Genomic DNA, 378,128 nt, shown 5'->3' with positions numbered 1-378,128 from the left:
GGCCTGACACCGCGCGAATATGCTAACCGGTCAAACGAAGACCAAAACCTGAACAGAGCTAACTCATAAATGAGGACTCTCTGGGGAGCAGGTCACGTTGAAAGAACCAAAGCTTGCGCCAATTTTCGGCCAAAGACGCCAAGAGGAGCTGCGATGATCCGCCAGACACCGACCCGTGCTGCTGCACTGGATGCCATGCAGGATTTTGTTCCGGCGATGGGGCGCCGATATGAAAACCGTCGCAACTACGATCTTGGGCCGGGCCAGCACAGCGCCGTTTCGACATTGTCGCCCTTTCTGCGCAGGCGTCTGATCACCGAGCAAGAGGTTGTGGCGGCGGCCCATGCGGCGCACGGGCCGGACCGTGCCGAAAAATTCATCCAAGAGGTCATCTGGCGCAGCTACTTCAAGGGCTGGCTGGAACGGCGTCCCCAGGTCTGGGACAGCTACCGCAACGGGCTAGGTCATGATCTGGAATCGCTGGACCGGGACAAACGCCTGCGACGCGATGTCGAATTGGCCGAGGCCGGTCAGACCGACATCGCTTGTTTCAACGCCTGGGCCCAAGAGCTCGTGACCACCGGCTATCTGCACAATCACGCGCGGATGTGGTTTGCGTCGATCTGGATTTTCACCCTGGGCCTGCCGTGGCGGTTGGGTGCGGATTTCTTTTACCGGCATCTGCTGGATGGCGATGCGGCATCCAATACACTCAGCTGGCGCTGGGTGGCCGGGCTGCATACCCGTGGCAAACCCTATCCTGCACGCGCGCAGAACATCGCGACCTATACCGAAGGCCGGTTTGCTCCTGACCACGGGACGCTTGCCGAGGTCGACAAGGGGTTGGAGTATAACGAGCCCGACGGCCTGCCGGACCTGCAACCGCTGCGTGATGTGACCGCGCCGAAAACGGGTGCACCGACCGTGTTGTTGATCACGGACGAGGATTGCTGCGTGACCGACTTTGACCTTGATGGACTGGACCTGCGCGGCGCTGCGACGCTGGCGACCAGCCATTTGCGATCACCACGGCCTGTGGCGGATCAGGTTGTCCGGTTCGAGCGCGGCGCCGTTGACGACACGGCGCAGCGGGCCGGGCTGACCGCCACCGCCATGCAGGCCGATGATCCATCGGCACTGGCCGATTGGGCCGCCAGCTTGGGGGCCGCACAGATCGTGACGCCCTATGTGACCCGCGGCCCGCTCTATGACTGGTTGATGCAGGCGCAGGGTGGTCTTGATGCCAAGGGCATCACCCTGGCCGAGGTGCGCCGCGACTGGGACGCCGCGATCTGGCCCAAGGCGACGGCCGGATTTTTCAAGGTGAAAAAGACCATTCCGGACCTGCTGGACCGGTTCATCACGTCCTAGGCGTCTGATCGTCTGGCAAAGAGTGTGCCACCCTCGGCCCAGGCGGCTGCGGCCAATGCCACACTCGCCAGTACCAGCCCGCCGCCCAGCAGCGGGATCAGTGTTCCGTCGTAGAGGTATCCCACGATACCGCCCAGCACGCCGCCCAGCACCGTCTGTGCGGCCCCCAGAACGGCCGATCCGACACCGGCGACATGGCCCAACGGGTTCATGGCCAGCGCGTTGAAATTCGGCGGAACGATGCCCACGCAGCTCATCATCACGGTAAACAATGTGATGAACAGCCAGAACGGCGTATGTCCACCTGCGGCCACGGCCAGCCCCAGATGCAGCAGCGTGACGACGATGAACAGACACAGTGCCGCGTGCGACAACCGCCGGGTTCCGAACCTTGCGACCAGTTTGCTGTTCACAAAGGCCGTGACGGACATGACCAGCGCCACGACCGAAAACCACAGTGTGAATTCCGCGCCCATGCCGTAGATCTGCGTATAGATCTGTTCGGCCTGCGCGATGAATGCAAAGACAAAGGCAAAGAACGACCCCATGGCGATCAGGTAGCCGACCGAAATGCGGTTTGTCAGGACAATGCGGAATGCCTCGGCCACCGGGCGCAATTGCAGCGGTCGCCTGTCAGCAGGTGCCAGGGTTTCGCGCAGGCGGAACCACGTCCAGACGAAGGCACCGGCCCCGATCCCGAACATCACGCCCGACACCTCGCGCCAGTTGCCCCAGAGCATGATCAGACTGCCTAGGTTCGGGGCCAGCACCGGCATGATCATGAAGACCATCATCACCAGCGACATGACGCTGGCCATCTGTTCGCCCGCAAAACGGTCGCGCACGGCGGCCGTGGCGATGACACGGGTGGCGGCTGCACCCACGCCCTGCACGAACCGCATCGCCAGCAGGGCACCAAAGGTCGGCACAAAGACGGCGGCCAGGGCACCGATCAGATAGATCGCCAGACCCGCAAACAGGATGGGTCGCCGGCCGAACCGGTCCGACAGCGGTCCATAGATGACCTGCGCGCCGCCAAAACCCAGCACATAGGCGCTGATGACGAACTGGCGCTGGTTTTCGTCCGATACGTACAGCGCCGTTCCGATATTCTGCAGTGCCGGAATATAGACGTCGATGGCTGCGGAATTCAGCGCCATCAGCAGGGCCATCATGGCCACGAATTCCACATAGGGAATGTCTGTACCCGTCTTGCGCGGGATCGGTGTCGTGCGGGCCGTCATGCGCGGTACCTTTGGTTGTTTCGGGTCCGGCTTCTGCCCTTTTGTGGCAAAGTGCAACCTGCGCGGCTGTGCGATTGCGCAGGTTGGTCAGTGGAAATCCCTGCTCTTGGGGATCACGCGCACATCGCGCGGGTGCTGGCGTCCGCCCTGTGATGGCAGTGGTTTGGTCACGTGATCGGCCCGTGACACGGCGACGGGCATGGCGTCGGGGGCCAGTCGCAGCAGCGCGTCGGATCGGTCGATCAGGCGTGTGGCGACGATATGGATGATCTCTGCGTCGCGCTGGATGTAACCTTCGACGGCCAGCAGCCGCGACTGCATGACGGCCTTGCGGTAGGTCGCCATGACCTTGGGCCAGACAACGATATTGGCCACACCGTGCTCGTCCTCGATGGTGATGAAACAGACCCCCTTGGCCGAACCGGGGCGCTGACGGATCAGCACGATCCCGGCCATGCGGATTTTCTGACCCATATAAGAGTGCGGCAAATCAGCGGTGCTGGCATAGCCCTGCCGCGTCATGGACTGGCGCAGGAACGAAATCGGATGCGCCTTGAGTGACAGGCGCAGCGTCTGGTAATCGGCCACCACCTGTTCGCAGACCGGCATGACGGGTAGGGGCACGGTGATCTCTCTTCCCTCGTCGCTGCCGTCCTGAAACAATGGCAGATCGGGGGCGTCGCGCAGCCCCTTTGCCTCCCACAGGGCCTGCCTGCGGTCGATGAACAGCGACCGCACGGCGTCCGCCTCGGCCAGCCTGCGCACGATGGCCGCCGACAAACCGGCGCGCGTGTGCAGATCCTTGACGTCCGTGTAGGGGGCGTCGCGTGCGGCCACGATGCGGGCCGCGGCCTCGGCCCGCAATCCGCCGATCTGCCGCATCCCCAACCGCAGCGCGAACCCGCGTCCCGCAGGTTCCAATGTGCAGTCCCATTCCGAGGTGTTCACATCCACGGGCCGCACCGTCACCCCGTGATCGCGCGCGCAGCGCACCAGTTGGGCGGGCGCATAGAACCCCATCGGCTGGGAATTGAGTAATGCTGCGGTAAAGGCTGCCGGATAATGACACTTCAGCCAGCTGGATACATAGACCAGTTGTGCAAAACTGGCGGCGTGGCTTTCGGGAAATCCGTATTCGCCGAACCCCTTGATCTGGTCGAAACAGCGCTGTGCGAAATCCGCGTCATAGCCGCGTTTGACCATCCGCCCGACCATCTTTTCCTGCAACAGCTCGATCGTGCCGCGACTGCGGAACGTCGCCATCGCCTTGCGTAACTCGTTCGCTTCTGCCGGGCTGAATTCTGCTGCATCAATCGCGATCTTCATCGCCTGTTCCTGAAAGATCGGCACCCCCAGTGTCCGGCCCAGGATATTCTTCAGCTCTGACGGGTCGTGCGGCGCGCCGGGGCTGGGATAGCTGACCGGTTCCTCGCCCGATCTGCGCCGCAGGTAGGGGTGCACCATATCGCCCTGAATGGGGCCGGGCCGCACGATCGCCACCTCGATCACCAGATCATAGAACGTGCGCGGTCGCAGCCGTGGCAGCATGTTCATCTGGGCACGGCTCTCGATCTGGAACACGCCCACCGTGTCGCCCTTGCAGATCATGTTATAGACGCGCGGGTCCTCTCGCGGCACTGTCGCCAGCGTCCAGTCCTGCCCGTAATGCGCTGAAATCAAATCGAAACACTTGCGAATGCAGGTCAGCATTCCCAACGCCAGGATATCCACCTTGAGGATTCCCAACGCGTCGATGTCGTCCTTGTCCCACTCGATGAACGTGCGGTCCGGCATGGCACTGTTCCCGATGGGCACGGTTTCGGTCAGCTTTTTCTGGGTCAGGATGAACCCGCCGACGTGCTGGCCCAGATGGCGCGGCATGCCGATCAACTGGCGCGCCACGATCAGCGCGCGCCGCACCGTTGGGTCGTTCAGATCGACACCGGCCTCGTCGGCGTTGTTCTCTGCGATCTCACGCCCGAAACTGCCCCAGACGGTTTTCGCCAGCGCCCCGGTGATATCCTCTGACAGGCCCATGACCTTGCCCACCTCGCGGATCGCGGACCGGGGGCGATAGTGGATCACCGTGGCACACAACCCCGCCCGGTCGCGGCCGTATTTTTCATAGATATGCTGGATCACCTCCTCGCGCCGCTCGTGTTCAAAATCGACGTCGATGTCGGGGGGCTCCTTGCGTTCCTCGCTGATGAACCGCTCGAACAGCAAGGCGTGCTGTGCGGGGTCCACGGCGGTGATGCCCAGCACGTAGCACACGGCGGAATTCGCGGCCGACCCGCGCCCCTGACACAGGATCGGCGGCTGCGCCTCTTCGCGGGCAAAGCGGATGATGTCGTGGATCGTCAGGAAATACTGGGCGATGTCCAGCTTCTGGATCATGGCAAGCTCCTTGCGCAGCACGGCCTGCGTCTGATCCGGTATGCCGTCCGGGTAGCGCGCGGCGGCCCCCGCCCAAGTCAGCGCCTCCAGATGCGCCTGCGGGGTCGTGTCCTGCGGAATGACCTCTGAAGGATATTCATAGGCCAGCTCGGTCAGGTCAAAGGTGCAGGCATCCGCCACTGCACGGGTCGCGGCGATCGCGTGGGGCCATTCGGCGAACAGCGCCTGCATCTGGGCCGGTGACTTGAGATGCCGCTCTGCGTTGGCCTCCAGCCGGTAACCGGCCTTGGCGAGCGTCGTTTTCTCGCGGATGCAGGTCATCACATCCTGCAAGGGACGGCGTTGTGGCGCATGATACAGAACATCATTCGTCGCCAGCAGGCGCAGCCCGTGCCGGTCTGCCAGCGCATCCAGCCGGTTGATCCGCGCCCGGTCGTCACCGCGATACAGATAGCTTGCCGCGATATGGCGCAACGTCGGCAAGCGGCGCACCAGACCGGGCAGGGCACGCGCAAAGCCCGCCAGATCATCGGGTGGCACAACAATCAGCTGCACCCCTTCGGCATGAGCCGCCAGATCGTCCAGCGTCAGATCACAGACCCCCTTGGCCTGCCACGTGCCGTCAGGATCGTGTCGCCGCCCCTTGGAAATCAGCGCGCTCAGCCGACCATAGGCCGCCCTGTCACGCGGATAGGCCAGAAAGGTCTCGCCTCCCACCAGTGCGATACGCGCCCCGATCACGGGACGCATCGCGGCCTTTTTCGTCTCGGTATGGATGCGGACGACCCCGGCGAGCGTGTTCAGATCAGCACAGCCCAGCGCATCATACCCCAGCGCCCATGCCTCTGCCGCGAAATCGGCGGCGTCTGATGCGCCCCGCAGGAACGAAAAACAGGTGAACAGCCCCAGTTCGACATAGGCCGATCTGGGGTTGGGGGTGTAAACACCATCCTCCGGCAAGGTATGGCGGGGGTGGGCATTGTCGTTCTCAGGCACCGGGGGCGTCCCGCACATCGCGGTTGCATGGGGGCGCTGCCCCCGCCGCCTGCGGCGGCCCCCCCGGGATATTTCGGACCAGAAGAAGGTCCTGACGCCTGAGAAGAGTCCAGCGTTCCATGCCCGGAACAGGACACGGAACGCCTTCTCCTGGTGCGGTCATCGGCGTCCCCGCCTGTACCGCAACACCATTCTTGCAAACGTTGGTTAAGAAATCATTGCTTCTTCTGGTCAAAAATATCCCCGGGGGGGCCCGCAGGGCGGGGGCAGAGCCCCCGGCAACGCCAGTCACCCAAAGCATCCGTGCACGAACCAACGCGGGACCGTGCCGAGCTCGTCCCCAAGTACGCCGTCACGATAAATCCACAGCCTGTGACCTGCCTGTGCCTCGACCCGGTAGTAATCGCGCAGGCGTGTGCCGGGGCGGTCGTTCCACCATTCGGGGGCGATCCGTTCAGGCCCGGCAAAACGCGTGACCCTGTGCGTCTGCTTGCGCCAGACGAATTGCGCGGGCGGTCCCTCTGGCACGGCGTAGAGCACGCGGATTTCCTCGGGGTGGTCGAACAGGCAGGGGGGGCGGTCCTGTGCGGCCAGAGCGGCAGGATCGGCGTCATGCAGCGACATCGCCGGCAGCCAGCCCGCTGCGCGTTCGGGCAGGTGGCTGGGCAGGGGCGCGGGCACCTGCACTGCGTGATGACCCAGGCGGGCCACCAGCCGGTCGATCAACTGGGCCGCTTGCGCACCGTCATCGGCCCGCCCGTCCAGCCAGGTCTGCACCTGGCGCATGTCCTCGGCCATATCCGCGCTTAACGTGATCAGATCGAAGCCGAATCCTGGGTCGATCCGGTCCAGCCTGTCACCCCAGAGCCGCATCAGATGCGCGGGATCGCGGCTGGGCCGGGCCGTCGCGGCGCTGACGTGCGATACCTCGCCATCGGTGCGGTAGACCGTCACCGTCACGCGGCGTGCGCCAAATCCGGCAGCACCGAGCGCGTCACACAGATCCTTGCACAGGTCCGGCAGATAGGCGGTCGGGTCCTGCACGGGTTCGGCCAGTCGCGCCTGCACGGCAAAGCGGGGCGGCTCTGCCTCGGCGTTCACGGGTTCGGGCAACCGGCCCTGCAACTGGTCCAGCCGCGCCAGCGGGTTCTGTGGCAGGGCCGTCGTGGCAAAGCGTCTGGCCAGGCTGACACGCGGCACGGCGGCCAGATCGCCTATGGTTTTCAGCCCCAGCCGTTGCAGCAACAGCACGGTATCAGCCTCCAGCCGAAGAGCGCGCGCGGGCAGGGGGGCGGTGGCCTGTGCCAGCCCCTCGGGGGTGACGACTGCCCGCACGGGACCAAACCGTGCCAGCGCCCAGGCCGCGCCATGGGTGGGGGCCATGGCCAGCCGGGTGGACAGGCCGAGCAGGCTGAACTGGCCCTCGATTTCGCGCAGCAGCGCCGCCTCGCCGCCCCACAGGTGATCAGAGCCTGTCGTGTCCAGCACCAGCCCGTCATCACCGTCCAGCGCTGTCCAGGGACACCAGCGCCGCGCCCAGAGCATCAGCCGTTCCAGCGCCATGCGGTCGCCGTCGGTGTCGGCCCAAGCCACCCGCAGCGCGGGGCACAGCGCGCGCATGTCCACGACCCGTGCGCCTGGTTGAATGCCGGCCATGCGGGCCGCGCGATTGACAGCATGCACCACGGGGCCGTGCGGACCCTCGACCGACAGGGCAACAGGCAGATCGTCCGGGGGGGCATCCTGTCGCCCCGCAGCCCAGCGCAGCCAGCGCGCAATGGCCAGATCCTCGAACTGGATGCTGACTATGCGCCGTTGCAGCGCGTCGCGATCCGTCCGGGGGGCCTCGGGGGGGGCGGTTTCAGCCTTGCGCGCTGCCGGAACCGGAGGTGTTGTCGGGCGATGCGGCCGCACCGCGCGCCACAATGGCCCGGGCCCGGGGGCGTGATTTGGTGCGCGGGGGGCGTCCTGATCCGGGACGCGCAGCTGTGTCAGGCGGCTCATCCAGTCCTCCCTGGTCTAGGCGCGCGCGGCGGCGGGTATTGCCGTGTCGGGGGCGGTGGCATGGCTGAGCACCAGGCCACGGTGATCCTGTCGCGCAACCCAGGACCCCGGCGCACGACCACGGGCGCGAAACAGGTCGGCCTGCCACAGGGGCGCACCCGGCGCGCGGTTGTCATAGGGTTGGGGCAGCGCGGGCAGCGCAGCGATCCGCCAACGCTGGCGTGCGGCGCTCAGGTTTGGGGTGGCGGCGCGGCGGATCAGCAGGGCAGGCACCGCCCGTGCTTCGGCCCGCAGGGCCAGCCGCTTGGTCGCGGTGAAATCAAGGGCAGGCGGGTCGCCCCAGACCTCGCCCAAGACGGCACAGACGCCGCTGCTGTACAACGCCTCTTCCATGGCCCACAGGACATCGACGGGGCGGTTTGCCATGACGTGCAGCAGTTTCAATCCGCGCGGCAGCCCCGCCAGATAGGGGCGGCCCGCCTCGCGCCGTGAAATACGGTCCTGCACCCACAACACCGGGCGCGGATCACCCGCCAGCGCCGCAAGCTGCGCGCAGACAAACCCGATCACCGCCGCATCCAGCGTGCTGGTGGCAAAACATTCCGACAGTGTCGGTTCCAGCGCATGCACATGGTCCATGGTCTGGTCTGCACCGGGAAAGAGGCTGTCCGACGGGTCCTGCACGGGGGTCATCCGATTCCATTTGTTCCTGATTTGTTCTAGTCCGTTCCGCCGGTTTGGTCAATTCGCGGGACCGTGTTCGCCCTCGTCAGGCGGGGGGCGATCGGCTAAGGTCTTGCGAGACAACAAAAGGATTTTTAGCATGTTTATCGGGTTGGACCTGGGCACGTCGGGGCTCAAGGGGATCGTGATCGATGACAACCAGCGTGTTCTGGCCGAAGCCGTGGCACCCCTTGCGGTGCAGCGCCTGCATGATGGCTGGTCCGAACAGGACCCCGCCGACTGGATCGCGGCCGCGCAGCAGGTCATGGACGGTCTGCGCGATCAGGTCGATCTGTCGGCTGTGCAGGGCATTGGCCTGTCGGGACATATGCATGGTGCCACGCTGCTGGACAGCAACGATGCGGTACTGCGCCCCTGCATCCTGTGGAACGATACCCGTGCCGCGCGCGAGGCGGCCGTGCTGGACGACAATCCCGACTTTCGTCGCCTGACCGGCAATATCGTCTTTCCCGGTTTCACCGCGCCGAAACTGGCCTGGGTGCGCAACCATGAACCCGACCTGTTCGCCTGCGTGGCCAAGGTGCTGTTGCCCAAGGACTACCTGCGCCTGTGGCTGACCGGCGAGCATGTCGCAGAGATGTCGGACGCGGCAGGCACCAGTTGGCTGGACGTCGGCGCGCGCGACTGGTCGGATGATCTGTTGGCGGCAACCGGACTGGACCGGGACGCGATGCCCCGTCTGGTCGAAGGATCGCAAGTGTCCGGCACCTTGCGTCCGGGACTGGCTGCGGAATGGGGCATGACCGCCGTTCCCGTCGCGGGCGGGGGCGGTGACAATGCCGCCAGTGCCGTGGGCGTGGGCGTGGTGCAACCAGGTCAGGCCTTTGTATCGCTGGGCACATCGGGCGTGCTCTTTGCGGCCAGCGACAGCTATCAGCCCGATGCGGCCAGTGCGGTGCATACGTTCTGCCACGCGCTGCCTGACACCTGGCACCAGATGGGCGTGATCCTGGCTGCAGGCGACGCGATCAACTGGTGGGCCGGTGTGGCGGGGACGAAAGCGTCTGAGTTGACAGCAAACCTCGGTGATCTGCGCGCACCGGGCGGCGCATTGTTCCTGCCTTATCTGGGGGGAGAGCGCACACCGCACAATGACGCCGCCGTGCGCGGCCAGCTGATGCATCTGGATCATGCCACCGACCGCGATGCCATCACCCGTGCCGTGCTCGAGGGTGTTACCCACGCGTTCCGCGACAGCTATGATGCGCTGACGGGGACCGGCACGCAGATCGACCGGCTGATCGGCGTCGGTGGTGGCACGCGGTCCGACTACTGGGTGCAGGCGATCGCCACGGCACTTGGTCTGCCAGTGGAAATTCCGGTGGCCGGTGATTTCGGCGGAGCATTCGGTGCGGCGCGCCTGGGCCTGATGGCTGCGACCGGCGCGGGTTTAGAGGCGGTTGCCACAACACCGCAGATCGCGCGGGTTGTGGAACCGGTGGTCGCGTTGCAGGACGACTTTGCTGCCGCACATGCGCGGTATCGGGCGGCCTACGGGGCGGTGACCGGGTCGGGGGCGCTGCCCCCCGCCTGACGGCGTCCCCCGGAGGTATTTTTGGCAAGATGATGCGCAGGCTGCCTGCACCTGCTTTCGGTCTTTGCCATATGCGCGAAGCAAACAAAAAGGGGGCCGCAAATCGCGGCCCCCTTGGGATCAGATTGGTCCGGGTCAGTTCAGTTCTGCTGCGTATTCCGCATCGAGCCGCGCCTGAACATCCGCGACGGTTGCGAGCATGGAATCCAGTGCCTCGTTGCCGCCGTCGACGTTTTCACGGAACCAGTCCTGCACGGGGGCTGCTGCCTCGAGGAACATCTGCTTTTCCTCGGGGGTGGGGACATAGATGTCGCCGCCGCCGTCAACAAAGGCCTGGTAGGCTTCGATGGATTTCCGCTTGGGTGAGGCGAATGTCGCCTGCTGCAACTGGTAGAACCCATCGGACACGACCTTGCGCAGATCCTCTGGCATCGACATGAACTTTTCGTTGTTCATGAACCACAGCGCGCCCATGTAGGCGTGACCGTCCAGGGTCAGATACTGCAGGCCCGCATCGGGGAATTTCATCGACATGATGTCGGTGATCCCGTTTTTCGTGCCTTCGACCACGCCGGTTTGCAGCGAGGTGAACAGCTCTGGCCACGGAATACCCGTGGGCGAGGCACCCAGCGCCGACGTCAGCACCTGCGGCAATTCTGCCGGGACGGTGCGGATTTTCAGACCTTCGAGATCAGAGGGCTGCTGCACCCGGCGTTGCGTGTTGGCAAAGTTGCGCCAGCCACCGGTGTTGCCGATGGTCATCAGGCGCACCTGATCGTCAGAGGCGTCGCGCACCAGCTGGCGCATGGTCGCCACGAATGGCGATCCGTTGTCCAGCACGGCTTCGGCCACGCGGTCGTCGGCCATCAGATAGGGCAGGTCCAGCACCTGCACGAAAGGAAACAGCGAGGCCGTGCCGCCCGAGGTCGATATGTAGACGTCGATCGACCCTTCGGCCACGCCCTCGAGGCATTCCTCGCCGGTGGAACACAGCTGCGTGCCGATGAACATCTCGACGGCGATCTTGCCGTTCGACGCGCTCTCGACGTAGTTCTTGAACACGACCAGACCGTCGTAATCCTCGTCGTTTTCGTTGGAATTGGCCGTGGCGCGGATGGTGAACTCTGTGTGGGCCTCGGCCCAGGCCGCGGTGGTTCCCGTCAGCATTGCGGCGGCCAGGGCCCCGGTCAGCAGATGTTTCATGGTCTCTCTCCCTTGGTTGGTGACGTCAGTCTCTTGTTATTGGGCGAACCCCGTCAAGCGGGGAATCGTCATTGAAATCTCGGGGATATATGTGATCAGAAATATGACAAGGATTTCGACGGCGAGGAACGGCAGGATCGCGCGGGCGATGGTTTCCACCCTTTCGCCGGACACGGTCGAACTGACGAACAGCACCAGCCCCATGGGCGGCGTGGCAAGGCCCACGGTGAGGTTCACGCTCATGATCATGGCGAAATGAATCGGATCGACGCCGAGGCTGACAAAGATCGGACCCAGGATCGGGCCGAGGATGATGATCGCGGGGCCTGCGTCCAGAAACATGCCCACGACGAACAGCAGGATGTTGATCAAGAACAGCAGGATCAGCGGATTGGACGACAGCGACAGCATGAAATCAGACATGATCTGCGGCGCGTAGGACAGGGACACCACAGTCTTGAACGCGACGGCCGCTCCCACCAGCAACAACACGGCCGCGGTACCCAGTGCCGATTTCGACAGGACCGCCCAGAGATCGGTCAGGGTCATCGAGCGCAACACGAAAAAGCTGACGATCAGCGCATAGGCCACGGCCACGGCGGAGGCTTCGGTCGGGGTGAACACGCCAAGCAGGATACCGCCCAGAATGATGATCGGGGTTTGCAGCGGGGCCACGGCCTTTTTGCAGATCAGGCGGAAATCAGGGCTGACCCGTTCCCGCAGGCGCAGCAGGCCGAAATGCACCGCCAGAACCGATACCGCGTAATGCAGCCAGCCACCGTAGCCCTGCGCGTCGAAAAGCAGCCCTGTCAGCGCAAACAGCAGATAGCCAAGGTTCAGACGCAACAGCGTGAAACTGACCCAATATTCCGTCCGGCTGATGGTCTGTCCGGGGCTGACGATGCGTTCGGCCTTGGGCAGGTCATAACGGTCGGCCATCAGGCGTACGGTCAGCATCAACCCCAGTCCGACCAGAATGCCGGGCACGATGCCGGCCAGAAACAGGGCTGCGACGCTCTCGCCCATGACGTAGGCGTAGATGATCATGATGCCGCTGGGGGGAATGATCGGGCCGATGACGGAACTGGCGGCGGTGATCGCTGCGGCAAACCGGCGAGTATAGCCGTTTTTCTCCATCGCGGGGATCAGGGTGGACCCCAGCGCTGAGACATCCGCCACGGCGGAGCCCGACATGCCTGCAAATAGGAATGACGACAGGATGTTCACATGGGCCAGCCCGCCGCGGAAATGACCGATGAGGGCCTGCGAAAACTCGACCAGCCGCATGGTGATGCCGCCGCGGTTCATGATCTCGCCTGCCAGCATGAAGAACGGCAGCGCCATCAGCGGAAAGCTGTCCATGCCGTTGTAGAAATTGCGGTAGAGGCCCGCCACCACGTTGCGTTCGTCGCCTTGCAGCAGGATCAGCGCGATGGGCGAGGCCATCAGGGCGAACACGATGGGCAGGCCGATCAGGATCAGCAGCAAAAACAGGGGCAGGAACCACAGCAGCATTATTCGGCCCCTACCGCATCGGTGCCCGGCAGCGGGCGCAACCGGTCGGCCCCGCCCAGCAGAGTCACGATCTGACGGAGCATCAATTCGGTATTCACCAGGATCAGCAGACTGATCCCGACCCAGAGGGATGCGAACATCCACCAGTTGCGAAACCGGATGGTGTCACCGCCAAAGATGTCCAGCGGCAGGCGCAGCGCAGGCAGGCGGCCCCGGCCCGACATCGTGTCGATATGGTTGTTCAATCCGCGTTCCCACAGGATCAGCAGCACCCACATGGTGATCGTCAAGAGCACCAGCGACAGCAGCGCCGCCATCAGGCGGGGCAGGGCGCGTTCCAGCATGTCGATACTGACGAAACCGCCGCGGCGGTAGGCGACAGGCGCCATCAGACCCGTCATCCACAACATGCCGAAACGGGCGGCCTCTTCGGTCCAGTTTGGGGCATCGTTCAGCACATAGCGAAAGAAAACCTGACCCAGGATCAGGGCCACCATGATGGCGAGTGCGATCACGGCCGCAATCCGGCCAATGGCCAGCAGCGTAGTGTTCAGTTTCTCGAGGGGCCAGAGGACCCCCAACAGGACCGGCATGCCGGCTCCTCCCCTGTCTATGTGCCCTGAAACGGGCGATGGCGGGGGCGCTGCCCCCCGGCTACGCCGCCCCCCGGAGTATTTCGGGCAAGATGATGCCTGTCAGTCGCCCTGGAATGCCCCGTATTTGCCCGCGTGAAACACCAGCGGTTCACCGCCGCCGTGATGGGCCTTGGTCACCCGGCCGACGACGATGACGTGATCGCCCGCGTCGTGGGTCGCCTCGAGGCTGCATTCAAAGGTGGCCAGCGCGCCTTCGATGATGGGCATCCCGCAATGCGATTTATGCGTCGGCACCTTGGAGATGGCGGTTTTCGACGCGATGATCGCGGCACAGATGTCGCGTTGGTCGGATGCGAGCACATGTACCGCAAAGCGACGCGACCCTGAGAAATGTTCGAACCGTTTGCTGGCCTTTGCGGGGGACCACAGCACGAGTGGCGGATCGAGCGAGACACTGGCAAAGCTGTTGGCGACGATGGCGACCGGCCCCTCGGGGCTGTCGGTCGTGATGACGGTCACGCCTGTGACGAATGTCCCCAGCGCCCCGCGAAAGCTGTCGGGGTCCGATGACGGGTCGAAGGTGGCGATGGTGCCTGCGTCCATGCTCATGCGACTTCCTCTCCGCGGGCTGCGGTATACAGTGCGAACCATTGCGGCCGCGTGAGTGCGATGTTCAGTGCGTCTGACAGGGCCTTGATCCTTGATAAGGTGTTCGTGCCCATCACGGGCATGATGTTCGCAGGATGCGCCAAGAGCCAGGCGGTGGCAACGGCGGCAATGTCGGTTCCCGTGTCTTTTGCGATGGTTTCCATCTCGGCTGTCAGTGCGGCGTTCGATCCGTCCATCAGACTGCCGCCGCCCAGGGGCGACCAGGCCATCGCCGGTTTGCCCAGCCGTTGCAGATGCGCCAGATCGCCGTTCACAAAGGCATCGCGGGCGGTCAGCGACAATTCGATCTGGTTGGTCGCAAGCGGCGTGTCCATTGCAGATTGCAGCAGGTCCCAGTCCCAGGGACGGAAATTCGACACGCCCACGGCGCGCACCTTGCCCGCGGCCACCAGATCGTCCAGCGCGCGGCCTGTTTCATGATGATCCATCAGCGGATCGGGGCGGTGGATCAGCAACAGATCGATCCGGTCCAGCCCCATCAGCGACAGCGATGCATCGACGGACGCCTCGATGTGCGCGCGGGTGGTGTCATAGTATTTGACCGGCGCACCTGCATGGCGGCCTGCATCGACCACGATATCGCATTTGGTCACAACCTCGATCCTGTCCCTGAGCACGGGGGCCTGTTTCAGCGCGGCCCCCATGATCTCCTCGGCCATGTAACCGCCATAGATGTCTGCCTGGTCCATGGTGGTGATGCCCTGGTCCAGGCAGGCCTCAATCTTGGCCTGTACGTGGGCGGGGCTGGTGTCGGCGTCATCGCCCAGACGCCACATGCCATAGACGATACGGCTAAAGCTGAGGTCGTCGGTGATCGAAATGCGGTCCATTAGCGGCGGTCTCCTGCGCCTAGGGGCGTCATCGGTGTGCTGGCGGGCACGCGGCCATAGGCCTGCGGCAGCGAACAGGTTTTGAGGTGCGGCATGACGCGGGCGCCGAAATGCCGTGCCTCGTCGATATGCGGGTAGCCCGAAAAGATAAACGCGCGAATGCCCATTTTCTGATAGGCCTCGATCTTGGACATGACCTGATCGGTGGACCCCACGAGGGCGGCCCCACACCCGGAGCGCGCGCGTCCGATGCCGGTCCACAGCCCCGGTTCGACGTAGCCGAATTTGTCAGCCAATTCCCGCGCCCGCGCCTGATGCGCCACACCCAGCGAGATGGAATCATGCGCCCGGTCGCGGATCAGCTTGCCGTATTCGTCGTCCAGCTTGCTGGCGATGTAGTCGGCGTATTCGCGGGCCTCGGTCTCGGTGTCGCGCACGATCATGTGGACGCGCAAACCGTAGTCCAGCGTGCGCCCGTGGGCTGCCGCCCTCTCGTTCACGTCGCGCATGCGCTGGGCCAATTGGTCCATGGTTTCGGGCCACATCAGGTAGACGTCGCATTGCGCGCCGCACAGTTCCAGTGCTGCGGGGGAATAGCCGCCGAAATACAGCAGTGGGCCGCCGGTCTGATAGGGGCGTGCGGGATCCGTCGATACACCCTCGAATTGATAGACCTCACCGCTGAAATCAATCGTATCACGGGTCCAGGCCTGGCGCAGGATCTCGACCACTTCGTGGCTGCGGCGATAGCGGAACGCGCTGTCGGCGACCTCTCCGGGGAAATCGCTGCTGATGACGTTCAGGGTCAGGCGCCCTTGCAACATATGGTCCAGCGTGGCCACGGTGCGGGCCAGCATGATGGGCTGCATTTCTCCGCAGCGGATGGCGGCGAGGAAATTGATGCGTTCGGTCAGGGGGGCCATGCCCGCGACATAGGACAGCGTGTCCTGACCGACCTGATAGGACGAAGGACACAGCAGGTTGCGAAATCCCTGCTTTTCAGCCTCCAACCCGATGTCGCGGCAGTGATCCCAGCTGGATCGCAGGTCGCCGTCGGGGACGCCGAGAAACTGATAGTCGTCGGAACAAAGCGCCGAAAACCAAGATACCTCTGCGGCATCGAGATCGGGGCTGGTGATGGGTACAATTGTCTGGTTCATCCGACTTGCGTAGCACTGGCCCAGACGTGTAGCAATAGTGGATCAATTCGGGCGAAGCATGGCAAAGACACTTCCCAAGTATATCGCGGTCAGCGAGCGGTTGATCCGTCAAATCACGGCGGGGCACCTGGCTGATGGCACCCGGCTGCCGGGCGAACGCGAGATGGCGCGCGATCTTGGGCTGTCGGTCGGCACCCTGCGCAAGGCGCTGGCCGTGCTGGCGGACAAGGGACTGCTGGACCGTGTGCAAGGGTCGGGCAACTACGTCCGCCACCGCGCAGATGTGACGTCCATCTACAGTTTCTTTCGGTTGGAACGCCCCGAGGGCGGCGGATTCCCCTCTGCCCGCGTGCTGGACGTTGACCGCGATCCGCGCCCGTCCTTTGCCCCCCGCGGCTGGACCCACCCACAGGCCTGGCGCATCCGGCGCCTGCGTCTGTTGGACGATATTCCCGCCGCGCTCGAAGAAATCTGGATCGACGGCTGTCATGCGCTGGGCGTCCGCGATCTGAGCGAATCTCTCTATCGCGCCTATAGCGCACGCCTGGGTCTGACGATCACCCGGATTGCGGATCGGATCGGGATGGGGCAGGTGCCCGACTGGGCACCGGTCGATTTCGCCCTGTCACCCGGCACGCCGTGCTGCCTTGTCTGGCGCGAGGGCTGGGAACAATCCGCAACGCCGATGGAGGTGTCGCGGACATGGTTCGATCATGACAAGGCGCGCTATGTTTCGCGCGCAGGAAAAGGCTGAAAAGTTGCAAACGTTGAATTACGGAATCGTCGGCTGCGGGATGATGGCCCGCGAGCATATCCAGAACATCGCCCTGCTGGACGATGCCCGCGTGGCGGTCGTCTTTGATCCCGTGCCGGAGCTTGCGCAATCAGGGGCCGCGCTGGCCGGTGGCGCGCGGGTTGCCGACAGTCTCGCGGATCTGCTGTCTGAACCCGCGCTGGACGCCGTGGTCATTGTCAGTCCCAACGATTGCCACGTCGCGCAACTGCGCCAGATCACCCAGACCCGGCCCGTCGCGGTCCTGTGTGAAAAACCACTGTTCACTGTACCGACCGACCATGCTGCCGTCGCCGATATTGTCGCCCGCCACGCGGCCCCGATCTGGGTCGCAATGGAATACCGCTATATGCCACCCGTCGCCGCATTCCTCGCGCAGGCTCAGGCGGCGACAGGAGGGATCAGGATGCTGACGATCCGCGAGCACCGTTTTCCGTTTCTGCCCAAGGTTGGCGACTGGAACCGGTTCAACGCGCGATCCGGCGGGACATTGGTGGAAAAATGCTGCCATTTCTTTGACCTGATGCGTGTCATCCTCGCATCCGACCCAATCCGGGTCATGGCCAGCGCCGGGCAGGACGTGAATCACTTGTCCGAAACCTACGACGGCCAGACCCCCGACATCTGGGACAACGCCTATGTCATCGTCGATTTCGCCAACGGCACCCGCGCCATGCTGGAATTATGCATGTTCGCCGAAGGGGCACGGTACCAAGAGGAAATCACCGCAACCGGCCCGCAGGGGCGCATCGACGTGCAGGTGCCAGGGCCTGGTCGGTTCTGGCCAGCGGCCCTTGGTCCTGCACCCACAGCACAGCTGACCGTCAGTCCGCGCAGTCCAAAGGGGCCGCATACCCTTGAAATTCCCGTCGATCCGGTGCTGCTGGATGCGGGCGATCACAACGGATCGACCTTTTATCAGCACCAACGCTTTGCCGCTGCCGTGCGCGGTGCCGGTCCGGTCGAGGTGACGCCGACAGACGGCATCTGGGCTGTATTGATGGGGCAGGCAGCCCAGGAATCGGCCCGCACCGGACAAGCCGTGACACTGACACCACCAAAGGAAATCCCATGACCGACCACATCGATACGCTACTGGACCAGATGACGCTGGCAGAGCAGGTGCAACTCCTGTCCGGCGCTGACTTCTGGTCCGTGAACGCGCCTGACCGTCTGGGCCTTGGTACGCTGCGGGTCACCGATGGGCCCAACGGCGCGCGCGGTGGCGGGTCACTCGTGGGCGGCGTCACCGCCGCGGCCTTTCCGGTCGGCATCGCGCTGGGCGCGACATGGGACCCTGACCTCGCACATGAGATCGGCACGGCCCTCGCGGCAGAAGTCAAATCAAAGGGTGCGCACATGCTGCTGGCCCCGACTGTGAACCTGCACCGCAGCGTCACCAACGGCCGCAATTTCGAATGCTACGCCGAAGATCCCGAACTGACCGCCGCCCTGACCGTGGGCTATATCCGCGGTCTGCAATCCCAGGGTATCGCCGCCACGATCAAACACTTTGCTGGCAACGAATCCGAGATCGAGCGCACGACCATCAACAGCGACGTGGACGAGCGGTCCTTGCGCGAACTTTACCTACGCCCCTTCGAGGCTGCGGTCAAAGACGCTGGCACCTGGGGCATCATGTCGTCCTACAACAAGCTGAACGGCACCTATACGGCTGAAAACGCATGGCTTTTGACCAAGGTTTTGCGCGACGACTGGGGTTATGACGGGATCGTCATGTCCGACTGGTTCGGGTCGCGCAGCACCAAACCGACCATGGATGCAGGCCTTGATCTGGAAATGCCGGGTCCGACCCGTGACCGTGGCGACACGCTGGTGCAGGCGGTCGAGGCAGGCACGGTTGATGCCGCCACCGTGCGCCGCGCCGCGCGCAACATGCTGGTGCTGATGGACCGCACTGGCGCGCTGCGTGACCTCCGTCCGCATCACGAAGTTGCGGATGATCGCCCCGCCACCCGCGCCTTGATCCGGCGGGCAGGGGCTGCGGCAACCGTCCTGCTGCAAAACGACGGTATTCTGCCGCTGGCACCGCAGGGCACGCTTGCCGTGATCGGTCCGAACGCGAAAACAGCCCGCATCATGGGCGGCGGATCCGCCCAGTTGAACCCGCACTACAGTGTTGCGCCATGGAATGCGCTGTTGGACCGCATGGGGGCCGACGCGCTGACCTATGCGCTGGGATGCACCAATCACCGCTGGGAACCCCTGCTGACAGGTGATTTCGAGGTTGCCTACCGACCCAAGGATCAGCCTGACGCCGACCCCGTCCACACCACGACCACCAACGGGGCCGAGATGTTCATCATCCCGCCCATCGGCGATGGCACACTGTCCCCCAGCGACGTGCAGGTCACGCTGACCGGCACCTATACACCCACCGACAGCGGCACGCACCGCGTCGGCATCACGGCGACCGGCCCTTGCGCGATCTATCTTGACGATGCCCTGATCGTGGACGGGCGCGACTGGCAAAAGGGCCGCACCTTCTTTGAGGAAGGCTGCGACGAGGTTGTGGGCACGATCGACCTGACCGCAGGCCAGACCTACGCCGTGCGGATCACCGTCACCGCCCGCAGTGGCGACAACCTGCAGTTTACCGCCCTGCGTGCCGGGATCGGCAAACCCATGGGCGACGCAGAGATTGCTGCCGCCGCAACCGCCGCTGCACAGGCAGACCGCGCCGTGGTCTTTGTCGGGCGGTCCGGCGAATGGGACACCGAAGGGTCCGATCTGGAAGACATCACGCTTCCGGGCCGTCAGGACGACCTGATCGCCGCTGTCGCTGCTGCCAACCCCAACACCGTGGTTGTGCTGCAAACCGGTGGCCCCGTCGAAATGCCCTGGGCCAGCGATGTGGCTGCCATTCTGCAAGCCTGGTATCCGGGCCAGGAGGCAGGCCATGCCATTGCTGACGTGCTGTTCGGTGACGCAGAGCCCGGCGGGCGTCTGCCACAGACGTTCCCGGCCAAATGGTCCGACAACCCGACCCAATCGCAGGACCGCCAGGTCTATCCCGGTCTGGACGGCACCGTTCGCTACGCCGAGGGTCTGCTGATCGGCTATCGCCACTACGACCGCCACGGCATCACACCGTTGTTCCCGTTCGGTCACGGGTTGTCCTATACACAGTTCGCCCTGTCGGACCTGTCCGTCACGGCAAACGACACCGGGGCCAGCGTCACGCTGACCGTGACCAACACCGGCGACCGCACAGGGACCACTGTCGCACAGATCTACGTCTCCGAGGATGCGCCACAGGTGCCGCGCCCTGACAAGGAGCTGGAGGGATTTGCGAAACTGTCACTTGATGCAGGCGAGGCGCGGACGGTAACAATTCCGCTGGATCACCGGGCCTTTGCCTATTGGGATCAGGACACGCAGGGCTGGCGTGTGGACGCAGGCACATTCACGATCCATGCCGGGTTGTCCGCGACCGACCTGCAGGCGCAGGCGGCGATCACTCTGGAAAACTGGACGGGGGCGGCCTAGCCCCCGGCCATCTCCTTGACCATGTCGAAATCGTAGATACTGCGCGCAGTCAATTCGCGTGCAATATCTTCGCGCCCCAAGGCACTGAATTGACGGTATATTTCGACGTGCGTATGTTCCGTGCCCAGCCCGCAATCCACCAGCTGTTCATAGACGGCGCGGCCTTCTTCGACGCGTTCCAGCATCATCAGCAACCGCGCCTTGGCCGCCAGCAGGCGCTGCGCACCATGGGCGGGTTTCAACCCGCGTTCCAGAACGGCAAGCGATTCCTCCAGCCGGTCGGGGTCGCGGCGGATCATGTCCGAGGTCATCAGATGCACCTCGATGAAACGGTGGTCAGCCACGGCAAGGCGGTTGTAGATTTCCCAGGATTCGTCGCGTTCCTTCATCCGCCACAGACGCCAGCCCAGTTCCGCCTGATAGGTCGGATGCCAGCCCATCAGGTTCGATGCCTTGCGCAGTTGGAACAGGGCCGTCTTGTCCGCCCCCTGGCTGAACAGCACGTCCGAGATGCGTTTGCGATAAAGTGGTGTGTCGGGGGCCGCCGCGATGGCGCGACGCTGGCATTCCAGCGCCTCGTCCGCGTCACCGGCGGCAAACAGCAGCACACCGCGCGCAGAGGTCAGTGCCGGGCTGCCCTCCAGTTTGGAAAAGGCGCGTTCCAGCATGTCCAGTGATTTGGTAATCTTGGATTTGTTGGTGAACGCCCGGTTCAGTTTCTTGCCGCAGGTCAACCGCCAGTCGCGCACCACGATGTCCCACATGTGGAAATCGCTGCGATCCTCGGGGTCGTATCCCTTGGGCGCGATCGTGTTCAGCTCGGCCAAGGCCCGGCGGCCCTGCGGAAAGACGTTACCCTTTTGCCGGGTCATCGCAGGATCAAAGGGATAGAAATTGTCCGGCGTCACGATATCGGCGGTCAGCCCCAGGTTCACGGCACCATGCACGACGTTTTCCAGTGGCCGAAACCAGAACGACGCATGCAATCGGTCCAGCGCCGTATCCGTGTTGCCCTGCGCCAGATGATGCAGCGCGGAATAGGTGTTCACCGTCGCCATTGAATCGTCACTGTAGCTTGGCCTCGCATAGGCCAGATCACGGATATCCTCGCAGGCGGCCAGATCGCCCGTGGCCACCGACAATTCGCACAGCAACTGATAGGCGAACGATTTGTCCAGCCCGTCATCCATGTAGGCGCGGATGATGCGGCGCGCGCGTGCAGGATCGCCCAATTCTTTTTGGCGTTCGATCAGGAAATGCAGGCACTGGCCCACGTCGCCCATGTTGATGAACAGGGTTGATCGCGCCTCCAGCCGGTCGGTCATCCGGTCCATCGCGGCGGCCCGATCCTCGGGGGACAGGGCGTCCTCGACGGCTTGCAGGCTGCATCCGCCGATGGTCATGGCGGTCTGGCTGAACGCAGACGACGGCGGGCCGTAGATATGTTTGCAGCGCGACATCGCAAAGAGTTCGAGGAAATCGCGGGCCCCTGGCGTCAGGTCGGTATCCCCCAGCAGGTCGTCGAAACCCTGCACCCGGGGATCGACCTTGCGCAGGCGTTCCACCTCGACCGGCGTGTCGGAAAAGATCAGCACCCGCGCATCTGGATCGGCCAGCGTGCGGCCCAGATGCTGTTCGTAAAATTCACGCGGAATGAACTTGTTGGGCCACAGCTTGTTCGACGTGATCGGGTCATAGATGATGTCGCCGCGCCGGATGTGGTAGGCGGTCAGCTTGGTCCCGGCGAAGATACTGTCGATCCGTTCGATCATCGCCCGTACGGGGGCGCTGAAACGGATGCTCTCGACGGCCAGTGGCAGTCGGGCCGGGACCTCCTGAGGGTTTTCCCACGGCAGGACGGTGACCCCCATCGCGGCCCCCGACAGAAAACTGGACCCCTGCGCGATTGCGGCGCGAAATTTTTCGGGCGTCCAGCCCGTGTGCTGGGTCAACGTGGACAGGTCGATCAGGTCGTCATAAACCTCGCCCAGCACATCGCCGTCAAAGAAATGCTGCGCCACCCAGTCCGCGTCAAAGATCGCGGTCGGATCGCGCATTTCCTCTGACGTGCGCCCGCCGGTGGTCCAGCCGACGAAAAACGGCAGATCATAGTCCCGCGTGATGCGCAGTGCGTTCAGCATCGCGATCATGCGTCCGCCCATGCGGTCGTTGCGATGCGAAATGATGCTACCCTGTAGGTCGGCGGGGGTCATGCTGCTGCCTTTGCTTGCGCCTCTTGCGGGCGTTGGGATCGAGCATGGCGCGAATTGCGCCCATGGTCAAAGCCCTAGCGTCAAAGCATGCAGCAACTGTGGCCGGTTGGCGGCAATCCCATGCCTTTGATCAGCGGCCCAGACGGCGGGCAATATCCTCGGCTAGACGGGTCAGTGCCACCCCCTGTGCGGCCACGGCGCCAGACTGATCGGGCGCGGACATCGGGATCACATAGTCAAAGGCCTGTGCGCTGTTGGGATAATCAATCCCGTCACCACCGATGAAATACTGACCTGACAGACGGTAGGTGCCGGTGACCGCGCTGCCCAGCATGTCGGTCACACGCACGTCGACCACCACGTCGGGGATCGACGGGAACGGCCACGGCTCTGGCCCCACGACAGCCGACAGTATGTCATCCATCTGCCGGGCCAGCGCCAGTGTCACGCCGCGTCCCGGATCATCCGCCGACAACAGATCACCGTCCGATGTGATGACACCCGGTGCTGTTTCCAGCGCGATTTCCTCTGACGCAGCATAGGCGGGCAGGGTCACATCGCGCAGCACCACCGTGCTCATGCGGGCGGTCAGGTTCAGTGTCGATGGCGGCACGGGGGCCGACAGGCGGGTGGTCGTGCTGCTGCACGCGGCCAGTGCCGCAACCCCAAGGGCGATCAATGCTGGTTTCATGGTCATGGTCTATCGCCCCGTGATGAGTGAGTTCGGATTGCGCTGGATCGTCCGCGCAAGGTTCGTGATCGCGTCCGCGGCCTCTTGGATCCCGCGCAGCACGCCCGTGATATCGTTGTTGAACCGCGACCGCTCGCCGTAGCTTGCGATGACATCGCCGGACGAGGTGATCAGCGCACCGGCCTGATCGGTCAGGTCGGGCAGGGTGTTGGCGGCTTCCTCGATGGCCTGTGCTGCATCTGACGCGGATTGCAGTGCGGCATTCACGTTCTCGATCGCACCGCCTTCGCGCACCTCTGCCAGCGTCAGCTGCACCTCATCCAGCGCAGACGACAGGGATGCAGGCAGCGCCTGTGCCGACGGCGTGGCGGTGATTTCGGTCACGCTTTGCATCAGTTGTGTTGCAGCGGCCGACAGCTCGTCCAGATCCATGCGTGCGGCCTCGGCTGACAATGCGTTCAGCTGTTCCGTGATTTCAGGCAATTGCTGGGACGCCGTGTCGATGCTTTGCGCAGCAGAGGCAGCCGCGTTGATCGCCTCGGTCAGGCGGGCCGAGATGTTTTGCGCCGTCAGATCGGACAGGATCTGGCCTGCCTCGTCCGCCACACCGCGCAATTCGCCGGGCAGGGCCTGCACGTCCTGACTTGCGATCAGCAGACGTGCCTCGTCCAGCAGCTGGTTCACAAAGACCGGCACCTCTTGCAGGTCGTCGTTCGACGCCACCTGTTCGATCGCGGCCAGCGATGCTTCGGCCTGCGCGAGGAGTGCGTCCAGTTGCAGGGCGTTGGCCTTCGCAATGACCTGTTCCAGCTGGGTCGAAATCTCGGGCAGGTTTTCGGTTCCGGCAGACACATTGGTTAGGATGCCGTCCAATTGCCCTGCGATATCGGCATCCCCCACGGACGTGATGATCCCTGACAAACCGCCGATGGTATCCTCCAGCGTGTTCAGCAGGTTGTTCACCTGTCCCGGCACGGCCTGGATCGCTTCGCTGCCCACGACATCGCGCACATCCGCCAGCAGACCCGCCACCTGTTCCGGCGTGTCGATGACACCATCCGACCGCAGCAACGCGTTGGCGCTGTCCATCACATCGATGGCGGCGGCCAGCAGTTCCTCGATCGGCAGATCGTTGATCCGTGCCAGAACGCCTTCGGCTTGATCCGCAACGTCGGTGATGTTCGACGCCGTCGTGGGAATGATCGGATAGGGCTCTGCGCTAACATCCAGCGTGGCCTGCGCGGCATCCGCAACCTCGATCAGTTCGACCGTCAGGTTGCCTGACAGCAGGCTGCCGGTGACCAGTCGTGCCCGCAGGCCCTGATCGACGAAACTTGCCAGCAAATCCAAGGCGTTCTGCGGCGTTGCTTCTTCGCCCAGGCCCAAGCGGCCGGGTTCGATGGCCAGCACCGTGCGCAATTCGACACGGCGTTCGGTAAATTCGTCGTCGACGACCACGGCCCCCAGTTCGGATACCTGACCAATGCGAATGCCCTGGAACCGTACATCGGATCCCACCGACAGACCGCTGACAGACCCGTCGAATAGCACGGCAACGTTCAGTTTCGGGCGACCGACCTCGTTGAACAGGCTGGACCGTGCTGTTTCCTCGTCGCTGAACAGATCAAAGGTGTATCCATCGCTGATCGGCGCGCCGCCGGACACCACGGTGTCAAATGCAACGCCGCCTTCGATCAATGACGCAAGCGAGCTGACATCGAGCGATACGCCACCCGCACCAAGCGAGACGCTGAAGCCTGCCGTGTCCCAAAATCGCGTGGAAGAGGTGATCAGCGCGTCGTAGGGTTCCGCGACAAATGCGCTGACCGATACGCTCAACCCGTCGGGTGACAGGACGGGTTCGGACAGGACGCCGACCTCGATGCCCTGATGCAGCACAGGTGCACCCGCCGACAATGCGCTGCCTTCGGTCGTGCGCAGCACGATTTCGGTTCCGGTCTGGCCCGGAGGGGCCACCGGCGCGCGCTGAAGGCCTGTAAAAGATGTCTGCGCAACGTCTGCCTCGCGGTCCCAGTCGCCTTCGATGTAGACGCCGGACAGGACCGTATCCAGACCGGTGATGCCGCGCACGCTGACATCGGGGCTGATGATCCAGAACTTGGCGTCCTGATCCATAAACGGCCAGACAGCCTGATCGACGCGGGCGAATACCAGAACCTCTTGCAGGTCCTCGGAAAATTCGACCCGTTCGACGGTGCCCACGGTCACGTCGCGGTATTTGATCTCGGTTTCGCCCGCGTTGATGCCGGATGCGCTGGGAAATGAAATCTCGATCTCGACACCGCGGTCGGAGAACGATTGCCAGGCCACACCGACCGACACCAGCAGTGCAAGGATCGGCACCAGCCAGACGAACGACAACCGCCGCCAAAAGCTGGGCTTGCCCGGTTTCATGTCGAGTTCCGCAGCAGCGTATTCTTCAGTCATGGCGGACAGGTTCCTCTTCATCCCAAATCAGACGTGGGTCGAACGCCAACGCTGACAACATCGTAAATATGACCGACAGCCCAAAGCTGAGCGCCGCAATACCCGGATTGATCGTTGCGACGGCATTCAGTTGCACCAGTGCCGACAAAATGGCAACGACGAACACGTCGATCATCGACCAGCGTCCGATAAATTCCACCACATCATACAGTTTGTGGCGCTGATGCTGGTTGCGGCTGGACCTGTGTTGCACAGCCCAGGCCAGATAGGCGATCGCGATGAATTTGCCGACCGGAATCATGATCGAGGCGACGAACACGATGGTCGCGATCCCGTAACTGCCATAGTGCAGCAGTTCGATCACACCGCCGATAATGGTCTGTTCCGAACGGTCAAGCAGCGTCGATGTCAGCAGCATCGGATAGATATTGGCGGGGATGAACGCGATGATCCCCGCGATCAGCCAGGCCCAGACCTTTTGCAGGCTTTCAGTATCGCGTGATCGGATCGGTCCGTGACACCGTTTGCAACGCACGGCACCGCCCGCATGGACCTGTCCACACCGGCGGCAGCCGATCAATCCTGCCTGCCGGGCAGTGATCAGTCGCGGGAGGTCAGGTCGAGAGCTTTCCAAACGGTATACCTACTCATGATGCGATCGTTGAAAATGGTGATGATGACCAGCGTGACAAAGGCCCAGAACGCAGGGCCGATGGTCACCTGTGCTATGCCCGTGATCTTGACCAGGGCCACGGCCACGCCGACCATGAAAATCTCGGCCATGGCCCAGGGCCGCAATTGTTCGGTCATCGCAAAGGCGATCCGCGCGCCGGGACGGGGTTTGTGACCCAATACCAACGGACCCACCGCATAGATCAGTGCCAAAAGCCGGGTCAGCGGCAACACAATGATGAACAGCGCCACCGCGATCGCCACCGGCACGCCTTTGCCAGAACTGAACGCCATGATTGCGCTCAGCACCGAGGTTTCATTGGTGAACCCGGCTGCGTTGATGTCCAGAAACGGGAAACTGATGGCCGCCATCATCAGGATCACGGCCGCACAGGCCAGGCTGACCATCTGCACCAATGCATCTGACCGCCGGGTGACCAGCACGATACCGCACCGCACGCAACGCGCGCTGCCGCCTTCGGGCAGTTCGCGTTCAATATGCAGCGTGTCGCAATGCGGACAGGCGATCAGATCATCCAGGGGTGGCAGTGACATGGATTCCAACAGGGTTTGGACCGCAGGACGATTGCGGCTGGTCAGGTGAACCCCTGGCATCATATTCCGGGCAGAGACCTGAAATGACGTCAGAAAGGGCATAATCGATGTCAAACTATTCTATTGAGCCGCCAAGGCAACCCGCGCTTGCCGTTGTGGGATCAGACTTACGTTACCCGGTCGCCCGGATTTTCTGCATCGGCCGCAATTACGCCGACCACGTGGCCGAGATGGGCGGCGACGTGACCCGCAGTGCGCCGATCTATTTCACCAAATCGGCACATCACCTGCTGACCGATGACGCCGACATGCCCTATCCGCCCGGCACGCAGGATCTGCACCACGAGGTCGAACTGGTCGTCGCCATAGGCGCACCTGCGACCGGCATCGACAGAACCGCGGCAGACAGCGTCATCTGGGGATATGGTGTGGGTCTGGACATGACCCGCCGCGATTTGCAGGGCGCCGCCAAAAAGGCAGGCCAACCCTGGGACACGGGCAAGGATTTCGCGGGCTCTGCCATCATTGGCGCGTTGACCCCGGCCTCTGGATTTCACCTGACCGAGCAAAAGATCCATCTGTCCGTCAACGGCGACACCCGGCAGGAATCACCCCTTGCCGCGATGATCTGGTCCGTGCCGGAAATCATCGCCAACCTGTCCACGCTCTATACGCTGATGCCGGGCGATATCATTATGACGGGCACGCCTGCGGGTGTCGCGGCGGTGAACAAGGGCGACACGCTGGTCGGTCAGGTCGACAGGCTTGCCCCGGTGCGTACGCGGATCGTCTGACGCTATTCGCCCTTGGGGGTCAGCGTGATCTCGCAGGGGATCGCGCGGTCCAGCACCCGCTGCGCATTGGGAATGTCATTGCTCTCGGCGCGGCGGGTGGCGGCGGCACGGCTGTAATTCAGGCTTAGCCAGCGCTGGATCAGCCTGCTGCGCAGTTGCGGCATCGGCACCTCGACACGCACGGTCAGATCCCACAGGTCCGCCAGATTGTGCCAGGGCGCTTCGTCGAACATCAGGTAATTGCCCTCGACGATGATGACCGGGCAATCGGCCGGAATTGCGATGGCACCAGCCACCGACAGGTCCCGAGTGCGGTCGAACATCGGGGCCACGACCTCGATATTCTCGCCCAGCCTGCGGATCAGATGCAGGAAACCGTCCCCGTCAAAGGTTTCGGGTGCCCCCTTGCGCGCGCGCAGATCGCGGGCGTCCAGAATGGCGTTGTCCAGATGAAACCCATCCATCGGCACCACGAGGGCCGGGCATTTTTGCAGGTTCAACCGACGCGCCAATTCCTTGGCCAGTGTCGATTTGCCGGACGCGGGGGCACCGCAGATGGCGACCAGGATCCGGTCTTGTCCCTCGCGCAGGGCGTGTATCCGATCTGCAAGCAGATTGACCTGATCTGTGATATCCATCACGGCGTTACTTCCTTGTCCTGATCCGGCCGATTGTGCCGTGCTACAGACGCTACCCAGCGCCGCCCCTGATTTCGAGGGGAAATTTGTGACACCTCATCACTTTGTGCGGTTCGATCTTGGAGATTGGGCCCGACCCGGCGTAGCAAGGATTCATGACAGCGCAGACCAGCGATCCTGACCGGCAGACCACTGCGACACCGCCGCGCGGCCGATTGCGCCGTGCCGTGTCCTTGCTTTGGGCAGTGTGGCAAACGGCGTCTGAACGGCACATCAGCCTGATTGCGGGCGGCGTTGCGTTCTTCAGCATCTTTGCGCTGTTTCCGGCGGCTGCGGCGATCATTTCGCTGTTCGGCCTGATTGCCGACCCGGTGGTCGTGGTCGAGCAACTGGAGCTGATGCAAGAGATCATTCCAGAAGACACGTACCTGTTGCTGACCGAACAGATGTCGCGTCTGCTGGCGACGCGCAGCGATAAGTTGGGCTTTGCTTCGGTCGTGTCGCTGTTGCTGGCGGTCTGGGCCGCGCGTCTGGGCGTTGCGGGGCTGATGTCGGGCCTGAACGCCATTGCGGGACGGCCTGCGCGCAACGGGTTCAAGCAGATCGTCGTGGCGCTGACGCTGACCGTGTCGCTTGTTGCACTGGCGCTTGTTGCCATGGTGGCGGTCGTGCTCGCGCCGATTTTCATCGCCTTTGCGCCGATCGCGAATGACACGGCCTGGCTGCTCGAGGGGATTCGCTGGCTGGTGGCGCTTGTCGTCCTCTACAGCGCACTCAGCATCCTGTACCGCTTTGGTCCGAACCAACGCGGCGCGCGCCTGCGCTGGATGACCGTGGGGGCAGGGACCGTCGTGATCCTGTGGATCGCCGCCTCGGTCATGCTGTCCTACTACCTGGGAAATTTCGCCCGATACAACGAGGTCTATGGGTCCATCGGTGCTGTCATCGGGATGCTGCTATGGCTATATATCACAGCCTTTCTGATCTTGCTGGGGGCGGCGCTGAACCTGCATGTGCACGGCAATATCGACGGCAAGCATGATGCGCCAGATGCGACAAAAGTGTCACCCCCGCGGCAGCAATAAGGCAGCTGTCGCCAAGATTCATCTGGATTTATAAATCCCCCCTCGCTACGCTGACCGCAATCAAAATCGATACGTCCCTTGATGGGCGTGCACATGAGGCGGAGTATATTATGTCGGCGATTGAATTCGTCGTTCGCAACGATGCGGGCGGCTTGCAGCGTGGCGCGGTGTCCGGAAACGGGCAGGACGCAAACATCATCGTATCTCAGGGTCAGGACGTTTCGCTGAATTTGCAGCGCAGCCATGTGCTGAGCTATGCGCGTCAGGGGCAGGCGCTTCAGGTCATGCTGGTTGACGGCCAGGTGATCACGATCCAGGGCTTCTTTGGCCCGGACGGCACACCCCTGAATGATCTTTTCCTGTCTTCCGGCGGTCAGCTGGCGCAGGTGCAACTGGTGCCGGGCGACGGCAACCTGTTGCTGGCGCAGTACATTGACGAGGACGGGTTCGGCAAATGGTCGCCCGATGATGACCTTTATTTCATCGAAGTGGCGTCGCTGGATATCGCCGGCACCGAAACCGGCGCCGATGTCGGCATGCTGGGCGTGCCCCTGCTGGCTGGTCTGGGCGGAATCGGCGGTGGTGCTGCTGCGGCTGGTGCAGCGGCACTGGGCGGGATCGCATTGCTGGGCGGCAGCAGCGCCGAGAGCGATGACGGCGACACCGATGGCGGCACACAGGGCGGCGGCGGCGACGGCACACCCGGCGGCGGTGGCGACGAAGGCGGCGGCGAAAATGGTGACGGCGGCGGTGGCGGCGGTGGGACTGGCGGCGACGGCGGCGACAGCGCACCTGAAATCGTCATTTCGGGCGGCACACGCAGCACCGGCACCGTAGTCAACGGCGAAGACTGGGACGACGGTGTGGAAATTTCCGGCACCGGAACGCCAAACGCCTCTGCCACCTTGGTCATCAACGGATCGACGATCCCGTTCGACATCGACGACAATGGTCAGTGGTCCGTCACCGTCCCGACAAATATCGCGGGCGAGGGTGAATATTCCTACGAGGTCGTGGCAACCGTGACGACCGGTGGTGGCACGTCCTCTGCGACCGATTTCCTGGACGTGGATACCGTCAACGAAATCACCCTTGATACCTCTGCCGCTGGTGGCGACGGAACGGTCAACCTGGTCGAACGCAACGCTGTGGGCGTGCTGGTCACCGGCACAGCCGAGGCGAACGCCACCGTGACCGTGACCTTCAACGGCAACGGGTCCGGCAACATCACGCACACCACGCAGGCCGATGGCAACGGCAACTGGACCTACACCTTCTCGGGGGCCGAGGTGCCCGGTGGTGAATATCAGGCCGCCGTCAGTGCCACATCCACCGACGCGGCAGGAAACGCGGCCTTTGCCCGCGGCACGGTCGAGGTCGACACGCTGGCATCCGTCGATATCCGCGAGGATATCGTCGGCGGCAACGGCGTCATCAACCACATCGAGCGCGGCGCACAGACCATCGACATCACCGGTCAGGCCGATGCCTTCTCCGAGGTGCGCGTGACCTTTGAAAACGGGTCCAAGACGGTTGTTGCGGGCGAGGACGGCAGCTGGACCGCGAATTTCTCGACCTCGGTCATCCGCAGCGGCAACGTCGAAACCTTTACCACGATCACCGCAGTCGCGACCGATCCGGCAGGCAACGTCGTGACCGATCAGGCCGATGTGCGTCTGGATACCTGGGTCAACCGCCTGACGCTGAATTCCCCGGTCGAAGGGGCGGACAACACCGTCAATCGCGCAGAGGCATCCGATGGCGTGACGCTGACCGGCACGGTCGAACGTGGCGCGACTGAAGTCATCGTCCGTTTCGATGCCTCGCAGAGCGGGACACCCAGCGCTATCGTCACGCGGGCGGCCACAGTGGACGCCAACGGTAACTGGTCCGTGTCCTATGCCGCCGGTGAGATCCCCGACGGCACCTATCAGGCGAATGTCACGGTCGCGGCCAAGGATCTGGCGGGCAACAGCCGGTCGATCAACGGCCAGTTCGATGTGGATACCGATGTGCCTGATGCGCCATCGGTCGAAGGCATCGGCGACTATGATCGCGGCGTCACCTTTGTCACCATCGACGGAAATCCCGACGACATCCGGGTGCATTCCTACGACGAGGGCGGCAACGGCCGGTCCCTTATCGCGACGGACGGCGACGGCATGAAGAACTTTCCCGCCGATGGCGAGGAGACCTTCAGCTTTGACGCGCCGGTCGTTGATGGCAAGCAACTGGTGATCACCGCCACCGACGATGCGGGCAACAGCAACTCCACCTTGCTGGTGGTGGATGTGAACGGTGTGGTCAATCTGAACGCGGCCGGGCTTGATACCTTCAACATCGGGGCGATCGACCTGGATCAGGGCGACAATGCACGCCTGACGCTGACCAAGGAATCGATCGACGCACTGTCGAACAACGACAACGTGCTGGTTGTGCATGGGTCCATCGACGACAGCGTCACCTTCAACGGCAACGCTGCGTGGAAAGAAACGCAGCAAATCGATGGCCGCTCGTACGACGTCTACAGTCTGGGTGACGACAGCGAACTGGTGATCGACAGCAGCATCGCGTTTTCGCAGAACGTCGTCTGACGATCCTCCCGGTCCGGGCAACCGGACCAGCATCAGGGGGGCAGGCAACGTCCGTGCCCCCCGCCTATCCCCAGGGCCCATGACAGGGCTTGGGGGTAGGCACTCCCCAAAGACTATAAAAATAACGGGCGGGCTGCGGGTGAGCTATCGGCAAATCACAATAACGACGGGGGTAGTGTGTCTTGCACTTTCCCTGACTGCCTGCGGGCGGAACGATACAGATGCAGAAGTGGCACGCGCACAGGGTACGCCACTGGATTTCGCGGGGGCCGCGGCTGCGCCGACGATGGATGCCACGCTGCCCGGTGGCGATACCTCGGACATCATTGCAGGGCTCAAGGCGCGGCGGACCGTGCTGAATGACGGTCTGTATGCCGACGTGGCACGCGCCGCCGTTTCCAATCGCACGTCGCAGGCCGAACAGGATCTGCGCGCCGCACGGTTTCGCGCACAGGCACAGTCGAAAAACTGGCTGCCGTCAATGGGACCGCAAGTCAGCCTGTCATCGGTCGGATCGCTTGTGACGACCTTGTTCATCGAACAGACCATTCTGGATAACGGCCGCAACAAGGCCGAACGCGCCTATGCCAACGCCGAGGTCGAAGTCGCCTCTGTCACCTATGCGCAGGACGCCAACGACCGCGCGTTCGAGGCGCTGAACCTGCTGTTGACCGCCCAGACCGCCGAGGCGCGTGCCGCGGTCAATGCCGCAGCACTGCCGCAGCTGGAACGTTACGCCTACATCATGGACGAACGCGTCAAGGGTGGCGTCAGCAGTCCCGTCGACGCCAGCATCGTGCATCAGAAACTGCAACAGATGCGGGCTGACCGCGATCTCGACCTCGAAGGTGCGGCATCGGCGCGGGCTGAACTGGCCGCAATGACAGGCGCCCCGGTCACGGCCGGCACAACCGATGCTGCGTTCCGCACCGAATTGACCGCACAACCCTTGCCCGACCTCAAGGCCGAAGCCGAGGCGACCCTTGCCGGTGCCGAGGCTGACGCCGGGCGCGCCGGATTTTTCCCGCGTCTGGCAGGCATTGCCAGCATCGGTGACAGCTCCGACGTGGGACTGACCGCCCAGATGGATCAGGATATCGGTTTCGGCACCCGTGACGCGATGCGCGCGATCGAGGCGCAGCGCGTCGCCGCCATCGCCGCCGTGTCCGAAACACGCGAAGACACCGCCCGCACATTGGCCAAGCTGGAGGCAGAGCGCAGCTCGCTTACGCGGCAGTTGGTGCAGGCCGAGGAACTGGCCCAGGGGGCCGCGCAGACATTCGACACCTACGTGCAGGCACAGCGCGACGGTCAGCGCACCGTGCGCGAGGTTGTCACCTTGATGGAATCCCGCGTGGGCACCGCCCGGCGTGCGGCATCCCTGCGCTATGATATCATTCGCAACGATCTGAAAATTGCCGCCCTGCGCGGCGTCCTGGTTGACGGAGACATCCTATGAGCGGTCCGGTTCTTGCATTCGACGTCGCCAATTCGCGTGGCATGAAACTGGCCAAGATCGACCCGGTCAAGGTGCCCGCCGATCAGGCGATCGACGGCACTGTCCTGACCGAAAATGCGCCGCAGCATGCGGCACCAAACGCGCCGGTCCATTCCGCACTTGCCGTGGAAATGGCTGCGATTACAGCGACCTATGCCGCGCTCTTGGGGCAACCGCTCAAGGCGACGGACGTGCTCGAAGGGCAGGCGGCGGATGCCCATGGCGATCTGGCCCCTGCCAATCTGGTCGCCGCATTGAACGCTGCGGGTCTACGGGCGCAAGCCATCGTCGCCCTGCCGCCCAAACCGTCCCACTGGCCCGCCATCGCGCGGCTGACCTCGGACAAACTGGTGCTGGTGCTGGAACAGACCAAGGAAACCATCGTCGTCCACGACCCCAGCGCGCCCGACAACCGCGAAGAAGTATCGCTGCGCGAATTCACGGAACATTTCACCGGCCGGATCATCCGCGCCGAGGTGCCCGCCGCCGTTCTGACGGAACGCCACGGCACCAAGGCCGCGAAACGTCACTGGTTCTGGGCCGAAATCCTGTCGTTCCGCCGCATCATCGGCGAGGTGGCCCTTGGATCACTGGTTGCCAACCTGCTGGCAGTGGCTGTCGCGCTGTTTTCGCTTCAGGTCTATGACCGGGTGATCCCCAACCAATCCACGGCGACCCTGTGGGTGCTGACCATCGGTGCCGGGCTTGCCATGCTGATGGAGGCCGCCCTGCGCATCGCCCGCGCGCGCCTGATGGACAACGCTGGCCGCCGGATCGAATTGCGGTTGCAGGACATGCTGATGAACCGTCTGTTGGGGATGAAGGCCACAGCCGCACAATCCCCTAGCCAGACCTTTGCCGCGATGCGTGAATTTTCGTCCATCCGCGAATTTTTCACCGCCTCGACCATTGGGTCGCTGACGGACATTCCGTTCATCTTCCTGTTTCTCGCACTTGTCTGGTCCATCGGCGGCCCGGTCGTCTGGGTGCTGGTCGCCGGTGGCGTGCTGATGGTGCTGCCATCGCTGTTCCTGCAGAAAAAGATGATGGACCTGACGCTCGCCGCACAGGGCGCATCCACCAAGTCCAGCCGCCTGCTGCAAGAGGCGGTGTTCGAGGCCGATACCATCAAATCGCAGCGCGCAGAGGGCCGTTTCAACCGCATGTGGGCAGAACTGACGGGTCTGTCCGCCCTGTCCACGTCTGAGCAACGCCGCCTGTCCACCACGCTGACCTACTGGGCGCAGGGCGTGCAGCAGGCCACCTATGTCGCCGCTGTCGTCATGGGGACCTTTCTGGTGTTTGCCGGTGAATTCACCGTCGGGACGATCATTGCCGTAGGCATCCTCACCAGCCGCACGCTTGGGCCGCTGAACGGTCTGGCGGGGCTGATCGCGCGTTGGTCCAATACCAAGGCCGCATTGACCGCACTCGACCAGATTGCGGATTCGGATCAGGACAACGATGCCATGCGCACCTACCTGCGCCGTGAAACCGTGGCCGGTGAATACGAATTGCGCGACCTTGCCTATACCTATGACGCCGACGGCGCGCGCGCGCTGGATATTGCCTCGCTCAAGGTGCCCGCAGGCCAGATCGTCGCTATCCTCGGGGCCAACGGGTCCGGCAAATCGACGCTGCTGAAAATCCTCTCGGGCCTGCATGTGCCGACATCGGGCCGCGTGCTGATCGATGGTGTCGACATGGAACAGGTCGCGGCCCGCGACCTGCGCCGGTCGATCGGCTATCTGGGCCAGGAGGTGAAACTCTTTGCAGGCAGCCTGCGCGACAACCTTAACCTCACGCAGCTGGAACGTGACGACGACAGGATGCTGGCAGCGTTGGATTTCGCAGGCCTCGGCCCGTTTGTCCGCGCTCACCCCAAGGGGCTGGATCTGGACATCCGCGACGGCGGGGCAGGCCTGTCGGTCGGTCAGCGCCAATCCATCGGCTGGGCGCGCCTGTGGTTGCAGAACCCCAGCGTCTGCCTGCTGGACGAACCTACATCCGCGCTGGACCAGACGCTGGAAACGACGTTGATCAGTCGCCTCGAAGGTTGGATGTCCGGGCGCACCGTGATTGTCGCCACGCACCGGATGGCGCTGCTGAAACTGGCCGACCGCACCATGGTGCTGCACAATGGCCGGCTTGCCGTTGACGGACCCCGCGATCAGGTCCTTGCCCATTTGAACAAGGAGGCATCGTGATGGCCGTTGCGGATACCGAATTTCAGGGGGCCTCCCGCGGTCCCAGCCTGATCATCTGGCTGGTTGCGGCCACCGTCATCATCTTTATCGGCTGGGCCAAATTCGCCTGGGTCGATGAGCTTGTCCGCGCCGAGGGCGAGGTGGTCAGTGCATCGCGCCCGCAGATCATCCAGAACTTTGAGGGCGGCATCCTAGCCGAACTCTTTGTCTCCGAGGGCGATACCGTCGAAGAGGGCGATGTCCTCGCCCGGCTGGAAGGCACGCAATTCGTCTCGGCCGTGCAGGACCTGTCCGAACAGATCAACGCCGCCACGATCCGCCGCCTGCGGCTGGAGGCCGAAATCGCGGGCCTGTTCGATTTCGAGGTCCCCGCCGACATCGCCGAGGCCAGCCCCGGCATTTTGCAATCGGAACGCGCCCTGCTGGCCGCGCGTCAGGCCGATTACGCGTCCAAGGTTGACGGCGCGCGCCGCGTCATGGACGAAACCGGCAATGAACTGGCCCTGATGGAGGACATGCTGTCGCGCGAAATCGTGTCGCTGATCGAAACCACACGGGTGCGCAAGGCCTTTGCCGACGCTGAAATCAAGTACAACGAGGTGGTCACCGGGGCCGATCTGGCCCGTGCCACCGAATATACCGAAACGCTGCAAACGCTGTCGCAGCTGGAACAGAACATCAAGATTGCCCGCGACCAGCTGGACCGGACCGTGATCCGCGCGCCGATGCGCGGTGTGGTCAACAACATGGCCGTCACCACCATCGGCGGTGTCATCCGTCCGGGCGAGGAAATTTTTCAGATCATCCCGCTGGATGACGCGCTCTATGTCGAGGCGCGCGTGAAACCGCAGGATATTTCCGGCGTGACCACGGGGCAGGACGCCACCGTGAAACTGACCGCCTATGACTACACGATCTACGGCTCGCTCAAGGGGACGGTGCAGACCGTCAGCGCCGATACGTTCAAGGACGAACGCCGCCCCGAGGGCGACGCCCACTACCGGGTCATCCTGCGTGTGGATCAGGAAAATCTGGGCGTGCGTCAGTCGCGCATCGAAATGCGCCCGGGCCTGATGGCCACGGTCGAACTGCACACGGGCGAGAAAACGATCCTCAGCTACCTGACCAAGCCGCTGTATCGGTCGTCAGAGGCACTGCACGAACGCTAGGACGCGGCCCACAGCGCCAATCGCCTGCATCAAGGTTGGCTTCAACTGCGTGAACGAAACCTTGAAAAGCAAGCGATTGGCGCGCCTGCAGCTACGGCATTTCGCGTGACATGCACTGCGATATTCAGTGCATTTTCATCTAGATGAAGATTTAACCCTCAAATGACATATTATGTTTCGCATGCGAAACATGTTGATTTCGTTATGTAACGGCAGCCTTGGCGTGAAATTGCGGGTCGTCCCACAGTCGGTCTGTCATAACCTGCGCAATCACGTCCACTGCCGCATCCACGTCGCCTGCGTCGATGAACAGCGGCGTGAAGCCGAACCGCATGATATCGGGGGCGCGGAAATCGCCGACCACACCATGCGCGATACAGGCCTGCATCGCGGCGTAACCCTGCGGATGACGAAACGATACCTGTGATCCGCGCCGTGCCGCGTCGCGCGGCGACGCCAGCGTCAGGTCGGGGCAGGCGGCCTCGACCCCTGCAATGAACCTGTCGCACAGCGCCATGGAGGCCGCGCGGATGTCGGCCATGTCGATCGTGTCCCAGATGTCCATGGACGCCTCGAGTGCCGCCATCTGGATCACGGGCGGTGTGCCGACCCGCATCCGTGCCACGCCATCACCCGGGCGGTAGCCCTGTTCGAACGCGAACGGGGCCGCATGGCCCAGCCAGCCGGCCAGAATTGGCCTTGCGGTTTCGGCGTGCCTTGGCGCGACATAAATGAACGCCGGCGCACCGGGTCCACCATTGAGGTATTTGTACGTGCAGCCGACCGCGAAATCGGCACCGCAGCCCGCCACATCGACATCCATGGCACCGGCTGAATGCGCAAGATCCCAGATCGTGACGATGCCCAGCGTCCGTGCCTGTGCCGTCAGCCTCGCCATGTCGTGCAGCCGTCCGGTGCGGTAATCGACCTGCGTCAGCATCAGCACCGCGACCTCTTCGCTCAGGGCATTCGCGACGTCCTCGGGGTCGACGACGCGTAGCTCCAACCCGCCGCCCAGTGCCGCGATCAGCCCCTCGGCCATGTAGAGGTCGGAGGGAAAATTGCCGCTGTCGGACAGGATGACCTTGCGGTCGGTCATCGCCAGTGCCGCGGCCAGTGCCTGAAACACCTTGACCGACAGCGTATCGCCGACGGTGACGTGACCTTCTTCGGCGCCGATCAGCCGCCCGATCCGGTCTCCCAGGTCCATTGGCTGGGCCATCCAGCCCGCACGGTTCCAGCCCGTGATGACCATCTCGCCCCATTCATCGGTCAGCGTGCGGGCCACACGCGCCGGGGTTGCCTTGGGCAGCGGACCCAGTGAATTGCCGTCCAGGTAGATCATCCCCTCCGGCAAATGGAACAGGTCCTTGGTTTTTGCAAAATCGGTCATGCCGCGCCTCCAAACTTTCGCGAAAATTTGGCCCAGTCCGGATTTTCGCGAAAATCCGGCATCAGACCTGCCCCCCCGATATCTCGATTGTCTGGCCGTTGACACTGCGCGCGCCGTCCGAACACAGCCACATCATGGCTGCTGTTGTTTCGGCAACATCCAGGAGTTGCTTGCTGCGGTTAGCCCTGGCGACCAGTGCCGCGGCGCCTGCCTTGTCCACGTCGAACTTGCGCATCAGGCCCGGCAGCTGCGACTGCACGATATCGGTGTCGACATAGCCCGGGCAGAGCGCGTTGAAGGTCACCGGGCGTTTGTGCAGGTATTCCTCTGACAGCCCCCGGATCAGGCCGATCACGGCGTGTTTCGATACGGTGTAGGGGACCGCGTTTTTCAGGCCGCGCACCCCTGCGATGGAACTGACGACGATCATCCGGCCCGTCATGTCATCGGGCAGTGATTCGAGTGCGGCCTGGAACGTCAGGAACACCCCGTCGAGATTCGTGGTCATTGTGCGCCGCCATGTCGCGAGCGAGGTTTTAGCGAATGTGCCACCCTCGGCGATACCTGCGTTGGCGATGCAGATCTGCACCGGGCCCCGGTCTGCTGCGGCCGCAGCAATCCCGTCTCTTACCGCGGATTCGTCGCCTACATCCATTTGCAGCGGGTGCAACCTTGGATGATCGGCGGCGGCTGCCTGCAGCACGTCCAGTCTGCGGCCAGTGATCGTGACGTTGGCCCCGGCATCGGCCAGCGCGATCGCGATATCGCGTCCGATGCCGCTGCCGCCGCCCGTGACCAGCGCATGTTTGCCCAGATGTTCCATAATCGTCCTTTCGTTTGTCCGCAGCCTACGGTTTGATGCAGCGGGGACAAGGAGTGTATGCAGATGAAACGCATCGACCTACCGCCGGTCTGGCTGGCGTTCTGCGCATTGGGTGTCTGGCTCAGCCGCGGCATCTGGACGGCGGGCACCGCCGTCACGGTCGGGATCGGGACTGCATTGATCGTGCTGGGCGTCGTGATGATGGCGATTGCCGTCGTGACCATGGCGCGCAGGCATACGACCGTCATTCCGCACCGTGAACCCAGCGCGCTGGTCAGTCACGGGATCTTTGCCTGGTCACGCAACCCGATCTATTTGGCCGACGCCATTGTCCTGGTGGGATTGTGCCTGCGTTGGCAGGCACCCTTGGGCCTGCTGCTTGTGCCGGTGTTCATCTGGTGGATTGCGCGGCATTTCATCGTTGCCGAAGAAGCACGCTTGCGCGCTGCATTCGGCACAGCCTTTGCACATTACGTGCAAAGGACCAGACGTTGGCTTTGATGTTACCGCCATCGGCGGCTTGTGAAATATTATTGCGCGGTCTAACACTGGCGCGATCAAAAATGGGGGACTTCGATCCGTGAAAATCGGCGCACCAACAGAAACGTACAAGGGCGAGGCCCGCGTGGCCATGACGCCCGCCTCGGCCCGGGATTTGCAGAAACTCGGTCATGAATGTCTGGTTCAATCCGGCGCAGGCAATGCGGCCGGATTTACCGACGACGCCTATCGCGCGGCAGATGTGACCGTTGTCGACGATGCCAAGGCGCTGTTCGAACAGGCCGACGTGGTCGCCAAGGTGCGCCCGCCATCACAGGCCGAGGTCCAGATGCTGCGGCAGGGCCAGACGCTGATCTCGTTCTTCTATCCCGGTCAGAACGAAGACCTGATGAAGGCCGCCAACGATCAGGGTGCCACCGTCATCGCGATGGATATGGTGCCACGCATCAGCCGCGCGCAGAAAATGGACGCCCTGTCGTCGATGGCAAACATCGCGGGCTACCGTGCCGTGATCGAGGCGGGCAACAACTTTGGCCGATTCTTTACCGGGCAGGTGACGGCCGCCGGCAAGGTGCCACCGGCCAAGGTGCTGGTCGTCGGTGCCGGTGTTGCAGGCTTGGCCGCGATCGGCACGTCCACCTCGCTGGGTGCGATCACCTATGCATTCGACGTGCGCCCCGAGGTGGCCGAACAGGTCGAATCCATGGGGGCAGAGTTCGTATTCCTCGATTTCGAAGAGGAACAGCAGGACGGGTCCGCAACGGGCGGTTACGCCGCCGTGTCCAGCCCGGAATTTGCCGCAGCCCAGCTGGCCAAGTTCCGCGAGATTGCACCCGATATCGACATCGTCATCACCACCGCCCTGATCCCCGGTCGCGACGCGCCGGAACTGTGGACCGAGGACATGGTCAAGGCGATGAAGCCGGGATCGGTCATCATCGACCTGGCCGCCGAACGTGGCGGCAACTGCAAACTGACCGTGATGGACGAAAAGATCGTCACCGAAAATGGCGTGACCATCGTGGGTTACACCGATTTTCCGTCCCGGATGGCGACGCAATCCTCGCTGCTGTATGCCACGAACGTGCGGCATATGCTGTCCGATCTGACCCCCGACAAGGACGGCCAGATCAATCACAACATGGATGACGACGTGATCCGGGGGGCCACGGCCACCCATGCAGGCGAGGTGACGTTCCCGCCACCCAAGCCCAAGGTCGCAGCCATTGCCGCCCAGCCGAAAAAGCCCGCGGCCAAGGAACTGACGCCCGAGGAAAAACGCGCCAAGGAAGTGGCCGCGTTCAAGAAAGAGACCAAGACGCAGGTCGGTCTGCTGACCATTGGTGGCGCGTTGTTGCTGCTGGTCGGTCTGGTGGCACCCGCCAGTTTCATGCAGCATTTCATCGTGTTCGTGCTGGCTGTTTTCGTCGGGTTCCAGGTGATCTGGGGTGTCGCGCATTCGCTGCACACACCACTGATGGCCGTCACCAATGCGATTTCGTCGATCATCATTCTGGGCGCGCTGACCCAGATCGGATCGGGGTCATGGCTGGTTGTCATCCTCGCAGCACTTGCGGTGTTCATGACAGGTATCAACATCTTCGGGGGCTTCCTCGTCACACGGCGCATGCTCGCCATGTTCCAGAAGTCCTGAGGGGGTAAACAGACATGGAATTCGGTTTCACAACAGCGGCCTATGTGGTCGCAGCCATTCTCTTCATCCTGTCGCTGGGCGGTCTGTCCGGCCAGGAAAGTGCCAAACGCGCGGTCTGGTACGGTATCGTCGGCATGGCGCTGGCGGTTGCGGCGACATTGATCGGACCCGGTAGCGGCTATTGGTTGCTGTCGGTGTTGATGATCATCGGCGGTGGTCTGATCGGCTATCAGCTGGCGACCAAGGTGCAGATGACGCAGATGCCCGAACTGGTCGCAGCGATGCATTCGCTGGTCGGTCTGGCGGCGGTGATCGTGGGCTACATCGCCCATATCGAAATCGCGCGGCTGATCGAACTCGTGGCAACCAGCGGTCCTGATTTCGACCGCAGCTCTCAGGGGGTCTTTGCCGGGCTATTGCTGAAAAAGACCGTGACCGAGATGAACATCCTGCGGGTCGAGCTGTTCTTGGGCGTGTTCATCGGTGCCGTGACCTTTACCGGGTCGGTGATCGCGTATGGCAAGCTGGCGGGCCGTGTGAATACGGCGGCGGCCAAACTGCCGGGCGGTCACATGCTGAACGCCGGGGCTGCGGGTTTGTCGTTGCTCTGCCTGATCTGGTATTTCAACACGGGCGGGTTTTTCCCGCTGTTCATCATGACGCTGGCCGCGCTGTTCATCGGGTATCACCTGATCATGGGCATCGGTGGTGCTGACATGCCGGTCGTTGTCTCGATGCTGAACAGCTATTCCGGGTGGGCGGCTGCCGCGATCGGTTTCAGCCTTGGCAACGATCTGCTGATCGTGGTCGGCGCGCTGGTCGGTTCGTCCGGTGCGATCCTGTCCTACATCATGTGCAAGGCGATGAACCGGTCGTTCGTCAGCGTGATCCTGGGCGGCTTTGGCGGGCCTGCGGGTGAACAGATGGCGGTCGAGGGGGAACAGGTCGCCATTGATGCGGACGGTGTCGCCACCGCTCTGAACGAGGCGGACAGCGTCATCATCATTCCCGGCTACGGTATGGCGGTGGCGCAGGCACAGCAGGCGGTCAGCCAGCTGGTGACCAAGCTGCGCGCGCAGGGCAAGAACGTCCGGTTTGCCATTCACCCCGTGGCAGGGCGACTGCCCGGCCACATGAACGTGCTGCTGGCCGAGGCCAAGGTGCCCTATGACATCGTCATGGAAATGGACGAGATCAACGATGATTTCCCCAACACCGACGTGGCCATCGTGATCGGGTCGAACGACATCGTGAACCCGGCTGCACAGGACGATCCCAACAGCCCTATCGCCGGGATGCCGGTGCTGGAATGCTGGAAGGCGAAACAGGTATTCGTGTCCAAGCGCGGGCAGGGGACCGGCTATTCCGGGATCGAAAACCCGCTGTTCTTCAAGGACAATACGCGGATGTTCTACGGTGACGCGAAACAATCGCTTGAGGCGCTGTTGCCCAAGATCGACTGAGCGAAACCACCAGTTTGACTGGAATATACGCCCGGTGCCGCAAGGTGCCGGGCGTTTGCGTTTGCGCCCGCTGCGGCAATTTTGTCGCCGCGTCTGCGGATGTTTTGGCGGTGCAAAACGAATCTTTGCCGCGCCTGAGCGGCGCAGTAGTGATAGCCAAATTCAACTGTGGGGGGATCTCATGCCACGTATCGTTACTGCTGCAACCTGTCTGGGTCTGAGCGCCCTTTTGTCCGCCTGTGGCGGCGGTGGCGGTGTGACCGTCGACCGCGATTTCGTCGTGGGCAAGGCCGATCAGTTCGAGGTATTGTCAGACCGGCTGGACACGATTGCGCCGACCCAATTTACGGCCATGCCGACCAGCGGCAGCGCATCATTCAAGGGGGCTGGCGGGTTCTTTGTCGAGAACAATGTGAACCGGACCTCGGATGATCTGACCATCGTCGGCGATGCCGACATCACCGCCAATTTCAGTCGCGGCACGGTAACGGGTGATGTGACGAACCTGTTCGGTGTCGTGGGGGCCAACCCCAGGACGGGCCGTTTCTTTGACGTGGATGGTGACATCCAACTGGGTCGCCGTGGGTCATCCATCGGACGTGGCGCGCCCAACAACTTTGCCACCACCTATGACGGAACGCTGCGCACCGACAGCGACGGCACATTCGTGCTGCGTGGGACGGTCGATGGTAAGTTCGGTGGCACGATTCCATCCGCTGCAAAGACACCCGATACGATCCGAGCGATTGCCGGTGTTGACGAGGACGCAGGCATTACGCGCAACGGTCGTGCCATCGACGCGGAATTTCTGGTCTTCGGCGAGAACTGATAGTCAGCCACCGCAGGTGGCACCATTTTCTATCAAAGCTCCCGGCGTCCTATGCGCCGGGCGTTTTTAGTTTCAGAGCCTCGCTGCACGGGATCAGCTCTTCGCCGCTGCCCATTCACCTGGGGCCAGGTCCGCAACGCACCAGTCACCGATTTGCCAGCGCACCAGCCGGAGTGTGGGAAACCCCACATGCGCCGTCATGCGGCGTACCTGACGATTTCGCCCTTCGGTCAGGATGATTTCCAGCCAGCAATCCGGCACGGTTTTGCGGAACCGGACCGGTGGATCGCGGTCCCACAGGTCCGGTGCGGGGATGCGTCGCACCTGTGCCGGACGGGTCGGCCCGTCCTTGAGTGTGACACCCGTGCGCAGCGGGGCGAGTGCGGCATCGGTGGGGTCGCCTTCGACCTGTACGAGGTAGGTTTTGGGGGCCTTGAACCGGGGGTCCGCGATGCGGGCCTGCACCCTGCCGTCACTGGTCAGCAGCAGCAGCCCTTCGCTGTCACGGTCAAGGCGTCCCGCAGGGTAAACCCCTGATGGCAAACCGAAATCAGACAGTGTGCGGCGCGGGGTCGGGCTGCGCGCATCGGTGAATTGCGACAGCACGTCAAAGGGTTTGTTCAGCAGGATCAGATCAGACATTTCACTGTCCTAGCGTGCTGACGGCAGGGGTGCAAAATAAATGCGGTTGCACGAAAAATCCGCTTGATCGGACAGGGCGAATGCCTCACATGCGCCTGACAGACGCCAACGCACGCGCATCCGGGTCGGTTTGCATGACCCCTGTAGCGACGGTAACGTCTCCCTTGGAACTGAGCGGTCTCGGGTGGGTTAACCCATCCAATGGCCGGGTCTACTGGAGATGACCATGAATGCATTTGCTGGCGCTGCTGCGCCCACACGCGTGCCGACACCCAAGCTTGATACATGGGTCGCATCACAGGATTTCGACAAACCGACACTGGTCATCGATGTTGACCGGGTCGAGGAACAGTACCGCGCGCTCAAGGCGGGTCTGGGCCACGCCGACATCCATTATGCGGTCAAGGCGAACCCTGCACCGGAAATCCTGAAACGCCTGACCGATCTGGGATCCCATTTCGATGCCGCGTCCAAGGGCGAAATCCAGATGTGTCTGGATGCAGGGGCCAGCCCGGACATCATCAGTTTTGGCAACACGATCAAACGGGCGTCTGACATTGCCTGGGCGCATGCCGCTGGCATTACCCTGTTTGCCGCCGATGCCCCCGAAGAGCTGGACAAGATCGCCGCCAACGCACCCGGCGCGCGGGTCTACATCCGCCTGATCGTCGAAACATCAGAGGCGGACTGGCCGCTGACGCGCAAGTTCGGCTGCGACAGCGACATGGCGCTGGACATGCTGGATTACGCCAAATCGGTGGGCCTGTCGCCCGTGGGTCTGTCGTTCCACGTCGGGTCGCAAACCCGCCGGGCCGAAATGTGGAAACCCACCCTGGACCAGCTGTCTTTCATCTGGAAACGCGCCAAGGACGCAGGGCACGACCTGACCTTGCTGAACATCGGTGGCGGATTTCCCGCGTTCTACGGCGAGGCGATCGACACGCCGACGGATTACGCCGCCCGCGTGATCGCGCTGGTCACTGAAACCTTTGGCGATATTCCCCAGATCATGGCCGAACCCGGTCGTGGCATGGTGGCCGAAGCCGGTGTCATCGTAACCGAGGTGATGCTGGTCAGCCGTAAATCCGACCGTGACGTGCACCGCTGGGTCTATCTGTCGATCGGCCGGTTCTCGGGGCTGGCCGAAACCGAGGGCGAGGCGATCCGCTATCAGTTCGAGACCGACCGCGATGGTGATGCTACAGGCCCCTGCATCGTGGCAGGCCCGTCCTGTGATAGTGCCGACGTCCTGTACGAAAAGCGCCCGATGCAACTGCCGCTGACCCTGACCAGCGGTGACCGGGTGCTGATCCGCAACACCGGGGCCTACACCTCGACCTATTCCAGCGTGTCGTTCAACGGCTTTCCGCCGCTGGATGTGGTTGTGATCTAAGGGTTTTCACAGAACCGCGATGGTGATGGCGGCGCACGGTATACAGTCGTGCGCCGCTAAGTCGTTCTTCTACAGGCATTTTATCGCTTTACCCAAGGGCGGACACCGCTAGGTTGATCCACAACAGTTTCGAAGTGGATCACCGATGCCGCCGATTGCCGACCACCCGCTGCGATATGCGATGGCCAATGAATTGCACGCCCGCCCATTTCCGGCGGTGCAGGCCCCGTCGCGTGCGGCCTTTCTGGCAATCAAGCCGGCGGAAAACGCCGCAGGCCGCGACCGCGATGCGGATCGGGCGCATCTGATCGAGCTGCTGGACCGCCACGGCGCGCAGCATCCGCAGCCGGGGGCCACGCATTATTCCGGCTATCTGGGCAAGCATCTGCTGAAATGGGAAAGCCACACGGAATTCGTGACTTTTACCCTCTTTGGTGCGGGCACGGCAGAGCGGCCCTTTGACGGGTCCACCTTTGGCATGTTTCCCGAAAGCTGGCTGGCCAAGGCACCGGGGGTCCGCATCACATCGGCCCTGATCCGGATCGAACTGTCAGAGGACGACGACGGCATCACCGACAAGATCGACACCTGGTTCGTGCCGGAAAGCCTGGCCATCAGCCGCGTGCTGGACGGAGAGCTGATCATCGCATCCGATTTCAGGATCGACGAGGCAGGGCATATGCGGTTTGCCATCTTTGCGCGGCCCGCCGCCGGAGAGCGGCGCACGGGGCGCGTGGTACAGCGGTTGTGCGAGATCGAGACCTACAAGGCGATGTCGATGCTGGGCCTCACGCGGGCGCGTGACCTGGGGGCCGATATGGCGCAGATCGACGCCCGTCTGACCAATCTGCTGGAACAGATGTGCGGCACGGTGACCGAACCGGCCGAACTGCTGCACGACCTGCTGCGGGTGTCGTCAGAGCTGGAGAACATCGTTGCGCAATCGGCGTTTCGGTTCGGTGCAACGGGGGCCTATGAGACCATCGTGAACCAGCGGATCGAGGTGCTGCGCGAAACGCGCTACGCCGGGCGCCAGACATTCGGTGAATTCATGATGCGGCGGTTTGACCCCGCGATGCGCACGGTCAAATCGACTGAGGCGCGGCTCAAGGCGATGAGTGATCGTGCCTTGCGGGCAGGGGACCTGTTGCGCACGCGGGTGGATGTCGACCGGTCGGCGCAGAACCGCGATCTGCTGCGCAGCATGGATGCCCGGTCCGACATGCAGTTGCGGTTGCAGAAAACGGTCGAAGGGTTGTCGACGGTGGCAATCAGCTATTACGCGGTCAGCCTCGTGCTTTATATGACGGGACCGCTGGAGGACATGCTGGACGTCAGCAAGACGACAATGGCCGCCATGGTGACGCCACTGGTGCTGCTGGCGGTCTGGTTCATGGTCAAGCGCCTGCGCCGGCATCTGGAGTAGCCGAATTTTCGCGAAAATTCGGGCGCGTCCAATTTTTCGCGAAAAATTGGGGCGTCAGACGAATGTCGCGCGCAGGTGGCCCGCGCGAAACAGACCGACCTTCCATGCAAAGACCAGACCGACGGCGGCTGCGGCGACATTGGCGGTGACTGCGGCCAGCGTGATCCCGGTAAAGTCCAATACGCTGACGCCCAGCCATGCCAGCGGCAGATACAGGGCAAAAATACGTCCCAGCGACAGGGTCATGGACCAACCCGCCTTTGACCGCGCATTCATCGCAGCATTGATGACCACGACGAAACCGTAGCCGAACAGCGACCAGCCCACGATTTTCATATAGGTGACCGCGTAATCTGCAGCGCCGCCGCCAGAGGTCAGCCAGCTTGCAAAGGGTTGCGCAAAGACAAAAAGGATCAGTCCCACCAGAACGCCATATGCGATGCAGAACGCCAAGGCTGCCTGAAGCCCCTTGGCTGCGCGGTCCTTTTGTCCGGCGCCCCAGTTCTGGCCTACGACAGGACCGATTCCGGACGACAGCGCCAGCATCGGCACCAGTGCGATTTGCTGCACGCGGGTCGCCGCGCCAAAGCCGCCCACGGCATCGGTGCCAACGGTCGCCACGGCGGCGGTGACGGCGGCCATACCTGCCGGATTGATGGCGTTGGAAAAGGCCGCGGGCCCACCGACACGGAACAATTCTTTTGTTGACCACATCAGGTCCTGGGTCACGTTTTCGCACCAGATCAGGATGTTTTGCCGGCCTGCATAGGCAATTGCGACTGCACAGATGACCATCCGTGCGACGAACGTGCCAAGGGCGGCACCCGCCGTGCCCATATCGAATGTAAAGACGAAGAGCGGCGTCAGGATGATATTCAGGACCGCCTCGGCCGACATCAGGACGGCGGGGGCAACGGAACTGCCGTGGGCGCGGATCAACGCGTTGATCTGCATCGTGATGACCAGCGGCGGAAACGACAGGCACCAATAGGGCATGAATGCCGCGATTTCTGTCTGCACGTCGTCCTGTGCGCCAAGTGCGGCAAAGAGGTAGGGATAGGTCAGATAGAAGGCACCCGCGATAAACAGGGACATGATCAGCCCCAGCCCGACCGTGTGCAGGCCGATGCGCGTCGGGTCACGGTCGGTGTCATCAGAGCCCAGCGTCTGGCTGACGGTGGCGTTGGCCCCGGCGCTGAGGCCGATGGACAGAGATGTGATCGCCGCTGTGATCGGATAGATGAAGCCGACGGCGGCGAGTGGTGCGCCCCCCAGCTTACCTAAGAAATAGGCGTCGGCAAGGCCGACGGACAGGACGGCGAGGATACCGATGACCATCGGGCCGGACAGGCGGGCGAGGGCGCGCCAGACAGGCCCCTGTGTCAGATCGGTATCATCAGCGCTCATGAGGGGTCCTTTGACGTTCGGACCCAATGCGCCCGGACGACGATCGGTTCCCTACAGGCCGCGAATGCGTGGATCGAGGGCGTCACGTAACCCGTCGCCGATATAGTTTACCGCCAGCACGGTGAGTGAGATCGCGAGGCCGGGCCAGACCACACGTTCGGGGAAACTGACCATGCGCGGCACCGCGTCGGCCAGCAGTTTGCCCCATGTCGGGTAATCCGGCGGAAACCCGAGGCCAAGAAACGAGATCGCGGATTCGGTGATGATCGCAGTGGCGAGGCCCAGCGTGGCGCTGACCATGATGGGTGACAGCACGTTGGGCAGCAAGTGGCGGGTGATGACGCGACGGCTGGGTGTGCCGATGGACCGGGCGGCGAGGACGTATTCGCGTTCCTTCAGCGCCAGCACGTCGCCGCGCACGATGCGGGCGGTCTGCATCCAGCTTGTGATGCCGATGCCGATGACGATCAGGATAAAGATGCCTTGTTCGGGGCCAAAGGCGGCACGTAGCGGATCGCGGAACAGCAGCATCATCACAAGGAGCAATGGCAGCAGCGGCAGGGCGAGGAACAGGTCGGTCAGGCGCATCAGCACGCCGTCGAGGCGCGGGAAATAGCCTGCGATCACACCGACGAAGGTGCCGATCAGGATCGCAAGGATCATCGCGGTCCAGCCCACCGCAAGAGAAATACGCCCGCCCTGCATGGTCTGCGCCATGATGTCCCGGCCCAGGTTGTCAGTGCCGAAGGGATGCGCCCAAGACACGTTTTCCGCCCCCCACAGCGCGTTGATGATCGGGCGCAGATCCTTGTTGCGGATATCCAGCTTGGCCGGGTCCAGACCCCACAGCCACGGACCGATCAGGCAGAACAGCGTGATGCCCAGCAAGAAGATCAGGCCCGCCATTGCCCCTTTGTGACTGCGAAACTGGTCCCAGACGTCCCACCATTGGTTGCGGTCCTTGACCGGGGCCACGGGGGTCGGGTCGCCTGCGGGCAATGCGGGGTTGGCTGTGCGATCAGTCATAGCGGATCCTTGGATCAAAAACGCCGTACAGCACGTCGGCAATCAGGTTGAACATGACGATCAGCACCGCGAACAGGAACGTCAGCGTCATGACCATCGGGATATCGTTGCCCTGCAGGGCGATAATCAGCAGCTGGCCCAGACCGTTCACCTTGAAAATCTGTTCGGTGATGATCGCCCCACCAAAGATGCTGGGGATCCCCAGTGCGATCACGGTGATCACGGGGATCATGGAATTGCGCAGCACGTGGCGCAGGACGACGACGCTCTCGCTCAGGCCCTTGGCGCGAGCGGTGCGGACGTAGTCCTGGCCAAGGTTGTCGAGCATCGCCGCGCGCATGTAGCGGCTGATCTGGGCGGTGGTTTGCAGCGCCAGCACCATGACCGGCATCACCATCTGGCGCAGCTGGAACACGAAACTGTCCCAGTCGCGGACCTGATGGGTGGTGTCATATATCGACGGTAGCCAGCCAAGTGATACGGAAAAGATCACGATCAGCAGCACGCCCGAAAAGAACGGCGGCACGGAAAAGCCGATCATCGACACGAATGTGCCGGCCTGATCGAACACCGAATACTGCCGGTAGGCGCTGATGATGCCGACGGGCAGGGCGATCAGCACGCCCACCACATAGGACATGCCGACGACCCACAGCGTCTGCGGCAGGCGCTGTGCGATGGTGTCGAACACGGGGCTGCGCGACTGGAAACTGATGATGCGTTGCTGACCGTCTGCCAGAGACGTGCCGAATGCGCTGTCGATCCAATAGGCGGGTTCGACGATGAAAAACTGTTTCAGCCACAGCGGAAAGCGGACCCACCAGGGTTCGCCCAGCCCCAGCGCCTCGCGCATTTGCTGTTTGACCTCGGCCGGGATCGTCAGCGGCATGGATGCCATCGGGTCACCGGGGGCGAGTTCCAGCAGCATGAAGATCACGAAGGCGATCAGCAAAAGCGTCGGAATGGATATCAGTAACCTGCGGAAGGTGTAGGTCAGCATGATGTCAAACGCCTTGGCTAAGTGTCTACGTGTCAGTGTGGGCGGGCCAGTGCGGCCCGCCCGGTTGTCAGGTTCAGCGGTTGTCGCCGGTACGATACCAGTCAGCAACGTTCCACAGTTCCGAATCCCATGTGTTCAGAACCACACCGCCAAGGCTGTTGGCATGGGCGGACAGACGACCGCGATCCACCAGCGGAATCATCATCCCGTTCTGGACCGCCATGTCGTTGAGTTCGCGGGCGATGCGGCCACGCTCGTTGAGGTCGGCGGTCTGGGTCAGTTCTGCGTGCAGGGCGTCGTATTCTTCCATGCAGAAACGGCTGATGTTCTCACCCTGCCACTGTGTGTCAGGTGTGGGGGCCGCGTCGCACTTGCCGTTGCCCAGATAGGCCTGCGGGTCGGTGCCGGGGAAGTTGTTGGCGTACATCTGCACGTCAGCCATGAATTTCTGGAAGGTATCGGGCGAACCCGGATCACCACCAAAGAAGACAGAGCTGTCGATGTTGCGCAGTTCGACCGACAGGCCGATCTGTTCCCACCAATCCTTGATCAGCGCCTGAAAGTCCTGACGGACAGCGTTGGTCGAGGACTGGAACAACATCGCCATCGGCACGCCATCGGGGGTTTCGCGCACGCCGTCACCGTCGGTGTCGACATAGCCTGCCTCTTCAAGCATGGCCTTGGCGCCTTCGATGTCCTGCGTGTCGCAGGTCATGGAGTCAGAGGCGTAAAGGTCGGGTGCCGGCACCCAGTTGCAGGTCACGCGACCGGCCTGACCATAGCCGACCTCGACCAGCAGCGGACGGTCGATCGCCATGGACAGCGCGTTGAACACGGCCGGATCGCCCAGGAACGGGTGCGGACGGATGACCGAACGTTCGGCGTCGGACAGGGACGGGTCGGGGTTGGTGTTGTTCAGCATGATGCGTTCAACCAGCGTGCCGAAACCGGCGACAGGCACGCCCTGACCGCCTTCTTGCATCTGGGCAATCACGTCGGGCGCCAGTTGCAGGTTCCAGGCGTAGTCGAATTCGCCGGTTTCCATGACGGCGCGGCCAGCGGCGGTTGCATCGCCGCCACCCTTGAGCGTGACCGTTTGGAACGCGGGCTTGTTCGCATCACGGTAGTTCGGGTTCGCCTCGAACTGGATCACGTCGTTGGTGCGGAAATCCGTCACGACGAACGGGCCTGTGCCGATGGGCATAAAGTTCTGATCGGTACATTCCGGTGCCTTTGGCCCCAGGCAATCGGCGAATTGGGCGGCCTGGATGATCGGGCTTTCTGCGCCGTTGAACGCCGAATAGGGGTAGGGCGTCGCTGAGGAAAAGTTCACGATGACCGTCAGGTCATCGGGGGTTTCGACGCTGGTGATGCCGTCGAATTTGGTGGCCTGTGCGCAACCGCCGCCTTCTGCGGTGCAGTATTCATAGGTGAATGCCACGTCGGCAGAGGTGAACGGCGTGCCGTCCGACCATGTGATGCCTTCGGTGATCTTGTAGGTGATCGAGGTCAGGTCCTCGGCCACGCCACCGTTTTCGACCGTCGGGACCTCGTCCACCAGCCAGGGCACGATTTCGCCCGTCTCGTTGAACCGCATCAGGGGTTCGAGAACCAGCGATGCGGCCTCGACGTCCTTGGTGCCGCCCGACAGGAACGGGTTCATGATGGATGGCGCCTGCCAATAGATGATGTTGACCTGGCCGTCGCGGCCACGGTCACCCTCGTGGGCATCTGCATGCACCATGGGCGCTGTGCCCATGGTCGCAATCGCGCCCAGCAGAATTGTCTTCATTTTCATGCGTTAACTCCCTTGTTGCTTTGCATGTGCCTCGGCCTTTTCGGTCTCTGAGGCGTGGTTTTCATAGAGGTGGCAGGCCACGAAACGGCCTGGTTCCACCTCTTGAAAAGTCGGGTCGATGCGCTTGCACACGTCCATGACGGCAGGGCATCGGGTACAGAAATTGCAACCCTGTGGCGGTTTTGCAGGGGACGGCACGTCACCTTGCAGCACGACACGCTGGCGGGTCTGTGCCTTGGACGGATCGGGTTCGGGGACAGCGGACAGTAGCGCGCGGGTATAGGGATGCAGCGGCACGTCATAAAGCGGCCCGCGCGGGGCCAGTTCGACGACCTTGCCCAGGTACATGACCGCGATGCGGTTCGCGATATGGCGCACCATCGACAGATCGTGGCTGATGAACAGATAGGTCAGGCCGAATTGTTCCTGCAGATCCTCCAGCAGGTTCACCACCTGCGCCTGAATGGACACATCGAGGGCGGCGATGGGTTCATCGCAGACGATGAATTTGGGGTTCAGGGCCAGCGCGCGGGCGATGCCGATGCGCTGCCGCTGACCGCCTGAAAAGGCGTGCGGATAGCGTTTCGCAAAGGCGCGGTTCAGGCCCACGGCATCCATCAGTTCGGCCACCTTGGCGGCCTTTTCGTCCTTGGACAGTTTGGTGTGTTCGTCCAGCGGTTCGCGGATGATCGCCTCGACCGTCATGCGCGGATTCAGCGATGCCTGCGGGTCCTGAAACACCATCTGCATGGTCGGGCGCATTTCGCGCAGGTCGGATTGGCTGGTCTGGCTGATTTCGACGCCGTCGATTTCCACGGTGCCGCCGGTGATGTCATACAGGCGCAGCACGGCGCGCCCACAGGTGGATTTGCCGCAACCGGATTCACCGACCAGACCCAGGGTTTCACCGCGCTGAATGTCGAAACTGACGCCGTCGACGGCCTTGACCGCACCCGTCTGGCGGCGAAACAGGCCGGAATAGATCGGAAAATGCATCTGCAGGTCGCGGATGCGGACCAGTGGGCTGTTGTCATCCAGCATCATGGGCATCCTTTGCGACGAAACAGGCGGCGTCATGGCCCGCGCCAAAGTCATAGCGCGGCGGATTGGCCTGCGCGCAGCGGGGTTCCGCGACATCGCAGCGATCGCGGAACGAACAGGCGGTGGGGGCCGCAGACAGAATGGGCGGCTGGCCTTCGATGATGGTCAACCGGCGCGCGCGTTCTTCTGAAATTTTGGGGATCGTCGTCAGCAGGGCGCGGGTATAGGGATGCTGTGGGTTCTGAAACAGCTCTTTGACCGGGGCCTGTTCGACGACCTGACCGCCATACATGACCATCACGCGGTCGGCGATGCCTGCGATGACGCCCAGATCATGTGTGATCCAGATGACGGCCATGCCCAGTTTGTCGCGCAGTTCCTTCATCAATTCGATGATCTGCGCCTGAATGGTCACGTCCAGCGCGGTTGTCGGTTCATCGGCGATCAGCACCTTGGGATCGCAGGCCAGTGCGATGGCGATCATCACGCGCTGGCGCATGCCGCCGGAAAACTGGTGGGGATAATCCGACAGGCGTTGGGCCGCACCCGGAATGCCGACCAGTTCCAGCAGTTCCTGGGCGCGGGCGCGGGCGGCCTGTTTGGTCAGCCCCATATGCGTGCGCAGCGGTTCCATGATCTGATAGCCCACGGTGAAGACCGGGTTGAGCGATGTCATCGGGTCCTGAAACACAAACCCGATCCGGCCCCCGCGTACACGGCGCAGATCGTCATCGCTGACGTCCAGCAGATCCTGACCCTCAAAGGTGACGGTGCCTGCACGCACATCGGCGGGCGGCGACGGCAACAGACCCAGTAGCGACATCATGGTCACCGATTTACCCGACCCGCTTTCGCCGACAACGCCCAGCAGTTCACCGGCCTTGAGGTCAAAGCTCACGTCATTGACCGCGTGGACCTCGCCACCGCGCGTTTTGAAAACAGTCGTAAGGCCCTGCACATCAAGCACAGCCTGCGCCCCGTTGGGCATGGGCGAACCTCCCTGGTTCGATATGGTTGATCGCAGTCCGTCATTGGTGCGGCCCGTCGACAACCGGAACGGTAACAAGAAATTTTTCCCTAGCAAGTGCCAAAGGTTGCTTGACGTGGAGGCGGATCGGGTGGCTGGTCACGGGAGGCCTGTCGCGCGATAAGGGCACAAACCGCAGGCGAGGGCGCGAGATGAAGCAAGTGATATGTATCAATTGGGGCACGAAATACGGGCCGACCTATATCAATCGCCTGTATGGTATGGTTGCGCGTAACATCACGCCACCTTTTCGTTTCACGTGTTTTTGCGACAATTCCGAAAATATTCGCGCAGAAGTCGACTGCCAGCCGCTGCCCAAGATTGATTACGAGATTCCGAAGGCCAAGACGGGGATCTGGCCAAAATCGCGCCTTTGGGGCGAAACTTTGGGCGATTTAAAAGGCCCGGTTTTGTTTCTGGACCTCGATGTGATCGTGACCGGATCGCTGGATTCGTTCTTTGAGGCCGGTGCGCCGGAGGACGTGATTTTGACGCGCAACCGGGTGGTCGTTTTCGAAAAACTGGGTCAGACGTCGGTGTTCCGGTTCATGGCGGGTGGGCTGAAACCGTTGCAGGACCTGTTCAAGACCGACCCGCAGGGCATCGCCGAGGAATACCGTTATGAACAGCGGTTCGTGACCCGCAACGCGCCGGGGGGTGTGAAATTCTTTCCCGACGGATGGGTGGCCCATTTCCGGCGCGACTGCCGCAGGCCGTTTCCGCTGAACTATTTTCTGCCGCCAAAGCTGCCAAAGGGCGCGCGGATCGTCATCTTTGCCGGGCACCTCAATCCGCAGGACGCGATTGAAGGACGGTGGAGCGATGCCGTCCCCCCGCGCAGTCCGTTGGCGCATCTGCGCGCGATCGGCCAGCGTGATCGGTCCGGCAGTATTTGGCGTTATCTGCGGCATTATATCCGTCCGGCCCCGTGGGTGGGCGATCACTGGCGGCCTTGAATATGTCCGGGGCCGGGGTCAGGATGCCCTGACCAGACCGGAGCATCCCCATGACACTGACCGCAAGAAACCTGCTGGATCGCCTCGTGAGCTATCCCACCATCAGCCGGGACAGTAACCTGGACCTGATTGATTTCGTTGAGGATTACTTGCGCGATTATGGTGTAGAGGCCGTCCGGGTGCCGAATGCGGACGGCACCAAGGCCTCGCTTTATGCACATATCGGCCCAGCGGTCGATGGTGGCGTCGTGCTGTCGGGGCATACCGATGTGGTGCCGGTCGACGGGCAGGCCTGGGACACCGACCCCTTTGTCGTGACCGAACGGGACGGGCGGCTCTATGGCCGTGGCACCTGCGACATGAAAGGATTCGACGCGCTGGCGCTATCGGCCGTGCCATTGGCGCTGGCGCGCGGGATCAAGCGGCCGTTGCAGATCGCGTTGTCCTATGACGAAGAGGTCGGCTGCCTGGGCGCGCCGCCGATGATAGACCATATGGTCAGCCATGGTTTGCCGCGCGCCGATACGGTGCTGGTGGGCGAGCCGTCGATGATGCAGGTGGTGACGGCGCACAAGGGCGGGATCGGATTTTCCGTTCATGTGCAGGGATTTGAAATCCATTCCTCACGCATCCACGAGGGCGTCAGCGCGATCATGCAGGGCGCGCGTCTGATCGATTGGGCCAACCGGCTGAACGCGGAACGCGCGCAGGCCACGCCCAGCACGCTCGCCGCGGCATTCGATCCACCCTATACCACGGCGCATGTGGGCGAAATCGCAGGTGGCACCGCGCATAACATCACCGCCAAGGACTGCCGGTTCGACATGACCTTTCGTGTGGTTCCGGGCGAGGACGTCGATCACTGGCGGCAGCTTTTCCTGAACGAAGTCAAAAGGATCGAGGCCGAGATGCAGGCCATCCAGCCGACGACCCGGATCACGGTCGATGAATATTTCGGCCTGCCGGGACTGGCACCAGAGACCGCAGGCCGGGCCGAGGCGCTGGCGCGCCGGCTGACCGGCGACAATGCCACCCATGTCGTCAGCTATGGCACCGAAGCCGGTCAATTTCAGGAACGTGGGTATTCGGCCTGCGTCGTGGGACCGGGTGACATTGCCCAGGCCCACCAGCCGAACGAATTCATCAGTTGCGAACAATTCGCCAAAGGCGAGGCGTTCATCGCGCGTCTGATCGACGATCTTGCGCGATGACGGGTCCGGTCACGGCGGCAACCCCGCAGCAATTTGCGCCAGACCTGCCCGACCAAACCGAGGTCGTGGTCATCGGTGGCGGCATCATCGGCGTGATGACGGCGTGGGAGCTGGCCCGCGCAGGCATCCCCTGCGTCCTGCTGGAAAAAGGGCGTGTCGCGGGCGAACAATCCAGCCGCAACTGGGGTTGGATTCGCGCACAGGGCCGCGACATCGCCGAATTGCCGATCATGCTGGAATCGCAGGCCATGTGGCCCCGTCTGGCGTCAGAGGCGGGCGACGTGGGCCTTGCGCAGACCGGAACGCTGTATCTGGCCAAGGATGCCGCCGATATGGCGCGCTATGCCGATTGGATCACGCAGGCAGCCCCCTATCAGGTGTCGTCGCGGCTGCTGACGTCGGATCAGGCGGCAGTTCAGATACCCGGTGCGGCACGTCGCTGGGCCGGGGCGCTGTGGACACCGACCGATTACCGCGCAGAACCCTGGGTCACGGTCCCCGCCTTTGCCCGCGCGGCACGGGATGCGGGTGCAGTCATCATCGAGCATTGCGCCGCACGGACGCTTGACCTGTCCAGCGGACGTGTCACCGGTGTGGTGACCGAGGCCGGGCTGATCGCTTGCAAGAGCGTCGTCCTGGCCGGTGGGGCCTGGTCGTCGCTGTTTCTGCGCAACCACGGGATCAGCATTCCGCAGCTCTCGGTACGGGCAACGGTCGCTGCGACCGTGCCGCTGGGGGATGTAAACCCCGGTGGGGCCGTCGATGACCGGCTGGCCTGGCGTAAGCGTAGCGACGGTGGCTTCAGCCTTGCCCCTGCGGGATTTCACGAATTGTTCGTGGGTCCGGACGCGTTCCGTGCCTTTGGCGGCTTTGCGCGGCAACTGATCAAGGACCCGCTGGGTACGTCTTACAAGCCAGTCGCACCAAAGGGGTTTCCGGATGCATGGGGAACGCCGCGGAACTGGTCCGGCGACCGTGCCAGCCCGTTCGAGGCGATGCGTGTCCTCGACCCGCGGCCCAACGCAGCCAAGGTCAAACGGCTGGCCCGCGACTTTGCCGCGACCTTTCCTGGCCTGGGCGAGGTGAGGATCGCGCAAGCTTGGGCGGGGATGATCGATGTGATGCCGGACGTCGTGCCGGTCGTGGATCATGCAGACACCATTCCGGGCCTGACCATCTGCACCGGCATGTGCGGCCACGGGTTCGGCATCGGACCTGCGATGGGGCGTATCGTTGCGGATCTGGCGCAAGGCAACGACGCAGGTCACGATATCAGCCGCTTTCGGCTGTCACGGTTCAGCGATGGTTCGCGCCTGGTGCTGGGACCGAACCTGTGATGCTTGCAGGGGCTGCGCCGGGGTGACAGGATCAACCCAAAGGAGACATATCATGCCCGTCAAGAACCGCTTTGCCGAACTGCACGACGCCATCACCGCGATTCGCCGTGATCTGCACCAGCACCCCGAGATCCTGTTCGAAACACACCGCACATCGCAGGTGGTGGCCGACCGCCTGACCGCGATCGGTTGTGACGAGGTGGTGACCGGAATAGGCCGGACAGGCGTTGTTGGCGTCATCAAGGGCAACAGTGATAAATCTGGCAAAGTCATCGGCTTGCGCGCCGACATGGATGCGCTGCCCATCCATGAGGCGACCGGGTTGGACTATGCGTCCAAGACACCGGGTGCCATGCACGCCTGCGGCCACGACGGACATACCGCGATGCTGCTGGGGGCCGCGCAATACCTGGCAGAGACCCGCAACTTCGACGGCACCGTTGTTGTCATTTTCCAACCCGCCGAAGAAGGCGGCGGCGGCGGACGCGAGATGTGCGAGGACGGTCTGATGGATCGCTGGAACATCGACGAGGTCTACGGCATGCACAACTGGCCCGGTCGTCCCGTCGGCAGCTTTGCCATCCGGCCAGGTGCGTTTTTTGCCGCCACCGACCAGTTCGACGTCGTGATCGAAGGCAAGGGCGGGCATGCCGCCAAGCCTCATGAAACCGTGGACAGCACGCTTGTCGCCGCGCATTGCGTGACGGCGCTGCAATCCATCGCCAGCCGTAACGCGGACCCGGTCGATCAGGTGGTGGTCTCCGTCACCTCGATCGAGAGTTCGTCCAAGGCCTACAACGTCATCGCCCAGCGGGTGCATTTGCGCGGCACCGTGCGCACCATGTCCGCCGAGATGCGCGAACTGGCCGAACAACGGCTGACCGCGATCTGTAAAGGCACGGCAGCCACCTTCGGCGCGCAGGCCGATGTCACCTATCACAAGGGCTATCCTTGCATGGTGAATCACGACGAACAGACCGCATTTGCCGCCGACGTGGCGCGGGCGGTGGCCGGCAGCTGCGATGATGCGCCCCTTGTCATGGGCGGCGAAGATTTCGCATTCATGCTCGAGGAACGCCCCGGCGCCTATATCCTCGTGGGCAACGGCGACACGGCCAGCGTCCACCACCCGGAATATAATTTCGATGATGCCGTGATCCCGGCGGGATGTTCCTGGTGGGCCGAAATCGTGGAACGCCGGATGCCGGCTGCCTGACGGGCAATCGCTGTTTTGAAAATATCCCGGGGGAGGACCGCAGGTCCGGGGGCAGCGCCCCCATCCCCGGCAGATCAGCTGCGCAGCAGGTCGCGGTAGATCGCGATCAGGCGTGCCGCCTCATCCGCAATGCGAAAGCCGTTTATGGCGCGCGGACGGCAGTTGGCGGACCAGCGGCTGAGGGTGTCCGGATCGGCAAGGGCTGATTGAATGGCTTGTTCCAGCGCCGGGTAGTCTTCGGTCGCAATCAGGGTGCCGGTTTCGCCGTCCGCCACGATCTCTTCGAACGCGCCCGTGCGGGTGGCGATGCAGGGCACGCCGCAGGCCATCGCCTCGAGCGGGGTCAGGCCGAATCCTTCGTTGCGTTGCGGCGCGATATAGAGATCGATGGCCTGAAACCACGGGGCGATGGTCCAGCCGGGATCCTCTGGCAGGATATGGATGCGGTCGGCCACGCTTGATGCGGCAACACGGGCGCGCAGGTCGTCCATGAAACCTTTGAAGTGTTCCGTAACGCCACCCATCATGACGGCATGGGCATGCGGAAATCGCGGCAGCAGGGCAATCATCGCGTCGATGAGCAGGTCATTGCCCTTGGACGGGCGGATGCGGCCAAAGCAGCCGAGCAATGTCGCGTCCACAGGCAGGTTGAGCCGCGCGCGCAGGGCCGCGCGGTCATCGGCAGGACAAAAATGATCCGTGTCGATGCCGTGGTGGATCACTCGCGCGTCGCGCCTCAGGAATGACGCGGACCGGGCAGAGGTCGCGACCAATGCGTCCTGTTTGCCGATCAACCACTTGGTATAGCCCGAATGATCGCGCTGTGCTGCGGATGTGAACATCAGTTTCAGCGGCTGGCGCAGGATGTGTTTCAACGCAAGGCCGGCCAGCATCTCGTTGTTGCGCCGGGCGTGCCAGACGCGGGGGCGGCGGCGCATGGTGAACAGATCGCGGATGCGGATCTGCGGGATGTCCGGCGGCAGCTTTGGCCCCACGCTTGCAATGGCGATGTCCTTGGCCTGCAATGGCACCAGCCGCAGGACGGTCGAGGTCACACCGGAATACCGCTTTTTCAGGTTCGGGGCGATCACCTGCACGGTGTTGGCGTCGGTCATGGGGCGTGGTCCTTGGTCAGCGACAGCAGGCGACGGGCGAGGTCGGCGGTGCCGTCGCCCTGCGCCTGTTTACAGGCAATCGCGGCGGTGGCCATGGGCTGTGCGGCGTTGCCGGTCAGCAGATCATTCACGGACCAGGCCAATGTGTCCGGTGTCACGGCGCGCGCGCCGCCTGCGCCGTTCAGCGTGGCATAGTCTGCTGCGCAATTCGCAACCTTTGGTCCGTGCAGAATGGCGGTGCCTGTGCAGGCCTCCCACGGGTTGTGACCGCCAGCATCGCCGAATGATCCGGCAATGAAGGTGACAGGCGACAGGCGATACCATGTCCCCATCTCGCCCAGCGTATCGGCAAGGTAGACGTCAGCGGTGGGTGCGTCCCCGGCGCTGCGGCGGCTGACGGTCAGACCGCGCTGTCGGGCGAGGGTCGCGATCTCGTCCGCGCGGTCCGGGTGGCGCGGTGCAAGGATGAGGCACAGGTCAGGATGTAGCTCGCCCAGGGCGACATGCGCATCGAGGAGTGGTGCATCCTCTCCAGCATGGGTCGAAGCGGCCAGCCAGCGGGGGCGACCTGCAAGTGCGGTTTCCATTTCGGCCCGCAAGGCAGGGTTATCGGGTGCAGGTGGTGCTGCGGCCTTGAGATTTGCACCCACCTGAACACGTGCAGCACCCAGGCTGCGCAGGTTCTGCGCCGTGGCCTCGGTCTGGGCCACGATCAGTGCGAATTGATCCAGCAACCACCGGGCGGGCGCGCCGAGCTGGCCCCAGCGTTTGACGGAACGGTCGGACAGCCGGGCGTTCAGCAGAACGAGCGGCACGCCGCGGTCTGCGCAGGATCGGATCATGTTGGGCCAGATTTCCGATTCGATCAGCACGGCCAGATCGGGTCGCCACTGCGCGTGGAAACGGCGCAGGACGGCGGGGCTGTCCAGCGGCGCGAACTGGTGGATTGCACGGGCGGGCAGGCGGCGCGCCAGAATCTCGGCTGATGTCGCGGTGCCAGAGGTGACGAGGACCGTCAGGTCGGCGCGCTGTGCGTGCAGCGCGTCGATCAGCGGCAGGATCGACAGTGTTTCGCCGACGGATGCGCCATGAAACCAGATCAAGCGGCCCTCGGGCCGGGGCTGCGTGGCCTGGCCTGTGCGTTCGCGGGCGCGGGCGGGGGTGACGCCCTGATCTGTCAGTTTGTGGATCAGCCTGCGCTGCAAGATGGGCACGGCAAGGGACGCGAACCCGGCATAGGCGCGCAGCAGAAGCGGCGAGCGCATCAGCCGCCGGTATGGCTCATGTGGCGGGACACCTGACCGTCGACTTCTTGGCGGGAATAGTCGAAATCGTGGCCCTTGGGTTTGAGCGCGATGGCGGCGCGGATCGCGTCCTCCAGCACGGCGTCGGATTCGGACGATCGCAGCGGGCCACGCAGGTCGGAATGACCTTCTTGTCCCAGACAGGTATAGATTTCGCCGGTGCAGGTGATCCGCACGCGGTTGCAGGATTCGCAAAAATTATGGGACAGCGGCGTGATGAAACCGATTTTCTGGCCGGTTTCTTCCAGCCGGACATAGCGCGCGGGGCCGCCGGTGGATTCGGGCAGGTCGGTGACGGTGTAGCGGTCGGCCAACTGGGCGCGCAGATCCTTCAACGACCAATACTGGCCGATGCGGTCCTCGTTTCCGATGTCGCCCATCGGCATGACCTCGATGAAGGTCAGGTCAATGTCGCGGCTGGCGCACCAGCTTGTGAGCGTGAACAGCTCGTCCTCGTTGAAATCCTTGAGCGCGACGGCGTTGAGTTTGACCCGCAGACCGGCCTTTTGGGCGGCGTCGATGCCGCGCAGGACCTGCGGCAGGCGGCCCCAGCGGGTCACACGGGCGAATTTCGCCTCGTCCAGCGTATCGAGGCTGACGTTCACGCGGCGCACGCCGGCGGCATAGAGGTCATCTGCGAAGCGCGCGAGCTGGCTGCCGTTGGTGGTCAGCGTCAGTTCCTTGAGCGCGCCGCTGTCGAGGTGGCGCGACATGGAGCGGAAGAACGTCATGATGTCCCGGCGCACCAGTGGTTCGCCGCCGGTGATCCGCAGCTTTTCCACGCCGAGGCGCACAAAGGCGCTGCACATGCGGTCCAGCTCTTCGAGCGTGAGCAGTTCCTTTTTCGGCAGGAACGTCATGTTTTCCGACATGCAGTAGACGCAGCGAAAATCGCAGCGGTCCGTGACGGAGACACGCAGGTAGCGTATGGCGCGGGCGAAAGGGTCGATCAGTGGTGCATTCATGAGGCGAACCTAAGGGCCGGCGGCGCTGCGCGCAAGCATCGCACTTGGCCTTGTCACGCGGGCGGCATGACGTATCTTGCAACACATGAAAGCATTATTCCTGATCCCAGTCATCGCCCTGTCCGCCTGCGAGGCCATGATGGTCCCGGCGTCAGCCCCTGCAACTGCGCCCGGTGCGACGCCAGTGACGGCGCCGGTCGCCACGCTGGACCCCACGCCGCCACCGCCGCCGCCAGCGGCCGCAACCACGGTCGATGATTTCGATACGACAACGGAAGAAGACAAGGCCGAGGCGCTGGAGGTTACGACGCCGGTGTCCGCTGAACTGGGCACCACGCTGGTGACGCTGGGGTCGCCTGCCGATCCGGGGATCTGGTTGAAAACGCCGCTGGTGACAGCGCTGACACCGGGGCGCGTGGCCTATCGATCGAACGAGGCCAACGTGGAGTTGCGCCCGTCGGGCGGCACCGTCGGATCGGGTAGTGAAATGTCACTGCCCGCGATGCGCGTGCTGGAAATCCCGCTGACGGAGATCGCCGAAGTGACTGTGTCGCGCCGGTAAATTTGGGCGGGCGGGCCCACCCGCCCACCCTTTTTGGGGCTTTGCCCCATACCCCAGGATATTTTTGACCAGAAGAAAACCTATTCGACGGTGACTGATTTCGCGAGGTTGCGGGGTTGGTCGACGTCGGTACCTTTCGCGATGGCGGTATGGTAGGCCAGCAGTTGCGCCGGGATCGCGTAGAGGATCGGTGCCAGGAACGGGTCGATCTTCGGCAGGATCAAGGTTTTCCAGACGCCGTCGGAGGCTGTTTTCGCGCCTTGTTCGTCGGTGATCAAAAGGACCTTGCCGCCACGGGCCATGACCTCTTGCATATTGCTGACGGTCTTGTCGAACAGCGGGTCGGTCGGTGCCATGACGATCACGGGGACATGGGCGTCGACCAGGGCGATGGGGCCGTGTTTCAATTCGCCGGAGGCATAGGCTTCGGCGTGGATGTAGCTGATTTCCTTGAGTTTCAGCGCACCTTCATGGGCGAGGGGATACATGGCCCCGCGGCCCAGGAACAGGATGTCGCGGGCCTCTGCCAGGTCGGCGGCGATGGCGCGGGTGTTGTCTTCGATTCCGAGGGCGGTGTTCAGGATGCCGGGCAGTTGCCGCAACTGCCCCAGGTGCGTGTTCAGGGTTGCGGCGTCGATTTCACCGCGGTCGCTTGCTGCCTTGAGGGCCAGTAGTGCGAGGGTGGTCAGCTGGCAAGTGAACGCCTTGGTCGAAGCGACACCGATTTCGGCACCCGCATGGATCGGCAGGGCAAGATCGCTTTCGCGGGCGATCGAGCTTTCGGCGACATTGACGACCGACACGATCTTGTCCGCTTTGCCCGCCATGTAGCGCAGGGCCGCCAGCGTATCGGCGGTTTCCCCCGACTGGCTGACGAAGAGCGCCACGGTGCCACGCGTGACGGGTGGTTCACGGTAGCGGAATTCGGAGGCCACGTCGATTTCGACAGGCAGGCGGGCGATCTGTTCGAACCAGTATTTTGCGACCATGCAGGCGTAATAGGCCGTGCCGCAAGCGACCATCGTAAGGCGTTCGATCTGGGCAAAGTCGATGCCCGGATCAGGGAGTGTCACGGCGTCGGCGTCCGGCGCGATATAGTTGGCCAATGCACCTTGCAGCACGGTGGGCTGTTCGGCGATTTCCTTGGCCATGAAGTGTTTGTAGCCACCCTTGTCGGTGGCGGCGGACCCGCCTTCGATCTTGCGGATGGGGCGGCTGACCTGTTCGCCTGCGGCGTTGCGGATCTCGACGGATGTGCGGGTCAGAATGACCCAGTCGCCCTCATCCAGATAGCTGATGCGGTCCGTGATCGGGGCAAGCGCGATCGCGTCCGAGCCGATGAAGTTTTCACCGTCACCGTAGCCGACAGCCAGCGGGCTGCCCTTGCGCGCGGCAATCAACAGGTCGTCCTGGCCGTCGAACAGAAAGCAGACCGCATAGGCGCCTTCGAGCCGGGCGATGGTGTCGCGGGCGGCGTCGCGCGGGCTGTGGCCAAGGTCGAGGTAGTATTGCGCCAGCAGCGCGATGGTTTCGGTATCCGTGTCGGTGGAATAGCTGATGCCGTTTTCGGCCAGAAACGCCCGCAATTCACGGAAATTCTCGATGATGCCGTTGTGGACGACGGCGACGCACGCAGCGCGGTGCGGATGGGCGTTCGCCTCGTTCGGGACACCATGCGTGGCCCAGCGGGTGTGGCCGATGCCGACCTTGCCTGCCAGCGGTTCATGCACCAGCCGGTCCTGAAGGTTCACAAGTTTGCCCACGGCCCGGCGGCGTTCGAGTGTGCCGTTGTTGATCGTAGCGATACCCGCGCTGTCGTAGCCGCGGTATTCCAGCCGCTTGAGGCTCTCGACGAGGAGGGGGGCGGCCTCGTGCCTGGACAGCACACCGATGATTCCGCACATGTCAGTGGTCCTTTGTCTTGGCGGCCTTGAGGGCCTTGAGTTTGTCCATCAGCCGCTGTGCGAGGCCCGGTTTGTTGATTTGACGGGCACGTGCGATCGCCAGCGCCTCGGCCGGAACGTCCTGCGTGATGACAGAACCGGACCCGGTCAGGGCACGGTCGCCGACGGTGATGGGCGCGACAAGCATGGTGTTCGACCCGATAAAGGCGTCGTCGCCCACGGTGGTGCGATATTTGAACACGCCGTCGTAATTGCAGGTGATCGTACCTGCGCCGATGTTGGCACGCGCGCCGATTGCCGCGTCGCCGATATAGGACAGGTGATTGACCTTGGCCCCTTCGGCCAGGGTCGCGTTCTTGATTTCGGTGAAATTGCCGACTTTGGCGTTCTCGGCCAGTTCCGCACCGGGGCGCAGGCGCGCGTAGGGGCCGACCACGGCGCCACGGCTGACATGGCAGCCTTCGAGGTGAGAAAAGGCGCGGATGGTGGCACCGCTTTCGACCGTTACGCCGGGGGCAAAGACGACGTAGGGTTCGATCAGCGCGTCAGCGCCGACATAGGTGTCATGGGCAAAAATCACGGTGTCGGGGGCTGGGATCGTGACACCGTCCTCGAGCGCCTGTGCGCGCATCCGGGTCTGGAACGCGGCCTCGGCGCTGGCCAGTTCGGCGCGGGTGTTGATGCCCAGCGTTTCGGATTCGTCGCAGGTGACGACGGTGGCGGACAGACCGCGCGCGCGGGCGAGGCCCACGATATCGGTGAGGTAATATTCACCGCTGGTGTTGTCGTTGCCCACCGCGTCGATCAGGGAAAACAGCGTGTCCGCGTCGGCGGCGATGACGCCGGAATTGCACAGGTCGATGGCGCGGGTGGCCTCATCCGCGTCCTTGAATTCAATAATGGCTGACAGCGCGTCGCCGTCCATGACCAGCCGCCCGTAGCGACCGGGATCGGCGGCACGAAAGCCCAACACCACGACGTCGTGATCCGCGCGGGCGGCGATCATCGCCGCGAGCGTGTCGCCCGTGATGAAAGGTGTATCGCCATAAAGCACTACGGCATCGCCTGTAAAACCGTCCAGCGCAGGACGGGCCTGGGCGACAGCATGCGCGGTGCCAAGCTGTTCGGTCTGGCGCACCACCGTGATGCGGTCGTCAAAGGTGAGCGCGGATTTTTCCACCAGATCGGCACCGTGACCGGCCACCACGACGATGCGGTCGGGGTCCAGCGCACCACCTGCCGACAGCGCGTGCAGCAGCAAGGGGGCCGCCCCGATGGGATGCAGCACCTTTGGCAGGTCGGACTGCATGCGGGTGCCTTTGCCTGCGGCGAGGACGATCAATGCGGTTGCCATCTGGACTTTACGCTCCACTTCAAACTGGACGCGTTGTAGCTGATAGGGCAGAGCGCACAAGACAGGCGACTGTCACAAAGCTTTACGGTCGGTAATATGGCCACGATGACAGGAGTGGCCGATGCGCTGTGTGGTTTTTGATCTGGATGGGACGCTGGCCGATACCAGCGGTGATCTGATTGCGGCGGCGAATGCCTGCTTTGCCGATCTGGGTCATGCGGCCCCCCTGGATGCAGCGGCGGACGGGGACACGGCGGTGCGCGGCGCACGGGCGATGCTGCGGCTGGGGTTTGCGCGGATCAGGGGCGAGGGCGACCACGAGGCGGATGTGGACGCGCAGTATCAGCCGCTGCTGGATCATTATTCGCGCGATATCGCCAGTCATACCTATTTCTACGATGGTGCGCTGGATGCGATTTCTCGGCTGCGTGCGGCGAGCTTTCGTGTTGCGATCTGCACCAACAAACCCGGCCACCTGACGGATCTGTTGCTGGATGCACTGGACGCAAGGGACCATTTTGATGCGGTGGTGGCAGCTGATACCTTGACCGTCAGCAAACCTGATCCCGCACCGTTTTTCGAGGCAGTCTCGCGCGCGGGCGGCGATCCGGCGCGCGCCTTTCTTATTGGCGATACCCAGACCGACCGCGATACGGCACGTGCGGCGGGGGTGCCTATCGTTCTGGTGTCCTTTGGTCCTGCGGGCGCGCGCGTGCTGGATATGGCGCATGACGTGGCGCTGCACAGCTACGCCGAACTGGACGATGTGGCGGTGCAACTGTTAGGCCGTTGACGCTGCACGGAATATCCGGAACACTCTGCCACCATGGGGGAATGTTTCAACGTCTCGGTCGCGCAACGGTCCTGCCAACGGTCTTGGCGGTGGGTGGTATGACGCGTTCCGAGATCGAGGCAGAGGTCCGCGCCATGCTGGCCCGGCTGCAACAGCCCGATGAGGGCTGGACGCTGGACGCCGTGCCGCGCGGCGACGGCACCCCCCATGTCGAGGGCAACGGGCCCGCCTATACGCTGGTTGTGGATGCCGACGGGGCGGAAGTGTCCCGCGAGACGATGGATGGTTACGAGGTCGTGTATCAACTGCTGCGCCTGCAGACCAGGCGGATGGCGATGGCCTGTGAACAGGCGACCCGCAAGACGACCATGCCAGGTTGGATTGCGCCGATCAGGGCTTGGTTGCCGGGCTGGTTGGTCGCGCAATTGGGGACTGACACCTATTCGCGCAGCACATGGATCGACGCGCATTGCCGTCTGATGGATCACCTGCGCGGCGACTGGGGTGCGCGGGTGCGCGGTGAACACGAGGCGCTGCTGCGCCGCTATCCGCTGACCAGGGACGAGCGCGAGAATTTCACAGAGCTGGATTTGCGGGCGTATGGGATATGGCGGTGATGGGCGCGCCCTCGGGGGGCAGGTTCGTCCGCTGAGCGAGACAAGGCGGCCATTGGCACTTGCTCCTCCAATGGCCGCTTTGGCGTGCGTCAGGCCGCTGCAGTCGCTTCTATCTCGAACAGCAATCCGGGAATGGCGAGACGTGTCACACCCAACAGTGTCATGGGCGGGGCAACCTGATGGGGCCCGAACCGCATGCCCATTAGGTCGAAGTTCTTCAGCGCCTCGTCTACATCTGTTGCATAGACCCCGAGTTTGATCACATTGCTCAGGTCCATCCCTGCGCGTTTCAGGACGGCTTCGAGATTGTCGAGCGCGAGGCTGATCTGCGCGCGCATATCGCCTGGATGCTGAGGGGCGCCGTTTTCGTCTACTGAGGTCTGCCCCGCGCAAATCACCTGCCGCGTCGCGCCGCCGATCACCTCGGCCTGATTGTAGCCCAGCTTGATCGACCAGTCCCAGGGGTTCACTGCCGTCCGTTCCATGTCGCAATCTCCTTGTTTTCAGTTGCTGGAATCGGTGTAGGACGAAATAGTGCCAAATATTGTCACTAATTGTGATAGGGTCGAGATATGAACGTGAGACTCAGACATGACGCCATCGTGCGCAGCCTTCGCCGCAACGGCACATCCACTGTTGATGCACTGGCCGAAGAGGTTGGTGCCTCGCGCCGGACCGTCTTGCGCGATATCGGCGCACTGCGGGACGAAGGCTATGTGATCCATTCCGACGTTGGCCGCGGCGGTGGCCTCCAGCTTGACCCACAATCGATGCAGACACGGGCCAAGTTGACCGTACCCGAAGTGTTCGCGCTGCTGATCAGCGTCGCGGCAATGCGAGCCGCCGGGAATTTACCCTTTTCGGAGCTTGCCGACGCGGGGTTGGCCAAGATCGAAAAGGCCTTGCCGTCGGACAAGGTGAAAGACCTACGTGCGTTTTTGGAATGCCTGCACATCGGCCAGCTGTCACCTTTGCAGGATTTGTTGGACATGGGGACCATGGACCCCGACCTGCTTGGAGCCTTTGAGACGGCGTTTCTGGGCCGGCACTTGATTAGGTTCGACTATAGAGATGCAAAAGGACGCAAGACCGAGCGGCAGGTGGAACCACAAGCCATGCTGATCCTGCCGCCCCTATGGTATCTCGTCGGCTGGGACCCTGCTCGCGAAGATTTCCGCCGTTTCCGCATGGACAGGATCAGCAACCCGGAAGCGGTTCCGACTACAAGCTTTCGCCGTCGGCATGTTCCGTTCGAAGATGATGTCTGTCCCTACAACGCACTGCAGCCGGAGCGTCGAAGCCGTCATTCGTGATAAGTGCAGCATCCGAAACATTGGGTTCAAACCGGTCATACGCTGCGACCCGAATGATTGGCTTCAGTTCATAGGCTGTCAGGCACCTAAAGTTACCGAAATGACACTGATGTCAGATGCGTTGCACAGAACGCTTACTCGGCCACCGGCACATACAGCGGCACGGTCGAGATCGACATTTTCGCGGACCCCTGGGTCAGCTCTGTCGCGTGGGCCACGTAGATCAGGGTGTTGTTCGCCTCGTCAAAGATGCGTTTGACGCGCAGGGATTTCAGCAACACGGACTGGCGTTCGCGGAACACGTTTTCGCCGTCGTCGCTGCGGTCGATGTCCCCGATCACGATGGGTCCGGTCTGGCGGCAGGCGATGGACGCGTTTGACGGGTCCTCGAACCAGTTTCCGTTGGACAGACGGTCGATGATCGACCGTTCGAAATAGGCCAGGTGGCAGGTGACGCCCTGCACCTCGGGGTCGGTCAGCGCCTCGATAATGATGTCGTTGCCGACCCAGTCGACGCCGACCTTGCCGACTTCTTCTGCATGGGCGGTTGCGGGCAGGGCGAGCAGGGCAGCGGTGAGAATATGTTTCATGAGGTGCGACATATGGTGCAGGGTGAAAAGGGCAAGGCGCTTGACCGGGGTGGGGGCGCTGGATTAGGAATTGAACAAGTGTTCAATAAAGGGGCAGGTCATGTTCAACGCGTCGATGACTTTTGATCTGGGCGAGGATGTGAACGCCCTGCGCGACATGGTGCACGACTGGGCGCAGACCCGTGTCAAACCGATGGCCGCCGAAATTGACCGCGACAACACCTTTCCATCCGCGCTGTGGCGCGAAATGGGTGATCTGGGCCTGTTGGGTGTCACGGTATCAGAGGAATACGGCGGGGCGGGGATGTCTTACCTCGCGCATACGGTCGCGATCGAGGAAATCGCGCGCGCCAGTGCGTCGGTCAGCCTTTCCTATGGTGCGCATTCCAACCTGTGCGTGAACCAGATCAAGCTGAACGGGACCGACGCGCAGCGGGCGAAATACCTGCCCAAGCTGGTGAGTGGCGAACATGTGGGCGCACTGGCGATGAGCGAGGCGGGGTCGGGGTCGGACGTCGTGTCCATGACCCTGACGGCGGAAAAGCGGAACGATCATTACCGTCTGAACGGCACAAAATACTGGATCACCAACGGGCCGGATGCCAATACGCTGCTTGTCTATGCCAAGACGGACCGCGACGCGGGGTCCAAGGGGATCACCGCGTTCCTGATCGAAAAGGACATGACCGGTTTCAGCACCAGCGCGCATTTCGACAAGCTGGGGATGCGCGGATCGAACACGGCGGAACTGGTGTTCGACGATGTGCAGGTGCCGTTCGACAACGTGGTGGGCGAAGAAGGGCGCGGCGTGGCCGTGCTGATGTCCGGGCTGGATTACGAACGCGTTGTGCTGGCGGGGATCGGTCTGGGCATCATGGCCGCCTGTCTGGATGAAATCATGCCCTATCTCGCGCAGCGCAAGCAATTCGGCCAGCCCATCGGGTCGTTCCAGCTGATGCAGGGCAAGATTGCGGATATGTACACGGCCATGAATTCGGCCCGCGCTTATGTCTATGAGGTCGCGCGCGCCTGTGACCGTGGCACCGTGACGCGGCAGGATGCAGCGGCCTGCTGTCTGTATGCGTCAGAACAAGCGATGGTGCAGGCGCATCAGGCGGTGCAGGCAATGGGTGGTGCGGGTTTCATGGCCGATGCGCCCGTGGCCCGTCTGTTCCGCGACGCCAAGCTGATGGAAATCGGCGCCGGCACATCCGAGATTCGTCGGATGCTGGTGGGGCGCGAATTGATGAAGGCGATGGTGTGAACAGGTTGCTGTTCCTGCCCGTGGCGGCCTTGACGGTCACGGTGGGATACGTCGGGTTCCAACTGGGCCAGCCGGTGACCGAGACGGATATCATAACGCGCTATGCTGCCCGCTATGTGTCAGAGGCACCGGCGGGTGCGGCCATGACCGATTGTCTGGCGACGCCGGGTGTGGGTGATGTGCGTCTGACCGTCATTTGCGCCCACCCGGGTGGTGACAGCTTCGTCTATCCCGCAGGACCGCGCGGCGGACTGATCCGCGATACCGGAGGACCCGACACATGAAATTTGTCTTGATCTGTGCCCTGGCGCTGTCGGGGGCCACGGCCGCGACCGCACAGGATCTGGTCTATTCCAACGCGGCGACCGAGGCCTGTCTGGCGACCGTTACCGGGCTGGATCGTCTGGGGTGTGTCGGTGCCTCTGCCGGTGCCTGCATGGTCGACACGCCCGGCGGTGATACAACCGTGGGCATGGGCGGCTGCTTCGACCGGGAACGGCAATTCTGGGATGACGCCCTGAACGAGGCCTATGCCGCGCTGATGGTGATCTACACCGAAAGCGATGCATTCGCCGCATCCGAGGGGATGAACCTGCCCGTCCAATCCGATGCGCTGCGCGACATGCAACGCGCATGGATCGGCTACCGCGATGCGCGGTGCGATTTCGAAAGGGCGAAATGGGGCGGCGGGACCGGCGGTGGACCGGCCACGATCCAGTGCCTGATGGGTTTGACGGCAGAACAGACCTTTGTGCTGCGCGATGGGATGGACGGTTTACAGTGACACGACAGGCACATGAAGAGGCGCTGGCGCTGGTGGCGCAGGCGGCTGCGGCGGCGGCGGCGGGCGGCGGGACGCGGTCGCGCGAACGCCATGTCAGCCGGGGCAAGATGCTGCCGCGCGACCGGGTCGCGGGACTGCTGGACCCCGGTGCGCCATTTCTGGAAATCGGGGCGACAGCGGCGCACGGCATGTATGACGATGCGGCCCCCGGCGCGGGTGTCATCGCGGGCGTGGGGCGGGTGAATGGCCAGCAGGTGATGGTCGTCTGCAACGATGCCACGGTAAAGGGCGGCACCTATTTCCCGATCAGCGTGAAAAAGCATCTGCGCGCCCAGGAAATCGCGGCCGCCTGCCGTCTGCCATGCGTTTACCTTGTCGACAGTGGCGGGGCGAACCTGCCGCAACAGGACGAGGTGTTTCCCGATCGCGACCACTTTGGCCGTATTTTCTACAATCAGGCGAATATGTCGGCGGCGGGGATTCCGCAGATCGCTGTCGTGATGGGGTCCTGCACGGCGGGGGGGGCCTATGTGCCCGCGATGGCGGATGTGTCGATCATCGTGCGCGATCAGGGGACGATTTTTCTGGCCGGTCCGCCACTGGTCAAGGCCGCGACAGGCGAGGTCGTCAGCGCCGAGGATCTGGGCGGCGGCGACGTGCATACCCGTCTGTCCGGTGTTGCGGATTATCTGGCAGAGGATGACGCCCATGCGCTGGCCCTTGCGCGGCAGGCGGTGGTGTCCTGTGCGCTGAGCGATCAGGGCACGGTTCAGAGGATCGCACCCCGTCCGCCCATCGAGGACCCTGCGACCCTGTTCGACGTGGTGCCTGCCGATCTGCGCACGCCCTATGACATCCGCGAGGTCATTCGCCGGATCGTGGACGGGTCGGATTTTGATGAGTTCAAGGCCCGGTTCGGCGACACGCTGGTCACGGGCTTTGCCCATATCGACGGCTGGCCCTGCGGGATTGTCGCCAACAACGGCGTGCTGTTTTCCGAGGCCGCGCAAAAGGGTGCCCATTTTGTCGAACTGTGCAGCCAGCGGAAAATTCCGCTGATTTTCCTGCAAAACATCACCGGGTTCATGGTGGGTCAGCAGTACGAAAACGAAGGGATCGCACGCCACGGGGCCAAGATGGTGACAGCTGTGGCGACGACCCGCGTGCCCAAGATCACTTTGGTTGTCGGTGGCAGCTACGGGGCGGGCAACTACGGGATGGCCGGGCGCGCCTATTCACCTGATTTCATGTGGACATGGCCTACGTCGCGCACCGCCGTCATGGGCGGCGAACAGGCGGCGGGCGTGCTGGCGACCGTAACCCGCGACGCCAAGGAACGTCGCGGAGAGGCGTGGTCCGCAGAGGAGGAGGCCGCGTTCAAACAGCCGACGATCGATCAGTTCGCACGGCAGTCGCACCCGCTCTATGCCTCGGCCCGGCTGTGGGACGACGGTGTGATCGACCCGCGCGACAGTCGCGCCGTGCTGGCCCTGTCGCTGGCGGCAAGCTGCAACGCGCCCGTAGAGGAGACACGTTTCGGCGTGTTCAGGATGTAATCGCATGTTCACCCGTATCCTGATCGCCAACCGGGGCGAAATTGCCTGCCGGATCATCCGAACTGCGCGTGCGCTGGGTGTCGAAACCGTGGCCGTCTATTCCGACGCCGACGCGGACGCGCTTCATGTGCGCATGGCCGATACCGCCGTGCGGCTGGGGCCTGCGCCCGTGGCCGACAGCTATCTGCGCGGTGATCTGATCATTGCGGCGGCACGGGACACGGGTGCGCAGGCGATCCATCCCGGCTATGGATTCCTGTCCGAAAACCCCGATTTCGTGGATGCGGTGGTGGATGCGGGACTGGTGTTCATCGGTCCCAGTGCCGATGCGATCCGCAAGATGGGACTCAAGGACGCGGCCAAGACGCTGATGGCCGACGCAGGCGTGCCGGTCGTGCCGGGCTATCAGGACGACAATCAGGACGCAGATCATCTGGCCGGGCAGGCGGCTGACATCGGCTATCCGGTGCTGATCAAGGCGGTCGCAGGCGGTGGCGGCAAGGGGATGCGACTGGTCGAAAGTCCGGGCGATTTCGCCGAGGCGCTGGCCAGCGCGCAGGCCGAGGCGCGCACGGCATTCGGCAACGCGCGGGTGTTGATCGAGAAATACATCCAGCAGCCGCGCCATATCGAGGTGCAGATCTTTGGCGACGGCACCGATGCGGTGCATCTGTTCGAACGCGACTGTTCGTTGCAACGCCGCCACCAGAAGGTCATCGAGGAGGCGCCAGCCCCCGGCATGACCGCGCAGGTGCGCGCCGCGATGGGCGATGCGGCGGTGGCTGCGGCCCGCGCGATCGGCTACGCGGGCGCCGGCACCGTGGAATTCATCGTGGACGGGGCAGGCGGGCTGCGCCCCGACGGGTTCTGGTTCATGGAAATGAACACGCGCTTGCAGGTCGAACACCCCGTGACAGAGGCGATCACCGGCGTGGATCTGGTCGACTGGCAGTTGCGTGTGGCGGCAGGTGCGCCGCTACCTTGTGCACAAGACGATCTGACCATCACGGGCCATGCGTTCGAGGCGCGATTGTACGCAGAGGATGTGCCTGCGGGTTTTTTGCCTGCGACAGGCACGCTGGATCATTTGCAGTTTCCTGCTGATGCCCGGATCGACAGCGGGGTCGCGGCCGGATCAGAAATTTCGCCCTGGTATGATCCGATGATCGCCAAGGTGACCTGCCATGGCCCTGACCGGGCAACAGCATTGGGGCGGTTGTCGCGGGCGCTGGCGGAGACACAGGTCGCGGGCTGCGTGACGAACTTGGGGTTCTTGCAGCGGTTGGCGGCGCAGCCGGAGTTCGTGGCAGGGCGTGTCGATACGGGATTGATCGCGAGGCACGATGACCTGACGGCGGCGGTCGTACCGACTGCGGCCTGCACGGCGCTGGCTGCCGTTTTTGCCGCGGGTCTGGATGTGGTTGTGCCACACGGCGGTTTCACGCTGTGGCAGCCCCTGCGCCATCTGGTGAAGCTGCGACTGGCCGAGGCCGATCTGAAGGTTGCGCTGACCGTTCAGCGCGACGGGATCGCGGCAGAGGTTGCGGGCGAGACGGTGATGCTGCGGCGGGTCGCGGACGGTTGGACCTGTGACGGTATGCGCATGCCGCAGGTCGCTGTCCACGCGCGGCAGATCACCGTGTTCGGTCGTGATCCCGTGACCTTTGATCATCCCGATCCGCTGGCGCGCAGGGGTGCGGGCGCGGGCGGCGACGCCGTATTGGCGCCGATGCCGGGTCTGGTGCAATCGGTCGCCGTGGCGGTCGGTGACACTGTCCAAGAGGGCGCGCGGATGGTCGTCCTCGAGGCGATGAAGATGGAACACGTGTTGCGCGCGCCGCGTGACGGGATCGTCGCCAGCGTCACCGCAGCCCCCGGCGATCAGGTCAAGGCAAAGGCCACTCTGATCACACTGGAACCGTCGTGATCCGTCTGCACCATAGCCCCGGCACGCGCTCGGTCCGGACCCTGTGGCTGCTGGAAGAGCTGGGCGTGGATTACACGCTGGTGAACTACGCGCTGGACAAGAGCTTGCGCGAACCGGGCTACCTGTCGCTGAATCCCGCAGGCCGTGTGCCTGCGCTGGAAATCGACGGTTTTGCCCTGTTCGAGAGCGGGGCCATCGCCGAGGTATTGTGCGAACGGTTTTCGCCCGACAGCCTGGGTCGCCCCGCGGAGCATGAGCAGCGGGCGCAATGGCTGCAATGGGTGCATTACGCCGAAACGATCAGCCAGCACTGCGCAAATCTGACCCAGCAGCACCTGATGCTGCGCGAGGACCACATGCGCAGCCCGATCATCATGCAGCTTGAATCAAAGCGTCTGGCCAAGACAATCGGCGTGCTGGAGGACGTTCTGGCGCAGGGGGACTACATGCTGGGCACGTTTTCCGCCGCCGATATCGGTGTGGCACAGGCCGTGGGCATGGGGCAGAAATTCGTGCGGCTTGATCCGTTTCCCCATGTTGCAGACTGGATCGACCGATTGTCGCAGCGGCCCGCATGGGGCGTGGCGATGAAGGACGCCGATCTGTTTTATCCGCGTGAATTTTACGCGCCCTGGCCACTGCCGGACAGCTAGGTCGTGCGACGGTCTGCATGGAATTTGCGCGGCGGGTGCAGTTGACCCTGTCCCGGCAGCCGACTAAACCCTAGCCAACAAACCGGGCCAGTGGCCCGCAAGCCAAAGGGGCGTTCCGCAATGGAATTTCTGCTGTCCGAATATTTGCCGATCATGATCTTTCTGGGTCTTGCCATTGCATTGGGGCTGATCCTGATACTGGCAGCTGCCGTTGTTGCCGTGCGCAACCCGGACCCGGAAAAGGTGTCGGCCTATGAATGCGGCTTCAATGCCTTTGACGACGCACGGATGAAATTCGATGTGCGTTTCTACCTCGTGTCGATTCTGTTCATCATTTTCGACCTTGAGGTGGCTTTCCTGTTTCCTTGGGCGGTGGCGTTTCAGGATATCTCGATGACGGCGTTCTGGTCGATGATGGTATTCCTCGCGGTGCTGACCGCAGGTTTTGCCTACGAATGGAAAAAGGGCGCGCTGGACTGGGAGTGATCCCGGCCAATGCGGCTGGTGCGGGACAGGGTGTCGCCTTGACCTCTGACAGCGCCGGTCATAGGTCCAAGGATGACGGGCGAGGGTGCCCAGCACGATCTTACTGGCAGGAGTGAGCGACCATGGGTATCGCGACAGGTGTTAACGATGCGGGTTTCGACCGCGAGGTCGGCACACAGGCCCTGAACAAGGAATTGACCGACAAGGGGTTCCTCGTGACCTCGACGGCGGACATGATCAACTGGGCACGCACCGGATCGCTGCACTGGATGACATTCGGTCTGGCCTGCTGCGCGGTCGAGATGATGCACACCTCGATGCCGCGCTACGATCTGGAACGCTTTGGCACGGCCCCGCGCGCATCCCCGCGTCAGTCCGACCTGATGATCGTGGCCGGCACCCTGACCAACAAGATGGCCCCCGCGCTGCGCAAGGTCTATGACCAGATGCCGGAACCCCGCTATGTGATCTCGATGGGGTCCTGTGCGAATGGCGGCGGCTATTATCACTATAGCTATTCCGTCGTGCGCGGATGCGACCGTATCGTGCCGGTCGATATCTATGTGCCCGGATGCCCGCCGACAGCCGAGGCGCTGCTGTACGGTATCCTGCAATTGCAGCGCAAGATCCGCCGCACCGGAACAATCGTTCGCTGATGCTGCGTGCGGCCATCCTGTCCGCGACCACCGTGTCGCTGGTGCCGGTGGCAGTGCAGGCCAGTGCCGCGCATGATGCCCGGCGGGCCTGTCTGGCCGCACAGGTGCCGTTGCAGAATGCGGCGCTGGTGCAGACCGAAGCAGGAACGCATCGTATCGCGGTTACCGTCAGGAACGATCTGGACTGGCCCATCAACGGCATCCGCATCGCATGGGATTTCAGTGTCGCTGGCGAAATCGTCCTGAGCGATGATATCGGATCGTATATCCCCGATACGATTGCCCCCGGCGAAAGCCGCGATTTCAGTTTCTACGCCCCCACGCCGCCGGTATCTGCAGACCGTGGCACATTGGCCGCTGTCACGATCGACGTGGCGGACACGCAGGGCAATCAATACGTCAACGACGTCCGTGTCATGGGCGGCGGCTGGACAAACCTCTCATCCGCGATGGAGTGCAACCTATCATGAGCCAGACACCTGCAAACGCGCAGACCCAAGCCCTGAGCGAACTGGGCCAGCACCTGGAACTGAAACGCAATGACTGTGTGCTGTCCTGGGACGTGGCCTTTGGTGAACTGACGATCAAGGTCGCGGTGGCGAACATCGTGGGCTTTGTCGAGTTTCTGAAGAACGATCCGGCGTGCAAGTTCTCGACACTGGTCGATATCACCGCCGTCGACCACCCCGAGCGGCCCAAGCGGTTCGAAGTCGTCTATCATTTTCTGTCCATGTATCAGAACCAGCGTATCCGGTTGAAGGTCGACATCCGCGAAGAGGACATGGTGCCGTCGATCATTTCCGTGCACCCCAGTGCCAACTGGTTCGAGCGCGAAGTGTTCGACATGTTCGGCATCCTGTTTTCGGGCCATCCCGATCTGCGGCGCCTGCTGACCGACTATGGTTTCCGTGGGCACCCGCTGCGCAAGGATTTCCCGACCACCGGCTACACCGAGGTGCGTTATGACGAAAAGCAAAAGCGCGTCGTGTATGAACCCGTGAGCCTCGTGCAGGAATACCGCCAGTTTGATTTCATGTCCCCTTGGGAGGGGGCGGAATATATCATGCCCGGCGACGAAAAGGCCAAGGAGGCCGCGAAATGATGGACGGTGATATTCGCGTAAACACCTATGACGACGGGTCCACGGACGCGCGCACGGGTGAACAGCAGATCCGCAACTTCAACATCAACTTTGGTCCGCAGCACCCGGCAGCGCACGGCGTGTTGCGTCTGGTGCTGGAACTGGACGGCGAGATCGTCGAACGCTGCGATCCACACATCGGCTTGCTGCATCGTGGCACCGAAAAACTGATGGAAAGCCGCACCTACCTGCAGAACCTGCCGTATTTCGACCGGCTCGACTACGTCAGCCCGATGAACCAGGAACATGCCTGGTGTCTGGCGATCGAGCGGCTGACCAAGACCGAGGTGCCGCGCCGCGCGCAGCTGATCCGGGTCTTGTTTTCCGAGATTGGCCGCATCCTGTCGCACCTGTTGAACGTGACCACGCAGGCGATGGACGTTGGCGCGCTGACGCCGCCGCTGTGGGGGTTCGAAGAGCGCGAAAAGCTGATGGTGTTCTATGAGCGCGCCTGCGGTGCGCGTCTGCACGCCAACTATTTCCGCCCCGGTGGTGTGCATCAGGACCTGCCCGACCAGCTGGTCGAGGATATCGATACCTGGTGTCAGGATTTCCCGCGCGTGCTGGCTGACATCGACGGGTTGCTGACCGAAAACCGGATCTTCAAGCAGCGTAACGCCGACATCGGCATCGTGACCGAAGAGGAAATCCAGGAATGGGGTTTCTCTGGCGTGATGGCGCGGGGATCCGGCCTTGCGTGGGATTTGCGGCGCGCGCAACCCTATGAGTGCTATGACGAATTCGAATTCCAGATCCCTGTCGGCAAGAACGGCGATTGCTACGATCGCTACCTGTGCCGGATGGAGGAGATGCGCCAGTCGATCCACATCATGCGTCAGGCCTGCGAAAAGCTGCGGGTCGAAAAGGGTGACGTGATGGCCCGCGGTAAAATGACCCCGCCGACACGTAGTCAGATGAAAACCGACATGGAAAGCCTGATCCACCACTTCAAACTTTACACCGAAGGGTTCCACGTGCCCGCAGGTGAGGTTTACGCCGCGGTCGAGGCCCCCAAGGGCGAATTCGGCGTGTATCTGGTGGCTGACGGCACCAACAAGCCCTATCGCGCAAAACTGCGCGCGCCGGGTTACCTGCACCTGCAAGCGATGGATCATGTCGCCAAAGGGCACCAACTGGCGGACGTCGCCGCGATTATCGGCACGATGGACGTCGTTTTCGGAGAAATTGACAGATGATCCGCTTTGTTATCGCAGCGACCGCATTGGCCGGTATGGCCGCCTGTTCACCTGGCATCCCGCGTTTGGGCAACAACATGCCGGCTGATCCGATGGACCGCGTGGCCCCGCCGCCCACGATCGAACAGCCCGCCTTGCTGACCGCAAAGGAACGTCTGGTGCAGGGGATCGAGGCCAATGGCTGCGAGCTGACCACTGCCAACGCCGGTGCCGTTCTGAATGACGCCACGATCAGCCAGGCAGAGCTGGGATCGCTTATTCCGCAACTCGAAAGCGAGGGCCGGGTCGAGGTCTCTGGCGACAGTTCCATCCGTGTGGTAAGCGACCGCTGCATTTGATCCGACCTCTGACGATCTGCCTGAAAAAGACCTGAAAGACCCTGACCATGCTGCGACGCCTGTATCACGACCAGCCTGAAACCTTTGCCTTTACCGACGCCAATAAGGCCTGGGCCGAAGGTCAGATGACCAAGTTCCCCGAAGGGCGGCAGGCCAGCGCGGTTATTCCGCTTCTGTGGCGCGCGCAGGAACAAGAAGGCTGGCTGACACGACCGGCCATCGAGTACGTGGCCAAATTTCTGGGCATGGAATATATCCGTGTCCTCGAGGTGGCCACATTCTACTTTATGTTCCAGCTGCAACCCGTTGGTTCCGTGGCGCATATTCAGGTTTGCGGCACGCTGTCGTGCATGATCTGCAATGCCGAGGACCTGATCAGCGTCTGCAAGGACAAGATCGCCCCCAAGCCGCATCAACTGTCCGCTGACGGCAAGTTTTCGTGGGAAGAGGTCGAATGCCTGGGGTCCTGCGCCAACGCGCCGATGGCCCAGATCGGCAAGGACTATTACGAGGATCTGACCGCAGAAAAGCTGTCTGACCTGATCGACCGCATGGCCGCGGGCGAGGTGCCGGTGCCCGGCCCGCAGAACGGGCGTTTCGCGTCCGAACCGCTGTCCGGCCTGACCAGCCTCAAGTATCATGACAGTGGCAAGGCACAGTACAACGCCAGTGCGCAACTGGCCGTTGATATTGGTGACACACTGAAACGCATCGACGGCACCGAAGTGCCGTTGCTGACGCCCTGGAACACCGCAAAGGCCGCAGACAAGAACACCAGTGCCGCCGCACGTGATGACCTGATGTCGCCCGAGGGGCCTGATGGCAAACAGGGTGGCCGGGTCAGCGGTGATGCGCCCGCGCCGCGCAATGTGGGTGCTGCCTCTGACGGCACAGCCGAGGCCCCGGGCGAGGCGCCAGCGGATGCCACCGCGGCCAAACCGGCCGAAGGCAGCGTTGCCCCCAAGGCAAAGACCGATACCAAGGCTGCGTCCAAGCGTGCGTCGACCACCGATGCAAAAGGTGCCTCTGCAACCTTGAAAGGTGCGGCTGGCAAGGATGGGTCGGACACGCCCGCACCCGGGCCCCGCAAGGCCGGTGCAGGGGCCGTAACGGGTGCGGCTGCATCATCTGCTGATACGACGGATGCAAAGGGCGTTCCCGGTGCTGCGACGGCCAAACCGGCGACGGCCGCTGATAACCCGCTGGAAGGCGTGGCCGAGGAAAAACCCGTGACACTGGACGCGCCGCGCGATGGCGGTCCTGATGATCTGAAACGGATCAAGGGTGTCGGACCCAAGATCGAAGGCATTCTGCACGAATTGGGTTTTTACCATTTCGACCAGATTGCGGCCTGGACCACTGCCGAAATGGCCTGGGTCGATACGCGGCTCAAGTTCAAGGGTCGCATTCTGCGCGACGATTGGGTCGGTCAAGCCAAGGTCCTTGGGGCCGAGTAAACCCTGCGGTTCGCAAAAATTCTATGTCTCACGTAAAAGTTGCTTTAAGACGGCCCTAGGGCCGTCTTTTTGCGCTGCGCGTTGACGGCATTTAAAAATACCGGACCTTGTGGGTTCGTGTGACTTGCAGGGGGAATTGCAAATGAAAACAACTGCACCAAAGGAATTGGGCATCCTGGTCGTGGCTGGGGTGTTTGGTCTGATCGCAGGCGGCGTCGCGCTGGCCGTTTTTGGCTCCGGATTTATCGCGGCATTGTTCATCGTCGGACTGGTTGCGGTCATCGTGGCCGTGGTGCTGTGGTTGGGATGGCGTGAACCTGCGGGTCGCAACACCCAGCCCGGCCTTACATCCAAGGGCGAACCGATCGGCGCAGACGCAGCAGCGCGTGCCGCAGGTGCCGCAGCACATGGCGTTGGCCATGCGCCTGCAACCACGGCGACCTCTCCCGTGGTCACGGCGGGTGCAACTGATGCGGCGGGTGCAACTACCGCGACACCCGAAACCGCTGGCATATCCAGCACTGCAGAGACCAAGGCCGTCAGTGCAACACCGGCCAACGAAAGCGTCGCTGCATCAGCCCCGAAGGCCGGAACATCGGTTGCAGGCGACCCGCATGCGCGGACAGTGCATGCAGGGGCTGGTGCCGCTGGCGGTATCGCAAGCGAAGTGTCCGGCGACGCAGGCGCATCGGTCGCCGAGGCCAAGCCCGCCGCCGCCGCACCCGTCAAGGCAAAGCCCGGCCAGCCCGGCACCGCATCGGTCGAGGCCGCGCCGTCTGATGCCGACAAGCCCAAGCTGCTAGATCAGGCGCGTGAAGGTGGCCCCGACAACCTGAAGGAAATCAAGGGCGTCGGCCCCAAGATGGAAACCATGCTGCACGGTATGGGCATCTATCACTTTGATCAGGTAGCGTCCTGGACGGATAAGGAACTGGCCTGGGTCGACAGCAACCTCGAAGGGTTCAAGGGCCGCGCGAGCCGGGACAACTGGGTGTCCCAGGCAAAGATCCTGGCCGCCGGTGGCGATACGGAATTTTCCAAGAAGGTCGACAAGGGCGGCGTCTACTAAACCATGTCGAATCACACTGACGATACAACGCGACAGGGGCGGATCGCCGCCCTTGTCATCGCTGGCGCGGGTTTGCTGGCGATCCTCGCACCGTGGTTGGTGGCCGTGACGGGGCTGGCACCGCGGTTTGAAATCCTGTTCTACCTCATCTCCCTGGCTGCGTTCATTTGGTCACTGGTTGTCACCGTCAGAATCTGGCAAAAGACGCGGTAACGGGCGCAACACGCCAACCAGAACTTGAGGACCCGCACCATGTTGCAAGATCAGGACCGCATTTTCACGAACCTTTACGGGATGCATGACCGCTCGCTCAAGGGCGCGCAGGCGCGTGGCCATTGGGACGGAACCAAGGATATCATCGCCAAAGGCAAGGACTGGATCGTCGACGAGATGAAGGCATCCGGTCTGCGTGGTCGTGGCGGTGCGGGTTTCCCGACGGGCCTGAAATGGTCCTTCATGCCCAAGGAATCGGATGGTCGTCCCAGCTATCTGGTTGTGAACGCCGACGAATCCGAGCCCGGCACCTGCAAGGATCGTGAAATCATGCGCCATGATCCGCATACGCTGATCGAAGGATGTCTGATTGCCAGTTTCGCGATGCAGGCGCACGCTTGCTACATCTACATCCGCGGCGAATACATCCGCGAAAAAGAGGCGCTGCAAAACGCCATCGACGAAGCCTATGACGCGGGTCTGGTCGGACCGAACGCCTGTGGTTCAGGCTGGGATTTCGACATCTATCTGGCGCACGGTGCTGGTGCCTACATCTGCGGCGAGGAAACCGCGCTGCTGGAATCGCTCGAGGGCAAAAAGGGTATGCCCCGGATGAAGCCGCCGTTCCCGGCGGGCGCGGGTCTGTATGGCTGCCCGACCACCGTGAACAACGTCGAATCAATCGCCGTGGTGCCGACAATCCTGCGCCGTGGTGGTGCATGGTTCGCAGGCATGGGCCGACCGAACAACGCGGGCACCAAGCTGTTTGCGATTTCCGGTCACGTCAACAACCCCTGCGTCGTCGAAGAAGAGATGTCGATCCCGTTTCAGGAACTGATCGACAAGCACTGCGGCGGCATCCGTGGCGGATGGAAAAACCTCAAGGCGGTGATCCCGGGCGGATCATCCGTACCCTGTCTGACGGCGGAACAGATGGACGGCGCAATCATGGATTTTGACTGGCTGCGCGAACAGCGGTCCGGTCTGGGCACGGCGGCGGTCATCGTGATGGACCAGAGCACCGACATGATCAAGGCGATCTGGCGGCTGTCCAAGTTCTACAAGCACGAGAGCTGCGGCCAGTGCACGCCCTGCCGCGAAGGCACGGGCTGGATGATGCGCGTCATGGAACGTCTGGTCAAAGGTGAGGCGGCGGTCGAGGAAATCGACATGCTGCTGGACGTGACCAAACAGGTCGAAGGCCACACGATCTGCGCACTGGGCGACGCGGCGGCCTGGCCGATCCAGGGTCTGATCCGCAACTTCCGCGGAGAGATCGAGGACCGGATCAAGCACAAGCGCCCCATCGCGGCGGAATAAGGTCAAAGGATCACATCTGACGCTAAAAAAACACCGCTGCGGCGGTGTTTTTGTTTGTGGATGTTGCGTCACAGGCGCGCGACCGCCTAGCCTGACCCTACGTCGCCGTGAGGGGTTGTGATGGATTTTTTCGATTTCAGCTATTTGGCAGCCGAGGGCACGCCACGTTTGCGCCGAATAACGGCAGCGATCGGTGTCATTCCGGGTGCGGGGATGGGATATCTTCTCGCGGACGTGCAGAACGGGTCCGGTGTTTTGTATACCTTGGCAGGGGCTGTGTTGGGTGCTGGGCTGGGCTGGCTATTTGCTGCATTCGTCGTTTTGGCCGTCCTCGCACTTGCTGCCGCATGCGTCGTCATGGCTTATGTGTGGATCACGGCGGGGCCATGATGCATCTTGCCGAACTGAATATCGGTCGTCTGATTGCGCCGACGGATGATCCGCGCGTGGCGGAATTCATGGACAACCTCGATCGGATCAACGGGCTGGGCAAACGGATGCCGGGTTTCGTCTGGATGATGGAAGGGTCGGGCGAGCCGGGCACAGGCAACACGGAGGCCAAGATCGACGGCGACCCGCAGTTCGTGGCCAACCTGACGGTCTGGGCCGATTTCCCCAGCCTGCGCACCTACGTCTTTGATACTTTGCACGCGCGGTTCATGAACCGGCGCGCGGAATGGTTCGAACGTATGACCGACCAACATTTCGTGATGTGGCCTGTGCCCGTCGGTCATGAACCCACGCTGTCAGAGGCGCTTGCGCGGCTCGAAGACTTCAAACGTGACGGTGATACGCCAGCGGCCTTTGGCTGGACTTGGGCGCGGGCCAATCTGGGCGAGACATCGCCTGACGGTGCCCCTGATATTGCATAGCCGCCACTGCGGACCGATATCCTGATCAACAAAACAAAGGATTATCGAGATGCGCAACCTGATGATTGCCGCGATTGCCGCCACCGGGCTGACCGGTCCTGCAACCGCACAGGGGTTGGCCGACGAGGCAGAAATCACCAATGGCCTGCTGGTCGTAGGCATGGCCTATGAAATCAGCCGCCAGTGCGACGACATCGACGCGCGGACCTTTCAGGGAATCCGCACTTTGCTGAACCTCAAATCGCGGGCCCGTGATCTGGGGTATTCCAGTGACGAGGTAGACGCCTATATCGACGACGACGCGCAAAAGGACCGGTTGGAAGCGATTGCGCGTCGCCAGCTTGTGCAACTGGGGGCCGTGACTGGCGATCCTGCAAGCTATTGCGCCGTGGGACAGGATCAGATTGCCAAGGGCAGCGGGGTCGGCAGGCTGCTGCGCTAGGTCGCGGTATCGCCTGCGAAAAAGTCGTCCGCGCGTCTGGCATCAGCCTGTCAGGCGCGTTAGAACCCCGGATAACGCACTTTGCTGCACTAGCTGTCCGGAGCCTCTCATGTCCGACCTCAAGAAAATCAACATCGACGGTCAAGAGATCGAAGTCGATGGTGCCATGACCCTCATTCAGGCCTGTGAACTGGCAGGGGTCGAAATCCCCCGGTTCTGCTACCACGAGCGTCTGTCGATCGCGGGCAACTGCCGGATGTGTCTGGTCGAGGTCGTGGGCGGCCCGCCCAAACCCACCGCGTCCTGTGCGATGCAGGTGCGCGATCTGCGCCCCGGCAAGGACGGCGAACCGCCCGTCGTGAAAACCAACAGCCCCATGGTGAAAAAGGCCCGCGAGGGCGTCATGGAATTTTTGCTGATCAACCACCCGCTGGATTGCCCGATCTGCGATCAGGGTGGCGAGTGTGATCTACAGGATCAGGCGATGGCCTACGGCGTCGATTTCAGCCGTTTCCGCGAACCCAAGCGCGCGACCGAGGATCTGGATTTGGGACCGCTGGTCGAAACGCATATGACGCGCTGCATTTCCTGCACCCGCTGCGTGCGTTTCACGACCGAGGTCGCGGGCATTCACCAGATGGGCCAGACGGGCCGGGGCGAGGATGCGGAAATCACGTCCTATCTGGGCGAAACCCTGAATTCCAACATGCAGGGCAACATCATCGACCTGTGCCCCGTTGGTGCGCTGGTCAGCAAGCCTTACAGCTTTACCGCGCGTCCGTGGGAGCTGGCGAAAACCGAATCCATCGACGTGATGGACGCGATGGGGTCCAGCATCCGCGTCGATACCAAGGGGCGTGAAGTGATGCGCATCTTGCCGCGCAACCACGACGACGTGAACGAGGAATGGATCAACGACAAAACGCGCTTTGTCTTTGACGGCCTGCGCCGCCAGCGTCTGGACACGCCCTACATTCGAGAGAACGGCAAGCTGCGCAAGGCTGAGTGGCCCGAGGCACTGGCCGCCGCGGCAAGCGCCATGCGCGGCAAGAAGGTCGCCGGTCTGATCGGTGATCTTGCCTCTGTTGAAGGTGCCTATGCGCTGAAACAGCTGGTCGAAGGTCTGGGCGGTGTCGTGGAATCGCGTGTTGACGGTGCTGCACTGTCTGCCGGCAGTCGCGGGGCCTATGTTGGCAACGCGACCATTGCGGACATTGATACGGCAGAAAATATCTTCTTGATCGGCACCAACCCCCGTGTCGAGGCCGCTGGCCTGAACAGCCGCATTCGCCGCGCCTGGTCGCGCGGTGCAACCGTGGGTCGGATCGGCACACCGGTTGATCTGACATACGACGTCGTCGAGCTGGGCACTGATCGTGCCGCGCTGGAAAAGATCGCGGCGATGGATCACAGCGACAAGGCCGACAAGGCCGGTGTCATGATCATCGGGCAGGGTGCCTTGACGGGTGATGACGGTGCCGCGGTTCTGGCACTGGCCCTGAAAACGGCGCAGGCGGCCAAGTCCAAGGTCATGATCCTGCACACGGCCGCCGGTCGCGTCGGCGCGATGGATGTGGGTGCCGTGACCGAAGGCGGGCTGTCCGCTGCATTGGACGGGGCAGAGGTGATCTATAACCTTGGCGCGGATGAGGTCGAAATCCCCGGTGGTGCCTTTGTCATTTATCAGGGCAGCCACGGTGACCGTGGGGCGCACCGCGCCGACGTGATCCTGCCCGCCGCCGCCTATACCGAAGAAAACGGCCTGTTTGTGAACACCGAAGGTCGCCCGCAGCTGGCGATGCGCGCTGCATTCCCTCCGGGGCAGGCCAAGGAAAACTGGGCGATCCTGCGGGCATTGTCCGCCGAACTGGACGCCACGCTGCCATTCGATTCGCTGGCCCAGCTGCGCCGGGCACTGGTCGCGGCACATCCGCATCTGGGTCGCATCGACGAAGTGGCCGAAAATGCGATGGTGCTGCCGGAGACAGGCACATTGGGGCAGGGTGATTTCGCCTATGCCGTGCAGGATTTCTACCTGACGAACCCGATCGCGCGGGCCTCTGGCCTGATGGCGGAACTGTCGGCCAACGCCAAGATGCGTCTCACGGACAAGATCGCGGCGGAGTAAGACCGATGCGCCGTGCTGCCGTGCTGATCCTGGGTCTGGCCGCATGCGCGCCAATGGCCTCGAATGCTGTGCGCCCCGACTATATGGGCGTGCAGACCGATCTGCTGGACGGTGATCTGGTGAATTTCCGTGTCGCGCTGCGTGGCACCGACGATCCGGCATTGGTCGAAAATTATGCAGAATGCGCCGCGGCACAGTATGCGCTGATCCGGGGGCAGGCTTTCACCCGATTGGTGCGGGTGAATACGTCCAAAGAGGGTGGCACTTGGCGGTCAGATGCTGTTTACACCATCTCGCCGGACCTGCCGCGCGGCCGCGCGTCGATTGACGCCGTGGTCAAGGTTGCAGATTGCGGCGCATCGGGTATTCCGACCGTCTGACGCTTGAGGAAACGGATATGATCAACTTCTTCACCACGACCAACACGGGCCAGGTCCTGTTGATCCTTGGCCAGTGTTTGCTGGTGCTGATTCCCTTGCTGCTGGCATTGGCGATGCTTATGTATGCTGATCGCAAGGTCTGGGCCGCCGTGCAGATGCGCCGCGGTCCCAACGTGGTCGGCCCCTGGGGCGTGCTGCAATCCTTTGCGGATTTCCTGAAATATATCGTCAAGGAAATCGTGGTGCCCGCAGGCGCGGACAAGCCCGTCTATTTCATCGCGCCGATGATCACATTCGTCATGCCCGTCATCGCCTGGTCGGTCATTCCGTTCAACGATGGTTGGGTGTTGTCCGACATCAACGTGGCCATCCTGTTCGTGTTCGCCGTCTCCTCTCTCGAGGTATATGGCGTGATCATGGGGGGCTGGGCGTCCAATTCCAAATATCCGTTCCTGGGATCGCTGCGGTCGGCGGCACAGATGATTTCCTACGAGGTGTCGCTGGGCCTGATCATCATCGGCATCATCATCTCGACGGGTTCGATGAACTTTGGCGCCATCGTCGAGGCGCAGCGCGGTGCGGGCATCTTTAGCTGGTACTGGGTCGCGCATTTCCCGATGATGTTCCTGTTCTTTATTTCGGCGCTGGCCGAAACCAACCGTCCGCCGTTCGACCTGCCAGAGGCGGAATCGGAACTGGTCGCAGGGTATCAGGTCGAATATTCATCCACGCCATTCCTGCTGTTCATGATCGGCGAATTGATGGCCGTCGTGCTGATGTGTGCGCTGGTGTCGCTGCTGTTCCTGGGCGGTTGGCTGTCGCCCATTCCCGGCCTGCCGGATGGCGTGCTGTGGATGGTGCTGAAAATGGTGCTGTGCTTCTTCATGTTCGCCATGGTGAAGGCCATCACCCCCCGCTACCGCTATGACCAGCTGATGCGGATCGGTTGGAAGGTGTTCCTGCCGATGTCACTGGCATGGGTCGTGATCGTAGCGTTCCTTGCGAAATTTGAAGTGTTTGGGGGCATGTGGGCCCGCTACACGATCGGAGGCTGATATGGACTATACCCGCGCCGCCAAATATTTTTTGCTGCAGGACTTCTGGAAGGGGTTCGGTCTGGGGATGAAGTATTTCTTTGCCCCCAAGGCGACCGTGAACTACCCCCATGAAAAGGGTCCGTTGTCACCGCGTTTCCGGGGTGAACATGCGCTGCGTCGTTATCCCAACGGCGAAGAACGCTGCATCGCGTGCAAGCTGTGCGAGGCCGTGTGCCCTGCACAGGCCATCACGATTGATGCCGCACCGCGCACCGATGACGGCAGCCGACGCACGACGCGCTATGACATCGACATGACGAAATGCATCTACTGCGGCCTGTGCCAAGAGGCCTGCCCGGTGGACGCCATTGTCGAGGGGCCGAATTTCGAATTCAGCACCGAAACCCGCGAAGAGCTGTATTACGACAAGGAAAAACTGCTGGCGAACGGTGACCGCTGGGAAGCCGAGATCGCACGCAACCTTGAAATGGATGCGCCCTACCGATGAGCGACGAAAACCCTTTTGCCAAGATGATGCAGCAGGGTCAGGACTGGGCGCGCCAGTTCAACCCTGACATGTCGTCATTCGTGCCCAAGGGATTTGCCGATCTGTTTCCGACCATGTCAGCCGACATGATGGAGACTTTCTTTGGTAAGGGGTTGAACCCGGACGGGCTAGACGCCAAGACGCGGCTGCTGCTCACGCTTACGGGCTTGACCATCACCGGTGCTGTAGCCGAGGACCAGATCCGCATCACGGTGCGCCATCTGATCGCGGCCGGTGCCACACGCCAAGAAATCGCCGAGGCGATTGCGCAGGCGGGACTGTTCGGCGGTGTGCCGGCAATGACAACGGCGATGACCCTCGCCACCGAGGAACTGAGCAAGGACGACGACGCATGACGGTCATGGCCTTTACGTTTTATATGTTCGCGATCACCACGTTGCTGGGTGGTCTGATGACCGTGTTGTCACGCAACCCGGTCCATTCGGTCTTGTGGCTGATCCTGGCGTTCTTGTCATCGGCGGGTCTGTTCGTGGTGCTGGGCGCGGAATTCGTCGCGATGCTGCTGATTATCGTCTACGTGGGCGCGGTCGCGGTGCTGTTCCTGTTCGTCGTGATGATGCTGGATGTGGATTTCGCCGTACTCAAGGCTGAGATGTCGAAATACCTGCCGATCGGTCTGCTGATCGGCATCGTGATCCTGATGCAGCTGGCCGTTGCCTTCGGCGTCTGGGAATTCTCGAACGAGGTTGAAACCCGGTTGGCGGCCCCCGCCGATATCGGTGAAAACACTGCCCTGATCGGCTTGCTGCTGTATGACCGTTACATTCTGCTGTTCCAGCTGGCGGGTCTGATCCTGCTGGTCGCAATGGTGGGTGCAATCGTGCTGACACTGCGCCACCGCGTGGACATCAAGCGTCAGAATGTCTTGGCCCAGATGCACCGCGATCCGGCCAAGGCGATGGAACTGAAGGACGTGAAACCGGGGCAGGGCCTGTAGGGCGCGCCACCACTAGACCACCGGGGCCCGTCCCCGACCCAAAGACTTAGCGGGGCGCCACCCCGGAGGGACGTATATGATCGGACTTGAACATTATTTGACGGTCGCCGCGGCGCTGTTCGTGATCGGGATCTTTGGCCTGTTCCTGAACCGCAAGAACGTGATCATCCTGCTGATGAGCATCGAACTGATGTTGCTGGCGGTGAACATCAACTTTGTCGCGTTTTCCAGTTTCCTCAACGACATGGTCGGGCAGGTTTTTACCCTGTTCGTGCTGACCGTCGCCGCCGCCGAGGCCGCGATCGGCCTTGCGATCCTTGTCTGCTTCTTCCGCAACCGCGGGACCATCGACGTTGAAGACGTCAACGTGATGAAGGGCTGAACACATGTTTTCGATCATCCTGTTTGCGCCGCTGGTCGGCGCGCTGATCTGCGGTTTCACCTGGAAGATCATCGGCGAAAAGGGCGCGCAGTGGACGGCGACCTCGCTGTTGTTCCTGTCCGCCGTCCTGTCGTGGGTGGCCTTTGCCACATTTGACGGCACGACCAATTCGATCAGCCTGCTGCGCTGGATCGAAAGCGGGTCGCTGGCGACCGATTGGGCGATCCGCGTCGACCGCCTGACGCTGATCATGCTGATCGTCATCACGACCGTGTCCAGCCTCGTGCACCTGTATTCCTTTGGCTACATGGCGCATGACGATAATTTCAGCGACGACGAAAGCTATCGTCCCCGTTTCTTTGCCTATCTGTCGTTCTTTACCTTTGCGATGCTGATGCTGGTCACAGCCGACAACATCGTGCAGCTGTTTTTCGGCTGGGAAGGCGTCGGTGTCGCCTCCTATCTGTTGATCGGTTTCTACTTCAAGAAACCCAGCGCCAATGCCGCGGCCATCAAGGCCTTCGTGGTGAACCGCGTCGGTGACTTTGCCTTCTTGCTGGGGATCTTTGGCCTGTTCCTGTTGACCGACGGTATCAGCTTTGACGTGATCTTTGCGCAGGCACCGCAGCTTGCGGAAACGCAGATCCAGTTCCTGTGGCGCGAATGGAACGCGGCAGAGGTCATTGCATTCCTGCTGTTCATCGGCGCGATGGGTAAATCGGCGCAGTTGTTCCTGCACACCTGGCTGCCCGATGCGATGGAAGGGCCGACACCCGTATCAGCCCTGATCCACGCCGCAACCATGGTGACAGCCGGTGTGTTTTTGGTCTGCCGGATGTCGCCGATCATGGAATTCGCGCCTGTGGCGACGGGGTTCGTCGTGTTCCTGGGTGCGACGACCGCATTTTTTGCCGCAACCATCGGTCTGGTGCAGAACGACATCAAGCGGGTCATCGCCTATTCGACCTGTAGCCAGCTGGGCTACATGTTCGTGGCCGCTGGTCTGGGCGTCTATTCCGTCGCGATGTTCCACCTGCTGACGCATGCCTTCTTCAAGGCGCTGCTGTTCTTGGGGGCGGGATCGGTCATCCACGGGATGCACCACGAACAGGACATGCGGAACTATGGCGGTCTGAAAGACAAGCTGCCCAAGACGTTCTGGGCCATGATGATCGGAACGCTGGCGATCACGGGCGTGGGCATTCCGCTGCTGTACGTCGGGTTCCCCGTCGGTTTCGCGGGTTTCGTGTCCAAGGATGCCATCATCGAGAGCGCCTATGCTGGCACCGCCGGTGGCTATGCCTTCTGGATGCTGCTGATCGCTGCGGGCATGACCAGTTTCTACAGCTGGCGTCTGATGTTTCTGACGTTCTACGGCAAACCGCGTGGCGACAAGCATACGCATGAACACGCACACGAAAGCCCGACGGTCATGTTGGTGCCGCTGGCCGTGCTGGCGTTCGGTGCGATCTTTTCGGGGATGGTGTTCTACAAGCCGTTCTTTTCGAATGACACTAATGTCGCCGTGTTCTTTGGCGCTGCAGACAAATCCGAAGTCCACGTCGAGGAAGATCACGCCGCTGGTTTCAGCCTGATTGCGCCGGCCTATGCCGCCACCGAACAGACCGAGGGCGAGGATGCCGGTGGCGATCACGGTGCTGACGTCTGGCCTGCGGAGCCAGGCAAGGGCGCGATCTACAAGGCCCCTGACAACCACGTCCTGCACGAGGCGCATCTGGTGTCCAAATGGGTCAAGGTGTCGCCGTTCATCGCGATGCTGCTGGGTCTTGGACTGGCCTATCAGATGTACATTCGGCGTCCCGATCTGCCTGCAAAACTGGCCGAACAACAGGCCCCGCTGTACAACTTCCTGCTGAACAAATGGTACTTTGACGAACTCTACGACTTTGTCTTTGTGCGTCCCGCAGTCTGGATCGGCGGGTTTTTGTGGAAACGCGGTGATCAGGGGACCATCGACGGCGGGATCAATGGTCTGGCCATGGGGATCGTGCCGTTCTTTACCCGCACCGTGAACCGGATGCAGTCCGGCTATCTGTTCACCTATGCCTTCGCCATGGTTGTCGGGATCGCGATCCTGCTGACATGGGTCACGTTCACCGGAGGGGCCAACTGATGGGCAACCTACTCTCGCTCACCACCTTTATCCCGCTGATCGGTGCGGCGATCCTTGCGCTGTTCCTGCGGGGCGATGACGCTGCCGCACAGCGCAACGCCAAGTGGGTGGCCCTGGCCGCGACCGTGGCCTCGTTCCTGGTGTCGCTGTTCATCCTGGCAGAGTTTGACCCCAGCGATACCGGTTTCCAGATGGTCGAACAGGCCGAATGGCTCTTGGGGATGCAGTACAAGATGGGCGTGGACGGCATTTCGGTGCTGTTCGTGATGCTGACCACATTCCTGATGCCGCTGGTGATCGCGGCCTGCTGGAACGTGGAAACGCGGGTCAAGGAATACATGATCGCCTTCCTCGTGCTGGAAACGCTGATGCTGGGCGTGTTCATGGCGCTGGACCTGATCCTGTTCTATCTCTTCTTTGAGGCAGGCCTGATCCCGATGTTCCTGATCATCGGCATCTGGGGCGGCAAGGATCGCATCTATGCCTCGTTCAAGTTCTTTCTCTACACCTTCCTCGGGTCGGTGCTGATGCTGGTTGCGATGGTGTCGATGTTCAGCATCGCGGGCACCACCGACATTCCGACACTGATGACGACCGAATTCCCGTCCGACAGTTTCAGCCTGTTGGGGATCAACATCGTGGGCGGTGTGCAGACGCTGATGTGGCTGGCATTCTTTGCATCCTTTGCGGTGAAAATGCCGATGTGGCCGGTGCACACCTGGTTGCCTGACGCACACGTGCAGGCCCCGACGGCCGGTTCGGTCGTGCTGGCGGCAATCCTGCTGAAAATGGGTGGCTACGGTTTCCTGCGGTTCAGCCTGCCGATGTTCCCCGTGGGGTCCGAAGTCATGGGGCCGCTGGTGCTGTGGCTGTCGGCCATCGCGATCGTCTACACCTCGCTGGTCGCCCTCGTGCAGCAGGACATGAAAAAGCTGATCGCCTATTCGTCGGTTGCGCACATGGGTTACGTCACGATGGGGATCTTTGCCGTCAACCAGCAGGGGATCGACGGTGCGATTTTCCAGATGATCAGCCACGGGTTCATCTCTGGCGCGCTGTTTCTCTGTGTCGGCGTGATCTACGATCGGATGCATACCCGCGAGATCGATGCCTACGGCGGTCTGGTGAACCGGATGCCGGCCTATGCGCTGATCTTCATGTTCTTTACGATGGCGAACGTCGGTCTGCCAGGCACCTCGGGTTTTGTCGGGGAATTCCTGACGCTGATGGGCGTGTTCCAGGTCAACACCTGGGTGGCATTGGTCGCCACGTCCGGCGTGATCCTGTCGGCTTCCTACGGGCTGTGGCTGTATCGCCGCGTCGTCATGGGCGACCTGATCAAGGAAAGCCTGAAGTCGATCACGGACATGAATGTGCGTGAACGCTGGATTTTTGCACCGCTGGTCGTGATGACACTGCTGCTGGGCGTCTATCCGGTGCTGGTGACCGACATCATCGGGCCAAGCGTGACTGCGCTGGTCGATCAATACGAATCCGCGACGGCGGCGTTCAACGCCGCCAATGACGTCGCCGCAAGCGAGGTGAACTAAGATGGGTTCCGATATTTCCATCGCCCTGCCGGAAATCGTCCTGGCGCTCTATGCCATCGGCGCGTTGCTGGCGGCGGTCTATACGGTCAAGGACGCGGCGGCGGGCCTGCTGGTCTGGGTGACGGCTGCGGTTTTCGTTGTGCTGGCCTTTTGGATCGGCATGGATGACAGCGCGGCACAGACAGCATTTAATGGCATGTTCGTGGCCGACGGTTTCGCCCGCATGGCCAAGGTCATGATCCTGCTGTCAGCGGCTGCGGTTCTGGTCATGTCCAAGGTCTATATGGAACAGCGCAACCTGCTGAAATTCGAATATCCCGTGCTGGTGTCGCTGGCTGTGGTGGGCATGATGGTCATGGTCAGCGCCAACGACCTGATGACCCTCTACATGGGTCTCGAGCTGCAATCGCTGTCACTGTATGTCGTGGCGTCCCTGCGTCGGGACAGCGTCAAATCCACCGAGGCCGGGCTGAAGTATTTCGTGCTGGGCGCACTGTCGTCGGGCCTGCTGCTGTATGGTGCATCGCTGACCTACGGTTTTGCAGGCACCACCCAATTCGAAGGCATCATCGTCGCCGTACAGGATGACGTGTCGCTGGGTCTGCTGTTCGGCTTGGTGTTCCTGATCGCCGGTTTCGCGTTCAAGGTCTCGGCCGCGCCGTTCCACATGTGGACGCCCGACGTCTATGAGGGTTCGCCCACACCGATCACCGCGTTTTTTGCAACTGCGCCCAAGGTCGCGGCCATGGCCTTGTTTGCCCGTGTAATGTTCGACGCCTTCGGCGGCGTGACCGGCGACTGGCAGCAGATCGTGGCCTTCCTGTCGGTCGTGTCGATGTTCCTGGGCGCAATCGCCGGCATCGGTCAGCGCGATATCAAGCGTCTGATGGCCTATTCGTCGATCAGCCACATGGGGTTTGCCCTGATGGGGCTGGCGGCGGGCACTGCGTTCGGCGTGCAGGCAATGCTGATCTACATGGCGATCTACGTCACGATGAACATCGGGACCTTTGCATTCATCCTCGGCATGGAACGCGACGGGCGTCCGGTAACGGACATCCAGAGCCTGCGGATGTATGCGTCCCGCTATCCGACCCGTGCGCTTGCCATGCTGGTGCTGATGTTCAGCCTTGCGGGTGTGCCGCCACTGGTCGGTTTCTTTGGCAAGTTCTACGTACTGCGGGCCGCTGTCGATGCTGGCCTGAGTTGGCTGGCTGTCGCAGGCGTGATCGCATCTGTTATCAGCGCGTTCTACTACCTGCGGATCGTCTATTTCATGTACTTCGGCGAAGAAACCGAGGCACTGGACGCGCCGTCCCAGCCGCTGCTGGGTGGGTTCCTGATCGCATCGGCCGCGATCATGGTCTTTGGTGTCGTGAACCTGTTCGGGATCGAACCCTGGGCCGCTGCCGCTGCAGGCACCCTTGTCAACTGATCCGACCCAGAACCCCCTCTGGCCAGAGGGGGTTTTGTGCCGTCATCTGCAATCGGTCGATTCCACAATGGCCGAGGCGGCGCGCATTGCGCCGACGCTGACGGCACCGACCTGGATCGTGGCAGATACACAGACCGCATCGCGGGGCAGGCGGGGCCGCACCTGGGAATCGCCTGTCGGCAATTTTGCAGCCACCCTCGTCTACAAACCCAATTGCACGCCCCAACAGGCCGGCCTGCGATCCTTCATGGCTGCCAACGCCCTGTTCGAGGCGCTGGCCATGTCCGTGGACCGGACCAAGCTGTCGCTGAAATGGCCCAATGACGTGCTGCTGAACGAGGGCAAGGTCGCGGGGATCCTGTTGGAATCCGCAGGGTCGGGCGCGTACGTCGATTGGTTGTCCATCGGGATCGGCGTGAACCTGTCGGACGTGCCGCCCGGCATTACCGACGCAGCCTTTGCGCCCGTTTCGCTGACGGGCGAGGGTGGTGCGCCCACCGATCCGATGCAACTCCTCGCACGGCTCGCCGCAGATTTCGCCACTCAAGAGGCAAAGCTGTGGGAGTTCGGCTTTGACATCATCCGTGCCGATTGGCTGCGCCACGCCGCCCGTCTGGGCGAGGTCATCACTGCACGCAGCACCCGGTCAGAGCTGACAGGCCGGTTCGAGACCATCGACGCCGATGGCAATCTGGTCTTGATCACCGCCGATGGGCCACAGGCAATACCGGCGGCGGATATCTATTTCTAGGGAACGCTGCCGATGCTGCTGACGATTGATTGCGGAAACACCAACACGACCTTTTCCATCTGGGACGGCAGTGCGTTTTTGGCGACCTGGCGCACCTCGACCGAATGGCAGCGCACGGCGGACCAGTATTACGTCTGGCTGTCCACCTTGATGAAGGTGCGCAATCTGGACGTGACGATCACCGATGTCATCGTCAGCTCGACCGTGCCGCGCGTGGTTTTCAACCTGCGCGTGCTGGCGGATCGCTATTTCAATTGTCGCCCGCTGGTGGTGGGAAAACCTGAATGCCGCCTGCCGGTCGCACCGCGTGTGGATCAGGGCACGGCAGTCGGTCCGGACCGGTTGGTCAACACCGTTGGTGCGTTCGACCGACATGGCGGTGACCTGATCGTCATTGATTTCGGCACAGCCACGACTGCGGATGTGGTCGACACCGATGGCGCCTACGTTGGCGGTGTCATCGCCCCCGGCGTGAACATCAGCCTGGAGGCGTTCCACATGGCAGCGGCTGCACTGCCCCATGTGGACGTCAGCAAACCCGACCGCGTGATCGGCACCAACACCGTGGCCTGTATGCAGTCCGGCGCGTTCTGGGGTTACATTGGGCTGGTGAAAGAGATAACGCAGAGAATTAAGAGTGAACGAGGACGCCCGATGACCGTGATCGGAACCGGCGGCCTCGCATCGCTATTCGCCCAAGGCGACACCCTATTTGACCGGGTCGAGGATGACCTGACGATGCACGGTTTGACCGTGATACACCGATACAACAAGGACACGACATGAGTGCTGCAAAAGCAAACGACAGACTGATTTACCTCGCCCTGGGTGGCGCAGGGGAAATCGGTATGAACTGCTACGTCTACGGATACGGCAAACCCGGCAAGGAGCGACTGATCGTCGTCGACCTTGGCGTTACATTTCCCGATATGGACGGCACGCCCGGTGTCGATCTGATCTTTGCCGACATTGACTGGTTGCGTGAACGCAAGGCGCAAATCGACGGCATATTCATCACCCACGCACACGAGGACCACGTCGGTGCCGTCGGCCTGTGCTGGGAAGAGTTGGGTGCGCCGATCTATGCGCGCAAATTCACCGCCAACATTGCGCGCCGCAAGTTGCAGGAACGCGGTCTGCCCGACAACGTCGTGCAGGTCGTGGATGCCTGGCCTGCGGTGACGAAATGCGGGCCGTTCACGGTAGGCTATGTGCCGATCAGCCATTCCATCCCCGAAAGCGCGGGTCTGGTGATCGACAGCGACGGTGGCCGCATCGTGCACACCGGCGATTTCAAGGTCGACATGACACCCGTGGTCGGTGACCCCTTTGACACCGCCCTGTGGGAAGAGATCGCCAAGCCCGGCGTCAAGGCGCTGGTCTGCGACAGCACCAACATTTTCAGCCCGAACCCCGGTCGGTCTGAGATGTCGATCGGTCCTGCGATCACTGACCTGATGCGCGACTGCAAGGGCATGGTTGTCGCCACGACCTTTGCGTCCAACATCGCACGTCTGAAAACGCTGGCCACCGCCGCGACAGAGGCAGGCCGCACGGTCTGTCTGCTGGGCCGGTCGATGCAGCGTATGACGCAGGCCGCGATGGAAACCGACCTGCTGCACGATTTCCCCGCGACCGTCAGTGCCGAGGACGCGCAGAACATCCCGCGCGAAAACCTGATGCTGCTGGTCACCGGATCGCAGGGCGAACGCCGCGCCGCATCCGCGCAACTGAGCCAGGGCAGCTATCTGGGTCTGTCACTGAAAGAGGGCGATACGTTCCTGTTCTCGTCCAAGACGATTCCCGGTAACGAAAAGGGTGTCATCCGGATCATGAACCAGCTGTCTGAGCTGGGCGTGGATATCGTGGACGACGACGGTGGCAAATACCACGTGTCCGGTCACGCGAACCGTCCCGATCTGGAAACCATGCACCAGCTGATCAAGCCGCAGTTCCTGATCCCGATGCACGGCGAACACCGTCACCTGCGCGAACACGTCAAGGTCGCGGGTCTGCACGGTCTGCCGGGGATCGTCGCGGTGAACGGCATGATGGTCGATCTGTCAGGCAACCAGCCCAAGGTTGCGGAATACATCGAAACCGGGCGGACCTATCTGGACGGTGCCACACATGTCGGTGCCATGGACGGCGTTGTGCGCGACCGGATCCGCATGGCGCTGAACGGTCTGGTCGTGGTCACGTTGATCCTGGACGAAAACGACGAATCGCTGGGCGACCCTTGGGTCGAACTGTCGGGTCTGGCCGAGGATGGCCGGTCCGATTCCAGCCTTGCCGAGATCATGGAAGAAGACCTGTCCCAGTTCATCAACCGTGCCAACAAAAAGACGCTGGCGGACGATGTGAAACTGGAAAAAGAGCTGAAAACCATCGCGCGCAAGACGGCGCAGGCCGAAATCGGCAAAAAACCCGAAGTCATCGTGGTCATCAGCCGTCTGAACTGATGCAGCATTAGCTTGCAAGACAGGCGCGGCCCCATGGGGGCTGCGCCTGTTTTGATTCAGTCGGCGCAGATGTAGATCGCGCCACCCACTGCCACGGCTGTGACAGCGGCAGCGGTCAGCGCGATTGGGGCACCGACTGCGGCCGTCACGCCTGTGACCGCACTTCCCAGCGCGCCGCTGATGGTTGCGCCTGTCCCGGACAGCACCATGGCACCGGTTGTATGCGTGACCTTGCTGAGGGTTGAATCACCCGTCCCCAATGCGACATCGGTGATGGCGACGGTCGCAGTCGCCACCGCATCGCGGGTGCCGTTCACCTTGGTGCAGACCGTGCTGGCGTTGCAGCGCCCGCGAAAATTGCGCGGGCCGGGTACCAGCAGAAACCCCGTTTCCGCATCGGTGTAACTGAGACATTTGTCATCGACCGTTTCGACCTGCGCCAGAAAGGCAAAGACTTCTTGGCTGGTGCAGGCGCGCTGATCACGGGTGATGAAATCAAACGACCGCGCCGGAAAGTTCAGCAGACGTTCGCGCCGCGTCGTCGGTGCCGGGGCCACGGCCAGCGTTTCCGTGTCGATCTGGACGGTGATCGCCTCGATCGTGCTTTGGCAGATGTCTGCGGCGGCTGCCTGACCACATAGAATCAAGGCCGCAACGAATGTTCTGAACATGATAACACCTTGGTTTTCGGCCAAGGTGGCCGATGCGACCGCGCTCGTCGAGGGTGGCGCGATCACATCGGCGAAATCAGGCGCGGCCTAGCTGCTGGCACGCTCGGCAAAGCTTTTGGCGATGAATTCGGGCATGTCGTCGCCCATGCCGACCGGCGCGTCGTTTCGTCGGCCACCACGGTTGCGGTTGTCGTTTCCGCCACGCGGGGCGCGATCGTGATCTGCGCGCCGCTCTGTCGGGGCGGGTGCCTCGGGTTCCGGTGCTGTCGGTGCGGCGGCCTCGGTCTGTTCCTCGGCGGGTGCGTCGTTGCGCCCACGGCCACGGCCACCCCGACGCGACCGCGATCTGCCGCCTTCGGCTGTGGGTTTTGCCGGCGTCTCGGGTGTCGCCTCGGCGGGCACCTCTGCGGGTGCATCAGCCGCGACCGTATCGGGCGACGGGGCGTCCGTTTTCGGCTTGCGGCTCCGCGATCGGCTGCGGCGGGGCTTTTCTTCGCCCTGCGCTTCTGGCGTCGCGGCGTCCGACGTGGTGTCCGGTGTGCTGCCCAGCGGATTGTCGAGGCGCGGGATTTCTTGCTGCACCAGACGTTCGACATCCTCGAGGTTCTTGGTATCGCGCGGGTTGCAGATCATGATGGCCACGCCTGACCGTCCGGCGCGGCCCGTGCGGCCGATCCGGTGGACGTAATCCTCGGCGTGGCTGGGCACGTCGAAATTGAACACGTGGGTCACGGCGGGAATGTCCAGACCGCGGGCGGCCACATCGGATGCCACGAGGAACCGGATTTCGCCATCGCGGAACCCTTCGAGCGTGCGGGTCCGGTGCGACTGGTCGAGATCGCCGTGAATGGGGGATGCGTCAAACCCGTGCTTTTTCAGCGACTTGGCGACCATATCTACATCGGATTTGCGGTTGCAAAAGATGATGGCGTTGGAACAGGCATCGCCTTCGGCCTCGATCAACTTGCGCAGCAGTGCGCGTTTTTCGGCGTCGGCCTTGGTCCGGTTGGACCCTTGGAACATCACCACACCCTGTTTGATATTCTCGCTCGTGGTCGCGGCGCGGGCGACCTCGATCTTGGCGGGGTTCGACAGGAAAGTGTTGGTGATCCGTTCGATTTCCGGGGCCATCGTGGCCGAAAAGAACAGCGTCTGGCGGGTAAACGGCGTGCGCTTAAAGATTTCCTCGATGTCGGGGATGAACCCCATGTCGAGCATGCGGTCGGCCTCGTCGATGACCATGACTTTGACGTCGGTCAGAATCAGCTTGCCGCGTTCGAGGTGGTCCAGCAGACGACCGGGGGTCGCGATCAGTACGTCCACACCCTTGTCAATCAGCTTGTCCTGATCCTTGAACGATGTGCCGCCGATCAGAAGCGCCTTGGTCAGTTTGGTGTACTTGGCATAGGCGTCAAAGTTTTCGGCAACCTGTGCTGCAAGTTCACGCGTGGGGGCCAGCACCAGGCTGCGCGGCATCCGCGCGCGGGCACGTCCACGGCCCAGCAGCGTGATCATCGGCAGCGTAAAACTGGCGGTTTTTCCGGTGCCCGTCTGCGCGATGCCCAGGACGTCGCGACCTTCGAGGGCCGGGGGAATGGCACCCGCCTGAATGGGGGTGGGTGTTTCATACCCGGTGTCGGCGATCGCTTTGAGAACCTTTGCATCGAGGTTCAGGTCGGAAAATTTGGTCATCAAGGGCCTTTCGCTGCGGCGGCTAGTTGGGCCGCAGTATTGCGCGGCCAAGGCCCGACCGGATTGTCGGGCGTATTGATAGCGTCGCGTTACGCCTTTGTGCGGTGTGGGTCAAGGTTTTCGGGGAACACATGCGGTTGCGGCGCGTTATCTGGTGAACCTAATGAAAGGATGATCACGATGATCAAGAAGTATGGAACCGCGAATTGGCAGGGCGCACTCAAGGACGGCATCGGCAAGGTGTCGACGGAAACGGCGGCGCTGACCGACCATCCCTACGGGTTTACCGCCCGGTTCGAGGGTGGCAAGGGCACCAACCCCGAAGAGCTGGTCGGTGCGGCCCACGCAGCCTGTTTCGCGATGGCGCTGTCGATGGGTTTGGGTGAAAAGGGTTTCACTGCTGACAATATCGACGCGAAATCGACGATTTCGCTCGAGCAAAAGGACGGCGGTTTTGCCGTGACCAAGGCGCATATCGAAGTGTCTGCGACGATCCCCGACATTTCCGAAGCGGAATTCATGGAAATCGCCAAAGCAACCGAGACGGGTTGCCCGATCAGCAAGCTGCTGACGGCAGAGATCTCTTTGGACGCTAAATTGGTGTCATAAGTGTGTGATGCAGCGCCGGAGCATATCCGGCGCGCAGAATCTCCAGATGGGGGGCAGGGGTCAGGATGATCACCTCTGCCCCCTTTTTGCTGCGCGGTGCCTGATAGCCTGCGGGCGTGTAGGGCCAGAGCGCGTCCTGCCAGATCAGATGAGGCTGACCACCGGTCACGATCATTGTGCCGTCGGGCAGTGATGCAAGCGCGCCGTTCATGCGGGCCTGCCCCCGTGTCGCGGGATCGATGCGGGCAGTGTGCAACGCGTTATCCATCTGCGGGGCGCGCAGGTTGTCGCCCGTAGCCGTAGCCCAGGCATCGCGGTAGCGGTTATAATCGGCCCGCCTGCAATAGGCACATGGGCGATGGCCCGCAGCCAATGCCGTGGCCTCGTCCAGTAAAAACAGTTCCGTCCATTTGCGACCGGTCATCAGCTGACGCCTGCGGCCCTGCCAGTCAAGCGTGCAGCAGATCCATGCCTTGGATTTCCAGCGGGCGCGGCCCATGACGCCGTCGGCGATATGCAGAATGCCGCGGTTCCCGGTCAGTGTGCCCCGCGCGGGGTCTGCAACGATCTCTTGGGTCGGTAGAACGCGGTTTTGCAGCGGCACGTCAGCCTCCGGGCAGGGACACCCACCCGGTATAGACCCCGGCCAGACTTGCTGCATAGCCAAGACCGACCAGCACGCCGTCCCGGGCCGTGACACCGACACCCAGCAGCAGCGTCGCCAAGCCAAGCAAAGCAGGCACGAATGGAATGAACCCCAGCGGCACCATCAGACAGCCTGACAGGATGATGCACAGCGCGATGGCACGGGTGGCAATCGGTCCGTTTGTCAACGGATCAAGGCGCGGGCCTATGATGCCTTCCAGCCGCTCTGCCCAGGGGCGCGCCTTGTCGACGGATTTTTTCAACGTCGCGCAGTCCAACTGAAAACGCTCGATCACATCGGGGAACCATGGCCGATCCTTGCCGGCCAACATCTGAACGCCCTGCAGGACCAAGATGATGCCCACGACGGCCGGCACGCCCGGGATGGCGCCCGTCGGCAGGATGCAGAACGCGGACACAAGCGCGATCAGCGGTCCGTAGCCGCGTTCCTGCACCCGGTCGAGCACATGGCCAAGCGCGACGCTGTTGCCGCCAGTCTGCTCGCGAACAGCGTCAAGCGTATCCAGCAGTGGGGCGTTTTCCTGTTTTGTCATGTTGCGACAACCCGCCGCAGGCCTCAGGGTTCCGTATCGATCGCGGGGACCACCATGTCACGGGTCTGTTACAGCGACCCTGGCGCATCCGCCGCCGCGCGCACGCGGGCAAATGCCTCTGCCGGGACAGTGCCCTCGTAGGACTGTCGCGCGCCATCAGCCAGAAGATAGAGCCCATCGCGTGCGGCCGTGCGAAAGTCAGCCTCTGACAGGTAAATCGCGCCGATTTCGGCGCGTTGGCAGCCATCGATGCAGTGGGAATAGATACGATCATGCCTACGGTAGTCCAGCAGGCGATCATGCGTTGCAACATGCACCAGCCGCGGCGCGTTCGGCGCGCGCCTGCGCACATTGGTCAGCACGGCGTACTGCCGCAGCGTGCCGCGTTGCAGGATCACGGGGCGCGCCGTCATGATCCCGGTCGCATCTCGGTAGATTTCGTGTTCCTGCGTGGTGAAGCGCTGTATCCCTGATTGCGATCCTTGCTGCGCGATGACCTGCGCCCCGACAGGCACGCCAAATCGCGCACCCGGATGGGGCGTATAGGTGCAGCCGGACAGGGCCAGCAAAAACAGAAAACCGCGCAGCATGGCCTTATGCTGCGCGGCAAAGGTTAATCGAGCGTTAGGATCAACCGACCATCATTTCCTTGGTCGCGGACAGGGTCACGTCCGGATAGTCGCGCTGTACCCGGTCGATGTCCCATTGCAGGCGCGTCAGGAACACGGTGTCGCCGTCGTTGTCCAGCGCGATGTGCTGTTTGTTGGCGGCGGCAAATTTGTCGATCGCGTCCTTGGTCCCGTGGACCCAGCGGGCCGAGGTGAATTGCGACCCCTCGAACCGGACGGGCAGGCCGTATTCCAGTTCGATCCGGCTGGCGAGCACCTCGAATTGCAGCGCCCCCACGACGCCCACGATGAAACCGGAACCAAAGGTCGGCTTGAACACCTTGGCGGCACCTTCCTCGGCGAATTGCATCAACGCCTTTTCCAGGTGCTTGGCCTTCATCGGGTCGCCGGCGCGGCAGTTTTGCAGCAATTCGGGCGCAAAGGACGGGATGCCGCTGACACGGATCGCCTCGCCCTCGGTCAGCGTATCGCCGATGCGCAGCTGTCCGTGGTTCGGGATGCCGATGATGTCGCCGGCCCATGCTTCTTCTGCCAATTCGCGGTCGGCGGCGAGGAACATGACCGGGTTGGTCACGGCCATCTGTTTTTTGCTGCGTACGTGGGTCAGTTTCATGCCGCGCGTGAAATGGCCCGAGGCCATGCGCACGAATGCGACGCGGTCACGGTGTTTGGGGTCCATGTTGGCCTGCACCTTGAACACGAAACCTGCGACCTTGGATTCCTCGGGTGCGATGTTGCGGGGCTGGGCGGTCTGGATCTGCGGTTCCGGCCCGTAGGTGCCGATGCCGTCCATCAGTTCCTTGACCCCGAAAGAGTTCATCGCGGAACCGAACCAGATCGGCGTCATCGAGCCGTTCAGCACGCTGGCCGGGTCGAGTTTCGGCAACAGCTCCATCGCCATTTCGATTTCTTCGCGGAATTTTTCCAGCAAATGGGCGGGGACATGTTCGGACCATTTGGGATCGTCCAGACCGTTGATCGAAATGCTGGCGGCGACCTTGTTTCGGTCGGCGCGGTCCATGATTTCCAGCTTGTCGCGCAGGATATCGTAACATCCCATGAATTCGCGACCCACGCCGATCGGCCAAGAGGCCGGGGTGACGTCGATGGCCAGGTTTTCCTGAATCTCGTCGATGATCTCGAACGTATCGCGGCTTTCGCGGTCCATCTTGTTACAGAACGTCAGGATCGGCAAATCACGCAGGCGGCAGACCTCGAACAGCTTTTGCGTCTGGGATTCCACACCCTTGGCCCCGTCGATGACCATGACGGCGGCGTCGACAGCCGTCAGCGTGCGATAGGTATCTTCGGAAAAGTCAGAGTGACCGGGCGTGTCGACCAGATTGAAGCGGAATTTTTCAAAGTCAAACGACATTGCCGACGCGCTGACGGAAATGCCGCGGTCCTTTTCCATCTGCATGAAATCGGACCGGGTGCGGCGTGCCTCGCCCTTGGCGCGGACCTGTCCGGCCATCTGGATGGCGCCACCATACAGCAGGAATTTTTCGGTCAGCGTCGTCTTGCCGGCGTCCGGGTGCGAGATGATCGCAAAGGTCCGGCGGCGGGCGATTTCAGCGGGAAGGTCGGGGCGATTTGACATGGATACGCCTTAGCCCGCGGCCCGCGCGGGCGCAATGACTGCCGGGGTGCTCGCTTCGTGAAATAGCCACGTTTGTGCAATCAGGCCGCCGCATTCACCACGCATTAACCAGGGTAAATCTCTTGTTGTCAGCGGCCTGCGTCGCAAAAGGATATCCGAATGCCCCTGTTTCGTTGTGTTGCCCTGTCTGCGATCTGCCTTGTGACGGCCTGCGGTGGTGGTGGTGGTGGCGGCACGACCGAGGCGGCAGCCGCAGCCAGTGCTGCCGCAAGCACGACAGCGTCCAAGGCCGCCGAGACGACCAAGACCGCGACCGCGGTGAAATCCTACACGCTGCTGCGCAACGAGGGTGCGACACTCTTTGCGGCCTATGAGGACCAGTTGAACAGCGACCGGTTCACGGATCCGGGTGATTTGCCCGGTGGCGGCAAAGCTTCATTCGACGGTGTTGCGGGCTATGTCGTGGGCGCAGTGCAATCCCTGTCCGAAGAGGCGCTGATCGCAAATCCCGATTACCTGTCCCGCGTCGATCTGGCCATCGACTTTGGTGCGGACCGGATCACGGGGTCTTTTGACGACTTTGTCGATGCAAGGACGCAAAAAGAGATCAAGGGCGCGCTGGATATCGACGCGCAGATCAACCGGTCCGCCAATCTGACATCAGAGGTCAGCGTGACCGGCTCGGCCGCGGGTCGTATCTCTGGCTCTGGTCTGAACGGTGACGTGACGCTGGACCTGAACGGCGATTTTCTGTCGGACGGTGCGGCCCTGTCCGGTCGTCTCGAAGGCACAGGCCAGACCAGTGATGGCTTGCGCAACGTGCAGGGCGCATTCATCGCCACTGACTAGGCTGTTATGCGATAACCGGCAGGTGTTTTTGTCTTGCCTGACCGCCTGATCCAGATGTGACCCAAGGCCCCGACACCTCGTCAGGGCTATGGTCCATCTGAAAGGTCACTGCCATGAACATCCAATCGTCTCGTCCTGCTCTTGTTGCAATCGCGCTTGCCGCACTGGCTGCCTGTTCGGGCGGTGGTGGTGGCGGGGCCGTCACGGGCGGTGCTGCTGCGGCACGCGCCCTGGATCCGCAGGTCAACGACCGTCTGGATTTCGCTGAAATCGCGCAGGTCGCCGAGGATGTGAACGACGGTTATGCCGCCGCGTCCATCACACCCAAATCGCTGGTGCCAACCGCCGGTCGGGCGACCTACAGCGGCGCTGTTGGCGGTGCGCTCAGCGTGCCGGGACGCAGCACGGATGTGGCCGGCCTGATGCAATTGGGTGTCGATTTCGGCGCGAACCGCGTGGGCGGCACGCTGGGCAATTTCGTCACCCGTGACGGGTCCGAGATCGACGGCGTGCTGACGGTCAACAACGGTATTCTGAACCGGACGTCGAACAGCCAGCAGGTCGCGATCTTTGGCGATGTGGATGGCAATCTGCGCAGCGCCAGCGGTGAGCGCATCGCGGTGGACGCCCGCCTGCGCGAAAGCGGGTTCAAGGGCCGCGATGTGGAATTCGTGGGCGGCAAGATTCAGGGCGACATCAACGTGGATGGTGTCCGTGGTGCAATCGACCTTGATGCGCAGCTGGAGCGTTAACGCTTAACCAGCTGTTAACGATGATGCGGGATGCTGGGCAGGTTCTTTGACAGGGCCTGCCCATGCCGCGTTTCATCAGCCTGATCCCCTTCATCATTCTTGTCGCCTGTGGCGGTGGGGGCGGCAGCGATGACGACGCCGGACCTGACCGCTTTGCCGTGGCCGACCGGTTGGAAAGCCGTCTTGCCGAACAGGATGTGTCCGACCCCGGAACGCTGCCTGTCACAGGACGCGCCAATTATACCGGGTTCATGCGGGCAGGGTTGCCGACCGGGGCAGGCGGTGCGCGTGTCGAATACCTGGGCGATCTGCGCATGGACGTGAATTTCGGTGCGGCCCGCGACGAGGTTGCAGGCAGTGCGACGGGATTTCAGACCGGTGCGGGCGACCGGTTGTCCGGCACGTTGACCATTTCGGATGGCGACCTGTTCCGCGACACCGATCCGGATGAAAACTACACCTTTACCGGCGATGTGGACGGCACATTGAAACGCGGCGCTGACAGCTACCGGATCGACGCCGAGATCGAGGGCGAGTTCAAGGGGCGCGACCGCGAGGGCGTCAGCGGCCTGCTGTTCGGTGATGTGCGCGGTCCCGATGGTCAGGACGTGTTCGACGGATCATTCGCCGCGGTCAAGGAACAGGAATAGCGCAGCTCAGCTCATCGATGCCTTGCGCAGCATTTCGACCGCATCCGGCTGTGCCAACAGGTTTTCGCGCACCTCGTAGTCCATGTGGTGCCTGTGGCTGTGGCCTGCGCGCGCAGGACTGTCCAGATGGTCGGGCAGGGCCGCGCGGGTGCGTGGATCGATCAGCAGGGATTCAGCGGCGATCCCTTCGGCATAGATGATCTGGTGCTGATCGAACAACAGCTGGAAATAATCCACGAACCCGCCGTCCTGCTGATAGACGGTATCGCCGTTGATCAGGTGCCGCACCTTGACCAATACCTCTGGACGACCCGCCCCCAGACGGTCCTGTCTTTGGTACACGAACAGGCGGTGATCGGGGCTGAGCACGAGGTCGTCGTTGTTGTGCAACGCACCGGCCTTGATAACGACGGGCGCGAATTCGCCCACCGCGCGCAGGGTGGTCTGGCCGATCCAGCGGACCGCCTGCGGACCATCGTCGCGGGTCAGCACCCGGTCGCCCACGCGAATATCCTCGATCGGTCGCTGCGCGCCGGATGCCAAGGTGATCTTGGTACCGCGGGTGAACGACACGCTGGCGACCTCGGCAAAGCGGGTGGTCGCGATCTGGCGGTCGACACCCACCAGCCGGTAGGGTGTCGCGGGAACGAGGTTTGCCAACGGAAGCAGGTACACCGCCTCGACGCCGCCCGATACCACCTCGACCAGAACCAGCGCCTCATAGGTGCGGCTGTCCTGACCCATCAGCGTGATGCAGCAATCCAGATAGACATCGCTGCCGGTCAGCCCCACATCAGATCCCGTCGCCACGCGGAATGCCTCACCGGCCTCGGGCAGTTCCAGCGCAAGGGACTTCGGATGGGCCTTGGACGACAATTCATAGCTGTCATCTAGGACCAACTCGTCGGCGAAACTGATGGCATCGCCATCGGCCACGCCATCCGTCACGCGGAAATGATCCGCGTGCCAGACTGAAACGCTTTGCACCTGTTTTCGAAGACCTGTCATCGCCTACCCGTTGCCCCGACAGAAACTAACGCGATTGACGCCAAGTGCAACGCCAACCGCACAGACTAGGACGTGTCTTTTTGAACCAAACGTCCTAACTTGCCTCGCACAGTGCAGGCGAACGGCCTGCCGCAACAAAAGCAAGTGAGGATTTTCAATGGATCTGGGCATTTCGGGAAAAACCGCGTTGGTATGCGCGTCGTCGCGTGGTTTGGGACGCGCCTGCGCGCAGGCTCTGGCCGAGGCCGGCGTCAATCTGGTGCTGAACGCGCGCGGTGCCGAAGATCTTGAAAAGACCGCACAAGAGATCCGCGAAACCTACGGCGTGACCGTGACCTGCGTGGCAGCCGACGTGTCCGACCCCGACGGTCGCGCCGCCTTGCTGGATGCGGCCATGGGCGTCGATATTCTGGTGAACAACGCAGGCGGCCCGCCGCCGGGGCTCTGGTCCGACTGGGACCGCGAAGATTTCATCAAGGCACTGGATGCCAACATGCTGGCCCCCATCGCCCTGATCAAGGCGCTGTTGCCCGGTATGATCGACCGCGGCTGGGGCCGGATCGTCAACATCACCTCCGGGTCGGTCAAGGCACCGATCCCGCAGCTGGGCTTGTCGAATGCGGCGCGCGCAGGCCTCACGGGCTATGTCGCGGGCACGTCCCGTCAGGTTGCCCCGCACGGCGTGACCATGAACAACCTGTTGCCGGGAATCCACGCCACCGACCGCGCCGACTCGCTGGATGCCGGCGTGTCCAAGGCTGAAGGCATCTCCATCGCCGAGGCCAAGGCCAAGCGCGAGGCGACGATCCCCGCGCGACGCTACGGCACGTCCGAGGAATTCGGCGCGATGTGCGCATTCCTGTGTTCCAACAAGGCCGGGTTCATCGTCGGGCAGAACATTCTGCTGGACGGTGGCGCGATCAACGCGACGCTGTGACCTTGCAGGGGTGCGGCGGGCTTGCTACTCAGCCCTAGTATTTTGCTAAGGTATTCGATGACGCAACCGCCGCGCCTCGAGGTGACGCACCTCGCCAAATCCTTTGACCGCCGCCGTGTGGTCGATGACGTCAGCCTCTCGGTGATGCCGGGGCAGGTCACCTGTCTGCTTGGCCCCTCGGGTTGCGGCAAGTCCACGACATTGCGGATCATCGCCGGTGTCGACAGGCCAGATGCAGGCCGGATCGCGGTGGACGGTGCCCTGATCTGCGATTCCACGACCTCGGTCCCGCCAGAGGACCGGTCCATTGGGCTCATGTTTCAGGACTTCGCCTTGTTCCCGCATCTCAGCGTGGCGCAAAACGTGGCCTTCGGTTTGGGGCGCGGGCGCGATGTGGCACCACGCGTCGCCGAAATGCTGGCCCGCGTCGATCTGCCGGATTACGGCAATCGCTATCCGCACGAACTTTCGGGGGGCGAACAGCAACGGGTCGCACTAGCCCGCGCCATCGCGCCGCGTCCGCGGATCATGCTGATGGATGAACCGTTCTCGGGTCTCGACGACCGGTTGCGCGACGAAATCCGCGACCAGACGCTCGATGTGCTCAAGGCCGAAGGCACTGCCGTCCTGCTGGTCACCCACGAACCCGGCGAGGCGATGCGTATGGCCGATGAAATCGCGCTGATGCGCGACGGCCGGATCGTGCAGCGTGGCGCGCCATACAATATCTACAACACGCCCGTCGATCTCGCAGCCGCCGCATTTTTCAGCGATATCAACGTGATCCAAGGCAAGGTGCGCGGTGCGCTGACGGATACGCCATTCGGCCAGTTCCTGACACCGGGTCTGCCCGACGGCACAATGGTTGATATCTGCATCCGGCCGCAACATCTGAAAATCGACTTTGACCGCGCAGGCCGTGGTCCCAGTCCGACCCCGATGGAAGGCTCGCCCGCGCGGGGCATCGTGCAGCGTGCCCGCTTCATGGGATCAGAGAGTCTGGTCGAATTTCGCATGGATCATGACGGCACGATCCTGACGGCCAAGGTGCCATCCGTCTTTCTACCAAAACCCGGGACGCCGCTGTGGCTAATGCTGCGGCGCGACCGCTGTTTCGTGTTTCCGCGGGCCTGACTTCTTCTGGTCAAAAATATCCCGGGGTCCGGGGCAGCGCCCCGGTTCCGACGTCTATTCCACGCGCCACTTCGCCTCGTTGCGCTCGATCGCGGCAATGCGGTCCGGCGTCTTGGGATGGCTCAGCATCCAGGCGGGGGTGCCGCGTCCCGCGCCACCGGTCAGCGCCTCCAGCTTTGTAAAGAGCGACTTTTGCGGTTCTGTCCCGATCCCTGCCTTGACCAGCAGCGCACTGGCATAGGCGTCGGCCTCGAATTCGTCGGCACGTGACAGGCGTGCGGCCAGCAGCGACATCAGCGCATTGGCAATCAGCGGACCGATGCCCGGCAGAAACCTGTTCAACACCATGGCGATGGCCGTCCGCATCGCGTTCTGCGCCGAAAAATCCGTCATCCGGCGGCGTGAATGACCCAGGGCCACGTGCCCCAGTTCATGGGCAATGACGCTTGCGATTTCGTCAGCTGTTACGTCCCCCGCGCGGTAGCGGTCATAGAAACCGCGGGTGATGAAAATGCGCCCGTCGGGAGCGGCAAGTCCGTTGACCTGTGACACCTCGTAGATGTGGACACGGATCCGGTCGATCTCCAGTGCGCGGGCCATCTGGTCGCACATCCGGCGCAGGGTGCCATCGGCCAGTTCCGTGGACTGGCTGTTCAGCTCCTTGCGCGTGCGGTACGCGCTGAAGTGATACATCGCCAGACCATAGATGACGGCCAGCAGGATCGGGGTAAACTTGATCATGATCCGAATATGGGGGGTGCAGGGCCGTCGCGCAATCCGCGGCAGTTGACGATCAGGTCAGCAACCGCATGCCGCGGCTGATGCCTTCGAGTGTCATCGGCACCATGCGGTCCGCGCCGAATATCTCCTGGATCATGTGCAGTGACTGGGTGTGCGGCCAATATCGTTGGTCCATCGGATTGATCCACAGATGGGCGGGCCATTGGTCGCGGGCACGCGCCAGCCAGACCGACCCGGCTTCCTTGTTCCAGTGCTCGTTCGCGCCGCCGGGCATTGCGACCTCGTAGGGGGACATCGAGGCGTCACCGACAAAGATACATTTGTAGTCCGACCCGTATTTGCGCAGCACGTCCCATGTCGCGGTCTGGTCGTTCCAGCGACGTTTGTTGTCACGCCAGACGCCCTCGTAAAGACAATTGTGGAAATAGAAATGTTCGAGGTGCTTGAACTCGGCCTTGGCGGCGCTGAACAATTCCTCGACCACCTGCACATGCGGGTCCATGCTGCCGCCCACGTCCAGAAACAGCAGCACCTTGACCGCGTTGCGGCGTTCGGGCCGTGTCTGCACATCCAGATAGCCGTTTTGCGCTGTCTTGCGGATGGTGCTGTCCAGGTCCAACTCGTCCACGGCACCGTCACGCGCCCAGCGGCGCAGGCGTTTCAGCGCCACCTTGATGTTGCGGGTGCCCAGATCGACGCTGTCATCGAGGTTGCGGAATTCGCGTTTGTCCCAGACCTTGACCGCGCGCTGGTGGCGGGATTTGTCCTGACCGATGCGCACGCCTTCGGGGTTGTAGCCATAGGCCCCGAACGGTGACGTGCCCGCCGTGCCGACCCATTTGCTGCCGCCCTGGTGACGTCCCTTTTGTTCCTCCAGCCGTTTTTTCAGACGCTCCATCAGCGCCTCGAACCCGCCCGTCGCCTCGATTTCGGCTTTTTCGGCGTCGCTCAGGTGCTTTTCGGCCATCTTGGCCAGCCAGTCGGCGGGAATGTCCACCGCCTCCATGACGGCGCTGTCAGGGATGGACTCCAGCCCCGCAAAAGCGCGCGAAAACGCGCGGTCATAGCGATCGATATGGCGTTCGTCCTTGACCATGATCGTGCGGCCCAGGTGATAGAACGCGTCGATGTCATAGGTCGCCAGACCGGCGTTCATCCCGTCGAGAAACGCGAGGTATTCCCGCAATGACACCGGGACCCGTTCTGTACGCAGCGCGTCAAAGAACGGCAAAAACATCAGGCGACGGAGCGGCTGTAAAAGATCAGGACAAACAGCCCGACGATCCCGAACAGGATGCCAAAGGACGCGGCCCATTGCGCCATGTCGCGCCAGTTTCCGCCATTGGCGCGCGCGCGCCACATGCCCAGTGCCGCACCTGCCAGAAGGCTGCCGAGAGGTATAATCATTGGGTCAGCCCCTTTAGAAAGGGCGCAAACCCCGCACTTCGGCAAGGCGTGCGCGCACATTGTCATCAGAGCCGAATCCGTAACGCGCCCACGGCAGACTGTCCAGCCGCAGCGCCTCGGCTGCGACACTGCCGCCCTGCAGTTCCAGCGCCTCGGCCTTGAACATCATCAGGGTCGCCAGCAGGGCCGCGTTCTGGTGTTCCCGAGCCAGCGGTATGGCAAGGTCAGCCAGTTCGATCGTCGTCATCGCGTCACCGGCGGACAAGGCGAATGCAGCTTTTTGCACCGCGATATGGGCGGAATGGATCTGTGTGGCTTGCGATGCGCGATAAATTCTGTCCGCCGCCTCGAATGCGGCGAGCGCGGCACGGCTGTCGTTGCCGACCTCCAGCCGGCCCATGGCGTAATAGGCGAACCCCTCGCGCGGGCCGGTCCAGCCCAGCGTCTGACCGATCCGCACCGCACGGGCTGCGGCGGCGCGGCGGGTTGCAGGGCTGCTGCCTTCGGTCAGGGCGGTTTCCATTGCCCTGATCCAGTCGCGGGACGTGTCGGGGAAACTGGCGGTGCCACCCGACCCGCCACGCGGATTGAGGCGGGCGAGAATGGCAGGCAGTGCGGATGCGACCTGCGCGCGGGTCATGCCGGATCGCAGTTCGGGCGCATAGGTCACGCGCAGCATCAGCATGTCGAACCCGGTCAGAACAGCATGGATGTTGTCGTCGTTGAACACGGAATCGGGCAGACGATAGAGGTCATTCAGCGGCCCCAGAACCTGTGCCAATTCCTCGTGCAGGCAGTCGCGGATTTCCTGCGGTGCTGCATCAGCGGGTACAAAGATGGCAGCATGTTCGCGCTGCGTCAGTGTCGACCAGTCGACACGTCCACTGCTGCGGCTGGCCATGTATTCGTCCCAGTCGCGCACGCGCGGCACGACGAAACAAGCCGCCTTGGGCACAGCGCGTTGCAAGGTCCGCTGCGGGATGGCCTGTATCGTGATGCTGGCATCAGACGACTGGGTGGGCCGGATATCCAGATCCGCCTCTTGGCGCAGGCGCGACAGCAAGACATCCAGATCGGTGGCCAGCGTCGGGGCGGCACTGCCCAGCACACGCACTGTCAGCGGTCCTTCGAACCGGGTCATGGTGCTGATGGTCCGGCCGCTTTCCAGACGAAACGTCAGGTCCAGGAAATCCTGGGCCATTTCGGCATTCGAACGGGTGACGCGGACAGGCGAGGTATCGGCAAATCCCTGCATCGGCGGCAGGGCAGAGGTGGTGGCGGCGCGGGTGATGGTATCCACAGGCTGCACCGGTGCGCAGGATGCAGCAAAGGCAAGCGCCCAGACGGCAAAGGTCTGTCTCATGAGTGGCACCAGTGCTGGTGACGACTGGCGGATTTGGTCAAACATGGCGCACCGAGGTCTGATAGGTGGTCGCACGGCGTGCAGCGCCATGGGCAACCGACCGGAAAAACGGTCCTGATCACATCTGCTCTCCTCGGTTTGCGTCAGTACCGTCTGCCTGCGGACTGCGACCCCTTCTGGACCGGATTGCGACAAATTGACGGAATCAGGCGGGGGTCTGGCCAGTAGGTCAAAGCACCGCCGGGAATGCGAGGAAAAAGTGGTTCGACGTTCAAGGTTGCGGCAGGCGTTGCCGCCGTGCCGCAACCTATGCGGTCATCTACGACCGCGCGCCATAAAGGCGAGGCGTTCAAACAGGTGCACGTCCTGTTCGTTTTTCAACAGTGCGCCATGCAGTTTCGGCAGCGCATCGGCACCGTCTCGGGCCAGATCTTCGGGTGTCAGATCCTCGGCCAGCAGCAGTTTCAGCCAGTCCAGCACCTCTGACGTCGATGGCTTTTTCTTGAGGCCTGCCGTTTCGCGCAATTCGTAGAACTGGGTCAGCGCGGTGGTCAGCAACCGGTCCTTGATGCCGGGGTGGTGCACTTCGACGATGCGGCGCATCGTGTCCATGTCGGGAAACCGGATGTAGTGGAAAAAACAACGGCGCAGAAACGCGTCCGGCAGTTCCTTTTCGTTGTTCGAGGTAATGATGACGATGGGGCGCACGTCCGCCTTGATCGTCTCTCCGGTCTCATAGACGTGGAATTCCATCCGGTCGAGTTCCTGCAACAGGTCGTTGGGAAACTCGATATCGGCCTTGTCGATCTCGTCGATCAGCAGCACGACCTTTTCGCCTGCCGCGAACGCCTGCCACAATTTGCCGCGTTTGATGTAATTCCCGATGTCGTGAACACGCGCATCACCCAACTGGCTGTCGCGCAACCGGCTGACGGCATCGTATTCGTACAAACCTTGCTGCGCGCGCGTCGTTGATTTGATGTGCCATTCGATCATCGGCAGGCCCAGACCGGCGGCAACCTGCCGCGCAAGTTCGGTTTTTCCGGTGCCTGGCTCGCCTTTGACGAGTAGCGGACGTTCGAGCGTCACGGCGGCGTTGACGGCCATCGTCAGGTCGTCGGTGGCGATGTAGCTGTCAGATCCGGTGAATTGCATGGCGGTTCCCTATGGTCATTTCAGCCAAGGTTATGTGTGCATCGCGCCGGCCACAACCACATGGGCGTCCTTAAAAAACAAGTGACACCGCCAGGGCGAGCGGCTAAGTGATGCCCAGCCGACACGAAGGAGAGTCGAATGTCAGGAAACGACGCTATGACAATCGACAACTTGGAGGGGACCCCGATGAAAGCCGAAACATTTCTGCCAGATGACTATCGTCCGGCCGAAGATGAACCGTTCATGAACGAACGTCAGACAGAATATTTCCGCCGTAAGCTGCTCGACTGGAAGGCCGAGTTGCTGGAGGACACGCGCGACACCGTCGCCGGCATGAAGGACCAGACCCGCAACATCCCCGACGTGGCCGATCGTGCGTCCGAGGAAACCGACCGCAGCATCGAATTGCGCACCCGCGACCGTCAGCGCAAGCTGGTTGCGAAAATCGACGCCGCCCTGCGCCGCATCGACGATGGTGAATTCGGGTATTGCGCGATCACGGGCGATCCGATCAGCCTCAAACGTCTGGATGCGCGCCCCATCGCGACCATGACGCTCGAGGCGCAGGAACGGCACGAGCGTGGCGAACGGGTGCACCGCAAGGACTGACATGATTGCCAAACGCGACGTCGCCGTCATCGGCGGCGGCCCGGCAGGACTGACAACGGCGCTGGCCCTTGCGATGCAAGGGGCCAGCGTTCGTGTTTTTGAACAGGCCGAAACGCTGGGCGACATCGGCGCGGGGCTGCAGATCAGCCCCAATGGTGGGCGCGCGCTTGCGGCGCTGGGGCTGTCGGATGCGCTGGACCGGATCAGCCTGCCGTCAGAGGCGGTGGTGCCGACCAATGGTGTGACGGGACGGACCGTCACCCGGTTCGACCTGACGGGGCAGGTGCCGTGCTACCGCTTTGTCGCACGCCCCGACCTGATCGCCATGCTGGCCGAGGCCTGCCGTGCGCGCGGCGTGGAGCTGTGCCTTGGGACGCGGGCGGATGACCCACGTGCCGATCTGGTGGTGGGGGCCGACGGGATCAAATCGCAGGTGCGGGCGCGACTGAACGGCGCTGATGCGCCCGCGTTTTCGGGACAGGTGGCCTGGCGTGCCCTCGTGCAGGCCGAGGCACCGCCGCAGGCGCGGATATGGATGATGCCGGGCCGTCATGTGGTCACCTATCCGCTGCCCGGCAACCGTCTGAACATCGTGGCCGTGCAGGAACGCAACGACTGGGCCGCCGAAGGCTGGCACCACGCCGATACGCCGCAGGCCATGCGCGATGCCTTTGCCGATGCCTGTCCTGCCTTGCACGATATCCTCTGGGCGGTCGAAGTGCCCTTGCTGTGGGGGTTGTTCCGTCATCCCGTAGCGGCCCGGTGGCATGATGCATCCCATGTGCTGGTCGGCGATGCCGCTCATCCGACACTCCCGTTTCTGGCGCAGGGCGCCAATCTGGCGCTGGAGGACGCGGTCGTGCTGGCCCGCTGTGTGGCACGGCACGGGATCGCGGCTGGGCTACCGCGCTATCAGGCCTTGCGCGCGCCGCGTGTCACGCGTGCTATTGCTGCGGCGGATGCGAATGCGGTCAATTACCACCTGTCAGGCGTCACACAGCGCGCAGCACATCTGGGACTTGCCGCGCTGGGTCGGATGGCACCGGGCGCGTTCATCAACCGGCTGGACTGGCTCTATGGCTACGATCCTGCGGGTTAGGGCCAGTTGCGCGCGGTCTCGTCGGTTGCGCGTTCCAGAACGGTCAGGGTGCGATAATCCACACGGTAAACGTCGCGGCTGATCCTGAAATACACCCAGCCGTCGCGCGGCAGCGGCAGGCCGTAGTAGGCCGCGTTCATGACCATGGAATATTGTCCAGGTTCCAGCACGTCGCCGATATTCACCGGGGCCGGTTCTGGGGGTGGCGGCGTCACCTTGCGAATGGGTGCCGTCGCACAACCCGCACCGATTGCCGCCATGCGACACTGCGCTGTCGCCGTATCCGATATGAGGATAAAACCGAGGGCGAACAACACACTGCGGGGTGAAATGACTGTCACGCGGCCAGATCGACCCAGACGGGTACGTGGTCTGATGGTTTCTCGCGCGCGCGCAGATCCTTTTCGATCCAACAGTCCGACAGCAGGTCCGCGCATTGCGGCGTCAGCAGAAAATGGTCGATACGGATGCCGTCGTTCTTGTCAAACGCGCCTGCCTGATAATCCCAGAACGAATAATGTCCGCCGCCATGGGTGCGGGCGCGGAATGCCTCGGTGAACCCCAGGTTCTGCACGCGCCGCCAAGCCGCACGGCTGTCCAGCCGGAACAGCGCGTCATCGCGCCATGCCTTGGGACGGGCGGCATCCTCTGCCTGCGGGATGATGTTGTAGTCGCCCGCCATCAGCGCCGGCATCTCGGACGCCAGCAGGGCTTGCGCGCGGGCGCGCAGCCGTTCCATCCAGGCCAGTTTATAATCGTATTTCGGGCCGGGCGCGGGATTACCGTTGGGCAGATACAGCCCGCAGATCTTTACTGCCTTTTCGCCCACGACGGTGGCCTCGATCCAGCGGGCCTGTTCGTCCGTATCATCACCGGGCAGGCCGCGCGAAACATCCTCTAGCGGCAGTTTCGACAGGATCGCGACGCCGTTGAAACCCTTTTGCCCGTGTGTTTCGACGTTGTACCCAAGGTCCGCGATCAGGTCGCGTGGGAAACCCTCGTCAACGGATTTGATTTCCTGAAGGATGGCGACGTCGGGCGCACTGTCCTGCAACCAGTGCAGCAGACCGTCGATCCGCGCCTTGACGCCATTGATGTTGAATGTCGCGATTTTCATTGGTGTGCCTCTTTTGAGGCTAGGCTAAAAGCCCGGCCGCGCAGGCACAAGGGGTCAGCGGTCGTCGCGGACCTTGACCGGGATTGCATCGGGTTGATCGGCCGTCTGGCCTGCGGCCGCGGCGGCAGCAAGCCCGGCAAGGATCATCGCAATCAGGTAAATCATGACTCGTTCCTTTTTGTTCGGCTTCAGACTAGCAACGGTGCAAGACGAAAGAAAGTTCCAATTCGTCGCAGGTTTCAGATGGAAAAAGACGTACCGCAGCCGCAGGACGACGTGGCATTCGGGTTCTCGATGACAAATCGCGCGCCGATCAACTCTTCGGAAAAGTCGATGACCGCATCGGTCAAAAACGGCAGGGACACGGAATCGATCACTACGGTCTCGCCCCGGTCCGACAGTTTCAGGTCGTCCTCGCGTGGGTCATCCAAGGCAATTTCGTATTGAAAGCCCGAACATCCGCCACCTTCTACGGCGATGCGCAGGGCCTTGCCCTGTTCGGCGGCACCGATTTCAGCAAGCCGTTCAAACGCGCGGCTGGTCACTTTGGGGGGCAGGGTCAGCATATCATACCTATCGGTCTTGGCTTGTCTGAAATATAGGGAGGGCAGGCAACAGGCACAAGACGGGCAACATGGCGGCAAGATACGCGACCAATCCCGCGTCACCGCGCGGGCGACTTTATGCCGAAGAGGAAAGCGCGCATCGCTCTCCCTTTCAGCGCGACCGTGACCGGATCATTCATTCCAGCGCGTTCCGGCGGCTGAAACACAAGACGCAGGTGTTCATCGAACACGAGGGCGATTATTTCCGCACGCGCCTGACCCATTCGATCGAGGTCGCGCAGGTAGCGCGGACGGTCGCCGCGTCGCTGGACCTGAACGTCGAACTGACCGAGGCGATCGCGTTGGCCCATGATCTGGGGCACACGCCCTTTGGCCACACCGGCGAGGAGGCACTGGATCGTCTGATGCAGCCCTACGGGGGGTTCGATCACAACGCGCAGGCCTTGCGGATCGTGACCGACCTGGAACGGCACTACGCCGAATGGGACGGGCTGAACCTGACCTGGGAAACATTGGAAGGGATCGCCAAGCACAACGGTCCCGTCCCCCAGCCCTGGCCCTATGCGCTGGCCGCCTACAACACGCGGCACGATCTGGAACTGCACACCCACGCCGGACCAGAGGCGCAGGTCGCTGCCCTGTCGGACGATATCGCCTATAACAACCACGACCTGCACGATGGTTTGCGGGCAGAATTGTTCAGCACCGATGAACTGGCTGAACTTCCGGTGTTAAGCGACTGTTTTGCAAGGGTCGATGCGAAATATCCCGGTCTGAACTACTATCGCCGTAGGCACGAGGCCTTGCGTAGGTTCTTTGGCGTGCTGGTCGAGGACGTGATTGCCGTCAGCCGCAGGAACCTGACCGATCTGGACGCGCAGAACGTGGCAGAAGTGCGCCATGCGGGCCGCATGATGATCCAGTTCACGCCCGCCCTGTGGGAGGACCTCAAGGTAATCCGCGCATTCCTGTTCACCCGCATGTATCGTGCGCCCGCCGTGGTCGAAATGCGCCATGTGGTGACCAGCATGCTGGACGAACTCTTTGCCTATTATATCGACACGCCGACCGAACTGCCAAAGCAATGGCGCAAGGAAGTTGCCGAGGCAGAGGATCGTCAGACCTTGGCGCGGATCGTGGCGGACTATATCGCGGGTATGACGGATCGTTTTGCAATTCAGGAACACGAACGGCTGATTGGTGGCCGGGCTGTTCCGCCGGGGGTGATTGATGGCAATTGAAACAGCAGCCGGGGCGATGAACCCCGTGATCGCGATCGCCCTTGTGGGTGGTCTGGGTGTTGGCAGCCAGTGGCTGGCGTGGCGCATGCGGATGCCGGCCATCGTGTTGATGCTGCTGGCGGGCGTCATCATCGGGCCGGTATTGGGCGTGTTCGATCCTGCCCGTGATATCGGTCCGCTGATGGGGCCGATCATCGCCATCGCCGTTGCGATCATCCTGTTCGAAGGCGGCCTGACGCTGAACTTTCACCAGTTGCGCGATGCGGCCATCGGCGTGCGGCGTCTGGTGTTCGTGGGTGCCCCGGTGGGCTGGGTCGCGTCCGCGCTGACGCTGCACTATGCCGCAGGGCTGTCGTGGTCTTCGTCGTGGGTGTTTGGCGGTATCCTGATCGTGACGGGGCCAACCGTGATTGCACCATTGCTGCGCACCGCGCGCCTGTCGCGCAGGCCCGCGCAACTGCTGCAGTGGGAGGCGATCGTCAACGATCCCCTTGGCGCACTGGCCGCCGTGCTGGCGTTCGAGGTGGTGCTGGTGCTGAACACAGCCACCACCGTGGGTACAGCCGTGCTGGCGCTGATCTGGGGCATTGGTGCTGCCATCATTCTGGGTCTGGCGGGTGGTTTCGGCCTCGCTTGGGCGTTCCGCAACGGCCATGTGCCCGAATACATGAAGGTCAGCATCCTGTTCGCGCTGCTGCTGGGGATTTTCGGCATTTCCGACGCGATCCTGCACGAAAGCGGGCTGTTGGCCGTGACCGTCATGGGGATCGTGATCGCCAACGCGAACCTGCCCAGCTATGCCGAGCTGCGCCGTTTCAAGGAACATGCCACCATTCTGCTGGTGTCCGGGGTGTTCATCCTGCTGGCTGCCAATCTGGATTTTGCGCAGCTTGGTCAGCTATCGGGCAGGGCGGTCGTGTTCGTCCTGCTGATCATCCTCGTCGCGCGCCCGCTGACGGTATTCATATCGCTGATCGGGACGGGCCTGCCGTGGCAGGAAAAGGTGCTGGTGGCCTTTACCGGGCCGCGCGGCGTGGTGCTGGTCGCCGTGGCGGGGCTGTTTGCGGAACGGCTGATCTCTCTGGGGTTCGAGGACGCCAACCTGATTGCACCGCTGGCCTTTGTGCTGGTGGCGACCACCGTGGTTCTGCATGGATTCACGCTGAAACCGATGGCGCGCTGGCTGGGCCTTGCGGGGGCGGGTAACCCCGGTGTCATCATCGTCGGCGGCTCGGACTGGACGACCGCCTTTGCCGAGGCGCTGATCAAGGCGGATGTACCCGTTCTGATGACCGACCCGAACTTTGGCCATCTGCGGGCGGCGCGTTCAGCCGGGATCACCACCTATACCGGCGATATCCTGTCCGAAGGCGCCGAACAACGGCTTGAACTTGTCAGCTATGACAAGCTGTTGGCCGCGACCGACAACGATGCCTACAACACGCTCGTGGCCACAGACCTTGCGCCTGAATTCGGCCGGGAAAACGTGTTTCAGGTCGCACGGGTGAAAAACGACGGCGCGCGCCACACCTTGCCTGCGACGCTGGGTGGCAGGCCATTCGGCCATGCGGTGACCCATGATGAATGGAACAGCCTGATCCGGCAGGGTTGGACGTTCCGCGTGACCCGTCTGACCGAGGAATTCACCCTTCAGGAGTGGCGCGAGAAACGCCCGCGCTCGCATCTGGTGGGGCGCATCCTGCCGAATGGCGAATTCAAGCTGCTGCACGAGGATGAGGAAATCCGCGGTGTTCCGGATACCCGCCTGATCGCACTGCGCCCGCCCGAAACCACTGGATCGACCGTGCAACCGCCCGCCAGCGCCTAAGGGACGTTGACGCTGGGCGGCGGGGTGGTAAACCGCAAGCCGCACAAACCGAAAGACAGGTCCCATGAACATTTTCGCCGATATCCGCACCCTCGTCATCGACGCGCTTGCTGATCTGGTGCGAGACGGGGTGCTGCCTGACGGGTTGTCCACGGATGCGGTCACGGTCGAGCCGCCCCGCGATCCCGGCCACGGTGACATGGCGACCAACGCGGCCATGGTGCTGGCGAAACCCGCTGGCCTGAAACCGCGTGACATCGCTGATGCGCTGTCCGCGCGGCTGGTGGCCGATGACCGGATCGCCAGCGCCGATGTGGCAGGTCCGGGTTTCCTGAACCTGCGGCTGGACGCGGGCATCTGGCGCGGTGTGGTGATCGCGGCACTGACCGATCCCGGCTATGGTCGGTCAAAGATGGGCAATAACCAGCGCACGCTGGTCGAATACGTCAGCGCCAACCCCACCGGTCCACTGCACGTGGGTCACACTCGTGGCGCGGTCTTTGGCGACGCGCTGGCCAGCCTGCTGGACTACGCAGGCTATGATGTGACGCGCGAATACTACATCAACGACGGCGGCGCGCAGGTCGATGTCCTCGCGCGGTCGGTCTATCTGCGCTATCAAGAGGCGCACGACCTGAGCGTCGACTGGCCCGAAGGCACATACCCCGGCGACTATCTGATCGAGGTCGGTGAGGCGCTCAAGGCCAAGGTGGGCGATGCCTATCTGGACCAGCCAGAGTCCGTCTGGCTGGAAGAGGTGCGCAGCTTTGCCACCGATGCCATGATGGACCTGATCCGGGGTGATCTGGCGCTGCTGGGCATCGAGATGGACGTCTTTTTCTCGGAAAAATCGCTTTATGGTTCTGGCAAGATCGAAAAGGCCATCGAGCGGCTGGATGCGGCTGGCCTGATCTATCGCGGCACGCTGGAACCGCCCAAGGGCAAGATGCCCGACGATTGGGAACCCCGCGAACAGACGCTGTTCAAATCCACCGCCCACGGCGATGACGTGGACCGGCCCGTGCAGAAATCCGACGGGGCCTGGACCTATTTTGCGCCTGACATCGCCTATCACTATGACAAGGTCGAGCGCGGCTTTGATGCGCTGATCGACGTCTTTGGCGCCGATCACGGTGGCTACGTCAAACGGATGAAGGCCGCTGTCAGCGCGCTGTCCAACGGTCGCGTGCCGCTGGATATCAAGCTGACGCAGCTGGTGAAGCTGTATCAGAACGGCGAGCCGTTCAAGATGTCCAAGCGGGCAGGGACATTCATCACCCTGTCGGACGTGGTCGAACAGGTCGGCCCCGACGTGACCCGGTTCCACATGCTGACCCGCAAGAACGACGCGCCGCTGGATTTCGATTTCGCCAAGGTCACCGAACAATCCAAGGACAATCCGGTGTTCTACGTCCAATACGCCCATGCGCGGGTGAATTCGGTCCTGCGCAAGGCGCGTGAGGCAGAAATCACGGTGGATGATGCGACGCTTGCCGGGGCTGATCTGTCGGCGCTGTCCCATGCGGCGGAAACCGCTCTGGCAGCGAAGATCGCAGAATGGCCGCGTCTGGTTGAAATCGCGGCCCGGACGCATGAACCCCACCGGGTGGCGTTCTACCTCTATGATCTGGCCTCGGAAGTGCACGGACTTTGGAACGCCGGGAACACCGATACATCCTTGCGGTTCCTGCAGGATGGCGACAATGCCACATCGCAGGCAAAGATCGCCCTGATTCGTGCCGCGCAGGTTGTGATTGCGGCAGGCCTTGGTATCCTTGGCGTCACACCGGTCGAAGAAATGCGCTAAGCATTCGCGGCCCCGAGGCAGAGCAGCGGACCCGTCAGAGGTCCGGGACAAGAGGCAGTGATGGCAGTTTACGAAGATTTGGGCGCACCACAGGTGCGTGACGCGTCGCGCTACACGCAGATGGCGGGTGCCGCGTTGAGTCTGACGCTGATGATCGGTGTGGGTGTCTGGGGCACGCATTCGATCATGCGCGATGTATCGGGTGTTCCGGTGGTGCGCGCGGTCGAAGGCGAGATGCGCCGTGCCCCCGATCATGCAGGCGGTAACGTGGCAGACCACCGTGGCCTGTCGGTGAACGAAGTCGCAGCCCTGGGCGAGGCTGGCGGTCCCGAGGATCTGTTGCTGCTCGCCCCCAGTGGCACCGGCCTTGCAGCCGAGGATCTGGATGCGGAACCCATAGCACCGTCACTGGCCGCGACCGAGGTCGAGATCATTCCCGAGGACACGCAACAGGCGCAGGCCATGTCGGCTGACGATGTGCTGGCGCTGGCCGATCAGATTGCTGCCGGGGCTTCACCGCTGACCGCGCTGAGCGACGGTGAAACCGTGGACCCTGTCCTGACCGTCGATGGCGCAGAGCAGGCATCAGTCGCCCCTGTTGAACCAGTCGATCCCGTCGCTGCCGCCTTGGCCGAAGCGCTGGGTCTGGATACGACCGTTGTCGCCGGTGCATCCATGACGCAGGTCCTGCGTCCGATGCTGCGTCCTGGCACGCAGCAGGCCGCAGCCTCACCGCAGGCCACTGCCCCCGCAGAGGCGGTTCTGACACCCGTTGCCCTGACCACTGACACGATGCCCTTGCCCAGCGAGGCGCTGTTGACCGACGAACTGCCTGTCGGGACCAAGCTGGTGCAGCTCGGGGCCTTTCCATCGGCCGATGCGGCCAGTGCGGAATGGGACCGCCTGACGACGCGGTTCGTCGATTTCATGGCCGGAAAATCACGGGTGATCCAGCAGGCATCATCGGGCGGGGCCACGTTCTTTCGTCTGCGCGCCAGCGGCTTTGACGATCTGGCCGATGCGCGCCGGTTCTGTGCCACATTGGACGCGGCCCGTACGGCCTGCATTCCCGTCGTTGTCCGCTAACGCCACGATTCTGGGTCTGTCGGGCACGCGCCTGACAGACAATGAACGCGCCTTTTTCGCTGATGCGGACCCCTGGGGGTTCATTTTGTTCGCGCGGAACGTCGAAACGCCGGACCAGTTGCGCGCCCTGACCGCCGATTTGCGTGACACATTGGGCCGCAATGCACCGATCCTGATCGACCAGGAAGGCGGGCGGGTCCAGCGCCTGCGCGCGCCCCATTGGCGCGAATACCTGCCGGCATTGACCCAGATGGAACGTGCCAGTGATCCGATCCGCGCCCATTGGGTCCGCAACCGCCTGATCGCGCATGAATTGCATGACGTGGGGATCGACGTGAATTGCGCCCCGCTGGCCGATCTTGTCGAGGCGCAGACCCATCCGGTCCTACGCAACCGTCTGTCAGGGGAAACAGTCCCGCTTGTGACCGAATGCGCCCGTGTCTGCGCCGCGGCCTTTCTGGACGGGGGGGTGTTGCCGGTGTTGAAACATATCCCCGGCTACGGGCGTGCGGCTGTCGACAGCCACAAGTCGCTGCCGACGGTAACGGCACCACGGGTCGATGTGTTGGCGCGCGATTTTGCGCCTTTTGTTGCGCTGAACGATATCGCGATGGGCATGACGGCCCATATCGTCTTTGCCGATATTGACGCTGACCTGCCCGCCACAACCTCGCCCGTGATGATGCAGCTGATCCGTGACCAGATCGGATTTGGCGGATTGATCATGACTGACGACATCTCGATGGAGGCGCTGTCCGGCACCACGGCCGAACGATCTGCAGCGGCGATTGCGGCGGGGTGCGATATCGTGCTGCATTGCAATGGCGACCGCGCCGAGATGGAACAGGCCGTGACCGCAGCCGGGACGATGACGATCATGGCGCAGGCCCGCGCGGCCACTGCCTTGGGGCAGCGCCGTCCGCCCGTCAGCGTTGACATTGCGGCGCTTGCGGCGGAACTTGAGACGCTTTTGTCCTGAGGGTCGCCCCATGTCGCAAGACACCACGCCAGAAACCAGCGTTGCCGATCGTGTCGCCGCCGAGGCGCTGATCGTCGACGTCGACGGTTTTGAGGGGCCGCTGGACCTGTTGCTGACCCTGTCGCGCACGCAAAAGGTGGATCTGCGTGAAATATCGATCCTGGCGCTGGCACGGCAATATCTGGCCTTTGTCGAACGCGCACGACAGCTGCGGCTGGAACTGGCCGCTGATTATCTGGTCATGGCCGCATGGCTGGCGTTCCTGAAATCGCGCCTGCTGCTGCCACCCGACCCCGAAGAGGATGGCCCGTCAGGTGCGGAACTGGCGGCACATCTGGCCTTTCAGCTGGAACGGCTGGAGGCGATGCGCAAGGCATCCGCCCGGCTGATGGCGCGTGATCAATTGGGGCGGGATTTCTTTGCGCGCGGGATCACGCAGGATGTGACTCGCGTGCGGCGTGTGACCTATACGGCCACGCTGCTGGACCTGATGCAGGGCTATGCGCGGATCAGGACACGCGACGATTTCCGGCCCTTTGTGATGGACCGCGAAAACCTGATGACCATGGAAGACGCGCTGGGGTCCCTGCGCAAACTGATCGGATTTGCGGGCGACTGGACCGATATTGCCAGCTATCTGCCGCCGGGCTGGACCGATGATCCCCAGCGCAGGCGCACGGCGACCGCCGCCACCTTTGCCGCGTCGCTTGAACTGGTCAAGGAAGGGCGGCTGGAACTGCGCCAAAGCGAGACATTTGCCCCTATCCAACTGCGCGCGCGCGAGGGGCGGACATGACTGACGAACCGGGCCTGTTCAAGGCACCACCGATTGCCGAACAGGAACGCATGGTCGAGGCGCTGTTGTTCGCCACCGCCGATCCGATGACACCGGCCCAGCTGGCGGGCCGGATGCCGCATGGTTGCGATCCGGCATCGGCACTGGCAGGCCTGCGCAAACGCTATGACGGGCGCGGTGTCCAACTGGTGCGGGTGGGTGATGCATGGGCCATGCGCACGGCCCCCGATCTGGGCTACCTCATGAGCCACGAGGTGACCGAGTCCCGCAAACTGAGCCGCGCGGCCATCGAAACGCTGGCGATCATCGCCTATCACCAGCCCACAACCCGCGCCGAAATCGAGGAAATCCGCGGTGTGAGCGTGTCGCGCGGCACCATCGATCAGTTGATCGAACTGGATTGGGTGCGGCTGGGACGGCGTCGCATGACACCGGGCAGGCCGGTCACATTCATCGTGACACAGACCTTCCTCGATCATTTTGGACTGGAAAGCGCGCGTGATCTGCCGGGGCTCAAGGAACTGCGGTCCGCCGGATTGCTGGATAACCGCCCGCAGCCCGGAGCAGAACCCGAAGAAGACGACGGTCAGGAACAATTGTTCGGCGATTAGCGCCAGTCGGCAGCGGCAGGACGCCTGCGGCGGGCGAGTATTTCTGGCAAGATGATACGGCTGTCAGGTCCTGAAATGCTTGGACAGTTTCAGACCCTGGCCCTGGTAGTTTGATTTGATGTCCTGCCCGTAGAGCGCCTGCGGATGACTGGACATGTGTTCGTAGACCAGCCGACCCACGGTTTGTCCGTGTTCCAGCACGAAGGGTGCCTCGTGGCAGCGTACCTCGAGCACGCCGCGCGATCCTGTGCCGCCGGCGGCGGCCCAGCCGAAACCGGGGTCGAAAAACCCTGCGTAATGGACCCGGAATTCACCGACCATCGCGATATAGGGGGCCATTTCGGCCGCCTGCATCGGGGGAATGGCAATGGATTCGCGGCTGACGAGGATATAGAACGCCCCGGGGTCGAGGATGATCCAGCCACTGTCGGTATGGACTTCTTCCCAGTAGTCGCGCGGATCATAATGCGCGAGACGCGACAGATCGACGACGCCGGTATGCGGTTTGGCCCGGTAGCCAACGCGGGTGCCGCTGTCGGGGCGCAGATCGACGGAAAACCCCAGGCCGTCCGAAATCACGGGGTCGCAGTCCACGATCGGCGATGCGGCATGGAGCGCGCGCAGATCGTCGTCCGACATCCGTGTCTGGCCGTTGCGGAAAATGATCTGGTTCAGCATTTGCCCGGGCTGCGCCACCACCGAAAAGCTGCGTGGGCAGATTTCAACATAAAGCGGGCCGTCATATCCCGCAGGCACGCGGTCGAATTCGGTCCCCCGGTCGGTGATGATCCGGGTCAACAGGTCCAGCCGCCCGATCGAGGATTTGGCACTGGCCGCGGCCGTCATGCCGGCCGGCAATGACAGCGATTCCCGCAATGGCACGACATAGACACAGCCTTTTTCCAGCACCGCGCCGCCGGTCAGTGGCACCTCGTGCATGGTGAAATCCGCAAGGCGGTCCGCGACGCTGCGGGTCTTGCCCGGCAGGAAGGACGCGCGCACACGGTAGGCCACGTCACCGAGGCGCAGATCCAGTGATGCAGGTTGTATCTGTCCGGTTTCGAACGCGGGGGCCTGCACATGCCCCGCATCGATCAGGGCCCTGATTTGATGATCCGCCAGAACGCCAGTGTCGAAATCAGTCATGGTCACCCCCATAGCAAAACGCCCGCCGCTAGAGCGGGCGGGCGATTTGTTGGTCGGGCTAGCAGGACTCGAACCTGCGACCTTCCGTCCCCCAGACGGACGCGCTACCAGGCTGCGCTATAGCCCGACTGAGCGCTTAATTACCCGAATGGCGGTCGAGGGCAAGGATCGTTTTCGCTGTTCTGCGGATTTATTGCGTGACCGTCATCCGGCGGTGCAGATCATCCAGTCGGGTCAACAAGGGGGCCAGCCGTTGGGGATGCGCGATACCGGTCCGGGCTGCCCGCGCTGCAAGTCCCAGCACGCGCGGGCCGGGATCCGGACGCGCCGCGACAGTCATGGGCAGGCGCGTCGTCGCCTGTCGCGGCAAGGCCACGACATTGGCCTGCGCGGATGCGGGTGCCGCGCTATCGGTCTGCCGTAGGTCATCCGGTGGAGACGTATATGTTGACGGTTTTTCGTGCGACGGATGGGGTGGGGCGGTGTCATGATCGATCACGTTCGCGCCGTCATCCAGGTCGATCAGACTGTCGGAATAGAGCTTGCTGACAGATTTGATTCCCAGTTCGCGCAGGGTTTTCTGTGCGGCCTTGATCGTCATGCCCTGTTCGTGCAGCAGGATCTTGATTCCGCCGAGCAAAGCAAGGTCGTCGGGACGGTAATACCGACGACCGCCCGCGCGTTTGACGGGTTTGACCTGGGTGAATTTGCTTTCCCAGAACCGCAGGACGTGGGTCGGCGTATCCAACGCCTCAGCCACTTCGCTGATGGTGCGAAACGCGTCGGGGGCCTTGGCCATGCGATCAGGCCTTGTTTCCGGCCGCGACCTTTTCCTTCATCAGGTGGCTGGGACGAAACGTCAGCACCCGACGCGGATGAATGGGCACTTCTTCGCCAGTTTTGGGGTTGCGGCCCACGCGGGCCGCCTTGTCCCGGCAACTGAATGTGCCAAAGGACGAAATCTTGACCTGTTCGCCTGCGACCAGCGCGTCGGAAATATGCGTCAGCACGCTTTCCACCAGATCGGCGCTTTCGTTGCGCGACAGACCGACCTGTTCGTGGACCGCATCGGACAAATCCATGCGCGTCAGAGTCTTGTCAGACATTTTTCTTCCCCCGAAGCATTCGGCAAAACTTTAAGTAGAGTTCCGCGCAAGTCAACCTTGTGCAGACGCAAGCGCAAAGAATCGCTACCAGCGCAAGATGACCGATCCCCAGGCAAGCCCGCCACCGATCGCCTCGGTCACAAGAAGATCGCCGGGTTTGATCTGGCCGCGCTGTTTACCGACCGACAGCGCCAGTGGAATGGACGCAGCAGAGGTGTTGCCATGATCCTGCACGGTGACAACGACGCGGTCCATGCCGACGCCCAGTCGTTTCGCGGTGGACTGGATGATGCGGATGTTTGCCTGGTGCGGCACGACCCAGTCGACATCGTCGGCACCAAGGCCGACCTTTTCCAGTGCCGTATGGGCTGTCTTGGCCAGCTTTTCGACGGCATGGCGGAACACTTCCTTGCCTTCCATGCGGAGCTGACCGGTGTTTTGCGTGGCGACACCGCCATCGACATACAGCAGATCGCGATAACGCCCGTCCGAGTTCAGGTCGGTCGCCAGAATGCCACGGTCGTCGGTCGTGCCCTGTCCATCCTCGGCCCGCAGCACCAGCGCACCGGCCCCGTCACCGAACAGCACGCAGGTGCTGCGGTCGGTCCAGTCCATGATCCGGCTGAATGTCTCGGCGCCGATCACCAATGCGGTAGTGGCCTGACCCGACTGGATCAATGCATCGGCATTGGCCAATGCAAACACGAAACCCGCGCAGACGGCCTGCACGTCAAAGGCAAATCCGCGCGTCATGCCCAGTTTGTTCTGCACCATCGTTGCAGCCGACGGGAACGTCATGTCGGCGGTCGATGTCGCCACGATGATCAGGTCGATGTCGTCAGCGGTCATGCCGGCATCATCCAGCGCCGCCTGTGCCGCAAAGGCTGCCAGATCCGACGTAGCCTGATCGTCAGCCGCGAAATGGCGGCGTTCGATGCCGGACCGTTCCCGGATCCAGGCGTCGGATGTATCGAGTGTTGCCTCGAAATGGCTGTTTTCAACCACCCGGTCAGGCAGGTAGTGGCCGACACCTTGAACAACGGCGCGTCGTGTCATGTGTCGGATCCTTTCGTGTCGTCATGGGGCAGGGCGGCGGCCAGACGTGCGGCCAGACGGTCCGAGAATCCCTGATCGGCCAGCCTGTGCGCCAGTGTGATCGCCGCGGCGACCCCGGTGGCATCGGCGGACCCGTGGCTCTTGATCACTGTTTTCGTCAGGCCCAGAAAAACGCCGCCGTTGACGCGGCGTGGATCGACCTTGCGCTTTAACTGACGCAATGCCCCACGGGCGAGCAGCGCCCCCAGGATCGAGAACGGAGTCTTGCGCAGGTTTTCACGCAGCAGATCCGAAATCAGGTTGGCGATTCCCTCGCCTGTTTTCAGCGCGACATTGCCGGTAAAACCGTCCGTCACGATCACGTCGCAAACATCGCCGGGCAGATCGCCGCCTTCGACGAAACCGGTATAATCGAATTCGCCCGCGGCAGCGGTCGCCGCGATCAGCTCGTGCGCGACCTTCAGTTCAGCCCGGCCCTTGTGCTCCTCCGTGCCGACGTTCAGCAGACCGACCCGCGGCTGTGCCAGGTCAAAGGCATTGCGCGCGTAGGATGCGCCCATCAGCGCATAGGTCAGCAGGTCGTCCTGATCAGCGCGGATATCGGCACCTGCATCCAGCATCACGTTGAACCCCTGCGGGTTCCGCGATGGCCACAGGCAGGCAATGGCCGGGCGGTTCACGCCGTCGATCTTGCGCAGGCGCAGCATCGACATGGCCATCAGCCCGCCGGTGTTGCCGCAGCTGACGACGACGCCCGCCTCGTCGTTGCGTACGGCGTCGATAGCGGACCACATCGAGGTCTGTTTGCCCCGGCGCACCACCTGGCTGGGCTTGTCGTGCATGGTGACGACATCGGGTGCATCGCGCAGGGTGACCTGACCCGCCAGCCCGTGGGTTGCCAGCAGGGGGCGCAATTCATCCGCGCGTCCGTGCAACAAAACAGGAGTTCCGGGGTGCACCTTTAGAAAAAGTGCAAGGCCTGCAACGACAGTTGCAGGCCCATTATCGCCGCCCATGGCGTCGATGGATAACACGCGGGTTGCGTCGTCTGCGGTCGTGACGGTGTCCGTCGCTACCATGCGAGCCCCCTACAACGCTGCTTAAGCGGCGTCTTCGTCCAGGTCGATGTCGGCAGTGACCACTTCTTTGGTCGCATAGTGACCGCAGGACGGGCAGATGTGGTGCGGGCGCTTCAGCTCACCGCAGTTATCACATTCGTTGGGGTTAGCCGCCGACAGCGAATCGTGCGCACGACGATTGTTGCGGCGGGACTTGGAGACTTTATTCTGCTGGACGGCCATGGCGCACCCTATTTTACGTTGGGGGGCCGTGACGTGGCCCGGTGTTCGAATGATTTGCGCGGTCCTAGGACATTCACGCTGCCCTGTCGAGGGGGCACAGATAAGGCCGCCTACATACTGCGAAATGACGCCAGTGCAACCGATATATGTGGTTTTTCGGACCTATTCCCCGTTGTCCTGACCCTTGGCCAGTTTGTCACGCAGCGCACCCAGCCCTGCAAAGGGTTTGGTATCCTCGTCCGTCAATGGCGTCACACCGTCCTCGGCGACCAGCACCTGACCCACCTCTGCCCCTGGCGCACGGGGAAAGGGCGGCAGTGCCAGGCTCAATTCCTCGATCATCAGGGCGGCCACGTCGATCGACTGCGGCAACGGCTCGACGGTGTCATCCTCGGGCATCTCGGTTTCGGCCCCTTCGGGATAGGCGAAATCGGCGGCGTATGTGCGCGATACATCCTCATCCAGCCGGGTCGTGACAGGGGCGAGCGTGGCGACGCAGGCCTGTACGACCGTCGCACCAAGGTGGGCGGTCAATCGCCAATCCGTCTGGCCCAAGGGCGCAATCTGTCCCGCAAACGTCAGCTTTTTCACGCCGATGATATCCAGCGACGTCGCAATGGCCTCTCGCTGCGCTGGCGTTGGCGTCACCTCAAAGCTGGTGGCGCTGCGGTTGCGCAGATCCGACAAGCGCATGATCTGGACGGGCAGGGCGGGATCTGACGACATGAGGGCATCCATTCTTGGCAAGTGCGGCTGGCTTCGTTAAGGGGAATACAAGGGCGCACTGCGCCAACGCAAGGGGGCGGGACATGACCAAGACGACCACGCAACGCAAGGGTTTCATGCTGATTGCAGGGGCCTGTATGGCCCTGTCGGCGGCCTGTAGCCCCATCGTGCGCAATCATGGCTATATCCCCGTGCCAGAGGATCTGGCGCTGCTCAGCGTCGGGCAATCCACGCGCGCCGAAGTGATCGAAACCGTGGGTCCCCCCGTGACGGGCGGTGTCACCAGCGACGATGCGCTCTATTATGTCCAAAGCCGCTTTGTCACCCGCGGGGCGGCGGCCCCGGTCGAAACCGACCGGCAGGTGTTGGCGATCAGTTTCACCCCCAATGGCACGCTGGAAAATATCGAACGTTTCGGGCTGGAGGATGGTCGCGTGGTCACGCTGTCGCGCGAAGTCACGTCAGACAACGTGCGCGACAGCACGTTCCTGCGTCAGTTGATGGGTAGTGTCGGTCGTGTGACGGCCTCTGATTTGATCAGCCAGCCCGGACAATAAGCGTCACACCCGCCGCGGCCTGTGCCGCGACGGGTGGCGATGTCAGTCGGCGTCCGGCTCGAACGTCATTGCGACGCCATTCATGCAGTAGCGCAGGCCGGTCGGTGCCGGACCATCGGGAAACACGTGCCCCAGATGCCCTTCGCAGCGGGCGCAATGCACCTCTGTACGGCGCATGAACAGGCTGCGGTCCTCGCGTTCGCCCACGGCGTCGGGGTCGATCGGGGCATAGAATGATGGCCAGCCCGTGCCGGATTCGAATTTCGTGTCCTGTTCGAACAGCGCATTGCCGCAGGCCTTGCAGCGGAATGTTCCCGCATCCTTGGGAAAGTCGTCGTGTGTGCCGGCGCGTTCCGTCCCATGCTTGCGCATGACCTTGAAGGCCTCGGGGCTCAGTTCCTGCTTCCACTCGGCGTCTGATTTGATGATCTTGTCCATCGTGTCGTCCTGTTTGTCATGTTAAACTGTCATGTAGGGTGTCAGAACGCTGTGCCAAGGAGAGGCCATGAACGTCGCATACGACACACAGCCCCCCGCGCTGACTGTGCGGGCCGCTGCGGGGCCGGTCGATCTGCTGGCCTGTCAGACGCTGCGGCACCGTTGTTTTTTCGGCACGGGCGGTTGCGACAGCGACGCCCATGACGCGGTCTGCGATCATCTGATGATCGAACAGGACGGTGTCTTGCGGGCCACCCTGCGCACGTTGATGGTGGAAAATGGCCGCGATCTGGACCGGACCCTGACGGCGCAGAGCTATGATCTGTCACCCTTGCGTGATTATCCCGCGCCAGTTCTGGAAATCGGGCGATTCTGTATCGGTCCCGGTGCGCTGGACGCCCATGTGATGCGGTTGGCACTGGGCGCGCTGGCGGGGCTGGTGGACCGTGCGGGCATCGGTTTGATGATCGGCTGCACATCCTTGGCCGGATCCGATCCTGCGCGCCATGCCGCGGCGTTGGCGGTGTTGGGTCGCCATCATGTCGGACCTGACGGGATGCGCCCCTTGCGTGCGGCGACGACCACAGTGCCGCTGGGCGGGCAGGTGGCCGACCGCCGGCGCGCGGTCGCCAGCCTGCCGCCACTGCTGCGCAGCTATCTGGGGCTGGGCGGCTGGGTCAGCGATCACGCCGTCATAGATGTAGCGATGGACACCGTGCACGTCTTTACCTGCGTCGAGGTGGACCGCATCCCGGCCGCGCGTGCCAGCGCCCTGCGCCGCCTCGTGGTCTGACACCAGAATTTGCGCGCGAACCAGACAGGCCCCCTTGCACGTTACCGCAACCGTGCGTAGCTGGCAGCCATGGCACGCACACCCTTACTCCAGCTCTCCGAGATCGCCCTGACATTCGGCGGTGATCCCATTTTCGAAGACCTTTCACTGGTGGTCCAACCCGGTGACCGGGTGGCCCTTGTCGGGCGCAACGGGTCCGGCAAATCCACCCTGATGAAGGTCATGGCCGGCCTGGTCGAGGCCGATTCCGGCACCTGCGTGTCTGCCCCCGGCGTCAGCGTGGGATACATGGAACAGGACCCGACGATGGAAGGGTTCGAGACGCTGGGCCAATACGCCGCGTCCGGCATGGACCCCGACGAAGCCTACCGCGTCGACATGGTGGCCGAAGGTCTGAAATTCGACCCCAACGGGTTGGTTGCCACCGCATCGGGTGGTGAACGCCGTCGCGCGGCCCTGGCCAAGCTGATGGCCGAGGCGCCGGAACTGATGCTGCTGGACGAACCGACCAACCACCTTGATATCGAGGCGATTGCCTGGCTGGAAAACGAGCTGAAGTCGACGCGAGCGGGATTCGTGCTGATCTCGCACGACCGGGCGTTTCTGCGGAATCTGACCCGTGCGACGCTGTGGATCGACCGCGGGCAGGTGCGCCGCGCCGAAGAAGGGTTTGACGGTTTTGAGGCTTGGCGCGACAAGATCTGGGAAGACGAGGATCAGCAGCGCCACAAACTGAACCGCAAGATCAAGTCAGAGGCCCGCTGGGCCGTCGAAGGCATTTCTGCACGCCGCAAACGCAATCAGGGCCGTGTGCGCGCGCTGCAGGAATTGCGCGCCGAACGGGCCAGCCAGATCAAACGGCAGGGCACCGCCGCTATGGCGTTCGAAGGCGGCCCCACATCCGGCAAAAAGGTGATGGAGGCGTTCGGCCTGCACAAGGCATTCAACGACAAGACCATCGTGCAGGGCCTTGACCTGACCGTGCAGCGGGGCGACCGGATCGCCTTTGTCGGACCGAACGGTGTCGGAAAAACCACGCTGATCAAGATGTTGCTGGGCCAAGTTGAACCAGATCAGGGTCAGGTCAAACTGGGCACCAACCTCGAAATCGCGGTCTTTGACCAGTCGCGTGCGCAGCTTGATCCTGACATGACGCTTTGGGACAACCTGGTGAACGACCCCGAAATGGGTGTCAGCGGCAAGGCCGATCAGATCATGGTGCGCGGTACGCCAAAGCACGTGGTCGGCTACCTCAAGGAGTTCCTGTTCGACGAGGCGCAGGCCCGCGCGCCGGTTCGGGCGCTGTCAGGCGGTGAAAAGGCGCGTTTGTTGCTGGCTCGCCTGATGGCGAAACCGTCAAACCTGCTGATCCTCGACGAACCGACCAACGATCTGGACATCGAAACGCTGGATCTGTTGCAGGATCTGCTGGGCGAATACGACGGCACGGTGCTGTTGGTCAGCCACGACCGTGATTTTCTGGACCGGACCGCCACCACGACAGTCGCGATGGAAGGCGACGGCCGGGCGACGGTCTATGCGGGCGGTTGGACCGATTATCAGGCCCAACGCGGCGACCGCGTCAAAGCGCCAAGTTCGGTGGGCAAACCGTTGTCCACCAAGGGAAAACAGAACCAACAGGTCACGCGCAAGACGGGCCTGTCGTTCACCGAAAAGCACCGCCTGGAAGAACTGCCCGCCGTGATTGCTCGGCTCGAGGCCGAGATTGCCAAACTGGAAGAACTGATGGCCGACCCCGATCTGTTCACACAGAATCCGGTCAAATTCGAAAAGGCCACGGACGCGCTGACTGACCGCCACGCCAAGCTGGAAGAGGCAGAGGCGGAATGGCTGGAACTGGAAGAGAAAGCGCAGGAATAACATCGCCGTCCGACCGGACCACGACACCGTTTGACAAGGAACGAAAAAGGCCGCGCAGGATGATCCTGCGCGGCCTGTTTTCATATATATACTGGCTATTTAGCCGTCAAAGTTCACTTCTTCGACGATGCGCAGTGCCGTCGCACGGTGGCCTGCAAGCTCGCTCAGGTCGACGTCGTCAGCGGTATATTCACCCCAGGATGCCACCAGGTCCGACAACTCGGCCGAGGCCAGCACGGGGTATTCGTGGTTTTCCTCTGCATAGATGGCCTGAGCGGCGGGGCTGACGAGGTATTCCATCAGTTGCAGCGCTTCTTCCTTGTTCGGGGCGCTTTGCGTCATCGCGATGCCGGAGACGTTGACATGGGTGCCGCCGTCCTCAAATTCGGGGAACACGATCCGCACGGCATTGGCCCATTCGGTCTGCTCTGCATCCTCGAGCATTTTGCCCATGTAGTAGGTGTTACCAAGGCTGATGTCGCATTCGCCGGCCCAGATCGCCTTGACCTGTGCGCGGTCATTGCCTTCGGGCTTGCGAGCGAGGTTCGCCTTGATGCCTTCGGCCCATTCCTTGGCCGCTTCTTCGCCGTGGTGCGCGATGACAGCCGACAGCAGCGCCAGGTTATAGTTGTTCAGGCCCGACCGGGTACAGATGCGGCCAGCCCACTTTGGGTCGGTCAGGTCCTCGTAGGTGGTGATTTCACCATCGGCCACGCGGTCCTTGCTGGCATAGACGATGCGGGCGCGGGTCGTCAGGCCGAACCACTGGTTGTCGTCGCTGCGCAGGCTGGCGGGGATGGCGTCCATCAGCACCTGGCTTTCGACGGGCTGCGTCACGCCTTCGTCCACGACGCGCTGCAGGTTGGCGATATCGACGTCCATGACCAGATCGGCAGGGGAACGCGCGCCCTCGGCCTTGAGCCGTTCGATCAGGGCTTCGTTCACGAATTCTAGGTTCACGGTGATGCCGGTGTCGGCGGTAAAGGCGTCCATGACCGGCTGGATCAGCTCGGGCTGGCGGGTGGTGTAGATGGTGACATCAGCCAGTGCGGGCGCGGCTATCGCCGTTGCTGCGGTGGCCATCAAAAGGGTGCGGATCGTCATGGGTCTCTCCTTGCGTTGATGCCGCTTTCTAAACCCGACTCTTTTGATCGGGTCAATACCCTATTCTTTTACTCGGGATATTTCCGCCACTTTTGCCGCATCCCATAGCGCGTCCATTTCGGCCAGGTCACTGTCGCCCGGCGTCCGTCCACTTGCCGCAAGAGCATCCTCGATCATGTTGAACCGCCTTGTGAATTTTCCGTTGGCGGCACGCAGTGCCTCTTCAGGGTCGACGCCCAGATGACGACCAAGGTTGGCCATGACAAACAGCAGGTCGCCGTATTCCTCGGCCACCTTTTCCTGTGTCAGCGTGTCGCGGGCCTCGACCAGTTCGGCGGCTTCTTCTGCGATCTTGTCCACGACCTGGGCTGTATCGGGCCAGTCGAACCCCACACGCGCTGCACGTTTTTGCAGTTTGACGGCGCGCATCAGGGCAGGCAGGCCCAGCGCCACACCGTCGAGCGTGCGGGCATTGCCGCGTTCGGCGGCCTTGACCCGTTCCCAGTCGACGGTTTGCTGTTCGGCGGATTTGTCCCGCGATTCGTCGCCAAAGATATGCGGATGGCGCGCCACCATCTTGTCCGCGATGTTGCGCACCACGTCGTCGAAATCGAAAAGCCCGGCCTCTGACGCCATTTGCGCGTGGAACACGGACTGGAACAGCAGATCGCCCAGTTCGCCTTCCAGTTCGGACCAGGCCTCGCGTTCGATGGCATCCGCCACCTCGTAGGCTTCTTCGATGGTGTAGGGTGCGATGCTGGCGAAATCCTGTGCGATGTCCCAAGGACAGCCCGTTTCGGGGTCACGCAAGCGGCGCATGATTTCCAGCAGGCGCAGCATTCCGCCTTCGGGGTCGTTTATCAATCTGTCTTCGGGCATTGCAGGGGCCTTTGTTCTGGTCGACAACACCGTAGGTTCCCCCAGCGCAGAGTGCCAGCCATGCCCGTCCTCAATTCCATCGCCGATTTCCAGCCGACACTGACCACCTGGCGGCGACACCTGCACAGCATCCCCGAGGTGCGGTTCGATTTGCACCAGACCGCAGCCTTTGTCGCGGACAGACTGGCAGAGATCGGCGTGGATGAGGTGCACACGGGCATCGCGGAGACCGGCATCGTCGCCATCATCAACGGGCAGGGTGCCGGGCGCACCATCGGCCTGCGCGCGGATATGGACGCCCTGCCGATGACCGAGGAGACGGGTCTGGACCACGCCAGCACCCATGCCGGTGCCATGCATGCCTGTGGTCACGACGGCCATACGACGATGCTACTGGCGGCGGCAAAGTATCTGGCCGAGACGCGCAATTTTGCGGGCCGGGTCGCGCTCATTTTTCAGCCTGCCGAAGAGGGCGGATCAGGGGCCAAGGTCATGTGTGATGCAGGAATCTTTGACACCTTCGATATTTCAGAGGTTTACGCCCTGCATAATGCGCCGGGCATTCCGGTCGGCGCATTCTACACGACGCCGGGACCGATCATGGCGGCGGTGGATGAGTTCAGCATCCACATCAGTGGCAAGGGCGGTCACGCGGCAATGCCGCATGATACCGTCGATCCGATAAGTGCTGCTGTCAGCATGGTGCAGGCGATTCAGACCATCGTCAGCCGCAACCATTATGCGCTGGACGATCTGGTGGTGTCGGTGACGCAGATCCACGCGGGTTCCGTGTTCAACGTCATTCCCGATACGGCCATGATCAACGGCACCGTGCGTACCTTTGATCCTGCGGTGCAGGCCATGGTGATGACGCGGCTGCAGGACATCGTGGCAGGGCAGGCGGCCAGTTTCGGTGTCACCGCCACCCTTGAATACGGCAACGGTGATCCTGCCACGATCAATGATCCCGGCTGTGCTGCCTTTGCCGCAAGCGTCGCGGCAGAGGTCAGCAAGTGCGACGCCAATGCCACGCGCGAGATGGGGGCCGAGGATTTTTCCCATATGCTGCAGGCGCGGCCGGGTGCCTACCTGTTCGTCGGCAATGGCGACAGCGCGGGACTGCATCACCCCAAATACGATTTCAACGATGAAACAACAGCCTATGGTGCGTCGTTCTTTGCGCGGCTGATCGAACGCGCCTTGCCACTCTGATGCCTTGGCGTACATGCTTCGCTGCTTTATGGCTGTGCCAACGCCAGATCCGTGGCCCGTCGTCCTGAAAGGCACCCCATGCTGAAAACTGCTATTCTCGCCATTGTGGTCGTCATCTTTGTCGCGGTCCTGGCTTTTGCCGCCTACGTGCGGCTGTCTCCGACGGATGTGGCGCGGTTTCATGTGGCACCTGCCGCGACCGAACCCACGGACATGACCGGGGAAAACAGCTTTACCGCTGCGCGTTTCATAACGACCGCGCCGCAGGGAATGCTTCAGGCGTTTGTCACCTTGTCCGAAACCCGCGACGACACGACCCTCGTGGCGGGCAGTGTCGCGGAAAACCTGCTGACCTTCGAGACGCGCTCTCGGTTGATGGGCTATCCCGACTATACAACCGTGACCGTCACCGACGATGCCGAACCGCTGCTGGTGATCCACGCGCAGTCGCGTTTCGGCAAGAGTGACATGGGTGTGAATCAGGCGCGTGTGCGCGAGTGGCTTAACCTTATGGGCAATCTCGTGGTGCCACTCTCTTGACGATGGCCGCGAAACCCGCCACCTCACGGGCATGATCCCGACAGACCGCATGGCCCAGATTATCGACCGCTTCCAGTTTCTGGAGGCGCGCATGTCGGGCGACATGGCCGGTGCCGATATCGCTGCCTTAGCCAAGGAATACGCCGACCTCAAACCGGTCGTCGATACGGTGCAGCAATACCAGTCGCTACTGACGCAGATCGCCGACGCCGAGGCCATGCTGGCGGACCCCGAAATGCGTGAACTGGCGGAAATGGAATTGCCTGACCTGCGCGGGGCGCTGGCCACATCGGAACAGGATGTGCAGCTGGCACTCTTGCCCAAGGATGCGGCGGATGCACGCCCGGCGCTGCTGGAAATCCGGCCCGGCACGGGCGGGGACGAGGCATCGCTGTTCGCGGGCGACCTGTTGCGGATGTACCAACGCTATGCCGAGGCGCGCGGCTGGAAATTCGAGATCCTCGAAGAAAGCCAGACGGAACTGGGCGGGATCAAGGAAGTGACCGCGCGGATCGCGGGCGAGGGTGTCTTTGCCCGCATGAAATACGAATCAGGCGTGCACCGCGTGCAGCGCGTGCCCGAAACCGAAAGCGGGGGGCGAATCCACACCTCTGCCGCGACTGTGGCCGTGCTGCCAGAGGCCGAAGAGGTCGATGTGCAGATCGCACCGAACGATATCCGTATCGACACGATGCGCGCCAGTGGCGCGGGTGGCCAGCACGTGAACACCACTGATTCCGCCGTGCGCATCACCCATATTCCCACGGGAATCATCGTTGTCAGCGCCGAAAAATCCCAGCACCGCAACCGAGAGATCGCGATGCAGGTGTTGCGGACGCGGCTGTTCGACCTCGAACGCCAGCGCATTGATGGTGCCCGGTCTGCCGACCGCAAGGCGATGGTGGGCACGGGCGATAGGTCCGAGCGGATTCGCACCTATAATTTCCCGCAAGGTCGCCTGACGGATCATCGCATCAACCTGACGCTCTATGCGCTGGGGCAGGTGCTGCAGGGCGATCTGGATACCGTGATCGACGCGCTGCAATCGGATGCGCAGGCGACATTGCTCGCTGAAATGGGCAATGGGGCATGACCTGGGATCAGGTCCTGCGGCAGGCAACGGCGAAACTGACCTTGGGTGGCATTTCCGACCCCGCGCGCGATGCGCGGCGTCTGTTGGCCCACATCCTGGGGGTCGAGACGGCACGCCTGTCGCTGATCGGTGCGGATACGGCACCAGCCGGCCTGACGCGCCTGTTCGATGACCTGATCGATCAGCGCAGCAGGCGTGTGCCGGTGTCGCATCTGACCGGCGTGCGCCAGTTCTACGGTCGGCGTTTCGCCGTAACCCCCGATGTGCTGGACCCGCGCCCCGAAACCGAGGTTCTGATCGAGCAGGCGCTTGCCTTGCCCTGGACCCGCGTGTTGGATCTTGGCACCGGTTCGGGCTGCATCTTGTTGACTTTGCTTGCAGAACGCAATGCGGGGACCTTTGGTATCGGCACCGATCTGTCCCGTGCCGCACTTGCCGTGGCGATGCGGAACGCCGCTGATCTGCGTCTGAGCGACCGGGTGCAGTTCCACGATGGCGACTGGCTCGACGCGCTGCCGGTCAGTTGCGCGGCCTTTGACCTGATCGTATCGAATCCGCCTTATATCGCCCTGGACGAGGTCGCGGACCTCGCACCGGATGTGGGCCTGTACGAGCCGCGCATGGCACTGACAGACGAAGGTGACGGATTGGGTGCCTATCGCGCCATCATCCGCGCGGCACCGGCACATCTGACCGGTGGCGGCGCATTGCTGGTCGAAATCGGACCAACGCAGGCGCAGGTGGTGTCCGACCTGATGACGGCGACCGGATTGACGGGAATCGCCGTGCACCGTGATCTGGATGGCCGCGACCGTGTCGTTTTCGGCCGGAAACCGCGAAATTAAGGGCTTTTCTTCGGTTTCCACCGAATCTGCTTGTCACACGCGGCACAACATGGTTTGTGACAGTCACCGCGGGGACGAGTGCGCAGCATTCCCCCCGGTACGTCGTCAGACACCGCCCGGTCCCGAAATCGCGCTTTTGCGCGGCTGGATCGATAAGCGTAACGAAGCCTATCCGGCTTGCTGAGAGTTCACACATGAGATCTTCGAAGTCCCGTTCGCGGAACAATAAGAACCGCAACTCCCGTCCGTCCGGCGGCAGCCTCATCAACCGCGTCTTTGACAGCAGCGGTCCCGACGGCAAGGTACGCGGCACCCCGCAACAAATCATCGATAAATACAATCAGCTGCACCGCGACGCGCAGCTGTCCAATGACCGGGTGAACGCCGAAAATTTCGCCCAGCATGCAGAACATTACACGCGCATGTTGTCGGAGGCCCAGAAAGAGGTCGATCGCCAGCGCGAGGAACAAGAAGAACAGAACCGCCAGCGTCAGGCTGAACGCGACAAGGAACGCGCCGAACAAGAAGAGCTGAACCGCCAGCGCCAGGCCGAACGTGATCGCGAACGCAACGAACGCCTGCGCGCGCAGGAAGACGCAGCAAATGGCGGTGACGACAGCGACAGCGCAGACAGCGGCCTGGTCGATACGCCAGAGGCGAAATCCGACGACCAGCCTGCGCAGGACAAACCCAAGCGCAAACCGCGTGCCCCGCGCAAGCCCAAGCCCAAGCCCGAGGCGACAGAAGACAACGGCAGCGCCGACGCGGCACCGTCCGAATAACGTTGGCACGTGAGCTGTGCGCCTAGGCCGTATAGGCCCGGGCCAGTGCGCAGAACCCTTCCAGATCTATTTCCTCGGCCCGCGCCGTGGGTTTGATCCCTGCGTGGTTCAAACGATCCTCTGCATCCGGGCCCAGCGGTTTCAGCGCCGACCGCAGCATCTTGCGCCGCTGGTTGAACGCTGTGGCCACCACGCGGTTCAGGACATCGGGATCAGCCGGATAGCGCGGTGCGGGCAGGGCGCGCAGGTGCACCACGGCTGAACTGACCTTGGGCGCGGGCGTGAATGCCTCTGGCGGCAGGTCCAGCACGATCGCGGGATAGGTGCGCCATTGGGACAGGATCGCCAACCTGCCATAGGTCTTGGATCCCGGTGCGGCCACGATACGTTGCGCCACCTCGCGCTGGAACATCAGCGTCAGACTGTCCCAGAACGGTGGCCAGGCAGGCGGCGTCAACCAGCGCACCAGCAGTTCCGTGCCGACGTTATAGGGCAGGTTGGCCGCGATCTTGATCGGCGGGGTCAGCAGGTCCGTGGTATCCACCTCCAGCGCGTCACCGTTCACGATGTGCAACTGGCCGGGATAGATCGCGGCGATGTCTTCCAGTGCGGCGATGCAACGGCTGTCCTTTTCGATGGCGACAACCCGGCGCGCGCCTTCGGCCAGCAGACCACGGGTCAGACCGCCCGGACCCGGCCCGATTTCCAGCACATCCGCGCCGGTCAGATCACCGGCCAGACGGGCAATCTTGGCCGTCAGGTTCAGGTCCAGCAGGAAATTCTGCCCCAAGGATTTCTTGGCCGCGATACCATGTCGCGCAATCACGTCACGCAGGGGTGGCAATCCATCAATCTGGCTCATCGTATCATCTTGCCTTAAATACTCGCCCGCGGCAGGCGCCCCGCAGGGTCAAATTGCACGGGCGTAAGCCATGCTGCGCGCCATCTGCAAGGCCGCAATCATCGAGGTCGGATCAGCCACACCCTTGCCTGCGATATCGAACGCGGTCCCATGGTCCGGCGAGGTCCGCACAAAGGGCAAGCCCAGCGTCACATTCACGCCGCCCGCGAAGTCGATCGTCTTGATCGGGATCAGCGCCTGGTCGTGGTACATGCATAGGGCGGCATCATAGTGCTTGCGCGCTGCCGCGTGGAACATGGTATCGGCAGGCAGAGGGCCCGTAAGCTTGATGCCATCAGCCCGCATCTCGTCCAGCACGGCGGTGATGAAATCCAGCTCTTCGGTGCCGATCTTGCCATCCTCGCCTGCGTGGGGGTTCAGCCCCGCGACGGCGATGACCGGATCCGCGATGCCGAAATCGCGGATCAGCCCGCTGTGCGTGACGGTGATGACACCGCGCAGCAGGTCCGGGGTCAACGCGGCAGGGACCGCCCGCAGCGGGATATGTATTGTGGCAGGTACCACGCGCAGACTGTCGCAAGCCAGCATCATGACGACAGGCACGTCTCCGGCAAGCGCTGATAGAAACTCCGTATGGCCCGGATAGGCAAAATCGGCGCCGTCGATCAGAGCCGCCTTGTGGATCGGCGCCGTGCAGATGGCGTCCGCCTGACCGCTTGCGGCCAGGGTCACGCCCTCTGCAATCGCGTTCAGAACACCTTTGGCATGGGCAGGGTTGGCGCGGCCCGGGGTGCGCGGACTGCCGAAATCACGCGCCAGGACCGGCAGCGCATCGGCGCAGGGACCGACCACCTCTGACAGATCGGTGATGACCCTGACAGGCGTGCCCTCGGGCAGATGCGCGGGGTCACCGATCCAGGCCAGCGGCATGTCGCGCCCCAGGGCGGCCCAGGCCTTGGCCGCGACCTCTGGTCCGATGCCGGCAGGTTCGCCGCAGCTGATGACGATGGGTCTGGTGGTCACGGACGGATCGTGGCCGCGGCCCGCAGATCCGCCAGCAAGGCATCGGCAAACCCACCCAGACGCTGGCTGCGCAGCGCGTTGCGCACCGCCTCGGGGTCGTTGTTTTCGGCACCGGCCAGGGTGCGATCACACAGCATCAGGTAAATGCGGGTCTGTCCGTTGTCACGGGTCAGGTTCCAGGATGCCTCGCCCGGATCCAGCCGCGCCAGTTCCAGTGCCACATCCTGCGGGATGCTGTCGGGGCTGACAGTCTGGCGTGCCAAGACGTCCTGCGGCAGGCCGCGCGCCGCCCCATAAAGATCGTCACAGGTGTCGGTGCGGGCATCCAACGACTGAGCGGCGGCCAGACCGGCCTCAGTCGTGCCACCGGGAAGGCCGAATATCGCATAGTCGATCGCAGTCGGGGCGGGGCGCGGTTGCGGCACCTCGCGGATGCCACGCGACTGGAACAGGGCCACACCGTTGGGAATCAGGATCGGCTGCGTCACCTCACCGGGGGCGAGGCTGCCCAGCAGACCCTGAAGTGCGGGGGGATAGTTTAACAGCGGCAGCCAGTTCAGGCGGCCACCGTTGTTTCGGCTGGGCAGCGCCGAATACTGGCGCGCCGCGTTTTCGAACACAGCCGTCGACCGGGTTTGCGAGATCTGGTTCGCGATGGCATTCGCGCGCGCTGCCTCGGGCGGTGGTGCAGGAATGATGATTTCCGACAGCAGCACCTCGATCGCATCGGGGTTGCTGCCCGGCTGGCGCATCGCGCGACGGACTTCTTCTTCCGAGATTTCGGCCTGATTGCCGAACCGCAGACGGATGTAGTCGCGCCAGCTGACGCCGATGGCCACGAATTGTTCCAGTGTCGCACGGTCGACGCCGTTCTGGTTCAACAGTTGGATGAACTGGTCGGTGGTCAGATTGGCCCGCGCAGCAAAGGCGTCGACCTCGGTCGCCAGGTTTTCGGCCGACAGGCGAATGCGGCGGCGGTCCAGCTCGGCGGCCTTGAGCCGTTCTTCGATCAGCTGCTCGCGCGCGAGTTCCGTCAGATTGCCGGGCGTGCGGAACAACTGCAGCATCCGTGCACGCTGGTCCAGCTCGTAGGCGGTGATCGCCGCATCGTTGACCGTGATGACCGGCGCAAACCGGTCCTGTGCAATTGCGGGCGTGGCACATGCCAGAACAAGGCTGGTCAGGATTGTGGTCAGGCGCATGGTTGCGGTCCCCCGTCTAGTGTCATCTTACGCATCGCAGCGTTTCGCGGAACTGACGCCACCTGCATTGGATGCGAACCCCAGCAGATCGACCGACAGCCCGTAATCCGTCGTTGGCTGCACCGTAGTGGAAGTCGCATAGCGGCGCGAGACCGAAAGCGTGACATTGACGCATTCGTTGGACCATCCCAGGCCAATCCCGGCCCGTGCGGGGCTGTCCTGCGCAATGTCGTAGCGGGCATCAAAGCCCACGTTCCAGCGCGGAGAAACCTGAAACTGCCCGTCAAAGGAATATTCCGAAATCGCATCCGGACGGCCGATCGCGGCATCGGCGCGCTGATAGATATATCCAGCCGCAAGCTGCACGGCTGCGGTTGTCCAATAGGCCCGCGCGGTCGTCATGTTCGTGCTGCCGTCATCCCCGAACAGGGTCCGCCCGTCCAGTGTCAGCCCGCGCGGCAACGTCAACTGTCCCGCCACCAGCCAGTCCGATGCCTTGGACGACAGCCCTGACGTGACGGTAAAGGCCGAATTGTCGCGGGTCTTGACCAGACGACCAAAGGTGAGGCGCGACTGGATGCCTTCGGCACCTTGCCGTGTCCAGGTCACGCCGGCGGCCAGCCGCACCCCGGTTTCGACGGTATCGTCACCCGGAAAACGCGAACTTGCCAGCAGGTTGGCATCATCCAGCTCTTGTCTGGTGCTGTCTTCGTTGGGTGGGGATTTGCCAAACGCGTCCGAAATGGTCAGCGCGATTGCGGGTTCGATCAGGTTGCGGGTGCCTGCACTGTCACGCACCAGTGGATAACGCAGGACGATCTGTGCCGACGGCACGGCCCGGCTGAACCCTGCATCACGCGCGGCGGGTCCGTCACCGATCTGGAACTTGTCCGCGCGCAGCGCGGCAGTGGCGCGTGTCTCGATCCCGCCGGGACTGACCCAGGCCTGCGTCCAGCCCAGACCCAGACCCACGCGCGACAGATCGCGCGACAGATCCGTCGATTCCTTGGCATAGCGCAGCAGGCTGTCCGTGCTGGCGGTCAGCGTCAATTGTCCGCCCGATGCCAGCTGGAATTGCCGCAAATAGCCTGCCGTCAGCACGGCAGGCGGCAGCGTGGCGTCGGTTTCGTCATCGCGCAGCGTTTCGTAATAGCTACCCGAAATCGAAAACAGGCTGTCGTCCTTGACCCGTGTCAGCGCCACGATGCTGGCCAACCGGTCGGCATCCGAAATATTGTAGTCACTCAGATAGCTTTGGTCCGAGGTGTCCTGCACGTCAAAGCTGAGCGTCAGGTCCGGTGCGATCAGAAACGACCCTTGCGCATTGAGGTAGCCGCGCAGGCCGCCGTCGTTCAGGTCGTCATCGGATAATGCGCCCTCGATTTCAAACCCGCCCCGGCCAAAGGCCTGCCTGTAGCGTGCGCCCAATGTGCGGGTCCCGGCAGCAAGATAAGGGCTGAGCGTCAGGTCGCGACTATCGCCTAGCGTAATGAAATAGGGCAGGCGCAACCCGAACCCCAGACGGTCGGTGGTCACGAAACGCGGTGTCAGCAGGCCCGTTGAGCGTCCGTTGTCGGGGGCGGGCAGGCGCAGTTGCGGGAGATACGCGATGGGCACGCCTTTGACCCGGAACGACGCAGCCGTCAGATAGATCTGTGCCTCTTGTTCATCCAGAATGACACGCTCTGCCCGGATCGACCACAGCGGTTCCTCGGTGCCGCAGACCTGACAGGACGTGATCGCCGTCTTGTAAAGCTGGTTGAACCGACCCTCGCTGCGGTCGATCTGGGCTGCGGCCAGTTGCACCTGCTGGTTCAGCACCAGGCGCGCCCCCAACAGCAGGCCGTTTTCCAGACGCGGATCCAGTGTCGCCTGATCGGCCGTCAGGATTTCGCCCGCAGGTCCGGTGATCAGGATCGGGCCGTCGATGGTCAGACGGTCACTGGTCTGATCGTAGATTATCCGGTCCGCACGCAGGCGGGTCCCGTTGGCCAATGCCTCGACATTGCCGCTGGCGATCAGGCGGTTGTCAGGCGTGACCACCACATCATCCGCGATCAACGTGGCGGCCATCTGTGCCTGCACGGCGGAGGCCGGCAACAGCATCAGGATCAGGGCAAGCGCGCGGATCATGCTTCCTCTCTTTCCAGCAAAAGGCCCAGCGCCAGCGCCGTCGCCGCAAGTGTCGGTGCCCAGGCCGCGAGGGCTGCAGGAATATCACCGTTGTCGCCCAGGATCTGCGCGAAATTCCGCACGAAATAAACGCCGAAAGCGACGAGCACGGCCAGCATCACGTTCAGCCCCGTCTTGCCGCCGCGTTGCGGCCGCATGGTGAACCCGGCCCCGGTTAGCAACATGGTCACGAAAAAGACCGGTTGCGACAGCTCCATCTGGAACCACACCTGGTGGCGCTGCGCCGAAAACCCGGCCGCTTTCAGCCGGTCGATAAAGGCAGGCAGTTCCCAAATCGGGATCGAGGAGGGCGTGCCGAAACTGTTGCGGATTTCATCCGCTGTCAGCGACGACGGGATTGCGGCGGTAACGGCCAGTGTGGCCAGCGCCTCGGGGTTGCCGTCGCCCGACAGGGGCCAGGATTTGGCATCGGTCAACTGCCACATGCCGTCCGCCAACTGTGCTGCCGCTGCCTTGATCCGCGCCTGCGGCAACCCGTCAGGGCCAAAGTTCAGAAACGTCACATCCGACAATTGGGTGCCCGACAAGTCGGCCCCGTTGGCGTGAATGACCGTCTGTCCCGCAGCGTTGCCCTGTCGCAGCCAAAGCCCCGTATCGCTGAAGGCCAGCACCGATCCGGTGCCTTCGATCGCGGCCACGTCGGCCTCGTACTGGCGCGAGGTGGCGGCGACGATCGGATTGAACACCGTGACCACGATGATGCCCAGCGCCAGCGCGACGATGCAGGGGGCCACCAGCAACCGCAGCCCGGCCCGTCCGGCAGCACGGGCGACCACCAGTTCGGATGTACGCGCAAGGCCCAGAAACATCGAGATCGCGGCGATGATCACGATCAGCGGCAGAATCTGATACAGGCTCTCGGGCGCGCTGAGCAGCGACAGGCGCAGGATCTGGCCGAATCCTGCCGCGTCATCGGCGAACCGGCGCAGCGTGTCGGCCATGCCGATGAACACCACGAGCAGCGCAAAGATGCCGAACACGGTCACAAAAGCGCGGGCAAACCGCCAGCCGAAATAGCGATCCAGTATCATGTGACCTGTCCCGGTTTGCGGTGAAACAGGTAGGGACGCCCCGCGATGAACAAGAGCACGGCAACGATCAGCAGGCCGACTCCCACCGCCAGATAGGCCAGCGGCCAATGCGCCGCCGATGTCTGCGCCGCATCCAGCCCGATGGTCTCCAGAGCCTTGACCACCACCAGCAGCACCACCGCGAGGATGATCTGCGGCCAGACCCCAAACCGGCTGAAACTACCCAGCATCAGCGTAGCAAATCCCAGCAACGCACCCACGATCCCGAACAGCGCCTGACTGTTGCGGTCGTGAAATTCGGCCATGACGCGGGCCTGTGTGGTGTCGGTTTCCGCGGCCACGGCTGCGGTATCGGTCCACAGTTCCTGGCTGGTGATCTGGCGCAGGTTACGGGGGCCGGGGTCCCCGGTGGTGATCAGATCACCGATGCCATATGAAAAATCCGCGAATTCGGTGACGAACAGGCGCTGGGTGTCGGCGCGCAGCGTCTGTGCCATGCCGTCGACCATGACCAGTTGCGTGGTGTCTCCGGTGTTGACCAGATAGGCGCGGCTGGCTGTATAGGTCACGCTGGTATCCGCATCGCGCATGTCCGACAGCATCACGTCGCGCAATTCCCCGTTGGGTGCGATGTCGCGGATATAGATGGTGATACCCGTCGCGGGTTCGATGAACTGGCCTTCGGTCAGAATACGGGCGGTCACGGAACGTGCGATTTCCGCCTGCCTGTCGTTCAGCACAGCCGCCGAAAGCGGAGTCAGCACATGCACCAGCAGCGACATGCCGACAAAGACCATCAGCCCGAAATAGATGAACGGTCGGGCCAGCCTGCGGCCCGAAAACCCGGTCGCCTGGATCACGACCAGTTCGGAATCCTGCGACAGACGGTTCGTGACGTAAATGGCGGCAGCAAATGCAGCGATCGGCACCACAGCGCGGATCACGTTGGGCAGCGTCAGCACCAGCAGCTGACCGATGACCGAGGCCGACTGGCCATCCGCGATCAACTGGTCGAACAGGCGCACCGCTGCGTTGATCCAATAGACCATCACCAGCACCAGGCCAAAGAAGTTGAAGACCAGCACGAGCTGTCTCAGCAGATATCGGTCGATCCGTCCCAAACATTCTGTCCTTCGTGCCTTGCGGCAAACTAGACCAAGGGCCGGCAATCCGAAACTGGAAACTGGCCATTCCGGCGCATCGTCGCTACCTGTAGGGAAATTCGTTCCGCTTGCCCGAAAGGCCCCGTGATCATGACTGATATCGCTGACATCCGCTTTGTGCCCAATGACCATGATGGTCTGGATAAGACCGCAGGTCTGATCGCCGTTTTCGTGGGAGCAGATGGTCAACTGTCGTCCGCTGCGCAGAAACTGGACGCCACAACCCACAAGGCCGTGTCGCGCGCGTCCGAGGATGCGGCCTTTGACAAGGCGGAACCGGGTCACGTCGTGAGGCTGAACTATGCCGCCGGGACCGCCGCCGATGCGGTGCTGGTGGTCAAGGCCCCCGCCGATCCTGATGCCGTGACCGCGCGCAAGATCGGCGCCGCCCTGGCCAAGGCGCAGGGCAGCGATGCGCTGACGGTTCTGGCGGGCGACATTGGCAACGCCGAAAACATTGCACTTGGGCTGGCGCTGCGCGGCTACCGGTTCACCGATCACAAGACCGACAAAGGCAAGCCGCAGGGCCCGATCACGATCCAGTCCGACGATCCCGAGGCGCTGGCTTCGGCGGCACGGGTCGGCATGGCCATCGCCGAAGGGATCTTTTTCACCCGCGATCTGACCAACGCCCCGGGCAATGTGCTGACCACCGATGATTTCGCGGCCCGTCTGGCAGGCATGCAGGAACTGGGGCTGGAGGTCGAAATCCTCGAAGAGGCCGACCTGGAAAAACTGGGGATGCGGGCGCTGCTGGCCGTGGGGCAAGGGTCTGCCGCACCGTCCAAGGTGGTGGTGATGCAGTGGAACGGCGGTGGCGACGAGGCCCCCTTTGCGCTGGTAGGCAAGGGCGTGACATTCGACACGGGCGGGATTTCGATCAAGCCGGGTGCCAGCATGGAAGACATGACCATGGACATGGGCGGTGCGGGCGTCGTGTCCGGTGTGATGCGCACGCTGGCCTTGCGCAAGGCAAAGGCGAATGTCGTGGGTCTGGTCGGGCTGGTGGAAAACATGCCCGACGGCAAGGCCTACAAACCGGGCGATGTTATCACCTCGATGAAGGGCGACACGATCGAGGTCATCAACACCGATGCCGAGGGACGCATGGTGCTGGCTGACGTGCTTTGGTACGCGCAGGACCGTTTTGCGCCCACGGGCATGATCAACCTCGCAACACTGACAGGGGCGATGCTGGTCGCACTGGGCAACGAAAACGCGGGCGTGTTCAGCAATTCCGATGATCTGGCGGGCGCGTTTCTGGACGCCTGCGCGTCCGAGGGCGAAGGCGCATGGCGGATGCCGATGGGCAAAGCCTATGACAAGCTGATCGACAGCCCCATCGCGGACATGAAAAACACCGGCGGTCGCTATGCGGGGTCCATCACCGCGGCGCAATTCCTGGGCCGGTTCGTCAAGGACGATACACCCTGGTGCCACCTCGACATTGCAGGCACGGCATCGGTCAAATCCGAAACGGCCCTGTCACCCAAGGGTGCAACAGGCTGGGGTGTCATGGCGCTGAACCGTCTGATCGCGGATCGCTACGAGTCCTGATGGGGGCCGTCTATTTCTATCACCTGACGGACAGTCCGCTGGAACAGGCGCTGCCGATGCTGTTGGACCGGGCGCGCGGGCAGGGATGGCGCGTGCTGGTGCGCGGGACTGATCCCGACCGCCTCGCACGGCTGGACGAGGTCTTGTGGCAGGGGCCTGCGGATGGCTTTCGTCCGCATGGGCTGGCGGGTGGTCCGCATGATGCGGACCAACCGATCCTGCTGGGGGTGGATACCCCGGCAGGCGGGTTCGCTTGCGTGATGAGCATCGACGGCGCGCCGCTGAACGCAACCGAGGTCGGGTTGTCGGACCGGGCCTGCGTGCTGTTCGACGGCCACGACGGTGACGCACTGGCGATTGCGCGCGAACAATGGAAAACCCTGACGGCCGCCGGCTGTGCCGCACAATACTGGGCGCAGGACGGCGGGGCCTGGTCCAAGAAAGCGGAACACCCAAAGCCCTGATTTTCAGGGATGTTCCGCGCGCTGATCACTTTTGTTCACGTTTGTTCTCATAAAGTTCTTTACATGGCGCATGTGTTATGGAACAAAGAGGCAACACAGCGAGATGAAAGGAGCCAGACGATGAGCCAGCAAATCAAATCAGTGATTGTCCGCAACAGCGACACGATCCTGTCGGATGCCTTGGGTGTTCTGGCCCTGACCGTCATGCTGTGTGTTGGATTGTCCTTGCCCGGATTTGTCTGACACCTGCCTCGTATCCAACGGCGCGCGTCATTGCCTGTCCCACACAGCAATCACGACTTGCCTGTCCACAGCGTCCGGGATTTGCCTGATCCCATCGACGCCGCGCGCCACACAGGATGCATCACTGCCCGCCGCCGCTGCCACAGCGTGCGGCGGTTTTTTTTTGGCACAGCGGTCAGTTCTGTGTCCTCTCGCCTTGTGACCGCGACTGATCACGGGGCGGTCCGGGTCCGGGTCCGCGGTTCCGGTGCAAATGCCGTTGAAATCGCAACCGGCTGGCCTGTTGTCCCATGGCGAAACAACCGTGATGCGCCAAGCGCACAGGAACCGGCGACTTGCACCCGGATGGCCAACCAAAGGCTGAAGGCGCGCCTGTCTAGCTGATTTAAACGGTTTTTCGCGGCCCGGCGTTCGGCCGTGCGGTGGTGTCAGGCGCTGACCTGCACTGCGTCCAGGGCCGCAAGCGTTGCATCAAAAGTGAGCAAGATCGAGGCGTGACGATTCTTGTAATCCCTGGCGGGTTCAAGAACGGCCAATCCGTCAAAGGGTGCGGTCGGCACGGGACCGTTGTCCTTGAGCATGGCCGCCATTTCATCGCGTCCACGCTGCACGGTGGCGCGGTCCAGACCGATGATCGCCGCACCGACCACGGCAGCGGCCGCCTGACCCAGCGCGCAGGCCTTTACGTCCTGTGCGAATTGCGAAATCACGCCGTCCCGCACCACCACGTCCACTGTCACCGTCGAGCCGCACAATGGCGAGCGCTGACGGGCCGTGCCGTCCGGCGCATTTAACCGGCCGACATGGGGCACCTGCGCAGCCAGCGCCAGAATGCGCGTCGAATAGAGTTTCATCATGTCGGCTTCTGCGGTCATGGTTTGCCCTTTCATCGCTTGGCCCTTAACTAGGGCCCTGCATCCCCATTGGAAAGATACGGCCATGACATTCGACCCCGCAAGCCTGCGTTACAATGACGCCGGGCTGATCCCCGCGATCGCTCAGGACAGCACATCCGGCGAGGTGCTGATGATGGCCTGGATGAACCGTGATGCGGTGGAACGGACATTGCGCACGAGTGAAGTCACCTATTGGTCGCGGTCGCGGTCTGAGCTTTGGATCAAGGGCAAGACGTCAGGCAACGTGCAGGAGCTGGTGGAATTCCGACTGGATTGCGACCGGGATTGTCTGCTGGTTGCGGTGCGCCAGACAGGCCCGGCCTGTCACACCGGGCGAAGGTCGTGTTTTTACACAACGGTCGAGAATGGGGCGGAAGTTGTCGAGGACGGTGCGTAACCGTCCGATGGCGGTCTGATTGCGGTTGCGGGACGCCTCGCCGGCGGGGCGGATATTTTAGACCAGAAGAAATCTGGACAGGCGTCACATGCCGACCATGTCCCTGATGTCGCGGGGGGTCGCCCCCTGCGCACGGTAGAGTGACAGGGCGCGGGCGTCGTCACGTTTTGCCAGACGTTTGCCCTGATCATCGCGGATCAGCCGGTGGTGGTGGTACGCAGGTGTGGGCAGGCCGAGCAGGTGTTGCAGCAGAATGTGGATTGGCGTTGCATCTGCGAGGTCCTGACCGCGCACCACATCCGTGACTCCCTGAGCCGCGTCATCAACGACGACCGAGAGGTGATAGGATGTGCCCATATCGCGCCGGGCAAGGACGACGTCCCCGATGGCCTCTACCGTTTCTTTGGACAAATAATTGTTTTCAACGGTTTGACAGGCGCGCTGCATGTCGAGCCGGAGTGCTGTATCTGTCGGGCGCGGCCCCGTGCGGGACATTTGACGGCAGGTGCCGGGATAGACCACCCCGTCTGGTCCCATCGGCGCACCCTCTTGCGGCGCGCTGGCGGCGGCAAGGATATCACGACGGTTGCAGGTGCAAGGATAGAGCAGACCACGATCCCACAGATGGTCGAGTGCGTCTGCGTAGGTGTCCAGCCGGTCCGATTGGCGCATCACGGGGGTCGGCCATGTCAGGCCCAGCCACCGCAGGTCGTCGTAGATCTGTACCTCCCACGCGGGACGGGCGCGGGACTGGTCGATGTCCTCGATCCGCAGCAGAAACGTGCCGCCTGCCGCCTGCGCCATGTCCCATGCGGTCAGCGCCGAGAAGGCGTGACCAAGGTGCAGCGGCCCGCTGGGCGACGGGGCAAAGCGCGTGATCACGCGGGTACGGGGACCGTCCGTGCCAGCCAGTCCGTCCAATCGACCTTGGCCCGGTCGGTATAGGCCTTGTAGCGGTCCTTGCGGTTGCGGCGCCCGCCTTTGATCCCCGTGCCTTCGAGCGGGGGAAAGAGGCCGAAATTCACGTTCATCGGCTGGAAGGTCTTGGCGTCGGCGCCGCCCGTGATGTGGGTGACCAGTGCGCCCATCGCGGTGGTGGCAGGCACGTCGGGCAGGGTCAGCCCGTGCGCCTGTGCCACCGCCATGCGCGCGGCCAGCAGACCCATCGCGGCGGACTCAACATAGCCCTCGACGCCCGTGATTTGCCCGGCAAAGCGGATGTTGGGCCGTGATTTCAAACGCATCTGGCTGTCCAGCAACGTGGGCGCGTTGATGAAGGTATTCCGGTGGATCCCGCCGAGGCGGGCAAATTCAGCATCCTCCAGACCGGGAATTGTTTTGAAAACAGTATTTTGTGCGCCATATTTCATCTTGGTCTGAAAACCGACGATATTGTACAGCGTGCCAAGCGCATTGTCCCGGCGCAGCTGTACCACCGCATAGGGTTTGGTTGCGGGGTCATGGGCATTGGTCAGACCTACCGGTTTCATCGGGCCAAACCGCAGGGTTTCGCGGCCGCGTTCGGCCATCACCTCGATGGGCAGGCAGCCGTCAAAATATTTCGCGGTTTCGCCCTCTTTGAATTCGGTTTTGTCAGAGGCGAGGAGCGCGTCGATGAATGCCTCGTACTGGTCGCGGGTCATCGGGCAGTTCAGGTAGGCGGTGCGCTCGTCCTCGGTTTCGCCCTTGTCATAGCGCGACTGCATCCACGCCACGTCCATGTTCACGGTATCGGCATAGACGATGGGGGCTATTGCGTCGAAAAACGCCAGCTGATCGGCACCGGTTTCCACGCGGATCGCCTCGGCCAGGGTACCGGAGGTCAGCGGGCCAGTCGCGATGATCCAGTCGCCGCTGTCGGGCAGTGCGGTGATTTCTTCGTAGCTGACGCTGATGTTGGGATGCGCGGTCAGGGCAGCGGTGACGCTTTCGGCAAAGGGGTCGCGGTCCACGGCCAAGGCACCACCGGCGGGCAGGCGGTGTTTCGCGGCGGTCTGCATGATAAGGCCGTTTGCTGCACGCATTTCCCAATGCAGCAGGCCCACGGCGTTCTGTTCGTGGTCATCGGACCGGAACGAGTTGGAACAGACCATTTCGCCCAGATGGCCGGTCCGGTGGGCAAAGGTTTCGACCTTGGGCCGCATTTCGTGAATGACGACCTTGAGGCCCGCATTCGCGGCCTGCCAGGCGGCCTCTGATCCGGCCATGCCGCCGCCGACGATGTTCAGTGTATGTGTCATGCCCGCGATGTAGGACATCGCGGGCAATTGTGCAAAGGGTCAGAAGCCCGGCAGGATGTCGAAAATGCTGCGCGTGTCAAAGGTCGTGCCGCGTTCCGCGCCAAAGGCCACATCCACGCCGATCGACACGAAGCCCGCGCTTTCGTCGATGGTGCCGTCATCGTAGCGGGCGTTGCCGATCTTGGCGTAGAACGTGGGGCCGCCGTTCAGGTCATAGGCTGCACCAATCCCGAACTGGCTGATGGAACCACCATCAAGGTCGGCATAGTCCAGATCGCCGATGACCGAGATCGCATCACGGATGGCGTATTCGCCGGCGAAACCGATGACGGTCACATCGTCGTCGTTGGACCGGGCGAGATAGGTGGTCAGGTCGCCACCGTAGATGTCGGTGCCGCCTTCGATCCCGACCAGCGTGATGCTCTCGTCGTCGAGGTCGTCATGCGAGACAAAGATGCCGGCAGAGCTGAAGTCGTCGAAATGATAGGTGCCGTGCAGAGTGACGTTCGTGGCGTCGGTGTCGAAATTGTCAGGGCGGTATCCGGCCGCGTTCAGCGACAGGGCATAGGACCGGTTGATCCCGTATTCGATGCCGCCCGAATAGGTGGTGCCACCAAAATCGCTGCCGTCAATCGGTGCATTGTATTCGATACCAAGCTGGCCGCCGGTAATGCCCTGTGCGGAAGCTGTCGTTGATGCGACCGCATAGAGTGCGGCAGCGATTGCTGCGGATGATTTCATTCTACTCGCCTCTAGATTATTCATTGCCGCTTGGTGCGACATTGGGGGCGAGTATCGACGCAAGGGGGGCGTCGGACAAGTTTGATTGCGGCGTATCTGGTCACAACGCCGCAATCTGTTGCTTCAGGGTTTCAGGATTTAGAAACCAAGGATGGTGTGGGCCAGACCGCGACGGTCGAACGTGGCACCGCGTTCTGCACCAAAGGTGTAAGAGGCGGTGACGTTCGCATAGGTCTGGTTGTCGTCGCCCAGGGCCACGATGTCGATGCTTTGACGGCCAAGTTCAGCCGACACGCCAAAGCCATTGCCCAGCGATGCGCCAAGGCCCAGGCCGAAACGGTCCACGCTTGCCACATCCGAGAACCGCAGGTTGTCATAGCGACCCGAAACGGCAAAGGTTTCGGTGATGTCGAATGAGACGGAGGCACCGTATTGGTTCAGGTCGATGTCGCCCAGGTCGATGCCGTCGAACTGGCCTGCATCCACTGCGGTCAGGCCGAAATAGCCCTCGACGTCGCCACGGGGCAGGTCATAGCCCGCCTCGACACCGTAATATGCGATATCGTCGGATCCATCACTGTCGATGCCGTAGTAGGCACCAAAAGAGGCCAGTTCATTGGCGTGATAGATCGCGTGACCGGCCAGCGACAGGATGTCACCGTCAAGGCCAAACACCTCGCCGTCGGTGTAGCTCAGGTCGCCCTGGAACGCGAGTTCACGGCTTGCCGCGAATTCGGCGCTGCCGCCAAGTGTCAGGCCGGACGAATCCAGATCACTGTCGGTGGCGGTGGTATAGCCAATCGACAGATCGCTGCCGGTCAGCGATTGCGCCATGACGCCGGTGGCTGCGAATAGCGGCACGATCAACGCGCCGCAGAAAATCTTGTTCATGCTCTTCCTCATCTTATGCGCGACTCGAATGATGCCGCGTAACCCTTGGGTAGTCCCGTTTCAAAGGTGAGAAAAGGGTCCCAAGGGTTTGAATTTACTAAGATAAGTCAAGTTAAAGTGAAGGTCAGGACTCGCCTGCTTCTGGCTGTTCGTCGGCCTCGCCCTGATCGGCAATCCATGCAACGGACACGACATATTCGCCCTTGGCCGTGTCAAACACCTTGACCCCGCCAGCGCCCCGCGAACGGAAGCTGATCCCATCGACAGGCACCCGGATCGACTGGCCGGTCGAGGTGACCAGCATGATCTGGTCCGACAGATCGACAGGGAAGGACGTCACCAGCGGACCGCCGCGCATCGCCTTGTCCATCGCCGTGACCCCCAGACCGCCACGTCCGCGCACGGGGTAGTCGTGGCTGGACGACAATTTGCCGGATCCTTGCGCCGTGATGGTCAGGATCAGGTTTTCGGCCGCGGACATTTCGGCGTAACGCTCTTGGCTGATGGCACCTGGTGCGACGTCGTCCTCGTCCTCGGATGTTTCCGCATCATCAGACAGACCAGCCATCGCGCGGCGCATTTTCAGATAGGCCGCGCGTTCGGCCGGGTCCGCCTCGAAATGGCGGATGATCGACATCGAAACGACCTCGTCATCGCCGGTCAGGCGGATGCCCCGCACACCGGTCGAGGCACGCGAATTGAAAATCCGCACGTCCGTGGCGGGGAAACGGATCGCACGACCCGAGTTCGTGACCAGCATCACATCGTCGTCGTTGGACGCGATGCGGGCGTTGATCATGCGGATATCCTCGCCGTCCTCGAATTTCATGGCGATCTTGCCGGCGCGGTTCACATTCGTGAAATCCGACAGACGGTTGCGGCGCACGGTGCCCTTGGACGTGGCAAAGACAACCTGAAGATCGTCCCATTCGGATTCGTCACGGTCCACGGGCATGATCGCGGCGATGGAAACGCCCGGATCAATCGGCAGGATGTTGACGATCGCCTTGCCCTTGGCCGTGCGGCTGCCCAGCGGCAGTTGCCAGCATTTCAGTTTGTAGACCATGCCGGAGGTCGTAAAGAACAGCAGCTGCGTGTGGGTGTTCGCCACAAAGAGGGTCGTTACAACGTCCTCTTCCTTGGTCTGCATGGACGACAGGCCCTTGCCGCCGCGCCGCTGCGCGCGGAAATCGGCCAGAGCTGTGCGTTTGATGTAACCGCCAGAGGTGACGGTCACGACCATGTCCTCGCGCTCAATCAGATCCTCGTCGTCCATGTCGCCAGCCCAGTCGACGATCTCGGTGCGCCGGTCGACGGCGTGGTTGTCGCGAACCTCTTTCAGCTCGTCCCGGATGATCTGCATGATCCGGTCGCGTGACCCCAGGATATCGAGATAGTCGCGGATCTTGGCGGCCAGTTCCTTCAGCTCGTCGGTGACTTCCTTGACGCCGATCTGGGTCAGGCGTTGCAGACGCAACTCAAGGATCGCGCGGGCCTGCGCCTCTGACAGGTTGTAGGTGCCGTCGTCGTTGGCGGTATGGGTCGGATCGTCGATCAGCGCGATATATTCGAGGATGTCCTGCGCCGGCCATTTGCGGGTCATCAGCTTTTCGCGGGCCTCGCCTGCGTCGGCAGAGGACCGGATCGTGGCAACGATTTCGTCGATATTGGTGACGGCCACGGCCAGACCGCACAGGATATGCGACCGTTCGCGGGCCTTGCGCAGCAAAAATGCCGTGCGGCGGGCGACGACATCCTCGCGGAAGTCGACAAAGGCGGTAAGGAACCGGCGCAGCGTCAGCGTTTCCGGCTTGCCCCCATTGAGCGCCAGCATGTTGCAGGCAAAGTTGGTCTGCATCGGTGTGAACCGGAACAACTGGTTCAGCACGACCTCTGCCGTGGCATCGCGTTTGAGTTCGACCACGACGCGCACACCGTTGCGGTCGGATTCGTCCTGCACATGGGCGATGCCTTCGATCTTCTTGTCGCGGGCAGCCTCGGCGATGCGGTCGATCATAACCGATTTGTTCACCTGATAGGGCACGTCGTCGATGACGATGGCCCAGCGGTCCTTGCGAATTTCCTCGGTATGGGTGCGCGAGCGCATGATGACCGAACCGCGCCCTTCCAGATAGGCCTTGCGCGCGCCGGACCGGCCCAAAATGATCCCGCCGGTTGGGAAATCGGGGGCCGGGATATAGTCGATCAGCTCCTCGGAGGTGAGGTCCGGATTATCGATCAGCGCCAGCGTGGCATCAATGACCTCACCCAGGTTGTGGGGCGGGATGTTGGTCGCCATGCCCACGGCGATACCGCCTGCGCCGTTGACCAGCATGTTGGGATATTTTGCTGGCAGAACAGAGGGTTCGCGGTCCTTGCCGTCGTAGTTGAGCTGGAAATCGACCGTATCCTTGTCGATGTCGTCCAGCAGATAGTTCGCGACCTTTTGCATCCGCACTTCGGTATAGCGGTAGGCGGCGGCGCGGTCCCCGTCCATGGAGCCAAAGTTGCCCTGACCGTCAAGCAGCACCAGCGACATGGAAAAATCCTGCGCCATGCGCACCAGCGCGTCATAGATCGCGCTGTCGCCGTGGGGGTGGTATTTGCCCATGGTTTCGGCCACGGGGCGGGACGATTTGCGGTAGGGTTTGTCGTAGGTGTTGTTGGTGTCGTGCATCGCATAGAGGATGCGGCGGTGCACCGGTTTCAGACCGTCGCGCAGATCGGGGATCGCCCGGCTGACGATGACGGACATGGCGTAATCCAGATAGGCTGTTTTCAGCTCTTCCTCAATGCTGACCGAGGGGCCGTCATAGACGTAGCGCGCCGGCTGGTCGTCGTCGGAATCGGGGATGTCCGGAGTGTCGGTCATATCGCCTGCTCACCTTGTTGGTCTGCGCCATAGATTGGTCGCGTCAACCTACACGATACAGGATATAGTGTGCAACGGTCGGGGGCCGCTTTGGTCCGCATTTCATGCGGAACGGGGGCGCTGCCCCCGCGCCCCCGGGATATTTCCGACCAGAAGAAGGGTCAGGCCGCGCGCGCGAGCATCCCGAACAGGTCGCGCGGGTCATCGGGATCGGCGATGAAATCGAGATTCTCGACGTAGTCGGTGCCGCGTGCGCGGTCATAGACATAGCGCAGGGCGCTGAAATCCTCGATCGCGAAACCAACGCCATCGAACAGTGTGATCTGATCGGGGCGGCTGCGTCCCGGTGCCTGTCCGGTGAGGACCTGCCACAGTTCGGTATAGGGATGGTCCAGCGGCATTTGCTGCAATTCACCCTCGATCCGGGTCTGGTCGGGAAATTCGACAAACATATCTGCACGGGCGACGATGTCGCGGTGCAGTTCCGTCTTGCCCGGGCAATCGCCGCCGATGGCGTTGATGTGCACGCCTGCGCCCACCATGTTGTCGGTCAGCACCTGCTGGTTGCGTTTGTCCGCCGTGGCGGTGGTGATGACATCAGCCCCCAGCACGGCATCCTGAGCCGATGTGCAGGCCGTCAGGTTGAGACCGGTGTCGCGCAGGTTCGCCATGACCTTGGCGGTGGCTGCGGGATCCACGTCGAACAGGCGTACGTCTGTGATGCCGCAGACCGCCTGAAGGGCGATGATCTGGAATTCGGACTGCGCGCCGTTGCCGATCATCGCCATGGTGCGAGCGTCGGGCCGGGCCAGCGCGCGGGTTGCCATGGCCGAGGTGGCCGCCGTGCGCAGGGCGGTCAGCAGCGTCATTTCCGACAGGAGCAGCGGATAGCCCGAGGCCATATCGGCCAGCAGACCGAACGCGGTGACGGTTTGCAGCCCTTCGGCCATGTTTTTCGGATGGCCGTTGACGTATTTGAATCCATAAAGCGTGTCGTCGGCGGTGGGCATCAGTTCGATCACGCCGCCGGGCGAATGGGCAGGTACGCGAGGCGTCTTGTCAAAGGCAGGCCAGCGTTTGAAATCATCAGTCACGGCCTGCGTCAGCTCGGCCAGAAACACTGGCAAGCCGACATGATGAACGAGGCGCATCATGTTGGCCACGCTGACGAAAGGCACCATGGCCCGTTTTGATGGAGGTGTCATCCGTGGCTCCTTGTGGGGCGATCAAAGACGCGGCGGCCCAGCAGCGACGCGGTCAGGTCGACCATGAGCGACGCCGTTTTGCCCCGGTCATCCAGAAAGGGGTTGAGTTCGACCAGATCCAGTGACGTCACGCTGCCGCTGTCGCACAGCATCTCCATCACCAGATGGCCTTCGCGGACGGTGGCACCGCCCGGCACGGTGGTGCCGACGGCAGGTGCGACAGAGGGATCGAGGAAATCCACATCAAGGCTGACGTGCAACATGCCGTCCACAGCCGCCACACGGTCGAGAAAGGCCGCAAGCGGTGCGCGGATGCCTTCTTCGTCGATGCGGCGCATGTCGACCACGTCCACGTCCATATCCAGTAGCGCGGCATGTTCGGGGCCGTCCACGCTGCGCAACCCGATCATGCAGATATGTGCGGGATCGACCTTTGCTGTGACGGGGGGGAACCCGTCGAAACCGTCACGTCCGATGACATAGCCGACCGGTGTCCCGTGCAGATTGCCGCTGTCGGTCGTATTGGGCGTGTGAATATCGCTGTGCGCATCGAGCCACAGCGCAAAGAACGGCCGTCCTGCCGTCTGCGCATGGGCGGCCATCCCGGCTACGGTGCCCAGCGCCAGTGCATGGTCGCCGCCCAGAAAGATCGGCAGCCCATGGGGGGCCGCGTCCCGTGCGGCCTGCGCAAGCGTTTGGGTCCAACCGATGTTTTCCGCCAGTTTGTAGACGGCGGGGTTGGGGTGGTCCGGCACCGTGACGCTGGCGGGTGTCAGGTTTCCACGATCCTCGACGGTGTGGCCAAGGACGGTGATCGCCTCGGCCAGACCTGCGGTGCGGTAGGCGTCCGGGCCCATCAGGCAGCCCCGGCGGCGTTTACCGCAATCCACGGGTGCGCCGATCAAAATGCAATGTGTCTGTTTCATGCGGCCAAGTCTTGCGGATCGCGCCCCTTGTCACCAGCACGCAGTTTGTGCAAATTGTGTTCGTAATATACAAAGTGGACTGCCGTAATGGACGAATTGGATAATCGCCTGATCCGGGCCCTGAAACGCGATGGCCGTGCACCGGTGCAGACGCTGGCCGCGGATCTGGGGGTGACACGGGCGACCATACGGGCGCGGCTGAACCGGCTGGAGGCGGGTGGTGAAATCGTGGGCTACAGCGTGCTGACCCGCGCCGATGTGGCCCCGCATCCGGTGCGGGGTCTGATGATGCTCGAGGTGCAGGGCCGGGGTGCGGACAAGATCAGTCGCGCCTTGCGGGCCATGCCTGCTGTCGCGCGCGTACATGCGACCAACGGCACCTGGGACCTGATCGCGGAAATCGGCACGGCGTCACTGGAGGCATTCGACACCGTGTTGACGACGATCCGGCAGATCGACGGGATTACCCGGTCGGAAACATCTTTGCTGTTGTCAACACGGGCCTAGGCCCGGCGGGCGGCCGTGATCCAAAGGATGCACAACAGCGCCGAGAACAGGGCGTTCCAGCTGGCCATCGACAGGGTGAACAGCTCCCAGCTGACCTGATCGCACATGATCAGGCGCGGCCCGTCGGTTGACAACAGATCGCCTGTCAGGGGGCTGCCGCCACCGCCCGAACAGCTGCTTGGACCTTCCCACCAGTCGCGTTCGACGCCGGTGTGAAAAACGCCGATGCCCGATGTGATCGCGGTGGCCAGCGCACCCAGCCAAGCCCAGACGCGCAACGGCAGGGTCAAGGCGAGGACGCCGATGACAATGGCGGCCATATGCGGCCAGCGCTGCCACAGGCACATCTGGCAGGGCAGGTATCCCAGGAACTGGAACAGATAGGCACCGGCGAGCAGCAGGGCCGAGCCGCTGGCGGCGGTCAGAATGAGAATTTGACGCGTCATACGACCCCCAGCAGGATAAAGCCGCCGATCAGCAGCACACAGAACAAAACGAACACCAGACCAAGCCGCCGTTCGATGAAATCGCGGATCGGTTCGCCGAATTTCCACAACAGCAGTGCCACGAGGAAAAACCGAAACGCCCGCGCGATGATTGACGAAAGGATGAAGACGGGCAGCGACAGGCCGGTGACGCCGGACGCGATTGTGATAACCTTGAACGGGAACGGCGTGATGCCGGCCACCAGCACGGCCCATGCCCCCCATTCGTTGTATTTCAGCGCAAAGGCTGCGAAATCCTCGGACTTGTGATAGAATTCTAGCACGGGCTGACCCACTGTTTCGAACAGGGCGGCACCGATGTAATAGCCCAGCAGGGCACCCAGAACCGATCCGATCGTGGCGATCCCGGCGATCACAAAGGCCCGGCGTGGGGCGGCGATGATCATGGGGATCATCAGCACATCGGGCGGAATGGGGAAAAAGCTGCTTTCGACAAAGGCCACGATGAACAGCGCCCACAGCGCATAGGGCGAGCGCGACAGCGCCATGGTCCAGTCGTAGAGCGAGCGAAGCATCATCATGCCTTTCAGGTTATGCGCCCACATGCACGCAGCGACGACAGTGCGTCAAGGTGCAGGACCGTTGCGGGGCGACACTTTGACGCTATGGTGGCGGTGTCAAAACCGGGGGAGAGCCGCGATGCAGTGGAGAGGTCGGCGCAGCAGCCGCAATATCGAGCGTCGCGGACGCAGCGGCGGCGGGCGTGCCGTGGGTGGTATCGGTGGGATCGGCGCGATCCTCGTGCTGCTGATCGGCTGGTATTTCGGGGTCGATGTCTCGCCTTTGTTGAATGGTGGCGGGCAGGGCGGGACCCAGCAGATCGACACCAGCGCCATCGATGCGGACGATCCCGAAATGGAACAGTTCGTCGCCGCCGTGCTGGGTCTGACAGAGGATGTCTGGGCGCAGACCTTTGACCAGCAGGTGGGCCAGCCCTACCAGCCGCCCGTTCTGGTGCTGTTCGACGGGATCACGCAATCGGCCTGCGGGACGGCGGATGCGGCCACCGGACCATTCTACTGCCCGGCCGAGGACCGGATTTTTCTGGACACGGCGTTTTTCCGTACGCTGGCGCAGCGGTTGGGCGCAGGCGGTGATTTTGCGCAGGCCTATGTGATTGCCCACGAGGTCGCCCATCACGTCCAGAACGAACTGGGTATCCTGGGGCAGGTGAACCGGTTGCGCGCGCAGGTCAGCCAGGCCGATTCCAACGCGCTGTCGGTACGCACGGAATTGCAGGCGGATTGCTATGCCGGGATCTGGGCGCGCGGGGCACAGGCGGCATTCGGCGTTCTGGAACGCGGCGACCTGCAAGAGGCGATGAATGCCGCCGCTGCCATTGGTGACGATACCCTGCAGGGCAATGCAGGCGGTGTCGTGAGGCCCGACAGTTTCACCCACGGCACCAGCGCGCAGCGCCAGCGCTGGCTGGCGCGCGGGTTCGACAGCGGCCTGTTGACCGATTGCGATACATTTTCCGCACCGCAGCTGTAACCTGCGATTGACGCGGTCGCCGGGCGGGGGTAACAGCCTGCGCACCGGCCGGTGTGGCGGAATGGTAGACGCAGGGGATTCAAAATCCCCCGCCCGCAAGGGCTTGTCGGTTCGAGTCCGACCACCGGTACCAAGCGCATTGGCGCTGCCCCGAATTCCCCTGACTGACTGCTGTCGCGCCACAATATGCCCTGATTCCGCCGTAACGCGTGAACAGTGGTGCGGGCATGGCCTGTTTGTTTCCTGATCGAGATTTGGTTTTGGTTGATCTGGAAAATATTTTGGCCGAAATGTGGCGACGGTATGACTGTTTCGCATTCTGCAACTGACTGGCGAGTCATTTTCCGAAACTTGCCTTAAAAGGCGCAAAATGGGCGTGAAACAGTTCGTTTTGCCCGACATCACGCCAGCCACCCGAATTGGCGTTTCTATTTTGGAAACAATGGGGTTGGGCGTTGTCGCTGGGCAGGCCGCGAATGCCTGCAAAGACGCACAACTCTTACGTGTAAAGCGTGCATATACTCTTTTTTTACTTTCTCACGCCCGCTGCTGTGGGTATTCATATTGTGTTCTTGGGGGGGCAACCGGTTGTTTGGGGACGACCGGCCCACGTTGATCGTGGGGAATGTGGTGTCTGCTGGCAGGGTCCGATCCCTGATCTTGCAGTTTTATTTAGTCGGCTGATGCCGATTTCGTGTTTTCGCCCTGGTGGGCGGGAGCCTGTGTCTGCGCACAGTTTGGCTTTGGAGAGCTATCATGACTGCTATTTCGAACGTAAATCTGATTTATCTCGGCAATTACGCTGACGTCGATGTCAGCGAGTTCACCACATCCCTTTTGCTGTTCAAAACCGTCAATTACGACGCAGAGCATGCAGCCAACCTGGAAGGTATTACGCGTACGTCCAGCCAGCTCTCGCTGGTCCAGGCGACGCTGCGGGACGCAGAGCATGACGGCGTGATTTCCGACAACGAGAACAGCCACGACACGGTCGCCTACACGATCAACGGCACATCCTACCATAATAAGACCGACAGCACGCTGACCGGTACGCTGCGCGTGACGCTGTCGGATGGTTCCGTGCGCGACATCGACGCCCTGTTGGTCCAGCAGGACAACGGTGACCTGTTCGTCAGCGACCTGCTGAACGGCGGCACCCTCGACAATCTCTCCATCGCGCAGATCGAAATCACCGACATCAAGACGACCGATTCCAAGGGCTGGTTCTCTAACCAGTCCGTCGACAACACCACTTTCGCCCCCGTCGTCGTCACGCCCCCCGCACCCGATGGCGATGGCACCGTGCTGGGCACGGACGGCGATGATGTGATCAATGGTGCCTACAATGGCGACCCCGAAGGTGACCGGATCGACGCTGGCGACGCGATTGCCGCTGGCGCTGGCCCTGACGATGATATCGTGGTTGCAGGTCTGGGCGACGATACGGTGCTGGCCGGTCTGGGCGAGGACACCGTGTTTGGCGACACAGCCGGCGGCGGCGAAACCGCAGCTGATGGCGACGACCTGCTGTTTGGTGGTGCCGGTGACGACACCGTGTTCGGCCAGGGCGGCGACGACACGATTTTCGGCGATGCAGGCGGTGACGTGATTGCGGTCGGCGCGCGTGAATCGTTCGAATGGAACAAGGCCCCCGGCATTGCCACGAATGGCCATCTCCAGCATTTCACGCAGGATACTGGCACGGTCAACGTCAGCTTTACCTTCAGCGAAAACTACCCGCACGAGATCGACACCACGCTGGCTGGCAATGTCCAGAACATCAACGGGATCGATGCCGATGGCGAGGCGATCGACGGCACCAGCTCCTTGTCGTCGGAACTGCCTGCATCGCACAAGAATGCGCAATACAACCTGGCGTTCGATACGCCGGTGACCAACGTGTCGTTCAACATCAACGACGTGGACGGTGACGGCGTGGTACGGGTGCAGGCGTTCGACGCCAACGGCCAGCAGATTTCCGTCAATCTGGACGGCGGATCGCATGTCACGCTGAAAAACACCGACAGCGTGGCCGGTGCGGATACCATCGACAGCAATGGCGGCTACCTCGAAGACATCTCTGACGCCTATTCGGCGACCGTGACCATCCCCGGTCCCGTGTCCCGCATCGAGGTGTTCCATTCGCAGGATGGCCACAACAATTCCGGTGTCAACCTCACCGATGTGTATTTTGACGGCGCGTCCACCATCGTGGACGAAGGCGTGGCAGGCGACGACGTCCTGTTCGGCGGGTCCGGCAATGACGTGATCGAAGGCAACGGCGGCGACGACAGCATCTTTGGCGGTTCGGGCAACGACACGATCGACGGTGACACCTCTGGTCAGGCTGGCGGCACGCCGGGCCCCGTGGTGCGTGAATCCTTCAACTGGGACCTGGTGACCGATGCAGAGGTCGATTCGACCGTGACGCAGAACACCGGTGCCATCGACGTGACCTACACGCGCACCATAGACACTGGCGCGCATTTCTCGGAACTCAGCCACGATGCGCTGAACACCCAAGGCATCCTGTCGGGTGGCGAGGTCGTGGACAACGACACGTCGCTGGCGTCGGAAACCAGCGGTTTCGGCAACACGGGCCAGTTCCAGTGGGCGTTCTCGGCACCAGTCGAAAACGTATCGTTCAACGTCAATGACATCGACGGCGACGGCGTGGTCAAGATCGAGGCCTTTGACGCGAACGGTGTCGCGATCCCTGTGACCCTGACCGGCGGAAGCCATCTGACACTGAAGGACACGGACTCCGTGGCCGGTGCGGACACGGCCGACAGCAACGGTGGGTATCAGGCCGACACGTCCCCCAATTATAACCTGAATGTGCTGGTGCAGGGCCCGGTGTCGAAAATCGTGTTGACCCACACGCAGGACGGGCACGACAATTCCGGCATCAATGTCACCGACATCTATTTCAACGCGGCACCCGATCTGGTGGGCGGTGACAATGCCGATGCCGGCAATGATTTTATCGACGGTGGGGAAGGTGACGACATCATCGCCGGGAACGGCGGCGATGACAGCATTCTGGGCGGTTCTGGCGACGACGTGATCCGTGGCGACAATGGCGTTGTCACGGACCCGGTCGATCCGACCCCGCCGCAGACCGACGACACCGTGCAGATCGCACCTGTTGCGGGTGCCAAGTTCACACTGGCGGTCTGGGACCTGTCGACAGTCGACCAGACCACGGCGGCTGGAAAGCATCCGACATTCCCCGACGGCACGTCGGGTAACAGCAATGTTGTGGGCAACACGTTCACCATCCCCGTTGGCACGCAGCCGGTTTCGGTTGGTGTCAACGACAATGACCTGCTGTTCGGCGATGGCGACACGTCGCAGGTACTGGCGCAGAGCGTCACCATCGACGGCGAGTTCGGCAAGGCCGGGACACGCTTTACCCCCGAATACGCGTATTCGGTACGTGACAGCGCAGGCAATGTGATCGACGTCTATGCGGTCGAGCTGAATGGCAACGAGACTGTGGGTTTCGTGACCGACAAGCCGCTGACCCAGGACGAGACCTATGAGGTCATCGGCCGCATCAGCACCCATCCGCACATCCCCTTCAACGAAATCGCGACCAGCTACAACGTGCCGGCAGGCACCGGCACGCCCATCGGTGGCGGCAATGGTGGCACGCCCATCGTGGCCGTTGACGGCGACGACGTGATCGACGGCGGTGTTGGAAACGACATTATCGAAGGCAACGGCGGTCAGGACTTTATCGACGGCGGCGAAGGCAACGACGTGATCACTGCCGGTGTCGGTGACGAGGTTGATCCGTCAACCGCGCCCGCATCGGGTATGCGGCCTGCGGACGATTACCAGAACGCCTATGCTGGCGGTGCTGGCGGCGACCTGATCGTGGGCGGCGTCGGTGACGACATCATCACTGGTGATGACGACAGCCGCGTGTCCGAAAAGACGGGCCAAGGCTTTGACGCGGGTGCGGACGGTTCCGACACGATCTTTGGCGGCGAAGGCAACGACGAAATCCACGTCGGCACCTGGGCCGACGGCGAGCAGAATCTGGCGAATGAATCGCTGGGCAATGCCGCAGACACCGCATTCGGTGGCGCTGGTGACGACATTCTGGTCGGCGACAACGGCGACGACGTGCTGGTCGGTGACGAAGGTGACGACCGCATCATCGCGGGCGGCGGTCAGGATTTCGTCAGCGGCAGCGCTGGCAATGACACGATCACCGCAGGTGCGGGTGATCCCGACGGAACCGGTGGTCAGGCCGCATCCGGCGCGCGTCCGGCAGATGAATACGACAACGCCTTTGCGGGCGGGTCGGGCGACGACACCATCACGGGTGGTGCCGGCGACGATATCATCACCGGTGACGACGACAGCCGCGTGTCCGACAAGACAGGCGAAGCCTTCGATCCGAACGCTGACGGGTCCGATGTCATCTATGGCGGTGCGGGCGATGACGAAATTCATGTGGGCTCCTGGGCTGACGGTGAACAGGATCTGGCAAATGAATCGCTCGGTTTTGCCGACGACACGGCCTATGGCGGTGACGGCAACGACATCCTTGTGGGCGATCTGGGCAACGATACGCTGTACGGCGATGCTGGCGACGATCTGATCATCGGCACAGGTGGCAACGACAAGATCTTTGGCGGCGACGATGCCGATACGATCCGCGCCACGGCAGGCGATGTTGTCGACGGCGGCACGGGCACGACGACGGGGACCGATTTCGACGTGCTGGAAATCCCGGCGGGTCAGCCGTTCATCAACGCAGGTCCGGGCGGCGTAGGTCTGCCCGTGCTGGATGCGGATGGCGACAGCTTCTCGGGTCGGATCATCTTTACCGATGGAAACGGCAACCCGACCGGCGGCGTCATCGACTACACCGAGATCGAGGAGATCCGCGGTGGTGAGCCAGAGAATGGCGCACCGGTTGCGGTCGAGGACCTGCTGGCCGCTGGCGAGGACGATGCAAGCGGCATCATCGGCAATGTGCTGGGTAACGATACCGATCCCGACAATGACACGCTGACGGTATCCGCCGTAAACGGCGTGCCGGGTGATGTCGGCCAGCCGGTCGATCTGCCGGACGGCGGAACCGTGACCATCGCGCCGGACGGCACGGTCACATTCGATCCCGCCGGCGATTTCGAAGAGCTGGGCGAAGGCGAAACTGCCACGACCACCTTTACTTACACCGTGACGGATCCCGATGGGGCCGAGGACACGGCGACGGTGACGATTACGGTGACGGGAACCAATGACGCCCCCGTGGCGGTCATGGATGAATTCCCGGTGTCCGAGGATCAGGATCCGACGACAGTGATCGGCAACGTTCTGGACAACGACAGCGACCCCGAAGGCGATCCGCTGACGGTCGGTTCCGTGAACGGCGATCCGGCAAATGTCGGCCAGCCTGTCGCGGGCGACAACGGTGGTCTGGTCACCATCAACCCCGATGGCACGGTCACCTTTGATCCGAACGGTGAATTCGATGATCTGGCGGAGGGCGAAGAAGCCACCACGACGGTCACCTACACACCCCAGGACGACTCCGGCCTGCCGGGCGATCCTGTGACGGTCACCCTGACCGTGACCGGCACCAATGACGGTCCCGTGGCCATCGCTGACAATTTGGGTGCGGGTGAGGATGACGCGAATGCCGTCATCGGCAACGTGCTGGGCAACGATACCGACCCCGAGAATGATCCTCTGACGGTGTCTGCGGTAAACGGTGATTCCAACAGCGTGGGCGTGCCTGTGGCCGCCGACAACGGCGGCACGGTCACCATCGCGCCGAACGGCACGATCGCATTCGACCCCAACGATGATTTCGAGCAGCTGGGCGAGGGCGAAACCGCGACCACGACGGTCACGTATACCGTGACCGACCCCGATGGGGTCGAGGACACGGCAACGGTGACGATCACCGTGACCGGGACCAACGACGCGCCAATTGCGGTCGCGGATACCGGTGTGTCGTCGGCGGATATGGTTCAGCCGCTGGACAACGTGTTGGGCAACGATACCGATCCGGACCTCAACGATGTCCTGACGGTGGGGGCGGTCGATGGCGATCCGGCGAAGGTGGGTCAGCCCGTGGCTGGCGACAACGGCGGTCTGGTCACGATCAACCCCGACGGGTCTGCATCCTTTGATCCGAACGGCGAGTTCGACAACCTGGCCGAAGGCGAAGAAGTCACGACAACGGTGACCTACACGGTCATCGACGGCAACGGCGGCGAGGACTCCACGACGGTGACCATCACCGTGACGGGCACCAATGGCGCACCGGTGGCGACGAATGATCCGCTGACCGCAGGCGAGGACGACCCAAGCGGCATCATCGGCAATGTGCTGGACAACGACGTTGATCCGAACGGCGATCCGCTGACGGTTGCGGCCGTGAACGGAGTGCCGGGCGACGTGGGCCAGCCTGTTGATCTGCCCGATGGCGGAACCGTGACCATCGCGCCGGACGGCACGGTCACATTCGATCCCGCCGGCGATTTCGATGACCTGGGCGAGGGCGAAGAGCGCACCACGACCGTGACCTACACCGTGACCGACCCCGCCGGGGCCGAGGACACGGCTACGGTGACGATCACGGTGACGGGAACCAATGACGCCCCCGTGGCGGTCATGGATGAATTCCCGGTGTCCGAGGATCAGGATCCGACGACAGTGATCGGCAACGTTCTGGACAACGACAGCGACCCCGAAGGCGATCCGCTGACGGTCGGTTCCGTGAACGGCGATCCGGCAAATGTCGGCCAGCCTGTCGCGGGCGACAACGGTGGTCTGGTGACCATCAACCCCGATGGCACGGTCACCTTTGATCCGAACGGTGAATTCGATGATCTGGCGGAGGGCGAAGAAGCCACCACGACGGTCACCTACACACCCCAGGACGACTCCGGCCTGCCGGGCGATCCTGTGACGGTCACCCTGACCGTGACCGGCACCAATGACGGTCCCGTGGCCAGTGACGATATCTTTGTGGTTGCGGCAGACGAAACCGCCGGCGACGTCGACGGGAATGTCATTACCGGTGACAACGGCGCGGGAGTCGATACCGACCCCGAGGGCGACACGCTGACCGTGGTCGGTGTGAATGCAGCCCTGGGTGGCGTTGGCACGCCTGTTGCCGGTGACAACGGTGGTCTGTTCACCATTGCCGCCGACGGTACGGTCGATTTCGATCCGAACGGTGATTTCGACAATGTCGGCCTGAACGACGTGGTCGAGACATCTGTCACCTATACCATCAGCGACGGGAATGGCGGTACCGATACGGCGACCGTGACCTTCCGCGTGGGTGGTGACAACGACGGTACCATCCAGGGCACCGCCGGTGACGACATCATCAACCCCGACATTCCCTATGTGGATGCGGATGGCGATATCGTCGACGGCAACGATGCCAAACTGCCCGGCGATACCGGAAACGACGACCTGATCCTCGGGTTCGAAGGTGACGACAGCATCGACGCCGGTGACGGCAACGACGAAGTCTTTGGCGGAGCCGACGATGACACCATCGACGGTGGTGTCGGCGACGACACGCTGAGCGGTGACGCGGGCAACGATAGCATCTTTGGCAACGACGGGGATGATACCATCCTCGGCGGTGAGGGAGACGACTCGATCCGCGGTGGCGACGGCGTCGATACCATCGAGGGCGGTGCCGGCAACGACACCATCAACGGCGGTGACGACAACGACACCATCGACGGTGGCGCTGGCAACGACGTGCTGGACGGCAACCTGGGCGACGACGTTGTCGTGGGCGGTGACGGCAACGACACCATCCAAGGCGGTGCCGGCAACGATACGCTGGCCGGTGACGCAGGCGACGACAGCATCACGGGCGGGGTCGGCAGCGACTCTGTCACGGGTGGTGACGGCAACGACGTCATCAACACGGGCAACCACGCCAACCCGGCGACGGACTACGACTATCCGGGTGCCACGGTGCCGGGTCTGCCGATCGGTGACAACGATCCGTTCCCGAACGATGACCGCGACGTGGTCGACGGTGGTGCAGGTGATGACATCATCACAACCGGCGACGACGACGATATCGTGTTCGGTGGCACGGGCAACGATACGATCGACGCGGGTATCGACGATGACTTTGTCAGCGGCGGTGCAGGCAACGATACGATCATCGGCGGGCAGGGCGTTGACACCCTGCAGGGCGATGACGGTGACGACGTGATCTTTGGCGGTCTGGAAACGGATACCTTTGATCTGCCCGATGCCATTGATCCGGCACCTGACGACAACCGCGACACCATCTTTGGCGGCGCTGGCAACGACACGATCTATGGTCGTGACGATGCGGACAGCATCTCTGGCGGGACCGGCGATGACCTGATCTTTGGCGGTATCGACGACGATACGATCGCCGGGAACCAGGGCAACGACACGCTGTATGGCGATCAGGGGAATGATACCCTGACCGGCAGCCTGGACGACGACCTGGTCTATGGTGGCACTGGCGATGACTTTATCCAGGGCGGTAGCGGTTTCGACACGCTGTACGGCGATGAAGGAAACGACAGGATCCAGGGTGGCAACGACGACGACCAGATCTTTGGTGGCGTCGGTGACGACAGCATCCAGGGCGGTGGCGGCAACGACACCATCGACGGTGGCGAAGGGAACGATCTGATCGGTGCCTTTGACGGCGACGACAGCATCCTGGGCGGTGAGGGTGACGATGTCATCCGCAGTCAGGGCGGCGACGATTCGATCTTTGGCGGTGACGGCAATGATCAGATCTATGCAGGGGCCGGAAACGACACGGTTGCTGGCAACATGGGCGACGACACCATCTTTGGTGGCGAAGGCGATGACAGTCTGACCGGCAGCTTTGGAAACGACTCTGTCTTTGGGGGGGCCGGCAACGACTTTATCCAAGGCGGTGCGGATACCGATCTGCTTGACGGTGGCGACGGCGACGATCGCATCCAGGGCGACAACGGTGACGACCTGATCTTTGGCGGGGCTGGCAACGACAGCATCCAGGGTGGCGGCGGCAACGACGTCGTCGATGGCGGCACCGGGGACGATATCATCGGCGGGTTTATCGGCGACGACAGCATCCTGGGTGGTGACGGCAACGATGTCATCCGCTCCGGCGGCGGGTCCGACACGGTCGACGGTGGTGCTGGCAACGACCAGATCTTTACCGACGAAGGTAACAGCAACCTGCCGGACAAGGATTATCCGGGCGACGGTCTGGCCGCTGATCCCGATCCGTTCGACAACCGCGACACAGTGTTCGGTGGTGACGGCGACGATACGATCCGGACGGGCGACGATGCGGATACCATCTTTGGTGGTGACGGGTCGGACAACATCGATGCGGGTGTCGACGATGACGTCATCAGCAGCGGTGACGGTGCTGACGTGGTTCGCGGCGGGTTCGGCAACGATACCTTTTCCGACGTGTCCTCTGGCGATGTCATCTTTGGCGGCGAAGACCCCGACGATGGTGATATCGACCGGTTCAACTTTGACCAGGCGACCCTGGACAAGATCGACCGGATCGAAACCAACGGCGGTGCAGGTGATGCGGAAGAGCTGCGCGAAAGCGGTACCATCTTCTTCAAGGATGGCACGACCGCGACCTTTGAGGAAATCGAGGCACCCTGCTTTACGCCGGGCACCCTGATCGCCACGCCAAAGGGCGAGCGTCTGGTCGAGGACCTGCGTGTGGGTGACAAGATCATCACCCGCGACAACGGCATCCAAGAAATCGCCTGGTACGGTCAGAAGGAGTTCACCGGCAAGGAGCTAGCGGCGAAACCGCACATGAAGCCGATCCTGGTCAAAGCCGGATCACTGGGCCACGGTCTGCCAGAGCGCGACATGATGCTGTCTCCGAACCACCGCCTGCTGGTGTCCAGCGAGAAGACGCAGCTCTACTTTGAAGAGCGTGAGGTTCTTGCAGCGGCCAAGCACATGGTGGGTGCGCAGGGGATCCATACGGTGGATGTCATGCGGACGACCTACATACACTTCATGTTCGAACAGCACGAAGTCGTGCTGTCGAACGGGGCATGGACCGAAAGCTTCCACCCGGGTGACTATTCGCTGAATGGTCTGGGCAACAGCCAGCGGAACGAGATCTTTGAACTCTTCCCCGAGCTGAAGACCGAAGCCGGTCTGCAAGGTTACCAGTCCGCCCGCAAGGCACTGAAAAAGCACGAAGCCAAGCTCTTGATGAAGTAAGCGACATGCAGCCAGTTCCCGTGCCAGTGCGGCACGGGAATACGAAAACAGGGGCCCGCGCGGGCCCCTGTTTTCGTTTTATCGACCGCTTGGTCCTGGCTGATCAGCGCGCCGCGCGCCAGGCCGCCCATGCCTCTGGCGTATCGAGGTCCAGACGTGCGCGATCATCTGAAAATCGCACCAGAACCGTCTGATCTGTAAACGTTTTCATGATTTCGCTGCCGCCGGAAACGCCGGTCAGATGTGCAAATCTCGGACGTAGGCTTGCATCGCACAGGATCGGGTGTCCGGGGCGACCGTCTGCGGTCGCCCCGCGCCAGATCAAGGCGTCCGATCGGGTGTTGCGGGCGTCGATCAGTGATTGCATGTCAGCGTCGGTGATGTCCGGCATGTCCGCCAAGATGATCATGAACGCCGGACAGGCAGGCAGTTGTGCGATTGCGTCGCGCATTGTGCCGGACAGACCATCGGCGGCGTTCGGCGTCTGCAGCACCGTCACGGCAAGCCCATCCAGCGTCGCGCGGCGCGCCTGCGCGTTATGGTGCAAGGCAACATGAACAGGGCCGACGCAGGCAGCGCGGCCCACCACGATACGCAACAACGGTTCGCCGTCGATCAATGCAGTCAGCTTGTCCGTGCCGTGCATCCGCGACGCAGCACCAGCCGCGAGGACAACGATCGGGATATTTTCGATTTTATCCCGGTTTGTCATATCGTTACGGGATGATCCTTGTGTATTTTGTGCCTTCGAGCGTGGCACCGATACGCAGGCCCGATTGGGCAAACAGGATCGCGATCACGGGGGCGAGCGATGTAATCGTCTCGGCGCGCAGCACCTCGCCACGTTCCGGGACGGCATATTCCAGATCACCGCCCGCGGCCCATCCGGCACTGGCACGGAAATCTGCAAGCGCGTTTTGCGTCATGAAAAACAGGACGTGGCTGTATTGCTGCGCACCGATCTGAAAACCGGCGGATGCACTGGCGGCGGAATAGTAATCCACGGTCAAGCCATTGACCTGCAATGCGCCGCGCCCAAAGGATCCACCGATCCCCAGACCGGCCTCGGTCACGACGGGCATAACCAGCCGACCGGCGCAGCGTTCGCTCAGATCGCGGGTGCCGGGATAAGTATCGTGCATGAATGCCACAGTGCTGGCCACGCGCGCATCAATCGTCGCGGCAGCCCCGTTTCCAACGCCATTTCCGCAGCCCGCTAGCCCGGCGGTGGCCGCAGCCGCACCCGTCAACAGCACGCGCCGTCTGTTCAATATTGTCATCTGAGTTGCCCTTTTACTGCCGATGAGACGTTTTCCGCCTTCTGTCGCACAAGTATAAGCGCATTGTGCAAATCTGTCACACCCTTAATGCAGCCTTAGGCCATATTACGCAGCATCCGGGCGGCGGCTGGGGCAAAATATGTGAGGATACCGTCGCAACCTGCTCTTTTGAATGACAAAAGGCTTTCCATCATGACCTTGTCACCATCCAGCCAACCGTTTTGTGCAGCCGCCTGCAACATCGCGTATTCGCCCGATACCTGATAGGCGAACACCGGGACGCTGAACATCTCCTTGGCGGCACGGCAGATATCGAGATAGGGCATGCCGGGTTTCACCATGATCATGTCGGCACCTTCTGACAGGTCGCGTTCGACAAGGCGCATCGCCTCGTCCGCATTGCCGGGGTCCATCTGATAGGTGTTCTTGTCGCCCGTCAGTGCGGCAGAGGCACCGACCGCGTCTCGGAACGGCCCGTAAAAGGCACTGGCGTATTTCGCAGTATAGCTGAGGATCGCCACGTTGTGATGACCGTGGGATTCGAGTGCTGCGCGAATGGCAGCGATCCGGCCGTCCATCATGTCGGAGGGCCCAAGGATATCGGCACCGGCCTCGGCCTGTGCGATGGCCATTTTCACCAGTGCTTCGACGGTCCGGTCATTCACGATCTGGCCGTCCTCGACGAAACCGTCATGGCCATTGATGTTGTAGGGGTCCAGCGCGATGTCGGTCATGATCGCCATTTCGGGAACCGCGTCCTTGATCGCCCGGATCGTTTGGTTGCTGATGTTGTCCGGCGACCAGGCCAGCGCGCAATCTTCGGTGCGGGCATCCATGCTGGTGTAGGGAAAAATGCAGATGGCCGGAATCCCCAGGGCATGGGCCTCTTTGGCGGCGGCCACGGCGCGGTCCAGTGTCTTGCGTGTTACACCGGGCATGGAAGGGATCGCCTCTTCGGTGTCGGTGCCGTCCATCACGAAAATCGGCCAGATCAGGTCATCCACGCTTAGCCTGTGTTGCCGCGACAGCCGCCGCAGGGCATCGGTGCTGCGCAGGCGGCGCAGGCGTGTGGCGGGGAAGGGTGCAACGGTGGGTTTCATGGGCGGGCCTTTCTTGTCACACCTGATGGGTCGCACGGAAATGCGATGCTCACAAGTCTGGGCATTCCCCGGCACGGGCCATAGTGTCCGCCCAACACATGACTGCCAAGCAAGCGAGACCCCGTGAACTGGAATGCGACAATTCTGCAAGTGATCGATTTTCGATCGTTCAGTTCGATCTGGTATTGGGTCGTGCTGGCCCTGATGTGGTCCTCGCTCAGCTACTATGTGATCGGCGTTCCGTATGATCTGGTGCAGCGCGCGAGGCGCAAGCCCGGCCAGGCCCGCGATGATCTGGTTGATGCAACGCGGATCAGCGTCACGCGGCTGTTGTCATTGGCCGGTTCGGCGGGTGTCGCGATGACCGCAGTCATCTGCTTCTTCTTGTCGTCACTGGCGATCCTGGGATTCTATTACTGGATCCAACTGGCGCAGGCGTTGTTTTTCCTGTCCTTTCCACTGACGATCGTCGGGGCCGTCAGCCTGTCCACCGCGAACAAGATTTATGCGTTGGAACCGGAACATGACGCATTGATCAAGATCTTGATGCGCCACCGCCTGTGGGTGCAGATCGTCGGCATGATCTCTATTTTCATCACCGCGATGTTCGGTATGGCGCAGAACCTGATGGTCGTGCGCGCCTTGTGACCTTGACACCGGCGGGGTGCAGCGTAGTTCCGCAACCATGTCAGATACATCGCACATCACCGTCAGCGGCGCACCCGAAGGGTTTGACGCCAGACTGATCCTGTCAGAGCTGGAAAAGTCCGGCCGGCCCGTCGTCCACGTCGCACGCGATGACAAGCGATTGGCCGCGATGCAGGCCGCCCTTGCGTTCTTTGCCCCCGATATGCCGGTTTTCACCTTTCCGGCGTGGGATTGCCTGCCCTACGACCGGGTGTCGCCCAACGCCGATATCTCGGCGCAGCGGATGGCGACGCTGGCGGGACTGGTGCACGGGATGCCCGACCGGTTCGTGCTGCTGACCACGCTGAATGCCGCGACCCAGCGCGTGCCTGCCCGTGCAACCTTGCGCGAGGCGGCATTCACCGCACGTGTGGGGGCCCGCGTTGACGAAGGCGCGTTGCGCCAGTTCCTGACACGCATGGGTTTCACCCAAAGCCCCACCGTGATGGAAGCGGGCGACTATGCCGTGCGCGGCGGCATCATCGACATCTATCCACCGGGACAATCCGGCCCGATCCGGCTGGATCTGTTCGGTGACGTGCTGGACGGCGCGCGACGGTTTGATCCGATCACGCAGCGCACCACCGAAAAACTGTCCGAGATCGAACTGGCCCCGGTGTCAGAGGTCATTCTGGACGAGGCCGCGATCACGCGGTTCCGGCAGAACTATCGCATCGAATTCGGCGCGGCGGGCACGGATGACCCGCTGTACGAGGCCGTCAGCGCCGGGCGCAAACATCAGGGCGTGGAACACTGGCTTGCGTTTTTTCAGGACGATCTGGAAACGCTGTTCGATTATCTGCCTGGTGTGACGGTCACGCTGGACGATCAGACCAGCGCGCAGCGCATCGCACGCTGGGACAGTATCGCGGATCAGTACGAAACCCGGATGCACGCGCTGAAACAAAAGGGCCGGATGGATTCCGTCTATAAACCTGCACCGCCGCAGGGATTGTATCTGGATGATGCGGCCTGGGATGCGGCGCTGGCCGCGCGGCGGGTGTTGCAATTCAACCCCAACCCGCAGGCCACCGGCGTGGGCGTCATCAATGCGGGCGGGCGCCCGGGTCGCAATTTCGCGCCCGAACGCCAACAGGAAAACCTGAGTCTGTTCGGTGCCTTGGCCGGTCATGTCAGGGCAAAGGTGGCCGAGGGTCCGGTCGTCATCGCCAGCTATTCCGAAGGTGCGCGTGAACGCCTGACCGGCCTGATCGAGGATGAGGGGATCGGCGAGGTGATCCCGGTCAGCGATTTCACCCGTGTCGGAAAATCCGGCGTGCATCTTGCGGTCTGGGCGCTGGATGCGGGGTTCGAGGCGCCGGGCATCACGGTGATTTCCGAACAGGATGTGCTGGGTGACCGGCTGATCCGCCAGACCAAGCGCAAGCGCCGCGCCGATAATTTCCTGACCGAGGCCAACGCGCTGGCCCCCGGTGATCTGGTGGTCCATGTCGATCACGGTGTCGGGCGGTTCATCGGGCTGGAGGTCGTCACCGCACTGGGGGCGGCGCACGAATGTCTGACGCTGGAATATGCCGAAAATTCAAAACTGTATCTTCCGGTCGAGAATATCGAACTGCTGTCGAAATACGGCCATGACGAAGGTCTGCTGGACAAGCTGGGCGGCGGCGCCTGGCAGGCGAAAAAGGCCCGCCTGAAGGAACGTATCCGCCAGATTGCGGAACGTCTGATCCGGGTTGCGGCCGAACGTGCCCTGCGCACGGCACCCGTACTGGAACCGACGGACGGTCTGTGGGACCAGTTTCTTGCGCGGTTCCCCTATGCGGAAACCGATGACCAGCTGTCAGCCATCGACGATGTTCTGACGGACCTCGAGGCGGGCACGCCGATGGATCGTCTGATCTGCGGCGACGTCGGGTTCGGCAAGACCGAGGTCGCGATCCGTGCGGCATTCGTCGCGGCGTTGTCGGGGGTGCAGGTGGCGATCATTGCGCCGACAACCCTGCTTGCACGTCAGCATTATCAAAGCTTTGCCGAGCGTTTCCGGGGTTTTCCGGTCAACGTGCGGCCCCTGTCACGGTTCGTCAGCGCCGGTGACGCCGCCAAGACCCGTGCGGGCATCGCCGACGGATCGGTGGATATCGTCGTCGGCACCCATGCGCTGTTGGCCAAGTCCGTCAAATTCCGCAACCTCGGCCTGCTTGTCATTGATGAGGAACAGAAATTCGGTGTCCAGCACAAGGAACGGCTGAAATCGTTGCGCACGGATGTGCATGTGTTGACGCTGACGGCCACGCCGATCCCGCGCACCCTGCAACTGTCGCTGTCTGGCGTGCGTGATCTGTCGATCATCGGCACACCGCCGATCGACCGTCTTGCGATCCGCACCTATGTGTCAGAGTTCGACACGATTACCATCCGCGAGGCGCTGCTGCGCGAACATTATCGCGGCGGGCAGTCGTTCTTTGTGGTGCCGCGCATTTCGGACATGGCCGAAATGGAGGACTGGCTGAAACGCGAGGTGCCGGAGGTCAGCTATGTCACCGCGACGGGCCAGATGGCGGCGGGCGAACTCGACGACCGGATGAACGCGTTCTACGATGGCAAATACGATGTGCTGATGGCGACCACGATCGTGGAATCCGGCCTGGATATCCCCACGGCCAATACGATGATCGTCTGGCGGTCGGATATGTTCGGCCTGTCGCAGCTCTATCAGATCAGGGGGCGTGTGGGTCGGTCCAAGACCCGCGCCTATGCCTATCTGACGACGAAGCCACGTCAGAAACTGACCGACACGGCCCAGAAACGCCTACGGGTGCTGGCCAGTCTCGACAGTCTGGGGGCCGGGTTCACGCTGGCCTCGCAGGATCTGGACATTCGTGGCGCGGGCAACCTGCTGGGCGAGGAACAGTCAGGCCAGATGCGCGAGGTCGGCTACGAGCTGTATCAGCAGATGCTGGAGGACCAGATCAACGCGATCAAGTCGGGTCAGGCCGAAGGATTGCAGGATGACGGCGAGTGGTCGCCGCAGCTGAATCTGGGCCTGCCGGTGCTGATACCAGAGGATTATGTGCCCGATCTGGATGTGCGTCTGGGGCTGTACCGTCGTCTGTCCGACCTGACGACCAAGGTCGAACTCGAAGGGTTTGCAGCCGAACTGATCGACCGGTTCGGGCCGCTGCCCAAGGAGGTCAACACCCTGCTGTTGGTCGTGCGGATCAAGGGCATGTGCAAGAAGGCCGGGATCGCGTCAATGGATGCAGGTCCCAAGGGCGCCACGATCAGGTTCCACAACGACAAATTCGCCAATCCCGCCGGGCTGGTCGAATTCATCGGCGACTACAAGGGGCAGGCCAAGGTCAAGGACAACAAGATCGTGGTCATGCAGGACTGGTCCAAGGAAAAGACCAAGGTGCAGGGTGCGTTCAATATCGCACGCGATCTGGCGGCCAAGCTGGCCAAGGTGGCGCAGGCCAAGTCCTGAAACGGGGCGGATGCCGTCAGGCGTCCGTCGCGATGGCCTGTTGCAGGTCGGTGATGATCTGTACCCAGGTGTCGACAGGCTGGGCGCCGGGAACCGCGTGCTGATTGGCCACGATGAACGTCGGCACGGCGCTGACCCCCATTTCGCGGCTATGCGCGTCACGCTTTCGAATGTCGTCTGTGTCGGCGTCTGACGCCAAGAGCTTGCCCACCACGCTGGCGTCCATCTCGGCGGTATCCGCGATGTCGGTCAGCACCTCGTGATCGCCGATATCGCGGCCATCTATGAAATAGGCCTTGAACAACAGGTCCACCACAAAGGTCTGGCGCTGTTCGATGCCCGCCCAATGGATCAGGCGGTGGGCATCCAGCGTGTTGGGCGTGCGGGTCATGGCGTCGAAATTGATCGTCAGACCAGCCTTTTGTGCGTGTTCGACGATGGGGGCGTAGGCCTTGACCGCGCCCTCCTTGCCGCCGAATTTTGTTTCCAGATAGGTGCGGCGGTCCATGCCGGCCGCAGGCATGTCCGGGTTCAACTGGAACGGATGCCATTCCAGTACAAGGGGGTGATCCGGGACCTGCGCCAACGCTGCAAACAGATTTGCCTTGCCGATATAGCACCACGGGCAAATCGGATCTGACATGATATCAAGCTTGATCATGGCGGGTCTCCCAGTCTGGGCGCAAATGGCACCGTGAATTCTGAATGCGCGGACGCCTGCACGGTCTAGCAGGTCTGACGCAACATAAAAGACCGCAGCCCCCGGTTTGGGATGTGCGGCGATGGTTGATGCGGGGAAATCTGGGGGTGCGGATCAATCCTGCACAGGGATCATCTGCAAGATACGTCAGGGCCGGAACATATCCGGCCCCGCGTTGTCGATCAGGTGCGGCCGACGGGGGTTGCATTGGCGTTTTCAGCGCCGAATTTCGCGTCGTCGGACAGCGTGTCTTCGCCTGCGGGGACGTTTTCCGCGCTGGACATGATCTGCGCGTTGTCATTTTGCGCGTCCATGGTGACATCGATCGGCTCTCCGCCCATCAGCCAGTCGGCCAGTTCCATCTGGGCTGCGACGCGGTCCTCGCCCTTGGATTTGGACAGATAGTCGATAAAGGCATCCTGGTCGCCGTCAAGGCTTTGTACCTCTGCCTCGTTCAGGCCGGGCCACTGCGTCAGAATGCGGGGGATGTATGCGGTCCAGTTATCGGAAACGTCTCTCCATTGCATGTGAAAACTCCTTGAATTGTGTCGTTACGGGACCAACCGTCGGCGGACGTTTCAGTTCCGTTCCGTTCGCGCAAAGCGTGGACAGAACGATCCGGTCACTGCGGTTCCGGCGTGGTGCATCACCAAAAGGATCATCGCGTCGGCCGGGTGAAACCCGGCAAACGCGGCGGTCGTGGGTGACAGCCGGTCCGTTTAGCTGGTCAATGAACGGCACGCATAGGCCGCATGGATCACAAGTGCAACCGCAACCCGCCATCTGCACGCAGCTGTGTCCCGGTCGATCCGCGGCCCGGGGTCAGATCACGATGTCGGCCGCCCCAAGTGCCACTTGCCCTGCGCCGATGGCGGTGTTGCCGACGATGCGTGCCGGTGTGCATGCGCTGGCGGCCACGACCGCCAGCAACAACAGGGTGCGCAGCTTCATTCCGCCGCGTTCCACCACCAGACGTCAGGCTGCCAGCCGGGCCAGTCGCCAAAGATCGGCAGCGTTTCGGGATAGCTCAACTCCTTGGCATGGGCGATCCGGCTGATGTTCCACTGGTAGATCGGGATCACGTAGCGCCCGCTGGTCAGGATGCGGTCCAGCGCCTTGACCGATGCGACAAAGTCATCCTGGGATTCAGAGGTGAGCAGGTTGCCGATCATGGTATCGACGGCATCGGATTTGATGCCCATCAGGTTGCGGGTGCCCGGTTCGTCGGCTGTCGCCTGACCGAAATAAAAATACTGTTCGTTCCCGGGCGAAAGTGACAGGCCGACACGGTAGTAGGTCATGTCGAAATCAAGCGCGTCGGTCCGTTCCTTGTACTGGGCGCCGTCGACCACGCTGATCGTCGGCGTGATCCCGATGCGTCCCAGCGACTGGGTGTACATGTCGATGATGGCCTGATTTTCGGATGCACCGGTTTCCAGCAGGATTTCAAAGCTGAACGGATTGCCGTCCGCGTCCGACATCACACCGTTCTGGATGGTATAGCCTGCGGCCTCCATCTGGGCCAATGCGGCTGCGGTGCCTGCGCGGTTGCGTTCGGTTCCGTCCGACACGGGCAGGGTATAGCCGTCCAGCGCGCCGGGCAGCAGATCATCCGCAAAGGGTGCAAGAAGTTCCGCCACGCGACCGGTTGCCGGACCGTCAGCCATGCCCAGCGGTGAATTCGACCAATAAGAGGTGATGCGCGGCTGCGCACTGCCTGTCATGGTTTCATTGATGAATTCGAAATTGAACGCGTGCAGCAAGGCGTCGCGCACGCGCCAGTCCGCAAACTGCGGTTGGCGGCTGTTCATCACGAAACCCGTCATGCCCGAAGGACGTGCGTGCGGCAGGATTGATTTGACCACATCGCCCGCTTGTGCTGCCGGGAAATCATACTGACTGTCCCAACGGGCGACGTTGAATTCGCGGTTGGAATTGACCTCTCCGGTCTTGAACGCCTCGAATGCGGCGGTTTCATCGCCAAAGAATTCCAGCCGGATTTCATCGAGATTATGCAATCCCGCCTCGGTCGCCAGCACATCGGCCCCCCAGTAATCCGGGTTGCGTTTGAACGAGACGAAACGGCCAACCTCGAAATCGTCGATCACGTAGGGACCGGAGGTGATTGGCACGATATCGATACCGGATTCAGCGAAATCCACACCGTCCCATTGTGCCTTTTTCAGGATGGGACGCATGCCGGCCAGCAGGGCAAGTTCGCGATCCTCGGTGTTGAAGGTGAACCGGATCGTGCCGGGCGATACTTCTTCCAGGCTTGCGACCTTTTCCCAGAACCCCCGGTAGCGACCGTGGCCTTGGGTGCCGAGGATTTCAAACGACCAGATCACGTCTTCGACCGTGACCGGGCTGCCGTCCGAAAACATGGCGGCGGGGTTCAGGGTAAATTCGACCCATGACCGGTCATCGGCGGTCTGAACGCCCGACGCAAGCTGACCGTAGAGGGTGAAGGGCTCGTCCAGACTGCGGACCATCAGGCTTTCACCAATGATATAACGCAGTTGCCAGGGCACCGATCCCTTTTGGATATAGGGGTTCAGGCTGTCAAAGGTGCCGACCTCTGCCGTGACGATCCGGCCACCCGTCGGTGCATCCGGGTTTGCATAGGGAAAATGTGCGAAATCGGCGGGCAGGGCGGGTTCACCATACATCGCAATGCCGTGTCCGTCGGCCATAGCCCCGGTCGCGGCCCAGGCGAGTGCCAGTGCGGTGGTTGCGGAAAATAGTCTGCTCATGCTGGTTGTCCCCTGCGAAACCTATTGTTGCAGATATTGCTAAAGAGGGTTTCCAGCTAATTCAAACTTTTAGCTTCCACCCCGGCGCAGAATCTCCTATACAGAGGTCACTGCTCGATAGGTTTCTTGCCTGTATGAAACCTGCCTCAATAACTACACCCCGGCTTCGGCCGGGGTTTTTTTTGGTCTGAGGCAGCTGTTGCGAAGGGTTTAGCGGGTGACGAATCATCCGGCAACCCGGTGATTCGGCCTTTTTGCAAAAGTCCTTGAGGGTGAGTCGCAAAAGACTCACTTTACGGTTCGGCATCGCGGACTTGGTTCTGTTGCCTGAGCGCATTATCTTTGCTGCAACTGCAAAATGGATGAGGGAATCACCATGAATAGGCCATTGACCGGCAAGACTGCCGTCGTGACGGGATCGAATTCCGGGATCGGGCTTGGCGTCGCGCGCAGCCTGGCAGAGGCAGGGGCAGCAGTGGTGCTGAATTCCTACACGGATAACGCCGAGGATCATCAGCTGGCCGCCGACATGGCAGCCGAATTTGACACGACCGTGCGCTACATCAGCGCCGACATGAGCAAGCCGGACGCCTGCCGTGATCTGATCGCGCAGGCGGGTGAATGCGATATTCTGGTCAACAACGCGGGCATTCAGCATGTCGATCCGATCGAGGATTTCCCGACTGCGAAATGGGACGCGATCATCGCCATCAACATGTCCAGCGCGTTCCATACCACGGCGGCGGCGCTGCCGATCATGCGCAAGGCAGGGTGGGGACGAGTGGTGAATATCGCCAGCGCCCACGGTCTGACCGCATCGCCCTACAAATCCGCCTATGTCGCGGCAAAACACGGCATCGTAGGTCTGACCAAGGTGACGGCCTTGGAAACCGCCAAAGAGGACATCACCGCCAACGCGATCTGTCCGGGCTACGTGCTGACCCCGCTGGTCGAGGCACAGATTCCCGACACGGCCAAGAAATACGACATGACCGAGGACGAAGCCAAGGAGAAGGTCATCCTGGACCGTCAGCCGTCCAAGGAATTTGCCACGGTCGAACAGATCGGTGGCACCACCGTTTTCCTGTGTTCGGACCATGCCGCACAGATCACCGGCACGACCATCAGCGTGGATGGCGGCTGGACGGCACTGTGAGGCGGATCAACCTCGCGCTGCAGGGCGGTGGCGCGCATGGCGCGTTCACCTGGGGTGTCCTCGACCGCATCCTGGACGAGGACGACATTGAGGTGGCGGCCATTACCGGCACCTCGGCCGGGGCGCTGAACGGTGCTGCGTTCAAGGCTGGTATGGTTCAGGGTGGACGCGATGCGGCGCGGGCCAATCTGGATTGGTTCTGGGAACAGGTTGGTGCGGTCAATGCACCTGATGCGCAGGCCTGGTTGCAGGCATTGGGTCCGGCGGCCGGGGTGATTGCGGCCACGACTGCGATATCACCCGCCTATATGGCCTTTGACGCGGTGGCACGCATGACCTCGCCCTACCTCTACGGTGATATCTTTGCCAATCCGCTGGCGCGGATTGTTCGCGACATGCGGTTCGACGATATCTGCAGCGACGGGGGCCCCGCGCTGTACGTGGGGGCCACCAACGTCCGCACAGGCAAGATCCGTGTTTTCAGCGCGGCAGAGCTGACACCAGAGGCGCTGATGGCCTCGGCCTGTCTGCCCACACTGTTCAAGGCGGTCGAGATTCACGATCCGAAAACCGGCCGGGTCGAGGCCTATTGGGATGGCGGCTATACTGGCAATCCGGCGCTGTTTCCGCTGTATCAGCCCACATTGCCCGATGACATCGTGATCGTGAACATCAACCCGCTGGTGCGGGCCGACGTGCCAAAGACCGCCGAGGCGATCAGCAACCGGATCAACGAGATCGGGTTCAACACGTCATTGTTGGGTGAATTGCGGGCCGTGGCGTTTGTGCAGCGGCTGTTGGCACAGGGCGCGTTGCAACGTGGCACGATGAAGGCCGCGAATATCCACATGATCGAGGATGACGCGCTGATGAACAATCTGAACGTGGCGACCAAGACGATCCCGCAACCGGTCATCCTTGCCCGGCTCAAGGCGGCGGGACGGGCGGCGGCAGATGCGTTCCTCGCCGATCACAAGGACGATCTGAACCAGCGCAGCACCGTCGATCTGGAAGCGATGTTCAACTGATCAGCTTGATCGCCAAGGCCCACATCACAAGGCCGATCAACGCATCCAGGATACGCCAGGCGCGCGCGGACTGCATCACGGGACGCAGGAAACGGGCCCCGTATCCAAGCGAAAAGAAAAACACATAAGAGGCCAGAACCGCACCAGCACCGAATGCTGCCTTGTCCACAGAGGCGGGGTAATTGGTGGAATAGGCCCCGACCAGCCCCAGCGTATCCAGATAGACGTGGGGATTGAGCCAGGTAAAGGCGGCAGCGGTTGCCAAGGTGGGCCAAAGCGCCAATGTCCGGCCTGACAGCACCATTTCGTAGTCGCCACGCCATGCCGCGATGAACCGCGTCAGACCGTAGACAAACAGAAATGCCGCCCCGGCCAGCGCCATGACGTGGGGCAATGCGGGCCAAGCTTCGGTGATGGCGGCAAATCCCAACACGCCTGCGCTGATCAGGATCGCGTCCGAGGTCGCACACAGCAGGCACAACCAGAACACATGCGCACGCGCCAGACCCTGACGCAACACGAATGCGTTCTGTGCTCCGATGGCGAGGATCAGCGAAAACCCGGTGGCAAAGCCGGTCAGCGCGGCTGCAATCATGCTTCGGGTGCCTGTTTGACCGGCAGGTCCTGCGGATAGACCAGACCAGCCGAAATCACGAGCTTGGCCGCGGCCTCGACGCTCATGTCCAGCACGATGATGTCGCGGCGCGGCAGGAACAGCAGGAAACCCGAGGTGGGGTTCGGGGTGGTCGGCAAAAAGACGGTGATGATATCCTCACCGGGCAGTTTCGTTTGCACCTCACCCTTGGCGTCGGTCGAAACAAAGGCGACGGCCCAGATACCCTTGCGCGGGTATTCGATCAGACAGGCCTGATCGAACGATGTGTCGCGCTGGGAAAACACGGTTTCCGCGATCTGTTTTGCACCGTTATAGACGGACCTGATGACAGGCATCCGGTCGACCAGCCGTTCGGCGATGCGCAGCACGCTGCGGCCCAGGAATCCCTTGCCCAGCCAGCCGATGATGACGGTGAACACCAGAAAGATCACGACGCCCACGCCGCGCACGTCCATCGTGATCGGCGGCCCGTCCGGCGATCCGAACCAGCGGTTCAGCAGCGCGTTGGGTTGATACTGGTCGGGCACGAACGGCCAGACCCAGCCGTCGATCAGACCTACCACGGAATAGATCAGCCACAGCGTCAACGCGATGGGGGCGATGATCACCAGACCTGCGATGAAATTGCTGCGCAGCCGACCAATGATCCCCGGTCTGCGAGGTGGCTGGATCAGTGGATCGGTGTCGAGGGGCATGGTCCGCCTTCCGCATGTGGGGATACGCTACACTTATGCCGCACCCTGTTGCTGCACAAGCGACACAAACCATCGCAGCGCGATTGCCCATCCCGGTGAACGATCGCGCAGCAGGCTGCTTGCGGGCTTGGCAGTGATCAGACGAGATGGGCCGCGATGGCGGCGGCAAGACGCGCGTTGTTGCGCACCAGCGCGATATTCGCATCCAGTGATTTACCGTCTGTCAGTTCCAAGATGCGACCCAGCAGAAAAGGCGTCACGCCCTTGGCGGCGATGCCTTCGGCATGTGCGTCGGCCAGCGCCTGCGCAATGATCGGTGCCAGTGTCTCTGCGGGAATTTCGGCCTCTGCCGGGATCGGGTTGCAGACTAGCTGGCCGCCGGGCAGGCCCATGCGGTTGCGCACCACCTGCGCTGTGGCGATTTCGCGCGCGCTGTCCATGCGCAAGGGCGCCACCATGTCGGACGTGGCCGACCAAAAGGCGGGCAGGTGGTCCTGACCGTAGGCGATGACCGGCACACCCAGCGTTTCGAGCACCTCGAATGTCGCGGGCAGATCGAGAATCGCCTTGGCCCCGGCAGCCACGACCGTGACGGGGGTCTGCGCCAATTCCTGAAGGTCTGCGGAAATATCTAGCGATGTTTCCCAGCCGCGATGCACGCCACCGATACCGCCTGTGGCGAACACCGCGATCCCCGCCAGATGCGCCGCGATCATGGTGGCCGCCACCGTCGTGGCCCCGGTGCCACCCAGTGCGATGCAGGCGGGCAGGTCGGCGCGGGACAGTTTCGCGACACCTTCGGCCTGACCCAGCTGGTCCAGTTCCGCATCCTCGAGCCCGATGTGCAATGTGCCGTCCAGCACCGCGATGGTCGCGGGTGTGGCGCCTGCGTCGCGCACGTCCTGTTCGACCAGACGCGCGGTTTCGACGTTCTGCGGAAACGGCATCCCGTGCGTGATGATCGTGCTTTCGAGTGCGACCAGCGGTGTGCCGGCCTCCAGTGCGGCGGCGACCTCGGCGGAATAGGTCATGGGGATGGGGGATGTCATAGGGGGGTGTCTCCGGAAACGTAGGTCGCCGCGGCCTGGAGCGCGCGGGCAAGTGAGGCAGGACGGTCAAGGCCCTGCCGTTCGGACGCGATATGCGCGGCCATGAAGGTGTCGCCAGCGCCCGTCACGCGGGTGACGAGGACGGGTGGCGGGGCTGCGGTGATCACATCTCCGCCCAGCGCCTCGGATGCGGCATCGCCGCCGTCGGTGACCAGCACACGATGCGCGCCACGGGCGATCAGGGCGCGGGCAGCGGCTGCGCTGTCGTCAAATTCGGTCTGGCACAGCAGCCCCGCCTCTTCGAGGTTGACATAAAGCGTGGCGGACGGATGTCCGATCAGGGCCAGCAGGCGTTCAGCCTTGCCCGGCGAAGCAGGGGCCACGCGCAGGTCAGCAGCAGCGAACAGCGGTGATGTGGCGATGGTGCGCAACAACTCTTCGGTCAGGTTGCCGTCCAGTGCGATGGACCCGGCAAAGGGCGCATCTGCACTGCCCAGCCTGCCGTCAGCGAGTGGGCGCAGGATCTTGTCCCCCGCAGCCTCGAGCGAATGGGCATCCGCGATGGCGGCGATCAGGCCGTTGGCGGCCTCGATCGCCATGTAGATGTCGGTGGGCAGATCATCGGATCGGTAGAGGTGATCGCAGATCAATCCCAGCGATTGCGCCTCGTCGATCAGGGCGTTGCCCTGTGCATCACGTCCGACCACCGACAACAGGGCCGGTTGCAGGCCAAAGCGTTTCAGCGTCATCGCGATATTCATGGCGACGCCACCGGGGATGCGGCTGATGCGGCCGGGCACATCGGACCCGGCGCGCATGTGGCTGGCGGTGCGACCGATCACGTCCCACAGGACGGAACCGATGCACAGGATGTCAGGTGTCTGTGTCATGTCCCGCTTGTGGCGCGGGCAGCAGACATGCGCAAGCCGTCAGGGCGCGGGAATGCCCCATGTCATGTTTGCCCAGAGCGTTTCCCACGCGGCGTTGTTTGCCTCGGCCAGTTGCGGGCTGGGTTCGCGGATCAGCACCGCATCGGCCATGTAGTCATGACCGGGCTGGACCGGAACACTGACCATGCCCTGCGCATCGGTGACATAGAATTTCTGTGTCACGCTGCCGTCAGGGGCGCGGTCGAACACCTCGAACCGGACGTTGGCGCGGGGCGCATCACGATACCACAACTGAAACCGCATCCCGTCCGACAGATCGTCTGTGTAGGGGTTGGTCAGGGCCACGATTTCGGTTTCCAGCCCGGTGCGCTGGTCGGACCCTTGGGCATTCCCCACGCCGATCAGTGATTTGGAATAACGCGAATAGACTTCGGTAAACGGCTCTTGGGCAAAACCGCGTGCGGCATGCGCCTCGAGAAAGCCCGTCAGGTCCTTGTGTTCGACAAAATCGAGGATCGTTTGCCAGTCATCGTATGTCACCAGATTCTCGCGTGACTGATAGGCCAGCACGTTCAGCCCTTCGGCCGGGGGCTGGGACTGGACGGCGGGTTGGTCGCCGATCCGGCCCGGCACGTTCGATGCCCCCTCTGGTGTAAAGTTCATGAATGCGGCAAACCGCTGCGGCAGATAGGGCAATGACTGCCCGACGAAGTCCGAGCCGTTGACAATCTCGACCGTCATCGTAGCTTCGGGCGCTATGGTGAAATCCTCTGGCTCGAGCCAGAGTTCGTGGGCCGATACCGGACCGGCGATAAGTGCAAGAGCGAGGACGATACTGCGCATGACGAGTTCCTTATTTACTGGCCCGAGGGTGTTGTTTCTGGGCTTGTTGTCAAGTCTGGCGCTGGTGTTCATCACGCTGGCGTCACCGCTGCGCGCCCACGAGGTGCTGCCTGCCATTGCGGACATGACGCGCAATGGTGACAGGCTGACCTTTTCGGTCGATGCCAACATCGAGGGTTTTCTGGCTGGGATCGACAAGAGCGCGGTCACGGATACCGACACCGCCCCGCAGGCCGCGCGCTATGACGCGCTGCGCGCGCTGCCACCACAAGAGATCGCGGCAGAATTCACGGCGTTTTTCCCCACCATGGCCGAGGGAATCATGGTGTTGGCGGACGGACAGGCGCTGCCGCTTGCGCTGGAATCGGTGACGACGGAACCGGTGGATGACTCAGAGGTGCCGCGCGTATCGACCTTTGTGTTCACAGCCGATCTGCCTGCGGGTGCGGACAGCGTCACCGTCGGCTGGGATCGCAGCTACGGCGGGCTGGTGCTGCGGCAGCAGGGGGTGGATCAACCCTATGACGCGTTTCTGCAGGGCGGGGCCACGTCGGATGTGATCGCGTTGGGCGGTGGCAACGCCAAAGGGACGATGGCCACGTTTTTCAGCTATATTCCCACCGGGTTCGATCACATCGTGCCGCTCGGTCTGGACCATATCCTGTTCGTGTTGGGGCTGTTTTTCCTGTCTACCCGGCTGGCACCGCTGCTGTGGCAGGTGTCGGCCTTTACGCTGGCGCATACGATCACGCTGGCGCTTGCCGCACTGGGCTATGTCACCGTGCCTGCCAGCATCGTGGAGCCGCTGATCGCGCTGTCCATTGCCTATGTCGCGATCGAAAACCTGTTTTCGCGCGGGCTGTCGCCCTGGCGGCCGGTCATCATTTTCGGCTTTGGTCTGCTGCATGGGTTGGGTTTTGCATCCGTATTGGCAGAATTCGGATTGCCCGAGGGCCAGTTCGTGCCTGCGCTGATCGGGTTCAACATCGGGGTCGAGATCGGGCAGTTGTCCGTGATCGCCGTGGCCTTCCTCTGCGTCTACAAGGCGCAGGAATACAGTGCGGCTGGCACGCGCAGCATCACGGCGGCGGCGGCCTATCTGGTGGCGGTGGTCGTGCTGCTGGCCATGCTGGTGCCGCTGGCGGCCTATGCGCCGGGCTGGACCGGTGACCTGCTGCCCGTGATGGCGACATTCGCCGTGCTGCTGGGCCTGTGTGCGGTGGCCGTGAACGTCGGGCGCTATGACAGCTATTCGGATGTCGTGGCGCAACCTGCGTCGGTCCTGATCGCGCTGGTGGCGATTTACTGGACGATCGAGCGCGTGTTCCTGTAATCCGCGCCACACGCGGCCCATCCCCGCTTGCATTGCGTCGCAAAGCCCACTAAGGGACGCGCACGTATCCCGCAGGCGGGGGCGGGTCGGTTGGGGAGAAATCCCAAACGATCCACCGGTTGGACCATTCGGTCTGATACCCCCGCTGAGGCTAAACCGGAAAAGGATAAGACCATGGCTCTTCCCGAGTTCTCCATGCGTCAGCTGCTGGAAGCTGGCGTTCACTTCGGCCACCAGACCGCACGCTGGAACCCGCGCATGTCGCCCTTCATTTATGGCGCACGCAACGGCATTCACATCATGGACCTGACGCAGACCGTCCCGATGCTGGACCAGGCGCTGCAAGTCGTGCGCGACACCGTCGCCAAGGGCGGCCGCGTGCTGTTCGTCGGCACCAAGCGTCAGGCACAGAACCCCATCAAGGACGCCGCAGAGAAATCCGCGCAGTTCTACATGAACCACCGCTGGCTGGGCGGCACGCTGACCAACTGGCAGACCGTGTCCCAGTCGATCAACCGTCTGAAGCAGATCGACGAAGCCTCCGAGAACGGCTTTGCCGGTCTGACCAAGAAAGAGCGTCTGGGCATGGAGCGTGAGCAGGGCAAACTGCAAGCCTCGCTGGGCGGTATCCGCGAAATGGGCGGCGTGCCCGACCTGTTGTTCGTCATCGACGTCAACAAGGAAGACCTCGCCATCCTCGAAGCACAGAAACTGGGTATCCCCGTGGTTGCTGTCGTTGACACCAACTGCTCGCCCAAGGGTGTCGACTATGTCATCCCCGGCAACGACGACGCAGCCCGCGCGATCCAGCTGTACTGTGATCTGGCCGCCCGTGCCGCCCTTGACGGTATGCAGGCCCAGTTGGGTGCAGCAGGCGTCGACATGGGTGCCATGGAAGAGCTGATGGCAGAAGAAGATGCTGCCGCAGCTGCCGCCGCCAGCGAAGAAGCTGCCGCAGAGGCCTGAGCCTTGCGTCACCCGGGCGTCATGCCCGGGTGAGACAACCTGCACCAGACCCAGGGCCCGGGCCGTGCTGTGCGCACGCCCTGGCCCGGTCCCGAATATATCAGGAGAATGATCATGGCTGTTACTGCAGCACAGGTAAAAGAGCTTCGCGACACGACTGGCGCGGGCATGATGGACGCCAAGAAGGCGCTGACCGAAACCAACGGCGACATGGAAGCCGCGGTTGACTGGCTGCGCACCAAGGGTCTGGCCAAGGCCGCCAAGAAATCCGGCCGTACCGCCGCCGAAGGTCTGGTTGCCGTGGCAACCGAAGGTGGCAAGGGCGTCGCCGTCGAAGTGAATTCGGAAACCGATTTTGTCGCAAAGAACGCTGATTTCCAGAAAATGGTCGGCAAGATCGCAACGGCAGCCGTGACCGTCGATGACGTCGACGCGCTGAAGGCAACCGTGGTCGATGGCAAGACCGTCGAGCAGACAGTGACCGACGCCGTCGCCGTGATCGGTGAAAACATGTCCGTGCGTCGCATGGCGACCGTCAACGGCAGCACCGTCGTGTCCTATGTCCACAACTCGGTTGCACCCGGCATGGGCAGCATCGGCGTTCTGGTGGCCATGGACGGCGACAACGAGGCGTTCGGCCGTCAGGTCGCGATGCACATTGCCGCTGCGAACCCTGCCGCTCTGAGCGAGGCTGATCTGGACCCGGCGATCGTCGAAAAGGAAAAGCAGGTCCAGATGGACATCGCGCGCGAATCCGGCAAGCCCGAGGCCGTCATCGAAAAGATGATCGTCGGCCGCATGGCGAAATTCCTGGCTGAATCCACGCTGCTGGGTCAGGCATTCGTCGTAAACCCCGACCTGACCGTGGCCAAGGCCGCCGAAGAGGCCGGCGTGACCATCACCGGTTTCCAGCGCCTGGAAGTCGGCGAAGGCATCGAAGTCGAAAAAGAAGACTTTGCCGCAGAAGTGGCCAAGATGAACAAGTGATCCCATTCGGGATCTGACGAAAGGCCCCGCAATTTGCGGGGCCTTTTGCGTTTCGGGGGCAGGGGACGTTGCCACTGCAATGCCACGGATTGTGGCAGATCACCCGGCGTGCCGTGACCAATGAACGAAATTAATCATTAATGTTTTCCAAATCAGAACACATTTGACACCTATCCGGGCTCTCGAGGATTTGATCGAGGAGCTGAAAATGCCAACCATTACCACTGAAACCCGCACCGACCCGGACAACCTGTCCAACTGGAACACTATCGTCATCACACGGACCGACGGGATCGAAACCAGCCGCACGACGACCTATGACGTGTCGTCGAAACCGACGTCCGGTCTGGTCATCACCGATGACCGTGACGACATCGGTCTGACACGCCGGCTGTCTGTCGATGCGCAAAACGTCAACAGCTGGTCCAGCATCGAGGTGATCTACGATACCTCGTCAGGCGCATCGCTGCCCGTGACCAAGACGACGAATTTCGATAACGGTCAGTCGGTCGTCGATACCTATGACGCGTCAGGTACCGTGGTATCGACGCTGCGCACCGACGCTGACCCCAGCCAAGATGACTGGTCCACCATCTCCACGACACTGGACACGGAAACCGGTCGCACGACGGTTCTGACGCAACTGGACGACGGATCGTCCGTGCAGGAAACGACGGCGGCAGACGGCACGCTGATCCAGCGCGTTCGGACGGATGGTACTGGCGACGACAATACGTCCAGCTACAGCACGATCACGACCGATTACGATAGCGACGGGAACGTCCAACAGATCACCTATGACTATGACAACGGGCTGGAACGAGTTGAAACCTATGCCACCACGGACGGCACCACCTACATGACGGGCGCAGTTCAGAGCGATCTGGGTAATGCCTATTCCTGGCTCTCGATCACCGAGACGATGAATGCGGACGGCAATGTCATCTCGCGCGCACAGGTCAATGACGACGGCAGCAGCCGGACGCAGACATTCGACGCGGCAGGCGTGATGTTGTCTGACGAAAAAACCGATGTTGATGGCGTCGTTCAGCTGGATACCTATGTCGCGGGTGCACTAACCTCGACCACGCTGACCGACAGTTCGACGGATGGCGCAGCCGAAGCATGGGCCAGCAAGACCGTGACCTTTGCGGGCGGCGAAAAGACGGGCGATGCGATCGTCTATGACAACGGCACCAGCGTGACCAAGACCTATACCGAGGGTGTCCTGAGCCGTCATGAATTCACCGATGGTGCAGACGGCACGGCAGCGGATACACGGTCCTACGACAGCATCGTGACCACCTATGCCGCCGATGGCGACCGCATTTCGTCGGTCACGACGATGGACAACAGCGACACGATCAGCCGGACCTACAACGAGGATGGTTCCATCGCGCAATACGTCCGTGCCGATGTGTCCGACAGCAAATCCTTTGCCACGATCACCCGTGATTATGACGCGGACGGCGACCTGTCCGCGACCACATTGGTCAAGGACGACGGCGTGACTTCGGTCAACAGCTTTGACACCACCACCGGCCTGCGCACGTCTTCGGTCGTGACGGATGCCAGCGGCACGGACAGCACAAAATCCTGGTCCGAAGTGGCGAAAACCTATGACGCGGCGGGCAACCTGACGCAGCATCAGACCACCTACGACAACGGCAACGTCAAATCGACCAGCTACACCTATACAGACGGCGAGTTGACGGCGGTTTCGACAACGCAGGACGGCCCGGCCAGCGGTACGGGTATCTTTGTGGCTGAACTGTCCAAGACATATGCCGAAGATTCGGGTGGTGAGCTGTATCTGTCCGAGGTGTCAAAGACGCTGAGCAACGACAAGCAGGTGGTCCAGACCTATGCCGAGGACGGTGACATCGCGAGCCGTGTCACCACCGACATCAGCGCCGACGGCACCGGGTTCAAATGGGACATGATCGAGATTCAGCATGACGACGCAGGTCGGGTCGACTCCAAGCTGACGACATACGACACAGGCGATGAAATCCTGGTCCTGTTCGACGATGCAAACGCCAAGACAGCGCGGGTTCAGTTCGACGGCAACGAAAGCAACAGCTGGCAGTTCCGAGTGACCGAATACGACGCAGAGGGCAACGGCACCACGTCCTATGCCACAGCAGCGGATCTGGACAACGCATATCGCGATTTCTTCGACCTCGCACCGATTGTTGTTTGATCGGCGATCCTCAACCGAAGAAATTGGCCTCGCACAGACGTGCGGGGCCATTTTCGTTGTCGGGGCAGGGGGTTAGCCCAGATAGATCTGGCCAGGGGCGAATTTGACCCGTGGTGCGCTGCGGGTCGCGAGGAAAAACCCAAGCGCCAGCGGTCCGACCCGGCCTGCAAACATCATCAGCATGATGAACGATAGGCCGATGCCGTCCAATTCAGCCGTCGCACCGCGCGACAAGCCGACCGTGCCAAAGGCCGAAACGACCTCGAAGGCGAGGTCCAGAAATTCACCGTCATGCGAAATTGACACGAAAAACAGGCCGACAAACACAAGGATGATGCTGACCGTGGTCAGGGCGAGAACCTTCATCACCTCTTCCATCTTGAGCGATCGGCCAAAGATGTTCAGGCCGGAGGTTCTGCGGAAGAAGGCAATTGTCGCAACGATCAGCACGATCAGCGTCGTGACCTTGATCCCGCCCGCGGTCGAGGTGCTGCCACCGCCGACGAACATCAGCAGCATGGTCAACATCGTGGTGCTGTCATGCATGGCACCCGTGTCCAGCGTGTTGAAACCAGCCGTGCGCGGCGTGACGGCCTGGAACCACGATGCCCACAGCCGCTGACCGGACGAGGGCAGGGCGCCCAATGTCCCCGGATTGGTCCATTCCAGCAGCGCAAAAGTGACAAAACCGAACCCGATCAGGCAGGCCGATCCTGATAGCATCAATTTCGAGTGCAGTGTCAGGCGTTGCCATGACCGTTTTTGATAAATGTCGCCTACCACGACGAATCCCAGACCACCCAGAATGAACAGCACCGGAATGACGATATTCACGATCGGATCGGCGACATAAGGAACAAGCCCGGTCGGCAGCAGTGAAAAACCCGCGTTGTTGAATGCTGAAATAGCATGGAACAGCGCCAGCCACATTCCGTGGGCCACGCCGAATTCCGGTATGAAGACAAAGCTGAGGATACATGTCGCCACAAGTTCGCAGGTCAGTGCGACAACCAGAATGATCCGCACCAACACCGTCAGATTGTTCAACGTGGTCTGGCCCAGATCCTCGCGCAGGATCAGGCGTTGCGGCATACCGACCGGGATGCCAAGCGCGGACAGGACCATAACGGCAAAGGTCATCAGCCCCAGACCGCCAAGCTGGATCAGGGCGGCAATCACGACTTCGCCGAACAAGCTGAAGGTTGCGCCGACGTCGACTGTCGAAAGGCCTGTCACCGTAACTGCCGAGGTCGAAATGAACACCGCCGTCATCAGGCCGATGTCCACGTCTGGCGCGGTGGCAAAGGGCAGGGACAGCAGACCCGCACCAACGATGATTGACGACAGATAGATCAGGCACAGGGTCGCCGGTGGCGGCATACGGAAACTGCGCATGCCGAACCGTCCACGGCGCTGAAGTGGCGATGATGGCATTACAGATCCTCGGCGAACTCGCGCAAATCGTTCCTGGTGCCCAAAAGCAACAGTAAATCATCGGGTTGCAGGGTAAAGCTGCTGCCGTCGTGGCCCAGATATTCGGTGCCACGCATGACACCGATACACCGCAGATTGTGTTCCTTGGCATGGCTCAGGTCTTCGAGCTTGCGATCCTCGAGGCTCTCTGGGATGCGAAAATTCACCACGTGATAACCGTTGCCGAGGCTGACGTAGTCGCGCACCAACGGGTTGTGCATGACCTGTGCGATGTGCTGTCCGACCTCGTGTTCAGGATGGATGACCCGGTCCACACCAAGCTTTGACAGGATGCGGTGATGGGTTTTGGTACGGGCCTTGGCCCAGACGGTCCGCACACCAATGAGCTTGAGATTCATCACGGCGAGGATCGACGCTTCCAGATCGCTGCCCATCGCGACCAGAACGAAATCACAATCTCCCATGCCGGCCTCGCGCAATGCCGCTTCGTCGCGGGCATCGACGATCATGGTTTGCGTCAAGGTGTCGACCATGTCGCTCACGGCTTGCGGGTTGGTGTCAATTCCGATGACGTGGTTGCCAAAGCGTGTCAGCTCGTTCGCGACAGCCCGTCCAAAGATACCAAGTCCAACGATTCCGAATGTGCGACGTCCGCGTGCCATAACCATTTCCTGCAACTACCGGAATGACATTAGTGCGCTTTGCACGGATGAGAAGCGGTGACGATGCATTGGCTGGTGGAATAAAGCGACGGGCCAGGATTTGATCCACTCCTTTAATTACATAATACCAATTACAAGCAAACGATCATGTGCTTGCAGCCGACTGGCCTTTGCCGTGTCCGTGACTATACAGACCCCAATTGAAAAATGGAGGCTGGCATGAGCAAGTCAGAAATCGGCCTGTTGGGTCTGGGCACCATGGGTGCAGCCCTTGCGTTGAACATCGCTGACAATGGTTTCGATATCGCGGTGTTCAATCGCACGACGCAGGTCACGCGTGATTTCGCCAAGGATGCCGGTGATCTGGCACAGCGGATCACCCCGACGGAAAATCTGAAGGATTTTGTTGCTGCCATCGCAACACCGCGCACGATCATTCTGATGGTGCCCGCTGGCGATCCGGTTGACCAGCAGATCGCGGCGCTGCGTCCCTTGCTGAATGACGATGATCTGATCATCGACGCCGGCAACGCGAATTTTCACGACACCAACCGCCGCGCGGCCGAGGCTGATGGCAAGCCGTTTCTGGGCATTGGCGTGTCAGGTGGCGAAGATGGTGCGCGCCATGGCCCGTCCATCATGGGTGGCGGTCCGCGCGCGGCATGGGATCGTGTGGCGCACATCCTGACGGCAATCGCGGCACAACACGACGGCACAGCCTGTGCGACATGGATGGGTCAGGACGGCGCAGGTCACTTCGTCAAGGCCGTTCACAACGGTATCGAATACGCCGATATGCAAATGATTGCAGAGGTTTACGGCGTGATGCGCGATGGCATGGGGTTGGATTACGCCCAGATTTCCGATGTTTTCGAGGCCTGGAACAATGGCCCGCTGGCGTCCTATCTGATCGAGATTTCGCACAAGGTCGCAGGTGCAAATGACAATCTGACGGGTGCACCGCTGCTCAGCGTGATCCGCGATGCGGCGGGGCAAAAAGGAACCGGACGCTGGACCGCCATCGAGGCGCAGCACCTCGCAGCCCCCGTCCCGGCCATCGAAGCAGCTGTTGCCGCACGCAATATCTCGGCCCGGACCGCGCTGCGCGCGCAGGGTCAGGACATTTTTGGTGCAGCACCCGTCAGCCTGAACGATGCGCTGGATATCGACCAGTTGGAGCAGGCGCTGATCGCGGGCAAGATCCTGTGCTATGCGCAGGGTTTCGACATGATTGCGCGTGCCTCTGACGATTTTAGTTGGGCGCTGCCGCTACCGGACATCGCGAGGGTCTGGCGTGCGGGCTGTATCATCCGGTCCGTGATGCTGGACGACATGGCCACGGCGCTGGCGGAAAACCCAGATGAAAACCTGATGTTTTCCAAACGGTTCGCCGGTGATCTTCGGGAAAATCACATGGCGCTGCGACAGGTCGTGGCACAAGCGGCGCTGCATGGCTTGCCGATGCCTGCGCTGTCATCGGGCCTTGCGTATTTCGATGCGATGCGTACGGCGCGTGGTACGGCTGACATGATCCAGGGCCAGCGCGATTATTTCGGGCGCCATGGTTTCATGCGGCTGGATCGCGACGGGACCGATTTCCACGGACCCTGGGCGGATTGAACCTCCCTACCCCAGTGCGTATCCCGCCCCACGGACCGTACGCACTGGGTCAGTCCCGCCTTCGGCGGTCAGCACCTTGCGCAAACGACCCACGTGCACGTCCACCGTGCGGGTATCGACATAGATGTCGCGGCCCCAGACCCGGTCCAGCAGCTGATCGCGTGACCAGACACGACCGGGCTTTTCCATCAGCGTGGACAAGAGCCTGAATTCGGTTGGCCCGAGTTTCAGCGCATTGCCGTCGCGGGTGGCCCGATGCGTTTCCGCGTCCAGCAGAATATCCTCATACACCAGAACCTGACCCACGGAGGTGGGCCGCACGCGACGCAATTGCGACCGGACCCGCGCCATCATTTCCGACATGGAATAGGGTTTCGTGACATAATCATCCGCCCCGGTTTCCAGACCGCGCACGCGGTCCACCTCCTCGGTGCGGGCCGACAGCATGATGATCCCTACAGACCTGGTCGCGGGGTCCATCTTGATCCGGCGACAGACCTCGATCCCGGTCACACGCGGCAGCATCCAGTCCAGCACCATGACGTCCGGCGGGTCCTCTGCGACGACCATCATCGCCTCTTCACCATCGGCGGCCCCCGAAACACGAAAGCCCTCTGCCTCGAGGTTATAGGTCAGAACCTCGCGGATCGCGTGTTCATCTTCGACGACTAGGACATGCGGCTGGGTGGACATGGATCATTCCGGTTCTGTTGTATAGGCCGTGCGGTCCGATTTAGGCCGCGCCTCGTCTGGCATGTCACCGGTGACCAGATAGATCACCTGTTCTGCCATATTGGTCGTCAGATCGCCCATGCGTTCGATGTTCTTGGCCATGAAATGCAGATGCATGCAGGCGGTGATGTTGCGCGGGTCTTCCATCATGAAGGTCAGGAATTCGCGGAACAGCGCGTTGTACATCTGGTCGACATCCTGGTCGTGCTGGCGCACGTCCTCGGCCAGTTCGGCATCGCCGCGGATATAGGCATCCAACGTATCGTTCAGCATACCCTGCACCTCGCGGGCCATGCGTTTCAGCGCAACCTCCGATCCGCTGATGACCGGCATGTCGATCAGGACCGACGTGCGTTTGGCGATGTTCTTTGCATAATCGCCGATCCGTTCGAGCGAGGCCGCCAGTCGCAGCACCGTCAGGATGGACCGCAAATCCTTGGACACCGGTGCACGCAGGGCGATGGTGCGTGCCGCGGAATCGTTGATCTCGATTTCCAGCGCGTCGATGGCCTTGTCACCATTGCGGACCTTTTCGGCCAGTTCCAGGTCACGGGTCGCCATCGCTTCGGCGGTTTGCAAGATTGCTGCCTCGACCATACCACCCATTTTCATGATCAGTGTCGTGATCTCTTCGAGGTCGCGGTCGTAGGCGGATGAAATGTGTTGTTGATCGCTCATGGTCGCCGCTCCTTATCCGATCCGGCCCGAGATATAGCTCTCGGTGCGCGGGTCTTCGGGGTTGGTAAAGATTTTGTCCGTCTCGTCGTATTCAACCATGTTGCCGAGATGGAAAAACGCGGTTTTCTGACTGACCCGTGCAGCCTGCTGCATCGAGTGGGTCACGATCACCACTGAAAAGCTTTGGCGCAGTTCGTCGATCAGTTCCTCGACCTGGGCCGTGGCGATGGGGTCCAGAGCACTGCATGGCTCGTCCATCAGCAGCACTTCTGGTTCGGTGGCAACAGCGCGTGCGATGCACAGGCGTTGCTGCTGACCGCCCGACAAGCCGGTGCCCGGTTCGTGCAGACGATCCTTGACCTCTTCCCACAGCGCCCCGCGGCGCAGGGATTTTTCCACGATCTCGTCTAGCTCTGCCTTATTGCGTGACAGACCGTGAATTTTCGGACCATAGGCCACGTTGTCGTAGATGGATTTCGGAAAGGGGTTCGGTTTCTGGAACACCATGCCGACCTTGGCGCGCAACTGCACCGGATCAACGCGGGGATCATAGATATCCTCGCCGTCGATGGCGATGTGGCCGGTGACACGCGCAATATCGATCGTGTCGTTCATCCGGTTGATGCACCGCAGAAACGTGGATTTGCCGCAGCCTGATGGGCCGATGAACGCCGTGACGGTCTTGTCCTCGATCTGGACGGACACGTCCTTGATCGCGTGTTTGTCGCCGTAATACACGTCGATATTGTTCGCCGAGATTTTGATGTTCTTGGTCATTGAGGTGTCTTTCATGGCTTACCAACGGCGTTCGAATTTGCGGCGCAGGATGATGGCGGCGGCGTTCATGATCAGCAGGAACACCAGAAGCACGATGATCGCACCCTGGGCCCGTTCGACAAAGGCCGGGTCCGATCGCTGCGTCCAGTTGTAGATTTGCACGGGCAGTGCGGTTGACGGGTCTCCGAACAGGCCGGCGCTGTCGGAAAAGGCCTGCGGGTAATCCCGCACAAAGGCCACCATACCGATCAGCAGCAGCGGTGCGGTTTCACCCAGCGCCTGCGCCAAACCGATGATCGTGCCCGTCAGGATGCCCGGTGCGGCCAGTGGCAACACGTGGTGAAACACCGATTGCATTTTTGACGCGCCGACACCCAATGCCGCATCTCGGATCGACGGCGGCACGGATTTCAATGCGGCACGGGTCGAAATGATGATGGTCGGCAACGTCATCAGGGTCAGCACCAGGCCCCCCACCAGCGGCGACGATTGGTTGAATTCCATGAAGTTGATGAAAATCGCAAGGCCGAGGATCCCGTAGACGATGGACGGAACGGCCGCGAGGTTGGCGATGTTGACCTCGATGATGTCGGTCCAGCGGTTTTTCGGGGCAAATTCCTCGAGGTAGATGGACGCAGCGACTGCAATGGGCAGCGCCAGCACCAGCACCACGATCATCATGTAGAGCGATCCGAGGATTGCCACGCCCAGCCCTGCGGCCTCTGGTCTTTGGTCAGATGCATCAGGCAGCGACAGGAACGCCCAGTTGATGCGGGTCTCGATGATGCCCACCTCGGCCATCTGTTCGGCCAGGACCAGTTGTTCGGGGCTGACGTTCTGGTCGCGCGATGCGGTTTCCATCGTCACGCGGCCCTTGAAAAATCCGTCGATCCGCCCGTCGGCCAGCAGGTTGAAATTAACCGTCTCACCAATCAGGTCCGGATTCGCCAGCACGCGGTTGCGGACGGTGGCCGATGCCTCCTTGGAAATCATGTCGCCGATGTCCTTGGCGCTGACCTCGGTTTCGATCCCGGCAGCGGCCAGCGTGTCGATCAAACCGTCGCGCAGGACAGAGGCATAGCCGATGGTCGTCGTCTTGGCCATTTCGGCAGGATCGCGGTTACCTTCCTTGTCCAGCCTGTCAGCAGGAAGGGTGATGTCGATGGTCACATAGGTCTGGCTGAATGCGCCGATCCCCTTGACGATCACGCTGGTCAACAGGATCGCAAGCGCCATCATGGCAACGGCGATGGCCGCGACACCGTATGATTTGAACCGGCGTTCAGCGGCGTTGCGCGCCTTGGTCCGCTTGTCTTCGGTCAGCAGGGATTTCGAGGTCATTCGTATTGCTCCCGGTAGCGGCGCACGATGTAGAGGGCGAGGACATTCAGCGCGAGGGTGATGACAAACAAGGTCAGGCCCAATGCGAATGCCACGAGTGTTTCAGGGGATGCGAAATCGGTATCACCGGTCAACTGGCTGACGATCTTGACCGTCACGGTCGTCATCGCTTCGAACGGGTTCAGGTCCAGACGGGCCGCAGCCCCTGCCCCCAGCACCACGATCATTGTCTCGCCGATGGCGCGGGATGCAGCCAGAAGGATGGCACCGACGATGCCGGGCAAGGCGGCAGGCAGAACAACCTGCCGGATGGTTTCCGAATGGGTCGATCCCAACCCCAGACTTCCGTCGCGCAGGGATTGCGGCACGGCGTTGATGATGTCGTCCGACAGCGACGACACAAAGGGGATCAACATGATGCCCATGACCAGCCCGGCGGTCATCACCGACGACGCGCTGTCGCCGAAACCGGTCGGCTGGGCAAGGTAGTCGCGCAGGAACGGTCCCACGGTGACCAGGGCAAACAGACCGTAGACGATGGTCGGAATACCAGCGAGGATTTCGATCAGCGGCTTGAACACGCTGCGCGTCCGGCGGCTGGCGTATTCGCTGAGGTAGACAGCGGCGAACAAACCGATCGGCACCGCAAAGATCAGGGCGATGACGCTGATATACAGCGTGCCCCACAGCAGCGGCAGAATGCCGAGGTCAGAGTTGCCGCGGAAATTGGGCGACCAGTTGGTCGAGAAAAAGAAGTCCTGCCAGCGATACTGGCTGAAAAAGTTGATCGATTCGAACAACATCGAAAATACGATTCCGACCGTGGTCAGAATGGCGATGACAGAGGCACCGATCAGCAAGCTGCGGATCCAGCCTTCGGCAGCGGTGCGGGCGCGGAACGTTACCGACACACGCATCACCGACAGGATGAAACCCAGTGTCGCAATCACGATGATGGCCAGCGGCACCCAGATCGGCGCGGTCTCGCGGTAGCTGAGAAGGCGCGCGGCAAACAGCCATGCCAGAATGGCGAACAGGGCGGGAATGGCGGTGGACAGGGCTGTGTTCAGCCCGTGCTGGCGCGGCAGGGACGCCAGTTTGCGGATATCACCGCCAGCGGCACTTTGTGCACGACTGCGGGCGATGAAAAACCCTCCGACGCTGAGTGCAGCAATAAACAAAAGGGGCAACGTCAGCGACATGTGGCAACTTTCACTTCGTTCAAATGACCGGGGGCAGTGGCCCTGCCCCCGGTCGTAGCATGCGTTTGCGCAAACTTACATCGTGGTTTCGTCGGCGATCTTGGCTTGGGTGTCGGCCAGTTCGGGGTCGGACACCAGGCCGTATTCGGCCAGCGGGCCATCGGGGCCTGCCATGTCGTCGGACACGAAGAACTCTGCGTATTCCTTCAGACCGGGGATGACGCCGATGTGCGCCTTCTTGACGTAGAAAAACAGCGGACGGGACACGGGGTAATCACCAGCCGAGATGGTTTCCGTCGTGGGTTCGACACCGTTCATGGTGGCGACCTTCAGGACACTGGTGTTGTTTTCGTAGAATGCCAGACCAAAGACGCCGACACCGTTGGGGTTCGCGTCGATGCGGGCCAGCGTTTCGGTGTAGTCGCCGTCGATGTCCACGGACATGCCGTCGGTGCGGATCGCCATGCAGGCGGATTCGGCAGCATCTTCGTCACCGCCGTTGATTTCCATGATCGCAGCCATGGCACCGCTGTCTTCGCAGCCCTGCAGGATGACTTTTTCCTCGAACACTTCACGGGTGCCGTGCTTGGTGCCCGGGATGAACGTCATGATGTCGGCATCGGGCAGTGCGGCGTCAACCTGCGACCAGTTGGTGTTCGGGTTGGGAACCATGGCACCGTCGACGGGCAGTTCGGCGGCCAGTGCATTGTACCACTGTGTCGGGGTGAACTCGGTAAAGGCCGGGCCGTCGGTCTGGCTGGCGAACACGATGCCATCGTAACCGATGCGGACTTCCATGATGTCGGTCACGCCGTTTGCGGCGCATTCCTCGATCTCTGCGGGGCGGATCGCGCGGGATGCGTTGGCGATGTCGACGGTGTTTTCACCAACGCCTTCGCAGAAACGCTTCAGACCAGCAGAAGAACCGCCGGATTCAACGACGGGTGTCGGAAAATCAAAGTTTTCGCCGAACAGTTCGGCAACGATCGTGGCATAGGGCAGCACGGTGGACGAGCCTGCAACCTGCACGTTGTCACGGGATTGGGCGGTGGCGGCGGATGCGGCAGCGATGGCAACGGCAGAGGTGGCCAGTTTGATGAACGACATATTTTGCTCCTGTCAGTCATATGCGGACGGCGTTTCCTACGCCCCCGTCGCGGCCCTGCTAATCGGCCCGCACAACGCTTTTGTGACACTTATGTAAAAGTAATATGACAGGCGCCGAAATCGCGCATTTAGTCCGCAAGCGGCAGAACCACGGTACAGGTTGTGCCTGATCCGACCGTACTCGTGATATGCAATCGCCCGCGGTGACGGTTCAGGATGTGTTTCACGATGGCCAACCCCAGTCCCGTGCCACCCTGCCCGCGCGCCCGGTGGGAATCGACGCGGTAGAATCGCTCGGTCAGGCGCGGCAAATGGTGTGCCGCGATACCGGGACCATGATCGCGCACATGAAACGCCAGCCCCAACCCGCGCAGTTTGCGAAATGCGGCGGGCGGGTCGACGGTAATCTCGACCTTTTCGCCGTCGGCACCGTATTTCAGCGCGTTCTGCACCAGATTGGCGATGACCTGCCGCAACTGGTCAGAATCGCCCAAGACGTGCACGCCCGCGCTGTTGTCCTCCAGGGTCACCTTCATCCCCGAATCCGAGATGATCGGACCCAGATCCTCAAGCGTGCCTGCGATCAGCGCACCCAGATTGACCGCCGTATTGGGACGCAGGCGTTCCGCCTCCTCGACCCGCGACAGCGACAAAAGGTCGGTGACAAGCTGGGTCATCCGCGTAGTTTCACGCTCCATGATTCCCAGAAAACGTTCACGGGCCTTGGGGTCGTCGCGGGCGGCACCGCGCAGCGTTTCGATGAATCCCTGCAGTGCGGTCAGCGGCGTGCGCAGCTCGTGACTGACATTGGCCACGAAATCCCGGCGCAACTGTCCGACGTCCTGTGCCGCGGTCCGATCCTCAAAGGTCAGGATCACGCTGCGCCCCTCGGGTACGATGGTCACATCCCAGGTCGTGTCCCGCGCACCGTCGCGCCCCAGGTATTGCGATTTGCCCGGTGCGCCGGATTGCATCACGGTCTCGATCGCCTCCAGCAAGGTGGGTTGCCGCAAGGCGGTGATGAAATGGCGCCCCACCAGTTTCGGCCCCAGGAGGGCCGTCAGTGCAGGACTGACGGCACCTACCATCTGATCCGCGTCGATCAGCATCACCGGGATCGGCAGGGCATCGACGGGGATCAGACGGGTCATGGTCCCTACCCTTGGGTCGCGGCCGCGACGGCAGCACCCAGTTCGGAAATCAGCAGATCAGCGTCCTCGACCCCGACCGACACGCGAAAGAATCCTTCGCTGATGCCCAGTGCGGCGCGCCCCTCGGGCGTCAATCCGCGATGCGACGATGAAGGCGGATGCGACAGCGTGGTGCCGATATCCCCCAGCGTCGGGGCAAAGGCGATGTTGGGGGCGGCCCGGGTCAACGCATTCGCCGCCTCACGACCGCCGTCCAGCACAAAGGACAGCATATGTCCGCCCTGCCCGCCCAGCAATGCCACGGCGCGGTTATGGTCGGGATGATCAGCGCGCGTGGGATAGAGAACCTTGGTCACGCCGGGCATTTCTGCCAGCGCATCTGCCAGCCGGGTGGCATTGTCCTGTGTCGCGCGGTGGCGCAGGTGGAATGAATGCAGCCCCCGTTCCGCCAGCCAGCAATCGAACGGGCTGGGTGTCATGCCCCAGGTCACATTGGCATCGTTGATCTGGCGCCGCAGGTCCGGGTCATTGGTCCCGACATACCCCAGGGTCGCATCCGAATGGCCCGCCAGCAGCTTGGTCACCGAATGGATCGTGATGTCGGCGCCCGCCACCAGCGGCTGATAGGCCGCGGGCGTGGTAAAGGTATTGTCCACCATCAGCAGAATGCCGCGGTCACGCGCCAGTTTCACGATCCCCTCCATGTCGGCCACGCGGATCGTGGGATTCGATACCACCTCGACCAGGATCATGCGGGTATTGGGACGCAATGCGGCCTCCATCGCGGCCAGGTCCGTGGGGTCCGCCAGCGAGGTCTCGATACCAAGACGCGGCAGGTCTTGCGTCATCAGCCGCAGCGACCGCCCATAGAGCTGGTCACCGCCGAGCACGTGATCGCCCGCCTTGAGCACGCCCAGAAATACAGCGCCGATCGCCGACATGCCTGACCCGGTGATGATCCCGCCGCCAGATGCGGGATCAACGGATTCGAGCATGTCGATCTTTTCGGCCAGAACCTGCGCATTGGGGTGCCCCTCGCGCGCGTAGGTATAGCCAGAGGCGTCGGCATATTGCGCGTCCAGCGCATCGGGATCGGGTGAAGAATAGACGACACTGGGCTGCAGCGGCGTCACGACGGGCCGCGAGACGGATGTGGGCCAGCCGGTGCGGCGCACGATGGATGTGGGACGGGTCATTCGATTTCCTTCAGGTCACGGCCAAAACGGGCCGCGTTTTCGACGTAATGGCGGGCGGACAGGCGCAGGCCCGCGATAGCCGTTTCGTCCAGCTGGCGCACCACCTTGCCGGGTGCCCCCATGACGAGGCTGCCGTCCGGGATGGTCTTGCCTTCGGTGATCAGCGCGCCCGCGCCGATCAGGCAATTCTTGCCGATCACGGCACCATTCAGCACGGTTGCACCCATCCCGATCATGGTGTTGTCACCGATGGTGCAGCCATGCAGCATCGCCTTGTGGCCGATGGTGCAACCCTGCCCCACGGTCAGCGGAAAACCGGGATCGTTGTGGAGGACGGCGTTTTCCTGAATGTTGCTGTCCGCGCCGATGGTGATCGGGTCGTTGTCGCCCCGGATCGTCACGTTGAACCAGATATTGACCCGGTCCCCCAGATCGACCCGACCCATGACGTGCGCGCCGGGGGCAATCCAGACGCCGTCCCCCAGCGTCGGGCGGATATCGTTGAGTGCATATAGGGTCATAGCGGGCGTTCCTCGAATTCGGATTGCAGGCGGCGCACCACATCCAGCAGGCCGGGCTGTTGCGCACGGCGCAGGCGTTCGGCGCTGATGATGGTTTTCAGACGGTCCTCGGTTTCGTCCAGATCGTCATTGACCAGTACATAGTCGTAGCCGTCCCAATGACTGATTTCGTCCCAGCTCTTGCGCATCCGCTTGGCTATCACGTCCGGACCGTCCTGCCCGCGGTTGACCAGACGGCGGTGCAGTTCGGTGATCGACGGCGGCAGGATAAAGATCGACAGCACCGAATCCTGCAGGTCGGAATTGCTGATCTGCTGCGCGCCCTGCCAGTCGATGTCGAACAGCACGTCGCGCCCTGTCTCGATGGCAGCCTGCACGGGCGCCTTGGGGCTGCCGTAGTAATTTTCGAACACACGGGCGTGTTCCAGCATGCCACGATCATCCACAAGGCGGCGGAATTCGGCCTCTGAAACGAAATGATAGTCGGCGCCGTCCACCTCCCCCGCGCGGGGCTGGCGCGTGGTGGCCGACACCGAAAACCGCAGCGTGTCGTCCCATGTCATAAGCCGTTTGGCGAGGGTCGATTTACCCGCACCCGAGGGTGAGGACAGGATGATCAGCAGGCCACGACGCGTCATCACTCACTCCACATTCTGAACTTGTTCGCGCATCTGTTCCAGCGCGGTCTTGATCGTGATCCCGATGCCCGAGAGGGCCGCATTCTGCGATTTTGAACAAAGTGTATTCGCCTCGCGCAGCATCTCCTGAATGATGAAATCCAGCTTGCGGCCGACAGGGCCTTCTTCGTCCATCAGGTCCCATGCCGCGACAAGATGCGTGTTCAGCCTGTCCAGTTCTTCGGTCACGTCCTGCTTGACCGCGATCAGCGCCAATTCCTGCGTCAGGCGCGCGCCGTCCGTGTCGGTGATTTCACCCATCACACGGGCATAGGCGTCGCGCAGGGCGCGGCGGGCGTGTTTTTCGCGTTCGGGTAGCAGGGCGCGGGCGGCCTCGATCTGGTCATGGACGGTGTCGAGCTGCGCGCAGATCAGTTTCTGCAATGCAGTGCCTTCCTGGGCGCGCATCGTGGTCAGATCGGCCAACAGCGGGCCAATTGCCGTGGTGGCCGCAGCGATCAGGTCATCGGATACCGCGCCCGCTGAACCGGCCTCCAGCACGCCGGGTTGCATCAACACGTCGGCTGCGGTGGGCTGTCCCAGCGTGACGCCCAGCGAAAACGCCCGGTCCTGCACCTGATCCAATGCACGCAACACCTTGTCCAACCGGTCGGGATCAACGTCGCGCCCGCCCTGCCCCTGATCCATCCGGCAGGTCAGCGTCACGGTGACCGTGCCACGATGCAATGCCTTGCGCAGGGCCGTCCGAAGCGTGGTCTCCAAACGATCGCAGCCGTCCGGCAGGTTCATCCGCAGATCCAGCGTGCGGCCGTTGACGGATCGCAGGGTCCATTCCCAACGCCCCGCATCGGAATGTCCGGTCCGGGTCGCAAAAGCAGTCATCGAGTGGGTCATGGTCGTCCTGTCCGGTCGTTGCCGGCCCATGTAACGTTTCCAGCGCCGGAGGGACAAGGGGCGGCGCGCCGCCGGGCGGCTGTTAACCGTTTGATCCTATTTTGGATGAAGCATCGGTCCTTTGCGGGTTAAGGTTTCCTTAATTCTGCCACGTTTTCGCCACTGGATCGCCGCCATGCACCCTGTTCCACCCCCTACCGGACCCTTGCCTGATCCCTTGGCGCATCTGTCACCGCAGGCCGCCCGGCTGTTATCCGTGCTCGAGGCGGATTGGCGCACCATCAGCCGCACCAGCCCCGTGCCGCGACATGCGGACATCGACCCGCTGGCGCTGCATGCGGCATTGCCCCATGCCTTTGTCGCGCAGCGCACCGGGCTGGATGCGTTGCGCATCCGCGTGGCGGGTCAGGCATTGCATGATGGTTTGGGATTCGATCCATGGGGCATGTCGGTGGGGTGCTTTTTCACCGATGACGCCGGCGCGCGGGTGGTTGCGTTGGTGCAGGACTGCCTGGCCGATCCTGCGATCCTTGGCGTGCCGTTGATCGGAACGCGTCGGTTTGGCTGGCATCCGGTGCGTGGGCATTTGCTGGCGCTGCCCTTGGCGGATGCGACGGGTCAGGTGACCAAAGTCATGGGTGCGATCGTCAGTCACGACACAAGAACAAGGTCCGGTTTGCGGTGGGATATGGCAGCAGCACCGGCGATCCGGCGTCAGGTGCTGGGCAGGCAGTTTGCCGACAGCCGCGCCAGCGATCCTGTGCAGCCGGGCCTGCGTCTGGTCGTGGACAATACCCGCACATGAAAAGGGGCACCGATCCGGTGCCCCCCTCGCAGTCATTGGTGCGCGCGATCAGCTGGCCTTGGCGTCGGCCATCGCGGTGCGGCGGTTGCTGAGCTGTTCGGCCACAAGGAACGCCAGTTCCAGCGACTGACTGGCATTCAGGCGCGGATCGCAGGCCGTGTGATAACGATCTGACAAATCCTCATCGGTCACGGCACGCACGCCGCCGGTGCATTCGGTCACGTCCTTGCCGGTCATCTCGAAATGAACACCGCCGGGGATCGTGCCCTCGGCGTTGTGCACGCCAAAGAATTCGGTGACCTCACGCAGCACGCTCTCGAACGGGCGGGTCTTGTAGCCGGTCGAAGATTTGATCGTGTTGCCGTGCATCGGGTCACAGGTCCAGACGACGTTTGCGCCTTCTTCCTCGACGGCCTTGATCAGACGCGGCAGGTGTTCGCCCACCTGCCCCGCACCAAAGCGTGCGATCAGCGTCAGGCGACCGGCCTCGTTGTTCGGGTTCAAAGAGGCCATCAGCGCCTTGAGATGACCAGAGGTCATCGTCGGACCACATTTCAGGCCGATGGGGTTCATGACGCCCTTGCAGTATTCGACATGCGCGCCGTCTGGCTGACGTGTCCGGTCACCGATCCAGATCATGTGACCGGACCCGGCCAGCATGTTGCCGGATGTGCTGTCCACCCGGGTCAGCGCCTCTTCGTATTCCAGCAACAACGCCTCGTGGCTGGTGTAGAATTCGACGGTCTGCAATTCGTGATTTCGGTCGGTCGTCAGACCGGCGGCATTCATGAAATCCAGCGTATCGCTGATACGGCTGGCCAGTTCGCGATATTTTTCGGCCTCTGGCGCATCGGTGAATCCCAGCGTCCACTGGTGCACCTGATGCACGTCGGCATAGCCACCCGTGGAAAAGGCACGCAGCAGGTTCAGCGACGCCGCCGCCTGCAAATAGGCCTGTTCCATGCGTGCGGGATCGGGGATCCGGCTGTCAGGCGTGAAATCGAACCCGTTGATGATATCACCGCGGTAGCTGGGCAGTTCCACACCGCTGACGGTTTCGGTGGGGGCGCTGCGTGGCTTGGCCATCTGGCCTGCCATGCGGCCCACCTTGACCACGGGAACCTTGGCTCCGTAGGTCAGGACCATCGCCATCTGCAACATCACCTTGAACGTGTCGCGGATCGTGTCGGCGCTGAATTCGGCAAAGCTTTCGGCGCAATCGCCTCCCTGCAAGAGGAACGCCTCGCCACGGCTGACCTTGGCCAGGTGGCTGCGCAGGCGGCGGGCCTCGCCGGCAAAGACCAGCGGGGGATAGCTGGCCAATTTCGCCTCGACCGCCTGCAGTGCGGCGGCGTCGGTATATTCGGGCATCTGCACGCGTGGTTTGCTGCGCCAGTCGGATTTGGTCCAAGTGCTCATCGTTTCCCCTTCCCCGGCAATCCGGGTTCTTGCTGTCGGACGCGGCTTATAACGTGCGACCCCCAGAGGTCCAATGCAAATGTCGGTGCGGCACTTGTTTCCGGGCGATTAGTAGCGTTTGGTCCGCGGAAGCGTTTTTCGGAGTATGGTCATGCCACCATCATCATCCCCCCGTGCAGTCGCAGCCGAACAGCGGCCCCGGCATTTCGTGTTTGTCCTGCTGGATCAGTTCACGATGCTCTGTTTTTCCGCCGCCATCGAAAGTTTACGGATCGCCAACATGACCGCAGGACGGCAGTTGTACAGCTGGTCGCTGCTCGCCGAGGGCGGTGTCAGCGCGACCTGTTCCAACGGATGCGTGTTCACGGTGAATGGCGATCTGTCGGAACTGGACCGCGAAGATACCATCATGCTGTGTGGCGGGCTTGAGATTCAGGAGGCCACAACCAAGCGCGTGCTGAACTGGCTGCGCAAGGAGGCCCGGCGTGGCCTGCCCGTCGCGGGCCTGTGTACCGCCGGCTATACCATGGCGCGGGCGGGCCTGCTGGATGGCAAACGCGCGACGATTCACTGGGAAAATCAGGACAGCTTTATCGAGGAATTCGAAGAGGTCGACCTGACCCGGTCCGTGTTCGTCATAGACGGCAATCGCATCACGACTGCAGGTGGCACCGCATCCATCGACCTGATGCTCAAGCTGATTGCGGATGACCACGGCGAGGAATTGGCCAACAATGTCGCTGATATCCTGATTTATTCGTCGATCCGCACCGATCAGGACACGCAGCGGCTGTCGATCCCCACCCGTATCGGCGTCAGGCATCCGAAACTGTCGCGCGTCATCAAGCTGATGGAACAGAACATCGAGGATCCGATCAGCCCCGCGCAACTGGCCAAGGAGGTGGGGATGTCGACACGCCAGCTGGAACGTCTGTTCCGCCGCTATCTGTCGCGCAGCCCCAAGCGGTATTACATGGAACTGCGGCTGGCCAAGGCGCGCAACCTGCTGATGCAGACCGACATGACTGTGATCAATGTCGCACTCGCCTGCGGATTTGCGTCGCCGTCGCATTTTTCGAAATGCTATCGCGCACATTATGACACAACGCCCTACCGCGAACGCGGATCACATGCGGCGCGGACAGGGCCATAGGGCCTGCGATTCTCTTGTCCGCGATGACGTAGCGGCAGCGGGCACTTTGTAAATCAACGTCAGGTTGCGGCATGTCGCAAAGTCGCGATTTTGACCCGGCACGACTGGTTTTGCAGGTCGAACGACCTGCCGGTTGGCGCTTTCTTTCTGCAACACGCCTGCTAATCTGCGTCCACCAACAACAAAAACGTTAGGGAGTTACCAATGAAACATCTGATGATGGCCACCGCGGCCACCGCCCTGTTTGCCGGCCAGGCCTTTGCTGCCGCGCATACGGGCGACGTCAAGATCGGGATCGTGCTGGGCTTTACCGGCCCGCTGGAATCCATCACCCCCGCCATGGGCGCTGGCGCTGAGCTGGCCATTGCCGAAGTCAACGCAGCCGGCACCCTGCTGGACGGCGCGACCGTGACCGGCATCCGCGCGGATTCCACATGCATCGACGCCGGTGCAGCCACCGCCGCCGCCGAAGGTCTGGTCACCGGTGACGGCGTGAACGCCATCATGGGTGCCGATTGTTCCGGCGTGACGGGTGCGATCCTGCAAAACGTCGCACGCCCCAACGGCGTCGTGATGATTTCGCCCTCTGCCACCTCGCCGGGCCTGTCCACCGCAGAGGATGACGGCCTGTTCTTCCGCACCGCACCGTCCGATGCCCGTCAGGGTGTCGTGATGACCGAGATCCTGAACGATCGCGGTATCACCGAGGTCGCGCTGACCTATACCAACAACGACTATGGCAAGGGTCTGGCTGACGCATTCCAGGCGGCATTCGAGGAATCCGGCGGCACCGTCACGATTTCGGCCGCACACGAGGACGGCAAGGGCGACTATTCCTCCGAGGTTGCCGCACTGGCAGCCGCCGGTGGCGAGGTTCTGGTCGTGGCCGGCTACACCGACCAGGGCGGCAAGGGCATCATCCAGAACTCGATCGACACGGGTGCATTCGACACCTTCGTCCTGCCCGACGGAATGGTCGGTCAGCAGCTGGTCGATGACATCGGTGACGCGCTGAACGGGTCGTTCGGTCAGTTCCCCGGCACCGACAGCGCGGGCGCTGAAATGTTCCAGGCCCTGGCAGCCGAGGCTGATTTCGATGGCACGGGCGCATTCGCACCCGAAAGCTATGACGCAGCAGCCCTGATCATGCTGGCCATGGAAGCAGCGGGTTCCAACCAGTCCACTGATTTCATGGGTGAAGTCATGAATGTCGCCAACGCCCCCGGCACCGAGATTTTCCCCGGTGAACTGGGCAAGGCGATTGAGCTGCTGAAGGCTGGCGAAGACATCGACTATGTCGGTGCCACGGCGGTTGAACTCATCGGTGAAGGCGAATCCGCTGGCAACTACCGCGAGATCGAGATCCAGGACGGCGAAATCGTCACTGTCAACTTCCGCTAAAACCTGACCTGCCCCGGCGCCCATCGCGCGCCGGGGCACCCAACGGATTGAAAATCAATGATCGTTGTCGAAAATCTCGTGAAGACCTTTGGTGGTTTTCACGCCGTGGACGGGGCAAGCCTGACGATCCGTGAAGGATCGATCACCGGGTTGATCGGTCCGAATGGTGCTGGAAAAACCACGCTTTTCAATGTGATCGCGGGCGTTCTTGAACCGACGTCGGGGCGCGTGACCATGGCGGGCGAGGATATCACCGGCCTGCCGCCGCATGAATTGTTCCACAAGGGGCTGCTGCGCACCTTTCAGATCGCGCATGAATTTTCGTCGATGACCTGCCGCGAGAACCTGATGATGGTGCCGGGCAATCAGGCGGGCGAAACGCTGTGGAACACGTGGTTCGGGCGCAAACGCATTGCTGACGAAGAACGCGCCCTGCGGGCCAAGGCCGACGAGGTGCTGGAATTTCTGACCATCACCCATCTGGCCGATCACAAGGCCGGGCAAGTCTCTGGCGGACAAAAGAAATTGCTGGAACTGGGGCGCACCATGATGGTCGACGCCCGGATCGTGTTCCTGGACGAGGTCGGTGCGGGCGTGAACCGCACGCTGCTGAATACCATCGGTGACGCGATCCAGCGTCTGAACCGCGAGCGCGGCTATACATTCGTCGTGATCGAACACGACATGGATTTCATCGGCCGCCTCTGCGACCCGGTGATCTGCATGGCCGAAGGCAAGGTGCTGGCCGAGGGCACGCTGGACGAGATCAAGGCCAATGAACAGGTGATCGAAGCCTATCTGGGCACAGGTCTGAAAAACAAAGATCAGGTGGCCACAGCATGAGTGACAGCGCATACCAGGACGACCGCGGCAACAAGGACCGGTCGATCACCAAACCCGGCGGCAGCACGACGCAAACCGTCCGCAAGGGAGGCAAGGCTGTGCCAGCAAACAGCAGGGCGTTTCTGATCGGCGAGGCCATGACAGGTGGCTATGGCAAGGGACCGGACATTCTGCACAGCTGCACCATCGCCGTTGATCCAGGTGAAATCGCCGTGATCGTCGGCCCTAACGGTGCAGGCAAATCCACCGCGATGAAGGCGATGTTCGGCATGCTGGACGTGCGCTCGGGCCACGTGATGCTGGACGGTGAGGATATTACCGCGCTGACGCCGCAGGACCGCGTGATCAAGGGCATGGGATTCGTGCCGCAGACCCACAACATTTTTACCTCGATGACCGTCGAGGAAAACCTGGAGATGGGCGCGTTCATCCGGCGCGATGATTTCCGCGATACGATGACCAAGGTGTATGACCTGTTTCCGATCCTCAAGGAAAAGCGGAACCAGCCTGCGGGTGAATTGTCGGGTGGTCAGCGTCAGCAGGTCGCTGTGGGACGTGCATTGATGACACAGCCCAAGGTTCTGATGCTGGACGAACCGACCGCCGGCGTCAGCCCGATCGTCATGGATGAACTCTTTGACCGCATCATCGAGGTGGCCCGCACGGGTATCCCGATCCTGATGGTAGAGCAGAACGCCCGCCAAGCGCTTGAAATCGCAGACAAAGCTTATGTTCTGGTGCAGGGCGCGAACGCGCATACCGGCACCGGCAAGGAATTGCTGGCTGACGACGAAGTGCGCCGCAGCTTCTTGGGCGGGTGATGCCCGCATTGATCTTGACGACCACCGTGCCCGCGTATCGCGGCCGGACTGGGGGATATTGAATGGAATTTCTGAACGGTCTCGTCTTCTTGACGAACTTTGTGATCATACCGGCTGCTGCCTATGGTGCGCAGTTGGCACTGGGGGCGCTGGGGATCACGTTGGTTTACGCAATCTTGCGGTTTTCCAACTTTGCCCACGGCGACACGATGGCGCTGGGGACAGGCATCACGATCAAGCTGACGGCGGTGCTGGTGGCTTTCGGCATTACGCTGGGACCACTGCCGACCGCCCTGCTCGCCCTGCCGATCGGCATCGCAGCGACAGGTGTAATCCTGCTGGTGACCGACTGGTTGGTCTACAAATTCTACCGCGAACAAAAGGCCAAACCGGTGATCCTCGTGATCGTGTCGCTGGGTGTGATGTTCGTCATGAACGGCCTGACACGTGTGTTTTTCGGCGTGCGCGACATCCAGTTCGCCGATGGTGAGCGTTTCCTGATCACCGTGCGCCAGTTCCGCGACATGACCGGTCTGGACGAAGGTCTGGCCATCCGGACGACGCAGGCCATCACGCTGGTCACCGCCGTCATCGTCATGATCGCGTTGTTCTGGTTTCTGAACAAGACGCGCACAGGCAAATCCATGCGCGCCTTTTCCGACAACGAGGATCTGGCGCTGCTGTCCGGCATCGATCCCGACCGCGTGGTGCGTGTAACATGGCTGCTGGTCGGCGCACTGGCAACCACGGCGGGTGTGCTTTACGGCCTCGACAAATCGTTCAAGGCGTTCACCTATTTCCAGCTGCTGCTGCCAATGTTCGCGGCGGCCATCGTCGGCGGGATCGGCAACCCAAAGGGTGCGATTGTTGGCGGGTTCCTCATTGCCTTTGCCGAGGTGACGGTCACCTATCCGCTCAAAAAGGTGCTGACCTACTGGCTGCCTGAAAGCATGGCGCCAGAGGGCCTCGTGCAGCTGCTGAGCGGTGACTACAAGTTCGCCGTCAGCTTTATCATTCTGATCATCGTTTTGTTGTTCCGGCCGACCGGACTGTTCAAGGGGCAATCCATATGACCGATACATTGCGCACCGGCCTTTTCGCGGGCCTTGTCGTGGCCCTGATCGTGGGCACCGGTGTCCTGGACAACTGGAACCTGGCGTTGATCATCGTCAACTACGGGCTGATTTCGGCGATCATGGCGTTGGGGGTGAACCTTCAATGGGGCCTTGCGGGGCTGTTCAATGTCGGCGTCATGGGGTTCGTGGCACTGGGCGGTCTGGCCGCTGTGCTGATTTCGATGCCCCCCGTCCCCGAGGCCTGGGCCGCCGGTGGCGGTCAGGTGCTGGGCGCGCTGGCCATTGGCGCCGCCGTGATCGCGGGTCTGATCGCTGTTTACAAACGCACCGCCGGGCGTGTCCGGGTGATTGCGATGGTGGTCCTCGGAATCGTCGGATTTTTCCTGTTCCGCAGCGTGTTCGACGCTGGCGTGCAGGCAATCGAGGCCGTGAATCCCGCCAGCACCGGATTTCTGGGTGGTCTGAACTTTGGCGGTGATTCCGGTCGTGACTGGCCGATCATGGCCGTGATTGCCTGGCCAGTTGGCGGGATGCTGGCCGCGGGTGCGGCCTGGATCATCGGCAAGACGGCCCTGGGCCTGCGGTCAGACTATCTGGCGATTGCCACGCTGGGCATTGCGGAAATCATCATCGCGATCCTGAAAAACGAAAACTGGATGAGCCGCGGCGTCATGAACGTCATCGGCCTGCCGCGCCCTGTCCCCTACGAGACAGACCTGCAGGCAGATCCGGATTTTGTGGCCACAGTTACCGATCTGGGGCTGGACCCGACGCTTGCATCCACCCTCTGGGTCAAGCTGCTGTATTCCGGCCTGTTCGCGGCATTCCTGATCGTGCTGCTCATCCTCGCGCAGCGCGCGCTGCACAGCCCCTGGGGCCGCATGATGCGTGCGATCCGCGACAACGAGGTCGCCGCCCGCGCCATGGGCAAAAACGTGACCGCCCGCCATCTGCAGGTGTTTATCATCGGGTCGGCCATCTGCGGTCTGGCTGGTGCAATGATGACAACGCTGGACGGTCAGCTGACACCAGCCGCATATCAACCGTTGCGGTTCACGTTCCTGGTCTGGGTGATGGTGATTGTCGGCGGATCCGGCAATAACTTTGGCTCTGTGCTGGGTGGTATGCTGATCTGGTGGCTGTGGGTGGCCGTGGGAGAATACGGACCCGACCTGATGATCTGGGCCACCGCCTGGATGAGCGATGACAGCACGTTCAAGGCGAACCTGGTCAATTCCGCACCGCAGATGCGTTTCCTGGTCATGGGTACCGTTCTGCTGCTGATCCTGCGGTTCAGCCCGCGCGGTATCCTGCCAGAAAAGTGACCCCTTGCCACAGCCCGAAGGCACCCCTATCTAAGGGATGTCCTTCGGGACTATGGACATAAACGCGCTCGTAATAAGCGGATCGGACCCGGGGGCGGTACCCGGCGGCTCCACCAACATCTGGTCATTTGCCAGCGATGGGGCCGAAATAGGATCGACGAACGTCTAAAGGGGTTTGCTTTGTCTCGGTGAGTTACCACCGTTATCGGTACAAATTGTATAGTTGCAAATGACAACCATGCTCCGGTCGCAGTTGCCGCGTAAGCGGTACCTAACACCGAAACCTTAAGTCCCCTGGCCTAGCAGCCTTGGGCGGGGTCCGCAGGTACCTGGCAACAGAAACCTGCACCTTTCCCCTCTCAGCCAGTGACGACGATGTCTTCCCAAGGTGCCAGTGTTTCCTGCGATGCGACGTCGATGATGCGTCCGGTGAAGGCGCAGACGCCGGACAGACGCAGATCTTGCGGCACGTCGTAGGTGACACTCTGCGAGGAGAGGTTGCAGATCACCGTGATCTGTTGCGAGCCCAACCGCCGCGCGTAGGCCATGATCTGGGGGTGATCCAGATCAAACGGCACGAAATCCCCGATGCGGATCAGATCGTCGTTCCGTCGCAGCGTCGCCAGCGCCTTGTAGCGAGCCATGACGCTGTCCTGACTGGCGCGGTCAGAGGCCACATTGATCTGACGGTAGTTCGGGTTGACCTCGATCCAGGGCGTGCCGGTGGTGAATCCGGCGTGTTCGGCGTCAGACCATTGCATCGGCGTGCGCGCGTTGTCGCGGCCGTTGAGGTTTGCACCCGCGAGGAAGTCCTCTGTGCTCAGGCCTTGCGCGGTCTGGATGCGGTGAAAGTTCAGCGTCTCGACGTCGCGGAACTGATCGATCCGCTCGAAGACCACGTTGGTCATACCGATCTCTTCGCCTTGATAAATATAGGGCGTTCCCTTCATCAGATGGAGTGCCGTGGCAAGGCATCGGGCCGAGTCCACGCGATGTTCTGGACTGTCGTCGCCGTATTTCGAAACCGCGCGCGGAAGATCGTGATTGCCCCAGAAGAGCGAGTTCCAGCCGTCCTCGGCGCAGACCTCCTGCCAGCGCGCGAGGCTGTGCTTGAGCACCGGCAGGGCGACGGGTTTACGCGTCCACTTGCCCAGTGTTTCGTCCCAGCCGGCCATGACGTGAGAGAACTGGAATACCATCGACAGCTCGTTCCGGTCGCGCCCGCAGTAGAGCAGCGCGTTCTCCGGCGTGGCGGACCAGCATTCGCCGACCGTGACGACATCGCGGTGTGCGAGAGTCTCTTGGTGCATCTCTTGCAGGTAGTCGTGCAGTTTCGGGCCGTCGGCGGTGATGCCGCGATCGGGCTCTTTGCCAATCAGGTCGATGACATCCATCCGAAAGCCCGCGACGCCCCGGTCGAACCACCAGTTCATCATGGCGTAGACCTCGGCGCGGACGCGCGGGTTCTCCCAGTTCAGATCGGGCTGTTTCGGGTCAAAGAGGTGAAAGTAATACTGACCCGTCGGCTCGTGGAAGGTCCAGGCGGGCCCGCCGAAATTCGACTGTATGTCGTTGGGCAGGCCGCCGTCGGGACCGGGGTCGCGCCAGATGTAGAAATCGCGCATCGGGTTGTCACGGCTTTCGCAGGCGGCATGGAACCAGGCGTGCTCGTCCGAGGTGTGGTTGACAACGAGGTCCATGACGATGCCGATGTTGCGGCCCTTCGCCTCGGCAATCAGCCGGTCCATATCATCCAGCGTGCCGAACTCGGGCGCGATATCGCGATAGTCGGAGATATCGTAGCCGTTGTCCGCCATCGGCGAGGCAAAGACCGGCGACAGCCAGACGAAGCCCACGCCAAGATCCGACAGATGATTAAGGCGCGAGATGATGCCGGGGATATCGCCGATGCCGTCGCCGTTGCTGTCCTGAAAACTACGGGGATAAATCTGGTAGGCGGTGGCGGCAGTCCACCAGGGCGCGGTCTGGTCTGTCATGGCGTATCCTTCTGTTAAAATCAGACTTTGCGCAAAAACGGCGCGTGGTCAAATCAGTTGCCCCTGAAGTTGAACCTGTCGCAATGTACGGGCATGCTGCGTGCTCTTGTCCTCGCTCTCTGCCCCCTGCCCGCCATCGCCTGCGAAACGGCGTTGATGCTGACGATAGACGTCAGCAATTCGGTGGATGTGGCGGAATATAGATTGCAGACAGACGGTCTGGCCGATGCGCTGAACGATCCCGATATCATTGATGCGCTGGTGCAGGGGCAATCCGCCGTTTCGGTGGTGCAATGGTCCGGGATCGACCGCCAGTCGGTCGTGATCCCCTGGACCCGCATCCGCGCCGCAACTGACGTGGCGCAACTGTCGGACCTGGCCCGTGCTCAGGACCGCAGGTTCGTTTTGTCGGATACGGCACCTGCACAGGCAATCCTGTTTTCGCTGCGCAACTTTGACGCGGTGGCGGACTGCAAGCGCCGGGTCATCGACATCTCTGGCGATGGAACACCGAACGCCATCGGCGATATCGGCGCCGCCCGCAGACAGGCAGAGCGCGATGGCATCACGATCAACGCGATCGCCATTGAATCCATGGGCCTGGCGATCACGAACTTTTACCGCGAACAGGTCATCACACGCGACGGATTCGTCATGACCGCCCGCAGACACAGCGATTATCCACGCGCAATCCGGGCCAAGATTATCCGCGAATTGGCGCAAATCATCGGCTAGGACGCCCTTTTACTCGCGGACGAATAGGATATGTTGGCCATACGCAAATCAGAGGGCGGCCAGATGTCACAAAAGATCGACTACGGAAATCTGATGCACCGTGCGATGCGCACGCTGATCCGTGACGTGCTGGCCGACGTGCAGAAAACCGGTAAATTGCCCGGCGATCATCGTTTCATCATCACCTTTGACACGCTGCACCCGGATGTGGAAATGGCCGACCATCTGTCGGACCGCTATCCCGGTGACATGACGATCATCATGCAGCACTGGTTCGATAACCTGGATGTCTCGGAAGAGGGATTCGCCGTCACGCTGTCGTTCGGAAACGTGCCGGAGCCGCTATATATCCCCTATGATGCGATCACGACCTTTGCCGATCCTTCTGTCGAATTCGGTCTGCGGTTCGAAACACAGGCGTCTGACATCGATCACGACGACGACGATGATGAGGCGCCGATGGATGAACTGGTTGAACCAGACGCCGACGACACCCCGCGCCCGGCCGCAGAAGTCGTCAGCCTCGACAAGTTTCGCAAGTAAGATTGATGCGCGCGTAAGGTCACGCTACTGAAGGGCAACCATTTGACCGGGAGGCCCGACATGACCAAGACACGCACCGAAACCGACAGCTTTGGCCCGCTGGAGGTCGCCGCAGACCGCTATTGGGGTGCGCAAACACAGCGTTCCTTGATGAATTTTCCCATCGGCTGGGAAAAACAGCCCGTGGCGATCGTGCGCGCGCTGGGTGTGATCAAACAGGCCTGTGCGCAGGCCAATCTGGCCCGTGGCAAACTGGACAAGACGCTGGCCGACGCCATGATCGCGGCTGCCTCCGAAGTCGTGGCTGGCAAACTGGACGATCATTTTCCGCTGGTCGTCTGGCAGACCGGGTCCGGCACCCAGTCGAACATGAATGCCAACGAGGTGATCAGCAATCGCTCGATCGAAATCCTTGGCGGGGAGATCGGGTCGAAAACACCCGTCCACCCCAACGATCACTGCAATATGGGCCAGTCGTCCAACGATACCTTTCCGACCGCGATGCATATCGCCGTGGCCCGCACCGCGCATGACGTGTTGCTGCCGGGTCTGGAACATCTGCACAAGGCGCTGGAGGCAAAGCAGGCCGAGTTCGACAACATCATCAAGATTGGTCGCACGCATACGATGGATGCGACACCGCTGACCCTGGGTCAGGAATTTTCCGGCTACGTGCATCAGGTCGCGATGGGTATCCGCAGGATCAAGGCCGCCCTGCCCGCGATCTATGAACTGGCGCAGGGCGGCACGGCTGTCGGCACCGGTCTGAACACGCCAAAGGGTTGGGGCGAAACCGTCGCGGCCAATATCGCTGACATCACTGGCCTGCCCTTTGTCACGGCCCCCAACAAGTTCGAGGCGCTAGCCGCCCATGATGCATTGGTCGAAATGTCGGGTGCACTGCGCGGCGTCGCGGCCAGCATCTATAAAATCGCCTGCGACATTCGCATGTTGGGGTCCGGACCACGCTGCGGTTTGGGCGAACTGATGCTGCCCGAGAATGAGCCGGGATCGTCGATCATGCCAGGCAAGGTGAACCCCACACAGGTCGAGGCGATCACCCAGGTCTGCGCCCATGTCATGGGCAATGACGCAGCCGTCGGATTCGCCGGGTCACAGGGCCATTTCGAGCTGAACGTGATGAAACCGATGATGGCCTACAACGTGTTGCAATCCATGCAACTGCTGGGCGACAGCGCGGTGGCATTCACCGACAACTGCGTGGCAGGCATCCGGGCCGACCGGGACCGGATCGAAAAACTGATGCGCGAATCCCTGATGCTTGTGACGGCATTGGCCCCCGAAATCGGCTATGACAATGCGACCATGGTGGCCAAGACCGCGCACAAGAACGGCACGACCCTCAAGCAAGAGGCCATCGCCCTCGGCTTTGTCGACGCCGAAACTTTTGACCGTGTGGTGCGTCCCGAGGACATGATCGGCCCGAAATAATAGGGTCGCCGTCAAGCAAACAATTCACCGCCGCGCAGGGAAATTTGCGCGGCGGTCTCTTGTCCGGGCAGGCGCAACTTGTCACCGTAAGAGTCCATCTGTCACAGGATTCCGCGCATGACGTCCAAGGTTATCTCACTCAATCAGGTCCGCAAAAAACGCAGCCGCGCCGAGGAAAAGGCCGAGGCAGATCAGAATGCGGTCAAGTTCGGACGGACCAAGGCGCAGCGTCTGCTGGAGGCAGCACAGGCCGAACAGGCCAGACAGCGCCTGGACCAGTCACAGTTCGAAGATGACTAGCCCGCCGGCCGGGCGACCGGTCAAGCATTCGCTGACATTGCGTGGCCACAGGACCAGCGTTTCGTTGGAACGTGAATTCTGGGATGCGTTTCGCGCACTTGCTCTGGAACGGGGCGTGGCACTGAACGCCCTGGCCGCCGAGATCGACGCGTCACGGGGCGACGTGGGGCTGGCGTCCGCGATTCGGGTCGCGGTGTTGACCGACCTGCAATCCAGACTGGACTAGCGGCGCGGCGCACTGTCCGGTTTGCGGCGTGCAGATTGCGGCACGGTCATGACATCGTGCGAAACGGGGTTCGCGACACAGCGCAGCCAGTCCGCTAAACGCGACATGACGCTCGGCTTTTGGCTGTCCTGATATGGCATCTTGCGTGTTCCGATCCTGTGTCGTCCCCAAAGCGACACTAGGATCTGTGGCAGCAAAATGTCACGATTTATGCAATTGGGGCGCGGCGATGGTCATGGACCTTCAGCAATACACCCCAGGCACACAGATTGTCGCCCGCCTGCGATCAATCGTTGCGTTGCTTGATTCGCAGCCACATGCCCGAACGGGTCCGGACCGTCAGATGTGCGACCGGCACAGGCAGGCGATCCGGGACAAGCTCGAACTGATAGGCGCGTAGCAGTTGCGCCAGAATGACCACACCTTCGAGCATGGCGAAACCCGCACCAGTGCACACACGGGGTCCGGCTGAAAACGGCATATAGGCCAGCCGTTGTTGCGCCTTGCCGTCCTTGGTTTGCCAGCGCGCCGGATCGAAATCATCGGGGCGGTCCCAGATCCGGGTCTGACGATGCAGGTGCCAGGGCGACAGGACCACCTGTGAACCGGGCCGCACGGGTCGGTCCCGAAACACCTCTGGCGTTGTTGTCTGGCGCACCATCATTGGCACCGGCGGGTACAGGCGCAGGGCCTCGCGGAAAACGTCACGGGTACCGTGCAGGGACGACAGGGTTGCAAAACCGCCGTCCCAGTCCCGCGCCTCGGTGGCGACCCGGTCCTGCCAGTCGGGGTTCAACGCCAGCAGATACAGGGTCCATGCCAGCGCAGCGGCCGACGTTTCGTGTCCGGCAAGGAAAAAGATCGCGACCTGATCCACCATTTCATCCAGATCAAAGGTTTCACCTGTTTCGGGATCAGCGGTCGTCATGATCTTGGTCGCCAGATCATCCGGCGCATGGCCCGCGGCAATCGCAGTCAGGCGGTCCTGAGTCAGACCGGTAATCAAGGCCCTGATCCGCTGCGCCGTGCGCCGCGTGTCCGATTTGAAGAACCGCGGCATCCAGCGCGGACCCGGAACAAAGGCTGCAAGATTCAGGATCGGCTGGCTGCGTTGATAGCGTCGAAATTCGTCAAAGACTTCTGTCGCGACTTGGTCGTTGATCGGGATCGAAAAGAGCGTACGGAAAATGACATCAGCCGCCGCATGACTGGTTTCCGGCTCGATATCTTGTGGCTGTCCGTCAGCCAGCGGCGCCAGCCGCGCCACCGCTGCCTGCCCTGCGGCATGCATCGCGGCAAAACTTTCGCGCAGGCGTCCGCCTTCAAATGCGGGATCAATGATCCGGCGTTGCCGTTTCCAGGTCTCCCCATTGGTCAGGAACACCGAATTTCCCAACAGCGGTCGCAGACCCGCGCCGATCCGTTCGGATTTTGGAAAATCGTCAGGGCGCTCCTTGAGGACCAGATCAATTAGTGCGGGATCGTTGATCATGTAGCTGCGAAAAAATGGCGTGCGAAATTCGGCCATCCAGGCGCGGTACAGTTTGGCAGGTTGTGCCGACAGGATGTCGGCGCGGAACAGACGCATGTAGCGCCACAGCGATACCTTGTCAGGGCGGCTGGCAGGTTTGACCGGCTGGCTCATGCAGCGATCGAGGTAAATTTCGACACCGCCTGCGTCATCCGTGACGCCGAAGGATTGCGCCCCCGGAAACGGGCACCCAGTGTCTGTGGCCCGGCGGTAATCCGGAAATAATCATAGTCACCAGGCCGGTCAAAGGCGCAGAGATATTGAAAATGCAGCCGAAAGAATTGCCAGCGCAACTCCGCCCAGCGTGCCTCTGACAGGGTCTGGGTAAAGGCCGCGGAAATCACCAGCGGCCAGCGTTGCGCCGGCGTGGCGACCCCCGAAACAGCCACAGGATCGCATAGCGCGAATGCGCAACCATCGCCGGGGGCCGTCACATCGACCCAAGTAATGTTCTGCTCGCTCAGAAATTGCAGATCGGCCCGCAGCCGATGGGCGTCGGGCAGAAAACTGACCATCGGCACCACCTGCCCCAGGGTCAGAAACGACAGGACTGGACCGCCTGCGGGCACGCGTCCGTCACGGATCAGATCTGCCAGGATCGATACCCCCAGATGTGCGCCCGACGAATGGCCGACGACCAGCACCTCGTCCACGTCATCTGTCAGCGCCTGCGCGATGATATCGGCAAATTCGGCCATCCGTGTTTCAAGCGGCGCTGGATTTGCCCCGCGCCACCGGGCGGAATAGCTGTAATCATGCATGAGGTAATAGGCAAAGAGCTTGCCATCACGCGATTTGAACCAGCGCAGGATCAGGGCCGTCACCGTCGTCAGCACGGCAAAGCGCGCCATGGTGTCCCAGCCGTTGCCCAAGGGCAGGAGGAGAACTGCAAACCATCCTGCCAGCGCACCAAGGCCAAGCGCGATCAAGAGTTGCAGCAGCAGCATCCCGACGGGATACAGGGCCGCAATCACCGGCCCCTTGCGCAGTTTCATCAACCGCCCCAATGCGCCGCTCGTAATATAGGTCCAGGCCGTCCGCACCAATTGCGCATAGGTCGCGGGGATCGTGTTTGACATGCTGTCACGCACGATGTCGGACCACACCAGCACGTCTACCTCTGCGCTGACCTCGGCATCCTCGATCCGGGCGGCCACGCGCCAGCCATAGGTCTTACCCTTTGGTTTCGGACTGAGTGTCAGATCGTAGCCGCTGATCTCCGCCTGCACGCGCCCTTCGGTGCGATACAACTCGCGGTAGCGTCGGGCATGGATCGGGTCATAGCCGGGAATGTAGAAAACCCGGCGCGTCCGAACCTGAAGGTCTGCCTGTGTCATGGACGATGCCCGTCGCTGTTTGCGCGAGTGTGACACGCAATGGCGGCGAAATTAAGAAAAATCACCCGATCGCGGCGAGCGCGGGAAAACGTTCCAGCAGCCAGAAACTGAACGCCGTGAATTGTCCCGTCACCATCATCAGCCCGACGGTCCACAATAGCAGGCCGGATGTGCGTTCGATGCGGTCCATGTGGCGTTTCATCCAGGCCATCGGCCGCTTGAGCCGTGGAAAGAACGCGGCCACCAGCAGAAACGGTATCCCAAGCCCCGCTGCATAGGCCGCCAGCAACACCGTGCCACGGCTGATGCTGGCCTCTGATGCCGCAAGGCCGAGGATCGTGCCCAGAATGGGGCCCAGACAGGGTGTCCAGCCAAAGGCAAAGGCAAGACCCAGAACATAGGCCCCCAGCGCGCTGCCGCCTTGACTGCCGGTGTCCATGCGCGCCTCGCGGTCCAGAACCCCGATGCGGAACACGCCGATGAAATGCGCACCAAATATCATCACCACGATCCCCGCAATCGGCACGAACCAGCCCTGCCATTGCAGCAAGGCGCGGCCCAGCGTCGAAAACGCCATCCCGAGCAGTAAAAAGACCGTGGACAGGCCCAGGACGAACATTGCGGCAGCAACCATCACCTTGCGTCGCGCGGCGGCAGTCTCGTCCAGATCCGTGACACTGACCCCGCCCATATAAGCCAGATACGGCGGCACGATGGGCAGCACACAGGGGCTGAGGAACGACAAGAGACCCGCAGTCACCGCAATCAGGATTGCAGGCAGCAGGCTGGCATCTAACAGGGTCAACGGTTCGATCATGGCAAGGATGTAACCCGGAACGGCAGCGGCGTCACGCCCTGCCCGCGTCACGAGACCGTTTACAACCTGCAACATCCGCAATACCCAATTGTCATGGAATATGATGCCGATCTTGATGCCGTGGGGCTGCTTTGTCCCCTGCCCGTTCTCAAGGCGCGCAAGCGTCTGCAACCGTTGCAATCCGGGCAGGTCCTGCGCGTCCGCGCCGATGATCCCGCAGCAGTCGTTGATGTGCCGCATTTCTGCGCCGAGGCTGGCCACCGCCTGATCGGGTCAGAGGATGACGGCCCGGTGCAGACCTACTACATCGCCAAAGGCTGACATGAAAAAGGCGGGCCAGATGGCCCGCCTTTTGTCTGCGCATCGTGATCCAGACCTAGCGGCCCAGTGACCACCAGCCCTTGCGACGGGGCTTCTTTTCTTCGCTTTTCTCGTCAGCGGTATCGGACTCTGCTGCGGCCTGCACAGGTTCAGCCTGTGGCGTGGCCTCGGTTTCGGGGTCAGGTTCTGACGTCGTTTCGGACACAGGCTGCACCACGGGCACATCAATGACGCTCTTGGTTTCGGGGGCCGGTTCGGCCACCGCTGCCGGTGCGTCGGGTGTTGCCACGTCGTCGGTCGCGGTCGTTTCCGATGCGGCGTCTGACGCCTCTGGCGCTGCCGCAACCGCATCTGCCGTGACCGGATCGGCCTTTTTGGCACGACTACGGCGCTTGGGCTTTGGCTTTTCAGCTGGGGCGTCGGCGTCATCGGTTGGGGCGGCTTCGGCGGGCGCTTCCTTTGCGGTCGCATCCGCTGCGTCAGTGGCCTCTGTCACCTTTGCTGCGGGTTTGCGACGGCTGCGTGTCCGCTTCTTGGGCGCCTCTTCGGCCTCGGGGGTTGCGGCCTCTGCATCTGCTTGCGGTGCATCCGCTGCGACGGCATCGGCGGGCGCGTCCGCGTCGTCGGTCTTGCGGCGGCGGCTACGCGTCCGGGTGCGCTTGGGCTTTTCGGCGGTGGTGTCTTCCGTGTCCGGCTGATCTGCAGCCTTGTCCGTATCCGCACTATCGTCTTGGTTAGCAGAGTTGCCGTTCTCGTCCTGATCCTGACGGTCATCACCGCCCTGACCGCCCTTGCGACGACGACGACGACGGCGCTTCTTGCGCGGCTGGCCTTCACCATCATCAGGCGTTGCCTGTGGTGGCGTCGCCTCGGCCTCATCCTCCTCGGGTGTCTCCTCGACGATATCCTCGTCTTCGTCCTCGATCATCGCGGATTCGGCCTGGATATAGGTTCCGGCCTCGGGAACGACGCGCGTCGCACTCTTGAACTTGTCGATCGCGAATTCGGGTGACACCAGTTTCAGGTCACATTCGACCCGCACCGCCATGCCATAACGACCCTCGATCGCGGCGATATGTTCGCGTTTGCCGTTCATGAGGAAGTTGGCAATGGACACAGGTGCCCGTACCAGAACCTCTTTGCTGCGACCGCGTACGCCCTCTTCTTCGAGCTGGCGAATGATGTTCAATGCGACGTTGTCATCTGACCGCAACAGGCCTGTGCCGTGGCAATGGACGCAAGGCTGGGTCGTGGCCTCCAGCATGCCGGGGCGCAGGCGCTGACGCGACATTTCCATCAGGCCAAAGCCGGAAATCCGGCCAACCTGGATACGCGCGCGGTCGTTTTTCAGCTTGTCCTTGAACCGCTTTTCAACGCTGGCGTTGTTGCGGCGTTCGTCCATGTCGATGAAATCGATCACGATGAGGCCCGCAAGGTCACGCAGACGCAGCTGGCGTGCCACCTCGTCAGCGGCCTCGAGGTTGGTTTTCAGCGCGGTCTGTTCGATTGAACCTTCCTTGGTCGCGCGGCCAGAGTTCACGTCGATGGCGACCAGCGCCTCGGTGATGCCGATCACGATGTAACCACCCGACGGCAATTGCACCGTGGGGCTGAACATACCCGCAAGGTAGCTTTCGACCTGATAGCGCGCATAAAGCGGCATCTGCTCGGCATAGAGTTTCACGTTTTTCGCATGGGACGGCATGATCATCTTCATGAAGTCCTTGGCCGTGCGATAGCCGTCGTTGCCCGCCACGATGACCTCGTCGATCTCCTTGGAATAGAGATCGCGAATCGTGCGCTTGATCAGGTCGCCTTCCTCGTAAATCTTGGCGGGTGCCGTGGATTTCAGCGTCAGCTCGCGAATCTGTTCCCACATGCGCTGCAGGTATTCGTAGTCACGCTTGATCTCGGTACGAGTGCGCTGGCTGCCGGCGGTGCGGATGATCAGACCGGCACCCTGCGGTACCTGCATTTCATTCGCGATTTCCTTCAGCTTCTTGCGGTCGGCTGCATTGGTGATCTTGCGCGAAATACCACCGCCGCGTGCGGTGTTGGGCATCAGCACGCAGTAACGACCCGCCAGCGACAGGTAAGTGGTCAGTGCAGCACCCTTGTTGCCGCGTTCTTCCTTGACGACCTGCACCAGCAGGATCTGGCGGACCTTGATGACTTCCTGGATCTTGTAGCGTTTGGGACGGGGCTTGCGGACCGGACGCACATCATCGTGGTCGTGATCCGCGATCTGTTCGATCTGGTCGTCCTTGTCGGCGGCGTCGGGGCCATCGTCTTCGTCATCATGGCCGTTCTCGTCGTCGATGTCCTCATCGGCGGCGGGCGTTTCCACGGGCGTTTCACGGCCGCGTTCCATCGGGCTGGACCCCTCTTCGTCGTCCAGGTCGATGGTTTCCATGCCTGCAATCTCGACATCCTCGACCGCGACGGCGTCGTCGTTTGCGACGTCTTCGGCGGCGGAACGGCGCGACCGGCGGCGACGCGGCTTGGGTGCTTCCTCTTCTTCTTCGGCGGCTTTCTGGCTTTCGGCGTAGGCACGCTCTTCTTCCATCAGGGCCTGACGGTCCGCGATGGGGATCTGATAATAATCCGCGTGGATTTCAGAGAACGCGAGGAATCCGTGGCGATTGCCACCGTAATCCACAAACGCAGCCTGCAACGACGGTTCAACCCGTGTCACCTTGGCCAGATAGATGTTCCCAGCAAGCTGTCGCTTGAACTGGCTCTCGAAATCAAATTCCTCGACTTTGTTTCCATCCACCACGACGACGCGGGTTTCTTCCGCGTGCGTGGCGTCGATCAGCATTTTCTTTGGCATTGTATCCATTCGCATCACACCCGATGCCCGACCCCGGTGGGGCGGCTGTCAGGATGTCATGTCTGTAAAGGGCGTGCCGCACAGTGCCGACCGCTGCACCCCAGAGGGTGTCATCAAGCGGTCTGTTGTCACTAGCGCGTAGCATCGCGGTTTTTCTCCGACCCCGGGGGGCCTGTTCAGGTAACCCGGTCAGGTCCGTGGGACCGACAACGGGCATTTTTCTGATCCGTTTGCGGGATCAAATCAGCTGCGGTGGCATCCTGCCGCCCACAGAGAATCTCACCGGGCCTTTGCGCAAAGCGTCATGGCAACAACCCGTATGCCATACATAAGGGTGCAGACGGCCATAAGACAACGACAAAGTGTGTGAACATCAGACGCAGCGCCGTTTCCGGATTGGCCCGTCTCAGGGTGCGGTGGCGGCAAAACGGCCCAAAACGGCCGTGTCAGCGTTCTCGCCAGCGAAATCGGCCTGGATATTGCTGGCTGTCACTGTCCCGTTGAACGGCCCGACCAAACCATCGAATTCCACGGCGCCATCTACGATGCCCCCGTTGATGGGACGTGCGGCACGTCCGATGACCAGGCGATTGTCAGAGGAGCGCCCGCTGATTTGTCCGCTGTCGAGGTCCACATCAATCACGACGGGACCCTCTGCCTTGGTGAAAACCCAACGCGTCGTGTCGGGATTGTCGATATTCTCGATCTTGTCCGCAAAATAGGTGCCGGAATAGCTGGCTGATCCGGGCACACTCGTGTCGATGGGATCAAACGTGCCTGCCGGCGCGGAAAAGCTGCGTAGCTGACTCGCATCGGTGCCTTGCGGAAACTGGCGATTGGCGGGACGCGGGGTGCCGTTCACCAAGACGATGCGTGTTGCATCGGTCTGCTGAACCGGTGGCGCTGCCTCATCCTCTGCCTCATCCTCTGCCTCATCTGCCGCAGCGCTCGCCGTCTCCTGGTCTATTGCAAACCGGTCCGCAAATTCCGTGCTGTCGCCGCCACAGCCCGCCAGTGCGGTCAGGCAGAAAATCAATGCGAGGCTGTGATGCATGGCGTGCTCCTGTCGTCGTTGGGTCCATTAAGCAAGGACGCCAACGCCGATCAAGACCCGGTTGCACCGCAGGTTCAGATATAATCCGACCGTTGCAATTGATACTTGGCCATCTTTTCGTTCAGGGTCCGGCGCGGCAGGCAAAGCTCTTCCATCACCGCGACGATGCTGCCCTTGTGGCGGCGCATGGTGTTGTCGATCAGCATGCGTTCAAAGGCTTCGACGAATTCCTTGAGGGGCTTGCCTTCGGTCGTCATCGCCGGGCGGTTGCCGTCGTCGTCGTCCCCGTCGGTCATCAGCAGCGATGCGATGGACCCAGATCCGCGACGATTTTGCAGCACGGCCCGTTCGGCCACGTTGATCAACTGCCGCACATTGCCCGGCCAGGGTGCCTGCAACAGCTGTGCGGCCTCCTGGGCGCTGACTTGCGGGGCCTCGCAGCCGTATTCCTCGGCGAATTGTTCGGATAGATGGGTGAACAGCGTCAGGATATCCTCGCCGCGCTGGCGCAGCGGAGGCACCACGATCCGCATTGCCGAAATCCGGTAATACAGGTCCGGGCGCAGCACGCTTTCGCAGGTCTTGTCCTGTTCCTGCAGGTTGCAGATGGCGACCAGACGGGTTTCCGCGGGCGTGCCCTGTTCGTTGATCGCCGTCAGCAGACGCGATTGCTGCGCATGGGTCAGCGCCTCGATATCCTCCAGCACCAGCGTGCCGCCGCGCGCCTCCTCCATGGCGGGGATCGGCTCGCCCTCTGCGGCGGGGCCGAACAGCCTGCGGTTCAGGCTGTCCTCGTCTAGGGCGGAGCATGAGATCAGCACGAACTTGCGGGCGGACCGGGCACCGACCGCATGCAGCGCATGGGCAACCAATGTCTTGCCCGTGCCGGTTTCGCCCTCGATCAGGACATGCCCGTCGGCCTGACCCAGATCCAGAATGTCCTCCTTGAGACGTTCCATCGCGTCAGAGGATCCGACCAGTTTTTTCATCAAGGATGTGCCGTCGGACAATTCCTTGCGCAGGGCGCGGTTGTCCAGCGTTAGGCGGCGCACATTGCAGGCCTTCTTGGCCAGTTCGGTCATCCGATCGGGATTGAAAGGTTTTTCCAGAAAATCGAATGCGCCCACGCGCATCGCTTCGACCGCCATCGGCACGTCGCCGTGGCCGGTTATCATGATGACCGGCAGCGCGGAATCGACCCCGCGCAATTTCTTCAGGAACTGCATGCCGTCCATGCCGGGCATTTTCACATCGCTGACGACGATCCCCGGAAAGTCGGATGTCAGCGCACTGAGCGCATCCTCTGCGCTGGCATAGGCTTCTGTCTCGAACCCGGACAGGGCCAGCCACTGGCTGATCGACTGACGCATGTCTTTTTCGTCGTCGACAATCGCGATTTTCATGGCCTTGTTCATCTTGCAGTCCTTATTCTGCGGCCTTGAGGGCCGACTTGAGCAGCGGCAACTGCACTTCGAAAACAGCGCCACCCTGTGCCCCGTTGCGTGCGATCATGCGCCCCCCGAGGTCGTTGACGATCCCCGAAGAAATCGCAAGTCCGAGGCCGACACCGTCGCCAGCCTGCTTGGTTGTGTAAAATGGTTCGAACAGTTCATCGAGGTCCTCGATCCCCGTCCCGTTGTCCCGCACCGTCAGGGTCACCGTTTCGCCCACCGCAAGGATCACGTCGATGCGCGGACTCTCGGCCGTCTTGGTGGCGTCCAGTGCGTTGCGCAACAGGTTGATGATGACCTGTTCCAGTCGCAGGCGGTCCCCGTAGATCAGCGCGGGCGCACTGGGAAGCGTGCGACTGATTTCCACGTCGCGCGTCTTGAGCTGGGGTTCCATCAGCGACAGGGCGGATGATACCGCGGCACGGGCATCGACCGCCTCGAACGCGTCGGACCCCTTGCGGGCATAGGATTTCAACTGCCGCGTGATCGCGCCCATACGGTCGATCAGGTCGTCGATCCGTTGAAATGACGACAGCGTTTCCTCGGGGCGTTTGCGTTGCAGCAACAGCCGCGCCCCTGCCAGATAGGTTTTCATGGCCGCCAACGGCTGGTTCAATTCGTGGCTGACGGCCGCCGACATTTCGCCCAAGGCGGCCAGTTTCGAGGTCTGTTCGACCGTTTGTTCCGCCACCTGAAGACTGCGTTCCATCTGTTTGCGCGCCGCGATTTCACGCTGAAGTGCTGCGTTGAGGGCGCGCAATTCGTTGGATTCCTGTTCGTAGACCGCCACACGTGTCGCGGCCCTGCGTGAGGCATACCAGAACAACAGCGCCAGCAGGATCGCAAATCCCATCACCTCGAGCGCCAGAACACCATTCACCCGTTCGCGCACGCTGGCGTAGCTGGTGAAACTGACCATGCGCCAGCCCTGGAACGGCACGCGCGCCTCGCGGCGCAACACTGCCTCGCCCCTGAAATAGGCGTCGATCGGCAGTTCGGTCCATTCCTCGGTCGCGCGCAACGCACGCTCGATGGCACCCGATGCAGGTTCAATGGCAAGGGCGACCGATTCCTCCTGACCACGCCAGCGCGGTTCGGTCGATAGGATGATCCGCCCCTCGCTGTCGGCCACATAAACGGCGTCCGACACACCGACCCAGCCGCGTTCGATCTTGGCCAGATCGACTGCCACCAGGATCGCGCCCAGATTGGACCCGCTGTTGTCCAGCCTGCGCGAGTAGATGAAATTGAACCCGCCCTGTGCTGTCTCGCCACGGGTGAACACGGTGGCGTTGCTGCGCATGGCGTTCACGAACTGCGGGGCTGACCGGAAACTTTCGCCCAGACGGTTGCGATCGGTTGCCGCGACGACACGCCCGTCACGGTCCAGCAGCATCAGCGATGCCGCGCCGATTTCATCCACAAAAGACAGCAGGCGCTGCGTCGATAACGAGAAATCACCGTTTTCCAGCGCCGCGATCAGCGCGGGGTCACGCGCAAGCAGCTGTGGCACGATGGAATTGCGCTGTAGCTCGCTCATCAGGTTGGCGACAAACAGTGTCAGACGCACCTCGGCCCTGTTTCGGGTCGATTCCGTAAAGCGTTCTGTCAGCAGAATGTTCGTGACATAGATCGTGCCGGCGCCCAACAGACATAGGGCGATGACCGCAAGACGCAGACGCCAGCGGTTCAGCGCCGTCCGGACGGCCGGAATGGTCACGTTTTCCATGACGCTTAAATATGTCGCTCGCAGCCATGCGGCAAGCGGACGCTCAGGCGTCGGCAAGTTGCCGCACAAGGCCCCTGAACAGCGCCATGCCCTGCGTGCTGCCGGTTGCGGCATCCACGGCCCGTTCGGGATGGGGCATCATGCCCAGCACGCGACGGTTTTCAGACAGGATCCCCGCGATGTCATTGCGGCTGCCGTTGAAATTGTCGGCGTAGGTGAATGCAATCCTGTCCTGATCCGCGAGCATCGCCAACGTATCGGCATCGGCAAAATAATTGCCGTCATGATGTGCGACAGGCAATGCGATGGTGTCGCCGGCTGCGTAACCTTCGGTAAAGGCGCTGTCGGCCGTGGCCACGCGCAACGGCGTGGATTTGCACACGAATGTCAGGCCGCCGTTGCGCATCAGCGCACCGGGCAACAGACCGGTTTCGGTCAGCACCTGAAACCCGTTGCAAACCCCCAAGGCATATCCGCCGCGTTCCACATGGGCGCGCAGTGCCGCGCAGACCGGGGATTGCGCGGCAATCGCACCACAGCGCAGGTAGTCACCGAATGAAAACCCGCCCGGCACGGCAACCAGATCGACATCGCCGATATCGGCGTCCTTGTGCCAGACCATCCGAACATCGGCCCCTGCGGCGCGCAGCGCCTCGGCCATGTCGCGGTCACAGTTGGACCCGGGAAAAACGAGAACGGCGGCCTTCATCTGGCGATCCTTTCAAGCGTGGTGTGGACATCGGCCCAATCCGTCAGCCGGTGCGGCCAATCGGTCGTTTTGTTGTGCAGCGCATCGAACAGGACGCCCTGCCCTGCGAAATGCGTGAAATGACGGCTGTGATCGTCGATCAGTACGTCGGCTTTGATGATGCTCTTGTCGCCGCACAGCACGATCCTGTCCTTGGCGATGAACGGGAAATGCCGGGCCAGCCACGCGATCTTGTGCGCGCATGATGCCGGGTAATCCATCGCAGCCGTGGCGATGAACACCTCATGCGTGGCATAGAGGTCCGCCATCGCATCGACGGCCCCCGCGATGACATCGAGGTTTGCGAAAAACGTGCCTTCGGACATCTGCAACTGCACCTGCCGCACGGTATCTGGCGGGGCCAGATCGCGCAGATGTTTGCCATGCAGGTCAGCATCGGACGCCGTGAATCCCGCCTGTGCATAGGCCGCGCGTTGTGCCGCATGGGTGTCGGCGATCACCTCGTCCATGTCGACGGCGATGCGCATCAGGCGATTTCGATCCGATACGATTCGATCACGGTGTTGGCCAGCAGACGTTCGCACATGTCATTGATCTGCGCCTCGGTGGTGCCGTCGGCCAGATCCAGTTCGATGACCTTGCCCTGACGCACGCCGTTCACGCCGTCAAACCCAAGCGATCCCAGCGCGTGGCGAATGGCCTCGCCCTGCGGATCGAGAACACCATTTTTCAGCGTCACATAGACTTTGGCCAGCATGAGCGATTCCTTAGTTGATCAGTGTCGGCTTGGGGCGGTGGGTCACGTTGCTGGGCAGCACGCCCAGACGGCGCGCCACCTCTGTGTAGGCATCCGAGAGCGATCCTAGATCCTGACGGAACACGTCCTTGTCCAGTTTCTGGCCGGATTCGATGTCCCACAGGCGGCAGCTGTCGGGGCTGATTTCGTCGGCCACGACCAGACGCATGAAGTCATTGTCCCAGATGCGACCGATCTCGATCTTGAAATCCACCAGTTTGATACCGACGCCGTACATGACACCGGAGAGGTAATCATTGACCCGCAGGGCCATGCTGACGATGTCGTCCATGTCCTGTTGCGATGCCCAGCCAAAGGCGATGATGTATTCCTCGGGCACCAGCGGATCGCCCAGCTTGTCGTCCTTGAAGCTGAATTCCACGATCGGGCGCGGCAGTGGTGCGCCTTCCTCCATGCCCAGACGCTTGGCCATGGACCCGGCGGCAAAGTTGCGCACGATCACTTCCAGCGGGATGATTTCGACCTGCCGGATCAGCTGTTCGCGCATGTTCAGGCGGCGGATGAAATGGGTCGGAATGCCGATATTCGCCAATCCGGTCATAAAGAATTCGGACAGGCGGTTGTTCAACACGCCCTTGCCCTCGATCACATCCTTTTTGGCACCGTTTCCGGCGGTGGCATCGTCCTTGAAATACTGCACGAACGTGCCCGGTTCGGGGCCCTCGTACAGAATTTTCGCCTTGCCTTCGTAGACCAGTTTACGACGTGCCATGGGTGCCCCGCAGTATAATGCGTGCCACAACGACGGCCCGCTTTGCTGCGTCTTACGACACCGCCCCCTTGCGGGCAAGCATGTCGGGCCGCATATCTATATCCACGCCAACACAAAACAGGGGTTTGACCGATGGCCAGCATGAAAGATCGCGAAAACGCGTTCGAGAACAAATTCGCCCATGACGCCGAAATGCAGTTCAAGGCCGAGGCACGCCGCAACAAGCTGCTGGGTCTGTGGGCGGCAGGCCTGATGGGCAAATCCGGTGAGGACGCCGATGCCTATGCCAAAGAGGTCATCAAGGCCGATTTCGAAGAAGCCGGCGACGAGGATGTTTTCCGCAAGGTGCGCGCCGATCTGAGCGACGACACCAGCGACGCCGAAATCCGCGCGAAAATGGCCGAACTGACCGCCACCGCCAAGGCGCAACTGCTGGACGAGCAAGGCTGATATTGCCGCCCCGGCGCGTGCCGGATACAACACCGCCAACGGGGCACCGGTCACAGGCCGGTGCCCCTTTTGCATTGAAGGGAACGACCATGACCACCGCTTTTGCCGATCTGCTTGCGCAGCGCGACTGGATCCTCGCCGACGGGGCGACGGGTACCAATCTGTTCAATATGGGGCTGTCGTCCGGCGACGCGCCGGAAATGTGGAACGTGGAACATCCCGACCGCATCACGGCGCTGTACCAGGGGGCCGTGGACGCAGGGTCCGACCTGTTCCTGACCAACAGCTTTGGTGGCAACGCCAGCCGCTTGAAACTGCACGACGCGCAGGACCGTGTGCTGGAACTCAACCGCGCCGCCGCCGAGATCGGTCGCAACGTGGCCGATAAATCGGACCGCGCGATCATCGTTGCCGGATCGGTTGGTCCGACCGGCGACATCATGGCACCGATGGGCACGCTGACCCACGAACTTGCCGTCGAGATGTTCCATGAACAAGCCGAGGGCCTGAAGGCAGGTGGTGCCGATGTGCTGTGGGTCGAAACCATTTCCGCATTCGAGGAATACAAGGCCGCAGCCGAGGCGTTTCGCCTCGCCAGGATGCCCTGGTGCGGCACCATGAGTTTCGACACCGCGGGCCGCACGATGATGGGTGTGACCAGCCGCGACATGGTGAAATCCGTGGCCAAGCTGGATTACCAGCCGCAGGGATTCGGTGCCAACTGCGGCACGGGCGCGTCTGACCTGCTGCGCACGATCCTTGGCATGGCGGATGCAGACCCGGGCCAGCCGCTGATTTCCAAGGGCAACGCAGGCATCCCGAAATACCACGACGGCCATATCCATTACGACGGGACGCCGGAACTGATGGCGGATTACGCCGAACTGGCCCGCAACTGTGGCGCGCGCATCATCGGCGGATGCTGTGGGACGACGCCCGAACACCTGCGCGCCATGCGCGAGGCGCTGGAAACCCGGCCCAAGGGCGACCGCCCGTCGCTGGACGATATCACGACGGCGCTGGGTGCGTTTTCCTCCGAGAGTGACGGCACCGACGGCAACGGTCCGGTCCGCGCCGAACGTCGTGGTCGCCGCCGTCATTAACCCGGTTTTTGTGCAATCAATTCGACCAGGGCCGCGACACCGTCGTGGCCCGGTCCTGACGACAGCGGCGCATCGTGATCGCGCAAATGATGCAGCGTCCAGCCGCTGAACTGCTGTTCCAGAAAATCCGTCGTGTACATGTTTTCGCGATCCGATGGGCCACCCGTCCCGTAGTCGACCTGCCGCGGGGCGAACCCTTTCAGGATCACGTGGCCGCTAGGCCGTGTGGCCTGCCGCAGACGTTCAAATGTGGGCAAGCGTGCCTCTGGTCCCTGAAATTGGATGAACATCGCCACCACTGCGCCGTAGGACTGCGTCCAGTCCCAGTCATCCAGACTGGCCTGATGCCGTGCGACCGTGACACCCTTTGCCACGTCCAGACGGCGTGCCTTTTCCAGCGCCGTCGGTGCGGGATCAAAGGCCGTCACATCAAAGCCGCGCTGTGCGAGGTATGCGGAATGACGCCCCTCGCCGTCCGCAATACACAGTGCATCGGTCGCCGGCACACGGTCGGCCGCCGTGACCAGAAATTCGGTCGGTTCCATGCCGAACAGATAGTCGGGCCGGTCGTAACGCTGTGTCCAGATCTCGCTCATACTTGCAGCATAGTCGGGACCGTCAAAATAGCGATAGCTGATCGCCCGGTCGTGGCGGCACCGCGAACAGGTCGCTGCGCAGCGGTGGCAGATGCCGTGCCAGTCCCAGACGACGGGCGGCCAGATCGAAACGTTGCCGGATCAAACGGGCCCATTCGCCCTGCCCGGTAATCCGCGTGCCGAACGCCGGGTCGTAATCCTGTCCGCCATGAAGCTCACGCACGCGTGCCATGATCCGCGCGGCCCGGTCAGGATAGGTCTGTTCCACCCAGTCGCGAAACAGGCCCGACACCTCGCGCGGCAAACGCAGCACGATGGAATTGGCAGCAACAGCCCCGGCATCTGCCGCCGCCGCAAGGATACGTTCCATCTCGTGATCGGTCAGCGCAGGCACGATGGGCGACACCATGACGCGCACGTCGATCCCGGCGTCGGTCAACTGCCGGATCGCGCGCAAACGCGCGGCTGGCAGCGGCACGCGCGGTTCCATCGCGCGGCTGGTGGCATTGTCGAGTGTCGTGATCGAAATTCCGACGCGCGCCAGCCCCTTGGCCGCCATCGGGGCGAGGATGTCGATGTCGCGACTGATCAACGCCCCCTTGGTCACGATGCCGACGGGATGATTGAAATCGGACAAGACCTGCAAGATCTGCCGCATGATTCCGCGATCGCGTTCGATCGGCTGATAGGGGTCGGTGTTCGTCCCAATCGCGACGGTCTGCGGCACATAGCCTTTGGTGCGCAATTCCTTTGCCAGCACGGTCGGCGCATCGGGACGCGCAATCAGCCGTGTTTCGAAATCCAGTCCCGGTGACATGCCCAGATAGGCGTGACTGGGCCGTGCAAAACAGTAAATGCAGCCGTGTTCGCACCCCCGGTAAGGATTGATGGACCGGTTAAAGCTGATGTCGGGCGAGGTGTTGCGCGTAATGACGCGGCGCGGCACCTCGTCGGTGACGGATGTGCGCAGAACCGGCAGATCGTGTTCGACGTGCCAGCCGTCATCGACACCCTCTGCCGTGATCCGGTCAAAACGGTTGTCGGGATTGGACAGCGCCGCCCGTCCGGGTGTGCGCTGTCGTGGCGGTGATGACGGCAAAACCATTGTGTATATATAGAACAAATGCAGAACGCGCGCAACTGCGTCGGCGCAAACCCCTGATATGTCGCAATTCACCCCGTGACAGTCTGTCTGACGCGCCATAGATACGGGCAAAGACAGATCAACTGCCTATAGGGATTGCTTCCATGTCAGAAGACGACGACATCATCCTTGCTGAACTCAACGACGAAGACCTTGTCGCGCAGATGTTCGACGACCTCTATGACGGCATGAAAGAAGAGATCGAAGAAGGTGTCACGATCCTGCTGGATCGTGGCTGGCAGCCCTACCAGATCCTGACCGAGGCACTGGTCGGCGGCATGACCATCGTCGGGGCCGATTTCCGTGATGGGATCCTGTTCGTGCCAGAGGTTCTGCTGGCCGCCAACGCGATGAAGGGCGGCATGGCCATCCTCAAACCGCTGCTGGCCGAAACCGGCGCACCGCGTGTGGGAAAGATGGTCATCGGCACGGTCAAGGGCGACATCCACGACATCGGCAAGAACCTCGTCGGGATGATGATGGAAGGTGCCGGGTTCGAGGTTGTCGATCTGGGAATCAACAACGCGGTTGAGGCCTATATCGAAGCGTTGGAGGCCGAAGGTGCCGACATCCTGGGCATGTCCGCCCTGCTGACAACGACAATGCCCTACATGAAGGTCGTGATCGACACGATGGTCGAAAAAGGCATGCGCGAGGATTACATCGTGCTGGTGGGCGGTGCCCCCCTGAACGAGGAATTCGGCAAGGCCATCGGTGCTGATGCCTATTGTCGTGATGCGGCTGTCGCAGTCGAGACGGCGAAGACGTTCATGGCGCGTAAACACAATCAAGCGAGCATGGCCTAAACTGCATTATCTTTGGCGTAGCCTGGGCTAGACAGGTGTTGTTTTTGTCTTCACTGATGAAACAGCAGCCATCCGAGGATTGCCGTGCCCCTACAACGTTTCGCCATTCTGATCGCAGTTGTTATCGCCTTGGCGGGCCTGACAGTGTGGATCGCCAATTTTTCGATGGGTTGGGCCTTGCTGCCGGCCATGTCGACGGTGGCGCTGATCCTGACCGTATTGACCCGCCGATCCGGGTGACACCGCGCGACACCGATCTGACCCAGGCGGGGCTTGCGCCGTCGGGCAGAGGGCGTGTGCTGTTGCTGGCCTGCGGCGCGCTTGCCCATGAAATCATCGCATTGCGGCGTATGAACGGGTGGGATCATCTGGATCTGCAATGCCTTCCTGCGATCTGGCACAATCACCCCGAACGGATCGTGCCTGCGGTGCAGGACATCGTCACGGCGCGACATGGCGATTATGACCGGATTTTTGTGGTCTACGCCGATTGCGGCACGGGCGGGCAGTTGCAGGCCGCTTGCGATGCGCTGGGCGTGCGCATGATCGCAGGGCCCCATTGCTATAGTTTTTTCGAAGGGAACACGCGGTTTACCGAACATGCCGACGAGATCACGGCGTTTTACCTGACCGATTTTTTGACGCGGCAATTCGATGCCTTTGTCTGGAAACCATTGGGTCTGGACCGGCATCCCGCGCTGCTGGACATGTATTTCGGCAATTACGAAACCCTGGTCTATCTCGCACAGACCGATGACGCTGACCTGACGGCCCGTGCGGCGAAAATTGCCGCGCGGATCGGGCTGACCTTCGAGCGGCGGTTCACAGGTTACGGCGATCTGGCGACAGCGCTGTCGCAGGCCTAGCCGACGGGCGTTTCGCGAATCCGTTCCACCATCGCGCGCAACCCGTTTGACCGTTGCGCGGACAAGTGATCGTTCAAGCCCAAACGTCCCAGTTCCGCCCGCGCGTCGATGCTGTGCAGATCGTTCAGCGGGACACCGTCGTAAAGCGCGCCCAACACGGCAATCAGCCCGCGCACGATCATCGCATCGCTGTCACCGCGGAAATGAAACGTGCCATTCTCTGGTGCGGGCACCAACCAGACCTGGCTTGCACAGCCGTCCACCTTGGTTGCCGGCACCTTGAGCGCGTCTTCCAGTGCAGGCATCGCCTTGCCCATGTCAATCACATGGCGATAGCGATCTTCCCAATCGTCAAGAAAGGCAAAGGTTTCAACGAGGTCTTCGAATTGTTCGGTGGCCATTGTCTTCTCCTTGTGCGTTGCCCCCCATCTAGGGAACGCAGCGCCAAAGGTCTAGCGCGGCACGGTGACCACATGCGCGCCATCAACGGCCAAGGCGACCTTGCCTTCGGTCAGCAGGATTGCATCACGGCCGAACACCTCTTTGCGCCAGCCCTTGAGCGCAGGCAAATCGCGTTGACCCGCAGCCAGCGCATCAAGGTCGGCTGAATTCGCAATCAGCTTTTGCGCGACGTCGGCCTGTTCGGACTTTGCCTTGAGCAGCACCCGCAGCATATCCGCAATCGCCGGATTGACCTGAAGCCGTTCGGCACCGGCAGCAGGTTTCGGCAACCGGTCATTGGGCACGGCGATCCCAGCCTTGACGGCGGCAAGGATTCCCGCGGCGATGTCACCCTTGCGGGCCTCGCGTTGCAGCAGGCGGGACCGCGACAGGTCCTTTTCGTCGGTCGGTTTTGTGGATGCCAGCTCGACCAGCACATCGTCCTTGAAGACCCTGTTGCGCGGGATGTCGCGGGTCTGGGCGTATTCCTCGCGGAACCGGGCCAGTTCGCGCACGATTGCCAGAAAACGGCCAGATGTGGTGCGCGTCTTGACCCGCTGCCAGGCATCGTTGGGGTTTGTCTGATAGGTGGCCGGATCGTTCAGAACAGCCATTTCCTCTTGGACCCATTTTTCCCGCCCGGTGCTGCGTAGCCGGTCTGACAGCACCTCGTAGATTTCGCGCAGATAGGTAACGTCGCCCAGGGCATAGGTTTTCTGCGCATCCGTCAGCGGACGGCGCGACCAGTCGGTAAAACGGCTGGATTTGTCCAGCTGTGCCTTTGAAATCTTACGCACAAGGGTCTCGTATCCGGCCTGATCGCCGTAACCGCAGACCATCGCCGCGACCTGCGTGTCAAACAGCGGCGCTGGAATCAGCTGCGCATCGACCCAAAAGATTTCCAGATCCTGACGTGCCGCATGGAACACCTTGACCACACCGGGATCACGAAACAGGTCATAAAGCGGTTCCAGCGACAGCCCGTCGACCAGTGGATCGACCAGAACCGCATCCTCGCCCGCCGCATCACGGTAGGCCAGCTGCACAAGACAAAGTTTCGAATAATACGTGCGCTCGCGCAGAAATTCCGTATCGACGGTCACATAGGGGCGCTTGGCCGCCTCTGCACAAAAGGTGGCGAGTTCCGTCGTCGTCGTGATGGTCTGCATGGCGCCTCGTGGCTGTTCGGCCTTGCGGCGCAAAATACTGTTGCACCTGCCTAAGGGATCGCCAGCGATTCGGAAAGCGGGGTCAATCCCGCGCGTCGATCATCACCGGTGTGGTATCCCCCGCCAGGAACCGACGCAGCACCTCCGGATACAACCGATGTTCCAGCGGCAGGACGCGTTCGGCAAGGGTTGCGGGTGTATCGTCAGACCGCACGCTCAATACGGCCTGGCCCAGAACGGGTCCATCATCCAGATCGCCCGTGACCATATGGACGCTGGCACCGTGTTCGGTGTCGCCGGCCTCGATCGCGCGTCTATGGGTGTGCAGCCCCTTGTATTTGGGCAGCAGCGAGGGGTGGATGTTCAGCATCCTGCCGGCCCAGCGATGGGTGAATTCCGGTGTCAGGATCCGCATGAAACCCGCCAGACAGATCAGATCGATCCGGGCGGCGTCCAGTTCTGCGTTGATTGCGGCCTCGAATGACAAACGCCCGTCGTGATCGCGATGATCCACGACGGCCGTGGGAATACGCAGTGCGCTTGCCTTGAGCAATCCACCCGCCTGCGGGACATTCGACAAAACCAGTTTCGCGCGCCCCGGATGATCGCCCGTCATGTCGCGCGCGAGGGCGACCATGTTTGATCCGCCGCCCGAAATCAGCAAGGCAACGCGTGTCACGCAAGCGTCCCGGTGTAGCGGACACCTGCGCCGGGGGTCACATGGCCCAGACGGTGCACACGTTCGCCCTGTTCGACCAGCAGCGTTTCCAGCGCCTCGGCGCGGGCCGCCTCAACAACCAGCACCATGCCGATGCCTGCGTTGAACGTTTTCAGCATTTCAGACGTCTCGATGCTGCCAGTGTGTGCCAACCAGTCGAACACCGGTGGCAACGTCCAGGACCCAAGGTCGATCTGTGCGCCCAATTCATCCGGCAGCACGCGCGGCAGGTTTTCGGTCAGGCCGCCACCCGTGATGTGCGCCAGCGCATGCACGCCACCCGCGCGGATCGCGGCCAACGCCGGTTTCACATAGAGCCGGGTTGGTGCGAGCAATGCCGCCCCCAGATCGCCGTCACCAAAGGGGGAATCGTCCGACCATGTCAGCCCTGCGTGTTCCACGATCCGGCGCACCAAAGAATAACCATTGGAATGCACGCCGTCGCTGCCCAGCCCCAGCAGCACATCGCCATCGGCCACGCCTGCGGGCAGGTCGGCCCCGCGCTCCATCGCCCCGACGCTGAAACCCGCCAGATCGAAATCACCACCGTGATACATGCCCGGCATTTCCGCCGTCTCGCCCCCGATCAGCGCGCAACCCGACAGTGCGCACCCCTGCGCGATGCCGTTGATAATGCGGGTCGCCGCGTCCAGATCCAGTTTGCCAGTGGCAAAATAATCCAGGAAAAACAGTGGTTCCGCACCTTGGCAGACCAGATCGTTGACACACATCGCCACCAGATCGATGCCGATTGTGTCCAGATTGCCGGTGTCGATGGCGATCCGCAGTTTCGTGCCCACACCGTCCGTAGCCGCAACCAGAATGGGGTCGTCATAGCCAGCACCCTTGAGGTCGAACAAAGCGCCAAACCCGCCAAGCCCCGCCATCGAGCCGGACCGTTGCGTCCGCTTGGCCGCCGGTTTGATCCGTTCGACCAATGCGTTGCCTGCGTCGATATCAACGCCAGCCTGTGCGTATGTCAGCCCGTTTTTGGTCATGGATCGCCCCCAACAAAATCTGCCTGCGAGGTAACCGAAGATGCCTGCCTGTGCAACGCAGCATGACGGGCCAAGCAATAAGCGGATTCCTGCCATGCTTTAGGAAACCTTTTACCCGCAGCGGTGTTCTATCCATGTCATGAATAAATACTTTGCACCCATCGCCACGGCATTTGCCGTATTCGCATCCCCCGCCGCGGCAGAGGTTGTTCCACTTGTGGCCACGCAGGATATTGCTGACGGTCCCTATATCGACGTGGCACAGACTGTTTCCTATTCAGACGCGCCGACAACCTTGGATGACATTCACGCGCTTGCTGACTTGGATGGCGACCCAAGTGTCGTCACCGATCGGGAACGCGAAATGATCGCATTGCTGTCAATGATGCTGATCGGCACGCCCGTCCAGAACTGATGCTTGACCGCCTCGTCTGAATGGCTATTCAGACCGCAGCGGGCCTGTAGCTCAATTGGTTAGAGCAGAGCGCTCATAACGCTTTGGTTGCGGGTTCAAGTCCTGCCGGGCCTACCAAAATCCATACCGCTAAATACAGTTTTTCGAGCATCCACTGAATGAACGTGATGCAAGCAATGTGCTGATCAAATGTAGAAAATGGCGGTCCGTAGAGGATTCGAACCTCTGGCCTCTGCCTTCGGAGGGCAGCGCTCTATCCAGCTGAGCTAACGGACCGTTGCGCTTGCTATAGCTGCGGGGCCGCGGCCCCGCAACGGGAAATCAGGCGAAAAGTTCGTGACAAAGTTCCAATGCCTCGACGAGGACGTCCACTTCGTCGCGTGTGTTGTAAACGCCGAACGACGCGCGGCAGGTCGCCGGAACGCCCAGATGATCCATCAACGGCATCGCGCAATGCGACCCGGCCCGGACGGCAACACCTTTTTTGTCCAGCACGGTGGATATGTCATGCGCATGGGCTGCACCTTCGATCTTGAACGAAAAGATCGCACCTTTGCCCGGTGCGTTGCCCTGCACCTGCAACCAATTCAACCCGCGCAGGCGCGATTGCGCATAGTCGCGCAAACCCGCCTCGTGGATTGCGATATTATCCATGCCAACGTCCATCATCCAGTCCAGTGCCACGCCCAGACCGATCGTCTGTACGATACCGGGGGTGCCGGCCTCGAACATCATGGGCGGATCGTTGTAGGTGACCGCATCGCGGCCCACCTCGCGGATCATGTCGCCGCCACCCATGAATGGACGCATTTCGCGCATCCGGTCGGGATGAACCCAGATCGCACCAGACCCCGAAGGACCGTACAACTTGTGCCCCGTGATCGCGTAGAAATCACAGCCGATATCCTGCACATCCACCGCCATGTGTACCGCGGCTTGCGACCCATCCACCAACACCGGCACGCCCCGCGTGCGAGCAGCGGCACAGATGGTTTTCACATCAACAACAGTGCCCAACACATTGGACATATGGGTGATTGCCACCAATTTGGTCTTGGGGCCGATGGCATCGATCACGGCCTGCGGATCCAGGTTGCCATCCGCGTCGCAATCAACCCACTTGATGACGACACCCTGCCGTTCACGCAGGAAATGCCACGGCACGATATTGGCGTGGTGTTCCATGATCGACAGGACGATCTCGTCCCCCGGCTGAAGCCGCGGCACCGCCCAGCCATAGGACACCATGTTGATCCCCTCGGTCGTGCCTGAATTGAGCACGATATCATCCTCGGAGGCGGCGTTCAGAAACCGTGCCACGACGCCGCGTACGGATTCGTAGCGGTCGGTCGCGAGATTGGACAGATAGTGCAGACCACGGTGCACGTTGGAATATTCCTCGGCGTAGCCGCGCGTGACGGCATCAATGACGACCTGCGGTTTCTGCGCAGAGGCGCCGTTGTCCAAATAGACCAGCGGCTTGCCGTTCACCTGACGGGACAGGATCGGAAACTGCGACCGGATATCAGCGATATCGAACATCAAATGGATCCCCCTTGGACCCCGACGCCAATCAGCGTCAGAAAAAGTGCAATGCCGAACGAGAATCCAATGATCCCCAAGGCAACGGTGCCAAGCGATTTGAGCAGGCTGTCAAACCCATGCAAGACATTCACGAAATGCAGCAGGGCAAAGAGCAGCCAGGCAAAACCGGCCAGCGTGACAATTCCGGAAAGCGGCGGCAGAAGAACCATCACAAACGTCTGGAACAATTGGATAACAAGACCGATGCCCTGCCACCATGCGACCAATAGGATCGTCTGGTCCAACCGTCCCTGCCCGCCCAGACTGCGGCCGGTCAGGTAAATGGCAAAGATCAGCACCACCAGCGACGAGGCCAGGACGATGGCAACGACAAAAGGCATCATGGCCATCGTATCGGGTGCACTGCCAAGGATCATACTGCCGACCCCGACGAGGATGGTGGAACAGATCGCTACGACCGCAAGGATCGACCACAACGTCAGGGGTGCCAGATGATATGACATCAGCCCGCGCGCCGTCCCCGCGGGGTCGATCAATGACCGCTTGAGAAAGTCAGCGTTGATCACTTTTCCGCCTCGCGCAGGGACTGCAGCCAGATGTAGCCAAAAATCAGCAGCCAGACAGCGCCTACCAGTTGCGTCCCCGCAGCTGGCCCCAGAAATCCGGCCATCAGACCATACAGCAGCAGCAACGGCACACTGGCCAGCAGCGACCAGAACAACGCCAGTCTCGCGCTGTAGAAACTGCCCTGACCGCCAAAGAGCCGTGCGACCAGATGAGAGAGCGCAGCAAGACCATAAAGCACAAGAGGCCAGACCATCAGCCAGGCAAAGAGTTCATAGGTCATGAGCTGCGACAGCTCTGGCGGCTCTGCCCCCGGTGCCAGCTCGAACCCGGCCGCCCTGCGTGACAGACGTGGCCACTGCGCGATGAAAACCAGGATGCAGAACACAAAGAGATAGGCAATCGCCCGATCCTCGCGTTTTCCCTGATCCAGCAGTTCGCGCATGACCTGGCGCGGTCTGCGCCAGGCCCGCATGATGTTCGTCGAAACGGCCATCAGCCTGCGTGGCGGTCCAGCCAGCCTGCCAAACGATCGCGCAGATCATCTGCCAGACCTTCGTCTGCGATTTCTTCCAGTGCCTCGGCAAGGAAGGCCAGCGTCAACAGGTTTGTTGCTGCCTTTTCCGACACGCCACGGGACCGCAGGTAGAACAGCGCCTCTTCGGAAATCGCACCAGAGGTGGACCCGTGCGAACACGCGACGTCATCTGCGTAGATTTCCAGCTCTGGCTTGGCCAGAAACTGGCTGTCGTCGTCCAGCAGCAGCGACTGGCTGATCTGATAGCCGTCGGTCTTTTGCGCGCCTTCCTTGACAAGGATCTTGCCTTGGAAAACGCCGACCGCACCGTTGCGCAGCACCTTCTTGAACACCTGACGTGACTCGCCGCGCAGGGCGTCGTGGGTGATGAACACGGTGTCGTCGTGGTGAAAACCTTCGCCGTCACCGACACAGGCACCCGCGACATGGGCCACGGCATCGTCCCCCAGCATATCGATCACGCAATCATTGCGCGTCAGCACGCCGTTCAGCGACAACGTAAACGATTTGAAAACTGAACCTTCACCGATCCGGGCAAAGGTATGAGTGTTCATCCGGCGCGCATGATCGCGGCCCTGTTGGCGCACGTGATGGAATTCACCACCATCGGCAACCGACACTTCGGTGACCGTGGACAGTCGCGCAGCCGCCGATCCGGTTTCCAGTAGCGTAACCTTTGCCCCGGCCTCGACCCGGACGACATGATGCAAAACCGCGTCTGCGGCGGACTCCTTGCGGCGATACCGCAGGCAGATGGGGCGATCCACTGGACCCGTGGCGCGGATCATCACACCATCCGTGGCGGTCGCGGTATTCAGCGATGCCAGCGGACGTTGCACCGGGTTTTGTCCGGCCAGTTCCAATACGCCGTAGAGATCCTTGGCCCAGTGGATATCCTGCGCACCGGCCTCTGCCAGACACCCGATTTCCAGATTCTCACCCTTGAGGTCATCAGATGCAGCGGCATCAAAGACACCGTCGACGAACACAAGCGTCAGGGGATTTGCGTCTGAAAAGATCGCGTCATCATCGTCCAGAACCTCTGCCGCAGGGGCATCGGCAGCCACAAGCGTCGCAGGATCGGTGTATTTCCAATATTCGTCACGCCGATGCGGCAGGCCCATCGTGGCCGTGCGGGTCATTGCATCCTTGCGCGCCTGCGTCAGCCACGCAGCACCGTCAGGCACCGTGACCGCATCCAGCCGCGCATCGGTCGCGTCCTGTTTGAATTGCGGCAAGGCCATTACTCGGCCTCCGCCAACAGGTCTGCATAACCGTTGTTCTCGACCTCGAGCGCGAGATCGGGACCGCCGGTCTTGATGATGCGACCGTTGGACATGATGTGCACGACATCAGGTTTGATATGGTCCAGAAGCCGCTGATAATGCGTGATAACCAGGAAGGAACGACCCTCGGACCGCAGCGCATTCACGCCTTCTGACACCAGTTTCATGGCGTCCACATCAAGGCCAGAGTCGGTCTCATCCAGGATGCACATCTTGGGTTCCAGCATGGCCATTTGCAGAATCTCGTTCCGCTTTTTCTCGCCGCCCGAAAAACCGACGTTGACCGGACGCTTGAGCATTTCGGCATCGATCTTCAGATCCTTGGCGCGGGCGCGCACTTCCTTGAGGAAATCACCGGCAGACAATTCGTCCTGACCGCGCGCCTTGCGCTGTGCGTTCACCGCGGTGCGCAGGAACGTCATGTTGCCCACACCGGGAATTTCAACAGGGTACTGAAACGCCAGGAACAGGCCGGCAGCCGCGCGCTCCTCGGGCTCCATGTCCAGCAGGTCGGCGCCATCCAACGTCGCAGACCCTTCCGTCACCTCATAACCGTCCTTGCCGGACAGCACGTAGGACAGGGTGGATTTGCCCGACCCGTTCGGACCCATGATCGCATGGACCTCGCCTGCGCCGACGGTCAGGTCGACACCCTTGAGGATCGACTTCTCTTCTTCTTCAAGATCGACCTTCAGGCCTTTGATTTCCAGCATCTTTTCTTCCTTCAGTATTCCTTGGCGACAATCGTCGCATTCCCTAAGGTGCAGCTGTTTAGCCGACCGATCCTTCGAGGCTGATCGCCACCAGCGCCTGTGCTTCCATCGCGAATTCCATCGGCAGCGCCTGCAGCACTTCCTTGCAGAACCCGTTCACGACCAAGGCCACGGCCTCTTCCTCATCCATCCCGCGCGAACGGCAGTAGAACAGCTGATCGTCGTCCACCTTGGACGTCGTCGCCTCGTGCTCGACCCGGCTCGAGTTGTTCTTGACCTCGATATACGGGACCGTATGTGCCCCGCATTGCGATCCGATCAACAGACTGTCGCACTGGGTATAGTTGCGCGATTCCTTGGCCTTGGGGTGCATAGACACCAGCCCGCGATAGGTGTTCTGGGCGTGGCCTGCAGAAATCCCCTTGGACACGATGCGCGACTTGGTGCGCTTGCCCAGGTGCACCATCTTGGTGCCGGTATCCGCCTGCTGATAGTTGTTCGCGATGGCGATGGAATAGAACTCGCCCTGACTGTCGTCACCGCGCAGAATGCAGGACGGGTATTTCCACGTCACCGCAGACCCGGTTTCAACCTGTGTCCACATCACCTTGGACCGCGCGCCACGGCAGTCGGCGCGTTTGGTCACAAAGTTATAGATACCACCCTTGCCTTCTTCGTCGCCCGGATACCAGTTCTGGACCGTCGAGTATTTCACCTCGGCGTCTTCTTCGATGATGATCTCGACCACCGCCGCGTGCAGCTGCGCCACATCGCGTTTCGGTGCGGTGCACCCTTCGAGGTAGGACACATAGCTGCCCTTGTCCGCGATGATCAGCGTCCGCTCGAACTGGCCGGTATTTTCGGCGTTGATCCGGAAATAGGTCGACAGTTCCATCGGGCAGCGCACGCCGGGCGGAACGTAGACAAACGACCCGTCGGAAAACACGGCAGAGTTCAGCGTCGCGTAGAAATTGTCGGACGGCGGCACCACGGTGCCGAGGTATTTCTTCACCAGCTCGGGATACTCGCGGATCGCCTCCGAGATGGAACAGAAAATCACGCCGGCCTTTTTCAGCTCTGCCTGGAATGTCGTACCGACGGAAACGGAATCGAACACCGCATCCACGGCGACCTTACGCTCTGGCAGATCGTTTTCGGCACCTTCGACACCAGCCAGAATGGCCTGTTCCTTCAGTGGGATACCCAGCTTCTTGTAGGTTTCCAGCAGCTTGGGGTCGACCTCGTCCAACGACTTGGGCTTGACCTCCATGCTCTTGGGCCGGGCGTAGTAATACAGATCCTGAAAATCGATATCCGCGACCTTGAGCATCGCCCAGTTCGGCACGGACATGCCTTCCCAGCGGGTGAACGCAGCTTGACGCCAGTCCAGCATCCACTGCGGCTCTTCGTTCTTGGAGGAAATCAGCGCCACGATATCGGGATTCACGCCCTTGGGCGCATAATCCATCTCGATGTCGTCGTCGTTCCAGCCGTATTTATACGCGCCAGAGAGTTGGGCCACCGCATCCACGGTTTCCTGATCGACGCCCTCTTTGACCTCTACCTGATCCAAAGCTGTCATGTCCTTACCTCTCTTGCGGCGTCATGCCGCCTGCATCCGTTTGATTTTTCGGCCCCACGCCTCGGCAAAGCGCAAGACCGTATCTTCTGTTGTCTCGGGGCCCAGCGACACCCGCAACGCGCAACCCGCCTGTTCATCGTCGAACCCCAGCGATTGCAGCACCCGGCTTGCCTTGACCTTGCCGCTGGAACAGGCCGATCCTGCGCTGACGGCAAATCCGGCAAGGTCCATCGCCATGACCTGTGTCTCACCCTTCCAGCCGGGCGTGATGAAACACGACGTATTGGGCAGCCTGCGCAGGTCATTCCCTAGAAAAATAGTCTGCGAAGACTGCTCTGCAATGGCCTTTTCTAGAATATTTCTAAGTTGCGCAACCCGGTCCCAGACGCCATCTGCCAAATCTTTTTGTGCCGCAGCGGCCGCGGCCCCCATGCCGGCGATCGCGATGACGTTCTCGGTCCCGGACCTGCGGCCCATCTCTTGGCCGCCACCACGAATTTGTGCGGCAATCTCGGCACCTTGCGGCACGATCAATGCGCCCACACCTTTTGGTCCGCCAAATTTGTGGGCTGACAGGAACACCATGTCGACCCCGGCCCACCCATAGGCAAATGGCACGCGCCCGAACCCTTGGGTAATATCGCTGACGGCCAGCCCCTGCGGCAGATCCTGCAAGATTCCGGTTTCCGAATTGGCAAGCTGGACCGTCGCACGCGCAGGATCGTCACAGATCACCTGCCCGGCCGACAGGCTCAGCGTCGCGTCGCACCAGACGCGCACGGCCTCGTGCTCGATGCCCGCACAGCGCAAACCGCGTCCAGCCAGCGACAGCGCCGCCGCCTCGGTTGAACCTGACACGAAAACGATGTCCGCGTTGGACGCACCCAGCGCCTCGGCCAGTTGCCCCCGCGCGCGTTCAACCAGCCCTTTCGCCGCGCGCCCTTCCGCGTGGACAGACGACGGGTTGCCCGCCACATCCATCGCCGCGATCATCGCGTCGCGGGCCTCGGCCCGAAGCGGTGTCGTGGCGTTATAATCCAGATAGCTGCGGGTCATGCGGTCCTTGATATCATCTTGCCAAAAATACTCCGGGGTCCGGGGCAGCGCCCCGGTCCGGCGTTCAGGTCTCGTCGACCACTTCGAATAGCGCGGGCACAGCCGGACAGGGGGCCATCGCATTGCCGACCACATCCGACAGCCGGGTCTGGTGCAGGAACACATAGACATGTGCACTCAACCCCTCCCACAGGCGATTGGTCAACGACTGCGCACGGCTGCCGGATGTTGCACCGGACGCCCCCGCGCCCTTGTGCATTGCACTGACCGTTTCATCCACGGCCCCCAGAATGTCAGCCACGCGAATTTCGGACGGGGGCCGCGCCAGGCGGTACCCGCCACCGGGCCCGCGCACCGATTCAACCAATTCCGCGCGCCGCAGTTTCACGAACAACTGTTCGAGGTAGGGCAGCGAAATATCCTGCCGCTTGGATATTTCGGTCAGGCTGGTCAGCCCGTCCCCCGGCTGCAAAGCGAGGTCCGCCAATGCGACCATGGCGTAACGTCCCTTGGTGCTTAACTTCATTCCAACCCCTGACCGACCCGCTGGGTCGTAAATTCATTGACGAAAAGCCGTAGCCTGATTAGGTCACGTCAACCCGCGCAGCACCTCTGCCGCGCATTTAGAATTGTTCTAAGGTGGTGCCGGACAATCGTCAAGCGCCCCTCCCAAAGCAGGTAAGACCCAAATGCCCGAAGTCATTTTTCCCGGCCCCGAAGGTCGCCTCGAAGGTCGCTACCATCCGCAAAAAGACCGCGACGCGCCCATCGCCATCGTGCTGCATCCGCACCCGCAGTTCGGCGGCACGATGAACAACAAAGTTGTCTACAACCTGCACTATGCCTTTTACCAGATGGGTTTCACCGTTCTGCGGTTCAATTTCCGTGGCGTCGGGCGCAGTCAGGGTGAATACGATCAGGGTATCGGGGAACTGTCGGACGCGGCCTCGGCGCTGGATTACCTGCAATCCATGAACAGCAACGCCAAACACTGCTGGGTTGCGGGCTTCAGCTTTGGCGCGTGGATCGGGATGCAATTGCTAATGCGCCGCCCTGAAATCACGGGGTTCATCAGCGTATCCCCCCCCGCCAACATGTATGATTTCAGCTTTCTCGCACCCTGCCCGTCTTCGGGTCTGATCATCAACGGTGCAGCTGATCGCGTGGCCCCGCCTGCCGATACCGTGAACCTGGTGAACAAGCTGCACGAGCAAAAGGGCATCACCGTCACCCACGAAGAGGTCCCCGGTGCCGGACATTTCTTTGAAGATCCGCACATGGACCCGATGATCGACAGTGTGAAAACCTATGTGCGTCGCCGCCTGACAGAGAACACGCGCTGATGGTATCCTACGTTGACGAAGTGGCCAACGAATTGGCCGCCAAGGCGCTTGAGGACGAGGCCCGCACGGGTGACGAAAAGATTGTGGACCAGATCTCGGAAATCCTGGGCACATCTTCTCAGACCCTTCAGGAAAGCTACATGACGTTCATCAGGGTGCGTCGCGCGGAAAAACGTGCGCGGACCCTGCTGGCCAGCCGCGCGGACAAGGGGTCCGCGGACTGACGCCACAGCGAATGGATGGATGACAGATGCGGCCGTTTTCGACATTTGCTGACAAACGGCCGCTGACAGCGGCGATCGTGGGCACGCTGTTTCTGACCGTGTTGTTCGCGTGGCCGCTGATCGTCTTTGGCGCTGTCGATGTGACGGACGGCACAGGCGAGATCACTTATACCCCCGACCTGACGACCAGTCTTTTCCAGGCGATTTCCGCGCTGATTGTCGTTCTTGTGGTCGCCCTGTTCGGCTGGACCCGTGCTACGGGGCTGATCGCTGCACCTGACTGGGCCGGTGTCCGGTTATGGCTCTGGATCATGATCGTGCCTGCGTCGCTCTATGTCACGCTGGTAGCGGCTGTGATCGTCTACCCCCTGCCCGATCAGGTCGGCACGACCATTCTGGCCGCGATCCTCTTTGCCCTGTTCATCGGGCTGAGCGAAGAACTGATGTTCCGCGGCCTGCTGATGCATGGTCTGCGGCACAGGTTGTCGCCGGGCTGGGCGCTGATCGTCTGTTCGGTCCTGTTCGGGTTCTATCACGGTGCCAATGCATTGTACGGCCAGGACGTGATCCAGACCGTGTTGCAAATCGTCTTTGCCACCGCCTTTGGCGCCTTGCTGGGCGCGGTCACATTGCAGGCCGTGAACCTGTGGCCAGCGATCATTCTGCACGCGCTCTGGAACCTGAATGTCTTTACCGCTGGCATGATCGACAGCGATGCGATTGACGGCACAGCGGTGGCAGAGGCGGGTGAACCGACCGCACAGAATGCAAACGCCGCGTTGCCGCTAGTCGCCGGTGTCTCGGTCCAATTTGTCGTTTTTTCCATTCTAGCATGGGTGATCTACCGCCGATGGTTGCGGCGAATGGCGCTGGACAGCGCGGCGCAACAAGCCTAAGGCGCGATCTGACCCATTAGCCGGACGCAATTTATTATGATCTCGACCCTCGCCAAAGCCCTTGCAGACAAGGGCTATGATAGCCTGACCCCCGTACAGGAGGCCGTCACCGACGACGCGCTGACGGGTCAGGACCTGCTGGTGTCGGCACAAACCGGGTCCGGCAAGACGGTCGGATTCGGCCTTGCGATCGGTTCGACCATCCTGGCAGAGGACGGCACGTTTGGCCCCGCAGGACGCCCGCTGGCACTGATCGTGGCGCCGACACGCGAACTTGCCATGCAGGTCAAACGCGAATTGACGTGGCTTTATGCGCCGACGGGTGCGGTCCTGGCATCCTGCGTGGGTGGCATGGATGTGCGCGACGAACGCCGCGCGCTGGATCGCGGTGCGCATATCGTCGTGGCAACGCCCGGTCGTCTGCGCGACCACATCACCCGCGGCAATATCGACCTGTCCGACACCCGCGCCGTGGTGCTGGACGAGGCGGACGAGATGCTGGACCTTGGGTTCAAGGAAGATCTGGAATTCATCCTTGGCGAGGCACCGCCAGACCGTCGCACGCTGATGTTCTCGGCTACCGTGCCGCCGATGATCGAAAGGCTGGCCAAGGAATACCAGACCGACGCCAAGCGGATCGTCACCGCCAGCAAGGAAAAGCAGCACTCCGACATCGAATACCGCGCGCTGAGCGTCGCACAGCACGATGCCGACAACGCCATCATCAACCTGCTGCGCTATTACGAGGCACCCAATGCCATCGTGTTCTGCAACACCCGGGCGATGGTCACGCGACTGACGACGCGTCTGTCGAACCGCGGATTTGCGGTTGTGGCCCTGTCCGGGGAATTGTCGCAGCAGGAACGCACACACGCGCTGCAAGCCATGCGCGACGGCCGTGCCCGCGTCTGCGTGGCGACCGACGTGGCCGCGCGCGGCATTGATTTGCCGAACCTCGAACTGGTGATCCACGCCGAACTGCCGACCAATGCGGAAATCCTGTTGCACCGGTCGGGTCGGACGGGACGTGCCGGGCGCAAGGGCGTCAGTGCGATGGTCGTGCCGCCCAAGATGTTCCGCCGTGCGCAGAACCTGCTGACATGGGGCAAGCTGAACGCCGACTGGGGCAAGGCCCCGACCGCAGACGAGATCCTGCAAAAGGACGAGGAACGCCTGCTGGCGGACGATATCTGGTCCGAAACCTTTACCGATGGCGAAACGGCATTTGCCGCGCGCCTGCTGGAACAGCATTCGCCCGAACAGATCGCTGCGGCCTATCTGCGTCTGTATCAGGGCCGTCAATCCGCGCCCGAAGACCTGTCAGAAGCCCCGACCCCCGGCGCACCGCGCGACGACCGCCCCCCGCGCGAGCGCAAAGAGGCATTTGGCCCGTCCAAGTGGTTCCGCGTGGACGTCGGCCGCGAACAAAAGGCAGAGGCACGCTGGCTGTTGCCTATGCTGTGCAAGGCCGGTGACATCACGAAAAAGGAAATCGGAGCTATCCGCATTCAGCCCGACGAAACCTTTGTCGAGATTTCCGAAGGCGCCGTGGCCGGTTTCCTGCGGTCGATCGGGTCGGACATGACGCTGGAAAATCAGGCGAAACTGTCTGCCGTGGACGGCGTGCCAAACATCGGCAGCCGTGGCCCGCGCCCCAGCAAGCGCGACTACGACAGCCCGCGCGACGATCGTCCCACATATAAAAAAGACAAGCCGCGCAGCGACAAACCGCGTGATACAGCGCCGCCGCCGCCGTCCCGTCAGGACGATGTGGCCGCGATCGCGCCGCGCAAGCCGCGGTCAAAGCCGGAAAAGCGTGATTATGACGGCGCTGTCACCCCGGCAAAACCGCGCGCGAAACCCGTCTGGAAGGACAAGGGCGGCACCGGTGACGCAGGCACCAAGAAACCCTACGCTGGCAAGGGCGATGCAAAACCTTACCAAGGCAAATCCGACGGCAAACCCTACAAGGGCAAGTCCGATGACAAGCCTGTCCGTGCAAAATCCGACGGCAAACCTGCCTACAAGGGCAAATCCGACGGCGGTGGCTTCAAGGGCAAAACAGGCCCCGGTGGCCCCAAGCCCAAGGCCAGTGCCTCTGACACGTCCAAGCGGTTCACGCCTCCCGGTGGCAAGCCTACGGGCCCACGCAAGGGCGGTGCCAGCACGCTGAAACGCAGTGGACCGAAAAAGAAATAGGACCGAATCGACACAATCGGCCCGAAAACACCTGAATTCCGCCCTCAAACCCTGAATTTGCTTTGGGACGCTGTCCAGATCCCACAGGCTGTGCCTGTGGGGGGGAACAGCGGCCGAAAGGGACACCAATGGCTACGCACACAGATACCAACACCACGACATCCAACGAAAAATCCGCGCAGGCTGGTCAGACACAGACTGCCGCACAGCGGCAGGCACCGACGGGCAAGCCTGCGCCGGTCACATTCCGGTTTCAGGACTTTGCCAGCATCTGAGATGTGACACGATCTGGAACCGATTGGGGGGCTCACGCATTGGTGAGGTGAACCAACGGAGACCAATCATGAAACTTCTCAAGATTTTGCTCGCAATTATTCTGCCCCCACTGGCCGTCCTGATCCAGGAAGGCTTTGGCAAGGCGTTCCTGATCAACGTGCTGCTGACGATTCTGGGCTACGTGCCCGGACTGGTACATGCGATCTGGTTGATGGCCCGCACCGAACCGGTTGGCGCATGACCCGGACGCACACACAGCGGCTTGCGCGGTTGGAGAAACTGGCGCACAGCATGGACAGCGCATTCCGCATCCCTGTGATCGGGATGCGCGTCGGGTATGATGCGATCATCGGCCTTGTGCCGGGGATCGGTGATGCGCTGACTTTGATCCCCGCCCTGATCATTCTGGCCGAGGCCAAACGCTTGGGCGCTGCCCCGCACGTGATGGGACGCATGGGATTGAACACCGCACTGGATGTTCTGGTCGGTTCGGTGCCTGTCATCGGCGACCTGTTCGACGCCAAGTTCAAGTCCAACCGCCGCAACGTCGCAATCCTGCGCGCACATCTGCATGAAAAAGGGGCCGTCCCAGAACGGAACAGCCCCCTTCAAACAGCCTGAAAAGGGCGGACCATTGCGTCCGCCCTTTTTATTTAGCCAACCAGTTCGAGGCCGGAGAAGAAGAATGCGATCTCTTCTGCTGCTGCCTCGGGAGAGTCAGACCCATGGACCGAGTTTTCGCCGACGGATTCAGCAAACTCTGCACGAATGGTACCTGCTGCTGCGTCTGCGGGGTTGGTTGCACCCATGACTTCGCGGTTCTTGGCGATTGCGCCTTCACCTTCGAGGACCTGCACCACAACCGGGCCAGACGCCATGAATTCGGTCAGCTCACCAAAGAACGGACGCTCGGAATGGACGGCGTAGAACTTGCCGGCCTGCGCCTGCGTCAGGTGGATACGCTTGGATGCGACAACGCGCAGACCTGCGTCTTCGAACTTGGCGACGATCTTGCCGGTCAGGTTGCGCTTGGTGGCATCGGGTTTGATGATGGACAGGGTACGTTCGACAGCCATGTTTAGCCTCTTTCAAATGAAATGCATTTCTGGCGCGGCCCTACCATGCAGCCGCCCCGCTGAAAAGCGGGCAATCACATTTCCATGGCAGCCCCGATGTGCCATGCGATGGAAAACATCCAAAGGGAGAAAACCATGACCTTAATCGTCGATTTTTTGAATAGTATCCTCTGGGGCTATGTCCTAGTCTGGGGGTTGCTGGGGGTCGGTGTGTTTTTCACGATCCGACTGGGGTTTATCCAGTTTCGCCATTTTCCCGAATACTTCCGTGTCATCATCGGATCGAACAATACCTCGCCCTCTGGCATCTCGCCGTTGCAGGCGCTGACAATTTCACTGGCAAGCCGCGTCGGAACGGGCAACCTGGCCGGTGTGGCCGTCGCGATCTATCTGGGCGGACCGGGTGCGATTTTCTGGATGTGGATGGTGGCACTGGTCGGCATGGCCACGGCCTATGCGGAATCGACGCTGGCGCAGCTCTACAAGGTCCGCAACGCCGATAGCCAATACCGTGGCGGCCCTGCGTTCTACATGGCCAACGGCGTCGGCAGCCGCGCGATGGGATATGCGTTTTCGATCTGCCTGATCCTGTCCTTTGGCCTGATTTTCTCGGCCGTGCAGTCCAATTCGATTTCCGAATCGATGACAGCTGCCTTTGGTGTGCCGGGGATCGCCACCGGTGTGGCCCTCGCGGCCGTGGCCGGTATCGTGATCTTTGGCGGGATTCGGTCGATTGCAAAGGTTGCGGAACGCATCGTGCCCGCCATGGCGGGGATCTATATCCTCGTGGCGCTTTACGTGCTTGTTGTGAACATCACCGAGGTGCCGGCAATGTTCGCCCTGATCGTCAAATCGGCATTCGGGTTTGAACAGGCGGCTGGCGGTTTCACCGGCGGAATCATGGCGGCCCTGATGAACGGCGTGAAACGCGGTCTGTTCAGCAACGAGGCTGGTATGGGGTCTGCGCCCAACATCGCTGCAACGGCTGTGCCGGACCCGCATCACCCGTCCAGTCAGGGTCTGGTGCAGGGGCTGGGTGTGTTCATCGACACGCTGGTGATCTGCACGGCAACCGCATTGATGATCCTGTTGTCCGGCGTCGTCGACTATGGCCCCGATGGTGCACAGGGCATGGTGCTGACGCAAAATGCACTGTCCGCCCACATCGGTGCCGCCGGACCCGCGTTCATTGCCATCGCCATCCTGTTCTTTGCCTTTACCTCGATCATCGGCAACTACTCTTATGCCGAAAACGCGATGGAGTTTCTGGGGCTTGGCGGGCGGATGCCGCTGCTGGTCCTCAAGGTCGCGGCGATGGCGATGGTGATCTGGGGGGCCGTGCAGCCGGTCTCGACGGTGTTCAACTTTGCCGATGCCAGCATGGCCGTCATGGCGACGATCAACCTCGTCGCCATCGTGATCCTGTCCGGCACCGTGCGCGCGCTGACCATCGACTATTTCAAACAGCGTAAGGCGGGCAAGGAACCGCTGTTCCGGTTTGCCGATCATCCCAATCTGGACAAGGGGATTGACCCCACGATCTGGAACCGCGACGTCGCTGCCGAACGCGAATGATGACCACTTTCACATGGGCGGGGCCTCTGCTATGCGCCGCCCATGCTGAAAATATCTGACATCACATACTCCGTCGAAGGCCGCACCCTGCTGGAGGGCGCGACCGTCACCATTCCCACTGGCCACAAGGTGGGATTGGTGGGGCGTAACGGCACCGGCAAGACCACGCTGTTCCGCATCATTCGCGGTGAAATGGTGCTGGATACCGGGACCATCGACATGCCGCGCGGCTGGAAGATCGGTGGCGTCAGCCAAGAGGTTCCCGGCAACGAGGTCAGCCTGATCGACACGGTGCTGCGCGCCGATACCGAACGGGAATCTCTGCTGGCCGAGGCGGAAACCGCCACTGACCCGACCCGGATCGCAGACATTCAGGTCCGTCTGACCGATATCGACGCATGGAGCGCGGAGGCACGCGCTAGCACCATCCTCAAGGGGCTTGGGTTCACCGACGAAGAACAGCGTATGCCCTGTTCTGCGTTTTCGGGTGGTTGGCGGATGCGCGTGGCGCTGGCCGCTGTGCTGTTTTCCGAACCCGACCTGCTGTTGCTGGACGAACCGACAAACTACCTCGACCTTGAAGGTGCGCTGTGGCTCGAGGCCTATATCGGCAAATACCCCCACACGGTGCTGATCGTCAGCCACGACCGCGAGTTGTTGAACCGGTCTGTGGGCGGGATCCTGCACCTCGAAAACAAGGGGCTGACCTACTACACCGGCCCCTACGACCAATTCGCCCGTCAGCGCGCTGAGAAGATCGCGCTGCTGACCTCTGCTGCGAAAAAGCAGGATGCCAAACGCGAACACCTGCAAGCCTTTGTCGACCGGTTCAAGGCCAAGGCATCCAAGGCGAAACAGGCGCAATCGCGCGTCAAGGCGCTGGAAAAGATGGAAACCATCCGTGTGCCTGCCGACGCGGCACGCACTGTGTTCACCTTTCCAGAGCCCGAGGAACTGTCGCCCCCCATCATCGCAACCGAAGGTGCTGCCGTCGGCTATGGCAACCAGATCATCCTGCATGACCTGAACCTGCGCATTGACCAAGACGACCGGATCGCCCTGCTGGGCCGCAACGGCGAGGGCAAATCCACCCTGTCCAAGATGCTGTCAGGCCGCCTGGAGGTCGCGCGCGGCAACATGGTCTGTTCCAACAAGCTGCGCATCGGATTCTTTGCCCAGCATCAGGTGGACGAGCTGCGGATCGAAGAAACGCCGCTGGACCACCTGTTCCGCGAACGCCCCGAAGAAGGTCAGGCGAAACTGCGTGCGCGGCTGGCAGGCTTTGGTCTGGGGGCCGATCAGGCGGAAACCGCCGTGGGACGTCTGTCAGGCGGGCAAAAGGCACGTCTGTCGCTGCTGCTGGCCACCCTGCCCGCGCCGCATCTGCTGATCCTTGACGAACCGACCAACCACCTCGACATCGAAAGCCGCGAGGCGCTGGTCGAGGCACTGACCGCCTACACCGGTGCAGTCATCCTCGTCAGTCACGACATGCACCTGTTGTCGATGGTCGCCGACCGTCTGTGGCTGGTCAAAGGCGGGCACGTCAAACCCTATGATGACGACCTTGCCAGCTATCGCAAACTGCTGTTGACCCCGGACAAACCCGCCAAGATCGAAAAGCCGGTCGCCCCCAAGATACGCAAACCCACACGCGACGAAATCCTCGCGCTGCGCGCCGAGGCACGCAAGGCCGAAGAACGCGTGACGAAAATCAACGACATGCGCGACAAGCTGGCCAAGAAGCTGGCCGATCCGGCCCTGTATGATGATACGCGCATTGGCGAACTTGCGACCTGGAACAAGAAATACGCCGAGGTCATGGACGGCCTGTCCCGCGCCGAGACGATGTGGATGCAGGCCTTGGAAAAACTGGAAAAGGCCGAAAAGGCCTGAAACGCGACCTGCGAGGGTGAGACATGACTGATATTCCCACGCTCATCACGGCCTTTACCGCCATGTTCATCGTGATCGACCCGCTGGGACTGGCACCGCTGTTCGTTGCCATGACCCAAGGCATGACCCGCCGTCAACGGCAGGCTATCGCGATCCGCGCCTGTCTGGTATCGATCGGATTGCTGCTGATCTTTGCCTTTTCCGGCGAAGCGCTGTTGGATTTCATCGGCATTTCCATGCCTGCCTTTCGGATCGCTGGTGGCGTTCTTCTGTTTCTGACCGCGCTCGACATGCTGTTCGAACGCAGGCAGGCCCGCCGCGAAGACAATTCGTCAGACCATGTCGACCCTGATTCCGACCCGTCGATCTATCCCATCGCCATTCCATTGATCGCGGGCCCCGGCAGTATTGCGACGATCATTCTGTTGACCGGCCAGACCGACAGCGCACTCGGTTTCGGCACAGTGCTGGGCATCATGGTGCTGGTGATCGGCATCGTCTTTGTGTTGTTCATGGCCGCAGGATTGCTGGAACGACTGCTGGGCAAAACGGGTATCAACGTGGTGACCCGCCTGCTGGGGATGCTGCTTGCCGCCTTGGCCGTGCAGTTCATTCTGGACGGTCTGCGGGGTTTCGGTCTGGGCGGCTGAGCCCTATATCTGCGACATGAGCACTGACCAGATCATGCAGGCGACCTTTCTCACCCTCATGGGTGGCGCAATTTTTGTCAGCTACCTTGTCAGTCAACGGGGCCGAATGGGCAAGGTTGCCCAACAGGCCAGCATCTGGGGCCTGATCTTTATCGGGGCAATTGGCGCGATCGGCCTGTGGGGCGATATCAGCCGTGACGTGCTGCCCCGGCAATCCGTGACCAGCGGCGGTGACATCGTGCTGCCCCAACAGGCGGACGGGCATTATTACATCCGGCTGGGCGTGAATGACGTGCCCGTGGATTTCGTGATCGACACCGGCGCATCGCAGATCGTCCTGAGTCAGCAGGACGCGCAGCGCATCGGTCTGGACCCCGATACACTCCGGTATCTGGGCAGTGCCAGCACCGCGAACGGCATCGTGCAAACCGCCCCCGTGACGCTGGACCGGGTCACGCTGGGCGATGAGACCGAAACCCGCGTGCCCGCCGTGGTCAATGGTGGGGACATGTTCGGGTCCCTGCTGGGCATGTCCTACCTCAGCCGATTTTCAAACATCCAGATTCGCGATGGCGAACTGGTCCTGACGCGATAGGATATTCCCATGCGCCTGTTCTTGCCCCTGACCCTGCTGATTTGCCTCGCGGCCTGCGCCCCGCAACCCGAACTGCCAGAGGATTTCGACGCGACTTTCGCGTTTTAACCCACTGATATCAGACGGATCGCCCGGTCCTGTTCCATCAGCCACAACAAGACACGCGCAGCCTTGCCGCGCGGCGTGTCAAGGGTGGGATCGTCATGCAACAGCTTGCGTGCGTCTGACCGGGCCAGTTCCAAGAGCGCTGTCTGCCGTTCCAGATCGGCGATACGAAATCGCGGCAGGCCGGATTGCGCGGTCCCGATCATGTCGCCCGCCCCGCGCATCGCTAGGTCCTCTTCGGCGATGACGAAACCGTCCTCTGTTTCGCGCAGGATCGCGAGGCGCCGTTCACCGGTTTTCGACAGCGGTGCCTGATACAGCAGCAAACAGGTTGAGGCCGCAGCCCCGCGCCCGACGCGCCCACGCAATTGGTGCAACTGCGCCAGACCGAAACTTTCGGCGCGTTCGATCACCATGATCGACGCGTTAGGCACATCTACGCCAACCTCGATCACCGTGGTCGCAACCAGCACCTTGGTTTCGCCCGCAGCGAACCGCGCCATCGCCGCGTCCTTGTCCGCCGGTGGCATCTGACCATGCACCAGCCCCACAACGCCCTCGCCAAGTGCGCTGCGCAATCGTTTGAACCGTTCTTCGGCGGCGGTCATGTCGCTGACCTCTGATTCCTCGACCAGGGGACACACCCAATAGGCCTGACGCCCCTCTGCCACGGCGGTGCGCAGGCGGTCCACCACCTGGTCCAACCGCTCGGTCGAGACGAGAGCCGTTGTCACCGGTGTGCGCCCGGGAGGTTTTTCGTCCAGCACACTCAGGTCCATTTCACCGAATTGCGTCAGCGACAGTGATCGGGGGATCGGCGTTGCGGTCATCACAAGTACATCAACCGCCTGCCCCTTGGACCCAAGTTCCATCCGCTGGGTCACGCCGAACCGGTGCTGTTCGTCCACCACCGCAAGGCGCAGATCGTGAAACTGCACATCAGGCTGAAACACTGCATGGGTGCCGACGAGGATCTGGATATCGCCCGCCGCAAGGGCCGCAAGTTTTGCCTGCCGTTCGCGTCCCTTGTCGCGGCCGGTCAGGATTTCCAGCACGACGCCGGCCTTTTCGGCCAACGGCCGCAACCCCTGCAAATGTTGCCGGGCGAGGATTTCGGTCGGGGCCATCATGACACCCTGCCCGCCTGCCTCAACAGCGACGAGCAAGGCCATCAGCGCGACCAGCGTCTTGCCGGCACCGACATCACCTTGCAGCAGGCGATTCATCCTCTGCGGTGTTCCGAGGTCAGCGGCGATTTCGGCAATGGCGCGGGTCTGTGCCCCCGTCGGACGATAAGGCAAGGCCGCAAGGACGCGCTTGCGCAACCTGCCATCGCCCGCGCTGACGCGGCCCGGTTTCTGCCGCACCTGTGCCCGCGCCAGCGCGAGTGTAAGTTGGTGGGCAAACAGCTCATCATAGGCCAGACGCACGCGCGACACGGCCATGTGTGACAGGTCTGTCGTTGCCTGCGGTGCATGGGCGGCGGTCAGGGCGCTGTGCCAATCCGGCCAGCCTTCTCGCTGTTTGAGTGGTGGATCAATCCATTCCGCCAATTCGGGTGCCTTGGACAAGGCATCGCGCGTCGCCTTGAACATCAGCTTTTGCGTCACACCAGCGGTCAGCGGATAGACTGGTTCGAACGCGGGCAGATCGTCCCCCGCATCAGGCAGGACCACATGGTCAGGATGGGTCATCTGCGCGATCCCGTCGAACAATTCGACCTTGCCCGACACGATGCGCCGTTGTCCCGTCGGCAAGAGTTTCTGAAGATAATCACCGCGCGCATGAAAATAGATCAGCGTGAAATCTACAGCCTCGTCACGGACCGCGATCCGGTAGGGGCGCCCCTTGGTGCTGGGCGGATGATGCTGGCCGATCATCACCTCGACCGTAGCGACAGCTGGTGGGACCACCTCTTCGATACTGGCGCGCCGGTGGCGGTCGACCCCCGAAACCGGCAAAGTCATCAGCAGGTCGCGCGGGGTCCGGACACCGATCTGTTCCAACGCCTTGGCCGACTTGGGCCCGATCCCCGCAAGAGTCGGCAAGGCGGCAAACAGCGGAAACAGGCTCTCTGGTCGTTGACTCATGCGTCGCCGATCAGCGCGAGCCAGGCGTCCTCGTCGATGGTCTCGACACCCAGTTTGGCCGCCTTGTCGGCCTTTGATCCAGCACCCGGCCCTGCGATCAGAATATCGGTCTTGGCACTGACCGATCCTGCAACCTTGGCGCCCAACGCCTCGGCGCGGGCCTTGGCTTCGGCGCGGGTCATCTTTTCCAACGTGCCGGTAAAGACGACGGCCTTGCCTGCAACGGGGCTACCTGTGGTTACCGGCGCTGCAACGGGCACGATGTCGGTCAGCTGCGCAACAAGCCGTGCAATCGACGCCCTCTCCTTTTCTTGCTGAAATGTCGTGACAAGCGATACGGCAACGGATGCACCAATACCGTCGATCCCGACCAGATCGTCCCAAGCGGCACGGGCCTGCGTGTCCACATCAGTCCAGACGACATCCCGCACGGGTTTGACCCGTGCCCGGCGATTTTCTGCGGTTGCAGCCTGCCGTTCCGCCTGTTCTGCGGCATCGGCCGCCAGATGCGCCTGTGCGGCTGGCCCGGCCTGATCGACCGCCTGCATCAACGCGTCCCACGTCACGAAATGGCGCGCCAGATCAGCGGCAGCCACCTCTCCGACATGGCGAATTCCCAGCGCAAAGATCAAGCGGTTCATCGGGATCGCGCGTTTCGCATCAATGGCGTCAAAGAGGTTCTTCGCACTTGTCTTGCCAAAGCCCTCGCGGTTTTCGAGCTTGGCCAGGTTTGCTGCATTACGGGCACGCAAGGTAAAGATATCCGCAGGCTCGCGCACAGGCAGTGTTTCATCGGCAAAGAAATATTCGACCTGTTTGGCCCCGAGCCCTTCGATGTCAAAGGCAGAACGACTGACGAAATGACGCAGCTTTTCAATTGCCTGTGCGGGGCAGATCAGGCCGCCCGTACAGCGACGGACCGCATCGCCGTCATCGCGCACTGCATCTGATCCGCATTCCGGGCACCGCGCCGGGAAAACGTAGCGCGTTGCATCGTCAGGCCTGCGGGACAGATCGACACTGGACACCTTGGGGATGACGTCGCCTGCGCGATAGACCTCGACCCAGTCGCCAACGCGAATATCTGTTCCATCGCGGATTTCGCTGCCGCCCGCACTGCGCCCGGCGATGTAATCCTCGTTATGCAAGGTGGCGTTCGACACCACAACACCGCCGACAGTGACAGGTGTCAGCCGCGCAACCGGCGAAAGCGCACCGGTGCGGCCCACCTGGATGTCGATGGATTCGACCTGCGTCCAGGCCAATTCGGCAGGAAACTTGTGCGCGATGGCCCACCGCGGCGTGGTGGATCGAAACCCCAGACGGCGCTGATAGTCGAGATCGTCAACCTTGTAGACGACGCCGTCGATATCATAGCCCAAGGCGGCCCGGTCGGCGGCGATGCGGTCGTAATGTGCCACCAGTTCATCGGGATTTTCACATGTCAGTGTCAGCGGATTGGTCGCAAAGCCCAGCTCAGTCAGTCGCGCAATCGCGCCCGATTGTGTCTGCGCCAGCGGGGCCGACACCTCGCCCCAGGCGTAGGCGAAAAAATGCAACGGGCGTGATCGTGTGATATCTGGATCCAGCTGGCGCAGCGATCCTGCCGCTGCGTTGCGTGGATTGGCGAATGGTTTCGCCCCGGCGGCTGTCTGCCGGTCGTTGAGTGCTGCAAAATCCGCGTGGGTCATATAGACTTCGCCACGCACCTCGAGCACGGCAGGCGCACCGGTCAACCGGTGAGGTATCGACGAAATCGTCCTTGCATTTTCGGTCACGTTTTCGCCGACCGCACCGTCACCGCGCGTGGCGGCCTGCACCAGATGACCATCCTCGTAGCGCACGGACAGTGACAGACCGTCGATCTTGGGTTCGGCGGTATAGCGTAGCGCTGCATCCACATTCAGGTTCAGATAGCGCCGGATGCCTGCGTCGAAATCGGTCACATCCTCGGTCGCAAAGGCATTGCCCAGCGACATCATCCGGACCGCATGCGTGACCTTGCCGAATCCATCGGCGACGGTGGCACCAACAGCCTCGCTGGGGCTGTCAGCGCGTTTGAGGTCGGGAAATACAGCCTCGATTTCAGCATTGCGACGTTTGAGCGCGTCATAGGCGGCATCGTCGATCGCAGGTGCATCGTCACGGTGATAGGCCAGATTGGCTTGCGCAAGTGTCTGGGCCAGTTCCGCCAGTTCGCGCGCCGCATCATCCGCCGTCAGGTCGCCGACCGGAACCGCCGTGATCGAGTTGGCCATTCCAGCCGTATCGCGCTGTCCCATCGGACCCCCTGTCAAACTGGTTGCCCGTCATCGCGGACCTGCCCGTGAACCTAGGGGGCGCGATGCATGACGTCCAGATTTGACGCGCCGGTTCAGGGCATTTCCGGGCCTTCCCGTATGCGGTCAGCAGGCGTCGGCACAGCACCCGCCATCAGGCACCGACCGCGACCGCCGCGTGATCCTGGCGCACCTCTGGATCGCGCAGGACATATCCGCGCCCCCAGACGGTTTCGATGAAATTGTCGCCACCGGTCGCCTCGCTCAGCTTCTTGCGCAGCTTGCAGATGAACACATCGATGATCTTGAGTTCCGGCTCGTCCATGCCGCCATACAGATGATTGAGAAACATCTCCTTGGTCAGGGTCGTGCCTTTGCGCAGCGATAGCAATTCCATCATCTGATATTCCTTGCCGGTCAGATGGACCGTCTTGCCATCAACATCGACAGTCTTGCCGTCCAGATTGACCGCAATAGAACAGGTCTTGATGATGGATTGGGCGTGCCCCTTGGACCGCCGAATGATCGCATGGATCCGCGCGACCAGTTCCTCGCGGTGGAAGGGTTTGGTCAGGTAATCGTCAGCACCAAAACCGAATCCCTTAAGTTTGCTGTCAGTGTCATCATCGCCGGACAGTATCAGGATGGGGGTTTCGATGCGCGCCAGGCGCAATTGGCGCAACACATCGTAATCGGTCATGTCGGGCAGGTTCAGGTCCAGCAGCACAAGGTCATAGTCATAGAGTTTTGCCAGATCGATCCCCTCTTCGCCCAGATCGGTCGCGTAGACGTTCAGATTGGCATGGCTCAGCATCAGTTCGATGCTCTTGGACGTGGTGGGGTCGTCTTCGATCAGTAGGACTCGCATACGGTTCTCCGTTCATCTGTGCACCAGCAACTTGCCCCGGAATCGTTAACGAGCGATTAGCGTATCCTTAAAAGTGTGCATCACGCACGTCATGGTTGTCTATATTTTTGCAAGGCGGTGGTTTTCAGGGCATCCTTGCCATAGACGGTCAGGGCGTTTTCCCATTCCGTGAATTCCTCGTCCGACAGGTCATACATGGTCAGCGCATCCGCGCGCGTTAGCAGCCCGTGGGTCACGGCGGACACGACCTTGGCCTTGCGCGAGGCCACCCAGCGGCGCGTGCGTGCAGGCGGTAGGTCGGCCCGGGGCAGAATGGAACCGTCAGGCAATGTCACGGACCGCGGGCCATTGATTTTGCGTAGATACATCGCGTTGTCCTTTTGTTGATCGCGCAGAGACTGGGCGAAAACATTTAAAGACTGGTAAGCCAGCGCAAGCGGGTGTAGGGCCAAGGCCCTATTGACAACCCTTGTCCATACAGGTGGTCCGACATGCCTCTCGATCAGACGCTCAACAGCCTCGGTTTTGCCAAGCCGCCCGCACAGACCCGCGTTGTCGTCGCGATGTCCGGTGGTGTGGACAGTTCCGTCGTGGCAGCACAACTGGCCGAAGAAGGCTACGACGTCGTCGGCGTCACGCTGCAACTCTATGATCATGGCGCGGCCTTGGCGAAAAAAGGGGCCTGTTGCGCGGGCCGTGACATTCACGATGCGCGCCGCGTTGCCGAAGAAATGGGGTTCCCCCATTACGTTCTGGATTACGAAAACACCTTTCGCGAGGCGGTGATGGATGAATTCGCCGACAGCTATCTGGCCGGTGCGACCCCTGTCCCCTGCATTCGGTGCAACGAACGGGTGAAATTCAAGGACCTGCTGGAAACAGCCCGTGATCTGGACGCCGATTGCATGGCGACCGGGCACTATATCCAGCGCAAGATGGGTGCGCAGGGTGCGGAATTGCATTGCGCGGCGGATGCGGCCAAGGATCAAAGCTATTTCCTGTTTTCCACCACCCCCGAACAGCTGGACTACCTGCGGTTCCCCTTGGGGCATCTGAAATCCAAGGAAGAAACCCGCGCATTGGCCGCGAAATACGGGTTGAGCGTGGCGGACAAACCCGACAGCCAAGACATCTGTTTCGTGCCCAACGGCAACTATGCTGCCGTGATCGAAAAACTGCGCCCCGGTGCGGCTGAACCGGGTGATATCGTAGACACGGACGGCCGCGTGCTGGGCCAGCACAACGGGGTGATCCATTATACGATCGGGCAGCGCCGTGGTCTTGGCATCGGTGGTCTGGCTGACCCGCTGTACGTGGTGAAACTGGATGTCGCGGCCCGGCAGGTTATCGTCGGCCCCAAGGATCTGCTGGCCACCCGCAAGGTGCCGCTGCGTGAAATCAACTGGCTGGGTGACGGCGGTTTTCTGGCCGGTGGCACGCGCCAGATCGCGGTGAAATGCCGGTCCACCAAGCCGCCGACCGATGCGATCCTGCGCCCGATTTCAGAGACAGAGGCGGAAATCGAACTGCTGGTCGCCGAAGAGGGCATCAGCCCCGGTCAGGCTTGCGTGTTCTATGACCCCGACAGCACCCGTGTGCTGGGCGGCGGCTGGATCTGGCGGGGCTACTGACGCCCCGATCAGGTCTGGCATCCGCGGCTTGCGTGAAATATGCCGATGTCATGATTTACAAAACCGCATCCGACTGGCTGAACGCCCCCCAGAAACGTGTCCTGTTTTTCGGGATGTCCGGTCTTGGGAAAACCTATCTGTCTTCCATGCTGCGCGCGACGGGTGACTGGTTTCATTACTCAATCGATTACCGCATCGGCACCCGCTACATGGGCGAGCTGATCGCGGACAATGCCAAGCGCGAGGCGATGAAGGTGCCGTTTCTGCGCGACCTCTTGCGGTCGGACAGCATCTATATCGGGTCGAACATCTCGTTCAACGATCTCAAGCCGATGTCGTCCTATCTGGGCAAACCCGGTGATCCTGACCGTGGCGGCCTGCCCTGGGACGAATACACCCGGCGTCAGGATCAGTTCCAGCGGGCCGAGGTCGCGGCCCTGATGGACACGGGCCATTTCATCGACCGGTCACACGATCTGTACCAATACCCCCATTTCGTCTGCGACACGGGCGGGTCGATCTGTGAATGGGTCGATGCGCACAATCCCCGCGATCCGATCATGACCGCCCTTTCGGCCCGCACGCTGATGGTCTGGATCGAAGGATCGGACGAGCATATCGACGAACTGGTGCGCCGCTTTGATCGTGAACCCAAACCGATGTCCTATGACCCGGTCTTCTTGCTGGAAACATGGAACGCCTATCTGTCCGAATTTGATGTGGCCCCGGACAAGGTTGATCCCGATACGTTCATCCGCTGGGCCTTTGCCAAGGCGCTGAACCATCGCCAGCCACGCTATCGCGCGATGGCCGATAACTGGGGCCTGACGGTTGGCATGTCGGATGTGATGCAGGTGCATGATGCAGCCAGCTTTGACGCTATGATTGCCACAGCCCTTGAGGCGCGCGGCTGACGCGCCTATCTGTGCCGCCTTCACCGGGGATTAGACCATGCCGATCAAACTGCCATCCAATCTGCCCGCCTACAGCGTTCTGAATGCAGAAGGCGTGATGGTGCTGGCCGATGACGCCGCAGACCGTCAGGACATTCGCCCGCTGCGCATCGCCCTGCTGAACTTGATGCCGAAAAAGATCGCGACCGAAAACCAGTTCGCCCGGCTGATCGGGGCCACCCCCTTGCAGATCGAACTGTCGCTGATCCGCATGTCCGAGCATCAGACAAAGAACACCGCCGCCGACCATATGGAAACGTTTTACCGCCCGTTTTCGGAAGTCGCGGCCAGCGGCGAGAAATTCGACGGCCTTATCATCACCGGTGCCCCGATCGAGCATCTGGATTTTACCGATGTGACCTATTGGTCGGAATTGCAGCAGGTGTTCGACTGGACCCAGACGCATGTGCATTCGACATTTGGCGTCTGCTGGGGCGGCATGGCGATGATCAACCACTTTCACGGCGTGCCCAAACACCTGCTGGACACCAAGATGTTCGGCTGTTTCCGCCATACCGTCACCGATCCGGCCTCGCCCTATCTGCGCGGGTTCTCGGACGATTGCGTGATGCCGGTCAGCCGCTGGACCGAAATGCGGCAGGCCGACGTGGACGCGGCAAACGGATTGCGCACACTGATCACCAGTCCGCATGCCGGTCCCGCGCTGGTCGAGGACCCGGCCCATCGCGCGCTCTATGTGTTCAACCATTTTGAATACGACACCGACACGCTGAAACAGGAATACGACCGCGACGTGGCACAGGGCACCCCGATCAACGTGCCGGTGAACTACTATCCCGATGACGATCCGTTGAGGGCGCCGCAAAACAGGTGGCGGTCGCATGCGCACCTTCTATATGGCAACTGGATCAACCAGATTTACCAGACGACGGAATATGACCTGAATGCAATTGGCCGTTAAAGCACTGACGTGGGCGGCCCTTGCGGTCGGGTTTGGCAGCATCGTGACGGGATGCACATCGACCATGCGCACCGCCGCGGCAGAGCGCGACTACCCGCCCTTGGGCGAATTCGTCACGGTCGATGGCGGCGCGCGGGTGCATTACCTGCAGGCAGGCAGCGGACCCGATGTGGTCCTGATCCACGGGGCTGGCGGCAACCTGCGGGATTTCAAGTTCGACCTGTTCGACAAGCTGGCGCAAAACTACCGCGTGACGGCGTTTGACCGTCCGGGTCTGGGATACACCGACCGTTTTCCGGGCCTGCCTGACGGGGCGCTGGCTAGCGCGGGCGAAAGTCCGCTGCAACAGGCCATGATGCTGCGTCAGGCGGCAGGACAACTGGGCATCAATGATCCGGTTGTCGTCGGCCACAGCTTTGGCGGGATCGTCGCCTATCAGTGGTCGCTGATGGGACTGGATGGCGATGACCCGGTCAATGCCGCGGCGATGGTCAGCTTTGCCGGCGTCACGATGCCATGGCCCGGTGATCTGGGCCTGTACTACACGATCAACGGGTCAGCACTTGGTGGTGCCGTGGTCGTGCCGCTGATTGCGGCATTTGTGCCGAATGGGACCGTCGACGACGCGATCACCGCGACATTCGCGCCGAACCCCGCCCCCGAAGGCTATGGCGTATTCATCGGGGCCCCCCTGACGTTACGGGCAGAATCGTTCCGCGCCAATGCGCGACAGGTCAATACACTGCGTCCCCATGTCGTCGAAATGGCGCAGCGCTATCCTGAACTGACGCTGCCGATCGAGATTTTGCACGGGCTCGAGGACACAACAGTCCCCATCGACATCCACGCCGAAGAAGTCATCAAGATTGTGCCATCCGCCAATCTGACCCGCCTGCCCGGCGTCGGGCATATGCCGCATCACGTCGATCCCGACGCAGCGATTGCCGCGATCGACCGGGCAGCCAGCCGCGCTGGATTGCGCTGACACCCGACACCGGGCAATGTGGGCCAAAAGGATATGGCCATGACACTTCCCTTTGACGGCGCAATCAGCGCATTCCACGAAAACGAGGCGCCAGAGGCTGTGCGCGCGGCCATTGCCGACAGCGACGGTAAGCCCATCCTGACCGCTGGATATCCGCATGACGACCGGATGGACAAATCCGACTACGAGGACCAGCTGCATCTGTTGCAGATCGAATTGGTCAAGATGCAGACCTGGGCCAAGGCCGCGGGCGCACGCATCGCCGTCGTATTCGAGGGCCGCGACGCGGCAGGCAAAGGCGGCACAATCAGTCGTTTCCGCGAAAACCTGAACCCGCGTTCCGCCCATACTGTGGCCTTGTCCAAACCGAACGAGGATGAGGCGTCGCAGTGGTATTTTCAGCGCTATATCAAGCACCTGCCCGCCGCAGGTGATGTCACTTTCTTTGACCGGTCCTGGTACAATCGCGGTGTGGTGGAAAAGGTGTTCGGGTTTTGCACAGACTCGCAACGCGCCCATTGGTTCGATCAGGTCAATCCGTTCGAGGAAATGATCGTCGATGACGGCGTGCAGCTGTTCAAACTTTGGCTGACGGTGGGTCGCGCCGAACAATTGAACCGTTTTTTGGCCCGCGAAAGCGACCCGTTGAAACAGTGGAAACTGTCCGGCATCGACGTCAAGGGATTGTCGCGCTGGGACGACTACACCACGGCCATCGGTGAAACGCTGGACAGGACCCATACCACCGCAGCGCCTTGGACTGTCATCATGACCGACGACAAACGCCGCGCGCGCCTGAACGCGATCCGCGCCGTGTTGTCAGGGATCGACTACGACCAAAAGGATGTGGCCGCGCTGGGAGAGATCGACCAAGCCATTGTCGGCGGACCCGACCTGTGGCACGCCCGTGGTCATGGCTAAACGCGGATATCACCACGGCAACCTCGCGCAGGCGCTGGTCGAAGCCTGTCTGGACCTGATCAAGGTCAAGGGACCCACAGGATTCACCCTGTCAGAGGCCGCGCGCGAGGCAGGCGTCACGCCCGCTGCCGTCTATCGCCATTTCGAAGGGCGCGAGGATCTGATCGCAGAGGCTGCCTTGCAAGGCTATGCGATCTTTGCCGACCGGATGGAAACCGCATACGACAACGGAAAGCCATCGGCGCTGACAGCGTTCCTGAACACAGGTCAGGCCTATCTTGCCTTTGCCCGCGAACACCCCGGTCACTACGTCGCCATGTTCGAAAGTGGCATTTCGATCAATCGCTCGACCGAACTGTACAAAACCGCCAGTCGCGCGTTGGGTGTGATGGAAACCGCCGCCGCCGTGCTGTCACAGCATGTGCCCGCCGACCGCAGACCGCCACCGCAGATGTTCGCGGCCCATATCTGGGCCTTGTCGCATGGGGTGGTCGAATTGTTCGCCCGTGGCGCGCCCGGCACGCAAAGCCCCTATCCACCGGACGATCTGCTGGAAACCGGAATCGGGATCTATCTGCGCGGTTTGGGTATCCTGCCGCCGGACGCCTAGAACAGCACCAGCGCCCGGTCATCCCAGGCGACACGACAGGCGGCGCCAACCTCCAGCACAGGCCTGCCGATCAGGTTTTTCATCGCAATCGTAAGGGGTTGCGGCACGTCTTTGATCCGCACATCGTAATAGGTCATATCGCCGTAATACACGACCTCGTCCACGACACCCGGGCATTCATGGCGTTTCGGCATTTCGCCTTCGAACAGAATGGCAAGCGTTTCAGGACGAATACCCACGGCGACCTCGCCCAGTTTTGCGCCCTCGGGCGCCTGATCCACGCTGATCTGAGCCGCGCCCAGACCGGCGATATCCACCGTCATCACCTCCGGTGAAGCAGCGGCCTCCTCGGCCGTGTCCGTGTCTGCATTTGCCTCTGTCCCCGGTGCAATCTTGTCCATCAGGTCCGTCAGCAGGCGGTTTGTCCGGTTCGGCGGCACCGTTCCGGGCGCATGGCCTGCAAGGGGTGCGCCACTGGACGCCTCGCCCGCCGCCGACAGTGCGGTCACCTGCCCTGGCAGAAAATTCATCTTGCCGATGAATTCGGCGACGCGGCGGCTCTTGGGGCGACGATACAGCGTTTCGGGATCATCCATCTGGCCGATCTCGCCTGCGAACATGACCGCAATCCGGTCAGACATCACCAGTGCCTCTTCCTGGTCGTGGGTCACAAGGATGAACGTGATGCCGACATGACGTTGCAGGCGGATCAATTCCACCTGCATGTGTTCGCGCATTTTCTTGTCCAGCGCCGACAGCGGTTCGTCCAGCAGCAAAACCTTGGGCTTCAGGATCAAGGCCCGTGCAAGGGCCACGCGCTGACGCTGACCGCCCGACAGGGCGTGTGCCGCCCGTTTGCCGTAGCCGCCCAATGCCACCATTTCCAAGGCTTCTTCGACCAGACCGGCGCGGGCAGATTTCGCGATGTCCGAACGCTTGCGCAGGCCAAAGGCCACGTTCTCCGCGACAGTCAGATGCGGAAAGATCGCATAGGACTGAAACACCATGTTCGTCGGGCGCTGGTTCGGCGGCACATTGGCCATGTCCCGATCTGATATCATGACCGTCCCGGCCGACACCCCCTCGAACCCCGCGATGACACGCAGCAATGTCGTCTTGCCGCAGCCCGACGGGCCAAGAAGGGAAAAGAATTCACCCGCACGGATCGTCAGGTCGATATCGCGCAAGGCGTGATAGGTGCCGTAATACTTGTTTACGCCACGCAGCTTGATCAGGTCGGTCACAGGAAACCCCCGGTGTCTTTGGCGCCGGACCGTTTGATCCCACGGCGGCGGAATAGTTCTGCAATCGTCAGCAGGATGATTGACAGCGCAACAAGGATTGTCCCCAGCGCCATCACGACGGGCAGCTGTGCCGGGAACCGCAGCAATCCCCAGATATAGACGGGCAAGGTCGGGTCAGACCCGGTCAGGAAAAACGCGATGATGAATTCATCCAGCGAAATGGTAAAGGAAATCAGCATGGACGAAATGATGCCCGGCATGACCAGCGGCAGCGTCACCAGCCGGAACGCAGACCAGCGGGATTCGCCCAGATCCAGCGCCGCTTCTTCCATCGACGGGTCGAGGTTGCCGAATGCACCGTTCAGGATGGCGATGGAAAACGGCGTGCAGATCAGCACATGAGCCATGATGATGGTCCAGTTCCCCAGATCAAGGCCCAGCACCTGCCGCAGGATCACCAGCAAGGACACCGCCACAATGATTTCAGGCAGCACCAGTGGCAACATGACGAACCCGGTGATGCCCCCCTTGCCCGGAAAATGCGACATGGCGGCCGCCCGCGCGGCGCACATGCCCAACAGCGTGGAAAAGACCGCCGTACAGCCCGCGATGATCAGCGAATTCGTCAGCGCACCGTGCAACGACCCGTTCGTTTTCAGCGCGGAAAACCATTCCGTCGTGAACCCCGACAGCGGAAAGGCGATGATGGTCGCGTCGTTGAACGCAAACAGCGGCAACAACACGATCGGCGCATAGAGAAAGATCAGATAGGCAATGGCATAGACGCGCAAACTCATCGGCGACCCCTCAGCCAGCGGCGGTTCAGAAAGACGAACACCAGCGCGATGGCCGTGACACAAAGCATCGCCACGATGGCCAGTGCAGCGCCCAGCGGTGCGTTGTTCAATTGCAAAAACTGGGTCTGGATCATGTTGGCGATCAGTTTGCCACCCGCACCGCCCATCAGTTCGGGCGTCACGTAATCACCCACTGTCGGAATGAATACGATCAGCACGGCACCCACGACACCGGGCATCGACAGCGGCAAGGTCACGCGAAAAAACGTCGACAACCTGCTCTCGCCCAGATCCTGGGACGCCTCCAGCAGGGACCGGTCGATTTTCTCCAGCACGACAAAGATCGGCAAAATCGCGAATGGCGCAAAGGCGTGGGCCAATGTGATGATGACTGCGTTGACGTTGTAGAGGATGAACGTCAGCGGCTCTTCGATCAGGCCGACCTGTATCAGGCCAGAGTTGATGACCCCGTTGTAGCCCAGGATCACCTTCCACAGGAACACCCGGATCAGATAGCTGGTCCAGAACGGAATGGTGATCAGGAACAGCCACAGCGACTTTTTCGACGGGGTCACGTGAAAACTGATGAAATAGGCGACCGGATAGGCGAGCACGACGGTCACGGCCGTCACGATTCCCGACACCATCAATGACCGCTGCAACAGCATCGCGTAGATCGGGCTGTCCGCAATTTCGCGGTAGTTGTCGAGGGTAAATGTCGTATCGACGGCCATGAAATCCTGCGCCCAGAAACTGAACAACACGATCGCACCCAGCGGTACCGCCAGCAGCAGCACCGCATAGACGAATGGCACGCCAAGCAGGCGAATCGCCCGTGACTGATCCTGTGTAAGTGAAGTTCCCACGCTCATGTTTTCATGTTCAAAGCGTTCACGCGAAAGATCAATGGACAAAACAAAAGGGCGGCCCGATCGGACCGCCCTTTGCACAATTTTGCAGCAAGGCTTAACGCTTGGAGAACTGGAAGCTCTTGCGGGCCTTGGCTTTGCCGTACTTCTTGCGCTCGACGACGCGGCTGTCGCGGGTCAGGAACCCTGCGGCCTTCAGTGCCGGACGCAGCGACGGGTCGAACAGTTGCAGCGCCTTGGACACGCCATGCTTGACCGCACCGGCCTGACCGGACAGGCCGCCACCCTTGACGGTGGCGACAACGTCGAACTGACCAGCAACGCCGGCGACAGAAAACGGCTGTGCCAGGATCATCTGCAGCACGGGGCGTGCAAAATAGGCGTTCATCTCTTTGCCGTTGACGGTGACCTTGCCGGAACCCGGCTTGATCCAGACGCGTGCAACGGCGTCCTTGCGCTTGCCCGTGGCATAGCTGCGGCCGAACTCGTCCTTGACCGATTCACGCGGTGCGACGACGGTTTCCGCCTCAGTGCCCTGCACGCCGCCGATGTCAGCGGTGACTGCGCCGCCCAGCTCTTCCAGAGAATTGATCTGATCGGCCATTATGCGGTCCTCGTGTTCTTTTTGTTCATGGACGCGACGTCCAGAACTTCGGGCTTTTGGGCTTCCATGCCGTGCTCTGCACCAGCAAAGATACGCATGTTGGTCAGCTGCTTGTTGCGCAGCTTGTTGCCGGGCAGCATGCGCTTGACGGCCTGGAACAGCACGCGCTCGGGGTGATCACCCTCGAGGATGTCAGCCTTGGTCTTGGACTTGATCCCGCCGGGGTGGCCGGTGTGCCAGTAGAATTTCTCTTCACGCTTTTTGCCGGTCATCTGCACCTTGTCGGCGTTGATGATGATAACATTGTCGCCCATATCCATGTGCGGTGTGAAGGACGGCTTGTGCTTGCCACGCAGGCGCATGGCCACGATGGATGCAAGACGGCCCAGAACGAGGCCTTCGGCGTCGATCAGGATCCATTTCTTGTCGATATCCGCCGGGGTCGCGGTATAAGTTTTCATTAATCTCACCAGAGGTCTAAGGGGCCACGCGGGGCCCGTCATTCGGATGTGCGGCTTATACGGCAGCTGCAAGCCACGTCAAGCGCCAGATACCCGGCAAAACATAGCAAAATCAACACCTTAAAATTAAGGTATCTATTTACCCCACAAAATCCGCAGGCTTACCCTCCATCAGACCGAGATCCGTGCCGCCGGCGTGTCCATCAGATCCCGCAGGTCCGCAATTGCCGCATCAAATCGGTCGGGTGCCAGCAGTCCATTTACCGCGATCCGCACCGCATGCACCATCCGGCTGTCACGATGCAGGAACGATTCCGACGATTTCAGATGAATGCCGCGCGCCTTGGCCGCTGCTACGAAATCATTGGCCCGCCATGTCCGCGGCAACACGAGCCAGACAAACGGAATGCCCGGTGCATAACCCGGCGCGCAATCGGCAAAGGTTGTCACGACCACACCCACATCCCGGTCGATCCGCGCCCGGACCGCCTGCACGATTCCGTCAATCTCGGGCGACCGCATAAGAGCCGCATAAAGATCCGTCAGCAAGGGAGAGACACCGAACGACTGCCCGATGGCAGACCGGACGAGCGCTGCCGCATGCGCCTTGGGTGCCACCGCGAACCCGATCCGCAAGGCAGGCGAAATCGTCTTGGACGGACTGGCCACATGCCAGCCCAGATCAGGCAGCAATGCGCGATAGCTGGGGCCCACGCGGTCGATCCTTGCGTAACAATCGTCGTCGATCACATGAACACCGTGCACCTTGGCAATCGCTGCAATCTGCTGTCTGCGCGCAAATGATGTGGCTTGTCCTGTCGGGTTGTTCACCTCGGACGCCGTGCAATAGACCTGTGCGCCATGCTGCCGCACCAGATTTTCAAACACCTGCGGATCGGGACCTTCGTCATCCCAAGGCACGGCCATCAGCTCTGCACGGCACATTTCGGCGGCACTGCGAAACCCGTTGTAGCTGATCGCATCGCCCAGCATCACGGGTGCCGGACCGCGCAGGATGGTCTGCAGGATCAGGACAATCGCGTTCTGACCGCCGTTGGTCGCGACGATATCCTCTACATCGGCAGGCCCCACATCAGCGTGCAGCCCCGCGAGGCAGGCCTGACGCGCCGCCAGATCGGTGACACGGCTGGGGTAGCGCATCAAACGGTCCGCGGGCATCTGTGCGACCACCTGCGCGGCCAGCGTCGCAATCAGGTGTCCCTGTCCCAGATCCGGCATTTTCGGGCTGAACAGGTTCACGTCGCCACTTGCATCAAAGACATGCTCGGCCAACAGCACCGGGCTTGGCGGGGATTTGGTTTCGGCCACATAGGTGCCGCGCCCCACGCCTGCCGTCAGCACCCCGGCATCCGTCAGCAATCGATATGCACGCGCGGCTGTGCCGGGTGTCACCCCGACCTTCCACGCCAGATCCCGCACCGGGGGCAGCTTTTGCCCCGGCACCAGATCACCGCCCGCAATACCCGTACGGATCGCTGCGGCCAGACGGTCGTATTTCGGGCGCCGGTCCGGCAGCGCGTCAAGATCGGGAACCCAAGTTGTATCGGTCACAATGTTTCTCTGGTACAGATTGTATTCAATTTGTATCCCATACCTATGCAGATTAGCATATTGTGTCAATACAATTAGAAAAGGTCACGTCATGTCACATGCGATAAACCCTGCCCAGCTTGCCCTGTTGAACGGTCAGACCGTTTTGCCAAAGGCCGCACAGGTTTGCGTGTCGCTGGCCGTGATGCTGACGATCTGGGATCTTCGACACCGCACCCGCAAACATCTGCGCAAACTTGACCCGGTGCAGCTGCACGATATCGGCTTGACCGCGACAGCGGCGCGGCGCGAGGCGGCCAAGCCGTTCTACCAGCCCTGAGCTGGCCTAGCGTGCGGGCGGAATGGCGTATGTCAGCGTCGCCCGCGCCACAGGCGCATCCAGCCCGTCGGAATAGATCAGCGCATCACCAACAGCCAGGGATCGCCCCAATTTCAGCAGTTTGGTCCGACAGATCAGATCGACACCCGCAGCCGGCTTGCGCATGAAATCGATGGAACAATTCGTCGTCACCGCCAATGCCACCGGCCCCAGACGGGCCAACACGGCCAAATAGACCCCCACGTCTGCCAGCGCAAACATCGACGGCCCAGATACCGTGCCACCGGGCCGCAAATGGCGGTCACCCACGCGCAGCCGCACGGTCAACTGATCCTCTGTCAGCGCATCAATCGCAAAGTCTGCGCTCACCTGCGGAAATTCCCGGTCCAGAAACGCGCACAGATCATCCGGCGTCATCTTCAGTTCCATTCGCGCGTCCCCTCACCTAGTCTGGGGACAGGCAACCACGGACACATCCCCATGACAATCCTGCTGCGCACGGATCAAGACCAGATTGCAACCCTGACCCTGAACGATCCGGACAAGCTGAACGCGCTCTCGGTCGCGATGCTGACGGCACTGCACGCGGAACTGGACCGGATCGCAGCAGATGACGCGATCCGGGTTGTGATCATCCAGGGCGCGGGCCGTGCGTTTTGTGCGGGTCACGACCTGTCGGAAATGCAGGCCATGCGCGCCAACGCGGACGGTCCCGCGCAATTGCGCGCCCTGTTCGACCGCTGCACGGCCATGATGACCCGTATCCAGTCCCTGCCCCAGCCCGTCATCGCGCAAATCCACGGCCTGGCCGCCGCTGCCGGATGCCAGCTGGTCGCGACCTGCGATCTTGCGACAGCCAGCGTGGATGCGCGCTTTGGGGTGAATGGTGTGAACATCGGGTTGTTCTGCTCGACGCCGATGGTGGCACTGACCCGCAATATCGCGGCCAAACCCGCCTTCGAGATGCTGACAACCGGACGCTTCCTCTCTGCCGATGAGGCCCAGCATCTGGGCCTGATCAACCGTACGGCCAAACTGGACAACCTGACCCGCGACACACGGTCATTCGCTGCCAGTATCGCCCAGAAACTCGGCTCTGCAGTACGCATCGGCAAACAGGCCTTCTATGCGCAGGCCCAGATGCCCACTGCGCAGGCCTATGCCTATACGGGTGATGTCATGGTGCAGAACATGGCCGATGACGACACGGCAGAAGGCATCGCGGCGTTCTTGGAAAAACGTGACCCCGACTGGTCCTGATTGGCATCGCTGTTTTGCAAATATCCCGGGGGGCTGCGGATGAAATCCGCAGTGGGGGCAGCGCCCCCTCGCCGCTACAATCCGTAGATGCCGCCGAATTTCTGCTCCAGATATGCCAGCAGGGGTGCCTCGGACGGTGCCTGCCCCGCAGCGCGGGTGATCAGATCGACGGGCGCGAACAGACCGCCGAATTGCTGCACATTGGACCGCAGCCAGCCTGTGGCCCCTGACGTGTCACCGCGCGCCAGATCATCATCCAGCGTCGGCACGGCTGCGCGCAACGCCTGATACAGGCATCCGGCATAGACATTGCCCAAGGTGTAGGTCGGGAAATAGCCGAACAGCCCTTCGGACCAATGCACATCCTGCAGAACGCCGTTTGACGGTTTGTCCACGGCAAATCCGAAATCGGCCATGAAACGATCGTTCCACGCGGCCTCCAGATCAGTCACGGCCAGATCGCCACTGACCAGCGCGCGCTCCAGATCAAACCGCAGCAGGACGTGCAAATTGTATTGCACCTCGTCCGCCTCGGTCCGGATAAAGCCGGACCCGACACTGTTCACGCAGGCGTAGAAATCAGCTGGGTTCGTGATACCAATATCGCCAAAGGTGTCACGCATCCGACCATACAGCCATCCGGTGAATGCCTCTGACCGACCAAGCTGGTTTTCATAGATCCGGCTCTGGCTTTCATGCACCCCCATGGAAACGCCCCCGCCGACCGGGGTCAGCAGATGCGTGCGGTCGATCCCTTGCTCGTAGCAGGCGTGACCGACCTCGTGGACGGTGGAATAGAAACAGTTGAAAGGATCATCTGCCGCCGTGCGCGTCGTGATCCGCACGTCCAGTCCGGACCCGCTGGAAAACGGATGCACGGCCTTGTCGATCCGGCCAAGGGTCATGTCATAGCCAAAGGCCAGCGCAAGTTCCCTGCTCAGCGCCAGTTGGCCTGCCTCCGGGAAATCACCCGATAGTTTCGGCGCTGCGGGTCGGTCCAGAATAGCGGCGCGCAGTGCGGCCAGCCGTGGGCGCAGCGCGCCAAACATCGCGGACAACTGCGCACCCGTCGCCCCCGGCTCATAGTCGTCCAGCAGCGCATCATAGGGATCGGCGTTGCCGGCAATGCAGGCGGCCTCTTCGCGGCGCAAATCCAGCACCCGCGACAGCGCAGGCAGAAACGCGGCGACGTCCTCGTCGGCACGGGCCTGTGCCCAGATGCGGTGCGCGCGCGATGTTTCGCGTGCCAGCGCGGCTGCCAGCTGGCCGGGGACCTTGGCGGTCCTGTCATAGCTGCGTCTGATCAGGCGCAGGTTCGCGGCACCCGTCGCATCCGGGGCCTGTGCGGCCTCCAGCCATGCACCGATCCGCGGATCAATCCGGCGCGCATGCAGGACAGATGCCATCGCACCATGCTCTTCGGCCCGCTGATCGACCGCCCCGTCAGGCATCATGGTTTCCTGGTCCCAGCCCAAACGGCCAGCCACCTGTGACAGCGCCTCTGTTTCGCGCTGGAACGCCATCAGGTCATCGTAGGCAGTGGTCATGCGCGGGCCTCTCGGACGGATTGGGCAAAGGGATAACGCGACACGAACCGCGTGCGCAGCACCAGCACCCACAGAACCACCGCGCCGAACTGGTGCAGGATCGCGATATGCGCGGGCGCCATCATCATGACGGTCCAGATCCCGATGACCATCTGCACCACCATCATCCCCATCATCAGGGCAAAGGCCTGCCGCGTGCGTGTATTCGCGCTGCGGCGACTACGCCACCAGGCGAACAAGGCAAAGACGAACAAGAAGTAACCGCTCATCCGGTGGATGAACTGCACCGTGCCGTTGTTTTCGAACAGATTGCGCCAGCCGGGCGTCAATTCCCACATCTGGGGCGGCAGGAACCCACCGGCCATCAGGGGCCAATCCGGATAGGCGCGACCCGCGTCGATGCCTGCGACCAGCGCACCCAAGATGATTTGCAGGAACGTCAGACCGATCAGAACGGTCGTGAGCCGCACCAATGTCGCATCACTGGCCCGCCGCGCCGTCAGCAGATCCGCACTGCGACGCGCGATTTTCATGATGTACCACGTGATGAACCCAAAGATGACAAAGGCCAGCCCCAGGTGCGTCGCAAGGCGGTAAGATTTCACGTCCAACTGTTCGCCCGTCAGGCCGCTGGACACCATCCACCAGCCAATCGCCCCTTGCAGACCGCCCAATGCGCCGATGAAAAACAGCCGTCCCGTCCAGCCCTGCGGGATCTTGCGCGCAGCCAAGAACCCGAAGAACCCCACGGCCCAGACCAGACCGATCACCCGCCCCAGCTGACGGTGGCCCCATTCCCACCAGTAGATCACCTTGAATTCCGCCAGCGACATGCCGGCGTTTTGCAACTGATATTCTGGGATTTGCTTGTAGGCCTCGAACTCTGCCTGCCAGTCGGCGTCATTCAAGGGCGGCACGGCACCCGATATCGGGGCCCATTCGGTAATCGACAGCCCCGAATCCGTCAGGCGGGTCAGGCCACCCACGGCGATCATCACAACCAGCAGCGCAAACAGCATCATCAGCCAGATGCGAATTGCGCCGCGAGCACCCTGTCCGCGGGCATCGATGCCGCCGGGTGTTGCGACCTGCTTTTGGGTGGTGCCCACCTCTTCGAAAATACTGCGGGTTTTTTGCGCCATGTCGGCCTCCGGTTCGTGCTGCGCGCACCCTATGTAGGGGGACCGCCGGGGGCAAGGTGCACGACTGTCGCGGGTCGTCAGTGGCGTGGCAAATGAACGGCATCACGGTGAATGGCGGTCGCGGCCAGTGACGCCCATTCCGCATACATGCGCGGGCCGGGATGAAACCGGTCGGGTGCCATGAGATATGGGTCTCGCGTCACGTCGAACGGCAGATGGACGGCTGTACCACCCCTCGCTGCGGCGATGCGTTGCAACATCTGGTCAAAGTGTTCGAGCCTGCCGATCAGCAGGTCACGCAACGGGTTGGGCATCATGGGGACCAAATCACCGGGCGGCATGCCGCTGAGATAGACGCGTCCTACGCCGAAATCATCACGCAGCTGGTCCAGAATACGGTGATAGCGCGTCTCGAACGCGCCTGCGCGGACACCGTTCTTGGCGTCATTGACCCCAAGCGCCACCAGTGCCACGTCAAACGCCCGTTTCGGCACCAACCGCATGCGTCGCAGCGTCGAGGCTGTCGTCGCACCGGATTTGGCATGCAGGAACCAGTCGACACGGTGGTGGCGCGACAAGGCAGCGGTCAGCTGTCCGGCCAGGGCCTCGGCCTGCGTGCGCACACCGACACCGGCTGCGGAACTGTCGCCCGCAATCAGAATGCGCAGGGCCGGTCCTGTCCCGATTTCGCCGTGACGCGGACCTTCGGCCTCTGGCATGCGGGACGCCAGCGCCTTGACGGCCAAGGCCTGAACGGCAACGAGTGGAGCAATGGCAAGATCGGCGGGTTTCATGCCCTGAAGTTAGGCGCAGATCAGACCCCGGCAAGTCCGCCCGTAATGACGTAGCGTCTGATGTTATTCACTCCGACCGCGCACAAGCTGGCGCAGCATACCGTGCAGCATCCGCACGTCATGCGATGTCAGGGACATCCTGCTCCACATGTTGCGCAGGTTCAGTTTCATGCTCTCGGCCTTGTGGTCGGGGTAGAAAAATCCCGACGTGTCCAGCTGGTCCTCGTAGTGGCGCGACAGCGCCTCGATTTCCTGACCGGTTGCCAGATCGGGCTGCGCAAAGGCGTCGCGCAGGCTGTCGTCCCTGACACGTTGCCATTCGTAGGCCGTCAGCAGCACACATTGCGCCAGGTTCAACGACGGAAACTGCGGGTTCACCGGCACTGAAATGATCGCATTCGCCTGCGCGATATCGGCATTTTCCAGCCCTGCACGTTCCGGTCCGAACATGACCGCGACCCTTTCACCCCGTCCCAGTCGCGCGGCGGCATCCTGCATTGCCTGTTCAGGGGTCATCACAGGCTTGGTCAACTCGCGCGGGCGGGCCGTGGTCGCATAGGTGTAGTGGCAATCCTCCAGCGCTTCAGCGGTGGTGTCGAACAACCGGGCCCCGTCCAGCAGGCACCCTGCCCCGGATGCCATGGCATTTGCCGCCGGATTCGGCCAGCCGTCGCGGGGTGCGGTCAGCCGCATCCGGTCCAACCCGAAATTCCACATCGCGCGCGCAGCGGCACCGATGTTTTCGCCCATCTGAGGACGGATCAAAACGAATGCGGGTTGTGGATCGGTCATTGCGATTTTCCGGTTGGGTCGCGCCCCTGTAAGGGAGACGCAAGCCGCAAACAAGCACCGTGCAAGGCCCGAGGCGACGGATCAGACAGCAACGGGATGCCTGGCGCGCTGCGTTTCGGCGCATCACCATCACCGAAATGGCGGTCCGGCATGGACAGACAGGGGCCAATCACCCTAAGTGTGCGCGACATCCGCAAGGGACACACGCCATGACCGACGCCGAAGACTTTCCGCAGATTTACCTGATCACGCCGACCGAACTCGATCTGATGACCTATCCCGACCGGCTGGCGGCCTGTCTGGATGCCGTGCCGGTCGCCTGCCTGCGCATGGCGCTGGCCACCCGCGACGAGGACCGTCTGGGTCGCGCCGCCGATGCGCTGCGTGCGGTCACCGAAACCCGTGATGTGGCGCTGGTGATCGAACGCCACACCGGGCTGGTTGCGCGGCACGGTCTGGACGGGGTCCACCTGCTGGATGGGTCGCGGGGAGTTGCTGCCGCACGCAAGACGCTGGGCGAGGACGCCATCGTCGGTGCCTATTGCGCGCAGTCGCGTCACGACGGCATGACAGCCGGAGAGCTGAACGCCGATTACGTCAGCTTTGGCCCTGTGGGGCAGACTGCGCTGGATGACGGCGCGCGTGCCGAATTGGAACTGTTCGACTGGTGGAGCCAGATGATCGAGGTGCCGGTCGTTGCCGAAGGTGCTTTGGACGCTGCGTTGATTGCGCAGATCGCACCGCATACCGATTTCTTTGGCATCGGCGACGAAATCTGGTCCCAGGATGACGCGGCGGCGGCGCTCAGAACCCTTCAGGCAGCGTTCCGCTGACCGGTTGCGCGGTCAAGGCGGACCGCACGGTGTGTTCCATCTGACGCGCGATGACTTTGCGATCGGTCCCGGCGTCCGCCATGACGGGGGCATGGTAGGTCACTGTCACCTGCCCCTGACGGCGCAGTGCCAGCGTGGCCAGCAGATGCGGGGCGAAATCCATGTCGCCCCACCAGCCGTAGGACCGTGGGTCGCCCCCCGCCGGGCCGCGGTAATCCAACGTGACCGGCTGCAATACCGTCGCTGACCCGATGAACGGGGCAAACAGGGTGGGCTTGAAAGGCAAGACGCGCAGTCCGTCGCTGGACGTGCCTTCGGGGAAAAACACCAGCGTCTGACCTTGCGACAGCCTGTCAGCAATGGCATCGACGTGATCGCGCGCCCGCCTGCGGTCCCGCGCTATGAACAGGGTCCCCGTCGCGCGGGCCAGCCAGCCGATACCCGGCCAGCCTGCGACCTCGGATTTGGCGACAAAGGCCACGCAACTGCCGGCATTCAACGCAAAGATATCAAGCCAGCTTGCGTGATTGGCGACCAATGCGCCAGCGCTGCGCATGGGCGTGCCCACCTGCACCCGCCTTAACCCCATCAATGCCAACGCGCCGACGCAGACGACACGGGTCAAATGCGGCGTCCAGGGGCGTTCATGTCCATGAAGAGGACGCTCGATCACGCGGATCAGCAACAGCAATGCCAACCCGCCGAACACCAGAGCTGCCATCGGCACTCCGCGCCGGAGCACCCGCAACCAGTCGCGCAGGTCTAAGCGCACGGGCTCCGGTGCAGGTTCAGCGGTCCAGGTCACCGTGCCGTCCGTATTGCGCCGCCACCTGAGGCGGCAGGGTCGTGACATCAAGGATCATGCAAACATCGGTCGTACCGAAATGACGATCGACATAGGCATCCTGCCCCACGACCCCGCCAATACGCAGATAGGCCTTGATCAGTGGCGGCGTGGCACGCAGCGCGGCCTTGCGGTCGCCCTGTCCTGCAGGTGTCACCCTGACGGCACCCGGCCCCCATGCTCGGGTGCGCAGGTCGGATGGTGCAAGGTGATCGGCCATCAACATCTGCAAAGGCGTGGACAGGGCATCGGGATCAGTCCCCGCAAATGATGCGGCACCGAACAATACCTCGGCACCCGTTGTCCGGATATGGGCAGCAAGGCCGGCCCAAAGCACGTGCATCGCGCGTCCACCGCGATATGCGGGACGCAGGCAGGACCGCCCCAATTCCAGCAATGGACGACCGCTGTCGATCAGCGGTCCAAGGTCGAATTCCGCAGCAGAGGAAAAGCCACCCGCTGCCGCAGCCTGCGCGCGGTCCATGATCCGGTAGACACCAGCGAGATGAGGGCGATCGCCTGCGAGATCCTCGAGCATGAGATGGCTGGCATGGGGATCGAACGCATCCGCTTCGCGCTGGGCAACATGGCAGACCCCCGGACCGGCCGCACCCAGTTCGGCGGCAAAGACCTCGTATCTCAACCGTTGCACGGCAGCGAGATCATCAGCGCCACGCGCATAACGCAATGCAAAGGATGGCGCGATTGCCAGCATCAAATCCCCCTCTGTTCAAAGCCATTCCGCACGCCGGACATATAGGCACCGCTTAACCAGTTGGAAACCATTTGCTTGCAAGCTGTGCGTGGCAGGGTTGATCGATTTCAGCACCCTGCTACCAATGATTGCAGCTATTCATAGACCGGGATCAGCATGACCTGCTTTGCGTCGATCACGACCTTGCCCTCTTCGCGGAAATTGACCGTGACCTTGCCGTTGATGTTGGACTGCACCTGGCCTGTGCCCCAATGCGGCGCGTCCGGGTTCTGGACCAGCATCCCCGGTTCCAGCATGTCGTTCAGGTCGTGCGGCATGGTCCATCATCCTGGGCTTGGGGGACGATCCCGTGTCGCGTGATCTGGCAACACTGGTGGGATCGCGTATTTGCCACGACCTTATCAGTCCGATCGGCGCGATCGGCAATGGGGTCGAACTGCTTTCGATGGGCGGCGGCGGGGCAGATGAAATGGACCTGATCAGCGGGTCGGTCGGACAGGCCAGCGCGCGCATCCGATTCTTTCGCATTGCCTATGGTGCTGCGCATGCAGACCAGACCGTCGCCGGGACAGAGGTGTCGTCGATCCTGCGGGACATGGCCGCTGCAGGACGTATGCAATACGACTGGACCATCACGGGGCAAATGTCGCGGCCCTTGGCGCGGATTGCCCTGTTGTCCGCACAATGCATGGAATCCGCGATGCCCGGGGGTGGCAAGATCACCGTGATGCTGGACGATACACTTCACGTGATTGCAAACGCAGACCGCATCGCCGCCGATACTGCCCTGTGGTTGCCGCTCGAAGATCTGGCGACGGAACATGTTCATTCCGCAGCACAGGTCCAGTTTGCGTTGCTGCCGCGTGCTGTTCTCGAGGCGGGTCTGACGCTGACAGTCATGCAGTCGGACACCACGATATCCATGCAATTTCGCGAACCGGATGCGGCAATCAGCCCCGGACCGTCCCGTCACCTGTCACCAGATATTTGAAACTGGTCAGTTGCACAGCCCCCACCGGGCCGCGCGCATGCAGTTTGCCGGTGGCAATCCCGATTTCGGCCCCCATGCCGAATTCGCCACCATCGGCGAATTGGGTCGAGGCATTGCGCATCAGGATCGCACTGTCGAGGCCCCGAAAAAACGCCTCTGCCGTCGCGTCGTCCTCGGTCAGGATCGCGTCGGTATGACCCGACCCGTAGGTGCGGATATGGTCCATGGCGTCTTCGACACCATCCACAACCTTGGCCGCGATGATCATGTCCAGAAACTCGCGCCCGAAATCTTCGGCCACGGCCTTGACCGTGCCGGTGATCGCTGCGTCGCCTTCGGCATGGACCTCGACACCAGCCTCTATCAATGCCCGGATCAGGTCGGGGCCTTGTGCATCCCAATAGGCCCGGTCGATCAGCACACATTCGGCAGAGCCACAGATCCCGGTCCGGCGGGTCTTGGCATTCAGCACCACAGCCGTGGCCTTGGCCGGGTCGGCTGCAGCATCGACATAGACGTGACAGATCCCTTCGAGATGCGCAAAGACAGGCACACGCGCCTCACGTTGCACCAGCCCGACCAGACCCTTGCCACCACGCGGCACGATCACGTCGATATGGTCAACGGCTGCCAGCATGGCCGACACTGCAGCCCGGTCGCGGGTCGGCACCAGCTGGATCGCAGCCTCGGGCAGTCCCGCAGCCCGCAGGCCCGCCACAAGACAATCATGGATCGCGCCGGATGAATGAAAACTCTCGGACCCGCCGCGCAGGATGACAGCATTGCCAGACTTCAGACACAGCGCGCCCGCATCCGCGGTCACATTGGGCCGCGATTCGTAGATCACGCCGATCACGCCGATGGGCGTGCGCACGCGGCGAATATTCAGGCCCGATGGCTGGTCCCAGTCCGCGATGACCTCTCCGATCGGGTCATCCTGTGCCGCAACGGCCCGCAGACCAGCGACGATGCCCGCGATCCGGTCCTCATCCAGCATCAGGCGGTCCAGCATGGCATCCGACAGGCCCTTGTCCCGGCCAAACGCCATGTCATTGGCATTGGCTGCGATGATCGCATCGCGCTGGGCCCAGACCGTATCGGCGGCAACTGTCAGCGCCTCGGTCTTGGCCTGTGCGGTTGCCATGGCGAGCCTGCGCGCCGCGGCGCGGGCGGCGGTGCCAATGCGGTCCATCATGTCTATGGCGTTTTCGGTCATGTCGTTCCTCTGTCTGACAGCACCATGTCGTCGCGGTGAACCAGCGCGGGGCGTCCCTTGTAGCCCAGCAAATCTGCGATTTCACCGCTTTGATGACCTGCGATGATGCGTGCCTCGCCGGCGGCATAGGCCGACAGGCCGATCCCCAAATGCACCCCGGTTGGCCCGTCCAGATCGACAGGGTCGCCCCGTTCGAAATCACCTCTGGCCGCCGTGACCCCGGCAGGCAGCAGGCTTTTGCCGCCGTTCAGGGCTGCGATGGCGCCTGCGTCCAGGACCAGCGTGCCACGCGGTTTCATCGCCGCGATCCAGCGTTTGCGCGCGGCCTGCGGCGTGATCTGGGCTGTGAACCATGTGCACCGCGCACCATTTTCAAGCTGCAACAAAGGGTTGAGAGGTGAACCCAATGTGATGGCCAGCGCGCAGCCTGCCTCGGTCGCCACCCGCGCGGCCATGACCTTGGTTTTCATGCCACCTTTGGACAGTCCCGAAACCGCGTCACCCGCCATCGCAAGGATGTCGCTGTTCAACGCCGCGACGATGGGAATATGCCGGGCAGTTACATCGGTATTCGGGTTGGCCGTGTACAGCCCATCCACATCCGACAGCAGCACCAGGTGATCGGCCCCCACGGTCACCGCGACCTGTGCGGCCAGACGGTCGTTGTCGCCATAGCGAATTTCATCGGTGGCAATGGTGTCGTTCTCGTTCACGATCGGCACCACCCCCAGCGACAGAAGCGTTGCCAGCGTGGCGCGCGAGTTGAGATAGCGACGCCTGTCGCTGCTGTCGTCCAGTGTCACCAGCACCTGCGCCGTGGTGATCCCCAGCGGTGCAAGCACATCCTGATAGGCCTGTGCCAGCTGGATCTGACCCACGGCAGCGGCGGCCTGGCTCTGTTCCAGCGGCAGGTCGCCTGCCGGCAATCCCAGCACGCCGCGCCCCAGCGCAATTGATCCCGATGAGACGAGGATCACATCGGTTCCACGTGCGCGAAGCCTGGCAACATCCTGCGCCAGCGAGGCAAGCCAATCCCTGCGCAGACCGTTTGTCGCGCGGTCCACCAGCAGGGCCGATCCGATCTTGACGACCAGACGCTTTGCGTCGGTCAGGGCTGCCACGTGTCGTCCTCTTGGGGGGTCTCCTCGGCGATCTTGTGGCGCAGACGGCCCTCGTCGATCTGGGTGCGCAAGGCGCGCAGAACCTCGACCACGCCTTCACCGCTGACGGCCGACATCATCAGGACCTCGGTGCCAAGCTCCGTTTCCATCTCTTCCTTGAGAAAGGCGCGTTCCTCGTCGTCCAGCGCGTCGATCTTGTTCAAGACCGTCACGCGCGGCTTGTCCGCCAGTTCCGTCGCATAGGACTGGATTTCGTGAATGATCGTCTTGGCGTCGCCCATCGGATCGCCGCTGGTGCCATCAACCAGATGCAACAGCACGTTGCACCGTTCCACATGCCCCAGAAACAGGTCACCCAGACCGCGCCCTTCGGATGCGCCTTCGATCAGGCCGGGGATGTCCGCGACGACGAATTCGACACCATCCACACCCACGACGCCTAGGTTCGGCACCAGCGTGGTAAAGGGATAATCCGCGATTTTCGGCCGCGCATTCGACGTCGCCGCGAGAAAGGTGGATTTGCCCGCGTTCGGCATCCCCAGCAATCCTGCATCTGCAATCAGTTTCAGCCGCAGCCAGAGTGTCCGTTCAACGCCCTCCTGGCCGGGGTTTGCACGGCGCGGTGCCTGATGGGTGGCGGATTTGAAATGCAGGTTGCCCCAGCCGCCGTTGCCGCCCTTGGCCAGGACGACACGCTGACCGACCTCGGTCATGTCGGCGATCATGGTTTCCTGATCCTCGTCCAGGATCTGCGTGCCGACGGGAACCCGCAGGATCACGTCCTCGCCGGATTTGCCGGTTTTCTGACTGCCCATGCCGTGCTGGCCGGATTTGGCGAACCAATGCTGCTGATAGCGAAAATCGATCAGCGTATTCAGACCGTCCACCGCCTCGGCGATGACCGATCCGCCGTTGCCGCCGTCACCGCCGTCAGGGCCGCCGTATTCGATGAATTTCTCGCGCCGGAACGACACGCAGCCCGCACCACCGCCGCCAGAACGGATGTAGACCTTGGAGAGATCGAGGAATTTCATGTCTGGGTGCCTTTTGCGGTTTGGGCTGCACGTAGTCTATTGTGCGCCTGCACTCAAGTCGCGCCATCGTGCGCGGGTCAGGCGCAGATGATGCGACAGCATCGGGGTGCGCCGCGCCTTGGCATATTCAAAACAGGTGTGCCAATGATTGAACCCCAGTTTGTCCAGCACGCGACGCGATCCAGCGTTGTCGGCCCAGACGGTCGCATCGATCCGGTCATGATCGGTGGTGTCGAATGCATGCGCGATGGCCCGTCCCGCCAATGCCGTAGCGATCCCCTGCCCCCAGACATCCCTATGCAGCATGTAGCCCAGGCTGCCGTTCGTCACACCGACCGTCCCGATGACACGGCCCGCCCGCACGATTCCCCAGACGAAACCCTCTCCGTCAAAGGGCCGCGCCCGCGACGCGGTGAATGACAGATCCGCTGGCCAGGGCCAGCCGCCAAGCTGCCGGACCGTCGGCCAATGGCTGGCCATGTCATGCAGATCGTCCTGATCGGACGCGCACAGGTCGCGGGTTGTAATGTTACTGAACACGGTCCAACCAGTCCTGACGGGTCAACTGCATCCGCTGACAAGGAACGGCACGCCCCGTTGCAATCTGATCATGCATGGCGACATGGGTGTCGCGGAAACCCAGTCCACGCAGAACAGTGCGTGACGGCGCGTTGGCAGGATAATAACCCGACACCAGCAGATCGTTCTGTGTGAAATAGGCCGCGACGACGGCACGCGCTGCCTCTTTCATATATCCATGACCCTGCGCCCCCGGTGCCAGCCAATATCCCAGATCACCACCCAACACGTCGATCACACCGATCAGACCCGTGCCTGCGTCAATCGCCCAGATGTCGCGTTGTGACGCTGCAATCCACCCCGCCGCATCGTCCGCACTGTAGGGAAAGGGCACGTTGGTCAGCCATTGCGTCACGGACCAATCGTTCAGGGCCGCCACAACCGGTGCCGCATCGGCCAGCACCAATGGGCGCAGCGTCAGCCGAGCCGTGGCAATCCGGGGCGCTAGAGCCCGGTTTTCATCATGTAGGTCCATGTCGGCACCACCGCATTCCGTGCGAGGCTGAACGCCTCTGCATCGCCCAGATAATCAAAGCCGCAGTTCGTCAGCACGCGGGCTGAACCGGGGTTGTCCTGAAAGCTTTCTGCGAAATACTGGCGGGCCCCGTGTGGATTGGCCGTCAGCAAGGCCCGCAGTGCTTCGGTCGCGAAACCGACATTCCAGAATGCGGGTGCGACCCAGAAAAACACCTCTGACTGCGCGCGATCCATCCGCACAAGGCTGACAAGACCCAGCACCTCGGCGTGGCCTGCCCGCGATCCGTCCATGGCCCATACATCCTCGACCCGGCCCGGCTGGGACGCACGCGCGATCATGGCCGCGATCACCCCGTCCGGCAACGGGTGCGGGATCGACCGGGTGCCACGCGCCAGGACGGGATCGGCGGCATACATGCTGATCAGGCCGACGTCCGATGTCTGCAGTGGGCGCAACACGAAACGGTCCGACGGAATGGTCGGTTGCACGGCGGGCGGAACCGGCGTGACGGGTGCGTAGGTCATGACATCTCCTCCCAAAGATGCGGTCCCCGAAACAGGGGTCCGAAAACGCAAAAGGGGGACCGGCTGCGCGCCGGTCCCCCAAATTTTAAAAGGGTCTGGCGCTTACTCGGCGGCCTCGGCCACGGGCAGGACGGAAATGAATGTCCGGCCCTTCAGGCCCTTGTGGAACTGAACGTTGCCTTCGACGGTCGCAAAGATCGTGTGATCCTTGCCCATGCCGACGCCTGCGCCCGGCCACATTTTCGTGCCGCGCTGACGCATGATGATGTTGCCAGGAATGACGACTTCGCCGCCGAACTTCTTGACGCCAAGACGACGACCAGCTGAGTCGCGTCCGTTACGGGATGAGCCGCCTGCTTTTTTGTGTGCCATGTGTCGGTCTCCTTACTTCGAAAGTTCTTTTGCTTGCTCGATCCAGCCTTCACGCTCGATGCGGCCTTTGAACGACAGGGCTTCGCCGAATTTTTCGACGTCCTCATCAGTCCATGCAGCGATCTGCGCAAAGGTCGTGATACCTTCAGCATGCAGTTTCTTTTCCAGCGCGGGGCCTACGCCCGACAGCTGCTTGAGGTCGTCCGCACCACCGGTGACAGATGCTTCTTTGGCGGTCTTGGCCTTGGGGGCCGCTTTTTCAGTGGCGGACGGCTTGGCCTTTTTCGGCGCGGTCTCTGCCTTGTCGTCGCTGCGGGTAGCTGCATAGGCGGCGGCGGCACCAGCTGCTGCAGCAACACCGGCGATCGCGAATGCGATGCCACGGCCGGACACGGCAGCCTTGATCCCGGACTTGTCAGCACCGGATTCCAGGATATCGCCGATACGCACCAGCGTCAGCTGCTGACGGTGACCCTTGCGGCGCTGCGAGCCGTGCTTACGACGACGCTTGACGAAGTTGATGGTCTTGGGGCCCTTGATCTGGTCAATCACGGTGGCCTTGACGCCGGCACCTTCGACCAGCGGCGCACCAACGGTGTCGCCAACCATCAGGACTTCGTTGAACTGGATTTCGTCGCCAGCTTCGGCGTTCAGCTTTTCGACACGCAGAACGTCGCCCGACTGGACGCGATACTGTTTGCCACCGGTTTTCATAACCGCGAACATATGGTCTTCCTTTTGTCTTTCGCGTCGGTCAGGTTCCCCGTGGGGCATTTGCGGCCTAGCCACCTGTCAACAGCGCGCCCTTGGGCGAATTCATGTAGGTCCGACACAAGAGACTTGCGCGGATGGCGGCTTATCTGATCAACCGGGGATCAAGTCAACCCCGCGGCGAAGGGAAATACCATGCGCGCAGGACCGATCTGCCTGATCTTTCTCACGGCTTGCGCCCCGGCGGGCGTGGCGTTTCAGAACCCATTTACCGGAACGCTTTCGCGTCCGACAGTGCCCGATCAAACGCGTGGCGCGGTCGAACTGGCGGTGAAATCCGAATTCCCCGAAATCAACCGTGACATCGCCGCTGGTGGTGGGCCCGCGCTGACACGGGCCTTCGATGCGGCCTCGGTTCCAATGGCCGACCGCTCTGCCCGGATCATCCAGTTGCAATCGGATACCGGGCTATACGCCGCAAGCCCGGCTGCACTGGGCAACGCGCTACTGGTCTGGGGACGCTGACCTAAAGGTCGGATACACGCATCTGTGCCGCGGCAGCCAAAGCCAACTGCCGCGACGCGTCGATATAATAGGCATCAAAGGCCGCATACATCGCCCTGCTCAGCGCCTGTCCGGGCTGGGATTCCATGAACGTGATATAGGCGTCGATATCCGCGTCGCTTAGCGGATCGTAGGCGAGGTAGAGAAACGCATAGACCCGTGAAGTCACATCGCGCCGGATTTCGTCCTGACGGCTGTAGACGTCGCGCAGCACTTCGTCCTCGGTCAGTGACGGCGGCAGCGCGCCACCGTCCATCAGCCCCATGTAGAACGCGACGCTGGCGTTCATGGTCGATGTGACTTCTTGTTCGATGACATCATTGGCCGCCAGATAGGCGTTCATCTGATCGATGCGGGGGCCGCCATCCACCACTGCGAGGGCCGCGGCCTCTGTTGCCGCCTCTTCGATGGTTTCGTCCAGAAACGCCTCGCGTGCCGACAGTTCCAAGGTGGTGATCTGCTGACCCAATGGGCTGTCGTAGAATTCCACGATCGCATCGGTCTCGGTGCCGTCCAGTCCCGCGGCCAAACCGCTGCGCAAGGTGTCTGCCATGACCGTGGTGTCGAATACCGCGTCCACCGCGCCATCCCAAGCGCCGCTGACCGGTCCGTTGAACAATTCGGCGGCGATGTCATCGCCGTAATCCAGCCCTTCGGCACGCAGGATGGTGACAAGGTCATCCATGCGCAGCGCATCATACACCGGGTCGATATCCTGCGCAGTGACCGCCGACGCGCTGCCGATGACAAGGGCCGCTATGAGCGCGGGCTGACGAAGTGCTGGAAACATGAAGTGGTCCTTCGGGTGGGCTGATGTGAAATAGGTAACCGACCATCGGCAACAGACAAGGACAAAGGCCGCATCTTGGGGCTTGCAGACCCGCGCAAGGCCGATTACACGCCGCACCGTTGACCCTTGGTGCGGAGAGGTGCCGGAGTGGTCGAACGGGGCGGTCTCGAAAACCGTTGAGCCTGCAAGGGTTCCCAGGGTTCGAATCCCTGTCTCTCCGCCACACCTTCACTTGTCATTCGAATTGTGCCCTGCCCTTTAGGCGGCGCATTTTGTGTCCGTGTGAACCTGACGGCCGGATGCATGGACGCCGCCCTCGGGCGGCGTCCTGCGGTTGTGTGGGTCCCGACGCGATCAGCAGTCGCTGACTGCGGCCTTGCGTTCGGCCTTGGCGTCGAAACGGTCCAGCATCATCACCTTGTGCCAGGCCCGCACGAACGTATCGACAAAGTACCGTTCCCCGTCGACACCGGCATACAGTTCTGAAATCTGGCGCAATTCGGCGTTCGCACCGAATACCAGGTCCAGGCGCGTGGCATGCCAGCGGGTCTGGCCAGTTGCGCGATCAACCAGATCAAAGGCCGTTTCAGCATCCGTTTCAGGCTGCCAGTCCAGATCGGTAGAAACCAGTTCGCGAAAGAAATCAGCCGACAGCGTGCCGGGACGATCCGTGAACACACCCTTGTCCGATCCGTCCCAGTTTTGATCCAGCACCCTCAGGCCACCGGTCAGTGCGGTCCACTCCGGTGCCGACAGCGACAGCAATGCCGCCTTGTCCAGCGCGATCTGTTCGGGCGAAACACTATAGCCCACCGCATCGTCGACATAGTTGCGGAAACCGTCCACAACCGGGCGCAGCCACTCAAAGCTTTCGTCGTCCGTCATGTCGGCCGTGGCATCAGTGCGACCCGGCACGAAGGGCACCGTCACGTCGTGTCCGCCTGCCTTGGCGGCGGCCTCAACCCCGGCGCATCCGGCCAGCACGATCAGGTCGGCCATCGACACCTTTGCCGCGCTTTCTGCGTCAAAGTCCGATTTCAACCCGGTCAGCGCATCCAGAACACGGTCCAGACGTGCAGGGTTGTTCACGGTCCAGCCACGCTGCGGTGCCAGTTGCACCCGCGCACCGTTGGCCCCGCCACGTTTGTCGCTGTCGCGGTATGTCGATGCCGCGGCCCATGCCGCCGCGATCAGATCGGTCGCAGAGACATCCAGATCCAGCGCACGCGTCTTGAGGTCGGCAATCTGCGCCTCGTCGATCAGCGGATGGTCAACCTCGGGCACCGGGTCCTGCCAGATGAACGTGTCGCCCTGATCCGGCCCCAGCCAACGCGAGGTCGGGCCCAAATCGCGGTGCATCAGCTTGTGCCACGCCTTGGAAAAGGTTTCGGTGAAATAATCGAAATCCTCGAGGAACCTCTCGGCGATCTTGCGATAGGCCGGATCGACCTTGAACGCGATATCCGTGGTCATCATCATCAGCGGGTTCATCACGCCCGGCAGATGGGCGTCAGGCGTTTTCGGCGCATCGGGATCGGTCGGCGTCCACTGCAGGGCACCGGCGGGCGATTTTGTCTGTTCCCATTCGAATTTGAACAGGTTGGTCAGATAATCGTTGTCCCACTGCGTCGGATTCGGCGTCCAAGATCCTTCGATCCCGTTCGTCATGGTATGTTCGGCGTTGCCGGATCCGACCGGGTTCGACCAGCCCAGCCCCTGTTCGGACATCTTGGCGATTTCCGGTGCGCCACCGATTTCGGACGCAGGCACGGCACCATGCGATTTGCCAAAGGCATGGCCACCAGCGACCAGTGCCAGCGTTTCCTCGTCGTTCATCGCCATCCGAGCAAAGGTTTCGCGGATGTCGCGCGCGGCATCCATCGGGTCGCCGTTGCCGCCCGGACCCTCGGGGTCGACATAGATCAGCGACTGGTGGGATGCGGCCAGCGGGTTTTCCAGATCATAGTGGTCATCCTTTGGTCCGCCTTCCCAGCGCAGACCACGATTGACCATCTGTTCGGGATGCCCCAACTGCGGGTCCGCGGGCTGTTCAGACGGCGGTTTGCCGAACCAGCCTTCGGGTCCCCAGTAGGTGTTCACATCAGCTGACCAGGCGTCCTCGCGTCCATAGGCAAAACCCTGCACCGGCAGACCCATGTCCTCCAGCGCGACGGTGCCGGCCAGCGCGATCAGGTCGGCCCAGCTGAGGCCGGCACCGTATTTCGCCTTGATCGGGGCCAGTAGTCGGCGTGATTTATCCGTGTTGCCGTTGTCCCACCAGGAATTGATCGGCGCAAAGCGCTGCATCCCCTGGCCCGCGCCACCGCGCCCGTCAGCGATGCGGTAAGTGCCAGCCGAATGCCACGACATGCGGTTCATCTGCGGGCCGTAGTGACCATAATCCGACGGCCACCAATCGACGGGCGTATGCAGGAACGCGCGCACGTCCTCCCACAGCGCCTTGTGATCGATCTTGGCGTTGGCTGCGGCATAGTCGAAATCGCGGCCCAGCGGGTTGGACTGCGGCGGGTCCTGATACAGCGCCTCGACTTTCAACCGGTTCGGCCACCAGTGGTTTACATTGGGCTCTGAACCTTGTGCGCCACCGATCCGCGTTCCGCGAAATGGGCAGGCACCTTGCGTTGCAGCGTGGTCTTTCATGGGGGTGATCCTTTCGTCTGCCGACGCAGCGCGGGGTTGCGTGGCATTGATTTACGCAGCACAGGTGTGTGCCGCCTCTGACCGGGGAGCTAGCGCCTGCCCGTGTCGGATCAACGTCGGGGTCACAGTTGATTGACAGACCAAGATGGTCAAAGCCGTTGTGCACCAAACAGGATCAGCCTGCCGGGGTCATAACAGCGCCAGAAACAGTCATCACACCAGCGCGGGCGCACAGGCCTCTCTTCTACCTGCAACATGCTGATTTTTCTATGTATTGTGCAAACCTAGGGGCTCATCCGTGCCTTGATCTGGCGGCCTGCGTACAGACCGATCAGCATCATCGGCAAAAACACCAGCGTGCCCGGTGCCGCGAATGTCAGCGCGGTCCAGGCTGGACCCGGACAAAATCCGCCGATGCCCCAGCCTATTCCGAACAACGCGGCCCCGGTCAACAAAGGTGCATCAACCCGTGTGGTGTCCGGCATGTCGAATGATTGCATCAGCACTGGCGCTGGCCTGCGCCAGACCAGCCGGTAGCCGATGTACGCCGTCACGCTCGCCCCACCCATCACAAACGCGAGCGAAGGGTCCCACGCACCAAAAACATCAAGGAAATTGAGAACCTTGGCCGGGTCCGACATGCCCGAAATCACGAGGCCAAGACCAAAGACGAGACCTGACAAAAGACCAAAGAGAATTCGCATAACCTAAACCCAGACGTGTCGGATGATGAAAACAGTGACAAAGGCAAAGGCCATGAACATCAGCACGGCAACAGCGGACCGCTTTGACAGGCGAGCCAGACCACAGACACCGTGACCCGATGTGCAGCCGGACCCAAGTGCGGTGCCGGTGCCGACGATCAAACCCGCTGCGGCCATGCCCCACAGGTCTGTCGGCACGCTGTGCGGCACCTCGCCTGCCACCGCCGTCACCAAGAGCGGCGCGGCAATCAGGCCGACCAGAAACGCCAGACGCCAGGACCAGTCGCGAGCGGTTGCCTGCGTCGGATCCACCACGCTGATGCCACCCGCAGTGATCCCCGTGATCCCGGCGATGCGCCCGAACAGCCCCATGACCATGACGGCCGAAAGCCCGATCAAGACGCCGCCGAAAAGCGACGCAAATGGAGTGAATGCAGTGGTGACGATTGGCAGCATGATATTCCCTGTCAAACATGATGAAGACGAGAGCTGGGACTGAACACCTACGGCCTGTCTTACGGTTTGCGAAGATGCACTTCGAGTGCCAAAGGGGCAAGCGATGAAAAGGTTGCACATTTTCCCGAGCCAATCTGGGATTTCTGTTGCCCCAGCCACCAGTTCGGTTTGTTTTCCTTGCGCCGAAAAGACCGACGTCGAAGTGGTCAGGTCGACAGGTCAAAAGATAAGCAAGTTCAATGTGGTACAGAAATTTACCAATCTGAAGTAGTGAACATCGCCTCTGAGAAACCGCTTCTCGGCCGACCGGCACCGCGGCCAGTTTTCAGCCCACCTCACATAACCCGCGAAAACAACAGAAAAAAACCGGGCACAGCCAGATCGGGAGAAGGCTTCTGCGGGGGCAAGTGGCGGACAGACAGGGATTCGAACCCTGGAGACGGTCTCCCGCCTACACACTTTCCAGGCGTGCGCCTTCGACCACTCGGCCACCTGTCCGTTGCTGGGCTACTTAGCGGGGGTTTTGAGGGCGTGCAAGCCCGTTACCGCGGGAAATTGTCGCTCATCGCATTGTCACCCCGGACAAGAGCCGACATAGTTTTGTCACCCATAGCTGGCATCAGCATCCAAGTCCCAAAACAGCACGGCCCCATGAAACACACGCCGAAACCAACGCCAGACGGTCAGGATCAGCGGTCAGACATGACCCGCCTGCAGACGGCTGCGCTGATCATCATCGCATTCGCCGTGGTGCTGTTCCTGCTGGTGCAGGCGCGTTTCATCCTGATTTCGCTGGCCACGGCCATCATTCTGTTCTCACTGACATCTGACGTGATCAGCTTCATCGCGCGTGCACGCATCGGTCCGTTTCATGTCCCGAACTGGCTGGCCAGTGTTGTGGCTGTCTTGTTGATCGCAACGGCCCTCATCACCCTGACCTCGATCGTGGTGGCGCAGATCAACACGGTCCTGGTCACGACGCTGGCCTATGCCGAAAGAGCCCCGGACGCGGTGGCGGCACTATTTGCCTGGGCCGGTGCCGACGTGGAAAGCGCTGTCCGCAATTCCATGCAGTCCATCGAGCTGTCAGGCTACCTGCGCGGCGCGGCTGGCGGGGCCACCAGCCTGACACAGGCCACCGTTCTGGTGATCCTGTTCGTAGGATTTCTGTTCGCGGAACGCGTCTGGTTCCAGACCAAGCTGTTGAATTTCACGGGTGATCCCGCGCAGGCCAAGCGTATCGGGCGTATCATCGCGTCCATCATCCGCCGCGTGAACTATTACCTGCTGGTCAAGACCATCATTTCCCTCGCCACGGGGGCCATGACCTATGCCCTTGCGCGGGCGTTTGGCCTGGAAATCGCGATGCCGCTGGGTGTCGTGACGTTTGTGCTGAATTTCATTCCCAACATCGGGTCCATCATCGCGACCGGCCTTGTGGTTCTGGCAGCCTATATCCAGCTGGGTGATCCGTGGATGACGTCATTGATCTTTGTCATTGCGGGCACGATCCAGTTTGTGAACGGGTCGATCATCGATCCGATGCTGATGGGTCGTGCCTTGCGCCTGTCCAGTTTCGGCATCCTGCTGTCACTGGCGTTCTGGGGCGCGGTCTGGGGGATTCCCGGCATGTTCCTGTCGGTCCCGATCATGGTGATGATGCTGGTGGTCTGCAGCCATGTCGCCGCATTGCGCCCCTTTGCGATCCTGTTGTCGCGCGAGGGCCTGCCCGAGGAAGAAGCCGCGTTGGAACAGCGCTAGCGCGCGATGACAAATGCCGCGGCCATCGCGAACTCGATCCCGGCAGCAACCAGGATGGCATAGCTGGCCTGCCCCATGCCGTAGGACCAGATTCCGGTCAGTGCGATGCCTGCCCAGGTTGCAGCCATGCCGAACGCCACGGCATCGCGTAGTGCCCCCGGCGCCGTGTCACGCAGCACAAACATCAGGACCGCCAGCCCCAGAAATATCGGTGCCGCCCGCCGTCCCATGAATGCGGCACCCGCGTCAGGTTGCGCATAAAGCCCGACATAGAGGCCCGGCGAAATCAGCAGAACGCAGAACAACCCTAGACAGATCACCGCGGTCGCGAGACAGATCAGGTGAAACATCAGCCATCCTCTAGGTGCAGATAGACACGCCGGTTCTGGCGGCCCTTCTTTTCGATTTTGCCAAGACGCAGCGCACCGATTTCGATGGTGCTGCGGACATGGGTTCCGCCACAGGGTTGCAGGTCGATCTGGTCAGCGCCCTGCCCGATCTGCACCAGCCGGACCTGATCCGCGCCACGCGGCGGCTTGACGGACAATGTCTTGATCAATTCGGGCTGCGAGTCCAACTCGGCCTGCGTGATCCATTGCCATGTCACGGGCAGGTCTGCCGCGATCAAGCCGTTCAACCTGTCCGTCAGACCGTCGCGATCATCAGGGGGGTCCTGCATGTCGAAATCCAGCCGCCCCTTTGCTTCGGCAATCTGGCCGCCGGTCACGGGTCTGGGAATCACGACGGACAGCAGATGCAGCGCTGTGTGCATCCGCATCAGACGGTGACGGCGTTCCCAATCCAGCGTTTGCGTCACATGGGTTCCCACAGGCGGCAGGGCCGCGGGTTCCGCGGGCACCAGGACGATATCATCGCCGGTCCCCTTGATCGCAGTGGCAATCATCAGGCGCCGCCCCTGCCATTCCAGATGTCCGGAATCGCCGGGCTGTCCGCCCGCTGTGGGATAGAACAGACTGGCGTTCAGAACGATGCCGCCTTCGGCGGTCAGTGCCGTCACACGGCCTTCGGCCTGCCGCTGATAGGCATCATCCAGATACAAAGCCGTCGTCATGCACCCTGCCCTGCATCGGGATCCGCGTCGCCGTCCGCCTCGAAATCATCCGACGTCAGCATGGCCTCCGGTTCCGAAGGGCGGCTTTGTGGCGCGGGCTCGGACTGGCCGGATTCCGTGTCGGATGATTTCGGCTGGCGCAGCCAGATGTCCTGCTGCGGAAACGGAATTTCGATACCGGCGGCAGCCAGTTTTGCATTGATCTCGCCGTTCATTTCGTCGGTGACGATCATTTTCCAGTTCACGTCGCGCAGAATGACCCGCAGTTCGAAATCCAGCGACGATGCGCCAAAGCCCACGAACAGCGCCTGCGGTTCGGGATCGGCGATCACCAGCGGATGATTATTGCCCACGGCACGCAGAATGTCGCGCACCTTTTCAATATCGGACCCATAAGCCACGCCGACCGGCAGGATCAGCCGACCGACCAGATTGCCGCGCGTCCAGTTCGTGACCTGTCCGCTGACCAGATCGGCGTTGGGAATGATCACGTCGGTCCGGTCAAAGGTTTCGATCCGGGTCGACCGCACCGAAATGTCGCGCACGAAACCGACCTGTCCGTTCACCTCGATCATGTCGCCCTCGCCGATGGGGCGTTCGATCAGCAGGATGATGCCAGACACAAAGTTCTGCACGATCGTCTGCAAACCAAAACCGATGCCGACCGACAGTGCACCCGCCACGATGGCCAGACTGCTCAGGTCGATCCCAGCCAGCGTGATTGCAATCAGCGCCGCCAGCGTGATCCCGACATAACCCAACCCGGAAACAACGGCGTTCTGGCCGCCCAGATCAAGGTTCGTGCGCGGAAGAACCGAATTCTTGAGCGACCGCTGAATGAACCGGGTCAGAAGGTAGCCCACGGCAAAGACGGCGGCAAAGGTCAGGAAATCGGTCGGCGATACCACTGTTTCCCCGATCCTGAACCCGGCCAGAAACTGCGTCCAGATTTCCAGCAGATCCGTGACGCTTGCCCCCCAGACCAATGCCGTCACCGGCAAGAGCAACACGACCAGCACCGCGCCGACCAGAAACGGCACCAGCGACCCGCCATCCTGCGAATCGTCCGGGGCGTAGATCCGCGTGATCAACTGTTGCAACACGATAAACCCGCCAAGCATCGCCAGTGTCATGACCGACGGCGCAAATACGCCGCGCGCGGCCTGCGTATATCCCGACAAGGCCAGAATTGGCGTCACACCGGCAACGCCCATGTAGATCAGCCCCAGGGCATGCCTGAACCGACCGCTGCTCTCCTCGCCTGTCTCGGCGGTCGGGGCGCGCCGCAGCAGTGCGCCCAGCATCCACAACAGCAAGCTGGCGAGAACCAGCACAGGAAAGGTGACAACAGCCCGCGCCAGCGCAGATGCGTTATCATCCTCCAGCGTTGCCGCCATGATCAACAGGACGGCAACCGCAGTGCCAAGCGCCATTCCCGTGCGCCGGATCTTGCGTCTGACGTCGGCCGTGTAGCCAAGTGGTCCGTTGAATTCGCCCTTTGGGAACAATTGCACGTTCAGCCAACGGGCGACGATCACCAGAACGCCGGCGGCATAGACCGCGCTGGTCACTGTGGTGTCACCGCTTGGCAGTACACCGAACTGACGCAGTGCGAGAAACAGCAACGACATCCCCGCAACCGGCAGGCCGATCTGCAGGCCCGATAGCAGGAATGCCCAGACTGCGCGCCCACGGGCGTGGGATTGTTCCACCTTGGTCTGGGCCCGCAAGAGCAGACGAGGCGACCGGATCAGCAATCCCAGCGCCGCCAGCAAGGCCACAATTCCGATCGGCAGGTTCGCCAGAAACTGGTCCTCGCCGACACCGGCGATCCGCAACTGGTAGCGACGGATCGCCTGCGCCAAGGATCCTTGCGCTGCGCTGACACCTTCGGCGATGCTCTCTGGCCAGAACAGGGCGTTATCGCGGGACCACATGCGTTCTGCACCGACCTGCCGCAGGCGACCGTCGATTTCCGAAATCAGACCGCTAGCCCGCGCGCTGGCTTCTGCCGCCAGCAGGCCCGGTGCACGCAGGCGGTCCAGTTGCTGACCCAAGGTGTCCAGGCGTGCGGCAATCGCGGGCGACGGTGTTGCATCCGCCGCCACCGGCGTCAGCGCCTCGATCTGGCTCTGGACCGTGCTGATGCGCCCGGAATTGATTCCCGTCTGCCCCAACAAACGCTGCCGCCAGTCGAACAGGGCATCGCGCGCCTCGGCCAGCGCCGCGTCCGATATGCCCGGATCATCAAGTTGGCGTTCGACGGCTGCCGCAAGGTCTGTCCAGTCGGACAGGTCCGGCACCGCGGCGGCAAATTCGGCCTCTGCCGCATCCAGTGCTGCGGTATCGGCCTCGGGTTCGGACGCGGCGGCATCGGGCGCAGGTTCTTCTTCGGCAGATGTGCCGCCGATCAACCCGTCCAGACCGACCTGTGCTGCCACAGGCCCGCCCATGATCAAACCGACCATGACGATCAGCGCGATCAGGGGCTGCGACATGGTCAAACGTCCTCGAACACGCCGGGGATCGACTGCGGGTCCTGATCCAGCCAGCCGGGAACCGGCAGGCCCTTGGATTTCAGGAAAGAGGGGTTCCAGACCTTGGACTGATAGCGGGTGCCGTAGTCACACAGGATCGTCACGATGGTGTGGCCCGGCCCCATGTCGCGCGCCATGCGCATCGCTCCGGCCACGTTCACGCCGGACGATCCGCCCAGACACAGACCTTCGGTCTGCAACAGATCGAACACGACCGGCAGCGCCTCTGCATCGGGGATGCGATAGTTGAAATCGGGTGTGAACCCTTCGAGGTTGGCCGTGATCCGCCCCTGACCAATCCCTTCGGTGATGCTGTCGCCGGGGTTTTCCTCGCCTGTGTAGATCTTGAACAGGCCGGCACCTTCGGGATCGGCCAGACCAATTTTGACACCCTTGGGCTGCAACGCCATGCCGACGCCCGCCAGCGTCCCACCAGACCCCACGGCACAGATGAACCCGTCAACCTTACCATCCGTCTGGTCCCAGATTTCGGGTCCGGTGGTTTCGATATGCGCCTGCCGGTTCGCCACGTTGTCGAACTGATTGGCCCAGATCACACCCTCGTTGCTCTCACGGGCCATCTGTTCGGCAAGGCGGCCAGAATATTTGACGTAATTGTTCGGGTTCTTGTAGGGCACTGCCGGCACCTGCACGAGGGTCGCACCCGCCAACCGCAACATGTCCTTTTTTTCCTCGGACTGGGTTTCGGGGATGACGATCACGGTCTTGAACCCCATGGAGGCCCCGACCAGCGCCAGACCGATGCCCGTGTTGCCTGCCGTGCCCTCGACAATGGTGCCGCCGGGTTTCAGCAGACCTTTTTCCACGGCATCCTTGATGATGTAGAGTGCGGCGCGGTCCTTGACCGACTGGCCGGGGTTCATGAACTCAGCCTTGCCCAGGATCGTGCAGCCTGTCGCTTCGGACGGGCCCTTGAGCTTGATCAGGGGGGTGTTTCCGACGGTATCGGCAAGATCTGATTTGATGGTCATGGCTGCGGCCTTTCGCGCGGTGTTACGTTCACCTAACTAGCGATGCCACCGCTGAACTCAACCCGCAACGCGGCGCGGTGCAGAGCCAACCAATAGATCAGCATCACACCGGGGGCGACATTCATCTCTCCGCTGGCGACCAGTTCCAGCGCGCGATCCAATGATACCACGTGCAAACGCAGGTCTTCGTGTTCCGCGGCAAGACCGCCGGACCATTGGTCGGTATCCGGAATATCCGCGAGCCCGACGTAACAATGGAAAAAATCGGTGGCATTTCCCGGTGACGGATAGCAGCCGCTGACCTTGCGCAGGGTCACGTCCAGCCCCGCCTCTTCCTTGGTTTCGCGCAAGGCGGCGGTGTCCGGCTCCTCAAAGGCGTCGATCATTCCGGCCACCGGTTCCAGAATCCACGGGTTCGGATCGTTGCGGATCAGTGCGCCCATGCGCAGCTGTTCCACCAGAACCACCCGTTCCGTGACCGGATCATAGGGCAGCACGATCACCGCCTCGATCCCAACAAACACCTCGCGCGGCAACGGTCCCTGCCGGCCACCATCGAACCTGCGATGTTCAACCCCGAACCCTTGCAGGCGGAAAAAACTGCCGACTGGCGGTTTGCGATGGGTGACCGCCACATCGCCCGCATCGGGTGTGTAGCGCAGGCTGGCGGGTGCCGCGGTCTGGCTGGCCTGCACCTGCCCCCAGGCGCGTTTCTGCATCATCGGAAATTGCCATGCGAGGTCCGACAGGCTGGGCAACGGGTCCATCGCAAACAGCTCTTGTGCCGCAAGCACCGACGCCTTTGCGTAATGCGCTTGCCAATGCGCCAACGACCAACTGCCGTCACCCGCGGTCGCATTCTGCGGCGGGACCCACATCTGCGCGGCGGCAGGTGTGCCGTCCGCCAGTGTCACCGTCACGTCGATCAAACGATAGTCGTAGATGCCTTCGTACAGTGCCAGCCGTGCCGCCTGATCCGCACTGATGCCATCCCACAGCTTGCCCACTGCCGTACCTTGCGGGTCTACCTGCACGATCGGGACGACACTGTCTGACAGCGGTCGCACACCGTAGCCAGGCAGTACCGCATCTACCAACTGCCCGCCTGCACCCGCAACCGCGTCACGCAAGGATTCGTCCAGCAATGTGCCGTAGATGAACAGACGCATGGTCAGTGGTACTTGCTGCCGACGGCCTCGGTGATCAGCCCCGCGATGAGGCCGCCCAGAACCAGCACCCCGACCACGACGGGGGTTGCAAACTGCTGACCGTAGCCCGCCATCAAGCCAAAGGTCGAAATCAGTGCATCCATCGGGCCGTCATATTGCCCCCGCATCGACCGGGTGATCATCGTATGTCCCGACAGGATCAACAAGGCCCAGAACACCACGGCCCCGGCGGCCGTCAGCGCCGTGCCGATGGCGATGCTGTAGCCCTGACCGACCCGTGCGCCCATGATGCGCCAACCGCACAACAATCCCGCAACAATGCATAGCGGATACCAGAAACCCGGTGCCCGTCCTGCGTCAAACAAGGGTCCCGTCAGATAGGCGAGCACCCCCGCCAGAACGGCATAAAGGATCGCCCCCGTCAGTTTTCCGGCTGTTGGCATGGCGGACCTTCCCTGGCTTGCGCAGACCGTCAGGCAGGCCGTGCGATCGTGATTTGTGTCACATCGCAGTTTTCACTGGCAAAGGTCGATGCACAAGAGGTCAGGTAAAAGTTCCACATGCGCCGAAACCGATCATCAAATCCCAAGGCGGCGACCTGATCCCATTTCGCGTTGAACGTCTCGTGCCAGCGCCGCAATGTCACGTCATAGCTGTGGCCAAATTCGACCGATGTCACCACGTTCATACCCGCGCGTGTCACCGTATCGCGCAGAATGCTCGGGCTGGGCAACATGCCACCCGGAAAGATGTATTTCTGAATGAAATCAGGGCCTCGCTTGTAGATCTTCCAGCGACGGTCCGCCACGGTGATGATCTGAAGTGTCGCGTTCTTGCCAGGCTTGAGTCTGTTTTTGACCGTCTCGAAATAGACAGGCCAATACTGCTCGCCCACTGCCTCGAACATTTCGATGCTGGCGATGCCGTCATAGGTGCCGGTTTCATCCCGGTAATCCTGCAACTTGATCGTGACCTTGTCGGATAGCCCTGCCTTTTCAATACGATCGACAGCGTACTTGAACTGCTCTGTGCTGATCGTCAGGCAGGTGACGCGCAGGTCGCGCTGGCCGGCGGCGTATTCCGCAAACCCGCCCCACCCACAGCCGATTTCCAGCACGTGATCGCCCGGCTGTGCGCCCATCTCGTCGACCATGGATGCATATTTGAGCGTTTGCGCCGCCTCCAGACTTTCCTGGCCCGTCTCGAATTTCGCGCTGGAATAGGTCATCGTCTCGTCCAGCCAGAGGCTGTAGAAATCATTGCCCAAATCGTAATGATATTCGATGTTCTTGCGCGCCTGCTTCTTGGAATTGCGCTGCAACCAGAACCGCAGCCGTTCAAAGCTGCGCACGATGAACTGGCCCGGAAAACCGTCGTACATTTCCTCGGCGTCGTCGTGCACGAGGTCCATGAAGGCCTGCAAATCCGGCGTGCTCCACCAGCCGTCGAGATAGGCATCACACAGACCCAGGTCGCCCTCTCGGATCGTGCGGGCAAACAGATCCGCGTTGTGTACGGTCACCTCGGCCACATGGCCGGGCGCTGCGCCCTCGGTACGGAAATGCCGTCCGTCGGGCAGGATCACGTCCAGCCGGCCGCGTTTCAATTTCAGCATGTTGAAAACAGACGAAAAATAACGCGGAAGGTCGTTTTGCCCCTCGGTGGTCGTCAAGATCATGCGCGATGTGTCCCCGTGGTTTGTCCTGCCGTTTCAGGCTTTTGCGGACATTAGTGATTATGATGCCAAAGTCACGATACAGCGGACCGAATAGTTGCGGCCTTGGTCACAATGTCACAAGCCATCAGCCATTTTTGAACCGATCATAGGCGTCCAGCGCCGCCTTGCGCCCGTCATCCGCCGCCACGACCGGATCGGGGTACGTGTCATCTGGCGACATGCCCCAATGTTCGGGGATCGCCTCAAAGTAGGACAAGGCCGTATCTGATGGATTGCTGTACTCTTCGGCCAGCCAGGCACGCACGTAGTCGCGGTCGCCGTCAAATTTATCCAGCTGCGTGACCGGGTTGAACACGCGGAAATAAGGCGTGGCATCAGGCCCCGACCCGGCCGACCATTGCCAGCCTATCGCGTTGCTGGCCGGGTCCCAGTCGATCAGGCAATCCGCAAACCAACGCTGCCCGATCCGCCAGTCGCATTGCAGGTGCTTGGTCAGGTAACTGGCGACGATCATCCTGCCACGGTTGTGCATCGTGCCGGTCACGTACATCTCGCGCATTGCGGCATCGACAAACCGGATACCGGTGCGCCCTTGTTTCCAGGCCTTGACCTCGGCCAAGCGTTCGTCGGTGTTCCAGTCGAACCCGTCCCATTCCTCGCGCCAATTGCGATCAACGATGCGCGGCGTGTGATAGATCAGGTGATAGGCAAATTCGCGCCAGACCAGTTCCTTGAGGAATGTCTCTGCCCCGGTCCCTGCCCGGTCCATCGCGCGCCAGCCTGCATGCCAGCAGGTCAGCGGGCTGATTTCGCCGTAGGTCAGGTTTTCCGACAGGCCCGAGGTGCCGTGCTTCATTCCCGGAATGTCACGGTTTTTCTGATAATCCGCGATGCGGTGCTGTACAAAGGTTGCAAGCCGCTGAATGGCCGCATCCTCGCCCACGGTGCACCAGGGACGCACGACGTCGGCACCGCGCTGCATCGCGGCTGCCATCTGCCAATCGTCCAGATCGTCGCTGTCCGGCCACTGGTCCGGCGCGGGAACCGTGGATGGTGCCGAAATACTGTCTGGCAGTTGCCTGTCGCGGACGTTTTTCCACATCGGCGTATAGACCTTGTAGAAACCACCGCTGCCGGTCTCGACCGTCCAGGGTTCGAACAGCAGATGGCCTGCATGACTCTTTGCGTCGATCCCGTCATCGGTCAGCGCTGATTTCACGGCCGTATCCCGATCCTTGCATTCGGGATCATACAGGCGCGACCACCAGACGGCCCCTGCACCTGTTTCCCTGACCAGATCGCGCAAGACGGCCAGCGCGTCACCACGGCGCAGGATCAGGCGACTGCCCTTGTCATGCAGTGCAGCGGCCTGCGCGGCAATCGACATGCCCCAACGCATTTTCGCCGCAGCACCTGTGTTTTCCACCACATCGTCGTGAATGAACACCGGAATGACGGGACGACCCGTCGCACAGGCCGCGTCCATCGCGGGATGATCGGATAATCGCAGGTCGCGACGAAACCAAAGCAGGATAGGAGAATTTTCAGACATGCGCTGCTATCTAGCGCAGCGTCGCCGCGTTCAAGCGGGAAAGTGCGGATGCCCTGATCCGGGCATCCGCAATTGCATCACGACTTTGGTTCGCTGCGCAAACCCTTGAAAATCGCGTAGCACATGATCAGCAGCACGATGGTGAATGGCAATCCGGTCGAAATCACCATGGATTGCAGCGATTCCAGGCCGCCTGCTGACAACAACAGAACGATGGCCACAGCACCTTCGAACACGCACCAGAACACGCGCTGCGGCACCGGCGCATCGATCTTGCCACCTGCCGTGATCGTGTCGATCACCAGCGATCCTGAATCCGACGAGGTGACAAAGAACACGATGACCAGCACGATCCCGATGAAACTGGTGATCTGCGCCAGCGGAAGTGCTGCCAGCATCTCGAACAGCTGCACCGGCAGTTCCGCGTCCTGGGCGGCGGTGTAACCGTCCTGCACGACCTGCTGGATGGCGACGCCACCAAAGACCGACATCCACAGCACGCAGACCAGCGACGGGATCAGCAACACGCATGTCACGAATTCACGCACCGTACGGCCGCGGCTGACACGGGCGATGAACATGCCGACAAAGGGCGACCAGCTGATCCACCAGGCCCAGTAGAACGCCGTCCAGCCTTGGACAAAGTTCGCGTCCTCACGGCCGACCGGGTTCGACAGCGCGGGCAGGAATTCCAGATAGGCAAGCAACGACGAGCCGAATGTCGAAAGGATCGCAACCGTCGGCCCTACCAAGAGCACGAACACCAGCAGCAACGCCGCCAGCCCCATGTTGATTTCCGACAGGATTTTCACGCCACCATCAAGGCCGCGCGTGACGGACACCAATGCAACCGCGGTGATCGCGGTAATCAGCAGCACCTCGGTCGTGGCTCCCACGGGGACGCCGAACAATGCGTTCAGACCGGCGTTCGCCTGTGTCGCACCGAACCCCAGCGATGTCGCCAGACCGAACAATGTCGCAAACACGGCGATGATGTCGATCACGTGACCTGTCCAGCCCCAGACGCGTTCACCAAAGATGGGATAGAACGCCGACCGGATCGTCAGTGGCAGGCCCTTGTTGTAGCTGAACAGCGCCAGCGACAGGCCGACAATGGCGTAGATCCCCCAAGGGTGCAGACCCCAATGGAAAATGGTGGCCGCCATGCCCAGCCGGATCGCCGCTTCGGTATCCCCCGCAGCGGCCCCCAACGGTGCCCAGTCCGTGCGCGCGCCTTCTTCGACGCTTGTTCCACCCAAGGCGGTGGAAAAATGTGTCAGCGGCTCGGACACACCGTAGAACATCAGGCCAATGCCCATGCCGGCTGCGAACAGCATCGCGAACCAGCCCAGATAGCTGTAGTCAGCGGTCGCATCCGCGCCACCCAGCCGGACCCGGCCCAGCGGCGAGACAATCAAGAAAAGGCAAAACAGCACAAAGATGTTTGCGGCCGTCAAAAAGAACCAGTCGAATTTCTGGGTGACGGTCGAAAACAGCCAGCTGAATACCGCGCCGGCCTGATCGGGCAGCGCCAGCGTATAGAAAACGAATGCCACGACCGCGGCGCCCGAAATCGCGAAAACCGGGTTGTGGATGTCAAAGGCAATCCGTCCAAGATTGCCTTCAAAGTTGTCTTGACCGATCTCATAATCGGTCTGGATCTGCTCAACAGCGCCTTCCGGGGCGGGAATGCCCTCTGGCGTTACTTCTGTCATCTTGTCTCCTTACCGTTCAGTTAATCCTGTGCGACGATTAGCGGAAAATTGCCCAAGATAAAACCAACCCCACCTATTCAGCGGGATTGGCGACTGCTTCAGCAGCTTTGGCACGGCGCCCGTCACGGTACAGCGCCTTGATCAAAGACAGGCACATCAGCACCATGACGACCGAAAACGGCAGTGCGCCGATGATCATCGCAGTATTGATCGCGTCCAGCCCGCCCGCCACCAGCAAGGCACCGATCACAAAGCCAAGGATGCAGCCCCAGGCGATGATATGCAGTCGGCCCTTTGGCGATTCGTCACCTGCCGCGGCGATCGTGTTGATGATCAAGATCGCGCTGTCGGCAGAGGTCACAAGGTAGGTCAGCAGCAACACGACGATCACCGCGCTCATCAGTTTGGCCAACAATGGCGACAGCATGAAGTTGATCATCGCGAACAGCTGGCTGGAAATGCCCGCACCGGTGATCTGGTCGCCCGCACCACCGTTCAGCGTCAGATCAATCGCCGTCCCGCCGGCAAAGGCAAACCAGACGAAACACATCAGCGACGGCACGATCATGGCCCCCAGCACGTATTCCCGCACCGTGCGGCCACGACTGATCCGCGCCAGGAACAGGCCCACGAACGGCGCAAAGGCAATCCACCAGGCCCAGTAAAAGATAGTCCAGCCCCCCTGCCAACCGGCCAGGGCGTTCTGCATGTTGTCCGCGTCAGTGCCATCAGGACGAAACAGCGTCAGCGACATCGCGGGCAGATTGATCAGATAATCCCACAGCCCCACGAACAGCGACCGAAACGCAAAAAGCGTGGACCCGAACACCAGAAAAAACGCGAGGATGAAAAACGACAGGCCCATGTTCAGGTTCGACAGCCACTTGATTCCCTTGCCGACACCGGACAGGGCGCTCAGGACAGAACAGAACATCACCACGACCAGCGCCGTCAGCATGCCGGCGACAGTCGGCGTCCCTTCGGCGTTCATCAGCCAGGCCGCACCTGTGATGTTGAATACACCCGATGCAAATTGCGAAACGCCGTAGCCGATGGTCACGGCGACCCCCAGGATCGTCGCGATGACAGAGACGATATCGATGACATGACCCAGCGGCCCTTCCAATGCGCGACCGAACAGCGGCGTCAGACCGGAACGGATCGTCAGCGGCAGCCCACGCGAATAGCTGAAAAACGCCAGTGCCAGACCCACGATCGCGTAACATCCCCATGCGGAAAAGCCCCAATGCAGGAACGACCATTTATAGGCAGAAATCACATTGTCAGCCGCGCTGGACGTGGTGGCGCCGGTGATCGTGTCGGGATTGATGCCGAAATGATAGATCGGCTCTGCGGTGGCATAGGTCAGCATGCCGATCCCGATGCCCGCGCCGAACATCATCGAAAACCAGGAAAAACTGCTGAATTCAGGCTTATCGCCCGGCTGACCCAACATCAACCGACCCGTTGTCGGATACAGCGCAAGCCCCAGCGCCGTGACGATGAAAAACGCGACCGCGTACATGTACCAGGGGCCGGTATTCGCGTCGATGGTTGACCGGATGTTGCTCAGGATTTCCCCTGCCTGGATCGACCAGACGGCGGCCCAGACGATCAAGACCCCGATCAGAACCTTGGACCCGACAGAGACGATGGTGTTGAAACCTTCGTAAAATCCGTTGTCGGCGGTCTGAATATCGAGATCGGTAAGGGGTGGCTTCAACGGCATCTGAGAGTCTCCGGTTATGAACAGGAAACTAAACCTAGCCCGCGCCGTCGGATCTGACACCCGACGGCGCGAAATAAAATTGCGCGTCAGTGATTGACGTCGACGACGACGCGCCCGCGCACCTGACCTTTCAGGATGTCCGCGCCCAGCTCTGGCAGATCGGACAAGGTCGCAGGCTGGATCATCGCGTCGAGTTTATCCATCGGCAGATCGGTGGCGATCCGGCCCCACGCCCGCTGACGGTTTTCAAACGGCTGCATGACGGAATCGATACCCAGCAGGTTCACGCCGCGCAGCAGGAAAGGGATCACCGTCGCAGGCAGGCCAGCGCCCCCGGCCAGTCCCACCGCCGCAACTGACGCACCATACTGCATCTGGCCCAGCAGACGTGCCAGCATGTCGCCACCCACCGCATCGATACAGCCGCCCCAGCGTTCGCCTTCCAGCGGGCGTTTGACGGTCTCATTCAGATCGGTACGTGCCACGATCTCGGTCGCGCCCAGCTCGCGCAGATAATCCGCGCTCTCGGGCCGGCCGGTGACGGCAGCAACAGGATACCCCAGATTGGACAGGATGGCGGTGGCCACCGATCCCACGCCGCCAGAGGCACCGGTGACCAGCACCGGCCCATCCTTGATGCCGTGATCCTCCAGCGCCATGACCGCCAGCATCGCCGTGAAACCGGCCGTCCCCACGGCCATCGCCCGGCGCGCATCCAGTCCATCGGGCAGCGGAACCAGCCAGTCCGCCTTGATCCGCGCCTTTTGGGCGTAACCACCCCAATGCGCCTCACCCACGCGCCAACCGGTCAGGACCACCTTGTCACCGACCGCATAGCGGTCATCCGATGACGCCTCGACGGTCCCCGCAAAATCGATGCCGGGCACATGCGGATAGTTTCGCACCAGACCGCCACCCGGACCGATGCACAGTCCGTCCTTATAGTTGACGGTCGAATAGTCGACCGCGACCGTGACCTCGCCCTCGGGCAGATCATCCAGCCCGATCTGTTTCACCTGGGCCGACGTCTTGCCGTCCTCGCCCTTGTCCACGATCAATGCATTGAACATCCCTGTCTCCTCGCTTGTAAAATCTATCCGCCACAGGACACGGTTCCGCATATGCCCGAGCCCGTCGTATCATCTTGCCCAAAATACTCCCGCCGGAGGCACCGACGCCGCAACCCGCGCAAGAATTAGTCCGTTGCGCGCAACATGACATCGCGCGGCCATGATCCCCCGCAGGCCCATCGGTTTTGGTCTCCGCAGGCAGGCAGTGACACGGGTCGCGCGGGCGGCGTCTCGAACAGGTTGACGCTGGGCAACTCACGACCCATCGCCGCCAAATGCGTGCGGATCACTGCCCGCTGATCGGTCTGCTGGTTGAACATGTGCATGACGCAGGCATCCTTTTGCAGGATGATATCCTGCTCGAGCGAAATCGACCAGAACGCGATCTGTTCAAGCAGGTCCACGGAATTGAGCGTATCCGCCCACATCCGCAGCGCACCGTCGGTGCGAAACCGGTCCAGCCACCATGCGCGTATGTCCGGGGTCAATGTCGTGCTCTCGGACAGGTCCTTTGCCGGCGGCTTGATCGCATAAAGCCGCGACAGCCACATGCGGTCCAGCCACAGCAGGTGGTTCACCGCCCCCAGGACCGAGCCGTGAGGCGATGCGATCTTTGCTGACAGTTCGGCATCGGTCATCGTCTGAAAGACGTCCCACAAGGCCTTGTTCTGCCACGCATTGTAGCGAGCCATCATGCGGCAATAGGCGCGGTCGATCACGGCTTGGGACCTTTCCAGTCGATCGGACAGACCTCTGCCGACTTGCCGCCGAAATCCCAGACTCGCCCGTAGTCGCGCACCTTGGATTTCAGGCCGGTGGCCGCGATGATGTCCGGGCCCATCCAGTATTTGCTGTTGGACACCATCACGGGGTGGTCCTTGTCCTTGCCGGCCAGCATCTCGATTTCGCCCTGGATCTTGCGCCCGATGTAGATGCCGCGCCTGTTGCCCTCGCGCACGATCTCGACCTTTTCACGCTCGGCTCCGATGATTTCGGACACCAGCATCGTAAACAGCCCCGTCGTGCCCCCTGCCTGACCGGAAAAGATCTTGAGCAGACCGTTATAGGCCTTTTGGCTGGACCGGTCGTCGAGATAGGCCGCGACCTTCCAGTTGCCTTCGGCCATGCGTCCGGGAATGTCGACCAGCAGGCCAACGTTCAATCCCGACAGATCCTCACCCTCGAAATGGCCTTCGTCGATGGCGATGGCCATCCATGCATGGCAATGCCCTTCGGTGGGGGGATGCGCGCCCAGCGATACGACGCAAGGACAGAAGACCGTGCAGGAACAGTTCAGAAACAGCTCGCCCTTGATGGCCCAATCGGTCGGCTGCATCTTGCGTCTGCGCGGGTTCGGCATCCGGCTGTCGATGCGTTGCGAAATCGGCAGGCGATCGGTCGTCGTGGCCATCGGCATTCCTCTCAGCGCAATGCGACGAACAGGCCACCGGCAATCAGCGCCCATCCCGCAGGTTTGATCAGACGATGCCCGATCTGTGGTAATTTCTCGAACACCATGAACACCGTGGCAAGCCCCATCCACAACAAAGACATCACACCGCCCACGAAACCCAGCGCCATGAACCCCCAGCAACACCCGACGCAGAACGCCCCCAGCCCCAGCCCCATCCGCAGACCGCCACCGAAACCGGGCCGCCAGGACCCCAGGAAATAGTGCATTGGCGCATGACATACCCCGTGGCACACCTCCTTGGCGCGGGTGAACTGAAACGCGCCCACGACAATCAGCAGCCCTGCAGACAGCCAGCGTGACGTAACGGCACCCAGCACATCGACACCGCCAAAGGCCAGCAGGGCCAGTTGTGCCATGGAAATCACCACTGCGAATCCGACCCAGACGATCAGGTATCCTAACAAGACTCCCACCCAGCCCGCACGGCTGCCATCTGCCGACCGCATCAATGCCTCGTATGTCGTCAGGGTCGGCACCATCGTGGGCAACATCATGGCCGCCATCATCACGGCCCACATGGGAAACAACATCCCAAAGGTCGTCAGCGGCATCATGTTGGGCCCGGTCACCCGCCCCCAGACATCCAGCCCCGCCATCATCGACATCATGTAGAGCCAGGCCCAGGACAGCAGGATCGCCACGAAAAAACCCAGCCACAGCGCCGTTCGTATCCCGTGCCGGGCAATCCGTTCCATCACGATCTCCGATTTGTTCAGACAGGTTTTGTGCCAGCGCGCAAACTTGGGATCAAGCCGTGCGATCCTCTCTTGTCGCGACCCGCGCGAGGTTCTAGCGTTTCTGTCGACAACAGGTTCACACAGGGGATGCACCATGACCTTTGCACGTCTACTTGGCACAGCTGCCGCCGTCGCAACCGCCAGCGCTGCGGGTGCGCAGGATAGCGATCTGCTCGTCTTTGACTATCCCGGGTTTGAAAACCCCGAATTCCACCAGGCCTATATCGAGGCACATGGCGACAGCCCCGCCTTCAGCTTTTTCGGGGACGAAGACGAGGCGTTTCAGAAAATCCGGTCCGGGTTTCAGGCCGATGTGGCGCATATCTGTGCAGGATCTGTCACCCGTTGGGCCGAAAGCGGTATCCTGGATGAATGGGACACCAGCCGCATCGACGCTTGGGCCGATCTGGACAGCAACCTGACTGGCGAAAACGTGGCGGACGCCGCCGGTGTGTTCTTTGTGCCGACAGATTTCGGCTCCACCGCCATTGCCTACAACCCCGAAGAGGTCCCGGCAGAGGATGTTGCCTCACTTCAGGTCTTCCAGAACCCCGCCTACGCCGGTCGCATGACCCTGCCCGACAACGTCGACGACGCCTATGCGCTCGCTTATCTGGCGACCGGCGTGGACAACTGGCAGAATGCGACCGACGAACAGTTTCAGGCCGCATCGGACTGGCTGCGCGCCGTGCACCCGAACCTGCGGACCTATTGGACCGACCCCGCGGAACTCGCACAGTTGATGTCGTCTGGCGAAATCCTGGTCAGCTGGGCCTGGAACGAGACCTACCCCACCATGGTCGAAGAAGGCCGCCCCATCGAATTCCAGCGTGAGGCCGCAGAAGGGTCGTCACTGTGGCTGTGCGGCTACGTGAACCTGTCCGACGGCGAAGGCTCCGAGGACAAGGCCTATGACTACATCAACGCCATGCTGGCCGCGTCCTCCGTCGTGCCGCTGCTGGACGCGGGCTTCGGATCATCGAACAAGGTCGCCCTGAACGATCAGGTCAGCGAAGAGGATCTGGCAGCCTCCGGTCTGGAACCGATCGCCGTGCCGGTTCTGGCACAGCTGCCCATGAGCAACGAGATGCGCGAACGTCAGGCAGAGACGTTCGAACTGATCAAGGCCGGCTTCTAAAAACCGGTGACCGGCGGGCGGCCCGACATCGGACCGCCCGCCTGCTGCTTGCGTTTAATGATGCCGCGCAACCCATCCGGATAGAGCGCTGGACCCCCGGGCAGATCGAGTGTGTGAGGATCGACCCAACTGGCGTGACACAGGGTGCCGTTCCCCTCGTGAAATGCGATCCGGTTGACATCGTCAGCTGCGCCAGTGGTCTGGACGTCGATACCCAGTTCTTCCCTGAATTCGCGTATGACAGCCGCTTGCGCCGTTTCGCCAAAATTGACCGAACCGCCTAGCGGCCGCATGCCCTTGATGCGTCCATCATCATCCGGCACCGCTGCCGCCAGCATGGCTGCGCCGCGCCAATGCAACCCAAGCGCCTTGAACCGGATACCTGCGGCGGGTCGCCAGCGATGGATTGCGGTGTCTTGCATATGCATTCCCTCGTGTGCCGCGACGCATGCGCCATTCTTCTGGTCAAAAATATCCTCGGGGGTCCGGGGGTCAAACCCCCGAAAAGGGGTGGGTGGGCGGGGCCACCCACCGCACTAGGTTGAACCGCAACGCAATTTCAAAGGCACATCGCAATGGACATCATCAACATTCTGCTCGCTCTTCTTTCAATCGGTTTCGGTGTCATCGGATGGCTGGCACCGCGCTACACCATGGATGTGCTGGACACCGCGACCAAAAACGACAGCACCATGGGCCTGTCAGAGGTCCGCGCTGCCTCCGGTGCGCTCTTCGTGGGTCTGGGGGTCGGCGCACTTCTGACGGGCCTGCCCGGTGCCTATGCAGCGATCGGGTTTGCCTGGGGCGGCGGTGCCGTGGGCCGGCTCACCTCGATCGTGCTGGACGGTCCCAGCCGCCCGAAATGGATCTTTTTCGCGGTAGAGGCCGTGGTTGGCGTCACGGCGATCGTCATCAACCTGTGAACCCCGCTGGCGCAGGTCCCGCCTAGTCGATAGACAGACGGCCATCGGCGCATACTGGGGGTTTGCACATGGCGTTCATGTTTCGGTGGCTACTGCGGATCGCGACGGGTCTGTTCGTCCTGTTCGTCGCGGCGGTGACGCTGATCTGGTATTTCGCATCGCGGTCTCTGCCTGACTACGAGGGCAATTTTGCCGTCGCAGGTATCTCGGCTCCGGTCGAGATCGTGCGCGATAATGCTGCTGTGCCGCATATCTTTGGCGAAACGGATGCCGACACCTTCTATGCGCTGGGATATGTCCATGCACAGGACCGGTTGTGGCAGATGACCATGCTGCGCCGTACGGCGCAGGGACGTCTGTCCGAACTCTTTGGTCAGCGGACTGTCAGCATCGACAATCTGCTGCGCAGGCTCGATCTGTACAATCTTGCCGTCAGCTCGGTGCAGGCGCAGGATGCGCAGACGATGGACGCGCTGAATGCCTATGCCGCCGGGGTCAATGCCTGGCTGGCCGAGATCAACAGCGGCGCGCGCGGACGCGGCGCGCCCGAAATGTGGGTATTCAATCACGCCATCGCGCCCTGGCAGCCTGCCGACAGTCTCGCCGTACTGAAACTGATGGCGCTGCAATTATCCGGTCAGGCCGACTACGAGGTGCTGCGCGCGCGGACCTCGCTGATGCTGCCGAACGCACGCCTGTCCGATATTCTGCCCGATGATCCATCGTCCGGCGTCGCCGCACTTCCGGAATACAGCGCGATGGTGGGTGACCTGCCGCAACCGACATCCGGCACCAGGGTATACGATGATCCCCTGTCGCCACTGAAGTCACACGAGCTGTCAGGCGCATCCAACGCCTGGGCCGCCGGTCTGACCCGGTCCGCCGCAGGTTCGACACTCCTGGCGAACGACCCGCACCTGGGACTGACGTCGCCGACGATCTGGTATCTGACGCGGTTGCAACTGGAAACGGGCGACGTGATCGGGGCCACGATTCCCGGCCTGCCGGTGGTCCTGTCCGGGCGCAGCGCGGATGTCGGTTGGGGTGTGACCACAGCCTATGTCGACGATCAGGACATCCACCTCGAACAGATCAATCCCGACAACGCCAACCAGTATCGCACGCCGGATGGCTGGGCGGATTTCCGGTCGCGCGACAGCATCATCCGGATCAAGGGCGCGCCCGCGATCACGCTACGTTTGCGCTGGACAGAAAACGGACCTGTCCTGCCCGGAGATGTGTTCGACGTCGGCAGCGTGACACCGCCCGGCCATGTGGCGGCCCTGTCATGGACGGCCCTGTCGGATCGCGACACCTCGGTCAGTGCCGCGATGGCCATGATGCGCGCCCGCACCGTCGAAGGCGCGATTGATGCCGCCGAAGACTACCTGGCACCCGCACAGAACCTGACGCTGGCCGACCGCACTGATGTCGCCATGAAAACCATCGGCATGATCCCGCGACGCGACCCCATGCATATCAGCCGGGGCCGCCTGCCAGCCTATGGCTATTTGCCGGAAAACCGCTGGCAGGGCCGCATGCCCTATGCCGACAATCCCGAATTCGTGGCCCCCGAAGGCGGCATTCTGGGGAATACCAACAACAAGACGGTGGACCGGCCGTTTCCGAACCATGTCAGCTATCGCTGGGGCGATACGCAGCGCATCAACCGCTGGCGTCGCCTGATGCAAAGCCGACAGGTCCACACGCGCGACAGTTTCATCGAGGCGCAGCTGGACACCGTCAGTTTCACCGCGCGCGCCCTGCTGCCGCTGATCGGTGCGGACCTGTGGTTCACCGGAGAGGCTGCCGCTGACGGCACACCCGAGCGTCGCCGTCAGATCGCACTGACGCTGCTGGCCAACTGGAACGGAGAGATGAACGAACATCTGCCCGAACCTTTGATCTATGCCGCCTGGCTGCGCGCCCTGCAAACCCGCCTGATCCAGGATGACCTCGGGCCATTGGCGACCGAATTTACCCATGTCGATCCGGTCTTTGTCGAACGGGTGTTCCGCGACGTGGACGGCGCATCGGCCTGGTGCGACGTGATCCAGTCCGCCCCGGTCGAGACCTGTACGGATATGGCGCGTCTGGCGTTGGATGACGCGTTGCAGTGGATCGACGATTCCTTTGGCACGAACCTGGAAACCCTGCGTTGGGGCGATGTGCATCAGGCGACCCACGATCATCCCACGCTGGGCGGCGTCCCCGTCCTGCAATGGTTCGTGAATATCCGCCAATCGACGTCCGGCGGGGACAACACGTTGATGCGCGGCCGCACTGCAGGCGAAGGTGCTAACCCGTTTCGCAACGTCCATGCCGCAGGCTACCGGGGCGTCTATGATTTTGCCGACCCTGACAGTTCTGTTTTCGTGACGGCCACCGGCCAGTCCGGGCATTTCCTGTCGCGCTACTATGACAACCTGGGGGAGTTGTGGCGGCGTGGCGAATACATCCCGATGTCGCTGGACCCGGCGCTCGCGCGTGGGGCTGCGTTGGGCGTCATGACGCTGGTCCCACAGCAAAATGACGACTAGAGCCTGCTTGCTTTAATCTATTGATAACGAATGCACTCTAAGTCTTTTGCATGTTGCAAAAGCTGCTTTCAGTCATGATTTTCATTGCCCGTTGGATGATGCCAAAGGGGCGGGTCGACCTGATGTTGAAGGTCACGCTGATGACCGTCTTCATTCACCTGTTTTCAGTCAGCGCAGAATGGTTTCTGATCGGACAGATCGCCTACCCGTTCTGGCCGCGTCTGATGCTGACGGCCATTTCGGCATTCCCCTTTGTGGCGATGGTCGTCGTCAGTTTCCACGTTGCAGAGAAAAGCCGCGCGAAACTGCGTGCTTTGGCGAATACGGACACGTTGACCAGTCTGCCGAACCGGCGGGCCTTTATCGCAGCCACCACCGCCGCGATCGACGCAGGCATGCCCGGCTTCCTTGCGATCCTTGATGGCGATTGCTTCAAGTCAATCAACGACACGCTTGGCCATGCGACGGGTGATCGCGCACTTTTGGCCATTGCCGCACAGCTGCATCGGTTGCAGGGCCCCCAAGTCTGCGTTGCACGACTGGGCGGGGATGAATTCGGCATCCTGGTTCTGGCGGAAAACCCGGTTCTCCAACTCGACCACATCGAAAGCGTGATCTGCGCGGGGGTTCGGTTCAGCATTTCAGAGGGTGGACAGGACCTCGTGCTGCGGATGTCGGCCGGTGCTGCCCGATTGACGCCAGATCAGACTGTCATTCGCATCATGGCAGAAGCTGACTGGGCGCTTTATGCCGCCAAAAAGAAAGGCGGCGCATGTCTGGTCTATCGCAAGCAACAGGTTCCGGGGGCCAGGCAATCTGCCATTTTCCATGAAAAAGGGGCACTGCGATCACGCAGCGCCCCCATCACTTGACTGCGGTTGCCGTCAGCCGCGGGCGTTTGCGACCAGCTTCCACAGGCTGGGCACCAGCAGCGCCGCCAGCACCAGCTTGACCAGGTCGCCGACCAGGAACGGTGTCAGACCCCAGGCGAGGATCGGCTGGTCCCAGCCGTACAGCACGCCAAGCCACAGCAGACCCGGAACGTAGATTGCGACATTGCCAGCGATCAACGCGGCAACCATGCCCTTGACGCTGCGGTCATAGCCCGCGCGCGCGGCGTAACCCAGCATCACGGTCGCCAGAACATAGCCCACCAGATAGCCGCCGGTGCCGCCCAGCATGTAGGTCAGGCCGGACGCATCTGCACCGGTGCCTGCGAAAACGTCCAACCCCAGCGCACCCAAGATCATGTAACCCATGATGGTGACCAGACCCAGGCGCGGACCATAGGCCGCCCCCAGCGTCAGCACGGCAAAGGTTCCCATCGTGATCGGAACGGGCCACATCGGCACCTTGATCTTGGCGGCGATCGCAAGGAACGCGATGCCTGCGATGACCAGCGCCACCTGCTTTACCCGCAGGGCCGTGCCTTCGGTCGCGCCAAAGGATTCACCCAGCACTTTATCTGTCAATGTCAGCGCCATGCGCGTCACTCCTGTTCGAACAAATGGTCACTCATGTTTGACGCAGCGTTTGCGGGGGCGCAAGGGCTCAACCCCGGCGATATGCGCTGGTCATGGTATAATTCTTGGCCGGGCCCGTAACGATCCAGACGCTCTGCCACGCGGGCCAGCGCGTGAAATCATAGGTGACGCGGTAATAATCGGCCCCGCAGGGATGGTCCGTGCCTGCCGCCATGCCTTGGGGCGTGAACGCATGAAAATCGCTTCCGTCACTGAACTGCACCGCGATCCCGTCAGCACCAAAGGTCCACAGATAGACCCTCTCGGCCCGAAAACCCGGACCGTCCCCCAGTCGGAGCACACCGGTTTCATGATAGCGCAGACCGCCCGCGCCGTCCGGTGTCAGCACGGCATGGCCTGCAAATGTGCTGCGCTGGCACGCATGCCTGTCGTCGATCTGCCGGGCGATCTGCCATGTGCCCGCGAAATCCTCTTGCCCCAGGGTCATGCCGGTGCCTTTCCATTCCTGCCTGACGGCAGTATGACGCGCGCGATCCCGCTGCCAACCCGAAAGGCCCGCCCAATGATCCCACGTTATTCCCGCCCCGACATGGTCGCCATCTGGGAGCCCGCCACGAAATACCGCATCTGGTACGAAATCGAGGCGCATGCCTGCGACGCGATGGCAAAGCTGGGCGTGATCCCGCAGGCCAATGCCGACGCGGTGTGGAAAGCCAAAGATGTGACATTTGACGTGGCCCGCATCGACGAAATCGAAGCGGTGACGAAACACGATGTCATTGCGTTCCTGACGCATCTGGCCGAGCACATCGGGTCCGAGGACGCGCGTTTTGTCCACCAAGGTATGACGTCATCGGACGTGCTGGACACGACGTTAAACGTGCAGCTGACCCGCGCTGCCGATCTGCTGCTGGACGGGATGGATCGCGTTCTGGCCGCGCTGAAATCGCGTGCGATGGAACACAAGGACACGGTGCGCATCGGGCGCAGCCATGGCATTCACGCGGAACCCACGACCATGGGCCTGACCTTTGCCCGGTTCTATGCCGAAATGGACCGTGGCCGCCGCCGCCTGGTCGCCGCCCGCGAGGAAATCGCCACGGGTGCGATTTCCGGCGCTGTAGGCACATTCGCCAATATCGACCCCGCGGTCGAGGAACACGTCTGCGCGCAGATGGGCCTGACGCCAGAGCCGATCAGCACTCAGGTCATCCCCCGCGACCGCCACGCCATGTTTTTTGCCACGCTGGGCGTCATCGCATCCAGCATCGAAAACATCGCGACCGAGGTCCGCCACATGCAGCGCACCGAGGTGCTGGAGGCCGAAGAGTTCTTTTCCAAGGGACAAAAAGGCAGCTCTGCCATGCCGCACAAGCGTAACCCGGTCCTGACCGAAAATCTGACCGGTCTGGCGCGTCTGGTGCGCATGTCTGTGGTCCCCGCACTGGAAAACGTGACCCTGTGGCACGAGCGCGACATCAGCCATTCGTCGGTCGAACGCGCCATCGGTCCCGACACGACCGTCACGCTGGATTTCGCCCTGCACCGTCTGGCCGGGCTGATCGAAAAACTGGTCATCTATCCGCAGAACATGCTGGACAACATGAACAAGTTCCGCGGCCTTGTGATGTCGCAGCGGGTGTTGCTGGCCCTCACGCAGGCCGGCACCAGCCGCGAAGACGCCTATCGTCTGGTGCAGCGCAACGCCATGAAGGTGTGGGAAGAAGGCAAGGATTTCCAGACCGAACTGCTGGCCGACCCCGAAGTGACGGCCGTGTTGTCCGAGGATGAAATCCGCGAGAAATTCGACCTTGGCTATCATACCAAACACGTTGATACGATCTTTGCCCGGGTGTTCGGATAGCTCCGATCTGTCGCAGGTGACGCAGGGTCAATCGCGTGCTATCATCTCGCTACCTCAACAAGGGAGAAGTACGATGATTGCACGAACGATCCTTGCGCTGTTTCTTTTGTCCCCTGCGACGGCCTTTGCCGCAGGGTGCAGCAGCAGCGAGACGGCCATGTCCTGCCCCGAAGGTGCGATGATGGACCACGAGACCGGCACCTGCGTGCCCGTCGCCAGCAGCTGAACAAAATCTGTGAACGGACCCCCTGCGTTCAGGGTCCGTTCATGAACGCAGGGCTATCAACATGGCATGCGCCATGAACCCGACCTGCCCCAAACCGCGACCGATCCCATCCTACCGCTGTCCCGACGGCGCAAGGCTGCGATCATCGTGCAACTCCTGATCAGCGATGGCAGCAAATTGTCGTTGGCGGATCTGCCCGACCGCCTGCAAGAGGACCTGACCGCAGAACTGGCATCCATTCGTCTGGTTGACCGCGATACGGTCAACGCCGTCGCTGCGGAATTCGCGGATCTGCTGGATGCCATCGGACTGAGTGCGCCGGGCGGTGTGGCGGCAGCACTGGATGCCCTGTCAGACCATCTGTCGCCCGATATCGCGACACGTCTGCGCGGCCGGGTCACGGGGTCTGCCAATGCCGACCCCTGGGACCGACTGATCAACCTCGACAACGAGACGATCCAGCGCATCCTTACGGCTGAAAATACTCACATCGGTGCGATACTGATGTCGAAACTGCCCGTCCCGCGCGCGGCAGAACTGCTGGGAAAACTGCCGGGCGATCTGGCGCGACGCCTCGCGGTCGGGATCAAACAGACCGAAACAATCGCGCCGCAGTCCGTCGCACGGATCGGTGCCGCGTTGATCGCAAACTACAGCACCACGCCTGACACCGCATTCACAGCCCCGCCGGGCAAACGGGTCGGCGCGATCCTGAACGCAGCCAAACCATCCATGCGCGACACCCTGCTGACCGGGCTGGACGCCGATGATCAGGGATTTGCCGCCGATGTGCGTAAATCCATTTTCACGTTCGAGGATATTCCCGCACGCGTCAGACCCGTGGACCTGCCGATGTGCCTGCGCGATATCGCCCCGGACGATCTTGCCACAGCGATGGCCTATGCAACGGCAACCGGCAATGATGCTGCAAAGACCGCTACCTTCATCCTCGATAGCCTGTCGCAACGCATGGCCAGCCAGATCCGCGACACCATCGAAGATCTGGGCGAGGTTTCTGCCCAGGCGGGTGAATCCGCCATGAGCATCCTCAGTGCATCTGTCCGCGCGCAAGCTGACAGCGGGCGGATCAGCCTGATCCAGACCGAGGCACCCTGACCCCTTTTCAAACAGCGGCGGTGTCGCTAACGCTGACGTATGCAGAGCGAAAAAATCACCGGCAGCATGTCCGAAAAACTTCAGGATACGGCGCTTCGGGCCGTGCTGGCCGGGTTGATGCGGCTGCCGTACACCAAACGCGTTGCGCTGATGGGACGGCTTGTGGCGCGCACATTCGGGCCACTGGCAGGCTATCGCAAACGGGCGCTGGCCAATCTGGCGCAGGTTCGGCCCGATCTGACACTTCAGGACAGACAAAAGATTGCCGATCTGGTCTGCGACAATTTCGGACGCACGCTGATCGAAAACTATTCCTACCAGGAATTCGGTGCCCATCTGCGTGGCACGACACCGACCGGTGACGGACTGGATGCGCTGCAAGAGGCGCGCGACATGGGCCGACCGGTGATTTTCGTGACCGGCCATTTCGGAAATTTCGAGGCACCGCGCCATGTCTTGACCCAATCGGGCCTGACGATTGGCGGGCTGTATCGCCCGATGTCGAATGGCTATGTCGATGCGCACTACCGCGAAACCATGACCAGCTGGGGCGGACCCGTCTTTGCGCAGGGCAGTCGCGGAACGATGGGTTTTGCGCGCCATATCAAATCGGGTGGCATGGGAACGCTCTTGTTCGATGTGCACGTCAGCGAGGGAACCGCCTTGCCATTTTTGGGACAGGATGCGTTTACGTCATTGTCAGCTGCCGAAATGGCGCTGCGTTTCGACGCGCTCTTGATCCCTTATTTCGGCATCCGGCAACGCGATGGCCTGTCATTCGCGGTCGAGGTGGATGCCCCCATTCCGCATGGTGATCCGCTGGAGATGATGCAGACCGCCACTGCCGCATTGGAAGAGCGTATCGCGCGGCACCCTGCACAATGGTTCTGGATCCACCGCCGCTGGAAACCTGCCCGCTAGGGCAGTTTGACAGCCCCCAGGATCGGGCCGGACGCCCCGTCCTGTACGATGACAACCACAGGCCCCGCATGATCCAATGGCACGGACAGGCGGGCGGGCTGTGCTGTCGTCCATGTGCCGGCGTTCTGCCAGCCCGTTACGACATTGCGATAGTCTATTGTTTTACCAGCATTTTCACCGCGTTCGATATTGCGCGTTACGGAATGGGTCAGACTGACGACCTGCACCAGCGCCTGCGCCGGAACGTTCCCTATTGCGCGTACGGAAATGTGCAAACCGTCCCCCCGGCGCAAAACCTCCAGCGCAATGGGGCTGGCGGTGTTGCGATGAACCGCCATCGCGTTCATGATCGCGCCAGGGTCACTGCCAACGACGCCGACTGCACCTGCAATCACCATCTGGGGGGTGTAGACATTCTTGGCGTTCCACCGCTGGGCGTAGGCGCGTTGTCGCTGGGTGTATTCCGGCCGGGCCAGATCGTCGGTCCAGCCGATATAGTCCCAATAGTCGACATGCAGCGCAATCGCGATCACATCGTCGCGGTCCGCCATCTGGGCCAGCAAACGATCCGCTGGCGGGCAACTGGAACACCCCTGCGAGGTGTAAAGTTCGACCACTGTGCCGGATTGTTGGGCACCAGCCGGGCCAGCCAGCGCAATCGCGCAAGATAGCGCTGCAATGAGATGACGCATCAATGAACTCCTGTCATGATGATGCACGAGGTACAGCCTGCGTCTTGAAATGACCAATCAAGCAATCGCGACAGAAGCGGACATCATCGCGACTGCAACACAATGGCCACATCAACTTTGTATGCAGATGTATACAAAAATGCGTTCTAGGCCTTGATCCCTTGCGTCAGCTACGGCAAAACGAGGCAAGAGAACTGCATCAACGCCCACACTGAAAGGGACATCATGACCGTCACCGTCGGCACCGATACCGCAAAAACCCGTAAGACCCTGACCGTTGGCGACCAGTCGGTCGACTATTATTCCATCGACGCGGCGACGGCCGCTGGCTTGGGCGACTTTTCGCGTCTGCCGGCAGCACTCAAGGTCGTTTTGGAAAACATGCTGCGGTTCGAGGACGGCAAGACCGTCACCACCGACGACATCAAGGCCTTTGCAACCTGGGCTGAAAACGGCGGCAAGAACCCGATCGAGATCGCCTACCGCCCTGCCCGCGTGCTGATGCAGGATTTCACCGGCGTGCCTGCCGTGGTCGACCTCGCCGCCATGCGCGACGGCATCGTGGCCCTTGGCGGTGACGCGCAGCAGATCAATCCGCTGAACCCCGTCGATCTGGTCATCGACCACTCTGTCATGATCGACGAATTCGGCAACCCGCGTGCATTCCAGATGAACGTGGACCGCGAATACGAACGGAACATGGAACGCTACCAGTTCCTGAAGTGGGGCCAGAAGGCGTTCAACAACTTCCGCGTGGTGCCGCCGGGCACGGGCATCTGCCACCAGGTGAACCTGGAATATCTGGCGCAGACCGTCTGGACTGACACCGACCAGAACGGCGTCACCGTGGCCTATCCCGATACGCTGGTCGGCACCGACAGCCACACCACCATGGTCAACGGCCTGGCCGTTCTGGGCTGGGGCGTCGGCGGGATCGAGGCCGAGGCCGCGATGCTGGGCCAGCCTGTCTCCATGCTCATCCCCGAGGTCGTCGGCTTCAAGCTGACCGGCGAAATGACCGAAGGCACGACCGCAACCGACCTCGTGCTGAAGGTCGTGGAAATGCTGCGCGCAAAGGGCGTGGTCAGCAAGTTCGTCGAATTTTATGGCCCTGGCCTGGACAACCTGCCACTGGCAGACCGCGCCACGATCGGCAACATGGCCCCCGAATACGGTGCCACATGCGGTTATTTCCCGATCGACAACGAAACCCTGAAATATCTGCGTCTGACCGGCCGTGACGAGGACCGCATCGCACTGGTCGAAGCCTACGCCAAGGAAAACGGTTTCTGGCGCGGTGCAGATTACGAACCCGTCTACACCGACACGCTGGAACTGGACATGAGCACCGTCGTGCCCGCCATTTCAGGGCCGAAACGTCCGCAGGATCACATCAACCTTGATGTTGCCGCAACGGCCTTTGGCGAATACGTCAAGGGCATCCGCGCAGGCAAGGACGCCTCGGTCAACTCGGAAATCCGTTGGGAAGGCGAAGGCGGCCAGCCTGAACCCGCCCAGATCCCCGGCGACGAAGGTCACCATGCCCGTGGATATGTGAACAATCCCAACGGTGAAAACTACCAGATCCATGACGGCAGCATCGTGATCGCCTCGATCACATCCTGCACGAACACCTCGAACCCCTATGTCATGATCGGGGCAGGTCTGGTTGCACGCAAGGCGCGCGCGCTTGGCCTGACCCGCAAACCCTGGGTGAAAACCTCGCTCGCACCCGGATCGCAGGTCGTGTCCGAATACCTCGAGGCCGCCGGCCTGCAAGAGGATCTGGACGCTCTGGATTTCCACCTGGTCGGCTATGGTTGCACCACCTGCATCGGCAACTCCGGCCCGCTGGAACCCGAAATCAGCAAGGCGATCAATGATTACGACGTGATCGGCGTGTCTGTTCTGTCAGGCAACCGCAACTTCGAAGGTCGGATCAGTCCTGACGTGCGCGCCAACTATCTGGCATCACCGCCGCTGGTCGTGGCCTATGCGCTTGTCGGCGACATGAACGTCGACATCACCAAGGACAGCCTGGGCAAGGACAAGGACGGCAACGACGTCTACCTCAAGGACATCTGGCCCACCCAAAAGGAAATCGCCGATCTGGTCGAACGCACCGTCACGCGTGAAGCCTTCATGTCGAAATATGCCGATGTGTTCAAAGGCGACGAAAAATGGCAGTCGGTCGAAGTCGTCGATTCCGAAACCTACAACTGGCCACCGCAGTCCACCTACGTCCAGAACCCGCCCTATTTCCAGGGCATGGCCAAGGACCCGGGCAACATCGCCAGCGTCAAGGATGCGAAGATCCTCGCGCTGCTGGGCGATATGGTCACCACTGACCACATCAGCCCTGCCGGTTCGTTCAAGGAAAGCAGCCCCGCCGGTCAGTATCTCACTGATCGTCAGGTGCCCGTGCGTGAATTCAACTCCTACGGATCGCGTCGCGGCAACCACGAGGTGATGATGCGCGGTACTTTTGCCAACATCCGCATCAAGAACGAGATGCTGGACGGCGTCGAGGGCGGCTATACCAAGGGTCCCGACGGACAGCAGACATCGATCTTTGACGCCGCCATGGCCTATCAGGAAGGTGGCAAACCGCTGGTCGTGATTGCGGGCGAACAATACGGTGCCGGGTCCAGCCGTGACTGGGCGGCCAAGGGCACGGCCCTGTTGGGCGTCAAGGCCGTCATCGCCGAGAACTTTGAACGGATCCACCGCTCCAACCTCGTGGGTTTCGGTGTGGTACCGTTCGAATTCACCGGCGACGACAACCGCAAGACCCTGAACCTGACGGGCGAGGAAACGGTCACCATCGACGGCCTGTCCGAGGTCAAACCGCAGCAGATGTGCACAGCACAGATTACCTATGCTGACGGCACGACCAAGGATATCCAGATCAAGTGCCGTATCGATACCGCGATCGAAATCGAATACGTCGAACACGGTGGCGTTCTGCACTACGTCCTGCGCAATCTGGCCAAAGTCGCCTGAACTGCATTCCACTGAAAACAAGGGCCCCGTCGGAACAATCCGACGGGGCCTTTTTCATGGCGCAGGACATCATCGCACTTCACGACCGTCCGACTTCTTCTGGTCAAAAATATCCCCGCCGGAGGCATCTGGATCGCACAGCGATCCAGACCCTTACTCGGTCGCAGACTCCAACATCGGAACGAACCGCTGTTCGTAATCCGAACCGATCAGCGGTCCGATGAAACGGTGCAACACGGTGCCATCGGGCCCCACAATGAATGTCTCGGGCGGCGCGGTCACGCCCCAGTCGATGGCACGCCGTCCGCGCGGGTCGAACCCGGTGGCGAAAAACGGATCGCCCTCGTCCGCCAGATAGCGCGCGGCATCATCCGCCTGATCGCGGAAATTGACGCCTGCCACGCGGTAGCCCGCATCGGACAAGGCCTGCAATGTTGGATGCTCGGCCCGGCAAGGCGGGCACCAGCTGGCCCAGAAATTCACGATCGTGACTTCGCCAGCGGACAAATCTGCCGCCGTCAGCAGCGTCGTGCCGGACACCGCCTCGTCGGGCAAGGCAGGGGCTGTCTGGCCAATGAAAGTCGACGGAATTTCACCGGCATTGTCCCGCATCAAACCGCCGTAAAACAGCGCGGCAAGCCCGGCAAAAACCAGCGGCGGCACGATCAGCAGTGGCGAAACCTTAGCCACGTTCGATGTCCTCCAGCGCACGTTTGATCCGCCGGGACCGCCGCCAGCTCAGCCCGATGATGGCGGCCAGCAGGACGATTGTCGCCACATAGGACGATATCACGTAGGCCGTGTAATCTCCCAGTTCAGGCACGTGCAGCCCTCGCGGTCAGCGCGCGCATGCGGCGGGCGCGAATTTCTGTCCGGGTGCGCAGCAGCACGAGTGCGATGAACAGAATGCCAAAACCGAACATGCAGATCACCAGTGGAATGAAATAGATATCGGCGATGGTGCGCCCACCCGTCACAACCGGTACGGATGTGCCCTGATGCAATCCCTGGTTCCAGAACCGCACTGCGTAGCGCGACAGGATCGCAAAGATCGACCCCACGATGCAGAGCACCGCCGTCAGATCAGCCGCCGTGTCGGGATCGTCGATCGCCTCCCACAGGGCCATGTAGCCCAGGTAGAACAGGAACAGGATCATGAAACTGGTCAGTCGCGGATCCCAGACCCAATAGGTCCCCCAGGTCGGCATGCCCCAGATTGCCCCCGTCACCAGCGCGATCACGGTCATGACCATCCCCACAGGCGCTGCCGCCCGTGCGGCAAGGGCGCTGACATGGTGTCTGCGGATCACCCAGACGACACTGGCCACCAGCATCATGAACCATGCGTTGATCGCCATGAGCGCTGCCGGAACATGCAGATAGATGATTTTGACCGTCGACCCGAACTTGTCGGCATCGGGCGTCAGGAAAAAGCCCCAGAACAACCCACCGACGACCAGAACACCGGACAGGCCAAAGGCCCATGGCACGACGGGCGCCGTCCATTCCATGAACCGTTTCGGATTTGCATATTCCCACATCGACATGACGTTTACCTATCCTCGGGGCGTGCCCCGCTCAATCCCAATTCACCGCAGATTGATCCGCAAGGCGGCTGCCGTGGCAAAGGGTAGCAGCGCAAAACAGCCCAGCGTGATAACCCCCACCAACATCAGGGGTGCTGTGACCCCGCTGCCGTCCGCACCGCGCCGCACGGCCTCGGCACCAAACATCAGCGTTGGAATATACAGCGGCAAAACCAGCAGCGACAACAATAGGCCGCCACGCCGCAGACCCACCGTCAGGGCAGCACCGAATGTGCCGATCATCGACAAGGCCGGCGCGCCAAGCGCCAGCGACGCCAATAGCCAAACATAGGCACCTGGGGCCATGTTCAGGAAAAACCCCAGCAGGGGTGCGACACATGTCAGTGGCAACCCGGTGGTGATCCAGTGTGATACTGCCTTGGACAGGGCCACGCCTTCCAGCGGGATCGGTGCCGTGGCCAGCAATGGCAGCGAACCATCCTCGAAATCCAGCGCAAAGATCCGGTCCAGCGACAACAGGGCCGCCAGCAACGCCGCGACCCACAGGATGCCCGGCGCGATGGGGGTCAGAATGACCCGGTCAGGCCCGACGCCGAATGGCACTAAAACGACGACGATCAGGAAAAACGCAAGTCCAAGGCCAAACCCGCCCCCTGCGCGGACTGACAGCCGCAGATCCCGCAACAAAAGCGCAATCACAGGAACGCCGCGTCCGCGCCGCCGTCTGCATCCGCCGCCGCGATATAGGGCGTCAGATCCAGCGCAGGAACATCTAGCCCGAGGTCGATATGAGTGGCGATCACGGCGCAACCACCCTGCCCCAGATGTGCGTCGCGCATCCAGTCGGCAAACATCCGAACCGAGAAGTTATCCAGACTGACCGTCGGTTCATCCAGAAACAGCACGGATCGACCGATCACGGCAAGACGGGCCAGACCCAGCCTGCGTTTTTGCCCCGCTGACAACGTGCCCGCCAGCCGGTCACGCAGGTCATGCAGGTCGAATGCCGCATAAGCCGTCTCTGGCACGCTGCGGTCGTGGATCTGCGCCCAGAACGTCAGGTTTTCCGTCACCGTCAGCGCGGATTTGATCCCATCGGCGTGGCTGGCATAGGCATCGCTGCCCTCGGGGTAATCCACGGTCCCGGACAAGGGCGGTTGCAACCCGGCCATGGTGCGCAGCAGCGTCGTCTTGCCCACACCGTTCGGTCCGCGCAGGATCAGGGCCTCTCCGGGGTTCAGCGCGAACGATACCCGTTCCAGAACAGGCACGCCCCCACGGGCGCAGCGCAGGTCGTTGACCTGCAACACGGCGATCAGACCGGAATCAGCGCAAGGGCGACGCGGCGCCCCTCGCTTAGCAAAATATTGAATGTGCGGCAGGCCGCGGGTGACGCCATAACGTCCAGCCCGACGCCTGCATCCTCGAGTTGTTGGCGAAAGGACTTGGGGGCATGTGCCACCTCGGCCCCTGTGCCGACAAAGAGCACGTCGATCGTATCCGCCTCGGCCAGCAGCGTCGCGACATCGTCAAAACCACCCCAACTGGCCACCCCGGACGGCAGAACCGTTACCGGGCCCTCGATCACCTGGCCGCCAATCCGGAAAAACCCCGGGCCATAGCCATCGACGGGTTTGGATTTGTCGTAGGTGATTTCGGTCAGGCGCATCAGCTGTCCTCGATATCCGCGTAACGTCCGCCCGTGGCGGGGTTCTTTTTCGACCAGTCGCGTTTGACGCCCAGCATCAATACCACGTTCTTGGCCACATAGATCGATGAGTAGGTGCCGACAATGATGCCCCAGGTAATCGCAAAGACAAACCCGCGTATCACGTCACCACCAAGCGCCAGCAGTGCCACGAGTGCCAGCAGCGTCGTGCCCGAGGTCATCATGGTCCGCGCAAGGGTTTCATTCGCGGACAGGTTCAGCACATCGACCAGCGGCATGACCTTGTACTTGCGCAGGTTTTCCCGCACCCGGTCGAACACCACGACGGTATCGTTGATCGAATAGCCGACGATGGTCAGCAAGGCCGCGATGATCGCGAGATCGAACCTGATTTGCAGCAGCGAAAACAAACCGATGGTCAGGCCGATATCATGGATCAACGCCACGATCCCACCGACGGCAAACTGCCACTCAAACCGCAACCAGATGTAGATGATGATCGCCGACAGCGCGCCGATGACAGCAAAAATGGCTGATTGAATAAGTTCGCCGGACACCTTGGGTCCGACACTCTCGACCGAGGTAAAGTCGACCTCGGGGTCCACCGCCTGCAAGGCTGTGCGGACACTGTCGATGGTGCTTTGTGCAACGCTTTCCGCATCGTCCTGCGCCTGAATACGCACGGATGCGACGAATTGATCCGCGCGGAATGTCGGGTCAAACACCTCGGTGATGCTGACATCACCCAATTCCAGCGATTCCAGTGCGGTGCGATAGGCGCTGACATCGACGGGTTGCGTGCTTTCCGTGCGGATCGTCGTGCCGCCCCGGAAATCGATTCCGTAGTTCAGACCAAAGGTCATGAAGGCCACGATCGACAGCACCAACAGCACCATACTGCCGCCAAAGGTCACGCTGGCGAGTTTGAAGAAATTGATATTCGTATCGTCGGGGATCAGGCGCATTCGCATAGGATCAGACCTCGATTGTCTTGGGACGCTTGCGCGAGAACCACAGCACGATCAGTGCGCGCGTGACGAAAATGGCGGTGAATACCGACGTGATGATGCCCAGCCCCAGCGTAACGGCAAAGCCGCGCACGGGACCAGACCCCAGCCAATACAGAATGCCTGCCGTGATCAGCGTCGTGATGTTGGCGTCAATGATCGCTGACAGTGCACGTTCATATCCCAGCTCGATGGCACGCGCGGGTCCCTTGGCGGTTTTCAACTCCTCGCGGATGCGCTCGAACACCAGCACGTTGGCGTCGACGGCCATACCGACGGTCAGGACGATGCCCGCAATGCCCGGCAGGGTCAGCGTCGCCCCGATGAGCGACAGAACGCCAAAGATCAGACCCAGGTTCACGATCAGCGCGATATTGGCGAAAATACCGAACAGGCCGTAGGTCATGCCCATGAACACGATGACCAGCAGGCCACCCACCATCGCGGCCCGCTGGCCTGCGTCGATGCTGTCCTGACCCAGTTGCGGGCCGATCGTGCGTTCCTCCAGGAATTCAAGCGAGGCCGGCAGCGCACCTGCGCGCAACAACACGGCGAGGTTTGTGGATTCCTCGACCGTGAAATTGCCGGTGATGATACCGGACCCGCCAGGAATATGGGACTGGATCACCGGGGCGCTGATGACCTCGGAATCGAGAACGATGGCGAACTGCGTGCCGATATGATCCAGCGTATAATCACCGAATTTACGGGCACCGGACACGTTGAAACGGAAATTGACGGCCGGACGCCCGTTCTGGTCGAACGCGGGCTGTGCATCGACCAGTTCCTCGCCCGTGACGACCGGAACGGAATCAAGGATGTAGAACACCCCCTGCTCGTCGATCGATGGCAGAATTTCCTGACCCACGCCGGGGGTCGCGTCTGCACCTGCCGGGCCGATCACTTGCTGAAATGTCAGCTGTGCCGTTGTTCCGATCAATTCGATGATCTCGGCGCTGGACCCGACACCGGGCACCTGAATCAGGATCCGGTCGGTGCCCTGACGCTGAATCGTGGGTTCGCGTGTGCCGACCTCGTCGATACGGCGGCGAATGATCTCGAGGCTTTGCTGCATCGTACGGTCATCGACGGCCTGTTTCTCAGCGTCGGACAGTTGGATGGTCAGCACGGGGCCGCTGGTACTGACCTCGATGTCGGTTGACCCGGCACCGGTCAGGGTCTGGATCGGGCGGGCCAGACCGCGCACGATTTCTGCGGCACGTGCCGCACCGGCGGGTTCGGAAATCCGCACGACCAGAATATCGTCAGGGCTGTCCTCGCGGGTGACAAAACCGACCGTGTCGCGTTCGGCGGCCAATGCGTCACGCACTTCGGGCCAGGTGGCGTCCATGATGGACGCATAGACATCGGGGGTGTTCACCTCTGCCAGCAGATGCGCCCCGCCCCGCAGGTCGAGGCCGAGGTTCACCAGATTGGATGGCAGGAATGATGGCCAGCCTGTCGCGTCTTCGCCGGTTGAAACCGCATCGTTGTAGGTTTCAACCCGGTCATAGAACAGGTTCGGCAGGGCCAGTAGCAGCCCCACCGTCACCGTGAGCCAGATCAACGCTTGCCGGAACGGCGAGATATTCAGCATGTACTGGCCCCCTTGGCCATCAAGCGCGGTCGCTTACTTGGCAGGTTCGGTCTTGTTGATCACGGTCGCGATGGTGGACTGGATCACGCGCACTTTCACGCCAGCGGCGATTTCAACTTCCAGTTCCTTTTCCGCCTCGCGCACGGCCGTCACCTTGCCGACGATACCGCCCTGCGTGATGACCTGATCGCCGCGGCGCAGCGCGCTGACCATGGCTGCATGTTCCTTCAGCTTTTTCTGCTGCGGACGGATCAGCAGGAAATACATGATACCAAAGATCAAAAACAGCGGGACGATGGATGCGATGCCTTCCATGGCGGCTCCTCAGGGTTGGCGGCGCAAAGCACCGGGGGTCAAAGTCGCGGCACACTAGAAGCGAGGTGCAGCAATGGCAACAGGCTCGCTTGTGCCTCGCCGCGATATAGTAAGGATCACCGGATGCGCCAACCGGGCGACGACCCGATTTTGATGAAAACCGCGATATTGCGTGGCCTGGACCGGTGCCGCACGCTAGCCCCTTCACCATCGCCGCGTGATCGGGCATACCGCGCGCAGCACAAGTGAGGAGCCGACATGCATGATATTCGCCTGATCCGTGACGACCCCGCCGGATTCGACGCGGCCCTGTCCCGGCGCGGTGTCGCGCCGCAGTCCGAGGCCATCTTGCAAATCGATTCCGACCGCCGCGCCGCGATCAAGGCGGCCGAGGTCGCACAGGCCGCAGCAAATCAAGCTGCCAAGCAGGTCGGTGCAGCCAAGGCCAAGGGTGACGAGGACGAATTCCAGCGTCTGCGCACCCTGATGGCCGACAGCAAGGCGCAGATCGCCGACCTCAACGCCAAGGCCAAGGAGCTGGACGCGCAACTGAACGCGCATCTGCTGGGTCTGCCCAATCTGCCCTATGCCGATATTCCCGATGGCGTGGACGAGGCCGACAACGTCGAACTGCACCTCCGCGGTGCGCCGCGCAATTTCGATTTCACCCCCGTCGAACATTACGAAATCCCCGCCGTCGCTAGCGGCATGGATTTTGAAACCGCAGCAAAGCTGTCAGGCAGCCGCTTTGTCATGCTGTCCGGGGCCGTGGCCCGTGTTCACCGCGCGCTGGCCCAGTTTATGCTGGATACACATGTCGATGAACACGACCTGACAGAGGCCAATGTCCCCGTGATGGTCCGCGAGGATATGATGGTCGGCACCGGTCAACTACCGAAATTCGGCGAGGACAGCTATCAGACGACAAATGGCTGGTGGCTGATCCCGACCGCAGAGGTGCCTTTGACCAATACCGTGAACGGTGACACCGTTGATGGCGCGACCCTGCCCCTGCGCTATGTCGCACATACCCCCTGTTTCCGGTCCGAGGCCGGAAGTGCCGGTCGCGATACCAGCGGCATGTTGCGCCAGCACCAGTTCGAAAAGGTCGAAATGGTGTCCATCACGCATCCGGACGAAAGCGATGCGGAACATGAGCGTATGACCCGCTGTGCCGAAACCATCCTGGACAAACTCGAACTGCCCTACCGGACGGTCGTGCTGTGTGCAGGTGACATGGGTGCAGGCGCACGTCGCACCCACGATATCGAAGTTTGGCTGCCCGGTCAGAACGCCTATCGCGAAATTTCGAGCATTTCGACCTGTGGCGACTATCAGGCCCGGCGCATGAACGCGCGGTTCAAACCTGCCGACGGCGGCAAACCCGCGTTCGTTCATACGCTGAACGGGTCCGGTCTGGCTGTCGGGCGCACCTTGATTGCCGTTTTGGAAAACGGACAGCAGGCCGACGGTTCGGTGCATCTGCCAGCGGTGTTGCACGGCTATCTGGGCGGGAAGTCACAGATTAGCGAGAACGGCCTTCTGATCTAGTTTGACTGCAACCTTTGCAGTCCGCGCCGCGTTGGATCGCATGAACAAATCACTCGCCCCCCTGACGCTGATCCTGACGCTAGCCTTTGCGCTGTCGCCGCTCTTTTCCTCGTTCAGCGGGTTTCAGTCCGACCAGCTGCCGATCCCGCAGATCAACCCGCCGGTTCAGCCTGCGGGTTACGCATTTGCGATCTGGGGGCCGATCTATCTATGGCTGACCGCATCCGCGATCTACGGCCTGTGGAAATCACGCAATGATCCAAAATGGGACGCAGCCCGCAAGCCGCTGTGCGTGAGCCTCGCCGTGGGTGTGCCTTGGCTGTGGGTTGCGAACCAAAGTGCGGTTTGGGCCACCGTCATGATCTGGATCATGCTGGGCTTTGCGATTGCCGCATTGATCAGCAGCCCACCCCTGACGCGTTGGACCTTTCGCGGGCCGGTCGCCCTTTATGCAGGGTGGCTGACGGCGGCGAGTTTCGTTTCGCTGGCGACGGTGCTGGCTGGATACGGGATTGGGTTCAGTGCCTACGGCTGGGCCTTTGCCGGCATCATCGGCGCGTTAGTGTTGGCCATGGCCGTCTATCGCAGACAACCTGCGCCTGTCTATCTGCTCGCGATCATCTGGGCCCTGATCGGCGTATGCGTGAACAACGGTTTTGATCGGTTCCTGATCACGGCAACAGCCATCACCGGGATCGTCGTCCTGATCTGTGTGATGGCTGTCTGGTTTCCGCGCGTCCCGGCGGCCTGACGGTCAGCGGTCGCTGCCGGGCTTTTTCTTGTGCTTTGACAGACGTGACGGCTGGGACGACTTGCGGTCCTTGTAAGGGTTCTTGTCACCCTGATCGCGCAGCGTCAGCCGGATCGGCGTGCCGGGCATGTCGAAATCCTCGCGCAGACCATTGACCAGATACCGGTTGTAGCTGGCCGGCACGAGGTCGGGATGCGACGTCATCACAACGAACCCCGGCGGGCGTGTTTTGACCTGCGTGGCATAACGCATCTTGATCCGCTTGCCGCCCGGTGCGGGTGGCGGGTGCTGTTCCAGCATCCCGGTCAGCCAGCGGTTCAGCTGTGCCGTGGTGACGCGCCGGTTCCAGGTCTCGTAGACCCGCATCACGGCTTGTTGCAGCCGGTCCAAACCCTTGCCCGTCTTGGCCGAGACCGTCACCAGCGGCGCACCGCGCAGCTGCGGCAGCAAACGGGTGAATTCCTCTTTGAGTTCACGCAGTTTGTCCTGCTTGTCCTCTTCGACGTCCCATTTGTTGACACCGATGACGACGGCACGCCCCTCGCGCTCGGCAAGGTCAGCAATCCGCAGGTCCTGCTGTTCAAACGGAATATCCACGTCCAGCAAAACGATCACGACCTCTGCAAATTTCACCGCACGCAGGCCGTCACTGACCGACAGCTTTTCCAGTTTTTCGTTGATCCGCGCCTTTTTGCGCATGCCCGCGGTGTCAAAGATCCGCATCGGGACGCCACCCCAATCGGTCTGGACCGAAATGGCGTCGCGCGTGATGCCTGCCTCCGGGCCGGTCAGCAGACGATCCTCTCCGATGATCTTGTTGATCAGGGTCGATTTGCCGGCGTTGGGCCGTCCCACGACCGCAATCTGAAGGGGCCGCGTGCGCGTCGGTACCCGCACGGCGTCGTCGTCATCTTCGGCATCCGCGTCGATATCGATGTCGGTTTCGGGGGCGTCACGCTTGTCCCGTTCGGCAAATTCTTCGGACAATGGCCGCAGCGCATCCATCAGCTCGCCCATGCCCTCGCCGTGTTCGGCGGACAGGCGGATCGGCTCGCCCAGTCCCAGCGCATAGGCCTCGAGGATGGTCGCATCCGCGGCCTTGCCCTCGCCCTTGTTGGCAGCAAGGATGACGTTCGCATTCTTGCGGCGCAGGATATCGGCAAAAACCTCGTCCGCGGGCAGCACACCGGCACGCGCGTCGATCATGAACAGGCAGACGTCGGCCATTTCCACGGCGCGTTCCGTCAGCCGGCGCATCCGCCCCTGGAGGGATTCGTCTGTCGCCTCTTCCAGACCGGCGGTGTCGATCACCGTGAACTTGATGTCGGCAATGCGACCCGGCCCCTCGCGCAGATCGCGTGTCACACCGGGTTGGTCGTCGACCAGTGCCAGCTTCTTGCCGACCAGCCGGTTGAACAGCGTGGATTTCCCCACGTTGGGTCGGCCCACAAGGGCAAGTGTAAAGGTCATTGCGACGACTCCGGATAGATCAAGTGCCGGGTCTTACACCGGACTTGCGTCAACGGAAAGCCAGCAGTTGACCATCCTTGTTGACCACGTACAAAACACCGTTGGCAATCGCCGGGGTCGATGCGGCACCGCCGGGAATGGCGATGGACGACATCAATGCGCCAGAGCGCGGATCGAACGACCGCAACTGCCCGTCAGAGGATGCCACGACCAGCCGGTTGCCCGCCATGATCGGACCGTAATGGGCAAACACCGTCCGCTTGCTGCGCAGCCAACCGCCGTTGTCGACAAAGTCAGGCAAGGCCACGCGCCAGATCGGTGTGCCCGTGTCGGCATCCAGACGGATCAGCTCGTTCAGATCATTGACCATGAACAGTGACCCACCTGCAGGCCAGACCGGGCCGGTGGCCCCTTCTTCTGCGGTCCAGATCCGATCGCCGGTCGCCTTGTCCAGCGCCACAGTGCGGCCCGAGAAATTGCCGACATAGACACGGTCGCCGTCAATTACGGGATCGCCAGAGATATCCGAAATCGCGGCGACGGCCTCGCCCACCCGATCACCAGAGATGATCTGCGACCAGCGTTGAATGCCGCCTTGCGGAAAAACGCCGACCACCTCGCCGGACGGAAACGGGAACACGGCCAGATCGGACGTTACCGCCGGCCCGGCACCGCCGGAAAAGGACGAAACCGACGGAATACCGCCCAACTGGTACCGGATGCGGCCATCGGCCGTGTCGATGGCCCAGCCCGTGCTGTCGCGGCTCACGACATAGACCAGATCGCCGGACACTGTGGGCGCGGATGTGCCGGGCGCATCCAGATCCTGCGTCCAGAACGTCCCGCCTGTTGCGGGATCAAGTGCCGTCAGGCGGCCGAAACCGGTGGTCACGAACAACCGACCGCCGCCAAACGCCAGACCACCACCAGAGGCATCCGTGCGGCTGTCGGTCGGCGGTGTCAGTTCCACGGACCAGACGGGTGCGCCCCCCGTCGTCGTCGCCGTCACCCGTGACAGGGCGTCCAGCGTGTAAACGATCCCGCCTGCCACCACAGGATCAGCCGTGATCCGGGCGGATTTGCTGTCACCGGCGCCGATATCCACCGCGAAGGCAAGTGTCGGGCTGGTCGAGAACACGGGCTGCGGGAACATATGGTCCGCATCGCCATTGCGATGGGTCCAGCTGCTGTTCAGCTGCGGGGCCTCAAAAGATATCGGAAGAGCCTGGTTCACCTCGGCATTGCCGGGCCGGATCGGTTCGCGCACACCGGGCAGAATGATGTCGTCCTCGCCACAGGCTGTCAGGGTCATGACGGCCAAAAGGCCGGCGCAGATAATCTTGGCTGTCACGGCATCTGCCCCTTTGGCTCTTATTCGCTCTGGATCGTGTCGGGCACCGGTGCCCCCAGCGCAACCATTAATGTTTGGGCGCGGTCACGCAACCCTCGCGTGGCACCGGCGTCCTCGATCAGCGCGGTCAGCTTGGCCACGGCGGCATCACTGTCGCCATCGGCCAGATCCATCAGGGCCAGCTGTTCCTGTGCCAGCAGGCTGAACGGTTGGCCGGGGGACGCCAGGTTTTCCAAGGTCTGACGACGGGTCGCCATGTCCAGTTCGCCACCGATCACGGCTGCCTTGAATGATGCAAGGTCGCGGTAAACCTGCGGTACGTCGCCATTCAGCGCCAGCGCCTGCAGGGTCTGCGTCGCAGTGACGGCCTCTTCGCTTTCCAGTTGGGTCGCGGCCTCCAGCAGGTCGACAACAGCACGGGCGGGGCCCTGCCCTTCGACCTGCGCAAGTGCTGCCGCGCGGGCGGCGGGATCGTCCTGTTCCAGTGCGGCCAGCACGGCATCGCCCTTGGCCTGTGCCGCAGCCATGTCGCGCGCCTTGGTGTATTCGATCCAGGCGGCACCACCGACCAGCAGCACGACGGCCAGGATGGCGATCCAGCCATAACGCTTTATCAGGCCATACAACCTGTCGCGGCGAACCTCTTCGGTCACCTCGTTGATAAAGCTGTCAGTATCGCTCATCTTGTCTTCCCCCGCAGATCGGCTGTCCTGTTGTGCCAGACCGACATTTGCGGGCTACATAACGTGAAGCAGACCGCATTGCCAAGACCAACCCGCCGTCCCCACGCCGCAAGTCGCAGGGCGTGGCGCAAACGTGAAAACGGCGGACACCCTGCCCGCCGTTTTCAAACAGGCTGACGCCATTCTGTCAGCTGATGGCAGGCGGGGTCGCGGGGTCCAGGGAGATGCGCCGCAGGGTCAAGAGCGCGAGCACCAGCGCCGCGACACCGCACATCGCGATTGCCACGACCATCGGCAACGCCGTGCCGTCGACGAACAACGAGGTGATCGCGATCATCACGCCACCGGTCAGCATCTGCAACGTGCCGCCCAAGGACGACGCCAGCCCCGCGATCCGGCCATGGGCATCCAGTGCCACCACCATCGAGGTCGGAATGACGACACCCAGACAGGCGTTGGCGCAGAACAACATGCCGACAATCACATAAAGGCTGGCCGCCCCAGACACGGCCAGCAGCATCAGCGCCACGGTGAATCCCGCGAACCCGAACACACCGAACCCCATCAGCCGCACGATGCCGACACGGGCGCCCAGCGGACCCGCGACCTGACTGGCACCAAAGAACCCCAGCGCGTTGATGGCAAAAGCCAGCGAAAATCCGGTCGATGTCAGGCCGAACTGCCCCTGATAGACAAAGGATGCGTTGGCGATAAAGACAAAGAAACTGGCCATGCCAAAGCCGCCGATCAGCGTCAGCCCCATGAACGCGGGGTCCGACAACAGCACCTTGGACCCTGCCCAGAGCGAGCGCAGGTTGATCGGTTGACGGTCAGCACGTGCCAGCGTTTCCGGCAGCGCCGTGCCCGTCAGCACAAGCGACAGAATCGCAACACCGCTGAGCGCCCAGAACAACAGACGCCAATCGCCCAACTGAACCAGGGCCGTGCCGACAAGCGGAGCCAGCATCGGCGAGACGGAAATGACCAACATCACCATCGCCATCAGCTTGGTCGCCTGCGTGCCGGTATGCATGTCGCGGATGATGGCGCGTGGTACCACCATCAGCACAGCCGCCCCAACGCCCTGAAGCGCACGCGCGGCCAGCAGCCAGCCGATGTCGGGGGCCATCGCACAACCGACGCTGCCGATGATGAACAGGGTCAAACCTGCATAGAGCGGCATCTTACGCCCCGATTGATCCGACCACGGGCCGTAGAACAACTGCGCCAGACCGAATGTCACGAAATAGGCTGTCAGTGTCAGCTGTGCCCCCGCCTCGTCGATTCCCAGTGACGCGGCCAGTTGCGGCATCGCGGGCAGATAAAGGTCGATGGCAAACGGGCCGACCGCTGATAACAGGCCCAGAACGAGGGCTGCACGAAATAGGGTCATGGGTCTGTCTTTCGTTTGGATTGGCCGAGGACCTAGCCCCGCGCCGTCGTCTGGGCAATCCGCAGTGACCGCGCAATGTCCCCCCATATTTGCGCACAGCTATTGGGCCGCGTCACGCGCTTCATCGCTCAGCCCGGACCACCATGCGGCATAAGACGTATTGCGGGGGTGTTTGCCGCCCTCGTCGGGGGCCCCGTCGTCCCACCAGACCGGACCGCGTTCGCCCAAATCACGCTTTGCCGCATCAACGGCGGCGCGGGCGGTTGCCACGGTCTCGGGGGTGGCGGCCTGACCCACGGCGCGGCGCGCCTGCATCAGCCGTTTGATCGCGGCGCGGCGCGTGGTGTCGTCCAGCGCCGGGTTCGTCTTGCGCCACAACCTCCCCTTTGCCACGAAATACCGCCCGTCGGGGGTCGTGGGGTAATCGCGACCTGTCACGCGGCGTCTTCTTCTTCTGATTGCCTGTTCCACAGCTGCGCATAGCGCCCCGCTTGTGCCAGCAGCGCTTCATGATCGCCCTGTTCGACGATTTCCCCGTTTTCAAGCACCACGATCCGGTCTGCGTCCTGAATGGTAGACAGCCGGTGCGCGATCGTCAGCACGGTGCGCCCCTGCCCCATGGCCCGCAATTCGGACTGAATCTCACGCTCGGTGTCGGTGTCCAGCGCGCTTGTCGCCTCGTCCAGCAGCAGGATCGGCGGGTTTTTCAACAAGGTCCGCGCGATGCCGACCCTCTGTTTTTCACCACCCGACAGTTTCAGGCCCCGTTCGCCCACGGTCGTGTCATATCCGTTGGGCAGCTCCATGATGAAATCATGGATCTTGGCCGCGCGGGCGGCCTCTCGGATTTCAGCCTCGGTCGCGCTGGGGCGGCCATAGGCGATATTGTAGTGGATCGTGTCGTTGAACAGCACCGTGTCCTGCGGGACGACACCGATCTGCGCGTGCAGACTGTCCTGTGACACGTCGCGCACGTCCTGACCGTCGATAAACACCGCACCACCGGTCACGTCGTAGAACCGGAACAACAGCCGCCCGATGGTCGATTTTCCCGACCCCGACGACCCCACAATGGCCACTGTCTGACCCGGCGCGATATCGAGGTTCACCCCCTTGAGGATCGGGCGCGCGGCATCATAGCCGAAATGCACGTCGTGTAGTTCCACGTGCCCGCCCTGCACGCGCAGGGCCGTGGCACCGGGTTTGTCCGTCACCTCGGCGGGCTGTTCCAGCAGGTCGAACATGTCGCCCATGTCAATCAGCGCCTGCCGGATTTCGCGGTAAACCGTGCCAAGGAAATTCAACGGCATGGTGATCTGGATCATGTAGGCGTTGACCATGACGAAATCGCCAACGGTCAGGGTGCCGTTTGCCGCACCGATCGCCGCCATGACCATGACCAGAACCAACCCCGTGGTGATGATCAGCGACTGGCCGAAATTCAGAAACGCCAGCGAATAGTTCGTCTTGACCGCCGCCGCCTCGTATTGGCGCATCGCGTTGTCGTAACGCCCCGCCTCCCAGCGTTCGGCACCAAAGTATTTGACCGTTTCAAAGTTCAGCAGGCTGTCGATCGCCTTTTGGTTGGCGTCAGTGTCCTGTTCATTCATCACCTTGCGGATCTTGACCCGCCATTCCGTCACCCGAAACGTAAAGGCGACATACAAAACGATCGTGCCGACCACGACGACCAGATACCACACATCGAACAGGAAAAAGAGCACGACCGAAATCATCAGCAGTTCCAGCAGCAGCGGCCCGATGCTGAACAGCAGGAACCGCAGCAGGAAATCGACGCCCTTGACCCCGCGTTCCATCACGCGGGACAGACCGCCCGTCTTGCGCGTGATGTGATACCGCATCGACAGCCGGTGAATATGGGTAAAGGTTTCCAGCGCCAGCGCACGCAGCGCCCGTTGCCCCACGGGGGTAAAGATCACGTCGCGCAACTGTTGCAGCCCGACGTTGCCCAGACGTGAGACGCCATAGATGATCGTCAGCGCCACCGCGCCAAAGCCGATCAGCAGCGCGTCATCGCGCACCTCGCCGGACAGGGTGTCGACCGCAGCCTTGTAGAAAAACGGTGTGCCGACGGCGATGACCTTGGCCAGCAGCAGCACGGTGATGGCAGCGACGACACGCCGTTTGATCCCGGCCTCGCCTGCGGGCCACAGGTAGGGAATGACCCGGCGGATGACGGCCATGCCCTGAATGCGGGCGTCGGGATCGAAATTGCTGTCGGTCTTGGTCAGTCTGCGCATGGGGATCCCGTATGAATGAACCCCATTCGTAGCCGCCCGCCCACCGAATGTCAGGGGCTACATGTCGGGAATGACAAACACCTGTCCGGGATAGATCAGATCGGGATCGCGGATCTGGTCGCGGTTGGCCTCGAATACGGCGACATACATCCGTCCGTCACCAAAACGGTCGGTCGCAATCGCCCACAGGCTCGCCCCCGGTTGCACGGTGCTGGTGGCAATCTGTTGCACGGCCTGTGCGTCATCGCGCAGCGCGCGGATCGCGGCGGGATCTTCCTTTTGGAATGGGGTTTCGACCCGGCTGGCGACAGTGCCATCTGCCGCGATTTCGTCGATCCGCAGGGTATAGGTGCCCGCCGCGACATCGGGCAGCGCGATCTGGAAATCACCGGCGCCACTGACCGGCGCATCGCTGACCGGCGCATTGTCCAGATAGACCCGCAGGTTGCCGTCCTGCGGCGCACGCCCCGCAAGCTGGACCTCGCCGCTGTCGTCATAGGTGATGGCATCCAGTGCGACCTGCGCGCTGGGGGCTGCGTTGGGTGCCACACGCGCGCCATCCGCCGTCACGATGATGTTCGCGGCGGGTGGGTCCGCCTGCACGCCGCTGCCTTGGGTCTCGGGCGGCATCGCGGATTCTGCGACCTGTGCCATTTGTGTGTCAATGTCCACATCAGCCGCAGGACCGCCCGTCCCGGCCTGCACCAGAATCGTATCCCCGCCTGCCGCAGCACCATCGACCGCGAACGTCAGCGCGCGGGTCTGGTCGGTGGCCGCAATCTCGGCCGTGCCGGCAAATGCGCCGCTGGCATCGGATCGCGCCTGACCAACCGCAACACCGTCCAGCATCAGCGTGACCTCTGCATTGGGTTTGGCCCGTCCGGCCACCACCGCAACACCGTCCGGGCCCAGCAGAAATGTATCGATGCTTGTCACCTGCGCAGGTTTTGCGGGCGCGACTGGCGCATCATTGTCAGACACCGCCACCTGCGGCGCGTCAGACACCGTTGCCACGTCCACTGGGGCAGAGGGAAACATCCACACCACAACCAGAGCGAGCACCACGGCACCTGCGGCACCGCCCAAGAGTTTCGCATTGTTGCTGGCCATCTGCATCCCTTGCCAAATATGCGCCGTCCGCGCAGGCTGTGGCACATTAACAAGGGTTTGGCCCACGTCAAAGCCTGCAACACCGAGAGGCGTCAAATGGCAACAGTCACCCATTCTATCTGTGTCTATTGCGGCAGTCGTGACGGCACCGACCCGGCCTTTGCCGCCGCAGCAGAACAAACCGGCCAGATGCTCGCCACGAATGGCTGGCGGCTGGTTTACGGGGCAGGTGATGTGGGGTTGATGGGGCGCGTTGCGCGGTCAGCACAATCGGCGGGCAGTGCCACCATGGGTGTCATCCCGCAGCACCTGCTCGACTGGGAGGTCGGCAAACGCGATCTGGATACCTTTGTCGTGACTGAAACCATGCATGAACGCAAAAAGGTCATGCTGATGAACGCCAACGCCGTGGTCGTGCTGCCGGGCGGTGCGGGATCACTGGACGAGCTGTTCGAGGTGCTGACATGGCGCCAGCTGGGTCTGCACGACAAACCCATCATCGTCGTGAACGTGGCAGGATACTGGGATCCGCTGGTGCGTTTGCTGGATCATGTCGTAGAGCAGGGTTTCGCAGGTCAGGACACGCGCGACTATGTGACGGTGGTCGACAGCACCGCCGCCGCCGAGGCGGCCCTGCGCCTCGCCCTGTCCTGACGGTATGCGGCGACCGAATAGATCACCAGCGCCCCCCAGATCAGCGGAAACGCGATCCCGTGCCATGGCGTGATCAGGTTGCCGAAAAACAGCACGGCACAGGCAAATTGCAACGACGGGTTCAGGTATTGCACGATCCCCACGGTGGACAGACGCACATGCTGTGTAGCGTATGAAAACAGGATCAGCGGCAGCCCGGTCAGTGGCCCCGACAGCATCAGCAGGGCATGTGTCCCCAGATCCGCACCCTGCCCCGGCCACGTCGTGCCGCGCAGTGCCAGCCAGCCTATCGCCAGCGGCGCAATAATCGCGACCTCTGCGGTGACGGATGTAACGGCCCCCAGCGACAGCCGCTTTTTCAGCACGCCGTAGACACCAAAGGTGCCTGCCAGCAACAATGCGATCCACGGCGGCACACCCAGCCCCAGTGTCAGCACGCTGACCGCAACAGCGGCCAGCACCACCGCGGCCAACTGGGCACGCCCCAGCCGTTCGCCAAAAAAGACAGCACCCAGCACCACGGAAACCAACGGAAAGATGTAGTAACCCAGCGACGCCTCGAGTCCGTTGCCCCGCGAGATCGACCAGATGAAACCGAACCAGTTGACAGAAATCATCACACTGGCCGCGATCAGGATCATCTGGGTGCGCGGATCACGCAGAGACTGCCCCACCCGGTGCAGACGGCCCTGCACCGCCAGCAACCCGGCAAAAAAGACCAGTGACCACAGGGTGCGGTAACTCAGCACCTCTAGCGGGGGGATGTCCGACAACAGCCAGTAGAACAGCGGCGACAGGCCCCAGACCGTGCAGGCCAGCACCAGTGCGGCTATTCCCTTGACCATGACCCGGGTTCCTTTTGCTGATGCCGCCATGACTGACGACAATCACGGACCTGCGCAAGCAAAAGGCCGCCCCGGATGGGACGGCCTTTTGTCAGCAACCTGATCATTCAGGCGGCGAGGTCTGATTTCACAATCTTTTCGATATCACCGATAGTGTGGTTGGTCAGTGTCTTGTCGATTTCACCGATGACCTTTTGCGTGACCTCCTGGTGAAGCTGGTCGCGCAGTTCGCCCAAGATATGCGGTGACGCCACCAATACGATGCTGTCGAACTGCCCCTTGTGCGCACGCGCGTAGAGCATGTCAGCAAGGTCAGCCGCGAAACGATCCTTGGCCAGTTCATGCCAGTCGGTGTCGTCATAGGCGCTCTTGCCGGGGTTCGCACTTTGGCCGACGCGACCGGGGCGGTTGGCGGATTGATCGATGTCCTTGGGGTTGTCCTGTTCTTCCTTGCGGATCACCTCGAGGTTGGGGTTCTCGCCATCCGTGATGTTGCGCAGGAACAATGCTTTTTCACCGTCAGCCACGACGACCCATGTACCATTCTTGATCTTAGTCATTGCGCGTATCCGTTCCTGTTGCGATCTTGTCCGACTTTTGCGCATCGGTATGCGTGTCGGGACTTTTGGTGACGCGCTCTTCTTCGTCGCGTTTGCCGACCCGGCGGGCCAGTGCGCCGCCATCGGTGCCGGACGCCGTGGGGGCATCACCGGGTTCACCGATCAGTTCGGACGTTTCAGAGCGACCATCGCTGGATTTCTGACGTTCTGCCATTTGAAATTCCTCGCTTTCCTGTTTTCACAAGTTCAACGAGGGGACGCGGACAAAGTTCCGAAATCAGGACAGAATCTGCTGATAGCGCCCCAGCGAAATGTTCGACCCGCAGGCGATGATTCCCACATGCCGCCCCGCCAGATCGTCGCGCAACGGACCGCAAATCGCGGCGAGCGAGGCCGCACAGGCGGGTTCCGCCAGTATCCGCAATACATCCATGTAGTGCCCCATCGCCGTCCGCATCTGGTCGTCAGTGACATGCACCATGCGGTCGACATGCGCCTGTGCCGCGGCAAAAGACAACGGCATCGCCAACGGCGCGCTCAGGCTGTCGGCGATCGTGTCGATCCGGTCCAGCCTGACCGGATGTCCTGCCGCCAGCGACCGGGTCATGCTGTCGGCACCGACAGGTTCCACGCCGATCACCTGGATCGTGGGATTACGCCGTTTAGCTGCCGTGGCCATGCCGCTGATCAGACCGCCACCGCCCACCGGAACGACCAGCGTGTCGATCTGGGGTGCCTGATCCAGATATTCGGCACCGCAGACCGCCGATCCCAGCGTCATATGTGCACCTTCGAAGGGATGCAGGATCGCCCGCCCTTCGTCGGTCACGACGCGGTCCATTTCGGCGAATGCTGCTGGCATGTCGTCGTGCAACGACACCTCTGCCCCCAAGGCCCGACAGCCGTCGATACGCAGCGGGTCAACCGTGCGTGGCATGGCGATGCGTGCAGCCACGCCCGCTGCCTGTGCGGCCCAACTGACGGCCAGCGCATGATTGCCGCCCGATGCGGCCACAACCCCTGCCGCGCGCTGATCGGGGGTCAGTTGCCGGATCCCCAGATAGACCCCGCGCGATTTGAAACTGCCGGCCTGCTGAAACAATTCCAGTTTGACGGTCACGCTGGCCGCCTGTGGCAGGATCGCGTCCCACCGGGCAGAACGCAGCGCCAGAACGGGGGTGCGGACGAGTGCATCCTCTGTCACGGCACGCGCGTCTGAAATCTGGTCTGGGGTCGGTCCGTGCATTGCGTATTCCATGAAAAAGGGGCCCGTGCGGTCTGCACAGGCCCCTGATAGATCAACACAAGTCCGGATTACATCCGGCTTGCGACGTTTTCCCAGTTCACCAGCTCGTTCAGGAAGTTATCAAGATAGGCCGGGCGCGCGTTGCGGTGGTCGATGTAATAAGCGTGTTCCCACACATCACAGCCCAGCAGCGCGGTCTGGTTGTAGCACAGCGGGTTGATGCCGTTGGCGGTGTTGGTGACCTTCAGGCTGCCGTCGCTATCCTTGACCAGCCAGACCCAGCCGGACCCGAACTGACCGGCACCCTTGGCCTTGAATTCGTCCATGAACTTGTCCGTCGAACCAAAGCTCTCGGTAATCGCCTTTTCCAGCTCGCCTGGCATCTTGCTGTCGCCGGGCGACATCATTTCCCAGAACTGGCAGTGGTTCCAGTACTGCGACGCGTTGTCGAACAGGCCGGACTGCGTGACAGAGCTGGCATCGAATGTGCCCTTGACGATCTCGTCGATCGACTTGCCTTCCCATGCGCTCCCCTTGACCAGATCGGTGGTCTTGGTCGCATAGGCGTTGTGGTGCTTGTCGTGGTGGTATTCCAGCGTTTCCGCAGACATCCCCTTGGACGCCAGTGCGTCGTGGGCATACGGCAGGTCAGGAAGTTCGAAAGCCATGGGTGGTCCCCTTTATTCTCTTGGTCTTTGACGCGTCAGATAAGAGCGCGTTTTGCTACGGGGTCAACCCATGCGCGGGGGTTAAGTTCCACGCGCAAAATGCCCGACCGGCCCTGCCTTGGCCGAGGCGGCCAGCAGATCAAAGGCATAATCCGCAACCGACCTGAAACAGATGACCTGCACCGTCGCGTCATCCACCAGCCAAAAGGCCGCCGCGACCTGCCCCAGCCGCGACCGGATGATCTGGCCGGGCTGCCAGACATCGGGATGCAGATCGACGGGTGCCAGTTTGGCCACCACCTCGCGGACAAAAGTCCCTTGCAGCAACATCACGCTGCGCGCATCGGACACATTCACCGCCAGATGGTGCTGACCCGACAAGGCCTTGGCAATCTTGTCCAGCGCCTCTGGGACATCGTCATAGGCCACCATGACCAGCAGTTCGTCGGGGGACATCCAGGCGATGCCCGTGTCGCCGTCCTGCACGACGCCGTTGCGGGCCGGCAGTTTCAACCCTGTTAACGATTTCACGACAGAGGAAAGTTTGCTGTTCGACAGATCACCGCGCAGGGTGATCATGCCGCGCAGGCCAGCATCGCGGACCTGCACCGACCCACCCGTTTCGCGGTTGCGCAAGGCGCTGACACGTTCAGACATTCTGCTTTTCCCCATCCTTGTCGTAAAACACCGGATCAACGATCCGCGCGTCCTGCGTGCCGCCGCCTTCCTTGGTAAAGGCAATGACCTCGCCCATGCGGTTCGGGCCGTTGCGCACCAGCCCCATGGCAATCCCCCGCCCCAGCGTCGGCGAATGATAGGTGGACGTCACCCGGCCCTGCACGCGGCGTTGGCCGTTGGCGTTGGTACCATCCTCGGGCGCATAGGCCCCATCGGCCAGAACCGACCCATCCAGCGTTTCCAGCCCCACCAGTTTCCAGCGGTCCGGGTCCTGCATGTGATCGCGCAACTGGCCGCGTTTGCCCAGAAAGTCGGTCTTTTTCTTGCTGATGGCCCAGTGCAGGTTCAGGTCCTGCGGGATGACCGTGCCGTCGGTTTCGTCGCCGATCATGATGAAACCCTTTTCGGCGCGCATGATGTGCAGCGCCTCGGTGCCATAGGGCATGACACCAAGCGGCTCTCCGGCCGCCAGCAAGGCGTCCCAGAACGCGGGCCCCTGCGACGCCGGCACGGCGACCTCGTAGGACAATTCACCGCTGAAACTGATACGGAACACGCGGGCGTCGAAACCGCCCAGCTTGCCTTCGGTCCACTGCATGAAGGGCAGCGCTTCCTTGGTCAGAGTCATGCCGCCGATGGTCTGCAACAAGCGACGCGCCTTGGGGCCCACGACCGCGAATTGCGCGTATTGCTCGGTGACATTGGCGACATAGACCTGCCAATCCCACCATTCGCACTGCAACCAGTCCTCCATATGGGCATGGATGCGGTCCGCACCGCCGGTGGTCGTGTGGCACAGCCATGTGTCATCAGCGATGCGCGCCACGACACCGTCGTCGATCAGAAAACCGTTTTCGCTGCACATCAGCCCGTACCGGCATTTGCCCACAGCGAGGTTCGACATCATGTTGGTGTACATCATGTCGAGGAATTTGCCCGCGTCGGGTCCCTTGACGACCAGTTTGCCCAATGTGCTGGCGTCCAGCAGGCCCACGTTTTCGCGCGTGTTCGTCACCTCGCGAATCACGGCGTCATGGACCGTCTCGGACCCCCGCGGATAGGCGTAGGGCCTGCGCCACTGGCCAACGGGTTCAAAGTCCGCACCGTTGTCGTCGTGCCAGTCATAGATCGGTGTCTTGCGGACCGGTTGGAACAGATGATCGCGCGCAACCCCCGTGATCGCGGCCAGCGGCAGCGGCGTATAGGGCGGCCTGAATGTCGTCGTACCAACCTCTGGGATTGCCTTGTCGAGTGACATAGCAAGGGTCGCAAGGCCGTTGATATTACTCAGCTTACCCTGATCCGTCGCCATCCCAAGGGTGGTGTATCGCTTGGCGTGTTCGACGCTCTCGAAGCCTTCTTGCGCGGCAAGTTGCACATCTGTGACCTTGACGTCGTTCTGATAGTCCAGCCACATCTTTGCGCGTTTGTCGTAAGACGCGTTCGCCGGCATCAGCCAGACGGGTTCCATCGGGTCCTCGACGGCGCAATCGCCTTGCGGAACTGCACCGACCTTTTTGTCAAAGCCCAGGGCGCGGGCGGCCTGTTTGCCGGCGGCGAACCCGTCCGCCACGGATTCGGCAGTGTACAGGTGCCCATTTGCAGTGCCTGCCGCGCGCACGAAACCTGCCCCGTCCGCCCCCAGCGGCGGACGATTGGGGTCGGGCCGGAACATGGCTTGCGTGTCGTCCCAGATCAGCTTGCCGCCACAGTGCGACCACAGGTGGACCACCGGCGACCAACCACCCGACATGGCCACGCAGTCACAGGCAATTTCCTCGGTCACGGTGCCGTCGCCGACCTGATCGCAGATCCTGACACCCGTGACACGCTTGCCACCCTGCACGGCCGCAACCGCCTTGCCTGTCTCGACCCGGATGCCGCGCGCGCAGGCACGCTCGACCAACTCTCCGCCTGCAACGGTGCGGGCATCCAGCACGACCGGCACGCTCAGCCCCGCATCGACCAGCGCGATCGCAGTGCGATAGGCGTCGTCGTTGTTGGTCACCAGCACCGTTCGTTCGCCCACGGCTACCCCGTAATTCACCACGTAGTCCCGCAGCGCCGACGCCATCAGAACGCCCGGCACATCGTTGTAAGCAAAGGACAAAGGCCGTTCTATCGCGCCCGTGGCGGTGATGATCTGGCCAGCCCGCACCCGCCACAGGCGCTGCCGCGGCCCGTCGGATTGCGTCAGATGGTCGGTCAATTGTTCGTTGCACAGGGCATAGCCGTGGTCATAGACGCCCGCACCCTGCGTGCGATTGCGCAGCGTCACATTCGGCATGGTCGCAAGCGCGGCCAGCGTGTCGTCGATCCAGTCCTGTGCATCCTGACCGTCGATACGCGGCTGATCCACCGTGGCGCGACCGCCCCATGCGGCGGTCTGTTCGACCAGCATCACCCGCGCACCTGCGCGCGCAGCGGCCAGTGTCGCAGCCAGACCCGAAATTCCACCACCGATAACAAGCACATCCACGGTGATGTTAAAGTGTTCATAGCTGTGGTCATCCGCCGTTTCCGGAGCCGCACCAAGGCCTGCGGATTTGCGGATGATCGGCTCATAGACGTGTTTCCAGAACGCGCGCGGCTGGATGAAGGTCTTGTAATAGAAACCGGCGGGCAAGAAACGGGACAGCTTGGAATTGATGACGCCCACGTCGAATTCCAGGCTGGGCCAGTGGTTCTGCGACCGCGCCACCAGCCCGTCGGTCAGTTCGACCTGTGTCACTCGGTGATTGGGTTCCTGACGGTCGCCCCGCCCGAGTTCGACCAACGCATTGGGCTCTTCTGCGCCAGAGGCGACCAGCCCGCGCGGGCGGTGATATTTGAACGACCGGCCCAGCAGGATCTGGTCGTTGGCCAAGAGCGCGGAGGCCAGCGTATCGCCGCGATAGCCGCGCATCCGTTTGCCGTTGAAGGTGAAATGTACCGGCCGGTTCTTGGCGATCAGGCGGCCGTGGTTCGTCAGTCTCATGCCTGCGCCTCTTTGATCGCGTCCAGAATGTGCTGCGGTGGTTCGGTGCTCTGTGCGGAATAGGTCCCGTAAACCTGCAACGTCGCGGTATTGCGGGCGGCTAGAAACCACTTGCCGCAGCCATAGACATGCCGCCACCGTTCGAAATGCACCCCCTTGGGGTTTTCGCGCATGAACAGATAATGTTCAAATTCGTCGTCCGATGATCCGGGGCCAAAGCGTTTAAGATGCGCCTCGCCACCGGCGTGCAAGTCCGTTTCGTCCACGTCACGACCGCAATAAGGGCAGTTCAAAATCAACATGTTACAATGCCCTCTTAATGCGCCACACCGGCGGCGACGCTTTCGTCGATGAATTTGCCGTGCCGGAAACGGTGCATGGTGAATTCCTCAGTCAGCGGCGAATGCCCCTTGGCCACCAGTTCGGCCATGGCCCAGCCTGACCCCGGGATCGCCTTGAACCCGCCCGTGCCCCAGCCGCAATTGACAAACACGCCTTCGACGGGCGTGGCCGACAGAATGGGTGATCGGTCGCCCGTCACATCCACGATGCCACCCCATTGGCGCAGCATTTTCAACCGCCCCAGGATCGGAAAGGTTTCGACCAATGCGCGCACGGTTTCCTCGATATGATGAAAAGACCCGCGCTGCGTGTAGTTGTTGTAGCCATCCGTGCCGCCCCCGATGACCATTTCGCCCTTGTCCGATTGCGACAGGTAGCCGTGCACCGTGTTAGCCATCACGACGACATCCATGCAGGGTTTGATCGGCTCTGACACCAGCGCCTGAAGGGCTACGGATTCGATCGGCAGCTGGAACCCGGCCTTTTGTGCCAGCACCGAGGCATGGCCCGCCACGACCATGGCAAGCTTGTTGCACTTGATGTCGCCACGCGTGGTGCTGACACCGGTGACCTTGCCACCATTCGTCTGCACGCCCGTCACCTCGCATTGCTGGATGATGTCCATCCCCATGTCGGCGCAGGCGCGGGCGTAGCCCCAGGCGACCGCATCATGGCGCGCCGTGCCGCCACGGGCCTGCCACAAGGCACCCAGCACCGGGTAGCGCGGGCCGTCGATATTCATAATGGGGCACAATTCCTTGACCCGGTCGGGGCCGATCCATTCGGTGGTGACACCCTGCAGGCTGTTGGCATGGGCCGTGCGCTGATAGCCACGGATTTCGTGCTGTGTCTGCGCCAGCATCATCACGCCGCGCGGACTGAACATCACGTTATAGTTCAGGTCCTGGCTCATCGTTTCATACAGGCTGCGCGATTTTTCATAGATCGCGGCAGACGGGTCTTGCAGGTAGTTGGACCGGATGATCGTGGTGTTGCGGCCGGTATTGCCGCCACCCAGCCAGCCCTTTTCCAGAACGGCGACGTTGGTGATGCCGAAATTCTTGCCCAGGTAATAGGCGGTCGCCAGACCATGACCGCCTGCGCCCACGACGATCACGTCGTATTGCGACTTTGGCTCGGCCTGCCCCCAGGCGCGCGTCCATCCGGTATGCTGGCGAAAGGCCTCTCGGGCCACGGCAAAGGCAGAATAGCGTTTCAACAGGGACCTCTTTGCGCTGGTGTCCATCTGGGGTTTGGACCCAAGCGGCTTAACTTACGTCATCAACAGCGGCAAGTGAGGCCGAGTTTGCGACATTCCCCTGCGCGCCCAGGCCGCAGGGCGCGGGTCCCTCTGGCAAGTCTGTGGTGGCATCGCTAGATAGACCCCATGTTTTGGCTGATCTGTATCCTGATGACCCTGTGTGTGGCCGCCTATGTGGCGGTCCCATTGATGCGTTCCGATCCCCTGCCCGAGGAATCGCAAGACCTTGCGATCTACAAGGGACAGCTGGAAGAGGTCGACCGCGACGTGGCGCGCGGCGTGCTGATTCCCGAAGAGGCGGACCGCGCCCGCACCGAAATTTCGCGCCGTTTGCTGCTTGCGTCACGCGCGATCCGCAAAACCGGAAACGCCTCGGTGACTGTGAACCGCGGCGTTGCGATTGCGACTCTGGCGATGATGGCTGGCCTTGGCGCATGGATCTACACATCCATCGGCGCGCCGGGACTGCCGGACCAACCACTCTCGGCGCGGCTGGCCTTGGCTGACGAAGTGCGCGCGAACCGCCCCGATCAGGCAGCGCTCGAGGCGGCGACACCGCCGCGTGCGCCCGTGGATGCCCCCGCCGACTACATCGAACAGATCGAACAACTGCGCATCATCGTGCCCACCCGTCCCGACGACCTTCAAGGCTGGACACTGCTGGCCTATCACGAATCGCAGCTGGGCAATTTCGGGGCCGCGGCCCGTGCGCAAGCGCGCGTTGTCGCCCTGCAAGGCGACGATGTCCCATTGGCCGATCTGGAACGGCAGGCCGATCTGCTCGTGATTGCCGCCGACGGCATCATCTCGCCCGAGGCAGAGGCCGTGACCGAGGCCATCCTCGCCCGCGACCCGCGCAATGTGCCGGGGCGTTATTTCATGGGCGCGCTGTATTACCAGATCGGGCGCGCGGATATGGCATTCCGGATCTGGCGCCCGCTAGTGGAAAGCGGTGAGACCGGATTTCATGCCGACATGGCGCGCAGCCAGATCGAGGATGCGGCGCGCCGTGCAGGAGTCGAATACAGCCTGCCTGAACGCCCCGGCCCCAGCCCTGCCGATATCGCCGCCGCCGAAGATATGTCCCAAGAGGACCGCAACGCCATGATCGGCGGCATGGTCAACCAGTTGGCCGAACGTCTTGGCTCTCAGGGTGGGCCTGCGACCGACTGGGCGCGCCTGATTTCGGCCTATGGTGTGTTGGGTGAAACCACCGCCGCCGCCGAAGTCTGGGCCGAAGCACAGCGGACATTTGCAAATAATCCAGAGGCGATCGAAACGCTGCGCGCCGCTGCACAGGGCGCGGGTGTCGCGGAATGATCTGCGCCGATATCGCTGATTTCACCGCTGCAGTCCCGCCGATGGGTTCGCTTGCGGGGTTGGATCTGGGGACCGTGACCATCGGGCTTGCGGCCTCGGATGTGTTGCGCGGCGTGGCCACCCCGGTCGAGACGATCAGGCGCAAGAAATTCGGACTGGATGCCGCCAAGCTGTTGGCATTTTGTGAAAAACGCCAGATTGGCGGGATGGTTCTAGGACTGCCGCTGAACATGGACGGCAGCGAGGGGCCGCGCTGTCAGGCGACGCGCGCCTTTGCCCGCAATCTGGAACGTCTGACCGATCTGCCGATCACGTTCTGGGACGAGCGCCTGTCCACCGTTGCGGCCGAACGCGCGCTGATCGAGGCGGACACATCACGGGCAAAGCGCGCGCAGGTCATCGACCACGTGGCGGCAGCCTATATCCTGCAAGGTGTGCTGGACCGCATGGCCCATGTGAGGCGCGAGGCATGAGTGACCGCATCTGGAAACGCGACGAGATCGACAGCCCCTGCACCAAGGTCTGTGTGATCGAACCCAAGAGCCGCCTGTGCACGGGCTGTCTGCGCAGCATCGACGAAATCGGCAGCTGGTCGTCGATGACGCCAGAGGTGCGCCGCGCCATCATGGATGAATTGCCCGGCCGCCGTGGGCAACTGACCCAGCGCCGTGGCGGCCGCGCCGGACGCCTGCGCTAACCCATCAGCCTTTTGCCGATACGTGGCAGACGCGCCTTTTTCATGAGGGCGCGGATTGTCCAAGGTTCTGGCGAGAGGCGGTTCGCCTCTGCCAGCACCATGTCCCCGATGCCCGCGACAGTTTCAGCGTGTTCATCATGCAGTCGCAACAACAGCCCGTCGGGGTCTGACCGGAACAGCCCTTCTTCGGCCAACAGGTTGCCGGGAAAATCCTTGGCGTTGACCGTGACGATTCCGTCGCAATGGCCCGCCACGGCAGCGGCAAGGACATGGATATCGTCGGGGTCCGGCAGCCACATCTGGCGGAGCATCTCGGCCGGGTAACGGACCTCTGCCGCTGGATGGCGCGCGCGCAGCATGGCGATCTCGCTCCGGGCAAAGACTTCGGCCTGGGGTCCCAGTTTCAGCGTGGCGCGCGCCCATTCCTCGAGAATGCGGTCGGACCAGCGCGGCTGGAACAGGCCCGCGTCCGCACAGCCCATCAGCATTTCGCGCATGACGGTCGGATACAGAACGCAGGCGTCCAGCAGCAGCCTCATAGACGAAAGGTGACAGCCTTGAGGTAGCCGCTTTCAGCCAGATGCGGCAGCAAAGGATGATCCGGCCCGGCAAAGCCCGTGTGCACGATCTGCCCGCGCCTCCCGGCCCGGCCAATGCCGCGCGCGGATGCGTTGCGGAATTTTGTCAGATCGGCTGCGTGGCTGCACGAACACAGCGTCAGATACCCGCCATCAGCGACCAATGGTGCGGCCAGTTTCGCCACGCGTTCATAGGCGCGCAAACCCGGTTCCAATGCGGATTTCGACGGCGCGAAGGCGGGCGGGTCGCAGATGACCACATCGAACTGTGCGCCCTCTTCGGCCAGGGCGGCCATCACGTCAAAGGCATCGCCCTTGCGGGTTTCAAACCTGTCGGCCACGCCCATCGCGTCAGCACCCTGCCGTGCGAGGGTCAACGCAGGATCGGACCCGTCCACCGCCAGTGCCGATGCCGCACCCTGTGCCAACGCCGCCAGCCCGAAACCACCGACATGCGCAAACACATCCAGCACACGCGCATCCCGCGCCAGCCCGGCGACAAAGGCGTGGTTCGGGCGTTGGTCGTAGAACAACCCGGTTTTCTGACCGCCTGTCAGGTCGGCCATATAGGTAGCACCGTTCATCTGCACGGGCACGGCAGCAGTCGGGGTTTCGCCCAGCAGTGTGCCTGACCGGTCCTCCAGCCCCTCCAGCGTGCGAGCGCGGCCGGATGCGTTCATCAGGATCGTCGTCACGCCCGTCACGCGCGCCAGTGCATCTGCCAGCGGGGCGATCAGCGTGTCGGCCCAGGCGGCATTTGGCTGGATCACCGCATGATCACCAAAGCGGTCGATGACGACACCGGGCAGGCCGTCCGCCTCTGCGTGGATCAGCCGGTAGAACGGCTGATCGAACAACCGCGTGCGGTGGGCCAATGCGCGGGTCAAACGGGCGGCAAACCAATCAACGTCGATCACCGCGTCCGGGTCGCGGTCCAGCATCCGGCAGATGATCTTGGAATTTGGATTCACCGCGACAAGGCCCAGCGGCACGCGGTTCGCATCCTCGAGCACGGCCAGCGATCCGGGGGCCAGCCCCCGGGTGCGACGGTCGGTGACCAGTTCATTGGCGTAAACCCAAGGAAACCCGTGCCGGACGGCACGGGCATCGCCCTTGGGCAGCATTCTTACGGTGGGGTATGGTGCATCTGTCATGCACATCCCCTACCCCGGCGGCGGATCCGCCGCCAGTAGGTTTAGCGGCTTGCAGTCTGCACCGGGCCCGACAGTTCATCAGACAGGACCAGCGTCAGGAAATCGGTCACGCGCACCTTTTCGGTTTGCCCCGATTGTTCGGCAATGATAGCGGCGGTGCCACCGGGGGCCGGCATGTTGGCCACCACCTTGCGGGCGGGTTCGATCACCGCACCGGTTGTTGCATCACGCACGGTCATGTCGAACACGATGTTGTAGACGCCACCGACCGAATAGCGCACCCGTTCGGTCACGCCGTGGAACCGGCGCAACTGCACATCGACGACCACCGGACGGCCCAGTCCGTCAGCATCCATGTTCCGCGTAGCGGCGGTGCGGAACAGCTCTGCAATCTGTGTCTTGCGGTCACCGATCCGGTCGCCACGCCAGACAATGTCAGCCATCGGATAGTAACCGTTGCGTTCTGAAACCGACAATTCTGCGGGGGCCACGAAATTCAGGTCCACGATCTGATAGTCGCGCTGCTGGATCGTCTGCCCGGCCTCGACGCCGGGGCCAAGGTCAAGCGGTGCGTTTCGCATCGCCACCTGGTCGGTACTGCCGCAGGCGGTCAGAATGGCGCAAACCGCACCGAGCGCAAAAAACTTCACAAATCCCATCACCTTACTCCAAACGTTTAAGTGACACGTGGCCACTGTCGTCGATTTCGTCTGGCGAGATGACTAATTGCGAAATGGGGTCAGAATATGGTCAGCTCATGGTTGCGACACGACATCAATCAACAGCCGCATATCTGTTGCCCATTTCACACTGGATGAGTTGTTAGCGCTAACTAGACGTGCTAGAAGATCGGCAACCCGCAAAACCAGAGGTTCCAATGGCCCTGCATCCCAAAATCGCAGAAGTAACCGACCGTATTCGCGCCCGGTCCGAAGGACCGCGCAAGACATATCTCGACACCATGGCACGCGCCGCCGCCGAAGGTCCGCGCCGGTCGCACCTGACCTGCGGCAACCAGGCCCATGCCTATGCCGCGATGGCAGGACAAAAGGATGCGCTGGTCGGGGATGTGGCCCCCAATATCGGCATCATTACCGCCTACAACGACATGTTGTCGGCGCATCAACCCTTTGAAACGTACCCGAACTTTATCAAGCAGGCCGCCAATGCCGTCGGTGCGACAGCACAGGTGGCGGGCGGTGTGCCTGCCATGTGTGATGGTGTCACGCAGGGCCAGACCGGGATGGAACTGTCTCTGTTCAGCCGCGACGTGATCGCGCTGGCCGCTGCCGTCGGCCTGTCGCACAACACCTTTGACAGCGCGATCTATCTGGGTGTCTGCGACAAGATCGTGCCCGGCCTCGTGATGGCCGCCGCGACCTTTGGCTACATCCCGTCGATTTTCCTGCCCGCAGGCCCGATGGTCAGCGGTCTGCCAAACGATGAAAAGGCCAAGGTCCGCCAGCAATTCGCCACCGGCGAAGTCGGCCGCGAGGAACTGATGAAGGCCGAAATGGCCAGCTATCACGGGCCGGGCACCTGCACGTTCTACGGAACGGCCAATTCCAATCAGATGCTGATGGAATTCATGGGGCTGCACCTGCCCGGGGCGTCATTCGTGAACCCCAACACACCATTGCGCGATGCCTTGACGGTCGCGGGCACAGAACGGGCGGCCCAGATCACGGCGCTTGGCAATGATTTCACGCCGGTCAGCGACATTCTGGACGAACGCGCCTTTGTGAACGGTCTGGTGGGTCTGATGGCCACGGGGGGATCGACGAACCTTGTGCTGCATTTGCCGGCCATGGCGCGGGCGGCTGGCGTGATCCTTGATCTCGAGGATTTTTCGGATCTCTCGGACGTGACGCCACTGATGGCCAAGGTCTATCCGAACGGTCTGGCCGATGTGAACCATTTCCACGCGGCGGGCGGCCTGGGCTACATGATCGGAGAGTTGCTGAACGCAGGTCTGCTGCACGACGACGTGCGCACCGTGGCAGGCGACGGACTGGAGTTGTACACGCAGGAACCCAAGCTTGACGATGGTCGCATCACCTACGTCAAGGGCGAGGGCAAGACGCAGAACGACAAGATCCTGCGCCCCGCCACTGATCCGTTCCAGCCCACGGGCGGCCTGCAACAGCTGGCCGGCAACCTCGGCCGTGGTGTGATGAAAACCTCGGCGGTGGCAAAGGAACGTCACATCGTCGAGGCCCCGTGCCGCATCTTTCACGATCAGGACAGCGTCAAGGCGGCGTTCAAGGCGGGTGAATTCACGTCCGATACGATCATCGTCGTCCGGTTTCAGGGACCGAAATCCAACGGCATGCCGGAACTGCATGGTCTGACACCTGTGCTGGCGGTGTTGCAGGACCGCGGGCTGAAGGTGGCCTTGGTCACCGACGGGCGCATGTCGGGTGCGTCTGGCAAGGTGCCGTCAGCCATTCATGTCTGCCCAGAGGCGGCAGCCGGTGGGCCGATTGCACGACTGCGCGACGGTGACGTGGTTCGCCTGGACGCCGCGACCGGAACCATCGACGCCGTTGGCGTGGACCTCGACACGCGCGATGTTGCGGTGGCCGACCTGTCCGGCAACGGCACGGGTGTCGGACGAGAGCTGTTTGAAACCTTCCGCAAGAACGTCGGCCTTGCCACCGACGGCGCTGCTGCCATCCTCTGATCCAGCTCTAGAATAGGAACCAAAGACATGACCCCTGAACAAGCCTCTGAGCTGAACCGCAAACTGTGCGAACTGGCCCCGGTCGTGCCCGTGCTGGTGCTGCATGATGCGGCCAAGGCCGCCGATCTGGCCCGCGCGCTGATCGCAGGCGGCCTGCCCGCGCTGGAGGTGACATTGCGCACCCCGGCGGCACTCGACGCCATCCGCGAAATGGCCGCCGTGCCGGGTGGAGTGGTCGGTGCAGGCACGCTGCTGACACCCAAGGACGTGGAAAACGCCAAGGCGGCAGGCGCGCAATTCGGTGTTTCACCGGGTGCGACGGACCTGCTGCTGGACGCCTGCGAGGCGAACGAACTGCCCCTGCTGCCCGGTGCCGCCACGGCATCAGAGGCAATGGCCCTGCTGGAACGCGGCTACACCGTGCAGAAATTCTTTCCGGCAGAGGCGAATGGCGGGGTGCCCGCTCTCAAGGCGATCGGCGCGCCGATCCCGCAGGTCAAATTCTGCCCCACAGGCGGTGTCAGCCTGAAAAACGCGCCTGACTATTTGGCGCTGTCGAACACACTGTGTGTCGGCGGCAGCTGGGTCGCACCGGCGGATATGGTCGCCAGCGGCGATTGGGCCGGGATCGAGGCCTTGGCCCGCGAGGCAGCCCAACTGGCCCGCTAGGACATGCGGCCCGCGCGTCCGCCCCGCCTGCCGGGCCGGGGCGCGCGGGCCAATCCTTCGCGCAGGGTCTGGATCATCGGGTGGTTGTCCGGCTGATCCGCGTGGCGTTCCAGCAGTTCGGGGATGACCGACTGGCTGTCCTGCTGAACGGGCAGTTTCAGCGCCCAGTCCAGAAAGATATTCCGACATTCCGCCTGCGTGATCCCTTCGATCCGAAAGGATTCGGCGATCAGGCCACTGGGGTCGCGTGCGTCACCCTTCATCGGGGACCCTCCAATAATCTTGCGAATGCCGCATCTGCGGCCCGCGATACCGTTGCGATGCGATCGGCCAGCGCGTCAAGGTCGTCACATCCCACCTCGCGCAGAACGAACCGACGGCCGCCTTCGCCCAGTGCATCTGGGTCCAGAATCGCGCCAGTCAACAGCCGTGCAGCGGCCTGCAACGACCAGAACAGATCCTGCGCCGCACATAGATCGGTGATGGTTGCATCCGAAACGCCAGCCAGCGACCGTCCTGCATCAATCTGGTCGGGTGCCGCGCGTGCAGGTGCCCCCGCCAAGAGCGCGATGGTCTGCGCCGCCAGATCGCTGTCCATCAGGCGACCCGCACCGTTCTTGGCGTCCCAGACCGCCCCCGTCGGCTTGGCCTCTTCCAATCTGCGACGCATGTCCGCCACGTCCGCCAGAACGGTTTCGCCCTGCCCCTTGATCCGCAACAGATCACGGCGAAAGGTCTCGACCCCCTGGGCCAGATCCGCAGGGCCAGCGATGACCCGCGCGCGTGTCAGAGCAAGGTGTTCCCATGTCCAGGCCTCGGCCGTCTGATAGGCCTGAAAGGCGGCCCAGGATGTGGCCACGGGCCCCTTGCGACCTGAGGGCCGCAGGCGCATGTCGACCTCGTACAACCGACCGTCGCCCATCGGTGCGGACAGGGCCGTGACCAACGCCTGTGTCAGCCGGGCATAATAGGTCCGCGCGGGCAAGGGCCGTTTGCCATCCGACATCGCGTCGCCGTCCGCGTCATAGATCACGATCAGGTCCAAGTCGGACTGCGCGTTCAACCGCCCCGCCCCCAGTGATCCCATCGCCACGACCACCGCTCCACGCCCCGCGACCGTGCCGTGTTTTCGCGTGAATTCGTCACAGACCACCGGCCAGAGTGCTGTCACGACAGCGCCTGCAAGGTCGGCATATTGCGCCCCGCTGGTGGGGGCGTCGATCAATCCGCGCAGATGGTGCACACCAATGCGGAAATGGCGTTCCCGCGTCCAGAGGCGCGCGCGGGACAACGCCGCCTCATAGTCCTGCGCCTGCGCCAGATCATCGCACAGCCCCTGCGTCAGCGCGTCCTGACCGGGCCAAGGCGCAAAGAAATCACCGCCGATCACTGCATCCAGCACGCCTGCGTTGCGCGACAGATATTGCGCAAGGGCCGGTGCGGTCGCACAGATGTCGACGATCAGCTGGGTCAGCTGGGGATTGGCATCGAACAGCGAAAACAACTGCACCCCCGCCGGAAGACCGGCAAGAAAGGTATCGAATTGCGCCAGCGCCTCTTCGGGGCGCGCCGCATCTTGCAGACGCCTGAGGATGACCGGGCGCACGCGGCGGAAAATCTCGACCGCGCGTGCGGACCGCAAGGCGGGATAATCCAGCCAGCGGGCGGTCAACTGTTCCCCCCATTCCGGGGCCGGTTCCGGGGTGTCGGGGGCAAAGAATCCTTCGGTCAGATCATGAACTGATTCCAGCCGTTCTGTCAGGTCGCGTCGCAGGTCGTCCACGTCGCGGTCCATCATGGCGGCCAGCCGGGCAAAGCCGTCGCCATCATTGGGCAACGCATGGGTCTGGGCGTCCTGCACCATTTGCAAACGATGTTCGACCGTGCGGTGGAACGTGTAATGATCGGACAGCTGGTCACGCACGTCGCCGGGAATCCATCCTGCATCCGCAAGGGCGGCAAGCCCGTCCAGCGTGCCACGCACCCGCAGGCCGGGATCCCGCCCGCCCGCGATCAACTGCCGTGTCTGGGTAAAGAACTCGATCTCGCGGATGCCGCCGCGCCCCAGCTTCATGTTGTGCCCCGCCAGCGTCAGCGGCCCGTGCAAACCCTTGTGGTCACGGATGCGCAGGCGCATGTCGTGGGCATCCTGGATCGCCGCGAAATCAAGGTGCCGCCGCCAGACAAACGGGCGCAGCGTCTGCAGGAACCGGTGACCCGCCGCGATATCCCCGGCGCAGGGGTGCGCCTTGATATAGGCCGCACGTTCCCAAGTGCGGCCGACGCTTTCGTAATAACGTTCGGCGGTATCCATCGCGATGCAGACCGGCGTGACGCTGGCATCGGGGCGCAGCCGCAGGTCGGTGCGGAACACATAGCCGCCAGCGGTCACATCCGACATCATCGCGCACATGCGCCGCGTGACCCGCACGAAACCGGCACGCGCCTCGGCGACATCCTCGGGGGCGAACCGGGTCTCGTCAAACAGGCAGATCAGGTCGATATCGGACGAATAGTTCAGCTCTCCGGCACCCATCTTGCCCATGGCCAGCGCCGTCATCCCGCCTGCCGTGGCCGCGTCATCAACCGTCAGACCCGGCAGCTTGCCACGCGCGATCTCGGCCTCGGTCAGCGCAACAAGGGCCGCATGTGTGGCGGTCGCGGCCAGATCGGTCAGCGCCTGCGTGACCTGCGCCAACGGCCAGACGCCCCCCAGATCGGCCAGAGCCGTCAACAGCGCCACACGCCGCTTGGCCTGTCGCAGACCGTCAGGCAGATCGGACAGCGACAGCGACGCTACAGCCGCCAGCGTATCGGACAGCGCCTGTTCGGGTGCTGCCTCTGCCTGTGGCAACCAGTCGGCCTCGCGGGCGATCAGGCCCGCAAGATACGGGCTGCATCCCGCAGTGCCTGCGATCAGGTCGCGAAACGGACCCGACGCGTCAGGCAGGCGTTCCAACGCATCGGCGCCGCGTTCCGCATTGTGGGCGCGTGGCACCCGGATGATACGATCCCCCAGACGGCCTGTTGACGGGACTGGATCAGCTGTCATGGCGCAGATACCCTTTGTCGATTGCAGCCCAACCGTGTCAGGAGCCACCCCGATGAGCAAGAGTCTGAAACGCGTCACGCAGGCCCTGACGGCGGCAGGACTGGATATCACGCCTGTCGCGCTGGCCGAAGGGACAAGGACCGCACAGGCCGCAGCCGATGCGCAGGGCTGCACGGTCGATCAGATTGCGAAATCCATCATCTTTCAGGGAAGAGATACAGGCAATCTGGTGTTGTTCATCACAGCAGGCGGTCAGACCGTCGATCCCGCGACAGCCGCCGCCCTGACAGGCGAGCCGCTGACGCGTGCCGATCCCGCCGTCGTGCGCAAGGTGACGGGATTCGCGATCGGTGGCGTGTCACCCGTTGGGCATCTGACGCCGCCACGGGCCTTCATGGACCCCCACCTGATGACGTTCGATGTCGTCTATGCGGCGGCCGGAACACCCCACCATATCTTTGCGGTGGCTCCCGCCGACCTGTTGCGGATATCCGGCGCACAGCTCGCGCCATTCACCGTCAAGAATGACCTAAGTAACTGATAAAAAACACGAATGACAATTTATGTAAAAAACGTTCACATCAACACTTGCATAGCGCAGATCTCACACCGATATGGGTAATGTGAAAGGCATTTACATAAACCCGAACGGAGAAACATCATGAGTGCGACCAATACCTACCCCGTCACAACGACCGGTCCGATCGCCTGGCTGCAACGCGCTGAATCCTGGCTGGACGCCCGCGGACGCGGCGCTTGGATCGCCGCGACCGTCGCGGCCTTCATCTTTGTCTGGCCGGTTGGTCTGGCACTGCTGGCCTACATGGTCTTTGCCGGTAAATTCGCGCGCGGTGCCAAGGCATCCGCCCCACGCAGCGTCAATGTCATGGCGTCCTCGGGAAACCAGGCATTTGACGCCTACAAGGGGGACACGCTGCGTCGTCTGCAAGAGGAACAGGACGAATTCACAGCGTTCCTGGGCCGCCTGCGCGAAGCCAAGGACAAGGCCGAATTCGACCAGTTTATGGCCGACCGTGGCCAGACCAAGGACACAGAACCGTCCGACAAGACCGCCTGAACCAAACGTCCGGCCCCCGACAACGGGGGTCGGTCCCAATCTACATGATACGATAGGATGACCATGACGACGCTGACCGCCCTGCCCGATCCGGATTTGATGCCGGAATTCTACGACGGTGTTCGCAGCCGCAGGCTGTTGGCCTGGCTGGTGGATGTGACCGTGGTTTTCCTGATGTCACTGATCCTGCTGCCGCTGACGTTGTTCATCGCGCTGTTCTTTTTTCCGGTGCTGATGATGGTCGTCGGTTTTCTGTACCGGTGGTTCACGATCGCCAACCAATCGGCCACTTGGGGGATGCGCCTGTTCAACATCGCGCTGCGTGACGCACAGGGTGCGGCGCTGACATCGGCAGGGGCGTTGGTACATACCGCAGGCTATGCCATCAGTGTCGTGACATTCCCGCTGCAACTGATTTCGGTGGGCATGATGGCCGTCACGGCCAAGAGGCAGGGATTGACCGACATGATCATGGGCACGACCGCCATCAATCGTCCGGCATAAATACGCGTGATCTGGCACAAGTTGCATCGGCGGGGGTTGTCAGCCACGCCGATGCGCACCAATCTTTGATCATGCGCCACGATCTACAAATCGCCCCGCAGTTCTATGTGACTGCGCCACAACCCTGCCCCTATCTGGAGGGGCGGATGGAACGCAAGTTGTTCACCGCACTTCAGGGCGAGCAGGCGGCCGAACTGAATGACGCCCTGTCAAAACAGGGGTTCCGGCGGTCGCAGAACGTGTTGTATCGTCCGTCCTGTTCGGAATGTGCCGCCTGCATGTCGGCGCGTATCCGGGTGGCGGATTTCGAACCGACGCGCAGCCAGAAACGTGTGCTGAAACGCAACGCGCATCTGGAACGCCGCCCGACCTCGCCCTGGGCGACCGAGGCGCAATACGATCTGTTCCGCGAATACCTTGATACACGGCACGCCGACGGTGGGATGGCGGACATGGATATGTTCGAATTCGCCGCGATGATCGAGGAAACGCCCGTCAGATCCCGCCTGATCGAATATTCCGACCGCAATGCCCCCGATGACGGTCCCCTGGCGGCCTGCCTGACCGATATCCTCGACGATGGGCTGTCGATGGTCTATTCGTTCTTTGGGCCTTCGCTGACCCGCAACAGTCCCGGCACGTTCCTGATCCTTGACCACGTCAACGTAGCACGCGAACTGAACCTGCCTTATGTCTATCTGGGCTATTGGGTGCCCGGCAGTCCCAAGATGGGGTACAAGGCGAATTTCGACGCGCTCGAGATTTTTCGCGATGGGGCATGGCAGCCGATTGGCGATCCGGATGGCTATGACAGTGCGCTGCATCCGCTGTCCACCGACCCGATTGCCGAACAGGTCGCGCGGATTTCGTTACCCGGCGGTCGCCCCGTCGGACGCTGACCCTTGATCCGCAGCCCGTAGGGCTAAATGGTTGATGGAAACGCATTGATCAAAGGTCTGACCATGTCCGATTACACCCCCCCCAAGGTCTGGGAATGGGACGCCGAGAACGGCGGCAAATTCGCCAGCACGAACCGCCCCATCGCAGGCCCCACGCATGATGCACCGCTGCCGCAGGGTGAACACCGTTGGCAGCTGCACAGCCTTGCCACGCCAAACGGGGTCAAGGTCACGGTGATGTTCGAGGAACTGCTCGAGGCCGGGCATGATGCGGAATACGACGCCTGGCTGATCGACATCGGCAAGGGCGACCAGTTCGGCAGCGGCTTTGTCGCCGTGAACCCCAATTCCAAGATCCCGGCCCTGCTGGACACGAAAACCGGCGTTCGCCTGTTCGAAAGCGGGTCGATCCTGCTGCAATTGGCGCAGGAATACGACGCCTTTTTGCCGCATGATCCGGCGACACGGTCGGAAACACTGAACTGGCTGTTCTGGCAGATGGGCAGCGCGCCCTATCTGGGCGGTGGCTTTGGCCATTTCTACGCCTATGCGCCAGAACCGATGGAATACCCCATCAACCGTTTCACGATGGAGGCCAAGCGTCAGCTGGACGTGCTTGACCGCACCCTTGCTGATCGTCCGTTCATCGCCGGCGACAGCTATACCATCGCGGACATCGCCATCGCGCCCTGGTATGGTGCGGTGGCAAACGGCTCGGTCTATGACGCCAAGGAATTTCTGCAGGCCGACAGCTACAAGAACGTCCAGCGCTGGAGCGCGGAGATCATGGACCGTCCCGCCTACAAACGCGGCCGCATGGTAAACCGGTCCTTTGGTGATCCGTCCGAACAGCTGCACGAACGTCACAGCGCGTCGGACTTTGACACGAAAACACAGGACAAGATCGGTCAGTCATGACCGATCTCCGTTCGGCACCACGCGGCCCGAACGCAATCCGAAAGGAACAGGATGACAGATAGCACGGCGCACCCCGGATCGCTGACGGCCAAGGGCTGGATCGCGGTCGTCAAACGCATTTTTGCAAACATCGGCCGCGATCATCTGACGTTGATCGCAGCGGGTTGCGCGTTTTACGGGCTGCTGGCCGTGTTTCCGGGGATCGTGGCCGCCATGGCGCTGGCTGGGTATTTTACCGATCCGTCCATGTTGGTGAACCAGATGCAGACCCTTTCGGCGTTTATGCCGCAAGAGGCCGCGCAGATCGTGCTGGATCAGGCCAAATCGGTGGCAGGGTCCGACAGCGGCGGTCTGGGGCTGGCCGCGATCATCGGTGTGCTGACGGCATTCTATTCGGCATCCGCCGGCATGTCGGCGCTGATCGAGGGACTGAATGTCGCCTTTCGCGTCGAGGAGGCGCGCAGTTTCCTGCGCAACCTGATGGCGCGTATCGTGCTGACATTTGCCATGGTGATCGGGTTTTTCGTCATCGTGGCAGCACTCGTGCTGCTGCCGGTGATGTTGAATTTCATCCGGCTCGATCCGAATGCGGAATGGATCATCATTCTGGTGCGCTGGCCGATCGTGCTGCTATTGGTCGCGGCGGGCCTTGCGATCCTGTATCGCTACGGTCCTGCCCGCAAACCGCGCAAGTGGCGCTGGATCACCCCCGGTGCGCTGGTGGCTTGCGTCCTGTGGCTGGCCGGATCGGCCGGGTTTGCCTTTTACGTGCAGAATTTCGCCAGCTACAACGAAACCTTTGGGGCCTTGGGTGGCGTGATCATCCTGCTGATGTGGCTGTGGCTGTCGTCTTTCATCGTGCTGTTCGGCGCCGAAATCGATGCAGAACTGGAGGCGCAGGCAAAACAGAATCCCGCACCCGCAAACGCCGACCGCAGCACGGCTGACAGCAATGATCTGCCCGACGCGACTCGCGCGAACTGATCCCGTCACATCACCTGCTGAAAGAAAGTTACCAAAACCACCCCCTTTGGCGACATTTTATCCAGCGGGCCTGTTGACCCTGTGAAACCCTGCGCATAGTGTCCCCACACCTAAGGAAATTCGCATGAACACTGTCGTACTAATTGTAGGAAAGACGCGCATGGGCCGGTAACGGTTGACCCATCAGGTTCCCATGCGCCCCCGTGTCACGCCGGGGGTTTTTTTATGCCAGACGACAGCATTGAACGGACGAGACAATGACAAAAACGATGACCGGCGCAAAAATTGTGGTTCAGGCCCTGATCGATCAGGGGGTCGAGGTCGTGTTCGGCTACCCCGGTGGGGCCGTGCTGCCGATCTACGACGAGATTTTTCAGCAAAACAAGATCCAGCACGTTCTGGTGCGCCATGAACAGGGTGCCGTTCACGCCGCCGAAGGTTACGCCCGGTCCACGGGCAAACCCGGTGTGGCGCTGGTCACATCCGGCCCCGGCGCAACCAACGCGGTCACCGGCCTCACGGATGCGCTGATGGACAGTATCCCGATCATCGTGCTGACAGGACAGGTGCCGACATTCATGATCGGGTCCGACGCGTTCCAAGAGGCCGACACCGTCGGCATCACGCGCCCCTGCACGAAACACAACTGGCTGGTCAAGGAAACCGACAAGCTGGCAGGCACCCTTCACGAGGCGTTTCACATCGCGACCGCCGGTCGTCCCGGCCCCGTGCTGATCGACATCCCCAAGGACGTGCAGTTCGCGACCGGTCATTATACCGAAAAATCCAAACGCACCTCTCACTACAACCCGCAGGTGAAGGGCGATATCGACACGATCACCGAACTGGCGCGTGCGATGGAAACGGCGAAACGCCCGGTGTTCTATACCGGAGGCGGCGTCATCAACTCTGGTCCGGCGGCCAGCCAATTGTTGCGCGAACTGGTCGAGGCGACCGGCTTTCCGATCACATCCACGCTGATGGGCCTGGGCTGCTATCCCGCATCAGGCGACAAGTGGCTGGGCATGCTGGGCATGCACGGCACCTATGAAGCCAACATGACGATGCATGACTGCGACCTGATGATCAACATCGGTGCGCGATTCGACGACCGGATCACGGGGCGCGTCGATGCCTTCAGCCCGAAATCGAAAAAGGCGCATATCGACATTGATGCATCCTCCATCAACAAGGTTATCCGCGTCGACATGCCGATCCTGGGCGACGTGGCCCATGTGCTGGAGGACCTGCTGAAGGTCTGGAAGGCCAACGGGCGCAAGACTAACACCGAAGGTCTGGCCAAGTGGTGGAAACAGATCGACGCATGGCGTGCGATTGACTGCCTTGGGTACGAACAGACCGGGTCGGTCATCCGCCCGCAGCACGCCATTTCCCGTCTCGAAGCCCTGACAAAGGGCTATGACCGCTACGTCACGACCGAGGTCGGCCAACACCAGATGTGGGCCGCGCAATACATGGGGTTCGAGGATCCGAACCGCTGGATGACGTCCGGTGGCCTTGGCACCATGGGGTACGGCACGCCTGCGTCCATCGGTGTGCAGATGGCGCACCGCGACGCGCTGGTCATCAACGTCGCAGGCGAGGCGTCGTGGTTGATGAACATGCAGGAAATGGGCACGGCCATGCAGTATCGCCTGCCGGTCAAACAATTCATCCTGAACAACGAACGGCTGGGCATGGTGCGTCAGTGGCAAGAGCTGCTGCACGGCGAGCGGTATTCGTCCAGCTGGTCTGAGGCCCTGCCCGATTTCGTCAAACTGGCCGAGGCCTTTGGTGCCAAGGGCATCAAGGTCGATGACGCGGCCGATCTGGACGACGCGATTCAGGAAATGATCGATTACGACGGTCCGGTGATTCTGGATTGTTTGGTCGAGAAACACGAAAACTGTTTCCCCATGATCCCGTCGGGCAAGGGTCACAACGAAATGTTGCTGCCGAACGCGAAAACGCAAGGTGCGATCACGGCCACTGGCGCGGTGATGGTCTAAGGCCATCCGCCAAGGAATTGGAAAGATTACGAAATGTCAGCACTCAAGATCAAAAAAGGCTCTTCCAGCCATTCCGCCTATGACCTGCGGTCGCATTTTTCCGACGTGATCGAACGGCACACGCTGGCGGTCATCGTGGAAAACGAACCGGGCGTTCTGGCGCGGGTCATCGGCCTGTTTTCCGGTCGCGGCTACAACATCGAAAGCCTGACCGTCGCCGAAATCGACCATACGGGTCATCGCAGCCGCATTACGGTCGTCACATCCGGCACGCCGCAGGTCATAGTCCAGATCAAGGCGCAGCTGGGCCGGATCATTCCGGTCCACGAGGTGCACGACCTGACCGTCGAAGGCCCGAGCGTGGAACGCGAACTGGCCCTGCTCAAGGTGCGTGGCAAGGGCGATGCCCGCGTCGAAGCGCTGCGTCTGGCCGATATCTTTCGCGCCAGCGTCGTGGACAGCACACTGGAAAGCTTTGTGTTCGAAATCACCGGAACCCCGGAGAAAATCGACGCCTTCGCCGAACTCATGCGCCCCTTGGGCCTGCAAGAGGTGGCACGCACGGGTGTGGCCGCCCTCGCACGGGGTGGCGACAGCATCGTCTGAATAATGTGTGGCCCGTCCGATCAGGGCGGGCCATTGTCGTTTCAGATCTCGTCGTCGTCGAGACGTCCCAATGTGCCGGTTATCCCGTTGGGGTTCTGTGCCTGACTGAACAGTTGCTGCTGTTCGAAACCACTCAGCAGGCCGTCACCATCACGATCGAACCGTGCAAACAGCTCTGGCGTGATATCGGGGTACTGGTCCTGGATCGACTCGTAGGTTTCGGTCAGACCCGGCCCGCCGTTTTGCTGGGCGGCATCGCATCCGGCCAGCGTCAGAACCGCGGCGGGGATCAACGGGGCAAATTTCATGACATATCCTTTCATGGTGTGATGTTGCCATCCCAACCGCCAGAGCCGCGCAAGTGTTCCACACCTTGCAAAGGTCCGCCGCCTTGGCGGTCCCTCCTTGCCCCGCTGGCACTGGCGGGCCACATAGGGACAAAGAAAAGGACAGACCATGGCACGCAAGATCATCATCGACACAGACCCCGGTCAGGACGACGCCGTCGCCATCCTGCTGGCGCTGGCATCGCCCGAATTGGACCTGTTGGGCCTGACCTGTGTCGCAGGCAACGTGCCACTGGCGCTGACGGCGAAAAACGCGCGTATCATCTGCGAACTTGCCAACCGGACCGACGTGCCCGTCTACGCAGGCTGCGACACCCCCATCGCCCGCAAGCTGGTCACCGCGGAACATGTCCACGGCAAGACGGGATTGGACGGCCCGACCCTGCCCGACCCTGTCATGCCGGTGCAGGACCAGCTTGCGGTTGATTTCATCATCGACACGCTTCGCGCCGCACCAGCGGGCACCGTGACGCTGTGCCCGCTGGGACCATTGACGAATATCGCGACTGCCTTTCACCGCGCGCCAGACATCGTGGACCGCGTGCAGGAAATCGTGCTGATGGGTGGCGCCTATTTCGAGGTCGGCAACATCACACCCGCTGCCGAATTCAACATCTATGTCGACCCAGAGGCTGCCAAGGCGGTCTTTGCCGCCGGTGTGCCGCTGGTCGTTCTGCCATTGGACGTCACGCACAAGGCGCTGACGACACAACCGCGTGTCGATGCGTTCCGCAACCTCGGCACGCCCGTGGGTCAGGCGGTCGCGGAATGGACCGGCTTTTTTGAACGGTTCGACAAGGAAAAATACGGATCGGCCGGTGCGCCGCTACACGACCCTTGTGTCATTGCTTACCTGTTGCAACCCGACCTGTTCAGCGGACGCCATATCAACGTGGAAATCGAAACCGCATCGGACCTGACGCTGGGCATGACGGTCGCGGATTGGTGGCGC

Annotated in this window: 369 protein-coding genes, 6 tRNA genes and 1 other RNA gene (1 of these 376 cut by a window edge); 168 read left to right on the top strand and 208 right to left on the bottom strand. The window is 62.0% G+C overall.

What is annotated here, in order from left to right:
• Positions 1-153: 153 nt before the first annotated feature.
• Complete coding sequence (locus BMX27_RS09720) at positions 154-1,371, top strand: FAD-binding domain-containing protein (protein WP_090159621.1); 1,218 nt, start codon at positions 154-156, stop codon at positions 1,369-1,371.
• Here the strand turns inward: BMX27_RS09720 and BMX27_RS09715 are convergent.
• The 4 genes from BMX27_RS09715 to BMX27_RS09700 all read right to left on the bottom strand — a co-directional run bounded on the left by BMX27_RS09715 (position 1,368) and on the right by BMX27_RS09700 (position 8,705).
• A complete protein-coding gene (locus BMX27_RS09715; protein ID WP_090159620.1) occupies positions 1,368-2,615 on the bottom strand; it encodes a multidrug effflux MFS transporter in 1,248 nt (415 codons plus the stop codon). The two genes, BMX27_RS09720 and BMX27_RS09715, sit on opposite strands and share 4 nt — an antisense overlap.
• 87 nt (positions 2,616-2,702) lie before the next feature.
• A complete protein-coding gene (locus tag BMX27_RS09710) occupies positions 2,703-6,008 on the bottom strand; it encodes an error-prone DNA polymerase (RefSeq protein WP_090159669.1) in 3,306 nt (1,101 codons plus the stop codon).
• Between the two features lie 288 nt (positions 6,009-6,296).
• Entirely contained in the window at positions 6,297-8,012 is a 1,716-nt protein-coding gene (locus tag BMX27_RS09705; protein WP_090159619.1) for a Y-family DNA polymerase, read from the bottom strand.
• A 15-nt stretch (positions 8,013-8,027) separates the two neighbouring features.
• Positions 8,028-8,705: an ImuA family protein gene (locus BMX27_RS09700; protein WP_226747190.1), complete on the bottom strand. Its 678-nt coding sequence runs from the start codon at positions 8,703-8,705 to the stop codon at positions 8,028-8,030.
• A gap of 130 nt (positions 8,706-8,835) precedes the next feature.
• On the opposite strand from BMX27_RS09700, the gene xylB reads away from it, so the two are divergent.
• Positions 8,836-10,290: a xylulokinase gene (gene xylB, locus BMX27_RS09695; protein WP_090159618.1), complete on the top strand. Its 1,455-nt coding sequence runs from the start codon at positions 8,836-8,838 to the stop codon at positions 10,288-10,290.
• Positions 10,291-10,425: 135 nt separating this feature from the next.
• On the opposite strand, the gene dctP is transcribed toward xylB, so the two are convergent.
• From dctP to BMX27_RS09665, 6 genes are all read right to left on the bottom strand, one after another.
• Positions 10,426-11,493, bottom strand: coding sequence for a TRAP transporter substrate-binding protein (gene dctP, locus BMX27_RS09690; RefSeq protein WP_090159617.1), 1,068 nt, complete (start codon positions 11,491-11,493; stop codon positions 10,426-10,428).
• Between the two features lie 36 nt (positions 11,494-11,529).
• The gene (locus tag BMX27_RS09685) at positions 11,530-13,008 is read right to left on the bottom strand and encodes a TRAP transporter large permease (protein ID WP_090159616.1); all 1,479 of its coding nucleotides are present in this window, start codon (positions 13,006-13,008) and stop codon (positions 11,530-11,532) included.
• Positions 13,008-13,601: a TRAP transporter small permease gene (locus tag BMX27_RS09680; RefSeq protein WP_090159615.1), complete on the bottom strand. Its 594-nt coding sequence runs from the start codon at positions 13,599-13,601 to the stop codon at positions 13,008-13,010. The genes BMX27_RS09685 and BMX27_RS09680 overlap by 1 nt, the downstream gene beginning before the upstream one ends.
• A 102-nt stretch (positions 13,602-13,703) precedes the next feature.
• Positions 13,704-14,207, bottom strand: a complete 504-nt coding sequence (locus BMX27_RS09675) for a flavin reductase family protein (protein WP_177172697.1) — start codon at positions 14,205-14,207, stop codon at positions 13,704-13,706.
• Positions 14,208-14,209: 2 nt separating this feature from the next.
• A complete protein-coding gene (locus BMX27_RS09670) occupies positions 14,210-15,103 on the bottom strand; it encodes an aldo/keto reductase (RefSeq protein ID WP_090159614.1) in 894 nt (297 codons plus the stop codon).
• Entirely contained in the window at positions 15,103-16,263 is a 1,161-nt protein-coding gene (locus BMX27_RS09665) for an LLM class flavin-dependent oxidoreductase (RefSeq protein ID WP_090159613.1), read from the bottom strand. Before BMX27_RS09665 ends, BMX27_RS09670 begins: the two co-directional genes overlap by 1 nt.
• Before the next feature lie 58 nt (positions 16,264-16,321).
• Here BMX27_RS09665 and BMX27_RS09660 point away from each other — a divergent pair, with 58 nt between their 5' ends.
• Genes BMX27_RS09660 through BMX27_RS09650 form a run of 3 tightly spaced genes read left to right on the top strand, consistent with a single transcriptional unit; the run spans position 16,322 to position 20,566 of the window.
• A complete protein-coding gene (locus BMX27_RS09660) occupies positions 16,322-17,017 on the top strand; it encodes a GntR family transcriptional regulator (protein WP_090159612.1) in 696 nt (231 codons plus the stop codon).
• Positions 16,977-18,131, top strand: a complete 1,155-nt coding sequence (locus BMX27_RS09655; protein ID WP_256212453.1) for a Gfo/Idh/MocA family protein — start codon at positions 16,977-16,979, stop codon at positions 18,129-18,131. The genes BMX27_RS09660 and BMX27_RS09655 overlap by 41 nt, the downstream gene beginning before the upstream one ends.
• Positions 18,128-20,566, top strand: a complete 2,439-nt coding sequence (locus BMX27_RS09650) for a beta-glucosidase (RefSeq protein WP_090159610.1) — start codon at positions 18,128-18,130, stop codon at positions 20,564-20,566. Before BMX27_RS09655 ends, BMX27_RS09650 begins: the two co-directional genes overlap by 4 nt.
• Here the strand turns inward: BMX27_RS09650 and BMX27_RS09645 are convergent.
• The 5 genes from BMX27_RS09645 to BMX27_RS09625 form a co-directional block, all read right to left on the bottom strand.
• Positions 20,563-22,779: a hypothetical protein gene (locus BMX27_RS09645; RefSeq protein WP_090159609.1), complete on the bottom strand. Its 2,217-nt coding sequence runs from the start codon at positions 22,777-22,779 to the stop codon at positions 20,563-20,565. The genes BMX27_RS09650 and BMX27_RS09645 overlap by 4 nt on opposite strands.
• A gap of 130 nt (positions 22,780-22,909) precedes the next feature.
• Entirely contained in the window at positions 22,910-23,476 is a 567-nt protein-coding gene (locus tag BMX27_RS09640) for a PqiC family protein (protein WP_226747182.1), read from the bottom strand.
• 3 nt (positions 23,477-23,479) lie between these two features.
• Complete coding sequence (locus tag BMX27_RS09635) at positions 23,480-25,918, bottom strand: PqiB family protein (protein WP_177172694.1); 2,439 nt, start codon at positions 25,916-25,918, stop codon at positions 23,480-23,482.
• Positions 25,911-26,552, bottom strand: coding sequence for a paraquat-inducible protein A (locus BMX27_RS09630; protein WP_256212452.1), 642 nt, complete (start codon positions 26,550-26,552; stop codon positions 25,911-25,913). Before BMX27_RS09630 ends, BMX27_RS09635 begins: the two co-directional genes overlap by 8 nt.
• The gene (locus BMX27_RS09625; protein ID WP_090159666.1) at positions 26,519-27,145 is read right to left on the bottom strand and encodes a paraquat-inducible protein A; all 627 of its coding nucleotides are present in this window, start codon (positions 27,143-27,145) and stop codon (positions 26,519-26,521) included. The genes BMX27_RS09630 and BMX27_RS09625 overlap by 34 nt, the downstream gene beginning before the upstream one ends.
• 107 nt (positions 27,146-27,252) lie before the next feature.
• Here BMX27_RS09625 and BMX27_RS09620 point away from each other — a divergent pair, with 107 nt between their 5' ends.
• The gene (locus tag BMX27_RS09620) at positions 27,253-27,939 is read left to right on the top strand and encodes a fumarylacetoacetate hydrolase family protein (protein ID WP_090159606.1); all 687 of its coding nucleotides are present in this window, start codon (positions 27,253-27,255) and stop codon (positions 27,937-27,939) included.
• 2 nt (positions 27,940-27,941) lie between these two features.
• On the opposite strand, the gene BMX27_RS09615 is transcribed toward BMX27_RS09620, so the two are convergent.
• Positions 27,942-28,577 carry a nucleoside/nucleotide kinase family protein gene (locus tag BMX27_RS09615; protein ID WP_177172696.1) on the bottom strand — a complete coding sequence of 212 codons (636 nt, stop codon included), beginning with the start codon at positions 28,575-28,577 and terminating at the stop codon, positions 27,942-27,944.
• 155 nt (positions 28,578-28,732) lie between these two features.
• On the opposite strand from BMX27_RS09615, the gene BMX27_RS09610 reads away from it, so the two are divergent.
• The 5 genes from BMX27_RS09610 to BMX27_RS09590 all read left to right on the top strand — a co-directional run bounded on the left by BMX27_RS09610 (position 28,733) and on the right by BMX27_RS09590 (position 37,130).
• Entirely contained in the window at positions 28,733-29,662 is a 930-nt protein-coding gene (locus BMX27_RS09610) for a YihY/virulence factor BrkB family protein (protein WP_090159604.1), read from the top strand.
• A gap of 110 nt (positions 29,663-29,772) precedes the next feature.
• Positions 29,773-32,256: a BapA/Bap/LapF family prefix-like domain-containing protein gene (locus BMX27_RS09605; protein ID WP_090159603.1), complete on the top strand. Its 2,484-nt coding sequence runs from the start codon at positions 29,773-29,775 to the stop codon at positions 32,254-32,256.
• Positions 32,257-32,485: 229 nt separating this feature from the next.
• Entirely contained in the window at positions 32,486-33,715 is a 1,230-nt protein-coding gene (locus BMX27_RS09600) for a TolC family protein (RefSeq protein WP_177172693.1), read from the top strand.
• Complete coding sequence (locus BMX27_RS09595) at positions 33,712-35,961, top strand: ATP-binding cassette domain-containing protein (protein WP_090159601.1); 2,250 nt, start codon at positions 33,712-33,714, stop codon at positions 35,959-35,961. The genes BMX27_RS09600 and BMX27_RS09595 overlap by 4 nt, the downstream gene beginning before the upstream one ends.
• A complete protein-coding gene (locus BMX27_RS09590; protein WP_090159600.1) occupies positions 35,961-37,130 on the top strand; it encodes an HlyD family efflux transporter periplasmic adaptor subunit in 1,170 nt (389 codons plus the stop codon). Before BMX27_RS09595 ends, BMX27_RS09590 begins: the two co-directional genes overlap by 1 nt.
• Positions 37,131-37,332: 202 nt before the next feature.
• On the opposite strand, the gene kynU is transcribed toward BMX27_RS09590, so the two are convergent.
• On the bottom strand, positions 37,333-38,523 hold the full coding sequence (gene kynU, locus BMX27_RS09585; protein ID WP_090159599.1) for a kynureninase: 1,191 nt from the start codon (positions 38,521-38,523) through the stop codon (positions 37,333-37,335).
• Positions 38,524-38,584: 61 nt separating this feature from the next.
• On the bottom strand, positions 38,585-39,346 hold the full coding sequence (locus tag BMX27_RS09580; RefSeq protein ID WP_090159598.1) for an SDR family NAD(P)-dependent oxidoreductase: 762 nt from the start codon (positions 39,344-39,346) through the stop codon (positions 38,585-38,587).
• Between the two features lie 63 nt (positions 39,347-39,409).
• Here BMX27_RS09580 and BMX27_RS09575 point away from each other — a divergent pair, with 63 nt between their 5' ends.
• From BMX27_RS09575 to BMX27_RS09560, 4 genes are all read left to right on the top strand, one after another.
• The gene (locus tag BMX27_RS09575; RefSeq protein ID WP_090159664.1) at positions 39,410-39,847 is read left to right on the top strand and encodes a methyltransferase family protein; all 438 of its coding nucleotides are present in this window, start codon (positions 39,410-39,412) and stop codon (positions 39,845-39,847) included.
• 79 nt (positions 39,848-39,926) lie between these two features.
• Positions 39,927-41,501 carry a Re/Si-specific NAD(P)(+) transhydrogenase subunit alpha gene (locus tag BMX27_RS09570; protein ID WP_090159597.1) on the top strand — a complete coding sequence of 525 codons (1,575 nt, stop codon included), beginning with the start codon at positions 39,927-39,929 and terminating at the stop codon, positions 41,499-41,501.
• Positions 41,502-41,515: 14 nt separating this feature from the next.
• Positions 41,516-42,964 carry an NAD(P)(+) transhydrogenase (Re/Si-specific) subunit beta gene (locus BMX27_RS09565; protein WP_090159596.1) on the top strand — a complete coding sequence of 483 codons (1,449 nt, stop codon included), beginning with the start codon at positions 41,516-41,518 and terminating at the stop codon, positions 42,962-42,964.
• Between the two features lie 181 nt (positions 42,965-43,145).
• Positions 43,146-43,793, top strand: a complete 648-nt coding sequence (locus BMX27_RS09560; protein ID WP_090159595.1) for a HupA family protein — start codon at positions 43,146-43,148, stop codon at positions 43,791-43,793.
• Between the two features lie 93 nt (positions 43,794-43,886).
• On the opposite strand, the gene BMX27_RS09555 is transcribed toward BMX27_RS09560, so the two are convergent.
• Complete coding sequence (locus tag BMX27_RS09555) at positions 43,887-44,435, bottom strand: pseudouridine synthase (protein WP_090159594.1); 549 nt, start codon at positions 44,433-44,435, stop codon at positions 43,887-43,889.
• 226 nt (positions 44,436-44,661) lie between these two features.
• Between BMX27_RS09555 and BMX27_RS09550 the strand changes: the two genes are divergently transcribed.
• Positions 44,662-45,828, top strand: a complete 1,167-nt coding sequence (locus tag BMX27_RS09550; protein ID WP_090159593.1) for a type III PLP-dependent enzyme — start codon at positions 44,662-44,664, stop codon at positions 45,826-45,828.
• Between the two features lie 145 nt (positions 45,829-45,973).
• Positions 45,974-47,254 (top strand): DUF3422 family protein, encoded by a 1,281-nt coding sequence (locus BMX27_RS09545; RefSeq protein ID WP_090159592.1) that lies wholly within the window; start codon positions 45,974-45,976, stop codon positions 47,252-47,254.
• Positions 47,255-47,308: 54 nt separating this feature from the next.
• Here the strand turns inward: BMX27_RS09545 and BMX27_RS09540 are convergent, their stop codons facing one another.
• The 6 genes from BMX27_RS09540 to BMX27_RS09515 all read right to left on the bottom strand — a co-directional run bounded on the left by BMX27_RS09540 (position 47,309) and on the right by BMX27_RS09515 (position 54,514).
• Positions 47,309-48,661, bottom strand: coding sequence for an MATE family efflux transporter (locus tag BMX27_RS09540; RefSeq protein WP_090159591.1), 1,353 nt, complete (start codon positions 48,659-48,661; stop codon positions 47,309-47,311).
• Between the two features lie 51 nt (positions 48,662-48,712).
• Positions 48,713-49,687, bottom strand: a complete 975-nt coding sequence (locus BMX27_RS09535; protein WP_056034659.1) for an ABC transporter permease — start codon at positions 49,685-49,687, stop codon at positions 48,713-48,715.
• Entirely contained in the window at positions 49,680-50,687 is a 1,008-nt protein-coding gene (locus BMX27_RS09530) for an ABC transporter permease (protein WP_090159590.1), read from the bottom strand. The genes BMX27_RS09535 and BMX27_RS09530 overlap by 8 nt, the downstream gene beginning before the upstream one ends.
• Positions 50,688-50,760: 73 nt before the next feature.
• Entirely contained in the window at positions 50,761-52,485 is a 1,725-nt protein-coding gene (locus BMX27_RS09525; RefSeq protein ID WP_090159589.1) for a peptide ABC transporter substrate-binding protein, read from the bottom strand.
• A gap of 3 nt (positions 52,486-52,488) precedes the next feature.
• A complete protein-coding gene (locus BMX27_RS09520; RefSeq protein WP_090159588.1) occupies positions 52,489-53,526 on the bottom strand; it encodes an ABC transporter ATP-binding protein in 1,038 nt (345 codons plus the stop codon).
• Complete coding sequence (locus tag BMX27_RS09515; protein ID WP_090159587.1) at positions 53,516-54,514, bottom strand: ABC transporter ATP-binding protein; 999 nt, start codon at positions 54,512-54,514, stop codon at positions 53,516-53,518. Before BMX27_RS09515 ends, BMX27_RS09520 begins: the two co-directional genes overlap by 11 nt.
• A gap of 191 nt (positions 54,515-54,705) precedes the next feature.
• Between BMX27_RS09515 and BMX27_RS09510 the strand changes: the two genes are divergently transcribed.
• Genes BMX27_RS09510 through BMX27_RS09495 form a run of 4 tightly spaced genes read left to right on the top strand, consistent with a single transcriptional unit; the run spans position 54,706 to position 59,273 of the window.
• A complete protein-coding gene (locus BMX27_RS09510; RefSeq protein ID WP_090159586.1) occupies positions 54,706-55,509 on the top strand; it encodes a glycosyl transferase in 804 nt (267 codons plus the stop codon).
• A gap of 44 nt (positions 55,510-55,553) precedes the next feature.
• Complete coding sequence (argE, locus tag BMX27_RS09505; protein ID WP_090159585.1) at positions 55,554-56,720, top strand: acetylornithine deacetylase; 1,167 nt, start codon at positions 55,554-55,556, stop codon at positions 56,718-56,720.
• A complete protein-coding gene (locus BMX27_RS09500; RefSeq protein ID WP_090159584.1) occupies positions 56,717-58,057 on the top strand; it encodes an NAD(P)/FAD-dependent oxidoreductase in 1,341 nt (446 codons plus the stop codon). The genes argE and BMX27_RS09500 overlap by 4 nt, the downstream gene beginning before the upstream one ends.
• Positions 58,058-58,109: 52 nt before the next feature.
• Positions 58,110-59,273 carry a M20 aminoacylase family protein gene (locus BMX27_RS09495; protein WP_090159583.1) on the top strand — a complete coding sequence of 388 codons (1,164 nt, stop codon included), beginning with the start codon at positions 58,110-58,112 and terminating at the stop codon, positions 59,271-59,273.
• 74 nt (positions 59,274-59,347) lie between these two features.
• Here the strand turns inward: BMX27_RS09495 and BMX27_RS09490 are convergent, their stop codons facing one another.
• From BMX27_RS09490 to moaA, 3 genes are read right to left on the bottom strand one after another with little or no spacing between them, the layout of a single operon-like run.
• Positions 59,348-60,388 carry a glycosyltransferase family 4 protein gene (locus BMX27_RS09490; protein WP_090159582.1) on the bottom strand — a complete coding sequence of 347 codons (1,041 nt, stop codon included), beginning with the start codon at positions 60,386-60,388 and terminating at the stop codon, positions 59,348-59,350.
• Positions 60,385-61,653, bottom strand: a complete 1,269-nt coding sequence (locus tag BMX27_RS09485) for a 3-deoxy-D-manno-octulosonic acid transferase (protein ID WP_090159581.1) — start codon at positions 61,651-61,653, stop codon at positions 60,385-60,387. Before BMX27_RS09485 ends, BMX27_RS09490 begins: the two co-directional genes overlap by 4 nt.
• On the bottom strand, positions 61,653-62,657 hold the full coding sequence (gene moaA / locus BMX27_RS09480) for a GTP 3',8-cyclase MoaA (RefSeq protein WP_090159580.1): 1,005 nt from the start codon (positions 62,655-62,657) through the stop codon (positions 61,653-61,655). Before moaA ends, BMX27_RS09485 begins: the two co-directional genes overlap by 1 nt.
• 85 nt (positions 62,658-62,742) lie before the next feature.
• Between moaA and BMX27_RS09475 the strand changes: the two genes are divergently transcribed.
• Positions 62,743-63,219, top strand: coding sequence for a D-galactarate dehydratase (locus BMX27_RS09475; protein WP_177172692.1), 477 nt, complete (start codon positions 62,743-62,745; stop codon positions 63,217-63,219).
• Between the two features lie 80 nt (positions 63,220-63,299).
• On the opposite strand, the gene glmS is transcribed toward BMX27_RS09475, so the two are convergent.
• A complete protein-coding gene (glmS, locus tag BMX27_RS09470; protein ID WP_090159579.1) occupies positions 63,300-65,123 on the bottom strand; it encodes a glutamine--fructose-6-phosphate transaminase (isomerizing) in 1,824 nt (607 codons plus the stop codon).
• 1 nt (position 65,124) lies between these two features.
• Positions 65,125-66,477 carry a bifunctional UDP-N-acetylglucosamine diphosphorylase/glucosamine-1-phosphate N-acetyltransferase GlmU gene (glmU, locus tag BMX27_RS09465; protein ID WP_090159578.1) on the bottom strand — a complete coding sequence of 451 codons (1,353 nt, stop codon included), beginning with the start codon at positions 66,475-66,477 and terminating at the stop codon, positions 65,125-65,127.
• Between the two features lie 121 nt (positions 66,478-66,598).
• Between glmU and BMX27_RS09460 the strand changes: the two genes are divergently transcribed.
• The gene (locus BMX27_RS09460; protein WP_090159577.1) at positions 66,599-67,270 is read left to right on the top strand and encodes an HAD-IA family hydrolase; all 672 of its coding nucleotides are present in this window, start codon (positions 66,599-66,601) and stop codon (positions 67,268-67,270) included.
• A gap of 98 nt (positions 67,271-67,368) precedes the next feature.
• The gene (locus BMX27_RS09455) at positions 67,369-67,887 is read left to right on the top strand and encodes a hypothetical protein (protein WP_143056802.1); all 519 of its coding nucleotides are present in this window, start codon (positions 67,369-67,371) and stop codon (positions 67,885-67,887) included.
• Positions 67,888-67,976: 89 nt separating this feature from the next.
• On the opposite strand, the gene BMX27_RS09450 is transcribed toward BMX27_RS09455, so the two are convergent.
• Positions 67,977-68,372: a RidA family protein gene (locus BMX27_RS09450; RefSeq protein ID WP_090159575.1), complete on the bottom strand. Its 396-nt coding sequence runs from the start codon at positions 68,370-68,372 to the stop codon at positions 67,977-67,979.
• An 87-nt stretch (positions 68,373-68,459) separates the two neighbouring features.
• Here BMX27_RS09450 and BMX27_RS09445 point away from each other — a divergent pair, with 87 nt between their 5' ends.
• Positions 68,460-69,200, top strand: coding sequence for a helix-turn-helix transcriptional regulator (locus BMX27_RS09445; protein ID WP_090159574.1), 741 nt, complete (start codon positions 68,460-68,462; stop codon positions 69,198-69,200).
• 134 nt (positions 69,201-69,334) lie between these two features.
• On the opposite strand, the gene BMX27_RS09440 is transcribed toward BMX27_RS09445, so the two are convergent.
• Entirely contained in the window at positions 69,335-69,790 is a 456-nt protein-coding gene (locus BMX27_RS09440; RefSeq protein ID WP_090159573.1) for a CreA family protein, read from the bottom strand.
• Between the two features lie 100 nt (positions 69,791-69,890).
• Between BMX27_RS09440 and BMX27_RS09435 the strand changes: the two genes are divergently transcribed.
• The 32 genes from BMX27_RS09435 (at position 69,891) to BMX27_RS09280 (ending at position 98,928) form a co-directional block, all read left to right on the top strand.
• Positions 69,891-71,054 carry an isovaleryl-CoA dehydrogenase gene (locus BMX27_RS09435; protein WP_090159572.1) on the top strand — a complete coding sequence of 388 codons (1,164 nt, stop codon included), beginning with the start codon at positions 69,891-69,893 and terminating at the stop codon, positions 71,052-71,054.
• Positions 71,051-71,338 carry a hypothetical protein gene (locus BMX27_RS09430; protein WP_090159571.1) on the top strand — a complete coding sequence of 96 codons (288 nt, stop codon included), beginning with the start codon at positions 71,051-71,053 and terminating at the stop codon, positions 71,336-71,338. The genes BMX27_RS09435 and BMX27_RS09430 overlap by 4 nt, the downstream gene beginning before the upstream one ends.
• Entirely contained in the window at positions 71,335-71,838 is a 504-nt protein-coding gene (locus BMX27_RS09425) for a lysozyme inhibitor LprI family protein (RefSeq protein WP_090159570.1), read from the top strand. Before BMX27_RS09430 ends, BMX27_RS09425 begins: the two co-directional genes overlap by 4 nt.
• Positions 71,835-73,394, top strand: coding sequence for a carboxyl transferase domain-containing protein (locus BMX27_RS09420; protein ID WP_305728773.1), 1,560 nt, complete (start codon positions 71,835-71,837; stop codon positions 73,392-73,394). The genes BMX27_RS09425 and BMX27_RS09420 overlap by 4 nt, the downstream gene beginning before the upstream one ends.
• Before the next feature lie 4 nt (positions 73,395-73,398).
• A complete protein-coding gene (locus BMX27_RS09415; protein ID WP_090159568.1) occupies positions 73,399-75,321 on the top strand; it encodes an acetyl-CoA carboxylase biotin carboxylase subunit in 1,923 nt (640 codons plus the stop codon).
• Positions 75,318-75,974 (top strand): glutathione S-transferase family protein, encoded by a 657-nt coding sequence (locus BMX27_RS09410; RefSeq protein WP_090159567.1) that lies wholly within the window; start codon positions 75,318-75,320, stop codon positions 75,972-75,974. The genes BMX27_RS09415 and BMX27_RS09410 overlap by 4 nt, the downstream gene beginning before the upstream one ends.
• Positions 75,975-76,094: 120 nt before the next feature.
• A complete protein-coding gene (locus BMX27_RS09405) occupies positions 76,095-76,460 on the top strand; it encodes an NADH-quinone oxidoreductase subunit A (RefSeq protein WP_090159566.1) in 366 nt (121 codons plus the stop codon).
• A gap of 122 nt (positions 76,461-76,582) precedes the next feature.
• Positions 76,583-77,116, top strand: a complete 534-nt coding sequence (locus tag BMX27_RS09400) for a NuoB/complex I 20 kDa subunit family protein (RefSeq protein WP_056034579.1) — start codon at positions 76,583-76,585, stop codon at positions 77,114-77,116.
• Positions 77,116-77,586 (top strand): hypothetical protein, encoded by a 471-nt coding sequence (locus BMX27_RS09395; protein ID WP_090159565.1) that lies wholly within the window; start codon positions 77,116-77,118, stop codon positions 77,584-77,586. Before BMX27_RS09400 ends, BMX27_RS09395 begins: the two co-directional genes overlap by 1 nt.
• Positions 77,583-78,218, top strand: a complete 636-nt coding sequence (locus BMX27_RS09390) for an NADH-quinone oxidoreductase subunit C (protein ID WP_090159564.1) — start codon at positions 77,583-77,585, stop codon at positions 78,216-78,218. The genes BMX27_RS09395 and BMX27_RS09390 overlap by 4 nt, the downstream gene beginning before the upstream one ends.
• Positions 78,215-79,453 carry an NADH-quinone oxidoreductase subunit D gene (locus BMX27_RS09385; RefSeq protein ID WP_090159563.1) on the top strand — a complete coding sequence of 413 codons (1,239 nt, stop codon included), beginning with the start codon at positions 78,215-78,217 and terminating at the stop codon, positions 79,451-79,453. Before BMX27_RS09390 ends, BMX27_RS09385 begins: the two co-directional genes overlap by 4 nt.
• The gene (locus tag BMX27_RS09380) at positions 79,450-79,791 is read left to right on the top strand and encodes a hypothetical protein (protein ID WP_090159562.1); all 342 of its coding nucleotides are present in this window, start codon (positions 79,450-79,452) and stop codon (positions 79,789-79,791) included. Before BMX27_RS09385 ends, BMX27_RS09380 begins: the two co-directional genes overlap by 4 nt.
• Positions 79,792-79,838: 47 nt before the next feature.
• Positions 79,839-81,248 carry an NADH-quinone oxidoreductase subunit NuoE gene (gene nuoE, locus BMX27_RS09375; protein WP_090159561.1) on the top strand — a complete coding sequence of 470 codons (1,410 nt, stop codon included), beginning with the start codon at positions 79,839-79,841 and terminating at the stop codon, positions 81,246-81,248.
• A 142-nt stretch (positions 81,249-81,390) separates the two neighbouring features.
• Positions 81,391-82,317, top strand: a complete 927-nt coding sequence (locus BMX27_RS17020; RefSeq protein WP_256212451.1) for a hypothetical protein — start codon at positions 81,391-81,393, stop codon at positions 82,315-82,317.
• A gap of 3 nt (positions 82,318-82,320) precedes the next feature.
• The gene (locus tag BMX27_RS09365; protein ID WP_056034556.1) at positions 82,321-82,530 is read left to right on the top strand and encodes a DUF5337 domain-containing protein; all 210 of its coding nucleotides are present in this window, start codon (positions 82,321-82,323) and stop codon (positions 82,528-82,530) included.
• Between the two features lie 39 nt (positions 82,531-82,569).
• Positions 82,570-83,850 (top strand): NADH-quinone oxidoreductase subunit NuoF, encoded by a 1,281-nt coding sequence (nuoF, locus tag BMX27_RS09360; RefSeq protein ID WP_090159560.1) that lies wholly within the window; start codon positions 82,570-82,572, stop codon positions 83,848-83,850.
• A 120-nt stretch (positions 83,851-83,970) separates the two neighbouring features.
• Positions 83,971-84,240, top strand: coding sequence for a hypothetical protein (locus BMX27_RS09355; protein WP_090159559.1), 270 nt, complete (start codon positions 83,971-83,973; stop codon positions 84,238-84,240).
• Positions 84,240-84,722 carry a DUF3291 domain-containing protein gene (locus BMX27_RS09350; protein WP_090159662.1) on the top strand — a complete coding sequence of 161 codons (483 nt, stop codon included), beginning with the start codon at positions 84,240-84,242 and terminating at the stop codon, positions 84,720-84,722. The genes BMX27_RS09355 and BMX27_RS09350 overlap by 1 nt, the downstream gene beginning before the upstream one ends.
• Positions 84,723-84,771: 49 nt before the next feature.
• Complete coding sequence (locus BMX27_RS09345; RefSeq protein ID WP_090159558.1) at positions 84,772-85,164, top strand: DUF5333 domain-containing protein; 393 nt, start codon at positions 84,772-84,774, stop codon at positions 85,162-85,164.
• A 109-nt stretch (positions 85,165-85,273) separates the two neighbouring features.
• Positions 85,274-87,292 (top strand): NADH-quinone oxidoreductase subunit NuoG, encoded by a 2,019-nt coding sequence (nuoG, locus tag BMX27_RS09340; protein ID WP_090159557.1) that lies wholly within the window; start codon positions 85,274-85,276, stop codon positions 87,290-87,292.
• 5 nt (positions 87,293-87,297) lie between these two features.
• Positions 87,298-87,672: a hypothetical protein gene (locus BMX27_RS09335; protein WP_090159556.1), complete on the top strand. Its 375-nt coding sequence runs from the start codon at positions 87,298-87,300 to the stop codon at positions 87,670-87,672.
• Between the two features lie 17 nt (positions 87,673-87,689).
• On the top strand, positions 87,690-88,727 hold the full coding sequence (nuoH, locus tag BMX27_RS09330) for an NADH-quinone oxidoreductase subunit NuoH (protein ID WP_056035024.1): 1,038 nt from the start codon (positions 87,690-87,692) through the stop codon (positions 88,725-88,727).
• 1 nt (position 88,728) lies between these two features.
• Positions 88,729-89,217, top strand: coding sequence for an NADH-quinone oxidoreductase subunit NuoI (gene nuoI, locus BMX27_RS09325; protein WP_090159555.1), 489 nt, complete (start codon positions 88,729-88,731; stop codon positions 89,215-89,217).
• Positions 89,214-89,612, top strand: a complete 399-nt coding sequence (locus BMX27_RS09320) for a carboxymuconolactone decarboxylase family protein (protein ID WP_090159554.1) — start codon at positions 89,214-89,216, stop codon at positions 89,610-89,612. Before nuoI ends, BMX27_RS09320 begins: the two co-directional genes overlap by 4 nt.
• Entirely contained in the window at positions 89,609-90,214 is a 606-nt protein-coding gene (locus tag BMX27_RS09315) for an NADH-quinone oxidoreductase subunit J (RefSeq protein WP_090159553.1), read from the top strand. Before BMX27_RS09320 ends, BMX27_RS09315 begins: the two co-directional genes overlap by 4 nt.
• A 76-nt stretch (positions 90,215-90,290) precedes the next feature.
• Positions 90,291-90,596: an NADH-quinone oxidoreductase subunit NuoK gene (nuoK, locus tag BMX27_RS09310; protein ID WP_056034531.1), complete on the top strand. Its 306-nt coding sequence runs from the start codon at positions 90,291-90,293 to the stop codon at positions 90,594-90,596.
• 4 nt (positions 90,597-90,600) lie between these two features.
• The gene (gene nuoL, locus BMX27_RS09305) at positions 90,601-92,730 is read left to right on the top strand and encodes an NADH-quinone oxidoreductase subunit L (protein WP_090159552.1); all 2,130 of its coding nucleotides are present in this window, start codon (positions 90,601-90,603) and stop codon (positions 92,728-92,730) included.
• Complete coding sequence (locus tag BMX27_RS09300; RefSeq protein ID WP_090159551.1) at positions 92,730-94,280, top strand: NADH-quinone oxidoreductase subunit M; 1,551 nt, start codon at positions 92,730-92,732, stop codon at positions 94,278-94,280. The genes nuoL and BMX27_RS09300 overlap by 1 nt, the downstream gene beginning before the upstream one ends.
• Before the next feature lies 1 nt (position 94,281).
• Positions 94,282-95,715 carry an NADH-quinone oxidoreductase subunit NuoN gene (nuoN, locus tag BMX27_RS09295; RefSeq protein ID WP_090159550.1) on the top strand — a complete coding sequence of 478 codons (1,434 nt, stop codon included), beginning with the start codon at positions 94,282-94,284 and terminating at the stop codon, positions 95,713-95,715.
• Positions 95,705-96,466, top strand: coding sequence for a biotin--[acetyl-CoA-carboxylase] ligase (locus tag BMX27_RS09290; protein ID WP_090159549.1), 762 nt, complete (start codon positions 95,705-95,707; stop codon positions 96,464-96,466). Before nuoN ends, BMX27_RS09290 begins: the two co-directional genes overlap by 11 nt.
• Positions 96,467-96,478: 12 nt before the next feature.
• A complete protein-coding gene (locus BMX27_RS09285; RefSeq protein WP_090159548.1) occupies positions 96,479-97,252 on the top strand; it encodes a type III pantothenate kinase in 774 nt (257 codons plus the stop codon).
• Entirely contained in the window at positions 97,249-98,928 is a 1,680-nt protein-coding gene (locus BMX27_RS09280; protein WP_090159547.1) for a ribonuclease J, read from the top strand. Before BMX27_RS09285 ends, BMX27_RS09280 begins: the two co-directional genes overlap by 4 nt.
• A gap of 56 nt (positions 98,929-98,984) precedes the next feature.
• Here BMX27_RS09280 and BMX27_RS09275 read toward each other — a convergent pair whose 3' ends face one another.
• Both BMX27_RS09275 and BMX27_RS09270 read right to left on the bottom strand, forming a co-directional pair.
• Positions 98,985-99,599, bottom strand: a complete 615-nt coding sequence (locus BMX27_RS09275) for a hypothetical protein (protein ID WP_090159546.1) — start codon at positions 99,597-99,599, stop codon at positions 98,985-98,987.
• An 87-nt stretch (positions 99,600-99,686) separates the two neighbouring features.
• Entirely contained in the window at positions 99,687-101,291 is a 1,605-nt protein-coding gene (locus BMX27_RS09270; RefSeq protein ID WP_090159545.1) for a DEAD/DEAH box helicase, read from the bottom strand.
• Between the two features lie 180 nt (positions 101,292-101,471).
• Between BMX27_RS09270 and BMX27_RS09265 the strand changes: the two genes are divergently transcribed.
• Positions 101,472-101,900, top strand: a complete 429-nt coding sequence (locus tag BMX27_RS09265; protein WP_090159544.1) for an OsmC family peroxiredoxin — start codon at positions 101,472-101,474, stop codon at positions 101,898-101,900.
• Here BMX27_RS09265 and BMX27_RS09260 read toward each other — a convergent pair.
• The 4 genes from BMX27_RS09260 to BMX27_RS09245 form a co-directional block, all read right to left on the bottom strand.
• Positions 101,884-102,504: a hypothetical protein gene (locus tag BMX27_RS09260; RefSeq protein ID WP_090159543.1), complete on the bottom strand. Its 621-nt coding sequence runs from the start codon at positions 102,502-102,504 to the stop codon at positions 101,884-101,886. The genes BMX27_RS09265 and BMX27_RS09260 overlap by 17 nt on opposite strands.
• Position 102,505: 1 nt before the next feature.
• Positions 102,506-103,099 (bottom strand): exopolysaccharide biosynthesis protein, encoded by a 594-nt coding sequence (locus tag BMX27_RS09255; protein ID WP_090159542.1) that lies wholly within the window; start codon positions 103,097-103,099, stop codon positions 102,506-102,508.
• A 68-nt stretch (positions 103,100-103,167) separates the two neighbouring features.
• Entirely contained in the window at positions 103,168-103,689 is a 522-nt protein-coding gene (locus BMX27_RS09250) for a hypothetical protein (protein WP_090159541.1), read from the bottom strand.
• A 40-nt stretch (positions 103,690-103,729) separates the two neighbouring features.
• A complete protein-coding gene (locus BMX27_RS09245; RefSeq protein ID WP_090159540.1) occupies positions 103,730-105,328 on the bottom strand; it encodes a peptide chain release factor 3 in 1,599 nt (532 codons plus the stop codon).
• Positions 105,329-105,487: 159 nt separating this feature from the next.
• Between BMX27_RS09245 and BMX27_RS09240 the strand changes: the two genes are divergently transcribed.
• From BMX27_RS09240 to BMX27_RS09230, 3 genes are all read left to right on the top strand, one after another.
• Positions 105,488-106,177, top strand: coding sequence for a HupA family protein (locus BMX27_RS09240; protein ID WP_090159539.1), 690 nt, complete (start codon positions 105,488-105,490; stop codon positions 106,175-106,177).
• A 113-nt stretch (positions 106,178-106,290) separates the two neighbouring features.
• The gene (locus BMX27_RS09235) at positions 106,291-106,929 is read left to right on the top strand and encodes a HupA family protein (RefSeq protein ID WP_090159538.1); all 639 of its coding nucleotides are present in this window, start codon (positions 106,291-106,293) and stop codon (positions 106,927-106,929) included.
• 62 nt (positions 106,930-106,991) lie between these two features.
• Positions 106,992-107,579 carry a hypothetical protein gene (locus BMX27_RS09230; protein WP_090159537.1) on the top strand — a complete coding sequence of 196 codons (588 nt, stop codon included), beginning with the start codon at positions 106,992-106,994 and terminating at the stop codon, positions 107,577-107,579.
• A 6-nt stretch (positions 107,580-107,585) separates the two neighbouring features.
• Here the strand turns inward: BMX27_RS09230 and BMX27_RS09225 are convergent, their stop codons facing one another.
• Complete coding sequence (locus BMX27_RS09225) at positions 107,586-108,587, bottom strand: Hint domain-containing protein (RefSeq protein ID WP_090159536.1); 1,002 nt, start codon at positions 108,585-108,587, stop codon at positions 107,586-107,588.
• 157 nt (positions 108,588-108,744) lie between these two features.
• Here BMX27_RS09225 and BMX27_RS09220 point away from each other — a divergent pair, with 157 nt between their 5' ends.
• Together BMX27_RS09220 and BMX27_RS09215 are read left to right on the top strand one after the other, a co-directional pair.
• Positions 108,745-109,524 (top strand): SDR family oxidoreductase, encoded by a 780-nt coding sequence (locus tag BMX27_RS09220; protein WP_090159535.1) that lies wholly within the window; start codon positions 108,745-108,747, stop codon positions 109,522-109,524.
• 57 nt (positions 109,525-109,581) lie between these two features.
• On the top strand, positions 109,582-110,658 hold the full coding sequence (locus BMX27_RS09215) for an ABC transporter ATP-binding protein (RefSeq protein ID WP_090159534.1): 1,077 nt from the start codon (positions 109,582-109,584) through the stop codon (positions 110,656-110,658).
• Between the two features lie 54 nt (positions 110,659-110,712).
• Here the strand turns inward: BMX27_RS09215 and BMX27_RS09210 are convergent, their stop codons facing one another.
• The 5 genes from BMX27_RS09210 to BMX27_RS09190 all read right to left on the bottom strand — a co-directional run bounded on the left by BMX27_RS09210 (position 110,713) and on the right by BMX27_RS09190 (position 115,324).
• A complete protein-coding gene (locus tag BMX27_RS09210; protein WP_090159533.1) occupies positions 110,713-111,399 on the bottom strand; it encodes a M48 family metallopeptidase in 687 nt (228 codons plus the stop codon).
• 52 nt (positions 111,400-111,451) lie between these two features.
• Positions 111,452-112,636, bottom strand: coding sequence for a vWA domain-containing protein (locus tag BMX27_RS09205; RefSeq protein WP_090159532.1), 1,185 nt, complete (start codon positions 112,634-112,636; stop codon positions 111,452-111,454).
• Entirely contained in the window at positions 112,636-112,806 is a 171-nt protein-coding gene (locus BMX27_RS16855; RefSeq protein ID WP_090159531.1) for a hypothetical protein, read from the bottom strand. Before BMX27_RS16855 ends, BMX27_RS09205 begins: the two co-directional genes overlap by 1 nt.
• A 13-nt stretch (positions 112,807-112,819) precedes the next feature.
• Positions 112,820-114,169, bottom strand: a complete 1,350-nt coding sequence (locus tag BMX27_RS09195) for a DUF2927 domain-containing protein (protein WP_090159530.1) — start codon at positions 114,167-114,169, stop codon at positions 112,820-112,822.
• 315 nt (positions 114,170-114,484) lie between these two features.
• Positions 114,485-115,324 carry an AAA family ATPase gene (locus tag BMX27_RS09190; RefSeq protein WP_090159529.1) on the bottom strand — a complete coding sequence of 280 codons (840 nt, stop codon included), beginning with the start codon at positions 115,322-115,324 and terminating at the stop codon, positions 114,485-114,487.
• A 186-nt stretch (positions 115,325-115,510) separates the two neighbouring features.
• Here BMX27_RS09190 and dksA point away from each other — a divergent pair, with 186 nt between their 5' ends.
• Positions 115,511-115,933 carry an RNA polymerase-binding protein DksA gene (gene dksA / locus BMX27_RS09185; protein WP_090159661.1) on the top strand — a complete coding sequence of 141 codons (423 nt, stop codon included), beginning with the start codon at positions 115,511-115,513 and terminating at the stop codon, positions 115,931-115,933.
• 1 nt (position 115,934) lies between these two features.
• Positions 115,935-117,032: an FAD-dependent oxidoreductase gene (locus BMX27_RS09180; RefSeq protein WP_090159528.1), complete on the top strand. Its 1,098-nt coding sequence runs from the start codon at positions 115,935-115,937 to the stop codon at positions 117,030-117,032.
• Here BMX27_RS09180 and BMX27_RS09175 read toward each other — a convergent pair.
• The 3 genes from BMX27_RS09175 to BMX27_RS09165 all read right to left on the bottom strand — a co-directional run bounded on the left by BMX27_RS09175 (position 117,029) and on the right by BMX27_RS09165 (position 118,712).
• Positions 117,029-117,292: a hypothetical protein gene (locus BMX27_RS09175; RefSeq protein ID WP_090159527.1), complete on the bottom strand. Its 264-nt coding sequence runs from the start codon at positions 117,290-117,292 to the stop codon at positions 117,029-117,031. The genes BMX27_RS09180 and BMX27_RS09175 overlap by 4 nt on opposite strands.
• A gap of 77 nt (positions 117,293-117,369) precedes the next feature.
• Complete coding sequence (gene xth, locus BMX27_RS09170; RefSeq protein ID WP_090159526.1) at positions 117,370-118,149, bottom strand: exodeoxyribonuclease III; 780 nt, start codon at positions 118,147-118,149, stop codon at positions 117,370-117,372.
• A 239-nt stretch (positions 118,150-118,388) separates the two neighbouring features.
• A complete protein-coding gene (locus BMX27_RS09165) occupies positions 118,389-118,712 on the bottom strand; it encodes a HesB/IscA family protein (RefSeq protein ID WP_090159660.1) in 324 nt (107 codons plus the stop codon).
• Positions 118,713-118,783: 71 nt separating this feature from the next.
• Between BMX27_RS09165 and BMX27_RS09160 the strand changes: the two genes are divergently transcribed.
• The 7 genes from BMX27_RS09160 to scpB all read left to right on the top strand — a co-directional run bounded on the left by BMX27_RS09160 (position 118,784) and on the right by scpB (position 127,063).
• Positions 118,784-119,956 (top strand): deoxyguanosinetriphosphate triphosphohydrolase, encoded by a 1,173-nt coding sequence (locus tag BMX27_RS09160; protein WP_090159525.1) that lies wholly within the window; start codon positions 118,784-118,786, stop codon positions 119,954-119,956.
• Positions 119,946-121,784, top strand: a complete 1,839-nt coding sequence (locus tag BMX27_RS09155) for a cation:proton antiporter (RefSeq protein ID WP_090159524.1) — start codon at positions 119,946-119,948, stop codon at positions 121,782-121,784. Before BMX27_RS09160 ends, BMX27_RS09155 begins: the two co-directional genes overlap by 11 nt.
• Before the next feature lie 64 nt (positions 121,785-121,848).
• Positions 121,849-123,591 carry an arginine--tRNA ligase gene (gene argS / locus BMX27_RS09150; protein WP_090159523.1) on the top strand — a complete coding sequence of 581 codons (1,743 nt, stop codon included), beginning with the start codon at positions 121,849-121,851 and terminating at the stop codon, positions 123,589-123,591.
• A gap of 60 nt (positions 123,592-123,651) precedes the next feature.
• Positions 123,652-124,677, top strand: a complete 1,026-nt coding sequence (locus BMX27_RS09145) for an SPOR domain-containing protein (RefSeq protein ID WP_090159522.1) — start codon at positions 123,652-123,654, stop codon at positions 124,675-124,677.
• Entirely contained in the window at positions 124,610-125,656 is a 1,047-nt protein-coding gene (locus BMX27_RS09140; protein ID WP_090159521.1) for a glycoside hydrolase family 3 N-terminal domain-containing protein, read from the top strand. The genes BMX27_RS09145 and BMX27_RS09140 overlap by 68 nt, the downstream gene beginning before the upstream one ends.
• 10 nt (positions 125,657-125,666) lie before the next feature.
• Complete coding sequence (locus BMX27_RS09135) at positions 125,667-126,452, top strand: segregation and condensation protein A (RefSeq protein ID WP_090159520.1); 786 nt, start codon at positions 125,667-125,669, stop codon at positions 126,450-126,452.
• Positions 126,449-127,063, top strand: a complete 615-nt coding sequence (scpB, locus tag BMX27_RS09130; RefSeq protein WP_090159519.1) for an SMC-Scp complex subunit ScpB — start codon at positions 126,449-126,451, stop codon at positions 127,061-127,063. The genes BMX27_RS09135 and scpB overlap by 4 nt, the downstream gene beginning before the upstream one ends.
• Before the next feature lie 63 nt (positions 127,064-127,126).
• Here the strand turns inward: scpB and BMX27_RS09125 are convergent, their stop codons facing one another.
• From BMX27_RS09125 to BMX27_RS09090, 8 genes are all read right to left on the bottom strand, one after another.
• Positions 127,127-128,209 (bottom strand): 2'-deoxycytidine 5'-triphosphate deaminase, encoded by a 1,083-nt coding sequence (locus tag BMX27_RS09125; protein WP_226747113.1) that lies wholly within the window; start codon positions 128,207-128,209, stop codon positions 127,127-127,129.
• A gap of 50 nt (positions 128,210-128,259) precedes the next feature.
• Positions 128,260-128,336: transfer RNA gene (locus BMX27_RS09120), tRNA-Pro, on the bottom strand.
• Positions 128,337-128,399: 63 nt separating this feature from the next.
• Positions 128,400-129,008, bottom strand: a complete 609-nt coding sequence (locus tag BMX27_RS09115) for a MerR family transcriptional regulator (protein ID WP_090159517.1) — start codon at positions 129,006-129,008, stop codon at positions 128,400-128,402.
• 4 nt (positions 129,009-129,012) lie between these two features.
• Entirely contained in the window at positions 129,013-129,315 is a 303-nt protein-coding gene (gene ihfA, locus BMX27_RS09110) for an integration host factor subunit alpha (RefSeq protein WP_083484339.1), read from the bottom strand.
• 84 nt (positions 129,316-129,399) lie between these two features.
• The gene (locus BMX27_RS09105) at positions 129,400-130,371 is read right to left on the bottom strand and encodes a beta-ketoacyl-ACP synthase III (protein WP_090159516.1); all 972 of its coding nucleotides are present in this window, start codon (positions 130,369-130,371) and stop codon (positions 129,400-129,402) included.
• Positions 130,368-131,450 (bottom strand): phosphate acyltransferase PlsX, encoded by a 1,083-nt coding sequence (gene plsX, locus BMX27_RS09100; protein WP_090159515.1) that lies wholly within the window; start codon positions 131,448-131,450, stop codon positions 130,368-130,370. The genes BMX27_RS09105 and plsX overlap by 4 nt, the downstream gene beginning before the upstream one ends.
• A gap of 21 nt (positions 131,451-131,471) precedes the next feature.
• Positions 131,472-131,672 (bottom strand): 50S ribosomal protein L32, encoded by a 201-nt coding sequence (gene rpmF, locus BMX27_RS09095; RefSeq protein WP_056034425.1) that lies wholly within the window; start codon positions 131,670-131,672, stop codon positions 131,472-131,474.
• A 162-nt stretch (positions 131,673-131,834) separates the two neighbouring features.
• Complete coding sequence (locus tag BMX27_RS09090; protein ID WP_256212448.1) at positions 131,835-132,398, bottom strand: YceD family protein; 564 nt, start codon at positions 132,396-132,398, stop codon at positions 131,835-131,837.
• 83 nt (positions 132,399-132,481) lie between these two features.
• Here BMX27_RS09090 and BMX27_RS09085 point away from each other — a divergent pair, with 83 nt between their 5' ends.
• A complete protein-coding gene (locus tag BMX27_RS09085) occupies positions 132,482-132,955 on the top strand; it encodes an outer membrane protein assembly factor BamE (RefSeq protein ID WP_090159513.1) in 474 nt (157 codons plus the stop codon).
• 42 nt (positions 132,956-132,997) lie between these two features.
• Here BMX27_RS09085 and msrB read toward each other — a convergent pair whose 3' ends face one another.
• The gene (gene msrB, locus BMX27_RS09080) at positions 132,998-133,393 is read right to left on the bottom strand and encodes a peptide-methionine (R)-S-oxide reductase MsrB (protein ID WP_090159512.1); all 396 of its coding nucleotides are present in this window, start codon (positions 133,391-133,393) and stop codon (positions 132,998-133,000) included.
• 67 nt (positions 133,394-133,460) lie between these two features.
• On the opposite strand from msrB, the gene BMX27_RS09075 reads away from it, so the two are divergent.
• Both BMX27_RS09075 and BMX27_RS09070 read left to right on the top strand, forming a co-directional pair.
• A complete protein-coding gene (locus BMX27_RS09075) occupies positions 133,461-134,186 on the top strand; it encodes a GNAT family N-acetyltransferase (RefSeq protein ID WP_090159511.1) in 726 nt (241 codons plus the stop codon).
• Between the two features lie 69 nt (positions 134,187-134,255).
• Complete coding sequence (locus BMX27_RS09070; RefSeq protein WP_090159510.1) at positions 134,256-136,067, top strand: ABC-F family ATP-binding cassette domain-containing protein; 1,812 nt, start codon at positions 134,256-134,258, stop codon at positions 136,065-136,067.
• Between the two features lie 99 nt (positions 136,068-136,166).
• On the opposite strand, the gene BMX27_RS09065 is transcribed toward BMX27_RS09070, so the two are convergent.
• Both BMX27_RS09065 and mazG read right to left on the bottom strand, forming a co-directional pair.
• Positions 136,167-137,171, bottom strand: coding sequence for a Fe(3+) ABC transporter substrate-binding protein (locus BMX27_RS09065; protein ID WP_090159509.1), 1,005 nt, complete (start codon positions 137,169-137,171; stop codon positions 136,167-136,169).
• Between the two features lie 60 nt (positions 137,172-137,231).
• Positions 137,232-138,050, bottom strand: a complete 819-nt coding sequence (gene mazG, locus BMX27_RS09060) for a nucleoside triphosphate pyrophosphohydrolase (RefSeq protein ID WP_090159508.1) — start codon at positions 138,048-138,050, stop codon at positions 137,232-137,234.
• A 60-nt stretch (positions 138,051-138,110) separates the two neighbouring features.
• On the opposite strand from mazG, the gene BMX27_RS09055 reads away from it, so the two are divergent.
• The 5 genes from BMX27_RS09055 to BMX27_RS09035 all read left to right on the top strand — a co-directional run bounded on the left by BMX27_RS09055 (position 138,111) and on the right by BMX27_RS09035 (position 142,522).
• The gene (locus BMX27_RS09055) at positions 138,111-139,262 is read left to right on the top strand and encodes a M20 aminoacylase family protein (protein WP_090159507.1); all 1,152 of its coding nucleotides are present in this window, start codon (positions 138,111-138,113) and stop codon (positions 139,260-139,262) included.
• Positions 139,263-139,340: 78 nt separating this feature from the next.
• Positions 139,341-139,802, top strand: coding sequence for a DUF1499 domain-containing protein (locus tag BMX27_RS09050; RefSeq protein ID WP_090159506.1), 462 nt, complete (start codon positions 139,341-139,343; stop codon positions 139,800-139,802).
• Between the two features lie 31 nt (positions 139,803-139,833).
• Positions 139,834-140,895 carry a peptide chain release factor 1 gene (gene prfA / locus BMX27_RS09045; protein ID WP_090159505.1) on the top strand — a complete coding sequence of 354 codons (1,062 nt, stop codon included), beginning with the start codon at positions 139,834-139,836 and terminating at the stop codon, positions 140,893-140,895.
• Positions 140,892-141,740, top strand: coding sequence for a peptide chain release factor N(5)-glutamine methyltransferase (gene prmC / locus BMX27_RS09040; RefSeq protein WP_090159504.1), 849 nt, complete (start codon positions 140,892-140,894; stop codon positions 141,738-141,740). Before prfA ends, prmC begins: the two co-directional genes overlap by 4 nt.
• Positions 141,741-141,934: 194 nt before the next feature.
• The gene (locus BMX27_RS09035; protein WP_090159503.1) at positions 141,935-142,522 is read left to right on the top strand and encodes a DUF4167 domain-containing protein; all 588 of its coding nucleotides are present in this window, start codon (positions 141,935-141,937) and stop codon (positions 142,520-142,522) included.
• Positions 142,523-142,544: 22 nt separating this feature from the next.
• On the opposite strand, the gene rsmA is transcribed toward BMX27_RS09035, so the two are convergent.
• The 6 genes from rsmA to lptF are packed head-to-tail and all read right to left on the bottom strand — an operon-like array spanning position 142,545 to position 149,954.
• Positions 142,545-143,384 (bottom strand): 16S rRNA (adenine(1518)-N(6)/adenine(1519)-N(6))-dimethyltransferase RsmA, encoded by an 840-nt coding sequence (rsmA, locus tag BMX27_RS09030; RefSeq protein WP_090159502.1) that lies wholly within the window; start codon positions 143,382-143,384, stop codon positions 142,545-142,547.
• 48 nt (positions 143,385-143,432) lie between these two features.
• The gene (gene pdxA, locus BMX27_RS09025) at positions 143,433-144,407 is read right to left on the bottom strand and encodes a 4-hydroxythreonine-4-phosphate dehydrogenase PdxA (RefSeq protein ID WP_090159501.1); all 975 of its coding nucleotides are present in this window, start codon (positions 144,405-144,407) and stop codon (positions 143,433-143,435) included.
• Positions 144,404-145,609, bottom strand: coding sequence for a peptidylprolyl isomerase (locus BMX27_RS09020; RefSeq protein ID WP_090159500.1), 1,206 nt, complete (start codon positions 145,607-145,609; stop codon positions 144,404-144,406). The genes pdxA and BMX27_RS09020 overlap by 4 nt, the downstream gene beginning before the upstream one ends.
• 27 nt (positions 145,610-145,636) lie before the next feature.
• A complete protein-coding gene (locus BMX27_RS09015; protein ID WP_090159499.1) occupies positions 145,637-147,742 on the bottom strand; it encodes an LPS-assembly protein LptD in 2,106 nt (701 codons plus the stop codon).
• Positions 147,739-148,833, bottom strand: a complete 1,095-nt coding sequence (gene lptG, locus BMX27_RS09010; RefSeq protein ID WP_090159498.1) for an LPS export ABC transporter permease LptG — start codon at positions 148,831-148,833, stop codon at positions 147,739-147,741. The genes BMX27_RS09015 and lptG overlap by 4 nt, the downstream gene beginning before the upstream one ends.
• Positions 148,830-149,954, bottom strand: coding sequence for an LPS export ABC transporter permease LptF (lptF, locus tag BMX27_RS09005; RefSeq protein WP_177172691.1), 1,125 nt, complete (start codon positions 149,952-149,954; stop codon positions 148,830-148,832). The genes lptG and lptF overlap by 4 nt, the downstream gene beginning before the upstream one ends.
• A gap of 132 nt (positions 149,955-150,086) precedes the next feature.
• Here lptF and BMX27_RS09000 point away from each other — a divergent pair, with 132 nt between their 5' ends.
• From BMX27_RS09000 to BMX27_RS17015, 3 genes are all read left to right on the top strand, one after another.
• The gene (locus tag BMX27_RS09000) at positions 150,087-151,553 is read left to right on the top strand and encodes a leucyl aminopeptidase (protein ID WP_090159497.1); all 1,467 of its coding nucleotides are present in this window, start codon (positions 150,087-150,089) and stop codon (positions 151,551-151,553) included.
• The gene (locus BMX27_RS08995; RefSeq protein ID WP_090159496.1) at positions 151,553-152,017 is read left to right on the top strand and encodes a DNA polymerase III subunit chi; all 465 of its coding nucleotides are present in this window, start codon (positions 151,553-151,555) and stop codon (positions 152,015-152,017) included. Before BMX27_RS09000 ends, BMX27_RS08995 begins: the two co-directional genes overlap by 1 nt.
• A gap of 120 nt (positions 152,018-152,137) precedes the next feature.
• Positions 152,138-152,260, top strand: coding sequence for a hypothetical protein (locus BMX27_RS17015; RefSeq protein WP_256212447.1), 123 nt, complete (start codon positions 152,138-152,140; stop codon positions 152,258-152,260).
• Between the two features lie 428 nt (positions 152,261-152,688).
• On the opposite strand, the gene BMX27_RS08990 is transcribed toward BMX27_RS17015, so the two are convergent.
• Positions 152,689-153,135 carry an iron-sulfur cluster assembly scaffold protein gene (locus BMX27_RS08990; RefSeq protein ID WP_090159658.1) on the bottom strand — a complete coding sequence of 149 codons (447 nt, stop codon included), beginning with the start codon at positions 153,133-153,135 and terminating at the stop codon, positions 152,689-152,691.
• A 64-nt stretch (positions 153,136-153,199) separates the two neighbouring features.
• Here BMX27_RS08990 and hisI point away from each other — a divergent pair, with 64 nt between their 5' ends.
• A complete protein-coding gene (gene hisI, locus BMX27_RS08985; RefSeq protein WP_090159495.1) occupies positions 153,200-153,553 on the top strand; it encodes a phosphoribosyl-AMP cyclohydrolase in 354 nt (117 codons plus the stop codon).
• A gap of 84 nt (positions 153,554-153,637) precedes the next feature.
• Here the strand turns inward: hisI and gluQRS are convergent, their stop codons facing one another.
• The 7 genes from gluQRS to rocF form a co-directional block, all read right to left on the bottom strand.
• Complete coding sequence (gene gluQRS / locus BMX27_RS08980; protein ID WP_090159657.1) at positions 153,638-154,435, bottom strand: tRNA glutamyl-Q(34) synthetase GluQRS; 798 nt, start codon at positions 154,433-154,435, stop codon at positions 153,638-153,640.
• Positions 154,432-155,793 (bottom strand): methylenetetrahydrofolate--tRNA-(uracil(54)-C(5))-methyltransferase (FADH(2)-oxidizing) TrmFO, encoded by a 1,362-nt coding sequence (gene trmFO, locus BMX27_RS08975; protein WP_090159656.1) that lies wholly within the window; start codon positions 155,791-155,793, stop codon positions 154,432-154,434. Before trmFO ends, gluQRS begins: the two co-directional genes overlap by 4 nt.
• 39 nt (positions 155,794-155,832) lie before the next feature.
• Positions 155,833-156,534 carry a hypothetical protein gene (locus BMX27_RS08970; RefSeq protein WP_090159494.1) on the bottom strand — a complete coding sequence of 234 codons (702 nt, stop codon included), beginning with the start codon at positions 156,532-156,534 and terminating at the stop codon, positions 155,833-155,835.
• Positions 156,535-156,672: 138 nt separating this feature from the next.
• On the bottom strand, positions 156,673-157,425 hold the full coding sequence (locus BMX27_RS08965) for a hypothetical protein (RefSeq protein WP_090159493.1): 753 nt from the start codon (positions 157,423-157,425) through the stop codon (positions 156,673-156,675).
• Positions 157,426-157,549: 124 nt separating this feature from the next.
• Positions 157,550-160,297: a DNA gyrase subunit A gene (gyrA, locus tag BMX27_RS08960; RefSeq protein ID WP_090159492.1), complete on the bottom strand. Its 2,748-nt coding sequence runs from the start codon at positions 160,295-160,297 to the stop codon at positions 157,550-157,552.
• Positions 160,298-160,458: 161 nt separating this feature from the next.
• Positions 160,459-161,502, bottom strand: coding sequence for an ornithine cyclodeaminase (locus BMX27_RS08955; RefSeq protein ID WP_090159491.1), 1,044 nt, complete (start codon positions 161,500-161,502; stop codon positions 160,459-160,461).
• Positions 161,499-162,428 (bottom strand): arginase, encoded by a 930-nt coding sequence (gene rocF, locus BMX27_RS08950; RefSeq protein WP_090159490.1) that lies wholly within the window; start codon positions 162,426-162,428, stop codon positions 161,499-161,501. The genes BMX27_RS08955 and rocF overlap by 4 nt, the downstream gene beginning before the upstream one ends.
• Positions 162,429-162,515: 87 nt before the next feature.
• On the opposite strand from rocF, the gene BMX27_RS08945 reads away from it, so the two are divergent.
• On the top strand, positions 162,516-162,935 hold the full coding sequence (locus BMX27_RS08945; protein ID WP_090159489.1) for an Lrp/AsnC family transcriptional regulator: 420 nt from the start codon (positions 162,516-162,518) through the stop codon (positions 162,933-162,935).
• On the opposite strand, the gene BMX27_RS08940 is transcribed toward BMX27_RS08945, so the two are convergent.
• Together BMX27_RS08940 and BMX27_RS08935 are read right to left on the bottom strand one after the other, a co-directional pair.
• A complete protein-coding gene (locus tag BMX27_RS08940) occupies positions 162,932-163,381 on the bottom strand; it encodes a disulfide bond formation protein B (protein ID WP_090159488.1) in 450 nt (149 codons plus the stop codon). The two genes, BMX27_RS08945 and BMX27_RS08940, sit on opposite strands and share 4 nt — an antisense overlap.
• A complete protein-coding gene (locus BMX27_RS08935; protein ID WP_090159655.1) occupies positions 163,378-163,956 on the bottom strand; it encodes a YqaA family protein in 579 nt (192 codons plus the stop codon). The genes BMX27_RS08940 and BMX27_RS08935 overlap by 4 nt, the downstream gene beginning before the upstream one ends.
• 124 nt (positions 163,957-164,080) lie before the next feature.
• Here BMX27_RS08935 and BMX27_RS08930 point away from each other — a divergent pair, with 124 nt between their 5' ends.
• From BMX27_RS08930 to BMX27_RS08920, 3 genes are all read left to right on the top strand, one after another.
• Complete coding sequence (locus BMX27_RS08930) at positions 164,081-164,935, top strand: KPN_02809 family neutral zinc metallopeptidase (RefSeq protein ID WP_090159487.1); 855 nt, start codon at positions 164,081-164,083, stop codon at positions 164,933-164,935.
• Between the two features lie 47 nt (positions 164,936-164,982).
• Positions 164,983-165,068 (top strand) — tRNA-Leu (locus BMX27_RS08925).
• Between the two features lie 623 nt (positions 165,069-165,691).
• Positions 165,692-175,177 (top strand): Ig-like domain-containing protein, encoded by a 9,486-nt coding sequence (locus BMX27_RS08920; protein WP_090159486.1) that lies wholly within the window; start codon positions 165,692-165,694, stop codon positions 175,175-175,177.
• 103 nt (positions 175,178-175,280) lie between these two features.
• Here the strand turns inward: BMX27_RS08920 and BMX27_RS08915 are convergent, their stop codons facing one another.
• The 3 genes from BMX27_RS08915 to hemB form a co-directional block, all read right to left on the bottom strand.
• Complete coding sequence (locus tag BMX27_RS08915; protein WP_090159485.1) at positions 175,281-175,889, bottom strand: nucleotidyltransferase family protein; 609 nt, start codon at positions 175,887-175,889, stop codon at positions 175,281-175,283.
• Positions 175,890-175,893: 4 nt separating this feature from the next.
• Positions 175,894-176,457, bottom strand: coding sequence for a lipid-binding SYLF domain-containing protein (locus BMX27_RS08910; RefSeq protein ID WP_090159484.1), 564 nt, complete (start codon positions 176,455-176,457; stop codon positions 175,894-175,896).
• Positions 176,458-176,552: 95 nt separating this feature from the next.
• On the bottom strand, positions 176,553-177,557 hold the full coding sequence (hemB, locus tag BMX27_RS08905; protein ID WP_090159483.1) for a porphobilinogen synthase: 1,005 nt from the start codon (positions 177,555-177,557) through the stop codon (positions 176,553-176,555).
• Between the two features lie 150 nt (positions 177,558-177,707).
• Between hemB and BMX27_RS08900 the strand changes: the two genes are divergently transcribed.
• Positions 177,708-178,205 carry a component of SufBCD complex gene (locus BMX27_RS08900; RefSeq protein ID WP_226747074.1) on the top strand — a complete coding sequence of 166 codons (498 nt, stop codon included), beginning with the start codon at positions 177,708-177,710 and terminating at the stop codon, positions 178,203-178,205.
• A gap of 37 nt (positions 178,206-178,242) precedes the next feature.
• Positions 178,243-181,692 (top strand): transcription-repair coupling factor, encoded by a 3,450-nt coding sequence (gene mfd, locus BMX27_RS08895; RefSeq protein ID WP_090159482.1) that lies wholly within the window; start codon positions 178,243-178,245, stop codon positions 181,690-181,692.
• 16 nt (positions 181,693-181,708) lie between these two features.
• Here mfd and BMX27_RS08890 read toward each other — a convergent pair whose 3' ends face one another.
• The 4 genes from BMX27_RS08890 to BMX27_RS08880 form a co-directional block, all read right to left on the bottom strand.
• On the bottom strand, positions 181,709-182,353 hold the full coding sequence (locus tag BMX27_RS08890) for a DsbA family oxidoreductase (protein ID WP_090159481.1): 645 nt from the start codon (positions 182,351-182,353) through the stop codon (positions 181,709-181,711).
• 221 nt (positions 182,354-182,574) lie between these two features.
• Complete coding sequence (locus BMX27_RS08885; protein ID WP_090159480.1) at positions 182,575-182,919, bottom strand: hypothetical protein; 345 nt, start codon at positions 182,917-182,919, stop codon at positions 182,575-182,577.
• A gap of 295 nt (positions 182,920-183,214) precedes the next feature.
• Positions 183,215-183,343, bottom strand: a complete 129-nt coding sequence (locus BMX27_RS17010) for a hypothetical protein (protein ID WP_256212446.1) — start codon at positions 183,341-183,343, stop codon at positions 183,215-183,217.
• Entirely contained in the window at positions 183,340-185,145 is a 1,806-nt protein-coding gene (locus BMX27_RS08880; protein ID WP_371260116.1) for an extracellular solute-binding protein, read from the bottom strand. Before BMX27_RS08880 ends, BMX27_RS17010 begins: the two co-directional genes overlap by 4 nt.
• Before the next feature lie 376 nt (positions 185,146-185,521).
• On the opposite strand from BMX27_RS08880, the gene BMX27_RS08875 reads away from it, so the two are divergent.
• Positions 185,522-186,301: a 3-hydroxybutyrate dehydrogenase gene (locus BMX27_RS08875; RefSeq protein WP_090159653.1), complete on the top strand. Its 780-nt coding sequence runs from the start codon at positions 185,522-185,524 to the stop codon at positions 186,299-186,301.
• Positions 186,298-187,329: a patatin-like phospholipase family protein gene (locus tag BMX27_RS08870; RefSeq protein WP_090159479.1), complete on the top strand. Its 1,032-nt coding sequence runs from the start codon at positions 186,298-186,300 to the stop codon at positions 187,327-187,329. The genes BMX27_RS08875 and BMX27_RS08870 overlap by 4 nt, the downstream gene beginning before the upstream one ends.
• On the opposite strand, the gene BMX27_RS08865 is transcribed toward BMX27_RS08870, so the two are convergent.
• The 5 genes from BMX27_RS08865 to BMX27_RS08845 all read right to left on the bottom strand — a co-directional run bounded on the left by BMX27_RS08865 (position 187,322) and on the right by BMX27_RS08845 (position 191,422).
• Positions 187,322-187,924, bottom strand: a complete 603-nt coding sequence (locus BMX27_RS08865) for a LysE/ArgO family amino acid transporter (protein ID WP_090159478.1) — start codon at positions 187,922-187,924, stop codon at positions 187,322-187,324. The genes BMX27_RS08870 and BMX27_RS08865 overlap by 8 nt on opposite strands.
• A complete protein-coding gene (locus BMX27_RS08860; RefSeq protein ID WP_090159477.1) occupies positions 187,921-188,640 on the bottom strand; it encodes a DUF502 domain-containing protein in 720 nt (239 codons plus the stop codon). The genes BMX27_RS08865 and BMX27_RS08860 overlap by 4 nt, the downstream gene beginning before the upstream one ends.
• A gap of 137 nt (positions 188,641-188,777) precedes the next feature.
• Positions 188,778-189,689 (bottom strand): pseudouridine-5'-phosphate glycosidase, encoded by a 912-nt coding sequence (locus BMX27_RS08855; RefSeq protein ID WP_090159476.1) that lies wholly within the window; start codon positions 189,687-189,689, stop codon positions 188,778-188,780.
• On the bottom strand, positions 189,686-190,579 hold the full coding sequence (locus BMX27_RS08850) for a PfkB family carbohydrate kinase (RefSeq protein ID WP_090159475.1): 894 nt from the start codon (positions 190,577-190,579) through the stop codon (positions 189,686-189,688). Before BMX27_RS08850 ends, BMX27_RS08855 begins: the two co-directional genes overlap by 4 nt.
• A gap of 39 nt (positions 190,580-190,618) precedes the next feature.
• Positions 190,619-191,422, bottom strand: coding sequence for a DUF4198 domain-containing protein (locus BMX27_RS08845; RefSeq protein ID WP_177172690.1), 804 nt, complete (start codon positions 191,420-191,422; stop codon positions 190,619-190,621).
• Here BMX27_RS08845 and BMX27_RS08840 point away from each other — a divergent pair.
• The 4 genes from BMX27_RS08840 (at position 191,421) to BMX27_RS08825 (ending at position 196,911) form a co-directional block, all read left to right on the top strand.
• Positions 191,421-192,755, top strand: coding sequence for a HupE/UreJ family protein (locus tag BMX27_RS08840; RefSeq protein ID WP_090159473.1), 1,335 nt, complete (start codon positions 191,421-191,423; stop codon positions 192,753-192,755). The two genes, BMX27_RS08845 and BMX27_RS08840, sit on opposite strands and share 2 nt — an antisense overlap.
• Before the next feature lie 174 nt (positions 192,756-192,929).
• On the top strand, positions 192,930-193,721 hold the full coding sequence (rpsB, locus tag BMX27_RS08835) for a 30S ribosomal protein S2 (protein WP_056038556.1): 792 nt from the start codon (positions 192,930-192,932) through the stop codon (positions 193,719-193,721).
• A gap of 114 nt (positions 193,722-193,835) precedes the next feature.
• Positions 193,836-194,708 (top strand): translation elongation factor Ts, encoded by an 873-nt coding sequence (tsf, locus tag BMX27_RS08830; RefSeq protein WP_090159652.1) that lies wholly within the window; start codon positions 193,836-193,838, stop codon positions 194,706-194,708.
• 208 nt (positions 194,709-194,916) lie between these two features.
• Complete coding sequence (locus tag BMX27_RS08825) at positions 194,917-196,911, top strand: RHS repeat domain-containing protein (protein ID WP_090159472.1); 1,995 nt, start codon at positions 194,917-194,919, stop codon at positions 196,909-196,911.
• A gap of 72 nt (positions 196,912-196,983) precedes the next feature.
• On the opposite strand, the gene BMX27_RS08820 is transcribed toward BMX27_RS08825, so the two are convergent.
• Both BMX27_RS08820 and BMX27_RS08815 read right to left on the bottom strand, forming a co-directional pair.
• Entirely contained in the window at positions 196,984-198,345 is a 1,362-nt protein-coding gene (locus BMX27_RS08820) for a TrkH family potassium uptake protein (protein ID WP_256212445.1), read from the bottom strand.
• On the bottom strand, positions 198,345-199,007 hold the full coding sequence (locus BMX27_RS08815) for a potassium channel family protein (protein WP_090159471.1): 663 nt from the start codon (positions 199,005-199,007) through the stop codon (positions 198,345-198,347). The genes BMX27_RS08820 and BMX27_RS08815 overlap by 1 nt, the downstream gene beginning before the upstream one ends.
• Before the next feature lie 219 nt (positions 199,008-199,226).
• Between BMX27_RS08815 and gndA the strand changes: the two genes are divergently transcribed.
• Positions 199,227-200,627 carry an NADP-dependent phosphogluconate dehydrogenase gene (gene gndA / locus BMX27_RS08810; RefSeq protein ID WP_090159470.1) on the top strand — a complete coding sequence of 467 codons (1,401 nt, stop codon included), beginning with the start codon at positions 199,227-199,229 and terminating at the stop codon, positions 200,625-200,627.
• A 6-nt stretch (positions 200,628-200,633) separates the two neighbouring features.
• Here the strand turns inward: gndA and phoB are convergent, their stop codons facing one another.
• The 11 genes from phoB to BMX27_RS08755 all read right to left on the bottom strand — a co-directional run bounded on the left by phoB (position 200,634) and on the right by BMX27_RS08755 (position 210,864).
• Positions 200,634-201,320: a phosphate regulon transcriptional regulator PhoB gene (phoB, locus tag BMX27_RS08805; protein WP_056038547.1), complete on the bottom strand. Its 687-nt coding sequence runs from the start codon at positions 201,318-201,320 to the stop codon at positions 200,634-200,636.
• A gap of 3 nt (positions 201,321-201,323) precedes the next feature.
• The gene (gene phoU / locus BMX27_RS08800; protein ID WP_056038544.1) at positions 201,324-202,037 is read right to left on the bottom strand and encodes a phosphate signaling complex protein PhoU; all 714 of its coding nucleotides are present in this window, start codon (positions 202,035-202,037) and stop codon (positions 201,324-201,326) included.
• A gap of 12 nt (positions 202,038-202,049) precedes the next feature.
• On the bottom strand, positions 202,050-202,814 hold the full coding sequence (pstB, locus tag BMX27_RS08795; RefSeq protein WP_090159469.1) for a phosphate ABC transporter ATP-binding protein PstB: 765 nt from the start codon (positions 202,812-202,814) through the stop codon (positions 202,050-202,052).
• 18 nt (positions 202,815-202,832) lie between these two features.
• Complete coding sequence (pstA, locus tag BMX27_RS08790) at positions 202,833-204,155, bottom strand: phosphate ABC transporter permease PstA (RefSeq protein WP_090159468.1); 1,323 nt, start codon at positions 204,153-204,155, stop codon at positions 202,833-202,835.
• Positions 204,152-205,357, bottom strand: a complete 1,206-nt coding sequence (pstC, locus tag BMX27_RS08785) for a phosphate ABC transporter permease subunit PstC (protein WP_090159467.1) — start codon at positions 205,355-205,357, stop codon at positions 204,152-204,154. The genes pstA and pstC overlap by 4 nt, the downstream gene beginning before the upstream one ends.
• A 75-nt stretch (positions 205,358-205,432) precedes the next feature.
• A complete protein-coding gene (locus tag BMX27_RS08780; protein ID WP_090159466.1) occupies positions 205,433-206,464 on the bottom strand; it encodes a substrate-binding domain-containing protein in 1,032 nt (343 codons plus the stop codon).
• Positions 206,465-206,592: 128 nt separating this feature from the next.
• The gene (locus BMX27_RS08775; RefSeq protein ID WP_090159465.1) at positions 206,593-207,615 is read right to left on the bottom strand and encodes an ATP-binding protein; all 1,023 of its coding nucleotides are present in this window, start codon (positions 207,613-207,615) and stop codon (positions 206,593-206,595) included.
• 5 nt (positions 207,616-207,620) lie between these two features.
• Complete coding sequence (locus BMX27_RS08770; RefSeq protein ID WP_090159464.1) at positions 207,621-208,811, bottom strand: trans-sulfuration enzyme family protein; 1,191 nt, start codon at positions 208,809-208,811, stop codon at positions 207,621-207,623.
• Positions 208,808-209,332, bottom strand: a complete 525-nt coding sequence (locus BMX27_RS08765) for a gamma carbonic anhydrase family protein (protein WP_090159463.1) — start codon at positions 209,330-209,332, stop codon at positions 208,808-208,810. The genes BMX27_RS08770 and BMX27_RS08765 overlap by 4 nt, the downstream gene beginning before the upstream one ends.
• Positions 209,329-209,970 (bottom strand): guanylate kinase, encoded by a 642-nt coding sequence (gmk, locus tag BMX27_RS08760; protein ID WP_177172689.1) that lies wholly within the window; start codon positions 209,968-209,970, stop codon positions 209,329-209,331. The genes BMX27_RS08765 and gmk overlap by 4 nt, the downstream gene beginning before the upstream one ends.
• 3 nt (positions 209,971-209,973) lie before the next feature.
• Positions 209,974-210,864, bottom strand: a complete 891-nt coding sequence (locus tag BMX27_RS08755; RefSeq protein WP_090159461.1) for a YicC/YloC family endoribonuclease — start codon at positions 210,862-210,864, stop codon at positions 209,974-209,976.
• A 205-nt stretch (positions 210,865-211,069) separates the two neighbouring features.
• On the opposite strand from BMX27_RS08755, the gene BMX27_RS08750 reads away from it, so the two are divergent.
• Complete coding sequence (locus tag BMX27_RS08750; RefSeq protein WP_177172688.1) at positions 211,070-211,669, top strand: PAS domain-containing protein; 600 nt, start codon at positions 211,070-211,072, stop codon at positions 211,667-211,669.
• Between the two features lie 48 nt (positions 211,670-211,717).
• Here BMX27_RS08750 and BMX27_RS08745 read toward each other — a convergent pair whose 3' ends face one another.
• Positions 211,718-213,088 (bottom strand): class II 3-deoxy-7-phosphoheptulonate synthase, encoded by a 1,371-nt coding sequence (locus BMX27_RS08745; RefSeq protein WP_090159459.1) that lies wholly within the window; start codon positions 213,086-213,088, stop codon positions 211,718-211,720.
• 151 nt (positions 213,089-213,239) lie between these two features.
• Between BMX27_RS08745 and BMX27_RS08740 the strand changes: the two genes are divergently transcribed.
• From BMX27_RS08740 to ssrA, 7 genes are all read left to right on the top strand, one after another.
• Positions 213,240-214,241 (top strand): GlxA family transcriptional regulator, encoded by a 1,002-nt coding sequence (locus tag BMX27_RS08740; RefSeq protein ID WP_090159650.1) that lies wholly within the window; start codon positions 213,240-213,242, stop codon positions 214,239-214,241.
• 204 nt (positions 214,242-214,445) lie between these two features.
• Entirely contained in the window at positions 214,446-215,642 is a 1,197-nt protein-coding gene (locus tag BMX27_RS08735) for an ABC transporter substrate-binding protein (RefSeq protein ID WP_090159458.1), read from the top strand.
• Positions 215,643-215,699: 57 nt separating this feature from the next.
• The gene (locus BMX27_RS08730; protein WP_090159457.1) at positions 215,700-216,485 is read left to right on the top strand and encodes an ABC transporter ATP-binding protein; all 786 of its coding nucleotides are present in this window, start codon (positions 215,700-215,702) and stop codon (positions 216,483-216,485) included.
• Positions 216,482-217,306, top strand: a complete 825-nt coding sequence (locus BMX27_RS08725) for an ABC transporter ATP-binding protein (protein WP_090159456.1) — start codon at positions 216,482-216,484, stop codon at positions 217,304-217,306. Before BMX27_RS08730 ends, BMX27_RS08725 begins: the two co-directional genes overlap by 4 nt.
• Positions 217,307-217,368: 62 nt before the next feature.
• Complete coding sequence (locus BMX27_RS08720; RefSeq protein WP_090159455.1) at positions 217,369-218,379, top strand: branched-chain amino acid ABC transporter permease; 1,011 nt, start codon at positions 217,369-217,371, stop codon at positions 218,377-218,379.
• Positions 218,376-219,707: a branched-chain amino acid ABC transporter permease gene (locus BMX27_RS08715; RefSeq protein ID WP_177172687.1), complete on the top strand. Its 1,332-nt coding sequence runs from the start codon at positions 218,376-218,378 to the stop codon at positions 219,705-219,707. Before BMX27_RS08720 ends, BMX27_RS08715 begins: the two co-directional genes overlap by 4 nt.
• Positions 219,708-220,057, top strand: a transfer-messenger RNA (tmRNA) gene (ssrA, locus tag BMX27_RS08710).
• 9 nt (positions 220,058-220,066) lie between these two features.
• Here the strand turns inward: ssrA and BMX27_RS08705 are convergent.
• Positions 220,067-221,704, bottom strand: a complete 1,638-nt coding sequence (locus tag BMX27_RS08705; protein WP_090159454.1) for a glycoside hydrolase family 13 protein — start codon at positions 221,702-221,704, stop codon at positions 220,067-220,069.
• A 93-nt stretch (positions 221,705-221,797) separates the two neighbouring features.
• Between BMX27_RS08705 and BMX27_RS08700 the strand changes: the two genes are divergently transcribed.
• The 5 genes from BMX27_RS08700 (at position 221,798) to BMX27_RS08680 (ending at position 224,960) form a co-directional block, all read left to right on the top strand.
• Entirely contained in the window at positions 221,798-222,439 is a 642-nt protein-coding gene (locus tag BMX27_RS08700; RefSeq protein WP_090159453.1) for a DUF1194 domain-containing protein, read from the top strand.
• A gap of 63 nt (positions 222,440-222,502) precedes the next feature.
• Positions 222,503-222,982: an SspB family protein gene (locus BMX27_RS08695; RefSeq protein ID WP_090159648.1), complete on the top strand. Its 480-nt coding sequence runs from the start codon at positions 222,503-222,505 to the stop codon at positions 222,980-222,982.
• 60 nt (positions 222,983-223,042) lie between these two features.
• Positions 223,043-224,434 carry a class II fumarate hydratase gene (fumC, locus tag BMX27_RS08690; protein WP_090159452.1) on the top strand — a complete coding sequence of 464 codons (1,392 nt, stop codon included), beginning with the start codon at positions 223,043-223,045 and terminating at the stop codon, positions 224,432-224,434.
• Positions 224,435-224,551: 117 nt separating this feature from the next.
• Positions 224,552-224,734 (top strand): DUF4169 family protein, encoded by a 183-nt coding sequence (locus tag BMX27_RS08685; RefSeq protein WP_090159451.1) that lies wholly within the window; start codon positions 224,552-224,554, stop codon positions 224,732-224,734.
• Complete coding sequence (locus BMX27_RS08680; protein WP_090159450.1) at positions 224,727-224,960, top strand: ribbon-helix-helix domain-containing protein; 234 nt, start codon at positions 224,727-224,729, stop codon at positions 224,958-224,960. Before BMX27_RS08685 ends, BMX27_RS08680 begins: the two co-directional genes overlap by 8 nt.
• A gap of 286 nt (positions 224,961-225,246) precedes the next feature.
• On the opposite strand, the gene BMX27_RS08675 is transcribed toward BMX27_RS08680, so the two are convergent.
• The 3 genes from BMX27_RS08675 to BMX27_RS08665 form a co-directional block, all read right to left on the bottom strand.
• Positions 225,247-226,605: a cytochrome P450 gene (locus tag BMX27_RS08675; RefSeq protein WP_090159449.1), complete on the bottom strand. Its 1,359-nt coding sequence runs from the start codon at positions 226,603-226,605 to the stop codon at positions 225,247-225,249.
• Positions 226,602-227,828 carry a hypothetical protein gene (locus tag BMX27_RS08670; protein WP_090159448.1) on the bottom strand — a complete coding sequence of 409 codons (1,227 nt, stop codon included), beginning with the start codon at positions 227,826-227,828 and terminating at the stop codon, positions 226,602-226,604. Before BMX27_RS08670 ends, BMX27_RS08675 begins: the two co-directional genes overlap by 4 nt.
• Before the next feature lie 61 nt (positions 227,829-227,889).
• Positions 227,890-228,645, bottom strand: a complete 756-nt coding sequence (locus BMX27_RS08665; protein WP_090159647.1) for a cytochrome c biogenesis CcdA family protein — start codon at positions 228,643-228,645, stop codon at positions 227,890-227,892.
• A 93-nt stretch (positions 228,646-228,738) separates the two neighbouring features.
• On the opposite strand from BMX27_RS08665, the gene BMX27_RS08660 reads away from it, so the two are divergent.
• Positions 228,739-228,966 carry a sulfurtransferase TusA family protein gene (locus BMX27_RS08660; protein ID WP_056038484.1) on the top strand — a complete coding sequence of 76 codons (228 nt, stop codon included), beginning with the start codon at positions 228,739-228,741 and terminating at the stop codon, positions 228,964-228,966.
• A 55-nt stretch (positions 228,967-229,021) separates the two neighbouring features.
• Here the strand turns inward: BMX27_RS08660 and BMX27_RS08655 are convergent, their stop codons facing one another.
• From BMX27_RS08655 to purC, 8 genes are all read right to left on the bottom strand, one after another.
• The gene (locus BMX27_RS08655; RefSeq protein ID WP_218144654.1) at positions 229,022-231,799 is read right to left on the bottom strand and encodes an Rne/Rng family ribonuclease; all 2,778 of its coding nucleotides are present in this window, start codon (positions 231,797-231,799) and stop codon (positions 229,022-229,024) included.
• A gap of 406 nt (positions 231,800-232,205) precedes the next feature.
• Entirely contained in the window at positions 232,206-232,853 is a 648-nt protein-coding gene (locus BMX27_RS08650; protein WP_090159446.1) for a hypothetical protein, read from the bottom strand.
• A gap of 74 nt (positions 232,854-232,927) precedes the next feature.
• Positions 232,928-234,268, bottom strand: coding sequence for a sigma-54-dependent transcriptional regulator (locus BMX27_RS08645; protein ID WP_056038479.1), 1,341 nt, complete (start codon positions 234,266-234,268; stop codon positions 232,928-232,930).
• Between the two features lie 10 nt (positions 234,269-234,278).
• On the bottom strand, positions 234,279-236,033 hold the full coding sequence (locus BMX27_RS08640) for a sensor histidine kinase (RefSeq protein WP_090159445.1): 1,755 nt from the start codon (positions 236,031-236,033) through the stop codon (positions 234,279-234,281).
• 43 nt (positions 236,034-236,076) lie between these two features.
• On the bottom strand, positions 236,077-236,742 hold the full coding sequence (gene purQ / locus BMX27_RS08635; protein ID WP_090159444.1) for a phosphoribosylformylglycinamidine synthase subunit PurQ: 666 nt from the start codon (positions 236,740-236,742) through the stop codon (positions 236,077-236,079).
• Positions 236,739-237,269: a 5' nucleotidase, NT5C type gene (locus tag BMX27_RS08630; RefSeq protein ID WP_090159443.1), complete on the bottom strand. Its 531-nt coding sequence runs from the start codon at positions 237,267-237,269 to the stop codon at positions 236,739-236,741. The genes purQ and BMX27_RS08630 overlap by 4 nt, the downstream gene beginning before the upstream one ends.
• Positions 237,269-237,499, bottom strand: a complete 231-nt coding sequence (gene purS, locus BMX27_RS08625; protein ID WP_090159442.1) for a phosphoribosylformylglycinamidine synthase subunit PurS — start codon at positions 237,497-237,499, stop codon at positions 237,269-237,271. Before purS ends, BMX27_RS08630 begins: the two co-directional genes overlap by 1 nt.
• A 10-nt stretch (positions 237,500-237,509) precedes the next feature.
• Positions 237,510-238,271: a phosphoribosylaminoimidazolesuccinocarboxamide synthase gene (gene purC / locus BMX27_RS08620; RefSeq protein WP_090159441.1), complete on the bottom strand. Its 762-nt coding sequence runs from the start codon at positions 238,269-238,271 to the stop codon at positions 237,510-237,512.
• A 132-nt stretch (positions 238,272-238,403) separates the two neighbouring features.
• On the opposite strand from purC, the gene BMX27_RS08615 reads away from it, so the two are divergent.
• Both BMX27_RS08615 and bmt read left to right on the top strand, forming a co-directional pair.
• On the top strand, positions 238,404-238,721 hold the full coding sequence (locus BMX27_RS08615; protein ID WP_090159440.1) for a DUF1476 domain-containing protein: 318 nt from the start codon (positions 238,404-238,406) through the stop codon (positions 238,719-238,721).
• 89 nt (positions 238,722-238,810) lie between these two features.
• A complete protein-coding gene (gene bmt, locus BMX27_RS08610; RefSeq protein WP_090159439.1) occupies positions 238,811-239,824 on the top strand; it encodes a betaine--homocysteine S-methyltransferase in 1,014 nt (337 codons plus the stop codon).
• Here bmt and BMX27_RS08605 read toward each other — a convergent pair.
• Together BMX27_RS08605 and BMX27_RS08600 are read right to left on the bottom strand one after the other, a co-directional pair.
• Positions 239,821-240,420 carry a class I SAM-dependent methyltransferase gene (locus BMX27_RS08605; protein ID WP_256212443.1) on the bottom strand — a complete coding sequence of 200 codons (600 nt, stop codon included), beginning with the start codon at positions 240,418-240,420 and terminating at the stop codon, positions 239,821-239,823. The two genes, bmt and BMX27_RS08605, sit on opposite strands and share 4 nt — an antisense overlap.
• A 22-nt stretch (positions 240,421-240,442) precedes the next feature.
• The gene (locus BMX27_RS08600) at positions 240,443-241,525 is read right to left on the bottom strand and encodes a PA0069 family radical SAM protein (RefSeq protein WP_090159645.1); all 1,083 of its coding nucleotides are present in this window, start codon (positions 241,523-241,525) and stop codon (positions 240,443-240,445) included.
• A 143-nt stretch (positions 241,526-241,668) separates the two neighbouring features.
• On the opposite strand from BMX27_RS08600, the gene BMX27_RS08595 reads away from it, so the two are divergent.
• Positions 241,669-242,370 (top strand): corrinoid protein, encoded by a 702-nt coding sequence (locus BMX27_RS08595; protein ID WP_090159438.1) that lies wholly within the window; start codon positions 241,669-241,671, stop codon positions 242,368-242,370.
• A gap of 236 nt (positions 242,371-242,606) precedes the next feature.
• Positions 242,607-243,236, top strand: a complete 630-nt coding sequence (locus BMX27_RS08590; protein WP_256212459.1) for a DUF1638 domain-containing protein — start codon at positions 242,607-242,609, stop codon at positions 243,234-243,236.
• Here BMX27_RS08590 and BMX27_RS08585 read toward each other — a convergent pair.
• The 4 genes from BMX27_RS08585 to purM all read right to left on the bottom strand — a co-directional run bounded on the left by BMX27_RS08585 (position 243,233) and on the right by purM (position 246,562).
• Positions 243,233-243,637, bottom strand: coding sequence for a SufE family protein (locus tag BMX27_RS08585; protein WP_090159436.1), 405 nt, complete (start codon positions 243,635-243,637; stop codon positions 243,233-243,235). The two genes, BMX27_RS08590 and BMX27_RS08585, sit on opposite strands and share 4 nt — an antisense overlap.
• A gap of 51 nt (positions 243,638-243,688) precedes the next feature.
• Positions 243,689-244,846, bottom strand: coding sequence for a ribonuclease D (rnd, locus tag BMX27_RS08580; RefSeq protein WP_090159435.1), 1,158 nt, complete (start codon positions 244,844-244,846; stop codon positions 243,689-243,691).
• Positions 244,847-244,928: 82 nt separating this feature from the next.
• Positions 244,929-245,525, bottom strand: coding sequence for a phosphoribosylglycinamide formyltransferase (purN, locus tag BMX27_RS08575; protein ID WP_090159434.1), 597 nt, complete (start codon positions 245,523-245,525; stop codon positions 244,929-244,931).
• Entirely contained in the window at positions 245,522-246,562 is a 1,041-nt protein-coding gene (gene purM / locus BMX27_RS08570; protein ID WP_090159433.1) for a phosphoribosylformylglycinamidine cyclo-ligase, read from the bottom strand. The genes purN and purM overlap by 4 nt, the downstream gene beginning before the upstream one ends.
• A gap of 139 nt (positions 246,563-246,701) precedes the next feature.
• On the opposite strand from purM, the gene BMX27_RS08565 reads away from it, so the two are divergent.
• Both BMX27_RS08565 and BMX27_RS08560 read left to right on the top strand, forming a co-directional pair.
• Positions 246,702-246,977, top strand: a complete 276-nt coding sequence (locus BMX27_RS08565) for a hypothetical protein (protein WP_090159432.1) — start codon at positions 246,702-246,704, stop codon at positions 246,975-246,977.
• A gap of 40 nt (positions 246,978-247,017) precedes the next feature.
• Positions 247,018-247,094 (top strand) — tRNA-Ile (locus tag BMX27_RS08560).
• Between the two features lie 82 nt (positions 247,095-247,176).
• On the opposite strand, the gene BMX27_RS08555 is transcribed toward BMX27_RS08560, so the two are convergent.
• From BMX27_RS08555 to BMX27_RS08515, 9 genes are all read right to left on the bottom strand, one after another.
• Positions 247,177-247,253, bottom strand: a tRNA-Arg gene (locus BMX27_RS08555).
• A 45-nt stretch (positions 247,254-247,298) separates the two neighbouring features.
• Positions 247,299-248,519, bottom strand: a complete 1,221-nt coding sequence (locus tag BMX27_RS08550; protein WP_090159431.1) for a cysteine desulfurase — start codon at positions 248,517-248,519, stop codon at positions 247,299-247,301.
• Positions 248,519-249,088 (bottom strand): YIP1 family protein, encoded by a 570-nt coding sequence (locus tag BMX27_RS08545; protein ID WP_090159430.1) that lies wholly within the window; start codon positions 249,086-249,088, stop codon positions 248,519-248,521. The genes BMX27_RS08550 and BMX27_RS08545 overlap by 1 nt, the downstream gene beginning before the upstream one ends.
• Entirely contained in the window at positions 249,085-249,582 is a 498-nt protein-coding gene (locus tag BMX27_RS08540; RefSeq protein ID WP_090159429.1) for a YIP1 family protein, read from the bottom strand. The genes BMX27_RS08545 and BMX27_RS08540 overlap by 4 nt, the downstream gene beginning before the upstream one ends.
• Positions 249,582-250,868: a SufB/SufD family protein gene (locus BMX27_RS08535; RefSeq protein ID WP_090159428.1), complete on the bottom strand. Its 1,287-nt coding sequence runs from the start codon at positions 250,866-250,868 to the stop codon at positions 249,582-249,584. Before BMX27_RS08535 ends, BMX27_RS08540 begins: the two co-directional genes overlap by 1 nt.
• Positions 250,868-251,623 carry a Fe-S cluster assembly ATPase SufC gene (gene sufC / locus BMX27_RS08530; RefSeq protein WP_090159427.1) on the bottom strand — a complete coding sequence of 252 codons (756 nt, stop codon included), beginning with the start codon at positions 251,621-251,623 and terminating at the stop codon, positions 250,868-250,870. The genes BMX27_RS08535 and sufC overlap by 1 nt, the downstream gene beginning before the upstream one ends.
• 58 nt (positions 251,624-251,681) lie before the next feature.
• The gene (sufB, locus tag BMX27_RS08525; RefSeq protein WP_090159426.1) at positions 251,682-253,205 is read right to left on the bottom strand and encodes a Fe-S cluster assembly protein SufB; all 1,524 of its coding nucleotides are present in this window, start codon (positions 253,203-253,205) and stop codon (positions 251,682-251,684) included.
• A gap of 21 nt (positions 253,206-253,226) precedes the next feature.
• The gene (locus BMX27_RS08520; RefSeq protein WP_090159425.1) at positions 253,227-254,261 is read right to left on the bottom strand and encodes a cysteine desulfurase family protein; all 1,035 of its coding nucleotides are present in this window, start codon (positions 254,259-254,261) and stop codon (positions 253,227-253,229) included.
• Between the two features lie 64 nt (positions 254,262-254,325).
• Entirely contained in the window at positions 254,326-254,787 is a 462-nt protein-coding gene (locus BMX27_RS08515; RefSeq protein ID WP_090159424.1) for a Fe-S cluster assembly transcriptional regulator IscR, read from the bottom strand.
• 163 nt (positions 254,788-254,950) lie between these two features.
• Here BMX27_RS08515 and BMX27_RS08510 point away from each other — a divergent pair, with 163 nt between their 5' ends.
• The 7 genes from BMX27_RS08510 to BMX27_RS08485 all read left to right on the top strand — a co-directional run bounded on the left by BMX27_RS08510 (position 254,951) and on the right by BMX27_RS08485 (position 259,820).
• On the top strand, positions 254,951-255,604 hold the full coding sequence (locus tag BMX27_RS08510; protein ID WP_056032026.1) for an alpha/beta hydrolase: 654 nt from the start codon (positions 254,951-254,953) through the stop codon (positions 255,602-255,604).
• Entirely contained in the window at positions 255,604-255,828 is a 225-nt protein-coding gene (locus BMX27_RS08505) for a hypothetical protein (RefSeq protein WP_090159423.1), read from the top strand. Before BMX27_RS08510 ends, BMX27_RS08505 begins: the two co-directional genes overlap by 1 nt.
• 26 nt (positions 255,829-255,854) lie before the next feature.
• Positions 255,855-256,724, top strand: coding sequence for a CPBP family intramembrane glutamic endopeptidase (locus BMX27_RS08500; RefSeq protein WP_090159422.1), 870 nt, complete (start codon positions 255,855-255,857; stop codon positions 256,722-256,724).
• 36 nt (positions 256,725-256,760) lie between these two features.
• Entirely contained in the window at positions 256,761-258,923 is a 2,163-nt protein-coding gene (locus tag BMX27_RS08495; RefSeq protein WP_090159421.1) for a DEAD/DEAH box helicase, read from the top strand.
• A 128-nt stretch (positions 258,924-259,051) separates the two neighbouring features.
• Entirely contained in the window at positions 259,052-259,198 is a 147-nt protein-coding gene (locus BMX27_RS16850) for a hypothetical protein (protein WP_177172686.1), read from the top strand.
• 68 nt (positions 259,199-259,266) lie between these two features.
• Positions 259,267-259,440: a YqaE/Pmp3 family membrane protein gene (locus BMX27_RS08490; RefSeq protein ID WP_090159420.1), complete on the top strand. Its 174-nt coding sequence runs from the start codon at positions 259,267-259,269 to the stop codon at positions 259,438-259,440.
• Positions 259,437-259,820 (top strand): DUF4112 domain-containing protein, encoded by a 384-nt coding sequence (locus BMX27_RS08485; protein ID WP_090159419.1) that lies wholly within the window; start codon positions 259,437-259,439, stop codon positions 259,818-259,820. The genes BMX27_RS08490 and BMX27_RS08485 overlap by 4 nt, the downstream gene beginning before the upstream one ends.
• A 32-nt stretch (positions 259,821-259,852) precedes the next feature.
• Here BMX27_RS08485 and ndk read toward each other — a convergent pair whose 3' ends face one another.
• The gene (gene ndk / locus BMX27_RS08480) at positions 259,853-260,275 is read right to left on the bottom strand and encodes a nucleoside-diphosphate kinase (RefSeq protein WP_056032011.1); all 423 of its coding nucleotides are present in this window, start codon (positions 260,273-260,275) and stop codon (positions 259,853-259,855) included.
• Positions 260,276-260,410: 135 nt separating this feature from the next.
• On the opposite strand from ndk, the gene BMX27_RS08475 reads away from it, so the two are divergent.
• The 5 genes from BMX27_RS08475 to BMX27_RS08455 are packed head-to-tail and all read left to right on the top strand — an operon-like array spanning position 260,411 to position 265,099.
• On the top strand, positions 260,411-261,850 hold the full coding sequence (locus BMX27_RS08475) for an alanine/glycine:cation symporter family protein (protein ID WP_090159418.1): 1,440 nt from the start codon (positions 260,411-260,413) through the stop codon (positions 261,848-261,850).
• Positions 261,851-261,892: 42 nt separating this feature from the next.
• A complete protein-coding gene (locus BMX27_RS08470) occupies positions 261,893-263,746 on the top strand; it encodes an ABC-F family ATP-binding cassette domain-containing protein (RefSeq protein ID WP_090159417.1) in 1,854 nt (617 codons plus the stop codon).
• Positions 263,747-263,769: 23 nt separating this feature from the next.
• On the top strand, positions 263,770-264,396 hold the full coding sequence (locus tag BMX27_RS08465) for a MarC family protein (protein ID WP_090159416.1): 627 nt from the start codon (positions 263,770-263,772) through the stop codon (positions 264,394-264,396).
• Between the two features lie 16 nt (positions 264,397-264,412).
• Positions 264,413-264,991: a retropepsin-like aspartic protease family protein gene (locus tag BMX27_RS08460; protein ID WP_090159415.1), complete on the top strand. Its 579-nt coding sequence runs from the start codon at positions 264,413-264,415 to the stop codon at positions 264,989-264,991.
• Between the two features lie 9 nt (positions 264,992-265,000).
• Positions 265,001-265,099: a DNA polymerase III subunit chi gene (locus tag BMX27_RS08455; RefSeq protein ID WP_090159414.1), complete on the top strand. Its 99-nt coding sequence runs from the start codon at positions 265,001-265,003 to the stop codon at positions 265,097-265,099.
• Here the strand turns inward: BMX27_RS08455 and recG are convergent.
• The 4 genes from recG to BMX27_RS08435 all read right to left on the bottom strand — a co-directional run bounded on the left by recG (position 265,096) and on the right by BMX27_RS08435 (position 270,701).
• Positions 265,096-267,186 (bottom strand): ATP-dependent DNA helicase RecG, encoded by a 2,091-nt coding sequence (recG, locus tag BMX27_RS08450; RefSeq protein WP_090159413.1) that lies wholly within the window; start codon positions 267,184-267,186, stop codon positions 265,096-265,098. The two genes, BMX27_RS08455 and recG, sit on opposite strands and share 4 nt — an antisense overlap.
• Positions 267,183-269,444, bottom strand: a complete 2,262-nt coding sequence (gene ligA / locus BMX27_RS08445) for an NAD-dependent DNA ligase LigA (protein ID WP_090159644.1) — start codon at positions 269,442-269,444, stop codon at positions 267,183-267,185. Before ligA ends, recG begins: the two co-directional genes overlap by 4 nt.
• Positions 269,445-269,619: 175 nt before the next feature.
• Complete coding sequence (gene ctrA, locus BMX27_RS08440) at positions 269,620-270,333, bottom strand: response regulator transcription factor CtrA (protein WP_090159412.1); 714 nt, start codon at positions 270,331-270,333, stop codon at positions 269,620-269,622.
• Positions 270,334-270,422: 89 nt separating this feature from the next.
• Entirely contained in the window at positions 270,423-270,701 is a 279-nt protein-coding gene (locus BMX27_RS08435; protein ID WP_090159411.1) for a CtrA inhibitor SciP, read from the bottom strand.
• A 123-nt stretch (positions 270,702-270,824) separates the two neighbouring features.
• Here BMX27_RS08435 and mnmA point away from each other — a divergent pair, with 123 nt between their 5' ends.
• From mnmA to BMX27_RS08405, 6 genes are read left to right on the top strand one after another with little or no spacing between them, the layout of a single operon-like run.
• Entirely contained in the window at positions 270,825-271,964 is a 1,140-nt protein-coding gene (mnmA, locus tag BMX27_RS08430) for a tRNA 2-thiouridine(34) synthase MnmA (protein WP_090159410.1), read from the top strand.
• 50 nt (positions 271,965-272,014) lie between these two features.
• Entirely contained in the window at positions 272,015-272,878 is an 864-nt protein-coding gene (locus tag BMX27_RS08425; RefSeq protein ID WP_090159643.1) for an ATPase, read from the top strand.
• 37 nt (positions 272,879-272,915) lie between these two features.
• Entirely contained in the window at positions 272,916-273,839 is a 924-nt protein-coding gene (metA, locus tag BMX27_RS08420) for a homoserine O-succinyltransferase (protein WP_090159409.1), read from the top strand.
• Positions 273,823-274,824, top strand: coding sequence for an alpha/beta fold hydrolase (locus BMX27_RS08415; protein WP_090159408.1), 1,002 nt, complete (start codon positions 273,823-273,825; stop codon positions 274,822-274,824). Before metA ends, BMX27_RS08415 begins: the two co-directional genes overlap by 17 nt.
• Before the next feature lie 39 nt (positions 274,825-274,863).
• Positions 274,864-275,745, top strand: coding sequence for a polyphosphate kinase 2 (gene ppk2, locus BMX27_RS08410; protein WP_090159407.1), 882 nt, complete (start codon positions 274,864-274,866; stop codon positions 275,743-275,745).
• Positions 275,738-276,355 (top strand): TetR/AcrR family transcriptional regulator, encoded by a 618-nt coding sequence (locus tag BMX27_RS08405; RefSeq protein ID WP_090159642.1) that lies wholly within the window; start codon positions 275,738-275,740, stop codon positions 276,353-276,355. Before ppk2 ends, BMX27_RS08405 begins: the two co-directional genes overlap by 8 nt.
• Here the strand turns inward: BMX27_RS08405 and BMX27_RS17005 are convergent.
• From BMX27_RS17005 to BMX27_RS08370, 6 genes are all read right to left on the bottom strand, one after another.
• Positions 276,352-277,599: an ABC transporter ATP-binding protein gene (locus BMX27_RS17005; protein WP_256212442.1), complete on the bottom strand. Its 1,248-nt coding sequence runs from the start codon at positions 277,597-277,599 to the stop codon at positions 276,352-276,354. The genes BMX27_RS08405 and BMX27_RS17005 overlap by 4 nt on opposite strands.
• On the bottom strand, positions 277,596-278,396 hold the full coding sequence (locus BMX27_RS08390) for an ABC transporter permease (RefSeq protein ID WP_056031971.1): 801 nt from the start codon (positions 278,394-278,396) through the stop codon (positions 277,596-277,598). Before BMX27_RS08390 ends, BMX27_RS17005 begins: the two co-directional genes overlap by 4 nt.
• Positions 278,393-279,268 carry an ABC transporter permease gene (locus tag BMX27_RS08385; protein WP_090159640.1) on the bottom strand — a complete coding sequence of 292 codons (876 nt, stop codon included), beginning with the start codon at positions 279,266-279,268 and terminating at the stop codon, positions 278,393-278,395. Before BMX27_RS08385 ends, BMX27_RS08390 begins: the two co-directional genes overlap by 4 nt.
• Positions 279,269-279,362: 94 nt before the next feature.
• Positions 279,363-279,869 (bottom strand): 30S ribosomal protein S9, encoded by a 507-nt coding sequence (rpsI, locus tag BMX27_RS08380; RefSeq protein WP_090159406.1) that lies wholly within the window; start codon positions 279,867-279,869, stop codon positions 279,363-279,365.
• Complete coding sequence (rplM, locus tag BMX27_RS08375) at positions 279,869-280,330, bottom strand: 50S ribosomal protein L13 (RefSeq protein WP_056031966.1); 462 nt, start codon at positions 280,328-280,330, stop codon at positions 279,869-279,871. Before rplM ends, rpsI begins: the two co-directional genes overlap by 1 nt.
• Positions 280,331-280,501: 171 nt before the next feature.
• Positions 280,502-281,902, bottom strand: coding sequence for an aminotransferase-like domain-containing protein (locus BMX27_RS08370; protein ID WP_090159405.1), 1,401 nt, complete (start codon positions 281,900-281,902; stop codon positions 280,502-280,504).
• Positions 281,903-281,993: 91 nt separating this feature from the next.
• On the opposite strand from BMX27_RS08370, the gene BMX27_RS08365 reads away from it, so the two are divergent.
• Positions 281,994-282,221, top strand: a complete 228-nt coding sequence (locus BMX27_RS08365) for a DUF1127 domain-containing protein (protein ID WP_090159404.1) — start codon at positions 281,994-281,996, stop codon at positions 282,219-282,221.
• Positions 282,222-282,227: 6 nt separating this feature from the next.
• Here BMX27_RS08365 and BMX27_RS08360 read toward each other — a convergent pair whose 3' ends face one another.
• Complete coding sequence (locus BMX27_RS08360; protein WP_090159403.1) at positions 282,228-282,650, bottom strand: PaaI family thioesterase; 423 nt, start codon at positions 282,648-282,650, stop codon at positions 282,228-282,230.
• A gap of 51 nt (positions 282,651-282,701) precedes the next feature.
• Between BMX27_RS08360 and BMX27_RS08355 the strand changes: the two genes are divergently transcribed.
• Positions 282,702-283,481, top strand: coding sequence for an enoyl-CoA hydratase (locus BMX27_RS08355; protein ID WP_090159402.1), 780 nt, complete (start codon positions 282,702-282,704; stop codon positions 283,479-283,481).
• A 74-nt stretch (positions 283,482-283,555) separates the two neighbouring features.
• Here the strand turns inward: BMX27_RS08355 and BMX27_RS08350 are convergent, their stop codons facing one another.
• The 4 genes from BMX27_RS08350 to BMX27_RS08335 form a co-directional block, all read right to left on the bottom strand.
• Positions 283,556-285,028: a carboxypeptidase M32 gene (locus tag BMX27_RS08350; protein WP_090159401.1), complete on the bottom strand. Its 1,473-nt coding sequence runs from the start codon at positions 285,026-285,028 to the stop codon at positions 283,556-283,558.
• The gene (gene ctaA / locus BMX27_RS08345; protein ID WP_090159400.1) at positions 285,025-286,170 is read right to left on the bottom strand and encodes a heme A synthase; all 1,146 of its coding nucleotides are present in this window, start codon (positions 286,168-286,170) and stop codon (positions 285,025-285,027) included. The genes BMX27_RS08350 and ctaA overlap by 4 nt, the downstream gene beginning before the upstream one ends.
• 77 nt (positions 286,171-286,247) lie before the next feature.
• Positions 286,248-286,964 carry an SGNH/GDSL hydrolase family protein gene (locus tag BMX27_RS08340; RefSeq protein WP_090159399.1) on the bottom strand — a complete coding sequence of 239 codons (717 nt, stop codon included), beginning with the start codon at positions 286,962-286,964 and terminating at the stop codon, positions 286,248-286,250.
• A 63-nt stretch (positions 286,965-287,027) separates the two neighbouring features.
• Entirely contained in the window at positions 287,028-287,756 is a 729-nt protein-coding gene (locus tag BMX27_RS08335; protein WP_090159398.1) for an RNA methyltransferase, read from the bottom strand.
• Between the two features lie 209 nt (positions 287,757-287,965).
• Between BMX27_RS08335 and BMX27_RS08330 the strand changes: the two genes are divergently transcribed.
• The gene (locus BMX27_RS08330) at positions 287,966-288,589 is read left to right on the top strand and encodes a thiamine phosphate synthase (protein ID WP_090159397.1); all 624 of its coding nucleotides are present in this window, start codon (positions 287,966-287,968) and stop codon (positions 288,587-288,589) included.
• Here BMX27_RS08330 and BMX27_RS08325 read toward each other — a convergent pair.
• From BMX27_RS08325 to BMX27_RS08315, 3 genes are all read right to left on the bottom strand, one after another.
• The gene (locus BMX27_RS08325; protein WP_256212441.1) at positions 288,561-289,394 is read right to left on the bottom strand and encodes a lyso-ornithine lipid O-acyltransferase; all 834 of its coding nucleotides are present in this window, start codon (positions 289,392-289,394) and stop codon (positions 288,561-288,563) included. The genes BMX27_RS08330 and BMX27_RS08325 overlap by 29 nt on opposite strands.
• Entirely contained in the window at positions 289,378-290,148 is a 771-nt protein-coding gene (locus tag BMX27_RS08320) for a GNAT family N-acetyltransferase (protein WP_090159395.1), read from the bottom strand. Before BMX27_RS08320 ends, BMX27_RS08325 begins: the two co-directional genes overlap by 17 nt.
• A 134-nt stretch (positions 290,149-290,282) precedes the next feature.
• Positions 290,283-290,465, bottom strand: coding sequence for a DUF3553 domain-containing protein (locus BMX27_RS08315; RefSeq protein WP_056031934.1), 183 nt, complete (start codon positions 290,463-290,465; stop codon positions 290,283-290,285).
• A gap of 32 nt (positions 290,466-290,497) precedes the next feature.
• Here BMX27_RS08315 and BMX27_RS08310 point away from each other — a divergent pair, with 32 nt between their 5' ends.
• Positions 290,498-291,139 carry a histidine phosphotransferase family protein gene (locus BMX27_RS08310; RefSeq protein ID WP_090159639.1) on the top strand — a complete coding sequence of 214 codons (642 nt, stop codon included), beginning with the start codon at positions 290,498-290,500 and terminating at the stop codon, positions 291,137-291,139.
• Here BMX27_RS08310 and BMX27_RS08305 read toward each other — a convergent pair.
• The 8 genes from BMX27_RS08305 to BMX27_RS08270 all read right to left on the bottom strand — a co-directional run bounded on the left by BMX27_RS08305 (position 291,099) and on the right by BMX27_RS08270 (position 297,189).
• Positions 291,099-292,355 (bottom strand): glutamate-5-semialdehyde dehydrogenase, encoded by a 1,257-nt coding sequence (locus tag BMX27_RS08305; protein WP_090159394.1) that lies wholly within the window; start codon positions 292,353-292,355, stop codon positions 291,099-291,101. The two genes, BMX27_RS08310 and BMX27_RS08305, sit on opposite strands and share 41 nt — an antisense overlap.
• Positions 292,352-293,476, bottom strand: coding sequence for a glutamate 5-kinase (gene proB, locus BMX27_RS08300; RefSeq protein WP_090159393.1), 1,125 nt, complete (start codon positions 293,474-293,476; stop codon positions 292,352-292,354). Before proB ends, BMX27_RS08305 begins: the two co-directional genes overlap by 4 nt.
• Positions 293,464-294,510 (bottom strand): GTPase ObgE, encoded by a 1,047-nt coding sequence (gene obgE / locus BMX27_RS08295; RefSeq protein WP_090159392.1) that lies wholly within the window; start codon positions 294,508-294,510, stop codon positions 293,464-293,466. Before obgE ends, proB begins: the two co-directional genes overlap by 13 nt.
• A 36-nt stretch (positions 294,511-294,546) precedes the next feature.
• Entirely contained in the window at positions 294,547-295,050 is a 504-nt protein-coding gene (locus BMX27_RS08290) for a GNAT family N-acetyltransferase (RefSeq protein WP_090159391.1), read from the bottom strand.
• Entirely contained in the window at positions 295,040-295,564 is a 525-nt protein-coding gene (locus BMX27_RS08285) for a GNAT family N-acetyltransferase (protein ID WP_090159390.1), read from the bottom strand. The genes BMX27_RS08290 and BMX27_RS08285 overlap by 11 nt, the downstream gene beginning before the upstream one ends.
• Positions 295,534-296,091 (bottom strand): GNAT family N-acetyltransferase, encoded by a 558-nt coding sequence (locus BMX27_RS08280; protein WP_090159389.1) that lies wholly within the window; start codon positions 296,089-296,091, stop codon positions 295,534-295,536. The genes BMX27_RS08285 and BMX27_RS08280 overlap by 31 nt, the downstream gene beginning before the upstream one ends.
• A 102-nt stretch (positions 296,092-296,193) precedes the next feature.
• Entirely contained in the window at positions 296,194-296,463 is a 270-nt protein-coding gene (gene rpmA / locus BMX27_RS08275) for a 50S ribosomal protein L27 (protein ID WP_056031912.1), read from the bottom strand.
• A 12-nt stretch (positions 296,464-296,475) separates the two neighbouring features.
• Positions 296,476-297,189, bottom strand: a complete 714-nt coding sequence (locus BMX27_RS08270) for a 50S ribosomal protein L21 (RefSeq protein ID WP_090159388.1) — start codon at positions 297,187-297,189, stop codon at positions 296,476-296,478.
• A 180-nt stretch (positions 297,190-297,369) separates the two neighbouring features.
• Here BMX27_RS08270 and BMX27_RS08265 point away from each other — a divergent pair, with 180 nt between their 5' ends.
• Positions 297,370-297,699: a hypothetical protein gene (locus BMX27_RS08265; protein WP_090159387.1), complete on the top strand. Its 330-nt coding sequence runs from the start codon at positions 297,370-297,372 to the stop codon at positions 297,697-297,699.
• Between the two features lies 1 nt (position 297,700).
• On the opposite strand, the gene BMX27_RS08260 is transcribed toward BMX27_RS08265, so the two are convergent.
• A complete protein-coding gene (locus BMX27_RS08260) occupies positions 297,701-298,528 on the bottom strand; it encodes a DUF2059 domain-containing protein (RefSeq protein WP_090159386.1) in 828 nt (275 codons plus the stop codon).
• A 133-nt stretch (positions 298,529-298,661) separates the two neighbouring features.
• On the opposite strand from BMX27_RS08260, the gene BMX27_RS08255 reads away from it, so the two are divergent.
• A tRNA-Ser gene (locus BMX27_RS08255) sits at positions 298,662-298,751 on the top strand.
• 131 nt (positions 298,752-298,882) lie between these two features.
• Here BMX27_RS08255 and katG read toward each other — a convergent pair.
• The 4 genes from katG to BMX27_RS08235 form a co-directional block, all read right to left on the bottom strand.
• Positions 298,883-301,189 carry a catalase/peroxidase HPI gene (gene katG / locus BMX27_RS08250; RefSeq protein ID WP_090159385.1) on the bottom strand — a complete coding sequence of 769 codons (2,307 nt, stop codon included), beginning with the start codon at positions 301,187-301,189 and terminating at the stop codon, positions 298,883-298,885.
• A 284-nt stretch (positions 301,190-301,473) separates the two neighbouring features.
• Complete coding sequence (locus BMX27_RS08245; protein ID WP_090159384.1) at positions 301,474-301,893, bottom strand: DUF6691 family protein; 420 nt, start codon at positions 301,891-301,893, stop codon at positions 301,474-301,476.
• A 3-nt stretch (positions 301,894-301,896) separates the two neighbouring features.
• Positions 301,897-302,349 (bottom strand): YeeE/YedE family protein, encoded by a 453-nt coding sequence (locus BMX27_RS08240; protein WP_090159383.1) that lies wholly within the window; start codon positions 302,347-302,349, stop codon positions 301,897-301,899.
• Positions 302,350-302,757: 408 nt separating this feature from the next.
• Positions 302,758-302,847: transfer RNA gene (locus tag BMX27_RS08235), tRNA-Ser, on the bottom strand.
• A gap of 153 nt (positions 302,848-303,000) precedes the next feature.
• Between BMX27_RS08235 and BMX27_RS08230 the strand changes: the two genes are divergently transcribed.
• A complete protein-coding gene (locus BMX27_RS08230) occupies positions 303,001-304,110 on the top strand; it encodes an AI-2E family transporter (protein ID WP_177172685.1) in 1,110 nt (369 codons plus the stop codon).
• On the opposite strand, the gene BMX27_RS08225 is transcribed toward BMX27_RS08230, so the two are convergent.
• The 14 genes from BMX27_RS08225 to BMX27_RS08160 all read right to left on the bottom strand — a co-directional run bounded on the left by BMX27_RS08225 (position 304,107) and on the right by BMX27_RS08160 (position 319,793).
• Positions 304,107-304,460 (bottom strand): hypothetical protein, encoded by a 354-nt coding sequence (locus tag BMX27_RS08225; RefSeq protein WP_090159382.1) that lies wholly within the window; start codon positions 304,458-304,460, stop codon positions 304,107-304,109. The genes BMX27_RS08230 and BMX27_RS08225 overlap by 4 nt on opposite strands.
• A complete protein-coding gene (locus tag BMX27_RS08220; protein ID WP_090159381.1) occupies positions 304,460-305,182 on the bottom strand; it encodes an alanyl-tRNA editing protein in 723 nt (240 codons plus the stop codon). Before BMX27_RS08220 ends, BMX27_RS08225 begins: the two co-directional genes overlap by 1 nt.
• Positions 305,179-307,680 carry a mechanosensitive ion channel family protein gene (locus BMX27_RS08215; protein ID WP_090159380.1) on the bottom strand — a complete coding sequence of 834 codons (2,502 nt, stop codon included), beginning with the start codon at positions 307,678-307,680 and terminating at the stop codon, positions 305,179-305,181. Before BMX27_RS08215 ends, BMX27_RS08220 begins: the two co-directional genes overlap by 4 nt.
• A 2-nt stretch (positions 307,681-307,682) precedes the next feature.
• On the bottom strand, positions 307,683-308,711 hold the full coding sequence (locus BMX27_RS08210; RefSeq protein WP_056031869.1) for a cysteine synthase A: 1,029 nt from the start codon (positions 308,709-308,711) through the stop codon (positions 307,683-307,685).
• A 32-nt stretch (positions 308,712-308,743) separates the two neighbouring features.
• Complete coding sequence (locus BMX27_RS08205; protein WP_090159379.1) at positions 308,744-309,880, bottom strand: NUDIX domain-containing protein; 1,137 nt, start codon at positions 309,878-309,880, stop codon at positions 308,744-308,746.
• Between the two features lie 2 nt (positions 309,881-309,882).
• Positions 309,883-310,323, bottom strand: coding sequence for a TrgA family protein (locus tag BMX27_RS08200; protein ID WP_090159378.1), 441 nt, complete (start codon positions 310,321-310,323; stop codon positions 309,883-309,885).
• A 29-nt stretch (positions 310,324-310,352) separates the two neighbouring features.
• Complete coding sequence (locus BMX27_RS08195; protein ID WP_090159377.1) at positions 310,353-311,558, bottom strand: SAM-dependent methyltransferase; 1,206 nt, start codon at positions 311,556-311,558, stop codon at positions 310,353-310,355.
• Positions 311,559-311,682: 124 nt separating this feature from the next.
• A complete protein-coding gene (locus BMX27_RS08190) occupies positions 311,683-313,110 on the bottom strand; it encodes a cryptochrome/photolyase family protein (protein ID WP_090159376.1) in 1,428 nt (475 codons plus the stop codon).
• Between the two features lie 77 nt (positions 313,111-313,187).
• Complete coding sequence (locus tag BMX27_RS08185) at positions 313,188-314,825, bottom strand: BCCT family transporter (RefSeq protein ID WP_090159375.1); 1,638 nt, start codon at positions 314,823-314,825, stop codon at positions 313,188-313,190.
• Between the two features lie 73 nt (positions 314,826-314,898).
• Positions 314,899-316,554 carry a BCCT family transporter gene (locus BMX27_RS08180; RefSeq protein ID WP_090159374.1) on the bottom strand — a complete coding sequence of 552 codons (1,656 nt, stop codon included), beginning with the start codon at positions 316,552-316,554 and terminating at the stop codon, positions 314,899-314,901.
• Between the two features lie 86 nt (positions 316,555-316,640).
• On the bottom strand, positions 316,641-317,624 hold the full coding sequence (gene acuI / locus BMX27_RS08175) for an acryloyl-CoA reductase (protein WP_090159373.1): 984 nt from the start codon (positions 317,622-317,624) through the stop codon (positions 316,641-316,643).
• Between the two features lie 125 nt (positions 317,625-317,749).
• A complete protein-coding gene (locus tag BMX27_RS08170) occupies positions 317,750-318,343 on the bottom strand; it encodes a DinB family protein (protein ID WP_090159372.1) in 594 nt (197 codons plus the stop codon).
• Positions 318,340-319,035 (bottom strand): DUF1326 domain-containing protein, encoded by a 696-nt coding sequence (locus BMX27_RS08165; protein ID WP_177172684.1) that lies wholly within the window; start codon positions 319,033-319,035, stop codon positions 318,340-318,342. Before BMX27_RS08165 ends, BMX27_RS08170 begins: the two co-directional genes overlap by 4 nt.
• Before the next feature lie 11 nt (positions 319,036-319,046).
• The gene (locus tag BMX27_RS08160; RefSeq protein WP_090159637.1) at positions 319,047-319,793 is read right to left on the bottom strand and encodes a DUF2182 domain-containing protein; all 747 of its coding nucleotides are present in this window, start codon (positions 319,791-319,793) and stop codon (positions 319,047-319,049) included.
• A gap of 136 nt (positions 319,794-319,929) precedes the next feature.
• Here BMX27_RS08160 and BMX27_RS08155 point away from each other — a divergent pair, with 136 nt between their 5' ends.
• Positions 319,930-320,973 (top strand): type 2 periplasmic-binding domain-containing protein, encoded by a 1,044-nt coding sequence (locus tag BMX27_RS08155; protein ID WP_090159370.1) that lies wholly within the window; start codon positions 319,930-319,932, stop codon positions 320,971-320,973.
• Here BMX27_RS08155 and BMX27_RS08150 read toward each other — a convergent pair.
• Positions 320,970-321,395, bottom strand: coding sequence for an NUDIX domain-containing protein (locus BMX27_RS08150; RefSeq protein WP_143056801.1), 426 nt, complete (start codon positions 321,393-321,395; stop codon positions 320,970-320,972). The two genes, BMX27_RS08155 and BMX27_RS08150, sit on opposite strands and share 4 nt — an antisense overlap.
• A gap of 153 nt (positions 321,396-321,548) precedes the next feature.
• Here BMX27_RS08150 and BMX27_RS08145 point away from each other — a divergent pair, with 153 nt between their 5' ends.
• The 3 genes from BMX27_RS08145 to BMX27_RS08135 all read left to right on the top strand — a co-directional run bounded on the left by BMX27_RS08145 (position 321,549) and on the right by BMX27_RS08135 (position 325,308).
• Entirely contained in the window at positions 321,549-321,896 is a 348-nt protein-coding gene (locus tag BMX27_RS08145; RefSeq protein WP_090159369.1) for a DUF4345 family protein, read from the top strand.
• A 68-nt stretch (positions 321,897-321,964) separates the two neighbouring features.
• The gene (locus tag BMX27_RS08140; protein ID WP_090159368.1) at positions 321,965-324,436 is read left to right on the top strand and encodes a penicillin acylase family protein; all 2,472 of its coding nucleotides are present in this window, start codon (positions 321,965-321,967) and stop codon (positions 324,434-324,436) included.
• A 140-nt stretch (positions 324,437-324,576) separates the two neighbouring features.
• On the top strand, positions 324,577-325,308 hold the full coding sequence (locus BMX27_RS08135) for a GGDEF domain-containing protein (protein ID WP_177172683.1): 732 nt from the start codon (positions 324,577-324,579) through the stop codon (positions 325,306-325,308).
• 12 nt (positions 325,309-325,320) lie between these two features.
• Here the strand turns inward: BMX27_RS08135 and BMX27_RS08130 are convergent, their stop codons facing one another.
• On the bottom strand, positions 325,321-325,920 hold the full coding sequence (locus BMX27_RS08130; RefSeq protein ID WP_090159366.1) for a biotin transporter BioY: 600 nt from the start codon (positions 325,918-325,920) through the stop codon (positions 325,321-325,323).
• 67 nt (positions 325,921-325,987) lie between these two features.
• The gene (locus BMX27_RS08125) at positions 325,988-326,407 is read right to left on the bottom strand and encodes a DUF6314 family protein (protein WP_090159365.1); all 420 of its coding nucleotides are present in this window, start codon (positions 326,405-326,407) and stop codon (positions 325,988-325,990) included.
• Between the two features lie 75 nt (positions 326,408-326,482).
• Here BMX27_RS08125 and purB point away from each other — a divergent pair, with 75 nt between their 5' ends.
• The 4 genes from purB to BMX27_RS08110 all read left to right on the top strand — a co-directional run bounded on the left by purB (position 326,483) and on the right by BMX27_RS08110 (position 330,047).
• Positions 326,483-327,784, top strand: coding sequence for an adenylosuccinate lyase (gene purB / locus BMX27_RS08120; RefSeq protein ID WP_090159364.1), 1,302 nt, complete (start codon positions 326,483-326,485; stop codon positions 327,782-327,784).
• A gap of 73 nt (positions 327,785-327,857) precedes the next feature.
• Entirely contained in the window at positions 327,858-328,010 is a 153-nt protein-coding gene (locus BMX27_RS16845; RefSeq protein WP_157057378.1) for a hypothetical protein, read from the top strand.
• A gap of 66 nt (positions 328,011-328,076) precedes the next feature.
• Positions 328,077-329,126 (top strand): FliG C-terminal domain-containing protein, encoded by a 1,050-nt coding sequence (locus BMX27_RS08115; protein ID WP_090159363.1) that lies wholly within the window; start codon positions 328,077-328,079, stop codon positions 329,124-329,126.
• Positions 329,127-329,192: 66 nt separating this feature from the next.
• Positions 329,193-330,047, top strand: coding sequence for a lysophospholipid acyltransferase family protein (locus BMX27_RS08110; protein ID WP_371260111.1), 855 nt, complete (start codon positions 329,193-329,195; stop codon positions 330,045-330,047).
• On the opposite strand, the gene BMX27_RS08105 is transcribed toward BMX27_RS08110, so the two are convergent.
• The gene (locus BMX27_RS08105; RefSeq protein ID WP_090159361.1) at positions 330,044-330,739 is read right to left on the bottom strand and encodes a DUF1223 domain-containing protein; all 696 of its coding nucleotides are present in this window, start codon (positions 330,737-330,739) and stop codon (positions 330,044-330,046) included. The genes BMX27_RS08110 and BMX27_RS08105 overlap by 4 nt on opposite strands.
• Positions 330,740-330,964: 225 nt before the next feature.
• Between BMX27_RS08105 and acnA the strand changes: the two genes are divergently transcribed.
• Entirely contained in the window at positions 330,965-333,742 is a 2,778-nt protein-coding gene (gene acnA / locus BMX27_RS08100) for an aconitate hydratase AcnA (RefSeq protein WP_090159360.1), read from the top strand.
• A 153-nt stretch (positions 333,743-333,895) separates the two neighbouring features.
• Here acnA and BMX27_RS08095 read toward each other — a convergent pair whose 3' ends face one another.
• From BMX27_RS08095 to yajC, 9 genes are read right to left on the bottom strand one after another with little or no spacing between them, the layout of a single operon-like run.
• A complete protein-coding gene (locus BMX27_RS08095; protein ID WP_090159359.1) occupies positions 333,896-334,432 on the bottom strand; it encodes a DsbE family thiol:disulfide interchange protein in 537 nt (178 codons plus the stop codon).
• Entirely contained in the window at positions 334,425-334,565 is a 141-nt protein-coding gene (gene ccmD, locus BMX27_RS08090) for a heme exporter protein CcmD (protein ID WP_090159358.1), read from the bottom strand. Before ccmD ends, BMX27_RS08095 begins: the two co-directional genes overlap by 8 nt.
• Positions 334,558-335,289, bottom strand: coding sequence for a heme ABC transporter permease CcmC (ccmC, locus tag BMX27_RS08085; protein WP_090159357.1), 732 nt, complete (start codon positions 335,287-335,289; stop codon positions 334,558-334,560). Before ccmC ends, ccmD begins: the two co-directional genes overlap by 8 nt.
• 42 nt (positions 335,290-335,331) lie before the next feature.
• On the bottom strand, positions 335,332-335,988 hold the full coding sequence (gene ccmB, locus BMX27_RS08080) for a heme exporter protein CcmB (RefSeq protein ID WP_056031806.1): 657 nt from the start codon (positions 335,986-335,988) through the stop codon (positions 335,332-335,334).
• The gene (ccmA, locus tag BMX27_RS08075) at positions 335,985-336,599 is read right to left on the bottom strand and encodes a heme ABC exporter ATP-binding protein CcmA (RefSeq protein WP_090159356.1); all 615 of its coding nucleotides are present in this window, start codon (positions 336,597-336,599) and stop codon (positions 335,985-335,987) included. Before ccmA ends, ccmB begins: the two co-directional genes overlap by 4 nt.
• 5 nt (positions 336,600-336,604) lie before the next feature.
• Positions 336,605-336,958: an Mth938-like domain-containing protein gene (locus tag BMX27_RS08070; protein WP_090159355.1), complete on the bottom strand. Its 354-nt coding sequence runs from the start codon at positions 336,956-336,958 to the stop codon at positions 336,605-336,607.
• On the bottom strand, positions 336,958-337,929 hold the full coding sequence (gene secF, locus BMX27_RS08065; protein WP_090159354.1) for a protein translocase subunit SecF: 972 nt from the start codon (positions 337,927-337,929) through the stop codon (positions 336,958-336,960). The genes BMX27_RS08070 and secF overlap by 1 nt, the downstream gene beginning before the upstream one ends.
• A 4-nt stretch (positions 337,930-337,933) precedes the next feature.
• Positions 337,934-339,562: a protein translocase subunit SecD gene (gene secD, locus BMX27_RS08060; protein WP_090159353.1), complete on the bottom strand. Its 1,629-nt coding sequence runs from the start codon at positions 339,560-339,562 to the stop codon at positions 337,934-337,936.
• A 33-nt stretch (positions 339,563-339,595) separates the two neighbouring features.
• Positions 339,596-339,877, bottom strand: a complete 282-nt coding sequence (yajC, locus tag BMX27_RS08055) for a preprotein translocase subunit YajC (RefSeq protein ID WP_056031791.1) — start codon at positions 339,875-339,877, stop codon at positions 339,596-339,598.
• Positions 339,878-340,135: 258 nt separating this feature from the next.
• Here yajC and serS point away from each other — a divergent pair, with 258 nt between their 5' ends.
• Together serS and BMX27_RS08045 are read left to right on the top strand one after the other, a co-directional pair.
• Entirely contained in the window at positions 340,136-341,428 is a 1,293-nt protein-coding gene (serS, locus tag BMX27_RS08050; RefSeq protein WP_090159352.1) for a serine--tRNA ligase, read from the top strand.
• Between the two features lie 40 nt (positions 341,429-341,468).
• Entirely contained in the window at positions 341,469-342,179 is a 711-nt protein-coding gene (locus BMX27_RS08045) for a hypothetical protein (protein ID WP_090159635.1), read from the top strand.
• 3 nt (positions 342,180-342,182) lie between these two features.
• Here BMX27_RS08045 and der read toward each other — a convergent pair whose 3' ends face one another.
• From der to BMX27_RS08010, 7 genes are all read right to left on the bottom strand, one after another.
• On the bottom strand, positions 342,183-343,649 hold the full coding sequence (der, locus tag BMX27_RS08040; RefSeq protein ID WP_090159351.1) for a ribosome biogenesis GTPase Der: 1,467 nt from the start codon (positions 343,647-343,649) through the stop codon (positions 342,183-342,185).
• Positions 343,650-343,698: 49 nt separating this feature from the next.
• Positions 343,699-345,000, bottom strand: a complete 1,302-nt coding sequence (locus tag BMX27_RS08035; RefSeq protein ID WP_256212440.1) for a PQQ-like beta-propeller repeat protein — start codon at positions 344,998-345,000, stop codon at positions 343,699-343,701.
• Between the two features lie 20 nt (positions 345,001-345,020).
• Entirely contained in the window at positions 345,021-345,683 is a 663-nt protein-coding gene (locus BMX27_RS08030; RefSeq protein ID WP_090159350.1) for a hypothetical protein, read from the bottom strand.
• A gap of 187 nt (positions 345,684-345,870) precedes the next feature.
• Positions 345,871-347,076 (bottom strand): multidrug effflux MFS transporter, encoded by a 1,206-nt coding sequence (locus BMX27_RS08025; RefSeq protein ID WP_090159349.1) that lies wholly within the window; start codon positions 347,074-347,076, stop codon positions 345,871-345,873.
• Between the two features lie 99 nt (positions 347,077-347,175).
• Positions 347,176-347,514 carry a hypothetical protein gene (locus BMX27_RS08020; protein ID WP_090159348.1) on the bottom strand — a complete coding sequence of 113 codons (339 nt, stop codon included), beginning with the start codon at positions 347,512-347,514 and terminating at the stop codon, positions 347,176-347,178.
• The gene (locus BMX27_RS08015; RefSeq protein WP_090159347.1) at positions 347,511-349,337 is read right to left on the bottom strand and encodes an ABCB family ABC transporter ATP-binding protein/permease; all 1,827 of its coding nucleotides are present in this window, start codon (positions 349,335-349,337) and stop codon (positions 347,511-347,513) included. Before BMX27_RS08015 ends, BMX27_RS08020 begins: the two co-directional genes overlap by 4 nt.
• Before the next feature lie 57 nt (positions 349,338-349,394).
• Positions 349,395-350,447, bottom strand: coding sequence for a LysM peptidoglycan-binding domain-containing protein (locus BMX27_RS08010; RefSeq protein WP_090159346.1), 1,053 nt, complete (start codon positions 350,445-350,447; stop codon positions 349,395-349,397).
• Positions 350,448-350,543: 96 nt separating this feature from the next.
• Between BMX27_RS08010 and BMX27_RS08005 the strand changes: the two genes are divergently transcribed.
• Complete coding sequence (locus tag BMX27_RS08005; protein ID WP_090159345.1) at positions 350,544-351,101, top strand: LOG family protein; 558 nt, start codon at positions 350,544-350,546, stop codon at positions 351,099-351,101.
• On the opposite strand, the gene rarD is transcribed toward BMX27_RS08005, so the two are convergent.
• The 9 genes from rarD to BMX27_RS07960 form a co-directional block, all read right to left on the bottom strand.
• Positions 351,038-351,946, bottom strand: a complete 909-nt coding sequence (rarD, locus tag BMX27_RS08000; protein WP_090159344.1) for an EamA family transporter RarD — start codon at positions 351,944-351,946, stop codon at positions 351,038-351,040. The genes BMX27_RS08005 and rarD overlap by 64 nt on opposite strands.
• 107 nt (positions 351,947-352,053) lie before the next feature.
• Complete coding sequence (locus BMX27_RS07995; RefSeq protein WP_090159343.1) at positions 352,054-352,506, bottom strand: host attachment family protein; 453 nt, start codon at positions 352,504-352,506, stop codon at positions 352,054-352,056.
• Positions 352,499-352,720 (bottom strand): hypothetical protein, encoded by a 222-nt coding sequence (locus tag BMX27_RS07990; protein ID WP_056031765.1) that lies wholly within the window; start codon positions 352,718-352,720, stop codon positions 352,499-352,501. Before BMX27_RS07990 ends, BMX27_RS07995 begins: the two co-directional genes overlap by 8 nt.
• Positions 352,721-352,783: 63 nt before the next feature.
• Positions 352,784-353,764 (bottom strand): threonine ammonia-lyase, encoded by a 981-nt coding sequence (locus BMX27_RS07985; RefSeq protein ID WP_256212439.1) that lies wholly within the window; start codon positions 353,762-353,764, stop codon positions 352,784-352,786.
• Between the two features lie 56 nt (positions 353,765-353,820).
• Complete coding sequence (locus tag BMX27_RS07980) at positions 353,821-354,420, bottom strand: superoxide dismutase (protein WP_090159341.1); 600 nt, start codon at positions 354,418-354,420, stop codon at positions 353,821-353,823.
• Between the two features lie 81 nt (positions 354,421-354,501).
• Positions 354,502-355,077, bottom strand: coding sequence for a sarcosine oxidase subunit gamma (locus BMX27_RS07975; protein ID WP_090159340.1), 576 nt, complete (start codon positions 355,075-355,077; stop codon positions 354,502-354,504).
• The gene (locus BMX27_RS07970) at positions 355,070-358,075 is read right to left on the bottom strand and encodes a sarcosine oxidase subunit alpha family protein (protein WP_090159339.1); all 3,006 of its coding nucleotides are present in this window, start codon (positions 358,073-358,075) and stop codon (positions 355,070-355,072) included. The genes BMX27_RS07975 and BMX27_RS07970 overlap by 8 nt, the downstream gene beginning before the upstream one ends.
• Entirely contained in the window at positions 358,072-358,377 is a 306-nt protein-coding gene (locus tag BMX27_RS07965) for a sarcosine oxidase subunit delta (RefSeq protein WP_090159338.1), read from the bottom strand. Before BMX27_RS07965 ends, BMX27_RS07970 begins: the two co-directional genes overlap by 4 nt.
• Positions 358,378-358,391: 14 nt before the next feature.
• The gene (locus BMX27_RS07960; RefSeq protein ID WP_090159633.1) at positions 358,392-359,636 is read right to left on the bottom strand and encodes a sarcosine oxidase subunit beta family protein; all 1,245 of its coding nucleotides are present in this window, start codon (positions 359,634-359,636) and stop codon (positions 358,392-358,394) included.
• A gap of 168 nt (positions 359,637-359,804) precedes the next feature.
• On the opposite strand from BMX27_RS07960, the gene ccmI reads away from it, so the two are divergent.
• From ccmI to BMX27_RS07945, 3 genes are read left to right on the top strand one after another with little or no spacing between them, the layout of a single operon-like run.
• On the top strand, positions 359,805-360,998 hold the full coding sequence (gene ccmI, locus BMX27_RS07955) for a c-type cytochrome biogenesis protein CcmI (RefSeq protein ID WP_090159337.1): 1,194 nt from the start codon (positions 359,805-359,807) through the stop codon (positions 360,996-360,998).
• Positions 360,995-361,471 carry a Holliday junction resolvase RuvX gene (gene ruvX, locus BMX27_RS07950; protein WP_090159336.1) on the top strand — a complete coding sequence of 159 codons (477 nt, stop codon included), beginning with the start codon at positions 360,995-360,997 and terminating at the stop codon, positions 361,469-361,471. The genes ccmI and ruvX overlap by 4 nt, the downstream gene beginning before the upstream one ends.
• Positions 361,468-361,695: a DUF1289 domain-containing protein gene (locus BMX27_RS07945; RefSeq protein WP_090159335.1), complete on the top strand. Its 228-nt coding sequence runs from the start codon at positions 361,468-361,470 to the stop codon at positions 361,693-361,695. The genes ruvX and BMX27_RS07945 overlap by 4 nt, the downstream gene beginning before the upstream one ends.
• On the opposite strand, the gene BMX27_RS07940 is transcribed toward BMX27_RS07945, so the two are convergent.
• The 3 genes from BMX27_RS07940 to BMX27_RS07930 are packed head-to-tail and all read right to left on the bottom strand — an operon-like array spanning position 361,692 to position 364,086.
• Positions 361,692-362,234, bottom strand: a complete 543-nt coding sequence (locus BMX27_RS07940; protein WP_090159334.1) for an RSP_2648 family PIN domain-containing protein — start codon at positions 362,232-362,234, stop codon at positions 361,692-361,694. The genes BMX27_RS07945 and BMX27_RS07940 overlap by 4 nt on opposite strands.
• Positions 362,231-363,427, bottom strand: coding sequence for an RSP_2647 family RNA methyltransferase (locus BMX27_RS07935; RefSeq protein WP_177172682.1), 1,197 nt, complete (start codon positions 363,425-363,427; stop codon positions 362,231-362,233). The genes BMX27_RS07940 and BMX27_RS07935 overlap by 4 nt, the downstream gene beginning before the upstream one ends.
• A 41-nt stretch (positions 363,428-363,468) precedes the next feature.
• Positions 363,469-364,086 (bottom strand): DUF6778 family protein, encoded by a 618-nt coding sequence (locus tag BMX27_RS07930; RefSeq protein WP_090159332.1) that lies wholly within the window; start codon positions 364,084-364,086, stop codon positions 363,469-363,471.
• A 218-nt stretch (positions 364,087-364,304) separates the two neighbouring features.
• Here BMX27_RS07930 and edd point away from each other — a divergent pair, with 218 nt between their 5' ends.
• Entirely contained in the window at positions 364,305-366,110 is a 1,806-nt protein-coding gene (gene edd / locus BMX27_RS07925) for a phosphogluconate dehydratase (protein ID WP_090159331.1), read from the top strand.
• 27 nt (positions 366,111-366,137) lie between these two features.
• A complete protein-coding gene (eda, locus tag BMX27_RS07920) occupies positions 366,138-366,779 on the top strand; it encodes a bifunctional 4-hydroxy-2-oxoglutarate aldolase/2-dehydro-3-deoxy-phosphogluconate aldolase (RefSeq protein WP_090159330.1) in 642 nt (213 codons plus the stop codon).
• On the opposite strand, the gene BMX27_RS07915 is transcribed toward eda, so the two are convergent.
• Both BMX27_RS07915 and BMX27_RS07910 read right to left on the bottom strand, forming a co-directional pair.
• Positions 366,776-367,042: a hypothetical protein gene (locus BMX27_RS07915; RefSeq protein ID WP_090159329.1), complete on the bottom strand. Its 267-nt coding sequence runs from the start codon at positions 367,040-367,042 to the stop codon at positions 366,776-366,778. The genes eda and BMX27_RS07915 overlap by 4 nt on opposite strands.
• Positions 367,039-369,831 carry a [protein-PII] uridylyltransferase family protein gene (locus BMX27_RS07910; protein WP_090159328.1) on the bottom strand — a complete coding sequence of 931 codons (2,793 nt, stop codon included), beginning with the start codon at positions 369,829-369,831 and terminating at the stop codon, positions 367,039-367,041. Before BMX27_RS07910 ends, BMX27_RS07915 begins: the two co-directional genes overlap by 4 nt.
• A 52-nt stretch (positions 369,832-369,883) precedes the next feature.
• On the opposite strand from BMX27_RS07910, the gene BMX27_RS07905 reads away from it, so the two are divergent.
• From BMX27_RS07905 to ilvN, 8 genes are all read left to right on the top strand, one after another.
• The gene (locus BMX27_RS07905; RefSeq protein WP_090159327.1) at positions 369,884-370,372 is read left to right on the top strand and encodes a YbaK/EbsC family protein; all 489 of its coding nucleotides are present in this window, start codon (positions 369,884-369,886) and stop codon (positions 370,370-370,372) included.
• Between the two features lie 120 nt (positions 370,373-370,492).
• Positions 370,493-370,909: a DUF2852 domain-containing protein gene (locus tag BMX27_RS07900; RefSeq protein WP_090159326.1), complete on the top strand. Its 417-nt coding sequence runs from the start codon at positions 370,493-370,495 to the stop codon at positions 370,907-370,909.
• 63 nt (positions 370,910-370,972) lie between these two features.
• Complete coding sequence (locus BMX27_RS07895; RefSeq protein WP_256212438.1) at positions 370,973-371,413, top strand: RDD family protein; 441 nt, start codon at positions 370,973-370,975, stop codon at positions 371,411-371,413.
• Positions 371,414-371,484: 71 nt separating this feature from the next.
• The gene (locus BMX27_RS07890) at positions 371,485-372,312 is read left to right on the top strand and encodes an arginyltransferase (RefSeq protein WP_090159632.1); all 828 of its coding nucleotides are present in this window, start codon (positions 371,485-371,487) and stop codon (positions 372,310-372,312) included.
• 63 nt (positions 372,313-372,375) lie between these two features.
• Positions 372,376-373,230, top strand: coding sequence for a glutathione-dependent disulfide-bond oxidoreductase (gene yghU / locus BMX27_RS07885; protein ID WP_090159631.1), 855 nt, complete (start codon positions 372,376-372,378; stop codon positions 373,228-373,230).
• Between the two features lie 51 nt (positions 373,231-373,281).
• On the top strand, positions 373,282-374,214 hold the full coding sequence (locus BMX27_RS07880; RefSeq protein ID WP_090159324.1) for a YihY/virulence factor BrkB family protein: 933 nt from the start codon (positions 373,282-373,284) through the stop codon (positions 374,212-374,214).
• 257 nt (positions 374,215-374,471) lie between these two features.
• Complete coding sequence (locus BMX27_RS07875; RefSeq protein WP_090159323.1) at positions 374,472-376,223, top strand: acetolactate synthase 3 large subunit; 1,752 nt, start codon at positions 374,472-374,474, stop codon at positions 376,221-376,223.
• A gap of 33 nt (positions 376,224-376,256) precedes the next feature.
• Positions 376,257-376,829 carry an acetolactate synthase small subunit gene (gene ilvN / locus BMX27_RS07870; RefSeq protein ID WP_056031709.1) on the top strand — a complete coding sequence of 191 codons (573 nt, stop codon included), beginning with the start codon at positions 376,257-376,259 and terminating at the stop codon, positions 376,827-376,829.
• Between the two features lie 41 nt (positions 376,830-376,870).
• Here the strand turns inward: ilvN and BMX27_RS07865 are convergent, their stop codons facing one another.
• The gene (locus tag BMX27_RS07865; RefSeq protein WP_090159322.1) at positions 376,871-377,137 is read right to left on the bottom strand and encodes a hypothetical protein; all 267 of its coding nucleotides are present in this window, start codon (positions 377,135-377,137) and stop codon (positions 376,871-376,873) included.
• A gap of 148 nt (positions 377,138-377,285) precedes the next feature.
• Here BMX27_RS07865 and BMX27_RS07860 point away from each other — a divergent pair, with 148 nt between their 5' ends.
• Positions 377,286-378,128, top strand: the 5' portion of a protein-coding gene (locus tag BMX27_RS07860) for a nucleoside hydrolase (RefSeq protein ID WP_090159321.1). Its footprint extends 93 nt past the window's final position; the window shows 843 of its 936 coding nt (coding positions 1-843); the start codon lies at positions 377,286-377,288; its stop codon lies off the right edge, out of view.

Origin of the sequence: Loktanella sp. DSM 29012, assembly GCF_900110705.1 — a bacterium.
GTDB classification, from domain to species: domain Bacteria; phylum Pseudomonadota; class Alphaproteobacteria; order Rhodobacterales; family Rhodobacteraceae; genus Loktanella; species Loktanella gaetbuli.
Note: the sequence above shows the minus strand (reverse complement) of the source record. Positions and strands in the feature narration are given on the sequence as shown.

Bases quoted from the DNA above. Each gene is read 5' to 3' on its own strand.
- BMX27_RS09455 (WP_143056802.1), top strand. From the start codon at position 67,369: ATGACGCGTTCCGAGATCGAGGCAGAGGTCCGCGCCATGCTGGCCCGG.
- BMX27_RS08540 (WP_090159429.1), bottom strand. From the start codon at position 249,582: ATGGCCGTTTCGACGAACATCATGCGGGCCTGGCGCAGACCGCGCCAG.
- BMX27_RS08915 (WP_090159485.1), bottom strand. From the start codon at position 175,889: ATGACAAACCGGGATAAAATCGAAAATATCCCGATCGTTGTCCTCGCG.
- BMX27_RS08860 (WP_090159477.1), bottom strand. From the start codon at position 188,640: ATGCCCCTCGACACCGATCCACTGATCCAGCCACCTCGCAGACCGGGG.
- BMX27_RS08990 (WP_090159658.1), bottom strand. From the start codon at position 153,135: ATGACCGCAGAAGCCGACATGATGAAACTCTATTCGACGCGCATTCTG.
- BMX27_RS09450 (WP_090159575.1), bottom strand. From the start codon at position 68,372: ATGGAACGGACGGCAGTGAACCCCTGGGACTGGTCGATCAAGCTGGGC.
- BMX27_RS08280 (WP_090159389.1), bottom strand. From the start codon at position 296,091: ATGACCTACGCACCCGTCACGCCGGTTCCGCCCGCCGTGCAACCGACC.
- BMX27_RS09490 (WP_090159582.1), bottom strand. From the start codon at position 60,388: ATGACCGACGCCAACACCGTGCAGGTGATCGCCCCGAACCTGAAAAAG.
- BMX27_RS08190 (WP_090159376.1), bottom strand. From the start codon at position 313,110: ATGTCTGAAAATTCTCCTATCCTGCTTTGGTTTCGTCGCGACCTGCGA.
- ctaA (WP_090159400.1), bottom strand. From the start codon at position 286,170: ATGGCGCAAAAAACCCGCAGTATTTTCGAAGAGGTGGGCACCACCCAA.
- BMX27_RS09105 (WP_090159516.1), bottom strand. From the start codon at position 130,371: ATGACACGACGCGCCGTTGTTCAAGGTGTCGGCCACTACCTGCCTGAC.
- BMX27_RS08865 (WP_090159478.1), bottom strand. From the start codon at position 187,924: ATGATTGCAGCCGCGCTGACCGGCTTTGCCACCGGGTTTTCGCTGATC.
- BMX27_RS08315 (WP_056031934.1), bottom strand. From the start codon at position 290,465: ATGCCGCACGACCTGAACGACATGCTGGAACCGGGGATGCTGGTCCAG.
- glmU (WP_090159578.1), bottom strand. From the start codon at position 66,477: ATGGCAACCGCATTGATCGTCCTCGCCGCAGGCAAAGGCACCCGCATG.
- gmk (WP_177172689.1), bottom strand. From the start codon at position 209,970: ATGACGCGTCGTGGCCTGCTGATCATCCTGTCCTCACCCTCGGGTGCG.
- yajC (WP_056031791.1), bottom strand. From the start codon at position 339,877: ATGGAAGGCATCGCATCCATCGTCCCGCTGTTTTTGATCTTTGGTATC.
- rpsI (WP_090159406.1), bottom strand. From the start codon at position 279,869: ATGGCCGATCAGATCAATTCTCTGGAAGAGCTGGGCGGCGCAGTCACC.
- BMX27_RS08550 (WP_090159431.1), bottom strand. From the start codon at position 248,519: ATGTTCGATATCGCTGATATCCGGTCGCAGTTTCCGATCCTGTCCCGT.
- BMX27_RS09620 (WP_090159606.1), top strand. From the start codon at position 27,253: ATGTCAAACTATTCTATTGAGCCGCCAAGGCAACCCGCGCTTGCCGTT.
- BMX27_RS08205 (WP_090159379.1), bottom strand. From the start codon at position 309,880: ATGCGTCTGTTCATCTACGGCACATTGCTGGACGAATCCTTGCGTGAC.
- BMX27_RS08850 (WP_090159475.1), bottom strand. From the start codon at position 190,579: ATGACACAGACACCTGACATCCTGTGCATCGGTTCCGTCCTGTGGGAC.
- rnd (WP_090159435.1), bottom strand. From the start codon at position 244,846: ATGCAGACCATCACGACGACGACGGAACTCGCCACCTTTTGTGCAGAG.
- BMX27_RS08600 (WP_090159645.1), bottom strand. From the start codon at position 241,525: ATGGTTTTGCCGTCATCACCGCCACGACAGCGCACACCCGGACGGGCG.
- BMX27_RS08675 (WP_090159449.1), bottom strand. From the start codon at position 226,605: ATGAGCCAGCCGGTCAAACCTGCCAGCCGCCCTGACAAGGTATCGCTG.
- BMX27_RS07975 (WP_090159340.1), bottom strand. From the start codon at position 355,077: ATGTCTGAACGTGTCAGCGCCTTGCGCAACCGCGAAACGGGTGGGTCG.
- BMX27_RS08965 (WP_090159493.1), bottom strand. From the start codon at position 157,425: ATGAACAAGATTTTCTGCGGCGCGTTGATCGTGCCGCTATTCGCAGCC.
- BMX27_RS08775 (WP_090159465.1), bottom strand. From the start codon at position 207,615: ATGACCCGTCTGATCCCCGTCGATGCCCTGCCGATCCCGGTGATGCTG.
- BMX27_RS08515 (WP_090159424.1), bottom strand. From the start codon at position 254,787: ATGAAGTTAAGCACCAAGGGACGTTACGCCATGGTCGCATTGGCGGAC.
- purQ (WP_090159444.1), bottom strand. From the start codon at position 236,742: ATGAAGGCCGCCGTTCTCGTTTTTCCCGGGTCCAACTGTGACCGCGAC.
- nuoE (WP_090159561.1), top strand. From the start codon at position 79,839: ATGCTGCGACGCCTGTATCACGACCAGCCTGAAACCTTTGCCTTTACC.
- BMX27_RS09540 (WP_090159591.1), bottom strand. From the start codon at position 48,661: ATGAGCGCTGATGATACCGATCTGACACAGGGGCCTGTCTGGCGCGCC.
- BMX27_RS08285 (WP_090159390.1), bottom strand. From the start codon at position 295,564: ATGGACCTACATGATGAAAACCGGGCTCTAGCGCCCCGGATTGCCACG.
- BMX27_RS09300 (WP_090159551.1), top strand. From the start codon at position 92,730: ATGGGCAACCTACTCTCGCTCACCACCTTTATCCCGCTGATCGGTGCG.
- BMX27_RS08685 (WP_090159451.1), top strand. From the start codon at position 224,552: ATGACGTCCAAGGTTATCTCACTCAATCAGGTCCGCAAAAAACGCAGC.
- purB (WP_090159364.1), top strand. From the start codon at position 326,483: ATGATCCCACGTTATTCCCGCCCCGACATGGTCGCCATCTGGGAGCCC.
- BMX27_RS16855 (WP_090159531.1), bottom strand. From the start codon at position 112,806: ATGATTATACCTCTCGGCAGCCTTCTGGCAGGTGCGGCACTGGGCATG.
- BMX27_RS08500 (WP_090159422.1), top strand. From the start codon at position 255,855: ATGCGGCCGTTTTCGACATTTGCTGACAAACGGCCGCTGACAGCGGCG.
- BMX27_RS09125 (WP_226747113.1), bottom strand. From the start codon at position 128,209: ATGACTGATTTCGACACTGGCGTTCTGGCGGATCATCAAATCAGGGCC.
- BMX27_RS08330 (WP_090159397.1), top strand. From the start codon at position 287,966: ATGACCGACGCCGAAGACTTTCCGCAGATTTACCTGATCACGCCGACC.
- BMX27_RS09155 (WP_090159524.1), top strand. From the start codon at position 119,946: ATGGCAATTGAAACAGCAGCCGGGGCGATGAACCCCGTGATCGCGATC.
- BMX27_RS08125 (WP_090159365.1), bottom strand. From the start codon at position 326,407: ATGACCCTGGGGCAAGAGGATTTCGCGGGCACATGGCAGATCGCCCGG.
- BMX27_RS08135 (WP_177172683.1), top strand. From the start codon at position 324,577: ATGACCGTCTTCATTCACCTGTTTTCAGTCAGCGCAGAATGGTTTCTG.
- BMX27_RS09575 (WP_090159664.1), top strand. From the start codon at position 39,410: ATGAAACGCATCGACCTACCGCCGGTCTGGCTGGCGTTCTGCGCATTG.
- BMX27_RS08595 (WP_090159438.1), top strand. From the start codon at position 241,669: ATGTCAGAAGACGACGACATCATCCTTGCTGAACTCAACGACGAAGAC.
- BMX27_RS09225 (WP_090159536.1), bottom strand. From the start codon at position 108,587: ATGACAGGTCTTCGAAAACAGGTGCAAAGCGTTTCAGTCTGGCACGCG.
- BMX27_RS08995 (WP_090159496.1), top strand. From the start codon at position 151,553: ATGGGGGCCGTCTATTTCTATCACCTGACGGACAGTCCGCTGGAACAG.
- BMX27_RS08165 (WP_177172684.1), bottom strand. From the start codon at position 319,035: ATGGCCACGACGACCGATCGCCTGCCGATTTCGCAACGCATCGACAGC.
- phoB (WP_056038547.1), bottom strand. From the start codon at position 201,320: ATGTCCACCCAGCCGCATGTCCTAGTCGTCGAAGATGAACACGCGATC.
- BMX27_RS09065 (WP_090159509.1), bottom strand. From the start codon at position 137,171: ATGACGATCCGCACCCTTTTGATGGCCACCGCAGCAACGGCGATAGCC.
- hemB (WP_090159483.1), bottom strand. From the start codon at position 177,557: ATGAAACCCACCGTTGCACCCTTCCCCGCCACACGCCTGCGCCGCCTG.
- BMX27_RS08510 (WP_056032026.1), top strand. From the start codon at position 254,951: ATGCCCGAAGTCATTTTTCCCGGCCCCGAAGGTCGCCTCGAAGGTCGC.
- rplM (WP_056031966.1), bottom strand. From the start codon at position 280,330: ATGAAAACTTATACCGCGACCCCGGCGGATATCGACAAGAAATGGATC.
- BMX27_RS09090 (WP_256212448.1), bottom strand. From the start codon at position 132,398: ATGTCGTCAGATCCCGCCCTGCCCGTCCAGATCATGCGCTTGTCGGAT.
- BMX27_RS08455 (WP_090159414.1), top strand. From the start codon at position 265,001: ATGCGCCTGTTCTTGCCCCTGACCCTGCTGATTTGCCTCGCGGCCTGC.
- BMX27_RS09240 (WP_090159539.1), top strand. From the start codon at position 105,488: ATGCCCCTGTTTCGTTGTGTTGCCCTGTCTGCGATCTGCCTTGTGACG.
- BMX27_RS08340 (WP_090159399.1), bottom strand. From the start codon at position 286,964: ATGAAACCCGCCGATCTTGCCATTGCTCCACTCGTTGCCGTTCAGGCC.
- BMX27_RS08110 (WP_371260111.1), top strand. From the start codon at position 329,193: ATGTCCGAAAAACTTCAGGATACGGCGCTTCGGGCCGTGCTGGCCGGG.
- BMX27_RS09280 (WP_090159547.1), top strand. From the start codon at position 97,249: ATGAGTGCTGCAAAAGCAAACGACAGACTGATTTACCTCGCCCTGGGT.
- BMX27_RS08025 (WP_090159349.1), bottom strand. From the start codon at position 347,076: ATGACCCTATTTCGTGCAGCCCTCGTTCTGGGCCTGTTATCAGCGGTC.
- BMX27_RS09520 (WP_090159588.1), bottom strand. From the start codon at position 53,526: ATGCTGGATGACAACAGCCCACTGGTCCGCATCCGCGACCTGCAGATG.
- BMX27_RS08180 (WP_090159374.1), bottom strand. From the start codon at position 316,554: ATGCCGTTGAAGCCACCCCTTACCGATCTCGATATTCAGACCGCCGAC.
- BMX27_RS09350 (WP_090159662.1), top strand. From the start codon at position 84,240: ATGCATCTTGCCGAACTGAATATCGGTCGTCTGATTGCGCCGACGGAT.
- BMX27_RS07865 (WP_090159322.1), bottom strand. From the start codon at position 377,137: ATGAAATTTGCCCCGTTGATCCCCGCCGCGGTTCTGACGCTGGCCGGA.
- BMX27_RS09485 (WP_090159581.1), bottom strand. From the start codon at position 61,653: ATGCGCTCGCCGCTTCTGCTGCGCGCCTATGCCGGGTTCGCGTCCCTT.
- BMX27_RS09675 (WP_177172697.1), bottom strand. From the start codon at position 14,207: ATGGACGCAGGCACCATCGCCACCTTCGACCCGTCATCGGACCCCGAC.
- BMX27_RS09145 (WP_090159522.1), top strand. From the start codon at position 123,652: ATGGCAGTTTACGAAGATTTGGGCGCACCACAGGTGCGTGACGCGTCG.
- BMX27_RS08615 (WP_090159440.1), top strand. From the start codon at position 238,404: ATGGCCAGCATGAAAGATCGCGAAAACGCGTTCGAGAACAAATTCGCC.
- BMX27_RS08700 (WP_090159453.1), top strand. From the start codon at position 221,798: ATGCTGCGTGCTCTTGTCCTCGCTCTCTGCCCCCTGCCCGCCATCGCC.
- BMX27_RS08320 (WP_090159395.1), bottom strand. From the start codon at position 290,148: ATGCTGGCAATCGCGCCATCCTTTGCATTGCGTTATGCGCGTGGCGCT.
- BMX27_RS09700 (WP_226747190.1), bottom strand. From the start codon at position 8,705: ATGACCCCCGTGCAGGACCCGTCGGACAGCCTCTTTCCCGGTGCAGAC.
- BMX27_RS09215 (WP_090159534.1), top strand. From the start codon at position 109,582: ATGACGCAACCGCCGCGCCTCGAGGTGACGCACCTCGCCAAATCCTTT.
- BMX27_RS09655 (WP_256212453.1), top strand. From the start codon at position 16,977: ATGACAAGGCGCGCTATGTTTCGCGCGCAGGAAAAGGCTGAAAAGTTG.
- BMX27_RS09210 (WP_090159533.1), bottom strand. From the start codon at position 111,399: ATGATCAAGTTTACCCCGATCCTGCTGGCCGTCATCTATGGTCTGGCG.
- BMX27_RS09015 (WP_090159499.1), bottom strand. From the start codon at position 147,742: ATGATCCGCGCGCTTGCCCTGATCCTGATGCTGTTGCCGGCCTCCGCC.
- BMX27_RS08130 (WP_090159366.1), bottom strand. From the start codon at position 325,920: ATGGCGCTGACATTGACAGATAAAGTGCTGGGTGAATCCTTTGGCGCG.
- BMX27_RS08485 (WP_090159419.1), top strand. From the start codon at position 259,437: ATGACCCGGACGCACACACAGCGGCTTGCGCGGTTGGAGAAACTGGCG.
- prmC (WP_090159504.1), top strand. From the start codon at position 140,892: ATGACCTGGGATCAGGTCCTGCGGCAGGCAACGGCGAAACTGACCTTG.
- rpsB (WP_056038556.1), top strand. From the start codon at position 192,930: ATGGCTCTTCCCGAGTTCTCCATGCGTCAGCTGCTGGAAGCTGGCGTT.
- BMX27_RS09050 (WP_090159506.1), top strand. From the start codon at position 139,341: ATGCTGAAAACTGCTATTCTCGCCATTGTGGTCGTCATCTTTGTCGCG.
- BMX27_RS09230 (WP_090159537.1), top strand. From the start codon at position 106,992: ATGCCGCGTTTCATCAGCCTGATCCCCTTCATCATTCTTGTCGCCTGT.
- prfA (WP_090159505.1), top strand. From the start codon at position 139,834: ATGATCCCGACAGACCGCATGGCCCAGATTATCGACCGCTTCCAGTTT.
- ccmC (WP_090159357.1), bottom strand. From the start codon at position 335,289: ATGTCGATGTGGGAATATGCAAATCCGAAACGGTTCATGGAATGGACG.
- BMX27_RS09000 (WP_090159497.1), top strand. From the start codon at position 150,087: ATGACTGATATCGCTGACATCCGCTTTGTGCCCAATGACCATGATGGT.
- tsf (WP_090159652.1), top strand. From the start codon at position 193,836: ATGGCTGTTACTGCAGCACAGGTAAAAGAGCTTCGCGACACGACTGGC.
- BMX27_RS08820 (WP_256212445.1), bottom strand. From the start codon at position 198,345: ATGCCATCATCGCCACTTCAGCGCCGTGGACGGTTCGGCATGCGCAGT.
- BMX27_RS09720 (WP_090159621.1), top strand. From the start codon at position 154: ATGATCCGCCAGACACCGACCCGTGCTGCTGCACTGGATGCCATGCAG.
- BMX27_RS09385 (WP_090159563.1), top strand. From the start codon at position 78,215: ATGATGGACGGTGATATTCGCGTAAACACCTATGACGACGGGTCCACG.
- BMX27_RS09440 (WP_090159573.1), bottom strand. From the start codon at position 69,790: ATGAAACATATTCTCACCGCTGCCCTGCTCGCCCTGCCCGCAACCGCC.
- BMX27_RS09680 (WP_090159615.1), bottom strand. From the start codon at position 13,601: ATGCCGGTCCTGTTGGGGGTCCTCTGGCCCCTCGAGAAACTGAACACT.
- BMX27_RS08705 (WP_090159454.1), bottom strand. From the start codon at position 221,704: ATGACAGACCAGACCGCGCCCTGGTGGACTGCCGCCACCGCCTACCAG.
- BMX27_RS07990 (WP_056031765.1), bottom strand. From the start codon at position 352,720: ATGGCAGAACGTCAGAAATCCAGCGATGGTCGCTCTGAAACGTCCGAA.
- BMX27_RS09500 (WP_090159584.1), top strand. From the start codon at position 56,717: ATGACGGGTCCGGTCACGGCGGCAACCCCGCAGCAATTTGCGCCAGAC.
- phoU (WP_056038544.1), bottom strand. From the start codon at position 202,037: ATGAGCGATCAACAACACATTTCATCCGCCTACGACCGCGACCTCGAA.
- BMX27_RS07910 (WP_090159328.1), bottom strand. From the start codon at position 369,831: ATGACAGCTGATCCAGTCCCGTCAACAGGCCGTCTGGGGGATCGTATC.
- BMX27_RS08105 (WP_090159361.1), bottom strand. From the start codon at position 330,739: ATGCGTCATCTCATTGCAGCGCTATCTTGCGCGATTGCGCTGGCTGGC.
- kynU (WP_090159599.1), bottom strand. From the start codon at position 38,523: ATGACCGATTTTGCAAAAACCAAGGACCTGTTCCATTTGCCGGAGGGG.
- mfd (WP_090159482.1), top strand. From the start codon at position 178,243: ATGTCAGATACATCGCACATCACCGTCAGCGGCGCACCCGAAGGGTTT.
- BMX27_RS08230 (WP_177172685.1), top strand. From the start codon at position 303,001: ATGAAACACACGCCGAAACCAACGCCAGACGGTCAGGATCAGCGGTCA.
- BMX27_RS09190 (WP_090159529.1), bottom strand. From the start codon at position 115,324: ATGCAATTCACCGGATCTGACAGCTACATCGCCACCGACGACCTGACG.
- BMX27_RS09135 (WP_090159520.1), top strand. From the start codon at position 125,667: ATGTCGCAAGACACCACGCCAGAAACCAGCGTTGCCGATCGTGTCGCC.
- secF (WP_090159354.1), bottom strand. From the start codon at position 337,929: ATGCGAATGCGCCTGATCCCCGACGATACGAATATCAATTTCTTCAAA.
- BMX27_RS08630 (WP_090159443.1), bottom strand. From the start codon at position 237,269: ATGCGCATCGCCGTCGACATGGACGAGGTGATCGCCGACACCCATGCG.
- BMX27_RS07995 (WP_090159343.1), bottom strand. From the start codon at position 352,506: ATGACTAAGATCAAGAATGGTACATGGGTCGTCGTGGCTGACGGTGAA.
- BMX27_RS09555 (WP_090159594.1), bottom strand. From the start codon at position 44,435: ATGTCTGATCTGATCCTGCTGAACAAACCCTTTGACGTGCTGTCGCAA.
- BMX27_RS09315 (WP_090159553.1), top strand. From the start codon at position 89,609: ATGACGGTCATGGCCTTTACGTTTTATATGTTCGCGATCACCACGTTG.
- BMX27_RS09035 (WP_090159503.1), top strand. From the start codon at position 141,935: ATGAGATCTTCGAAGTCCCGTTCGCGGAACAATAAGAACCGCAACTCC.
- BMX27_RS08475 (WP_090159418.1), top strand. From the start codon at position 260,411: ATGACCTTAATCGTCGATTTTTTGAATAGTATCCTCTGGGGCTATGTC.
- BMX27_RS09715 (WP_090159620.1), bottom strand. From the start codon at position 2,615: ATGACGGCCCGCACGACACCGATCCCGCGCAAGACGGGTACAGACATT.
- BMX27_RS08145 (WP_090159369.1), top strand. From the start codon at position 321,549: ATGGACATCATCAACATTCTGCTCGCTCTTCTTTCAATCGGTTTCGGT.
- BMX27_RS09335 (WP_090159556.1), top strand. From the start codon at position 87,298: ATGCGCCGTGCTGCCGTGCTGATCCTGGGTCTGGCCGCATGCGCGCCA.
- nuoH (WP_056035024.1), top strand. From the start codon at position 87,690: ATGATCAACTTCTTCACCACGACCAACACGGGCCAGGTCCTGTTGATC.
- BMX27_RS09610 (WP_090159604.1), top strand. From the start codon at position 28,733: ATGACAGCGCAGACCAGCGATCCTGACCGGCAGACCACTGCGACACCG.
- BMX27_RS07980 (WP_090159341.1), bottom strand. From the start codon at position 354,420: ATGGCTTTCGAACTTCCTGACCTGCCGTATGCCCACGACGCACTGGCG.
- rsmA (WP_090159502.1), bottom strand. From the start codon at position 143,384: ATGAGCCAGATTGATGGATTGCCACCCCTGCGTGACGTGATTGCGCGA.
- ppk2 (WP_090159407.1), top strand. From the start codon at position 274,864: ATGACACTTCCCTTTGACGGCGCAATCAGCGCATTCCACGAAAACGAG.
- purM (WP_090159433.1), bottom strand. From the start codon at position 246,562: ATGACCAAAAACGGGCTGACATACGCACAGGCTGGCGTTGATATCGAC.
- BMX27_RS08735 (WP_090159458.1), top strand. From the start codon at position 214,446: ATGAAACATCTGATGATGGCCACCGCGGCCACCGCCCTGTTTGCCGGC.
- BMX27_RS07930 (WP_090159332.1), bottom strand. From the start codon at position 364,086: ATGGGATTTGTGAAGTTTTTTGCGCTCGGTGCGGTTTGCGCCATTCTG.
- BMX27_RS09425 (WP_090159570.1), top strand. From the start codon at position 71,335: ATGAAATTTGTCTTGATCTGTGCCCTGGCGCTGTCGGGGGCCACGGCC.
- ruvX (WP_090159336.1), top strand. From the start codon at position 360,995: ATGATCTGCGCCGATATCGCTGATTTCACCGCTGCAGTCCCGCCGATG.
- ctrA (WP_090159412.1), bottom strand. From the start codon at position 270,333: ATGCGAGTCCTACTGATCGAAGACGACCCCACCACGTCCAAGAGCATC.
- BMX27_RS08855 (WP_090159476.1), bottom strand. From the start codon at position 189,689: ATGACATCCCCCATCCCCATGACCTATTCCGCCGAGGTCGCCGCCGCA.
- BMX27_RS08270 (WP_090159388.1), bottom strand. From the start codon at position 297,189: ATGTTCGCGGTTATGAAAACCGGTGGCAAACAGTATCGCGTCCAGTCG.
- BMX27_RS08755 (WP_090159461.1), bottom strand. From the start codon at position 210,864: ATGACCCACTCGATGACTGCTTTTGCGACCCGGACCGGACATTCCGAT.
- BMX27_RS08505 (WP_090159423.1), top strand. From the start codon at position 255,604: ATGGTATCCTACGTTGACGAAGTGGCCAACGAATTGGCCGCCAAGGCG.
- BMX27_RS09355 (WP_090159559.1), top strand. From the start codon at position 83,971: ATGGATTTTTTCGATTTCAGCTATTTGGCAGCCGAGGGCACGCCACGT.
- BMX27_RS09275 (WP_090159546.1), bottom strand. From the start codon at position 99,599: ATGTTCAGAACATTCGTTGCGGCCTTGATTCTATGTGGTCAGGCAGCC.
- metA (WP_090159409.1), top strand. From the start codon at position 272,916: ATGCCGATCAAACTGCCATCCAATCTGCCCGCCTACAGCGTTCTGAAT.
- BMX27_RS08940 (WP_090159488.1), bottom strand. From the start codon at position 163,381: ATGACGCGTCAAATTCTCATTCTGACCGCCGCCAGCGGCTCGGCCCTG.
- acnA (WP_090159360.1), top strand. From the start codon at position 330,965: ATGACCGTCACCGTCGGCACCGATACCGCAAAAACCCGTAAGACCCTG.
- hisI (WP_090159495.1), top strand. From the start codon at position 153,200: ATGACATTCGACCCCGCAAGCCTGCGTTACAATGACGCCGGGCTGATC.
- BMX27_RS09075 (WP_090159511.1), top strand. From the start codon at position 133,461: ATGAACGTCGCATACGACACACAGCCCCCCGCGCTGACTGTGCGGGCC.
- BMX27_RS08945 (WP_090159489.1), top strand. From the start codon at position 162,516: ATGGACGAATTGGATAATCGCCTGATCCGGGCCCTGAAACGCGATGGC.
- BMX27_RS09515 (WP_090159587.1), bottom strand. From the start codon at position 54,514: ATGCCCAACGGGGCGCAGGCTGTGCTTGATGTGCAGGGCCTTACGACT.
- BMX27_RS07895 (WP_256212438.1), top strand. From the start codon at position 370,973: ATGACGACGCTGACCGCCCTGCCCGATCCGGATTTGATGCCGGAATTC.
- edd (WP_090159331.1), top strand. From the start codon at position 364,305: ATGGCCCTGCATCCCAAAATCGCAGAAGTAACCGACCGTATTCGCGCC.
- BMX27_RS09645 (WP_090159609.1), bottom strand. From the start codon at position 22,779: ATGACCCCCGCCGACCTACAGGGTAGCATCATTTCGCATCGCAACGAC.
- BMX27_RS08765 (WP_090159463.1), bottom strand. From the start codon at position 209,332: ATGACCCTATATGCACTCAACGATATCCGCCCGACGCTGGGGGACGGC.
- dksA (WP_090159661.1), top strand. From the start codon at position 115,511: ATGAAAGCCGAAACATTTCTGCCAGATGACTATCGTCCGGCCGAAGAT.
- BMX27_RS09545 (WP_090159592.1), top strand. From the start codon at position 45,974: ATGCCGCCGATTGCCGACCACCCGCTGCGATATGCGATGGCCAATGAA.
- BMX27_RS08650 (WP_090159446.1), bottom strand. From the start codon at position 232,853: ATGCATCACAGCCTCGCATTGATTTTCTGCCTGACCGCACTGGCGGGC.
- BMX27_RS08210 (WP_056031869.1), bottom strand. From the start codon at position 308,711: ATGACCATCAAATCAGATCTTGCCGATACCGTCGGAAACACCCCCCTG.
- BMX27_RS09615 (WP_177172696.1), bottom strand. From the start codon at position 28,577: ATGGATATCACAGATCAGGTCAATCTGCTTGCAGATCGGATACACGCC.
- ndk (WP_056032011.1), bottom strand. From the start codon at position 260,275: ATGGCTGTCGAACGTACCCTGTCCATCATCAAACCCGATGCCACCAAG.
- BMX27_RS09670 (WP_090159614.1), bottom strand. From the start codon at position 15,103: ATGGACCGCATTTCGATCACCGACGACCTCAGCTTTAGCCGTATCGTC.
- fumC (WP_090159452.1), top strand. From the start codon at position 223,043: ATGACCAAGACACGCACCGAAACCGACAGCTTTGGCCCGCTGGAGGTC.
- BMX27_RS08880 (WP_371260116.1), bottom strand. From the start codon at position 185,145: ATGAGCAGACTATTTTCCGCAACCACCGCACTGGCACTCGCCTGGGCC.
- BMX27_RS08655 (WP_218144654.1), bottom strand. From the start codon at position 231,799: ATGCCAAAGAAAATGCTGATCGACGCCACGCACGCGGAAGAAACCCGC.
- BMX27_RS08890 (WP_090159481.1), bottom strand. From the start codon at position 182,353: ATGATCAAGCTTGATATCATGTCAGATCCGATTTGCCCGTGGTGCTAT.
- BMX27_RS08195 (WP_090159377.1), bottom strand. From the start codon at position 311,558: ATGATCTTGACGACCACCGAGGGGCAAAACGACCTTCCGCGTTATTTT.
- BMX27_RS08365 (WP_090159404.1), top strand. From the start codon at position 281,994: ATGTCACATGCGATAAACCCTGCCCAGCTTGCCCTGTTGAACGGTCAG.
- BMX27_RS08730 (WP_090159457.1), top strand. From the start codon at position 215,700: ATGATCGTTGTCGAAAATCTCGTGAAGACCTTTGGTGGTTTTCACGCC.
- BMX27_RS07970 (WP_090159339.1), bottom strand. From the start codon at position 358,075: ATGAGACTGACGAACCACGGCCGCCTGATCGCCAAGAACCGGCCGGTA.
- BMX27_RS09435 (WP_090159572.1), top strand. From the start codon at position 69,891: ATGTTCAACGCGTCGATGACTTTTGATCTGGGCGAGGATGTGAACGCC.
- BMX27_RS08745 (WP_090159459.1), bottom strand. From the start codon at position 213,088: ATGAGCACTTGGACCAAATCCGACTGGCGCAGCAAACCACGCGTGCAG.
- BMX27_RS09445 (WP_090159574.1), top strand. From the start codon at position 68,460: ATGAACGTGAGACTCAGACATGACGCCATCGTGCGCAGCCTTCGCCGC.
- BMX27_RS08015 (WP_090159347.1), bottom strand. From the start codon at position 349,337: ATGCGCAGACTGACCAAGACCGACAGCAATTTCGATCCCGACGCCCGC.
- BMX27_RS08220 (WP_090159381.1), bottom strand. From the start codon at position 305,182: ATGACGACGGCTTTGTATCTGGATGATGCCTATCAGCGGCAGGCCGAA.
- BMX27_RS08670 (WP_090159448.1), bottom strand. From the start codon at position 227,828: ATGACACAGGCAGACCTTCAGGTTCGGACGCGCCGGGTTTTCTACATT.
- BMX27_RS08910 (WP_090159484.1), bottom strand. From the start codon at position 176,457: ATGACAATATTGAACAGACGGCGCGTGCTGTTGACGGGTGCGGCTGCG.
- pstA (WP_090159468.1), bottom strand. From the start codon at position 204,155: ATGACCTCGAAATCCCTGCTGACCGAAGACAAGCGGACCAAGGCGCGC.
- BMX27_RS09250 (WP_090159541.1), bottom strand. From the start codon at position 103,689: ATGCTGCGCGGTTTTCTGTTTTTGCTGGCCCTGTCCGGCTGCACCTAT.
- BMX27_RS08335 (WP_090159398.1), bottom strand. From the start codon at position 287,756: ATGACCGATCCACAACCCGCATTCGTTTTGATCCGTCCTCAGATGGGC.
- recG (WP_090159413.1), bottom strand. From the start codon at position 267,186: ATGAGTCAACGACCAGAGAGCCTGTTTCCGCTGTTTGCCGCCTTGCCG.
- BMX27_RS09550 (WP_090159593.1), top strand. From the start codon at position 44,662: ATGAATGCATTTGCTGGCGCTGCTGCGCCCACACGCGTGCCGACACCC.
- BMX27_RS09245 (WP_090159540.1), bottom strand. From the start codon at position 105,328: ATGTCAAATCGCCCCGACCTTCCCGCTGAAATCGCCCGCCGCCGGACC.
- BMX27_RS09605 (WP_090159603.1), top strand. From the start codon at position 29,773: ATGTCGGCGATTGAATTCGTCGTTCGCAACGATGCGGGCGGCTTGCAG.
- BMX27_RS07915 (WP_090159329.1), bottom strand. From the start codon at position 367,042: ATGAAGGGTGACGCACGCGACCCCAGTGGCCTGATCGCCGAATCCTTT.
- BMX27_RS08155 (WP_090159370.1), top strand. From the start codon at position 319,930: ATGACCTTTGCACGTCTACTTGGCACAGCTGCCGCCGTCGCAACCGCC.
- BMX27_RS09180 (WP_090159528.1), top strand. From the start codon at position 115,935: ATGATTGCCAAACGCGACGTCGCCGTCATCGGCGGCGGCCCGGCAGGA.
- BMX27_RS08435 (WP_090159411.1), bottom strand. From the start codon at position 270,701: ATGTATCTACGCAAAATCAATGGCCCGCGGTCCGTGACATTGCCTGAC.
- pstC (WP_090159467.1), bottom strand. From the start codon at position 205,357: ATGTCGCTGACGTTGCCCCTTTTGTTTATTGCTGCACTCAGCGTCGGA.
- BMX27_RS08160 (WP_090159637.1), bottom strand. From the start codon at position 319,793: ATGGAACGGATTGCCCGGCACGGGATACGAACGGCGCTGTGGCTGGGT.
- BMX27_RS09460 (WP_090159577.1), top strand. From the start codon at position 66,599: ATGCGCTGTGTGGTTTTTGATCTGGATGGGACGCTGGCCGATACCAGC.
- BMX27_RS08405 (WP_090159642.1), top strand. From the start codon at position 275,738: ATGGCTAAACGCGGATATCACCACGGCAACCTCGCGCAGGCGCTGGTC.
- BMX27_RS09510 (WP_090159586.1), top strand. From the start codon at position 54,706: ATGAAGCAAGTGATATGTATCAATTGGGGCACGAAATACGGGCCGACC.
- BMX27_RS09285 (WP_090159548.1), top strand. From the start codon at position 96,479: ATGCTGCTGACGATTGATTGCGGAAACACCAACACGACCTTTTCCATC.
- BMX27_RS08385 (WP_090159640.1), bottom strand. From the start codon at position 279,268: ATGAGCGTGGGAACTTCACTTACACAGGATCAGTCACGGGCGATTCGC.
- katG (WP_090159385.1), bottom strand. From the start codon at position 301,189: ATGAAAGACCACGCTGCAACGCAAGGTGCCTGCCCATTTCGCGGAACG.
- argS (WP_090159523.1), top strand. From the start codon at position 121,849: ATGAACATTTTCGCCGATATCCGCACCCTCGTCATCGACGCGCTTGCT.
- BMX27_RS08240 (WP_090159383.1), bottom strand. From the start codon at position 302,349: ATGCTGCCAATCGTCACCACTGCATTCACTCCATTTGCGTCGCTTTTC.
- BMX27_RS08140 (WP_090159368.1), top strand. From the start codon at position 321,965: ATGGCGTTCATGTTTCGGTGGCTACTGCGGATCGCGACGGGTCTGTTC.
- BMX27_RS17015 (WP_256212447.1), top strand. From the start codon at position 152,138: ATGAGCCAGCAAATCAAATCAGTGATTGTCCGCAACAGCGACACGATC.
- BMX27_RS08185 (WP_090159375.1), bottom strand. From the start codon at position 314,825: ATGACAGAAGTAACGCCAGAGGGCATTCCCGCCCCGGAAGGCGCTGTT.
- BMX27_RS08605 (WP_256212443.1), bottom strand. From the start codon at position 240,420: ATGAGCGAGATCTGGACACAGCGTTACGACCGGCCCGACTATCTGTTC.
- BMX27_RS08350 (WP_090159401.1), bottom strand. From the start codon at position 285,028: ATGACCACTGCCTACGATGACCTGATGGCGTTCCAGCGCGAAACAGAG.
- purS (WP_090159442.1), bottom strand. From the start codon at position 237,499: ATGCTGGCCAAAGTCTATGTGACGCTGAAAAATGGTGTTCTCGATCCG.
- BMX27_RS08660 (WP_056038484.1), top strand. From the start codon at position 228,739: ATGGAATATGATGCCGATCTTGATGCCGTGGGGCTGCTTTGTCCCCTG.
- BMX27_RS09595 (WP_090159601.1), top strand. From the start codon at position 33,712: ATGAGCGGTCCGGTTCTTGCATTCGACGTCGCCAATTCGCGTGGCATG.
- BMX27_RS09530 (WP_090159590.1), bottom strand. From the start codon at position 50,687: ATGCTGACCTACACCTTCCGCAGGTTACTGATATCCATTCCGACGCTT.
- BMX27_RS08030 (WP_090159350.1), bottom strand. From the start codon at position 345,683: ATGAGCGATACTGACAGCTTTATCAACGAGGTGACCGAAGAGGTTCGC.
- BMX27_RS08470 (WP_090159417.1), top strand. From the start codon at position 261,893: ATGCTGAAAATATCTGACATCACATACTCCGTCGAAGGCCGCACCCTG.
- BMX27_RS09115 (WP_090159517.1), bottom strand. From the start codon at position 129,008: ATGGCCAAGGCCCCCGACGCGTTTCGCACCATCAGCGAAGTGGCTGAG.
- BMX27_RS08565 (WP_090159432.1), top strand. From the start codon at position 246,702: ATGAATAAATACTTTGCACCCATCGCCACGGCATTTGCCGTATTCGCA.
- eda (WP_090159330.1), top strand. From the start codon at position 366,138: ATGACCCCTGAACAAGCCTCTGAGCTGAACCGCAAACTGTGCGAACTG.
- rpmF (WP_056034425.1), bottom strand. From the start codon at position 131,672: ATGGCCGTCCAGCAGAATAAAGTCTCCAAGTCCCGCCGCAACAATCGT.
- BMX27_RS07935 (WP_177172682.1), bottom strand. From the start codon at position 363,427: ATGACAGATGCACCATACCCCACCGTAAGAATGCTGCCCAAGGGCGAT.
- BMX27_RS08225 (WP_090159382.1), bottom strand. From the start codon at position 304,460: ATGTTTCACCTGATCTGTCTCGCGACCGCGGTGATCTGTCTAGGGTTG.
- mazG (WP_090159508.1), bottom strand. From the start codon at position 138,050: ATGCCCGAAGACAGATTGATAAACGACCCCGAAGGCGGAATGCTGCGC.
- BMX27_RS09580 (WP_090159598.1), bottom strand. From the start codon at position 39,346: ATGGAACATCTGGGCAAACATGCGCTGGTCACGGGCGGCGGCAGCGGC.
- BMX27_RS08150 (WP_143056801.1), bottom strand. From the start codon at position 321,395: ATGCAAGACACCGCAATCCATCGCTGGCGACCCGCCGCAGGTATCCGG.
- acuI (WP_090159373.1), bottom strand. From the start codon at position 317,624: ATGTTCAATGCATTGATCGTGGACAAGGGCGAGGACGGCAAGACGTCG.
- BMX27_RS07900 (WP_090159326.1), top strand. From the start codon at position 370,493: ATGAGTGCGACCAATACCTACCCCGTCACAACGACCGGTCCGATCGCC.
- trmFO (WP_090159656.1), bottom strand. From the start codon at position 155,793: ATGACACATACACTGAACATCGTCGGCGGCGGCATGGCCGGATCAGAG.
- BMX27_RS08010 (WP_090159346.1), bottom strand. From the start codon at position 350,447: ATGGCCAGCAACAATGCGAAACTCTTGGGCGGTGCCGCAGGTGCCGTG.
- BMX27_RS08715 (WP_177172687.1), top strand. From the start codon at position 218,376: ATGACCGATACATTGCGCACCGGCCTTTTCGCGGGCCTTGTCGTGGCC.
- ilvN (WP_056031709.1), top strand. From the start codon at position 376,257: ATGTCAGCACTCAAGATCAAAAAAGGCTCTTCCAGCCATTCCGCCTAT.
- BMX27_RS09345 (WP_090159558.1), top strand. From the start codon at position 84,772: ATGCGCAACCTGATGATTGCCGCGATTGCCGCCACCGGGCTGACCGGT.
- nuoN (WP_090159550.1), top strand. From the start codon at position 94,282: ATGGGTTCCGATATTTCCATCGCCCTGCCGGAAATCGTCCTGGCGCTC.
- BMX27_RS09685 (WP_090159616.1), bottom strand. From the start codon at position 13,008: ATGCTGCTGTGGTTCCTGCCCCTGTTTTTGCTGCTGATCCTGATCGGC.
- BMX27_RS17010 (WP_256212446.1), bottom strand. From the start codon at position 183,343: ATGAAGCTGCGCACCCTGTTGTTGCTGGCGGTCGTGGCCGCCAGCGCA.
- BMX27_RS08875 (WP_090159653.1), top strand. From the start codon at position 185,522: ATGAATAGGCCATTGACCGGCAAGACTGCCGTCGTGACGGGATCGAAT.
- BMX27_RS09565 (WP_090159596.1), top strand. From the start codon at position 41,516: ATGGAATTCGGTTTCACAACAGCGGCCTATGTGGTCGCAGCCATTCTC.
- BMX27_RS09660 (WP_090159612.1), top strand. From the start codon at position 16,322: ATGGCAAAGACACTTCCCAAGTATATCGCGGTCAGCGAGCGGTTGATC.
- msrB (WP_090159512.1), bottom strand. From the start codon at position 133,393: ATGGACAAGATCATCAAATCAGACGCCGAGTGGAAGCAGGAACTGAGC.
- BMX27_RS08495 (WP_090159421.1), top strand. From the start codon at position 256,761: ATGATCTCGACCCTCGCCAAAGCCCTTGCAGACAAGGGCTATGATAGC.
- BMX27_RS08260 (WP_090159386.1), bottom strand. From the start codon at position 298,528: ATGTTTCCAGCACTTCGTCAGCCCGCGCTCATAGCGGCCCTTGTCATC.
- BMX27_RS07890 (WP_090159632.1), top strand. From the start codon at position 371,485: ATGCGCCACGATCTACAAATCGCCCCGCAGTTCTATGTGACTGCGCCA.
- scpB (WP_090159519.1), top strand. From the start codon at position 126,449: ATGACTGACGAACCGGGCCTGTTCAAGGCACCACCGATTGCCGAACAG.
- BMX27_RS08425 (WP_090159643.1), top strand. From the start codon at position 272,015: ATGATTTACAAAACCGCATCCGACTGGCTGAACGCCCCCCAGAAACGT.
- nuoL (WP_090159552.1), top strand. From the start codon at position 90,601: ATGTTTTCGATCATCCTGTTTGCGCCGCTGGTCGGCGCGCTGATCTGC.
- BMX27_RS09400 (WP_056034579.1), top strand. From the start codon at position 76,583: ATGGGTATCGCGACAGGTGTTAACGATGCGGGTTTCGACCGCGAGGTC.
- BMX27_RS08770 (WP_090159464.1), bottom strand. From the start codon at position 208,811: ATGACCCGTCCCACATCCATCGTGCGCCGCACCGGCTGGCCCACATCC.
- BMX27_RS08520 (WP_090159425.1), bottom strand. From the start codon at position 254,261: ATGACCCGCAGCTATCTGGATTATAACGCCACGACACCGCTTCGGGCC.
- BMX27_RS17020 (WP_256212451.1), top strand. From the start codon at position 81,391: ATGAAAACAACTGCACCAAAGGAATTGGGCATCCTGGTCGTGGCTGGG.
- BMX27_RS08415 (WP_090159408.1), top strand. From the start codon at position 273,823: ATGCAATTGGCCGTTAAAGCACTGACGTGGGCGGCCCTTGCGGTCGGG.
- BMX27_RS09475 (WP_177172692.1), top strand. From the start codon at position 62,743: ATGAAAGCATTATTCCTGATCCCAGTCATCGCCCTGTCCGCCTGCGAG.
- BMX27_RS08780 (WP_090159466.1), bottom strand. From the start codon at position 206,464: ATGTCGTTCATCAAACTGGCCACCTCTGCCGTTGCCATCGCTGCCGCA.
- xylB (WP_090159618.1), top strand. From the start codon at position 8,836: ATGTTTATCGGGTTGGACCTGGGCACGTCGGGGCTCAAGGGGATCGTG.
- BMX27_RS08460 (WP_090159415.1), top strand. From the start codon at position 264,413: ATGAGCACTGACCAGATCATGCAGGCGACCTTTCTCACCCTCATGGGT.
- BMX27_RS09625 (WP_090159666.1), bottom strand. From the start codon at position 27,145: ATGTCACTGCCACCCCTGGATGATCTGATCGCCTGTCCGCATTGCGAC.
- BMX27_RS08265 (WP_090159387.1), top strand. From the start codon at position 297,370: ATGCGCGCAGGACCGATCTGCCTGATCTTTCTCACGGCTTGCGCCCCG.
- BMX27_RS09560 (WP_090159595.1), top strand. From the start codon at position 43,146: ATGCCACGTATCGTTACTGCTGCAACCTGTCTGGGTCTGAGCGCCCTT.
- BMX27_RS08070 (WP_090159355.1), bottom strand. From the start codon at position 336,958: ATGCGCCTGACCGAAATCACCTACGACAAATCCAAACCCGTCGATGGC.
- rpmA (WP_056031912.1), bottom strand. From the start codon at position 296,463: ATGGCACACAAAAAAGCAGGCGGCTCATCCCGTAACGGACGCGACTCA.
- BMX27_RS07905 (WP_090159327.1), top strand. From the start codon at position 369,884: ATGAGCAAGAGTCTGAAACGCGTCACGCAGGCCCTGACGGCGGCAGGA.
- BMX27_RS08930 (WP_090159487.1), top strand. From the start codon at position 164,081: ATGCAGTGGAGAGGTCGGCGCAGCAGCCGCAATATCGAGCGTCGCGGA.
- pstB (WP_090159469.1), bottom strand. From the start codon at position 202,814: ATGACCAAGAACATCAAAATCTCGGCGAACAATATCGACGTGTATTAC.
- BMX27_RS08725 (WP_090159456.1), top strand. From the start codon at position 216,482: ATGAGTGACAGCGCATACCAGGACGACCGCGGCAACAAGGACCGGTCG.
- nuoI (WP_090159555.1), top strand. From the start codon at position 88,729: ATGGACTATACCCGCGCCGCCAAATATTTTTTGCTGCAGGACTTCTGG.
- BMX27_RS09320 (WP_090159554.1), top strand. From the start codon at position 89,214: ATGAGCGACGAAAACCCTTTTGCCAAGATGATGCAGCAGGGTCAGGAC.
- BMX27_RS09220 (WP_090159535.1), top strand. From the start codon at position 108,745: ATGGATCTGGGCATTTCGGGAAAAACCGCGTTGGTATGCGCGTCGTCG.
- BMX27_RS09390 (WP_090159564.1), top strand. From the start codon at position 77,583: ATGAGCCAGACACCTGCAAACGCGCAGACCCAAGCCCTGAGCGAACTG.
- BMX27_RS09590 (WP_090159600.1), top strand. From the start codon at position 35,961: ATGGCCGTTGCGGATACCGAATTTCAGGGGGCCTCCCGCGGTCCCAGC.
- lptG (WP_090159498.1), bottom strand. From the start codon at position 148,833: ATGATACTGGATCGCTATTTCGGCTGGCGGTTTGCCCGCGCTTTTGTG.
- BMX27_RS08245 (WP_090159384.1), bottom strand. From the start codon at position 301,893: ATGCGAATTCTCTTTGGTCTTTTGTCAGGTCTCGTCTTTGGTCTTGGC.
- BMX27_RS08390 (WP_056031971.1), bottom strand. From the start codon at position 278,396: ATGAGTTTGCGCGTCTATGCCATTGCCTATCTGATCTTTCTCTATGCG.
- BMX27_RS08720 (WP_090159455.1), top strand. From the start codon at position 217,369: ATGGAATTTCTGAACGGTCTCGTCTTCTTGACGAACTTTGTGATCATA.
- BMX27_RS09365 (WP_056034556.1), top strand. From the start codon at position 82,321: ATGTCGAATCACACTGACGATACAACGCGACAGGGGCGGATCGCCGCC.
- BMX27_RS08465 (WP_090159416.1), top strand. From the start codon at position 263,770: ATGACTGATATTCCCACGCTCATCACGGCCTTTACCGCCATGTTCATC.
- BMX27_RS09405 (WP_090159566.1), top strand. From the start codon at position 76,095: ATGGAATTTCTGCTGTCCGAATATTTGCCGATCATGATCTTTCTGGGT.
- mnmA (WP_090159410.1), top strand. From the start codon at position 270,825: ATGCCTCTCGATCAGACGCTCAACAGCCTCGGTTTTGCCAAGCCGCCC.
- BMX27_RS08640 (WP_090159445.1), bottom strand. From the start codon at position 236,033: ATGGAAAACGTGACCATTCCGGCCGTCCGGACGGCGCTGAACCGCTGG.
- BMX27_RS09270 (WP_090159545.1), bottom strand. From the start codon at position 101,291: ATGACCAAATTTTCCGACCTGAACCTCGATGCAAAGGTTCTCAAAGCG.
- bmt (WP_090159439.1), top strand. From the start codon at position 238,811: ATGACCACCGCTTTTGCCGATCTGCTTGCGCAGCGCGACTGGATCCTC.
- BMX27_RS09140 (WP_090159521.1), top strand. From the start codon at position 124,610: ATGCGCGCCGGTTCTGTGCCACATTGGACGCGGCCCGTACGGCCTGCA.
- gyrA (WP_090159492.1), bottom strand. From the start codon at position 160,297: ATGACCGACACTCCGGACATCCCCGATTCCGACGACGACCAGCCGGCG.
- BMX27_RS09205 (WP_090159532.1), bottom strand. From the start codon at position 112,636: ATGTTTTTGCCGTTCTTTGACGCGCTGCGTACAGAACGGGTCCCGGTG.
- BMX27_RS07940 (WP_090159334.1), bottom strand. From the start codon at position 362,234: ATGAGGCTGCTGCTGGACGCCTGCGTTCTGTATCCGACCGTCATGCGC.
- BMX27_RS09265 (WP_090159544.1), top strand. From the start codon at position 101,472: ATGATCAAGAAGTATGGAACCGCGAATTGGCAGGGCGCACTCAAGGAC.
- BMX27_RS08740 (WP_090159650.1), top strand. From the start codon at position 213,240: ATGCCACCATCATCATCCCCCCGTGCAGTCGCAGCCGAACAGCGGCCC.
- BMX27_RS08535 (WP_090159428.1), bottom strand. From the start codon at position 250,868: ATGGCCTTGCCGCAATTCAAACAGGACGCGACCGATGCGCGGCTGGAT.
- BMX27_RS09395 (WP_090159565.1), top strand. From the start codon at position 77,116: ATGCTGCGTGCGGCCATCCTGTCCGCGACCACCGTGTCGCTGGTGCCG.
- BMX27_RS08200 (WP_090159378.1), bottom strand. From the start codon at position 310,323: ATGCCAACAGCCGGAAAACTGACGGGGGCGATCCTTTATGCCGTTCTG.
- BMX27_RS09640 (WP_226747182.1), bottom strand. From the start codon at position 23,476: ATGACCATGAAACCAGCATTGATCGCCCTTGGGGTTGCGGCACTGGCC.
- BMX27_RS09160 (WP_090159525.1), top strand. From the start codon at position 118,784: ATGGCGGCAAGATACGCGACCAATCCCGCGTCACCGCGCGGGCGACTT.
- BMX27_RS08215 (WP_090159380.1), bottom strand. From the start codon at position 307,680: ATGTCGCAGCCCCTGATCGCGCTGATCGTCATGGTCGGTTTGATCATG.
- BMX27_RS08045 (WP_090159635.1), top strand. From the start codon at position 341,469: ATGAACAAATCACTCGCCCCCCTGACGCTGATCCTGACGCTAGCCTTT.
- BMX27_RS09055 (WP_090159507.1), top strand. From the start codon at position 138,111: ATGCCCGTCCTCAATTCCATCGCCGATTTCCAGCCGACACTGACCACC.
- BMX27_RS08005 (WP_090159345.1), top strand. From the start codon at position 350,544: ATGGCAACAGTCACCCATTCTATCTGTGTCTATTGCGGCAGTCGTGAC.
- BMX27_RS07985 (WP_256212439.1), bottom strand. From the start codon at position 353,764: ATGGAATACGCAATGCACGGACCGACCCCAGACCAGATTTCAGACGCG.
- BMX27_RS07965 (WP_090159338.1), bottom strand. From the start codon at position 358,377: ATGTTGATTTTGAACTGCCCTTATTGCGGTCGTGACGTGGACGAAACG.
- gndA (WP_090159470.1), top strand. From the start codon at position 199,227: ATGAGCAAGTCAGAAATCGGCCTGTTGGGTCTGGGCACCATGGGTGCA.
- sufB (WP_090159426.1), bottom strand. From the start codon at position 253,205: ATGACAGCTTTGGATCAGGTAGAGGTCAAAGAGGGCGTCGATCAGGAA.
- BMX27_RS09635 (WP_177172694.1), bottom strand. From the start codon at position 25,918: ATGACTGAAGAATACGCTGCTGCGGAACTCGACATGAAACCGGGCAAG.
- BMX27_RS09235 (WP_090159538.1), top strand. From the start codon at position 106,291: ATGAACATCCAATCGTCTCGTCCTGCTCTTGTTGCAATCGCGCTTGCC.
- BMX27_RS09085 (WP_090159513.1), top strand. From the start codon at position 132,482: ATGACCAAGACGACCACGCAACGCAAGGGTTTCATGCTGATTGCAGGG.
- BMX27_RS08885 (WP_090159480.1), bottom strand. From the start codon at position 182,919: ATGCAATGGAGAGACGTTTCCGATAACTGGACCGCATACATCCCCCGC.
- BMX27_RS09195 (WP_090159530.1), bottom strand. From the start codon at position 114,169: ATGAGACAGACCTTTGCCGTCTGGGCGCTTGCCTTTGCTGCATCCTGC.
- BMX27_RS09255 (WP_090159542.1), bottom strand. From the start codon at position 103,099: ATGACAAAACAGGAAAACGCCCCACTGCTGGATACGCTTGACGCTGTT.
- BMX27_RS08845 (WP_177172690.1), bottom strand. From the start codon at position 191,422: ATGCGCAGTATCGTCCTCGCTCTTGCACTTATCGCCGGTCCGGTATCG.
- moaA (WP_090159580.1), bottom strand. From the start codon at position 62,657: ATGAATGCACCACTGATCGACCCTTTCGCCCGCGCCATACGCTACCTG.
- glmS (WP_090159579.1), bottom strand. From the start codon at position 65,123: ATGTGCGGAATCATCGGTGTGCTGTCCAGGCACGAGGCCGCCCCCCTC.
- BMX27_RS08585 (WP_090159436.1), bottom strand. From the start codon at position 243,637: ATGGCCACCGAACAATTCGAAGACCTCGTTGAAACCTTTGCCTTTCTT.
- BMX27_RS08970 (WP_090159494.1), bottom strand. From the start codon at position 156,534: ATGAAATCATCCGCAGCAATCGCTGCCGCACTCTATGCGGTCGCATCA.
- BMX27_RS08825 (WP_090159472.1), top strand. From the start codon at position 194,917: ATGCCAACCATTACCACTGAAACCCGCACCGACCCGGACAACCTGTCC.
- BMX27_RS09525 (WP_090159589.1), bottom strand. From the start codon at position 52,485: ATGAAAATGAAGACAATTCTGCTGGGCGCGATTGCGACCATGGGCACA.
- xth (WP_090159526.1), bottom strand. From the start codon at position 118,149: ATGAAAATCGCGACATTCAACATCAATGGCGTCAAGGCGCGGATCGAC.
- rocF (WP_090159490.1), bottom strand. From the start codon at position 162,428: ATGAAACAGACACATTGCATTTTGATCGGCGCACCCGTGGATTGCGGT.
- BMX27_RS09535 (WP_056034659.1), bottom strand. From the start codon at position 49,687: ATGACTGATCGCACAGCCAACCCCGCATTGCCCGCAGGCGACCCGACC.
- BMX27_RS08680 (WP_090159450.1), top strand. From the start codon at position 224,727: ATGACTAGCCCGCCGGCCGGGCGACCGGTCAAGCATTCGCTGACATTG.
- serS (WP_090159352.1), top strand. From the start codon at position 340,136: ATGCATGATATTCGCCTGATCCGTGACGACCCCGCCGGATTCGACGCG.
- ihfA (WP_083484339.1), bottom strand. From the start codon at position 129,315: ATGTCTGACAAGACTCTGACGCGCATGGATTTGTCCGATGCGGTCCAC.
- BMX27_RS08115 (WP_090159363.1), top strand. From the start codon at position 328,077: ATGCGCCATGAACCCGACCTGCCCCAAACCGCGACCGATCCCATCCTA.
- BMX27_RS08840 (WP_090159473.1), top strand. From the start codon at position 191,421: ATGACGAGTTCCTTATTTACTGGCCCGAGGGTGTTGTTTCTGGGCTTG.
- BMX27_RS08955 (WP_090159491.1), bottom strand. From the start codon at position 161,502: ATGACACCTCCATCAAAACGGGCCATGGTGCCTTTCGTCAGCGTGGCC.
- BMX27_RS09665 (WP_090159613.1), bottom strand. From the start codon at position 16,263: ATGAACCAGACAATTGTACCCATCACCAGCCCCGATCTCGATGCCGCA.
- yghU (WP_090159631.1), top strand. From the start codon at position 372,376: ATGTCCGATTACACCCCCCCCAAGGTCTGGGAATGGGACGCCGAGAAC.
- BMX27_RS09650 (WP_090159610.1), top strand. From the start codon at position 18,128: ATGACCGACCACATCGATACGCTACTGGACCAGATGACGCTGGCAGAG.
- BMX27_RS09380 (WP_090159562.1), top strand. From the start codon at position 79,450: ATGATCCGCTTTGTTATCGCAGCGACCGCATTGGCCGGTATGGCCGCC.
- BMX27_RS08935 (WP_090159655.1), bottom strand. From the start codon at position 163,956: ATGCTTCGCTCGCTCTACGACTGGACCATGGCGCTGTCGCGCTCGCCC.
- nuoF (WP_090159560.1), top strand. From the start codon at position 82,570: ATGTTGCAAGATCAGGACCGCATTTTCACGAACCTTTACGGGATGCAT.
- rarD (WP_090159344.1), bottom strand. From the start codon at position 351,946: ATGGTCAAGGGAATAGCCGCACTGGTGCTGGCCTGCACGGTCTGGGGC.
- BMX27_RS16845 (WP_157057378.1), top strand. From the start codon at position 327,858: ATGATTGCACGAACGATCCTTGCGCTGTTTCTTTTGTCCCCTGCGACG.
- BMX27_RS09070 (WP_090159510.1), top strand. From the start codon at position 134,256: ATGGCACGCACACCCTTACTCCAGCTCTCCGAGATCGCCCTGACATTC.
- plsX (WP_090159515.1), bottom strand. From the start codon at position 131,450: ATGGTAGCGACGGACACCGTCACGACCGCAGACGACGCAACCCGCGTG.
- BMX27_RS08490 (WP_090159420.1), top strand. From the start codon at position 259,267: ATGAAACTTCTCAAGATTTTGCTCGCAATTATTCTGCCCCCACTGGCC.
- BMX27_RS08665 (WP_090159647.1), bottom strand. From the start codon at position 228,645: ATGATCGAACCGTTGACCCTGTTAGATGCCAGCCTGCTGCCTGCAATC.
- purC (WP_090159441.1), bottom strand. From the start codon at position 238,271: ATGGCACGTCGTAAACTGGTCTACGAAGGCAAGGCGAAAATTCTGTAC.
- BMX27_RS08815 (WP_090159471.1), bottom strand. From the start codon at position 199,007: ATGGCACGCGGACGTCGCACATTCGGAATCGTTGGACTTGGTATCTTT.
- BMX27_RS09415 (WP_090159568.1), top strand. From the start codon at position 73,399: ATGTTCACCCGTATCCTGATCGCCAACCGGGGCGAAATTGCCTGCCGG.
- BMX27_RS16850 (WP_177172686.1), top strand. From the start codon at position 259,052: ATGGCTACGCACACAGATACCAACACCACGACATCCAACGAAAAATCC.
- BMX27_RS09495 (WP_090159583.1), top strand. From the start codon at position 58,110: ATGCCCGTCAAGAACCGCTTTGCCGAACTGCACGACGCCATCACCGCG.
- obgE (WP_090159392.1), bottom strand. From the start codon at position 294,510: ATGAAATTCCTCGATCTCTCCAAGGTCTACATCCGTTCTGGCGGCGGT.
- ccmI (WP_090159337.1), top strand. From the start codon at position 359,805: ATGTTTTGGCTGATCTGTATCCTGATGACCCTGTGTGTGGCCGCCTAT.
- ligA (WP_090159644.1), bottom strand. From the start codon at position 269,444: ATGGCCAACTCGATCACGGCGGTTCCGGTCGGCGACCTGACGGCGGAT.
- BMX27_RS07875 (WP_090159323.1), top strand. From the start codon at position 374,472: ATGACAAAAACGATGACCGGCGCAAAAATTGTGGTTCAGGCCCTGATC.
- secD (WP_090159353.1), bottom strand. From the start codon at position 339,562: ATGCTGAATATCTCGCCGTTCCGGCAAGCGTTGATCTGGCTCACGGTG.
- BMX27_RS08355 (WP_090159402.1), top strand. From the start codon at position 282,702: ATGACAATCCTGCTGCGCACGGATCAAGACCAGATTGCAACCCTGACC.
- BMX27_RS09020 (WP_090159500.1), bottom strand. From the start codon at position 145,609: ATGCGCCTGACCACAATCCTGACCAGCCTTGTTCTGGCATGTGCCACG.
- BMX27_RS08360 (WP_090159403.1), bottom strand. From the start codon at position 282,650: ATGGAACTGAAGATGACGCCGGATGATCTGTGCGCGTTTCTGGACCGG.
- BMX27_RS09175 (WP_090159527.1), bottom strand. From the start codon at position 117,292: ATGGCGGCAATCGGTGCGGGTTGTGCGACGGCACCCATTCGCAAGGTG.
- BMX27_RS07880 (WP_090159324.1), top strand. From the start codon at position 373,282: ATGACAGATAGCACGGCGCACCCCGGATCGCTGACGGCCAAGGGCTGG.
- BMX27_RS08695 (WP_090159648.1), top strand. From the start codon at position 222,503: ATGTCACAAAAGATCGACTACGGAAATCTGATGCACCGTGCGATGCGC.
- BMX27_RS09705 (WP_090159619.1), bottom strand. From the start codon at position 8,012: ATGAGCCGCCTGACACAGCTGCGCGTCCCGGATCAGGACGCCCCCCGC.
- BMX27_RS07945 (WP_090159335.1), top strand. From the start codon at position 361,468: ATGAGTGACCGCATCTGGAAACGCGACGAGATCGACAGCCCCTGCACC.
- der (WP_090159351.1), bottom strand. From the start codon at position 343,649: ATGACCTTTACACTTGCCCTTGTGGGCCGACCCAACGTGGGGAAATCC.
- nuoG (WP_090159557.1), top strand. From the start codon at position 85,274: ATGTCCGACCTCAAGAAAATCAACATCGACGGTCAAGAGATCGAAGTC.
- BMX27_RS08305 (WP_090159394.1), bottom strand. From the start codon at position 292,355: ATGACCGAAAACGCCATAGACATGATGGACCGCATTGGCACCGCCGCC.
- sufC (WP_090159427.1), bottom strand. From the start codon at position 251,623: ATGCTGGAAATCAAAGGCCTGAAGGTCGATCTTGAAGAAGAAGAGAAG.
- BMX27_RS08920 (WP_090159486.1), top strand. From the start codon at position 165,692: ATGACTGCTATTTCGAACGTAAATCTGATTTATCTCGGCAATTACGCT.
- nuoK (WP_056034531.1), top strand. From the start codon at position 90,291: ATGATCGGACTTGAACATTATTTGACGGTCGCCGCGGCGCTGTTCGTG.
- dctP (WP_090159617.1), bottom strand. From the start codon at position 11,493: ATGAAACATCTGCTGACCGGGGCCCTGGCCGCCGCAATGCTGACGGGA.
- BMX27_RS08645 (WP_056038479.1), bottom strand. From the start codon at position 234,268: ATGAACAAGGCCATGAAAATCGCGATTGTCGACGACGAAAAAGACATG.